Source organism: Ruminococcus bromii (genome assembly GCF_928721825.1).
Classification (GTDB): domain Bacteria; phylum Bacillota; class Clostridia; order Oscillospirales; family Acutalibacteraceae; genus Ruminococcoides; species Ruminococcoides bromii.
The window spans coordinates 230,687-692,059 of sequence record NZ_CAKMVP010000003.1 but is presented as its reverse complement, the minus strand read 5'-3'; the positions used below and the strand labels follow the sequence as shown (position 1 = coordinate 692,059).

General features: G+C 39.3%; 440 protein-coding genes, 5 tRNA genes, 1 other RNA gene and 3 pseudogenes (2 of these 449 only partly in view). 163 read left to right on the top strand and 286 right to left on the bottom strand.

The window, feature by feature from the left end:
* Positions 1 to 256: the final stretch of a glutamine-hydrolyzing GMP synthase gene (guaA, locus tag QDI94_RS03560; RefSeq protein ID WP_278867198.1), read on the top strand. Its footprint begins 1,298 nt before the window's first position; the window shows 256 of its 1,554 coding nt (coding positions 1,299–1,554); the start codon falls outside the window, past its left edge; the stop codon is at positions 254 to 256.
* 216 nt (positions 257 to 472) lie between these two features.
* On the opposite strand, the gene QDI94_RS03555 is transcribed toward guaA, so the two are convergent.
* Entirely contained in the window at positions 473 to 997 is a 525-nt protein-coding gene (locus QDI94_RS03555) for a helix-turn-helix domain-containing protein (RefSeq protein ID WP_278867194.1), read from the bottom strand.
* A 283-nt stretch (positions 998 to 1,280) separates the two neighbouring features.
* Between QDI94_RS03555 and QDI94_RS03550 the strand changes: the two genes are divergently transcribed.
* The 6 genes from QDI94_RS03550 to QDI94_RS03525 all read left to right on the top strand — a co-directional run bounded on the left by QDI94_RS03550 (position 1,281) and on the right by QDI94_RS03525 (position 5,871).
* Positions 1,281 to 1,472, top strand: coding sequence for an HTH domain-containing protein (locus tag QDI94_RS03550; RefSeq protein ID WP_101029136.1), 192 nt, complete (start codon positions 1,281 to 1,283; stop codon positions 1,470 to 1,472).
* Complete coding sequence (locus tag QDI94_RS03545; protein WP_278867191.1) at positions 1,472 to 2,548, top strand: site-specific integrase; 1,077 nt, start codon at positions 1,472 to 1,474, stop codon at positions 2,546 to 2,548. The genes QDI94_RS03550 and QDI94_RS03545 overlap by 1 nt, the downstream gene beginning before the upstream one ends.
* A 4-nt stretch (positions 2,549 to 2,552) precedes the next feature.
* Positions 2,553 to 2,888 carry a plasmid mobilization protein gene (locus tag QDI94_RS03540; RefSeq protein WP_278867189.1) on the top strand — a complete coding sequence of 112 codons (336 nt, stop codon included), beginning with the start codon at positions 2,553 to 2,555 and terminating at the stop codon, positions 2,886 to 2,888.
* Positions 2,878 to 4,008, top strand: coding sequence for an AAA family ATPase (locus tag QDI94_RS03535; RefSeq protein WP_278867186.1), 1,131 nt, complete (start codon positions 2,878 to 2,880; stop codon positions 4,006 to 4,008). Before QDI94_RS03540 ends, QDI94_RS03535 begins: the two co-directional genes overlap by 11 nt.
* 295 nt (positions 4,009 to 4,303) lie before the next feature.
* Complete coding sequence (locus QDI94_RS03530; RefSeq protein WP_341460971.1) at positions 4,304 to 5,443, top strand: plasmid recombination protein; 1,140 nt, start codon at positions 4,304 to 4,306, stop codon at positions 5,441 to 5,443.
* Positions 5,444 to 5,466: 23 nt separating this feature from the next.
* Positions 5,467 to 5,871: a TnpV protein gene (locus tag QDI94_RS03525; RefSeq protein WP_278867182.1), complete on the top strand. Its 405-nt coding sequence runs from the start codon at positions 5,467 to 5,469 to the stop codon at positions 5,869 to 5,871.
* A gap of 150 nt (positions 5,872 to 6,021) precedes the next feature.
* Here the strand turns inward: QDI94_RS03525 and QDI94_RS03520 are convergent, their stop codons facing one another.
* From QDI94_RS03520 to QDI94_RS03490, 7 genes are all read right to left on the bottom strand, one after another.
* Complete coding sequence (locus QDI94_RS03520) at positions 6,022 to 8,052, bottom strand: AAA family ATPase (RefSeq protein ID WP_278867180.1); 2,031 nt, start codon at positions 8,050 to 8,052, stop codon at positions 6,022 to 6,024.
* A gap of 51 nt (positions 8,053 to 8,103) precedes the next feature.
* Positions 8,104 to 9,222: an HNH endonuclease family protein gene (locus QDI94_RS03515; protein ID WP_278867178.1), complete on the bottom strand. Its 1,119-nt coding sequence runs from the start codon at positions 9,220 to 9,222 to the stop codon at positions 8,104 to 8,106.
* A complete protein-coding gene (locus QDI94_RS03510; RefSeq protein WP_278867177.1) occupies positions 9,219 to 10,394 on the bottom strand; it encodes an adenine-specific methyltransferase EcoRI family protein in 1,176 nt (391 codons plus the stop codon). Before QDI94_RS03510 ends, QDI94_RS03515 begins: the two co-directional genes overlap by 4 nt.
* The gene (locus QDI94_RS03505; protein ID WP_278867175.1) at positions 10,394 to 11,296 is read right to left on the bottom strand and encodes a nucleotidyl transferase AbiEii/AbiGii toxin family protein; all 903 of its coding nucleotides are present in this window, start codon (positions 11,294 to 11,296) and stop codon (positions 10,394 to 10,396) included. The genes QDI94_RS03510 and QDI94_RS03505 overlap by 1 nt, the downstream gene beginning before the upstream one ends.
* On the bottom strand, positions 11,289 to 11,894 hold the full coding sequence (locus QDI94_RS03500) for a type IV toxin-antitoxin system AbiEi family antitoxin domain-containing protein (RefSeq protein WP_278867173.1): 606 nt from the start codon (positions 11,892 to 11,894) through the stop codon (positions 11,289 to 11,291). The genes QDI94_RS03505 and QDI94_RS03500 overlap by 8 nt, the downstream gene beginning before the upstream one ends.
* 515 nt (positions 11,895 to 12,409) lie before the next feature.
* Entirely contained in the window at positions 12,410 to 13,114 is a 705-nt protein-coding gene (locus QDI94_RS03495; RefSeq protein WP_278867171.1) for a hypothetical protein, read from the bottom strand.
* Between the two features lie 16 nt (positions 13,115 to 13,130).
* Entirely contained in the window at positions 13,131 to 13,658 is a 528-nt protein-coding gene (locus QDI94_RS03490) for a helix-turn-helix domain-containing protein (RefSeq protein WP_278867169.1), read from the bottom strand.
* Positions 13,659 to 13,944: 286 nt separating this feature from the next.
* Between QDI94_RS03490 and QDI94_RS03485 the strand changes: the two genes are divergently transcribed.
* From QDI94_RS03485 to QDI94_RS03445, 9 genes are all read left to right on the top strand, one after another.
* Positions 13,945 to 14,139 carry a helix-turn-helix domain-containing protein gene (locus QDI94_RS03485; protein WP_021883140.1) on the top strand — a complete coding sequence of 65 codons (195 nt, stop codon included), beginning with the start codon at positions 13,945 to 13,947 and terminating at the stop codon, positions 14,137 to 14,139.
* A 5-nt stretch (positions 14,140 to 14,144) separates the two neighbouring features.
* Entirely contained in the window at positions 14,145 to 15,218 is a 1,074-nt protein-coding gene (locus QDI94_RS03480) for a site-specific integrase (protein ID WP_178468242.1), read from the top strand.
* Between the two features lies 1 nt (position 15,219).
* The gene (locus QDI94_RS03475) at positions 15,220 to 15,555 is read left to right on the top strand and encodes a plasmid mobilization protein (RefSeq protein ID WP_117886978.1); all 336 of its coding nucleotides are present in this window, start codon (positions 15,220 to 15,222) and stop codon (positions 15,553 to 15,555) included.
* Complete coding sequence (locus QDI94_RS03470; RefSeq protein ID WP_278867165.1) at positions 15,545 to 16,738, top strand: AAA family ATPase; 1,194 nt, start codon at positions 15,545 to 15,547, stop codon at positions 16,736 to 16,738. The genes QDI94_RS03475 and QDI94_RS03470 overlap by 11 nt, the downstream gene beginning before the upstream one ends.
* A 218-nt stretch (positions 16,739 to 16,956) precedes the next feature.
* Entirely contained in the window at positions 16,957 to 18,117 is a 1,161-nt protein-coding gene (locus tag QDI94_RS03465; protein ID WP_278867164.1) for a plasmid recombination protein, read from the top strand.
* 24 nt (positions 18,118 to 18,141) lie between these two features.
* Positions 18,142 to 18,522, top strand: coding sequence for a TnpV protein (locus tag QDI94_RS03460; protein ID WP_278867162.1), 381 nt, complete (start codon positions 18,142 to 18,144; stop codon positions 18,520 to 18,522).
* A 132-nt stretch (positions 18,523 to 18,654) separates the two neighbouring features.
* Positions 18,655 to 18,870 carry a helix-turn-helix domain-containing protein gene (locus tag QDI94_RS03455; protein ID WP_021883134.1) on the top strand — a complete coding sequence of 72 codons (216 nt, stop codon included), beginning with the start codon at positions 18,655 to 18,657 and terminating at the stop codon, positions 18,868 to 18,870.
* On the top strand, positions 18,867 to 19,871 hold the full coding sequence (locus tag QDI94_RS03450; protein WP_021883133.1) for a DNA adenine methylase: 1,005 nt from the start codon (positions 18,867 to 18,869) through the stop codon (positions 19,869 to 19,871). The genes QDI94_RS03455 and QDI94_RS03450 overlap by 4 nt, the downstream gene beginning before the upstream one ends.
* Before the next feature lies 1 nt (position 19,872).
* The gene (locus QDI94_RS03445) at positions 19,873 to 20,661 is read left to right on the top strand and encodes a TRM11 family SAM-dependent methyltransferase (RefSeq protein WP_021883132.1); all 789 of its coding nucleotides are present in this window, start codon (positions 19,873 to 19,875) and stop codon (positions 20,659 to 20,661) included.
* A 29-nt stretch (positions 20,662 to 20,690) separates the two neighbouring features.
* On the opposite strand, the gene QDI94_RS03440 is transcribed toward QDI94_RS03445, so the two are convergent.
* From QDI94_RS03440 to QDI94_RS03430, 3 genes are read right to left on the bottom strand one after another with little or no spacing between them, the layout of a single operon-like run.
* Positions 20,691 to 21,821 carry a PDDEXK family nuclease gene (locus QDI94_RS03440; protein ID WP_278867159.1) on the bottom strand — a complete coding sequence of 377 codons (1,131 nt, stop codon included), beginning with the start codon at positions 21,819 to 21,821 and terminating at the stop codon, positions 20,691 to 20,693.
* Between the two features lies 1 nt (position 21,822).
* Positions 21,823 to 22,431 (bottom strand): hypothetical protein, encoded by a 609-nt coding sequence (locus tag QDI94_RS03435; RefSeq protein WP_021883130.1) that lies wholly within the window; start codon positions 22,429 to 22,431, stop codon positions 21,823 to 21,825.
* On the bottom strand, positions 22,397 to 22,645 hold the full coding sequence (locus QDI94_RS03430) for a helix-turn-helix domain-containing protein (RefSeq protein WP_021883129.1): 249 nt from the start codon (positions 22,643 to 22,645) through the stop codon (positions 22,397 to 22,399). The genes QDI94_RS03435 and QDI94_RS03430 overlap by 35 nt, the downstream gene beginning before the upstream one ends.
* A gap of 83 nt (positions 22,646 to 22,728) precedes the next feature.
* Between QDI94_RS03430 and QDI94_RS03425 the strand changes: the two genes are divergently transcribed.
* Complete coding sequence (locus QDI94_RS03425) at positions 22,729 to 23,733, top strand: DUF3644 domain-containing protein (protein ID WP_278867156.1); 1,005 nt, start codon at positions 22,729 to 22,731, stop codon at positions 23,731 to 23,733.
* Positions 23,734 to 24,587: 854 nt separating this feature from the next.
* Here the strand turns inward: QDI94_RS03425 and QDI94_RS03420 are convergent.
* Positions 24,588 to 24,663, bottom strand: a tRNA-Thr gene (locus tag QDI94_RS03420).
* Between the two features lie 452 nt (positions 24,664 to 25,115).
* On the opposite strand from QDI94_RS03420, the gene QDI94_RS03415 reads away from it, so the two are divergent.
* The 6 genes from QDI94_RS03415 to QDI94_RS03395 all read left to right on the top strand — a co-directional run bounded on the left by QDI94_RS03415 (position 25,116) and on the right by QDI94_RS03395 (position 29,120).
* A complete protein-coding gene (locus QDI94_RS03415) occupies positions 25,116 to 25,508 on the top strand; it encodes a helix-turn-helix domain-containing protein (protein ID WP_278867154.1) in 393 nt (130 codons plus the stop codon).
* Positions 25,509 to 25,647: 139 nt separating this feature from the next.
* Positions 25,648 to 25,911, top strand: coding sequence for a 30S ribosomal protein S15 (gene rpsO / locus QDI94_RS03410; RefSeq protein ID WP_015524098.1), 264 nt, complete (start codon positions 25,648 to 25,650; stop codon positions 25,909 to 25,911).
* A 226-nt stretch (positions 25,912 to 26,137) separates the two neighbouring features.
* The gene (locus tag QDI94_RS03405; RefSeq protein ID WP_278867150.1) at positions 26,138 to 28,357 is read left to right on the top strand and encodes a polyribonucleotide nucleotidyltransferase; all 2,220 of its coding nucleotides are present in this window, start codon (positions 26,138 to 26,140) and stop codon (positions 28,355 to 28,357) included.
* Complete coding sequence (locus QDI94_RS09895; RefSeq protein WP_353867092.1) at positions 28,248 to 28,661, top strand: polymorphic toxin type 44 domain-containing protein; 414 nt, start codon at positions 28,248 to 28,250, stop codon at positions 28,659 to 28,661. The genes QDI94_RS03405 and QDI94_RS09895 overlap by 110 nt, the downstream gene beginning before the upstream one ends.
* Positions 28,655 to 28,993, top strand: a complete 339-nt coding sequence (locus QDI94_RS03400; RefSeq protein ID WP_278867147.1) for a DUF5412 domain-containing protein — start codon at positions 28,655 to 28,657, stop codon at positions 28,991 to 28,993. Before QDI94_RS09895 ends, QDI94_RS03400 begins: the two co-directional genes overlap by 7 nt.
* Positions 28,974 to 29,120 carry a hypothetical protein gene (locus tag QDI94_RS03395; RefSeq protein WP_021882826.1) on the top strand — a complete coding sequence of 49 codons (147 nt, stop codon included), beginning with the start codon at positions 28,974 to 28,976 and terminating at the stop codon, positions 29,118 to 29,120. Before QDI94_RS03400 ends, QDI94_RS03395 begins: the two co-directional genes overlap by 20 nt.
* A 78-nt stretch (positions 29,121 to 29,198) precedes the next feature.
* Here the strand turns inward: QDI94_RS03395 and QDI94_RS03390 are convergent, their stop codons facing one another.
* The 3 genes from QDI94_RS03390 to QDI94_RS03380 all read right to left on the bottom strand — a co-directional run bounded on the left by QDI94_RS03390 (position 29,199) and on the right by QDI94_RS03380 (position 31,039).
* On the bottom strand, positions 29,199 to 29,612 hold the full coding sequence (locus tag QDI94_RS03390) for a transposase (protein ID WP_278867142.1): 414 nt from the start codon (positions 29,610 to 29,612) through the stop codon (positions 29,199 to 29,201).
* Between the two features lie 88 nt (positions 29,613 to 29,700).
* A complete protein-coding gene (locus tag QDI94_RS09890) occupies positions 29,701 to 29,919 on the bottom strand; it encodes a transposase (protein ID WP_417136972.1) in 219 nt (72 codons plus the stop codon).
* A gap of 97 nt (positions 29,920 to 30,016) precedes the next feature.
* Positions 30,017 to 31,039, bottom strand: coding sequence for a LacI family DNA-binding transcriptional regulator (locus QDI94_RS03380; protein WP_278867137.1), 1,023 nt, complete (start codon positions 31,037 to 31,039; stop codon positions 30,017 to 30,019).
* Positions 31,040 to 31,258: 219 nt separating this feature from the next.
* Here QDI94_RS03380 and melB point away from each other — a divergent pair, with 219 nt between their 5' ends.
* The 45 genes and pseudogenes from melB to purD all read left to right on the top strand — a co-directional run bounded on the left by melB (position 31,259) and on the right by purD (position 82,180).
* Entirely contained in the window at positions 31,259 to 32,734 is a 1,476-nt protein-coding gene (melB, locus tag QDI94_RS03375; protein WP_015523930.1) for a melibiose:sodium transporter MelB, read from the top strand.
* Between the two features lies 1 nt (position 32,735).
* A complete protein-coding gene (locus tag QDI94_RS03370; RefSeq protein WP_117838070.1) occupies positions 32,736 to 34,016 on the top strand; it encodes a galactokinase in 1,281 nt (426 codons plus the stop codon).
* Positions 34,017 to 34,051: 35 nt separating this feature from the next.
* Positions 34,052 to 35,044, top strand: a complete 993-nt coding sequence (gene galE, locus QDI94_RS03365) for a UDP-glucose 4-epimerase GalE (RefSeq protein ID WP_178061483.1) — start codon at positions 34,052 to 34,054, stop codon at positions 35,042 to 35,044.
* 10 nt (positions 35,045 to 35,054) lie between these two features.
* Positions 35,055 to 36,566, top strand: coding sequence for a UDP-glucose--hexose-1-phosphate uridylyltransferase (gene galT, locus QDI94_RS03360; RefSeq protein WP_178061488.1), 1,512 nt, complete (start codon positions 35,055 to 35,057; stop codon positions 36,564 to 36,566).
* A gap of 16 nt (positions 36,567 to 36,582) precedes the next feature.
* The gene (locus QDI94_RS03355) at positions 36,583 to 37,650 is read left to right on the top strand and encodes an aldose epimerase family protein (RefSeq protein WP_278867127.1); all 1,068 of its coding nucleotides are present in this window, start codon (positions 36,583 to 36,585) and stop codon (positions 37,648 to 37,650) included.
* A gap of 196 nt (positions 37,651 to 37,846) precedes the next feature.
* Positions 37,847 to 38,119, top strand: coding sequence for a GHKL domain-containing protein (locus QDI94_RS09885; protein ID WP_423816692.1), 273 nt, complete (start codon positions 37,847 to 37,849; stop codon positions 38,117 to 38,119).
* 509 nt (positions 38,120 to 38,628) lie between these two features.
* A complete protein-coding gene (locus tag QDI94_RS03350; protein WP_278867124.1) occupies positions 38,629 to 39,741 on the top strand; it encodes an acyltransferase family protein in 1,113 nt (370 codons plus the stop codon).
* Positions 39,742 to 39,901: 160 nt separating this feature from the next.
* Positions 39,902 to 40,189 carry a hypothetical protein gene (locus QDI94_RS03345; RefSeq protein ID WP_278867122.1) on the top strand — a complete coding sequence of 96 codons (288 nt, stop codon included), beginning with the start codon at positions 39,902 to 39,904 and terminating at the stop codon, positions 40,187 to 40,189.
* 47 nt (positions 40,190 to 40,236) lie between these two features.
* On the top strand, positions 40,237 to 41,424 hold the full coding sequence (locus QDI94_RS03340) for a hypothetical protein (protein WP_278867120.1): 1,188 nt from the start codon (positions 40,237 to 40,239) through the stop codon (positions 41,422 to 41,424).
* An 11-nt stretch (positions 41,425 to 41,435) separates the two neighbouring features.
* Positions 41,436 to 43,829 carry an ABC-2 family transporter permease gene (locus QDI94_RS03335; protein ID WP_278867113.1) on the top strand — a complete coding sequence of 798 codons (2,394 nt, stop codon included), beginning with the start codon at positions 41,436 to 41,438 and terminating at the stop codon, positions 43,827 to 43,829.
* Entirely contained in the window at positions 43,816 to 44,694 is an 879-nt protein-coding gene (locus QDI94_RS03330; RefSeq protein WP_278867111.1) for an ABC transporter ATP-binding protein, read from the top strand. Before QDI94_RS03335 ends, QDI94_RS03330 begins: the two co-directional genes overlap by 14 nt.
* Before the next feature lie 199 nt (positions 44,695 to 44,893).
* A complete protein-coding gene (locus QDI94_RS03325; protein ID WP_278867108.1) occupies positions 44,894 to 45,334 on the top strand; it encodes an NfeD family protein in 441 nt (146 codons plus the stop codon).
* Positions 45,335 to 45,344: 10 nt separating this feature from the next.
* Positions 45,345 to 45,578: pseudogene (locus QDI94_RS03320) on the top strand (SPFH domain-containing protein); the annotation flags it as partial.
* Between the two features lie 507 nt (positions 45,579 to 46,085).
* Positions 46,086 to 47,267 carry an ATP-binding protein gene (locus tag QDI94_RS03310; protein WP_278867106.1) on the top strand — a complete coding sequence of 394 codons (1,182 nt, stop codon included), beginning with the start codon at positions 46,086 to 46,088 and terminating at the stop codon, positions 47,265 to 47,267.
* A complete protein-coding gene (locus tag QDI94_RS03305; RefSeq protein WP_278868701.1) occupies positions 47,186 to 47,380 on the top strand; it encodes a hypothetical protein in 195 nt (64 codons plus the stop codon). Before QDI94_RS03310 ends, QDI94_RS03305 begins: the two co-directional genes overlap by 82 nt.
* A gap of 435 nt (positions 47,381 to 47,815) precedes the next feature.
* On the top strand, positions 47,816 to 48,214 hold the full coding sequence (locus QDI94_RS03300; RefSeq protein ID WP_278867104.1) for a hypothetical protein: 399 nt from the start codon (positions 47,816 to 47,818) through the stop codon (positions 48,212 to 48,214).
* A 47-nt stretch (positions 48,215 to 48,261) separates the two neighbouring features.
* Positions 48,262 to 48,516, top strand: a complete 255-nt coding sequence (locus QDI94_RS03295) for a hypothetical protein (RefSeq protein ID WP_278867101.1) — start codon at positions 48,262 to 48,264, stop codon at positions 48,514 to 48,516.
* Between the two features lie 119 nt (positions 48,517 to 48,635).
* Positions 48,636 to 49,952, top strand: a complete 1,317-nt coding sequence (locus tag QDI94_RS03290; protein ID WP_278867099.1) for an ABC transporter substrate-binding protein — start codon at positions 48,636 to 48,638, stop codon at positions 49,950 to 49,952.
* Between the two features lie 166 nt (positions 49,953 to 50,118).
* The gene (locus tag QDI94_RS03285; RefSeq protein ID WP_278867097.1) at positions 50,119 to 50,259 is read left to right on the top strand and encodes a hypothetical protein; all 141 of its coding nucleotides are present in this window, start codon (positions 50,119 to 50,121) and stop codon (positions 50,257 to 50,259) included.
* Between the two features lie 179 nt (positions 50,260 to 50,438).
* Entirely contained in the window at positions 50,439 to 51,767 is a 1,329-nt protein-coding gene (locus QDI94_RS03280; protein WP_101028736.1) for an ABC transporter substrate-binding protein, read from the top strand.
* A 291-nt stretch (positions 51,768 to 52,058) separates the two neighbouring features.
* The gene (locus tag QDI94_RS03275) at positions 52,059 to 53,402 is read left to right on the top strand and encodes an ABC transporter substrate-binding protein (RefSeq protein WP_278867095.1); all 1,344 of its coding nucleotides are present in this window, start codon (positions 52,059 to 52,061) and stop codon (positions 53,400 to 53,402) included.
* Positions 53,403 to 53,411: 9 nt separating this feature from the next.
* Positions 53,412 to 54,275: a carbohydrate ABC transporter permease gene (locus tag QDI94_RS03270; protein WP_021883114.1), complete on the top strand. Its 864-nt coding sequence runs from the start codon at positions 53,412 to 53,414 to the stop codon at positions 54,273 to 54,275.
* A 10-nt stretch (positions 54,276 to 54,285) separates the two neighbouring features.
* Positions 54,286 to 55,125 carry a carbohydrate ABC transporter permease gene (locus QDI94_RS03265; RefSeq protein ID WP_101028734.1) on the top strand — a complete coding sequence of 280 codons (840 nt, stop codon included), beginning with the start codon at positions 54,286 to 54,288 and terminating at the stop codon, positions 55,123 to 55,125.
* Between the two features lie 13 nt (positions 55,126 to 55,138).
* Positions 55,139 to 55,561: a hypothetical protein gene (locus QDI94_RS03260; protein ID WP_021883112.1), complete on the top strand. Its 423-nt coding sequence runs from the start codon at positions 55,139 to 55,141 to the stop codon at positions 55,559 to 55,561.
* Complete coding sequence (locus QDI94_RS03255) at positions 55,558 to 56,706, top strand: ABC transporter permease (protein WP_278867092.1); 1,149 nt, start codon at positions 55,558 to 55,560, stop codon at positions 56,704 to 56,706. The genes QDI94_RS03260 and QDI94_RS03255 overlap by 4 nt, the downstream gene beginning before the upstream one ends.
* A 177-nt stretch (positions 56,707 to 56,883) precedes the next feature.
* Entirely contained in the window at positions 56,884 to 57,741 is an 858-nt protein-coding gene (locus tag QDI94_RS03250) for a hypothetical protein (RefSeq protein WP_278867090.1), read from the top strand.
* Between the two features lie 62 nt (positions 57,742 to 57,803).
* On the top strand, positions 57,804 to 59,303 hold the full coding sequence (locus QDI94_RS03245; RefSeq protein WP_278867088.1) for an RHS repeat-associated core domain-containing protein: 1,500 nt from the start codon (positions 57,804 to 57,806) through the stop codon (positions 59,301 to 59,303).
* A gap of 2 nt (positions 59,304 to 59,305) precedes the next feature.
* Complete coding sequence (locus QDI94_RS03240; RefSeq protein ID WP_278867086.1) at positions 59,306 to 59,875, top strand: hypothetical protein; 570 nt, start codon at positions 59,306 to 59,308, stop codon at positions 59,873 to 59,875.
* A 293-nt stretch (positions 59,876 to 60,168) separates the two neighbouring features.
* Positions 60,169 to 60,609, top strand: a complete 441-nt coding sequence (locus QDI94_RS03235; RefSeq protein WP_278867084.1) for an NfeD family protein — start codon at positions 60,169 to 60,171, stop codon at positions 60,607 to 60,609.
* A 10-nt stretch (positions 60,610 to 60,619) separates the two neighbouring features.
* Positions 60,620 to 60,853: pseudogene (locus QDI94_RS03230) on the top strand (SPFH domain-containing protein); the annotation flags it as partial.
* 921 nt (positions 60,854 to 61,774) lie between these two features.
* Entirely contained in the window at positions 61,775 to 63,076 is a 1,302-nt protein-coding gene (locus QDI94_RS03225; RefSeq protein WP_117967948.1) for an AAA family ATPase, read from the top strand.
* Positions 63,077 to 63,730: an RloB family protein gene (locus QDI94_RS03220; RefSeq protein WP_117967950.1), complete on the top strand. Its 654-nt coding sequence runs from the start codon at positions 63,077 to 63,079 to the stop codon at positions 63,728 to 63,730. It abuts the gene before it with no gap.
* 913 nt (positions 63,731 to 64,643) lie between these two features.
* Entirely contained in the window at positions 64,644 to 70,754 is a 6,111-nt protein-coding gene (locus QDI94_RS03215; protein WP_278867081.1) for an RHS repeat-associated core domain-containing protein, read from the top strand.
* Positions 70,755 to 70,771: 17 nt separating this feature from the next.
* The gene (locus QDI94_RS03210) at positions 70,772 to 71,164 is read left to right on the top strand and encodes a hypothetical protein (RefSeq protein WP_155132041.1); all 393 of its coding nucleotides are present in this window, start codon (positions 70,772 to 70,774) and stop codon (positions 71,162 to 71,164) included.
* A 62-nt stretch (positions 71,165 to 71,226) separates the two neighbouring features.
* The gene (locus QDI94_RS03205) at positions 71,227 to 71,478 is read left to right on the top strand and encodes a CPCC family cysteine-rich protein (RefSeq protein ID WP_341460957.1); all 252 of its coding nucleotides are present in this window, start codon (positions 71,227 to 71,229) and stop codon (positions 71,476 to 71,478) included.
* Positions 71,479 to 72,164: 686 nt separating this feature from the next.
* Positions 72,165 to 72,605 carry an NfeD family protein gene (locus tag QDI94_RS03200; RefSeq protein ID WP_278867077.1) on the top strand — a complete coding sequence of 147 codons (441 nt, stop codon included), beginning with the start codon at positions 72,165 to 72,167 and terminating at the stop codon, positions 72,603 to 72,605.
* A gap of 10 nt (positions 72,606 to 72,615) precedes the next feature.
* Positions 72,616 to 73,521, top strand: coding sequence for an SPFH domain-containing protein (locus tag QDI94_RS03195; protein ID WP_278867075.1), 906 nt, complete (start codon positions 72,616 to 72,618; stop codon positions 73,519 to 73,521).
* 79 nt (positions 73,522 to 73,600) lie between these two features.
* Entirely contained in the window at positions 73,601 to 75,112 is a 1,512-nt protein-coding gene (locus QDI94_RS03190; protein ID WP_278867073.1) for a putative ABC transporter permease, read from the top strand.
* A gap of 229 nt (positions 75,113 to 75,341) precedes the next feature.
* Entirely contained in the window at positions 75,342 to 75,839 is a 498-nt protein-coding gene (gene purE, locus QDI94_RS03185) for a 5-(carboxyamino)imidazole ribonucleotide mutase (protein ID WP_046432059.1), read from the top strand.
* The gene (gene purF, locus QDI94_RS03180) at positions 75,836 to 77,290 is read left to right on the top strand and encodes an amidophosphoribosyltransferase (RefSeq protein ID WP_118099496.1); all 1,455 of its coding nucleotides are present in this window, start codon (positions 75,836 to 75,838) and stop codon (positions 77,288 to 77,290) included. The genes purE and purF overlap by 4 nt, the downstream gene beginning before the upstream one ends.
* A gap of 13 nt (positions 77,291 to 77,303) precedes the next feature.
* Entirely contained in the window at positions 77,304 to 78,341 is a 1,038-nt protein-coding gene (gene purM, locus QDI94_RS03175) for a phosphoribosylformylglycinamidine cyclo-ligase (RefSeq protein WP_101070620.1), read from the top strand.
* A complete protein-coding gene (purN, locus tag QDI94_RS03170; RefSeq protein WP_278867068.1) occupies positions 78,341 to 78,967 on the top strand; it encodes a phosphoribosylglycinamide formyltransferase in 627 nt (208 codons plus the stop codon). The genes purM and purN overlap by 1 nt, the downstream gene beginning before the upstream one ends.
* 12 nt (positions 78,968 to 78,979) lie before the next feature.
* A complete protein-coding gene (locus QDI94_RS03165; RefSeq protein ID WP_117523778.1) occupies positions 78,980 to 79,696 on the top strand; it encodes an IMP cyclohydrolase in 717 nt (238 codons plus the stop codon).
* A 26-nt stretch (positions 79,697 to 79,722) separates the two neighbouring features.
* Positions 79,723 to 80,901 carry a phosphoribosylaminoimidazolecarboxamide formyltransferase gene (locus QDI94_RS03160; protein WP_278475585.1) on the top strand — a complete coding sequence of 393 codons (1,179 nt, stop codon included), beginning with the start codon at positions 79,723 to 79,725 and terminating at the stop codon, positions 80,899 to 80,901.
* 13 nt (positions 80,902 to 80,914) lie between these two features.
* Positions 80,915 to 82,180 carry a phosphoribosylamine--glycine ligase gene (gene purD, locus QDI94_RS03155; RefSeq protein ID WP_046432064.1) on the top strand — a complete coding sequence of 422 codons (1,266 nt, stop codon included), beginning with the start codon at positions 80,915 to 80,917 and terminating at the stop codon, positions 82,178 to 82,180.
* 36 nt (positions 82,181 to 82,216) lie between these two features.
* On the opposite strand, the gene spo0A is transcribed toward purD, so the two are convergent.
* Complete coding sequence (spo0A, locus tag QDI94_RS03150; protein WP_101028551.1) at positions 82,217 to 82,987, bottom strand: sporulation transcription factor Spo0A; 771 nt, start codon at positions 82,985 to 82,987, stop codon at positions 82,217 to 82,219.
* A 148-nt stretch (positions 82,988 to 83,135) separates the two neighbouring features.
* Positions 83,136 to 84,158 carry a SpoIVB peptidase gene (spoIVB, locus tag QDI94_RS03145; RefSeq protein ID WP_278867063.1) on the bottom strand — a complete coding sequence of 341 codons (1,023 nt, stop codon included), beginning with the start codon at positions 84,156 to 84,158 and terminating at the stop codon, positions 83,136 to 83,138.
* Between the two features lie 175 nt (positions 84,159 to 84,333).
* Between spoIVB and QDI94_RS03140 the strand changes: the two genes are divergently transcribed.
* The gene (locus QDI94_RS03140; protein ID WP_278867060.1) at positions 84,334 to 86,721 is read left to right on the top strand and encodes an HAD-IC family P-type ATPase; all 2,388 of its coding nucleotides are present in this window, start codon (positions 84,334 to 84,336) and stop codon (positions 86,719 to 86,721) included.
* Entirely contained in the window at positions 86,699 to 88,045 is a 1,347-nt protein-coding gene (locus QDI94_RS03135; RefSeq protein ID WP_278867057.1) for a CCA tRNA nucleotidyltransferase, read from the top strand. Before QDI94_RS03140 ends, QDI94_RS03135 begins: the two co-directional genes overlap by 23 nt.
* 53 nt (positions 88,046 to 88,098) lie before the next feature.
* Here QDI94_RS03135 and QDI94_RS03130 read toward each other — a convergent pair whose 3' ends face one another.
* From QDI94_RS03130 to QDI94_RS03120, 3 genes are read right to left on the bottom strand one after another with little or no spacing between them, the layout of a single operon-like run.
* The gene (locus QDI94_RS03130) at positions 88,099 to 88,824 is read right to left on the bottom strand and encodes an amino acid ABC transporter ATP-binding protein (protein ID WP_341460969.1); all 726 of its coding nucleotides are present in this window, start codon (positions 88,822 to 88,824) and stop codon (positions 88,099 to 88,101) included.
* A gap of 4 nt (positions 88,825 to 88,828) precedes the next feature.
* A complete protein-coding gene (locus QDI94_RS03125; protein WP_278867052.1) occupies positions 88,829 to 90,355 on the bottom strand; it encodes an ABC transporter substrate-binding protein/permease in 1,527 nt (508 codons plus the stop codon).
* Positions 90,356 to 90,403: 48 nt separating this feature from the next.
* Positions 90,404 to 91,576 (bottom strand): NAD(P)-dependent malic enzyme, encoded by a 1,173-nt coding sequence (locus tag QDI94_RS03120; RefSeq protein WP_046432075.1) that lies wholly within the window; start codon positions 91,574 to 91,576, stop codon positions 90,404 to 90,406.
* 116 nt (positions 91,577 to 91,692) lie between these two features.
* On the opposite strand from QDI94_RS03120, the gene rnpB reads away from it, so the two are divergent.
* Positions 91,693 to 92,038, top strand: an RNA gene (rnpB, locus tag QDI94_RS03115) — RNase P RNA component class A.
* A 224-nt stretch (positions 92,039 to 92,262) separates the two neighbouring features.
* Positions 92,263 to 94,860, top strand: a complete 2,598-nt coding sequence (locus QDI94_RS03110; RefSeq protein ID WP_278867048.1) for a starch-binding protein — start codon at positions 92,263 to 92,265, stop codon at positions 94,858 to 94,860.
* Positions 94,861 to 95,012: 152 nt separating this feature from the next.
* Here QDI94_RS03110 and QDI94_RS03105 read toward each other — a convergent pair whose 3' ends face one another.
* Genes QDI94_RS03105 through QDI94_RS03095 form a run of 3 tightly spaced genes read right to left on the bottom strand, consistent with a single transcriptional unit; the run spans position 95,013 to position 98,361 of the window.
* Complete coding sequence (locus QDI94_RS03105) at positions 95,013 to 96,605, bottom strand: NAD(P)/FAD-dependent oxidoreductase (RefSeq protein WP_278867045.1); 1,593 nt, start codon at positions 96,603 to 96,605, stop codon at positions 95,013 to 95,015.
* Positions 96,602 to 97,834: an aminoacetone oxidase family FAD-binding enzyme gene (locus QDI94_RS03100; RefSeq protein WP_278867042.1), complete on the bottom strand. Its 1,233-nt coding sequence runs from the start codon at positions 97,832 to 97,834 to the stop codon at positions 96,602 to 96,604. Before QDI94_RS03100 ends, QDI94_RS03105 begins: the two co-directional genes overlap by 4 nt.
* Before the next feature lie 50 nt (positions 97,835 to 97,884).
* Entirely contained in the window at positions 97,885 to 98,361 is a 477-nt protein-coding gene (locus QDI94_RS03095; RefSeq protein ID WP_021883034.1) for a COG2426 family protein, read from the bottom strand.
* A gap of 196 nt (positions 98,362 to 98,557) precedes the next feature.
* Here QDI94_RS03095 and QDI94_RS03090 point away from each other — a divergent pair, with 196 nt between their 5' ends.
* The 8 genes from QDI94_RS03090 (at position 98,558) to QDI94_RS03055 (ending at position 105,771) form a co-directional block, all read left to right on the top strand.
* Positions 98,558 to 99,028, top strand: a complete 471-nt coding sequence (locus QDI94_RS03090) for a VanZ family protein (RefSeq protein ID WP_101028541.1) — start codon at positions 98,558 to 98,560, stop codon at positions 99,026 to 99,028.
* 31 nt (positions 99,029 to 99,059) lie between these two features.
* Positions 99,060 to 100,442, top strand: a complete 1,383-nt coding sequence (locus tag QDI94_RS03085) for an MATE family efflux transporter (RefSeq protein WP_021883036.1) — start codon at positions 99,060 to 99,062, stop codon at positions 100,440 to 100,442.
* Between the two features lie 51 nt (positions 100,443 to 100,493).
* The gene (locus QDI94_RS03080; protein ID WP_021883037.1) at positions 100,494 to 100,874 is read left to right on the top strand and encodes a hypothetical protein; all 381 of its coding nucleotides are present in this window, start codon (positions 100,494 to 100,496) and stop codon (positions 100,872 to 100,874) included.
* Positions 100,849 to 101,457: a site-2 protease family protein gene (locus QDI94_RS03075; protein ID WP_341460956.1), complete on the top strand. Its 609-nt coding sequence runs from the start codon at positions 100,849 to 100,851 to the stop codon at positions 101,455 to 101,457. The genes QDI94_RS03080 and QDI94_RS03075 overlap by 26 nt, the downstream gene beginning before the upstream one ends.
* A gap of 12 nt (positions 101,458 to 101,469) precedes the next feature.
* Positions 101,470 to 103,326 (top strand): TIGR03960 family B12-binding radical SAM protein, encoded by a 1,857-nt coding sequence (locus QDI94_RS03070; RefSeq protein WP_278867037.1) that lies wholly within the window; start codon positions 101,470 to 101,472, stop codon positions 103,324 to 103,326.
* Entirely contained in the window at positions 103,301 to 103,960 is a 660-nt protein-coding gene (locus QDI94_RS03065; protein WP_278867034.1) for a TIGR03936 family radical SAM-associated protein, read from the top strand. The genes QDI94_RS03070 and QDI94_RS03065 overlap by 26 nt, the downstream gene beginning before the upstream one ends.
* 8 nt (positions 103,961 to 103,968) lie before the next feature.
* Positions 103,969 to 104,652, top strand: coding sequence for a hypothetical protein (locus QDI94_RS03060; RefSeq protein ID WP_101028535.1), 684 nt, complete (start codon positions 103,969 to 103,971; stop codon positions 104,650 to 104,652).
* A 216-nt stretch (positions 104,653 to 104,868) separates the two neighbouring features.
* A complete protein-coding gene (locus tag QDI94_RS03055; protein ID WP_278475850.1) occupies positions 104,869 to 105,771 on the top strand; it encodes a TIGR01212 family radical SAM protein in 903 nt (300 codons plus the stop codon).
* Between the two features lie 12 nt (positions 105,772 to 105,783).
* On the opposite strand, the gene QDI94_RS03050 is transcribed toward QDI94_RS03055, so the two are convergent.
* On the bottom strand, positions 105,784 to 106,476 hold the full coding sequence (locus QDI94_RS03050) for a cohesin domain-containing protein (RefSeq protein WP_278867030.1): 693 nt from the start codon (positions 106,474 to 106,476) through the stop codon (positions 105,784 to 105,786).
* Positions 106,477 to 106,649: 173 nt separating this feature from the next.
* On the opposite strand from QDI94_RS03050, the gene QDI94_RS03045 reads away from it, so the two are divergent.
* The 11 genes from QDI94_RS03045 (at position 106,650) to QDI94_RS02995 (ending at position 116,013) form a co-directional block, all read left to right on the top strand.
* Positions 106,650 to 106,742 (top strand) — tRNA-Ser (locus QDI94_RS03045).
* 731 nt (positions 106,743 to 107,473) lie between these two features.
* Positions 107,474 to 107,680, top strand: a complete 207-nt coding sequence (locus tag QDI94_RS03040) for a hypothetical protein (RefSeq protein WP_278867027.1) — start codon at positions 107,474 to 107,476, stop codon at positions 107,678 to 107,680.
* A 120-nt stretch (positions 107,681 to 107,800) separates the two neighbouring features.
* Positions 107,801 to 108,664 (top strand): DUF5685 family protein, encoded by an 864-nt coding sequence (locus tag QDI94_RS03035; RefSeq protein WP_278867025.1) that lies wholly within the window; start codon positions 107,801 to 107,803, stop codon positions 108,662 to 108,664.
* A complete protein-coding gene (locus tag QDI94_RS03030) occupies positions 108,657 to 109,262 on the top strand; it encodes a J domain-containing protein (RefSeq protein ID WP_278867024.1) in 606 nt (201 codons plus the stop codon). The genes QDI94_RS03035 and QDI94_RS03030 overlap by 8 nt, the downstream gene beginning before the upstream one ends.
* 1 nt (position 109,263) lies before the next feature.
* Positions 109,264 to 109,821, top strand: a complete 558-nt coding sequence (locus tag QDI94_RS03025; RefSeq protein ID WP_278867023.1) for a hypothetical protein — start codon at positions 109,264 to 109,266, stop codon at positions 109,819 to 109,821.
* A 36-nt stretch (positions 109,822 to 109,857) separates the two neighbouring features.
* Positions 109,858 to 112,305, top strand: coding sequence for an SH3 domain-containing protein (locus QDI94_RS03020; protein WP_278867020.1), 2,448 nt, complete (start codon positions 109,858 to 109,860; stop codon positions 112,303 to 112,305).
* 29 nt (positions 112,306 to 112,334) lie between these two features.
* Positions 112,335 to 113,135: a pyrroline-5-carboxylate reductase gene (gene proC / locus QDI94_RS03015; RefSeq protein ID WP_278867018.1), complete on the top strand. Its 801-nt coding sequence runs from the start codon at positions 112,335 to 112,337 to the stop codon at positions 113,133 to 113,135.
* Positions 113,136 to 113,208: 73 nt separating this feature from the next.
* Positions 113,209 to 113,877: a stage II sporulation protein M gene (locus QDI94_RS03010; RefSeq protein WP_278867016.1), complete on the top strand. Its 669-nt coding sequence runs from the start codon at positions 113,209 to 113,211 to the stop codon at positions 113,875 to 113,877.
* Positions 113,878 to 113,891: 14 nt separating this feature from the next.
* Positions 113,892 to 114,845: a DUF624 domain-containing protein gene (locus tag QDI94_RS03005; protein ID WP_278475846.1), complete on the top strand. Its 954-nt coding sequence runs from the start codon at positions 113,892 to 113,894 to the stop codon at positions 114,843 to 114,845.
* On the top strand, positions 114,842 to 115,492 hold the full coding sequence (locus QDI94_RS03000; protein ID WP_278867013.1) for a flagellar basal body-associated FliL family protein: 651 nt from the start codon (positions 114,842 to 114,844) through the stop codon (positions 115,490 to 115,492). Before QDI94_RS03005 ends, QDI94_RS03000 begins: the two co-directional genes overlap by 4 nt.
* 14 nt (positions 115,493 to 115,506) lie before the next feature.
* Positions 115,507 to 116,013, top strand: coding sequence for a hypothetical protein (locus tag QDI94_RS02995; RefSeq protein ID WP_278867010.1), 507 nt, complete (start codon positions 115,507 to 115,509; stop codon positions 116,011 to 116,013).
* 61 nt (positions 116,014 to 116,074) lie between these two features.
* Here QDI94_RS02995 and QDI94_RS02990 read toward each other — a convergent pair whose 3' ends face one another.
* Genes QDI94_RS02990 through dinB form a run of 3 tightly spaced genes read right to left on the bottom strand, consistent with a single transcriptional unit; the run spans position 116,075 to position 118,512 of the window.
* Positions 116,075 to 116,947: an SPL family radical SAM protein gene (locus QDI94_RS02990; protein WP_278867007.1), complete on the bottom strand. Its 873-nt coding sequence runs from the start codon at positions 116,945 to 116,947 to the stop codon at positions 116,075 to 116,077.
* A gap of 12 nt (positions 116,948 to 116,959) precedes the next feature.
* A complete protein-coding gene (locus tag QDI94_RS02985; RefSeq protein WP_101028521.1) occupies positions 116,960 to 117,193 on the bottom strand; it encodes a hypothetical protein in 234 nt (77 codons plus the stop codon).
* A gap of 44 nt (positions 117,194 to 117,237) precedes the next feature.
* Complete coding sequence (gene dinB / locus QDI94_RS02980; RefSeq protein ID WP_278419835.1) at positions 117,238 to 118,512, bottom strand: DNA polymerase IV; 1,275 nt, start codon at positions 118,510 to 118,512, stop codon at positions 117,238 to 117,240.
* Positions 118,513 to 118,786: 274 nt separating this feature from the next.
* Here dinB and pyrE point away from each other — a divergent pair, with 274 nt between their 5' ends.
* The 7 genes from pyrE (at position 118,787) to QDI94_RS02945 (ending at position 127,357) form a co-directional block, all read left to right on the top strand.
* A complete protein-coding gene (pyrE, locus tag QDI94_RS02975) occupies positions 118,787 to 119,464 on the top strand; it encodes an orotate phosphoribosyltransferase (protein ID WP_278419834.1) in 678 nt (225 codons plus the stop codon).
* Between the two features lie 86 nt (positions 119,465 to 119,550).
* Positions 119,551 to 120,258 (top strand): JAB domain-containing protein, encoded by a 708-nt coding sequence (locus tag QDI94_RS02970; protein WP_015523692.1) that lies wholly within the window; start codon positions 119,551 to 119,553, stop codon positions 120,256 to 120,258.
* 161 nt (positions 120,259 to 120,419) lie between these two features.
* Positions 120,420 to 122,378: an excinuclease ABC subunit UvrB gene (uvrB, locus tag QDI94_RS02965; RefSeq protein WP_015523693.1), complete on the top strand. Its 1,959-nt coding sequence runs from the start codon at positions 120,420 to 120,422 to the stop codon at positions 122,376 to 122,378.
* A gap of 15 nt (positions 122,379 to 122,393) precedes the next feature.
* Complete coding sequence (locus tag QDI94_RS02960; RefSeq protein WP_021883289.1) at positions 122,394 to 124,379, top strand: DNA gyrase/topoisomerase IV subunit B; 1,986 nt, start codon at positions 122,394 to 122,396, stop codon at positions 124,377 to 124,379.
* A gap of 16 nt (positions 124,380 to 124,395) precedes the next feature.
* Positions 124,396 to 126,639 carry a DNA gyrase/topoisomerase IV subunit A gene (locus tag QDI94_RS02955; protein WP_278867001.1) on the top strand — a complete coding sequence of 748 codons (2,244 nt, stop codon included), beginning with the start codon at positions 124,396 to 124,398 and terminating at the stop codon, positions 126,637 to 126,639.
* A 126-nt stretch (positions 126,640 to 126,765) separates the two neighbouring features.
* Complete coding sequence (secG, locus tag QDI94_RS02950; RefSeq protein ID WP_101028516.1) at positions 126,766 to 127,017, top strand: preprotein translocase subunit SecG; 252 nt, start codon at positions 126,766 to 126,768, stop codon at positions 127,015 to 127,017.
* 64 nt (positions 127,018 to 127,081) lie between these two features.
* Positions 127,082 to 127,357 carry a pro-sigmaK processing inhibitor BofA family protein gene (locus tag QDI94_RS02945; RefSeq protein WP_278866998.1) on the top strand — a complete coding sequence of 92 codons (276 nt, stop codon included), beginning with the start codon at positions 127,082 to 127,084 and terminating at the stop codon, positions 127,355 to 127,357.
* A 55-nt stretch (positions 127,358 to 127,412) separates the two neighbouring features.
* Here QDI94_RS02945 and QDI94_RS02940 read toward each other — a convergent pair whose 3' ends face one another.
* Positions 127,413 to 128,009, bottom strand: a complete 597-nt coding sequence (locus QDI94_RS02940) for a DUF4364 family protein (RefSeq protein ID WP_169923205.1) — start codon at positions 128,007 to 128,009, stop codon at positions 127,413 to 127,415.
* A gap of 275 nt (positions 128,010 to 128,284) precedes the next feature.
* Between QDI94_RS02940 and QDI94_RS02935 the strand changes: the two genes are divergently transcribed.
* The 6 genes from QDI94_RS02935 to QDI94_RS02910 all read left to right on the top strand — a co-directional run bounded on the left by QDI94_RS02935 (position 128,285) and on the right by QDI94_RS02910 (position 132,066).
* Positions 128,285 to 128,836 (top strand): hypothetical protein, encoded by a 552-nt coding sequence (locus QDI94_RS02935; protein WP_278866995.1) that lies wholly within the window; start codon positions 128,285 to 128,287, stop codon positions 128,834 to 128,836.
* Between the two features lie 9 nt (positions 128,837 to 128,845).
* Positions 128,846 to 129,328 carry a hypothetical protein gene (locus tag QDI94_RS02930; protein ID WP_278866993.1) on the top strand — a complete coding sequence of 161 codons (483 nt, stop codon included), beginning with the start codon at positions 128,846 to 128,848 and terminating at the stop codon, positions 129,326 to 129,328.
* Between the two features lie 158 nt (positions 129,329 to 129,486).
* Positions 129,487 to 129,891: a hypothetical protein gene (locus tag QDI94_RS02925; protein ID WP_278866991.1), complete on the top strand. Its 405-nt coding sequence runs from the start codon at positions 129,487 to 129,489 to the stop codon at positions 129,889 to 129,891.
* Positions 129,892 to 129,902: 11 nt separating this feature from the next.
* Positions 129,903 to 130,769, top strand: a complete 867-nt coding sequence (locus QDI94_RS02920; RefSeq protein ID WP_117885958.1) for a hypothetical protein — start codon at positions 129,903 to 129,905, stop codon at positions 130,767 to 130,769.
* A 28-nt stretch (positions 130,770 to 130,797) separates the two neighbouring features.
* Positions 130,798 to 131,532 carry a hypothetical protein gene (locus tag QDI94_RS02915; protein WP_278866987.1) on the top strand — a complete coding sequence of 245 codons (735 nt, stop codon included), beginning with the start codon at positions 130,798 to 130,800 and terminating at the stop codon, positions 131,530 to 131,532.
* Positions 131,533 to 131,541: 9 nt separating this feature from the next.
* Positions 131,542 to 132,066 carry a hypothetical protein gene (locus QDI94_RS02910; protein ID WP_117970274.1) on the top strand — a complete coding sequence of 175 codons (525 nt, stop codon included), beginning with the start codon at positions 131,542 to 131,544 and terminating at the stop codon, positions 132,064 to 132,066.
* Positions 132,067 to 132,293: 227 nt separating this feature from the next.
* Here the strand turns inward: QDI94_RS02910 and QDI94_RS02905 are convergent, their stop codons facing one another.
* Positions 132,294 to 132,443: a hypothetical protein gene (locus tag QDI94_RS02905; RefSeq protein WP_278866984.1), complete on the bottom strand. Its 150-nt coding sequence runs from the start codon at positions 132,441 to 132,443 to the stop codon at positions 132,294 to 132,296.
* Between the two features lie 213 nt (positions 132,444 to 132,656).
* On the opposite strand from QDI94_RS02905, the gene QDI94_RS02900 reads away from it, so the two are divergent.
* From QDI94_RS02900 to QDI94_RS02880, 5 genes are all read left to right on the top strand, one after another.
* Complete coding sequence (locus tag QDI94_RS02900; RefSeq protein ID WP_101028504.1) at positions 132,657 to 133,067, top strand: DUF4279 domain-containing protein; 411 nt, start codon at positions 132,657 to 132,659, stop codon at positions 133,065 to 133,067.
* 103 nt (positions 133,068 to 133,170) lie between these two features.
* Positions 133,171 to 133,926 carry a hypothetical protein gene (locus QDI94_RS02895; RefSeq protein WP_278866980.1) on the top strand — a complete coding sequence of 252 codons (756 nt, stop codon included), beginning with the start codon at positions 133,171 to 133,173 and terminating at the stop codon, positions 133,924 to 133,926.
* 515 nt (positions 133,927 to 134,441) lie between these two features.
* Positions 134,442 to 135,773: an NADP-specific glutamate dehydrogenase gene (gene gdhA, locus QDI94_RS02890; RefSeq protein WP_015523831.1), complete on the top strand. Its 1,332-nt coding sequence runs from the start codon at positions 134,442 to 134,444 to the stop codon at positions 135,771 to 135,773.
* A gap of 213 nt (positions 135,774 to 135,986) precedes the next feature.
* Positions 135,987 to 136,448, top strand: coding sequence for an IS200/IS605 family transposase (gene tnpA / locus QDI94_RS02885; RefSeq protein ID WP_101105764.1), 462 nt, complete (start codon positions 135,987 to 135,989; stop codon positions 136,446 to 136,448).
* A gap of 407 nt (positions 136,449 to 136,855) precedes the next feature.
* On the top strand, positions 136,856 to 137,839 hold the full coding sequence (locus QDI94_RS02880; protein ID WP_015523832.1) for a tyrosine recombinase XerC: 984 nt from the start codon (positions 136,856 to 136,858) through the stop codon (positions 137,837 to 137,839).
* On the opposite strand, the gene QDI94_RS02875 is transcribed toward QDI94_RS02880, so the two are convergent.
* Genes QDI94_RS02875 through QDI94_RS02865 form a run of 3 tightly spaced genes read right to left on the bottom strand, consistent with a single transcriptional unit; the run spans position 137,836 to position 140,624 of the window.
* Complete coding sequence (locus QDI94_RS02875) at positions 137,836 to 138,531, bottom strand: DUF6873 family GME fold protein (RefSeq protein WP_278866977.1); 696 nt, start codon at positions 138,529 to 138,531, stop codon at positions 137,836 to 137,838. The genes QDI94_RS02880 and QDI94_RS02875 overlap by 4 nt on opposite strands.
* Positions 138,528 to 139,895: a DNA repair protein RadA gene (gene radA / locus QDI94_RS02870; protein ID WP_278866975.1), complete on the bottom strand. Its 1,368-nt coding sequence runs from the start codon at positions 139,893 to 139,895 to the stop codon at positions 138,528 to 138,530. Before radA ends, QDI94_RS02875 begins: the two co-directional genes overlap by 4 nt.
* Before the next feature lie 18 nt (positions 139,896 to 139,913).
* Complete coding sequence (locus QDI94_RS02865) at positions 139,914 to 140,624, bottom strand: N-acetylmuramoyl-L-alanine amidase (RefSeq protein ID WP_278866973.1); 711 nt, start codon at positions 140,622 to 140,624, stop codon at positions 139,914 to 139,916.
* Positions 140,625 to 140,815: 191 nt separating this feature from the next.
* Here QDI94_RS02865 and QDI94_RS02860 point away from each other — a divergent pair, with 191 nt between their 5' ends.
* Positions 140,816 to 141,688, top strand: coding sequence for a methionyl aminopeptidase (locus QDI94_RS02860; RefSeq protein ID WP_101028497.1), 873 nt, complete (start codon positions 140,816 to 140,818; stop codon positions 141,686 to 141,688).
* A gap of 69 nt (positions 141,689 to 141,757) precedes the next feature.
* Here QDI94_RS02860 and QDI94_RS02855 read toward each other — a convergent pair whose 3' ends face one another.
* The 5 genes from QDI94_RS02855 to QDI94_RS02835 form a co-directional block, all read right to left on the bottom strand.
* Entirely contained in the window at positions 141,758 to 143,167 is a 1,410-nt protein-coding gene (locus QDI94_RS02855; RefSeq protein WP_278476048.1) for an amidophosphoribosyltransferase, read from the bottom strand.
* 196 nt (positions 143,168 to 143,363) lie between these two features.
* Entirely contained in the window at positions 143,364 to 146,024 is a 2,661-nt protein-coding gene (locus QDI94_RS02850) for an ECF transporter S component (protein ID WP_278866971.1), read from the bottom strand.
* On the bottom strand, positions 145,997 to 146,887 hold the full coding sequence (locus tag QDI94_RS02845; protein ID WP_278866968.1) for an energy-coupling factor transporter transmembrane component T: 891 nt from the start codon (positions 146,885 to 146,887) through the stop codon (positions 145,997 to 145,999). The genes QDI94_RS02850 and QDI94_RS02845 overlap by 28 nt, the downstream gene beginning before the upstream one ends.
* A gap of 2 nt (positions 146,888 to 146,889) precedes the next feature.
* Complete coding sequence (locus QDI94_RS02840; protein ID WP_278866966.1) at positions 146,890 to 147,837, bottom strand: DUF4430 domain-containing protein; 948 nt, start codon at positions 147,835 to 147,837, stop codon at positions 146,890 to 146,892.
* Positions 147,838 to 147,854: 17 nt separating this feature from the next.
* Positions 147,855 to 149,741, bottom strand: a complete 1,887-nt coding sequence (locus QDI94_RS02835) for a dockerin type I domain-containing protein (protein ID WP_278866964.1) — start codon at positions 149,739 to 149,741, stop codon at positions 147,855 to 147,857.
* 465 nt (positions 149,742 to 150,206) lie between these two features.
* Here QDI94_RS02835 and QDI94_RS02830 point away from each other — a divergent pair, with 465 nt between their 5' ends.
* Positions 150,207 to 150,443, top strand: coding sequence for a FeoA family protein (locus tag QDI94_RS02830; RefSeq protein WP_117519705.1), 237 nt, complete (start codon positions 150,207 to 150,209; stop codon positions 150,441 to 150,443).
* Between the two features lie 14 nt (positions 150,444 to 150,457).
* On the top strand, positions 150,458 to 152,371 hold the full coding sequence (gene feoB / locus QDI94_RS02825; protein ID WP_278866961.1) for a ferrous iron transport protein B: 1,914 nt from the start codon (positions 150,458 to 150,460) through the stop codon (positions 152,369 to 152,371).
* On the opposite strand, the gene QDI94_RS02820 is transcribed toward feoB, so the two are convergent.
* The 5 genes from QDI94_RS02820 to QDI94_RS02800 all read right to left on the bottom strand — a co-directional run bounded on the left by QDI94_RS02820 (position 152,363) and on the right by QDI94_RS02800 (position 157,920).
* Positions 152,363 to 153,172 (bottom strand): MBL fold metallo-hydrolase, encoded by an 810-nt coding sequence (locus QDI94_RS02820; protein ID WP_278866958.1) that lies wholly within the window; start codon positions 153,170 to 153,172, stop codon positions 152,363 to 152,365. The genes feoB and QDI94_RS02820 overlap by 9 nt on opposite strands.
* 65 nt (positions 153,173 to 153,237) lie before the next feature.
* Complete coding sequence (scfB, locus tag QDI94_RS02815; RefSeq protein ID WP_278866955.1) at positions 153,238 to 154,611, bottom strand: thioether cross-link-forming SCIFF peptide maturase; 1,374 nt, start codon at positions 154,609 to 154,611, stop codon at positions 153,238 to 153,240.
* An 81-nt stretch (positions 154,612 to 154,692) separates the two neighbouring features.
* Positions 154,693 to 154,845 (bottom strand): six-cysteine ranthipeptide SCIFF, encoded by a 153-nt coding sequence (gene scfA, locus QDI94_RS02810; RefSeq protein ID WP_015523845.1) that lies wholly within the window; start codon positions 154,843 to 154,845, stop codon positions 154,693 to 154,695.
* Between the two features lie 61 nt (positions 154,846 to 154,906).
* Positions 154,907 to 156,310 carry an aminotransferase class I/II-fold pyridoxal phosphate-dependent enzyme gene (locus tag QDI94_RS02805; RefSeq protein ID WP_278866951.1) on the bottom strand — a complete coding sequence of 468 codons (1,404 nt, stop codon included), beginning with the start codon at positions 156,308 to 156,310 and terminating at the stop codon, positions 154,907 to 154,909.
* Between the two features lie 23 nt (positions 156,311 to 156,333).
* Complete coding sequence (locus QDI94_RS02800; RefSeq protein ID WP_278866948.1) at positions 156,334 to 157,920, bottom strand: peptide chain release factor 3; 1,587 nt, start codon at positions 157,918 to 157,920, stop codon at positions 156,334 to 156,336.
* Positions 157,921 to 158,169: 249 nt separating this feature from the next.
* On the opposite strand from QDI94_RS02800, the gene hemW reads away from it, so the two are divergent.
* Positions 158,170 to 159,270, top strand: coding sequence for a radical SAM family heme chaperone HemW (gene hemW, locus QDI94_RS02795; RefSeq protein ID WP_278419625.1), 1,101 nt, complete (start codon positions 158,170 to 158,172; stop codon positions 159,268 to 159,270).
* 59 nt (positions 159,271 to 159,329) lie between these two features.
* On the opposite strand, the gene QDI94_RS02790 is transcribed toward hemW, so the two are convergent.
* The 4 genes from QDI94_RS02790 to QDI94_RS02775 form a co-directional block, all read right to left on the bottom strand.
* Positions 159,330 to 160,229, bottom strand: a complete 900-nt coding sequence (locus QDI94_RS02790) for a hypothetical protein (RefSeq protein WP_278866945.1) — start codon at positions 160,227 to 160,229, stop codon at positions 159,330 to 159,332.
* Positions 160,230 to 160,480: 251 nt separating this feature from the next.
* Entirely contained in the window at positions 160,481 to 161,188 is a 708-nt protein-coding gene (locus QDI94_RS02785) for a hypothetical protein (RefSeq protein WP_278866942.1), read from the bottom strand.
* Between the two features lie 14 nt (positions 161,189 to 161,202).
* The gene (locus tag QDI94_RS02780; RefSeq protein ID WP_046432708.1) at positions 161,203 to 161,646 is read right to left on the bottom strand and encodes a cell wall hydrolase; all 444 of its coding nucleotides are present in this window, start codon (positions 161,644 to 161,646) and stop codon (positions 161,203 to 161,205) included.
* A 193-nt stretch (positions 161,647 to 161,839) separates the two neighbouring features.
* Positions 161,840 to 162,277 carry a hypothetical protein gene (locus tag QDI94_RS02775; RefSeq protein WP_278866939.1) on the bottom strand — a complete coding sequence of 146 codons (438 nt, stop codon included), beginning with the start codon at positions 162,275 to 162,277 and terminating at the stop codon, positions 161,840 to 161,842.
* Between the two features lie 407 nt (positions 162,278 to 162,684).
* On the opposite strand from QDI94_RS02775, the gene QDI94_RS02770 reads away from it, so the two are divergent.
* From QDI94_RS02770 to QDI94_RS02760, 3 genes are all read left to right on the top strand, one after another.
* Positions 162,685 to 162,903 carry a hypothetical protein gene (locus QDI94_RS02770; protein WP_278866936.1) on the top strand — a complete coding sequence of 73 codons (219 nt, stop codon included), beginning with the start codon at positions 162,685 to 162,687 and terminating at the stop codon, positions 162,901 to 162,903.
* A complete protein-coding gene (locus QDI94_RS02765; RefSeq protein WP_278866934.1) occupies positions 162,900 to 163,487 on the top strand; it encodes a helix-turn-helix domain-containing protein in 588 nt (195 codons plus the stop codon). Before QDI94_RS02770 ends, QDI94_RS02765 begins: the two co-directional genes overlap by 4 nt.
* Positions 163,488 to 163,629: 142 nt before the next feature.
* Positions 163,630 to 164,007 (top strand): TnpV protein, encoded by a 378-nt coding sequence (locus QDI94_RS02760; RefSeq protein ID WP_278866931.1) that lies wholly within the window; start codon positions 163,630 to 163,632, stop codon positions 164,005 to 164,007.
* 393 nt (positions 164,008 to 164,400) lie between these two features.
* Here the strand turns inward: QDI94_RS02760 and QDI94_RS02755 are convergent, their stop codons facing one another.
* From QDI94_RS02755 to QDI94_RS02710, 10 genes are all read right to left on the bottom strand, one after another.
* Positions 164,401 to 166,080, bottom strand: coding sequence for a retron Ec67 family RNA-directed DNA polymerase/endonuclease (locus QDI94_RS02755; RefSeq protein WP_278866928.1), 1,680 nt, complete (start codon positions 166,078 to 166,080; stop codon positions 164,401 to 164,403).
* 262 nt (positions 166,081 to 166,342) lie between these two features.
* Positions 166,343 to 169,387 carry an SIR2 family protein gene (locus QDI94_RS02750; RefSeq protein WP_278866925.1) on the bottom strand — a complete coding sequence of 1,015 codons (3,045 nt, stop codon included), beginning with the start codon at positions 169,385 to 169,387 and terminating at the stop codon, positions 166,343 to 166,345.
* 226 nt (positions 169,388 to 169,613) lie between these two features.
* Entirely contained in the window at positions 169,614 to 171,782 is a 2,169-nt protein-coding gene (locus tag QDI94_RS02745; RefSeq protein WP_278866922.1) for a DUF262 domain-containing protein, read from the bottom strand.
* Positions 171,783 to 172,011: 229 nt separating this feature from the next.
* Entirely contained in the window at positions 172,012 to 173,826 is a 1,815-nt protein-coding gene (locus QDI94_RS02740; RefSeq protein WP_278866919.1) for a restriction endonuclease FokI C-terminal domain-containing protein, read from the bottom strand.
* Positions 173,819 to 174,673: a DNA adenine methylase gene (locus QDI94_RS02735; RefSeq protein WP_278866917.1), complete on the bottom strand. Its 855-nt coding sequence runs from the start codon at positions 174,671 to 174,673 to the stop codon at positions 173,819 to 173,821. The genes QDI94_RS02740 and QDI94_RS02735 overlap by 8 nt, the downstream gene beginning before the upstream one ends.
* A 4-nt stretch (positions 174,674 to 174,677) precedes the next feature.
* Entirely contained in the window at positions 174,678 to 175,697 is a 1,020-nt protein-coding gene (locus tag QDI94_RS02730) for a DNA adenine methylase (RefSeq protein WP_278866915.1), read from the bottom strand.
* A 304-nt stretch (positions 175,698 to 176,001) separates the two neighbouring features.
* Complete coding sequence (gene fic / locus QDI94_RS02725) at positions 176,002 to 176,607, bottom strand: protein adenylyltransferase Fic (protein WP_278866913.1); 606 nt, start codon at positions 176,605 to 176,607, stop codon at positions 176,002 to 176,004.
* Positions 176,608 to 176,626: 19 nt separating this feature from the next.
* Complete coding sequence (locus QDI94_RS02720) at positions 176,627 to 177,112, bottom strand: DUF6548 family protein (RefSeq protein WP_278866911.1); 486 nt, start codon at positions 177,110 to 177,112, stop codon at positions 176,627 to 176,629.
* 18 nt (positions 177,113 to 177,130) lie between these two features.
* Entirely contained in the window at positions 177,131 to 177,319 is a 189-nt protein-coding gene (locus QDI94_RS02715; protein WP_278866909.1) for a helix-turn-helix domain-containing protein, read from the bottom strand.
* Between the two features lie 178 nt (positions 177,320 to 177,497).
* Entirely contained in the window at positions 177,498 to 178,919 is a 1,422-nt protein-coding gene (locus QDI94_RS02710; RefSeq protein ID WP_278866907.1) for a DUF6076 domain-containing protein, read from the bottom strand.
* 352 nt (positions 178,920 to 179,271) lie between these two features.
* On the opposite strand from QDI94_RS02710, the gene QDI94_RS02705 reads away from it, so the two are divergent.
* The 6 genes from QDI94_RS02705 to QDI94_RS02680 all read left to right on the top strand — a co-directional run bounded on the left by QDI94_RS02705 (position 179,272) and on the right by QDI94_RS02680 (position 184,651).
* Entirely contained in the window at positions 179,272 to 179,499 is a 228-nt protein-coding gene (locus QDI94_RS02705; RefSeq protein ID WP_021949813.1) for a helix-turn-helix domain-containing protein, read from the top strand.
* On the top strand, positions 179,489 to 180,478 hold the full coding sequence (locus tag QDI94_RS02700) for an AAA family ATPase (RefSeq protein WP_278866901.1): 990 nt from the start codon (positions 179,489 to 179,491) through the stop codon (positions 180,476 to 180,478). The genes QDI94_RS02705 and QDI94_RS02700 overlap by 11 nt, the downstream gene beginning before the upstream one ends.
* A 233-nt stretch (positions 180,479 to 180,711) precedes the next feature.
* Complete coding sequence (locus tag QDI94_RS02695) at positions 180,712 to 181,026, top strand: plasmid mobilization protein (protein ID WP_177713925.1); 315 nt, start codon at positions 180,712 to 180,714, stop codon at positions 181,024 to 181,026.
* On the top strand, positions 181,017 to 182,402 hold the full coding sequence (locus QDI94_RS02690) for a relaxase/mobilization nuclease domain-containing protein (protein WP_278866898.1): 1,386 nt from the start codon (positions 181,017 to 181,019) through the stop codon (positions 182,400 to 182,402). The genes QDI94_RS02695 and QDI94_RS02690 overlap by 10 nt, the downstream gene beginning before the upstream one ends.
* On the top strand, positions 182,399 to 183,316 hold the full coding sequence (locus QDI94_RS02685; RefSeq protein ID WP_278866896.1) for a ParB/RepB/Spo0J family partition protein: 918 nt from the start codon (positions 182,399 to 182,401) through the stop codon (positions 183,314 to 183,316). Before QDI94_RS02690 ends, QDI94_RS02685 begins: the two co-directional genes overlap by 4 nt.
* Before the next feature lie 201 nt (positions 183,317 to 183,517).
* Entirely contained in the window at positions 183,518 to 184,651 is a 1,134-nt protein-coding gene (locus tag QDI94_RS02680; protein ID WP_341460955.1) for a site-specific integrase, read from the top strand.
* Positions 184,652 to 184,795: 144 nt separating this feature from the next.
* Here the strand turns inward: QDI94_RS02680 and QDI94_RS02675 are convergent.
* The 7 genes from QDI94_RS02675 to QDI94_RS02645 form a co-directional block, all read right to left on the bottom strand.
* Positions 184,796 to 184,884 (bottom strand) — tRNA-Ser (locus QDI94_RS02675).
* Between the two features lie 587 nt (positions 184,885 to 185,471).
* The gene (locus QDI94_RS02670; protein ID WP_278866892.1) at positions 185,472 to 186,962 is read right to left on the bottom strand and encodes an RNA-binding domain-containing protein; all 1,491 of its coding nucleotides are present in this window, start codon (positions 186,960 to 186,962) and stop codon (positions 185,472 to 185,474) included.
* Between the two features lie 44 nt (positions 186,963 to 187,006).
* Positions 187,007 to 187,255, bottom strand: coding sequence for a helix-turn-helix domain-containing protein (locus QDI94_RS02665; RefSeq protein ID WP_015523855.1), 249 nt, complete (start codon positions 187,253 to 187,255; stop codon positions 187,007 to 187,009).
* A gap of 394 nt (positions 187,256 to 187,649) precedes the next feature.
* A complete protein-coding gene (gene rpiB, locus QDI94_RS02660) occupies positions 187,650 to 188,099 on the bottom strand; it encodes a ribose 5-phosphate isomerase B (RefSeq protein WP_101028482.1) in 450 nt (149 codons plus the stop codon).
* Positions 188,096 to 188,806: a tRNA (adenosine(37)-N6)-threonylcarbamoyltransferase complex dimerization subunit type 1 TsaB gene (gene tsaB, locus QDI94_RS02655; protein ID WP_278866889.1), complete on the bottom strand. Its 711-nt coding sequence runs from the start codon at positions 188,804 to 188,806 to the stop codon at positions 188,096 to 188,098. Before tsaB ends, rpiB begins: the two co-directional genes overlap by 4 nt.
* A complete protein-coding gene (tsaE, locus tag QDI94_RS02650) occupies positions 188,803 to 189,225 on the bottom strand; it encodes a tRNA (adenosine(37)-N6)-threonylcarbamoyltransferase complex ATPase subunit type 1 TsaE (protein ID WP_187128348.1) in 423 nt (140 codons plus the stop codon). Before tsaE ends, tsaB begins: the two co-directional genes overlap by 4 nt.
* 1 nt (position 189,226) lies before the next feature.
* Positions 189,227 to 190,894: a formate--tetrahydrofolate ligase gene (locus QDI94_RS02645; RefSeq protein ID WP_278866887.1), complete on the bottom strand. Its 1,668-nt coding sequence runs from the start codon at positions 190,892 to 190,894 to the stop codon at positions 189,227 to 189,229.
* 144 nt (positions 190,895 to 191,038) lie between these two features.
* Between QDI94_RS02645 and QDI94_RS02640 the strand changes: the two genes are divergently transcribed.
* Positions 191,039 to 192,208 (top strand): FtsW/RodA/SpoVE family cell cycle protein, encoded by a 1,170-nt coding sequence (locus QDI94_RS02640; protein WP_278866884.1) that lies wholly within the window; start codon positions 191,039 to 191,041, stop codon positions 192,206 to 192,208.
* A gap of 75 nt (positions 192,209 to 192,283) precedes the next feature.
* Here QDI94_RS02640 and QDI94_RS02635 read toward each other — a convergent pair whose 3' ends face one another.
* From QDI94_RS02635 to asd, 7 genes are all read right to left on the bottom strand, one after another.
* Positions 192,284 to 193,543: a CdaR family protein gene (locus tag QDI94_RS02635; protein ID WP_101028478.1), complete on the bottom strand. Its 1,260-nt coding sequence runs from the start codon at positions 193,541 to 193,543 to the stop codon at positions 192,284 to 192,286.
* Positions 193,540 to 194,430, bottom strand: a complete 891-nt coding sequence (cdaA, locus tag QDI94_RS02630; RefSeq protein WP_278866880.1) for a diadenylate cyclase CdaA — start codon at positions 194,428 to 194,430, stop codon at positions 193,540 to 193,542. Before cdaA ends, QDI94_RS02635 begins: the two co-directional genes overlap by 4 nt.
* A 71-nt stretch (positions 194,431 to 194,501) precedes the next feature.
* On the bottom strand, positions 194,502 to 195,668 hold the full coding sequence (locus QDI94_RS02625; protein WP_101028476.1) for an aminotransferase class V-fold PLP-dependent enzyme: 1,167 nt from the start codon (positions 195,666 to 195,668) through the stop codon (positions 194,502 to 194,504).
* Complete coding sequence (locus tag QDI94_RS02620; protein ID WP_101028475.1) at positions 195,665 to 195,892, bottom strand: DUF3343 domain-containing protein; 228 nt, start codon at positions 195,890 to 195,892, stop codon at positions 195,665 to 195,667. Before QDI94_RS02620 ends, QDI94_RS02625 begins: the two co-directional genes overlap by 4 nt.
* A gap of 132 nt (positions 195,893 to 196,024) precedes the next feature.
* Entirely contained in the window at positions 196,025 to 196,789 is a 765-nt protein-coding gene (dapB, locus tag QDI94_RS02615) for a 4-hydroxy-tetrahydrodipicolinate reductase (protein WP_101028474.1), read from the bottom strand.
* Between the two features lie 48 nt (positions 196,790 to 196,837).
* Positions 196,838 to 197,740, bottom strand: coding sequence for a 4-hydroxy-tetrahydrodipicolinate synthase (dapA, locus tag QDI94_RS02610; RefSeq protein ID WP_015523863.1), 903 nt, complete (start codon positions 197,738 to 197,740; stop codon positions 196,838 to 196,840).
* Positions 197,741 to 197,759: 19 nt separating this feature from the next.
* On the bottom strand, positions 197,760 to 198,845 hold the full coding sequence (gene asd, locus QDI94_RS02605; protein ID WP_278866876.1) for an aspartate-semialdehyde dehydrogenase: 1,086 nt from the start codon (positions 198,843 to 198,845) through the stop codon (positions 197,760 to 197,762).
* 254 nt (positions 198,846 to 199,099) lie between these two features.
* On the opposite strand from asd, the gene queA reads away from it, so the two are divergent.
* The 6 genes from queA to QDI94_RS02575 all read left to right on the top strand — a co-directional run bounded on the left by queA (position 199,100) and on the right by QDI94_RS02575 (position 206,645).
* On the top strand, positions 199,100 to 200,125 hold the full coding sequence (gene queA, locus QDI94_RS02600; RefSeq protein WP_046433253.1) for a tRNA preQ1(34) S-adenosylmethionine ribosyltransferase-isomerase QueA: 1,026 nt from the start codon (positions 199,100 to 199,102) through the stop codon (positions 200,123 to 200,125).
* Positions 200,126 to 200,142: 17 nt separating this feature from the next.
* Positions 200,143 to 201,273 (top strand): tRNA guanosine(34) transglycosylase Tgt, encoded by a 1,131-nt coding sequence (gene tgt, locus QDI94_RS02595; RefSeq protein WP_278866872.1) that lies wholly within the window; start codon positions 200,143 to 200,145, stop codon positions 201,271 to 201,273.
* A gap of 83 nt (positions 201,274 to 201,356) precedes the next feature.
* Positions 201,357 to 201,779: a preprotein translocase subunit YajC gene (gene yajC, locus QDI94_RS02590; protein ID WP_015523867.1), complete on the top strand. Its 423-nt coding sequence runs from the start codon at positions 201,357 to 201,359 to the stop codon at positions 201,777 to 201,779.
* A 64-nt stretch (positions 201,780 to 201,843) separates the two neighbouring features.
* Positions 201,844 to 202,236 carry a TIGR04086 family membrane protein gene (locus QDI94_RS02585; RefSeq protein WP_278475082.1) on the top strand — a complete coding sequence of 131 codons (393 nt, stop codon included), beginning with the start codon at positions 201,844 to 201,846 and terminating at the stop codon, positions 202,234 to 202,236.
* Between the two features lie 231 nt (positions 202,237 to 202,467).
* Positions 202,468 to 204,888 (top strand): YARHG domain-containing protein, encoded by a 2,421-nt coding sequence (locus QDI94_RS02580; protein WP_278866869.1) that lies wholly within the window; start codon positions 202,468 to 202,470, stop codon positions 204,886 to 204,888.
* A 35-nt stretch (positions 204,889 to 204,923) separates the two neighbouring features.
* Complete coding sequence (locus tag QDI94_RS02575) at positions 204,924 to 206,645, top strand: hypothetical protein (protein WP_278866867.1); 1,722 nt, start codon at positions 204,924 to 204,926, stop codon at positions 206,643 to 206,645.
* Positions 206,646 to 206,674: 29 nt separating this feature from the next.
* Here QDI94_RS02575 and QDI94_RS02570 read toward each other — a convergent pair whose 3' ends face one another.
* Both QDI94_RS02570 and QDI94_RS02565 read right to left on the bottom strand, forming a co-directional pair.
* Positions 206,675 to 207,550 (bottom strand): RluA family pseudouridine synthase, encoded by an 876-nt coding sequence (locus tag QDI94_RS02570; RefSeq protein ID WP_278866865.1) that lies wholly within the window; start codon positions 207,548 to 207,550, stop codon positions 206,675 to 206,677.
* Positions 207,543 to 207,815, bottom strand: coding sequence for a DUF1294 domain-containing protein (locus QDI94_RS02565; protein ID WP_278866862.1), 273 nt, complete (start codon positions 207,813 to 207,815; stop codon positions 207,543 to 207,545). Before QDI94_RS02565 ends, QDI94_RS02570 begins: the two co-directional genes overlap by 8 nt.
* Before the next feature lie 23 nt (positions 207,816 to 207,838).
* On the opposite strand from QDI94_RS02565, the gene QDI94_RS02560 reads away from it, so the two are divergent.
* The gene (locus QDI94_RS02560) at positions 207,839 to 209,071 is read left to right on the top strand and encodes a glycoside hydrolase family 10 protein (RefSeq protein WP_278866860.1); all 1,233 of its coding nucleotides are present in this window, start codon (positions 207,839 to 207,841) and stop codon (positions 209,069 to 209,071) included.
* On the opposite strand, the gene mtaB is transcribed toward QDI94_RS02560, so the two are convergent.
* The gene (mtaB, locus tag QDI94_RS02555) at positions 209,063 to 210,355 is read right to left on the bottom strand and encodes a tRNA (N(6)-L-threonylcarbamoyladenosine(37)-C(2))-methylthiotransferase MtaB (protein ID WP_278866858.1); all 1,293 of its coding nucleotides are present in this window, start codon (positions 210,353 to 210,355) and stop codon (positions 209,063 to 209,065) included. The two genes, QDI94_RS02560 and mtaB, sit on opposite strands and share 9 nt — an antisense overlap.
* A 118-nt stretch (positions 210,356 to 210,473) precedes the next feature.
* Between mtaB and QDI94_RS02550 the strand changes: the two genes are divergently transcribed.
* Complete coding sequence (locus QDI94_RS02550) at positions 210,474 to 210,713, top strand: hypothetical protein (protein ID WP_101028465.1); 240 nt, start codon at positions 210,474 to 210,476, stop codon at positions 210,711 to 210,713.
* Positions 210,714 to 210,779: 66 nt separating this feature from the next.
* Here QDI94_RS02550 and hisE read toward each other — a convergent pair whose 3' ends face one another.
* The 17 genes from hisE to pyrH all read right to left on the bottom strand — a co-directional run bounded on the left by hisE (position 210,780) and on the right by pyrH (position 229,359).
* Positions 210,780 to 211,112 (bottom strand): phosphoribosyl-ATP diphosphatase, encoded by a 333-nt coding sequence (gene hisE / locus QDI94_RS02545; RefSeq protein ID WP_176790220.1) that lies wholly within the window; start codon positions 211,110 to 211,112, stop codon positions 210,780 to 210,782.
* A gap of 13 nt (positions 211,113 to 211,125) precedes the next feature.
* Positions 211,126 to 211,440, bottom strand: a complete 315-nt coding sequence (hisI, locus tag QDI94_RS02540) for a phosphoribosyl-AMP cyclohydrolase (RefSeq protein ID WP_015523877.1) — start codon at positions 211,438 to 211,440, stop codon at positions 211,126 to 211,128.
* Positions 211,441 to 211,447: 7 nt separating this feature from the next.
* Positions 211,448 to 212,167, bottom strand: coding sequence for a 1-(5-phosphoribosyl)-5-[(5-phosphoribosylamino)methylideneamino]imidazole-4-carboxamide isomerase (hisA, locus tag QDI94_RS02535; RefSeq protein WP_278866853.1), 720 nt, complete (start codon positions 212,165 to 212,167; stop codon positions 211,448 to 211,450).
* Positions 212,167 to 212,745, bottom strand: a complete 579-nt coding sequence (gene hisB / locus QDI94_RS02530; protein ID WP_278866851.1) for an imidazoleglycerol-phosphate dehydratase HisB — start codon at positions 212,743 to 212,745, stop codon at positions 212,167 to 212,169. Before hisB ends, hisA begins: the two co-directional genes overlap by 1 nt.
* A gap of 4 nt (positions 212,746 to 212,749) precedes the next feature.
* A complete protein-coding gene (gene hisC, locus QDI94_RS02525; RefSeq protein ID WP_278866849.1) occupies positions 212,750 to 213,802 on the bottom strand; it encodes a histidinol-phosphate transaminase in 1,053 nt (350 codons plus the stop codon).
* 16 nt (positions 213,803 to 213,818) lie between these two features.
* Entirely contained in the window at positions 213,819 to 215,111 is a 1,293-nt protein-coding gene (gene hisD / locus QDI94_RS02520) for a histidinol dehydrogenase (protein ID WP_101028462.1), read from the bottom strand.
* Positions 215,108 to 215,737, bottom strand: coding sequence for an ATP phosphoribosyltransferase (gene hisG, locus QDI94_RS02515; protein ID WP_278866846.1), 630 nt, complete (start codon positions 215,735 to 215,737; stop codon positions 215,108 to 215,110). Before hisG ends, hisD begins: the two co-directional genes overlap by 4 nt.
* A gap of 24 nt (positions 215,738 to 215,761) precedes the next feature.
* Positions 215,762 to 216,928, bottom strand: a complete 1,167-nt coding sequence (hisZ, locus tag QDI94_RS02510; RefSeq protein ID WP_278866845.1) for an ATP phosphoribosyltransferase regulatory subunit — start codon at positions 216,926 to 216,928, stop codon at positions 215,762 to 215,764.
* A 99-nt stretch (positions 216,929 to 217,027) separates the two neighbouring features.
* Positions 217,028 to 218,347: an AI-2E family transporter gene (locus QDI94_RS02505; protein WP_101028460.1), complete on the bottom strand. Its 1,320-nt coding sequence runs from the start codon at positions 218,345 to 218,347 to the stop codon at positions 217,028 to 217,030.
* A 12-nt stretch (positions 218,348 to 218,359) separates the two neighbouring features.
* Positions 218,360 to 222,718, bottom strand: a complete 4,359-nt coding sequence (locus QDI94_RS02500; RefSeq protein WP_278866844.1) for a PolC-type DNA polymerase III — start codon at positions 222,716 to 222,718, stop codon at positions 218,360 to 218,362.
* Between the two features lie 52 nt (positions 222,719 to 222,770).
* Positions 222,771 to 223,814 carry a flavodoxin-dependent (E)-4-hydroxy-3-methylbut-2-enyl-diphosphate synthase gene (gene ispG / locus QDI94_RS02495; protein WP_178586127.1) on the bottom strand — a complete coding sequence of 348 codons (1,044 nt, stop codon included), beginning with the start codon at positions 223,812 to 223,814 and terminating at the stop codon, positions 222,771 to 222,773.
* A gap of 19 nt (positions 223,815 to 223,833) precedes the next feature.
* A complete protein-coding gene (rseP, locus tag QDI94_RS02490; RefSeq protein WP_278866841.1) occupies positions 223,834 to 225,219 on the bottom strand; it encodes an RIP metalloprotease RseP in 1,386 nt (461 codons plus the stop codon).
* A 67-nt stretch (positions 225,220 to 225,286) separates the two neighbouring features.
* A complete protein-coding gene (locus QDI94_RS02485) occupies positions 225,287 to 226,432 on the bottom strand; it encodes a 1-deoxy-D-xylulose-5-phosphate reductoisomerase (protein ID WP_278866840.1) in 1,146 nt (381 codons plus the stop codon).
* A gap of 6 nt (positions 226,433 to 226,438) precedes the next feature.
* Complete coding sequence (locus QDI94_RS02480) at positions 226,439 to 227,269, bottom strand: phosphatidate cytidylyltransferase (protein WP_278866837.1); 831 nt, start codon at positions 227,267 to 227,269, stop codon at positions 226,439 to 226,441.
* Positions 227,270 to 227,285: 16 nt separating this feature from the next.
* Positions 227,286 to 228,032 (bottom strand): isoprenyl transferase, encoded by a 747-nt coding sequence (locus QDI94_RS02475; protein WP_278866834.1) that lies wholly within the window; start codon positions 228,030 to 228,032, stop codon positions 227,286 to 227,288.
* Position 228,033: 1 nt separating this feature from the next.
* On the bottom strand, positions 228,034 to 228,588 hold the full coding sequence (gene frr, locus QDI94_RS02470; RefSeq protein WP_278866831.1) for a ribosome recycling factor: 555 nt from the start codon (positions 228,586 to 228,588) through the stop codon (positions 228,034 to 228,036).
* A 57-nt stretch (positions 228,589 to 228,645) separates the two neighbouring features.
* Positions 228,646 to 229,359 (bottom strand): UMP kinase, encoded by a 714-nt coding sequence (gene pyrH / locus QDI94_RS02465; protein ID WP_101028452.1) that lies wholly within the window; start codon positions 229,357 to 229,359, stop codon positions 228,646 to 228,648.
* A gap of 287 nt (positions 229,360 to 229,646) precedes the next feature.
* Between pyrH and QDI94_RS02460 the strand changes: the two genes are divergently transcribed.
* Positions 229,647 to 230,213: an HAD-IB family phosphatase gene (locus QDI94_RS02460; RefSeq protein WP_101028451.1), complete on the top strand. Its 567-nt coding sequence runs from the start codon at positions 229,647 to 229,649 to the stop codon at positions 230,211 to 230,213.
* 116 nt (positions 230,214 to 230,329) lie between these two features.
* Here the strand turns inward: QDI94_RS02460 and tsf are convergent, their stop codons facing one another.
* The 4 genes from tsf to QDI94_RS02440 form a co-directional block, all read right to left on the bottom strand.
* Positions 230,330 to 231,241, bottom strand: coding sequence for a translation elongation factor Ts (tsf, locus tag QDI94_RS02455; RefSeq protein WP_101028450.1), 912 nt, complete (start codon positions 231,239 to 231,241; stop codon positions 230,330 to 230,332).
* A gap of 64 nt (positions 231,242 to 231,305) precedes the next feature.
* Positions 231,306 to 232,031, bottom strand: coding sequence for a 30S ribosomal protein S2 (rpsB, locus tag QDI94_RS02450; protein WP_101028449.1), 726 nt, complete (start codon positions 232,029 to 232,031; stop codon positions 231,306 to 231,308).
* A gap of 218 nt (positions 232,032 to 232,249) precedes the next feature.
* Positions 232,250 to 233,218: a hypothetical protein gene (locus QDI94_RS02445; protein WP_278866828.1), complete on the bottom strand. Its 969-nt coding sequence runs from the start codon at positions 233,216 to 233,218 to the stop codon at positions 232,250 to 232,252.
* A gap of 329 nt (positions 233,219 to 233,547) precedes the next feature.
* A complete protein-coding gene (locus QDI94_RS02440; protein WP_278419063.1) occupies positions 233,548 to 233,835 on the bottom strand; it encodes a PRC-barrel domain-containing protein in 288 nt (95 codons plus the stop codon).
* Between the two features lie 130 nt (positions 233,836 to 233,965).
* Here QDI94_RS02440 and QDI94_RS02435 point away from each other — a divergent pair, with 130 nt between their 5' ends.
* Positions 233,966 to 234,838 carry a DegV family protein gene (locus QDI94_RS02435; RefSeq protein WP_101028446.1) on the top strand — a complete coding sequence of 291 codons (873 nt, stop codon included), beginning with the start codon at positions 233,966 to 233,968 and terminating at the stop codon, positions 234,836 to 234,838.
* 63 nt (positions 234,839 to 234,901) lie between these two features.
* Here QDI94_RS02435 and QDI94_RS09880 read toward each other — a convergent pair whose 3' ends face one another.
* Positions 234,902 to 235,048: a DUF3789 domain-containing protein gene (locus QDI94_RS09880; RefSeq protein ID WP_367316925.1), complete on the bottom strand. Its 147-nt coding sequence runs from the start codon at positions 235,046 to 235,048 to the stop codon at positions 234,902 to 234,904.
* Between the two features lie 28 nt (positions 235,049 to 235,076).
* Here QDI94_RS09880 and QDI94_RS02430 point away from each other — a divergent pair, with 28 nt between their 5' ends.
* Both QDI94_RS02430 and sigE read left to right on the top strand, forming a co-directional pair.
* Positions 235,077 to 235,880: a sigma-E processing peptidase SpoIIGA gene (locus QDI94_RS02430; protein WP_278866825.1), complete on the top strand. Its 804-nt coding sequence runs from the start codon at positions 235,077 to 235,079 to the stop codon at positions 235,878 to 235,880.
* A 10-nt stretch (positions 235,881 to 235,890) separates the two neighbouring features.
* A complete protein-coding gene (sigE, locus tag QDI94_RS02425; protein WP_278419058.1) occupies positions 235,891 to 236,592 on the top strand; it encodes an RNA polymerase sporulation sigma factor SigE in 702 nt (233 codons plus the stop codon).
* An 84-nt stretch (positions 236,593 to 236,676) separates the two neighbouring features.
* Here the strand turns inward: sigE and QDI94_RS02420 are convergent, their stop codons facing one another.
* The 4 genes from QDI94_RS02420 to pfkA all read right to left on the bottom strand — a co-directional run bounded on the left by QDI94_RS02420 (position 236,677) and on the right by pfkA (position 240,599).
* Positions 236,677 to 237,000 (bottom strand): hypothetical protein, encoded by a 324-nt coding sequence (locus QDI94_RS02420; RefSeq protein ID WP_278866823.1) that lies wholly within the window; start codon positions 236,998 to 237,000, stop codon positions 236,677 to 236,679.
* Between the two features lie 99 nt (positions 237,001 to 237,099).
* A complete protein-coding gene (locus QDI94_RS02415; RefSeq protein WP_278866819.1) occupies positions 237,100 to 237,888 on the bottom strand; it encodes a mechanosensitive ion channel family protein in 789 nt (262 codons plus the stop codon).
* A 2-nt stretch (positions 237,889 to 237,890) separates the two neighbouring features.
* Positions 237,891 to 239,546 (bottom strand): MORN repeat-containing protein, encoded by a 1,656-nt coding sequence (locus QDI94_RS02410; RefSeq protein WP_278866816.1) that lies wholly within the window; start codon positions 239,544 to 239,546, stop codon positions 237,891 to 237,893.
* A gap of 78 nt (positions 239,547 to 239,624) precedes the next feature.
* On the bottom strand, positions 239,625 to 240,599 hold the full coding sequence (gene pfkA, locus QDI94_RS02405) for a 6-phosphofructokinase (RefSeq protein ID WP_101028440.1): 975 nt from the start codon (positions 240,597 to 240,599) through the stop codon (positions 239,625 to 239,627).
* Between the two features lie 347 nt (positions 240,600 to 240,946).
* Between pfkA and QDI94_RS02400 the strand changes: the two genes are divergently transcribed.
* The 3 genes from QDI94_RS02400 to QDI94_RS02390 all read left to right on the top strand — a co-directional run bounded on the left by QDI94_RS02400 (position 240,947) and on the right by QDI94_RS02390 (position 246,528).
* A complete protein-coding gene (locus QDI94_RS02400; protein ID WP_101028439.1) occupies positions 240,947 to 241,900 on the top strand; it encodes a glycosyltransferase family 2 protein in 954 nt (317 codons plus the stop codon).
* The gene (locus QDI94_RS02395) at positions 241,890 to 243,491 is read left to right on the top strand and encodes a glycosyltransferase family 39 protein (RefSeq protein ID WP_101028438.1); all 1,602 of its coding nucleotides are present in this window, start codon (positions 241,890 to 241,892) and stop codon (positions 243,489 to 243,491) included. The genes QDI94_RS02400 and QDI94_RS02395 overlap by 11 nt, the downstream gene beginning before the upstream one ends.
* Before the next feature lie 187 nt (positions 243,492 to 243,678).
* Positions 243,679 to 246,528: an acyltransferase gene (locus QDI94_RS02390; RefSeq protein WP_278866812.1), complete on the top strand. Its 2,850-nt coding sequence runs from the start codon at positions 243,679 to 243,681 to the stop codon at positions 246,526 to 246,528.
* 200 nt (positions 246,529 to 246,728) lie between these two features.
* On the opposite strand, the gene tnpA (QDI94_RS02385) is transcribed toward QDI94_RS02390, so the two are convergent.
* The 3 genes from tnpA (QDI94_RS02385) to QDI94_RS02375 form a co-directional block, all read right to left on the bottom strand.
* Positions 246,729 to 247,190, bottom strand: coding sequence for an IS200/IS605 family transposase (gene tnpA, locus QDI94_RS02385; RefSeq protein WP_101105764.1), 462 nt, complete (start codon positions 247,188 to 247,190; stop codon positions 246,729 to 246,731).
* A gap of 237 nt (positions 247,191 to 247,427) precedes the next feature.
* A complete protein-coding gene (locus QDI94_RS02380) occupies positions 247,428 to 248,702 on the bottom strand; it encodes an ABC transporter ATP-binding protein (RefSeq protein WP_278866809.1) in 1,275 nt (424 codons plus the stop codon).
* A gap of 4 nt (positions 248,703 to 248,706) precedes the next feature.
* Entirely contained in the window at positions 248,707 to 249,549 is an 843-nt protein-coding gene (locus QDI94_RS02375) for an ABC transporter permease (protein WP_242958532.1), read from the bottom strand.
* A gap of 135 nt (positions 249,550 to 249,684) precedes the next feature.
* Between QDI94_RS02375 and QDI94_RS02370 the strand changes: the two genes are divergently transcribed.
* Together QDI94_RS02370 and QDI94_RS02365 are read left to right on the top strand one after the other, a co-directional pair.
* Positions 249,685 to 250,356, top strand: coding sequence for a peptidylprolyl isomerase (locus QDI94_RS02370; RefSeq protein WP_278866805.1), 672 nt, complete (start codon positions 249,685 to 249,687; stop codon positions 250,354 to 250,356).
* 8 nt (positions 250,357 to 250,364) lie between these two features.
* Positions 250,365 to 250,826: a YaiI/YqxD family protein gene (locus tag QDI94_RS02365; RefSeq protein WP_278475400.1), complete on the top strand. Its 462-nt coding sequence runs from the start codon at positions 250,365 to 250,367 to the stop codon at positions 250,824 to 250,826.
* Positions 250,827 to 251,274: 448 nt separating this feature from the next.
* On the opposite strand, the gene QDI94_RS02360 is transcribed toward QDI94_RS02365, so the two are convergent.
* From QDI94_RS02360 to QDI94_RS02320, 9 genes are all read right to left on the bottom strand, one after another.
* On the bottom strand, positions 251,275 to 252,510 hold the full coding sequence (locus QDI94_RS02360; protein ID WP_278866802.1) for a glycoside hydrolase family 3 protein: 1,236 nt from the start codon (positions 252,508 to 252,510) through the stop codon (positions 251,275 to 251,277).
* A gap of 7 nt (positions 252,511 to 252,517) precedes the next feature.
* Positions 252,518 to 254,545 carry a leucine-rich repeat protein gene (locus tag QDI94_RS02355; protein ID WP_278866800.1) on the bottom strand — a complete coding sequence of 676 codons (2,028 nt, stop codon included), beginning with the start codon at positions 254,543 to 254,545 and terminating at the stop codon, positions 252,518 to 252,520.
* A gap of 174 nt (positions 254,546 to 254,719) precedes the next feature.
* Positions 254,720 to 255,208, bottom strand: coding sequence for a CarD family transcriptional regulator (locus QDI94_RS02350; protein ID WP_278866796.1), 489 nt, complete (start codon positions 255,206 to 255,208; stop codon positions 254,720 to 254,722).
* Positions 255,209 to 255,789: 581 nt separating this feature from the next.
* On the bottom strand, positions 255,790 to 256,956 hold the full coding sequence (locus tag QDI94_RS02345) for an FprA family A-type flavoprotein (protein ID WP_101028429.1): 1,167 nt from the start codon (positions 256,954 to 256,956) through the stop codon (positions 255,790 to 255,792).
* Between the two features lie 636 nt (positions 256,957 to 257,592).
* A complete protein-coding gene (locus tag QDI94_RS02340; RefSeq protein WP_278866794.1) occupies positions 257,593 to 258,648 on the bottom strand; it encodes a zinc ribbon domain-containing protein in 1,056 nt (351 codons plus the stop codon).
* A 99-nt stretch (positions 258,649 to 258,747) separates the two neighbouring features.
* Positions 258,748 to 260,067 (bottom strand): zinc ribbon domain-containing protein, encoded by a 1,320-nt coding sequence (locus QDI94_RS02335; RefSeq protein WP_278866791.1) that lies wholly within the window; start codon positions 260,065 to 260,067, stop codon positions 258,748 to 258,750.
* A gap of 84 nt (positions 260,068 to 260,151) precedes the next feature.
* Positions 260,152 to 260,673: a hypothetical protein gene (locus QDI94_RS02330; RefSeq protein WP_101028426.1), complete on the bottom strand. Its 522-nt coding sequence runs from the start codon at positions 260,671 to 260,673 to the stop codon at positions 260,152 to 260,154.
* 5 nt (positions 260,674 to 260,678) lie between these two features.
* Positions 260,679 to 261,206 carry a zinc ribbon domain-containing protein gene (locus QDI94_RS02325; protein WP_278866789.1) on the bottom strand — a complete coding sequence of 176 codons (528 nt, stop codon included), beginning with the start codon at positions 261,204 to 261,206 and terminating at the stop codon, positions 260,679 to 260,681.
* Between the two features lie 39 nt (positions 261,207 to 261,245).
* The gene (locus QDI94_RS02320; protein ID WP_278866788.1) at positions 261,246 to 261,650 is read right to left on the bottom strand and encodes a hypothetical protein; all 405 of its coding nucleotides are present in this window, start codon (positions 261,648 to 261,650) and stop codon (positions 261,246 to 261,248) included.
* A gap of 195 nt (positions 261,651 to 261,845) precedes the next feature.
* Between QDI94_RS02320 and QDI94_RS02315 the strand changes: the two genes are divergently transcribed.
* Positions 261,846 to 262,181: a helix-turn-helix domain-containing protein gene (locus QDI94_RS02315; protein ID WP_101028423.1), complete on the top strand. Its 336-nt coding sequence runs from the start codon at positions 261,846 to 261,848 to the stop codon at positions 262,179 to 262,181.
* A gap of 111 nt (positions 262,182 to 262,292) precedes the next feature.
* Here QDI94_RS02315 and QDI94_RS02310 read toward each other — a convergent pair whose 3' ends face one another.
* Positions 262,293 to 262,997: a serine/threonine protein kinase gene (locus QDI94_RS02310; RefSeq protein WP_278866784.1), complete on the bottom strand. Its 705-nt coding sequence runs from the start codon at positions 262,995 to 262,997 to the stop codon at positions 262,293 to 262,295.
* Between the two features lie 192 nt (positions 262,998 to 263,189).
* Here QDI94_RS02310 and QDI94_RS02305 point away from each other — a divergent pair, with 192 nt between their 5' ends.
* Both QDI94_RS02305 and QDI94_RS09875 read left to right on the top strand, forming a co-directional pair.
* The gene (locus tag QDI94_RS02305) at positions 263,190 to 263,618 is read left to right on the top strand and encodes a hypothetical protein (RefSeq protein ID WP_101028421.1); all 429 of its coding nucleotides are present in this window, start codon (positions 263,190 to 263,192) and stop codon (positions 263,616 to 263,618) included.
* Positions 263,614 to 263,922: an IS1096 element passenger TnpR family protein gene (locus QDI94_RS09875; RefSeq protein ID WP_367187859.1), complete on the top strand. Its 309-nt coding sequence runs from the start codon at positions 263,614 to 263,616 to the stop codon at positions 263,920 to 263,922. Before QDI94_RS02305 ends, QDI94_RS09875 begins: the two co-directional genes overlap by 5 nt.
* Positions 263,923 to 264,304: 382 nt before the next feature.
* Here the strand turns inward: QDI94_RS09875 and QDI94_RS02300 are convergent, their stop codons facing one another.
* From QDI94_RS02300 to QDI94_RS02265, 8 genes are all read right to left on the bottom strand, one after another.
* Positions 264,305 to 266,863 (bottom strand): leucine-rich repeat protein, encoded by a 2,559-nt coding sequence (locus QDI94_RS02300; protein WP_278866781.1) that lies wholly within the window; start codon positions 266,861 to 266,863, stop codon positions 264,305 to 264,307.
* A 264-nt stretch (positions 266,864 to 267,127) separates the two neighbouring features.
* The gene (locus QDI94_RS02295) at positions 267,128 to 267,907 is read right to left on the bottom strand and encodes a sulfite exporter TauE/SafE family protein (RefSeq protein ID WP_278866778.1); all 780 of its coding nucleotides are present in this window, start codon (positions 267,905 to 267,907) and stop codon (positions 267,128 to 267,130) included.
* A gap of 42 nt (positions 267,908 to 267,949) precedes the next feature.
* The gene (locus tag QDI94_RS02290) at positions 267,950 to 268,891 is read right to left on the bottom strand and encodes a hypothetical protein (RefSeq protein WP_278866775.1); all 942 of its coding nucleotides are present in this window, start codon (positions 268,889 to 268,891) and stop codon (positions 267,950 to 267,952) included.
* Positions 268,892 to 269,200: 309 nt separating this feature from the next.
* A complete protein-coding gene (locus QDI94_RS02285) occupies positions 269,201 to 274,669 on the bottom strand; it encodes an InlB B-repeat-containing protein (RefSeq protein WP_278866773.1) in 5,469 nt (1,822 codons plus the stop codon).
* A gap of 25 nt (positions 274,670 to 274,694) precedes the next feature.
* Positions 274,695 to 276,794 carry a collagen-like domain-containing protein gene (locus tag QDI94_RS02280; protein ID WP_278866772.1) on the bottom strand — a complete coding sequence of 700 codons (2,100 nt, stop codon included), beginning with the start codon at positions 276,792 to 276,794 and terminating at the stop codon, positions 274,695 to 274,697.
* Positions 276,791 to 277,393, bottom strand: coding sequence for a TetR/AcrR family transcriptional regulator (locus tag QDI94_RS02275; RefSeq protein WP_278866770.1), 603 nt, complete (start codon positions 277,391 to 277,393; stop codon positions 276,791 to 276,793). The genes QDI94_RS02280 and QDI94_RS02275 overlap by 4 nt, the downstream gene beginning before the upstream one ends.
* 99 nt (positions 277,394 to 277,492) lie before the next feature.
* Positions 277,493 to 278,635, bottom strand: coding sequence for a sensor histidine kinase (locus tag QDI94_RS02270; RefSeq protein ID WP_278866768.1), 1,143 nt, complete (start codon positions 278,633 to 278,635; stop codon positions 277,493 to 277,495).
* Positions 278,632 to 279,309, bottom strand: a complete 678-nt coding sequence (locus tag QDI94_RS02265; RefSeq protein ID WP_101029632.1) for a response regulator transcription factor — start codon at positions 279,307 to 279,309, stop codon at positions 278,632 to 278,634. Before QDI94_RS02265 ends, QDI94_RS02270 begins: the two co-directional genes overlap by 4 nt.
* A gap of 123 nt (positions 279,310 to 279,432) precedes the next feature.
* On the opposite strand from QDI94_RS02265, the gene QDI94_RS02260 reads away from it, so the two are divergent.
* Genes QDI94_RS02260 through QDI94_RS02250 form a run of 3 tightly spaced genes read left to right on the top strand, consistent with a single transcriptional unit; the run spans position 279,433 to position 281,535 of the window.
* A complete protein-coding gene (locus tag QDI94_RS02260; RefSeq protein WP_046433783.1) occupies positions 279,433 to 279,609 on the top strand; it encodes a CD1871A family CXXC motif-containing protein in 177 nt (58 codons plus the stop codon).
* On the top strand, positions 279,602 to 280,564 hold the full coding sequence (locus tag QDI94_RS02255) for a 4Fe-4S binding protein (RefSeq protein WP_278866763.1): 963 nt from the start codon (positions 279,602 to 279,604) through the stop codon (positions 280,562 to 280,564). Before QDI94_RS02260 ends, QDI94_RS02255 begins: the two co-directional genes overlap by 8 nt.
* A 5-nt stretch (positions 280,565 to 280,569) precedes the next feature.
* Positions 280,570 to 281,535, top strand: a complete 966-nt coding sequence (locus QDI94_RS02250) for a TlpA disulfide reductase family protein (protein WP_278866761.1) — start codon at positions 280,570 to 280,572, stop codon at positions 281,533 to 281,535.
* Between the two features lie 231 nt (positions 281,536 to 281,766).
* Here the strand turns inward: QDI94_RS02250 and QDI94_RS02245 are convergent, their stop codons facing one another.
* The 101 genes and pseudogenes from QDI94_RS02245 to QDI94_RS01745 all read right to left on the bottom strand — a co-directional run bounded on the left by QDI94_RS02245 (position 281,767) and on the right by QDI94_RS01745 (position 374,978).
* Positions 281,767 to 281,937 carry a hypothetical protein gene (locus QDI94_RS02245; RefSeq protein ID WP_278476090.1) on the bottom strand — a complete coding sequence of 57 codons (171 nt, stop codon included), beginning with the start codon at positions 281,935 to 281,937 and terminating at the stop codon, positions 281,767 to 281,769.
* A gap of 163 nt (positions 281,938 to 282,100) precedes the next feature.
* Positions 282,101 to 282,793 carry a YoaK family protein gene (locus tag QDI94_RS02240; protein ID WP_341460954.1) on the bottom strand — a complete coding sequence of 231 codons (693 nt, stop codon included), beginning with the start codon at positions 282,791 to 282,793 and terminating at the stop codon, positions 282,101 to 282,103.
* Positions 282,794 to 282,887: 94 nt separating this feature from the next.
* Positions 282,888 to 284,186 (bottom strand): diaminopimelate decarboxylase, encoded by a 1,299-nt coding sequence (gene lysA, locus QDI94_RS02235; RefSeq protein WP_278868692.1) that lies wholly within the window; start codon positions 284,184 to 284,186, stop codon positions 282,888 to 282,890.
* Positions 284,187 to 284,191: 5 nt separating this feature from the next.
* Complete coding sequence (gene yihA, locus QDI94_RS02230; RefSeq protein ID WP_278418643.1) at positions 284,192 to 284,794, bottom strand: ribosome biogenesis GTP-binding protein YihA/YsxC; 603 nt, start codon at positions 284,792 to 284,794, stop codon at positions 284,192 to 284,194.
* Between the two features lie 13 nt (positions 284,795 to 284,807).
* Positions 284,808 to 287,219 (bottom strand): endopeptidase La, encoded by a 2,412-nt coding sequence (gene lon / locus QDI94_RS02225; RefSeq protein ID WP_101029627.1) that lies wholly within the window; start codon positions 287,217 to 287,219, stop codon positions 284,808 to 284,810.
* Between the two features lie 64 nt (positions 287,220 to 287,283).
* On the bottom strand, positions 287,284 to 288,624 hold the full coding sequence (gene clpX / locus QDI94_RS02220) for an ATP-dependent Clp protease ATP-binding subunit ClpX (protein ID WP_101029626.1): 1,341 nt from the start codon (positions 288,622 to 288,624) through the stop codon (positions 287,284 to 287,286).
* Between the two features lie 16 nt (positions 288,625 to 288,640).
* A complete protein-coding gene (clpP, locus tag QDI94_RS02215; RefSeq protein ID WP_101029625.1) occupies positions 288,641 to 289,222 on the bottom strand; it encodes an ATP-dependent Clp endopeptidase proteolytic subunit ClpP in 582 nt (193 codons plus the stop codon).
* Between the two features lie 54 nt (positions 289,223 to 289,276).
* Complete coding sequence (tig, locus tag QDI94_RS02210) at positions 289,277 to 290,557, bottom strand: trigger factor (protein ID WP_278866758.1); 1,281 nt, start codon at positions 290,555 to 290,557, stop codon at positions 289,277 to 289,279.
* A gap of 90 nt (positions 290,558 to 290,647) precedes the next feature.
* The gene (locus QDI94_RS02205; protein ID WP_278418649.1) at positions 290,648 to 291,337 is read right to left on the bottom strand and encodes a metallophosphoesterase; all 690 of its coding nucleotides are present in this window, start codon (positions 291,335 to 291,337) and stop codon (positions 290,648 to 290,650) included.
* Positions 291,337 to 292,845 (bottom strand): threonine synthase, encoded by a 1,509-nt coding sequence (gene thrC, locus QDI94_RS02200; RefSeq protein WP_278866755.1) that lies wholly within the window; start codon positions 292,843 to 292,845, stop codon positions 291,337 to 291,339. Before thrC ends, QDI94_RS02205 begins: the two co-directional genes overlap by 1 nt.
* A gap of 42 nt (positions 292,846 to 292,887) precedes the next feature.
* Positions 292,888 to 293,826: a dipeptidase gene (locus QDI94_RS02195; protein WP_278866753.1), complete on the bottom strand. Its 939-nt coding sequence runs from the start codon at positions 293,824 to 293,826 to the stop codon at positions 292,888 to 292,890.
* A gap of 12 nt (positions 293,827 to 293,838) precedes the next feature.
* Complete coding sequence (locus tag QDI94_RS02190) at positions 293,839 to 294,201, bottom strand: YraN family protein (protein ID WP_101029620.1); 363 nt, start codon at positions 294,199 to 294,201, stop codon at positions 293,839 to 293,841.
* Complete coding sequence (locus tag QDI94_RS02185) at positions 294,198 to 294,803, bottom strand: ribonuclease HII (protein ID WP_278866750.1); 606 nt, start codon at positions 294,801 to 294,803, stop codon at positions 294,198 to 294,200. Before QDI94_RS02185 ends, QDI94_RS02190 begins: the two co-directional genes overlap by 4 nt.
* Positions 294,804 to 294,805: 2 nt before the next feature.
* Positions 294,806 to 295,678: a ribosome biogenesis GTPase YlqF gene (ylqF, locus tag QDI94_RS02180; protein ID WP_278866747.1), complete on the bottom strand. Its 873-nt coding sequence runs from the start codon at positions 295,676 to 295,678 to the stop codon at positions 294,806 to 294,808.
* Between the two features lie 24 nt (positions 295,679 to 295,702).
* The gene (gene lepB, locus QDI94_RS02175; protein WP_178585946.1) at positions 295,703 to 296,278 is read right to left on the bottom strand and encodes a signal peptidase I; all 576 of its coding nucleotides are present in this window, start codon (positions 296,276 to 296,278) and stop codon (positions 295,703 to 295,705) included.
* Between the two features lie 105 nt (positions 296,279 to 296,383).
* Entirely contained in the window at positions 296,384 to 297,061 is a 678-nt protein-coding gene (gene lepB / locus QDI94_RS02170) for a signal peptidase I (RefSeq protein ID WP_101029616.1), read from the bottom strand.
* 68 nt (positions 297,062 to 297,129) lie between these two features.
* Entirely contained in the window at positions 297,130 to 297,477 is a 348-nt protein-coding gene (rplS, locus tag QDI94_RS02165) for a 50S ribosomal protein L19 (RefSeq protein WP_101029615.1), read from the bottom strand.
* 202 nt (positions 297,478 to 297,679) lie between these two features.
* Entirely contained in the window at positions 297,680 to 298,600 is a 921-nt protein-coding gene (locus QDI94_RS02160; RefSeq protein ID WP_101029614.1) for an RluA family pseudouridine synthase, read from the bottom strand.
* Positions 298,593 to 299,075, bottom strand: coding sequence for a signal peptidase II (gene lspA / locus QDI94_RS02155; protein ID WP_178587568.1), 483 nt, complete (start codon positions 299,073 to 299,075; stop codon positions 298,593 to 298,595). The genes QDI94_RS02160 and lspA overlap by 8 nt, the downstream gene beginning before the upstream one ends.
* 65 nt (positions 299,076 to 299,140) lie before the next feature.
* Positions 299,141 to 301,906, bottom strand: coding sequence for an isoleucine--tRNA ligase (ileS, locus tag QDI94_RS02150; protein WP_278866741.1), 2,766 nt, complete (start codon positions 301,904 to 301,906; stop codon positions 299,141 to 299,143).
* A gap of 37 nt (positions 301,907 to 301,943) precedes the next feature.
* A complete protein-coding gene (locus QDI94_RS02145) occupies positions 301,944 to 302,621 on the bottom strand; it encodes a DivIVA domain-containing protein (RefSeq protein WP_278418661.1) in 678 nt (225 codons plus the stop codon).
* Positions 302,622 to 302,634: 13 nt separating this feature from the next.
* Positions 302,635 to 303,402 carry a YlmH family RNA-binding protein gene (locus QDI94_RS02140; RefSeq protein ID WP_178587560.1) on the bottom strand — a complete coding sequence of 256 codons (768 nt, stop codon included), beginning with the start codon at positions 303,400 to 303,402 and terminating at the stop codon, positions 302,635 to 302,637.
* Entirely contained in the window at positions 303,368 to 303,835 is a 468-nt protein-coding gene (locus QDI94_RS02135) for a cell division protein SepF (RefSeq protein WP_015523811.1), read from the bottom strand. Before QDI94_RS02135 ends, QDI94_RS02140 begins: the two co-directional genes overlap by 35 nt.
* A gap of 18 nt (positions 303,836 to 303,853) precedes the next feature.
* Complete coding sequence (locus QDI94_RS02130) at positions 303,854 to 304,567, bottom strand: YggS family pyridoxal phosphate-dependent enzyme (protein WP_101029608.1); 714 nt, start codon at positions 304,565 to 304,567, stop codon at positions 303,854 to 303,856.
* Positions 304,545 to 305,828, bottom strand: coding sequence for an HlyD family efflux transporter periplasmic adaptor subunit (locus QDI94_RS02125; RefSeq protein WP_278866735.1), 1,284 nt, complete (start codon positions 305,826 to 305,828; stop codon positions 304,545 to 304,547). The genes QDI94_RS02130 and QDI94_RS02125 overlap by 23 nt, the downstream gene beginning before the upstream one ends.
* A 4-nt stretch (positions 305,829 to 305,832) precedes the next feature.
* On the bottom strand, positions 305,833 to 306,771 hold the full coding sequence (miaA, locus tag QDI94_RS02120; protein WP_278866732.1) for a tRNA (adenosine(37)-N6)-dimethylallyltransferase MiaA: 939 nt from the start codon (positions 306,769 to 306,771) through the stop codon (positions 305,833 to 305,835).
* A 4-nt stretch (positions 306,772 to 306,775) separates the two neighbouring features.
* A complete protein-coding gene (mutL, locus tag QDI94_RS02115; protein WP_278866730.1) occupies positions 306,776 to 308,917 on the bottom strand; it encodes a DNA mismatch repair endonuclease MutL in 2,142 nt (713 codons plus the stop codon).
* Between the two features lie 18 nt (positions 308,918 to 308,935).
* Positions 308,936 to 311,533: a DNA mismatch repair protein MutS gene (gene mutS, locus QDI94_RS02110; RefSeq protein WP_278866728.1), complete on the bottom strand. Its 2,598-nt coding sequence runs from the start codon at positions 311,531 to 311,533 to the stop codon at positions 308,936 to 308,938.
* Positions 311,534 to 311,569: 36 nt separating this feature from the next.
* Positions 311,570 to 311,977, bottom strand: coding sequence for a YlbF family regulator (locus tag QDI94_RS02105; RefSeq protein ID WP_117847310.1), 408 nt, complete (start codon positions 311,975 to 311,977; stop codon positions 311,570 to 311,572).
* A gap of 15 nt (positions 311,978 to 311,992) precedes the next feature.
* Entirely contained in the window at positions 311,993 to 313,396 is a 1,404-nt protein-coding gene (gene miaB / locus QDI94_RS02100; protein WP_278866725.1) for a tRNA (N6-isopentenyl adenosine(37)-C2)-methylthiotransferase MiaB, read from the bottom strand.
* Between the two features lie 88 nt (positions 313,397 to 313,484).
* Positions 313,485 to 314,138 (bottom strand): sporulation protein YunB, encoded by a 654-nt coding sequence (yunB, locus tag QDI94_RS02095; protein ID WP_278866724.1) that lies wholly within the window; start codon positions 314,136 to 314,138, stop codon positions 313,485 to 313,487.
* A 47-nt stretch (positions 314,139 to 314,185) separates the two neighbouring features.
* Entirely contained in the window at positions 314,186 to 314,674 is a 489-nt protein-coding gene (locus QDI94_RS02090) for a CD1247 N-terminal domain-containing protein (RefSeq protein WP_278866722.1), read from the bottom strand.
* A 20-nt stretch (positions 314,675 to 314,694) separates the two neighbouring features.
* A complete protein-coding gene (efp, locus tag QDI94_RS02085; RefSeq protein ID WP_101029600.1) occupies positions 314,695 to 315,252 on the bottom strand; it encodes an elongation factor P in 558 nt (185 codons plus the stop codon).
* 104 nt (positions 315,253 to 315,356) lie between these two features.
* On the bottom strand, positions 315,357 to 316,448 hold the full coding sequence (locus QDI94_RS02080; protein WP_278866720.1) for an aminopeptidase P family protein: 1,092 nt from the start codon (positions 316,446 to 316,448) through the stop codon (positions 315,357 to 315,359).
* A complete protein-coding gene (gene aroQ / locus QDI94_RS02075; RefSeq protein WP_278866719.1) occupies positions 316,448 to 316,879 on the bottom strand; it encodes a type II 3-dehydroquinate dehydratase in 432 nt (143 codons plus the stop codon). The genes QDI94_RS02080 and aroQ overlap by 1 nt, the downstream gene beginning before the upstream one ends.
* Positions 316,880 to 316,951: 72 nt before the next feature.
* Positions 316,952 to 317,128: a 30S ribosomal protein S21 gene (gene rpsU, locus QDI94_RS02070; protein ID WP_015523801.1), complete on the bottom strand. Its 177-nt coding sequence runs from the start codon at positions 317,126 to 317,128 to the stop codon at positions 316,952 to 316,954.
* A gap of 130 nt (positions 317,129 to 317,258) precedes the next feature.
* Positions 317,259 to 319,670 carry a leucine--tRNA ligase gene (gene leuS / locus QDI94_RS02065; protein ID WP_278475825.1) on the bottom strand — a complete coding sequence of 804 codons (2,412 nt, stop codon included), beginning with the start codon at positions 319,668 to 319,670 and terminating at the stop codon, positions 317,259 to 317,261.
* A 17-nt stretch (positions 319,671 to 319,687) separates the two neighbouring features.
* Positions 319,688 to 320,041, bottom strand: a complete 354-nt coding sequence (gene rsfS / locus QDI94_RS02060) for a ribosome silencing factor (protein WP_101029596.1) — start codon at positions 320,039 to 320,041, stop codon at positions 319,688 to 319,690.
* Positions 320,038 to 320,625, bottom strand: a complete 588-nt coding sequence (yqeK, locus tag QDI94_RS02055; protein ID WP_278475822.1) for a bis(5'-nucleosyl)-tetraphosphatase (symmetrical) YqeK — start codon at positions 320,623 to 320,625, stop codon at positions 320,038 to 320,040. The genes rsfS and yqeK overlap by 4 nt, the downstream gene beginning before the upstream one ends.
* 5 nt (positions 320,626 to 320,630) lie before the next feature.
* A complete protein-coding gene (gene nadD / locus QDI94_RS02050; protein ID WP_278418686.1) occupies positions 320,631 to 321,233 on the bottom strand; it encodes a nicotinate-nucleotide adenylyltransferase in 603 nt (200 codons plus the stop codon).
* A 2-nt stretch (positions 321,234 to 321,235) separates the two neighbouring features.
* Complete coding sequence (gene yhbY, locus QDI94_RS02045) at positions 321,236 to 321,538, bottom strand: ribosome assembly RNA-binding protein YhbY (protein WP_015523798.1); 303 nt, start codon at positions 321,536 to 321,538, stop codon at positions 321,236 to 321,238.
* An 18-nt stretch (positions 321,539 to 321,556) separates the two neighbouring features.
* Positions 321,557 to 322,153: an RdgB/HAM1 family non-canonical purine NTP pyrophosphatase gene (rdgB, locus tag QDI94_RS02040; protein ID WP_278866713.1), complete on the bottom strand. Its 597-nt coding sequence runs from the start codon at positions 322,151 to 322,153 to the stop codon at positions 321,557 to 321,559.
* Positions 322,154 to 322,158: 5 nt separating this feature from the next.
* On the bottom strand, positions 322,159 to 323,073 hold the full coding sequence (gene ftsY / locus QDI94_RS02035) for a signal recognition particle-docking protein FtsY (protein ID WP_278418689.1): 915 nt from the start codon (positions 323,071 to 323,073) through the stop codon (positions 322,159 to 322,161).
* A gap of 19 nt (positions 323,074 to 323,092) precedes the next feature.
* Positions 323,093 to 326,668 (bottom strand): chromosome segregation protein SMC, encoded by a 3,576-nt coding sequence (gene smc / locus QDI94_RS02030; RefSeq protein ID WP_278866711.1) that lies wholly within the window; start codon positions 326,666 to 326,668, stop codon positions 323,093 to 323,095.
* Positions 326,669 to 326,678: 10 nt separating this feature from the next.
* The gene (locus tag QDI94_RS02025; RefSeq protein ID WP_278868691.1) at positions 326,679 to 327,644 is read right to left on the bottom strand and encodes an elongator complex protein 3; all 966 of its coding nucleotides are present in this window, start codon (positions 327,642 to 327,644) and stop codon (positions 326,679 to 326,681) included.
* Between the two features lie 22 nt (positions 327,645 to 327,666).
* Positions 327,667 to 328,344, bottom strand: coding sequence for a ribonuclease III (gene rnc, locus QDI94_RS02020; protein ID WP_278866708.1), 678 nt, complete (start codon positions 328,342 to 328,344; stop codon positions 327,667 to 327,669).
* Positions 328,345 to 328,378: 34 nt separating this feature from the next.
* The gene (gene plsX, locus QDI94_RS02015; RefSeq protein WP_278475298.1) at positions 328,379 to 329,359 is read right to left on the bottom strand and encodes a phosphate acyltransferase PlsX; all 981 of its coding nucleotides are present in this window, start codon (positions 329,357 to 329,359) and stop codon (positions 328,379 to 328,381) included.
* A 10-nt stretch (positions 329,360 to 329,369) separates the two neighbouring features.
* Positions 329,370 to 330,677 carry a methylenetetrahydrofolate--tRNA-(uracil(54)-C(5))-methyltransferase (FADH(2)-oxidizing) TrmFO gene (trmFO, locus tag QDI94_RS02010; protein WP_278866706.1) on the bottom strand — a complete coding sequence of 436 codons (1,308 nt, stop codon included), beginning with the start codon at positions 330,675 to 330,677 and terminating at the stop codon, positions 329,370 to 329,372.
* Positions 330,678 to 332,768: a type I DNA topoisomerase gene (gene topA / locus QDI94_RS02005; protein WP_278866704.1), complete on the bottom strand. Its 2,091-nt coding sequence runs from the start codon at positions 332,766 to 332,768 to the stop codon at positions 330,678 to 330,680. It lies immediately after the preceding gene.
* Positions 332,769 to 332,858: 90 nt separating this feature from the next.
* Positions 332,859 to 334,115 carry a DNA-processing protein DprA gene (gene dprA / locus QDI94_RS02000; protein ID WP_278866702.1) on the bottom strand — a complete coding sequence of 419 codons (1,257 nt, stop codon included), beginning with the start codon at positions 334,113 to 334,115 and terminating at the stop codon, positions 332,859 to 332,861.
* Complete coding sequence (locus tag QDI94_RS01995) at positions 334,112 to 334,894, bottom strand: TrmH family RNA methyltransferase (protein ID WP_278475306.1); 783 nt, start codon at positions 334,892 to 334,894, stop codon at positions 334,112 to 334,114. The genes dprA and QDI94_RS01995 overlap by 4 nt, the downstream gene beginning before the upstream one ends.
* Positions 334,895 to 334,966: 72 nt before the next feature.
* Positions 334,967 to 335,317: a 50S ribosomal protein L20 gene (gene rplT, locus QDI94_RS01990; RefSeq protein WP_015523788.1), complete on the bottom strand. Its 351-nt coding sequence runs from the start codon at positions 335,315 to 335,317 to the stop codon at positions 334,967 to 334,969.
* Positions 335,318 to 335,359: 42 nt separating this feature from the next.
* Positions 335,360 to 335,557 (bottom strand): 50S ribosomal protein L35, encoded by a 198-nt coding sequence (rpmI, locus tag QDI94_RS01985; RefSeq protein ID WP_015523787.1) that lies wholly within the window; start codon positions 335,555 to 335,557, stop codon positions 335,360 to 335,362.
* A gap of 23 nt (positions 335,558 to 335,580) precedes the next feature.
* On the bottom strand, positions 335,581 to 336,123 hold the full coding sequence (gene infC, locus QDI94_RS01980) for a translation initiation factor IF-3 (RefSeq protein ID WP_021883974.1): 543 nt from the start codon (positions 336,121 to 336,123) through the stop codon (positions 335,581 to 335,583).
* A 328-nt stretch (positions 336,124 to 336,451) separates the two neighbouring features.
* Positions 336,452 to 336,994: a SpoIIIAH-like family protein gene (locus QDI94_RS01975; RefSeq protein WP_178085356.1), complete on the bottom strand. Its 543-nt coding sequence runs from the start codon at positions 336,992 to 336,994 to the stop codon at positions 336,452 to 336,454.
* 14 nt (positions 336,995 to 337,008) lie between these two features.
* Positions 337,009 to 337,458 carry a hypothetical protein gene (locus QDI94_RS01970; RefSeq protein ID WP_119251616.1) on the bottom strand — a complete coding sequence of 150 codons (450 nt, stop codon included), beginning with the start codon at positions 337,456 to 337,458 and terminating at the stop codon, positions 337,009 to 337,011.
* 3 nt (positions 337,459 to 337,461) lie between these two features.
* On the bottom strand, positions 337,462 to 337,935 hold the full coding sequence (locus QDI94_RS01965; protein WP_278866696.1) for a stage III sporulation protein AF: 474 nt from the start codon (positions 337,933 to 337,935) through the stop codon (positions 337,462 to 337,464).
* On the bottom strand, positions 337,932 to 339,050 hold the full coding sequence (locus QDI94_RS01960) for a stage III sporulation protein AE (protein WP_278866693.1): 1,119 nt from the start codon (positions 339,048 to 339,050) through the stop codon (positions 337,932 to 337,934). Before QDI94_RS01960 ends, QDI94_RS01965 begins: the two co-directional genes overlap by 4 nt.
* A gap of 9 nt (positions 339,051 to 339,059) precedes the next feature.
* Positions 339,060 to 339,449, bottom strand: a complete 390-nt coding sequence (locus QDI94_RS01955) for a SpoIIIAC/SpoIIIAD family protein (protein WP_101029579.1) — start codon at positions 339,447 to 339,449, stop codon at positions 339,060 to 339,062.
* A 1-nt stretch (position 339,450) separates the two neighbouring features.
* Positions 339,451 to 339,645, bottom strand: a complete 195-nt coding sequence (spoIIIAC, locus tag QDI94_RS01950) for a stage III sporulation protein AC (protein WP_015524029.1) — start codon at positions 339,643 to 339,645, stop codon at positions 339,451 to 339,453.
* An 8-nt stretch (positions 339,646 to 339,653) separates the two neighbouring features.
* Positions 339,654 to 340,148 carry a stage III sporulation protein AB gene (locus QDI94_RS01945; protein ID WP_101029578.1) on the bottom strand — a complete coding sequence of 165 codons (495 nt, stop codon included), beginning with the start codon at positions 340,146 to 340,148 and terminating at the stop codon, positions 339,654 to 339,656.
* The gene (locus tag QDI94_RS01940; protein WP_101029577.1) at positions 340,138 to 341,088 is read right to left on the bottom strand and encodes a Flp pilus assembly complex ATPase component TadA; all 951 of its coding nucleotides are present in this window, start codon (positions 341,086 to 341,088) and stop codon (positions 340,138 to 340,140) included. Before QDI94_RS01940 ends, QDI94_RS01945 begins: the two co-directional genes overlap by 11 nt.
* Before the next feature lie 167 nt (positions 341,089 to 341,255).
* Positions 341,256 to 341,399 (bottom strand): annotated as a pseudogene (locus tag QDI94_RS01935) (Txe/YoeB family addiction module toxin); the annotation flags it as partial.
* Entirely contained in the window at positions 341,399 to 341,659 is a 261-nt protein-coding gene (locus tag QDI94_RS01930; RefSeq protein ID WP_101029576.1) for a type II toxin-antitoxin system RelB/DinJ family antitoxin, read from the bottom strand. The gene QDI94_RS01930 and the pseudogene QDI94_RS01935, both read right to left, overlap by 1 nt.
* Positions 341,660 to 341,800: 141 nt before the next feature.
* Positions 341,801 to 342,289 (bottom strand): SecDF P1 head subdomain-containing protein, encoded by a 489-nt coding sequence (locus QDI94_RS01925; RefSeq protein WP_278866689.1) that lies wholly within the window; start codon positions 342,287 to 342,289, stop codon positions 341,801 to 341,803.
* Positions 342,290 to 342,351: 62 nt separating this feature from the next.
* A complete protein-coding gene (gene ligA / locus QDI94_RS01920) occupies positions 342,352 to 344,337 on the bottom strand; it encodes an NAD-dependent DNA ligase LigA (RefSeq protein ID WP_278866687.1) in 1,986 nt (661 codons plus the stop codon).
* Positions 344,338 to 344,399: 62 nt separating this feature from the next.
* Positions 344,400 to 344,978: a hypothetical protein gene (locus QDI94_RS01915; RefSeq protein WP_015524032.1), complete on the bottom strand. Its 579-nt coding sequence runs from the start codon at positions 344,976 to 344,978 to the stop codon at positions 344,400 to 344,402.
* 82 nt (positions 344,979 to 345,060) lie between these two features.
* Entirely contained in the window at positions 345,061 to 346,005 is a 945-nt protein-coding gene (locus QDI94_RS01910) for a DUF5640 domain-containing protein (protein WP_278866686.1), read from the bottom strand.
* A 95-nt stretch (positions 346,006 to 346,100) separates the two neighbouring features.
* On the bottom strand, positions 346,101 to 347,216 hold the full coding sequence (locus QDI94_RS01905; RefSeq protein WP_278866685.1) for a THUMP domain-containing class I SAM-dependent RNA methyltransferase: 1,116 nt from the start codon (positions 347,214 to 347,216) through the stop codon (positions 346,101 to 346,103).
* 105 nt (positions 347,217 to 347,321) lie between these two features.
* Entirely contained in the window at positions 347,322 to 347,858 is a 537-nt protein-coding gene (gene hpf / locus QDI94_RS01900; protein WP_101029571.1) for a ribosome hibernation-promoting factor, HPF/YfiA family, read from the bottom strand.
* A gap of 27 nt (positions 347,859 to 347,885) precedes the next feature.
* Complete coding sequence (locus QDI94_RS01895; protein ID WP_101029570.1) at positions 347,886 to 348,377, bottom strand: S1 RNA-binding domain-containing protein; 492 nt, start codon at positions 348,375 to 348,377, stop codon at positions 347,886 to 347,888.
* A 36-nt stretch (positions 348,378 to 348,413) separates the two neighbouring features.
* Entirely contained in the window at positions 348,414 to 348,788 is a 375-nt protein-coding gene (locus tag QDI94_RS01890) for an FtsB family cell division protein (protein WP_101029569.1), read from the bottom strand.
* The gene (gene yabQ / locus QDI94_RS01885) at positions 348,760 to 349,254 is read right to left on the bottom strand and encodes a spore cortex biosynthesis protein YabQ (protein ID WP_278866683.1); all 495 of its coding nucleotides are present in this window, start codon (positions 349,252 to 349,254) and stop codon (positions 348,760 to 348,762) included. The genes QDI94_RS01890 and yabQ overlap by 29 nt, the downstream gene beginning before the upstream one ends.
* 8 nt (positions 349,255 to 349,262) lie before the next feature.
* Positions 349,263 to 349,535 (bottom strand): sporulation protein YabP, encoded by a 273-nt coding sequence (yabP, locus tag QDI94_RS01880; RefSeq protein WP_101029567.1) that lies wholly within the window; start codon positions 349,533 to 349,535, stop codon positions 349,263 to 349,265.
* Between the two features lie 83 nt (positions 349,536 to 349,618).
* The gene (locus QDI94_RS01875; RefSeq protein ID WP_101029566.1) at positions 349,619 to 349,861 is read right to left on the bottom strand and encodes an RNA-binding S4 domain-containing protein; all 243 of its coding nucleotides are present in this window, start codon (positions 349,859 to 349,861) and stop codon (positions 349,619 to 349,621) included.
* A gap of 71 nt (positions 349,862 to 349,932) precedes the next feature.
* Positions 349,933 to 350,208 (bottom strand): HU family DNA-binding protein, encoded by a 276-nt coding sequence (locus QDI94_RS01870; RefSeq protein ID WP_278418707.1) that lies wholly within the window; start codon positions 350,206 to 350,208, stop codon positions 349,933 to 349,935.
* Between the two features lie 17 nt (positions 350,209 to 350,225).
* Positions 350,226 to 351,023: a nucleoside triphosphate pyrophosphohydrolase gene (gene mazG / locus QDI94_RS01865; RefSeq protein ID WP_278866680.1), complete on the bottom strand. Its 798-nt coding sequence runs from the start codon at positions 351,021 to 351,023 to the stop codon at positions 350,226 to 350,228.
* Positions 351,024 to 351,101: 78 nt separating this feature from the next.
* Positions 351,102 to 352,958: a putative polysaccharide biosynthesis protein gene (locus QDI94_RS01860; RefSeq protein WP_278866678.1), complete on the bottom strand. Its 1,857-nt coding sequence runs from the start codon at positions 352,956 to 352,958 to the stop codon at positions 351,102 to 351,104.
* A 23-nt stretch (positions 352,959 to 352,981) separates the two neighbouring features.
* The gene (locus QDI94_RS01855) at positions 352,982 to 353,386 is read right to left on the bottom strand and encodes a zinc ribbon domain-containing protein (RefSeq protein WP_101029562.1); all 405 of its coding nucleotides are present in this window, start codon (positions 353,384 to 353,386) and stop codon (positions 352,982 to 352,984) included.
* A 145-nt stretch (positions 353,387 to 353,531) separates the two neighbouring features.
* Positions 353,532 to 354,971, bottom strand: a complete 1,440-nt coding sequence (gene hemZ, locus QDI94_RS01850; RefSeq protein ID WP_278866677.1) for a coproporphyrinogen dehydrogenase HemZ — start codon at positions 354,969 to 354,971, stop codon at positions 353,532 to 353,534.
* 1 nt (position 354,972) lies between these two features.
* Positions 354,973 to 355,599 (bottom strand): MBL fold metallo-hydrolase, encoded by a 627-nt coding sequence (locus QDI94_RS01845; RefSeq protein WP_101029560.1) that lies wholly within the window; start codon positions 355,597 to 355,599, stop codon positions 354,973 to 354,975.
* Positions 355,596 to 356,051 (bottom strand): D-aminoacyl-tRNA deacylase, encoded by a 456-nt coding sequence (gene dtd / locus QDI94_RS01840; RefSeq protein ID WP_278866674.1) that lies wholly within the window; start codon positions 356,049 to 356,051, stop codon positions 355,596 to 355,598. Before dtd ends, QDI94_RS01845 begins: the two co-directional genes overlap by 4 nt.
* A 15-nt stretch (positions 356,052 to 356,066) precedes the next feature.
* Positions 356,067 to 358,265 (bottom strand): RelA/SpoT family protein, encoded by a 2,199-nt coding sequence (locus QDI94_RS01835; RefSeq protein WP_187128357.1) that lies wholly within the window; start codon positions 358,263 to 358,265, stop codon positions 356,067 to 356,069.
* Entirely contained in the window at positions 358,265 to 360,307 is a 2,043-nt protein-coding gene (recJ, locus tag QDI94_RS01830; RefSeq protein ID WP_278866671.1) for a single-stranded-DNA-specific exonuclease RecJ, read from the bottom strand. Before recJ ends, QDI94_RS01835 begins: the two co-directional genes overlap by 1 nt.
* Positions 360,308 to 360,342: 35 nt before the next feature.
* Positions 360,343 to 360,621: a DUF4160 domain-containing protein gene (locus tag QDI94_RS01825; protein WP_101029557.1), complete on the bottom strand. Its 279-nt coding sequence runs from the start codon at positions 360,619 to 360,621 to the stop codon at positions 360,343 to 360,345.
* A gap of 2 nt (positions 360,622 to 360,623) precedes the next feature.
* The gene (locus QDI94_RS01820) at positions 360,624 to 360,845 is read right to left on the bottom strand and encodes a DUF7723 family protein (protein ID WP_101029556.1); all 222 of its coding nucleotides are present in this window, start codon (positions 360,843 to 360,845) and stop codon (positions 360,624 to 360,626) included.
* Positions 360,838 to 361,107: a DUF7724 family protein gene (locus tag QDI94_RS01815; protein WP_021884172.1), complete on the bottom strand. Its 270-nt coding sequence runs from the start codon at positions 361,105 to 361,107 to the stop codon at positions 360,838 to 360,840. Before QDI94_RS01815 ends, QDI94_RS01820 begins: the two co-directional genes overlap by 8 nt.
* 20 nt (positions 361,108 to 361,127) lie before the next feature.
* Positions 361,128 to 362,795 carry a DNA repair protein RecN gene (gene recN, locus QDI94_RS01810; RefSeq protein WP_278866667.1) on the bottom strand — a complete coding sequence of 556 codons (1,668 nt, stop codon included), beginning with the start codon at positions 362,793 to 362,795 and terminating at the stop codon, positions 361,128 to 361,130.
* Between the two features lie 14 nt (positions 362,796 to 362,809).
* The gene (argR, locus tag QDI94_RS01805; RefSeq protein WP_101029554.1) at positions 362,810 to 363,256 is read right to left on the bottom strand and encodes an arginine repressor; all 447 of its coding nucleotides are present in this window, start codon (positions 363,254 to 363,256) and stop codon (positions 362,810 to 362,812) included.
* The gene (locus QDI94_RS01800) at positions 363,256 to 364,113 is read right to left on the bottom strand and encodes an NAD(+)/NADH kinase (RefSeq protein WP_101029553.1); all 858 of its coding nucleotides are present in this window, start codon (positions 364,111 to 364,113) and stop codon (positions 363,256 to 363,258) included. The genes argR and QDI94_RS01800 overlap by 1 nt, the downstream gene beginning before the upstream one ends.
* 12 nt (positions 364,114 to 364,125) lie before the next feature.
* Positions 364,126 to 364,932 (bottom strand): TlyA family RNA methyltransferase, encoded by an 807-nt coding sequence (locus tag QDI94_RS01795; RefSeq protein ID WP_278866665.1) that lies wholly within the window; start codon positions 364,930 to 364,932, stop codon positions 364,126 to 364,128.
* Between the two features lies 1 nt (position 364,933).
* Positions 364,934 to 366,805: a 1-deoxy-D-xylulose-5-phosphate synthase gene (gene dxs / locus QDI94_RS01790; protein WP_278866664.1), complete on the bottom strand. Its 1,872-nt coding sequence runs from the start codon at positions 366,803 to 366,805 to the stop codon at positions 364,934 to 364,936.
* 41 nt (positions 366,806 to 366,846) lie between these two features.
* Entirely contained in the window at positions 366,847 to 367,722 is an 876-nt protein-coding gene (locus QDI94_RS01785) for a polyprenyl synthetase family protein (protein WP_278866663.1), read from the bottom strand.
* A complete protein-coding gene (gene xseB, locus QDI94_RS01780) occupies positions 367,715 to 367,939 on the bottom strand; it encodes an exodeoxyribonuclease VII small subunit (protein ID WP_101029549.1) in 225 nt (74 codons plus the stop codon). The genes QDI94_RS01785 and xseB overlap by 8 nt, the downstream gene beginning before the upstream one ends.
* On the bottom strand, positions 367,929 to 368,864 hold the full coding sequence (gene whiA, locus QDI94_RS01775; protein ID WP_101029548.1) for a DNA-binding protein WhiA: 936 nt from the start codon (positions 368,862 to 368,864) through the stop codon (positions 367,929 to 367,931). The genes xseB and whiA overlap by 11 nt, the downstream gene beginning before the upstream one ends.
* 9 nt (positions 368,865 to 368,873) lie before the next feature.
* Complete coding sequence (rapZ, locus tag QDI94_RS01770) at positions 368,874 to 369,737, bottom strand: RNase adapter RapZ (RefSeq protein ID WP_278866659.1); 864 nt, start codon at positions 369,735 to 369,737, stop codon at positions 368,874 to 368,876.
* A gap of 18 nt (positions 369,738 to 369,755) precedes the next feature.
* Positions 369,756 to 370,661 (bottom strand): UDP-N-acetylmuramate dehydrogenase, encoded by a 906-nt coding sequence (gene murB / locus QDI94_RS01765; protein WP_278866656.1) that lies wholly within the window; start codon positions 370,659 to 370,661, stop codon positions 369,756 to 369,758.
* A 68-nt stretch (positions 370,662 to 370,729) separates the two neighbouring features.
* Positions 370,730 to 371,698, bottom strand: coding sequence for an HPr(Ser) kinase/phosphatase (hprK, locus tag QDI94_RS01760; RefSeq protein ID WP_101029545.1), 969 nt, complete (start codon positions 371,696 to 371,698; stop codon positions 370,730 to 370,732).
* Between the two features lie 181 nt (positions 371,699 to 371,879).
* Entirely contained in the window at positions 371,880 to 372,464 is a 585-nt protein-coding gene (locus QDI94_RS01755; protein WP_101029544.1) for a hypothetical protein, read from the bottom strand.
* Positions 372,457 to 373,524: an SLC5/6 family protein gene (locus QDI94_RS01750; protein ID WP_278866652.1), complete on the bottom strand. Its 1,068-nt coding sequence runs from the start codon at positions 373,522 to 373,524 to the stop codon at positions 372,457 to 372,459. The genes QDI94_RS01755 and QDI94_RS01750 overlap by 8 nt, the downstream gene beginning before the upstream one ends.
* Entirely contained in the window at positions 373,524 to 374,978 is a 1,455-nt protein-coding gene (locus QDI94_RS01745; RefSeq protein WP_278475946.1) for a spore germination protein, read from the bottom strand. The genes QDI94_RS01750 and QDI94_RS01745 overlap by 1 nt, the downstream gene beginning before the upstream one ends.
* 81 nt (positions 374,979 to 375,059) lie before the next feature.
* Here QDI94_RS01745 and QDI94_RS01740 point away from each other — a divergent pair, with 81 nt between their 5' ends.
* Together QDI94_RS01740 and QDI94_RS01735 are read left to right on the top strand one after the other, a co-directional pair.
* Entirely contained in the window at positions 375,060 to 375,728 is a 669-nt protein-coding gene (locus tag QDI94_RS01740; RefSeq protein WP_101029541.1) for a DUF421 domain-containing protein, read from the top strand.
* Positions 375,729 to 375,732: 4 nt separating this feature from the next.
* Complete coding sequence (locus QDI94_RS01735) at positions 375,733 to 376,113, top strand: DUF4363 family protein (protein ID WP_278866647.1); 381 nt, start codon at positions 375,733 to 375,735, stop codon at positions 376,111 to 376,113.
* 3 nt (positions 376,114 to 376,116) lie between these two features.
* On the opposite strand, the gene QDI94_RS01730 is transcribed toward QDI94_RS01735, so the two are convergent.
* The 14 genes from QDI94_RS01730 to QDI94_RS01670 all read right to left on the bottom strand — a co-directional run bounded on the left by QDI94_RS01730 (position 376,117) and on the right by QDI94_RS01670 (position 390,080).
* A complete protein-coding gene (locus QDI94_RS01730; RefSeq protein WP_101029539.1) occupies positions 376,117 to 376,953 on the bottom strand; it encodes a metal ABC transporter permease in 837 nt (278 codons plus the stop codon).
* Positions 376,946 to 377,692, bottom strand: coding sequence for a metal ABC transporter ATP-binding protein (locus QDI94_RS01725; RefSeq protein WP_101029538.1), 747 nt, complete (start codon positions 377,690 to 377,692; stop codon positions 376,946 to 376,948). Before QDI94_RS01725 ends, QDI94_RS01730 begins: the two co-directional genes overlap by 8 nt.
* Entirely contained in the window at positions 377,692 to 378,678 is a 987-nt protein-coding gene (locus QDI94_RS01720; RefSeq protein WP_278866644.1) for a metal ABC transporter substrate-binding protein, read from the bottom strand. The genes QDI94_RS01725 and QDI94_RS01720 overlap by 1 nt, the downstream gene beginning before the upstream one ends.
* A 115-nt stretch (positions 378,679 to 378,793) precedes the next feature.
* Positions 378,794 to 379,819: a protein translocase subunit SecF gene (gene secF / locus QDI94_RS01715; protein WP_278419900.1), complete on the bottom strand. Its 1,026-nt coding sequence runs from the start codon at positions 379,817 to 379,819 to the stop codon at positions 378,794 to 378,796.
* Positions 379,812 to 381,233: a protein translocase subunit SecD gene (gene secD, locus QDI94_RS01710; RefSeq protein WP_278419899.1), complete on the bottom strand. Its 1,422-nt coding sequence runs from the start codon at positions 381,231 to 381,233 to the stop codon at positions 379,812 to 379,814. The genes secF and secD overlap by 8 nt, the downstream gene beginning before the upstream one ends.
* Positions 381,234 to 381,482: 249 nt before the next feature.
* Positions 381,483 to 382,763 (bottom strand): aminotransferase class I/II-fold pyridoxal phosphate-dependent enzyme, encoded by a 1,281-nt coding sequence (locus tag QDI94_RS01705; RefSeq protein ID WP_278866639.1) that lies wholly within the window; start codon positions 382,761 to 382,763, stop codon positions 381,483 to 381,485.
* A 236-nt stretch (positions 382,764 to 382,999) separates the two neighbouring features.
* Positions 383,000 to 383,722, bottom strand: a complete 723-nt coding sequence (locus tag QDI94_RS01700) for a CpsD/CapB family tyrosine-protein kinase (protein ID WP_176790717.1) — start codon at positions 383,720 to 383,722, stop codon at positions 383,000 to 383,002.
* A 9-nt stretch (positions 383,723 to 383,731) separates the two neighbouring features.
* A complete protein-coding gene (locus tag QDI94_RS01695; RefSeq protein WP_101029532.1) occupies positions 383,732 to 384,454 on the bottom strand; it encodes a YveK family protein in 723 nt (240 codons plus the stop codon).
* Between the two features lie 250 nt (positions 384,455 to 384,704).
* The gene (locus tag QDI94_RS01690; RefSeq protein ID WP_278866635.1) at positions 384,705 to 385,943 is read right to left on the bottom strand and encodes a sodium ion-translocating decarboxylase subunit beta; all 1,239 of its coding nucleotides are present in this window, start codon (positions 385,941 to 385,943) and stop codon (positions 384,705 to 384,707) included.
* Between the two features lie 31 nt (positions 385,944 to 385,974).
* Complete coding sequence (locus QDI94_RS01685; RefSeq protein WP_101029531.1) at positions 385,975 to 386,397, bottom strand: OadG family transporter subunit; 423 nt, start codon at positions 386,395 to 386,397, stop codon at positions 385,975 to 385,977.
* Between the two features lie 171 nt (positions 386,398 to 386,568).
* The gene (gene spoIVA, locus QDI94_RS01680) at positions 386,569 to 388,047 is read right to left on the bottom strand and encodes a stage IV sporulation protein A (RefSeq protein WP_278866631.1); all 1,479 of its coding nucleotides are present in this window, start codon (positions 388,045 to 388,047) and stop codon (positions 386,569 to 386,571) included.
* 12 nt (positions 388,048 to 388,059) lie between these two features.
* Positions 388,060 to 389,583 carry a DUF3794 domain-containing protein gene (locus QDI94_RS01675; protein WP_278866628.1) on the bottom strand — a complete coding sequence of 508 codons (1,524 nt, stop codon included), beginning with the start codon at positions 389,581 to 389,583 and terminating at the stop codon, positions 388,060 to 388,062.
* A 272-nt stretch (positions 389,584 to 389,855) separates the two neighbouring features.
* Positions 389,856 to 389,933, bottom strand: a complete 78-nt coding sequence (spoVM, locus tag QDI94_RS09870) for a stage V sporulation protein SpoVM (RefSeq protein ID WP_101029637.1) — start codon at positions 389,931 to 389,933, stop codon at positions 389,856 to 389,858.
* A gap of 3 nt (positions 389,934 to 389,936) precedes the next feature.
* On the bottom strand, positions 389,937 to 390,080 hold the full coding sequence (locus QDI94_RS01670; RefSeq protein WP_169923304.1) for a hypothetical protein: 144 nt from the start codon (positions 390,078 to 390,080) through the stop codon (positions 389,937 to 389,939).
* Between the two features lie 116 nt (positions 390,081 to 390,196).
* On the opposite strand from QDI94_RS01670, the gene QDI94_RS01665 reads away from it, so the two are divergent.
* On the top strand, positions 390,197 to 391,162 hold the full coding sequence (locus QDI94_RS01665; protein ID WP_278866625.1) for an RluA family pseudouridine synthase: 966 nt from the start codon (positions 390,197 to 390,199) through the stop codon (positions 391,160 to 391,162).
* Between the two features lie 48 nt (positions 391,163 to 391,210).
* On the opposite strand, the gene pgeF is transcribed toward QDI94_RS01665, so the two are convergent.
* Positions 391,211 to 392,041 carry a peptidoglycan editing factor PgeF gene (gene pgeF / locus QDI94_RS01660; RefSeq protein ID WP_278866622.1) on the bottom strand — a complete coding sequence of 277 codons (831 nt, stop codon included), beginning with the start codon at positions 392,039 to 392,041 and terminating at the stop codon, positions 391,211 to 391,213.
* 101 nt (positions 392,042 to 392,142) lie between these two features.
* Between pgeF and QDI94_RS01655 the strand changes: the two genes are divergently transcribed.
* The gene (locus QDI94_RS01655) at positions 392,143 to 392,349 is read left to right on the top strand and encodes a hypothetical protein (protein ID WP_101029527.1); all 207 of its coding nucleotides are present in this window, start codon (positions 392,143 to 392,145) and stop codon (positions 392,347 to 392,349) included.
* Between the two features lie 129 nt (positions 392,350 to 392,478).
* Here QDI94_RS01655 and QDI94_RS01650 read toward each other — a convergent pair whose 3' ends face one another.
* From QDI94_RS01650 to QDI94_RS01620, 7 genes are all read right to left on the bottom strand, one after another.
* Complete coding sequence (locus QDI94_RS01650) at positions 392,479 to 393,015, bottom strand: inorganic diphosphatase (RefSeq protein WP_015524078.1); 537 nt, start codon at positions 393,013 to 393,015, stop codon at positions 392,479 to 392,481.
* Positions 393,016 to 393,219: 204 nt separating this feature from the next.
* Entirely contained in the window at positions 393,220 to 393,492 is a 273-nt protein-coding gene (locus tag QDI94_RS01645; protein ID WP_101029525.1) for a type II toxin-antitoxin system RelE family toxin, read from the bottom strand.
* Positions 393,489 to 393,710, bottom strand: a complete 222-nt coding sequence (gene relB, locus QDI94_RS01640; RefSeq protein WP_101029524.1) for a type II toxin-antitoxin system RelB family antitoxin — start codon at positions 393,708 to 393,710, stop codon at positions 393,489 to 393,491. Before relB ends, QDI94_RS01645 begins: the two co-directional genes overlap by 4 nt.
* 120 nt (positions 393,711 to 393,830) lie before the next feature.
* Positions 393,831 to 396,428 (bottom strand): cation-translocating P-type ATPase, encoded by a 2,598-nt coding sequence (locus tag QDI94_RS01635; RefSeq protein WP_278866618.1) that lies wholly within the window; start codon positions 396,426 to 396,428, stop codon positions 393,831 to 393,833.
* Between the two features lie 206 nt (positions 396,429 to 396,634).
* On the bottom strand, positions 396,635 to 396,916 hold the full coding sequence (locus QDI94_RS01630) for a hypothetical protein (protein WP_278866616.1): 282 nt from the start codon (positions 396,914 to 396,916) through the stop codon (positions 396,635 to 396,637).
* A 2-nt stretch (positions 396,917 to 396,918) separates the two neighbouring features.
* A complete protein-coding gene (rsmA, locus tag QDI94_RS01625) occupies positions 396,919 to 397,773 on the bottom strand; it encodes a 16S rRNA (adenine(1518)-N(6)/adenine(1519)-N(6))-dimethyltransferase RsmA (RefSeq protein ID WP_278866613.1) in 855 nt (284 codons plus the stop codon).
* The gene (locus QDI94_RS01620) at positions 397,770 to 399,092 is read right to left on the bottom strand and encodes an RsmB/NOP family class I SAM-dependent RNA methyltransferase (protein ID WP_278866610.1); all 1,323 of its coding nucleotides are present in this window, start codon (positions 399,090 to 399,092) and stop codon (positions 397,770 to 397,772) included. The genes rsmA and QDI94_RS01620 overlap by 4 nt, the downstream gene beginning before the upstream one ends.
* Positions 399,093 to 399,144: 52 nt before the next feature.
* Between QDI94_RS01620 and QDI94_RS01615 the strand changes: the two genes are divergently transcribed.
* Positions 399,145 to 399,276, top strand: coding sequence for a hypothetical protein (locus QDI94_RS01615; protein WP_015524085.1), 132 nt, complete (start codon positions 399,145 to 399,147; stop codon positions 399,274 to 399,276).
* Between the two features lie 59 nt (positions 399,277 to 399,335).
* Here QDI94_RS01615 and QDI94_RS01610 read toward each other — a convergent pair whose 3' ends face one another.
* Complete coding sequence (locus QDI94_RS01610; protein ID WP_278866608.1) at positions 399,336 to 399,998, bottom strand: lactate utilization protein; 663 nt, start codon at positions 399,996 to 399,998, stop codon at positions 399,336 to 399,338.
* Positions 399,999 to 400,280: 282 nt separating this feature from the next.
* Between QDI94_RS01610 and QDI94_RS01605 the strand changes: the two genes are divergently transcribed.
* Positions 400,281 to 400,823 (top strand): N-acetylmuramoyl-L-alanine amidase family protein, encoded by a 543-nt coding sequence (locus QDI94_RS01605; RefSeq protein ID WP_278475930.1) that lies wholly within the window; start codon positions 400,281 to 400,283, stop codon positions 400,821 to 400,823.
* A 315-nt stretch (positions 400,824 to 401,138) separates the two neighbouring features.
* Positions 401,139 to 402,860: a phospho-sugar mutase gene (locus QDI94_RS01600; RefSeq protein ID WP_278866606.1), complete on the top strand. Its 1,722-nt coding sequence runs from the start codon at positions 401,139 to 401,141 to the stop codon at positions 402,858 to 402,860.
* Between the two features lie 1,787 nt (positions 402,861 to 404,647).
* On the opposite strand, the gene QDI94_RS01595 is transcribed toward QDI94_RS01600, so the two are convergent.
* Positions 404,648 to 405,508, bottom strand: coding sequence for a DUF624 domain-containing protein (locus QDI94_RS01595; protein WP_278866604.1), 861 nt, complete (start codon positions 405,506 to 405,508; stop codon positions 404,648 to 404,650).
* A 366-nt stretch (positions 405,509 to 405,874) separates the two neighbouring features.
* On the opposite strand from QDI94_RS01595, the gene QDI94_RS01590 reads away from it, so the two are divergent.
* The 4 genes from QDI94_RS01590 to QDI94_RS01575 all read left to right on the top strand — a co-directional run bounded on the left by QDI94_RS01590 (position 405,875) and on the right by QDI94_RS01575 (position 410,658).
* Positions 405,875 to 407,233 (top strand): ABC transporter substrate-binding protein, encoded by a 1,359-nt coding sequence (locus tag QDI94_RS01590; protein WP_278866602.1) that lies wholly within the window; start codon positions 405,875 to 405,877, stop codon positions 407,231 to 407,233.
* 86 nt (positions 407,234 to 407,319) lie between these two features.
* Positions 407,320 to 408,198, top strand: coding sequence for a carbohydrate ABC transporter permease (locus QDI94_RS01585; protein WP_101029514.1), 879 nt, complete (start codon positions 407,320 to 407,322; stop codon positions 408,196 to 408,198).
* Positions 408,198 to 409,076 (top strand): carbohydrate ABC transporter permease, encoded by an 879-nt coding sequence (locus tag QDI94_RS01580; protein ID WP_015524103.1) that lies wholly within the window; start codon positions 408,198 to 408,200, stop codon positions 409,074 to 409,076. Before QDI94_RS01585 ends, QDI94_RS01580 begins: the two co-directional genes overlap by 1 nt.
* 457 nt (positions 409,077 to 409,533) lie before the next feature.
* Positions 409,534 to 410,658, top strand: coding sequence for an IS481 family transposase (locus tag QDI94_RS01575; protein ID WP_278866599.1), 1,125 nt, complete (start codon positions 409,534 to 409,536; stop codon positions 410,656 to 410,658).
* Between the two features lie 266 nt (positions 410,659 to 410,924).
* On the opposite strand, the gene QDI94_RS01570 is transcribed toward QDI94_RS01575, so the two are convergent.
* The 14 genes from QDI94_RS01570 to QDI94_RS01505 form a co-directional block, all read right to left on the bottom strand.
* Positions 410,925 to 413,264 (bottom strand): ATP-dependent Clp protease ATP-binding subunit, encoded by a 2,340-nt coding sequence (locus QDI94_RS01570; protein WP_278866597.1) that lies wholly within the window; start codon positions 413,262 to 413,264, stop codon positions 410,925 to 410,927.
* A gap of 102 nt (positions 413,265 to 413,366) precedes the next feature.
* The gene (locus tag QDI94_RS01565; RefSeq protein WP_278866595.1) at positions 413,367 to 413,984 is read right to left on the bottom strand and encodes a CDP-alcohol phosphatidyltransferase family protein; all 618 of its coding nucleotides are present in this window, start codon (positions 413,982 to 413,984) and stop codon (positions 413,367 to 413,369) included.
* Between the two features lie 24 nt (positions 413,985 to 414,008).
* Positions 414,009 to 414,683, bottom strand: coding sequence for a CvpA family protein (locus QDI94_RS01560; protein ID WP_278866594.1), 675 nt, complete (start codon positions 414,681 to 414,683; stop codon positions 414,009 to 414,011).
* A gap of 5 nt (positions 414,684 to 414,688) precedes the next feature.
* Positions 414,689 to 415,984, bottom strand: a complete 1,296-nt coding sequence (locus tag QDI94_RS01555) for a DUF5711 family protein (protein ID WP_278866593.1) — start codon at positions 415,982 to 415,984, stop codon at positions 414,689 to 414,691.
* On the bottom strand, positions 415,977 to 416,783 hold the full coding sequence (gene truA / locus QDI94_RS01550; protein WP_278866590.1) for a tRNA pseudouridine(38-40) synthase TruA: 807 nt from the start codon (positions 416,781 to 416,783) through the stop codon (positions 415,977 to 415,979). Before truA ends, QDI94_RS01555 begins: the two co-directional genes overlap by 8 nt.
* Positions 416,753 to 417,565, bottom strand: a complete 813-nt coding sequence (locus QDI94_RS01545; protein ID WP_046432606.1) for an energy-coupling factor transporter transmembrane component T family protein — start codon at positions 417,563 to 417,565, stop codon at positions 416,753 to 416,755. Before QDI94_RS01545 ends, truA begins: the two co-directional genes overlap by 31 nt.
* Positions 417,559 to 418,428 carry an energy-coupling factor transporter ATPase gene (locus QDI94_RS01540; protein WP_101029508.1) on the bottom strand — a complete coding sequence of 290 codons (870 nt, stop codon included), beginning with the start codon at positions 418,426 to 418,428 and terminating at the stop codon, positions 417,559 to 417,561. Before QDI94_RS01540 ends, QDI94_RS01545 begins: the two co-directional genes overlap by 7 nt.
* Positions 418,425 to 419,270, bottom strand: coding sequence for an energy-coupling factor transporter ATPase (locus QDI94_RS01535; protein WP_101029507.1), 846 nt, complete (start codon positions 419,268 to 419,270; stop codon positions 418,425 to 418,427). The genes QDI94_RS01540 and QDI94_RS01535 overlap by 4 nt, the downstream gene beginning before the upstream one ends.
* A 3-nt stretch (positions 419,271 to 419,273) precedes the next feature.
* Entirely contained in the window at positions 419,274 to 420,137 is an 864-nt protein-coding gene (locus QDI94_RS01530) for a class I SAM-dependent methyltransferase (RefSeq protein WP_101029506.1), read from the bottom strand.
* Positions 420,137 to 421,486: a phosphoglucosamine mutase gene (gene glmM / locus QDI94_RS01525; RefSeq protein ID WP_278866585.1), complete on the bottom strand. Its 1,350-nt coding sequence runs from the start codon at positions 421,484 to 421,486 to the stop codon at positions 420,137 to 420,139. Before glmM ends, QDI94_RS01530 begins: the two co-directional genes overlap by 1 nt.
* A gap of 119 nt (positions 421,487 to 421,605) precedes the next feature.
* On the bottom strand, positions 421,606 to 422,685 hold the full coding sequence (gene ruvB / locus QDI94_RS01520) for a Holliday junction branch migration DNA helicase RuvB (protein ID WP_242987247.1): 1,080 nt from the start codon (positions 422,683 to 422,685) through the stop codon (positions 421,606 to 421,608).
* Between the two features lie 12 nt (positions 422,686 to 422,697).
* Positions 422,698 to 423,300, bottom strand: a complete 603-nt coding sequence (ruvA, locus tag QDI94_RS01515; protein WP_117882193.1) for a Holliday junction branch migration protein RuvA — start codon at positions 423,298 to 423,300, stop codon at positions 422,698 to 422,700.
* 2 nt (positions 423,301 to 423,302) lie between these two features.
* Positions 423,303 to 423,809 (bottom strand): crossover junction endodeoxyribonuclease RuvC, encoded by a 507-nt coding sequence (gene ruvC / locus QDI94_RS01510; RefSeq protein WP_278419778.1) that lies wholly within the window; start codon positions 423,807 to 423,809, stop codon positions 423,303 to 423,305.
* Positions 423,810 to 423,953: 144 nt separating this feature from the next.
* The gene (locus tag QDI94_RS01505; protein WP_278866581.1) at positions 423,954 to 424,319 is read right to left on the bottom strand and encodes a hypothetical protein; all 366 of its coding nucleotides are present in this window, start codon (positions 424,317 to 424,319) and stop codon (positions 423,954 to 423,956) included.
* Between the two features lie 194 nt (positions 424,320 to 424,513).
* Here QDI94_RS01505 and QDI94_RS01500 point away from each other — a divergent pair, with 194 nt between their 5' ends.
* On the top strand, positions 424,514 to 425,521 hold the full coding sequence (locus tag QDI94_RS01500; RefSeq protein WP_278866578.1) for a DUF2804 family protein: 1,008 nt from the start codon (positions 424,514 to 424,516) through the stop codon (positions 425,519 to 425,521).
* A 305-nt stretch (positions 425,522 to 425,826) separates the two neighbouring features.
* Here the strand turns inward: QDI94_RS01500 and QDI94_RS01495 are convergent, their stop codons facing one another.
* From QDI94_RS01495 to QDI94_RS01445, 11 genes are all read right to left on the bottom strand, one after another.
* A complete protein-coding gene (locus QDI94_RS01495) occupies positions 425,827 to 427,461 on the bottom strand; it encodes a sigma-70 family RNA polymerase sigma factor (RefSeq protein WP_278866575.1) in 1,635 nt (544 codons plus the stop codon).
* A 569-nt stretch (positions 427,462 to 428,030) separates the two neighbouring features.
* Positions 428,031 to 428,115, bottom strand: a tRNA-Leu gene (locus QDI94_RS01490).
* A 208-nt stretch (positions 428,116 to 428,323) separates the two neighbouring features.
* Positions 428,324 to 428,959, bottom strand: coding sequence for an HAD family hydrolase (locus tag QDI94_RS01485; RefSeq protein ID WP_278866573.1), 636 nt, complete (start codon positions 428,957 to 428,959; stop codon positions 428,324 to 428,326).
* A gap of 945 nt (positions 428,960 to 429,904) precedes the next feature.
* A tRNA-Leu gene (locus QDI94_RS01480) sits at positions 429,905 to 429,989 on the bottom strand.
* Positions 429,990 to 430,141: 152 nt separating this feature from the next.
* A complete protein-coding gene (locus QDI94_RS01475; RefSeq protein WP_278866571.1) occupies positions 430,142 to 431,113 on the bottom strand; it encodes an SGNH/GDSL hydrolase family protein in 972 nt (323 codons plus the stop codon).
* Between the two features lie 12 nt (positions 431,114 to 431,125).
* Positions 431,126 to 432,760 carry an MBOAT family O-acyltransferase gene (locus QDI94_RS01470; RefSeq protein ID WP_278866569.1) on the bottom strand — a complete coding sequence of 545 codons (1,635 nt, stop codon included), beginning with the start codon at positions 432,758 to 432,760 and terminating at the stop codon, positions 431,126 to 431,128.
* Position 432,761: 1 nt separating this feature from the next.
* Positions 432,762 to 432,992, bottom strand: coding sequence for a phosphopantetheine-binding protein (locus QDI94_RS01465; protein WP_015523676.1), 231 nt, complete (start codon positions 432,990 to 432,992; stop codon positions 432,762 to 432,764).
* Position 432,993: 1 nt separating this feature from the next.
* On the bottom strand, positions 432,994 to 434,172 hold the full coding sequence (locus QDI94_RS01460; protein ID WP_278866567.1) for a diaminopimelate decarboxylase family protein: 1,179 nt from the start codon (positions 434,170 to 434,172) through the stop codon (positions 432,994 to 432,996).
* Complete coding sequence (locus tag QDI94_RS01455; protein WP_278866565.1) at positions 434,169 to 435,689, bottom strand: amino acid adenylation domain-containing protein; 1,521 nt, start codon at positions 435,687 to 435,689, stop codon at positions 434,169 to 434,171. The genes QDI94_RS01460 and QDI94_RS01455 overlap by 4 nt, the downstream gene beginning before the upstream one ends.
* Before the next feature lie 176 nt (positions 435,690 to 435,865).
* Entirely contained in the window at positions 435,866 to 437,200 is a 1,335-nt protein-coding gene (locus QDI94_RS01450) for a sensor histidine kinase (protein ID WP_101029009.1), read from the bottom strand.
* Entirely contained in the window at positions 437,197 to 437,904 is a 708-nt protein-coding gene (locus tag QDI94_RS01445) for a response regulator transcription factor (protein WP_278866562.1), read from the bottom strand. Before QDI94_RS01445 ends, QDI94_RS01450 begins: the two co-directional genes overlap by 4 nt.
* Positions 437,905 to 438,218: 314 nt before the next feature.
* Here QDI94_RS01445 and QDI94_RS01440 point away from each other — a divergent pair, with 314 nt between their 5' ends.
* A complete protein-coding gene (locus tag QDI94_RS01440; RefSeq protein ID WP_278866560.1) occupies positions 438,219 to 438,701 on the top strand; it encodes a DUF2798 domain-containing protein in 483 nt (160 codons plus the stop codon).
* Positions 438,702 to 438,773: 72 nt separating this feature from the next.
* On the opposite strand, the gene QDI94_RS01435 is transcribed toward QDI94_RS01440, so the two are convergent.
* The 11 genes from QDI94_RS01435 to rlmD all read right to left on the bottom strand — a co-directional run bounded on the left by QDI94_RS01435 (position 438,774) and on the right by rlmD (position 449,661).
* Complete coding sequence (locus QDI94_RS01435) at positions 438,774 to 438,992, bottom strand: DUF3006 domain-containing protein (RefSeq protein WP_021883312.1); 219 nt, start codon at positions 438,990 to 438,992, stop codon at positions 438,774 to 438,776.
* A gap of 2 nt (positions 438,993 to 438,994) precedes the next feature.
* Positions 438,995 to 439,918, bottom strand: coding sequence for a ComEC/Rec2 family competence protein (locus tag QDI94_RS01430; protein ID WP_278866558.1), 924 nt, complete (start codon positions 439,916 to 439,918; stop codon positions 438,995 to 438,997).
* 93 nt (positions 439,919 to 440,011) lie between these two features.
* Entirely contained in the window at positions 440,012 to 441,910 is a 1,899-nt protein-coding gene (locus QDI94_RS01425; protein WP_278866556.1) for an ABC transporter ATP-binding protein, read from the bottom strand.
* A gap of 2 nt (positions 441,911 to 441,912) precedes the next feature.
* A complete protein-coding gene (locus QDI94_RS01420; RefSeq protein WP_278866555.1) occupies positions 441,913 to 443,661 on the bottom strand; it encodes an ABC transporter ATP-binding protein in 1,749 nt (582 codons plus the stop codon).
* 17 nt (positions 443,662 to 443,678) lie between these two features.
* Positions 443,679 to 444,161, bottom strand: a complete 483-nt coding sequence (locus tag QDI94_RS01415; RefSeq protein WP_015523669.1) for a MarR family winged helix-turn-helix transcriptional regulator — start codon at positions 444,159 to 444,161, stop codon at positions 443,679 to 443,681.
* 223 nt (positions 444,162 to 444,384) lie between these two features.
* Complete coding sequence (locus QDI94_RS01410) at positions 444,385 to 445,110, bottom strand: hypothetical protein (protein WP_278866553.1); 726 nt, start codon at positions 445,108 to 445,110, stop codon at positions 444,385 to 444,387.
* Positions 445,111 to 445,161: 51 nt separating this feature from the next.
* Complete coding sequence (locus QDI94_RS01405; RefSeq protein WP_278866552.1) at positions 445,162 to 446,127, bottom strand: YihY/virulence factor BrkB family protein; 966 nt, start codon at positions 446,125 to 446,127, stop codon at positions 445,162 to 445,164.
* Between the two features lie 30 nt (positions 446,128 to 446,157).
* Entirely contained in the window at positions 446,158 to 446,925 is a 768-nt protein-coding gene (locus tag QDI94_RS01400) for an SDR family NAD(P)-dependent oxidoreductase (RefSeq protein WP_015523667.1), read from the bottom strand.
* Entirely contained in the window at positions 446,925 to 447,569 is a 645-nt protein-coding gene (locus QDI94_RS01395) for a class I SAM-dependent methyltransferase (RefSeq protein WP_117881244.1), read from the bottom strand. The genes QDI94_RS01400 and QDI94_RS01395 overlap by 1 nt, the downstream gene beginning before the upstream one ends.
* A gap of 50 nt (positions 447,570 to 447,619) precedes the next feature.
* Positions 447,620 to 448,270, bottom strand: a complete 651-nt coding sequence (locus QDI94_RS01390) for a hypothetical protein (RefSeq protein ID WP_278866549.1) — start codon at positions 448,268 to 448,270, stop codon at positions 447,620 to 447,622.
* 26 nt (positions 448,271 to 448,296) lie between these two features.
* Complete coding sequence (rlmD, locus tag QDI94_RS01385; RefSeq protein ID WP_278866547.1) at positions 448,297 to 449,661, bottom strand: 23S rRNA (uracil(1939)-C(5))-methyltransferase RlmD; 1,365 nt, start codon at positions 449,659 to 449,661, stop codon at positions 448,297 to 448,299.
* 285 nt (positions 449,662 to 449,946) lie between these two features.
* Between rlmD and murC the strand changes: the two genes are divergently transcribed.
* On the top strand, positions 449,947 to 451,347 hold the full coding sequence (gene murC, locus QDI94_RS01380) for a UDP-N-acetylmuramate--L-alanine ligase (RefSeq protein WP_242958578.1): 1,401 nt from the start codon (positions 449,947 to 449,949) through the stop codon (positions 451,345 to 451,347).
* Between the two features lie 121 nt (positions 451,348 to 451,468).
* Here murC and QDI94_RS01375 read toward each other — a convergent pair whose 3' ends face one another.
* The gene (locus QDI94_RS01375; RefSeq protein ID WP_101029021.1) at positions 451,469 to 452,590 is read right to left on the bottom strand and encodes a hypothetical protein; all 1,122 of its coding nucleotides are present in this window, start codon (positions 452,588 to 452,590) and stop codon (positions 451,469 to 451,471) included.
* A 210-nt stretch (positions 452,591 to 452,800) separates the two neighbouring features.
* Here QDI94_RS01375 and QDI94_RS01370 point away from each other — a divergent pair, with 210 nt between their 5' ends.
* Both QDI94_RS01370 and QDI94_RS01365 read left to right on the top strand, forming a co-directional pair.
* Entirely contained in the window at positions 452,801 to 454,738 is a 1,938-nt protein-coding gene (locus QDI94_RS01370) for an ATP-binding protein (protein WP_169923262.1), read from the top strand.
* Positions 454,739 to 455,455: a LytR/AlgR family response regulator transcription factor gene (locus QDI94_RS01365; protein ID WP_278866543.1), complete on the top strand. Its 717-nt coding sequence runs from the start codon at positions 454,739 to 454,741 to the stop codon at positions 455,453 to 455,455. It begins immediately after the preceding gene.
* 112 nt (positions 455,456 to 455,567) lie between these two features.
* Here the strand turns inward: QDI94_RS01365 and QDI94_RS01360 are convergent, their stop codons facing one another.
* From QDI94_RS01360 to typA, 4 genes are all read right to left on the bottom strand, one after another.
* Complete coding sequence (locus tag QDI94_RS01360) at positions 455,568 to 457,271, bottom strand: S1C family serine protease (RefSeq protein WP_278866541.1); 1,704 nt, start codon at positions 457,269 to 457,271, stop codon at positions 455,568 to 455,570.
* 262 nt (positions 457,272 to 457,533) lie between these two features.
* Positions 457,534 to 458,016 (bottom strand): hypothetical protein, encoded by a 483-nt coding sequence (locus tag QDI94_RS01355; RefSeq protein ID WP_278866538.1) that lies wholly within the window; start codon positions 458,014 to 458,016, stop codon positions 457,534 to 457,536.
* A 27-nt stretch (positions 458,017 to 458,043) separates the two neighbouring features.
* Positions 458,044 to 458,934, bottom strand: coding sequence for a 3'-5' exonuclease (locus tag QDI94_RS01350; RefSeq protein ID WP_278866536.1), 891 nt, complete (start codon positions 458,932 to 458,934; stop codon positions 458,044 to 458,046).
* A gap of 8 nt (positions 458,935 to 458,942) precedes the next feature.
* Positions 458,943 to 460,763, bottom strand: coding sequence for a translational GTPase TypA (gene typA, locus QDI94_RS01345; RefSeq protein WP_101029027.1), 1,821 nt, complete (start codon positions 460,761 to 460,763; stop codon positions 458,943 to 458,945).
* A gap of 305 nt (positions 460,764 to 461,068) precedes the next feature.
* Here typA and QDI94_RS01340 point away from each other — a divergent pair, with 305 nt between their 5' ends.
* On the top strand, positions 461,069 to 461,373 hold the beginning of the coding sequence (locus QDI94_RS01340) for an aconitate hydratase (protein ID WP_101029028.1). The gene runs 1,627 nt beyond the window's last position; 305 of the gene's 1,932 nt are visible here — the first part of the coding sequence; it begins with the start codon at positions 461,069 to 461,071; its stop codon lies off the right edge, out of view.

Sequence of the window (461,373 nt, the reverse complement as noted above, 5' to 3'; positions counted from 1 at the left end):
AGATAAAATGAGCCAGTTCTTCGCAGTTCTCCCAGGCGTGAAAACCGTAGGCGTTATGGGTGACGCAAGAACATATGACGAACTCATCGCTCTCCGTGCCGTTACAACCGATGATTTTATGACAGCCGACTGGGCAAAAATCCCCTACGAAATCCTAGGCAGAGTCTCCAACCGCATCATCAACGAAGTAGAACATGTCAACAGAGTAGTCTATGATATAACAAGTAAACCCCCCGGAACAGTAGAGTGGGAATAAATTGAAAAAGTCTGAAAGCCCAGTAATATCAAAGGTTTCAAGGTTTTCAAAGAGCCCGTTGATAAGATTTTGATAAGATTCTGCTCGGCACACTTTATTGTGTGTATCGAGTGGTTTGTGAGTAAAAAGTAATATCTTGTGGCTCGCAAAAACACCATATTAACATTAAACCCCGTACTGACGGATTAAAGTCAGTACGGGGTTTTGTCGTTTGCATTATTTTAATTTATCCTTAAACGCTTCTACCATAGCATCGCTGAGCTGCTGTGACGGTACTTTCACAAAGCCGGAAGTTTCATCATACTTCGGATAATTGTAACGCCACTTGTCATATTTGTCACGGTTAATGTCGCCGTTATGATATTTCTCGGATTGTTCAGCCCACGCATTAAGCATTTCCGAAAGCTCGGCAGCGTCCGTTCCCTTGCGAGGGTCTGCATACATTGAAACACCGTTTTCGGTCTTGACTATTGTCAATCCGTATCTGTCCTCTAATGTAAACAAGGTGTGCATTAACCCTATGTAGCTGTCAATGTCGGGAACAGAAAGAGCCTGTGGCGATATATCAAAAATCTCTGCAAGTTTATTTGTTAAGTCTGTTTTTGGTGTTCTTGAGCCGGATTCATACTGTGCCATACGAATGTCCGCAGTCTTTTCAGGGAAGCCGACCACCTGCCCTAAATATTTCTGTGTCATTCCGCAAAGATTACGAAAGAATCTTATTCTCTCTCCGATTGCCATAAAATTGCACTCCTTACTTATGTAATGTGCAATCAGTATATCATATATGTTTAGTATATGTCAAGTGACATAAAACAAAAAAGTTTAATATTTTCATGAAAACCACTTGACATAACGGAATATGTTCAGTATAATCATTAAACAAATAGCGTTAAGTTATTTGTAAACAACTGAATAGCCGTCATACATCACGGTAATGGTGTATCCGCTCGGGCAAATCGGAATGCGGTCAGAAAGTATCCGACACTAAATAACCAAAACAATTATAAAGGAGGTGTTTTTTATGACAGAAAAGTCTTTTATCAGAGCCGATGAGGTTGCAGAGGAATTGGATGTATCGAAATCTTATGCATATAAGGTTATAAAGCAGCTCAATGATGAGTTGAGTGCAAAAGGATATATCACAGTTGCAGGACGCATCAGCCGACAGTATTTTAATGAAAGAGTTTATGGAGCAGAAAGGAGAGAGGTATAATGCCGGCTTACAAAAACAAAGATAACGGAACTTGGTATGTGATGACTCAATACACAAATTGGAAAGGCGAACGCAAGCCAAAGTGTAAGCGAGGATTTGATACCAAACGAGAGGCGCAGGAGTGGGAACATACTTTCCGACAACAAAATTCGGGAGATTTGGATATGCCCTTTTCTGCCTTTGTTGAAATTTATTGCCGAGAGCAAAAGCCACGATTAAAGGAAAGCACTTGGCAAACAAAAGAAAATATTATTCAGCAGAAAATTCTGCCGTATTTTGAAAATTACAAAATCAATGAGATTACAACCAAAGATGTACGAGCATGGCAAAATGAAATGCTTGCATATCGTAATGAGGAGAATAAGCCCTATTCATCATCCTACCTGAAAACGCTGCACAATCAACTTTCCGCCATATTTAATTATGCGGTAAGATTTTATGATTTGCGTAGCAATCCCGCCGCAAAAGCCGGAAATATGGGTAGTGAAGAACGCAAAGAAATGCTGTTTTGGACAAAGGAAGAATATCAAAAGTTCTCCGAAGTAATGATGGATAAACCGATTTCTTACTATGCATTCCAAATGCTTTATTGGACAGGTATCCGTGAGGGAGAATTGCTTGCTCTTACCCCTGCTGATTTTGATTTTGAAAAGGGAACGGTAAAAATCAGCAAAACATATCAAAGAATAAAAGGTGAAGATATGATTACTTCACCGAAAACAAAGAAAAGTAATCGAACAGTACAAATGCCGGATTTTCTTTGTACTGAAATGCAGGAGTTCTTTGATATGCAGTACGGGCTGAAAAGGAAAGACCGTATTTTCAACATAACGAAAAGCTATCTTCATCACGAAATGGACAGAGGCTCCAAAGCTGCAGGTGTAAAGCGTATTCGTATTCACGATTTAAGGCACAGTCATATCAGCCTTTTAATTGATATGGGATTTTCGGCAGTAGCCATTGCAGACCGAGTGGGACACGAGAGTATAGAAATTACTTATCGCTATGCGCATCTGTTTCCGTCAAAGCAAAAGGAAATGGCAGTTAAACTTGATTTTATGAATAAAGGAGTGTGATATTATGTCAGCCAAAAATGTTGATAAGTATAATCGTTTTCGCAGTATTACCGTAGCTTTCAGAGTGTCGCCCGAAGAACAAAAAGAGTTGAACAGAGCCATTGCTCTTTCGGGATTGCCCAAGCAGGAATATTGTTATCGCAAATGTATGGAGCGTGAGGTGGTGGTTCAGCCAAATCCGAGAGTTTACAAGGCTCTTAAAACTCAAATGGAATTCATCCTTAATGAATTGCAACGAATTGATGTCGGCGGGAGCATTGAGCCGGAACTTCTTGATACTATTGACCTTATCGCTACCACAATGAACGGATTGAAAGGAGATGGTAACAATGGAAAGTAAAAAAATGACCACTCCGATTGTATCTGTTGGCGCAGATACGGAGCAGTCACTAAATGTATGTAATGATAGTATAACCGATAGTGTCGAAAATTTCAAGGACTTAGAGAAAAGTCTTCGTGAAATGCAGAGAGAAATGTTAAGGCAAATGGATCCGTCCTATCTTAAAACGGTATCTCTTTCTGCACTATATGATACAGACTTTGAGCCAACGGAAGCATTGATTGACGGTCTGCTTTATCGGGGAGCCTACTTATTCATAGGCTCTCCAAAGGTCGGCAAAAGTTTTATGATGGCACAGCTTGCCTATCATATCAGCACGGGTACACCGCTATGGAATTACAAGGTGAAGAAAACTCCGGTGTTGTACTTCGCTTTGGAAGATAACTATCAACGCTTACAGCGAAGACTGTTTCAGATGTTCGGCGCAGATGGTACAGACGATTTGTATTTTGCGACGGAATGCAAAACCGTAAACGGCGGATTGGACGAACAAATCAAAGGATTTATGTGTGAACACCCAGACACGGGACTCATTATTATTGATACGCTCAAGCGTGTGAGAGAAACGGGCGGGGCTGATTACAGTTACAGCAGTGACTACGATATTGTTGCAAGGCTGAAAGCATTAGCCGATAGCTACAAGGTCGCAATGCTAATTGTTCACCACACCAGAAAAGAAAAGGCTGAAGATATATTTGATATGATTTCCGGCACAAACGGATTGCTTGGTGCAGCGGACGGAGCGTTTGCGCTCACAAAAGAAAAACGCACTTCTAACAATGCCACGCTCGATATTGTAGGCAGGGATCAGCCGGATATGAAAATTAAACTCGTCAGAGATACAAAGCGTTTGGTTTGGAATTTTGAAGAAGCCGAAACAGAATTGTGGAAAGAGCCGCCTGAGCCGTTGCTCGAAAAAATTGCATCAACTCTTTTGTCGGAAAGTAAAGTGTGGGAAGGCACAGCTTCCGAACTCTGCGAAATTCTCGGAGAAAATGTTAAACCAAATGTTCTTTCGCTGAGGTTAAGTATAAATGCAAACCGCCTGCTTAAAGATTATGGCATTCACTACAAAGCAAGTCGAACGCATAACGGACGAAAACTATCTCTTATGAAATAGGCGTGTCAATGTGTGACGACCGTGACAAACATTTTAGTAGCGTGCATAGGCATAAAACATTGTCACCATCGTCACGGTTTGTCACGCAATATAGTTTAGCGGAGTGTGCAGAGAGTGCCTTTTCAAAGGCGGCTCTTTGCCTCTCAGGGAGCGCAAAACCTGCTTGCAGGTTGCATTTTTGATGGGCTCGCCTGTCAAAAGTGCTTTTGCGTTACTCTTGACAAGAGTAACAGAACCGAGGACGAGCAAGTTTATGAGATTGGAGGTGTATATAATGCAAAGAACGATAAGTGCAATGGTAGGTAAAGGCTCGGTCAATCATAACAGCCGCAAGTTCAAGGCGGAAAATGTTGACGGTAGCAGAACGCATTTGAACATTGATTACTGTAACGAGCCGATAAAGAAAATCTATCACGAATTGTTTGACGAAGCGCTAAAAAGATACAATGAAAAGCAGACAAGAGCCGACCGCAGAATAGAAAACTACTATGAAAAAATCAGAAATTCCAAGCAGGAAAAACCGTTTCACGAGTTGATTTTGCAGATTGGTGGCAAAGAAAATATGAGTGCCGAAAGCGAGAACGGACAGCTTGCAAGACAGATTTTAGATGAGTATTACCGTGGGTTTCAAGAGAGAAATTCTAACTTGAAAGTGTTCTCTGCTCATCTGCATATGGACGAGACAACGCCTCATTTGCACATTGATTTTGTTCCGTTCACAATCGGCAGCAAGCGTGGACTTGATACGAGAGTAAGCCTGAAACAAGCGTTAGCCACACAAGGTTTCAAAGGCGGAACTCGTGGAGATACCGAGTGGAATCAGTGGGTAAGCGCAGAAAAATCCGCACTCGCATTCGTTATGGAACGACACGGAATTGAGTGGGAACACAAAGGAACGCACGAAAAACATTTGTCTGTTCTTGATTATAAAAAGCAAGAAAGAACAGCAGAACTTGAACAATTGGGTGCTAAAGTCGAAGAAAAGCAAGCCGAATTTAATGTGTTATCCGAGCGAGTGTTAAACTATGATGATGGTTTGGAAAAATTAAGGAATGTGGAAGAAATGCTCGATAATGCCCCCGAATATCAGCTCTCTGAGCCGCAAGGCTTTATGTCCGCAAAAGCGTATAAAACTAAAATTGCAGAGCCGCTTATTCAAAAATTAAAAGCGTTAGTCAAGACGGCATTGGCTCGTTGCTTTGAGGGTTGGGACGGTTATCATAGGTTAAACATCACAAACGGCAACCTATATCGGGAGAACGAAATGTTGTCGAAAATCAACAGCAAACTAAAAAGCGAAAACGAAAATCTGCGTTCAGAGGTCAAGGATTACAAGCTTTTGCGTAAAGTTTTCGGACATAAACAGATTGATGAGTTGCTTGAACAGGCAAGAAATATTAAAGGTCGTAAGCGTGAAAATCCACGCTCAAGATAAATAAATTTTTGGAGGTAAAACAAATGGCAAAGACAATTTTTGAAAAAGCAGGCGGTACTTACACACAGGTGGGCGACTATATGTTGCCCGATTTATTACCGGCGGAAAAAGAAAAGGAAGCGAATATCGGCGTTTGGGCAATGAGGCATAAACGATATTTGAAACAAAATCATAAAGTGCGTTATTACAATTTGCTGACAAGCGGTAAGCTAAATTCATATCTTGCAGATATTGAACAGCAGGCTCAAGACCTTTTTCTCCGGCTGGTAAAAGAACTTGCCAAAAGAGAAAATGTTAACGAAAAACTCAAAGCAGAAAACCAAATGCTTTGGGTGCAGAAGATGAATAATATCCGTAATCGTGCAACGGAAATTGTAAATGCAGAATTAGTTTACGCATTTGGAAAAAACACTATATTTAACCAATAATGAACATCATTTTGCCATTCTATCCTTTGCAAATTACCGCAACAAACTCATATCTCTTGGCAAGTACAACGATATATGATCCAAATTCAAAATCAAATACGCTAAATAACAAGCAGACACGAGAGTTAGTCTCTCGTGCCTGCTCGTTTTTTATTGAAGTGCTTTGTTGATTTTTTCAATAAGTTTTTCTGCTTGTGCTATTTCGTCCGTTTTCAAATCAGTCATACTATGATCTCTTGACCAACGTATAAACGCTTTTGCTAATTTATACTTTGAAAAATCAGTTTTTGCCACACTCTTTATAACATCGACAACAGGGCGTTTAGGTTGAGCTTGAGCAACCGCAATTGCATCCCAACCACATTCATTCTTAGCGATATCTAAAAGTGTCTCACGAAGAATATCTTCAATTTCCGGATTCGGTACTTGACCAGAGTATGCATCTTTTGTTCTTAAAATTCTTTTAGCACCTACGGCGTTAACTAAAGTATCTTGTTTTGCCGCTGTATCGCCTTCGGCATCTGAATCTAAAAGTGCTGCAAGTTTAAGATTTTGAGCATGTAGTATTGTTGCGAAATAGACAACTTTACTTGCGCTATTAGCTGGGATCAAAGCGATCTGATCGTTGATACCTGTTTTTCCATCGGCCTCTAATAAATCGGATAAGTTTTCTAAATACCACATATCTGTTAAGCCTTCTAGTACAAGATTCTTTTTGTGGAAGAATAGGCTTTGTGCCAAATCATAGCCTAATGCCTCTTGAAGCGGCAACATTGCGCCACTGTCACTAGCAGTCAACGAAACATTAACTTTTGTACCAACGGTTCTATCAGGCATTTCTACAACACGAACCTTATCCAACTCATTTGAACCAACGAGGAAAGGAGAGTGTGTTGTATATAAAGTCTGATTGCTTTCACTTAATTTTGTTAAAGTCTCGATGAATTCGGCCTGTTTCAGTGCATGCAAACTTTGACCGGGTTCATCCAGCAATAAAATTGCGTTTTTGTGTTTGTCGGAAGCTTCCGCAAAAAACACTGCATAAAAAGAAACCATCCACTGGAAACCTTCTGAACGCTGATCGAGTTCTACCTCAACGCCTAAGTCATCTTCAACAACAACTTTGAGATATTGACCATCAACTTTAATTCTCAATTTATTTGCATCACGACCATTATTTTGAGGGTTCCATATCTCACAGATTGCTTTTGTTAATCGTATTGTAGCTGCGTTTAATTGGTAATCTCTTTTATCGAGTTGAGCACGATATTGTTCATATTGTGCAGGATCGCTCAAATTGAACCTTGATGTATCTCCTGCATCAGCAAGCTCTTGAGGTGTAAATCCCAAAAATTTAAGCAAGCAAATATTACCATAATCGTACTGTTCATCATCAAGCATTTTTCTATCAATACGCTCAGCAAGGTTTCTTAAATGAAGCACAGGACGAATCCTAAAATAATTACTAAACAGTATGAATGTGGGTAACCTTTTTCTTAATGTTTCAAGAACTTCGCATCTCTGAACAGGCTTTTCTAACAATTCAATAAGTTTGTCATATCGTTTTTCTTCTGTGGGGTTATCGTCAGCGAGATATGACACATTGTTTTTTACCCAATCTGTAATCTTTTTTGCTTTTTCAGCGGTAATAACACTTGTTCTTTGAAGTCCAATTATTACCGAATCATAACTGTTTTGTATAGCAGTTTGTTTTGTCTCTGATTCTGACTTTGCTTGGCTTGTGTTTTTATAATGCTGGCATAACTTCAATAAATCTTTTTCAATATCAGAAAAAGATAGTTGTTCTGGTGCATTATCAAGTCTATGCCACGCTGTATTATCCAATCGGCGACCAAAAATATACAAAGCATTTTGATAATCTTCAGGAATATCTTCCTTATCTTCATCCTCTAATATAAAGTGCCCTTCAACAACAGTAAATTTGCTTGGATCGACCTTTCCATTTTTTATATCTTCATCGTATTTAGAACGAGGATAGTCTCTCAAAGGGTCGAAAGATGCTGTGCCTTCGGGCGCATTAAGTTTTTGTAACGCTTGCAAAATAGCTGTCTTACCCGCTTCGTTGGGTCCAACAAATATTGTTTTGTCATTTTCTACATCAAAATATCCTGTATCAATTATGCTACGATAGCCTTGTATTCTCGCTTTAGTTAGTCGCATAGTTTAATCTCCTTTATTTCAATTGCTTAGATTTTTTAGACTTTGCCAGCATTATAAATTGCCTTTTTTAAGATTACAATCACGACAGAGCATTTGGCAATTTTCTGGTGTAGTTTTACCACCTTTAGACCAAGGTGTGATATGGTCGGCGTGCATTTGCTCGAACTCAAATTCTTTGCCACAGATTGCACATTTATGATTTTGCTTTTCATAGACAGCAAGAGCATCACGTCGGTCAAAAGCACGAATAGAGAGTTTCTTTTCTTCACCTGTCAGCAAATACTCGTAAATGCCGGATTTTTTCGTTACATCTTCATCACCCATAAGACGTTGAATTTCTAATTCAAGTGCTTCAGGATCAAGGTCGGTACGCTTGCCGTGTTTATTGTAATACAGTCCCCAAGGCAAGCCCTTCATTTCTTTGCGTTTTTTGGGGAATATTGCTTGTACCCAGTCTATAACCGAACGAAAATAATTCCAAAGAGTTACGGCACTTGGATCGTGCTGATGTTCCGACATATAACCCTCAATGGTCTTTCCTTCATCAGAAGCTGCCCATAAAATAGCCGTTTCAAGATATTCTTGGCGAATGCTTGACCCCTTTAAATAATCGCCTGCAAGAACGCTCGCCGCACAACCTGATTTTGAAAAATATCGCTTTGCATCTGATGTCCAGCTTCCGGCATATACAGCATTTCTAAGCTCTTGATCGGTGAGTTGTTCGCCGGCGATATTGATAATACGAAACCAGTCAAGCTTTTCTGACTCCGAGCCATTGCAAATATAAATGAATAACTCATAATCAAGAATTTTATCTTGTTTATCTTTTGGCAAGTTAACAAAAAGCATATCATCAACTGAAAAATTGCCATCTACATACTCGCAAAGCGAAATTGTACGCTGCTGCCCATCCATCACCTCATATCTCGGAGTGTCTGGGTCATCTTCAAATTCTTCTCCACGGTCTACCCAATACATAACATTTAACGGCAAACCTTTCATTACGGTGCGGATTACTTCATTTCGTTGCTCGTCTTTATAAACGAATTCACGCTGATATTTAGGGCGAATATCAAGTTGTTCATCATAACCAACAACGCCTTCCTCGGCATCATTAAAATAGCCTTTACAAACTTCGCCGACTGTTATTTTTCTTTCTTCAATGATCATTTCTTTACCTCCTCGGGATGCTTATTGCGAATAAATATTCTCGCATAAGTTGAGTGCACAACCTCGTCATTAAGCACAAAATAATTTCCACTTTTAGGCTTTCCTTTTAGAACGGGATTTCCGTTAATCTTACCACCGCCGGAGCCTGTTTTGGTTCCGTTCTGCCTTGTTTCTTGGAAGTCTTTATAATTCCTGGTTGTTTTTATTCCTGCCAAATAGTCTTTTCCATTTACTAAACCAATAATATCAAACTGTTCTGGGTTATATTTATACATAAATGTTATCGGAACACCCATAACACCTGGAAAATCACAAGGAATATCAGCAGTTTTTGAGACTTCAATAGCCTCATAATTATCATAATTTGGATACTTGGAAGAATCGTAGCGCTTTACAAGAATCATTTCCTCGTGACGTTTACGAATATCCAAGTTGGTAAACCAAGCAATGTTGCCGAGCGACCTCCACTTTTGTCCGTCATCATCCACCCAAAATCTCGTTTCACGTGGTTCGAAATATTCAGGAACTTTAAATGACATATCGCCATTCCCGTACCCTAACCACACTTTATTCTGCATAAGCAAAGGGAAAAATTCTTTGTAAGTTATTGCATTTTGACTTCCTATTATTATGAAATGTTTGTTGTGTTCAAGGAGCGTTGACACATATTCTCGAAATAACGAAAACGGTGGATTTGTTACAACAACATCTGATTCATCAAGTAGTGCTAAACATTCAGCACTGCGAAAATCCCCATCACCGTCAAGTTCTGTAAGTTCGTTTTCGCCGGACTTAAAAAGCTCTGCTACGTCGAACATATCAATTCCACCATCACCGGACTTATCATAGACCTTTGTTATAACGGCTTTATATGCTTTGTTTTGCTTATCTTCTTCTGTTCCTGTGATGTCAAACAAAGAAAGTTGAGTATTTGCTATCGGAGAAGAAACATAGCAAGTAGCAATCAACTTTTTCAACCCAAGACGATTAAAATTCAGAACAAAATATTTGAAAAAGTTGCTTTCAAATGGATCATCGCAATTACAAAATACAACCTTGTCTTTAAAATGCTTTTTATAATATCTCATTTCTTTTTCAATATCCGTAAGTTGGGTGTAAAATTCATCTTCTTTTGCACGCACTGCAGCTTTCAAACTTTTATTTCCAGCCATTAGTTCTCCCTCCATATATTGTTTCTTCCAGACCACTTTTTCGCAAAGCCTTTTTCAGACATTACTGCCATAAACGGCTCTATCAAAAACTCTTTAATGGTTTTCAGCACTGTGTTAAAATCATCGGTTTTAGTATCTATCTTTCTGCAAAATGCTTTCCATTTCTTTTGCATTGCATCATTTTCGGCAAAAGCCATAACTTGCTCAAATTGTTCTATCGTAAAGGCGTGTCCACGATTTTCAAAAGTCTTTTTAAGTGCTTTCGTCAGCGTTCCACCGTCAAAATCGAACTTGTTGGCAAGATAATAAATATCATAATAATCTTTCATTCGGCTTGAAAATTCCATTAAATCGAGAATTGCATCAAGCTTTTCGGCAATTGTCGTTTCCAGCGAATATGTATTTACCGTCGGAGAAGCGAAATCGTCAAGCTGTGTAGGAATTTTTCGCTTTTCCTGTTTTGGGACAATTACATCGCCAACGCCGAAATCAATACTAAAAGGTGTTCTTGTATTCTTGATATGCGCAACAAGCGATGCACCGATACCGGCATATTTCTTTGTAACAGCAATGGGAGCAACATCTGTTATTTCAAATGTAACAAATTCATTTTCTGTAGGTGCTGTGATAATTTCTTCAAGCACAGCCCGCAGTTGTTCAGGAGTGTTCGGCATTTGTCGAAGCAAAAAATCAACATCGACTGTAACTCTGCTGTCAAATTCGGTAAGCGAATAGATAAACAATCCGCCTTTGAGAACAAAATTTTCTGCGTATTTTGATTTTTCAAGTCTGCGCAAAAACTCTTCCTGACAAAAGAGCTGCAAGCAAAGTTGATAACTTCTTCCACTTGCCTGAGCCTTATTCTTTAATCGTGTAAGCACAGACGCTGCAATATCAGCCATTCAGCAACACCTCCATCAGTTCGGTGACTTTTTTATACACACGCAATTTTTGGGAATAAGCAGAAAGATTATTCAGATTCTTTTTGTCGTCTTTTACATAAGCGTTAATAGCCTTGTTGAAAATTTCGTTATCTAATCTTGAACGATATTTGAAACAATCACATATTGTTCGCTCACGGTCATATACAGGCAGCTTAACCCCGTTGAAGTTATCAGTGATTTTTCCAAGTTCGTACAACTCAGGTTGCATATAATAAGGTTGAATAGCAAGCGAATCAACTTTTAGCTTTGTTCTTGACATTGAACGAGGCACAGCTATTGACCATTTTCGTGGTGCAAAGTCGCTGTAACCATAGTGAAACAATGCAGATTCAACACAAACTATTCCTTTTGGGATGAGTGTTGCAAGCAATTGCTCTTCTGAAGAAACCCCTTGTTCGGCAAGCTGATAGTATCCGTGTCGTACACGATTAAGAAAGCCTGCGTTACACAGGTTTACGACATCAACAGCTCTGATTCCGGCAGCAACAAAGTCGGCAGATTTTGCAATGCCATTATTGTCTACAACCACTTCTTTTGCTCGCTCTTGAAGATTCACTCATTCACCCTCTTTCTTAAATAAAATTCACGCACAGCGAATACGTAATTGTGTTCTGATTTTATTATACCTGAGACAACTAAAAAAATCAATTAAAATTTAAGCACATTTTTTGAAATGTGTGCGTAAAATTAAAATACATCTTGCAAAACAAAAAGAAATCAAGTATAATATAAATTGTAAAACCAATCCGGTTGCGATTATTCTTTTCTTGCAACCATCGGTTTTATCGCACCTGATAAGAAAATGATAAATTCTCGTCATACAGGTATAATAATATGGATTATCAAAATACTGCGAAGACTACACGATACATTTTATAAACAAAATGTGTTAAGTTTAGCTTTTCGGCAACGAGTGGGAATAATTTCACACCCGTGAAAAAACCCGTAAAATAAGGCTTTTCGCCGTTTGAAAGCCCTCTGTGGCAACAAAATGGCAACATAATTTGAATTATTGTAAAAGTAAAGAGCTATCAGATTTTTTGAAAGTCTGATAGCTCTTTTTATATTTGATTAGTTGGTTTCAAAAACTTTTAGCCCAAGAAAAGTTTTTTCTGCAAGTTTATATGCAGAAAGCTTTTGATCCCATTCATTGCGAACACGAGATTTTTTGAGGACTTCTTCTAATGAAAAGTCGTCAAAGTAGTCAATCCTCTTATTACTAAAATATTCTTTGCAATAGGCTTCAAACAAGGTCTTTATTATATCGGTGGTACTACCATCTTCATCAATTTCATAGGGACGCTCTTCAATGATTTTAGATAGATCATCTCGTAAATACATCAGTTCTGACGGTGTATCATAATCAACTATTTCATCATCGATTTCAATAGGAACAGGCTTTGTATTAATTCCGTTTTTCTCAAGTTTATAACAGAAATAAGAAAATAGACTTTCTGCGCTTACTGAAGAATAACTATATGAACATACACTCTTATATGATGATAAAAAAGTTGTTAATGCAGTTCGTTCTTTTTTAGTAAGATATTTGGAATCGTGTTCTTTAGAAGTGTCTTCGAGGAGCTTGTAGTTTTTCCAAGAACGAGGTTCTGAAATTATTCGCCTCATTGGAAATAAAACATTTAATCTTAATGCGTTGCGATTGCTTTTTCTGAAATAGATAGCGGAAATTATCCACGAAATTAGTCCAGATAAAAGCACGGTTAATAAAGTGAATATGTGTTCGTAAGTAAATAGCCAAGTGAAAAACTTGCTCATATACCCCACCCTTTGTTTAATCTTTTATTTTATTTTTAAAGGCTTCAATCATTGCTTCGTTTACTTCCTGTGACGGTACTTTTACAAAACCGGAAGTTTCATCATATTTCGGATAATTGTAGCGCCACTTATCATATTCGTCACGGTTAATATCGCCGTTGTGATATTTCTCCGATTGTTCAGCCCACGCATTAAGCATTTCCGAAAGCTCGGCGGCATCCGTCCCCTTGCGAGAGTCTGCATACATTGAAACACCGTTTTCCGTCTTTATTATTGTCAATCCGTATCTGTCCTCTAATGTAAACAAAGTGTGCATTAACCCTATGTAGCTGTCAATGTCGGGAACAGAAAGAGCCTGCGGAGATATGTCAAAAATCTCTGCAAGTTTATTTGTTAAATCAGCTTTAGGTGTTCTTGAGCCGGATTCATACTGTGCCATACGAATGTCAGCAGTCTTTTCAGGAAATCCGACCACCTGTCCTAAATATTTCTGTGTCATTCCGCAAAGATTACGAAAGAATCTTATTCTCTCTCCGATTGCCATAAAATACGCTCCTTACTTATGTAATGTGCAATCAGTATATCATATATGTTTAGTATATGTCAAGCAACATAAAACAAAAAAGTTTAATATTTTTACGAAAACCACTTGACATAACGGAATATGTTTAGTATAATCATTAAGCAAATAGCGTTAAGCTGTTTGCGAAAATTGAATAACCGTCATACATCACGGTAATGGTGTATCCGCTCGGGCAAATCGGAATGCGGTCAGAAAGTTCTCCGACACTAAATAAACAAACTAACAAGAATTGAAAGGAGGTTTCATTATGAGTACAACATTTATGAAAGTACAAGATGTTGCCGACGAATTAGGTATTTCAAAATCTTATGCCTATAAAATCGTGCAGCAGCTTAACGAAGAGTTAAAAGCACAAGGCTTTATAACAATTTCAGGACGAGTAAACAAACAGTATTTTTTAGAAAGAGTTTGTTATGGTACAGCCGAAAAAGAAAGGATGTGATATCAATGGCTGTTTATAAGGAAGAAAAAACAAATACTTGGCGTGTTATCTATCGCTATACCGATTGGAATGGCGAACGAAAGCAATCACAAAAACGAGGATTCAAAACAAAACGTGAGGCTCAGGCGTGGGAAAGAGAACAACTTAATAAGCTTGGCGGAGATTTGGATATGAATTTCAAGAGTTTTGTTGAACATTACTCCGAAGATATGCAGACTCGACTTAAAGAAAACACTTGGGAAACCAAGAAACATATTATTGATAAAAAGCTTATTCCATATTTCGGTAAGCTGAAAATGTGCAACATAACCGCACAACAAATAATTACTTGGCAAAATGAGCTTATCAATCATAAGGACGATAACGGCAAACCGTATTCTCCCGTATATTTGAAAACAATACACAATCAGCTGTCTGCGATATTCAACCATGCTGTCAGGTACTACAACCTGAAAGAAAACCCTTGTCAAAAGGCGGGCAGTATGGGTAAAAAGAAAAATCGTGAAATGCTTTTCTGGACTAAAGAGGAATATTTGAAGTTTGCTGATGCAATGATGGATAAGCCGATGTCATACTATGCGTTTGAAATGCTCTATTGGACGGGTATTCGTGAGGGCGAGCTGTTAGCTCTTACTTCTGCTGATTTCGATTTTGAAAAGCGAACGGTAACAATTAATAAATCGTTTCAGCACTTAAACGGCAGAGATATAATCACTTCACCGAAAACAGAGAAAAGTAACCGCACAATTCAGTTGCCAAAGTTCCTTTGTGATGAAATGCAGGATTATCTGAAAATGCTTTACGATGTGGGGTTGGAGGACAGAGTGTTTACAATTACAAAAAGCTATCTGCACAGAGAAATGGACAGAGGCGCAAAAGAAGCAGGCGTAAAAAGAATCCGTATTCACGATATCCGCCACAGCCACGTTAGTTTGCTGATTGATATGGGATTCTCTGCGACGGCTATTGCAGACCGTGTGGGACATGAAAGCATTGATATAACTTACAACTATGCACATTTGTTCCCATCAAAGCAGGCTGAAATGGCGGATAAGTTAGATATGGAAAGGGGCGAGTAAAATGTCACTTAAAAATAGAGATGAGCATAACCGCTGGAGAAACAAAACCGTAGCGTTTCGTGTATCGCCGGAGGAGGACAAACAAATTGAAACTTATGTACGGCTTTCAGGACTAACTAAGCAGGATTATATAACAAGGCGACTCACGCACAGGGATATAGTTGTGCAAGGCAATCCGAGAGTATTCAAGGCTTTGCGAAACCAGCTTGCCGATGTGCTGTCGGAATTACAGCGAATAGAAGCCGGCGGGGAGGTAAATGATGAGTTGCTTGATGTAATAGAAATGATTGCCGATATTCTCGGCGGATTGAAAGGAGAGGATAACAATGGAGAATAAAAAAGAAATGACCGCCCCGAATGTATCTGTTGGCGCAGATACGGAGCAGTCAATCCAAAAATTTACTGACATTAGTATAAACGATAACGATGAAAATATCAAGGATTTGGACGAAAGTTTTCGTGAAATGCAAAGAGAAATGCTGAGGCAAATGGATCCGTCATATTTGAAAACCGTTTCAATGTCGGCTCTGTATGATACCGATTTCGAAACACAAACCGCACTTATAGACGGTCTGCTTTATCAGGGAACTTACTTGTTCGTGGGTTCTCCGAAAGTAGGAAAGAGTTTTATGATGGCACAGCTCGCTTACCATATCAGCACTGGAACTCCGCTTTGGAATTACAGAGTCCGCAATGCAACCGTTCTTTATTTTGCCCTTGAAGATGATTACCCTCGCTTACAGCGCAGACTCTATCATATGTTCGGCGCTGACGGAACGGACAACTTGTATTTTGCAACAGAAAGCAAAACCGTAAACGGCGGTTTGGAAGACCAAATAAGAGGTTTTATTCAGGAACACCCTGACACCGGACTGATTATCATAGATACGCTAAAGCGTGTTCGAGAGACAGGTGGTGCGGATTACAGCTACGGCAGTGATTACGATGTAGTCGCAAAGCTGAAAGCGCTTGCCGACAGCTACAAGGTAACAATGCTTATCGTCCATCACACACGCAAACAGCAGGCAGACGATAAATTTGATACAATCTCCGGCACAAACGGATTGCTCGGTGCGGCAGACGGCGCCTTTGTTCTCAGCAAAGAGAAACGAACAACCAATGCCGCAACGCTTGACGTCACCGGCAGAGATCAGCAGGATCAGCGAATACACCTTGTTCGCAATCCGCAAAAACTTATATGGGAATTTGAAAAAAGCGAAACAGAAGTTTGGACAGAGCCGCCTGACCCGCTGCTTGAAAAGGTATCGACTGTTCTTTCTTCGGACAGTAGCCGATGGGACGGGACGGCTTCTGAATTGAGCAAACTTATTGGATTGGATATTAAGTCTAATGTTCTGTCGCTAAGACTTAGTATCAACGCCGGGCGGTTGCTTAAAGATTACGACATTCATTACAAAGCGAGTCGCACGCACAGCGGACGAAAAATATCCCTTTGGAAAGAAAGCGTGTCAATGTGTGACGACCGTGACAAACTCTCCGAGAACGGTGATGTGGTCTAAAACATTGTCACCATCGTCACGGTTTGTCACAGCAAAAGTTTAGCAGAGTGTGCAGAGAGTGCCTTTTCAAAGGCGGCTCTTTGCCCCTCAGAGAGCGCAAAACCTGCTTGCAGGTTGCATTTTTGATGGGCTCGCCTGTCAAAAGTGCTTTTGCGTTACTCTTGACAAGAGTAACAGAACCGAGGACGAGCAAGTTTATGAGATTGGAGGTGTATATAATGCAAAGAACGATAAGTGCAATGGTAGGTAAAGGCTCGGTCAATCATAACAGCCGCAAGTTCAAGGCGGAAAATGTTGACGGTAGCAGAACGCATTTGAACATTGATTACTGTAACGAGCCGATAAAGAAAATCTATCACGAATTGTTTGACGAAGCGCTAAAAAGATACAATGAAAAGCAGACAAGAGCCGACCGCAGAATAGAAAACTACTATGAGAAAATCAGAAACTCAAAGCAAGAAAAGCCGTTTCACGAACTGATTTTACAGATTGGCGATAAGGAAAATATGAGCGCCGAAAGCGAAAACGGACAGCTTGCACGGCAGGTTTTAGATGAGTATTATCGGGGATTTCAAGAGCGAAATCCCAACCTAAAAGTGTTCTCTGCTCATCTGCATATGGACGAGGCAACGCCCCATTTGCATATTGATTTTGTTCCGTTCACAACTGGCAGCAACCGTGGACTTGATACAAGAGTATCACTCAAGCAGGCGCTTGCCGCACAAGGATTTAAGGGCGGAACCCGTGGAGATACCGAGTGGAATCAATGGGTAAGCGCAGAAAAATCCGCCTTAGCGTTTGTTATGGAACGCCACGGAATTGAGTGGAAACATAAAGGAATGCACGAAACACATTTGTCTGTTCTTGATTACAAAAAGCAAGAACGAGCGACGGAACTTGAAGAATTAGGGGCTAAAATCGAAGTAAAACAAGCAGAATTTAATGTGTTATCCGAGCGAGTGTTAAACTATGATGATGGTTTGGAAAACTTAAGAAATGTGGAAGAAATGCTTGATAATGCACCCGAATATCAGCTCTCCGAGCCGCAAAGTTTTATGTCCGCAAAAGCATATAAAGCAAAAATTGCAGAGCCGCTTATTCAAAAATTAAAAGCGTTAATCAAGACGGCATTGGCTCGTTGCTTTGAGGGTTGGGACAGTTACCATAGATTAAATATCACGAACGGCAACCTCTATCGTGAGAACGAAATGTTATCGAAAATAAACAGCAAGCTGAAAAGTGAAAACGAAAATTTGCGTTCGGAAGTCAAAGATTACAAACTTTTGCGCAAAGTTTTCGGGCATAAACAGATTGATGAGTTGCTTGAACAGGCAAGAAATATCAAAGGTCGCAAGCGTGAAAATCCACGCTCAAGATAAATAAATTTTTGGAGGTAAAACAAAATGGCAAACACAATTTTTGAACAAACAGGTGGTACTTATACACAGGTGGGCGACTATATGTTACCCGATTTATTACCGGCGGAAGAAGAAAAGGAAGCGAATATCGGCGTTTGGGGAATGAGGCATAAACGATATTTGAAGCAAAATCACAAAGTGCTTTACTACAATTTGCTGACAAGCGGTAAGCTCAATTCATATCTTGTAGATATTGAACAGCAGGCTCAAGACCTTTTTTCTCGGCTTGTAAAAGACTTAGCCGAAAAAGAAAATGTAACCGAAAACTTAAAAGCAACTGACCAAATGCTATGGGTTCTAAAAATGAACAATATCCGTAACCGTGCAACGGAAATTGTAAATGCGGATATAATTTACAAGGTATAAACATAACGACGGCAGGGAGCAATCCCTGCCGATTTTTTGATGCTATTTCTGATTTGTTTAGTTATAAATATAAAAGTATTGCGTTTGCAGTACTTTTATGATATAATCACAACATATAAAGGAGTGATGGATTTGTCTTTTACATATAAGCCATTATGGAAGTTGTTAATTGATAAGGAAATGACCAAAAAACAACTGATGGAAGAAACCAACATATCAAAATCCACAATGGATAAAATGGGAAGAAACGAGAAAGTGTCAATGGAAATATTAGATAGATTGTGTTCTCATTTTTCATGCGATGTTTCCGATATTATTGAACATATTGACGAGGTTGAAAAGCAATGAATTATATAGGATCCAAATATTCGCTTCTTGATTTTATTCATAGAACAATATCGGATGTTACCGGTTACAAGTCAGGTGATGATTATATTTTTGCAGATTTGTTTGCGGGAACCGGGGTTGTAGGAGCGAGTTATAGAAAAGAAGGCTGTAAGGTCATTTCAAACGACATTCAATACTATAGCTATGTAATTAATAAATATTTAATTGAGGGATCAGAAAATATAGACGAATCATTGATAAGCAGTTTAGATTTATTGGATGATGTTGATGGCTTCATATTTGAAAACTATTGTGCAGGTTCAGGTAGTGGTAGAAACTATTTTACAGATAGCAATGGTAAAAAATGTGATGCTATAAGGATAGAGATCGAAAGACTTTTTAGTCAAAATTTGATATCTGAAGAAACATATTTCGGGCTTTTGGCAGGTCTTGTGAATTCGATAGATAAGTACGCAAATACGGCATCGGTATACGGAGCCTTTCTTAAGCACATAAAAAAATCGGCTCAAAAACAATTTAAGTTAGAGTTACTGCCAAGAATTCAGGGACCAAAAGGAGAAGCTTATAATGAGGATGTTAATAAACTGATAACGAGAATTCACGGGGATGTTTTATATCTTGATCCGCCATATAATGCTAGACAATATTGCTCAAATTATCACGTCCTTGAAACTATTGCACGATATGATTATCCTGAGTTGAAAGGCAAAACCGGTTTGAGAGAGCCCAATGGACAGAAAAGCAAGTATTGTTCTAAGAGAACATTGGAAAGTGAATTTGAAAATTTGATTGCTAATGCGAATTTTAGATACATCTTTTTAAGCTATAATAATGAAGGTTTAATGAATGTAGATGCAATAAAAAATATAATGTCGAGATACGGAACATATAGATGTTTCACTCAATCTTATAGGCGATTTAAGGCAGATAAAGACAAAAACAGAAATATTTCAGGAAAAGAAACGACTGAGTATTTGCATTGTTTAATAAAAGAGGAATGAAATGGGAAAATATAATGATTTAGACTTATCTCAATGGAGAGAATACACGGACATCGAAACGGATTCTTTATGGATAATCGACAAAAGAGATAATAGCGGTGCGCATAGTGGACATTATCATGGAAATTTTGTTCCACAAATTCCGCACCAGTTATTTTCTAGGTATACCAAAAAAGGAAATTGGATTTTAGACCCATTTATGGGAAGCGGAACATCATTAATAGAAGCACAACGCATGGGTAGAAATTCAATTGGAATAGAAATTCAACATGATGTTGCGAAAGAAGCTTATGACAGAATATACACTGAAAAAAATGATGTTGTAAGAACAAAGGTTGTGGTTGCTGATAGTCAAACATGTGATATGAATAAGATATTACTATCAGAAGGCATAAATAAAGTACAGTTTGTAATAATGCATCCTCCATATTGGGATATTGTGAAGTTTTCTGAAAATCCCAATGATTTGTCAAATTGCGACAGCATTAATGAGTTTTTGGATTCTTTTAGCAAAGTAATCGATAACTCGTTAAGTGTTTTGGAGAAAAATAGATATTGTGCAGTTGTTATTGGCGATAAATATGCCAACAGTCAGGTAATTCCCCTTGGGTTCTACTGCATGAATTTGATAATGGAAAAAGGTTTGCTTTTAAAAGCCATTTTAGTTAAAAACTTTGGTGAAACAAAAGGTAAATCAAATAAACAAGGCATATGGCGATATCGTGCCTTAGCCAGCGATTTCTACATATTCAAACACGAATATATTTTTGTATTTAAAAAGGTAAAGTGATTAAAATCACTTTACCTATAACGAATCGATTATACAATTTTCTCAAAGTCAATATCATCTTTGCTTATATTAAAAGCATAATACTCGGTCTTATGAATAGATGCATATGAATACGGATTGTTAAACTTTTTTTCAGCAATATATTTTATCAATCCCATATCATTTGTTTTAGCAGCAACAATGCAAGGGGTTATTTCTACTGCTTTTCTATCATAGTTCGGAATAATATAATCAAATAGCCATTTTATATACCAGTTAAGTTGATAATCCACAATATTCGCTGTAGGCTGTTCGTCTTTTAATTCAATTATTTTAAAGTGAATATTATTGTTGCTTTCTTGCATTATCAATATATCTATTCGCTGCATACCTACTCCGCAAGAAACCTCATTGCCTACCAAAAAATCCTTTTCTGGAAATTCAAGTAAATTTAGCGAGCGTAAATTTTGTAAAATAAAAGCTTGTAAATGTGTTTCAAACGCATTTTGTCTGTTTGCTTTATATAGCAATCTTTCTTTTATAGATAGCGAATTTTGTCTACCGCCATAAATTGCGACATTATTATATTCTGATATTTTGTTTGATGAAAAATCATATGTATAGTTATCAGATACTGTTAGGCATTTGCTTTTATTTTGTAATTTTGATAATAAGTCGTTGAATTCAAAATCAGTAATCATAGTGCATCCGCGATTACCTTTTAATTTTCTATATATTAAACTCCAACATAATTCATAAGGATAATTTTTACCTTCTAAGGAATCTAAATATTCGTGTTCTGTTATGCCTATTGGGTATACGCCATAATCAGATGCCTCAATGAGTATGCGGTATGACAATCCTTTCCCAAGTTTAATTTTTAAGTAATTATCAGTATCATTTTCATCGAAAAATGCTCTAGATTTTGCTCTGAATATTCCAAAGAACTGTCCTTGATTACCATTGGTCGCTTGTAAGTAAAAAATAATATTGTCGCCAATCTGAATGCGAGAAATGTCGGCTATCATTCCCATTAAGTTGCGCTCTGCAGTTGCGTTATATTGAATAGTAGGATTATTCAAAAAAGGTGATTTTTTTTCGCTTGCACCAGTACCTGCGAACATATATTCTAAGTGGTATTTAAATGTTTGTCCATTTACAATAAAAACGTGTGTATTCATATTATTTTTCCTTCAAATGTTTTCTAAATTCTAATGGGTCATACCAAAAACAGCCCTCGCAGGCATTTTCTTCGCCATTGTGACGAGCGTCACCTTTGTAATATGACATGGGATAACCTAATTTCTTAGCGTCATATCTTATGCCTGTTCTAATGCATTCTTTACAAAATTGGCGTTTTGCATCATTTGCGGCTTTGCTTAATGGCTGAAAATCAGATAATTTTTGATCTTCATTTCGCATAACACGATCTTCATTTTTCATGCCATTTTTATGGTCTACCTCTGGATTTGACGTCCCTAATATTACACAACGCTGACTTTGGATTTGCCTTTTTATATCTGCTCTAATATGTTGTGAATAATCACCATTATTGAACCCTACAGTTCTTATTGCATCGGTTCTGTTTCCCGGAGTACGAGTTTTATCTCTTTCAACAATGTATTTTCTTCCAAATGGTCCGTCATCTCTTGACCATCCAGCACCATTTAAGAGTTGGAGACCTTGGTATTCTCCCACAAATTCATCAACAGATACCCATCTGCTGAAACCGTTCTCATCTATTCCGGCCAATTCCTCAAATAATTCGATTTTTGTTTTCTTTTTTGGCATTTTTGTCTTCCTCCAAAAACAATTTATAGGTTTCAATTCCGAGCGCATCAGCTATACGCTGTATATTTTCAAGCGAAATGCTGCGGCGGTAACACTCGATAGCACTTATGTAGGTACGGTGCATACCGCACTTTTCGGCGAATGCTTCTTGAGATATTCCCATAGCTGTACGATATTTTTTTAGGTTGTCACCAAATACTTTTATAATATCCATAGTTGCAATCCTCCTAAATTTATAGTATAATAAAAATGAACACAAAAAGTCTACATACAATAAGTATATGGCAGGTGATAGATATGCCCAAAAGAAAAATGGTTCAAAATAATTTACTTAAAAATTCAATTTCAGCATATTTTGCAGCAATTGAAATACATAATAAGCCCAATTTTTCGTATCGTTACGAAACAGTAACATTATTGATTATGAATGCTTGGGAATTGATTTTAAAATGCTTTGTGAAAAAGTACATTAAGAGCAAGTCTATATACAAAAAAGACGGGCATACAATTTCCATTGATAAAGCAATTGATTATACAGACGAGTATATTAACAAGCAGGAGCCAAAAGCGTTTATAGAAATAAAAGAAAATTTATGTCTTATTGAAGAGTACAGGAATAATATTGTGCATTATTACAATGAACAATTAGAACCATATATTTTTATGCTGACAGCTAAGGCGGCACTAAACTATGTGGATTTTCTTAAAAAGTACTTTTCAAAGGATATAATGGCAAATGAAGGTTTGTTTATTTTACCATTAGGGTTCAAATTACCGTTCAAGCCAGAAGATTTTCTGACCAAAAGGGCAGCTAATTACATTTCTTCTAAAGAATCAAAAGAGTTTATATCCTCAATGGTTAAAGTTATTACCGATTTGAATGATGAAGGCATTGAGGATACCATTGTTGTTGGATTTGATATATATTTAGAAAATGTTAAACGAATGAAAAATAGCGATTTACTTATTGCGATTACTTCACAAGATGCAGCAGATGCAAATTTTGCAAAAATTAATAAAGTTCAATTATCAGATGATCCTAATGCACAAAAAATAAAACTTTCAGATGATGAAATAGTTAAACTCTATCCATTTACATACAGTGATATATGCAAAAAATGCAGAGCTGATATCCCGAACTTCAAGCAGGGTAAAAAGTTCAATGAAATAATGTCTTCTTTAAAAGAGAACAATACTTATGCATATACAAGAAGGCTTAATCCTAAAAAAGCCAAAACAACAAAAACAACTCTTTACGCAGCAAGCATTATTGATGAAATCAAGCAAAGATACGAAACATAATTTGGTCTTGTTCACAGTTGTACTTTAATGATATGTACTTTGGCAACGAAATGGCAACAAAAAATCGGATAGCGTATGCTTTACCGATAATTCAAGTAATATAAATACTCTCTGATAAATTTCATAAACAAATGCGTTTAAGATTGATTTACAGGGAGCGAGTGGGAATAAATCGTAATGTTATTGTGCAACACCCATTATCCTGTAATGTGTAAATTTTAATATCCTTGAGCGACCTTGAAGAGCAATCTTTTAGGTCGCTTTTTCTATGCCCAAAAACCCAGTGTTTATCGAGAATTTGGCAATAAAACTCCAATTTTATTCGGAGTTTAAACAGTACAGACAGAGGATAACAAAAATTACCCCAAAGAGAGTAGAGGGGTTTGTACAATAACAACAAAAAATATAAAAACCTCCGAAAAGTCAGTGCTTATCGAGCTTTTCGGGGGTTCTTTTTTATCCTGTGGGACTGCTATGGGACTAAAAATAAAATTATTTAATTTCAGTTCAAAGTCAATAGTTAGGGCAAACCGAAAAGTAGAATATATAGGCTCAATGTCAATAGTTGGGGTAAACCGAGAAAACGGAATATATGAGAATTACAAGCGGCAGAGAATTAAACTGTCGCTTGTTTTGCTGAATAATTGATATGTGCGGTATGCGGCTCAATATTTATATTTAGGATAACCCGAAAAAGTCTGTAATCTTCGGTTTTAGCTGACTGCTTTTTGACTAACATTTGACTAATATTTAAGCAATATTATGCGATATTTCGCAATATTTTACGGTAAAAATAAGCAAATAAAAACCGCACCAAAGAGCCTGAAAACGGCTTTCTGATGCGGTTTTTGTTATGGAGCTGAAGAAGGGACTTGAACCCTCGACCTACTGATTACGAATCAGTTGCGCTACCAACTGCGCTACTCCAGCATATTATTTTAAATTTTAACAAGGATTACTGAACACGATGTGCAGTGCGGAAAATATAAATATTTTCACATATTATGCTAATATTTATAATGCTTAACTAACGTTAAACGCTAATGTGTTTCGGCAGACTTCGTGCGTAATGAAAACTTCACCTTGGTATTATACACCGATTGTCCCGATATTTCAATAGAAAAAAGTAAAAAAGCAAGTAAAAAAAGAAAATTTAGTTTAATTTTTCGTCTGTCATCATAATTTAAGGAGAAGAAAACATAACGGTGAATTAAATAAATTTATACTTTTGTTATTATAAATACAAAATTATGCACAAAAAAAGTGGTAATTTTTGTCTGGTGAAGTGTTATCACATTTGTAGAATAATAAAATTAAAAGTACTATAATTGTTACACAATAGATACTACAGCGGAAATGCTTTGTGATAGGATGTGCAGCAGATGCCAAAAAGAAAGTGCAGTAATATTGATGCGTCGGTCGGACTAAGAATGCGTTATTACAGAATCCAGTGCGGACTGACTCAACAGCAGGTTGCTGACGCTCTCAATATAAACCGTACAACATACACTAAATATGAAACAGGTGTTTCCGAACCGAGTCATGAGCTTCTGGGAAAAATTGTAAAGATGTTCGGTATAGATTATAACGCAATTCTTGATAACAGAGATTATTTTGAAAGAAGAGTTGCAGACTCTGATATGACGCTAAATGTCCTTACTCTTGCCGAAAGAGCAATCATTACAAGATTTCGGTCTATGTCAAAAGAAGATCAGAAAAAGATTTGTGAATATATAGATATGCTCTACAATGAAAAAACAAAGAAGATTTTGTAAAAAACACTTTACTTTTGACCTCGATTGTGATAATATAAAACAGATGACCGTGTCTCGGAACAGGGAGTATGCCGTTTGTCGGATTTTCACAGCCCTGCCCTGAGATTTTGGCGACTATTTTTGAAAGGTGGAATTTTAAATGCTTAAAGAAGAAAAGCAGGCTATCATGGCTGAGTACGCAACTCACGAAGGCGACACAGGTTCTCCGGAGGTTCAGATTGCTCTTCTTACAAAGAGAATCAATGACCTTACCGAGCACCTCAAGGTTCACAAGAAGGATCACCACAGCAGAAGAGGTCTTCTCAAGATGGTTGGTCAGAGAAGAAGCCTTCTCGCTTACCTCACAAAGGTAGACATTGAAAGATATCGTTCTATCATTGCAAGACTCGGTATCCGTAAGTAATTTTTTAAGTACACAAGGGCAAGCGAAAGCTTGCCCTAAATTCGATTTTCTGCGGGATTTTTATTTGCTGTTTTTTAGCGGTAAAACGATTAAATAACCTATGCTAATATGTGTTTATCAGCTTTGTTTAATGGTTTTATTGCTAAATCGGCGTAAAATCCCGTTTGAATAAATTTGAACTTTATTTAAAATGTGAAACTTATGTTTCGGAAAGGATTTTACTAAAATGAATCGACTTATGACTTTCGACAAATACAGAGTATTTGAAACAGAATTTGCCGGCAGACCTTTAAAGGTTGAAACAGGCAAGATGACACAGCTTGCAAACGGTGCGTGTCTTGTTCACTACGGTGACACAACAGTTCATGTTGCTGTTACAGCATCAGAAAAGCCAAGAGAGGGCGTTGATTTCTTCCCGCTTTCGGTTGACTATGAAGAAAAGATGTACGCAGTAGGCAAAATCCCCGGTTCTTACCTCAAGAGAGAGGGCAGACCTTCGGAAAAGGCTATCCTCACAAGCCGTGTAATCGACCGTCCTATCCGTCCTCTTTTTGATAAGAGTATGAGAAACGATGTTTCAATCGTTTGTACGGTTATGAGTGTTGATCCCGACTGTCAGCCTGAAATTGTTGCCATGATCGGTGCTTCAATCGCAATTTCAATTTCTGATGTTCCGTGGAACGGACCTATCTCGGGTTGTTCCGTAGGTATGGTTGACGGCGAGTACATCATCAACCCGACAGAGGAGCAGAGAAAGGTTTCTAAGATGGCAACAACAGTTGCCTCAACAAGCTCAAGAATCGCTATGATTGAGGCAGGTGCAGATTGCGTATCTGATGACGATATGTACAACGCAATTATGGCAGGTCATGAGGCTAACCAGAAGATTATCAGCTTTATTGAGGAAATTAAGGCTGAAATCGGCAAGCCAAAGTTTGAGTTCGCAAGTCTTGAACCCGACCATGATATGTTTGAGGCAATCAAGGCATTTGCAGAAGAAGATGTTAAGGTTGCTCTTGATACAGATGATAAGAGAATTCGTGACGAAAGACTTAAGCCTATTTATGAGGCAGTTCACGCAAAGTTTGACGAGATTTATCCCGAAAGCGAAGCCCTCATTGACGAGTGCCTCTATAAGACACAGAAGTTCATTGTTCGCCGTTGGTTACTCGATGAGCAGAAGCGTGTTGACGGCAGAGGAATGGACGATATCCGTCCTCTCGCATCAGAGGTTGGCGTAATTCCGAGAGTTCACGGTTCGGGTATGTTCACAAGAGGACAGACTCAGGTTCTCACAATCGCTACACTCGGTCCTGTTTCTGACAAACAGCTTCTTGACGGCATTGACGGCGAAACAGAAAAGAGATATATCCACCACTACAACTTCCCAAGCTACTCAGTCGGCGAAACAAAGCCAAGCCGTGGTCCGGGCAGAAGAGAAATCGGTCACGGTGCTCTTGCAGAAAGAGCTCTCGTTCCTGTAATTCCTTCTGTAGAAGAATTCCCGTATGCACTTCGCCTTGTTTCGGAAGTTCTTTCTTCAAACGGTTCAACTTCACAGGGTTCAATCTGCGGTTCAACTCTTGCTCTTATGGACGCAGGTGTTCCGATTAAGGCTCCTGTTGCAGGTATCTCATGCGGTCTTATCACAGAGGGCGACCGTTGGATGACAATGGTTGATATTCAGGGTCTTGAGGACTTCTTCGGTGATATGGACTTTAAGGTAGCAGGTACACACGACGGTATCACTGCTATTCAGATGGACCTCAAAATCAGCGGCCTTACTCCCGAAATGGTTAAGGAGGCTCTTGCCAAGACTCACAAGGCTCGTAACTACATCCTTGACGAAGTAATGCTCAAGACTATTGCAGAGCCGAGAGAAGAGCTTTCAAAATATGCTCCCAAGATGTTTACAACAACAATTCCTGCCGACAAAATCAGCGAGGTTATCGGTAAGAGCGGTAAGGTTATCAAGGAAATTCAGGCTGAATGCGGAGTTAAGGTTGACATTGAGGAAGACGGCGAACTCGGACAGGTATTTGTTTCGGGTATTGATTCCGACAAGTGTAAGCGTGCAATCGAAATTATCAACACTATCGCCGTTGATCCTGAGCCGGGTGCAATGTACCTCGGCAAGGTTACTCGTATTATGGACTTCGGTGCTTTCGTTGAAATCGCTCCGGGCAAGGAAGGCCTTGTTCACATTTCTCAGCTTGATGTTAAGCGCACAGAGAATGTAACGGATGTTGTCAATGTAGGCGATATTATCCGTGTTAAGGTAATGGAAATTGATGACAAAGGCAGACTTAATCTCTCTCGCCGTCAGGTTCTCATTGATGTTGACGGTCTTGTTCCCGAAAACGACATTGACGCAGAAAGATCAGCTCGTCCGCGCAGACCTCACAACGACCGCAGAGGCGGCTTTAACAGAAACAACAGAAAGTAATTTTTGTAATCTGAAATTTAATATTTTAACAATCTGTTCCTTTCAATTTGCAAACCATTTTAAATTTCATGGATGTATAATAGCTTCACAAGATGTTGGTAATATACATTTTGGGTTTGTTGGCTCAGTTGTTTTCAAAGCAATAACATTATGCACGGGAGCAGGTATTTATCAAATATTAAGTGGAACATCATCTTGGAGTTATTGGTATAGTTTTTTTGACGATCCCAGAGATACTCGTTGCATATTGTTGGGCAGAAAGTATTGGAGATTACTTTATAATCGGAAGGTGTTTCAATGGTAAAGAAGTTTTTTACGCTTAATTGCTTTTTTGTGGTTATGATTTTATTTACAGCGTGTAGTTTGGAATACTTGCCCCATGGCGAGTTAATTGATACTACAGCATCTCCTAATAATGAATATGTAGTAAACGCTTACCTTTGTTCGGGGAATGCAACGACAGACTTTTCAGTAAGGTGTGAAGTAGTTGATTTAAAAACGAATAAAAGTCGAAATATATACTGGAATTATCATCAAGAAGATGTTTCTTGGTATTGGAAATCTCAAGATGTTATTGTCATAAATAATATCGAACTTAATGTTTTGACGGATGAGTATGATTGGCGAAATTATTGACCTTATATCAATTGCTCAGTATTGGTATCTCTCTATGTTAAGATATTTTGTTTCTGTAATCGAGTTGTTACGCATCTACCTGATGACAGATGCAGATAACGGATTTGATATGAAATGTGCAACATAAAAAGTGAACAATAAAAAGACATCCTATGATAGAATAAAACCTACCATAGGATATTTTGTTATGAAAAAAATTGGTTCATCACGATTTTTTGTGGGATGGTGAACGGACAGAAGGAATAGAAAGATAGCGAATCAAGGTGAAGAAAAAGTCGTCGTCACGGTAACCGTAGCCGATTCGTTTAGCGACCTTGATCTTGTTGTTGAAGCCTTCGAGCTTGCCGGTGCTGATTGGGTGGATGGCATGGGCAGCTAAGCCGGGGAGCCGTTTTTCTTTTCGAACTGCAAACCGTACCAATGTGGGAATCTCACTTTCTTTCGCAGCCTGAAACCATTTTGTCCATCCGGTGACTGATTGTTGGTAATCTGTCAGTTCATAAAGTCTGCACATTTCCTCTTTCATGGCGTAACAAACAGCAAGGTCGTGATGATCTTGCAGAATAGAGTGTAATTGCTCGGTTTTGCTGTCGGAGAGTTTATCTGAGTTAATGAGCAATGACTAACGCAGCTTCTTGAGTTGGCTGTATTCCTGCTTTTCGGCTTTAGCTTCTTGTTTAAGAGATTTTATAGTTTCCTTGTCGGTATCATCCGAGATATCGGCAAGGATTTTTTTCTTTGGCTTTATGCCTACGAGCTTCATCCAGACGAATAACGCCGAGAACATCTCTGCCAAATTGCGACTGCATATGAAACCGATCATATACAATCTGTGCTTTGGGCAAATGCTTTGTTACAAGCTTGTTGTAAGATGCGTTCATGTCCATCGCTACCGCGATGACTGCTGACAAGGAGTCGGAAGGCACATCTTCAAAGAACTTTTCAAAATCCTTCTTAATCTATCATTTGTGGAGTTATAATTATAATTTATTATAGCATACAATCGTTTAATAACGACGATAATTATAATTTTTTAGGTTTTGCACATGAGTTGCGAACTTTTATTGGACAAGGTAGATAGACACGCATAGGAGAATAATAATCGGTGCTTTTAGGTTTCATCAGATTCAAAATAAATCTAATGCCGTAAATACCCATTGCATATACAGGTGCGTTTACCGTAGTAAGCGGAGGGTTTGTATATCCCGAAAGCTCCGTGTTATCAAATCCCATAACAGAAATATCCTCAGGAATTTTGTAACCGTTTTCTTGCAGAGCTCTCATTGCACCGATTGCAATATGATCACTTGCCGCAAAAATAGCTGTGGGGAGATTCCCTTTGCTGATCATTTCTGACATCATTTTATAACCGGATGATGTTGAAAATTTGTCCTGCATAATAAACCCATCATATTTAATGTTTAGTTCATCGCAAATGTCTGTGAAAGTGTTGAGTCGTTTATCAGGAAATATCGTTCCGTCCTCAAGCTGTTCAATGCCTCCGATAAAGCCAACTGTTCTATGACCTAAATCATATAGATATTTAATTGCATCGGACACTGCCTGACGAAAGTCAAGTGATACGGATGTGATTTCAATATTCTCAACGGTCATATCAAGAAAAACAATTTTATTATTCAAAGAATGCAGTAATTTTATTTCTTGTTTACTAAACTTCCCGAGGCAGATTATGCCATCAACATCGCAAAGTACATTCTGATAGTCATTGTCTGTTTTAAATGTTCGTACAATACTTATATTATTTTTTGAACAGTAGTCCTCGATACCCTGTCTCATCAAAAAGTAATAATTATCTTCAATTTCCTGTTTGGAAGAGAACCATTGTAGAATTCCAATGCGACATGAAGGTGCTGATGTAACCCTTTTTTTCTTTACATAATTAAGTTCTTTAGCTGCTGCAAATATTTTTTGCTTCGTTTCAAGCGAGGTGCTGAGGGTAGTGTCGTTATTAAGCACTCTTGAAACAGTAGCTACTGATACATTTGCCTTTTTGGCAACATCTCTGATTGTAGCCAATTGAATCACCTCACTACCATTATAGTGAAATATTACTAAAAAATCAAGTCGTGTTTAGTGAAAAACGGAGAAAGCAAAAATGTTTACCAAAAACTATTGACAGTTTACGAAACAAAACATATAATTTACTTAACACAAAAACAAAAGAAACATTATTATTAAATAATAACGAAATCTTTTGTGCAGGTTGTCACGGCGTTTCATTTAAAATTAAAAGGAGGAAAAATTATGAAACAGACATCATCACAACCAAGACTTGATGGCAAAATCCCGGGTAGAATCAAATACACCTTTGCTTTAGGTGCCCTCGGCAAAGATATGATTTATGGTATGATTGCCACATTTTCAATGATTTATTTCACAGACATCATCAAGGTCAACCCGGTATTTATCGGCGTAATGTTCTTTGTTGCAAAGTTATGGGATGCCTTTAATGATTTGTTTATGGGTATGATTGTTGATAACACACGCAGCAGATGGGGTAAATTTATTCCATGGCTTGTAATAGGTACGCTGGTTAATTCAATTGTATTTGTTGTTTTATTCACAGACTTCCACCTCGATGGCGTTGGACTTTGCGTATTTGCAACAGCAGCTTACATACTCTGGGGTATGACTTACACAATTATGGATATTCCTTATTGGTCAATTATTCCTAATCTCACTTCAAATCCTGAGGAGAGAGAAAAAGTTTCGGTACTTCCGAGAATCTTTGCAAGTATCGGTCAGTCACTTGTTATTGCAGGCTTTGGTGTTCAGATTATTGAGGCTCTCAGCGGCGGCACAACAAATCAGGCAGGTTATCACAGATTTGCAATCATAATTGCAATTGTATTTATTCTTACAATCGGTATTACAGTAATCAATCTTCCGAAAAAGAGAGATGATTCTGTTCCGGAAAAGAAAGTTAAGTTTAAAGATATTTTCTCAATCATCGGCAAGAATGATCAACTTCGTTGGGCGGTAACTCTTATCTTCCTTTACAACATCGGCATTCAGTGCATTATGGGTGTTGCAACATATTATTTCAAATATGTTTGCGGCAACGCAGGAATGATGTCATCATTTATGATCAGCGCATCAATCGCAGAGGTTGTAGGTCTTATTGTATTCCCTAAGGTTACAAAATTTCTTTCAAGAAAAACTTCGTTCCTTCTTGCATGTCTTTTACCTGCATTTGGTCTTGTAATGCTTTTGTTCGTAGGTATTTTTGCTCCGCACAATGTTGTGCTCACATCAATCTCTGGTGTTATTGTAAAACTTGGCACAGGTCTTGAACTTGGTTGTGCAACAGTATTCCTTGCAGATGTTGTTGATTACGGTGAATTTAAGCTTGGAACAAGAAATGAAGGCGTTGTATTCTCACTCCAGACGCTTATCGTAAAATTTACAGCGGCTCTTACAGCACTTGGTATTGGTGCGGCACTTGGAAGCACACAGTATATTCCGGGTCAGGAACAGTCATTTGCAACAGTAGCGTCAATCAGTACACTTATGTGCATTGTTCCTGCGGTTTGTATGCTTATTGCTTATGTTGTTTACAGAAAGAAATATAAACTCAATGACGGTATGATGAAGAAGGTTATAAACACAATCGGTGCAAGAAGAGAAGGCAAGATTGATATGACACAACAGCTTGATGAAAGCGGTAACACAGAGCCTTCTATGTTCCTTCCTACAGTTGCGGAAAAGGCAGGTAAATAAAATGATTGATACTAAAACAGCAATTGAAAAAATTACAAACGGCGAATTTGATAATCTTTTCACTGATATATATATAGATTCATCAATGATTGATTATCAGAAAAAAAGATATGTTCATGCAATTGAGCAGTATGAAACAATTTTTTGCCCTGATAAAGTAGCAATATTCAGTGCTCCCGGCAGAAGTGAGGTTTGCGGTAATCATACAGATCACCAGCATGGAATGGTGCTTGCAACATCCATTAATCTTGATACTATTGCTGTGTCGGCTAAGAATAACAATGATGTTGTAAGATTTGTTTCTGACGGTTATGATATGATTACTCTCAATATAAATGACCTCGAAGTTAATAATGATGAGGCAGGCACAACAGTCAGCCTCATCAGAGGTGTTCTTCGTGGACTTAAGGATCATGGATACAAAATTGGTGGATTCAATGCTTATGCAACAAGTGATGTACTTGTTGGTGCAGGACTTTCATCGTCAGCAGCTTTTGAAGTAGTTGTCGGAACTATTATTTCCGGTTTATATAATGATATGAAAATAAATTCAGTTGAGATTGCTCAGATTTCTCAGTATGCTGAAAATGTATTTTTCAAAAAGCCGTGCGGACTTATGGATCAAATGGCTTGTTCAGTCGGAGGAATGGTTAACATTGACTTTAAAGATCCGACAAAGCCAATTGTTAAGAAAGTACCTACCGAATTTGAAAAATATGATTACAGTCTTTGTATTGTTGACACAAAGGGTGATCATGTTGATCTTACAGATGATTATGCTATGATTCCCTCGGAAATGAAAAAGGTTGCAAATTTTCTCGGAGAAGATTATCTGAGAGATTGTGATTCAAACGAATTTTATATTCGCCTTGACGAAATTCGTGAGGCTGTTGGCGACAGACCGGTACTTCGTGCGATTCATTTCTTTAATGAGGAGCATAATGTTAAAAATGCCGTTTCATCACTTGAAAACGGTAAGTTTGTTGAATTCCTTGATGCAATCAGAAAATCCGGTAATTCATCGTTTAAGTATCTTCAGAATGTATATACAACAAGAGATATTCAACATCAGAACATCTCGGTAGCCCTTGCACTCAGCGAAAGCCTTCTTCGCAATTACGGCGTGTGCCGTGTTCACGGCGGTGGATTTGCAGGTACAATTCAGGCGTTTGTCAAAAATGATTTTGTAAGTAATTACAAAGAATTTATAAATAAAATTTTCGGAGAAAACTCATGCCATGTTCTCAAAGTGAGAAAATACGGCGGAATAAAAGTAATGTAATTATGTAGGTTTTGTTTTTTATTAAGGAGGAGAAAATGAAAATTCTTGTTTTAGGCGGTGCCGGATATATCGGTTCGCATACAGTTTACAGACTTATTGAAAGCGGTAATGAGGTTGTTGTATTCGATAACCTTGAAACAGGTCATATCGAGGCGGTTCATCCCAAAGCAAAATTTTATAAAGGTGATCTCAGAAACAGAAGTGAAATTGACAGCGTTTTTGATAAAGAAAAAGGTATTGATGCTGTAATTCATTTTGCAGCCAATTCACTTGTCGGTGAAAGTATGACTAACCCTCTCAAATATTATGATAATAACCTCAACGGCACAAAGGTTTTGCTTCAGTCAATGGTTGCTCACGGAATTGATAAGATTGTATTTTCATCAACAGCGGCAACATACGGTGAGCCTGAGAGAACTCCTATTCTTGAAACCGATCCGACAAATCCGACAAACTGCTACGGAGAAACAAAAAAATCCATGGAGAGAATGTTCTATTGGGTTGAAAAAGCACATGGTTTAAGATATGTTTCTCTCAGATATTTCAATGCATGCGGAGCACATATCAGCGGAAAAATCGGTGAGGCACATAATCCTGAAACCCACCTTATTCCGATTATTCTTCAAGCAGCACAGGGTACCCGTGACCACATAAGTATTTTTGGTACTGATTATCCCACATCTGACGGAACTTGTATTCGTGATTATATCCATGTCACTGACCTTGCACAGGCTCATATTCTTGCAGTTGAATATCTTATGAAGGGCGGTAAAAGTGATATATTCAATCTTGGCAACGGTGTAGGTTTTTCTGTTCGTGAGGTAATTGAAAAAGCAAAAGAGGTTACACAGAAAGACATTAAGGTTGTTGAAGAAAGCAGAAGAAGCGGCGATCCTGCTGTATTGATTGCATCAAGCGATAAGGCGAAAACTGTACTTGGTTGGAAACCTGAGTATGATGATCTGGGAACAATTATTAAAACAGCGTGGAAATGGCATTCAACACATACCAACGGCTATAGTAAGTGAGGCGGTATTTATGAAGAACAGCGTTTACGGTTTAATATTAAGACTTGTTTCATACGGAATCAATACGGGGCTTATTGAAAAAGAGGATATAATCTACACGCAAAATAGGCTTTTATCGTTGTTCCATATGGATGAACCCGATGACAGTTGTACTTGCCTTACAGCAGATAACGAGGATACTCTTGAAGAAATTTTGTCGGGACTTCTTGATTATGCATACGAAAAAGGAATCATTCCCGAAAATACAGTAACATATCGCGACTTATTTGATGTGAAACTTATGGCTTCACTTGTTAAGCGACCTTCAGAAGTAATAAGAGAATTTTGGCAGAATTATAGCTGTTCCCCTAAACTTGCAACCGATAGTTACTATAAATTCAGCTGCGATACCGATTATATAAGAAGATATCGTATTAAGAAAGACTTAAAGTGGAAAACATCAACCGAATACGGTGATATTGATATCACTGTAAATCTTTCAAAGCCTGAAAAAGATCCGAAAGCTATTGCAGCGGCAAAACTTCAAAAACAGTCGGGCTATCCGAAATGTTTGCTTTGTAAGGAAAATGAAGGATATGCCGGAAGAGTAAATCATCCTGCAAGAGATAATCACAGAATTATTCCGCTCACCATTGACGGAGATAACTGGTTTATGCAATATTCTCCGTATGTTTATTACAATGAACATTGTATTGTATTTAACGGTGAGCATACACCAATGGTAATCAATGATTCCACATTCAGAAAACTGTTTGATTTTATTTCACAGTTTCCGCATTATATAATCGGTTCGAATGCTGATTTGCCGATTGTAGGCGGTTCAATACTTACACATGAACATTTTCAGGGTGGCAGATACAGCTTTGCACTTAATAGGGCAGAGGTTGAAAGAAAGTTTATTGTTAACGGCTTTGATGATGTGGAGTGCGGAATTGTAAAGTGGCCTATGTCAGTTGTAAGATTGACAGGTAAAAACAAGGACAGCATTATTTCATTATCTTCTCATATTCTAAAGAGTTGGAGAGCGTACACGGACGCAGATGTTGGCATTTTTGCCGAAACAGACGGTGAAATTCACAACACTATCACTCCGATTGCTTTTACAAAGGATGGAAAATTTGTTATTGACCTCGTTCTCAGAAATAATATTACAAGTGAAGAGCATCCTCTGGGAGTATTTCATCCTCATGCGAATTTGCATCATATTAAAAAAGAAAATATCGGCCTTATTGAAGTTATGGGACTTGCAGTATTGCCCTCAAGGCTTAAAGATGAAATGGCTATTTTAAAGGATGCTATTCTTAATCACAAGGATGTAAGTGAAATTCCGAAAATCAGCAAACATTCCGAGTGGGTAAATGAATTTGTTTCGCAGTATGATGAAATCAATGAAAATAATATTGATTCAATAATTCAAAATGAGATAGGAAAGGTGTTTCTTAATGTTCTTTTGGATGCAGGTGTATTCAAAAGAACTCCTGAAGGACAAAAGGCTTTTGATAAATTTATAAAGACGCTGTAGTAAAGGAAGTGCTAAAATGTCAAAGGTAAGGGTAGTGAATTTTGAACCTACATCCAAAGGTGAAAACACTCATCTTTATACAATAGAAAATAACAGCGGAGCAAGCGTGACATTATGTGATTTAGGCGCAAGTGTCGTTTCGATAAAAGTTCCCGACAAAAACGGTAGTATTAGAGATGTAGTTCTCGGCTATGAGCACATTGACGGTTATGAATTTGACGGAACATACTTCGGTGCTACTGTCGGAAGATGTTGCGGAAGAATTGCATACGGCAAGTTTACTCTTAACGGAGAAGATTATCAGCTCCCTGTAAACAATGGGAGTAACCATCTACACGGCGGATTTAACAGCTTTAGCCGCAAAGTGTGGCTTGCGGTAGTTGATGATAAAGTTCCAAATACAGTTCTATTTATGCTTGATATTCCCGACGGTGATGAGGGCTATCCCGGAAATATGAAGGTCTTTGTACGCTACACTTTTGATGATGAAAATGTACTTACGATAAAATGGTCGGCAGTTTCCGACAAAGACACAATATGTAATCTGACCAATCATTCATATTTCAATCTTAACGGACATAAAAGCGGTAAAGTTACAGAAAATCACAAGCTGAAAATAAATGCAAATTTCTTCATACCGATAAATTCAAACCTCAATCCCACAGGAGAGATAACTCCCGTTAAGAATACATCGTTTGATTTTACCGAACCCAAGTTAATTGGAAATGGTATTGACAGAAAAAACGAGCAGATTGGTTTTGCAAACGGTATTGATCATATGTTTGTGCTGAATCATTCTGATGAAGAATTTGTGCTTGCAGCCGAAGCTGAGGGTATTGATAGCGGAATAACATTAAAATGCTATACTTCTCAAAAAGGTGTCCATGTATATACAGCAAATTATGTCGATGTTTTGTCCAATATGGGAAAGGATTCAGCAACATACGGAGAAAATCCAGCGTTTTGTCTTGAAACCCAAGGCTTTCCCGATGCTGTAAATCACAAGACTTTTCCTACGACAATATTAAAAGCAAACGAAAACTATACACAAACTACGAAATATATTTTTGGTATAAACAAATAAAATAAGCTAATTTCTAACTCCTTTTAAAAATAAAATCTCTCTAAAATCAAGGACCGCCTATTTCTTGGGTGGTCCTTGATTTTTAATCTATGAGGATGTTTCATGTTTTACAGTATTACACCGTCTTAAAAATATTCTGTTTTAGCGGTTATGTGCAATTCTGCCTGAAAATCACCCTGTTCTGTTTGCACCGTAAATCCGGAACATTCCTCTTGCACGGCTGTTCTTACAAACTGCATTTTTCAAATGCAAAAATAAAATTATTGATTCTGTATTGTCTGAAAATCCTTTGTTGCATACTGATAAGGCAGATAAGAAAAATCACGGCAAGGGAATTTCTATAGTAAAAAGTATTGCCAAAAAGTATGGGGGAGATGTAGTTATTTCGGAGAAGAATAATGAATTTACAGTTACGGTAATTTTAGATAACCGAATTTTTACCAAAAACCCACTATTTTTACCTGATTAAAATCAAATATTCTAAAAAATGCTATCCTTTCTTTAAGGCGTTATGCCAAGAAAGCGGAATGCAGATACAAAATAATCAGTTAACGCATAAAATAGCAATAAAATAGTTTGACTAATATACAATATTGTGTTAGAATTATACGAAAAAGGATAGCATTTTTGTTTTGTATTGAATTTTATGTTTAGCCGTATTTGCGTTAATTCCGTTATTATACTTTGGCCTTGTGTTGCAGGAATTTGAAACTTTTATTATCAAAAAATTTAAATAAGGTTTAAAGCTAATAAGGTTTGAAGCTGCTTCCGTAAATAAGAATTATAGAGTACAATTTTTGTCGATTTTTTTACAGTTTTTGCACAATTGAAGTTTACAGTGCTGTTTTGAGATATGATTTAACAAAGTAAAAGGGAAAAGCAAGCCGTAATATTTAATATAAATCAAAAATTAAGGAGAGTTGAATTTTGAAAAAGGGTAGAAATTTGCGTAGCGTTAATACTGACGGAGGGGTGAATTTGCAATTCAAACTTTTGTCGGCAATCGGAATTATCATTATAGTTTCCGGACATTGTTATCATGGCGGAATGGAACTTGCTTATAACTGGTTTCCGCCGTATTCGTATAATTTGGCACTGTTTGTATTTATATCGGGTTATTTTTACAAAACCGATTATGAAGAAAATGTCGGAAAATACATATGGAAACGAACAAAGCGGCTTCTTATTCCTGCGTATCTGTGGAATATATTTTACGGTGGTATGGTTGCATTTCTCGGTTTGTTTGGATTTACTATAGGTGCAAAGCCTGATTTATACAATCTTTTTGTTATGCCGTTTGTTGACGGTGAGGCTTTTCAATATAACCTCGGTTCATGGTTTGTGTACCCGCTGTTTTTGGTTTGTATAATAAATGTGCTGTTCAGAAAATTTTTGAAACTGATTCATCTTGACAATGAATTTATAGTTTTGATAGTGTATCTAGCAATCGGAATGATAGGAATTAACACTGCAATAGAAAATCCGACTGCAATTAACGGTATAGTGAAACTTTTTGTCAGAACAATGTTTTTCCTGCCGTGTTATGAATTCGGTCGCTTTTATAAAGCTGTGCTTGAAAAGAAAGACACTCTCAATAATGTTGCGTACTTTGCAATTATATTTGCTGTACAGCTGACACTTTTAACTTTTTGCAAAGATTTGGAGTACACTCCGTCGTCATTTACTAAATTCAACAACGGTTTTATAATTCCGTATATCTCGTCAATCACAGCAATTGCATTTTGGCTGAGAGTTTCAAGATTGCTTGTACCTGCCATAGGAAACAGCAAGCTTGTAAGGCTTATAGCTGACAACACATACGGAATTATGGTAAATCAGCTTGTAGGTTTTATGTGCCTAAAATTTGTATTCTACGGATTAAGCCGCATTACTTCAGGCTCATTGTTTGGTGACTTTAATGTTGCATCATTTAAATCAAGTATATGGTACTACTATCTCCCAAACGGTTTGCAACAGTGGGCTTTTGTATATCTTATATTTGGTCTGTTTGTACCGATATTAATTAGCATTATTTTAAATAAAATTTGTCATATTGCACAAAAAATGCATAATAAAATTTGCAACAAATAATATCTAAAAATCATTGTGTTTATATTCTTAATATGTTAAAATATCTTATAAGATAAATAAATGACTAGTGAATATAATTATAATGTTAGCTACAATATGTGTTTTTTCATCAGTTGCAGCTATAAGTGCCGGTACAGCTTCCAGTACTAGATATGCAGAAATGAGTAATGGTTATACAGTATCATCAACGGCATCATATTCCGGTAACACAACCAGCGGAAAAGGAAGTGTTACTAATGGCGGATCGTGTTCAATAAAAGTTTGGGTGTATGGCTATTACAAATCCGGTAGTTATGTGAAGTTATCGTGCAATTCGTATAATAGCGTTGATAATAACAAGAGTCTTACGGTTACTACAAACGGTTATTATACTTTAGTAGGCTCAAAATGTATTTCTCAATTTAATAGTGCAACAACTGTATCTGCTACAGTCGGCAAAACAGCATAAGTTTGAGAGCCCACCCGAATGTAGCGGGTGGGCTCTGAGGTGTTTATATGAAAAATATGATAAAAAAATACACTGCATTTTTGTTTCTGATTTCATTTGTTTTTTTGTGCGGATGTAATCAAAAAATAAGTATTGACAGTTCTGATACATATGTTCCTAATCAGGACAGTCAGGAGAATTTTATAAGGTACGGCAGTCAGCTCTATTTTGCAGATACTCATACGGGTATTTACTTTTTAAATTCAGATAACGGATTTTTGTATGTGATTGATAAGGAAACGCATAGTTGTCAACCTTTGTGTAATCGAAGTGATTGTATGCATGACAAAGAAACCTCGTTTGAGAAAAAGAAAGAGTGTACAGCATTTTTAAATACATATTTCAGAAGTCTTGTTTACTACAATGACTGCATTTATTTTCAATCGGTCGAGGATAAAACCGACAAAGACGGTGTAACTTATGAATTAAATGAAATTTGCAAAATTTCAACTGACGGAACAAATCGTGAGGTTTTATATTCGACAAGGGATTATACAATTTGGGACTTTAAAATTCACAGAGGATATATTTATTTTGACGGAAGTAAAAAAGATAACGAAGGAGCGGCAGAAGGCAGTAATATGGCACTTTACAAGGTTTCTGCCGATGGTAAAGGAAACACAGATGAGTTACTGCCGTACTATAAATACGATATACTTAATGGTATGAGTGTATGTGACACCAGATTCTACGGCAATCATCTTTTTTTATGGATAACAAAGCTTGACGGTACCAAGGAAAACAGCTACTTGATAAACTATGATTTACAGACCGATAAATGGGAAAATCTCAGTGAAAAGTTGGAAGTAAATATAAATTCAATGTTTACAATTTTCAATGATAAGCTTATTTTCGCAAACGGAAGTAAGGTGTATGAGTGCGGTTTTAACGGAGAAAATCAAAAGAAAATTCTTGATTGTTCTGATTTGATTGCAGGTTATCAATACTACACTCCTTTTACAAATGACGGTGAAAATCTGATAATTTCAGCTGCTAATGATGATAATGAGGCTGATAAGTTGATTTTCTGTGATAAAAGCTATAAGGCAACTTTAAAGAAAATGCCGTTTGAATTTACTGCCGAAATAGGTTTTGACAGCAGTTGTTTTATTGATTACAACGAAGAAGAAAAAACACTTTATTATATTGATAAAAATAACACAGAAAATGCCGATGAAATTTATACTTTTGAGTAACAGATGAATTTATGAAACTCTTTATTTATGAACTGAAAAAGATACTTAATAAAAAAATATTTTTTGTTTTTTTATTGCTCTGCCTTGCAATCAACGGCTTTTTATTATATTCATCGCAAAATACCGAAGAAAACAGCATTAGAATCACTTATTCCAATGAGTATGCTAAAATGCTCAATAGTTATTCTTCAATGTCTTTGAATGACGCTGAAAAGCAGATTGACAATGAACTGCTTGCATATGAAATTTTTAGCAGACTTGAAAATCTTGCACAGACTGATAACGAGGAACTTATTGAAAATTACACATATGAACTTGATGAGTATCGAAAGAGTAATCCGGATGCGTATCAAAAGGCTGTTGAAATGAGTGAAAAAGGCGGAGATAACTTTTGGAAAAACAGTTTTCTCTATGATATTTCGCAGCAGATTGAGTATATAAATTCCTATCCGGATTTTATTGACAAAATGTATGACAGGGCAAAGGCGCAGTCGTCCTCTTCAATTTTTGGCGATAAAAATTCTTTTTCATATAAAAATCTTTACAAAACATCCAACGATTATTCAGGGTTAAAAAACACCAAGCTAAGCCTTGTAAATTCTGATGCTTTTGTTGCAACAACAGAATACAGTTTAACCGATATTTTTATAATCGCCATTGTGTTTTTGCTTTGCGTTTATCTTTTTCAATATGAGCGTGAAAAAGGACTGTATTCGTTGGTACGATGTACAAAATTCGGCAGATTCAAAACTATAATTTCAAAATTCATGTTGCTTTTTGTACTGTCAGCTGTTGTGTCGATATTATTCATTTTTTGCAATTTTATCATAAACACTTTCCTGTATGGCAGTACCGATTTAAGCGTAAATATTCAATCAATTTCCGAGTTTCGCAACTGTACCCTTACAGTTACAGCAGGTCAATTTTTGATTTTGTTTGCATTTGCAAAAATAATGGGGACTTTTGTTATTTCATCGTTTTTGGCTCTTGTATTTATTATCTTTTCAAGTTCTGCAACGATGTATCTTACAGGGCTCGTAATAATTGGTGCAGAGTATTTGCTCTATACCTTGATTGTACAGAACTCTTTTTTGAACCTTTTAAAGTACATTAATATTTTCTATATTCTTGACGGCGGGGAATTTTTTGGAAGTTATCTGAATCTTAATATTTTTTCAAATGCAGTAGCTTCGATTCCGATTGCATTTGCCGTTTTTTGTACAGTATTTCTTTTGTGTACGGTGTTTTCCTGTATATTATTTTGTAAACGCAATCAACAGAAAACTGCCGGCATTTTTTCAAGACTGTTTGAAAAGTTTAAATCAAGATTTTTTACATTAAACGGCAGTACCGGCATTTTTAAAGGCGAAGTTTTTAAATTCACTATTCAAAATAAAATGGCTGTTATGATTGTTTTGCTTGTGCTTTTTGCAATTATTTCATCGTTCGGAACGGTTCGTTACCCTTATTCGGAAAATTCGGATGCTGACTACAAAGCGTATATGGAATATCTTGAGGGTGACATAACTTCGGAAAAGGAAAACTATATTTTGGAACAGCAAAATTATTTTAACAACTTGCAACAACGCATGGGCGAAATTGCTGAAAATAGTGAGCTTTCTGAAAATGCAAAACAGGCTATGTCCAAGTCGATTGAAAATATTTTAAACAGCAAAGGGATTGCATTTGAAAGAGTAATCGAACAATATAATCGACTCCTTGAACTAGATAAAAAGGGCATAGATGCAAAATTTATTGATGAAAACATCTATAAAAGTTTTGTTTCAAGTAAAACAAGGGAATGGAACGATTTTTCTTTGCTTTGTCTTGTTATTGTGATAGGTGTTCCTTATGTATTTTCACCCGAGTATAAAAATGGTATGATCAACCTTATTCGTACTACTGAAAACGGTAAAACAAAACTGTTTTTTGGAAAAATAGTAGTGGAGTGTATATATTTGTTAATAGCATTTACAGTTCTGTATGTGCCGTATTTTGTAAGATTTATAAATACATACGGTGCGAACAGTTTGAATACACCCTTAGTATGTATTTTTGAAAATGTTCAAGAAACATCTTTTAGTGTGATAAATGCGGTAGTTCTCAATCTCGTATGCTACTTTTTGCTTGCAACAGCAGTAACATTTGTTATTACAGCAGTTTCAATTTTTACCCGTAGCAGTATGTTTACAATGGTGGTTTCAACTGTTTTAGTTATATTACCATTGCTTGCTTTGTATTCGATTGAAAATGTAAGAATAGGTTATTGGGTTGTAAATTCCCATATTATAGCTATCGTTATGACTTGCTTGCTGAGTATCTTAATTGCAATTGTCACACTTGAAATTTCTAAATTAAAATTTACCGAAACAAGAATATGGAGGCGAATAAATGCCAAAGCTTGAGGTTAAAGGTATTACAAAAGTCTATAAAAAAGGAGCGGTAAAAGCACTTGATGATTTTACCGTTACGCTTACTCCGGGTGTGTATGGACTTCTTGGTCCTAACGGTGCAGGTAAATCAACACTTATGAATATCATTACCGATAATCTGAATTCAGATAAAGGTGAAGTGTTGTATGACGGAGAAAATATTAAAAAATTAGGTAAAAATTATCGGAGCGTTCTCGGTTATATGCCACAGCAACAAGGTTTGTATGATGATTTTACTCTTAACCGATTTTTGTGGTATATGGCGGCATTAAAGGGATTAAAAAAGAAGGAGGCTAAGGAAAAAATAACCTCACTTCTTGATACGGTAAATCTCACTAATGCGGCACATAAAAAACTCGGCGGATTTTCGGGAGGTATGAAACAAAGAGCCTTGATTGCTCAGGCACTTTTGAATGACCCGAAAATTTTGATTCTTGATGAACCGACTGCGGGCCTTGACCCAAAAGAGAGAATTCGTATCCGCAATTTTATAAGTGAAATTGCAGAAGATAAAATCGTGCTCATTTCTACTCATGTTGTGTCCGATATCGAGTTCATTGCTAAAGAGATTATACTTTTAAAGCAGGGAAAACTTGTGTCACATGATACCTGCCAAAATCTTGTAAATGAAATTGCAAATAAGGTAGTTGAGGTGGAAATTGAAAAAGAGGAATTAAAATATTTTCAGGATAATTATCGAGTTTCAAATCTCTATCATAATGATGATAAAATCGTAGTAAGATTAGTAACAGATAATCCCCCTGAAAATCATAAAATAACAATTGCAAACCCAACCCTTGAAGATTTGTACCTCTATATTTTTGAACAAGGAATGTGATATTAAAATTATTACCGACAAGTAATGGTGTTCTATGCTAATACTTGTCGGTATTTTTATGCCCTTTTTACATGAAATTGTAAGGATAAAGCGGAATACAGATACAAAATAATCAGTTAACGCATAAAATAGCAATAAAATAGTTTGACTAATATATAATATTGTGTTAAAATTATGCGAAAAAGGGGGTGACAGCCCTATGGAGCAATATATGCCGATAGTGTGGATAGGCTTTGCAATATTTATGCTACTTTGCGAAGGCTTTACAACACAGCTTGTATCAATATGGTTTGTTCTCGGCTCGGTTTGTGCCGCCATTACAACTATATTCACAAGCGACATCACAATCCAGTCGGTGGTGTTCCTTGTTGTGTCACTTGTTTCGCTTATTGTGACACGACCGCTTGTAAAACGCTTTAAAAAGCGTAATAAAACAACGGGAACAAACGCAGACCGCCACATCGGTCAAGTCGGGTTTATGCTGACTGATTTAACCGATATTGACGAAACAGCACAGGCAAAGGTCGGTGCGGAAACTTGGACGGTAAAGTCCGACAAAGCACCGCTTTTAAAAGGAACAAAAATTAAGGTTCTTGCAATTGAGGGTGTAAAGCTCATTGTAGAGCCAATATCAGAATGAGAGGTAAATAATGGCAGCACTTATTATTTTAGGTATCGTCCTTTTAATTTTGCTTATAGTAATTGTAAGCAATGTCAAGGTAGTGCCGCAGGCACACGCATATGTAATTGAAAGACTCTGAACATATCATGTAACTTGGTCAACAGGCTTGCATGTAAAAATTCCGTTCATCGACAAAATTTCAAAGAAAGTTTCACTAAAAGAGCAAGTGATCGACTTCCCTCCACAGCATGGAGTGAATAAAACGATACCTTCTTTTAAATCTTAAAAAGTAAGAGTATATCGAGAAATTAAGAATAATCAATAACAGTTACTTATTTAATATTTTTAACATCTGAGCCATAGGGCTCTTTTTTTATGCCTAAAATTCCTGTAATCTTATTTTTCTCGTGTTACAAGAATGGGTGACAAAAACGGTGGACTTCGCAAACTTCATGCTCAATCAAGTTCCTCAATATCTCCGACCTTCAGCTCAGCTATATCACGAATGTCGGCGCAGGACAGGGGCTTCTCAAGGTCGGCAGCTCCCTTGTGCCGTTTGTCAACAAGTTCCCACGCAATACCGAGCTTTACAAGCTGATGACGACCAAGTTCGGAGAGGTGTAAAATGCAGAAATTGCGGTGTTCGTGTCGTATTGTGAGAGGTTGCGAAAATAATCATGTTGATTAGTGTGAAAATTCAAGGAAATATCATTGATTTTTACACGAATATCTGCTATACTATGGTCAGTACCTTTAAGGAGGACTGCTTATGTATAGAAAGATTATGGGCTTCTTGGAAGCGTGGAAAGAAAGCGAACACCGCAAGCCCCTTATTTTACAGGGCGCAAGACAGGTCGGAAAGACCTATTCCATTCTGGAGTTTGGGCGTACCCACTATGAAAATGTGGCATACTTCAACTTTGAAACCAATCCAAAGCTGAACGAAACCTTTGAGGAAAACATCAGCCCCGATTATCTGATACCGATTTTATCCCATATCGCAGGTCAGACCATCGTAAAGGAAAAAACGCTGATAGTCTTTGATGAGGTGCAGCTCTGCGAAAGGGCGTTGACTTCGCTCAAATACTTTTGCGAGAACGCTCCAGATTATCACATCATCGTCGCAGGCAGCTTGCTCGGCGTTGCGGTCAACAGAGCGAAATTCTCTTTTCCCGTAGGAAAGGTCGATATGAAAACGCTTTATCCTATGGATATGGAGGAATTTATGTTGGCTCTCGGTGAGGACGATTTGGTAGAGCAGATTAAAAAGTGCTTCCAAACCGATACGCCGCTGCCGTCTGCCTTGCACGATGCCGCAATGCAGCTTTACCGTCAGTATCTTGTGGTCGGCGGTATGCCAGAGTGCGTGATGCAGTTTGCCGAAACAAAGGATTATATCCTTGTCCGCCATACGCAGGATACGATACTTGCAAGCTATCTCAATGATATGAGCAAGTATAACAACTTGAATGAAATCAAGAAAACCAGACTTGCCTATGATAACATTACCGTTCAGCTTTCAAAGAAGAATACCCGTTTCCAATATAAGCTGATTAAGAAAGGCGGACGGGCTTCCGAATTTGAAAATGCAATCGAATGGCTTTGCCTGTCTGGTATCGTGTCACAGGTCTACAAGGTGGAGCAAATCAAAAAGCCGCTTGAAAACTACCGTGATATTGATGCGTTCAAGATTTATGTGTCCGACTTAGGACTGCTTTGCGCCAAGAAAGATTTAGCCGCCAATGACATTCTCTATATGGTCGAGGAAATCAACGACTTCAAGGGCGGTATGGCTGAGAACTATGTCAATGTGCAGCTTCCATTAACGGCTACCACACCTACTATTGGGAGTCCGAGCGTGGAGCTGAAATTGATTTTATCATTCAGCGTGACGGTCAGCTCATTCCTATTGAGGTCAAGTCTGCCGACAACACCAGAGCCAAGAGCTTGAAGGTCTATATGGACACCTACAAGCCCGCTTATGCCATCAAGCTCTCTGCCAAAAACTTCGGCTTTGAGGACAATAAAAAAATCGTTCCTCTCTATGCCGCATTTTGTATCTGAAATCAATATTGCAACAGTAACGCTCACAGAAAATGTGGGCGTTATTTTTTTCTAGTCTTTTTTATGCCTAAAATCCCTGTGAACTTAGAAAAAGGTGGTAAGAGCAGTTTGTTGTTTAAAATAAAAATGCTATGACTGGTTGTTTGAGGTTAAATTAGAATTTATTCCGATTACGGAGGTAAAATCATGAAAAAATAAATGTGGCAGTTACAACACCCATAAGAATCAGGCTATTAATGCTGCAAAGGGTTCATATGTTACTTTCCATTATTAATGAAGTGAATTTAACTCAGTGCATATTAATTTCGCTACTTATCCGTATGAATTAACAAGTAGGGCATTATTGTTGATTTAAATAATAAAAATTCAGATAGACTACAGATTAATAATTTAGAATTATGTTAAGATATATATATAATCACAAGGTGAAGCATTATGAAAAATAAAATTGCGATAATTTTAACATTACAATTTATTATTACTGTGTTTGCTTTCAGCGGATGTGGTGAAAGTACAGCTTCAAGCAATTCCTCAAAGCTTACATATTGTGCATACTATGAGGATGCTATTTGCGATATTATTGAAAAGTACAATAAATATTGTACAAAGCATTACGATGAGTCATATCAAATTGAAAGCATATCTGAAATCACGGAAGTTAATTTACCAGCAATATGCTTATTAAATAAAGCAAAAGCGAATGGATATCATTATGCACTACTAGTTGATATTAATGAAAAATATGTTTCATTTTATGAAGGCAATTTTACAAATATGTGTTCTGTACCGATAAATGAGTTCTTATGCAATGTTTCAAACATTTTTTTGTTTTAGAAAGTATGTTAAAGTATATAGGAATGATTGTGAAAGGAGAAATTTCAATGAAAAAAATAAATCTAAATGAATATGTCAAAACTTCAAATTTTATTAAACCAGTAAGTACAGAAGATATAAATGGCGGTTGCATTTTGGTACTTGGTTGTAACAATTATGGGTTCTATAAAAAGTCTTATACTTATAAGTGTGATAAAGTAAGTGCGCACACAAAGGCCGCAATAGCATACGCAAATAGTCATAAATACGGCCCCGGAAAATATCAGGTTACAGGAAATTCAAGTGTTGTATTTCTTGGATAATAATTAAATAGCAACATCATTTACTATATACTTTTAACATGTTATCCGTAAATTTTGACATAGTTGTATCAATAAACTTTTGTTTAAAGTAAATTATTATTATACAGAGGAGTAAGCTGATGAAAAAATTTGTAAGTATTTTATTAGCAGTCGTATTAATATTTTCTGTTTTAACCTGCGTCGGATGTGAAGCAGACAAAAAAGAGGAGAATACAATTACTTATTATCATTATGAGCCGTATGTATCACCAGTTTCTATTTTAATATATCAATATAATGAAAAATGTGAGAATGTTCAAAATAGAATCAATATTGTTGAGTTTGATAATATTGAAAAAATGACAAGTCAACTTACAACTGAGCTTATGGCAGGGAAAGGTCCTGATATTATTACATCTGGTGAATTATCTCTATTATCATCATCAACAGAAAAACTTATTAAACAGGGTGTATTTGCAAATATTGACGATATTATTTCTAATAGCGAAGACAAGGATAAATTGAAATTATCCGATTATAATTCTAATATTCTTGATGCGGGTATTTACGATGGAAAAAGATATTTTATTCCTGTAACATTTGAGCCTCAGATTTTACTCTCCTCATCAAGCAAATTATCAAAATATTTAGACAACGAACAACCGAATTTAACATACGATAACATCAAAGAATTGAGCGGAAGTATTAATAATGATGATAATAATCAAGCTCTGTTTTCCAGCGTTGAGGATTATAAAAATGTTTTTCTGAATTTAATAAATGAAAATGTTGACCTATATTCTCAGGAATATGATTTCGACAGCGACGACTTTAGAAAGTCTGTCACCTCACTAAAAGAACTATACAGCAGTAATGAGAAAAATGAAGATAACATAGTGTCAATGTTATCATCAAACGGTCAGATTGAATTATTTGCGTTATATGATGAAATTGCAGACATTGAAAATGATAATGACGAGCCTATAATTTTGAATACACCGAATAAAGACGGTGAGTCCACGGGTGTTATAACCGATGCAATTTTTATTAGCAATAATTCCGACAACAAAGAAAAAGCTCTTGAGTTTATTGAGTATGCGTTATCGGAAAAGGTGCAGAGTGATTTTTGCGGAGCGAATATAGAGGAATATCTACCGACAACCTCTTACGGAAGTGGCTGGGAATATCCCGTCAACAATGAATCTTACAGTAAATTATTTGATAAAGCAAAAGAGGTAAAGTATATTAATAACACTGCAAATATTTCAGAAGCTAATTTTATGTATGCAAAGGATTACGTTGATAACATAAAAAGCTATAGACTTTATGGATTGTATGATTATTATAACACAGAGGTTATAGGTGATATTGTAGATAAATTTTTATCCGATGAAATAGATGAAAATAAATTTATTAAAGAGCTCAAATCAAAAACTGAAATTTATCTTGAAGAGTAAATATTTTTGAAAAGTAAAACGATGTTTATAAGATGTTTTCTCGAAATATAATTTAAGAAAATAAAGGTTTAGCGATGAAAATATTAAGCTGCATATTAATAATAATTCTAATAACAAACAATTTGCATATGAATTTATAAAATTTGTTTTGAGTAACAAACAGCAAATGAAAATTGAAACAAATGATATACAGGTTAATGTGGCAGCATTTGAAAAATATATGGAAAAAGCTAAATTATATATAGGAAGTGAAACAGATAATAAAGAAAATTATATTCGAGTGTTAAAAATCATATCTGATATATAACTATGTTACTTTCAATTGTTAATGAAGTGAATTTAACTCAGTGCATATTAATTTCGCTACTTATCCGTATGAATTAACAAGTAGAGCGTTATTGTTGATTTAAATAATAAAAATTCAGATAGACTACAGATTAATAATTTAGAATTATGTTAAGATATATAATCACAAGGTGAATCATTATGAAAAATAAAATTGCGATAATTTTAACATTACAATTTATTATTACTGTGTTTGCTTTCAGCGGATGTGGTGAAAGCACAGCTTCAAGCAATTCCTCAAAGCTTACATATTGTGCATACTATGAGGATGCTATTTGCGATATTATTAAAAGGTACAATAAATATTGTACAAAGCATTACGATGAGTCCTATCAAATTGAAATCGTGGAATTTGAATCTCAGGAAGAAATGAAATTAAAAATGTCAACAGAAATTATGGCAGGTGAAGGACCTGATATTTTTTCTTTGAGTCAAAAGCTTCCATTTGAGAAATTAACAGATAGCAAAACTATTGCAGATGTAAACGAGCTTATAAGTGAATTTAGTTATGATATAGGAATAGATAACTGCGATTCAAAAATTATGGATGCAGGAGTGATTGACGGTAAAAGATATTTTATACCTTTGTTCTATTCACCTGATGTTTTTATAACTACAGAGGAAACACTTAATAAGTACAATTTAACATCATCTGAATTTTCTTTTAAAGCATTATCTGAGAAACTTTCAAAAAATAAAAAAGAATATTCTCTTTTTGGAAGTGCCGATGATAATATTGCCTTTTTTTATTCGTTTTTAGATCAATATATAGATTTTAACAGCGGAAATACAGAATTTAACAGCGATAAGTTTTCGGAAGATTTGGATTCTATCTATAGCTTGATTAAGAATGACACTACCGACGAAAATGTTTATTATTTTTTATATGATAATATAATTAATGGTGCTTCTATTTTATATAAGGAAATGCCTGCTTTTAGTAGTATAGTAAGGACATATTCGTATTTAAAATATTTAGGATCAACTCCTGTGTTTGTAAATAATTACAATATGGATGATGATTCAATTTCTGCCTCTATAGATGTTGGTATTGCCGTTAATGATAATTGTAAAAATAAAGAAAAATTACTGCCTTTCATTAAGTACTGTTTGTCCTGTGATGTGCAAAAAAATATGAGTGAAGAACGTATGTATTTGCCTGTAAACAGCGATGCTATGGAAAAATGCATTGATTCAATAGATGAAGTAATAGATTTTGAAGATTTAATTGTTAGTGATAAAGAAAAAGCTATTGTTGAAACTACTGAAAGTGCGGCGATAAGAGATTATAAATATATTATAAACAACATAACAAAATGTAACTTATATAGCTTTAATTATTTATCGGATACTTATTTTAATTCTTCAGTAATCAGTGATATAGTTGATAAATATTTAAACGGGGATATTTCAAATGAAAAGTTCATTCGTCAACTTACAGCAGCAACTGAGATTTATTTGAAGGAATAGATTATGTTAAAATTTTATTATATGTAATAGAAAACTTACAGAAATTTTCTTGTGTATGAGAGATATAAGAGGGTAGTATGAAAAGAAATAAATGGAGGATGTTCGCGCATTACCATTGGTCGTTGCCTTAAAAATGGTACATATTATGTTGCATCAGTTTCAGGTAAATGTTCAAGTTATTCAAAGCATTTAAGCAAAGCTTACTCATCAGCTAAAAACTCAAAAATGTCAAATGGTCAGTACTATGATTGGCCTGATGGAAGTATACACGGATAAGGATAAAATGTAATTATGTTCACACGCTTTTTATTTAAACCACATGAATCTATTAAAGCCATAATAGCTATACTTTTAAGTGTTATAATAATTACTTCATTTTCAAGTTGTGCAATAAAAAATAACAGCGAACAAAATCATCTTGTTTATTACACATTAAATGATGAAGACTCTCTTTCTTGGATTATAGAAAAATACAATAAATACTGCATAAACAGTAATAATCCGTCTTTCCAAGTTGAGATAGTTAAATTTGATTCTGAACAAGAAATGTCAACGCAGATATCAACTGAAATTATGGCAGGAAGTGGACCTGATATTATTTCACTTAGTCAAAAATTGCCTTTTGAAAAATTAATTGAAAGCCGTTCATTAATGAATATTTATGATTTGTTAAAAGATGATAATTCTTCAAATGCAATAAATCTTGATGATTATAACGTTAACATACTCAACGCAGGAGTTTATGATAACGGTTTATATATTGTACCGCTGTTTTATGGAGTTGATGTATTGGTATCTACAGAAGAAAGATTGAAAAATTTCGATATCAAAGAAAATAACGGCTTTTCTTTGACATACAGTAATTTTTCGGATGTATTTGAAAATTATTTTTTAAATGATGAAGGCTATTCATTTGTATCTAATGAGTTGTCGGATTTTTTGTGGTTTGATTATCCAATGCAACTCTTTTGCGGATTTTTAAACAGCTATGTTGATTTTGAAAATAAAGCTGTGTATTTTGATACCGATGAATTTAAAGATAATTTAGATGTAATGATGCAGATGTTGACGATTTCTCAAAAAAGCAATACAAATGAATTGTTTGACGGATTGTATATAAATCGGTCATTTCCGTTGATGGCAGGAAGTTATTCTTATTATCAATCTATAAATGAAACACCTGTAGTCTTTCGTGGATTGACAAAAAACAAAGATGTTAATTCCGCACACATACAGGTTGGATATGCAATTAATAATAATACACAACTAAAGGAGCAAGCACTTGCGTTTATAAAATATACTCTTAGTGATGAAATTCAAGAAATTGGTGCAACAGCATCAGGAAGTTTGAGCTTTCCTGTGAATATATCTGTTTACGATAATGCTAAGCTTGTTGCCGGCTCAAGAACGGATGATAACAATAAAATTATCGGGATTGACAACGATTTTATGAAAGCATACATTGACATTGCCGATAATGTAAACGCTTGCACCTTGTATCGAGATGTGTCACATTCATATTATAATGACAATGTTATCGGTGAGATTGTTGACAATTATATAAATAAAGGTATATCAAAAGATAAATTTATTCGTCAGCTTACATCGGCAACGGAAATTTATTTGACTGAGTAGGAATAAATTATGAGAAAATCTAAATTAACAAGAAAACAAAAGGAACATATAGCGGCATATCTGTTTATATTACCGTCTTTTTTAGGCATAGCGGTGTTCTATATTGTGCCGTACATAATTTGTTTTACCAAAAGCCTGTATGTCGGCGACACTTTTGTGGGCATAGAAAATTACATACAGCTTTTTCAAAATAATACATTTTTGCTTGCACTTAAAAACACGGGTATATTTACAGTTACGGCGATACCGTTGTTAATGGTGATTTCGTTTTTGATAGCGTTGTTTCTTAATTCTTTTAATAAAATATCTTCCTTTTTCAGAAGTGCATTGCTTATTCCTGTTGTAGTTCCGATTGCATCTCTGATTTGCGTGTGGCAATTGGTTTTTGATGATTACGGTGCAATCAACGGATTACTTAATTCACTTGGATTTAATACTGTTGAATTTTTTAATTCGGAATGGTCTATGGTGATGATCGTTTTTATTTATGTGTGGAAGTACTGCGGATTTTGTGTGATTCTTTTTACGGCAGGCATTGCCAATGTTTCGCAATCTCTCTACGAAAGCGCAAGGCTTGACGGTGCAAAAGCTCATCAGCTTGTAACTAAAATTACTATACCTATGATTGCGCCAACTACATTTTTTGTTTTTCTGATGGAGCTTATTTATTCATTTAAAATTTTCCGTGAGGTATTTGCTTTGTTTGGTGATTATCCAAACACCAATGTGTATTTTTTGCAGAACTTCATCAACAACAATTATTACAATCTTAACTATCCAAGATTGTCGGCGGCATCAATTGTCTTATCGCTGTTTATAATTATAGTGCTGTTTATTTTCTTCTGCTTTGAAAGGAAACACAGCTATTCTTGAGAGGTTTGTTATGAAAGATACGGTTATGAAAATACTAAAATATATTTTGCTGATTGCTGTAACTGTGCTGTTTTTGTTTCCTGTCATTTATATGCTTGCTTGTTCATTTATGACAGGTTCACAGGTAAGTGAAATGCTTAATTTTTCTGACGGAAAATATAAAGAACTCAATATGATTCCGAATATGGCAACTTTGGAGCAGTTTTATCAGACTCTTTTCAGAAAACCCGAATATTTGTTGAAGTTCTGGAATTCGGTTGTTTGTACTTTTCCGACAGTAATCGGTCAGGTTGCAGTATCATCATTGGCGGCTTTTGCTTTTGCAAAATTGAAATTCCCGTTCAGGGACAAGCTGTTTTTCATATACATAATTTTGCTCATTCTGCCGTTGCAGGTAACTCTTGTGCCTGATTATATGATTCTTGAAAATATGAATTTGCTGAATAATTTTCTTGCGGTAATTTTACCCGGAACCTTTTCTGCATTCGGAATTTGTCTTTTGAGGCAAAGTATAAAATACATTCCCGATTCCGCAATTGAGGCGGCAAGAGTTGACGGTGCGTCATATTTGAAGATATTTACTAATATTATTCTTCCGCAGATTAAGGGCGGACTGATAACACTTGCGTTGCTCTGCTTTATTGATAATTGGAATGTAGTTGAACAACCGCTGATTTATTTTGATAATGAGGGTATGTATCCGCTTTCCGTAACGCTTACTGATGTCGGAAGTTCGGATTACGGCATAATATTTGCCTGCGGAGTTATATTTATGATTCCTGCATTGCTTATTTATCTTTACGGACACAGGGATATTGATTCGCCGTTTGTCGGAACTGATAAGGGATAGGAGAGAGGTTTTTATGAAAAAAGATAAGCTAAAGAGCGTAGTGTTGAAATTTTCAATTGTATTTTTTATTGTGATTGCATTACTTACATATTTTTCAAAAACAATCAATAATATGCTTCTTCCAAAGGTCAAAGTGGTTTCGGTTCAAACAGGTGTAATTGACGATACCGCAGGTTCAAATGATATGAAAACACATTATCTTTTGCCTGTTTCATCGGTGGATGGGGCAGGCAATACGGGAATAGTATTTGTTATAAATAAAACCGAAAACGGTGATGCAACAGTTGAAGAGGTTTCGGTGGATATATGTAACAGTGACGAGCTGTATTGCGAGGTGACATCGGACTCACTTTTTGGCGACAGTCAAGTTGTATATAAAACAACCAAGAGTATAGAAAACGGTTCAAGTGTTTATATTGAGGAGGAAACAGTGTGAGCAAAAGAAAAATTGTTTCGTTTCTGTTACTGTTGTTGCTGACTGTGAGCGTTTTTTTTGCGAATATTATAATTATTGAAAATGCAAAAGGGCAATTACCTGATGTTACTCAATTAACTTATGATAAAAATTCCGAAACTGCTCCAAAAACGGTTTCTGAACTTGAAAAGCTGTTTGAACGGATTACTGACAAAGGCATAGCTTTTTGTTCCGAGGGTAAAGAAACAAAAGTTAAGGAAGAAACCGTAACTACGGTACTTGTGAATGAAAACTGGTTTTCGGATTATAAGACCGAAATTAACGGCGAAAATATTTCGTCCAATAACATAGATAACAGAGATAAGGTTGCAATAATCGGAAGTTCTCTTGCTCTCAAACTGTTTTTTATAACAGATGCAGTCGGTAAAAAGATTTGCATTGACGGAAATCAATATACAATTTGCGGTGTGATATGTGAAAACGAAAGTTTAATAAATAAGTTTTCTGCTGATGACAAACAGAGAGTGTATGTTCCATATACAACATCCGAAAATTATGGTGACAGAACGGTTGATATGATTGTTTACGATAACTCGGTATATACGGGAGCAATTGTTGAGCAAATGGATTTGCCGCAGTATTATTCGGTTAATCTAAATGATAAAAACCAAACGCTCTCGTCATTTGAACATATTTTATACCTTGCAATATTTATCGGATTTAGCATTATTGCATTGAAGTTGTGGTATAGGTTCAGTAGAAAATTTTTTGAGGAGATAAAAGAAAATCTCAAATTAAACTACTTTCTGAAATCGCTAAAAAATATTCCGCTAAAATATGTTGCACTTGTGCTTGTTTTTGCAGGAATACCTGCCGTGCTTTTGATTGTGTTTAATATTTGTGATTTCAGCATTTTTATCCCCTCAAAATATATACCGAATGATAACATTTTTGACCTTTCAAATTACCTGAATGTGCTTGTCGATAATGCACAAACACTAAACTCACAAAGCCTAACAGGAAATCAAATGCTTGTAAATCTGTTCTCAAGAACATTTACAGCGTCACTGTGGCTGACAATAATATTTTTGATTAGTATTATAACCGTGCTTTTAAATTTGACAGAATTAAAACTTCATAAACATAAAAACACCGACAAGCAGTAACTAAACTTGACACATACAATTTATCTGACAGAGAATGCATAAAATAGCAATAAAATAGTTTGACTAATATATAATATTGTGTTAAAATTATGCGAGAAAGTATGGTATGTTCAGTGGCAGCTTCTTTAGTAACAATTTCCGTATCGACATATTTGAGTAATGTATGGAGTAGTGAAAATGAAAGAAAGTGGTGTGGTGTGTAAAAAAAAGAAAGTATATCTACTTTCTCTTTTGCTTTTTTTGATTTCTTATTTGACTACAGTTGTTAATATGATTGTTAATATTATTACTGGTAGTTTTCATTTATACATTTTTAGTACTTTAAGCTTTATGTTGCCATGCTATAAATCTATTAAAACAACAGATGTGTTTGGTATCGTTTTAACAATATTGTTGTTTTTGATTAGTTTTCTGCTCATATTTTTTACCGTAAAATATGATGTGTTAAAATATGATCAAAGCAAAAGACCGTTGTGTTATACGAGCTTACTCTTGTGGTTTTTTATAACTCAAATATTGTCTTCGTGGATACTGGTTGATTCACATTTTCAAAATTATATTTATTTGTCTGTCGCCGAATTTTATGAAAGTGAAGAGTTACAGTACATGAACTCAATAATTATTTTTGGAATATATCAACTCATTATAGGCTTAAAACGATTGTATGATTCTAGAGAAGCATATGACGCAACCAATATTTCAATCGTTCCACCTTTTGAAAAGTATTTTACTGAAAAAACTATTTTTTGTTACACCGTTCCTAATTATATATTTTCCTGTATAGGAGTCTTATCAATTATATATATTAGGTATGTTTTTATCGACAGTTATGCAATTAGCTTTTGGATTTTTATTTTCTGTGTGCTTTTTAGTTTATGCCTTCTGCTTGCAACTTTAATAAAATATCGCCAGATTGTAAAATATAGAGGTGTCGAAATAATTGTAAGAAAGAATTTTAAAATATCTATTTTTCTGCAATTGAAATTAGTTTTTTTGATATTTTGCACATATTGTATAACGTTGTTGTTCGCTTGATTTTTGATATTGGGTAGAACGTTTGCGGTAAGGAGGCTCGAAAGAGCCTCCTTTGACACAAAATGTATGATGCACACAGTAATATTACCGATGTTACCAAAGACGGAGTTTTACAGTATCATTATGGTTACGATATGATGAATCAGCTTGTTAGCGTAGATGATAAGCTGAACGGTAAAGTTTATAACTATACTTATGATGCAGGCGGTAACCTTATATCCGAAACTGTTACCGATTCAAACGGTATAACAAGCAATGCGTATGAATACAACAATTCAAATTGGGGAGATGTTCTCACATCATATAACGGTCAGAATATAACCTACGATGAAATCGGCAATCCGCTTACATATCGTGACGGAATGTCAATGACATGGAAAAACGGCAGACAGCTTGCAACACTCACAAATGGTGATACAAGCATAAGCTATGGTTATGACAGTGACAGTGTTCGTACAACTAAAACCGTAAACGGAGTAAAATACACATATGCGTACCTTAACGGTCAGCTATTATATGAAACCCGTGGCGATGCAAAATTCTACTATTCATACGATGCAAACGGAATTTTGTATAATGTCAGATACACTTTGACTGACGGCGATACCGAGTATTCATATTACTACACCCATAATTCCCGTGGCGATATTGTCGGAATTTATAACGGAGTGGGTGAACTCAAAGCGCACTATGAATATGATGCTTGGGACAATGTGATTTCTATAACCGATAATAACGGAAATGCAATTACAAACCCGAACCATATCGGTAATTTGAATCCGTTCCGTTACAGAGGTTATTATCAGGACACAGAAACAGGTCTTTACTACCTTATGAGCCGTTACTACGACCCAATAACCCACCGCTTTATAAATGCCGACGGTTATTTCCAATCAGGAACCTCTATTTTGGATGCTAATACATTTGCTTATTGTGGTAATAATCCAGTTCTCAATGTTGATCCATTAGGCGCCTGCAAAGTTCCTAATTACACATCGGCAGGGACATACATTGGACATACTTGGAAGATTAAAGAATCAGTTCCGGGTGTCCCGGGTTTTTGTAATGTTTGTAAGGGTTACGGATCAAATGCTCCCTCGAATACCTCACACAGTTTCGTTATTAGTTCTTATACGACACCTTCTACAAAAAAACAAGACTACAACACTTGGAATAAGGTGGCAGATTCTTTTGGAGCTATATTTTGTAGTTTAGAAGTCGATTTTGATGCCGGCTTTGGATTTGGTTTTGATGTAACTGATATATTTTCCATAAAGGCTATGGGAAAACATACACTTATAAGTGTCCATTTTGATGAACAGGGCTTTTCATTTGGCAAGACAGATAGTGTGGAAGTTTCTGCAGGTGTGTGCGGTTGGGACTTGTTTGGAGTACAGGATACTAAATTCTATGAAAATGGATCTGGCAATGAGTATGAGAATTTTGGTTCATCTCATAAAATTGGCTTTTCAAAGGGAGATTATGTTGGTGTTGGTGCGACTATAGGTTTTGGTTGGAATTTGGATTATATATATAATAGATTTTGTGAAATATGGGGATAGTGATGAAAAAAATTCTTTTTGTTGATATTATTACGCTTTTTTGCGGAATGTTAGCAGTTTTTTTATTGTGTATATTTAAAATAACAGAAATATCTCCATTATCAATTACTATTTTGATTATCTCTCTTTGTGCTGTGCTATTATCCGAACTTTTTTCCTTAAAAATAAAAGGTGTTAAAATTACAAACGCTGTTGGTACATTTGCTTTTTTTATAGTGTTTTATACTTTTTATAATTTACCTTTCCTAGGTTTTGCTAATAGTTTTGGCATTCAAAATAGCATTGGCACGCTATTCTTATTTTCTTTTACATCAAAAAGTTTATTGTATTTGTCTTCAATCTTAAAGAATAAAAATATGGATTTTGCAATAAAAAGCAATTCTTTAAGTAGAACTAAAAATTACAGTCAATATTTTGTGCGATATTTTAAATATTTTAGCATTTTTTTGTTGCTGGGTGGAATAGGCGTAGCTGTTTATAATTTGTTTTGCATGAATATAGATATAAGCTTGGCAGATGTGCTTTCAGGATTTAATAATCTTAATCCACAATTTCATTCTGATTTTTTTTAATTAGATATATTAGTCGTATTCATTGAAAAAATTGTTTATAACGAATAGTTGATTGATTTGTTAACCAATTAAATAGTGAAATTGTAAGGGTAGAACATTTGCTGTAAGGAGGCTCGAAAGAGCCTCCTTTTTAATGCTTGAATAGAATACAAGTAAACCTCAAAACATAATATAAGACGGACTGCTTTGAATGATGAAAATGTCCGATAGAAAACACATAAAATAGCAATAAAATAGTTTGACTATTATACAATATTGTGTTAAAATTATGCGAAAAGGGGGGTGACAGCCCTATGGAGCAGTATATGCCGATAGTGTGGATAGGCTTTGCAATATTTATGTTGCTTTGCGAAGGCTTTACAACACAGCTTGTATCAATATGGTTCGTTCTCGGCTCGGTTTGTGCCGCAATAACAACTATATTCACAAGTGACATCACAATCCAGTCGGCGGTGTTCCTTGTTGTGTCACTTGTTTCGCTTATCGTGACACGACCGCTTGTAAAACGTTTTAAAAAGCGTAATAAAACAACGGGAACAAACGCAGACCGCCACATTGGTCAAGTCGGGTTTATGCTCACGGATTTAACCGATATTGACAAAACAGCACAGGAAAAAGTTGGTGCGGAAACTTGGACGGTAAAGTCCGACAAAGCACCGCTTTTAAAAGGAACAAAAGTTAAGGTTCTTGCAATAGAGGGCGTAAAGCTCATAGTAGAACCCGTAACAGAATGAGAGGTAAATAATGTTAGGACTTATTATTTTAGGTATCATCCTTTTAATCCTGCTTATAGTAATCGTAAGCAATGTCAAGGTAGTACCGCAGGCACACGCATATGTAATTGAAAGACTCGGAACATATCATGTAACATGGTCAACAGGACTTCATGTAAAAATTCCGTTTATCGACAAAATTTCAAAGAAAGTTTCATTAAAAGAGCAGGTAATCGACTTCCCTCCACAGCATGGAGTGAATAAAACGATACCTTCTTCTAAATCTTAAAAAGCAAGAGTATATCGAGAAATTGAGAATAATCAATAACAGTTACTTATTTAATATTTTTAACATCTGAGCCATTGGGCTCTTTTTTTATGCCTAAAATTCTTGTAAACTCATTTTTCGTGTTACAAGAATGGGTGTCGAAAACGCTAGAATAGACAGAGTGAGAGAAGTTGGGACTAATCCGAGTAGAGTAAAACAAAAGCTCGCTTTCAACATTATGCAGGGGAAGTATGCCTTCTTTAACAATTACATTATTATTCCGCAAAAAATCAGAGGAACTGCTAAGAACGAAGTTTTAAACTTCATTTCTTAGCAGTACCGAATAGATGTGTAATGAATGTCGGATAACTGGATTGTGCGGAACTTGGAAAATGCACTGCAAGTCATGGACTATGTGTTGTTGATTTTGTTTTTTTCGTAGTGGGAGTTGTGAGAACCTACAGTTTCCTTACAGAACTGAAAAAGTCCGAGTACGCTGTAAAGCTGTTTGTTCATATTGCGATTGCAAAGGGTTTGATTAACCATGGTATGTAACTGATGATGGAGATTTCGAAAATTATCCAAGGTGTTGTCGGTACGAGTATGACTTCGCCGGGTTTGGAACGCCGCAGACAATTGTGTTGTCGCAGGAGAATGTCGCAGTGGTGTATTACTGCAGATTCTTTGAGTCTACACCCTTGTGAGTGGTAATGTTTATCAGCGACCTGTTCATTTGGTGAGCTGATTTTCAATATGCTCATTTTGGTCGGCACGGTGAAAACGGCAGAACGTCTTGTGAAGAAGATTGTGCGTATATAACTTAAATTTGAAAGATAAAATCAAACTTTTTGATTTTATCTGTTGTATTTCTTTAAAATTGGTGGTATACTATAGATGAAATATACGGAGGTGATTTTGATGATGATTGAATTTCGCTTCAAAAACTATCGTTCTTTTCGAGACGATGCGGTGCTTTCTATGGAAGCAACCGGGCTGAGTTCTTTTAAAAGCTGCTTAATTCCACTGACATCCACAGTAAAGTTGCTTCCTGCAATTGCGATTTACGGTAAAAACGGCGGCGGAAAAAGTAATGTGATTCGTGCTTTTTGGTTGGCTGTGCAGTTTATCCGAAACGCACAGAGAACGCAGCACGAGCATGCTGCTATTCCTGTAAATCCGTTTGCGCTGAACGACTATTCAAAGGATGAACCTACGGAGTTTGCATTCGAGTATACTTCGGGTGGCATAAAGTATTGGTATAGCTTCGCCGCTACACGCGAGAAGATTTACGCAGAGTGTCTCTACCATGCACCAAAAGGACAGAAAGCTTTAGTGTTCAAGCGTACCGGGCAGCACTTCGATTTCACAGAGGATAAATCAAAGCGACTGTTGATCGGCGAAATGGTCGCTGAAAACCAGCTATTTTTCTCGGTGGCATGCACTATGAACGATGCGTCTTGCGTTTCTGCTATGCGGTGGTTTCGGAATCAAGTGTTCTTTTCACGTGATTATTCTGATATTCCCCGGCAGTTGATTGAGTATTCGGAAGATAAGAATATGCTAAAGGTAATTTCAGACTATGCAAAGGTAGCAGACTTGGGTATTTTGGATATGCAATTTGAGTTTAACAGCAATGAGATTCAAGATGACGAAAGTCTGCCTGATAACATTCCGGATGGCATAAAGGCTGCACTGATGCAGTTTATGCATACCCTCGCTGAGACCTCCAACAATGGAGAGACACGCCTGAAAATGGGCGAGGTTTCTGCAAAAGCCAGTCACCAAGGCGAAAACCGTGATGGACAGAAAGCAACCTATTCGCTGGAGCTTTCCGACGAGTCGGACGGTACCAGAAAACTGATGGCACTGGCTCCTGCAATCGAATCTGCGTTGCGCACCGGTGGCATCTTACTGGTGGATGAACTGGAGCGTGAGCTTCACCCTATACTGGTGAACTATATCATTGCAAAGTTCCAGAGCAAAACCGCAAATCCAAATGGTGCACAGATCGTTTTTACTACACACAATACGGAGCTGATGAATCTGGAACTACTGCGAAAGGATCAGCTGTATTTTGTCGATAAGCGTGATAAAGACGGTGCTTCTGAGTTGTATACGATTAGTGAATTTTCTACCCGCACGACTGAAAATATCCGTAAAGGATACCTTGTTGGCAAATATGGCGCAACGCCGGATGTTGAAATCGAGGAGGTGGAGTAAATGCCACGTCCTACCAAAAGAAGCAAACCTTATATCGTGGTGTTCTGCGAAGGGAAAAGCGAACAGGTCTACACGGACTTTCTGAGAAAAGAATTTAAAGATGTTGCGTCAATCAAGCGCCCAGCCTCTACCGGACTTTTTGATGAGGCTGATAATAAATTTAAAAAGGACAAGAAGTATCGTGATAATGCTGAAGTAACTGATGAGGTATGGTTCTTTTTTGATGTGGAAACAGCAGATGTTGGACTGTGGGATGCCCGGATGAAAATTATCAAACGGCTTCGCTCACTGCGAAAAAAGCCCGGAATTAAGGTTCGACTTTTGATGACGACCGGCTGTATTGAGTATTGGCTGATGTTGCACTACGACATGTATGTGCCATCAATTCAAACCGTTGCCGAAAAGCAGCGGGTGATGGATCGCTTGCTTGCTAAAGAACCGAATTACCAGAAGGGTGATGCCGATGTAACAGCGAAAATCGCACAGAATTATCCGACGGCAGTTAGCAATGCGCGGCAGACGGTTTCTAAATTACTTCAGCAAGGATTGCCTGGCATGGAGGATACAGACGAACGAAACTGCTGGCTTTGCCAGAAATGTCTAACCTTTTCTACTGTCTATGAAGCAATCGACTTTTTAACCGGTTTGCAATAGCAATCTGTTAAAGTGTCATAGAAGAAATCGAATGGCACTTTTTGTGCTATGAAAAAGAGTTTGTAAAAAAACAGCCTAACAAAAAACAAGAAGGCACATAACCGTTATCACTTCGGTTATGTGCCTTATGTGGTATAATAAATTTGTAAACAATTTATAAATCTTATTAACATGGAACTATCGCAGAATTGAAGATAATCAATAACAATTACTTATTTAATATTTTTAACATTTGAGCCATTGGGCTCTTTTTTTATGCCTAAAATTCCTGTGAACTTGTTTTTTCGTGTTGCATCAATTCAACAAAAAGTAGTTCGACTTGCTTACGATCTTATAAAAAATCAAGCCTGAGTTGATTGAAACAAACGCATAGTTACGCATGCGATGTTTGTTTTTCTATCACTTAACAATATTGAGTTTGAGAACATACAACAAGATTTATCGGATGAAATATTGAAAATTGCAGATGAAAGTTTAGAGTATTAAGATTTACTGCATTTGATCATTATACACCAAACCTAAAAATCACTCTTATGTGATGACTCTTTTTATTATTCTTAAAGGTTGTTGTGAATTTTATTATGGGAGGATAGGCAAGACTCATCAAATTATATGTACTGCCCTTTTATACAAAAAGTTTAGTAGTATGATTTTAGAGTTGCTATGAGTTGAAAGACTTGTAGCGAGTCTTTTTGTGTACAAAGCAGAAAAAATGTACATAAAAATATTTATCAGGTTATTTACTTACTAATAAAAGTGATATATAATAACAATCGCTGCTATTCTTAATCTAAAATATTTGATTATATATGTTAATAGCTTGCAAAATACACGAAAGGAGTAATGACTATGGTTGAAAAGAAGGTGGAAAACATTAAAATTTAATTTAAAACCATATTTTAGGAGGAAAACTATGAATCAAACAATGAAAAAACTATTTTCGGTAGTATCAATAACTTTGTGTGCAACAATTGGGTTATCGCTACCGGTTGAAGTATATGCTTCAACTCTACCGGAAAAAGAGAATAACTACTCATCATTTAACAATGTTGTCGGAGAAAATCCCGAAGAGAGCAAAATTGTCAAAGAACTTACGGACGAAAGAACGGAAAATTCAAAAGAATTTTTGCTTGAAGACGGAACAAAGATGATTGCTCAGTACAATGAGCCTGTCCACTACAAAGACAGCAAGGGTAAGTGGGTTGAATATAACAACACTTTATCTGAGGATAAGACTTCATCTCCCGATGAAGCGGGCGATTCTTCATATACAAACAAAAGCAGTGATATTTCGGTCAATCTTTCAAATAAAGCTAAGTCAAAAAATATGATTTCACTGCAATCAAACGGATATAAAATCAGTTGGGGTTATGACAATGCAGGCAAGAGCAAAGCTGATGTAAAGAAAAATAACGAAAAAACAAGCGGTAATGATAAATTTACTACGCTTAAAAATATAACAACAGAAACTTTGTATAAGGATGTTTTCAGCGATGTTGACTTGCAGTATTTTGTTACTACAACCGGCATTAAAGAAAACATAATTCTCAAAAGTGCAAAGGCTCAAAATGAATTTACATTGAATTACAAAATTCCGAACCTTACCGCAAAGCAAAAAGATGATAAAACAATCACACTTTCAAATAAGGACGGAAAAGAAATATACACAATCTCAGCACCGTATATGTATGATGCAAACGGCAGTTCAAGCACACAGATGAAAATTGAGATTGTAAAGCAAAAAGGCTCAAATCTTCAGGTTAAGCTGACCGCCGACTATGCTTTCATTCATACAATCGGCAGAGCATTCCCTGTTACGATTGATCCTGAGATTACAACTACTCTCAAAAGTGAGCTTACATTTTATGAGAATGCTAACGGCTCAGTAAATAGTTACGGACCGTACTATACATCTAAAAATTCATATGCTATTTGTACTGTAAATAGTCTTCCGAAACTTGAAAACGGAGAAGAGGTTATAAGTGCCAAATATAGTTTTGAAACAGAAAACGGCAGTAATTTGTTTGCTGATGAGGGCGAAAACCCTATCATTGTGAATGCTCATAAGCTTACATTTGCTTCAAATGGGAATGTAAAATACGATTCAAAAGTGCTTGATTATGATTCTCTTACATATGAAGATAATCGGTATTTGACATTTGACCTTACAAGCACCTTCAAAGGCTGGTATAGCGATACCAATACCAAAGGTTTTGTTATGGAGGCACTTGATACAGTCGGTTCAAAAAAAGTCGTATTTAAGTCTTATACAAAAACATCTACAAAACCTGCCTTAACGCTTATCTACAAAGATTTTACAGGCACGGAGAGTAATCTTTCATACCACACAATCAATGTCGGCACTAACGCACAGGCGGCTGTATCGAATTACCTCGGCAACCTTGTGATTAACCAAACTTTGTATGAGGGAACAGGCTCAAGAATGCCGTTGAGCATTACTGCAACATACAACAGCATTAACAAAGACACAGCTTTTGAGAACGGTTCTGCAAGCGGTTACGGTTGGCAGTTCTCATTTAATCAGTATGTAAGAGAAGTGACTGACAAAAACCTTACCAAAGCAGGCTACAACTATATCTATACCGATGCTGACGGTACAGACCATTACCTTAAACTTGCTCAGGGTGAAACTGCTAAATGGGAAGATGAAGACGGCTTAGGTCTTACACTTACCAAAGATGAAAACAACATCTTCATTGATAACGGTTCAACAACACAAACTTACGATTCAACCGCAAACGGCGGTAAACTTCTCTCTGAAAAAGACAAACACAAGAATACTATTACATATACCTATACCGACGGTGACTTAACCAAAATCACGGACGGTTCGGGCAGAGAAGTTCAGTTAAAATACAAGAGCAGTACTAACGGCAAAAAAGTTGTATCAAGAATTACAAAGCCCGACGGCACAAAAATTGATATTGGCTACACAACTGCAAGGGACAAGGTTACTTCAATTTCATTCAATGACGGTCACATTTCACGATTTGAATATGACGATAATTATAACCTGATTTCAATTTCGGGTGTGTCCGACAGCTATATGAAATCCCTGCCGACACATAAGTTTGCCTACACAAACGGCAAAGTAACAAACATCACAGAATACGGTACTGACGGCACAGAGGGCAATCGCCTTAACATAAGCTACAATGCCGACAATACAACCGTGTTTACAGACAAGCAGGGACACAGTGAAACCCATATTTTTGATAACAGCGGTTCAACTGTTTCTGTCCTCAATTCAAACGGTTATGCAACTTCGTCTGAAAATACAGGACTTGTAATTAACAACAGTGCAAACGCATACACTAAAAACTACATTACAGAGTCCTCACAGCAGACAGAAGTTGGCGGAGGCAAATATTACTTCGTGTCAAACGGCACAAAGGGCAGTACCGCAAGTAAAGGCGGTAAAGTAACAGTCGATAATTCTGCCGCAACAGAAGAGGACGGTTACTATCAGTACCTCGGAACAACTTCACTCAAGGTTGAAAATCCGACAAGTGAGAATAACTCCGCATTCTTTACAGGCTTTGCTCATCAGTTCAAAGAAACAACCTTCAACGGCAAGGATGTAACTTTCTCCGCATATGTAAAGACAAAAAATGTAAAGCAGATTTACAGTGGCGGCTCAGTCGGAGCAATCCTTAAAGTTAAGTGTCTTGATTCATCAGGCAAGACTGTAAAAGAAATCAACAGTATCGGACTCACAGGCACACTTGATTGGCAGAGAATCAGCGTAACAGCAAATGTGCCGAGCACAACAGCGTCAATCCGTGTATATGGCTTGATTAGATACGCATCCGGTACAGCATGGTTTGACTGTATCCAGTTTGAAGAGGGTAATTGTGCCAACAACTTCAACGCTCTTCAAAACAGCGATTTCAGCTCAAATGATAGCTGGCTTACGGAAGAAAACAAGAGCATTACAGCCAATAACGGTACTGTAACAATAGGCGGTACAGCAGGTGCATTTGATGATGCTGAAAATGCCGATTCATCAAGCGATGACTCAACAGACGAAACACAGCCGTCAACATACACCAAAACAGTTACAGAAACCGAACCTAATGACAGCATCACCACATATGATGATTACGGCAATGCAGTTAAAACCGAACAGGGATATGTTACAAGAACTGTAAAGAAAACCTATGAGGTTGAAGAAAGTGAAACAACGGAAGAAGTTACAAGTCCGAGTGATTCTGATAATTCAGCCGATAATGACGATTCGGATACTTCTTCTGATGATAACTCATTAGGTAACAAATATATCTATCAGAATGTAAAAGTAGGCAGAGCGGGAGTATCGTTCAAAATTAACGGTACAGCAAAGTCGAATTCAGTTCCGCTTTCAAACGAAAACAGAACATTCGGTATTGCACTTAATATTTATTACAATAACAGCAGTACACCTGAGTTCCATTATCAGAACTTTAGTGCAAACACGGACGGATACCAGCAGGTATCACTTTCTGTAACTCCTGAAAAAACAAATGAAATTGTAAATTATATTGCATTTGCTTTCGTTTACGGTTATAATGAGAATAAAATGACGGTTGATAATGCGGAAGTAAACATTTCACCGTTAATTCAAAGCTCCGAAGATTCTAAGAATGAAACTTCTGAAAAAGAGGCTGTTGACGAAGAAGTCTTATCTGAAAGTATTGATAAGTCAAAGCCGTATATGCAGACAAGCTCTGAATATGACAGCACAGGCAACTATGTAACTTCCGAAACAAATGAGCAGGGAAGTACAACAAAGTATTCTTATGATGCAAACGGCAACAAAACTGCTGTTACAGACGGAAACGGCAATGTAACTAATTACACCTATGATACGAACGGAAATGTATTGTCAATAAAGAACGGTACTTCCGGAAATGATTATTCCTATACAGGTTCAGGCTCTGTATCAAAAATTACTCATAACGGTTTTAGTTATTCATTTAATTATGATGTATTCTATAACCTTGTTTCAACAAAAATAGGCAATGTTGCAATTACAAGCAATACCTATGACAGTAACGGCAATCTCGCAAAAACAACCTACGCAAACGGTGATTATTTTGAATACACCTACGATGATTACGGTAATATTTCTTTAATCACAGGCGAAACAGGCAAAATTGCCGAGATGATTTACAACAAGCAAGGTCTTGTTACAAAGGCGGTTGACTATTCAAGCGGCGAAATCTCATATTACTACTACACATTTGACGGTTCGCTTGAAAGCGAATATCGTACATCATCAGACGGCAGTCTTACTCACTACATCATTACCGATTCTAACGGTAATACAGTTGAAAAGACATCTGTAAACGGTCAGACTAAAACTATCACTACGGGTACTGATAAAGACGGAAAGTCATTTGTAAGCAATGACGGCGTAACTAACGAAACCTCAACCGATGATTTCGGCAGAACTACACAGGTCAGAACTGTTCGCAGTGACGGTACTCTTGTATTTAATACAGACTATGAGTACACAAACGGCAAGGCTGAAAATTCAACAACTAATCTCATCAGTAAGTTCAGTCAGTCATACGGCAGTGACAGCGTTTTGTCATATGATTATTCTTATGATGCAAACGGTAATATTACCGAGATTAAGCAAAACGGCAAACTCATAAACAAGTACACTTATGACAGTCTTAACGAGCTTAAAGAAGAATACGACTATGTAAATAAATTTTACATTAACTATTCTTATGACGGAGCAGGAAACCTGCAAAATAAATATGAACAGGTTCTTGATCCGACCTACGGTTATCCGACAGGAACGCAGAACGGCAATACTTATGAGTACACCGATACAAGCTGGAAGGATAAGCTGACAAAGGTTAACGGCAGTAATATTTCATACGATGCAAACGGCAATCCGCTTTCATACCGTGACGGAATGAGCTTTGAATGGGAGAACGGAAGAATCCTTAAGAATATAAACACTTCCGATAAAGCCGTTCAAATGAGCTATGACTCAAACGGTATGAGAACACAGAAGTCTGTTGACGGAGTTAAGACCAACTATTACTATGACAGCAACAAAAACCTTATTGCCCTTGTAAAGGGTAATGATACTCTGCTGTTCTACTACGATTCAGACGGAAACGCAACATCATTTTCATATAACGGTACAATGTACTTTTATGTGAAGAACTTGCAGGGCGATGTAGTCAGAATAATCGACCTCGCAGGCACAGAAGTCGCAAGCTATGTTTATGACGCTTGGGGTAACATAAAAGATACCAAAGGCGAGCCGACAATTCGAGAAATAAACCCGATTCGCTACCGTGGCTATGTTTATGATACTGAAACTTCACTCTATTATCTCCAAAGCCGCTACTACGATCCATTCACAGGCAGATTTTTGAATGCGGATATTTATTGTGATACTGGTACAAGCACTCCATTAAGCACTAATATGTTTGCTTATTGTGAGAATAATCCTATAAGCAATGCTGATGAAGGTGGATACATTGCCGCTAATGTTATCGGTGCAGTTATAGGTGGAATAGTAGGAGCTGTTGGTGGATATTTCTTGACTAATTGGTTAGCGGATAAATTGAATCTGCATGGATGGAAAAGAAATGTTTTCGTATGGGGATTATCTGCTGTTATCGGAGCCGCTGCGGCTGTAATAGGATATTTTATTGGTCCGTATGTTGCTAAAGCATGGTCAGCTTGGTGTGCTAAACTGTCAGGCTTACTAAAAGGAACATTTAAAAGTATTGGGAAAATTACATCTAAAAAAATGGGTCATATAAATGTATCAAAACATCTTTGGGGAAAAGTGATAAAAAAAGTAACCCCAACACAGATCCAAACTATTATCAACCAAGGAATTCGTAAAGGTTCATGGAATTTACTCTCTGATGGTTCAGTGAAAATATTATATAAATATAAAGGTAAAATAATTGTTATTACAGGAAAAGTCGTTGATAAGATTTTTAGAATTGGTGATGCATGGGTTTGGAATGGTAAAGGAAAACCTTAACTTAAGGAGTGATATCATTGAAGAAAATCATTAAGCAGTGGAAAAATGGAAATTATAATTATGTTTACGAAACTTTAAAATTAAAGAATTATGATTATACATTGGATAATTTAGAGAAAGATTTTTCCTCAATAAAATCCAAGGACAAATATTCTTATTTGATTTATTTGCTGTCTAAGGAAAACACACCACAAAATGTAATTCTTTTATGTGATACTCTCTTGTATACGGATACTTTCTTTTTTGACATTCACCCTGTTATTTATATGTTTTTACAGCAATCCTTAATATTACATCCATTTGATATATCAATTTTAAAATGGATAATATCTGTTTATGATAACCATCCAGATTCACCTTTTTCACATGAGGAAATAAATACATATAAAAATAAATTGAACAATTTATAATCAATCTCACGAAACAAAAGGATTTACATATTGGAGATCTCAAGTTAAAAAATATAAATAGTGTGGTGCTTTTTTTGAAAAGAAAATGTCCTTGTTGTGGTTGTAAAACACTAAATACAGAGAACAATTCTATGTATGAAATATGTCCTGTTTGTTTTTGGGAATATGATCCAATACAAAATGATAATCCGAATTATTCAGGTGGAGCTAATTCTATTAGCCTCTTTGATGCGATACACAACTATCAAAAATATGGTGCGATTTCTAAAGAATATATTTCTTTTGTTAGGAACCCATACAAATTTGAAAAGTAGATTGTAGAATTAGTTGAGATAATAATAGGCATAAGACAAAAAAATCTTTTCTTTTATTTAAGGTTTTCAAAAACAAAGTCATCGAAATAAGAGGCATACCGTGCGGTATGCCTCTTTCTCGTGCCTGAATTAGTTTTAACATTTTAAAGATGAGAGATTTATGTTTATTTTTGAAATTTCGCCTTTGTGTATGAAGCGTAGGGGAACTTCAAGCCAAAATTCTCTTTCGGCATAATATAACCGCATAGGCTGTTTATTGTCAACGGTAATTGCTTTTAAAGGAAAAGTTTCTTTCTAAATATCTTTTTTATCAGATAGAAAGTAAAATGTTATTTCATCGTAAGCTAATCTGATATTGTAATTTAGCCTGCGTTTGTATATGGTTATTATAAAAATGAAATGCCAGTGTAACAAATCAAGCATAATGATTTCGGCAGAACTACATAGGTCAGGACTGTCCGCGAGTGATGATGTCCTTGTATTTAGTTCCGATTACGAGTATGCGGATTGTAAGATTATTAACAAAAACCACCTTATGGTAATTTGCTTATTATCATAGGAGGCGATTTTATTGCACATTTTTGGAGATTAGCCAAATGAATTTATCTAACAAAGAATGCATAAAATAGTTTGACTAATATATAATATTGTGTTAGAATTATGCGAAAAGGGGGGGTGACAGCCCTATGGAGCAATATATGCCGATAGTGTGGATAGGCTTTGCAGTATTTATGTTGCTTTGCGAAGGCTTTACAACACAGCTTGTATCAATATGGTTCGTTCTCGGCTCGGTTTGTGCCGCAATAACAACTATATTCACAAGTGACATCACAATCCAGTCGGCGGTGTTCCTTGTTGTGTCACTTGTTTCGCTGATTGTGACACGACCGCTTGTAAAACGCTTTAAAAAGCGTAATAAAACAACTGGAACAAACGCAGACCGCCACATCGGTCAAGTCGGGTTTATGCTCACAGATTTAACCGATATTGACAAAACAGCACAGGCAAAGGTCGGTGCGGAAACTTGGACTGTAAAGTCCGACAAAGCACCGCTTTTAAAAGGAACAAAAGTTAAGGTTCTTGCAATTGAGGGTGTAAAGCTCATAGTAGAACCCGTAACAGAATGAGAGGTAAATAATGTTAGGACTTATTATTTTAGGAATTATCCTTTTAATCCTGCTTATAGTAATCGTAAGCAATGTCAAGGTAGTGCCACAGGCACACGCATATGTAATTGAAAGACTCGGAACATATCATGTAACTTGGTCAACTGGTTTGCATGTAAAAATTCCGTTTATCGACAAAATTTCAAAAAAGGTTTCATTAAAAGAGCAAGTAATTGATTTCCCGCCGCAGCCCGTGATCACAAGAGATAATGTCACCATGCAAATTGACACGGTTGTGTATTTTGAAATTACCGATCCAAAGCTTTATACTTACGGTGTTGAAAGACCGCTCAGCGCTATTGAAAATCTTACTGCAACAACATTGCGTAATATCATCGGTGATCTTGAGCTTGATAACACACTCACATCCCGTGATACAATCAACGGTAAAATCAGAGTGATTCTTGACGAGGCAACCGACGCATGGGGCATTAAGGTAATCCGTGTCGAGCTTAAAAACATTCTTCCGCCCCGTGAAATTCAGGATGCGATGGAAAAGCAGATGAAGGCAGAGCGTGAGCGCCGTGCAAGAATTCTTGATGCAGAGGGTGAAAAACGCAGTCAGATTCTCGTTGCAGAGGGTATGAAGGAATCTGCAATTCTTAAAGCCGACGCTGTTAAGGAGCAGAAAATCCGTGAGGCACAGGGTGAAGCTGAGGCTATTCTCACAGTCCAGAAAGCTAATGCCGATGCACTTAAAATGCTCAATGAGGCTTCTCCTACCGATAGAATTATTCAGCTTAAATCGCTTGAGGCATTCGGTAAAGCCGCTGACGGCAAGGCTACAAAGATTATCATTCCTTCAGATATTCAGAAACTTGCGGGCAATGTTACCGCAATTAAAGAACTCTGGAAAGATGATGTGCCAAAGGCATAAAGAATGTGAAATTTACGGCAATTTTTCGGGCACAGAATTCTGTGTCCGATTTGTTGCATAAAATTGTGGGGGATAGGAAATGCAATTTTTACTCGACCTGTTGTGGTACTTCGTAATTTTCTCGTTTTTTGGCTGGGTGGCGAGCAGTTTTCGTTCGCTTCTTCTTGAGAAAAAATTCAGTAACAACGGTTTTTTGACATCACCGTTTTGCCCTATGTACGGATTTTCGGCGGTTATTTGTTATACGGCACTAAAACCGTTTGAAAACAGCAAGCTGATTTTATTCATCGGTTCAACTCTGATATTATCTGCACTTATGGTTGTGGTCGGTGTGCTTGTAGAAAAAACTCTCAAATTCAAGCCATGGGATTTTTCTTCCTCGAAATTCAGCATAGGCAATTATATAACTTTTCCTTATGCACTTTTTCTCGGATTGCTCGGTATGCTGCTTGTCGGATTGATAATTCCGGTGCTTCGCACAGCCGTTGAAGCAATTCCTTTCTGGGTAAGTCTTATTCTTGCTCTTTGCTTCTGCGGAATTATTGTAATTGATTATGTTTTTTCAATGATAACAACAGTTCGTCTGCTCAGAAGAATTGCAAAGCTTAAAAATTCTTCCGAGCTTATGGATAAAGGCGCAACAGAGGTTGAAATTCAGGAACTTGAAGAAAACTATAACCGACTTTTTACAGAAAATATTTTAAGAAAAAGACTTGCACACGCTTATCCCGATCTCACTCATATGGCTTATGTAAAGCAAATTAATGCAAAAATCGAGGAGATTAAGCAGGATAATATGAAAGAATATACACAAACCTTTGAAAGCAAAGAGGATAAGCCGTTTGCTTACGGATTCTGTTTTACGAAGCTTTTTTATCTGTTTGTGATCGGTTCTTTCATCGGCACGATTCTCGAAACAATATGGGCGTTCTGCGTTGACGGACATTTTGAAATGCGTGTCGGCATGGTTTACGGTCCGTTTATTCCTGTTTACGGCGGCGGTGCGTGTTTTCTGACAGCCGCTTTGTATAAGCTTTACAAGCTTAATGATACGCTTGTTTTTGTTATAAGTGCTTTTGTCGGAGCAGGTTTTGAGTATTTCTGTTCGTGGTTGCAGGAGCAGATGTTCGGCACGGTTTCATGGGACTACAGTGACACTCCGTTTAACCTTGACGGCAGAACCAATCTTATGTATGCCCTTATTTGGGGATTTCTCGGTCTTGTCTGGGTGCGTTATCTGTATCCGTGGACAGCAAAGCTTATTGAAAAAATCCCTAAAAGAGCAGGTGCAATTATTACAACATTTCTGATTGTATTTATGGCATTCAACGGCTTTATGTCCGTAACAGCTACGGCAAGATGGACTCAGAGAACAGAGGGAGTGCCTGCGTCAAACAGCTTTGAAGAATATCTCGATGAAAAATTCGATAACGAAAAGATGGAATTCCTTTTTCCGGGTATGAAAAAGGCTGCAGAGGCGGGAGTTACAACCGAGGGCGTAATTTCCAATGAAAGACCGTATCTTAATGCTACAGATCCCGATAAAGGCACAAAAATCGAACAAGGAAAAGATGTTTCCAAGATTGATTGATATCTTGAAGTGGCTATGCTTTGCACAGTCACTTTTTGCTTTTTGGCGGTATTTTAAAAATAATTTCGCCTGACTATTGAATTTTAACCGATTTTTTTATATAATTAATTAGTAATGCTTTATTTATGTCGATTCAAAGCATAAATTGGCATATTTGTCCTGACTTTGTCTGCCCACGGCACGGTTTTTGCGGCAATTTATCAAGTGGGCGGAAAGGCTATGAGTAATTATGAAAAAGGTTGCAATTATTATGGGCTCCGACAGTGATTTTCCCGTAGTATCAAAGGCTGTCAGTAAACTCAAAGAATTTGGCGTAGAGTATGAGGTTCATGTAATGAGCGCACACCGTACTCCCGATGCGGCAATTAAGTTTTCGGCAGAGGCTAAAAAGAACGGTTTTGGTGTAATCATTGCCGCAGCAGGTATGGCGGCACATCTCGCAGGTGTTCTTGCGGCAAAAACAACCCTCCCTGTAATAGGAATCCCATGTAAGTCGGCTCAGCTTGACGGTATGGATGCTCTTCTCGCAACAGTTATGATGCCTACAGGAATTCCGGTTGCAACAGTAGCAGTTGACGGTGCGGCTAACGCTGCAATTCTTGCCGTTGAAATGCTCGCACTTTCCGACGATTCTCTTGCAGAGAAGCTTGAAAATATGAAAGCTGATATGGAAAAAGGCGTTGCCGAAAAAGACAAGGCAATGCAGGCTAAGGTGGCAGAGCTTTGATTAAGAACTATGTAGATATTGACACAAAACTTGACAAAGTAAATGACGAGTGCGGTGTGTTCGGTATTTACCGTAATGATGACGATATAGATGTTGTTGCCGCCGCAAATGACGCACTCTACAGCCTTCAGCACAGGGGACAGCAGAGCGCAGGTATCACCGTGAATAAAGACGGTGAATTTACAACTGTCAAGGAACTCGGCATGGTGTCCGAGATTTTTACACCCAAAGCACTTGAAAAACTTCCGAACGGTAAGATTGCAGTCGGTCATGTCCGTTATACTTCATCGGAATCACTCGACCGTGCATCTAACCAGCCGCTTGTTATGCGATATATTCAGGGTTCAATCGGTATTGCAAGCAACGGCTCAATTACAAACTTCAATGAAATAAGGCAGGAGCTTGAAACAGGCGGCGCTGTTTTTCAGTCCAATTCTAATGCTGAAATTATGGCTTATGTTATTGCAACCGAAAGATGTGTAACAGACACGCTTGAAGATGCTGTTCTTTCTTCAATGAGAAAGCTCAAGGGCGCTTATTCAACTGTAATTTGCGCACCGAGCCGTCTTATCGGCTTTCGTGATATGCACGGGTTCCGTCCGCTCTGTATCGGCAAACTCAAAAACAGCTGGATTTTCACTTCAGAAAGCTGTGTTATCGACAGTCTCGGCGGTGAATTTGTCCGTGATGTTGAGCCGGGCGAAATGGTAGTAGTTGACGAAGAAGGCTTTCACAGCTACAAATTAAAGCTTTTGCCCGATAAAACATCTTTCTGCCTTTTTGAATATGTATATATCGCAAGACCGGACAGCGTAATCAACGGTGTCTGCGTACATAATGCAAGATTCAGAGCCGGTGAACTTCTTTATGACGAGTTCCCGATTGAGGCGGATATGGTGTGCGGTGTTCCCGATTCGGGACTTATTGCCGCACAGGGTTATGCAAAGGCTTCGGGTATCCCGTTCAGCACAGGTTTTGTCAAGAACAAATATATCGGCAGAACAGTAGGCTCGGGTAAAGATAAAAAGAAAAGACTTCTCAGAACAAGACTTACCGCTTTGAAGGCTAATGTTAAAGGCAAGAGAGTTGTTATTATTGATGACTCAATCGTCAGAGGTGAAACCTCAAAGCATATTGTTCGTCTTATGCGTGAGGCAGGAGCTGCCGAGGTGCATATGCTCATCAGCTCACCGCCGTTTGTATGTCCGTGCTACTTTGGTGTGGACATTCACGATAAGGAAAGCCTTATTGCAAACAAGTTGACAACAAGTGAAATCTGTGAATATATCGGTGCAGATTCACTTGGTTATCTCAGTATAAACAGTCTCAGAAAAATTGCTGAGGGTGCAAATATAGAATTCTGTGACGGTTGTTTCACGGGCAGCTATGACGCTGAAATTCCGAGAACAATCTTTGTAGATAAATACGCTAAAAAAATTAACAGAAAGTGACGGAGTGATTACAATGAACAACAGCTTTTCCGAAAGCTACAAAGCGGCAGGTGTTGATGTAACAGCAGGCTATAAGTCTGTAGAGCTTATGAAAAAGCATGTGGCACGCACAAAAATTGACGGTGTTATTTCAGGCATCGGCGGTTTCGGCGGACTTTTTGCCCCTGATTTCAAAGATATGGAAGAGCCTGTACTTGTCAGCGGTACCGACGGTGTAGGCACAAAAATCAAGCTTGCTTTTCTTCTTGACAAGCATGACACAATCGGTATTGACGCAGTTGCAATGTGCGTAAACGATGTAATTTGCTGTGGAGCAAAACCTCTTTTCTTCCTCGATTATATCGCAATCGGCAAGAACTATCCCGAAAAGGTAGCTGAAATTGTATCAGGCATTGCAGAAGGCTGTGTTCAGTCCGGTTGTGCTCTTATCGGCGGTGAAACTGCAGAGCATCCGGGTCTTATGCCTGTTGACGAATATGATGTTGCAGGTTTCAGCGTTGGTATTGCAGACAAGCCGAAGATGATTGACGGTTCAAAGCTTTGTGAGGGTGATGTACTTTTAGGACTCCGTTCTTCGGGTGTTCACTCAAACGGTTTTTCGCTTGTCAGAAAAATCTTTGATATCAACGAGGAAACAATCAACGCCGAGTATCCTGAGCTTGACAAAACTCTCGGTGAAACATTGCTCACTCCAACAAAAATTTATGTAAAACCTCTTCTCGCTCTTATGGATAAGGTTGATGTAAAGGCTGTTTCACACATTACGGGCGGCGGTTTCTATGAAAACATTCCCCGTATGCTTACAGACGGTCTTTCTGCCAAAATCAAAAAGGACAATATTCCTGTTCTTCCTATTTTCAAGCTTATGCAGAGAGTAGGTAACATCCCCGAGCACGATATGTTCAACACATTCAATATGGGTGTAGGTATGATAATCGCCGTTGCCAAGGAAGATGCAGACAAGGCTCTTGAGGTTCTTGCGGCTAACGGTGAAGACGCTGTTGTACTCGGTGAAGTAATCAGCGGTAATGACGGAGTAGTGTTTGAATAATGAAAAATATCGCAGTTCTTGTGTCGGGCGGCGGCACAAATCTTCAGGCACTTATTGACGCTCAGAACAGGGGAGAGATTAAAAACGGAAAAATCTCTCTTGTTATGTCCTCAAATCCAAACGCTTATGCACTTGAAAGAGCAAAAAACAATTCGATTGCAACTGAGGTTATCAGAAGAAAAGACTATGACGAATTTGATGAGTATGATTCTGCTGTAACCGAGCTTTTGACATCCAAGGATGTTGACCTTGTTGTTCTTGCGGGATTTATGACTATTCTCGGAAAGCAGTTTATTTCTGCTTTTGAAAACAGAATAATCAATATCCATCCGTCGCTTATTCCGTCATTCTGCGGCGAGGGCTATTACGGACTCAGAGTTCATGAGGAGGCTCTTAACAGAGGCGTCAAGGTAACGGGTGCTACCGCACATTTTGTAAACGAAGTGTGCGACGGCGGTCCCATTATCATTCAGAAAGCCGTTGAAATTCAGAACGGTGACACACCCGAAATTCTTCAGAAAAGAGTTATGGAACAGGCTGAATGGAAGATTCTTCCAAGGGCGGTTTCGCTTTTCTGCGAAGATAAAATTATAGTAAAAGGCAATAAAACCGAAATTCTTGATTAACGGAGGAAAAATATGAAACCTGTATCACTTTACAATGACATTGCTTCAACTTCATATCCGGGCAGAGGCATTGTAATCGGCAAAAGTGCAGACGGCTCAAAGGCTGTTATTGCATACTTCATTATGGGCAGAAGCGAAAACAGCAGAAACAGAGTGTTTGCAGAAACCGAGGACGGCATCAAAACTCAGGCTTTTGATCCGTCAAAGCTTGTTGATCCGTCACTTATCATCTATTCTCCAGTAAGAGTTCTCGGCAACAAAACTATCGTTACTAACGGTGACCAGACAGATACTGTTTATGACCTTATGAATGAAGGTCAGACATTTGAACAGTCACTCACAACAAGAGAGTTTGAGCCTGACGGTCCTAACTACACTCCTCGAATTTCTGGTATCGTTGAGTGTGAAAACGGCAAGATGAACTATGCAATGTCAATTCTCAAAAGTGCAGACGGCAATCCCGATTGTTGCGAAAGATACACATTTACATATGACAAGCCGATAAATGGTCTTGGCAGATTCATTCACACATATATGAGTGACGGCAATCCGCTTCCGAGCTTTGAGGGTGAACCTACACTCGTAGAAATCGGTAACGATGATATTGACACATTTGCCGAGAAAATCTGGAATTCTCTCAATGAGGATAACAAGGTTTCACTTTTTGTACGCTATATTGACATTGCTTCAAATAAGGCAGAGTCAAGAATTATCAATAAAAACAACTAATTTATTTTTCGGAAAGGATGAATCCAATGAACGAACTTGCTTTAAAATACGGCTGTAACCCGAATCAGAAGCCTTCGAGAATTTTCATGCAGGATGGCAAAGATCTTCCTGTTGAGGTTCTCAATGGCAAACCCGGTTATATCAACTTTCTTGATGCATTTAACTCATGGCAGCTCGTAAAGGAACTCAAAGCGGCAACAGGTCTTCCTGCAGCTGCGTCATTCAAGCATGTAAGTCCTGCCGGTGCGGCAGTTGCAACCGAGCTTTCTGACACACTCAAGAAAATCTACTTTGTAGATGACCTTGAACTTTCTCCGATTGCAAGCGCATATGCAATGGCAAGAGGTGCAGACAGAATGTCGTCATACGGTGACTGGGTGGCTCTTTCCGATACTTGCGATGTTCAGACTGCAATCCTCCTCAAGAGAGAGGTTTCTGACGGTATTATTGCTCCTGACTATACTCCCGAGGCTCTTGAAATTCTCAAGTCAAAAAAGAAAGGCAACTATAATGTCGTAAAAATCGACCCGAACTATGTTCCTGCTCCTATTGAGCATAAGGATGTTTTCGGTATTACATTTGAACAGGGCAGAAATGAACTCAAAATTGACGAAGAAATGCTCCTTCAGAACATTGTAACAGATAATAAGAATTTTACAGAGGATGCTAAGCGTGACCTTCTTGTTGCTCTTATCACTCTTAAATATACTCAGTCTAATTCTGTTTGCTACGCAAAGGGCGGTCAGGCAATCGGTGTAGGCGCAGGTCAGCAGTCAAGAATTCACTGCACAAGACTTGCAGGCAATAAGGCTGATATCTGGTATCTCAGACAGCATCCGAAGGTTATGAACCTTCCGTTTGTTGACAACATCCGTCGTCCCGACAGAGATAACACTATTGATGTTTACATCTCTGATGATTATGAGGATGTGCTTGCCGACGGTATATGGCAGCAGTTCTTCAAAACTAAGCCCGAACCTCTTACAAAGGAAGAGAAAAAGGCTTGGCTTGCAACATTTGACGGTGTTTCACTCGGTTCTGACGCATTCTTCCCATTCGGTGACAACATTGAAAGAGCAAAGCGTTCAGGTGTTAAATTTGTTGCACAGCCCGGCGGTTCAATTCGTGATGATAATGTTATTGAAACCTGCAATAAGTACAATATGACAATGTCATTTACGGGTATTCGTCTTTTCCATCACTGATAGAGGTGCGGTTATGAAAATTTTAATGATTGGTTCGGGCGGCAGAGAGCACGCTTTAATTAAAAAGCTTCTTGAAAGTCCTAAATGCACAAAGCTTTATTGCGCTCCCGGCAACGGCGGTATTTCAAGAGATGCCGAGCTTGTTAATATCGGAGTTATGGATAAAGAAAATATGGTTAAGTTTGCAAAGGACAATGCAATTGACCTCGTTTTTGTAGCTCCTGATGATCCGCTTGCTGACGGTATGGTTGACGCTATGCAGGAGGCTGGAATCAGAGCATTCGGTCCTAATGCAAATGCCGCTATTATTGAGGCGTCAAAGGTTTTCTCAAAAAATCTTATGAAGAAATACGGCATACCTACTGCAAAGTATGAAGTATTCAATGACGCTCAGAAAGCAATTGACTATATAAAGAACGAAAATACCGCTCCCGTTGTTGTAAAGGCTGACGGTCTTGCACTCGGCAAGGGTGTAATTATTGCTCAATCTGTTGATGAGGCAATTGAAGCAGTCAAAGAAATTATGGAGGACAAGAAGTTTGGCGACTCAGGTAACAATATCGTTATCGAAGAGTTTCTTACAGGTCCCGAGGTTTCTGTTCTTGCATTTACAGATGGTAAGTGCGTAAAACCTATGGTCAGCTCAAAAGACCACAAGCGTGCTTTTGATAATGACGAAGGTCTTAACACAGGCGGTATGGGCACAATCAGCCCGAACCCGTATTATACAGACGAGATTGCCAAGGAATGTATGGATACAATCTTTATCCCTACAATTGAGGCGATGAATAAAGAGGGCAGACCTTTTAAGGGTTGTCTGTACTTTGGACTTATGATTACACCGAACGGTCCAAAGGTTATTGAATACAATGCCCGTTTCGGCGATCCTGAGGCTCAGGTTGTTCTTCCAAGACTTAAAACTGACCTTGTAGATATCTGTGAGGCTGTTATTGACGAAAAGCTTTCCGACCTTGACATTGAATGGGACAACGGTGCTGCAGCTTGTGTTGTTATGGCAAGCGGCGGATATCCTGTTTCATACAAAAAGGGTATAGAGATGTTCGGTCTTAATGATAACGGCGGTGTCGATGGCGCAATTGTTTATCATGCCGGCACAAAGTACGAAAACGGAAAGTTCTATACAAACGGCGGTCGAGTTCTCGGTGTTACTGCAACAGCGGATACACTTGATGAGGCACTCGAAAAGGCATATGCCGCAGTAGAAAAAATTTCCTTTGAAGGCGCTCATTACAGACACGATATCGGCAAAACTAAATAATATATTAAGAGCCACTCTTAACGAGCGGCTCTTTTTTTAGCCTGCATTTTTAATCTGCAGTCTTAATTTGTCTGAAATCATGGCAATAAATTCGCTGTTTGTGGGCTTTCCTCTGTCGTTGTGGATTGTATATCCGAAATATGAGTTCAGAACATCAATGTCGCCTCGATCCCATGCAACCTCAATTGCGTGTCTTATAGCTCTTTCAACCCGTGAAGAAGTTGTTTCGTACTTTTTGGCAACCGACGGATAGAGCTGTTTTGTCACGGCATTGATAATTTCAGGATGCTCAACAGACATAATGATTGAATCACGCAGATAGTGATAGCCTTTGATGTGAGCCGGAACTCCTATTTCATGGAGAATATCGGTCACTTTCATTTCAATTCCGAAAGCGTCAATAATTCTTCCTCTGCCAAAATTATTTTTCTTGCTCAAATCCGACAAATCGCTGATAATGCTGCTTAATTCGGAAATGTTATACGGCTTCAACACAAAATATGATGCACCCGAATTCATAATTTCACGCTCCAGAACAGGGCTGTGAAAAGAGGAATATACCATAAAAACAGGTACTTTTGTGTTCTGCCTTGTGACGCTCCTCATTACTCCGATTGCGTCAAGCCTTGTCATAAATGAATCCATCAGCACAACATCAGGGTTTTCTCTTTTAATTTTATCGCACAATTCTTCTCCGTCTTTTGCGCAGAAAATAACGGAAATATTCTTACTCTGTAAGATATTAAGATTTTCCTGCGTAAATTCGGAAGCGTCATCGGTTACGATTAGTTTTATTTTGTTGTTCATTGTGATTTCCCCCAGTAATTTTTGTTGTACTAATATTACCACAAAATGGTAAAGTTGGCAATACCTTCCACAAAACTTTTTTAAAAAATTGGGAAATTCTTTTTTAATCTTGCCCTATACAATATGAAACAAACAAGTAATCATACATTTAGTGCTGATTATTGTAACATTCTGCCATATATTGTGCGAAAACGCCGTAGCCTTCTCTCGGATTGTTGAGAAAAACATGAGTAACGGCACCCACAATTTTGTCGTTTTGGACTATCGGACTGCCGCTCATACCCTGAACAATACCGCCGCAATTTTCGAGTAATCTGCTGTCGGTTATTTTTATGACAAAATTTTCATTTGATGTCATATCACGGTTGCAAATTCTTTTGATTTCAATTTCATATTCCTGCGGTGTATTTCCTACAAGCGTTGTTACCATAACAGCCTTTCCTGTTTTAACTTCATCGTCATTCGCAATCAGATATTTCTTGTTTCTTTTATAATTTTCACTCGTTAAATCTCCGAAAATTCCTAAAGGAGAGTTTACGCTCAAATTACCAAGCCGAACATCTGTAAAATATCCGCAGAAGCTGCCGGCTTTACCGCAGACGCTTTTATCAATTCCGCTGATTTGAGCCTGAACTGTTTCACCTGATTTTAACGGTAACAAAGCAGCCGTGTCACAGTCGCATATTCCGTGACCGAGTGCGGCAAAATAATTATGGCTGTCATCATAATAGGTCATAGTTCCGATACCTGCACAGCTGTCACGAACCCACGCACCGAGGAGATATACTCCCACGGTATTTTTAATCGGCAAAACGGTTTTATTTTCGGTTTTGCCGTTTCTATCAATTTCGACAGTAATTTCATTGCCGTTTGATTTTTCAATTTCAGATTTTAATTCTTCATTTGTGCTGATTTTTGTATTATTTACTTTCTTTATAATATCGTTTACTTTAAGTCCGCCGTCTTTTGCGGGGCAAACATATTTTTCACCGTCATAGTAGCTTTCAAGCTTGATTATCATTGCTCCGTTAGCATAAAATTTAACTCCGAAAGCCTCACCGCCGATGTAAACCTCATTTTTATCATCAGCGGCATAAGGCGAAAAAGTCGAAACAGTAAATAATAATGTGAAAATCAGGGCAACTGATATAATTTCTTTAAATTTTCGCAAAAAATTCACCTTCTTTCCGTTGCCTTTATTATGATTTGCATTTATAATATAGATTAGTGCGTTGATGAAAATATTAAAAATGTTACTGGCAGAGGATTTTCTAAAAAGGCGATAAACAGCCGTGCATTGTAAATTATTTTCTGAAATTATATCATTTTCTTATTATGAGGTATATATGGAAAACATAAATTCTAACCTTGTCGGTCTTACCGATTCCGAAGTTCAAAAGCGTATAGATGAAGGAAAGGTAAATATTTCAACTAATATTAAAACCAAATCAATCAAAAGAATATTTTGTGATAACATTTTTACGCTTTTCAATCTGATAAATGTAATTTTGCTTGCGGCATTGATTTTTGTGGGTTCACACAAGAATATGCTTTTTATCGGTGTTGTTATAGCAAATATAATTATAGGTATAGTTCAGGAGATTCGTTCCAAAATAAGCGTTGACAAGCTGACTATTTTGTCTGAGAAAAAAATCAATGTTCTCAGAAACGGTAAAATTGCAGAAATAAGTAAAGATGAGATTGTTCTTGATGATATTCTTGTGCTTTCAAGAGGAAGCCAGATTCCTGCCGACTGCATTGTATGCGACGGTAGCTGCAGAGTCAACGAAAGTTTGCTTACAGGCGAATCAAATCTCATTGAAAAAAATGTCGGAGATGAACTTCTTTCAGGCAGTTTTATTGCGGCAGGAAAATGCTATGCTCAGGCTGTAAAGGTCGGAGCCGATTGCTATGCCGCTAAGATAAATAACGAAGCCAAATATATTAAAAAAGTAAATTCTCAGATTATGGAGTCATTCAATTTCATTATCAAAATCTGTACATTTGTACTTTTCCCGATTGGCATTGCATTTTTTATTCGACAATTCACCCTGCCCGATGCAACATTGCAGTCTGCTGTAATCAGCACTGTTGCGTCGCTTGTCGGTATGATTCCAAAGGGAATGATTCTTCTTACAAGTTCTGTTCTTGCAGTATCAATTATCAGGCTTTCATCCAAAAAGGTGCTTGTACAAGAAATGTATTGCATTGAAACACTTGCAAGAGTTGATGTGCTATGTCTTGATAAAACGGGAACGCTTACAACAGACGAAATGACAGTAACAGGCGTTATTCCATTTGGGGCTGATGACAATAAAATCAAGAAAGCACTTTCTTCAATTGTAAAAGCGTCCGATGAACTAAATGCAACTTTGTATGCACTGCGTGACTATTCGGATTCCGTTTCACCGTATGAGTGCAGTAAATTCTGCGATTTTTCGTCCGAAACAAAATGGTCGGGAGGTACATTTGAAAACGGCAAAACCTACATAGTCGGTGCGACTGAATGTATTTTAAAAAGCAGAGAAAAGTATTCCGAGGTGTATTCTGAGATTGAAAAGATAAATCAAACCGTCAGAATCCTTGTTCTTGCCGAAAGCGATAGTGAACCGGACAAAGACTCATTGCCTGATGATTTAAAACCGCTTGCACTCATTCTTATCAAGGATAAACTTCGTGATAATGTAAATGAAACGGTAAAATATTTTAAGGAACAGGGTGTCACCTTAAAGGTTATTTCAGGCGACAGCGTTAAAACTGTTAAAAATATTGCGCTTGACACAGGAATTGAGGGTGCAGAAAATGCAATCGATATGTCAACCGTGACAACAGATAAAGAGCTTGAAGATGCGGCAGAGCGTTGTAATGTGTTTGGCAGAGTAACTCCGGCTCAAAAGAAAAAGCTTGTGGTTGCCCTTAAAAAGCACGGACATTCGGTTGCTATGACAGGTGACGGAGTAAATGATGTTCTCGCACTCAAAGAGGCGGATTGCTCCGTAGCTATGGCGTCAGGCAGTGATGCCGCACGAAATGTGTCACAGCTTGTACTTGTCAATAATGACTTTGGCGCAATGCCGAGCGTTGTGGCAGAGGGCAGACGAACAATCAATAACCTTGAACGAAGCTCTGCACTCTATCTTGTAAAGACGATTTATTCGGTTATACTCTCAATTTTCTTCATATTCTTCCGCACAGGATATCCCTTTGAACCGATACAGCTTACGCTTGTCGGTGCATTAACGGTTGGATTGCCATCATTTGTTCTCGCACTTCAACCGAATAAAGATATAGTAAAAGGTAATTTCACCGTAAATATAATAGCAAGATCACTCCCAACAGCTTTTTGTATTTCGGCAGATACAATATTACTCGCAATTTTAAAGTATATGACAGATATGCCACAGGCACAGTTTTCAACTCTCTGCGTATATCTTACTGCATTTTCATGTATGTTGCTTGTAATCAGATTATCAATCCCGTTCAATCCGCTCAGAGCCGTTATGGTCATCGGATGTTCCGCAGGAATAATAATCGGTTCAATCTTCTTCGGCGGATTGTTCTCACTTGCACCGCTTACATTTGAAAACATCATATTGCTTGTAATCTTTGCTGTAGGCACATTTGTTGTATTTAATATATTCTACAATATAGCACAGCACTATATAGAAAAATTCAAAAAGGAAAGTCATCTTAAACTGACTGCAAAAAGAAATGCAAATAAACAAAAACGCTGAAAAATTAATCAGACAACTGAATAATCAAGGCTATGAGGCTTTTATAGTAGGCGGTTGTGTTCGTGATTATCTTCTCGGATTGACTCCGCATGATACAGATATTTGTACAAACGCTTTGCCCGAGCAGACAAAAAAATGCTTTGAGGCTTATCGTACGTTTGATACAGGTATCAAACACGGCACAATTTCCGTTGTATGCGGCGGTGAAGTCTATGAAATCACAACCTACCGTATTGACGGTGATTATTCCGATAACCGTCATCCGGACAGCGTAAGCTTTACACGAAACATAAACGAAGATTTGCAACGCCGTGACTTTACGGTAAATGCAATGGCATATAACGCTGAATACGGTCTTGTCGATCCATACGGCGGTAAAAATGACCTTAAAGATAAAGTTATCCGTTGTGTCGGAAATCCCGATACACGCTTTAACGAGGATGCTCTGCGAATCTTGCGGGCATTACGCTTTGCCTCTGTTTACGGATTTTCAATTGAAGAGAACACATCAAAGTCTATATTTAAAAATGCAGACTTGCTAAAAAACATTGCAACAGAGCGTGTGACTTCGGAATTTCTAAAGCTCATCTGCGGTAAGGATGCCGTAAAAATTCTTGACGCTTACCGAGAAACTATTGCTGTTATTATCCCTGAAATTACCGTTATGTTCAATTTCAATCAGAACAACATTCATCATTCGTATGATTTGTGGCAACATACCCTGACTGCACTCGGTACAATTGAACCGAATCCCATATTTCGTATGACAATGCTCCTGCATGACATCGGCAAGCCTCCTGTTAAAACCACCGACAACAGCGGTCAATCGCATTTTCAGGGACATCAGCTTGAAAGTAAAAAAATTGCAGACAAAATTCTGCACAGACTAAGATTACCGTCTGATTTTATTAACAAAACTCTTCTGCTAATTGAATATCATGATGTCCGCTTTAACGGCAGTAAAAAGCTTATGAAAAAGGTTATGAATGTACTCGGTACAGAACTTACAAAGCAGTTGTTAGAGGTCGAATACGCCGATATATCTGCCCAGTCTGAATATCAGCGAGAAGAAAAACTCGGATATCTTGAAACGGCTAAAACACATCTTAATGAAATAATCAAAGATAACGAATGTTTTAAGCTGAGTCAGCTTGATATCAACGGCAAAGATGTTTTAAACCTTGGCGTAAAAGAGGGAAGAGATGTTGGAAATATTCTCGATTATCTGCTAATGCTTGTGGTAGATGCAAATGTTCCAAACAAAAAATCAATTCTCATATCAAAAGCCAAAGAATATATTTACGGTAATCAAATAAATAAGTAATTAAAAAAAGAGGATTTCAGCGAAAACTGAAATCCTCTGATTTTTGTTTAAAATTAAAGAACCTTTGATAAAAATTCCTTTAAACGGTCGTCCTGCGGATTATTGAAGAACTCCTGCGGATTGTTCTTTTCTTTGATAACACCGTCGTCAATAAATACAACATCGGTTGCAACTTCTTTTGCAAAGCCGATTTCGTGAGTAACAACAACCATTGTCATACCTGCCTTGGCAAGCTCTTTCATAACATCAAGAACTTCGCCGACCATTTCGGGGTCAAGCGCAGATGTCGGCTCGTCAAAGAGGAGAACATCGGGATTCATAGCAAGTGCTCTTACAATTGCAATACGCTGTTTCTGACCGCCTGAAAGCTGATTCGGATATGCGTTTGCCTTTTCGGCAAGTCCTACACGCTCCAAAAGATCCATAGCGTCTTTTTTAGCCTCATTTTTGCTTTTGCCAAGAAGCTTGACGGGAGCCATTGTAAGGTTGTCAATAACAGTCTTGTGGGGGAAAAGGTTAAACTGCTGGAACACCATTCCCATTTTTTGACGGTGAACATTTATATTAACCTTTGGATCCGTAATATCGGTACCCTCAAAGAAAATGTGACCGCCTGTCGGTTCTTCAAGTCTGTTAAGGCAACGGAGAAAAGTTGATTTACCCGAGCCTGACGGACCGAGAACAACAACTACATCGCCTTTAAAAATGTCAATATCAATACCTTTAAGAACCTGAATATCCTTACCGAATGATTTTTCAAGTCCTCTTACGGAGATCAATGCGTTATCTTTCACTCTTTTTCAATCTCCTTTCAAATCTTCTAAGGATGTACGAAAGCACAAGTACAATTACAAGGTAAATCAATGCAACCGTAATAAGCGGGAAGAATGCCTCGTAAGTTCTTGAACGAATCATATTACCAATATATGTGATATCTGCAAGCGCAACATAACCTGCAACCGAAGTTTCTTTGAGAAGCGTAATAATTTCATTGCCGAGTGCAGGAAGAACATTTTTAATTGCCTGCGGAAGAACGACCATTGTCATTGTCTGTCTGTTGTTAAAACCGAGTGAACGGCTTGCCTCAGTCTGACCGATGTCAACAGCCATAATGCCCGAACGAACAATTTCTGCAACATAAGCGGCAGAGTTCATACCAAATGCAATGATTGCGGCAAAGATACCGTTTCTTACAGATGCAAGAATAATGTAATACATAATCATCAACTGAACTACAACAGGTGTGCCTCTGATAACAGTAATGTAGATGTTGCAAATCACATTAAAGAATTTCAGAACGCAATCACCAAAGCTCCTGCATTTTCTCTTTCCAAGCTGAATATCGTGAGTAGCTCTTACAAGAGCAATGACAAAACCGATAATAACACCGATAATACCTGCAAACAATGTAATTTCAAGGGTTACAAGCAAACCGCTTAAAAGCTGCTGCCATCTGTTATCTGTGATGAATGTGTTTTTAAAGCTTTCGCCGAGATTGCCGAACAAACTGCCCGACGCACTGTCGTTTACGATAATAACCTGAGTTGTGTTTGCATATGAAGTTGAAAAGTCGATATTTTTTCTTCTCTCCGGTGTGTCGGTCATACCTGCCATACCGAAATCGTCTTTGCCTGTCTGAACAGCAGTGATAACAGAATCAAATTCCATATCATCAATAACAAGTTTTTTACCGAGCTTGTCACAGATTGCTGTAGCCATCATCGGATCAAGACCGACAATTTTACCGCCTTCAACATATTCATACGGTGGAAAAGCAGCGTTCGTAGCCATATGAAGTTCACCGTCATACTTGATATCCTTAGGTGATTCATAGGGTACGGTATCAGTATTACCCTCTATGTAATAGCTTTTGATTTTGTCCAGAACGCCCTCGTCTTTAAGCTCTGCAAGAGCTTTGTCGATTTTTTCGGTGAGTTCATGATTTTCCTTTGAAATGCAGATTGCATACTGCTCTTCCGCAAAAGGTTCATCAAGAATTTTTAGTCCTGTATTTGCTTTTACAAATTCCTTTGCCGGTTCACTGTCAATTACAACACAGTCGATTTTATTCTGTGTAAGAGCTACGATAGCGTCGGCACCCTTGCTGTAACGCATAACCTTGGTGCCGTCAGCCTCATAGTCAGATACAAAAGTATCGCCTGTTGTACCATTCTGAACACCTACGGATGCTCCCTTGATATCATCGGCGGTTTTAATTTCCTTAACCGATGAATCACCGCATCCCGTGAACAGAAAAACAGTAGAGAACAGCATTGAAATCAGTACCAATAAAGTAACTGTCTTTTTCATTGTTTTCCTCTTTTTCTTTCTCTTAAAATATTTATTTGCAAATCTTTATCAGATTCTTGCAACGCCTGATTCAATTGCAGCCTTCTTAACAGCCTCAGCAACAGTTTTGCCGATTCTCTTGTCAAATGCCTCGGGAAGAATATAATCTGCATTAAGCTCTTCATCGCTTACGAGTGAAGCAATTGCAAAAGATGCGGCAACCTTCATTTCTTCGTTAATATCGCTTGCACGGCAGTCGAGAGCACCTCTGAAAATACCCGGAAAAGCAAGTACATTGTTAATCTGGTTAGGGAAGTCGCTTCTGCCTGTACCTACAACAGCCGCACCTGCCTTTTTAGCAATGTCAGGCATAATCTCAGGAGTCGGATTAGCCATAGCAAAAAGAATAGGATCCTTAGCCATTGACTTAACCATTTCTTCGCTTACGCAACCTGCGGCAGAAATTCCGAGGAATACATCAGCACCCTTCATTGCATCTGCAAGCGAGCCCTCAAGGTGAGAAAGGTTAGTAATTTCAGCCATTTCCTGTTTAACAGCGTTAAGTCTTGGATCACCCTTGCAGATAATACCCTTACTGTCGCAAAGCGTAATGTCCTTTACACCCATATTGAGAAGGTGCTTTGCAATTGCAATACCTGCCGCACCTGCACCGTTCATAACAACCTTGATTTCGTCAAGCTTCTTGTGAACAAGCTTGAGTGAGTTGATAAGACCTGCGGCAACAATAACAGCAGTACCGTGCTGGTCGTCGTGGAAAATCGGAATATCGCACTTCTCTTTGAGTTTCTTTTCAATTTCAAAGCATCTCGGAGCGGCAATATCCTCAAGATTGATTCCGCCGAATGAACCGCTGATAAGGTAAATTGCGTTTACAATTTCGTCAACATCCTTGCTCCTTACGCAAATAGGGAACGCGTCAACATCGCCGAATTCCTTAAAAAGCGCACATTTGCCCTCCATAACAGGCATACCTGCCTCAGGACCTATGTCACCAAGACCGAGAACAGCTGTACCGTCGGTTACAACGGCAACAAGGTTGTTTCTTCTTGTGAGTTCAAAAGACTTGTCATAGTCCTTCTGAATTTCAAGACACGGTTCTGCAACACCCGGAGTATAGGCAAGAGAGAGGTCTTCAGCCGAGTTAATCGGAACTCTTGAAACAACTTCAATCTTACCGTTCCACTCATAGTGTTTTTTGAGTGATTCTTTTCTGATATCCATATCGGTAACTCCTTATAATAAATTCCCTCTCATTATACCCCTAAAAAGCCGTTATATCAAGTAAAAATCACAAAATTCATTTGACTTTTGTACAAAAAAGGTATAAAATAAATGTGTGAGTGTGTTGAACAGCTGCGAGCAGCTGCCGAAAGGTACTGTGCGAGGAAAGTCCGGGCTTCACAGAGCAATAATAACGGCTAACGGCCGCCGGAGGCGACTCCAGGGATAGTGCAACAGAAAATTACCGCCATTATATGGTAAGGATGGAAAGGTGAGGTAAGAGCTCACCGGAGGGCAGGAAACTGCTCTGCCGTGTAAACCCTATTTGAAGCAACACCGTGGTAGGACATTATGCGCTTGCTCGGCGTGTCCTTAGGAGGTGGCATCGAGCAGATTCGGTAACGGTCTGCCAAGATAGATGGCTGTTCACGACAAAACCCGGCTTATAGACACAGTCGCATATTAAGGCACCTTTTATGGGTGCTTTAATATTATTGTCGAATCTTGGTAATTTGTATAAAAATTATGTGCTTTTGCAACCTGCTGTTTTAAAGCGTTGCATTTGTGTTGCTCTTTACCGTACTTTATGCCTGAAACCTATTGAAATTGATTTAATTTATTGGTTTCGGTCGATTGATTCGACACATTGTAGAGTTTTGAAATTAATTTGAAAGGTGTGTAAAAATTTGAAAACAAAATCAAAAATACTCAGCGCAATATTGAGCGTGAGCATCCTGTCGGCAAGTCTATCTGCCTTTGTATCCGGTTCACTCGGTGTTCAGGCGGCAGAAAGCTCGCCAACCGTATCGGCTAATAAGTACAGACTCAAAGATAATATTCAGGACGGTGTAATTTTACATTGTTTCGACTGGACTTATAACGATATTAAGGCTGAATTGCCTAAAATTGCAAAAGCAGGATTTACAAGTATACAGACTTCTCCGGCACAGCCAAACGGAACAGGTACTTGGTATTGGTTATATCAGCCAATTTCATTCAGTATCGGAACAAATGGTGTCGGCACAAAGGCTGAACTTCAGTCGCTTTGTGATGAGGCAGAAAAGTACGGAATCAAGATTATTGTCGATGTTGTCGCTAACCATTTGAGAGGCGATCACAACAACATAGATGACGATTTAAAGCCATCCGAGTATTGGCATACCTTCGGCGGAGGTATTGACTGGAAAAACCGTTGGCAGGTAACACACGGCTCGATTGGCATGCCGGACATTGCAACCGAAAATCCATATGTTCAGCAAAAAGTCTGCAACTATGTTCAGGAACTCAAGTCGGTAGGTGTTGACGGACTTCGTTGGGACGCTGCAAAACACATTGGCGTTCCGAGCGAGGGCGACGATTTCTGGAAATCGGTAACACAGTACGGTCTTTATAACTACGGCGAAATTCTCGGTGGTCCCGATGACCGTTCGACAGGCAATGAAGACATTATGAAAGAGTATACCGATTATATTTCTGTCACAGACAGTAATTACGGCAAAGAACTCCGTGATTCGTTTAATTCGGGCAAAGCTCCTAATTCAAGCGGAAACTGGAGTGAAAAAGGCATTTCAAACGATAAGCTTCTTTATTGGGGTGAAAGCCATGATACATGGTCAAACAACAAAGACTGGGGCTTTTCAAATGAAATGAGTCAGAATGTTATTGACCGTGCCTATGCGGTTGCTGCAAGCCGTAATAAGGTTACTGCTCTTTATTTTTCCCGTCCTTCTTCAACAAACAAAGAAAGTATCAAAATGGGAGAAAAAGGCTCAACTCATTTCACCAGCAGTGAGGTTGCCCAAATCAATAAGTTCCATAATGCAATGGACGGCAAAGCCGATTACTACACTGTATCAGACGGTTGTTCTGTAATTACCCGTAAAGACGGCGGTGCTGTTATTGTAAAAGGCAGCGGAAGCGGCGAAGTATCGGTAGAAAACGGCGGCGGTTACGCTAAACCCGGCACATACACAGACGCTGTTTCAGGCAACACATTTACAATTACATCAAGCACCATTTCAGGTACAATAGGTTCATCAGGTATAGCTGTTGTCTATGAAGCAGAACCCGAAGAACCTTCAGCGTCGGTAACTCCGGGTTCAACAAACTACAATACTGATGAGCTCACACTTACACTCAATTTCAAGGACGCAAAAAATGCTCAGTATTCAATAGATAACGGTGAATTTGTAAACTATACAAACGGTCAGCAGATTACAATCGGCACAAACCTTCCATACGATACAGTAACCACAGTAACAGTAAAGGCAAGTGACGGCAAGACAACATCCGATCCGGAAACATATACATATACAAAAATAGACCCGAATGCCGTAAAGGTTGTTGCTTATGATAACTCATCAACAAAGTGGTCAAAGGTCAATGCATATTTCTGGAGTGATGACAATAAAGAAATGACATCATGGCCGGGCAAGAAAATGACCGACAAGGGTAATGATATTTTTGATATTGAAGTGCCTGATGGTGCAGAATATGTAATTTTCAACAATGGCAACAGTCAGACAGATGACCTCAGGATTGCGGACGGTAATAAAATTTACAGCAACGGTTCTTGGCAGAACTATTCGACTGTAAAACCTACTCAGCCGACAACAGCTCCAACCACAACTGTTCAGCCAACAACCGCAACACAGCCTGCTACAACTCAGCCTGTTACGACTCAGCCTGTTACAACACAGCCTGCCACGACTCAGCCGGTAACTGAACCTTCAAACAGGATTCTTATCGGTGATGTTGATTTAAACGGAACAATTACAATCAGCGATTCAACAGAAGCACAAAGATATATTTCTCACATATCGACTTTAAGTGATGATGCTCTCATTGCGGCTGATGTAAACAAAGATTCTGTTATTTCGATTAAAGATGCAACTTCAATTCAGGCTTATGTTGTTAAACTTACTGTTGAAGACTCATACTGCGGTACTTACACAGGCAATATTGAACCTACTCAGCCTGCAACAACCGTGACAGAGCCAACGACCGAACCGACTTCAATTCAGACAAAGAATTATGTTTATTTCAATAATACAGATAACTGGTCAACAGTGAATATTTATGTATGGAGTTCAACAGATTCTAATTATATGAGCTGGCCGGGTGAGGCTATGGAAAGTATTGGTAACAATACATACAGATTTGAACTTCCTGACGGCGTAGATTACGCTATATTCAATGACGGTTCAACACAGACAGGTGATTTAAAAATCCCCGATGTGAATATGATTTACTCAAACGGACAGTGGAGTAAATACTCTGAATAAAATTTAATAAGATTATATAAGAGCCGCCCCATTGATTAAGTGCTTTTTGCCTTTTTGATTTTTCATTATATTGGGGCGGCATTATTTCTTGGTGAAATCACAATACAAAATAAACCGGCAGTAAACAATCCGATTAGTTTCTGCCGGTTTATTTATCTATTCGATTTTTCAATGATTTTTTCGGCACATTTAATGCCGTCAACTGCTGCAGAGATAATTCCGCCTGCATAGCCTGCGCCCTCGCCGCACGGATACAATCCTTCAATAAGTACACTTTCAAGTGTATCTGTTTTTCTCATTATTCTGACAGGGGAAGAGCTTCTGCTCTCAACGCCGGTCAAAACAGCGTCACCGTCATCAAATCCGTGTAACATTCTGCCCATTTTCACAATGCCCTGAGCCATAGAAGTGCAGACATATTCAGGCAAAATCTCGTTCAGATTTGAAAATTCATAATTCGGACCGATACTTGGCTTTACATCACCGAGATGTGTGGATTTTCTGTTATTAAGAAAATCGTCAACTCTTTGTATGGGTGCATTATAATTTTCACCGCCGGCAACGAATGCTTTTGATTCAAGCTTTCTCTGCAAATACATTCCGGCAAGCGGATGGTCGGATTCATAATCATCCGGGTTTATTCCTACAAGCAACGCTGAATTTGAATTTTCGGCATTTCGTGCAAATTCACTCATACCATTGGTGCAAAGTCTGTTTTCTTCGCTTGATGCATTGACAACCTTGCCTCCCGGACACATACAAAACGTATACACACCCCGTCCGTTATCAAGGTGTGTACTCAGCTTATAATTTGCCGAGCCGAGTTTTTTATTGCCCGCAAACCTGCCGTATTGTGCCTTATCAACTTTTTGACGAAGATGTTCAATTCTTGCTCCTACCGAGAAAGGCTTTGCCTCAATCGGCAACTTTAAATCATAAAGCATCTCAAAAGTATCCCTTGCACTGTGACCGATTGCAAGAATAACATTGTCTGTTTCTATAATTTCATTGCCGTTTTCGGTTTCAACAGTTATAGCTTTAAGCTTGTTATCACTAAAAGCCATTGAAACAAGCTTCGTTTCAAACATAACCCTTCCGCCGAGTTCAATAATCTCGTTGCGGATATTTTTTATTGTGCCTTTTAGCATATCCGTTCCGATATGTGGCTTTGCGTTATAGAGAATTTCATCGGGTGCGCCGTGGCTTACAAATTCTTCAAGCACCTTGCGTTGTCTTATATCTTTTGTACCTGAATTTAGTTTGCCGTCAGAAAATGTTCCCGCACCGCCTTCGCCGAACTGAACATTTGAAGTTGTGTCAAGCAGACCGCTTGTCCAGAACCTGTTCACATCGGCAGTTCGCCTGTCAACATCACGACCTCTTTCAATAAGAATTGGATTTGCACCGCTTCTTGCCAGAATAAGTGCCGCAAACAATCCTGCCGGACCAGCCCCGACAATAACAGGGGAGGGCGCATTGCCAAATTTCATCTGATTATATTCATACTTTCTCGCAATTTGAGCGTTACCGCATTTTTTACATACCTTTTCCTCGTTGATATTAAGTTCAGCGTCAACGGTTGTAAGAAAGTAGATATTATCCTTTTTTCTTGCGTCAACCGATCTGCGAAAAATCTTAACGCTTTTTATGGCTTTTTCTTCAATTCTCAGTTGTTTAGCCACTGCCTTGCGAACCGATTTATCATCGTAGTCAAGGCTTAAATGTATATTGCTTACTCTGATCATAAATTTTCTCCTGCAATAATTCCGCCGGCAAATGCAAAATGAAGATTAAATCCTCCGCATTCACCGCAAAGGTCAATCGCCTCACCGCATACAAAAAGATTTTTTACAATTTTACTCATCATAGTGTTTTCGTCAATCTCTTTGCCCAAAACACCGCCCAAAGCACATTGTGCGTGTGAAAAATCTTCTTTTCCGCTTACTGTAAATGACATTGATTTTATTGTTTTGCAAATTCCTGATACTTCGTCTTTTGAAAGCTTGGAACAAATCTTTGACAAATCAACTCGGCTGATTTTCAGAATTGCCTGTCCGATTCTCTTCTGAAAAATTCCTGTCAAAAGCTGTTCACACGGCAAATCAGAAAACAATGATATATGTTGTCTGATTATTTTAATCAGCTCATTTTCCGAATAATCGGGCAATAAATCAAGCACTATTTTGTCGTTTTGTTTAGCAAACAATGAAAGATTGAACACGCAAATTCCCGACAGCGAATTCTCGGTAAATTGAATTTCGCCTGTTTCTTCCTTGATTAATCGACCATGTTCACCGTATAACTGCGCCTTGCCCGTAACTCTCAGACCTTTTAATATTTTCAGAACATCGCTTTTAACCTTAACAGGGCATAAAGCAGGGGAGAACGAAACAACCTTGTGACCGAAATTTTTAAGATAATCAATTGCACTTGCATTTCCGCCAAGCTTAGGAGCGGCTTTTGAACCGTTTGCAATCACAAGCTTGTTACATATGAAATCGTACTTTTTCTCGCTGTCATCAGATGAAATTTTAAAACCGTTTGAAAATTTTTTTATAGAATTGACATTCTGTTCCGTGAAAACATCTATTCCGAGTGTTTCAACCTGTAAGCGCAGAACATCCAGAACAGATGCGGCGTGTTTGCTTATCGGGTAGTATCTGCCCTCGTTATCGTGAAAGCTTAAAAGACCTAAATCTTTAAAAATATTCGCCATCTCATCACCGCTGAATCTTTCAAAAATCTTCTCGCTTTGCTTTTTGAATGAACCGACATATTTATCGGGGGATATACAGTGATTTGTCAGGTTGCATCTGCCGTTGCCTGTTGACATCAGCTTTTTGCCTAATCTGTCATTTTTTTCGATTATTGCAATTTTCTTTGAACGGTCATGTTTCTTTGCTGTGATTGCACACAGAAGTCCCGATGCACCGCCGCCGATTATAATTGCGTCATATATATGTTTCTTTTCCATTTTATAAATTCACCAAAAAATAAGGGCAGCGATGTGCTGCCCAAAATTATTTACGGAGCAAAAATAAAGTTGATTCCGTTTGCTACAAGTACCGAACCGATACCCATTATAATGCCTGCGATAACAACACCGCACATAACGGCTATAACGCTTTTCTTAAATCCGAGGTCAAGAATACTTGCCGCAAGTGTTCCTGTCCATGCGCCTGTGCCGGGAAGAGGGATGCCTACGAAAAGCATAAGTGCAACAAACATTCCGTTGCCTGCTTTTGCCTCAAGTTTTCTGCCGCCTTTTTCGCCTTTTTCAAGACAGAAAGAAAAGAATCTGCCGATAAACTTCTTGTCAGAACCCCAAACAAGAACCTTTCTTGCAAAGAGGTAGATAATCGGAACCGGGAGCATATTGCCTAAAATGCAGATTACATATGTCCAAAAAAGATTTAAGTCATTTGCAACCGCAACAGGCACAGCACCTCTGATTTCTACTATCGGAACCATTGAAATAAAAAATACTATTAAATACCACATATTTGCTCCTTAGAAATTATATTTTGCCAATACCTGATAAGTATAACAGATTTAAAAGTTTTTTTCAATATTTGAGCAAGATAAAATCTTCCATAATAAAGCCTTAAAATTTGATTTATTTATACATTATGATAAATAATTATTCTAAAGTTGACATTGACGGGATAATCAGTAAAATATATCTTGGAGTGATTTGATGAAAACGAATTCCTGTTCAATGCGATTCAGAATAATTATGTTTGTTTTGACCGCGTCAGTGATTGCATTTGCGTTTATTCATTCTTCAATGCCGTCAGTTGAGTCGGCACAAGAGAGTGAAAGCGTCCTTGATTTTGTCACAGTAATTTTGAAATTTTTCGGAATCGATCCGAATCTTTCGGACCACATAATCAGAAAGATTGCTCATTTTACGGAATATACCGTTCTGGGAGCATTGCTCTGTTCATGTGCCTATTCATTTGACCGAATCAAGCCGATAAAATTTGTACCCTACACCGTTTCTATCGGACTGTTTACCTGTTTTGTTGATGAAACAATTCAGCTTGGGATTGAGGGAAGATCGGGACAGGTGAGCGATATGTGGATTGACTTTTTCGGTGTGTTGCTTGGTACGGCTGTAATGCTTGTTGCATTTTGGATTTACAGGAAGATACGAAAGATCAACTAACTATATGTATGCGAATAAGAAAGGAATCAGTATGGGAAATATGGAAAATTCAGTAAAGCCCCATGAAAACAAAATGGGAACTATGCCAATGACAAGGCTAATTCTGACAATGAGTCTGCCTGCAATTTTTTCAATGACAATTCAGGCAATGTATAATGTTGTTGACAGTATTTTTATCGGCAACTATGACGCAGACGGACTGACCGCAACTTCGCTTGCGTATCCTCTGCAAATGCTTTTGATTGCGTTTGCAGCCGGTACGGCAGTCGGTGTAAACTCGTTTGTTTCAAGAAAATTAGGTGAGAAAAATTTTGTTCAGGCAAACGACGGAGCAACTCACGGTTTTGTAACCTGTATTTTTAATTATGTAATATTTTTATTGCTCGGACTTTTTGCGGTTCGCCCGTTTATGGCAATGTACACGCAGAATGAGGCTATTGTAAATTACGGAATCCAGTATCTGACGGTTGTACTTTGCTTCTCGTTCTTTTCAATTGTACAGATTATGGTTGAAAAAACGCTTCAGGCAACAGGCAATATGATATTCCCGATGTTATCCCAGCTTTTCGGTGCAATTGTAAATATTATTTTTGACCCGCTCCTGATTTTCGGTATAGGAATTTTCCCTGAAATGGGCGTTCTCGGTGCGGCAATTGCTACTGTATTCGGTCAATTCTGCGGTATGGTTTTCTGCCTTTGCATTCTTTTCTTTAAGAATAACGAAGTTAAAGTTTCGTTCAAACATTTCAAATTGAATGGTTCCACATTGAAATCTATTTATGTTGTAGGCTTTCCGTCTGTAATTATGCAGTCAATAGGTTCCGTTATGATTATCGGACTCAATGCAATTCTTGCTGTTTCGGAGGCTGCCGTTACTGTTCTCGGTATATATTATAAATTACAGAGCTTTGTATTCATGCCTTGTTTCGGACTCAATCAGGGCGTAATGCCGATTATCGGTTATAACTACGGTGCAAGAAAGAAAAAGAGAATGTATTCCGCTTTAAAGCGCGGCATCATCATTGGCGTAATTATTATGGCGGTCGGCACAATTCTTATGTGGACAATCCCCGAACAGCTTATTGCTATGTTTGGTGGCACACAGGATATTATGGATATCGGTGTCCCTGCATTCAGAATCATAAGCCTTTGCTTTATTCCTGCTGCTGCCGGCATTATCTTTACAACACTTTTTCAGGCGGTCGGAAAGGGACTGCGCAGTCTTATTATGTCATTCTGCCGTCAGCTTGTACTCATTCTTCCGATTGCGTGGGTGCTTTCTATGGTGTTTGATTATACAGCCGTATGGTATGCTTTCCCGATTGCGGAATTTTTCTCGTTAATGCTTGCAATTGCATTTTTTGTCAACCTTACAAAAGGCGATTTCAAGAGCCTTGACCAAAAGATTGAATGACGCAGTTAAATTTGTTCACCTCATTGCATATATTGCATTGAGGTGATTTTTTTGACAGAAAATAATGATAGCAGAAATACCATTACATATGACGATGACTGGAAATCTGTTTCATATTCGGAATACCCGAAGGTATCGGATGAGCTTGATTTAGATGAGGAGGATGTGAACTCTTTATCGGCTGAAAATAGTGATGAAAAGAAAAATTCTCCGAAACAGCTTGTGATAACGATTCAACTTGTGTGTTGTATTATTATAGCTCTTGCGGCTTTTTTGCTTAATTTATTTGGCGGTGAGGTCTATGCCGCAACACGGGAATGGTACTATTCAAACCTTGAAAAATCCGTTGTTTTTGATACGGGCGATAATAAAATAGATTTATCAAACCTGTTTACTGCAACAAGCGATGAAGTTTCGTCTGCTGAACATTGATTTTACGGTTTCGTATTCACTCGTTTGTCTTGGAGCAATATGTGTGATACTGAATATATTTTTAGGATTTCTATGTTGCATTATGGCTGTGATTATTCATGAATGCGGTCATCTTTTTGCAATGCTCATTTGTAAATCTCCGCCTGGTAAAATCAAAATTTCGCTGTTTGAAATCAAGATTATCAACTCTTCAAGGCAGTTAAACACAACCCGTCAGAACATTTTTATAATTTTTTTCGGACCTTTAGTCAATTTCATTTGTTTTATTCTGTTTTATCTGTTATACTTATATAATAGTGAATTTTTATTGCCGATTGCCATGGCGAATCTCTGCACAGGGCTTTTTAATATGCTGCCGGTTATGTCGCTTGACGGCGGACAGCTTATGTATGTTATTCTGTGCGGAAAATTCTCGGAAAAATCAGCTGAAAAAATCATAAATATAACTGCTCTTATAATTCTTTTTCCGCTGACGGTACTCGGCTTTACGGTCTTGCTAAATTCAAAATATAATTTTTCGCTGTTGTTTGTGTGTATATATCTCATTGCGTCACTTTTGTTCAGAAACAACGGCTACTACTGACGGAGGATTTCTATGGTCAGCAAAGAAGTTGAAAAATTACTTCTGAAGGTTCAAAAACCCGGCAGATATGTCGGCGGTGAACTCAACGAAGTAATCAAGGATAAAAAGAAAGTAGATTGCAGATTTGCCTTTTGCTTTCCCGATACCTATGAGGTAGGTATGTCCCATCTCGGAATGAAAATTCTTTACAGCCTTATGAACGCTGTGCCGTACATTTGGTGCGAAAGAGTTTTTGCCCCATGGGTTGATATGGAAGAAGAGATGATAAAACACAATATCCCGCTTTATGCGCTTGAAAGCGGAGATCCCGTGTCCGATTTTGACTTTATCGGTTTCACTCTCCAGTATGAACTCAGCTTTACAAATATGCTCAATATGCTCAGGCTTTCGAGTGTGCCGATTAAAAGCTGTGACAGAAAAGAACTTAAAAACATAGTAGTTGCAGGCGGACCGTGTGCCTGCAACCCCGAGCCGATTGCAGATTTTGTCGATATTTTCTTCATCGGTGAGGGAGAAGAGGTTGACCTTGAGGTTATTAAACTTTTCAGAAGATGCAGAGCTGAGGGTAAATCAAAGCAGGAGTTTCTAGAACTCTCATCTAAAATTGAGGGTGTATATGTTCCTGCACTCTATGATGTAACATATAACGAGGACGGCACAATCAAGTCATTCACTCCAAAAGGAGATGCTCCCGCTAAAATTCACAAGCGTATTATGCTTGATATGGACAAGTCGTTCTATCCTGATAATTTTGTAGTTCCGCTCGTTGAGATAGTTCATGACAGAGCGGTTCAGGAAATTTTCCGTGGCTGTATAAGAGGCTGTCGTTTCTGTCAGGCAGGTATGATTTACCGTCCCGTCCGTGAAAAATCTCCCGAAACTATAAATAAACAATGCAGAGCATTATGTGATAACACGGGTTACGATGAAGTTTCGCTATCTTCACTCAGTTCAAGTGACTACAGTCAGATTGTACCGTTGCTTGACAAGCTAAATGAGTGGAGCAAAGACGAAAAAGTCAGCATTTCACTTCCGTCACTGCGTGTTGACGGCTTTACAGATGACATTATGAATAAGATTAAAACTGTACGCAAGAGCGGACTTACCTTTGCTCCGGAGGCAGGCAGTCAGCGTATGCGTGATGTTATCAATAAAAATGTTCGTGAAGATGAACTTTTGCAGACTTGCACAACTGCATTTGCAGGCGGCTGGACTACGGTAAAACTCTATTTTATGATTGGTCTGCCTACCGAAACAATGGACGATGTCGCCGCAATTGCCGGCCTTGGTCAGTCTGTAGTTGATGCGTATTACAAATGTCCCGAAAAGCCAAAGGGCAAGTCGGTGCGTGTAACCGTGTCTGCATCCTCTTTTGTACCAAAACCGTTCACACCGTTCCAATGGGAGCCGCAGGATACAATTCCCGTTCTTCATGAAAAGCAACAGCACATCAAGGACAGTATTACAACAAGAAAAATTCAGTTTAACTATCACGATGCCGATACAAGCTATCTTGAAGCAGTATTTGCAAGGGGTGACAGAAAACTCTGTAAGGTTATGGAGCTTGCATGTGAAAGAGGTTTTCATTTTGACGGCTGGAATGATTGTTTCAGCCTTGAAAAGTGGCTTGAACTCTTTGATGAATGCGGTGTTGATCCGTCATTTTATGCAAACAGACGCAGAAGTTTTGACGAAATTCTTCCGTGGGATCATATTGACTACGGTGTAACTAAGGATTTCCTTATCAGAGAATGTAAAAAAGCGTACGCAGATACAACAACACCGCATTGCAGACTGAAATGCAATAACTGCGGTGCGGCTAAATACGGAAAGGGTGTGTGTTTTGAAAAGCGTAAGAATATGGTTTAAAAAAGATTTTGAATGTCGCTATATTTCGCACCTTGATCTCAATCGATGTATGCTCCGTGCATTGCACAAGAGCAAAATCCCTATCTGGCATACAGAGGGATTTAACCCGCATCCGTTTGCAACTTTCCCGTTGCCGCTTTCGCTTGGTTTCAGAGGTGTAAACGAATGTATGGATGTCAAGCTTGAGGATGAAAGCTTTCCGTTTGAAGAAATCATCTCAAGGCTTAACGGCTGTCTGCCCAGAGGACTTCGTGTGTTTGATGTAACGGAACCCGTTATGAAAGCCGGAAAGATTGCTTTTGCATCATTTACAATCAAGATTTCCTGTGACGGTGAAAACTCCCGTACATTATGCGAACAACTCAAAGAACTGCTGACAAGCGAAAGTATTGAAGTTGAAAAGAAATCTAAAAAAGGCATCAAAACCGTTGACATAAAACAGGGTATAAAGAGCTTTGCAGTAACCGATAAGTTCGACTTTACAGAACTTGATGTTGTTTTGTCGGCAGGCAGTTCCGACAATGTAAACCCGAATCTGCTTATATCGGCTTTTGAAAACCGTTTTTTGGTTTCCTGTGATACCGACATCACAAGAAATGACCTCTACAACGCAGATATGGAATTATTTAGATAGGTGAATATATGTTTGAATTTACAATAAGAGAAAACGATTTTTTAAACGGATTTTTAAATTTATTGAGTGACTATGTAAATAAGTCGTATAAATTCACTATGTCGTACCTGACAAGCCCTCTTTTGTCAGATATGCGTGAGAGTGAAAGACTGGTTTTGCTTGTTGTCAATAAGTCAGTTTTTCAAAATATGTACAGCTTCATCAAGCTGAATGACAGCAATATGCAGTTTGCGTCTTTTTCGTGTCTTGAGTCAGCTGTTAATTCAATGAGGCTTTACAATATTCTTGCTATCAATCCCGATTATATGCATGAATACATCACAGGAGATAAGTTTTTGCTTGAAGTATGTGAAAACGAGCTTCTTGAAAAACAGAAGAAATATAAAAAAGGCGAAGAGGAGTTCTCATTGCGTGAGTTTTCATCGGGACTACACAGATTTAATTCCTTTGAACTGAAAAACGCCGCTGTTGCGTCACAGCTTGTTGATGGCAATATTTATCTCGGTCTTTCCTGCGGTAATGAACTCGGAGAGGATTTGCAGGATGAGGTCAGAAAGAGTATGATTGGTGCATACCTTTCGCTTTCTAAGCACAACAAAATGTTTTTTAACGGCGGTATAGACAATACACTTGAAGAGCTTGAGGACAAGCTCTATGAAAAATTTCTTGAATACATCAGAAAGTTTTCTTAATTTTATTAGTAACTTTCACATTACTTTACAATAATGTTCAATTTTCTGTCACATAAGGCAGTTATTATATGTTTGTAAGATAAAGAAATGACAAAAACAAGTCACTTTATCATAAAGTAATCAGCTTACAAGAACTTTTCATAGATTTCCTCTCTAATATGTCGAAAGACACAAAGGTCGGCTTTTCAGCCGGCCTTTTTAATTACGGGTGATGTTATGAATTATTACTCTTTAAACAAATATTTAAACAATACCTTTGCCGAGAAAGTGTATAAAATTTCGCTTAACGGCAATATGACCTGTCCAAACCGTGACGGAACTCTCGGAACAAAAGGATGTATATTTTGCAGCAGGGGAGGTTCCGGAGAATTTGCCGCCGACGCACTTCTTTCAATTCATGAACAAATTCAGCAGGCAAAACAGCGTATCAGAAAAAAATCAGACTGCAAAAAGTATATTGCATACTTTCAGCCGTTCACAAATACCTATGCACCTACCGAATATCTTGAAAAAATTTTTACAGAGGCAATTTCAGAGCCCGACATTGTTGCTCTTTCAATCGCAACCCGTCCCGATTGCCTGGGAAATAATGTGTTAGGTCTTCTTGAAAAGCTGAATAAGATAAAACCTGTCTGGGTAGAACTCGGATTGCAGACAATTCACGAAAAATCGGCAGATTATATAAGACGAATGTATCCGCTCTCTGTTTATGATTCAGCTGTAGAAAATCTTCACAAAATCGGAGTAAATGTAATTACACACCTTATTTCGGGACTTCCGAATGAATCAAAAGAGATGATGCTTGATTCCGTTAAATATGTTGGCAATAAAACGGACGGAATCAAACTGCAATTGTTGCATATTTTAAAAAATACAGATTTGTGTGATGACTATGAAAACGGAAAATTCGATGTGCTTTCAATGGAGGATTATATTGATATTCTCTGTGATTGCATAGAGCTGTTGCCTGAAAATGTTGTAATTCACCGTTTAACAGGCGACGGCGACAAAAAGCTGCTCGTTGCACCAATGTGGAGTGCCGACAAAAAGCGTGTTTTAAATTCAATTAACTGTGAATTTACAAAGCGTGATATAACACAGGGAAGAAAAGCAAAGTAAAAGACTCCCGAATCAATCATCGGAAGTCTTGTTTTCAATAGTTTTATCATTGTGATTTTTCTCTTTTTCAGCTTTTTTCTGAGCCGTTTTTTTACCGATTGCATACGCAACAGCCAAAACAGCCAAGCATCCCGCAGTTATGCCCATGCCGGCAAGGAAGAATTTTATTTGCTTATCTTTAATTGGATTGTAATCAATATATTTGTCATCGGAGGCATTAACGGTTGTAGGCTCGGTCGGGTGTTTACTTTTACCGCCCTTTCCGATAGTACTCCGTGTACTGTTTTTATTATTATTTGATGAAATCGAAGCTCCGCCAACGGTACCTGAAGCGTTCTTATATATTCTGACGCATGATGCTGTGCAGCTTCCGACATCTATAAAATTCACATCTGAATTAACACACTGTTCAACCGTGTAATCAATATATGTTGTTCCTGTTTTAAGCGTTTTAAAGGTGAAAGACAAAATTTCACTTCCGTCAGATATATTCTGACCGTCGGAATTGAGAAAAACAACTTTAACCTTGCCGCTTTTCTTATTGACCTGAATTTTTGAGCCATTATTTACTGTTTTAACCTTTCTAAATTCAATATAATCGGGGTCATATGTAAATTCAAATGTTGCGGCAGAAAGTCGATTGACAGACTTTGCGGAAAGTGCAACACTGAACAGTCTGTTAGGTTTAATATCCGCGTTTTGCATTTCAAAACTTACGCTTTCAGTCGCAAATGCACTTGTTAAAGATATTTGCAATACAGCTATCAAAATTAAAGTAATAGAAAATAGTTTTTTCATAGTTTGCCACATAAAATTAAAATATTTCAAAATCTCACTTGATTTTTCTGATTCCATTTGATATAATAAACAGGTCGTTTGGAGAGATGTCCGAGCTGGCCGAAGGAGCATGATTGGAAATCATGTATACGGTGAACACCGTATCAGGGGTTCGAATCCCCTTCTCTCCGCCATATATAAAACTGAGCAAACAAGCCGATGTTTAGTGTTTATCGGCTGTTTGCCTGTTTTTTTAAAAACATTTTTTTGCGTTAAAATTAGATTTTTGATTTAAAATCCAACACGAAATCCAACACGAAATTATGCTATCTTTTGATTGTTCGGTTATTCCGTAATTTTCTCGTTCTCGGTGTTGCAGCCTGCTTGAACAAGTAACATTGCGAATAATGACAACGCAGTTGCCTAAATCTTCAGCATAGGTTGTTGTGCTGTCAATCATATCACATTTACAATAAAAGCAAATCAAAGTTACTGCCATTCAAAATTCAATATAAATAATATTCCCAACACGCTGGAAATCAGGCGTGTTTTTATTTTATCTCCGAAAAATCCGGAGCAGTATATTTTGCATTGCCAATTAAATCTTCGGAGTATTCAAACAGTTTTTCTTTGATTCAAACCACATTTTTTATCTTACAACTGAATAATAACACCTTCAAATTTATAAGTCAATAAAAAAATTGCCGAACACGGAATGAGCGTGGGCAAGGATAAACGAATCGGTCAATCAGGCATGTATGTTGAACTAAATGAAAAGAGAACCCATACTTGGCTAACGGGTAATGGGCTCCAATTGCCTCTGCCTAGTTTCAAGTATGGATTCTCTGAAATTATTAAATCACAGAATCAGGGTGCAGTCAAGTACAGCTTTGAAAAAGCAGTGCAAGTAATAAAGGAGGCAAGTTTGCCCCCAACCGTAGAACCACACCACGAAGGTGCGAAAACTACTGACAAACTTGCCTCCAACGAAATGATAACATCTGATAACGAGAATGTCAAACTGAGCATTGACGAGGTTCTTGATTTCATTGAAAGGGAAGAAAAGCAAAAGAAAACGAAGAGAAGCACACCAACGACGGAATATTTCTCGAGTATGAAGGAAATGCGGTAGAAATTGAATACGATTTACAGCATCCATAGACTTATTTAAAGAATATATCCTCATTCTGTTGCTTTTAACGCTGTTTTGTTGTATAATACATTATGTATCATTGTATAAAGGAGAAAATCTGTGTTTGGTTATTTGCAGATTCAAAAAAGTGAACTGCTTGTCCGTGAAGCCGAGGCTTATAAGGCCGTGTATTGCGGGCTTTGCAGGCAAATGGGTAAGGATTACTCCGGGCTTACAAGATTTACGCTAAGCTATGACTGTACATTTTATGCAATGTTCTTAATGTCGCTTAACCGCTCCTGCAAAGGCTTCAAAGACGGCAGATGCACATGCAATCCGCTGAAAAAATGTAAATTTGCCACAGACGAAGGCGACGCATACGGCAAAGCTGCCGCATTTTCAATGATATCGGTTTATTACAAAATCATTGATGATATTCAGGACGGCGGATTTTTTAAAAAGCTTTTGTGCAGAATCGTAAAGCCTTTCTTTTCTCATCAGAGGAAAAAGGCAGCAGATAAGTATCCAGATATGGACAAAGCGGTTTCTGATATGATGAATATGCAGTATGATGCGGAACATTCGGAAAACCCATCTGTTGATATGTCGGCTCATCCAACCGCCTTAATGCTTGCAACTCTGTTTTCGGCTGAGGCTCACGATGAAATTCAAAAAAGAGTCCTTTATGAATTTGGCTATCAGCTTGGCAGATGGATTTATCTTGTGGATGCAGCAGACGATTTAAAAAAAGATATTGAATCTAATGGGTTCAATCCGTTTGTAAATAAGAAAACAGGGGAGGTAAAATCGGCGGATTTTATTGCTGCGGTGCTTAATCAATCGCTTGCGAGGGCATATGATGCCTACAATCTTATGAATTTTACCGATTTTAAAGGAATTTTAGATAATATGATGCTTTTGGGATTTCCTGCATCACAAAACAGAGTAACAAGCAAACTTGATACGGAGGTCAATAATGAATAATCCATATGAGGTTCTCGGTGTGTCTGAAACAGCTACCGATGAAGAAGTAAAAGCAGCATACAGAAACCTTGCTAAAAAATATCATCCCGATAACTACACCGACAGCCCTCTTGCGGATGTTGCAGAGCAGAAAATGAAGGAAATTAATGAGGCATACGATATGATCAATCAGATGCGTCAGAATGGTAAGGGTACAGGCTCAACAGGCAGTTCGTCATATAACGCAAATTCTTCAAGCTCACAGTTTTACAATGTAAGAATTTACATTCAGCGCGGACTTCTTGATCAGGCTGATCAGATTCTTGAAAACACGGCTCAGTCAATGAGAACAGCCGAATGGTACTATCTTAAAGGAATGATTGCGTACCGAAGAGGTTGGTCGGAGCAGGCATTTTCATACTTTACAACTGCCTGCAATATGGATCGGGATAATAAAGAATATCAAGCCGCTCTTAACAATATGCAAAACCAAAGAGCATATAACTACGGCGGTTACACACAGACAAACCCTAATGCAACAGGCTCGTCCTTCTGCGATGTGTGTGCAGGTATGATGTGTGCAAACTGTTTGTGTGACTGTTGCAGGATGGGATGTTAGTATGAAGAACAACGGCATCAAAAAGGGTACGATGCGTATTGCGGTTTGTGGAATTGTTGCGGCGCTTTCACTTGTTTTTATGATGATGACATCACTTATTCCGATAGGAACTTATGCCTTACCCTGCCTTGCAGGAATCCTTATTTCCTGTATAGTTGTTGAATACGGCTACGGATGGGCAATCGGTGTGTTTTGTGTAACTGCCGTGCTTTCAACGCTTCTTGCAGGCGATAAAGAGGCTGTCGTCTATTTTGCTGCACTTTTTGGTTACTATCCTATTCTTAAGGGCGCTTTTGAATTTAAAATCAAAAACAAGGTCATTCAATATATATTAAAATTTGCAGTTTTCAACGCTGCAGCTATCGGCTCGTTCTTTGCAGCAACATGGCTGTTATCAATTCCGAGCGATGAATTTACAATTTTCGGTTTCTATGTTCCGTGGATATTTTTGATTGCAGGAAATATTTTCTTTTTGCTCTATGATTACGCAATTTCTGTTTTTGTTACACAGTATGTGCGCAGATTAAGAGGAAAAATATTCGGAAATTTTCATAAGTAATTATAAATCAGAGAAGTTTTGAGAAGGTGGACTCAAATGAAAAAACAAAAACTGTTTGTACGCATAGTCTGCATAGTCCTTGTGGTTCTTATGGCAGTATCGGTAGGTGTTGTTGCAATAACTGCATTTTCGGCTAATGCGGCTCAATCAACCGAGGAGGTTTCCGCAAGCGTATCAGCAGGCGCATCAGGCTATATAAATGCGTCGTATGTAAATCTGAGAAGCGGTGCAGGCACAAAATATTCGGTTGTCACATGTATGGCAAAGAACACAAAATTTACTTTTGTTGACGGAAAGCTCTATAACTCAAAGTGGTACAAAATCAAGCTTACCTCAAATTCAAAGACAGGCTATGTTACAAAGGAATATGTTGCCGTAAGTTCTTCGACAACGGCATCAAGCGTAACAGGCTATGTTTCCGACGATTATGTTAATCTGAGAAGCGGAGCAGGCACAAATTATTCTGTTGTCAGTTGCCTGAGAAAAAACACAAAATTTACATTTCTAAGCACATCGCTATACAACTCGAGCTGGTATAAAATTAAAGTAACTTCAACCTCTAAGACAGGTTACATAAAGAAAGATTATGTAAAGAAGGTCAGTCAGACACAGCCGACTGAAAAAGCTACCGTGCCGACTGCTCAACCTACAACATCTTCATCAAGCGTAAAAGGTCATGTAACAGGTGATTATGTAAATCTAAGAAGCGGTGCCGGAACAGGGTATTCGGTTGTTGAGTGTATGAGAGCAAACACTAAATTTACCTATGTAAGCACAAAGCTTTATAACAAAGATTGGTATAATATCAGGCTTACTTCAAATTCAAAAACAGGTTATGTAAAAAAAGACTATGTTAAGATGGACGGTCAGACACATCCTACAACGACACATCCTACAACGACTCAGCCTACAACCGCAAAACCGTCAACAGGTTCGTCTGTTAAACTTTCCGTATCAAGCAAATCAATTTTCACAGGCAACAGATTTGCAATTACTGCAACAGCGTCGGGAAAGGTTTCTTGGTCAAGCTCAAATAAAGGCGTTGCAACCGTTGACTCTCGTGGTATTGTAACAGCCAAGAAAGCAGGTTCTGCAACAATCACAGCTAAGTGCGGTTCACATTCTGCGGTCTGCAAAATTACAGTCAAGTCAGGTTCAAAGGTTAATATTTCAAACAGCAATGTAAATCTTCCGTGGCAGAAGTCAATGCTTTTAAAATCAAGTACAGGCGGTGTAACATGGTCAAGCTCTAATACTAAAATTGCCAAAGTTAAGAACGGTGTTGTTGATACTGTGGGGAAGGGTTATGTAACAATCACAGCCTCAACATCATACGGTGCGGCAACCTGTCTTATCCATGTTATGCCGAGGGAAAGCGTGCGTTTCTGCTATGCGTCACCAAACTCCGCTCCGCTTAATTCAACCGTTAGCTTTAAGGCTATTACCGACACAGACAGGGTAGGCGTGTATTTTGTTGTTACAAACGGCTCTACATCATATAAAGTTACCGCAAAAAACAAGGTTAAGGACGGTAATTCCTACATATGGACAGGTACTCAAAAGCTTTCAAAGTCAGGTAAATGGTCTGTAAAGGCATACTCAAAGTTTAAAACCGAATCGAAATATTACACCACAAAAGGCGGCGGTGCGGGTGAGGTGTTTGTAACCTCAACAACCAATAAAACAACAGCCGCTTGCGGCGAACGCAGAGCCAGTGACGAAGTAATTAAGCTTATTGCAAACTATGAGGGATTTTTGTCAAAGGTTACGGCAGACAGCATCACAACCGATCCTACACTCGGTTACGGCAAGGTTGTAATCTCTGGAGAGCAGTTCTACAATAACATTACAACAAATCAGGCTTACGCTTATCTTTGTCAAACCGTAAACAAGGGCGGATATACTACAACAACAAATTCTTTTCTTATAAATAACGGCGTAAAATTCAATCAACAGCAGTTTGACGCACTCGTTTGCTTTGCTTATAATGTTGGCAGCGGAGTGTTCTATAACGACTCGGAGCTTCGGGCTGTTCTTCTTAACACAGGTTCAAGCGGAACAATAAAAGCTGGTGCGTCGGGAAGTGTAAGCGCGTCCGATGTAAACCTCAGAAGCGGTGCCGGAACAAATTATTCTGTTGTTACCCGTATGAACAACGGAACAAAGCTTACCTTTGTTGACGGCAAGCTTCATAATAAAAACTGGTATAAGGTTAAGCTCTCTAATGGGAAAAAAGGATATATACACAAAGACTATGTTACTGTGTCCGGCGGTTCAAGGAATTTGAATAATGTGAACAAGCAGAAGCTCGTCAACGCACTTTTACAGTATCATCATGCGGCAGGCTCCTGTTATTGGGGACTTTTGTACAGAAGAGTTGACGAGGTGGAAACATTCCTCTACGGCGATTATGACCGTGACGGTCAGCACAATTATCACAAATTCCATTTCTCATGTTACTCAAACCCGAGTTTCGGTATCTGATATTAATTTTTTGCAAAGAAGGTCTTAAAATGAAAAAAATAGGTTTCATAGGTGCAGGCAATATGGCAACAGCCATTATAAAAGGTCTTATGGCACAAAATGACGGCAAGGCTGATTTTATCAATGTTTTTGATGTAAGCGAAGAAAAGTGTGCCGCTATGAAAAATATGGGTACAAATGTAATGACATCTGCCGATGAAATAGCAAAGAACAGTTCAATTGTTGTTCTTGCAGTCAAGCCGCAGAATTATCCCGAGGTTCTTGAGTCCCTCAAAAACAGCATTACAACAGCCAAAACCGTAGTATCAATTGCCGCAGGCATATCTATTGCATATGTAAGAAAAGGTCTTGGATGTGACTGCCCTGTTGTAAGGGTTATGCCTAATACGCCTCTCTTGCTCAAAAAGGGTGCTACAGCACTTTGTCCGTCTGACAATATAAGTGAAGATGACAAAAAGATTGTTTATAATATGTTTGCAGGCAGTGGCATTTGCGAATATATCGACGAAAGTCATATGAATGAAATCATTGCGGTAAACGGCAGCAGTCCGGCATATATTTATCTTTTTGCCAAGGCTATGGCTGACTACGCAGCGAATTGCGGAATCGACTATAACAAGGCTATGAATCTTGTTTGCGCAACACTTGAGGGCTCGGCAGCAATGCTTCGTGAGAGCGGCGAACCTGTTGAAACTCTTATTGACAGAGTTTGTTCAAAAGGCGGCACTACAATTGCCGCAATGGATAAGCTTAAAGAACACGGCTTTTATGAGGCTGTTCTTGATGGTATGGACGCTTGTACAAAGATGGCAGAGGAGCTTGGTAAATAATCCCTGCCAATAACATAAAACGGATATGTTCCTCATATATTTTAACGGACAACCAACGAGAGGAATGTGTTTTATGAAAAGCATTGTATTTTCTTTTAAAAAGCGTTATTTTTTTCGCAGACCAAAGGGGATTTCACCGTCAGATGTTCGATATTTTATAAGACGGTATGCAGTTGAGCTTATCTTTGTTTCGGCATTTCTTGCAGGGCTTGTTTTCGGTTCGATTTATGCTTCAAAAGCCGACTTTCAGATGCTTAATTCACTTGATTTTCTTTTTACAACCAATCTTGATGCAAGACTTGCACAGAATGCCGTCGGCACTTTTTGTGCCTGCTTTGCGTCTGATTTTATGTTTTTGAGTGTTGTGTTCCTTTTGGGACTTGCACCGTGGGGAATCCCATTTTTACCGTTTGTTTCGGCGTTTAAAGGCTTTGGAACCGGACTGACAGCGGCTTATCTTATGGTTACATATTCATTTAAGGGTGCGGGCTTTTATCTGCTCGTGGTGCTTCCCGGAACATTTTTGTTCAGCCTTGCACTCGTAAAGCTGTCTGCATCTGCTTTTGTGATTTCAAAGCAGATGTTCTTTAGCTTAATCGGTCACTCTCATCAAGTTAATTCTTTGAAAAATGAGGTGATTGATTATTGTTCCAAATCTGTTTCGGCACTTATAATGACTTTTTGTTCAGCTTTGCTTGACACGGCATTATGGTGTTTGTTTTCCGGAACATTTAATTTCTGATTTTGGAGGGCGCTATGGCATCAGAGAAGAACGCTGTAGCTTTGACAGGATTTTTCTCGTCATTGTTTCACAATTTACCAAAACTTTTGTTCACAAATCTGCTTTTTGCAGTTCCTTTTGCAGTTATATTCGGAATTTTCTATTTAATAAACATCGTAACCGGATTGAACTCAATGTTCATCTATTTTCTCACGGTGATTCCGCTTTTTCCGTTTTATGCCGGCGTTACTCAGGTTACTTCCCATATGGTAAGGGGAGAGGAAAATGTTGATATTTTGCCGAATTTTATTGGCGGAATAAAAGAAAACTGGCTCAGATTTCTTGTTCACGGAATCGTTATGTATGCCGCTGTGTTTATCAGCTATTATTCAATCGTCCTTTATCTCGGACTCGGTTCAAAAAACGGAATGTTTTATGTTCCTCTTGCTTTATGTATTCTGATTGCTGTTTTCTTTTTGTTTATGTTTTTTTATGTATCTCCTATGACGGTCACATTTGACATTTCAATGAAAGATATTTATAAAAACAGCGCACTTATGACATTCGGCGAGCTTAAACATAATCTGTTTGCAGTATTTGGAATTTTGATTCTGTTCCTTGTTTGCGCAACCGTGCTTATGTGCAGCTTTACTCCGGTACTGCTCATCATTTTAACAATTGTTCTTGCATTGTTCATTGTTCCGTCAATTTTGTCTTTTATAATTAATTCAGCTGTTTATAAGAATATGTATTCAATGATTGTTGATAGGGATTCAAAAAGCAAAACAATTGATAAGAAAATGGAGAACAGACGCAAAGGTCAATTTTGTGATGACGAAGAAGAACCTGTTGCAGAAGATTATTCGGATCTTGAAATAGACGAATCTGCTGACGGTGATGAATTTATTTTCTATCACGGAAAAATGATGAAAAGAAGCTATCTGATAAAACTTAAAAAAGAAGCTGAAGAAAGGAAGAATTTAAAATGAGCGGAAGACACGCTGCTAATAGTTCAAAAAAACCGTTGATAATAGTTATTTGTGCTGTTGTACTTGTTGCATTGATAGCCGGTGCAGTCACCCTGTTTATGAATTTTTCAGGTAAGAATGATAATTCTGCAACAACAGTACCGACATCGGCTATTTCCACAACCGCTGTTAATACAGACTCAACACAGAATATTTCTGGTTCTGCGTCCGAACCCACACAGCCTGCAGCCGAATCAGGTGTGACTTCTCAAGAGCCGACAGAACAGGGATTTACTTCAGAATCTTCTGATAATGACAGTGAAATTGTTGTTCCTACTATAAACGGTGAAGAGCAAAAGCCAAAGTTCAGCGCCACCCTCGTTCCGTATTATGCAAAAGATGAAAATTCATCCGAAGAGGTATCTTTGAGGGATCTTTTCGGTTCGGCATATTCAGGCGGCGGCTTCACTTTTAACGAGGACGGAACTTTCATTGACGGTATTACAAATACCTCGGCAAATTCGGGTGCGTATATTGTTGAGGGCAATAACATAATAATTACATATTCAAACGATAAGAATGTAATTGCCGCCGTAACAGAGTGGAACGGTAATGTTCCTAAAGAATTTACAGTAAACTTTGGTGGTATTACTGTATCGTTCAAGTAATTATCGGTGATAATATGAGCAGAAAATCTGTAAAAAAGCCTGATTACGCAAAGCTTGAAGCTAACAGGGCGGTCAAAAAGAAAATCGGGAAAAAGAAAGCAACAGCAATTGTTACATCGGTTATTGCCGCCTGCATATTTATCATTGCGGCAATCGTTGCCGTTAATGTGCTTTCACCGTCAGTAACCGCCGAGCTTACCTCATCTGCATGGATTCCCGAAGGTGCTAAGAATGCGAGTGGTGATGAGGTTGAAATGAGTGAGGTTTACAACACAAATTACAGCGCTTATCAGGGTTCTATGTCATTTTCCGATGACGGCACTTTTACTTTATGGCTTTCGCCGGGAAGTCCCGATGACGGGACTCACAGCGGAAAATATTCCGTGTCAGCTTCGGACAAAGTTAATTTGTCATTTGACAACGGAACAAATACTACAGCCGCACTCAAGCAAAGCAACGGTAAAATCACTGCTGTTGTGCTTAAATATAACGACTACGAAATCACATTTGTAAAACAGTAAATATCTTAAAAGCAAAAAAAGATATACGGTAAAATTTCTGCCGTATATCTTTTTGTTTTGCCTATATTCTGTCAAACAGACTTAGCTGTTCGGTTTTGCTTTCAAACTTATGCAAATATGAAAACACATTTTCAACTCCGAACATAATCCCGTGTTTTCTGCAAACTTCTGAAATTCTGTTCATCAGAACATTATTGTTACTGCTCGTAAGCTGATATGAATTTCCGTATGTATAAATGTATCGTTCCTTCATATTCGGAAAGTGTCTGTCAAGCCGGCTGTAAAAATATTCTCTGTCACCGTCACGCAGAGTAAGCCCTATTCCAAAGCATATTATTCCACGAACCTTTGCGTCAATGCAATACTTTAAAAGTCCGTCGATATTTTCTTTCGTATCATTTATAAACGGCAAAAACGGAGAAAACCACACAACACTCGGAATACCGTTTTCGTGAAATACCTTGAGCGTTTCAAATCTTTCTTTAGTAACGGAAACATTCGGTTCAATTATTCTGCAAAGGCTTTCGTCTGCCGTTGTAAGCGTCATCTGCAACACAGCCTTGCTTTTATCGTTTATGCTCTTAAGCAGGTCAATATTCCTCATAACAGATGCCGATTTTGTATGTACGGTTACACCGAATCCGTAGCGGTCGATTATTTCAAGACATCTTCGTGTCAGTTTCAGTTCTTTTTCAAGAGGAATGTACGGATCGCTCATCGCACCCGTTCCAATCATACATTTTCTGCGTTTTCTTTTTAAAGCGTTTTCGAGCAATTCCGGGGCATTTTCTTTCACCTCAATATCTTCAAATCGGTGATTCATCTGATAGCATTTACTGCGTGCATCACAGTAAATGCATCCGTGCTGACATCCTCTGTAAATGTTCATGCCATTTGCGGCAGACAAAATTCCTTTTGCTTTGACCTTATGCATATAATCCTCCGCTTATTGTTTGGCATCGACAAACCACCTGTTTTCCTCCAAAAACAGATATCGTTCTTTGCCGAGGATATGGCAGGTGTAGCGTATTCCGGCACCGCCTGCTTTGAGAGATGCCGCATACCGCACATCGGAAATCCTGTCAATGCGGTATCTTCTTCCGTCATCCCACACAATATATTCGGGAATAAGATCTCCGTCACAATCAAATGTGGCAGTAACTTTAACATACTTTTTCATAGCTTGTTACCTCTTTTCAAATTTGAGCAACGCTCACGATTTGATTATAAATATCCGACAGGATGAATTGTGTGATCCTCTTTTGGATTAAAATCTGAAAGTTCCTTGTCATTAAGCAGAACCGCAGGGCGCACAGCATAATTGCCGAATCGCTTTTTCAACATATCAAGTGTTTTGTCAAGCCGCTCATTCTGAATGAGTCGCTTTTCATCAACTAAAAAACTTATTTGATGAGGCTGATCATCGTGAATAAAATCCGTAACGCTTACGCCGATACTTCTCAGCGGCTTTTCCATTTTATAACTTTTTATAAAAAGTTCCGTTGCGGCTTTTGTAATTTTCTTTGTAAGATTCGTGTGTGCCTCCATTGTATGCTGTCTTTTTAATGTCGTCAGTTCATTGTCACGAATATAAATACAAACCGTTTTTGCCATAAATCCCTGTTCACGCATTCTTCTGCAAACACTGTCACACAAAACGAATATAACCTGTTTTACATCGTTAAAGGTTACCATATCTTTCGGAGTTGTGGTTGAGTTACCGATTGACTTTACCTCGCTGTTTTCGTTCATATGAGCAACAGGGGAAGAGTCATATCCGTTTGCAAAGCCGTAAATCAGGTCGCCCCATTTTCCAAGATATGACCGCAACAGCGTAACATCGGCAGTTGCAATATCTCCAATCGTATAAATGCCGATAGATTCAAGCTTTCTGCCCGTTGCTCTGCCAACATACAAAAGGTCTTTTGCAGGACAGTTCCACACAATATCTCTGTAATTTTCCCGTGTGATTTCCGTTATAGCGTCAGGCTTTTTATAGTCACTTCCGAATTTGGCAAAAATTTTATTAAAGCTGACTCCGATGCTTACGGTTATTCCGAGTTCCTGCTTTATGCGGCGGTTGATATCAGCTGCAACTTCTTTACCGCTCATATCCTTATTGTCGGTAACATCAAGCCATGCCTCGTCAAGTCCGAACGGCTCGATTTTGTCGGTGTATTCACTGTAAATTCTCCTCGCCATTTTTGAAAATCGCTTGTATAAATCAAAGTGAGGCGGAACGGTTACAAGATCGGGACATTTCTGCTTTGCCTGCCAGATTGCCTCGCCTGTTTTTATATTGTACTTCTTCGCAATCTCATTTTTAGCGAGAATAATTCCGTGTCGATTTTCCGCATCACCGCTCACGGCAACAGGTTTGTTCCTGATTTCAGGGTGATGCAGACACTCAACGCTCGCATAAAATCCGTTGCAGTCGCTGTGAAGAATAACCCTGTCTTTTTTATATTTGCTTTTGTCAACGGCACAATTAATATTCACAACGCATCACCTCGAACATTTGTTTTTACTTAATTATAGAACACTTGTTCTATAAAGTCAAGCGTAAATAGTTAAAACGGTAGTCAAAAACGAAAAAGAAAAATGTAAAAATTTTTTGATTTGCAAGGCTACGCACTACATATTGATTACAGCTGTGTAACTGTCATTTACAAAAACAAGATATTGTGGTAGAATTTATAATGTTGAATTATGTAAAACTGTCGGATATTACAGATGTTTGTCCGAAAGCTATTTTGTATCGGAGGTTTTATTGATGGAAGCTTACAAAAAGGAATTCATTGAATTTATGGTTGATTGTCAGGTTCTCAAATTTGGCGATTTTGTTACAAAGAGCGGAAGAAAAACTCCTTTCTTCGTAAACACAGGTTTCTACAGAACAGGCGCTCAGCTCCGCCGTCTTGGTCAGTATTATGCAGAAGCTATCAACAACAAGTTCGGTCTTGGTTTTGATGTTCTTTTCGGACCTGCATACAAGGGCATTCCGCTTTCTGTTGCCGCAACTATCGCAATCAGCGAAAAATACGGTCAGGATATCCGTTATTGCTCAAACAGAAAAGAAGTTAAGGATCACGGTGACAAGGGTATTCTTCTCGGCAGTCCTATCAATGACGGTGACAAGGTTGTTATCATCGAAGATGTTACAACAGCAGGCACATCAATTGAAGAAACTCTCCCGATTATCAAGGCTCAGGGCGATGTAAAACCAATCGGTCTTGTTGTTTCCGTTGACCGTATGGAGCGTGGTAAGGGTACAAAGAGCGCACTTTCCGAGATTGAAGAGAAGTACGGTCTTAAAACGACCGCAATCGTAACAATGGCTGAGGTTGTTGAACACCTTTACAACAAAGAATATAAGGGCAAGGTTGTTATTGATGACAAGCTCAAAGCCGCTATTGACGCTTATTATGAGCAGTACGGCGTAAAGGAATAACAGCTTTTAATTATTAATATTAATCAGTCGGGGCGGTTTTATCCGCCCCCAAAGTTTGAAAAAACTTATTTTGCGGTGGGGATAATATGGCACGGACAACTGACAATGAACACAGCGGTCATCGTGAAAGAATGCGTAAAAAGTTCATAGAAAACGGATTTGATGTGTTTGAAACTCACGAGGCTCTTGAAATGTTCCTTTACTATGCTATTCCGAGAAAGGACACAAATCCTCTTGCACACCGTCTGCTTGACCGTTATATCACTGTTGGCGGAGTGTGTGACGCTCCGATTGACGAGCTTATGAAGGAGTTCGGTCTGTCTGAAAATGCCGCTGCATTGCTCAAAATGTTGCCCGAAATGGCAAGACTTTATACCGAATCAAAGATGTCACATGATAATATCATCGACTATGAAAATCTCGGTAAAATATTTAAAGCAAAATTTATCGGTCGAACAAACGAATGTGTCGCTCTCATGCTCGGTGATGCAAAGGGCAAGATGATTTATTTTGATATAATTTCAAAAGGTTCGCTCAATTCATCCGATATGCCCGTCAGAAAAATTGTTGATTTGTCACTTCGTCACAATGCCAAAACTGCTTTTATAGCACATAATCATCCCAGCGGGACGGCTCTGCCTTCGGGAAGTGACCTTGACACAACAATAGTTTTGAAGAGTACGCTTGCAACTGTCGGAGTTGAGCTTATCGACCATTTCATAATAACCGATGATGATTATGTTTCTCTCCGTGAAAGCAGGCTTGCGGGGAACATCTTCTATTATGAAAAGTAATAATGTTCTTTAAAAGAAACATTTGACAATTTAAAACATCTGTTCTATAATTAAAATCGAAATTTTGTTCGGATATGTTTTCTGTTACAGGACTTTTGTAATAAAGAGCCTTGTAACAGGAAACATAATAAAAAATCCGTATTTGGAATGTGATGTGTATTATGGAATTTAAACTTCATTCAAAATATCAGCCGACAGGCGACCAGCCGCAGACAATCGAAAAGCTTGTAAACAGTATAAATGCAGGCAACCGTGAACAGACGCTCCTCGGTGTAACGGGTTCGGGTAAAACTTTTACAATGGCAAATGTTATTCAGAAGGTTCAAAGACCGACACTTGTGCTTGCACACAACAAAACTCTTGCGGCTCAGCTTTGCAGTGAGTTCAAAGAGTTCTTTCCCGACAATGCGGTTGAATATTTTGTGTCATACTACGATTATTATCAGCCTGAGGCATATGTTGCACAGACGGATACTTATATTGAAAAAGACAGTTCAATCAATGACGAGATTGATAAACTCCGCCACAGCGCAACGCTTGCACTTTCCGAAAGACGAGATGTAATTATTGTTGCCTCGGTTTCTTGCATATACAGCCTGGGCGATCCTATTGACTACCGTAATATGGTAATCTCACTTCGTCCCGGAATGGAAAAGTCCCGTGATGAGCTTGTAAAAAAGCTTGTTGAACTGCAGTATGAACGCAATGATGTAAGCTTTACCCGTAATAAATTCAGGGTTCGTGGTGATGTGGTTGAAATTTTCCCTGCCGCATCAAACGATTCTATAATTCGTGTCGAATTTTTCGGAGATGAAATTGACAGAATTTCCGAAATCAATCCGCTTACGGGCGAACTCAAAGCTGTTCTGAAACATGCCGCAATCTATCCTGCGTCACACTACATTGTGTCGGGAGATAAGATGAAAAAGGCTCTTGCGGAAATTGACAGGGAGCTTGAGGAAAGACTTGCATATTTCCGTGAAAACGGAAAGCTCCTTGAGGCACAACGACTTGAACAGCGTACAAGGTACGATATGGAAATGTTGCAGGAAATCGGATTTTGTACGGGTATCGAGAACTATTCAAGAATAATGTCGGGCAGAGCGCCGGGCTCATCGCCGTACACGCTTTTAAGCTATTTCCCCGATGATTTTCTGCTCTTTGTCGATGAGTCCCATGTAACGCTTCCACAGGTACGGGGAATGTTTGCAGGTGACTATGCAAGAAAAAAGAGCCTTATTGACTACGGCTTCAGACTTCCGTCTGCACTTGATAACCGTCCGCTCAACTTTGACGAATTCTATTCAAAAATAAATCAGGCTGTTTATGTAAGCGCAACGCCGGGCGATTTTGAGCTTGAAAAATCGGCTGTTGTTGCAGAGCAGATTATCAGACCTACAGGACTTCTTGATCCTGAAATTTCGGTAAGACCTACCGAAGGTCAGCTTGACGACCTTGTGTCAGAAATCAATATCCGTACAGCCAAAAATCAAAGAACCCTTGTCACAACCCTTACCAAGAAAATGGCGGAAGACCTTACCGCATATCTTGAAAAGCTGGGTATCAGGGTTCGTTATATGCACCATGACATTGACACCGTTGAAAGAATGGAGATTGTCCGTGATTTAAGACTCGGAGAATTTGATGTTCTTGTCGGAATCAACCTTCTGCGTGAAGGACTTGATATTCCCGAGGTTTCTCTTGTTGCCGTACTTGATGCCGACAAAGAGGGATTTCTCCGTTCAACCCGTTCGCTTATTCAGATTGCTGGCAGAGCCGCACGAAACAGCGAGGGTACGGTTATTATGTATGCCGACAGCGTAACACCGTCAATGAAGGTTGCAATAACCGAAACACAGCGCCGCCGTGAAATTCAGAATAAATATAATGTTGAGCACGGCATCGTTCCAAAGACTATTGTCAAAAAGGTCAGCGATATACTTGAAATTTCTACTCACGATGACAGTGAATTTAAAAATACAAAAAAGCTTTCAAAGGCACAAAAACAACAGTTGATAGAAAAACTGACAAAGGAAATGAAAGCTGCCGCAAAGTTGCTTGAATTTGAACACGCCGCATATCTGCGTGACAAAATCAAAAAACTGCGTGGTGAAAAATGATAAAGGAAGAGTAAAATGCCAAGAAAGAAAACCACCGATTATGATAATACCAGTATCACAACGCTAAAGGGTGCCGACCGTGTCCGTAAGCGTCCTGCCGTAATTTTCGGCTCAGACGGTATTGACGGCTGTCAGCACTCCGTGTTTGAGATTCTTTCAAACTCAATAGACGAGGCGAGAGAGGGTTACGGTAAAAAAATCACAGTTACACGCTATTCCGACGGCTCAATTGAGGTTGAAGATCACGGCAGAGGAATTCCCGTTGACTACAACGAAAACGAAAAGCGCTACAACTGGGAACTGGTTTTCTGCGAACTCTATGCCGGCGGTAAGTATAATAACAACGAGGGTGAAAGCTACGAATTTTCCCTTGGTATGAACGGTCTCGGTCTTTGTTCAACCCAGTACAGCTCCGAGTATATGGATGTTGATATCCGCCGTGACGGCTACCGATACACTCTCCGCTTTGAAAAAGGCGAGATTGTCGGCAAACTCAAAAAAGAGCCGTACAGCAAAAAGGATACGGGTACAAAAATTCATTGGAAACCCGACCTCGAAGTCTTTACGGATATCGACATTCAGCCCGAATATTTTCTTGACATAATGAAAAGACAGGCTATTGTCAACGCAGGAATTGAATTTGTTTTCCGCAATCAGAACGGCAAAAGCTTTGATACAACAAGCTATAACTATGTAAACGGTATTGTTGACCATGTTGCCGAGGTAGTTGGTGAAAACGGACTCAGCTCAATTCAGCATTGGGAAACCGAGGTTAAAACCCGTGACCGTGACGATAAGCCCGAATATAAATGTAAAATGGATATCTCGGTTGCATTTTCAAATAAAGTGCATCTCACCGAATATTACCACAACTCAAGCTGGCTTGAACACGGCGGCGCTCCCGATAAGGCGGTGCGGAATGCCTTTGTTTACCAGATTGACAGCTACTTAAAACAGAATAATAAATATAACAAAACCGAAAGCAAAATCAAGTATGACGATGTTGAGGACAGCCTTGTGTGCGTTATTTCGTCTTTTTCAAGTGTTTCATCATATGAAAACCAGACCAAAAAGGCGGTTACAAACAAGGGTATTCAGGACGCTATGACTGCATTTCTCCGTCAGAGTCTTGAAGTCTATTTTATTGAAAATCCGCTTGAGGCAGAAAAAATCTGCGAACAGGTGCTTATCAATAAGCGCAGCCGTGAAAATGCTGAGAAAACACGACTTAATATAAAGAAGAAGCTTTCGGGCAATCTCGACATAACAAACCGTGTTGCAAAATTTGTCGATTGCAGAAGTAAAGACACGGAACAGCGTGAACTGTTCATAGTAGAGGGTGATTCTGCTCTCGGTGCCTGTAAACAGGCAAGAAACCCCGATTTTCAGGCAATTATGCCAATCAGAGGTAAAATACTTAACTGCCTTAAAGCCGACTACGATAAGATTTTTAAGAGCGAAATCATTACCGATTTGCTCAAGGTTCTCGGCTGCGGTGTTGAGGTTAAGTCAAAAGCAAACAAGAATCTTTCAAGCTTTGATATGAACGCACTTCGTTGGAGCAAAATTATTCTCTGCACCGATGCCGATGTTGACGGCTTCCAGATCAGAACTCTTTTACTTACCATGCTTTACAGACTTACACCTACACTCATTGAAGAAGGCAAGGTGTTTATTGCCGAATCGCCTCTTTATGAAATTACATCCAAAAACGATGTTTATTTTGCATACGATGAGGTTGAAAAGGATAAGTTCATTGAACAGCTCGGCAAGGAAAAATTCACAATTCAGCGTTCAAAAGGTCTCGGCGAAAACGAACCCGATATGATGAACCTTACCACAATGAATCCCGAGTCACGCAGACTTATCAAGGTTCTTCCTGCCGATGCAGAACAGACAGCGGAAATTTTTGATGTTCTTCTCGGTGACAATCTTCAGGGAAGAAAAGATTATATAGTAGAACACGGCAACGAATATATTGACCAGCTTGATGTAAGCTGATTGGAGGTGGAAATAAATGGCGAAAAAATCTTCAAAGACTCCCCGTAGAACTTCACCGTCAAAAACTCACGGTGTAATCAACGGTGCGGGTGAAGTAGTGGAACAGCCAATCGTTTCCACTATCAGAGAGAACTATATGCCGTATGCAATGAGCGTAATTCTCTCCCGTGCAATTCCGGAAATTGACGGATTCAAGCCGTCGCACAGAAAGCTCCTGTATATGATGTACAAAATGGGACTTCTGAACGGCGGAAGAACAAAATCGGCAAACATTGTCGGTGCAACAATGAAGCTCAATCCTCACGGCGACTATGCAATTTATGACACAATGGTTCGTCTTTCAAGGGGCTATGAGGCGCTTTTGCATCCGTATGTAGACTCAAAGGGTAACTTCGGTAAATTCTACAGCCGTGACATGGCGTGGGCGGCATCCCGTTATACTGAGGCAAAGCTTGACGCAATCTGCAATGAGCTGTTTCGTGATATAGACAAAGATACCGTAGATTTTGTAGATAACTACGATAATACAATGAAAGAACCGTCACTTTTGCCGGTTGCTTTTCCGTCTGTACTTGTAAACGCAAACACAGGTATTGCCGTTGGTATGGCGTCAAATATCTGTTCATTCAATCTGCGTGAAATCTGCGAAACAACAGCGGCACTTATCCGTGATCCCGACCATGATATAAAGTCAACTCTGCCGGCCCCTGATTTTACAGGCGGTTGTCAGATTATCTATGATGAAAATGTCATCAATCAAGTCTATGAAACAGGCAGAGGAAGTATCAAACTCCGTGCAAAGTATGTCTATGACAAGTCTGCAAACTGTATAGATATACTTTCAATCCCGGCTACAACAACTTGTGAGGTTATCATTGAAAAGGTAATCGACCTTGTAAAGCAGGGTAAAGTCAAGGAAATTTCCGATATTCGTGATGAAACAGGTATTGACGGACTTAAAATTACAATTGACCTCAAGCGTGGCATTGATGCCGACAAGCTTATGACAAAGCTTTACCGCTTTACAACACTCGAAGATTCCTATGCCTGCAATTTCAATGTGCTTATCGCAGGTGTTCCGAGAGTTCTCGGTGTAAAGGCGTTGCTTGAAGAATGGATTGCTTTCAGAATTGAGTGCGTCAGAAGAAGAACATATTTTGACCGCAACAAAAAAGCTGACAAGCTTCATCTTTTAAGAGGTCTTGAAAAAATTCTTCTCGATATTGACAAGGCAGTAAAGATTGTCCGTGAAACCGATGAAGAATCCGAGGTTGTGCCAAACCTTATGATAGGATTCGGAATTGACGAAATACAGGCTGAATATGTTGCAGAAATAAAACTTCGTCACCTTAACCGTGAATACATTTTAAAGCGTACAAAAGACCTTGAAGACCTTGAAAATGAGATTGCCGAGCTTGACGAAATTTTAAAAAGCAAGGCAAGAATCAAGACAATCATTGTCAAAGAACTCAAATCAATCGCCGAAAAATACGGTCAGCCGAGAAAGAGTATCATAATCTATGACGATGTTGCAAGGTATGAGGAAGAAGCAGTTGAGATTCCCGATTATCCTGTTAATCTTTTCTTTACAAAAGAGGGATATTTCAAAAAGATTACTCCGCAGTCGCTCAGAATGAGCGGTGAACAAAAGCTCAAAGACGGTGACGAAATCATTCAGGAGCTTGAGTTCACAAACAACTGCGACCTTTTGTTCTTTACAGATAAGTGTCAGGTGTATAAGGCAAAGGCTGACGATTTTGCACAGACAAAGGCAAGCGTCCTCGGTGATTATGTTGCCGCAAAGCTTGGTTTTGACGAAGGCGAAAATGCTGTGAAAATGGTTGTTACAAAAGATTACAAGGGTATGCTGCTCTTTGCTTTTGAAAACGGCAAGGCCGCAAAAGTTCCGCTTGAATCCTACGCAACAAAAACTAACCGTAAAAAGCTCACGGGCGCATATTCCGACAAATCTCCGCTTGTCGGACTTCTATATATGCCTGAGGATGAAGAGGTACTCTTCAAGGCGTCATCAGGAAATATGCTCCTCGTTCACACGGGCCTACTTGCCCTTAAAACCACCCGTTCAACACAGGGTGTTGCCGTTCTCAAACCAAAAAAAGGTCACAGACTTTTCAGCGTAGAACGCTATAAAGAGGGTACTTTTACAAATCCAAAGCGGTACAGAACAGCCTCGCTTCCTGCAAGAGGTGCGTTGCCTGTGAGCGATGATTCAAAAAACGAACAGCTTTCCCTGATTTAAGCTTAAAAAAATAAATAAAAATCTTGTAATATCTCTTGAAAAAGCTGTGTTTATGTGGTATTATAAAACAGTTATTAAAGCAGAATTTGTTTTATTCGTATTTATTAAAATGAAAGGAAGATAAAAATGAGCATTTGGGGCATTATTTTAGGCGTATTGCTCGCAATCGTATCTGTTGCCATTATCGTTGTGATTATCCTTCAGGAGGGTAATCAGCAGGGTATCGGTGCCGTAACAGGTGTTGCTGACTCTTATTTCTCAAAGAATAAGGCTCGTTCAATTGATGCGTTCCTCTCACGCTGGACAAAAGTATTTGCTGCTGTATTTGTTATTTTTGTAATTGCACTTAATGTGCTTTCAAAATTCGGTGTGCTGTAAGCATATAAACCTAACAATCAGCATAAAATTAACCGTCGGATAGTCCGACGGTTTTATTTTTTATGTGGAGTTGTTTAAAATGCCGTGGTGGGGAATATGTCTGATTATTTTTTCAACCTTTCTGATTTTTGCAGTCCTGCATTATATTGGGAAAAGCAAGCATCCGTTCAAGCGTTCGGCACTTTCAATGGCAATTGGGACGCTTACCCTCTTTGCCGTAAATCTGACAGGGACATTTACAGGTGTAACTTTGCCGATAAGCGCTCTGTCGCTTTTAGTTTCTGCAATAGGCGGAATACCGGGAGTGACACTAATGCTCGGTCTTAATCTTTTTTTCTGAATAATCACAGAAGGGGCGGTCACATCGACAGCCCCTTAATTGTTTGTATGAAATTTTATACAATGCCGTAAAGTTCCTCAAGAGCCTCACCGACGGTTTCTTTGTCTTTGGTCAGGAGCGCAAGCATAATTTTGTACGCTTTTTTCGGATTGTCAAGAAAATTCTTCTTTAAAATAAGCGCTTGTTCCATTTCGGGAGCGTAGATATCCAGCTTCATAAGTTCCATATCTCCGCCGGATACGGAACATTCAACAGTAAAACCGTTGTCATTCTTCGTAATATTAACTTTGTTTTCAATTTCTTTTTTCTTTTCCGCAAGCAGCTTAACCGCACACGCATACGCTTTTTCTTTAATTGTATAGGCAACAGTACTGTCAAGCTGTTTCGCAATTTCAGCACCGTTTTTTGTAAGAGAATATGTTTTGTGCTCATCATCGGCAGGAATGAGATTTCCGTTCATCACAAGATCGTCAAACGCAGAGCTTGTTTCAAAATAATTGGCAAGTCCTTGCTTAAGAATTGCCTGTATGACGATTCCTTTGTCCATATTTTCTTTTACAGAATTATATAAATAACATATCAAAGTTTTAATTTCATTTTTGCTTCTCATTCCACCAAGGTTTATACCCTCGTCAAATGTATCGAAAGCCATAAAATCACCTGCTTTTGCTGATAAATTCATAATACAGCGCAATTTGAGCTTAAATCAGTTCAAATTTCTGTTCACATAAATTATAGCACAACATCCATACAAAAGCAAAGATGTAGCGAATATTTATTTTATTCAGAATTTTAAGCAAACTGTATTATAATTACTAATACAAATCTTGACAAATATTGTTTTAAAATAGTATAATAAAACTGCAAAGAGGTAAAGTAAGTTTATATTTCCTATGTAAGCGCTATTGTTCGGAAGGATATTGTAAAATGATAAAAATCAGCGATGATAAAATTAAATTTAAAAGAAAAATTTACAAACAGAAAGAAATTTATTACATTACATATAAAAAATACTGGGACGGTGGTTTTGATAATGACGCCTCGTTATCAGATAAGGCGGATTTTTACCGTGTCGCAAATTTATTCAGTGATGCAATTAAAAAGATAGTTTCCGCTTTAAATGATTATATCGTAATCGGTAATAATTTTTCGCAAAAAGAATGTCTTTTTGAAAGTTGGTCGGATAAGAAAAGCTATGATTGCTATAACAATCTCAGAAGTTATATAAAAAAGAATAAAAGCTACGCACTCAAATGTTCCGAAGATGATTTGATTATAGACTGTATCGTAGAAAATAACTTTAGGTATCTTGCTTGTATAGATTTGTATCTTCCGAACAGTAAGGTCATTTTGCAACCGACCTGCCATTCCGAACTTTTTATATACGCAGAGGACTACAATAAAATTCTGTCTGTATTGAAAGAAGTTACAGATAACTCAGAACTTGTGTTGTCAAAAAATGTCTTTGATTGGAAATGAGGGAGAAGTATGAAAAAATCATTTGAATATATTATTAAGATTTCCGAAACTGAATTTTACGATAAACTCAAAAAGCATACTGCTTTTAATTGCAGTTCTTCTTCATACGATAATGGATATGAATTTTACTGTGATAACCCTAAAAATATTACTGATTTAAAAGTTACATCTACATCACTACTTTCCCGTGAGGGCATATTAGCTCCATTAATAAAAATTCAAACAAAACAGCTTGACGAAAACCTTAAAGTAAATTTGACTTTGCAATCAAACAAAATATATTACTTTTTGACTGTTTTATTTTCTTTGGCTGGAGTATTATTTGGTTTGATTACATACTTTAGTCTTGCAAATTTGTGCCTTGCAATGATCATTTCAATTGTATTTATTTTGATTATTAATTTAGCTTTCTTTATAGTTACCAAAGGTAAATTTACAGACGCTAAAGAACGCTTTGAAAGCATGATGATTTTTAACGGTCATTACTGCTAAAATTATTCACGCTTCTTTGTTATATGTTCCAAATTCGCCGACAAAGCCGCATAATTTGTTGCATATTGTATTTTTTATAGTTATAATTAAATTGTAAAAATTATATGTATTGTTCTTGAAGATATTTAGCAAGAATTATCAATATACGAGGTGATATTATGCCGAATTTTAAAGAATTAAAAAATAAAATCAAACACGGAGATTTTCAGTTTGTATATGACGAACTTAAAAAATCCGACTTTGAATATACACTTGAGAACATTGAAAAAGAATTTTCATCGGTTGATAACCGAGATATGTTCTGTTATCTTCTTTATGTGGTTTCAAATGAGAATACACCCAAACATACAATTCTCTTGTGTAATTATCTAGTATATTCAGGTACATTTTTCTACAATCGTGAAACAGTAATTAGATATTTGCTCGACAATTGCCTTGTTAAAAGCGGCAATGATATCACGCTGATTGAGTGGATTTTGTCAATGTATGAATACAACCCCGATTCACCGTATAATGAGAAAGAAATTGCAAATTTCAATTGCATTTACGATTCTTTAAAATGATGGTGTTAACTATGAAAAATTTCAATTACAAAAATATTAAGTCGGTAGAAAAAATTCATTTACTTTTGTTGTTATTCATTATAATGTCTACGATAATTAATTTTATTGTAAACTTGATGAGTTGTACCGAAAACATCTTTTTGACAAGTCTGTGTTTGCCGATTCAGTTTGTGTCAAGGTTTGTTGTAAGTCATAACCCTTTTGAAATTTCAGTTTCAATTGTTTTAATAGCTGTAACTTTAATTATGTTGTTTTGGCTGTTTAAAATGTATTCATCGGATAACATGAAAAAGTGGCTTGCAAGCGGTATAACGGCAATTTGGTGCTTGCTAATCGGCTCAATTATACCTATTTTGCTTGATTCCGATTTAATCGGTCAATCTGTAAATAATCTCACATATGAAGAAAAAGCAAACGAACTTCTTTTGTGCGTATGGTTCGGAATTGCTTGCTCCATTTTCTGCGGAATTCTCTTTTTTATTCAAATTTCAAAGTATGCAAAATTTATGGATAGGAAATATGATAACCCTATGAAGGCTGTTGCATATGCAGAAAAGAAAAATAAAAAGGAATATTACCATACCTTGAAAAAGCCTTTGATTTTGCCGACTGTTTATGCAATTATTCCGCCGATTACCTGTAGTTTTCTAATATATTTTGGTGTCAAGTCTGCATTCCTCATTTGTTTTATTTATGTGTGTTTAGGTATAGGTATAGTGTATCATACGGCATACAATATTTCTGATTTTATAAAATCGGAAAATCAAAACATAAAAGTAACGTCAATACAAAATTATAAATGCAAACTAATTGTAATGCATATACTGCTGATGTTGTTGTACTGCATTTCATTGGTGATAATATTACTTTGTATTTAAAATATCGAAATCAGATAGGAAGTATACTATGGGAGATTGCCTTAAAAATTTATTTGTGCAACAATTTGATTCGTTTATGGCAGAACACGGTTATAAGCAAAATATAAATTGTTTCAGTAAACTTTATAATGATATCTTTGCGAGAGTGTATCTGTTCTATCATTATGATAAAAATTATGACGAACTGCAATTTGATGTCATTCATAGTTTTACTCCGTTAATATTTGAAATTGGTACAAAGTGTATCTATGACGGGGAAGATGATTTTTCATTAAGCCGTTTGTCAGGTGAGGAATATATTGCCGATGCAACCGATAAATCAGATGTTACAAATTGTATTAGCAGAATGTTTTCAAAATACAGTGAATTATATGAGTCGTTTTTTAGTGCAAAATCAGTTTCCGAATATCTTGACAAATATCTGATGTATGACAAATTAATCTGCTCAGGTAAGGAAAAGATAGAAGAAACTAATGATTTTTTGGGATTTGACTTCATTTATATTTATTTGTATTTGAAAGAATATAACTCGGCAGAAAATGAAATTGAAAAGTATCTGAAAATGCTAAATGACGATATGAATGATTTAAAAAATTCCGCACCGGTCAATTATGACAGAATCAGGGAATATGAAACAGACGTATTATATTTTAAAAATCTTAAAAATGCAATTTTATCTGACAATGTCAATGTACTGAAAATTGAAACGGATAAAATGAAAGACAATATAAAGATAAATCAAACAAAGCTGAAAAACACATGAGGTGATACGATGTATTCGGAATTATTAAAAGCTTTTCAAAGCAATAAAAATTGCAGTTTTTATACAGATGATGAATGTGACAAGTTTATTTACGGCAAAATTATTGCACTTAACGAGGATGAGGTTGCAATTCAAATGTACAATACAGACGGAACTTGTGACGGTGTAATTGTAAAAATGGTATCTGATTTCTTCAGAATCGAGTATGATTCAAAATATAATCAAAAAATGGAGAAACTGATTGAAACTGATACTTTTGAAGACAGCGTTGAAATTGACGGTAACGCTGTATTTGATTCTGCAATAAAATCCGCAATCATTAAAAACTTCATAGTAAGTATAGAATTGCTGCACAGCGGTAATGAGAATATCACGGGATTACCGTTGTCGCTGGAAAACGGAATTTGCACCGTCAGACAGATAGATGATTACGGTTGTGATGACGGAGTAACTTCGTTTGTATTCAATACCGCAACGCAAATTACAATCAATGCAAAGTATGAAAAATTACTTTCAAGCTTAATGAACAAGTGATATGGAAAAATGAATAATTTGTTATTTGAAAAAATATGGTAAGATATCGCATTTATATCTATTTAATCAGACCGTTGTATATAAAAATCTGAATGTTCACGAAAAACAGAAAAGCAAATTACTTCACATTGTTTCATTGTGCAATGTACCGTATCTGTTGTTTATTCCGAACATAATATAGTGAAATTTAAGCATAGAAAAAGCCATCGTTTTCTGATGGCTTTTTCTCATTTGATTTTAAAATATTCAGACAGTTCAACGGATGAGTCTACGGTGTCAAATCTTGAATTGGTTTTGCCGCCTTTTTTGATACCAAAACCGTAGATGACGCCAAGAAAATCAACTCTGGCAATTTCTGCACCGTTTTTGTCATACACAGAATCTCCGACAAGCACAGCATTTTTTGAAAGACATTTTTGTTCAAACAATACTTTTATTTACTTTACATAATCATGGGTGAATACTGCTAAAAACAAGCCGAAATATTTGTCATATTTTCCGAAAATAATGACAAGACAATAACCTATATTGCTTTTGCAGATTGTTATATTTATACTTAAGTAAGTATTTATAGAATTGAGGTTCAGACTATGGAAGGAATAATGGTTGAGTTCATTCTTTGGACAGATAATCCCAAAACCGATATTGATAAAATTAGTCATTATATTGGTATCCAACCAATTGAAAAAAAGAGAATTGGCGAGATAAGATATATAGGTCCGAATAAAAATATAGAAAAAATTAATGAAGAATCAAGTTTATTGTATTCAACTGACTACATAAAAACAGTTGAGGTTGAGCATGCAATGCCCAAGATGATTGATATGCTCAAACCAAATTTGAAAAATATTATCAGCGTAATAAACCAATATAAACTGCATGCTAAATTTTGTGTTGTTGTAGATTTACCCGAAAAACCGATTATATATTTTTCATCGGATGTTATTAAAGCAATGGCACAATTATCGGCTGAAATTGAATTTGATATGTACATAGGGTGAGATGAGATATTTATTATGATAGATTACAGCAAGTTTAATTTGAAAAAGCTTAACGGCAACAAGCTGAAATGACATAGAAATTAAAAATGCGTAAGGTGATTAGATGAATAAAAAGAAATATGCTGTTCTTACTATGATAGTTGTAGGCATTTTTGATTTGATAATGCTTATCATAACTTTGGTTAATAGAAATTCCGGAAAGATATCTGAAAATACAGTAACATTAGATTCTTCTCTTAAAATAATTGTTTTAGCTTTATTAGTAGTATTTACTCCAATTTATTTTGTGATTAAACATATATTTGAAAACAAAGAAAAATTCCTGTATTTTAATAACATTGGTGAAGAAACATTTTATTCTCAAAACAATAAGTTTGTTAGAAATCATTATGTCTATGGTACTTTATTAGATTTAGCAAATAGCAAATTTGTTCTAGTGCTTGACAAAAATTCAAAAATAATCTCTCCTGCAGTTTATACAAAACGAAAAGATAAAATTTCTATAATTAACAGGGATACCGAATATATATTATTTGAACATATAGAATTTTCTGATGATGCTGAATATGATTACGCTTTTATCAGAACTTGTACACTGAAAAATAAAAAGACAGGAGAACAGGTTCTTTTTGTGGCAGTACCAAATCGTGAAACAGATATTCTCGCATATTCCAATTCTGCACATAAAGCCGACAAAACCGTAACTTTCGGCAAATTCAGAATATTCTGTTTTATTGAAACTGATAATAGTCCATACACAGATTTGCTTGTGAATTCCGTAAAAATTCATCTTGAAAAATCTAAAAGAAAAGGTATGTATTTTATCGGTTTGGATGAGGTGAAAAAGAAAAAATTTTAATAAGTATTGCTTTTATAACGCTTATGTTCATTGTATTAGAAGGACAGGAGGCAATAGTTATGAAAAAAGATGCGACTAAAAAATAAAAACGAATCAAAATTACAATCGTTATTGCAATCGTGTTATTGTTTTTTGCATTGCTTATTTCTGCTTTTATCATTCAGTATCATTTCATAAAATTACTCTCAAATCTACCAAAGTGAATTACAGCTATCAGAATTACAAGGTGAATACAGCTTCAAAATTAGTTCAAATAGGCGACAGATAGTATTACAATTACATTGATAATGGAAACATCCTTGGGAGATTTTTAAAATAAATTGCAGAAAAGGAATAAAATTGGCTGTTTTTTTAATATTTTTAAAAAAATTTGCAGGAATCTCACAAAAGATATTGCAAATTCGTTCAAAGTATAGTATTATTAGTATGTTGATTGTAGCACTTTACTGTGCTACAGCATAATCGGAACTAATTTCCGTATAATTTATGCGAATTTTATTAAGGAGGACTTACTTATGTCATATGTAAGTGAACAGCTTGAAAAGCTGAAAGCAAAAAATGCAAACGAGCCTGAATTTATTCAGGCTGCTACCGAAGTTCTTACTTCACTTGAGCCTGTTTTCGAACAGAACCCAAAGTATGAGGAGAATGGCATTCTTGAGAGAATTACAGAGCCTGAAAGAGTTATTATGTTCAGAGTACCTTGGGTTGATGACAACGGCAAGGTTCAGGTAAACCGCGGTTTCCGTGTTCAGTTCAACAGTGCTATCGGACCTTACAAGGGTGGTTTAAGACTTCATCCGTCAGTAAACCTCGGTGTTATTAAGTTCCTTGGTTTTGAGCAGATTTTTAAGAACTCACTTACAGGTCTTCCTATCGGCGGCGGTAAGGGCGGCTCTGACTTTGACCCTAAGGGCAAGAGTGACAGAGAAGTTATGGCATTCTGCCAGAGCTTTATGACAGAGCTTTGCAAGCACATTGGTGCTGACACAGATGTTCCTGCCGGTGATATCGGTACAGGTGCTCGTGAGATCGGTTATATGTTCGGTCAGTATAAGAGAATCAGAAATGTATATGAAGGCGTTCTTACAGGTAAGGGTCTCAACTGGGGCGGTTCACTCGCAAGAACTGAGGCTACAGGTTATGGTCTTCTTTATCTTACAGAGGCTATGCTTAAGGATAACGGCAAGGACATCAAGGGTGCTACTGTTTGCGTATCAGGTGCAGGTAATGTTGCTATCTACGCTACAGAAAAGGCTACAGAGCTTGGTGCTAAGGTAGTTACAATGGCTGATTCAACAGGTTGGATTTATGATGCTGAAGGTATTGACCTTGATGCTATTAAGGAAATCAAGGAAGTTAAAAGACAGCGTCTTACAGAATACAAGAACTATCGTCCTAACTCAGAGTACCACGAAGGCAAATTCGATTGGTCAGTTAAGTGTGATGTTGCACTTCCATGTGCTACACAGAATGAGCTTAACGAAGAAGACGCTAAAAGACTTATCGCTAACGGTTGTTATGCTGTTGCCGAAGGTGCTAACATGCCTACAACTCTTGAGGCTACAAAGCTTCTCCAGAAATCCGGCATTCTCTTTGCACCGGGTAAGGCTGCTAATGCAGGCGGCGTTGCTACATCAGCTCTTGAGATGAGCCAGAACTCACAGCGTCTTTCATGGACATTTGAAGAAGTTGACGCTAAGCTCAAGAACATTATGGTTAACATCTATAAGAACATTTCTGCTGCAGCTAAGAAGTATGGTCATGAAGGTGACTATGTAGTAGGTGCTAACATTGCAGGCTTTGAGAAGGTTGCTGATTCAATGATTCAGCAGGGCGTTTGCTAATTTAAAAGTTTAATTCCTTTAAAATTTACAGCCGTACAGAATCGCTTGAGTCTGTACGGCTGTTGTGATTAATGGGTTTACCCAGTGCCACGCTTGCGTGGCACAAACAACCACCCGCTATGCGGGTGTGCATAAAAAGTTATACAAAAAAATCACCAATCGTATTACAATAAGAATGTTCAAGTCTATTGTAAAAAAAGAAAGGTGATTTTAATGGCAAATAAAACAAATAGTTTATCCCACACAAAATGGATGTGCAAATACCATGTAGTGTTTGTGCCAAAGTATAGAAGAAAAATAATATATGCACAGTATCGACAGAGTTTGCAAGACATAATAAGATTGTTATGTCAGTACAAAGGAGTGGAGATACTAGAGGGGCATATGATGATAGATCATGTACACTTGCTCTTAAGTATACCACCGAAGATGAGTGTGTCAAGTTTTATGGGATATTTAAAAGGAAAAAGTGCGTTAATGATGTTTGAGAAACACGCAAATCTGAAGTATAAGTTTGGAAATAGGCACTTTTGGGCAGAAGGATATTATGTGAGTACAGTAGGTCTAAATGAAGCAACCATAAGGAAATACATAGAAGACCAAGAAAAGCATGATATAGCACTAGATAAATTAAGTGTACGAGAATATGAAGACCCTTTTAAGGGTGGCGAGTAATACAAACACCCTTTAAGGGGTGGCGAAAGAGGCAAAGGCAATAGGCTTGAACCAAGTGAAAGCCAGCGTCTTGAGACGCTGGCCGGTAGCATGGGCTTATAGCCCTAGAGCAAACCACCCGTTGGACGGGTGGTTTTGATTTTTTGAATTTTGTTGTCTTATTAGCTTTACTGTGACTGTAAGTTACAGTATATTATGCAGAAGCAATCATAGCAAGGTGTTTTTAGCTTATTTAATTTTGCCAATTCCCCGAATTATACAAAATAATCATTTTGTATAATTTTCTCAATTGGAATATACACCGCCCTTTTTTGCGTTATAATAGCATTGTAATTCTTTTAATACAGATTTTAGTTCAACTTTTCTGAGTTATCCATTATAAGAAATAAATTTACGGTGGTGTGTTTATGGCAGTTGATTTTCGTGATGAAGCTCCTGCAATTTTAAAGGACTATTTAATTTACAAGCAGACAATCAAAAATATGTCGAAGAAAACCGTTGACGAATATTTTATTGATCTCAGAACTTTTTTTAGATTTTTAAAAGTAATGCGTGGTCTTGTGCCTGACGGTACTGAGTTTGATGAAATTAAAATTGACGATGTTGACCTTGATTTAATTAAAACCGTTAATCTTGAACTTGCATATGATTATATGAATTTTCTTTATCGTGACCGCAACAATAAGAGTGCGTCCCGTGCAAGAAAATGTTCCAGTCTGAAAGGCTTTTTTAAGTACATAACAAATAATAAACATTTGCTTGATACAAATCCCGTTGAACAGCTTGAATCACCAAAAAATAAAAAAGCTTTGCCAAAGTATCTTACTCTTGAACAAAGCATTGAGCTTCTTAATGCAGTTGACGGAAATAACAAACAGCGTGATTATTGTATATTGACTCTCTTCCTCAATTGCGGACTGCGTGTATCTGAAATGGCAGGTCTTAACTATAATGATATTCATAGTGACGGTACAATGCGTGTTGTCGGTAAAGGCAATAAAGAACGCATTGTTTATCTAAACTCTGCTTGCATTGACGCTTATAATGAGTATATGAAGGTGCGTCCGATTGATGAAGTTAAGGATAAAAAAGCGTTGTTTATTAGCCGTAATCACCGCAGAATGTCTGTGAAAACAATTCAGGCTATGGTATATAAATATCTTGAGAAAATCGGACTTGATTCTCAGGGATATTCCTGTCATAAGCTTAGGCATACCGCTGCAACGCTTATGTATCAGCAAGGCGGAGTTGATGTCAGAGTGCTTAAAGAGGTTCTCGGACACGAAAACCTCGGTACGACTGAGATTTATACACATTTGAGTTCCGAACAAATGAAAAATGCCGCTGACTCAAATCCGCTTGCAAAAATAAAACCTAAGAAAAAAGTTTAAAGAATTCTTACTATGCCGCCCACATCTGTGAGTGGCATATTTTTGCATAATATTTTAATTTCAATTTTATTTTTTAAACATAATTCTCTTATAGAAGAATAGCAGGGATGCATTTCAGCGTTTCCGAAAAACACTATGGTATTATCAGAGATTTTTCCGCTTGCACCGCCTATAAATCCGTAATCATATCCTTCAAGTTTTATATCACCCGAGGATATCAATAACACCTCTGCCCCATCTTTTTCAAGGGCATTTTTTATGGAAATATCAGCTGTTACGGCAGTGCGATTATTGAGTATTAGAGTTGAACATCTTGCATATCCTTGGTTTATGTTTACGATTTCAATATCGTTTTTTACGCAATATTTGTAAAGAGTCGGATCTATTGCAGATACTTTACCGTAAAGCTTATTATTAAAGAAAAGAAAATTCAGCAATATATTTTCGGGATACTTCTTCCCTGCTTTATTTTTACATATAATCAAATTTTCTTTATATGGCAAAGTTTTTAGCTTTTCGCACTCTTGAAGTACAAAAACAGTATTATTTATCGTCAAAATCTGCATATCGGCATGAGCTTGTTCGGGTTGCGGAAATGCTTTGACAGTGTCCGAAAATATAACATTATGCCCCATTTTTGAAAGCTCATCGGCAAAACATGGGTATTTGTTTGATATTACAAAACTGCTCATTGTCCTACCGCTTCAAATGCCTGACGAATGTTTTTTACTCCGATCAATTCAGCGTCATCACATGAAACACCTTTTAGATTATGATACGGCAGAATGATTTTTGTAAAGCCGAGTCTTACCGCCTCGTTAATTCTAATCTGAGCGTTTGATACAGCGCGAATTTCGCCTGCAAGACCGATTTCACCGAATACAACAGCGTTTTCGTCAATCGGAGTATCTTTCAGACTGCTTATAAGAGCCATGGCAATTGAAAGGTCAATCGCAGGTTCGTCAACTCGCAATCCGCCTACGATATTTATGTAGGTGTCGCAGTTTGAAAAATAGTATCCTGCTCTTTTTTCAAGAACGGCAAGTACCATTGACAGTCTGTTATAGTCATATCCTGTAACCATTCTGCGAGCGTTGCCGTATCCGCTTTGTGTGGCAAGTCCCTGTGTTTCGGCAAGGATAGGTCTTGAACCTTCAATTGTACAGGTGACGCAAGTTCCCGAAACATTTTTCGGACGCCCTGATAGCAACATAACAGACGGATTTGCAACTTCGTTAAGCCCTTTATCAGTCATTTCAAAAACGCCGATTTCGTTTGTTGAGCCGTACCTGTTTTTTACGGCACGAAGAATACGGCAGCTCATCTGTTTGTCACCTTCAAAATGCAGTACGGTGTCAACAATATGTTCAAGTACCTTTGGACCTGCAATTGAACCCTCTTTATTGACATGACCTACGATAAACATAGGAATATCAAGTCCTTTTGCAGTTCTCATCAGCATATTGGCAGATTCTCGTACCTGTGTAATGCTGCCGGGGGACGAGCTTAATTCTGAAAGATTCATCGTCTGAATTGAGTCAATCATAACAAGGTCGGGCTTGAGATTTTTTATCTGTTCGCAAATAACCTCAACATCGGTTTCGGTCATTACATACAGATTCGGCGAAGTTACACCCAGCCTTATTGCTCGGAGTTTGAGCTGTCTTTTTGACTCCTCTCCCGATATGTAGAGAATTTTCAGAGTATCGCCGAGGTACTGACAAATCTGCATAAGAACGGTCGATTTGCCTATGCCCGGATCACCGCCCAGAAGTATAAGACTGCCCTTTACAATTCCTCCGCCGAGTACACGGTTGAGTTCTCCGCAGCCTGTGTCATATCTGTGCTCATCCTCGGTTGAAATATCCGATATGGCGTATGGTTTTGAGTAGGTTGCAAAAGAGCGTGTTTTTGCAGTTGCTGACTGTTTTGATGTATCTTTAATTTCTTCGTTCATTGTGTTCCATTCGCCGCATGACGGGCATTTTCCGTACCATTTGGGCGATTCGTATCCACATTCCGAACATATGTAAACACTTTTGATTTTTGAAGCCATTTATTTCACTTCCTGTATTTATTGATGAGTATAATCTAAAAATCCTGTTATGATTGCTGTTGCCATTTCTTTTTGATATTCGTCACTTTGCAGCTTAGCAAGTTCATCCGGATTTGAAATAAATCCGCATTCCACAATAACGGACGGGTTTTCAGCCTTTTTTAAAAGATAGATTGAGCCGTCTGCCTTTTTGCATTGCCGTTCGTTATCAGGCTGTAAGCATTTTTTTACGGAGTTTCTAATGCATTCCGCAAGATTTTGACTTTGACTGTTATTCGGGGAATAAAAAATTTGAGTTCCGTAATATTTGCTTTGAGAAAATTTGTTTTGGTGAATACTGATTACAATATTGTTTTTGTCTGAATTGAAAATTTCGAGCCGTTTTTTTAAATCGGCAACTTTCCTTGAATGAACCGAATCTTCTCCGTTATCAAGAGATACATCATCTGTTCTTGTTTGAACAACCTTATATCCGAAAATTTTTAATAAATCAGCTGAATTATTTGATATAGAAAGATTGATGTCCTTTTCAAGCACACCGCTTTCGCTTACTGCTCCACCGTCTTCGCCGCCGTGACCTGCGTCAATTATAATTAGCGGCTCTGTTTTGTTTTCGGTTATAACAGATTTTGTCGGATTAAGTCTGAAAAAAACAGATACCATAATAATGCAGAATATTGCAAACAGTATAAAGCAGAGAGCATAAAATGTCGGGATTTTTTTATTCATACAAACACCTCTGCATAAAAATATGCCGAGTGTGAGATTATATATTACTTATTCAGTATATACTACAAAACTTTTTCTGACAAGATTTTTCTTTTGGATTTTTGCATATGACAAAGATGTTGTAATAAAATTTGTTTGGTGGTATAATTATCAAGGATTATGAATTGGAAAAATGAAAGGAAGTTAGTAAAATGGAAAAACCTGGCAGAAATGATCCTTGCTGGTGTGGCAGCGGAAAAAAGTATAAAAAATGTCATATAGATTTTGATGAAAAAATTGAGGAATTTGAGGTTGCGGGTCACATTGTTCCCTCCCATGAAATCTTGAAAAATGCTGAGCAGATTGAAAAAATCAAGGAGAGTGCAAAGATCAATATTGCAGTTCTTGATTATGTTGCAGAGCATATTAAGGCAGGTATCAGCACGGCTGAAATTGATAAGTGGGTGTATGATATCACAACCAAAATGGGCGGTGTCCCTGCTCCCCTTAATTTTGAGGGATTTCCCAAGAGCGTATGTACTTCAATAAACAACGAAGTTTGTCACGGTATTCCGTCGGAGGATGTAATAATCAAAGACGGCGATATAATCAATGTTGATGTTTCAACTAATTTGAACGGATATTTTTCCGATTCTTCAAGAATGTTTTGTATCGGTAATGTAAGCGAAGAAAACAGAAAGCTTGTTGAAGAAACAAAAAATGCAGTTTATGAAGGACTCAAACAGGTTAAGCCTTGGGGCTTTCTCGGAGATATGGGTCAAGCTGTCAATGATTATGTAAAGAGTAAAGGTTACTCTGTTGTTCGTGAAGTAGGAGGCCATGGAATCGGTCTTGAATTCCACGAAGATCCATGGGTAAGTTACATTTCTAAAAAAGGCACGGAAATGCTTATGGTACCCGGTATGATTTTTACCATTGAACCTATGGTGAACGCAGGAAAACCTGATATTTTCGTTGATGAGGATAACGGCTGGACTATCTATACAGAAGATAACTCAATGTCTGCACAGTGGGAAATTCAGGTTCTTGTAACTGAGGACGGCTACGAAATTATTGCATACTAAGTAAAAACAAAAGGCATTTGCTTTGAGAACTCTCATTGCAAATGCCTTATTTTTATAAATAAAATTTAATTATTCCTTGCCGTCCCAACAATAAGTACAGAGTTTGCATTTGTCAATTCCGCAGGAATCAAGCATATCGTCAAGCCTGTTAAAACGCAAGGATGTGAACTTGAGTTCTTTACAGATTTCATCAACCATCTGCTCGTATTTTTCAGAATCGGGATTTGTGTATTCCTGAAGAATTTCGTCTGTAACATTGCCGTTCTCAAGTCTTTCGATAACCCGTCTTGTGATGAGATCCATTTCAGAAGATGATCTTGAGAAGTTAAGATACTTACAGCCGTATACAAGCGGAGGACACGCAGGTCTGATGTGAACCTCTTTTGCACCGCTTTCAAAAAGATATTCCGTTGTTTCACGAAGCTGTGTGCCTCTTACAATTGAGTCGTCAATAAGAAGAAGACTCTTTCCTCTGATTAAATCCTCAACTGCGAGAAGCTTCATTTTTGCAATAAGATTACGCTGACTCTGAATTGTCGGCATAAATGATCTCGGCCAAGTAGGTGTATATTTAATAAACGGTCTTGAGAACGGAATTCCCGATGCATTTGCATAGCCTACTGCGTGAGCAATGCCTGAATCGGGTACACCTGCAACGATATCGGGCTTTACGGAATCTCTTTCAGCCATTTTTGCACCGCAGTTGTAACGCATTTGCTCAACACTTGTACCCTCATATGAGCTTGCAGGATAGCCGTAGTAAACCCACAGAAAAGTACAGATTTTCATTTTATCACCGGGCTTTTTGAGTGTAATGCAGTTTTGGTCTGTAATTACCGTAATCTCACCCGGTCCGAGTTCTTTATAATCATTGTAGCCGAGGTTTTTGTATGAGAAACATTCAAACGCCACACAAAATGCGTCTTCTTTTTTGCCGATTACAACAGGAGTTCTGCCGTACTTATCTCTTGCGCAATAGATGCCGTTTTTATTCATCAACAGGAGCGAAACAGAGCCGTCAACTTTTTCAAGAGCATAGCTTATGCCGTCAACAAGGTTTTCTTTTTGATTGATTAGAGTTGCAATAAGCTCGGTTGCGTTGATTTCACCGCCGCTCATTTCAAGAAAATGTGAACCGCCTTTTTCAAAAATTTCTTCAACAAGTTCATCTGTATTATTGATTTTGCTTACGGTGGTAATTGCATATGTACCGTGATGTGAACGAACAATAAGAGGCTGCGGTTCGTAGTCGGAAATACAGCCGATACCGAATTTGCCTTTCATATTCTGCATATCTTTATCAAATTTAGTTCTGAAAGGTGCATTTTCAATATTGTGGATTGATCTGTCAAATCCTTTTTCTTTGTCATAAACAACCATACCGCCTCTTCTTGTACCAAGGTGTGAATGATAGTCAATTCCAAAGTATAAGTCGAATACGCAGTCCTGTTTTGCTGCAACACCCATAAATCCGCCCATGTTTTTTCTCCTTTAACCTTTTTAATTCTGAATTAAAAGTATTTACAGTTTGCCGTTTTAGATTGTAAATACTGTTTGATTAAAATCAGACACATCAAAATTATAATATTATTTTCGGATTATGTCTATACTTTTGTCGAAAATTTTTGAATTACAGCACAAAAAAAACAGCAGAAATTTTATCTGCTGTTTAGGTTTATTCGATAAGTCCGTACTTAACTTTAATTCTGTCAAGCTTTTCAAGCATAGGTTCTGCTCCGAAAAACAGAAATATAACAGTCGAAACTGCGTGAACAATATCCATCGGAAAGCCCTGAACATAAAAAGTTATGAGCATATTTAGATTAAATGCGGAATGTGATGTGAGTGCCGAATAAAGGTTCATAAGTCCGCCGTAAATGACCATTGTGGCAATGAAACCGTAGATGCAGAGCGAAGTCCTTGTTCTGCCCAAAAGACCTTTCTTAAAGAGAATACCGCCAATGAAGCCTATTATCCCTGCCGCAAACATTTGCCACGGCGTCCAAGGTCCTTGACCGAACATAAGATTTGAAACAAGCATACTTACAGCACCGACAAGAAATCCCGATTCACCGCCGAATGCTACTCCCGAAATTATCACAATTGCCACAACGGGCTTGAACTGAGGCAACATTGTAAATGCAAGCCGCCCTGCAACTGCTATTGCACATAGAACGGAAATTATGACAAGCTCTCTCGCTTTTGGGTGCCTGCCTTCAAAAACAAGAAAAAACGGAACCATACATTCAATCATAACAAGAAGTGAAATAAAAAGATATTTCTGATCCTGAAGATATGTCATTCCTACAAAAATTGTAACTGGAATTGCAAGCAAAACCATAATTGCCATACTGACAGTTCTTTTACTCAGTTTTGAACTTTTTCTCGGCAGGTCAATCGGTCGTTTTGATTTTGTTCCGAAAGCAATCATAAGCAACGCAACAGATACTCCGATTATTCCCCAGTTGAACCAGGTAGGCAAAGTTTTTGCTGAAAAACTCGGAATATATTCCAGATTTACAATCAGACCGAGTATGAACAGTACTGCACCAAAAAATCCGCAGATTTTTTTTAAAAAAGAAAGCTTTTTATTTTCAGCTTTGTTTTTTTGGCGAGGAATATTTTCCGTGTCATTTTTAAAAAGGTCAATATCGGGTGTGTTTCTGTTAATTTGAACATCTCTGTTTTTACCTGTGCAGGCATATATGACATCATTTGATGATACTGCGCTATCTATTATGCCTTTTGACATTCGGCTTGCAGAGGTGGAATAAAAGCTGTTTGACGAAAAGAAGTTTCTCGGTGTACCTTCCGACACAACTTCACCGTTAAAAAACATCAGACAGCGGCTTGGATATACAGCGCAGAACTCTACATCGTGACTTACCATGAGAACGGTTATGCCGGCTTTATTGAGGTCGTATATAATCTGAGCAAACTCAATCTTGAATTCGGCATCAAGTCCCTTTGTAGGTTCATCAAGCAAAAGAATTTGGGGTCTTATGAGAAGAATTTTTGCAAGAGCCGCTCTCTGCTGTTCACCGCCGGATAAATCATAAGGATGGCGATTGCAGAGACTTTCAAGTCTGCACAGCTTTACCGCTGAGGTAACCCGTCTTTCTTTTTCCTCCTTGCTGATTTTTCTGCCGTCAAATACTTCGTACAAATCTTCAAGTACAGTTTTTTTCAAAAACAGTGTCTGAGGATTTTGCGGTAATACTGCTACGAGCGTGTCAAAAGAATTTTTGTTAAGCGGAGAGATTTCAACTTTGCCTCTGTATGGCTTGTTAAGTGAACAGATAATTGACAAAGCGGTTGATTTTCCCATTCCGTTACCGCCGAGTATAGCCGCAAATTCCCCCTGATATATTTTTAGCGAAAGACCTTTTAGTACATCTGCACCCGACTTTTCGTACCTGAACCAAATATCATTAAGACTTACTGCTTCTTTATCAGAATGTTTCTGAATGTTTTCGGGCGTGAGCTCATACATTTTATGATTTTGGGCATATTCCGAAAGCCACTTTTTGCCGCTTGGAACAGTTACGGGACAGTCGGTATTGTCATTTTCTGTAACAGCCTGCCATATCTGCATCGGAGCAGGCATAGAAAGAAATGTTTTACTGTCTTTTTCTTTAAGAATTTTCCCGACCTTTTGAGGAGAGTCAAAAGCTGAAATTCCGTTGTTTTCGATGACAAGCACCCTGTCTGAAAGCGGAAGCACCTCATCAAGTCTGTGTTCCGTTATTATTACCGTTGTCCCCAGTTCGTGATTTATGCGTGAAACGCAGTGCAAAAATTCGCTTGCCGCAATCGGATCGAGTTGGCTTGTCGGTTCATCCAAAATGAGAACGGACGGTTGCATTGCCATAATTGAAGCAAGGTTTAAAATTTGCTTTTGTCCGCCCGAAAGCTCAAGAACACTTTTTTCAAAATAATTTTGGATTCCGAAAAATGAAGCTGTTTCGGCAACTCTTTTTCGGATTGTATTGTTGTCATAACCAAGACTTTCAAGTCCGAAAGCAAGTTCGTGCCATACCTTATCGGTAACAATCTGATTTTCAGGTGATTGCATAACAAAGCCGATTTTACTGCTTTGCTCCCTGTGAGAAAGGTCTGATATAGGTTTTTCTTCAAAGAATATTTCTCCCGAAAGAACACCGTGCGGTGAAAGATCGGGTTTCAGATGTCTGAGAAGTGTGCTTTTTCCGCAGCCTGACGGACCGCAGACTGTGATAAACTCGCCTTCGTTTACGCTGAAAGTAATATCTTTAAGTACATCAACACCGGTTTCGGGGTATCGAAAGCTCAGATTTTTGATTGCATATGTTTCCATTTTAACCCCTCCCCAACATTTACAGATAACGGAATCAGCATTAAAAATGTGTAGAATATATAAAAAATAACACTTTGCACCGTAAACAAATCGCCCTTGATTGACGGATAGTATCTGAATTTTATTGCGTTTGTAAAAAGCAAAATCATAAGTACCAATCCGGTAAAAAGGATTGTGCAAAGCATAAATGCGTCTCTTTTGTCAAATTTATAAAGTGAATAGGATGTTCTGCCTTTAAGACCGTGACCTCTGCTTTTCATTGAATCGGCTGTTTCAATTGCGTTTTCAAGTGACCATGTTATCATAATCGAAAGGATTTTTACCGCATTTCTTATTCTTTGAAACAATGTTCCCTCGTTTATATCTCTGCCTATTGTGTGTTGTGCATTACGCACAAGCTTCATTTGTGCCGAAAACCTTGGAACAAAACGCAATGCCATTGAAATCACCAGACTCAATGACGGCATTATTCTGCCAAACAGGAAAACTACCTTGTCGGAAGTGATTACTGCATTGAATGAAGAAAACCACAAAACTGTTGACGAAAGCAAAAATGCACTTGCAATACCGTAAACGATTGATTCTAGGGTTAGTGGGTTATCCCACGGAAAATATGTGAGTATAGTCATTCCTTCATGATTAAAAACAGGATTTATGAGAACTATCAAGAGTATCATAGGCAAAAGAAAAACAAGTGACAATCTCACAGCTTTTTTGCCGTTAAGGTATAAAGCGGTTACAAGCGCACATAAAAAACTTACAGCAAGACAAACAGGGTTCATGATAAACATCGTGAACCCTATTGTAAGTGCAAAAAATATAAAATTGATAAAGGGGTGCATATTTGAAAAAGTATCCTTCATCATTATTCTCCTGTTGCGTATCCTCCGCCGACATCATAACCCAAATCACATGTATAACACCAGACTACATCATCGCCGTTTTTTAGCTCATATCGTGAACAGCCGTAATTTGGAAACCATTCATTGACTTTGTACATCCAGCCCGAAAGAGAACCACAGTCAAATTCGTAGAGGTTGTTAATTCCTTCAATATAAGCGGAATTATACATAGGAGTCCAGCTTGATTCCATATGAATATTGTTATCCATACAAACCCTTTTGAGAACATCAAAAACTGATTCGCCCTCTTTGAATTGAATCTTCTGTTTTTTGAAGATTATACCGTCCTTTGGAACGAGTTCAATTTTTTCGGGATCAAGGTCATCCATATTGTTAAGAATTGTTGAACAGGTTATTGTAAAGGTGCAATAAAGGTTTGTATCCTTTGTTTCCTGCTCCTGCGGCTCAACCGGCTTTGGTTTTCCCGACGGCACGGGATCGGTTTTGTACTTATCCTGTGTCGTAGGCTGAACATCATTCTTTTTGTTTGGCTTTGAAGAACTGTTTGATGAAGAAGACGGCTTTTTCTTATCCGAAGTACTGTTGCCTGAAACCTGCTCGGTTTTTTCACTTTTTTCAACAGAAGAACTGCTGCTGTTCTGCGAACTGACCTTGCTGTTCTTTTTGTCTTCGGAATTTTTATTGTCTTTTTCGTCCTTTTTATCTTTGTTGTCTTTGTTAGATTTTGTAGAATCGGTGGGGCTTTGAGTGATTTTCTCTGTTGCAGACACAGAAGTTTTTTCTGTGTCTGCACTTGTTGTCGATATTGAGGAAGCTGTTGACGCTGTTTGAACTTTACTGTCAGAAAGGTTGCCGCCTGCAAAAAATGTTGCAGTAAGTGCGGCAATACAAACGCAAACAGCAATTAAGAGTACTTGATTTTTCTTAACAAATTTTTTCAACTTTTCCATATTTACAATTAAGCTAATCAAGCATTTACAACAATTTTCTGAATAAGTGTTGCGTCAACTATATTGATAACGCCGTCACCGTTTACATCAGCTTTTATGTTAGAAACCTTTGAAAGTATCTCCAGACTGAGAACTGCCTTCTGAACAAGTGTTGCATCAACAACCGAAACTGTACCGTCAAGGTTAACATCGCCTACGGTATAATTTTCTGCAAGTCGGTCTGTCATATCATAGAGTGAAGTTTTGCCGTTTACAAGACGGTCAAATGAAACAAAAGCATAGAAACCCTGTTCAGTTGCCATCTGATTGTATGTTGTATCTGTATGACCGAATCCGTTTTCAGCGGAGAAATTCATCATAGCGTCAATGAGTGTGTTGCCGTTTTTGATGAATCTTTCATCATTTGTAGGATCAATTCCAAGGCTTGTAAGTGCAACGAGTACCTGTGCACAGCTTTCGCTGTTTACAGAGCCCCATGATGCAAATCCACCGTTTTCATTCTGTGCGTTTGACATTACTGCGAGTGCTTTATCAATTGCTTCTTTAACATCGCTGTTTGTTGAGTAGTAAGGAGCAAGTGCCTGAATTGCCATACCTGTCATATCAGGATCTGCAGTTGTACCGAAGAATGTCCAGCCACCGTTTGCTACCTGTGCATCAAGAATTGTCTGTACCAGTTTTTCTCTTGTTGTGGGATTTGCGGCGTCAGTCTGCGGAATTTCATAATCGCCCGTATCAAGTGCGATGAGTGCAAAGACAGGACCGTTGATACCCTGCTTCTTAACATAATCCATATCTGCAAGCGGTTCAAGAAGGTTATATGATGCAACATCCGTAACATCCTTACCGATTGCCGTAAGTGCAAGGATTACTCTTGAATTGTCTGTTGATTTAGTATTGTGAAGCTTTGCAGAACCCTTTTCTTCAACATACTTAACTGCATTCTGATAGTAACTGTCTGCAATTTCGTCTGTGATTTTACCTGCTCTTGCAAGACCGAGGACTGTCCACTCGCCGCCTACTGAAGAAACTGTGGGGGCATCCTGTGATGCGAGATATTTTGCAACCTCGTCAATTTTATTTGAAACTGTGTCAGCTGCGGAAGGAGCATATTTCACTGTGAATGTATATACAGTACCACCTTCACTTGTGTTCATTGACGGCCATGCAGTATCACCGCAACCTATGATAATTTTGTCACCGTCAGAAACATTAACCGTCTGACTTCTCTTGTAAAACACACTGTCGTCAGAAGGAAGATATTCATTCTTATATTTTCTTGTCTGGAAGTTTTTGTTAGTTGCAGTAGGAACTACATTTACATCAGCTGACGGTGTGCCGATTGTAAGTGTATAGTCTGTTACAGACGGATCAAATTTGCCTGTAAGCTCGGCACCTGTGATTTCAACCGATTTAACAGTTGTATCGTTATTTGCCCATGTACCACCGATATCCTCGCCGTAACCGTTTGAAGTATACATAATAGCGATTTCGTCACCGCTCTCAAGGTTGCCGCTTGCAACGGTAATATCAGCGAAACCGTAGTTTGTAAACCAATCGTTGAGTGTTCCCATCCAACCGCTCATTGCACCGCCGTCAGATGCAGCAAGACCGTTTATTGATGAGAAGTAATTACTCTCAGCACCCTCCTGTGTGTAGCCGTGATTGTTGAGTGCGTCAACAACCGCTGACATCATAGTAGAGTCATTATCAATGCTTACCCACTCGTCAACGAGAACGCCGTCCCACGGAGCGCCGTTTTCTACTGAGTATGTATCATTTCTGACAATTACTCTTACTTTTCCGTCTTCAACTGCGCTTACTGAAAGTGAAACCGTCATAAGTGACGAAATCATCATTACAGAAAGTACAATTGAGAGGATTTTTTTAAAAGATTTGTTCATAATGTTTTCCTCCATATTGTATTGTGTATATCGAAAGGCAAAATAAAAAGCCTTCCGTTTTGGAAGGCACAACAAACAAAACCATACAGGCCAAAAGTCTGTATAGATATGGTCGGCTGCACCTCTTCCCTGTCCAAGATTTGCAAAATCCGAGGCATACGGACAGCGACCTGACTTATGGCAATGCCAAATACAGTAATGACTGTTGCTTCGGATTCTCACCGAATTCTCTGTTATCTACTCTGCAAGATGCATTTTGAACCGTAAACCCATATTAAGTTATATACATTTTAAATCTGCATTTAATTATAACACCTGTTTATAGTCGTGTCAATTCCTTAAAATTTTTCTGATATCAGAGTTTATTCAGGTACGATATAAGTTTAGTTTATGGCCGGCTTTTTGTGTAACTCAGTTGTATGAATTGAATATCCTGTTAATAAAAAGTTGAAATTGGTGAATCAGATGAAAGAAAAATGTTCGCTTGACAAGTTACCGCTTGGAGTTACGGGGATTGTCTATCGTGTGAACTGTAATGAAAATATCAAAAACAGAATATTTGATTTTGGTATTATGGAGAACAGTCCTGTTATTCCCTTATTTACAAGTCCGTTCGGTGATCCGTCTGCGTATCTTGTTAAAAATGCCGTTGTGGCGCTGAGAAATAACGATTGCAAAAATATCATTGTTACTCCTGAATAAAAGGAGGCTTTTTATTGTTTTCTACGGATAAATCATCTTTTAATAAAAAGGATGTATCGGATTGCGATTACAAAATTTCACTTGCCGGTAATCCTAATGTCGGCAAGAGTACAATTTTTAACGAGCTGACAGGATTAAGACAGCACACGGGAAACTGGACGGGCAAAACAGTTGATTTTGCAAAAGGCTGTTGCAAAATCAAAGACGCAAGATTTTGTATTACGGACTTACCGGGATGCTATTCCCTGCTTTCATTTTCGGGCGAAGAGGCGGTAACAAGGGATTGTCTTATACAAAATCAAAATGACTGTGTTGTAATAGTAGTTGACTGCGGAGTTATTGAAAGAAATCTTTCGTTTGCATTGCAGGTATTATCTGTCACAAAGAATGCTGTTCTTTGTCTTAATCTTTGTGATGAGGCTGAAAAGAACGGCATAAAAATCGACTGCGACGAGTTATCGCTAAACCTTGGAATACCTGTTGTGAAAACCTGTGCAACAGACAAAAAAGGTCTGGATGAATTAAAAGAAGCAATCTATAATGTATGCAGCGGAAAGACAAAATGTTTTAGGGTAAAAAGGAATTTTGAAGGTGTTGATATACTATCCGAAAAAAACTACAAACAGAATATTGAAAAGCTTTCGCAGACCGGCAGCAAAATTTCAAATAACTGTGTAAAATATGAAAAATCAGAGTTAAATGCTTGTACAAGAAAGCTTGATAAAATACTTACAAGCAAAACCGCAGGAATACCGATTATGCTTGCAATGCTTGGCATATTGTTCTGGATAACGGTTGTCGGTGCAAATTATCCGAGCGAATGGTTAAGCAGTTTGTTCGGTTTTATAAAAGAAAAACTGTATGTTCTCTTTAATTTTTTACACGCCCCCGATGTTGTAACGGGACTTTTGATTGACGGAGTTTATACAACTCTGTCATGGGTGGTATCTGTAATGCTGCCGCCTATGGCTATATTCTTTCCGCTATTTTCGCTTGTTGAGGATTCGGGATATCTGCCGAGAATTGCATTTAATCTTGACAGGCATTTTTCAAAGTGCGGTGCTCACGGAAAGCAGAGCCTTACAATGGCAATGGGTCTTGGCTGTAATGCCTGTGGAGTTACGGGATGCAGAATTATTGAGTCGCCCAAGGAACGGCTGATTGCAATTCTTACAAATAATTTTATGCCGTGTAACGGACGGTTTCCCACAATTATTGCATTACTGCTAATGTTCTTTGCAGGTACGGCATTTACGCTGAGCAGTTCGATTGAGGTAGCGGCATTGTTGATTGGAATAATAGTTTTCTGCGTTTTTATAACACTTGTTATATCTAAGGTGCTTTCAGTCACAATATTGAAAGGCGAACAGTCCGGATTTGTGCTTGAACTTCCGCCGTACAGAAAACCGCAGATTTTAAAAACTATTGTCCGTTCGCTGTTGGACAGAACTTTATTTGTTTTAGGAAGGGCTGTTGCGGTTGCTGCTCCGGCAGGTGCGATAATTTGGATTCTTGCAAATGTGCATATAAGTGATGTTTCACTCTTGAAATATTGTACTGACTTTTTAGATCCGTTCGGCAGATTTATCGGGGTTGACGGCGTTATAATAATGGCATTTATACTTGGATTTCCTGCGAATGAAACCGTTATTCCGATTATAATTATGTCATATATGGCAAGCGGTACTCTTGTTGATTATTCAAGCTACGATCAGCTGTTTCAGCTACTCAGTATGAACGGCTGGACAATTACAACGGCTGTATGCACGATTATTCTTTGCATTCTTCATTATCCGTGTTCAACAACCTGTCTGACAATAAAAAAAGAAACAGGCAGCCTTAAATGGACGCTTGTTTCTATGGCTTTGCCTACTGCAATGGGAATTGTGCTTTGTATGATTACAGCAGGTGTTATGAGATTATTTTAAGTCAATAACTTCAAAATCATCGGGAACAAATATATTTCCGTTAAAAACTGTTCTTGCCTCTGAAGTATATGTTCTTTTGCGTGTTTGAAGTGTTTCGTCCTCGGTGTGATACAGGATAAGATTTTTTGCAAAAAGACTCTCTGCAAGTTTTCCGGCATCAAGTGCTGTGCTGTGGAATTTTTCGTAAGGCTTAAAAATATCTTTTTGACTGTAAAGACAAAAAGCTTCACACATAAGATAATCACAGTTTTGAACAAAATTTCTGCATTTTTCATTGAACGGTTCATCACCGAGACAGGCGAGAACTTTTCCTGACGGAAAAACAGCCTTGAATCCGAATTGCTTTGTTTTGTCTGAAAATATATCAAAGAAAGTGAGTCGGATACTGCCGGCATTTTGTTTTTCACCGTCTTTTACTTCATTGATGAAAATTTTAGTATTGATATTTTTGAGAAATTTCGGTGCAAGTGTGTGGTTGCAAATTGCCGTGATTGAATCAACACATTCATCGTGGCAGTAAATATTAAAATTACCGTCATATTTGCCTGAATTCATAAGAGCGCTTATTTGCCTTATTACCCACACGGCACCTAAAATATGATCGGTGTGAGAATGAGTAATAAACATTGTCTTTATGCTGTTCCAAGCTACTCCGGATTTCTTAATTGCGGATAAAATTCCGTTTCCGCCACCTGCGTCAACAAGAAGACAGTCGTTTTCGGATTTCAGAAGGAAACAGGTATTATAACAGTCGGTAACCATCGCACTTCCTGTGCCGAGCATAATAATTTTTTCGTTCATACAGCACCTCGAAAATACAGGCAGATACAAGAAAAATGTATCTGCCTGAAAATTTTATTGTAATTTTATTCTTCTGCTTCTGCAACTTTCATCATAATGGCACATTCCATTCTTTTTCTGAAAAGCTCACAGCCGTATTCGTAAATACCTGTGATTGAGCCTGTTGCATGATAAGCGTTTGCGGCACAACCGCCGCTGCAATAAAGTCTTGCCCAGCAGTCTTTGCAGTCAGGACGGGCGTATGCGTTACAAAGCTTAAATTCGTCCTGAATTTTTGTGTTTGAAACACCGTTAAAAATATCGCCGAGCTTGTACTTTTCATCGCCTACAAATTGATGACAGGGATAGAGGTCGCCCCAAGGTGTTACAGCCATATATTCTGTACCCGAACCGCAACCCGAGATTCTCTTATAAATGCAAGGGCCGCCTGTAAGGTCAATCATGTAGTGATAGAAGGTGAGCGGTCTGCCCTCTTTTTCACGCTTGAGCATTTCCTTTGCAAGAATTTCGTATTGCTCAAAAAGAACAGGCAAATCGTCATATGTAAGTGCATACGGGTCATCGGGAGCACATACAACCGGCTCCATTGAAAGCTCTGTAAATCCCAAATCCGCCATATGGAAAATATCGTTTGTGAAGTCTGTGTTATTATGTGTATAAGTGCCTCTTACATAGTAACCCTTGTTGCCTCTTTTTTTGACAAATTCCTGAAATTTCGGAACGATAATGTCGTAACTGCCCTTGCCGTTTACAGTTTTGCGAAGATGGTCATGCACTTCTTTTCTGCCGTCAAGGCTGAGAACTACATTGTGACATTCTTTGTTTGCAAATTCAATTACATCGTCATCAACAAGCATACCGTTTGTTGTAAGTGTAAAACGGAAGTTTTTGTTGTGTTCCTTTTCAATGCTTCTTGCATAGGCAACAATCTGCTTTACAACATCAAAGTTCATAAGAGGTTCTCCGCCGAAGAAGTCAACCTCAAGGTTTACTCTGCTGCCTGAATTTTCAATGAGAAAGTCAATTGCTCTCTTGCCCACTTCAAAGCTCATCAGCGCTCTCTCGCCGTGGTATTTGCCCTGGCTTGCAAAACAGTATTCGCAGTTAAGGTTACAGGTGTGAGCAATGTGCAGACAAAGCGCTTTGATTACTGTGTTTCTCTTTTTAAAGTCAAATGCAAGGTTTTCGTACTTGTCGTCTGTAAAGAGCTTTCCTTGTTCCTCAAGCTCTTTTACATCTTCAATGCAGTCGGAGATTTCTTCTTTTGTAATCTCAGGATTGTCTGCATATTTTGAAAGCATTTCGTCGATTATCTGTTCTTTTGTTGCGTTTTTGTACATTGCAATAACATCATAAGCAAGGTCATCGACTGCGTGTACACTGCCGCTGTAAACATCAAGAACTATGTTGTATCCGTTAAGTTTATACTGATGAATCATAATATCTCCGTTAGACAAAAGGAAAGCCGTTAACCCTTTGGGAAAACGGCGATAATCCTTAATAATCAAATTAAAATAGAATTATTTCTCGCTCATGCACTTTTCGCACTGCTGGTTAGCAACGCCGCAAGATGTCTTACAAGCTGACTGACATGAAGTCTGGCACTCGCCGCAACCGCCTGTCTTAACGCTCTTCTTAAGGTCACGAGTTTCGATAGTTTTAATTCTCTTCATAATAAATCAAACTCCTTGTTAGATTTTGTTAGTTTAATATTATCACACAGTCATTGATTTGTCAATCTTTTTTAACTACGCTTATGTAGTTCGTCATACCGCCTTTTGTTGACATAATCTCAACCTTGCAGGCTGAAAGATATTCAATGTAATTTATAAGTTCCTTGCTTATAATTTCACCGGGTACGATGAGGGGAATTCCGGGTGGATATGCCCAGATATATTCGGCAGAAGTTCTGAATTCCGAATTTTGAAACGGAATAGTTTCTTTGTTGAATTTGTACAACTCGCAGGCATTGAAATTTTTACCTGTATAGAGATTTTTTAACGGAACACGCTCGGTGTCGGCTCCTTTTGAAAGTTCGCTGTCAATTGAAATCAGAGCGTCTGAAAGCATATCAAAAGCTTTTTCGGTGTCACAAACAGATGTCATGACAATTACATAGTCCGAATATGCCATTTCGGTTTCAATCTGATAGTTATTTCGCAGTATTTCGGCAAGCTTTGTTCCCGAAATATTTGCGTTCGCTGTTGAAATTACAATTTTGCCGATATCATAATCAAAATCAGTATCGCTTTTATCATAAATTTTCAGATATTTTAGATTTTCAAGTTTTTCTCTGACCGTTTTAAGATTGCAACAATATTCCTTGAATTTATCTTTGCTGTTTTCGCAGAAATCAAGACATTTTTCGATTGAACTCATTAAAATATATGACGGACTGCTTGTTTCAAATACAGCCAAATTTTCAGCAAGAATTTCAGAAAGCTCGCTGTCATTTGTTATGAGCAATGCAGTTTGAGTTAATGACGGCAAAGTTTTGTGCAGACTCAATACTGCGGCGTCTGCACCGCAGTTAAGTGCTTCATCGGGAAAACTGTCCGAAAACGGAAAATGCGCTCCGTGAGCTTCGTCAACAAGTAATTTTGCTCCGTGTTTGTGACAGATTTCGGAGATTGACTTTATATCCGAAACAACTCCTTCATATGTAGGCGAAGTTATGATCACAAGTCTGATTTCATCATTGTGTTTTGTAAGTTTATCTTCTATATCGCAAGGTGAAACCGATGTAAGAATATTGTATCTGCTGTCTGTATCGGGAAAAATGTAATCGACATTGAGATTAAACAATTCTGCTGAATTATATACAGATTTGTGGCAGTTACGAGCCATTAAGATCTTGTCGCCTTGATTTGTCATTGAGCGAATTGCTGAAAGTATTCCGCCTGTTGAACCGTTAATCAGAATGAAAGCATTTTTTGCATTGTAAAGTTTTGCAGCCTTTTTCTGAATTTCATCAATAACTCCGTTTGGTGAATGGAGATTATCAAAATCATGAATTTCGGTTATGTCGATATTATACGGTATTATACCCTCTTCTGTAATGTCCGTTCTTTTGTGTCCGGGCATATGAAAAGGATATATGCCGCTTTTTGAATAATTTTTAAGCTTGTCGTACAGCATATATCCTCCGATATTTTAAATATTTAGTTTGTACCGAACTCAGCGAGTTCAAGTCCCTTGTTGTGTTCAAGCGCCCAGTTTATGCTCCAGTAGCTTGTAAAGAGCAAAAGATGATTGCCTTTAAGATCCTGAATTTTCTTAGTATCGGACGCAAGGTCGAGAGTTTTCGGATCAATGTCATCGTTTACAATCCAACGGATAAATTCATATGGGAGTGTTTCCATAATGATATCACAGTTGTACTCGTTTTGAAGTCTATATTTAAGAACATCAAACTGAAGTACGCCTACAACGCCAACGATAACTTCCTCCATACCTGCATCAAGCTCCTGGAAAATCTGAATTGCACCTTCCTGTGCAATCTGACTTGTACCCTTGATGAACTGTTTGCGCTTCATTGTGTCTTTCTGACGGACAAGTGCAAAGTGTTCGGGAGCAAATGTAGGAATTCCCCTGAACCTTACCTTGTGTCCCGGTGAACAGATTGTGTCACCGATTGAGAAAATGCCCGGATCAAACACACCGATGATGTCGCCCGCATATGCCTCGTCAACAATTTCTCTTTCCTGAGCCATAATCTGCTGTGGCTGTGAAAGACGCATTTTTTTGTTGCCCTGAACATGGAACACTTCCATATTCTTTTCAAACTTGCCGCTGCAGATGCGCATAAATGCAACTCTGTCACGGTGAGCCTTATTCATGTTTGCCTGAATTTTGAAAACAAATGCAGAGAAAAAGTCTGACATAGGCTCAACCTTTTCATTAACTGTTTCTCTTGGCAGAGGTGGAGTTGTGAGCTGTAAGAACTGTTCAAGGAATGGTTCAACACCAAAGTTTGTAAGAGCCGAACCGAAAAATACAGGAGTAAGCTGACCGTTGCGGACTGCTTCAAGGTCAAATTCATCGCCTGCACCGTCAAGAAGTTCTATTTCATCAAACAAATCCTGCTTATGATAGTAGCCTATTGTATCTTCAAGGGCAGGATCGTCAAGCGTAAGTTCTTTCTTTTCAACTTCTTTCTGACCGTTATTAGCGGTGAAAGCAAGGATTTTCTTAGAATTTCTGTCATACACACCCTTGAATTCCTTACCTGAACCGATTGGCCAGTTTACGGGATAGGTGTGAATTCCGAGAACATTTTCAATGTCTTCAAGAAGGTCAAAAGAATTTTTGGCATCTCTGTCCATCTTGTTGATGAATGTAATGATAGGAATATTACGCATTACACAGACCTTGAAAAGCTTGATAGTCTGTTTCTCAACACCCTTTGAACCGTCAATTACCATTACGGCAGAGTCTGCCGCCATAAGTGTACGGTAGGTATCTTCAGAGAAGTCCTCATGTCCCGGTGTGTCAAGAATATTTATGCAATAACCGTTATATTTAAACTGCAAAACCGATGATGTAACAGAAATACCACGCTGTTTTTCAATTTCCATCCAGTCGGACACAGCATGCTTTGCGGTTCTTTTGCCTTTTACCGAACCTGCAAGGTTAATTGCTCCGCCGTAGAGCAAGAGCTTTTCCGTAAGTGTTGTTTTACCCGCATCAGGATGCGAAATAATCGCAAAGGTTCTGCGCTTGCTGATTTCTTCTTTAAATGAACTCATATCTTTCTTCCCTTCGGAGGTTAAGTATATCCACAATTTTATATTTTACTATTTTTGGATGGTATATGTCAATAAAGAATGAAGAAAATGTGAGAAAAATAATTGCTACAAAAACTTGACAAATTTGTAAATATATTGTAATATATTGGTACAGAAGGACTTAATGTGATTTTTCCTATTTTTTCATATACCTTCCAAATCGAGGCAGAAACTTGTGTTTCTGCCTCAAAATCATTTATGAGGTTTTTTATGAGTAATTCTATCGGTCTTTACATTCACATACCATTTTGTAAGCACAAATGTCCGTATTGCGATTTTTTCAGCGGCAATGCAGATGAAAATGCTTTCGATAATTATGTGATTGAATTAAAAGATAAAATAAAATACTGGTCTGAAAAAGCCAAAAGAGATGTTGCAACCGTATATTTCGGCGGCGGTACGCCGAGTGTTTTGGGTGCAGACAGACTTTGTGATATTCTTGATTTTATCAAGTTTAATTTTAATATTCAAAATAATGCCGAGATTACGGTTGAAGTCAATCCCGACTCCGCCAAAACTATTGATTTTGAAAAAATGTATGCCTGCGGATTCAATCGCATTTCAATGGGAATGCAGACTGCTGTTGAAGATGAATTAAGGCTGCTTGGGAGAATTCACAGCATTGATGATGCAAAGACTTCTGTTGAAAGGGCTAAAAGTGCGGGATTTAATAATATTTCACTTGATTTGATGATGGGAATCCCTAATCAGACAATTGAAAGCCTTGAAAAATCAATCAGTTTCTGTGCCGATTGCAAAGTTACTCATATTTCATCATACATTTTGAAAATCGAGGAGAATACTCCGTTTTATAAGGTGCAAAATAAACTTAAGCTTGCCGATGATGATATGCAGGCTGAAATGTATCTGAAAGCTGTTGAAATGCTTGATTCTCTCGGGTACAAGCAATATGAAATTTCTAATTTTGCAAAACAGGGTTATGAAAGCCGACATAATACCAATTACTGGAGATGCGGTGAATATATCGGCATAGGTCCGTCCGCACACTCATTTTTTGAGGGCAAAAGGTTCTTTTATTCGAGAAGCATGGATGATTTTAATAACAATAAGCTGTCTTTTGAAGGTACGGGCGGAGATGAGGAGGAATTTATTATGCTCTCGCTCAGGCTGAAAAGCGGTCTTAATTATTCTGAATTTGAGGAAAAATTCGGATACACCCTCCCCTCTTACATTATCAAAAAAGCTAAAGAGTATGAAAAATACGGCTATACAAATGTTACGGATAAGTCAATCAGCTTTACACCGAAAGGTTTTCTTGTTTCAAATTCAATAATCAGTGAACTGATATAAAAAACGCTCCGAGAATAAATTCGGAGCGTTAATTTTATGTTATGAATTTGTATGTCAGATTAGTACAATGAAGAGTATGAACCGCCGCCGATGAGCGATGTAAGAACACTTGTTGCAAATGTACTTGTGTTAAATGACCACATAGTAAGTTCTGCGCCGATGAAGAATACAATCATAAATGCAACGGCAACGATGAGTGTGAGAATTAAAGTGAATAATGCAGAGTTCTTTGCTTCGGGAACATTATCTTTTACCTGATTTACAAGTGAAATAACAAGGTAAAGCATAACGATTACGAAGAAGAACAGGAACATATATACGCTGATTAACGCGCAAAGACCTGCCAAAATCCAACCGATTGATGCCGGAATAGATTCAATTGAAAATGTGATGAATGAATCAATAAATGCTTTGGCTGTGTTTTCTTCGGTTTTGTATTTCTTTACATATGCAAAGAGAATAACAGAATAGAAGCCGCCGATAAGGACAGCAGTAACAAGACTTACAAGAAGTGTTTTCGGAAAATCAAGTCCGCTCATAGAAAGCATAAGAAACATATTGCCAAGAATGAGTGCAATAAAGAAAATTGCCAAGAAAAGAGCGCCGAGAACGATGTCTTTTTCAGACTTTGCTGTTTTGATAACAGTTTTGGAATCCTTAAAGAATGAAGTGAACACAACAGGAATGTTCTTTAAAGCCTTAACAAAAGCATTTTCCCCAATGGGTGCTGTGTTATTTACGGCATAAGGCGACTGCTGTGTCTGTGGGCTTTGCGGCTGTGCATACTGTTGCTGAACAGGGTTCTGATACTGTGGCTGTTGTGGTTGAACAGGCTGCTGGTACTGAGGCTGTGCCTGTGCATTTGCCTGCTGAGCCTGTGCTTGAGCGGCTCTTGACTTTTCGCAGTTGCAAACAGCATTGTCTTCAAGCTGTGCTCCGCAATATTTACAGAATTTCATTGTGATTCCTCCAAGATAAAATAATATGTAACAGGTCTTATAGCTACCTGTTGTTTGTTTATTGAGAAGTGATAACATCAACGCTCACATTATATCACAAATTACAGCAATAATTCAATGTTTCTTACAATTTTTTAATTTTTTACACTATAGAAAATTATATGTTAAAATAATGAAATGATGTACAGTTCGCAAATAATGACAATAAAACAGCGGCAAAAACTATAAACTTTAGTTTTTGCCGCTGTGGTTTAGTAATAATACCTTATAAATTTTATATTGTAGTAATCACAGGTTGTGATGTCGTTGGTGTCAATCTCATTTATAAGGATATAATCCTGGGCAACACCTAAAAGATAGCCTGTTTTCTGAACAATTGTGTTTGCTCCCATGAGAAAATCAACGGTGATTCTTCTTCCGATTTGTGTTCGCATAAAACCGTTGTGATATCTCAGATTTTCGGCTGTTACAGGAAACGGATATTGATAATCACTCATCGACATTCCAATATTCTGCCTTATCGGCGTTGCAACGGTGGCACCGGGGCTCGCCGTTGTAGCAGGGGTTACAGGCAAAACAGGTATAGATGCATCTATTTTTTTTAAGTCCTTAATGAACGGTATATTTTGAAGACTTCCGCTGTATTTATTTATATTTTCAGGTTGTTCTTCTGATGTACTTCCGCCCTCTTCATATGCTATTTCTGCCTGTTCAAGCGAGGGATTGTCATTTGATTTTTGAACTTTTTCTGTCTTATCGGGGTGTGCAACAGACGGTGCACCCGGATTATGTCGCATAATTTCGTCAATCGCAGGAATATAACATCCGATATCCGCTGTGTTTGACGGACATGAATTGTTGAGGCAGGCTTTGTTTTTGTCAAGTCCGTAATGATGTTCGGGATTAATCTGATTTGCCGTAGGAGTTGTATTAACTGCCATATTTGAAGAATTATCCATTAAGCTATGCTCCTTTATGTTTTGGAATAAGCCTCGGTAGGCGAATAAAAGCAATGATCCCCTACCCTGTTGTAAATTACTCCGTTGTTTGACGGAAAAAATGTTGGGCAGGTATCTGAAAATGGATTAAAATAGAAAATTGAATTTCCGACAGATGAATCGGTATTGCCCGCCAATGCCCAATCGGCAATGTTATAGTGAATTTCGTCAGGGCGTATATTGTAAACATTCTGAGGATTATATTGTCCTCCGACAGTTGTTTTAAGACAGGTAAATTGATTTGGTTGTTCCATTATGGCACGGAAATCTCCGCCCTTGCTGACTCTTGCAAATTCCCCGTTTGGAACACGGGTTCGGTTTACAATTACTGATGCAACGGCACGCATTCCGTTTTCACCTTCCCCACCTGCCTCACATTTTAAAAGCCTTGCAAGCAATTCTCTTGTACTCAATGCCACCTTTTTTCACCAACCGTTATTTTATTCAATGATATTTTATGCATAAAATAACTTGTTGTTACAAAGAAAAAGCTTGCGATAAATGTGTTATTCACACAGACAGAAAATTCTGTTTTATAGTAGCAACTCAGACGGTGTTCGATAATCTTTTGAGATGCCAACTACAACATTTATTCAGATTAGCTGTTGCTGTCTACCGCTTTACTTGCTTTTGCAGGGCTATTTTGCCAATCACCGAACCATCAGATAAATTGTATGCTTTGAGTAATATTATTGATTTTTTATTGACACTATCATCAATAGTGCGTATAATGATATCAGGACCCGAATTTTTAAGTCGGCTGGGTAATTGGTACCCTGACTTCTTAAAAATATTCTGGGTTCTTTTTTGTCTAAATACTTTCTTGCTATCATAATTGTTTTCCTCTAATTTAATTATAAAATTTGCGATTTTGTTGCCATCGGTTTTATTATAATCTATATTTCCGATTGCATAAACCTTTTCTAAAGGATTATCGTCAAAAGTATTGTCGTAGATGACTAATTTGTATTGATACTTTGAGTTTTCTTCACACTCAACAAGAATTGAGTTATCATTTATTCTTAATCCCGAATCAAGTCCTGTTGACATAGCGTGCGTGAATTTCCGCCATTCTTCTGCCGTTAAGACTTCAGAGAACTTTCCACCGTGTTTAGGATTTATTACAAATCAGAATATTACCAAGTTAGAATGCAATGAATATCAAAAAGAAGTGGGACTGCAATCATAACAGGATTTTTAGATTATACTTATCAATAAATACAGGGCGTGAAAATAATTAGCCACTTGTAAATATCATATACTCGAATTTTTTGGATTTCCCCCCGACTATTGATATTGAGCAAAAAAACACCGTAATTCTAACAGAACTACGGTGTTTTTTATGGCGGAGACGGAGGGATTCGAACCCTCGTCCCTCAAGGGGCATCATGATTTCGAGTTTTATAGGTCAATGGTTGTTTAGTGATTTTTGAAGGTGGTTTCGGGCGACTTTGTATTTGCCGAAAATGCTTGATATTAAAGGCTTTTTTGGCGGTTGCACCGCAGAAATCCCGAGAAATAAGGAAAGTTCGAATAACGGCAGTTTCGCTGTTTTTGGAAAGAACAGGCACTATTTTGGAAAGAACTGCGGAAAGAACAGAATAAACATACCAACAACGGCAATACACGGGAAAAACCCACACCGACAAAAATATTTTCGAGGTGTATTGCTATGAATGAAACCGCAATCAACTGGGATTCGATTCCCGATATTATTACCAAAGACCAACTCTATCAAATCTGCCACATCAGTAAATCAACGGCTTTGTATCTGCTGCGAAGCGGAAAGATACCGTGCGAATACACGGGCAAGAAAACTCGCTGTTACAAAATCAAAAAGGCGGATGTTATTACATATCTTGAAAAGAGAAAAGTATTTCCCGAATCCTATTCCGCACCGGCAGGTTGGTACAAGGGGAATTATGCCGTCAAAATGAGCGCCGAAGTACCCGAACAGACTCTTGAAAATATGAAGCTGTATTACACGGAGCTTTTTGCACAATATCCCGATGTGCTGACCGCGAGCGAAATTTCAAAAGTAATCGGCTACGGCACAACGTCAATCAATAATTGGTGCAAGAAAGGACATCTTAAAGCATTCAAAAGAAACAATATGAATCACATTCCGAAAGTCTACTTGATAGAATTCTGCTGTTCAATATACTTTCGCACTATCACCCGAAAATCTGATTGGCATATCCGGGCGCTTCAAGAATTCCCTCGTTGGCAAGTTATACGAGGATTTAAAACAAAAGAGTGATTATTCGCTGTAAAAAGTGGCACAGATTTGGAAATGTTCACTGTAATTTTTGGCACAGGCAAAATTTACAAATTCATAAATCGCACATTCGAAAAAGAGAACCTCTTTTGATACAATTTAAGTATCAAAGGAGGTTTTTACTATGACTGACACATTATTTGAACAACTCGGCGGTGCATACACGCAACAAGGCGATTATCTACTGCCGAACCTAGCTTTACCGGCGGAAAAAGAAACGGGTAATATCGGCGTGTGGGCATTAAGGCACAAACGATATTTGAAACAACATCATAAGGTGCTGTACTATAATTTACTCACATCCGGCAAGCTCCATTCCCACCTCGCCGATACCGAAGAGCAGGCACAACAACTTTTTCTCCGGCTGGTAAAAGAATACGCCGAAAAAGAAGGCGTAACCGAACAACTCAAATCCGCCGACCCAATGGCTTGGGTGCGGCAAATGAACAATATCCGTAGCAGAGCGGCTGAGATTATCAACGAAGAGGTGGTGTTTGAATAGGTATCTAATATATAGAAAAGCGACAACTGGGAGACCTGCTGTCGCTTTTAACATATTTACTGATGGTCAAAGTTATTATATTATTTTATGCCAATATTGTTATACCGCTGTTACAAGTTCCAACACATCAATTGTAGTTGAAAATACACCTATGGTAGCACCATTTGAATCAAAAAAATTCAACCTCAAAATTAGTGCCATCGTATTCTAAAACGATAGTGCCTTCAGTTACAACTGGCAAATCGTTATAATTTGCAGTCAATCTTACGACATCTAATTCTTTCATTTTCCTACTTAACCTCAACTTTTTGTAGTTTCTCAGCTTTATAGGCGATAACATAAACAGTATAAAGATAACTTTTAGAAATCAAACGCAAAATATTTAAAAGTTATCTACCCGTTTGATTCATTCAGCATATTCAAAATATTAAGTAGGGGCTTAAAGCCAGTAAAATCAATTTTTTCGTAATTTTGAAATATGTATTTGGAAAATATATCTTTGTTATAATACTTTTGTGGATTTTCGTCCTTCCTAGAAAACTTTCTGCCTCCAATTTCAATATTTAAAGTTTCTTCAGAAAAAAGGTCTTCCAATTCACACTCGCTTTTACCCAAAGGTAATGGAACGGATACCAAATTTAACTTGCAGTTTGGTTCTAATAGCACATAATTTTCTTTTTCAAGTTGCTCTTTTTTTAGCTCACACAATTCGGTATAGCCGATAAACTTATTCAGCGGGCGTTTGGTATTCTTTTCGTTATCAAACAGCATAATGGTCGGGTGCGGCGAGAACTCAGTTTTATATTTTAGAAAATAATTGCAGAGATTATCTAATCCATTTTTACCAACAAAATAGTTATATAAGGATTTCATCGCATCAGCACCATCTAATCCCATCCCGAAGAAATAACTCCAATGCCTTGATCGTGAAAAGAAAGATAAATGATAGCGAAATTTTCCATTTGAATCTTTTGTAATTAATTTGGGATATTCTTTATATAAACTTTTGAGTGCAGCTTTTATATATAGCACGTCAGTTTTTCCTTCTGTAATTAAAAGCATTTGTTTGTTTGCAACGAAATATTTATAGAAAAGAAAATTCCTATAATCAGTTTCTTTCCCGGATAGTGAGCGATAATTATGTTTTGCACCGCTAATATCATGCTTATTACAGTAAAACTCTATTTGATCTATGAACGACAACCTACCTTCAAGTTGTGCAATCGTCCCATTTTCGCCATCTACCTTAAATTCCCCTGTCGTATACAAAGTGTGCAACATGGCTCGTGTTGCTCTATAAAAATCACGTGGAATATTTATTTTCTGATTGACAACTAGTCCTGTTACCATTTGGCGTGAATCACGATATATAAGTCTAGTTTTTTCTTCATTTATTGAAAATCCGGATTTTTCGATTTCTTTTTTTAGAGCTTCAAAAAATTCATCTTTTTTATCTAAAAAATCCTTATTATTGGTTGAAAAAGTTAGATCATCTGCGTATCTTGTATAATCTAATTTATATTTTTTTGCAATTTTTAACACATGAATATCAAGCGCTTGACAAATTAAATTAGTAATTATAGGAGATGAAGGTGCACCTTGTGGCAAAATACCCTTATAACATGCAATTTGAGCGATAGTTACTGCAACTTCTTTAGGCAAGTTGAAGTAACGATTTGATAAAAAATATCCAAAAACCCTACCAAAGTGAAATGAATTAAAAAAGTTGTTTAAATCAACGCAAAAAATAAACCGCTTATTTTTGTGGATTCTAGCATTAGAAACAATACTTTTATTTTTTTCAAAAGCATGAGAAATATTAGCCTTAATGCCGTTTTCTTTTCGAAGTAGTGTCTGATATTCGTATAGGGCATTTGTTAATTTGCGTTGTATAATCTTTAGTGCACCCGAGGGAGCATAAATATTACGCAAAGTTCCATCTTTTTTGGGTATATCAAAAGAAGAGTAGAAAGACTCTACTCTTGCTTCAAAGAGAACATATGTCAATGTTTTTCTCTGTATTCCTAAAAAGTCCGCCAGTTGGTTACGTGATTGTATTTCATTAAACTTCATTCTTTTTACCTCGAAAAAGAAATAAGCGTGCAACAACTCATTACGCAAATAGCATATAACATCAATATATGATGATCTAAAAAGCGATAAAGAGGCAAACTCCCTGCCATTTTAGTCAACGCTTGCGAAACACAAGCACAAAATCTTGTTGCACGCTTATTAAATTATACCACTTTTGAAACAACTTTTCAATTCGATGAATTGAAAACTAAAGAAAATATTTTGTTATGCGATTAATTATAGAAGGTGGCAGAAGTTCAATTTACATAAAGTACCTAAAATCATAGGATTTATCAAAAAGGACTTCATTTTGTTTGGACATTCTCGAAAGAACTTTGGCAAAATCTAGGGTAACAGGTAATGATTTATACAAACTATCTCCGCTGTTCCAGTTCATTTTAGTCAACATTAGAATTTCTTCTGCTAAAATTCCACCTTCCGATTGCCCCCAAAAGCGTTTGACAACCAGTGGTGCTGGAATGCCTCGTCCACCTTTGAAATAATTATATGAACCAGTCCATTCAGGTATATTAAGAGAACCGTGCGTCCAAATTAAAAAACTATCTTTATTGGTTGGTATTACAGTGCCTCGTTTAATAGCAAAATTTTCTGCCTGTTGAGTTGCTTGCATACCAAAGCGGATAGCTCGCCACGGAGAATGCTCTTGAATCTGCAACAATTCAACATCCACACCTTCGAAAGCCTGTGTTATTCCGATTATCTCTTCTTTCATAAAAGGTGTTGTTTTGTGAATTACCACACGATTGAGCTTAGCCGTAGGACAGCAATGATAATAGCTTTCTCGTAACTCTATCATCATTTCACGAGCTTCATTTCTGTCCATATAAGGATTTGATTTTTCAAAAAAGCAAGGGTTTTTAATTTTTCTTAAAATCATTCTAATACCAGTTCCAGTAGAATCAAATAGTTGACTACAGCCAATGCAGATACCCTGCTTTTCGGACTTTGCATATCCAATACCTATATATGCCGTGTCATCTGAAATTGATCTAGGGTGCCATAGTATACCTTGTGATTTAGCATAAAGGCTTGTTGAGAGGCCCCAAAGAACTTTACAAGTATCATAAGCATTAGTTGAGCGTTCTTCGATAAATTGAACACTAATTCCTTTATCAGCGGCGTAAAGTTTAATTGCATCGTGCAAATTGTAATCGTCTGAACTATCCGGAGATTCTCTAAATCGCGCAAAAGATGTTGGTACAAAAATGACCATAACATCGAAATCCATTGCGTTTTTTGCTGCACGGTCAATCCCCCTCTTAATAAAAGCTGCGAAATCTTGAATTGTGAGTTGTTCGGTTGCTTTAGTTGGATAGGTTATACAAAGATTCGGGTCCGCACTGCTCGGAATTAGAAGCGGCCTTTGATATATCTTTTCAAATCCGGCGTAGTCTGGTAAAAACTTATCTTTGCCGTTTGATTTAGATGAATTATTTAATTTATTTAAATGTCCGATTATTTTATTAAGATGCTCCTTAGGTGAAAATAAAGCTAATTGTATTGGTCTTTGAAGGCGAGAATCATTAATGTACGAACAATCTAAAGGACCATATTGTGAAAGACCAATCAACTGATTGGTTGATGTATGAGACATATCAGTGTCTGAAAAACACATAATTGGCTCGTTATATTGATATGCGTTTAGTTTAATCCATTCTTTTTCTCGGTTTTCGCCGCCTGAGCTTAAAGGAATAAATGTAAACTTTAATTCAAAAAGACCATTTGTAAACGAAATAGTTCTTTTATTGGATAATGTACTCTGCCATATACGAAGTTTTTCATTATACTGTTTATTATAAATTCTTGATAATATCCTATTGGATTGAATTTTATATTCATCGTTAGAAACTTGTTTACCGTTTTCTTTCAGTATATGTATAGATGGCAAGAGAAACAGATAAAATTCTCCAGCTGAATATTCGATTGCCATTTCGATAGCATCAAAAACCGCATAACCACTATCGGTCTTTTTCGTTTTCGCGTCGTAGTATTTATTACGCTTACAACATTGGAAACCTCGATTAAGCATACTGCTTTTTATAAGATCGTATAACATACCCGTGTAAACAGAATCCGATTTTTTCAATAGTCGCTCTTCTGGAAATGTTAATGTGATATCCGATTTGATATGGTTGCCAAAAGTTGAAATTAGTCTCTCAGAAGACTCAAAAGAGTATATTTGTCCATTATACAATGACGCTATACACTTATGCGGATTAATAATTGATTTCAGTTCTGACCAACTAATAATATCAGTTTTAAAACAATTGCACTGAGGAATTGAATCGGCTTTAAATGCATTTAACTTGATGAATTCTTTTATACGATTGCCAGAAAATAAAAGTTCAGAACTTGCTTCAATATCGGCACTTTTTTCTTCAATAAGCTGATTTGAAAATCCTAACGATTTATAAATTGAATATAAAAGACTATCAAACTTGCTAATTTCAACAATATCAGCGATTTTACCACCTGATTTAGCACTTTCGATAAGCGCAGAAACTCGTTTAGATACTGGAACGCCTTTTAAGGTTGTCCAATATAATCCCTTAGAAATAAAATTTGGCTCAGCTATATGTTTTTCAAAAAACGACATAATGGATTCATCGTTGCCAGAATAACCTATAACTATCATACCTCGATTTGTAAGACAGTGAAGCCAGTGCTCCTGCAAAGTGCTTTCTAATTTTTGTAATTCATCTTCTGTATTTTGCAGATTATCATAGCGAAAATCACCATGTAATTTGCATACGCCAGGATATGTAGGGTTGAAATTTTTGATGCTATTCGAGTTTGTTGAGCTACATACTAAGAGCTCTTGCTGGGGATTTATGATATTAACGGCCGTCTCCGTCAATGCGTCAAAATTGGTAGTCCAAACTCTTTTAACTTTATTTTTAATCATCATATCTGCCAAACATAAATATCCTAAGGAAGGATTATGTCTTGTAACTTTTGACTCAATAAAACGCTTTCGTGCAATGCAAGAGTTATAGCATTCCTGAAAATAAAATGAGTATTCATTTGATGCGTATTTAGGAGGATAACCGCCTTTTTTATCAAAATAATCTTGCAGAAATTTTTGTGTGGATGGTAGTTTTAAATCTTTGAATTTTTCGGTGGAAACGTGATTCTCAATACAGTAAATTTCTCTTTTGAAAAACCATATTAAATCTCCTCCGGTTGGTATACCGGAGTTAACGGATGCACCTGCCCCTAGAAAAAAGTCAACTTCTCCGTTTTCCATTACAGAGAAATTTCTAATTAATTGTTCCTGAGAAATCACAAGTATACCTCCTTATAGGTAATAAATTGACTATTATATAATTATCTGTTTCACCGAATTCACTTCACTTTTCTCGACAAAAACATTGTCTTCAAAAAATTCTGCGATAATAAACCTCGCTCGGAGGCATCAAACACAGAAATGTTTCGACATATTACTTTATCCGTATCAATAATAGCTTCATCGACTTTTATCATTTGATAACCTACTTTTTATAGTCTAACAATTAGCAAACCGGTTCATTATGCTCCTGGATAAATGCAAGTCGTTTTTGATGTAATGTTTCAATTTCTCCAACTTTGGCAACATACGCATAAATTCTTATGGATTGCCAACCGGTTACTCGGCATCCCCATTCATTAAGAGTGATTTTTTCGCCATTGAAATCAACGTATTTTTCATCAATTAATGTTGCAACGGATTCGTCCGGTTTTAGGGTCAGATAAATCTTATCACCTTTTTTAATAAGCCCAAACTCAATTAACTTGTCCATTTTAGGTAAGGAAGCTTCAAGTTTTTTGTTGTTAGTTTTTATCTGTGAAATATCTATATCTGGTGTTGGTAAACAATCGTCAACGATAGTATTTATTAAATTTTTGCCTCTTTCGACGATGTTATTGTATGTATTAAAATCATCATATTCCGGTAAATCAATAGCCGTGTTTTGTCTACCGGAGTTTTTATCTTTGTAATAGATCCTTAAGTTACCTATCTGATTTAAGATTTTGCGTGTGAAAGTATCATAATCCATACCCGTAATGATCTCGCTTGGGAAATCGTTGCCATCTTTTAATACTAAGGAATCAGATGCATCTTTATAATATTTGAATTCATTAGAATCTTTATCCGGGGTTTGAACGAGTAAATGATCAAGACTAAATGCGGAACTAAACGAATTTAACAATGTATATGCTTGGTCATATGATATTTTTGTTTTACCGGATTCGTCTTTTGACGTTGAATCATATAGTGCAAGCAATGAAATTGTAAGTTTTTTATTTTGCTCATAAGCGTCCATCGATGTTAAATCAGATTTCAGTTTATCCGCTGTGACACCTTGTTTCACAAGTTCAGCAGCAATAGTATTGATAATTAAATCCTTTGAAACTTTGTTAGTAGTATATATGTCGTTCATAATACTAGAAAATAATGTAATTGCATCTTTACTATCACGACTGCTGATAGTGAGAAATTTCATCATAAAACTTATTGTTTCGGAAACGATATCTACTACTGCTTCTTTATTTATATTTCCTTGTTTGTATTCAACCAATGTGCGCAAGAAGAGGGCTTTAGGATGTTTATATGAGATTTCCGTAAAAATCTTATAATAAAACCTGAATTTATTGTTCTTAACTAAATTATTTGCTTGTTCAGCAGATGATAGCATTTTGTAAAAGTCAACCTTATCGTACATATCATCCAAAAGCTTTTTAAGAGCTTCAGCTTCATTAGTTTCATTAAAGTATTGTAACAATCTGCTTTGGCAAATTGACTTAAAATTATTGATGTTTATATTTTGCCTGTAAAAACATAAAAATGCTTTGATATAGTTATACAGATAATCGTAAAGATTATCTTCAGTTTTAATGATTAACTGACCCCACTTATCAAGATAAGTGCCGTATGAAGCTTCATCTAATTTTGAAAAAATATAAGTCTTTATTAGGTCGATTTCTTCGAGTTTTTTACCTTTACTGTTGATAGATTCAAACATCGAGAAAACCTTGTTTGCTTTGCAGTTGGCTTCAATCACAATAAACTGAATATACTGCAAAATATAGTCAGCAAAGTCAAGTATTTTCCCTTGGTCATCTGCAGATATTTCTTTTTGGAGAGTATTATATATATGCTTATAATTAGAAATTACACGTTCTTCAAAAGTAGAAGCACAATGATAATTATCACAAAAATTAATTACGGTTTTTGGGTTATCAAAACAATGGTTGTACAAATCGGAAAAACATTTTTTCTCGATGCTATTGAGAGTGACTGCTGTATATTCTTTGTGATATGTTCTATTGACATATTTCCAAAGAGCCTCTTTAATGTTGTTAAGAGTCTTATCTGTTTCACTAACCCCCATAGTTAATGACAATGTGTACAATGCCATTAATATAAGTGTAAATGTTGTAATTCTTTGTTGACCATCAATTATATCGTATTTTGTAATTAATCCGTTAATCTTATCATTTTTGTCATAGACAATAATATTGCCAGTATAATATCCCTCGTCCTTGCTATCGGATTGATAAGCTTCTATAATATCATTCAACAAAACTTCAACTTGTTCCTTATCCCAAGAATAAGGACGTTGATAAACTGGAACATCGTACATACATTTAAATAGGTTTTCTAAATTCCACAAATGTGGGTCAAGTGCTTTTCCTGCCATATTCTTTCTGCCTTTCATCATCGTTTTGAATTGTTTATGAATGCCTTCCAACAAATTTTCTTATGAATAGTTTTAAACACGATTAATTCATTTCAAGCATTAGAATATTCATATTATGATTACTCTTCAAAATTTTTGTGTACTTAAATGTGTTTGCTTGAACTATGACATGTTTTAGTGAACAATATGCAGTTTGTAAGCATTAGTCATTGCACAAGAAAAATAATTGTTACATGTTAATAGTAATTTCATCATTGCATCTAAGCGTTTGGAAAGAGTCCTCATAACTTAAAACACCACTATTTACCTTTTCGGCAAATAATAGAAGATTTTTCGAATTTAAAACTCCGCCATCATAATCAGTCCTATTTTTGATATATTGGATATTATCTCTATAATGTCCTCTAAATTCAGATGAAATAAAAAGATAACTAAATGAAGATACATTTTCTCCAAAATGCTCCCACCACTGGTTAGGGTTTAAATCTCCTCTATTTTTATTTTCTTCAATATATCTAATCATCTCATCAGCTTGGGTGATTGGAAGATTATAACCGTTGGAATAAGCCTTTGTGTCTACAATTACACCGTTAGTATCTTTATAGAATAGACCATCTGGTCGCCTTGCTCCACCAAGATGCAAACCTTGATAATTCAGTTCATCTGTAAATAAAGACATTGTTTCCAACTCAAATTCTCTATTAGAGCTGTTATCATATGACAAGTCAAGTAAAACAAGATATCTATGATTAACATTGCGAAGTTGCTCCCTAACTTCGTCTTTTATGACTGATATATCCGTTCTTTGTGTGACAGCATCAATATCATTCGGAATACTTAAGTTGGAAATTACATCTTTAATTAAGAATCCGTTTGCAGTTCTATCTATTTGAAGTCCGATTGAAATTAAGCTGTTGATATCATCAGCTATCGTTGCTTCATTTAACTCATATCCATTTTGATATAAGTAAGACTTAATTTCTTCAATAGTCCTTCGCGTTGATTTTATCGATTGAATAATATAGTATCTTCGATTTCTTAAATAATTGGCATCTGGAGCAGCTGTTGCAAGCATATTCCAAAAGACTCGTTTTGTTGATCTTCCGTGTCTTGTCCTTCCCATAACTCTATTGAGATATGATTGTCCTCTTTGGGTTATCATGTAACTTTGCCCAATTGTAGTTGTATGTGGAGCACCCAAATAGTTTTCTGTTACTTTTTTTGGCACTTTTGCAACCCAGCCAATTTGACATAGCCACCCGGCAATCATACGCGCATATTTATCACTGCTACCCTCAAAGTTCTGTCTTATTTCAGTTCTTTCTGTGGGAGTTGTTGCAGTGTCAATTCCTCCAACATATAGTGATTGTGAAACTGATGTAAATCCAGCTTCACCGATAAAGCCTAATTGTCTTCCTATTTCAAACTTTGTTAAATGGCCTTGTTCGGAAAGTAATTGAAGAATTCGACATGCAGGGGGATAAGACAACATGGCTTCGCCAAATAAACTTTTTTCCTCATCACTTCCATTATCTGATTCTGCAAATCGTTGACCTAAATCAGAAACTTTGCATGTGTCACTTTCAGAGTTGTACTCTATAAAGCCAAGAGAGACCGCCCATCGAATAAAGCATTCTGCTTGCCAATCTCCTTGATAAGGTTTGTTTTGTCCATTTGGCAATCTTTTCTGTGCCGGAGTTGCTATTTGTGCAATTCCCGAACAAGCGGCATTTCCGCGACCGCCTTTTGAAACAATCTCTCTTGCTTGGTCAATACTGTATCCAAACATGTTGACATTTTCTTCCACTGTTAGTTGTTTTCCGCTACCAAACCCTTTGAACAAATCATATGGCACACTATTGCAGTTTTCTCCGGTAATAGCATCTATGAGTTCATATTTGTTAAATCTATCCGGGACAAAATTGGGAATAAGTTCTTCTCGCAATCTTTGATTCAATCTTGATTCTGGAACAATCGAAAGTATAACACTCTTTAAATTATCAAAAGATCCTCCATCTTGAATCCAACCAAAAGTTCTACTCATTTGTAATCAACACCTCTCTTGTTTCTGATTTTGTGTTTATTAAATGATAACTACTGTTATTATAATTACAATCTAAATTATGAACGGTATACTTTTTTGACCATTCTGTCAGTATAACATTTGTTTTACCTTTATGTATTAATACATTTGACATAGCAAATTTAATTCCCTTAGCAGACAAATCATCTAATAAATTGATTAAATCAATATCATCCTGAAAACACCACCCGTTAAAGCCTCTTTTTCCATCATTGTACGAACCAGTGCTTATACTGTAAGGAGGGTCACAATACACTAAATCTCCTTTTTGTAGTATTGAGTAATCAAAATTCCTAAAGTCCACACTGGAAAAATTATAATTATTAATTGTTTCCATAAACGAAGATAGCCTTTTTCTTATTGAATCGTTAAAGCTACTTCTATTCTTTCCAAAAGGGTTATTGAATTCGTGGCTTGAATTGAATCTCAATTGATAGTTAAAGCTATAGTTCATAAGAAGGTATAAGTCGAGAGGATCTTTATCAGAATTGTTGTAATAATCTCTGAAATTTAAATAGCCTTCTAAATTTGTTTTGCTTAATCCAAACTTCAAAATTTTTGAGTCAAGTATAGTTATCAGCAAGTCGTAGTCAATTTTTTGAAAAGATTTATATATGTCAATTAGATGATAGTTTACATCGTTGCAGTAAACTGTATTACAGTTTGTTGGGCTATAATTAATAGCAACATCAAGTCCACCAGAAAACAAATCCACAAAACAATTCGACTTGGGCAAAAGTGGAATTATTTGATCCAGTAATCGGTATTTGTTACCTATGTAGTTCATCGGACTTTTCAAATAAGCCATATTACTACCCCTCCAAATTTATAAAATAGATTTGTTCCTTTAGCCCGATTTTATTGTTAGGAATTTTACTTTTATATCTTCTGTATGGATATTCATACAGTTTTACAGTTCCAAAATGATTAAAAAGAGATATCATTTCTTTTGTGCCTAGTAACCCTTCATTATTGTAACTGACTATCGCATATTTTGATTGAAGATTGTGAAATAAAGACTCAAAAGCTTGTTTTACGGAAGACTTTGAGCAGAATGCTGATTTTTTATACGGTCGCATTCCTGTTACACCATTAATAGCTGGCATATCATATTTTGCTATTGTCTCAAGAATATGATAGTTTGCAGAATATTCCCTTTGATTATATGGGGTATCAATATATACCAAATCAAACTTTTGAGATTTGCATAGTTCTATTGCATCCATATTGTAAGATTCACAAGTTTTGTTACTATTGATTATTTCTATGGGATTTATTTTAAGCTGATTATAAGTTCTTTTATCCCAATGTTTCAAATAGGCAGCATACACACCTGTTATATTTGCAACATATGGAACAGCAGAAATTAGGCAGGCAAGCAAATAATAATATTCGCTTTCAGTTATTTTTTTGTTTTGCAACCATTCTTCAATTTGCTGCCTAACAGCATCTATTTTTAAAGCGTTGTTTTGCTGAAAATACATTCTATTACATGAATCATTAGGTGTATAATTTTTGTAAATAAAAGCCGTACTTTTATCTATTTCGGTTGAAATGTTGTTTAGATATTCAAAGACATCAATTCCGGCTAAACCATCAAAATTTGGAGCTGTATTTAACTCAGTCATCCCTCTAACAAGAGCATAGCTCATATACATGATATCGTTAGAAATTACTTTTTTCCCTTGTTTTTTAAAATGCTGAGATACTACACCAGAACCGCAAAATAAATCACCAACAATAGAAATATCATCATCTATATTTTCGCATATAACGCTGTCAATTTGATTTAGCATTAAGCTCTTTCCGCCAATAAAGCGCATAATAAACATATCTCCTATTTTAATTCTTTCGTCTTAAAAGTTATATAACCCATGTAGTAGCTGTGGTCGATGCATTATATTTACTTCGCAGCTATATTACACTAACACTTCCCATTTGCCGTCTACTCTGCGGACATATTGTTACTCTTTCAGAGAGCTAATAATTCGCTTAATACTTCTGACGGACTTTCCTGTATGTTATGCAACCTCAGTTTGCTTAACACACAGGTCCTATTTTATTAAATCTAATACAGCAAGTTATTCCAAAGTGCCAATTTGGCACTTTGGGACTGTATAGCGGCACTTTGGGATTTTACAATTCTTCCGTCTTAAAGGTTGTATAACCCTCATAGTAGTAGCTGTGGTCGATGCCTTTCATATAGACCTCACGGCTGTTTATTTCGTCTGTAAGCGCACATTTTAGTAAGACTTTGATTTCCACATCTTTAATCGGGCTACGCTCCATTGCAAGGAGATAATCTTCTTTGTCAACCTTGCTCCAATCGACAACCTTGCCGATTTCGTTCTTTAAGATATGGTCAAGCCAAATGCGGGTGCTGCGACCGTTACCCTCACGGAACGGGTGGGCAATGTTCATCTCAACATACTTTTCAACGATCTCGTCAAAGTTTGACTGCGGCATTTTATCGATGTTCTCAAGTGCCGCTTGCAAGTACATTAAAGGCGCAAAACGGAAATTGCCCTTTGCAATATTGACGGTTCTGAGTTCGCCTGCGAAGTTGTAAATATCTTCAAAGAGATATTTATGGATTGCTTGCAATGTAGAAAACTTGCCGGCAGGAAGATTATCTAAAATACATTTTTCAAAAAGTTCAGCAGCCTTTTTCTTGCTGATGCGCTCTTCTTCACGGGCAAGGTCGGCAGAGCTTGTCAGCCCTAATTTATTTTCAAGTGCCATAGCGCACCTCCAAAATCAATTATAGTATTTTTGACATTAAAACGATTACAACTACAATAATTAGAATACCTACTAAAAATGTCATACAACCGGCAACCTTTGGGGATGATTTCTTATGATTAGCAGTCGGCTGAGAATATGTGTATGTAGGGGATTCCGGCTTATGATTTTGTACTAGTTTTTGAGCCGGGCGAGGTTTGGTGGCTTTTGAATACAAAGCGAGAGGATCGGTTTGATTCATTATGCGCGAATAAAAATCGTCAAGCCACTCAGTATCACTCGGTTCGCACATATTTTGCTCGGTGCAATCAGGTTCATGTGCTATTTGGTTTCTAACCCAACGGTAGTGTTTCAGTTGTTTTAAGTCGTCATCCCAACCTCTTACAAGATAAGAACCACGGGGAGTATTTATCATTTCATCAATATAAGCGGATATACGCCTATCGTCATTTAATACTTCGCCGCATAATCTTTCAAGATGTTTATACGATTCAATAAAACCCATATTGTACATCTCCGAAACTTACTTATCCGCCGCAATACCGGATTTCATCCAAGCGTCTACTTCGCTGACCTTGAATTTCCAAAGGCGACCAATTTTTGCGGCGGGCATATTTCTTTTTTCTATCCAAGCGAGTACGGTGTCACGGCTTACGCCGAGGTATTCGCAAATTTCTTTCATTGAGTACCAGCGTTCGATGTTGGAATTCATTAAATTATCCTCACTTTCGGGTAGATATATTTATACAATTTTAGTATATCATATTTTAGCCATAAAATCAAGGATTGTTGCGGATTTATAAGGAAAAGGCAAGAAAATATTATAAAAGCGGAACTGCTTCTGTTACAGTTCCGCTTTGGTAAATCGGTTGTTTATTGACAAAGAATGGTTATTCTTTCTTCTTCCTATTCGGAAAGCTGCCCTCAAGCCATTCTTCAAACTCCGCAAGGGTGATTTTGCCGTCGGAGCATTCATCACGCTTTGTCATTGCCTGATACTTCCACTTTTTGAAATCAGGCTCTTTAATCTGCCTTACACGAACACGGGCGGCATAGCGCTTATAATACTTTTGATATAACGGAATGGCGGCATTGTCCGCTATTTTCTTTTTATAGTTTTCTTGTGCGGCTAAGTCCTGGCAGTTGCGGGTTTCGCCCTCGGCAATGCGGTCGCAGTAGTTGGTGTCATAGTTGCCTTTCATAATAAAATACTTACCACAGCGTTTGCATTTACGCATTCCGATATCGGACTTCAACAACTGTATCAGTTCAAACTCAATTTGCTGTTCAATGCTTTCACAAATACAGGTTTCGTACTCGTCGGCTTGCATTGCAGACAGGGAAATCATTTCCGGCATAGTAAAGCCGAGTTTATCCAAATTCTTTTGAACGCTCGGTGAAACTTCAGAAGCGGCAGCCATTTTTATATCCAAATCAGAATCACTTTCTACACAGCCCTCAAGTACATTTTCCACCTGATGTTCTGCGTCAACGATGCTGATGCTATACACAATCGTTCGCTTTTGCTCTGTCGGCAATCCGTGGTTACGGCAGTAGCCTGCAAATCTCGTTTTGTGAGTTAGGCTATTGAAAAATCCGTCGCAAAAATTCTCGTCAAATGTCGCCTCGATTAAATGCAATAGATTGTTTTGTATTTCTTTAAGGTAGTGGTAATAGTCTGTCAACTCCTGCTTTGAGCAATGAAGCAGAATCGGCGGAAATTCCGCTGTAAATAGCGAAGCTTCTATCAATGGCTTAAAGCGTTTTTGCGTTTCGGTTAAAGCCAAATAATAATAAAATTTCTGTTCTTTTTCGGTCAGTAAAGAAATATCAAGACTTGTCTCATCAGGCAAGTCTTTATTTGTGCGATTCAGGCATTCATTATACGCCGAATCAAAATCAGCATAGAGAAAATTCAAAATTCCTTCGCCCGGTGAAAAAAAGACAGAAGCGGTGTTCATCGGTGAGATATAAGTTCTGCTGTCGCCCATAGGAAGAAAGTCAAATGCAGAGTTTATTTTTTGCGTAACGGCTCGCAAACAAGAGAGCGTATCGGCAGTATCCTGCTTAATTTGAGCAAGTTCACCGTCCGACAAAACAAATTCTTTTTTGCCGGTAACAGCCAAAGTAATCGCTTCTCGGTTATCGACTTCGATAGCGTTATACAGCTCAAGAAGTTTTGAATAGTTGTACTCGTCGTTTACGGAAAATACGCAAGATTTTTCGTCGTTCGTTACGTGCCATCTGTTTGGAGCAAATCCAAAGGACACGGCACTGTATTTATCTTCTGTTTGGAGTAGGTTTTCGCTCATTGCTAAGACCTCCATTTTAGAAAATGAGAATTTTTGAATAATTAGCAAATCCATATCACTACAAACAACATTATACAAAAGTATTGCCTTCGTGTCAATACACCGCTATAATAAATTTGTAAATCAAGATTGCGCAGTATTTGATTTTCTAAAATTGAATGACCGTCCGAATGGGATATGACTTTGCGATGATACGAGCAGGGCAACGCCGCTGAGATGGGGGCAGGGATAACAAAAACGACTTTTGGGTAAAACGGCGAAAAGGCAACAGAAAGAGTCCTCCTTTCGACTGTTGCCTCTTACATAGCTGTACAGACTGTGCAGCTTTTTTCTCACAAAGGAGGTTAAGAAGATGAGAAAAACAGAATTGAAAGAGCTTTACAAGATGATGTTCCCGGACTATCCGGACATTGTTACAGTAGCTCAGCTTCAACAAATGCTCGGTGTAAGCCGACACTTGGCATACGACTTGATTAACAACGGATATATCTCCGGCGTTAAAATCGGAAACGCTTTTAAGATTCCGAAGGTCAATGTCATCAATTATGTTATGGAAGAAGGTGTGAAGAATGCAAGTTGAGAAGCTGAAAACGATTGATGCGGACACGCTGCTGTCAACGCCAATGAGAAAAACCCTATTTGTGGTTGACGGCTTGATACCGCAAGGACTCAGTGTGCTTTCGGGTTCAAGTAAAATCGGCAAGAGCTGGCTTATGCTTTGGCTCGGCGTTCAAGTGGCGAGAGGACAGCCTGTGTGGGAATTTGAAACCCACAAGAGCGAGGTGCTTTATCTTTGCTTGGAAGATACTTACGCAAGAATACAAAGCCGCCTGTATCAAATCACAGACGAAGCACCGCCCGAACTTCACATTACCACAACAAGTTTACAAATCGGCAACGGCTTGGAACAGCAAATCGAACAGTATCTTTCCGACTTTCCGAAAACAAAGCTTGTCATTATCGACACCTTTCAAAAGGTACGAGATTCAAAAAGCACCGGCGGAAAAAGCGGAATGTATGCAGGCGACTATGACGATGTTTCGGCGCTGAAAAATATTTCGGACAAGTACGGCATCGCTGTTATGGTTGTTCATCACGTCAGGAAGCTGAAGGATATCAGCGACCCATTCAACGAGGTGTCAGGCTCCACCGGTATCACAGGTGCGGCAGATACGAATTTTGTTTTGAAGCGCAGCCGTGCTAACGAAACCGGAACGCTGCTTGCCACCGGTCGAGATATTGCATATCAGGAGCTGACCTTGAAGTTTGACAACCGCAGTCACTTGTGGGAATTAGTCGAGCGAAAAGATATGGAGGATATTCATCGTGAAGAAATTCCAAAGTTTGTTTTCCGGCTGGTTGATTATATTTCGGAAGTAAAAGAATGGCGAGGCACGGCAACGCAACTTATAACGCAGGTGAACGAAACCGAGGTTACACCGAATGTCGTGACCAAAATACTTGCCCGATTTTCTTCGGAAGTTTTTCAGCCACAAGGCATCGAATACAAAACAAAACGCACCGGCACGAGCCGACTGATTTACTTAAAAAAAGAATGACGGCAATGACGGCGATGACAATGAATCCGCTATATAGGAAAAAGCCGTCACAGCCGTCACTATCGTCACTTTTTGAGAAAGTGGATATAAGGCTATACAGGTAATGCCAATCCGTAAGGATAGCGAGCATAGGTTTTGTGTTGCCTTTGAAACCCACAAAACCGGCGGCAAATTGCCGAAAGGGACTTGCCGCCCCTGTAACCCCGATTTTTAGGAGAAAGGAATGAAAATATATGAGACAAAGAACAACTGCAATCAATATCCGAGTGACTGAGGGAGAGAAAAGAAAGATGGAAACTGCCGCTAAAAAATGCGGACTTTCGCTCTCTGCTTACCTTCGAAAGCTTGGCTTGGGCAAGGAAGTTCAGGCAACTTTGCCACAGGAATTTTACGAAGCTTACCGAGGTTTGACCTCACTTCGTGACAATTGGAAGTCGCTTTCAGAAGCCAATGTAAATGCAAACTTCAACGATGTTGTGAGCAAATTATTGAAGGCTTATCACTCAATCGGTGAGCCGGAAAGCGCAAGTGATTCGCCGTGGCAGTAACAAAAATATGGGCTGTAACCGACAGCGTCAGCCGTGTTTTAAGTTATGCGGCGAACCCGGACAAGACGATTTACAGCGATATTTGCAAGGCACTTCACTACGCAAGCTACGAGAGAAAAACTGTAATCGGTGAAGAAAATGCTATGTATGTGACAGGCGTAAACTGCACCGCTGAAACAGCTTTTGACGAGATGAAAGCGGTACAAGAACGCTTCGATAAGACGGTCGGCAATGTGGCTTATCACGCATATCAGAGTTTCAAAACAGGCGAAGTTACACCTCAGCTTGCACACAAACTCGGCGTAGAGCTTGCAAAAAGAATGTGGGGCGATCAGTATCAAGTGCTGGTCGCTACGCACTTTAACACCGGCACATATCACAATCATTTGGTCGTCAATTCGGTGAATATGTGGAACGGTAAGAAGTTTAACTGCAACGAGGGAGCATACTGGAAACTGCGTAGTATTTCCGATGAGCTTTGCAAAGAAAACGGTTTGACGGTTATTAAAAATCCTAATGGAAAGACACCCCGCAAGCTGTACTTTGCGGAAAAGAACGGCGAGCCTACCCGATACAATTTAATGCGAGAGGCGATAGATAAAGCGCTTACTATGAGTACAAATCCCAAAGCTTTTACCTATGTTATGAAACAGCTCGGATATGTAATCGACCTTAACCCATATCATAAGTACGCCACCATTCGCTCTGTCAACAGCAAGAAAGAAACTCGTTTGTACCGTTTGGGAGAAGCCTATGACCGTGATGCAATCTATGACCGAATGAGAGATACTCTGCGAAACAACCCGCAGGAAGCTTATCGCTTATACTATGAGTTTACCGAAAAAAAGAGCTTCGGTGTAACAATTCAAAAGGCGCATTTTGTTAAAGGCAACTTAAAAACCGCCAAAAAGATTACGGGTCTTAAAGCGTTGTATTTCAGATATTTGTATCTGCTCGGCGTGCTTCCGAAGAATAAAAAGCATAAGCCGTTATCGCCCGAAATGCGTGAGGCTTGCCGTTGGCTTGACCGCCACACCGCACAGGTACAGCTCATTTGCGACAATCACCTGACCGATATTTCTTCTGTGGAATCGTTTATAAAAAACACAGATTCGGAAATTAATCTCATATCAGATTACCGCAAAATGCTCTACCGAGATATTGATTCTTGTCACGATACCGACGAAAAAACAAAGCTTGTTGCCAAGCGAGATAACTGCACAAAGGCTCTGGCTCAGCTCCGAAAGGACAGGAAAACAGCGGCAAGAATTATAGAGGATAACCCCAAAATCAAAGAAAATATTCTCATTGAGGAGAATATGCGAAGCCGATATTTCGGACTTAATAAATCAAGAAAGAGAGGATACGAACGATGACAAAACGAAAATCAGATTTTACTTTACCGACTCTGGATGACCTATTTACAACGCAGGCGGAGCGTGACGACGCAAAGCTTGAGCATGTAAAGAACATACCGCTTGACGAGCTTCACCCTTTTAAGAATCACCCCTTTAAGATATTGAATAACGAGGAAATGGAGCGAATGATTGAGAGTATACGCAAGGTCGGAACGATAACTCCGGCACTTGCAAGACCGCTGCCTGACGGCGGATACGAGCTTATTTCGGGGCACAGAAGGCTTGCGGCGTGTCAGGTACTCGGAATTGAAACCATGCCGGTTATCGTCCGTGAAATGTCAGATGATGAAGCAGTAATCGCAATGGTTGACGCAAATCTGCAAAGAGAAACAATACTGCCAAGCGAAAAAGCCTTTGCGTATAAGATGAAGCTGGAAGCGATAAAACATCAGGGTGTTACTTCTCGCCAAGTTGGCGAGAAGTTGTTGAGTGTAACACAAGTGAGCAAAGACAGCGATGATAGTGAGCGACAAATCCAACGCTATATCCGCTTAACTTACTTAATTCCCGAACTGCTTTCAATGGTAGACGATAATAAAATCGCTTTCAACCCTGCGGCAGAAATCTCCTACCTTGACCGAGAAGAACAGCTCACTTTGCTTGACGCAATCAATATGAATGACTGCACACCGTCCCACGCACAGAGTATCAGGCTGAAGAAAATGTCACAGGACGGCTTGCTTACCGCCGACGCTATTTACGCTATTTTGTCGGAAGAAAAACCAAATCAAAAGGAACAAATCAAGCTGCCTCGTGATGAGCTTCGCAAATACTTTCCGCAAAATTACAGCGATGAGCAAATCAAGCGAGATATTCTGAAAGGATTGGAGCTTTTGAAACGCCAACGAGAGCGCAACAGAGACGCCCGTTAATTCGAACTAAAGTGTACAGCGAGTGACTTTTGCAGAATGGAAAGAACTATGCTGGCAAGCTATAATAGGCTTGTCGGTGTAGGTCTTTCCTGTGATGTACAATGAAAGGAGTTAAAAACAATGGTATCAGGACACCTACAAGTTAAAAAAGGTTTTTATTATGTAGTGCTAAGCTACTATAACAACAACGGGAAACGCCGTGTGAAATACTTTTCCACGGGACTGCCCGAAAAGGGTAACAAGCGCAAAGCCGAAGCTGAGCTTGTGCGAATCAGAAGTGAATTCGTGCCCCCGCAGGAAGTCGGAGAGCTTGCTTCCGATATGCCGTTTGCAGATTATCTTCTCGAATGGCTGGAAATCGTCAAGGTGCGTGTTAAGGCAACCACATTCAGCTCTTACGAGCAAATGGTGAAATCGGTGATTGAGCCGTATTTTCGTAAGAAGGCGTTAACGCTTCAGGGATTGGAGGCAAGACACATTCAGCAATTCTATTCCGAAAAGCTGAAAACGGTCAAGCCAAACTCGGTTATTCACTATCACGCTGTTATTCATCAGGCGCTGAAATACGCAATGAAAACTGACCTTGTTACGCAGAATGTGGCAATGAAAGTGGATCGCCCGAAAAAGAATGATTATCAGCCTGTATTCCTTGATGCAGAAGAACTGCAGCATTTATTTGAAGTAGTCAAAGGGACAAAGCTGGAACTTCCTGTTTTGGTCGCCGCTTTCTACGGCTTGCGTCGTGGCGAGGTCTGCGGACTGAAATGGGACGCCATTGATTTTGAGCGTGGCACAATCACCATAAGGCACACGGTCACTTCTCTGCAAGTGGACGGAAAAACAAAAATGTACGCACAGGACTCTGCCAAAACAAAATCCAGTATGCGTACGCTTCCGCTTGTCGGCAGCTTTGCGGAGTATTTCAAAGAAGTAAAAGCGGCACAAGAAGTCAACAAAAAGGTCTGCGGCAACTGCTACAACTACGAATATGACGGCTATGTCTTTGTAGACGAGCTGGGAGATTTAATGCGACCGGAGTATCTGACAAGCTATTTCCCACAGTATATCCAAAAGCACGGCTGTAAAAGAATGCGTTTTCACGATTTAAGACACAGTTGCGCAAGCCTGCTTCTTGCAAACGGCGTTCCGCTGAAACAAATTCAGGAGTGGCTGGGGCACAGCGATTTTTCTACCACCGCTAACATCTATGCTCACCTTGACTACACTTCAAAACTGTCCTCGGCAAAGGCAATGGTCAGCGGAATGGCGCTTCCCGAATCGGTGAATTTCGGCAGTAAGTGGACCGAAATTTCAGATGATGGCGGAAAGAACTGATTTTTACGGTTCGAATACGCCAAAATGCCCGAAATCGCCTTGTTCTTTCCAAAAAACGGCCTGTTCTTTCCATAGTTTTGAGCTGATTTTGAGCATAAGGGCAAAAAAGAAAAGCCCAAAAAACCTTGATTTTTCGGGCTTTTTTGGCGGAGAGTTAGGGATTCGAACCCTAGGTTCCTTTTGGGAACACAGCATTTCGAGTGCTGCACCTTCGACCACTCGGACAACTCTCCGTGTATGTGATTCCGCATTTCTTTCGAAAACTTTTGGAAAGAACTGACGGAAAGAACAACAAAATATTTAATTTTCGAACCAGAGAAAAACCCTGATTTTACGGGCTTTTTTAGCGGAGCAAACAGCCAACTCTACAAAAAATTTCGAGTCATGTCCGTTATGACCACTTCGATACGTCTCCGAATATTGGTGATTTACCTTGATTATTGTACTTGTTTTTTGTGCGATTGTCAAGCAAAATTACACAAATTTGTAAATTTTAAATTTAATCTGTAAAAGCATAAATAAGTGTCTGCGATTATTATATGAATACTTATGCTTGATTTTGCGGACAGTTTTTCTTGAAAATCATGTACGAAAAGATTATTGAAACAACCATACTCAAATTATCAATCGGCACAACTGCACCTGCGGGATCGTCCTGCAAGACTTTGAACAGCAGAGTTACGAACAGCCTGTTGCAGCACAAGAAAGGCAGATATAGGCAAATTTAGTTTTGGCATTTATTTATAGCAGACTGTTTTCCTTTTGCAAAAATAAGCAACGCTTGTGCGGATTGATGTTCCGAAATTTGATTAAGTTTCTTCTATGCTTTTAGGGTGTATTTTCCGTTTTTGATTATAACAAAATCCTTTGCCATAAGTTTGTGAAGAAGTTGCTTCGATTTTTTATGACTTATTCCGAGAAGTTCGGAAATTTCTTTTGAAGTTACAGTGATGTTGTCAGTAATGTATGAAATTACGGCATCCTGTCTGTCTGTTTCAATATCGGGACGATTTTGTAAAATTTGAGTATTAGTTGAATTACTTTCGAGAACAAATGAAAGCTTTAAGGTGATGCTTTCGGGTTTGAAACTTTCTTCAATGACCGGCAGAACAAATCCGTGGCTTTTCCAAACGGAGAAGATATTAGAAATACCGAAGCCGTCGTTACTGCCGATTCCTATCAAATTAAACATACGCATAATTGCCGTGTTTCTGGGGTCGGATATACCACCCGCTCTTGCAGCGTCGAGTTCAACTCTAAATCCGCCGGGATTGGTCATTGTAATGCTTTCATCGTCTTTTATAACAGCAACACCGTTTGACCCATAATAGTCGGCATTTATAAGGCAGTTTGCAAGAGCTTCCTGCAAGGCAGTTGTAATCAGTGTAATGTCTGATTTAATATTTACTGTCTGTTTTATATCGGATGATATTTTTTCAAAGACCTTTGTAAAGAAATCATAAAGATTTTCACAGTCTGAATTTAAATCTGATAAAATAATTGTGTGTTTATCATCTTGTGTTGTTTCCTTATATTCAAGACAATAGGACGGGTATTCTTTTTTGATGAACTCTGACTTACCGAACATAAGAAGTCCTGCGGCTGTAGGGTGAAACAAAAGGTCTTCCCCTACTCCGATTGCTCCTATTGCCTGCAAGAAATCTTTATCCGACAAATTTTGAAGCCGATTGTTTGGCTTAACAGTTGACATTTTTATTCGGTAGCTGTGGAGTGAATCGGTATTAAATACGGAAACAGTCAAACTTTGGATAATATTCATATCCTGTGTTTTAATCCTGGAATCACGCACCATAGCGTTAATTTGATCGGGTGTACAACGGTAGTCACCCTCGCCGTTTCTTCTGTATGAATTATGAATACTGCCGTCAAGATACACGGGACGGTCAAATCTTTTTGCTTTTGGCACTGTAATAACGATAATATGCTTATTTTCAATTTTTTGCACATAAACATCTTCATATGAAAGAATGTTTGTGCTTACTTTTTGAATATCGTTTGCTATCTCCCAAAATTCCTCAATAAGTTCATCCGGATCGGGAAGATTTACGGGATGAAGTGATTTGTCCCTGTATTCTTCTACACCTAAAAGTATAATTCCTCCGAGCGTATTTGCAAAGGATGAATATGTTTCCCACAAGCTTTTAGGTAATCCGCCTGTTGCCTTTTTTGCCTCTATTCGGTTGTTTTCTCTGTATTTTTCAATGTTGTTGAGGTCAATCACATTCATCTCCCCTATTACTGCTGCGGTTATTCTTTTTATATCAACGGTTTTGTCTGCTAATAAAAGCACCGCAGAAAAAATCTACGGTGCAATTTAAAGATTCGCTTAAAAAATCAGTTTTCTCTTCCGAGAAGGTAGTCAACAGACACTTCAAGAATATCAGCAAGTGCAACAAGCTCAACATCTGTGACAAAACGAATCTGACCTTCAAGCTTTGAAAGTCCTGACGCATTCATATCAACGCCGTTGACCTGTAATTGGGCAAGAAGCTCCTTTTGCTTCATACCCTTCTGCTTTCTTACAGCCTCAACTCTGCTTCCTACGAGGTTTCTGTCTCCAAGTTCCTGTTTTCTTAATCTCATTTTCACTCTCTCCCAAATCGTTTTAATTCTTTTTTAAAATTCTTTAAAAACATTGTGATGTTATTATAATACTAAAAAGGAAAAAAAACAAGGGGTTTTTGTAAATAAATTTAAAAAAATGAAATTTTTTCGGAAATTTGGTTACAAATTGAAATATAATAGTTACAATGTACCTAACGAGCGGTAATATCATAAGGTTAGTTGTGCAAAATTTACAACACTTAATTCTCAATAAGAACGAATAATTTGTGTAAAGCTTTGGCTCTGAATACATTTTCGCAAATTAGTTCCTTGACAGAAATAACAGTTACAAAATATTACAAATGAGAAATCTAAGTTTCAAAAAGAAAAACGCCCTCACTTAAAAGAGCGTTTATACCTATTATTGATTTATTTATGCTTTGAAATTACCGTTTTCGATGTCTGTAATCATTGACACACGGTTTTCGTGTCTGCCACCTTCATAAGGTGTGTTAAGGAAGATATCGGCAAATTTAACAGCATCTTCCTCGCTTGTAACTCTGCCGCCCATACAAAGGATATTTGCGTTATTGTGTCTGCGAGTCATTTCAGCACAAAATTCGTTTGAAACAACTGCGGCTCTGATTCCCTTTACCTTGTTTGCGGCAATCGAGATACCGATGCCTGTACCGCAACAGAGAATGCCTATTGAGCATTCGCCGGAAGTGATTGCAGTTGCTACCTTGTAGGCATAAACAGGATAGTCAACGCTTTCTTCACTGAAAGTGCCGTACTCTTTGTATTCAAGTCCTTTTTCATCCAGATATTTTTTGATTGCGCAGATAAGGTTATATCCGCCGTGGTCGCATCCGAGTGCTATCATTTTGTTCTACCTCCAAGTTTTTTATTAAGCTCACGCTGTGCCTGAGGCAAGCGGAGATATACCGGCATAAGCTCTTGTGCCGAAACGGTTTGTCCGTTATTTATCATTTCAAATGCAACAAGTGCAGTTGAAGACGCCCTTTGATATTTAAGGTTTACGGGAGCAGACTCTGCATTTTTAATTTCATTACCGATGTATTTACAGGTAATATCGGTACCGTCACCTGCTATGATGATTCTTCCGTCAACAGACAGCAGTTCGTTTTTTAAGTCATCAAGCGATAATGCTCTGTCATCACAAAGTCGGGTAACAACTCCGCTTTTAATTTCAAACAATGCATTGTATACCTGTGAACAGCGTGCGTCCATTACGGCGCAAACTATGCAGTCGGTTGAAAGAAAATTATAAGCCATACTCTCAAGTGTTGAAACCGAAACACACGGTATATTATTTGCAAAAGCAAGACCTTTTACTGCCGCAACACCGATTCTTACACCTGTGAATGAACCCGGACCTGCGTTGACTGCAATTGCATCAATGTCGGCTATTTGCGTTTTTGTATTGCTCAAAAGCTGTTCAACCATAGGGATAAGCGTCTGACTGTGGGTAAGACTTGTGTTTATGAAAGTTTCACCGATCAGCTTGCCCTCTTCTGAAAGTGCAACAGAAGCGGCTGTTGCAGATGTGTCAACAGACAGAATTTTCAAATTTCAACACCTTCAATTTCAAAGATTCTTTCGTCATCGCTCTCCCCTTTTTCAATCGTTATTCTGATTGCATTTTCGGGAAGTGCGCCTTCAATATTTTCGCTCCACTCAATTACGAGAATACCGTTGTCAATATAGTCAAAAAATCCCGTTGAGTACAAATCATCCCATGAATTAACTCTGTACATATCAAAATGATAGATATTGTACTTTCCGCTGTATTCGTTTACAAGGGCGAAAGTAGGGCTTGATACTCCGTCATCAACACCGAGGGCTCTTGCCAGACCTCTTGTAAAGGCGGTTTTGCCCATACCAAGTCCGCCGAAAAGAGCTATTACCTCTGTGCCGTGGAGCTGTTTTGCAATTTTTTCGCCGATTTGCTCAGTTTCATCGGCGCTGTGAGAAATCAATTTTATCATATCAGAAAAGTCCGCTGATTTTACCGTTTTCGTCAACATCAATTTTTTCTGCGGTGGGAACCTTCGGAAGTCCCGGCATTGTCATAATGTTGCCTGTATAGATTACTACAAAACCTGCACCGTTTGAAATTGTTACATCTCTTACTGTGATTTCAAAATTCTTTGGAGCACCAAGCTTTGCAGGATCGTCTGAAAGCGAATACTGTGTTTTAGCCACACATACAGGAAGCTTGTTGCCGCCGAGTGCCACAACTTCCTTGATTGCTTTTTCTGCGGCCGTTGTGTAGATTACCTTTGACGCACCGTAGATTTCCTTTGCAATCTTCTCAACCTTTTCCTTGAGCGTTAGATCGAGTGAATAGAGAGGCTCAAATGCAGACGGCTTTTCGCAAGCCTCTACTACCTTATTGGCAAGCTCTATGCCGCCTTCTCCGCCATTGCAGAATACATCTGAAAGGGCAAAATCCGCACCCTTTGAAATACAGTATTCTTCAATGTACTTTAGCTCTTCTTCTGTATCTGTGCCAAATCGGTTGATTGCTACGACAACGGGAACATTGTACTTTCTCATATTGTCAATGTGAACTCCGAGGTTTACAATGCCCTTTTTGAGTGCCTCAATGTTTTCGTTTGAAGTTTCTGCCTTTGGAACGCCGCCGTTGTATTTTAATGCACGGCAGGTAGCCACAATTACAATTGCCGACGGAGCAATTCCGGCATATCTGCACTTGATGTCAAGAAACTTCTCTGCACCGAGATCCGAGCCGAAACCTGCCTCTGTAATACAGTAATCAGCAAGCTTTAATGCAAGCTTTGTTGCTCTTATGCTGTTACAGCCGTGAGCGATATTTGCAAAAGGTCCGCCGTGCATAATTGCAGGAGTACCCTCAAGCGTCTGAACAAGGTTAGGTTTGATTGCATCCTTGAGAAGTGCAGTCATTGCACCCTCAGCCTTCAAATCCTTGGCGTAAACGGGTTCACCGCTGTATGTGTATGCAACAAGAATGTTGCCGAGTCTTTCTTTGAGATCGGAAATATCATTTGCAAGACAGAGAATTGCCATAACTTCCGATGCAACCGTGATAATGAAATGATCTTCCCTCGGAACACCGTTCACCTTGCCGCCAAGACCGATTGTGATATTTCTTAATGCACGGTCATTCATATCAAGACAACGCTTGAAGAGAATTCTTCTCGGATCAATGCCGAGTGTGTTGCCCTGCTGAATATGGTTGTCAAGCATCGCGCAACAAAGGTTGTTGGCTGCTGTAATTGCGTGCATATCACCTGTGAAATGAAGGTTGATGTCCTCCATCGGAAGAACCTGTGCATAACCGCCGCCTGCGGCGCCGCCCTTAATTCCGAATACAGGACCGAGCGACGGTTCACGAAGTGCTATGATTGCCTTTTTACCGATTTTAGCCATAGCCTGACCAAGACCCACCGATGTTGTCGTTTTTCCCTCTCCGGCAGGAGTTGGATTGATAGCAGTCACAAGGATAAGTTTACCGTCCGAATTATCCTTTACACGGTCAGCAAGCTCATCAGAAAGCTTTGCCTTGTACTTTCCGTAAAATTCAAGCTCATCGGCAGAAATCTCAAGCTGATTTGCAATTTCTGCAATAGGCTTTAATTCTGCGCTCTGAGCAATTTCGATATCAGATAACATAATATTCCTCCGTATCAAATTCATATCTCCTTTATTATAACAAAATGCGAAACTTGTATTATTCTGTATTGAAATTATACTTGATATTGAAGGCATTATTTAATATAATTATAAGGAAAAAGTAATTCAAAAAGGTTGTTTAAGGTGAAAAGAGTTTTAGCAAATATATATGAGTACTTTCGTCAATGTGACACTGTGCTGTGGCTTTTGACGCTTACGGCAATTGCATACAGCTTTCTTTTGATTGCCAGTATGCAGAGGTCGGGTAATTACAGTTACCTAAGAACACAGATTGCTGCCGTATCTGTCGGACTTGTTGCAGCGGTGTTTATCTCAATTGCCGATTACAGATTTCTTATACGAAAATGGTACATTGCCGCAATAGTGGGAATTGTTCTTGCCGGACTTGTGTTTGTGTTCGGTGTCCGTGTGAGCGGCACTGATGACACGGCGTGGATAAATCTCCCGGGAGGTTTTTCAATACAGCCGTCCGAGTTTATCAAAATCTCTTTTATAATCACATTTTCAAAGCATTTGTCATGGCTTAAAGAAAAGAATATGACGGAAAAGTTTTCAGGGGTACTTTCACTCGCAGTACACGCAATGATACCTATGGCTATTATTCATATTCAGGGTGATGACGGTACGGTTCTTATATTTGCCCTTATGTTTTTAATAATGGCATTTACCGCAGGCGTTCAATTAAGATATTTTGCAATTTTAGGCGGATTACTCGTGTGCGCAATTCCGATTATATGGAATGTGTTTATGAATGAAGAGCATCGCAACAGAGTTCTTGCGCTGTTTGACCTTGACGGAAATGCACTTACAAATTACGGCTGGCAACAGTATCAAGGCAAGGTTTCAATTGCGAGCGGAGAAACTTTCGGAAGCGGTCTTTTTAATGGGCAAAGAGTTGAACATTCAATAGTGCCGGAACAGGAAAATGATTTTATTTTTACCGTTGCCGGTGAAGAACTTGGCTTTGTCGGCTGTATAGCACTTTTGCTCTTGCTGTTTTTTATAGTTTTTAAGGTAATTTTAAATGCAAAGCTATCGACTGAATTTGAAGGAAAATATATCTGCTGCGGTGTGTTTGCAATGATAACCTCTCAAACGGTTGTAAATATCGGTATGGTTTTGGGTTTTCTGCCTGTCGTAGGAATAACGCTTCCGCTTTTCAGCTCAGGCGGAACTTCTGCGTTAAGCACGCTTATAAGTCTTGGGCTTGTTCAAAGCGTCAGATACCACAACACCGACGATATGAATAAAGCGTTTGTAAGGCGAGGCAGTACAAACCGCATCAGAATGTAATTATATTCCCTCATCACCGAAAATACGGAAAAAGTTAAAACGCAGGCATTTTTAAAATGTCTGCGTTTCTTTGCGTTATTTTTCGCTGATTGTAATGTTTGCTTTATAGCTTCCGCTTACCCAACAGGTTGATGTTCCTTTCAACTTGAAAGTTACCGGCATCTGAACAGAACCAACCGTTCCGCTCTGATCCGAGGTATCTATTATACATTCAATATCGGAGCTCTTAAGATTTTCAAGTTCTTTCTTACTGCCGATTACCGTAACACTCATATTGGTTTGGGTTACATCGGCTTTATATTCTGAAGATAAACCGCTGACCTTAAATGAATCAACCGTGTATGTTTTCTTCGATAAGCTGCTGAGATCCAATACAACCTTAGCGGCGGTTGAATTACTGATATTTTTGCAATCTGTCGGAATATTGATGCCCTGATCATTGTATTCATACCGCTTATTTGAGAGAGTTGCAAAGTCAATGGATTCAAGCTTTATGCTTTTAGTATTGTCAAGAACTTTTTTAGGACCTGCGAGAAGAATTTCAGATGGCTCGACTGACAACATATCGTCGCCGAGGTTGAGTCCTTCAGGCTTGTTCATAAACTCGGGAACAACCTTTACTGTCTTTTCGGGAAGAACAGAAATTGACGCCTCTACCGTGCCAAATTCCATCTTCAAAAGATCGGTGGAAATTCTATTGCCGGACTTATCGTAAAGAAGTATATCGGCTGTTGCAGATGTTGAGTCATCAAGGATTCCGTCAAGTTCTGCTGAAGCTGAAACCTTGGCAATTTTTGCAATCTCTGTCTGCGGACCCGAAACGGTTATATTTTTTGACGCAAGCGAGGTTGACGCATAGTAGCCGTCAGCAACCTTATACACGACATTCTCCTGAATCGGAAAACTTGTTTCTCTGAGATAATCAACAATTACATTCACATTTGACGGCGTAACAGTTGAAATTATCTGGAAATTTGCACTTGGATTAGTCTTTACTGCGGAAAGTGAAATCTGATAAGTTCCTGCGGAATCAATACCGTTTGTCGCAGCGGTTACGGTGATATCCTTTGTGCTGATTGAACCCAGAACAGCCCTGCTGCCTGTTACGGTAACGGTTGCTGTTTGTTCGGTATCGCTGAACACCTGCAGACCGTTGTTGACAAGCTGATCCGGCAATTCAATTTGAATAGGAATGTTACTGATTGTAACGGAAGTATCATTCGTAGTTCCCATACTCATATAAACCCATGTTATTGTTGAGATTACAAGGGAGAGTATAATCAGAAATTTGTTATTCTGAAACAGTTTGTTGAGAGAGAGTTTTTTCTTTTTCATTCGTCATCCTTCTCTCTGTTTGAACTTTTCGGGTTTTTCTGGAAGAATTTTCTTGACTGCTCTTCATCATCATAACCGCGGTCATAGATAAGAAACTGTTCAAGCTTTTTAATAAGCGCTTCTCTTGTAAACTCACGGAGAAGGATTCCGTTGACGGCAAGAGAAATCACTCCTGTTTCTTCACTGACAATGAGGACAACGGCGTCGCTTTGTTCACTAATGCCGAGTCCGGCTCTGTGTCTTGTTCCGAGATTTATATCTACATTTTGATTTGTTGTAAGCGGTAAAATACATCCTGCTGCAAAAAGTTTTCCGTCACGGATAATGCTTGCACCGTCATGCAAAGGAGCTTTGTTAAAAAATATATTGCCAAACAGAGCTACCGATGTTTCAGCGTCGATAATTGTGCCTGTAGCGGCTATATCAGACAGCATAGTTTCACGTTCAAATACGAGCAATGCGCCTGTTTTTGAGCGTGAAAAAAGAACGGCTGTATCGGCAGCGTCAATAATTGACTTTTCGACTGCCTTTTTCCAATCATCGCTTTTGCGGTGCTTTGTAAATATCCTTATATATTTTTTATAGGTGTTGTTGCGTCCCATCTGTTCAAGAGCTTTTCTGATTTCAGGCTGGAATATGATGGCGATAACAACGACAGCTGCCTCAAAAAAGGTTCGCAACAAGGATGAAAGCATAACAAGACCGAACAAAGATGAAAGAAAATACACTATAATAAGAATAATTACACCTTTGAGAAGCTGAACCGCTCTTGTTTCCTGAACAAGCTTGAACAGTCCGAAAATCAGCAGTGCAATTGCAAGAATATCTACAACATCTCTGAATTGGATAGTCTTGATAATGGAAAAAATGCTGTTAAAAATTTCCAATCTGCTTTCCCCTTCCTTTATTTATTTCTTGTTATTATTCTAACATACTTTTATTACTGATTGCAACCTTTTTAAATTGTTTTTTTAAGTTTGTTGTTCTTTGAAATACTGCGAACAGCGTTTGCAAAATATATTACATCATTTTTGTCTGTAAAAGCTGAAACAACTGCCCTTACGGTTCCCGTATCCTGAGTTCCGAAGCTCTTGTGTGCAAGGGGCGCACAATGGAGTCCTGCCCGCACTGCAATATTGTAATTATCATTGAGAATTTTTGCAACAGTTTCACTTTCTGTGTCTTTGATATTAAAGGATATTACGGGAACGCTGTGATTTTTCTCAGGCATTTTGGTGTATAATATTACATTTTCCGCTTTTTCAAGCCTTTTGTAGAGCATTTGTGCAAGACTTAATTCGGAGTTGTATATTTTATTAGGTTTTCTGTTCAAAACAAATTTTATTCCTGCGTTAAGCCCTGCAATTCCCGGAAGATTCGGTGTGCCGCTTTCATATTTGTCGGGAAGAATTTCAGGCTGATTGAGATTTGCAGAATCACTCCCTGTTCCGCCTTGGATAAGACTGTCGGGAGTTGTTTCGCTGTTTATAATAAGCAAGCCTGTTCCCATAGGACCGTAAAGCCCTTTGTGTCCTGCTGTACAAAGATAATCAATTGAACTGTCAGAAAGATTTATATCTGCAATACCTGCACTTTGCGCGGCGTCAACGCAAAATAATATACCGTTGATTCTGCACAGAGCAGCTATTCTTTCAATCGGCAGTTTCACTCCGAAAACATTTGACGCATGAGTACATATTACAAGCTTTGTATTTGCTTTAAATTCATTCCTGAAATTTTCTATTGTTTGTTCTTCGTCATAAGGAACACATTTTGCAACAGAATATTCAATTTTATTCTTTTTGAGTGCCTCAAGCGGTCTTACAACCGCATTGTGTTCAAGAGAAGAGATGACAGCATGATCTCCGGACTTTAATATCCCTTTAATTACTGTATTAAGTGCCGATGTGCAGTTGAGCGTGAATATTACATTTTCGGGATTGGCAGAGCCAAAAAGCTTTGCGGCATTTTCACGACAGGAAAACATAATTTCCGATGATTTTACCGACATTATGTGTCCGCTTCTTCCCGGATTTGCTCCGTAATTCGACATTGCATCATTAACTGCTTTTCTTACCGAAAACGGTTTTGGAAAAGTTGTTGCTCCGTTATCAAAGTATATCATAAGTTATCAACGGCAGCCGTACCGTTTACGGTAATGCCGTTACTCCTGATGATTTTCAATGCTTTTTCAAAATTTCCCGGGACATAAAGACTGTAGCCGCAGGATTTTTTGTTTAGGTGTATAGGAGTTCTTACAAGTCCTGATTTAATATTATTTTTTAAAAGTAGGTTACGGCTCTTCATGGCAAGAGTTACCGAGCCGAACATAATTAAATTATTTTCCATAACTTCCACCCTTTGCTAAATCTTTGTGATACTTACAAACAAAATATCACACTACATATTATGTTTATCGGCAAAGTTTGGACATAAAAGAAAAAGCACGGCTTTGAAAACCGTGCTTTAAAATCTTATTTATCAGTTCATCTTTTGAGAAAGAAGGTTGCCCATGTTGTACATACCTGCTTTCTGATCTTTAAGAAATACTGCCGCATTAACAGCACCGACAGCGAAAACTTCTTTTGACTGAGCCTGATGAGAAATCGTTACAACCTCATCGTGACCTGCAAAGATAACTTCGTGTTCGCCTACAATTGTGCCGCCTCTTACGGAATGAATACCGATTTCGTTCTTTGAACGCTTTCTGCGGTAGCTGTGTCTGTCATAAACATACTGCGGATCTTCGTCAAGCTGTTCCGAAATTCCGTCTGCAATCATAAGAGCTGTTCCGCTCGGAGCATCGAGCTTGAGATTATGATGCTTTTCAACGATTTCAATATCGAACTGGTTTCCGAGAATTTTTGCAGCCTCTTTTGAAAGCTCAATAAGAAGATTGATGCCGAGTGACATATTACCTGAATAGAAAACAGGAATTGTCTTTGCCGCATCTTCGATTTTTGCAATCTGATCTTTAGAAAAGCCTGTTGTGCAGATAACACAAGGTACTTTGTTATCAACTGCATACGAAAGCATACCGTCAAGAGCTGCAGGATTTGAAAAATCAATGATTACATCAGGTGTTTCGGTTGCCTCGTCAAAAGTCTTGAAAACATCAAAATTATAATTACTTTCACCGAATGCGTCAACACCGAACAAAACATTGCAATCCTCACGGCTCTGAACAGCCTGTGCCACAAAGCAGCCCATTTTACCGTTACAACCGACTATTGCTGTATTTACCATTTTTATTCCCCTTTAAACTTCTTGAATTTGAAACGAATCAAAGGTTGATTATTTAACCTTCTTGCTTAAAAGGTCATACTTCTCCATGCAATCCTTGAGGTCATGGTAACCCTGAACGCTCATGGGAACGAGCGGAAGTCTGCATTCACCTGCTTCATAGCCGAAGAGGTTCATGGCAGTTTTTACGGGGATCGGGTTAACATCGCTGAAGAGTATATGCATAAGCTCAAGATAGTGGAAGTTAAGCTTCTGTGCCTCTGCAAAGTCATTGTCAAGACAAAGCTGACAGATGTCATGCATTTCCTTGGGGCAGATGTTTGCAAATACAGAGATAACACCGAGAGCACCGAGTGACATGAAAGGAACAGTCTGGTCATCGTTACCTGAGTAGATATCAAGATTGTCACCGCAAAGTGAACGAATGAGAGCAACCTGAGAGATGTCGCCGCTTGCCTCTTTTGCGGCAACGATGTTAGGATGCTTGCAAAGTTCCTGATAAGTCTTTGGCTTGATGTTACAGCCGGTTCTTGAAGGAACATTGTAAAGAATAATCGGAATATCAACCGAATCTGCAACAACGTTGAAGTGTCTTACAAGACCCTGCTGAGATGTTTTATTGTAGTAAGGAGTTACGCAGAGAAGTGCGTCAACGCCTGTGCTTGCGGCAGATTTTGAGAGCATAACGGCTGTTGAGGTATCGTTACTGCCTGTACCTGCAATAACAGGAATTCTGCCGTTTGTCTTTTCTGCAACGAAAGAAATTGTTTCGCAATGCTCTTTTTCCGAAAGAGTTGCAGCCTCACCTGTTGTACCGCATACAATAATTGCATCGGTACCGTTTTGAACATGAAATTCTACGAGATCGCCGAGAACATCGTAGTTTACGCTTCCGTCAGACTTCATAGGGGTGATTAGTGCAACACCTGAGCCTGTAAAAATGTGGTTAGACATAATTTACCTCCGTAAGTAATCAGTCCATGTAGCCCTCAGCACAAAGGAGCTCTGCAAGAAGAACTGCACCGCCTGCTGCGCCTCTTAATGTGTTGTGTGACATACAAACGAACTTGTAATCATATTGAGTATCAGGTCTTAATCTGCCAACCGATACTGCCATACCGTTTTCAAGATTTCTTTCAGATTTAATCTGCGGACGGTCGGGTTCTGTGAAGTAGTGGAGAAAATGCTTTGGCGCACTTGGAAGATTGAGTTCCTGAGCTCTGCCGCTGTAGTTTGACCAAATGTCAATAATTTCTTCAACAGTAGGTTTCTTTACGTCGTCCTTAAATGACATAAATACAGCTGCTGTGTGACCGTCAGATACGGGAACACGGATGCACTGTGATGTGATTGAAATATCATCGGTTTTAACAATCTTGTCGCCTTCAATCTTACCCCAGATTTTGAGCGGCTCCTGCTCTGACTTTTCTTCCTCACCGCCGATGTAAGGAATAACATTATCTACCATTTCAGGCCATGTCTTGAATGTTTTGCCTGCGCCTGAAATTGCCTGATATGTGCAGGCAAGAACCTTGTCAACACCGAGTGCCTTTAAAGGATGAATTGCAGGAACATAGCTCTGGAGCGAGCAATTGGACTTAACTGCAACAAAGCCTCTTTTTGTGCCGAGACGCTTTCTCTGAGCGTCAATAATCTTAATGTGATCGGCATTGATTTCAGGAATAACCATAGGAACATCATCTGTAAAACGATGAGCACTGTTGTTTGATACAATAGGACATTCAGCCTTTGCATATCTGTCTTCGAGATCACGGATTTCATCCTTCTTCATATTAACTGCGCAGAAACAGAAATCAACCTGTGATGCAACCTCTTCAACATTTTCAGCGTCAACGATAACCATATCCTTGTACTTCTCAGGAAGAGGAGCAGTCATATGCCATCTGCCTTCAACTGTTTCACCGTATGTTTTGCCTGCGCTTCTCTTACTTGCGGCAAGAACAGTAACCTCAAACCATGGGTGATTTTCAAGAAGAAGTGTAAAACGCTGACCTACCATACCGGTAGCGCCGATAATACCGACTTTATACTTTTTCATAATAATTCCTCCGAATTAAACAAATTTTAAAAAAGCGGTTGCCTTATTCAAACAAATATTATATTATATGAAGAGATGTCTGAAAACACGACTGTTTGTCGATTATGCAATCTGCTCATAATAAGATAATATATCATTTTAAAAGGATAATGTCAATTATTTTGAGAATTTTACAGGGCAAATACTTATGTTTTACAAAGATTTTTGACAGAACAGCTTTTAAAAAGCAATTTTAGTTCTTGAAAGGAAATAAAATGAAGACGAGTGATTTTTATTACGATTTGCCGAAAGAGCTTATCGCACAGACTCCGCTTGAACCGAGAGACAGTTCAAGACTGCTTGTGCTTGACAGAGAAAAACAAACTCTGGAGCATAAACATTTTTATGACATTATTGATTATCTTAACGAGGGTGACCTTCTTGTTGCCAACGATTCAAGAGTTTTGCCTGCAAGAATTTACGGTATCAAAGACGAAACAGGTGCAAAAGTTGAATTTCTGCTTTTGAAGCAGGTTGCGAACAACCGTTGGGAAACACTTTGCAAGCCGGGTAAAAAAGCAAAAGTCGGCACAAAATTTTCATTCGGCAACGGCATTTTGCGTGCAACTGTTGTTGATGTTAAGGATGACGGCAACAGAATAGTTGATTTTGATTGCGAAGAGAATTTCTTTACAACTCTTGATAAAATCGGTCAGATGCCTCTTCCGCCTTATATTACTGCCGAGCTTAAGGATAAGGAACGCTATCAGACGGTTTACAGCCATGAACTAGGTTCTGCGGCAGCTCCGACGGCAGGACTTCACTTTACAACCGAGCTTATGGACAGAATCAAGGCTAAGGGTGTAAAGATTGCGTATGTTACACTTCATGTGGGACTCGGTACATTCAGACCGGTTAAGGTTGATGATGTTACAAAGCATAAAATGCACAGCGAGCATTACGAAGTTCCCGAAGAAACCGCAAAGCTTATAAATGAAACCAAGAAAAACGGCGGACGGGTTATTGCAGTCGGCACAACATCCTGCAGAACGCTTGAAAGTGTTGCGGCAATGTACGGAGAAATCAAACCCTGTGAGGGATTTACGGATATTTTTATTTATCCCGGATTTGAATTTAAGGTGCTGGACGGACTTATTACTAACTTTCATCTTCCGGAAAGTACACTTATTATGCTTGTATCCGCTTTTGCAGGATATGATTTTATTATGAATGCATACAAAGAAGCTGTAAAGGAAAAGTACAGATTCTTCTCTTTCGGTGACGCTATGTTCATATCATAGGAGGATTTTACGGATTTATGTTTAAGGTAATTAAAAAGGAAGGCATCGCAAGACGGGGCGAGTTCGTTACGGTTCACGGTACGGTTCAGACTCCTGCCTTTATGAATGTTGCAACATGCGGTGCAATTAAGGGTGCTGTTTCTGCGCTTGATTTAAAGAATATAAAATGTCAGGTTCAGCTTTGCAACACCTATCATCTGCATCTTCGTCCGGGTGATGAAAAGGTTAAGCAAATGGGCGGACTTCACAAATTTACAAGGTGGAACGGTCCTATCCTCACCGACAGCGGCGGATTTCAGGTGTTCTCTCTTGCAAAGTTGAGAAATATTAAAGAAGAAGGCGTTTACTTCAATTCTCACATTGACGGCCGCAAAATTTTTATGGGACCTGAGGAGAGTATGAGAATTCAGTCAAATCTTGCTTCTACAATTGCGATGGCATTTGATGAATGCGTTGAAAACCCTTCTCCATATGAATATACAAAAAACAGCGTTGAAAGAACCACAAGATGGCTTAAAAGATGCGTTACAGAGATGAAAAGGCTCAACAGTCTTGATGATACCATAAATAAAAACCAGATGCTGTTCGGCATAAATCAGGGCGGTATCTATGACGATTTGCGCGTCAATCATATGAAAGAAATTGCAGAGCTTAATCTTGACGGCTATGCAATCGGAGGTCTTGCCGTGGGTGAGCCTGCAGAAACGATGTACCATATCATTGAAGAGGTTGAGCCGTTTGCTCCGAAAGATAAAATCAGATATCTTATGGGAGTCGGAACTCCCGTGAATATTCTTGAAAGTGTTGCAAGAGGCGTTGATCTTTTTGACTGTGTTATGCCGAGCAGAAACGCAAGACACGGTCAGCTCTTCACTTGGGACGGAGTGCGTAACATCAATAATGCAAAATATGAAACAGACGAATCCCCGATTGACGAGCATTGTGACTGCCCTGTTTGCCGAAACTTTTCAAGGGCATACATAAGACATCTTCTCAAGAGCGGTGAGATGCTCGGAATGCGGCTTGCTGTTTTGCACAACCTCTATTTTTACAATAATCTTATGGAAGTTATCAGAACTCAGCTTGACAACGGCACATATATGGAATTTTACGAGAAATATCGCAATATTTTAGGCGTGCGTATCTAATATTTTTTCAAAACAGAAAAAACACTTGCAAGATGTGATTAAAACTGATATAATCAGTACATTGTATGAAAGGAATGACGAAAATGACAAACTTTTTACCTGTAGTTGCTGAAGCAAGCGCAAGCGGCGGAAATCAGTCATCAAGCATGATTTTTATGATTCTCTTCTATGTTGCTATTTTTGCGGCTCTCTATTTCTTCCTCATCAGACCTAACTCAAAGAAGAAAAAAGAAGAAGCTCAGCTTCGTAACTCTCTTGAGATTGGTGATGAAATTACAACAATCGGCGGAATTATGGGCAGAGTAGTTGCTATTAAGGACGACGAAGACGCTATCATCATTGAAACAGGCTCCGACAGAGTTAAGATGAAGTTTAAAAAGTGGTGTATTTCTACTGTTGACACAGTTAAGGAACAGCCACAGCAGGCAGGTCAGCCTGAAAAGAAAGGCTTCTTCGGTTTTGGCAAGAAGAAAGATTCTGACGAAACTAAAGCTACAAAAGAATAACTTTTTGAATGAATGTTCTTTCCCCCGAATATATTTGTAACAGAATACATTCGGGGGTTGTTTTATGTCTGATAAAAAATTACTTGCAAAGGCTGTTTTGTTTTCATCAGTATGCGGAATACTCATACTTGTAATTTTGATGTGTCTGCTTGCGGCCGTGATGATGTCAGCGGGAGTAATTTCGGCAGATATACTTGATTACTGCGCAGTAGGAATGGTCGGTGTTGCAACGCTGATGTCGGGAATAATATCATCAAGAATTACAGGAAGTGCAGGTCTTGTGGTGGGTTCGCTGACAGGATTTTTTATTTTTCTTGTCATAACCTCTATTGCATTGATTTTTAACGGTGAGCCTATAACGATACTAACCCTGCTAAAACTGATGTCATCCGTTCTGGGAGGAGGAATAGGCGGAATTATCGGAGTAAACAAAAAGGAAAAAATAAAAATCAGATAAGATCGAGTAAGATATTTTACTGAAATTATGTTTTCGGCAGTTCGTTTAGGCGGACTGCTGTTTTTATGTCGGATTTAATTACAAATTAGAATTATTTTTTAAAAAATTGAAATATCTATGGTAAAACAGCTCGTAATATGGTACAATAATTCGGAGAATGAGATAATAAGGGTAGATTAACTTAATTTAGATAAATATGAAAAAATAAGGAAATATTTAAGGAGTGTTAGTATGGCAAAAACGATTAAATTGCCGGCAGATTTAAGGGATTGGAAGGTTACTTCATTTGTTGGGGAAGACAACGGCTGTGAAGTTTACAAGGTATCAAGGAAGATTGATAAAAATACTGCTCAAAATGCGATTCTCAGACACGCATTTGTCGGCAAAAATAATTATAATGATGAGCGTGCCGAATATTTCGCCGAAGAGGCTGATTTTATTGAATCCGTAAAGAATCTTGACGGCGTTTCAAACTATCTGGATGTTTATGTTCAGGATAATCAGAACAAAGAAACCTGTGATTTGTACATATTTACGGAAGAACTCACAAGCCTTGATGAACTTATGAAAGCTAAAACATTTACCGAAAACGAAGTCATAGATTTTGGTATTCAGATGAGCAGTCTGCTTGAAACTTTGGAAACAAAGAATATTTTTCACGGTAATATTTCGCCAAAAAATATTTTTGTAACAGCAGACGGAAAGTATAAAATCGGCGGATTTACCGATTTTGAGGGCAAGATTGACGACAAGTCTTATATTGCACCCGAAGTGTTCAGGCAGGAAAATGTTGACTATACAACCGATATTTATTCTGTCGGAATAATTATGTATGCAATGTGCAACGGCGGTAAAATTCCCTTTGAAAATGATTCCTGTGACAGAGATTCTGCGTGTAAGGAGAGATTCTCGGGCAAAGCTGTTACCGCACCGTCCGAGGGCAACGAAAAGCTCAAGAGTGTTATTGTGATTGCATGTCAGCCCGATAATGCAAACCGCTGGAAGAATGCAGGAAACATTAAAAACGCTCTCACATCTATCAAGACTGAAATAGGTACATCCTCCCCTGTGCCGAATCCCGATGTTGTTGTTCCGGAAAGCACCGACTTTGACGGTAATGTATTTGAAGAGTACGATTACGATGAATTTGAGGATACAGAGCCGACTGAACCTCAGGATAATTTTGACGATAAGGATGAGGTTCAGACAGTTGAGGACGCTGTTCTTGATAATGAATTTGGTGAGGCTGAACAGCTTAGTATTGACGGTGTTCTGAATCAGGAGGAACCTTTGCCTGTTGCTGAAAACGCTTCTGTGGAAGCAGAAGATACTGCTGAATCAGACGAAAATGATGATGAGGGCGGTTTTGAAGTCGTTGATGTTACTGATGCAGTTGATGAGCCTGAAAATTCCGAGGTTAAAACTGACGAAGTATCAGAAGAAAAACAGCCTGAATTTGAAGATATCAGTTCCGTATCAAGTGAAGATGACAAGAAAGAACAAACTGTTACAGATAAAAAAGCTGAGGAATTTGAAGATATTTCAAGCAACAGCGAAGTAGCTCCAGAGGTTCTCCCTACTGTTACAAGTACTGATGTGTTTGAAAATTACTCGGCAGCTGACCACAAAAATAATCTTACTTCAAGTGATTCTGTTAAAGATTACGGTGATTTCTTCGATGATGAGCCGAGTGCTGTTCCTGGAGAAAATAAGGTTGAAGATACAAAAACTGTTGATGATAAGACAAGTTTTGATGACAACAGTTTTGAAAACGATAGTAAAGATGAATTCGGATATACAGATAAAGAAGAAAATGTAAAGAAAAAGAAGAATAAATTTATTATTGTTCTTTGTGCGGTTGTAATTGTCGCTGCGCTCGGATTCATAGGCTTCTGCGTTTATAACGGGTTGTCAAATCCAACTTCTGACAATAAAACTACTACAGCCGAAACTGCAACATCTGCCGAAGTAACCACACAGGCACCGAGTACGGCAGTACCTACTACTGTTCCTGCTACAACAGAACAGGTTACAACATCTTCTTCATATAACAATGTTGTTCCTGTTGTCGGTTACGGTTACAGTTACGGTAAAAAGCTTCTTGAACAGGCAGGATTTACCGTTGAAATTTCTGACTATGAATACAGTTATGATTATCCGGAAGGATATATTATCTCCCAGACTCCGGAAGGTGACACAAGCGCAAGTACGGGTACAGTTGTTAAACTTGTTATCTCAAGCGGACAGATTCAGAGAGAAACAGAAGCTCCTGCAACACAGGCTCAGCAGTCATCAAATAGTCAGAACAGCTCATCGGGCAATTCAAATTCACAGAGTTCAAATGCACAGTCATCAAGCAATACAAACACTAATAATAACGGCGGATTTATCTTCCCTAACAGCGATTCTTCATATCTCAGCAACGCACAGGTAAGCACTTTGAGTGATAACGACTTACAGCTTGCAATTAATGAGATTTATGCAAGACGAGGCAGAATTTTTAAGGACGCAAGCCTTAATGCATACTTTAACTCGCAGTCATGGTATGAGGGCAAATATACAGCCGAAGAATTTGAGAAGAATGTTAAATTTAATACTTACGAACAGAAGAATCTTCAGCTTTTGATTAACGAAAGAAGATCAAGAAAGTGATTTTTAAACAAGAAAGATAATGCAGAGGAGTTATTATGAAAGATAAAATATTAAACGCACTAAAAAGCAAGACCTTCTTTGCTTTAGCAATTAATATTGTTATTATGGCTTTGATTATAGGTGTTACTGCATTTTCCTATGACAGTGCTGACGATTTTTACAATTCTTTATATATCTGTCAGTATCATAACTATTACAATAATGATATTAACTACATTTTTGCGACAATTACCGGTTCATTGCAGTACATTCTTTTGAATTTCAACTGTTTTGTACTTTTTCAAATTCTTCTCTCCTGTGCCGCTTTTTCTTCTGTTACATTTGTTTTTGCCGATAAATTTGGAAAGCACAAGGCTTTCATATTCACTCTTGTGCTGAATATTTTGTTTTCATTTGACCATTATTCAAACATTTTAAGCAGTAAAACTGCAGCTTTGCTGCTTACGGCAGGGTTTCTGATGGCACTTAATGCAATCAGAAATAAAAGGTACTCTCTCCCGTTTTGGATTGGTGTACTTGAAGTTATATTCGGAACATTTTTATGTTTCAAATATTTCTTTGTGGGACTTGCATTTTTCATTGCATTCTTCATCGGTGATATGATTGCAAAAAGGAAGTACAAGTTGCCGTTCAGAAAATTCTTCTGGTATTTCAGACCTTTTGTGCTTGTATTTGTCTTTATTGTTCTTGTCGGCTGCGGTCTTGAATATTATTCATATTCGGTCAATAATGCAAATGCAGAAACTTCGGGGCTGTACAGATACAGCGTCCTTGCCGATAAGACCGATGATAATGCTTTTCCAAACTATTCCGATTACTGTGAGGAGCTTAATTCGGTCGGAATAAATTCGGCAAATGAGTATGAACTTTTTGTTGACGGATATTATGATGAAAACAATGGGCTGAATACTGCTGCACTTGAAAAGGTTGCGGATATCCAAAAACGGGAAAATCCGTATAATTTTTTTGATAATGCGGGTGCATTGTTTTCAGATGCATGGGGACATATTATAAATTTTGATTCATATCTTATTGCTTTTGCGGTAATACTTGCCATTATGGTTGTTTTTGTTACCGTTCAGAAAAAAAGATTTGCCTTCTTCCCTGCTTTGTATTTTGCGGTGGGATTTGCGGCTTGTATGTATGTTCGTTATGCAATGGATTCTTCGGCCTACACAATGTACGGAATTTTGCTGATGATTCTTTCGTTTACAATGTATTCGTTTGATTTCGGTCATCTCAGAAAAGATGAATACAGCAATATTACAGATAAAAGCAGAAAAACTGTCCTTATTTCGGTTATTGTACTTGTGATATTAGGTGTGGCAAGCTGTGTATCATATTTCTTCCATATCACTCCTGTTTCATATGACAAAAAGCCGAGTGACCTTTACACTGAGGTTGAACGCCATCCTGAAAATTACTATGTTCTCGACCCTGTAACAGCTAAAGAATATATTTCATATACCGATAACTATATTCATCCGCTTTGGGGATTTTCTTCAGATTTTCTCAGTAATGTTGACGGTTTCGGCTATCTTCATCGGACAAATCAGCTTGTGAACCGCAACCTCTCAACAAATATTTATGAGGCGGTCGTTGACGGAAGAAATGTATATGTTATCGATAAGAACATTACTTTTATCAAAGAAAATTATCTTAACCAATATTACGGAAAAAAAGATTCCGTCATTGTTTACAATGATGAAAAGGAATTCAACGGATTTACAATTTACAGCGTAGACAGAGTTAAATAACATTAAAAGAGGATTGAACAATTAAAAGTTCAATCCTCTTTCTTGTTTATTACAGACTGCATATCTTCGGGAATTTCGGCAGTAACCGTAATGTATTCATTTTTTATCGGGTGATAAAATTCAAGTCTTGCACAATGAAGTGCCTGCCTTGAAATTTTATCAAGTTTTCCGCCGTACAAGTCATCGCCCATAAGCGGATGCCCTAAATAAGCCATATGGCAGCGAATCTGATGTGTTCTGCCGGTTTCAAGCCACAATTCAAGCAATGTAAAATCTTTTGTTGCAACAAGCGGTTTGTAGTGCGTAACTGCTTTCATTCCGTCATCACGGACAATTCGCACCATTTTGGAATCATCACGCAAATCCATTGGCTTATCAACTACACCTTCAATATTTATTTCACCCTCGCATAAAGCGTAATAGACTTTATGCGTTTTATTTTTTACGGCATTGGCTGTAAAACGGTTTTTGGCTATAAGAACAAGCCCTGAGGTATCCTTGTCAAGTCGGTTAATTGCCCGAAATACAAATGGCTTGCCGTTTTGACTGCAATAGTACGAAACAATATTTGCAAGTGTATCGCTTTGGTGCTGCTTTACAGGATGAACAGGCATGGAATGCGGTTTGTTTACCACAAGAAAATGTTCATCCTCATATCTTATATCAAGTGTCCCCTTTGTCGGTTCAATTTCACATTTTTCATCGGGAATTGCAATTGAAACGGTTTTTCCGCTTTGCACACAGTCAATTGTTCTTAAAATTTTCCCGTCCATCAAAATACCGTCTTTTTCTCTTTTCAGTCGTGTTATTATTCTTGCAGAAAGACCGCATTTATCACGCAGAAATCTTTGAGCAAGCATATTGTCACATTCGTCGGGTACGGGAAAATACAGTCTGTCAGACATAAATCATCCTCCAAACAAAAAACAGAATTATCAGCTGAATAATAAATATTATCGGTATGCCGAGCATAAATTTAATGTGTCTTGTTTTGTGTCTGATTAATTGCATTGTAATGTACATTGCAGCACTTCCTCCGAGTGCGGAGAGAATCAGCAATGTGCTTTCTCGTACTCTCCATTTGCGGTGAATTGCAAAGTATTTGTCACAGGCTGTTACAATAATTGATATCAGGCTGATGATGCAAATATATATGATGAAAATTTCCATGAGAACTCCAAAGGATGATTTGATTGAAAAACAAAAAGATTGTTCCGATTATTGTATCTGTAATAGCTATGTTAACCGTTATCTGCATAAGCTCATTAACAAGAGAAAAACCGCCGAAAAAGCAGAATGATATCAACAATATTGCAGCTTTATCATCAAAGGCAACAGCCGACACACCCGAAAGTGATGAAGAAATGCGTGGCGTGTGGGTATCATATATGGAGCTTTCTATGGAAAATGAAAGCTCAAAAACACAAAAAGCATTTGAAGATAAATTTACCGAAATAGCACAAAAATGCCGTGAAAGCGGTTTCAACACGCTTATTGTACAGGTACGCCCCTTTTGTGACGCATTATATAAGTCAAACTATTTTCCATGGTCACATATTCTCACGGGTACGCAGGGTGAAAATCCTCAATATGACGCACTGCAAATTATGTGTGATATATGCAAAGAAAATAATTTAAAAATTCACGCATGGATAAATCCGTACAGAGTCAGTTCAAATGAAACTCCGAGTAAACTTTCAGACAACAATCCTTACATAAAGAATTCCGAAATAGGTATAAAAACCGATAACGGAATTTTTCTTGATCCGTCAAATGAAACTGCACAACAGCTTATTTGCGATGGTGTAAAGGAAATTGCGGAAAATTATGATGTTGACGGGATTCAATTTGACGACTACTTCTACCCTACTGAGGATGAAAGCTTTGATAAAAAGCAGTATCAGGCTTATATTGAAAAATACGGTAAAGAAAACTGTATGAGCCTTGATAATTGGCGAATGCAAAATGTAAATACGCTGATTTGTAAGGTTTACAGAACAATAAAAAGTGTGGATTCGTCAGTTGAGTTCGGCATATCACCGCAAGGAAATATAGGTAACAATGACGGATTGTATGCCGATGTAAAATCGTGGTGTACCTGTAAAGGCTTTGCAGATTACATCTGTCCGCAAATTTACTTTAGCCTTGAAAACCCAGCTCTGACTTTTGAAGACTGCCTTGACAGCTGGACATCTCTTGATTTTGACGAAAATGTAAAACTGTATGTAGGTCTTGGCGGTTATAAGGCAGGAAACGGCGAATATGACGAAGAAACATGGCTTTTAAGTGACAGTATTCTTGCCGATGAATACGATATTTTGCGTAACAACAAATCTGTCAGGGGCTTTATGCTTTACAGCTATAGTTGTCTTGAGGATAATACTGCAAAAAAAGAGATTAATAATCTGATTAACGCTTTAAACTAATTCAGCATCGCAGTAGTCATTAAATGATTTTGTAATTTTCACATCAATAATTTTACCGCAAAGACTTGTATCTTCGGAATTAATATGAACAGGCGTGTAGTTCTTTGTGTAACCCTCAAGATAACCGTGACGAAGTCTTTCAACGAGAACAGATTCACAAAGGCCAACCTGATCTTTAAGAAATTCCCTTCTGGTTTCATCGCAGACCTGCTCCATAATTTTGGCTCTCTGCTCTTTGATTTGCGGATCAATTTGATTTGGTGCTTTATCGGCAACAGTGCCTTTGCGGCGTGAATACGGGAAGATATGCACCTTTGCAAAGCCGATTGACTTTACAAAATTAAGAGATGCGTTGAAATCTTCCTCTGTTTCACCGGCAAATCCAACCATTACATCGGTTGTCATAGAACTGTTTTCAAAAGCGTTTCTGAGATTTGTAACAATTTCAGCGTATTCTGAACAATTGTAGTGACGGTTCATTGCTTTGAGTGTATTATCGCAACCGCTTTGTAGTGAAAGATGAAACTGCGGACAGAACTTTGGCTGTGCGGCAAGACGGGCAATCATTTCTTTATCCATTCTTTCGGGTTCGATTGAACCGAGTCTTACACGGTCGATTCCGTCAACTGAACAAGCACATTCTACAGCATCAGCAAGGTCAAAATCTTCGTCAAGACCGTAGGCGGAAAGGTTAATACCAACGAGAACAACCTCACGGTAACCGTTTGCGGCAACCTGAATAAGCTCTGCCTTTAAATCTTCAAGAGATTTTGAACGCACTCTGCCCCTTGCATACGGAATAATGCAGTAAGAACAAAATCTGTTGCAGCCGTCCTCAATTTTAATGAAAGCTCTTGTATGCTCTCCGAGTGACGATACGGAAAGGTTTTCGTATTTTTCGCCTTTTCCGATATGCTCTGTTATATGAACAAACTTCTGTTTTTCTTCGAGAAACTTGTAAATTGAAGGAACGAGTTCTGCTCTCTTTGCATTGCCGAGAACGATATCGCAATTTGAAAAGTTCTCGCTTTCATCGGGAAAAGCCTGCGGCATACAGCCGGTAAGAATAACAATTCCGTCAGGATTTTCACGGCGGACACGGTTTAGAATCTTGCGGTTTTTTGCATCACTTACGGATGTTACCGTACAGCTGTTTACGATTGTTATGTCAGCCCTGTCCCTGTCATCCGAGAGAAGAAAACCGTTTTTCAGCATATCTTCACGCATTGCCTGTGACTCATACTGATTAACCTTGCAGCCGAGTGTTATTATATTAAAATTCATTTAATAATCATCCTTTTTTAGGTAAATAGTTGAAATTGCAAAAATTCATCAATTTATTGTTGATTTTAACAAATATCAATGATAAAATATAGACAAGTTAAACAATGGAGGTGAGATCTTGTTTTCTGTACCGGTTTCAATAAAAGATAAAAAAGAAATGATCGATATGTTTGAAACTCTTGCTCACTTTCCGGATACAGTAATGATGCTTAGAAACGGCGATAATACCGTTGACGCTCATTCTTTGATGGGTTTTTTTACAATTGATGAAAAAATGCCGATTGAGCTTCTTCTTGAATCTGAGCCTGACGATAATCTCAAACAGGCCATTTCAAAATTCGCATTTGTTAACGCATAAATAATATAATATTACATATTGTTAAGCCCTATGACCAAAGTCATAGGGCCTTTTTGTTCGTCTTTATTAAGAATTTTTATCGACAACATGGAACTTTTTAAGGTTTCCTGTCTTCTCGCTTCTCTTGTCAAGCTCGGTAAGAACATCCTCGAGCGGAATACCAAGCTTTACCATCATAACTGTGAGATGATAGATAAGGTCTGCAATTTCATAAACAGTTTCGCTGTTGTCATCGTTCTTTGCCGCAATGATTGTTTCACTGCACTCCTCGCCTACTTTTTTAAGAATCTTGTCAATTCCTTTATCAAGAAGGTAACAAGTGTATGAACCCTCTTTTGGATTATCTCGTCTGTTTTCTACTGTAGCATAAAGTGCTTCAAGAACTTCTCTGTCGTTCATATTAAAATTCTCCTCATTTTAATTTTTTAAAAAAGCAGGAATGATTTCCCGTGTGGCAGGCCGCACCTGTCTGTTCAACTGTGATGAGCAATGTATCGTCATCGCAGTCGGCATATATATCAATTACCTTTTGTAAATGACCTGATGTTGCACCCTTGTTCCAAAGCTCCTGACGGCTTCTTGACCAGAACCATGTGTAACCGGTTTCAAAAGTTTTTTGCATACTTTCACGGTTCATATATGCAAGCATAAGTACCTCACCCGTTGACTTTTCCTGAATAATTGCGGGAATAAGTTCGGATTTTACAAAATATTTATCAAGATCCATAATTACCTCAGATTTTATTTGTTACTTCAATCGCCTGTTTCAAATCAAGCGAACCTGTATAGATAGCCTTGCCGCAGATTGCACCGTAGACATCGAGTTCTGCAAGATTTATGATATCCTTGAGAACTGCAACACCGCCGCTTGCGATAATATTACAGCTGACTTCGTGAGCAAGATCATCAAGCTGTTTAAGGTTAGGACCTGCAAGAGTACCGTCCTGATCAATGTCTGTGAACACAATAGTCTTTACTCCGACATCTTCCATACGCTTTGCAAGCTCAATGTAGTTGATTTCCGAATTATCAATCCAACCTTCTGCACGAACCATGCCGTCCTTTGCATCAATGCCAACTACAATTCTCTCACCGTATTCTTTTACGGCATCAATAACAAGCTGCTGGTTTTTAACTGCGGCTGAACCGAGAATAACACGGTTTATTCCTCTTGAAAGATAATATTCAACCGCTTTCATATCACGGATTCCTCCGCCGACCTCAACAGAAAGTCCCGAGGCTTTTGCAACATCCGCAATAAGATCGGCATTAACAAGCTTTGCGTCTTTTGCACCGTCAAGGTCAACCATATGCATCCACTCTGCACCTGCGTCAGCAAAGCCCTGAGCGGCAATATACGGGGACTCTGCTACCTTCTGAACGGTTGCATAATCACCCTTGAAAAGACGGACGCAATTGCCGTCTTTTATGTCAATAGCGGGTAAAATAATCATTATAACACTCCTTTAGTAGAAAGAAGTACATTTGAAGAATTTTGCTTTACTGCAAGACGGAGTGCGTGTGCGCAAGCCTTGTACAAAGCCTCTGTGATATGGTGAGAGTTTTCACCGTAAACAGATTTGAGGTGAAGTGTGATTTGTGCGTTAAATGCAAACGCACGCATAAATTCTACTGTCATTGAACAGTCATAACCGCCGCATCTTTCCTGCGGAAAATCAGCGTCGAATACAAGATAAGGTCTGCCACTGATGTCAACAGATGCAAACGCAAGCGCTTCGTCCATAGGAACATAAAAACTGCCAAATCTTTCAATTGACTCTTTGGTTGAAAGAGCCTCTGCAAATGCTTTGCCGAGAACTATACCTGTGTCTTCAACGGTGTGGTGTTCGTCAATATAGAGGTCGCCTTTTACCGAAACCTCAAGTCCGAACCTGCCGTGAGTGGCAAACGAATTGAGCATATGGTCAAAAAAGCCTATGCCTGTATCAATTTTGATATCGCCGCCGTCAAGATTAAGTTTTAGCTTTATGTCGGTTTCCTTCGTTTTACGCTCAACATATGCACTGCGCATATAATCACCTCGATAAATAAGTTTTAATGCAACTTATCAGTTCTTCATTTTCTTCTTCTGTGCCAACGGAAATTCTGATGTAATCACCCATAAAACGGATTACAATTGAATTGTCCTTGAGATAGTTCCACAAGTCTTTGCCGAATGATGTTTTAACAAAAACAAAGTTTGCACAACTGTTGTAAACCTTAAAATCATCGGAAAGAGCGGACAACTCCAATAAGTCATTATACAGCTTTTCTCTGTTTCTGACAATTGTTTTTTGTCTGTTTTTGAGATAATCTTTATTTTTATATATTATACTGCCGACAACCTGAGAAAATGTGTTCACATTGTACGGAGATTTTACCGCTTTTACAGCTCTTGAAATTGTTTCATTGGCAACGGCAAAACCGAGTCTGAGTGCCGCTGAGCCTACTGCCTTTGATGCGGTTCTGAAAATAATGAGATTTGAATACTTTTCAACCTCATTTATAAGACTCTGATCCCAGAAATCCATATATGCTTCATCAAGAATTACAAGTGCATTTACGCTTGTAACAAGTCTGCGTGCATCTTCGGCGGTCATACCCTGGCCTGTCGGATTGCATGGGTTTGAAAAGAGCAAAAGCTTGATATTGTCACGGTTTACCTTTTCAATAAGTGCGTCAGTATCAATTGTAAGATCGTCAGATTTGATAAAGGTGTCACATTCAACCTCACAGATTGATGAATAGAATTTGTACATTGAAAAATCGGGAGCAACACAAAGCATCCTGTCCCCTTTTTCCATAAATGCGGCTTCAATCAAAAAGATAAGTTCATCTGAGCCGTTACCTGCGGTTACATATTTTGGATTGATTCCGTAATAATCCGCAAAAGCCGTAACAACCTTTTCCGCAAGCGGATCGGGATAGCGGTTGAAATCAATTGTATCAATTGCATTTTTGATTTCTTCTTTGATGAAATCGGGATAATTTTCGGGACATTCGTTTGCATCAAGTCGAATTTTATATGTACCGCTGATTGGTTCATACGGTTCAAGTTCACGAATTTTTTTGTTTAATTCATAAGACATTGCATAACTTCCATTCTTATTTCATATCAAAACGCACTTTAATTGAATTTGCGTGTGCTGTAAGTCCTTCTGTTTCTGCAAAGCGAACTACATCTTCGGCATCTTTTCTCAAAGCGTCTTCCGTATAGTAAATAAAGCTTGATTTCTTTACAAAGCTGTCTACCGAAAGAGGTGAGAAAAATCTTGCCGTGCCGCTTGTCGGAAGAACATGGTTAGGACCTGCAAAATAGTCGCCCAGAGGCTCGGGACTGTAGTTGCCGAGAAATACAGAGCCTGCATTATCAAGCTTGCCGACATACTCCATTGGGTTTTCACAACAAACCTCAAGATGTTCGGGAGCAAGCTCGTTAGCAAATTCAATCGCCTGTGACATATCACTGCATACGATAATTGCACCGAAATTGTCAACCGATGAACGGATAATATCTTTTCTTGAAAGAGCGGTCATCTGCTTTTCAAGCTCTGTTTCAGTTTCTTTGGCAAGCTCTTCGCAGTCGGTAAGCAGAATTGCAGATGCAAGCCTGTCATGCTCTGCCTGACTCATAAGGTCTGCGGCAAGGAATTTTGGATTTGCAGACTTATCGGCAATGATGAGTATTTCACTCGGACCGGCAATCATATCAATGTCAACTGTTCCGTAAAGAAGTTTTTTTGCTGTTGCAACAAAGATGTTGCCGGGTCCTACGATTTTATCAACCTTTGGTACGGTTTCTGTACCGTATGCAAGTGCGGCTACTGCTTGTGCACCGCCCATAAGGAAGATTCTGTCAACACCTGCTACCTTTGCGGCGGCGATGATATTCGGATTCGGTGTACCGTCCTTCTGCGGAGGTGTACACATAATAATCTCCTCAACACCTGCAATTTTGGCGGGAACTGCGTTCATAAGAACTGATGAGGGATATGCGGCTGTGCCGCCCGGAACATAGATACCTACTCTTTTAAGGCCTCTGATTCTCTGCCCCATCATTACACCGTTATTCTTTGTTGTGAGCCAGCTCTGCTGAACCTGTCTTTTATGGAAGTCTGCAATATTTGCGGCTGCCTTTTTGATTGTTTCAAGATAATCCTTATCGCATTTTTCAATAAGGCTGTCGATTTCATCGGAAGTGATTTCTACCTTTTCAGGTGCTTTTCCGTCAAATTTAACGGTATATTCCTTTACGGCTTTGTCACCGTTCTCTGCAACATTTTCGATGATTTCCGAAACAATCGGAACTACATTTTTATCTGAATTCTGCGCTCTCTTTTTGAGCAAATCAATAAATTCATATTCGTTTTTTCCGTCTGCTACAACAGTTGTAATCATTTTGTGACAGCCTCCAGTTTCTTCTGCAATTCTTCAATTTCAGCCTTGCGCAGTTTTAGACTTGCCGTATTGGCAATAAGTCTTGCCGAAATATTACATACCCATTCAATTACTTCAAGTCCGTTAGCCTTGAGCGTTGAACCTGTTTCTACTATATCTACAATACCGTCTGCAAGACCTACAAGAGGAGCAAGTTCAACGGAACCCTCAATCTTAATAATTCTTACATCCATATCTTTATCGTCAAAAAAAGCTCTGGTTACATTCGGATACTTTGTTGCGATAGTTTTTGTATTGTAACCGCTGTAAAAATCAGTATCTTTTTTTGTTGCAAGGGCAAAACGGCATTTGCCGAAGCCCAAATCGAGCAGTTCATAAAAAGATGAACCGTTTTCAAGAATTGTGTCCTTGCCAACGACACCAAGGTCACACACACCGTGCTCAACATATGTAATTACATCTGCGGCTTTCGCAAGCACAACTTCAAAATCATTGTTACCGATCGGAAAAATAAGCCTTCTTCCCTTGTTTTTTACTTCATCACAATTATATCCGATTTTTTCAAGAAGTTCGATTGTAGTCTTTTCAAGTCTGCCCTTTGTCAGAGCAATTCTTAATGGTTTCATATTTAATCCTTTCCGACAGCTTGATTATACTATTTCTACTTTAGCTATTCCTCTTGATTTTGCAAACTGTTCTGTTTCTTCAAGAGTTTCAAGTACGCTGAACTGTGCCTTTATTTCCTTTTCATTAAGCTCGTCAACATATCTGAGAGCCTTCATTTCATGTCCGTTTTCTGCAAAAACGAGTACATCGGGATTATCTGAATAATTTACATTATCATCGGAAAGATGTTTCATTGTAATTGCGTCTGTATCAATTGCAAAGCCTGCCGCACCCATCGGAGCGTCAAATTCGCTGAGAAGATCGTCATATCTTCCTCCCGAAATAACAGCGTCACCGATTCCGTTAATATACCCTGAAAATACGATTCCCGTATAGTAATCGTTTCTCTGAACAAGTCCGAGGTCGATGATAAGCTTGTTGCCGAGTTCAAGCACGGAAAGTTCTTTATAGATTGAGTGGAGATAATCAAGAGCGTTTTCGGCACCTGTACCCTTGCAAATTGCGTACGCCTCGTCAAACACTTCTTCACCGCCGAAAAGCGACGGGAGTGAACGGATTGCAGAAACAGTTTTGCAAGGCTCAAGCCTGTCAAGAAGGTTATTAAGCGCCGAATAATTTTTACTTTCGATTGACACTCTTATTTTTTCTTTGTAATCGTTATCAATATCGAGTTCTTTTGAAAGAGCATTGAATACTTCGGCGTGTCCGAGTTCAATTCTGAAATCATCGGCAACGGCTGAAATGCTCTTTATTGCCGATGTAAGAATTTCAAGGTCTGCCCTCTTTCCTTTTGCACCGAGAAGCTCAACACCCATTTGGAGAAATTCGTTTCTTCTTCCTGCAAGTGACGGATTGCTGCGATACACCGCCTGCTTGTAATAAAGACGAACAGGAAGTGTGTTGTTTTTCAGTCTTGTAGAAACCATTCTTGCAATCGGCAGAGTGGAGTCAGGACGGGCAACAAGAAGTCTGCCCTTGTTGTCGGTTGTCTTAAACATTGATTCCTGCGAGATTCCGCTTGACGGAATTGAAAAGACATCATAAAATTCAAGGGCAGGAGTTATTACCCTTTTAAATCCGCCTTTTACAAATACCTTTTCAATGCTTGTGCAGATATAATCCATAGCGGAACATTCGGCAAAAAGAAAATCTTTTGTTCCCTCGGGAGTAATTTTCAAATTTTTCTTCATAATTACCTCTCAAAACGCTTTAGTGTGTTAATATGGTAATATATTAACACACTAAACTTGATTTGTCAACACCAATAAGATAAAACGGGAAATTTTCAGTTATTCATCTGAATTTTCCAAAGAATCGTCTTCGCCGTTTGTTTTGGTTCGGTTGATGAATTTCATAATTTTTTCTCTATGCTGCATTTCTTTTTCTTCACGAAGCTTTTTCTGCTCTGCGGCAATTTTGGTGTAGTTAAGCACCTCGAAATCAAGTGCTTCCTGAGCAATTTTGCCCTTTGATTCAATTCTGTTTTTAACTCTTTTACCTACAAGAGCATAGATTACGGCATAAATCGGCGTTCCGAGAATAAGTCCGAGCACACCAAACATTCCTCCGCCAACGATAACGCTGAACAGTACCCAGAAGCTTGAAAGACCGACCTGACTGCCGATAATCTTCGGCTTGAAAAGGTTGCCGTCAAGCTGTTGGATGATTACGATAATGATTACAAAAATAATCATATCAATAGGATCAATCAGGAAAAGGATAAACGCACTCGGAATTGCTCCGATAAACGGACCGAAGAACGGAATGATATTTGTTACACCTATAAGCACAGCTATAAGCGGAGCATAAGGTAATTGAAAAATTGACATTGTGATGAATGTAAGGATTCCGAGAAAAGCGGCGTCAATAATATCGCCAACGAGAAAACGACCGCATTTTGTATCTGTAATATCAATTATTTCATAGATTTTCGGGAGATACTTTATCGGAATAAAAGCAACCGCAAGTTTTTTTATTTGATAACAAAGGGTTTCCTTTGCTGCAAGAAAGTAAACGGAAATAACGATTCCAAGCAGGAAGTTATACACACCGTTACACATTGACATAATGGCGTTGAACACAGCATTTGTTGAATTTCCGAGGAAGCTTGTGATATTACCTGCTGAAATAAAGTTAGTGATATACTTGAAAAAGTTATTTATTACTTCGCTTGCGTCAATTTCCATACTGAATGTATGGTTAATCCAATGAACAACTGTCTTTGTCATATCTGAAAGAACTCCGCCGTATTGCGGCAGGCTGTTGATAAGACTGAACAGGCTGGCTGCAATTTGAGGAACTACAATAGATATGATGATTACAAAAATTGCCACAACAATTGCGTATGTTATGATAAGTGCAAGGGGTTTTCTGAAGTTAGCAAGGAATTTCCGCTTTCGCCCCATTCTGCCGAAAACTTTTGTGTAGAAAAATTTGTAGGGGTAGTTGAGAATATAGGCAAAAAGAAATCCGATTGCAAACGGAGTAATTATGCCTGTTATCCAACCGAGAGCCGACCACAAAACATTCATATTGTCTTTTACAAGTAAAAGAAATACCGTAAATGAAATGCAAATCAGCAGAGTTTTTAGCGAAAGCAGTTTTTTCATTTAAACAACTCCTTAAAATAACGACATCTGTGAGCTTTCCGGCAAATTATTGAGGACTCCGACGTCTTTCAGCGTTTCAATAACAGCCTTTGTAACCTTTGTTTTTATCTGCATATCTTCAATAGAAAGATATTCTGTATGCTTGCCTGTTTCGGCAAGTGAATCTGCAGCAGCACCGCCTACACCCGGTAACGATGAAAACGGAAGCCTGATTTTACCGTCCTCCACCTTGAACATTTTTGCCTCGGATTTATAGATATCAACAGGAAGAAATTCAATTTTTCTTGCCATCATTTCGTTGACAATCTGCAAGGTCTGATACTCTGCTTCATCCTTGGCGGTTGCTTCGTGAACACTTTGCTTTTGCTTTATGTTGTTCATCTTGTCACGGACAGCCTTGTGTCCCTGCATGGCAATTGCACCGTCAAGATTTTCACTTCGTACGGTAAAATATGCAGCGTAGTACTCAACGGGCTTATGAACCTTGTACCAGCCGAGTCTGAGCGTAGCAATCATATAAGCCGCGGCATGAGCCTTTGGGAACATATACTTGATTTTCATACACGAATCAATGTACCATTCCGGAACATTGTGTTCACGCATGGCCTTGAAGTGTTCTTCCGTAAGAAGTTTTGTTGCGTTACCTTTACGGACAATCTCCATTATTTTGAATGCCATACCGGGCTCAAGACCTTTGTGCATAAGATAGGTCATAATCGAGTCACGAGTACCGATTACTTCCGAAATTGTGCAGGTACCGTTATGAATAAGCTCCTGAGCGTTACCGAGCCATACATCGGTACCGTGCGAAAGACCGGCAATCTGTAAAAGGTCGGTAAAGGTTTTGGGCTGGGCCTCAACAAGCATTCCTCTTACGAAAGCCGTGCCGCATTCAGGAAGACTGAAAGTACCTGTTTTTGAGTCGATATCCTCCTCAGTAACTCCGAGTGCTTTCGGAGAAGTAAACAGCGACATAACCTCGGGATCGCTCATTGAAACCTTCATTACGGGGATACCTGTGTAGAGTTCAAGATAATGATAGATTGTCGGAACATCGTGTCCAAGCTCATCAAGTTTTGTGATTGTATCATGAATTGAATGGAAGTCGAAGTGGGTTGTAATGTTATCTGAGTTCACATCATTTGCAGGATGCTGAACAGGGCAGAAATCGTAAACATCGTTTGTTCTCGGCACAACAACCATACCGCCGGGGTGCTGACCAGTGGTTCTCTTAACACCCGTACAGCCGATTGCAAGACGCTTTTCCTCAGCCTTGTGCATTACAAGACCTCGTTCCTGTGCGTACTTTTTTACAAAACCAAGGGCTGTTTTTTCGGCTACGGTAGAAATTGTTCCCGCTTTGAACACATTGTTTTTGCCGAAGAGCTCTTCCGTGTAACGGTGGGATTTTGACTGATACTCACCGCTGAAGTTAAGGTCGATATCAGGTACTTTGTCGCCTTTAAAGCCAAGGAATGTTTCAAACGGAATTTCGTGACCGTCCTGATCCATAAGAGTACCGCATTCGGGACAGTTTTTGGGCGGCATATCAAAGCCTGAGCCGTAGCTGCCGTCTGTGATAAACTCACTGTGTTTACAGTTTGGGCATACATAGTGCGGACAAAGCGGATTAACCTCAGAAATACCTGACATAGTAGCCACGAACGATGAACCTACAGATCCTCTTGAACCGACAAGATAGCCGTGTGCTTCACTGTCTGCAACAAGCTTTTGAGCAGTCATATAAAGCACGGAGAATCCGTAGGTTGTTATTGAATTAAGCTCCTTGTCAAGTCTTGCCTTTACGATTTCAGGCAATGGATCACCGTATTTCTCTTTTGCTCTTTTCCATGTAATGTCAATAAGCTGTTCTTGCGCACCCTCAATGTTAGGCGGAAATGTTCCCTTTGGAATAGGTCTGATATATTCGCACATATCGGCAATTTTGTTTGGGTTCTCCACAACATACTCATATGCTTTATCTTTTCCGAGCCACTCAAATTCCTTGAGCATTTCGGCGGTTGTTCTGAAATAAAGCGGAGCTTGCTGATCAGCATCCTTATATCCCTGACCTGCCATAAGAATTTTTCTGAATTCAGAGTCAGTCGGATCCATAAAATGAACGTCGCAGGTTGCGCATACCGGTTTGCCGAGTTCTTTAGCAAGCCTAATAATTGTGGAGTCGATTTTGTGAAGCTCGTCAACAGAATCAAATCTGCCGTCACGAATCATAAAGCTGTTGTTGCCTGCAGGCTGAATTTCAAGATAATCATAGAATGATGCAATCTGCTTGAGTTCGCCCCACGGCTTGCCATCAAGAATTGCCATGTAAAGCTGACCTGCACAACAAGCAGAACCGATAATGAGTCCATCTCGGTACTTTACAAGCTCGCTTTTGGGGATTCTCGGCTTTTTATAGAAATAATTAAGATGACTGTAAGAAATAAGTCTGTATAGATTTTTTAGACCGGTTTTATTCTTTACAAGAATAATTTGATGATAGGTTGGGAGCTTTTTAAAATCTCCGCCTGCTATCTTTGTGTTAATGTCATTGGTTTTTGTTATGCCGAAATCATCTGTAAGCCGTCGGCAAAGGGTTATAAAAATTTTTGCGAGCATTTCGGCATCGTCGGTTGCTCTGTGGTGATTGAACTCACCAAGTCTTAAAAATTTTGCAACGGTGTCAAGCTTGCAGTTCTTTATATCGGTGAGAATTGCTCTTGAAATTGCAACCGTATCAATTGAAGTGTAGTTATACTCCCTTCCCATATCTTCACAGGCTTTTGCAATGAATGATGTATCAAACGGTGCGTTGTGTGCAACAAGAACATTATCACCGGCAAACTCCAAAAATGCACTGACAGCCTCGCTCTGTGAAGGAGCGTCCTTTACCATTTCATCGGTAATTCCTGTAAGCTGAGTAATTTTCTGCGGAATCGGCATTTCGGGATTCACAAAAGTTGAGAATTTATCGGTAATTATACCGTTTTCAACCTTTACTGCGCCGATTTCGGTAATCTTGTCACGGGCGGCTGAAAGACCTGTTGTTTCTATATCAAAGCAGATGAATGTGCCGTCAAAACCTGTGTCGGCATCACCTTTTACGGACTCTACAAGGTCATCCATAAAGTATGCCTCAACACCGTAGATGACTTTTATTTTTTCTTCGTCCTTATTGATTTTGTCTGCGGCCTTCATTGCGTCGGGGAACGCCTGTGCGACACCGTGGTCTGTAATCGCAACTGCCTTGTGTCCCCACTGATAAGCACGGTTTACAAGGTCACCTGCCGATGTCACGGCGTCCATCTGTGACATATTTGTATGCATATGAAGCTCAACACGCTTTTTCTCGGCATTATCAACCACCTTGACTTTTTGGGCAGTGCCGACCGAGCGGGCATTGACAACAAGCTCACCTGCGTATTTATCGTATTCAACATCGCCCTGAACAACAATTGTGTCGCCCTTTTTGATGTTGTCAATTACGGCTGATTCTTTAATTGAATTGAATATCTTAGCGGTTGTTGAACCTGTGTAATCGGTTATGTCGATAGTGAAAATATTTTTGTCACCGCTTTTAGTAACTTTCTTTTCAATATCAAATACATCACCCCATACAACGATTCTTCCCGAATCACCTGAAATTGATGAAATTGGAATCATCTTTCCTCTAATCGACCTTCCGTATAAAGGACGGATTGAGGATTGAACAATCTGAGGAGTTGAGAATTTACCCTCACGAATTTCAATTTCGGCAGTAGTGTTTTCAGCGTGTGTTTCTTCCCTTTGTTTTGCAGTTTCAGCCTCTTCCTGATAGAATTCAGCAGCTTTTTGAAGATTTTCCCGATTGATTTTCTCCTGAGCGTTCTGAATTGCCGCTTTGTATTCTTCGTTGTTTTCTTCAACCTCAAATGTACCTGTATAAATTACGGAAATGTGAAGGTTAAACTCTTCGTAAATCTGCTTTACGAGCGCCTTATCAAAACCTTTACTGTCAAGAAGTGTTTTTCCGCCGTTGAGAAGATTGATTGTCAGAGTATTGTTTTCAAACTTAACCTCGGCATTGTTGAGAGTTCCGTTAATGCTTGGAATATCTCGCCTTACAGCTGCGTAGAGCTGGGGAAAATAATCGGCAGAAAACAACTCTGTCGGAAAATGCGGCTTGATTACGGCGTGGTATGCAAGAACCTTTGTGATACTTTTTTCGGCTTCAAAAAGCAAATCACGACCGATAAGTTCGCTGAAATTAACTGACAAAATTATTAAACGGGATTGTTTATTGATATCAAGTTGTGTCAATTCTCCCTTTGAAGCCTGTTGCGGCAGATTTATGCCAAACTGGGAGGAAAAGACTTCTCCTAATGTTTTCATATATTTCCTTCTGCTTTTATCGTAGCAAAGCCCTATCCGTCCGTCTGACGGATTATAATTTTTCTACCTCTTCCATAAGTGCGTCAACGAGTTTTTCTTCGGGGACTTTACGGATGATTTCACCTTTTTTAAATACAAGACCGCAGCCTTCACCGCCTGCGATGCCGATATCAGCTTCTCTTGCTTCTCCCGGACCGTTTACAACGCAACCCATTACCGCTACTTTGATATTCTTTTTGCAGTTTCTGAGCTTATCTTCAACCTCGTTTGCAATCTTCACAAGGTCAATTCTTGTTCTTCCGCAAGTCGGACATGAAACGAACTGAACTCCGTCTTTCTCAATGTCAAGAGCCCTGAGAATATCATGAGCGGCATAAACTTCCTTTACAGGATCGGCTGTGAGGGAAACCCTGATTGTATCGCCTATACCGTGAAGAAGCAATGCACCGATTCCGGCAGAAGATTTGATAATACCCATTCTTTCCGTTCCTGCCTCTGTAACACCGAGGTGGAGCGGATAGTCACATCTTTCTGCGGCAAGCTCATAGGCTTTGATCATTGTAGAAACGGTCGAGCTTTTCATTGAAAGAACAATATCGTTGAAATCAAATTTTTCAAGAAGTGATGCATGGTACAAGGCACTGTCGCAAAGAGCCTCGGGTGTGGGATGACCGTATTTTGCAAGTATTTCTTTTTCGAGCGAACCTGAATTAACGCCGATTCTTATCGGAATGCCACGCTGTTTGCAGGCATCGGCAACTGCTTTTACTCTGTCATCGGAACCGATGTTGCCCGGGTTTATTCGTATTTTATCAACTCCCGCAGCACAAGCCTCAAGAGCCAGCCTGTAGTCAAAATGGATATCGGCTACAATTGGGACGCTTACAGCCTCTTTGAGGGCAGGAATAAGCTTTACTGCATCTTTATTAGGAATGGCGGCACGAATGATTTCGCAGCCTGCCGCTTCAAGCTGTTTTGCCTGTCTTACAGAACCCTCAATATCGGTTGAGGGAATATTGAGCATTGACTGAACGCTTACTTTAGCACCGCCGCCGATTTTTACATTGCCGGCAGTTACCTGAATTTTACTTCCCATAAGGTTTTCCTCCGTTTATCTACATACCGGGAAAAGTTCCCGTTACAAGTTGGAATACATCTTTTACCGAAATAATAAGCATAAATGCAAGCAGCAGTACAAGTCCTGCCGTATTTACAACCTGCTCTGCTTTTCTCGGAATCGGCTTTTTGAATATCCATTCAATCAGCAGGAACAGGAATCTTCCGCCGTCAAGAGCAGGAAACGGAAGCATATTAACAATTCCGAGGTTTACCGTTATGAGTATCATTACAAAAAGAATGTTATTAACCGCGTCTGCAAAACCTGTTTCAAGACCCATGGATGCAACCTGAGTTACCGCAGTTGCGATACCGACAGGACCAGACATATCATTGAAGCCGAATTTTCCCTGTACAAGCCATACAAACGAAGTCCACACAGTTTTTGCCATTGAGCAGGTTTCTGTAAATGTTTCAGTAAAAACCGTGCCGACATTTTTTTCAATAGGCTCAACCGCAAAGTCAAAAGCAACGGTTGGTTTGTTCTTCTTTTCGGCATCGTCATCGGCATAATAGGTGAAGAACTGTACATTTTCAAGCGTTATTTCTTTGCCGTCACGGACAACCTTTACATCAGCCATAAATCTCAGTCTTGATGTAGTTGTGTCTATTTCGGGTGTTTTATACTTTGACATATCATATGATTTGTCAAGCGCATAAATTGACTTACAAGCTTCGTCAAGAAGCTTTTCAGCCTCTTCTTTGCTTGCAGCCTTATTTATCTTTGAACAACCCTCTGAGAGAGCGTTGTAGTATTTTTGAAGTTCATCTTGTGAAAGGGATTTGTCATTGGCGTATTTATTGTACACTCCGCAGGCGGCAGATGTCGCTCTTTCTTTGTACACTTCAAGTGTGCTGCCTTCTACAGTTTCATACGGAAGTGTTGAGATCGCAAACTGCAAATCTCTTGAATTCCAAATTGAATAACCGTTCACTTCGACAATCTTATCCCCCGTCTGCAAGCCTGTATTGGCTGTAAACGCATTAGGCTGAAACTGAGATACGGTTGTAGAGCTGAAGCTGTCAGCCTGAACGGTAAAGGCAAACATCATAACAAAACCGAGAAGAATATTCATAACCGCACCTGCGATTATAATAATCATTCTCTTCCATACTTTTGCATTATTAAACGCGGCTTTTTCTTCGCTGTCCTCATCCTCGCCCTCCATGGCACAGTAACCGCCTATCGGAAAAAGACGAAGCGAGTACCTTGTTTCACCTTTTACAAAACTGATTATTTTCGGTCCCATACCGAGTGCAAACTCATTTACCTTTACACCCGAAAGCTTTGCGGTAATAAAATGACCAAATTCATGAGAAAAAATTATAAGCTCAAAAAGTAATATTCCTATTACAATGAGAGCCGCAACTGTTAAAATTTGCATTAAAATAAATCAACTCCAAAATATTCATTGCCGCCGCAAAGACAGCAATGAAAAATATTACCGCAAATTATAGCATAGAGAGTACATACTCTCTTGCAAGTTTATCCGCCTTCAATACATCATCAACGCATGTAGGCTCAAAATTGTCTATGTTATCAATTGCACCCATAACAAGGTCGCCGATTTCAAGAAAAGTGATTTTACCCTCTCTGAAAAGTCGGTTAGCCTCCTCATTAGCACCGTTTGCAACAGCTGTTGCAACACCTCCGAGCGAAAGAGCCTTTTTGCAGGCTCCAAGGCACTTGAAGGTTTCATAATCGGGTTCAAAAAAAGTCATTTTGCCGATTTGAGCAAGACTTAATTCGCCGACAGGTGATTCATATCTTTCGGGATATGTAATTGCGTACTGAATCGGGATTCTCATATCGGGAAGTCCCAGCTGTGCAATTACGGAATTATCTACATACTCAATAAGAGAATGTATTATGCTTTCACGGTGTACAACAACATCAATGTTTTCCGGCTGTACATCAAAAAGCCACCTTGCCTCAATTATTTCAAGTCCCTTGTTCATCATTGTAGCAGAGTCGATGGTTATTTTTGCACCCATACTCCAATTTGGATGATTAAGAGCTTCTTTAACTGTTACATTCTTTAACTCTTCGGTTGTTTTTCCGAAGAAAGGACCGCCTGAAGCTGTAAGAATGAGCTTTTTAAGCATTTTTTTCTCAGGTATACCCTGTAAGCACTGAAAAATAGCTGAATGTTCGCTGTCAACGGGAAGAAGCTTTACACCGTTCTTCTTTACCGCGTCACAAACAAGCTTACCGCCTGTTACAAGCGTTTCTTTGTTTGCAAAAGCAATGTCTTTTTTAGCGTTTGCCGCTGCGAGCGTAGGCTTTAAGCCTACCATTCCGACAACCGAATTTACAACAAGATCGGCATTTTCAAGCGTTGCCGCCTCAATAAGTCCGTCCATACCGCTTAAAACACGGGTGCTTGTATCTTTTATATTGTCTTTTAATTCTTTGGCTTTTTCTTCGTCAAAAACTATCGCAAGCTCAGGCTTATACTTTCGTACCTGATCTTCAAGAAGTTTTATGTTTGTTGACGCAGTAAGTGCAGAAACCTTTAAATTGAGTTTATCTACAACATCAAGCGTTTGTGTTCCGATTGAGCCTGTTGAGCCGAGAATGGAAAGTGAATTTATCATTTTAGTTTACCCCACTGTTATGAAAGGTATGAATTGATTGATTGCAACAAGAACGGGTGCAGTAAATATTATGCTGTCGAACCTGTCGAGCATTCCGCCGTGACCGGGAAAAATTGAGCCGTAGTCCTTAATCCCGTAGCTTCTTTTGATAAGAGAAAAACTCAAATCACCGAGAATTGATACAGGAGCGTCAATTACACCGAGAAGAATCAATGCCCAGAAGTTGATGTTGGCGTCAGGCATAACCCAAAAACTAAATATAAGACCGATGATTACGGCTGTAAGGTCACAAAAAAGTATTCCGCCGATTGCACCCTCAACAGTCTTTTTAGGACTGATTTTCGGGCAAAGCTTGTGCTTGCCGAACGATGCTCCGATAAAAAAGCCACCTGCGTCTGCCATCCACGGTAATGCAAAAATACATATATAGCAGAAAGTAATTGATATAGATGATGCACAGGCAATCGGCACGGCACTCATTCCAAAAGAAATTAAAAAAGTTCCGAACACTGAATATGCAACATCGGCATAGTTTGTCTTTTCGTGTTTGAAAATCATTACTGCAAAGGCTGTTAATATGAATGCAAAAATCAAAATATACAGAAACTTTGTTGTAACCAAAATCGAAAGCAGAAAAGAAAAAACTATGCAAGGTATGGAAAGGTGAAACTTATAAAGCATCTTTCTTGCGTGCAGATACTCACCTGTCATAAATGCCGAAAATGCTCCTATGACTATGCCTGTAAACGGGAGCCAAAGTTCCGATACAAACAGAACAATCAGCAGTAGTGGTATTCCTATTACGGCTGTCAGCAGCCGAGGCTTGAGGGATTTCATTTTATATCAACTCTCATCAAACTCCGCCGTATCTTCTGTTTCTGGAGGAGTATATTTTTAATGCTTCGTCAAGGTCTGATTTCTGAAAATCAGGCCATAATTTGTTCATTATTACAAATTCCGTATAAGCAGACTGCCACAAAAGGAAATTTGAAATTCTGTATTCACCGCTCGGTCTGATAATAAGGTCCGGATCGGGCTGACCTGCGGTGTAAAGATAATTTGAAAAAAGATTTTCTGTTATGTCGTCGGAAGAAATTTTGCCGATTTTGACATCCTCAGAAATATTTTTAACAGCTCTGATAATTTCGTCACGACTGCCGTAATTCATAGCAATATTAAGAACCATACCGTCACGGTCTTTTGAACTCTCTTCGTTTTCAATCATAAGCTCACGAAGTTCATCGTTAAAGCCTGACTTGTCACCGATGAATTTTACCACAATACTGTCGTCTTTAAAATCTTCAAGTGCTTCATTGAGGTATGATTTAAAAAGCGACATAAGTGACTCAACCTCATCCTGCGGTCTTTTCCAGTTCTCGGTTGAAAAGGCATACACGGTAAGGTACTTTATTCCTATATCGGAACAATATCTTGTTATGGTTCTGAAGGTTTTTGCGCCCTGACGGTGACCTGCCTTTCTCGGAAGTCCTCTTTTCTTTGCCCAACGGCCGTTGCCGTCCATAATAATTCCGATATGCGAAGGCAGATTGAGGTCTGTAACCCCAATCTGCTCATCTTTTTTCTTTGAGAAAAAAGCCATATTACATCTCCAAAATTTCTTTCTGCTTAACTGCAGAAACGCTCTCAACTTCTTTGACATACTTATCTGTAAGATCCTGAGCTTTCTTTTCGCCCTGCTTAAGATCGTCCTCTGTAAGCTCGCCGTCCTTCTTCATAGCTTTAAGCTTGTCGATAAGTTCACGGCGTACATTACGAATTTGAACCTTGGTTTCTTCGGCAATTTTCTGAACATCTTTTACAATTTCTTTTCTTCTGTCCTCTGTGAGCGGTGGAAAGATAAGACGGATAACCTTACCGTCATTTTGCGGATTTATGCCGATGTCTGAAGTCTGTATAGCCTTTTCAATCAGTCTTAATACAGACGCATCCCATGGCTGAATTGTAAGAGTTCTTGCTTCTGTAACAGAAACAGCAGCAAGCTGGTTCACGGGTGTGGGTGCGCCGTAGTAGTCAACCTTTACTTTATCAAGAACAGCGGGATTTGCTCTGCCTGCTCTGATTTCCGAAAATTCCCTGCGCATATGCTCAAGGCGTCTGTCCATGGTTTCGCCGGCTTTTTTTAACTGTGTCTGCATATTTATGCCTCCTGTATAATAATTATTGTTAAAAAGTCAGTAAAATAATCAATTGAATTAGTCGTTAGCTGTTACGATAGTACCGATGTTTTCACCGCAAACAGCTTTGTAGATGTTTTCAGGGTCATCAATGCTGAATACAAGGATAGGCAGATTGTTGTCCTTACAAAGAGATGCAGCTGTGCTATCCATAACAGCAAGATCCTTATTGAGAACCTCATGAAATGAAATTGTGTCATATTTCTTAGCGTTTGGATTTTTCTTAGGATCGCTGTCATAAACGCCGTCAACCATAGTAGCTTTCATAACAATGTCTGCCTCAATTTCAGCTGCACGGAGAGCCGCCGCTGTGTCTGTGCTGAAGAACGGGTTGCCTGTTCCGCAGCCGAACACTACTACTCTTCCCTTTTGAAGGTGAAGAACAGCCTTGTTTCTGATATACGGCTCAGCAATCTGATGCATAGCGATAGCTGTCTGAACACGAACATTAACACCAAGCTGTTCAAGTGCGTCACAAACACCGAGCGCATTGATTGTTGTTGCAAGCATACCCATATGGTCGGCTCTTGTTCTGTCCATTTCACCTGAGCTTCTGCCACGCCAGAAGTTGCCTCCGCCTACTACTATGCCGACTTCTACTCCTGCGTCAACACATTCTTTGATTGGCTTACAGATTTTGAGAACAGTTTCAAAATCAATGCCATGTTTCATTTCACCTGCAAGCGATTCGCCTGAAAGTTTTAATAATACTCTTTTATATTTCGGCTTCATACATAACACCCCACGATAAATTATAATTACTAATATAATACAATATCTTGTGGGGTTTGTAAAGGTTTAGTGGCTGTTTTTTGAATAAAGTTAATTTTCAAAGTAAGTTCCGCCTCTTTTTGCTGCGGAACTTACTTTGGGGATTAAGTATATTTTTTAAACATTCGGCTAACAAGGGCATTCCTTGCAGGAGAGGTTGCAAAAATTACGCTCTCATACTATAATGGTAAAGGTCCACAACAAAGAATTTAATTTACAGGATGGCATAACAAAGGAATTTATATATTATGAATGCATATGATTTTGACAAAACCGTTTATTACGGTGACTCAACAGCCGACTTCTATTTATTCTGCCTTAAAAGGCATAAAAAAATTATCACACTCGCCCCATCGCTTTTTGGGGCATTTTTGAAATTTTATGTGTTTAAAAAAGGTACAAAAACTGAATTTAAAGAAAAAATGTACAGATTTCTTGCATTTTGTGATACCGAAAAAGATGTAAAAGACTTTTGGAAGGAATACATTGGAAATATAAAGCCGTTTTATCTTGAACAAAAGAAAGATGACGATGTAATTATTTCGGCATCACCCGAATTTTTGCTAAAACCCGTTTGTGAAAGGCTTAAAATCAAAAATCTTATTGCATCAAAGGTTAATATGCAAAGCGGAAAATACACCGGAGTTAACTGCCACGGCAAGGAAAAGGTAAAACGGTTTTACGAGGCTTTTCCCAACGGTAAAATTGACAGCTTTTATTCGGACAGTTACAGCGATTCGCCGCTTGCTGAAATTGCTGACAAAGCCTTTATGGTTGACGGTGACAAGATTGAAAGCTGGATATTCATTAAATGATTGTACGGAGCAGATTTCTGTTCCGTATTTTTATTGTCAAATTTAATTTCAGGCAAACAAAAAGAGCAGAGATTTTAATCTCTGCTCCGAATATTATGCTTTGGATGTCAAAACAATTATTTAACCATGCTTGCAACTTCTGCAGCAAAGTCGTCCTGACGCTTTTCAATGCCTTCGCCCTTTTCAAAACGAACGAACTTCTTGATTTCGATAGAACCGCCAAGCTCCTTAGCAGTATTCTGTGTGTACTGCTTGATGTTGATCTTATTGTCCTTAACGAACTCCTGGTCAAGAAGACAGTTCTCCTTGTAGAACTTACCAATCTTACCCATAACAATCTTGTCGGCAATCTGCTCGGGCTTACCTTCGTTGATTACCTGCTGACGCATAACTTCCTTCTCATGCTCAATGATTTCTGCAGGAACTTCACTCTCGTTGAGGTAAGGAGTGTTAAGAGCTGCAATCTGCATTGCAACATCCTTGCCGTATGCAACAAACTCAGGCTTTGCAGCGAGGTCTGTATCAAAGTTAACGAGAACGCCAATCTTGCCGCCTGCGTGTACATAAGCAACACAAGCGCCTTCCATACGCTCAAAACGACGAATTTGAATATTCTCACCGATTGTGAGAACCTTTTCCTGAAGCATTTCAGCGATTGTCTGATCTGAACCTGATGCCTTAAGTGTGAGGAGAGCCTCAACATCAGCAGGGTTCTGCTCGATAATTGTGTTAGCACAAGCCTTAACGAAATCCATAAATGAATCGTTCTTGGCAACGAAGTCTGTTTCAGCGTTAACTTCTACAACAACGCCTACTGAAAGGTCATCGTTTGTGCAGGCATATGCAACACCCTCTGCTGCAACTCTGCTTGCCTTCTTAGCCTGCTTAGCAAGGCCCTGTTCTCTTAAAAAGTCAACTGCTTTATCCATATCGCCATCAGCATTAGTGAGTGCCTTCTTGCAATCCATCATGCCGCAGCCTGTTTTTTCTCTTAATGCTTTTACATCCTGAGCTGTAAATGCTGCCATTATGAAAACATCCTTTCAAATTAATATAATTAATATATATAAATGAGGTTATAATCACAAATGATTATTCAGCTGTTTCTTCCTCTTCAACAGCTGCTGCACCCATCTGACCTTCTCTGCCTTCGATGATAGCGTTAGCCATTGCACCTGCAATAAGCTTTACTGCACGAATAGCGTCGTCGTTGCCGGGGATAACATAATCAATCTCATCAGGATCGCAGTTTGTATCTACGATAGCAACGATAGGAATATTGAGCTTCTTTGCCTCTGAAACGGCAATTCTTTCTTTTCTCGGGTCAACAATAAAGAGTGCGCCCGGCATTTCTGTCATATCCTTGATGCCGCCCATAAATTTCTCAAGCTTTTCAATCTCAAGATTGAGCTTGATAACTTCCTTCTTAGGGAGAAGATCGAAAGTGCCGTCTTCCTGCATAGCACGGAGCTGCTTTAAACGAGCAATTCTTCTTCTGATTGTTGCAAAGTTTGTGAGCATACCGCCGAGCCATCTTGCGTTTACATAATAAGCGCCTGCACGCTCTGCCTCTTCCTTAACAGAATCCTGAGCCTGCTTCTTTGTACCTACAAAGAGAACGCTCTTGCCTTCTGCCGAAAGCTCACGAACAAAGTTGTAAGCCTCTTCAAGCTTCTTTACACTCTTCTGAAGGTCGATAATGTAAATACCGTTACGCTCAGTAAAAATGTACTCAGCCATCTTAGGGTTCCATCTTCTTGTCTGGTGACCAAAATGTACACCTGCTTCAAGAAGCTGTTTCATTGAAACTACTGCCATAATAAAAATCCTCCTTAGGTTAAAACCTCCGCTGTGCCTTTGTTTTTATCAGCCATCAAGCAAATCCTTTGAATTTGCCACCCTGCCGACAGACATCAGCGTGCGAATTGCTCGTATATTATACCATAAAAATAAAAAAAATCAAGTGTTTTCGAAGACTTTTTTCAAAAACACCTGATTTTTTTATTGATAATTAAATTGTATTCCGTAAACCGGTCTTAATACCATAAATCAAAGAATTTCACAGAACCTATGCTTGTGATGTAATTCTGTGACTCATGCCAGCTGCTTGAGCCGGTGTAGAAGCAAAGAACTCTGTGCTGAACCGCCGAGCCGTTCTGATCAAAAATAAAAGAAACAGCGTTTTTAACTTCCTGACTGGGTGCATAAGCTGTAGAACCGTAATACCGGTATTCCGAAATAATTCTGTCAATTGATGTTGTGTTTGAACGGTTCATTGCGTCACGAATCGACTGAGCAATAAGAGCGCAGCCTGCGTAGCCCATTGAACCACCTTCGCCCATTACAAGTCTTTCTAATTTTTCTCTGTCATAGCTTGAGAGAGAAACAGGAGAAGGACTGTATGACGGATCGGGATTGCTGATGCTTACAAGATAACCGCTCTGATCGTTTGATGAATCTGATATGTTATCTGTGTAGCTGCAATCCGAAGAATTAGATGCTGAACTGCTGTCGTCCAAAGAAGATGCACTGCTGCTTGCAGAGCTTTGTGTGATCTGCTGTGATACCTCGGACTCTGAAGGCTCTGACTTTGAGCTTTCAGTCTTTTTAGAGGTCTGTGAAGCTTCAGACTTTTTTGCAGTTTTAGCAGTTTTTGCAGATTTAGTTTTCTTTTCGGTTGTCTTCTGTGTAGCAGCTGCGGATGTTGTAATCTCTTGGGTTACGGGAACAGTTGTTTCTTCAACGCAGTTATCAGTGATAACAAGTGAGAAGTCGTTGATGCTACCGACTGCAAGTGAAGCAGCACGGCTGTCTTCAAAGGCGTCTACATCCGGAGCAAGAGTTGTTGTCGGAACAACAAGAGCAACTGCCGCCAGAGATACCGCAATGGCATAGGATAAAACCTTAAAGCCCTTGCGTTTTGACTTCTTTTCGGTTTTGCGGGTTCTTTTCGGACTCACCGAATTGTTGTCACATCCGTAGTGTTTATAGTTTGTCGCTCTCAAAAATTTATCCTCCCTGTGATTTTTGCACATTAAGATAACTACAATAACTGCTGTCAAAAGCAGATACAAATACAAGATGTAGTTGTCTGTTTGAAAATGTGCCAAGTCCTTTAGTCGTAAAATTTTATCAAACACACAATTGCAATTGTATTAAAGCACAAACTTTTGAAAAATGCAAGTTTGATACAGGAAGATAAATTGTAACAATTGTAACCAAAATGTTACTTACTCAATTTTAATTTCTTAAAAAAATAATGATTTGTGCAGTATGCATAAATAATAGATAATTTCTTAGGTTATTTTGCCTTAATGCGAAAATTTGCAAAAATTCAAAATTTAGCCCCAAAATGAGGTTTTTTCGGCTTTTTTACTGGCTTTGGAGTCTGACAGCTGATGATTACGGTATCCTCTCCGATGAGTTCAATTTTCTCCCACGGAATTATGTAATCCTGACATTTTCCTATCAAGCCGCACAATCCCGGTCTTCCGAAAATAACAATTGACACAACAGCTGCACACTTGGTGTCAACAATAACATCGTCAATAAAGCCAATCCTCGTACCGTCACAGGCACTTATAACTTCCTTATGTCTTAAATCTGTAAATCTGCAATTCATTTATAACCCCTCCGAAAGCTGTGCTTGATACATATATATATGAAAAAGGATGGGTGTATATTCATTGACTTTTATATCATAATTTGTTAGAATTGATTTATAATATTTTCGCAGAAAAGGAGCGATAATTATGAATTATGTATTTATGACAGATGCCTCCTGCGACCTCACACAGGAGCTTATCAATGAAATCGGAGTTGAAGTTCTTCCTATGGAATTTCATATGGAAGACAAGTCTTATCTTCACTATCCCGATTGCAGAATGATGAGTCTTTCGGAATTTTACGATAAGCTTAAAGGCGGTGTTGATTCAAAAACAACGCAGATTAACTATGACAGCTTTTACAAAAGCTTTGAAAACTACCTTAAAGCAGGCAAGGACATTATCTACACCGGCATTTCAACAGGCTTGAGCGGAACTTATAACACTTGTATGATGGCAGTTAAGGATTTACAGAATGTTTATCCTGACAGAAAAATCATTGTAATCGACTCACTTTGTGACTCTGCCGGTCTTGGACTTCTCATCTACCTTGCCGGCAAAAAATACAGCGAAGGTGCCGGAATCGACGAACTCAGGGAATACATTGAAGAAACCCGTGTTAAGGTTTGTCATTGGTTCGTTGTTGAAGACCTTGACCACCTTAAGAGAGGCGGAAGAATTTCAGCTGTTTCCGCTACATTCGGCAAAGCCTTGCAGATTAAGCCGCTTCTCAGTGTTGACGATGAAGGCCGCCTTGTCAATGTTGCAAAAATCAGAGGTAAAAGCAATGTTGTTCCTTCTCTCGTAAAACATCTTGAGAGGGACGCCGAGGATTTAAAAAACAGCGTTGTTATGATTGCACATGCAGATAATCCCGAAGGTGCGGAGGAGCTTAAAAAGGCAATAAAGGGCAAGTGTAAAGAAATCATTGTCACAAACATCGGTCCTGTTATAGGAAGTCATGTTGGTTCGGGTATGCTTGCAGTACTCTTCCTTGGAGCAAGAAATCTTAAATCATAATCAAAATACAATAAAATATGCAAAAAGCGTGCAGTTTATTTCAGACTGCACGCTTTTCTTTTGTCAATCCCTCGTGTAATACAAAAGACACATTACACTTACTCCGATAATTCCTCCGACAAATAAGCCGATTATAAAACCTACAAGCAATATTTTTCCTCCTGACCATATTTTGACAATAATTATTTTCTGCTTATGAGATAATATCACTAAACGAAACACTCTCAGGGGGTGCAAAATGAAATCCGTTTACATAGATGTACTTTTTACGGTAAATATTTTCATTGATTTCATACTCATTTTATGCACCAAAAAAGCACTTTGCATCAATACTTCATTTAAAAGAATGCTTTTTGCCTCACTTTTCGGGGGAGTGCAAAGCTTGATTGCACTTCTTCCCCCTCTGCCGTTCATTCTGAACATACCTATTGATATTTTATGTGCCGCTGCGATTGTATTTTTTGCATTTGGCAAAGCTCCGCCTAAAAAGTTTATTAAGAGAACCGCCGTTTTTCTTTCTCTGTCGTTTTCTTTTTGCGGGATTATGTTATTTCTATACAACGCCTTCAAACCAAAAGGTATGGAAGTATATAATGACATAGTGTATTTTAACATTTCGCCCGTCCTCCTGATTATTTTAACTCTTGTCTGTTATTATATTCTCAGATTGGTGAAAATATTGACGAAGAGCGGTAACTGCTCAGATATTTGCAAAGTTGAAATCAAGGTGAATGAAAAAGTCTTTTTCTTTTCGGCAAAAGCTGATACGGGATGTAATCTTACTGAACCGTTTTCGGGAAATTATGTTATTGTTGCAGAAAGAAAACTCTTTGACGGATTCGTTCCGAGTGAAACTAAAACAAGGGTTATTCCCTTTGAAAGCCTTGGCGGAAACGGAATTGTAAAGGGATTTCCTCCCGATGAGGTTAAAATTGACGGCAGGAAAATTGATAACAATATTTACATAGGCATATGTGATAATGTTTTGAAAGGAGATGTTGAGGCAATTATCCCATACGAGCTTTTAAAATTGACAGAATAGGAGTAGTGCTATGTTTCTTATGAAGGTAATTCAAAAAATCCGCTTTGCATTGGTTGTTGAAAATGAAATTTTTTACATTAACGGCAGTGAAACTCTTCCTCCGCCGTTGTCAAAGGATGAAGAACAGCTGATTATGCAGAAAATTGCAAAAGGTGACAACAAGGCGAGAGAACCGCTGATAGTTCACAATTTAAGACTTGTGGTTTATATTGCAAAAAAATTTGAAACTCCGAACGCAAATGCAGAAGACTTAATTTCAATAGGCACGATTGGACTTATTAAGGCTGTAAACACATTTTCTCCGGAGAAGAATATTAAACTGGCAACCTACGCATCAAGATGTATTGAAAATGAAATCCTTATGTTTTTACGAAAATCATCGCAGTTAAGGAACGAGGTTTCAATTGATGAACCGCTGAACACCGACTGGGACGGCAACGAACTGCTTTTATGTGATGTTCTGGGGAGCGATCCGGATACGGTAAACAGAAATATTGAATGTGAGCTTGAAAAAAGTTTGGTTTTACAGGCAGTTTCAAAGCTTCGCGACCGTGAATGTCTTATTATGGAATTGCGGTTCGGACTGAACGGACGAAAAGAGCACACGCAAAAACAGGTTGCCGACAAGCTTGGAATTTCACAATCCTACATATCAAGACTTGAAAAGAAGATTATCCGTCAATTAAAGAATGATCTTGACAAGGCAGTATGATTTTTTGTCGGAAACCCGAACCAACAAAATATTTCGCATTAAAAACGGGAGCAGCAGGCAGTTTGTCCTGCTGCTCCCGTTTTTTTATAAAACAGTATCTGAGGGATTGGTGACAGTATCAGAGTTATTATTATCTCCGTCACCCATAATATCGTCAATTCCGTCCTCAATATCGTCCATAATATCCGAACCCGAATTTTCTGTTTCATTTTCTTCGTTACCGATGAAACCGTCCGAATCTGAAACTTCTCCGCTTTCAGTCATACTTTTGGAAGCTTCCTGCGTATTTGATGTTTGTGAAGTCTGACTTGTTGTGTCAGCCATACTGTCGTTTTTATCATTGCCGCAACCTGTGATAAGAGATGCTGAAATTAAAGCTACGGCAACTAAGCCTAAAAATTTTTTCACACTAATCAATCCTTATAAAAAATAAAATGGCACTGAATTAACAGTACCATTATTATTCACAATATTTTGCGTAATATTAAATTTAAAATGATTTCGAAATTATTCTTTTGCAATTACTATATGAGGATACGGAATCGTAATACCGTTTTTGTCAAATTCTTTTTTTACATTTTCCTGCAGGAAGAAATACACCTCGTAATAATCATCAGGGCTTGCCCACGCAAAAACTTTAATCTGCACTCCGCTGTCAAGATGCTCACCGACTCTTACGGTAGGTTCGGGGTCTTTTAAAATCATCTCATTTGTTGCCATAAGGTTGAGAATTATCTCTCGCACCTTGTCAATATCGTCATCATAGCTTATTGAGAAAGTGCAGTCAACCCTTCTCTGCTCAACCATTGTGCAGTTTACAACATTGTTTGATGTAAGTCTTGAATTAGGAATCGTCACAAGCTTATTATCAAGTGTATGTACAGTTGTTGAGAAAATATTGATTTCCTCAACCGTTCCTTTAACTCCCTCAAAATCAAGAATATTTCCCGAAACAAAGGGTTTGTTAATCAAAATCACAAGTCCGCTGACAACATTTTTCAGCAAATCCTGCAATGCAAGACCTGCCGTAAGGGCTGCAGCACCGAGTGCCGTAATAAGTGAAGCAACATTTACACCGATTGTACCAAGTGCCGTTACCGCAACGATAAAATAAAATATTACCTTTAAAACCGACAGTACAAAGCCTTCGGCTGTACCGTCCATTCGTGACCTGTCAAGAATTTTTCTGAGCAAAGCCAAAATCAGCCTTGAAATCACATAGCCGATTACAAGAACAGCTACGACTACAAGTGCTTTCGACAGATATTCAAGCATCTTATCCTCTGTTATATTCATAATTACACCTCTGTATCAATAAGAAATTCGGAAACCTTTTCCCCATTCTCATAGACAGAAACCACTATGTTGCCGTTGTTATCAAACGAAACGCTCTTACCTGTACGCACACCGTTTTTATAATTGCACACATCAATAAGATTGCCGTCTTTATCAAATCTTGCACCGTAGCCGTCAGGAGTATTATTGTTCCACTTGCCCGCATGCATTGTACCGTCACTCAATCTGTAGCCGACACCGCCGCCGTTGCGTGAATTATCAGTCCAGCTGCCTACATAATTTATGCTGCCGTTGTTATAATAGCAGATTCCAAAACCTTCTCGCTTATCCTCACGATAATAACCCTCATAGGATGTGAATCCGTCAGGCGATACCGTTCTGCCTCTGCCTGTTCTGCAATTATTTTCATCAAGATTACCGAAATAGGTATATCTTCCCGATTTAGTAAGAATCACCACATCACAATGGGGTTCATCCTCACTTACAATTTCGGCATTTTCATCACAATTTTCTTTGGCAGATTCATCATCTCCGAAAGGCACACAGATATGAACCTTTTCCTGTTCGCCGACAGACATTTCATCCGAGCTTTCTGCCGACTCGTCAGCAGTTCGGCATTCAAGCTCTTTGTCAACATCATCAGGCTCATTCTCTGTATTCTCCAGGTCTTTCGGCAGTTCAACAGCTTTGGCGTCAACAGATGTATCAACCGAAATATCAGAATCAGCAGATTTTTCATCGGCAGACTCAATTTTGCCGTCCGACGCTTCATTGTTGATAATCTTAATATCTGCAGATTCAAAATTTTCTTCCGAAGTATGACTGATAATTTCACCGAACAAATCTTTATTTGTTTTGTGTGCTTCAACAAGAATCTTTTCAATTATATCGTAAGCAGAGTAATCTTTTTTGCCGTCTTTTTTCTCAGTATCAATATCTGTCAAAATGTCAGCGTCAGAAAGATATGAGCAGGCAATCAAATCGTAAGGATTATCCGTTGAGAAATCACCTTTGAATAAGGAATCATTGAACACAAATCCGCTGTTGCCATATGATTTTTTCTCTGTAAACTGCATATCTGACGGCAAAAAGCTCGCATCATACCACAGCATACCGACATTTGAATAAATCAAAACTCTTGAACCGTTATCAGACTGTTTTTCGGAGGGAAAAAGGGTTTTAACTGTCGTTAAACCGTTATCGTCAATATCTTCGGTTACAAGCGTTACAATGCCGCTGACTTTATGGGGATAAATTCTTGTAATCAACTTATCGGCAATATTTTTGTCAAAATATTCTGTACGCAGCCAAAAATGATTGCGATCAAAGAACTGTCTTTTAAATACAATACCCCTGTCATTGTAGGTAATGACAGAATAAACTCCGCCTGTCGCCCTTTTTACGGACTGATAAGGGAGGCTGTCCTTCGTCACCTTCCAAGAAAGCGGTTCATCCTTTTGCATAAGGCAAGACATCTTATATTCCATACCGTGAAGCTCAATTTCAGTAATCTCTTTTTGCTCCTTACATCCTGAATTAAAGTAATTGGCACGAACACCGGCAAGCGCGTCATTTTTAAAATCCGGCTTTTCATAGTCAGAAACAAGTACAGAATAGATAATTAAGCCGTCAGTCAGCTTTTGAGATTGTTCAAGCATCGTGAATTATTCCCTTCGAAAAATTAAAAAATGAAAGGGCGAACAATGTCCGCCCTGAAATAATTTGAGATATTTAAATCAGATAGAAATTGTCATTGCAATCTTGTAAAGCTCTTCATCAAATACACGAGGCATATCAAGTGCTTCGTTAATGTCAAGGTCAACAATCTTTCCACCCTGCATGGCAACAACTCTGTTGCCGATATTCTGCTCAAGAAGTTCTACGGCCTTAAAGCCCATTTCACTTGCAACAACTCTGTCACGAAGTGTCGGGGAACCGCCACGCTGAACATGACCGAGGATTGTAGCTCTTGACTCAATGCCAAGACGCTGTTCAACATACTTTGCAAGATCTCTTACACCGCCGACACCCTCGGCAACAACAACGATAAAGTGTTTTTTGCCTGTTTTCTGAGTGTTGATAATTCTTGCAATTACATCTCTTTCAATGTTGTACTGAACCTCCGGAACAAGAATAGCCGTTGCACCTGTTGCAATACCTGTTTGAAGAGCAATATCACCGCAGCGTCTGCCCATAACCTCAACAATAGAGCAACGGTCATGCGACTGTGCTGTATCACGGATACGGTCAACCATCTGAATAGCTGTGTTCATAGCGGTGTCAAAGCCAACTGTGTACTCTGAACAAGCAATGTCGTTATCTATAGTACCCGGAACGCCGATACAGTTAATGCCTGCGTTTGTAAGACAACGGGCACCTCTGAACGAACCGTCGCCGCCGATTACAACTACGCCGCTGACACCGATGCTTCTGCAAAAATCAGCAGCTCTCTGAATACCCTGAGGAGTTGCGTACTCTTCGCTTCTTGCCGTGTAAAGCATTGTGCCACCGTTTCCGATGATATCGGAAACACTTCTGAGGTTCATTTCCTCAACATCACCGTTGAGCAAGCCGTTATATCCACGGTAAACACCGTAAACCTTCATTCCTTTATTTATACCGGCACGAACAACAGCTCTAACAGCTGCATTCATACCGGGGGCATCGCCGCCGCTTGTTAATACTGCAATTGATTTCTGTGTCTGTGACATTATAATCTACCTCCATAGGTTACTAACTTCTAACATTATAATACAATTATTTTTTCTTTACAAGTGGATTTTCACATTTTTAAAAAAATAAAAGTTTTTATTACAAAACCGTTACAATATTATTCAATCATTTTTCAGCATTGTTACAAAAATCTGTGATTTTGTTCATAAATATACTGTTTTCACCTCTCTATTTCGATAAAATAACAATATTTTGTAACAAAGCAATCAAGTTTGTTGACTTTTAAAATATATGGTCTTATAATTAACCTCGGATAGAAGGCAGATTTTTTCGTCTGTCTTGTGACAAGCTACATAAGTGACAATTTTTCGGGAGGATATTTTATATGACTAAGTTATATCTGGCTATACCCTGCTATAACGAAGAAGAGGTTTTAAGAGATTCGGCAGGAAAGCTGTTGAACAAATACAGCACAATGATGTCAGAGGGTAAGATTTCTGCTGACAGCCGCATTGTGTTTATTGATGACGGTTCAAAGGACAGAACATGGGAGATTATTTCGGAGCTGCATACGGAAAATCCTGTTTTTCAGGGTATCAAGCTTTCAAGAAACAGAGGTCATCAGAACGCGCTTCTCTGCGGTCTTATGACTCTTAAAGACAAGGCTGATGCTGTTATTTCAATTGACGCAGACCTTCAGGATGATATCAATACATTTGATGAAATGGTTGCAAAGTACGAAGACGGCTGCGATGTGGTTTACGGTGTTCGTTCCAAGAGAGAAACAGACACATTTTTCAAGAGATTTACCGCAGAAGGATTCTACAAAATTCTTAACCATATGGGTGCAAAGGTTATTTTTAACCACGCTGATTTCAGACTTATGAGCAAAAGGGCGCTGAATGCTTTTTCGTTATACAAGGAAACGAATATCTTCCTTCGCGGTATGGTTCCGATGATTGGCTTCAAATCTGATATCGTAACATATGAGCGTTCCGAAAGACTTGCGGGAGAAAGCAAATATCCGCTCAAGAAGATGCTCGCTCTTGCTTGGGAGGGCATTACATCGCTAAGCATTCAGCCTATCAGAATGATTACATGGCTCGGTGGAATCGTGTTCGGCATCAGTCTTATTATGATTATCTACTCGCTTGTAAGCTTCTTCTGCGGCTGGACTGTAAGCGGCTGGTCAAGCCTTTTGTGCTCAATCTGGGCAATCGGCGGTCTTCAGCTTCTTGCTATCGGTGTAATCGGCGAATACATCGGAAAGATTTATATGGAAACAAAGCGCAGACCGCGATTTATTGTTGACAAAGTGCTTGATGACAATGAACAGTAATAAATTTGCAAAAGTCCTGACGAGAATTTTCGGCGGATTGTTTTCGGTATGTTTCATTTTTCTTTTTATCAACATTATTGTTATAGGCTTTGACGGAAAAGTTGACAGAAGATTTGATTCGTTTTCAAAAATGTTCATTCTTTTGATTTTCGCAGTCCTGACAGTCGGTATATGTGCATTCTATTTTTATTACACCGCCGATAAAAGCAATAAAAGGTGCAAAAGAATTAAAACAAAAGCAAAATTTGAATTGACCGATATAAACACTAAGAGGATTATTTTTATCGGTTGCGGCATTCTTCTGATAGCTGAATTTATTTTTGCTATGCTTACCGATTTTGAACCTGTTGCCGACCTGCATAACATCAGAAGATATGCTATGTATTTTTCAAGTCATGGCAATTTCGACCTCATTGAACAGGATTATGCACGCAATTATCAATACCTTATAAGATATCCGAATAATATGGCGTTACTTTTGATTGTATCGCTTGTCGGAAGATTAAGTTACCTTATATCCGGTCATTTTGTTGAATTTGCACCTGTTGTTGTAAATATTTTTGCAATTAACATTTCCGTAATACTGACAGCATTTACAGCAAAAAGACTTTTCGGCAACAGAAAGGCTGTATTTGTACTTGCTTTTTGCGCATTGTTTTTGCCCTATCTCACATATCTGCCCTACTATTACAGTGATTCGATGTCGATGCCGTTTCTTATCGGAGCGGTATATCTCATGGTTTCCGCATTTCAGGGTGACCACAGAAAAAGTATGTGTGCAAAGCTTTGTGCTGCGGGTGCGTTGGTTTTCCTCGGATACAAAGTAAAGGGCAGTATTATTATTCTGTTTGCGGTTGGGGTTGTACTGCTTTTCTTGAAATTCAGATTAAAAAGAGCGATTTGTCTTATACTTGTGTTTACGGCAGGATTCGGTGCGATTGGATTTGCTTACAATACCGCCGTTGACGCTGTCAATCCGATTACAAAGCAGCAATATGAAGAGTATGAGTACCCCGTAACTCACTGGATTATGATGGGGCTTAAGGGTCTTGGCAAATACGATGAACACGATGACTATTACACCCGTTCATTCCACTCAAAGCAAGAAAAGCAGGACGCTAATGTTAAGGTTATCAAGGAAAGAGTAAAGAAATATAAAATTGACGGTCTGTATAATCATATGGTAAAGAAAGCGGTATGGACATGGCAGGACGGCACATATTACATTTCGTATCATAACCAAAAACCGAAAAATGATAATATTCTTATGGATTTTCTGCATATCAACGGAAAGTATAACAAGGCCTTCCAAAATTACAGCTCAGCCTTGCAGATGTTCATTCTGCTGATGATTTGTATTTCGGCACTTAAAACTCTTGTCAGACCCGAAGTTGACGAAATGCTGTTACTCAAAGGAATTGTATTTTCGGCATTTTTATTCTTCCTGTTATGGGAAACAAGGTCAAGATATCTGTTTAATATGACGCCGCTGTTTATACTGCTTATGGTTGACGGTATGGATACCGCAAAGGCTTTTCTCGATTCATTGAAAAAGCCCGGGAAACACATAGCTGAACAGACAACGGTATAAAATTTTTTCAAGTGGCAGTTTCGGCTGTCACTTGTTTTTTTATAATAAAATCTCTGTTACACCGTTACAAACTTTTTTATTTAAAATCAATATTTTCGTTTGCAATTTATTGTAATAATGCCAAAATTGTGCTATCATTGTTGTATATGCAATGATTTGCAAATTTCAAGTTTGAAAGGTAAGGATTATGGATTACGAAAAATTGAAAAAGAGGGATTCCTCGCTGGACATTCTGCGGATAATTGCAGTATTTACCGTTTTGTCGGTTCATTTCTTTCTGCATAACGGATTTTACAGTCAGACTGTTGAAGACAAACCGATGTACATTGCAGTTGTGATGAGAACACTGTTTTCCGTTTGCGTTCCGCTTTTTATGCTGCTGACGGGTTATCTTATGAGCAAAAAAGAGTTGAGCAAAAAATATTATTCAGGCATAACCAAAACACTTGTTGTATTTGTCATCTCAACTCTTGCATGCATGATTTACAAAAACATTGCACAAGGTGATGTTTTTGACCTGAAATCTTTCATACTCGGAACGCTTGATTTTACAGGTTCTAACTACTCTTGGTACATTGAAATGTACATAGGTTTGTTTCTGCTTGCACCGTTTCTTAATCTTGCTTACGGAAAGCTTAAAAACAAAAAACAAAAGCAAGTGCTTTTGATTACAGTTGTATTTTTGACAATAGTTCCGTCACTGTTTAATATTTTCAATTTCAGTTCGCTTGATTGGTGGACCAACCCGACATCATCCGATGAATTTCAAAAGCTTGTGCCGAGCTGGTGGCAGGGGTTCTACCCCATTGCGTACTACTTTGTAGGCTGCTACATAAGAGAATACGGATTGAAAATGAAAACAAGAACAATGCTTATTCTTTTTGTTTTCTCGCTCTTCTTATTCAGCACATTTAACTTTTTCAGAAGCTACGGAACGACCTTCAAATCCGGTACATATATTTACTGGTATGGCTTTGAACCGTTTGTCCTGTCGGTGCTTCTGTTCCTTTTAATTAAAAGAATCAAAACCGAAAATATGCCAAAGACAGCTAAAGTTGTACTCTGGGAGGTTTCGGATTTAGCTCTCGGAATTTATCTTATTTCATTTATTTTTGACAGCATTGTATATCCGATACTTTGCGAAAAGGTTATTTTAATGCCGGACAGACTTCCGTTCTACTTTGTAACAGTCCCGATTGTATTTGTCCTTTCCGCTGCTACGTCTTTCATTATGAATCTTGTTGCCAAGATTCTTATCGACGGTTTCAAGTCGGCTGTTAAAATGGTCAGGGATTTGCGTTCAAAGCCCGACAAAGGCAAATATCAGCACATAATTTTTGCTGTACTTATGGCTTTGGCAATAGGATTTTCACTTTGGAAATGCTATTACGGCTTTGGCGGCAATGACGAATCATTTTACCTTACAATTCCGCACAGATTAACTCTCGGCGATTCATTACTCGGTGACGAATGGCATCTTACTCAGCTTTCGGGGTTCCTGCTTTTGCCGTTTGTGTGGCTCTACACAACAATTACGCAGTCAACCGTCGGAATAATTCTTGCGGCAAGAATTTTCTATGTCATCTGTCACGCTGTTATTGTGTGCATTATCTATTCAAGACTTAAGAAATACGGCTATTTCACGGTATTCGGCTGTGTGCTTTATTTCCTCTTTACGCCTTTCGACATTATGGCATTGAGCTATAACACAATGGGGCTTGACCTCATTGCTCTCACGGGTGTGTTAATGGCAACAGCCGATTATTCAAAAAAATTGCCGCTCATAATCAGCGGACTTGCATTTGCAGGTGCGGTTCTCTGCTGTCCGTATCTTGCTGCAGCTTATGTGCTGTATCTTATCGCAGTCGGAGTTCACTGTTTAATAAAGAAAACCACACTCAACAAAAATGTATTTAATTCAGACTTGTTTTCAATTAAAACTTTTCTGTGGTTCACTTTGGGTGCGGGAATCCTTGCGGTAATTTTCATTGTATTTGTGCTTTCAAGAGTAAGTATAAATGAAATTTTCACCAATCTCCCCTATCTTATGGCTGACCCCGATCATCCTCAGATGGGATTTATGATGAAGATGAATTACTACTTTAAAACCATTGTTGATTGTCACAGCCACTTTAAATATGTGCTTATGGCATACGGTGCTACGGCAATTGTTATGATACTTGACAGAAAGAGAAAACAGCACCGTTCAATTTATCTTATACTGACGAGTGCAATTGTTATTTTGGCACTTGTGATGTTTATGCCGACAATGACAAGCGTTTATTACAACGCAATTATGTTCCCGATGATTTTTATGAGCATCACAGCATATGTTCTCTCGGAAAACAAAAACAGAGAACTTTTCGCCTCACTCTTTATTCTCGGAATACTTTATTCAGTGGCACTTTGTTTCTCTTCAAACCAATATTTCTTTGTTACCGCAATGGCTTGTTCAGCGTCAAATATAGCCGGCTTTGTTTTTGTCGGCAATCTGATTAAAGAAATGAAAGCGAGTCCGGATAATCTTGATTATGCAGTCCCCTGCAAATATTTTGCATTCGGAATTACTGCATTTTTGATTGTTTTGCAGGCTTGTTTTCAAATCACAGTCAAAGCCGAGCATTGCTTTTGGGAAAGTTCTCCGAGTCAGCTGTCACAGACAATTCAGGACGGTCCTGCAAAAGGAATAAAAACTACTTCCGCAAATGCAGAAAACTACGGGCAGCTTTATAACGATATAAACGAATATCAAAGTCTTGAAAAGGGCAATATTTTGTTTTTGACACAAAAAACCTGGACATACCTTGCGGCAAAAGATTTTACTTACGGAACACTCTCTGCGTATGTAACCGGAGAAAATCAAAACAGTCTTGACAGACTCCGTTCCTATTATTCTGTAAACAGCAAAAAAATTCCAAAGTATATTTATATACCTAAGGATTCCCAGTGGGAAAATATTCAGCAAATTGTTCTTGAAGCACAGCAAAACGGTTACACATTAAGTGAAAACACGGTTTCATATAAGCTGCAAAGATAGATATATTTTACTTTGCAATTTTATGTCAATGCTTGATGTAATTTGAAATAACAGAATATAATCAAAACCACCCGTCCAACGGGTGGTTTGCTCTAGGGCTATAAGCCCATGCTACCGGCCAGCGTCTCAAGACGCTGGCTTTCACTTGGTTCAAGCCTATTGCCTTTGCCTCTTTCGCCACCCCTTAAAGGGTGTTTGTATTACTCGCCACCCTTAAAAGGGTCTTCATATTCTCGTACACTTAATTTATCTAGTGCTATATCATGCTTTTCTTGGTCTTCTATGTATTTCCTTATGGTTGCTTCATTTAGACCTACTGTACTCACATAATATCCTTCTGCCCAAAAGTGCCTATTTCCAAACTTATACTTCAGATTTGCGTGTTTCTCAAACATCATTAACGCACTTTTTCCTTTTAAATATCCCATAAAACTTGACACACTCATCTTCGGTGGTATACTTAAGAGCAAGTGTACATGATCTATCATCATATGCCCCTCTAGTATCTCCACTCCTTTGTACTGACATAACAATCTTATTATGTCTTGCAAACTCTGTCGATACTGTGCATATATTATTTTTCTTCTATACTTTGGCACAAACACTACATGGTATTTGCACATCCATTTTGTGTGGGATAAACTATTTGTTTTATTTGCCATTAAAATCACCTTTCTTTTTTTACAATAGACTTGAACATTCTTATTGTAATACGATTGGTGATTTTTTTGTATAACTTTTTATGCACACCCGCATAGCGGGTGGTTGTTTGTGCCACGCAAGCGTGGCACTGGGTAAACCCATTAAAACAAAACAAGCGACAGCTAATTAAACTGTCGCTTGTTTTATTGCAAAATTGATATGTTCTTGAGAAAATAAATGTAATATGCGGTTAAATATTATAACACTTCAATATCATTCATCTCAATACTGCCCCATGATTTTTGCCAGGTGTTTTGATATTTGTCCGGCTTTCTTCTTCTGAAGGTCAAACCGTCAGCAACTTCGAGTGTTTCAAAGGGGGCAGCATCGTTTTTTCTGCTGTAAAAGACATAACGTGTATAGTATCCGCCACGGACAATTTTTGATACATCTATTTTTAATTTTGCCGTGTGGGTTTCGCCCTTTTTCCCCGAATAGAAATTTTCAATCACAAATGCGGTAACCGGATATCTTCGGTAATCGCTCACTTCAACACGCAGACAAAGGTTTTCTATATCAGCCTTGTTTTCCCACATAAGTTCAAGCTGAATCTGCTCGTCTTCATAGAAAATATTATTCTCTTTGCCGTCATATCTTACAAATTTCAAACAAAGGTCGTTTCTGTCGGCATAATGCTTATGCTCATTCCCGACATATTCAAGAGCACGGAAATTTTCGTTTGCACTTCCGAGATAGATTTTTATGCCCTCTTCAACATCACCGTCAAAAACAATTTTGCCGTGGTCAAGAACTATGCATCTGTTGCAGAGGTCACGGACAGTGTTCATATTGTGCGAAACATAAAGAACCGTTCTGTCCTCTTCGGCTGCAAGAGCACGCATTTTAGTTATACATTTTTTCTGAAAACGCATATCGCCTACCGCAAGCACCTCGTCCATAATCATTATTTCAGCGTCAAGATGTGCCGCAACGGCGAAGGCGAGCTTTACAAACATACCCGAAGAATAGCGTTTTACAGGCGTGTCAATAAATTTTGTACACTCTGAAAAATCTATAATACTGTCTATTTTTGAAGTAACCTCTTCCTTTGTCATTCCGAGAATTGCACCGTTGAGGTAGATGTTCTCCCTTCCGGTAAGCTCTGCGTGAAAGCCTGTTCCGACTTCAAGCATACTTGCAATTCGTCCCCTAAAACGCACTCTGCCGTCTGTCGGAGAAGTGATTCTTGAAAGAATTTTCAAAAGAGTTGACTTACCTGCACCGTTAGCGCCTATAATTCCTATGCGTTCTCCACGGTTTACCTCAAGGTTTACGCTGTCAAGGGCAAGGAAGCTGTCACCTTTTTCGTAGTGCATTGCACCGATTCGCTGATTCGGGTCTTCCTTGCCTCTTCTTTTTGCATACCAGCTTTGTAAATCATGGCGGAGAGTTCCGGAACCTATTGCGCCGAGTCGGTATTCTTTTGAAAGATTTTCAATTTTAATTACACATTTTTCATTCATTTCTGTCATAATATCAGACCGTATCTATGAAATTTTTTTCTACTTTATTAAAGATAATCATACCGAACACAAGCACACCTGCCGTAACAAGAAAACTAAGCATCAGGTATTTCCATGGAAATGTTCCGCTGCCTAAAAATCCGTAACGAAAAGTTTCAACAAGCGGAGCAACAGGATTTAAAAGAGCAAGCGAACGGAATGATTCTGCCACCTGAGAAACAGGATAAACAACAGGGGTGATGTACATCCACAATGTTACTCCAAATGAAACAAGCACGCCGAGGTCACGGTATTTTGTTGTGACTGACGAAACAATCAGTCCGCAGCCCGTACCTAAAAGTGCCGATGAAAGCAATACAAGCGGCATAAGCAACGCACAAAAATTCGGGTGAACATTTGACCCGGCAAACATATATATAAGTACAAGAATAAAAAACATCACAAAATTAATCAAAAAGCCGATTGCGTTGTAAATTATGTTTGCACAGGGCATTACAAGCCTTGGAAAATACACCTTACCGAAAAGCCTTGCATTACCGATAAAGGTTGATGAACTGCCGTTAAGACAGCTTGAAAAAAACGACCACAAAATGTTGCCAGCCATAAAAAACAGGAACTGAGGCATTCCGTCAGTTGAGATATTGGCTATCATACCGAAAATCACGGTAAAAACAAATGTTGAAAGGAACGGCTTTATAATTATCCACAGCGGTCCAAGCACAGTCTGCTTATAGGAGTTTTTAAAATCACGCTTTACGAACAGCATTACAAGGTCACGGTACTTCCAAACCTCACCAAGATTAAACTCAAAAAATTTTCGTTTTGGCGTAATTTCCGTTATCTCGTTATTTTTCAAGCTTTTTCACCCTTTTGTAGATATTTCACATACAAAAATTTTATCACATTTATATTTTTGTGTCAATTCAGGTTGATTTGCAGACATAATAATGCTAAAATAAAAGTGAATTTATTTATGAAAGGAATTTAAAAAATGGCAAAAATTAAAAAGATTTCGGCAATTATGGTTGCCGCAGTTATTCTCTGCACCTGCTTTTTAATCAGCGGTTGCGGCGGTGACACAGAGAGCAGTTCTTCGGCAAAAGCTACTTCCGCAGTTTCAAACGAAGAAACAACATCCGCAGGCACAGACACAACCGACTACAAGTCAAGCTACACAGCAATTATTGATGTTAAAGACTACGGTAAAATTGAAGTTGAGCTTTATGAGGAGCTTGCTCCGATTACAGTCAAGAACTTTGTTGGCCTTGCAAAAGACGGCTTTTATGACGGTCTTACTTTCCACAGAATCATTACAGGCTTTATGATTCAGGGCGGTGACCCAAAGGGTGACGGCACAGGCGGCAGTGAAAAAACAATCAAGGGCGAATTTGCTCAGAACGGTGTTGAAAACAACCTTTCACATACAAGAGGTGTTATCTCAATGGCTCGTTCAAATGATCCCGACAGCGCAAGCTCACAGTTCTTTATTGTTCAGGCTGACAGCACATATCTTGACGGTCAGTACGCCGCATTCGGCAAGGTAACAAAGGGTATGGATATCGTTGATAAAATCTGCGAGGACACACCTGTTACAGATTCAAACGGTACTGTTGAAAAGAAAAATCAGCCTGTTATCAACTCAATTAAGATTGAGGAAAAATAATGAACGGTATAACTGTTCTTGTTGATGCGGATGCCTGCCCTGTTGTAAAATCGGTTGAAGGGATTGCAAAAAAGCACAATGTTCCCGTTGTGCTGTTATGCGATACAAACCATGTTCTAAAGTCAGATTACAGCGAGATAAAAATTATCGGTGCAGGCGCAGACGCAGTTGATTTGGCGCTTGTCAACCTTTGTAAAAAGGGCGACATTGCGGTAACTCAGGATTACGGAGTTGCGGCACTTGTGCTTGGAAAGGGTGCGTATTGTATTCATCAATCGGGAAAAATTTTCTCGGATGATAACATAGGCGGTCTGCTTATGGACAGACACCTTGCCAAAAAGGCGAGAATGTCAAACGGCAAGCATCACATTAAAGGACCGAAAAAGCGTACAAAACAAGATGATGAAAACTTTGAAAAAAGCTTTGAATCCTTGCTTGTAAAAGTGTTAAATAATTCTAATCAGGAATAATAATTTTTCGGCATATACTTGAAATGCACAGAAATGTGTGCTACGATAATTGTAGGCAAAAGGATGTAAATAGTCCATTGGGCAAAACGAAACCCTCGAAGCTACCGACTTCGAGGGTTTCTTCATAGGTTGGCTGTTGAAGTTACTATCTATCCAACCACTTGCAAATATAGTAGGCAACTACACTTGCTCCAACAGATAGGAAAAAGGATATAAGCAACTCAAAGAAAGTCACCTCCTTCCTGCCGGAAAGAGTCAACAGCAAAATCAGTATATCACAGCTGTTGAAATATGTAGATATATTTCAGCCAACCTTTACAAACAGAACACCCCGAAGATTAAGTTCTTCGGGGTGTTTTATATTTTACCGTAAGAATTTTTGCAGTCGCATACTCGGGCAAAACGATTCAAACTATCTTCCCGACCGCACCTAACAGCTATTAACTTTTCACTCCTCACTTCCAACGGTATCCGTTGTTTCGGTTGATTTGACCTTTTTCTGACAGGTGTCAATATTAAAAATGCCGAGATTTTGTTTCCATTTAAGGATTCGTTTAACAGACGCGTCAACCTGAGCTTCGGGAATTTTACCGCTTTGAACAGCCTCAAGAACTGCGGGATATTGGGTATCGACAGATGAACAGCAGAGCAAATCGTTACCGCATTTTGCCGCCGTGACAGCCGCCGCTTCATCTCCCGTAAAATCCGTGATTGCGTCCATGATAAGGTCGTCGGTCATAATTACACCGTCAAATCTAAAGTCATTTCTGAGAATATCATGCACCTTTTGTGAAAGTGACGCAGGATATTCGCTGTCCATACAATTCACGATATTGTGTGAAACAAGAATACAGTCGGCACCGGACTCAATTCCCTGATAAAACGGCTTAAAATCTGTATTTTCAAACTCCGAATAGTCACGGTCATCGTATGCAATTCCCGTGTGTGTGTCGCTGTTATTGCCGTAGCCCGGGAAATGTTTCAGAACCGTACCGAGTTTTTTTGATTTGCTCGTTTCAACAACAGTTCGCACAAATCTGTTTTCCATATCAATATCCGAGCTGAAAGAACGGTCATACATAAAGCCGTATTCATCGGAGGTCATATCGCACACGGGTGCAAGATTCACATTGATTCCGAGTGAAAGTAGTAAATCCGCTTTTTCTTCTGCATCCTGCTTAATTGCATCCCAACCGCCGCTTGAGTATGTATCCCTCGGAGAAAGGAACGGGGCTTCTCTAAGATTAGGATTACTGCTGACACGCACAACCGTTCCGCCCTCTTCGTCAACGCCGATTAAAAGCGGAATATCTGCCTCATCCTGATAGCTTTGAATACAGTTAATAACTTCATCTTTGGTTTTTCCGTCAAAATCTCTGCCAAACAGGATGTAACCGCCGATATTGTACTCGCTGACCTGTTGCACGGCGTCTTCATCGGGACAGCGTACAAAGAACATCTGCCCCACCTTTTCTTCAAGCTTCATATTTGAAATGAACCTGTCAAGCTTTTGATCATTGATTTCTTCTTCCGACATTGTAGTCGGCTGAACTGTAGTCTGCTCTGTTGCTTGAAATTGTTCGGGCTGACTGTCACCGTTTTCACAAGCCGACATTAAAAACAATATGCATAATGCAAGCAAAGCAAATGAAGTTATTTTTAATTTTCTGTTAAATATTTTCATAAACGCCTTACGCCTTCTGGATTTTTGACTGCACTCCCTTTGTGACATATACAAGGCACCTTACCGTTACACCGTTTGCCGTGGTACATGATACTGTGGTTTTGCCCGTTTTGTTAGCGGTAATTTTTCCGCTGTATTCATCAACGGACGCAACAGTCGGATCTGTTGACGAATAGGTTGTTGAACAGGTCGCCTCACCGTCTGCTACAGAAAGATTCAGCAAACTTGAATTACCCTCTGAAAGTGAAATTTTATTTTTGCCAAAGCTAACCGCCATTGCAAGAAACTTTACATTCACATTCACATTTTTTGTTTTACCGTCAGATGTCGAAATCGTGATAACCGTATCGCCTATGCCCGTGGCAACAATGTTGCCGTTTTCATCAACAGAGGCAACTGACGGATTACTGCTGTAGTAACTCATTTCAATATCTCCCCTCAACTCGGTAATTTTACTGTTGAGAGAATATGTTTCAAAAAGACCCATCGAAAGCTCAGTTATCGGAACAACAAGTTCAGATTTGTTCTGAGCAACCTCATTGAGCTTTTCGGCAACGGCAGGACCGTATATCTTCATATTAGTATACGCAAGAGGGTGGATTCCATCGCCTTTTTTAGTTGTTGTATTATATTTAAAATACTGTGTTGTAATTTCCTCGTTGTCATCGGTAAGCTCTGTTTCTTCCGAAAGATCAACATAAGGGATTTCCCACTTGTCGAGGATATTTTTAATCAAAGTCCAGTATTGCGACTGTTTTGTCTTCTTTGAACAATCGTGACAAAGAACGAACAGTTTGATTGAACTTTTATAATTCATATTAAGAAAATAGCAAATACTTTCCAACGCACCTGCGGTTGTATATTCATCATACTTTCCCGACTTATTGCTTTTGTCAGTCATAGAACCGATTTTTACATTTTTGAATAGGTCATTAAAGCCGCCGTCAAGCAAAATAACATCGTAGTCACCTTTCATTTCACGGACACGCTCAAGTATACTTTTGTGATTTGTACCTATAAAATTCTTGCGTATTGCAAGAGTTGTGCCGGGTACAGCCTTGTTGGTCATTGTCATATTATACTTTTCGGCAACATAATTACAGAATGAATAAGTTGAATTACCCATTGTGTCCGTACCCGAACCGTAGGCAACGCTGTCGCCGTCACAATACATTGTTCTGCCGGAAAGATAGTCGGGGGCGGTATACAGTGCCTTTGCACAGGGGAAAAGGTCTTTGCAAAATTCATTTTCGACAGCCTGCAAAATCAAATTAACATCGTTTTCGGTTATTTTTCCGTCATCGTCAACATCAGCCTTTGTGAGCTGTTCTTCTGTAGGAATACTGCCTATAAGACTTTTGGCAAGCTTCGCGTCATGAACATCAACCTCACCGCTGCCGTCAACATCGCCGTAGGTTACCTCACCTGCCGAAACAAAGTTAAGAGAACTGTCATTGCAATATTTTTCTGCAACGGTGCCTGAATAGCCTTTAAGCGTAAATGCCGAATCAACTTCATACTGCTGAGTACTGATTGTCTGCTTGCTGTAGGAGTCAAAAACACCTGTCTTAGTGGTACAGTCTACCGCAAAAGAATCGTCACAAATCTGTGTCACGGACATAGGAATGCTCACTGATTTAAGCCTTTTGCAATTCATAAAAGCGCCGTAACCAACTGTTTTTAAGCCAAAATTAAGATTGACTTTTTCCAAACTTGAGCAACCGTAAAACGCCCACCACTTAATGCTTCTGACCGTATTTGGAATTGTAACTTCCTTAATTTTGCAGGAAGAAAAAGCCGTTCTGCCTATTGAGGTGACAGGTACGGAATTTATGCTTTCAGGAATTGTCACAACGGTATCTTTACCTGTATATCCGCAAATTTCAGCGGTATCATTGTCAAGCATTTTATATTTGAATTTTCTATATGTAAGTTCATCGGATGCGGCAAAAACAGTTGTACTGACGCCTGCAACCGAAGAAAAAACAATCATCGTTGAAAGTAAAAGAGAAAGAGTCTTTTTTATTTTTTTCATCAAATTGCTCCATAAATGCATATTTGTTTTATTTTACTACAAAATCCAACATTTTGTAAATAGGCAAACAACTTAGAATTACCAAAAAATAAAAAAAGAGGAATAACATTGAAAGCAATCAAAAAGACTGCCTTCAATAAACCTCTGCAATCATTGTAAAATATTAAAAACAAGTCAGCCTGCAAGCACAAGCGGAAGAACCTCTCCTCTGTCAATGTTAAGAACAATGGAAACCTCATCGCAAACCATTTTTTCAGCTTCTTTCAGAAAACGCTCATCGCTCATATGAAGCCTTCTTCCTTTTTGAAGCTGAATCTTGCTGTGAAAATGCATTCTTCTGATCAATTCAACCAGCTTTTTGCAATCACCGCCTGCAATAATTTCCTTAAATCTTTCACATCTTTCAGACTTGTTATCAATCCAAATTTCATTGTCGGTTTTCTGCGATAAAATATTTTTAATTTCATCGGAACTCAGCACATCACGCATTTTTGAAACAAGCTGTTCATTATGCGTAGGAACAAAAAGTGTTGAAGAGTCCGAACAAACAGGCTTCAAAACATAATATTCAATAGAAATTTTCCCGATTGTTTTTGTTGTTATTTCAGTAATTTCACAAACACCGTTCGCACCGTAAAGAACAACCTCGCCTACCTTGTACATATTCTCACCATCCGTATATTTATTTCTCGTATTTATTCGATAAACACTAATGCCTACATTATTATTTTAACACTTTTTCCAAAAATATGTTATAGGCAAAATTACCGAATTTGACAAATTTTTCACCGTAAGAAATTAGTTGAATTACAACTTTATACAATTATGCGGGAATGGAAACTTGCCGAAAAAAGTGAAATGACCGACAAAAAATGCCGGTCATTTTCGGGGTATATTGGGTTATAGAAGGAATATATCAAATTTAACGAAATAAGCATTGAATACAGAAAAAACGAGAAAAACTTTTCATAACTAATTTCAAAACTCCAAAACAAATTACCTAAAAACGAATCTGTTTCAATGCTTATTCCGTGAGCATCAACTGTGCTTATATTGTACTATAAATCCGTTCAATAATTCAATTGCATTTGCAACGAAATTAAATTTCAAGTGTAAAAGATATCTTAACTTTTTTATCTAATTGTTACAAAAATAACAATCTCTACCTTTACAAAACAAAATTTGCAAAAGCTTCAGAGTACAATGATTTTATGTATACAAGCTGCAAGCCGTTTACCTGTGTTTTACGCAAGAATTTCATCGGCAAGCTGTTCAAGCTGAGAAATGTTTTCTTCTTTCACAGCCGAACGAATTGTTACAACTGTAGGACAAATTTCAACATTTTTCATTTCTTCAAGATACGCTCTCATTGTCTTTGCCGCCGAAGGAGCCCAAGAGCCGTTTTCAACCATGGCAACCTTTCTGTTCTTATAGCCCTTGATTTTGAGGTGATGCAGAAAATCGTTCATTATCGGGAACACACCGCCGTCATAGCTTGGTGCGATAACAACCATTCTGCTGAAACGGAATGCATCCTCAATATCCTCGGCAAGGTCTGTGCGTGAAAGGTCGGCAATTGAAACCTTTTTGTCTGTTTTTGACTTTACAATCTCACAAAGCTTTTCGGCAGCCTTGGCTGTGTTGCCGTGAACCGAACAATACGCAATGAACACACCGTCGGTTTCAGGCTCATACTTGCTCCATATATCGTAAAGACCGATGTACCAACCAAGGTTCTCGTCAAGTACAGGACCGTGAAGCGGACAGATTTTCCGAATATCAAGCTTTGCGGCTTTTTTGAGAAGATTCTGAACCTGAACACCGTACTTACCGCAGATATTGAAGTAATATCTTCTTGCCTCGCAAGCCCAATCGTCCTCCTGAGCGTCAAGTGTGCCGAATGTGCCGAATCCGTCCGCAGAGAAAAGAACCTTTTCTGCGTTTTCATATGAAACCATAACCTCAGGCCAATGAACCATAGGCGCCATTATGAATGTAAGCTTGTGTGAACCGAGTTCAAGCTCGTCCCCCTCTTTGACTGTAACGGTTTTATCGGCGAAATCAAAATCAGGGAAAAACTGTGGGAGCATCGAAAAAGTCTTTGCATTGCCGACAAGCTTCATTGACGGATATTTCTCGGAAACAACCTTAATATTTGAAGCATGGTCTGGTTCAAGGTGACTTATTACGAGGTAATCAGGAGTTCTGCCGTTAAGCTCTCTGTCAAGATTTTCAAGCCATTCGTCAGTTTTTCTCTTGTCAACCGTATCCATAATCGCAACCTTTTCATCAATAATAAGATATGAGTTGTAAGAAATTCCGTTGGGAACAAGATACTGACTTTCAAAAAGGTCTATTGTCTTGTCGTCAACACCAATGTATTTTATAGAATCAGAAATTTTAACCTGCATTGTATTCTCTCCTTTATAAACCTGTGTCCGTATTTGTCGGAAATTTTTGTTAAGTCAATTATACTATGTTATCAAGTTGAAATCAAGATGATTAGGATAATTTAAACAATATGCAAATTTCGTTCATGTGTCTGATTGTATATGAAATTATTTTGCTATTGATTTAAAAGAAAAGCGATAATATAATATTGTAAAAAATACAAACGGGTTGTTATTATGAATATAGTTTCTCGTGGAAATATTTATATAAAAGGTACTGCCGTATAATTGCAGTAATTTTAGAGCTGTGAAGAAACGAAGTTTAAGACTTCATTCTTCACAGCTCCTTTAATCTTTGTAAAAAATAAGGCAATTGTTTAAAAAGGGGCATACTTTCCCTTCCCCAAAACAGCGTAATAGCGTAATGTTGAAAACTCAAGCAGCTTTTTGCATTCAGATTTGTTTTGTGTAAAATTTGTGGAGATTAAAACCGATTGAAAGCAAATAAATCTCTAATTTGACCCATTCGCACTAACCTTTTGTATCAAATGTAGTCAAAAACTAATATCAGATTAGAAGTATTTATTATTTCTGAAATAAACACCGGCCCGATCGTTGTTGCTTGACGCTCAGGCTGATTTTTTTACTTATTATGTTTTAATGCGTATCTTCAATGCAGTACACAAAGTTTGTGAGGTTCATATTATCGTCAAAGGTGAAAGTTACATATCCGTCTTTCCGCTTATAGGTAACATCACCGTGGGTTATGTTATTGTACATTGGCTCGCCGAGTTCGGCATAGACATCGTCATAGGTGCTGTTGCCGTTTATTTCGCCAAAACTGATATTTGAATTAGCAAGGTTTCCTGACGAATAATCAACCGTAATGCTGTAAATTTTATTTGTTTCGGCGGTGACCATAACATTCATACCGCTGTAGTAATGAATATACCACTTGTCCGACGCTAAAAACGGATCTGAAATTTCTTCGCCAAAGGCATTCTTCACCTCGTCAAAATCAGCGTTCAAAAAATTATTGCTCTCTACATTAAGCATTGAACTTTCGGATTTTTTAAGATAAAACTTTCCGCCTATATTCCACATTGACCCGCTGTTTTGATTTGTGACCGTGTTTTCAATATAGATTTCACCGTCGGAAAACTTGATTTTACCAGTACCGCTGTTCTGCCAGCCGTCATCATCAAACGAAAAAGTTCCTATTCCGTCAATCACCTTTGTTGTCACATTGCTTATTTTCGCAATTCGGTTTTGCGGTGCAGACGAAGTCTTTGTAAAAGTAAATCTCACAACATCATCTTTGACGGAAATAATCTCAAGAATATTGCCGCCGTTTTGAGTTGCGGTTGAAATATCGCTGTCTTTATCGCACCATATTCCGACATATTTTGAATAATCCGAGGTTTTATTTTCAGCCGTTGTCGTGACCGCAGTTGTCGGAAGAGTTGTTGCATGTGTGGTAACATTATCCGATTTGCCGCCAAAAATCGTGCTGTTCAAAATTATAATCACCGCAATTACAACGAGCAAAACTATTGCCGCTGCAACGGCAATAATAATCGGCTTTTTCTTTTTCACCTTAATTTCTCCGCCTGTTGTAACATCAATCAGCTTTGTCATACAATACGGACAAAAGGTCGATTCAATCGGAAGTTCCTTACCGCAATTCCTGCAAAACTTCGTATCCTTACCCATAATGCCTCACCTCTTTTATTACATTATAAATAACATTAGGCAAAAATACAAGAAAAAGATAATCTCCTATACCGTCAGGAAATTATCTTTTTCGCATAATTAATAACTCACTAAATCGTTATATACATCTGTCGCATAAAAATCTTGATCTAACAACCAGTCATACGAAGCGCTATCATAATACACTGTTTTGTTTTCAATATCTACTATATATGTAATATATTCCCCCTCACCAAAAACAGTATGCGTTCCCGTGTATTTCATAGTTATTGACCCGTCTTCGTTTCTTTGAGCGTCAAGAGTCACATCACTTAAATAATAATGAATAGCATCATACACATTCAGCCTATTATGATATTCATCAACATCAACACCATTTTCTTCTAAATAAGTGTCACTATGATCGTCTATACCGTAAGGCTCTTCTTTGAGCAACTCTTCTGCTTTCTCAATTTCCGAGTCGCTCACTTTATCAGGCTTAGCATCTGATGATTCCTCTGTAGTTGTAACATCTGTGGTAGGCTCAGTTGTTGTAGATTCAGTAACAACTTGAAAAATTGAAGATGTACCTTTATCTATGCCGTGTCTTTCGATAAAATCAGAATCAGTAACAAAAAAATTCAATGCAATTTGATTAGCATTACCATTACAAAGCATCGTATATCCATTATAGTATAAGCAAGGAATTAACTTATTATCTTCATCTAACATTTCAGAAATAAAATATTTGGCAACTTTTTCACAGGAATTATAACTTTTATAATCAGATAAGGCATACAACCATGATGCCAATCTTCCTACTGTCTGTTTCTTCTTATAAACATCATCGGTTGTTATATCATTAAGCAAAGAGGAAACAAAAGTTAATGAATATGCAACAACATTATTTTCATCATCCAAGAACAAAATTGTTCCTGTTTTACCATTGAAATCAACTTGCATATATTGAGAAACTTTTTTGCCAAGCAACAAATAATCCTGTTGGTACTTAAAATCGTCAAATTCTACACCTATGCCCAAATCGCCCATAGAACCTACATCATCAAAGGCACTCATAAACTTATCTACTGTTTCTTCATTAAATTTATTATCGAAGTAATAGTATCCTTTGCCGTCGATACTGTTATCAACAGTTGTAGGTTCGGTCAAACTGCTTTTTGTTTTTGTATTCGTATTTGAAGAACTGCTGCTATGCGGCACAAACAAAACCAACGCAAGTATTGCTGCAAAAACAAGTGCAACAACACCAAATACTATACCGCCGATTTTCCACTGCCGTTTCAGCTTTTCCTTTTCTTTATCAGGGCTGACAACCTCATTAACTTCAGAATCTTCAACAGCCGAGCAATCTTCTCCGCAATTCTCGCAGTATTTATCTTTTTCATTAAGTGGGAATCCACATTTTGGGCAACGCCTCATTTTTAATCCTCCATATCACTTGAATAATCACCTATTTTATCAAAGTTGCTGTTATTCAGTTGTGTTATATTTACAATGCTAATTTTAATAAAATCCTGTAACTTCAAAAGCATAGTATTCAGCAGCTGATTTATAATCATGGTCACCTGTAAGAGTACAAGTGTCATTTGTCAAATTTATAACTATGTATGCGTTACCGCTGTTATTATAATATCCATCAGGAGTATTTCTATAATTTCCGGAAACGGTTACCTGATACCCCAACAAAGTTCCCGTGTCTCGTGTTTTTGTCGGAGTGATATCAAGTTGAGGATTTTCAAACATTGAAGCCACTAATTGCCCAAAAGTTATATCTGAACATAATCCGTTTTGAACATATGATGGATCAATTGAGTCCATAAAACTTGTCGAATTTAATATATCTACAACATCATCCTCATATTCATTATTTTCTTCTGTAGTTTCTTCAACTGTCGTCTCTTCAACCGTAGTTGAATCAAAATTAGTTTGTGCGGCTGAAGATTCAGAACTCGGTTGTTTCGAACATCCGCTTAATACTGTTGATATCAATAAAATCACAGTTAATGCAACAAGCGATTTTTTCATAAATTTCACTCCTTTTCTTTATAATGAAAACGCTCAGGTTTACCGTTGGTTATCAATATTTTCTGACCGCAGACATCACAATCGCAACTCTGTGCGTCACATGGAATCACTGTTGTTTTTTGGCAATAAGGACATTCGACATATTTACATTTGATACGAAGTTTTTTAATTGAAACAACAAGTATAATCAAAGCAAGAATTGCTAATATTACAAAAAATGTTATTGACCCCGGATTGTAGCCGGGAGTAATATATGTACCATCACTTGGATCCCAAAATTTGTGCTGCGATGCATTTCCTTGTGTAATAATCGTACTAACGGATACAGCCAAAGTACCGCAAGCAACAATTATTCCACCGATTGACGCAGAATTGTATTTAAAAACAACACCGCTTTCATCATCCTGATATATACTTTCATCAGTAACACAGCCATTGTTACCATTGATTTCATCAGGTATCTTTGCGCCACATGAAGGGCAAAAACTTGCACTTTCTCTTATTTTTGAACCACACTTTTCACAATACGGCATAAAATCCCCCATCACCTATATTATTTTACAAACATCTATTTAGATAAAACTGATTATTTTATCTATATAATCTGTATTTGTTTCAACGAAAAGGCTGCCTTTTCTCTTGTTTATATTACTGTCATCAATGTTAATTGACTTATTGATATTTGATTTGAGCCATTTTATACCAATCTCATTTCCGCATTCCTCATAACCATGATGTGTGTTTTCGGTTTTTAAAGCAGTTGTCACAATTCCAACCGCTTTAATTCTCATGGTTTTTGAACTGAGTGGAAGAGCCTTGATGTAAATGATATCGCCGATTTTAATGTTATTTAAAATAGCATATAATTCAGGCTTATCTTCTTTCTTCCAACCGATACATACAAACCCCTCGTTAACAAAATTATCCAATTGCTCTTCTGTTCCGCAGAACAGTGAACCCATTCCATAAACCGACATAATTTTCCTCCTAAAAATTTTATTTATTACAGACTTCAAAGATGATGTCTGTCAAAGTTCATAAAAAATTTATCTGTTGTAAAATAAGTTTATCACAAATAATGCTACAAGTCAATAATAAATGCTTACAGTAAATTTATTTTTTTGTTCAAAAAGTTTAAAATAAACTATATATAGGATTCTGAGGTTTTACTTATGAACAAAAACATTGATTATACGGCACTCGGCAAAAGGATAAAAAATAAGAGGATTGAAAAGGGTTTTACGCAGGAACAGCTCGGCGAATTGTGCGAACTTTCCGCGGCACACATCGGTCACATTGAGCGTGGAACAAGAATACTTTCCGTTGATGTTCTTTTTCGCATTTCTCAGGCACTTGACACAAGCATTGACTGGCTTGTATTTGATTCAGTCGAAAACAAACATATGTTTAACGAAATTAACAGCGTGCTTAAAAACACCGACAAAACCAAAGTAACCACATTTCTAAACACGGTAAGAGTTCTTGCCGATAACATTGACAAGTTGTAAACCGTTTGTTAAAAATCTACAAAATAATTACCGCCATTGATTAAACTCTAATTAAAGTATAATCAAAGACGGTATTTTTGTCCTGTGCTGTCAGCACAGTTTTATTCTGTTTTAAAGATTTCTTTTCAGTTCTTTCACATTTTGATAGCGGTTGTCAGGAATTGTCTGGGTGCATTTTACAATCATCCTTTTCAGCCTACCGTTATAAAGGCGAATTTCAGGCGGCTGACCCGTGAGCATAACATTCATCAAAACACCTATTGCGTAAATATCCGTTCGTTCATCGGTTTGATTTATTCCGTACTGTTCGGGTGCGGCATATCCCATTGTACCAATAGCCTGTGTGTCTTTCGACTGATAGGGCTTGTACAGCCTTGCCGCATCAAAATCAATCAGCTTAACATTACCGTTGCTGTCAATCATCACATTTTCAGGCTTAATATCCTTGTGTATAATTTGGTGCGAATGCAACAAATCAAGTGCGTCACAAAGAGATGCAACCACTTTTCTTACGCCTGACGGAGAGTATAATCCCGTTTGCAGATAATCTGCCACAGTCTGACCGTCAACATATTCTTCAAGCACGGTGACTCCCGTTTCGGTTTTGACAACATCGTAAACATTTGCAATATTTGGGTGTGAAAGCGTTCTAAGTGCAAAGTAAACCTCTCCCGAACTTTTTAATGTGCGTTTTACAATCAGTTTGCCGAGTTCCTTATGCCTGAAAACACAAATTTCCGTTTTATCTGTCCGTTTAAGCAGTCGCACAAACTGATATTGTTCCTTAATCACCGTATCAATCCAATTATTTTCCATAACATTTCCTCACAATATTGACAAGCACATAACAAAAATATTAGTATAATTATACTTGCCGTGCTTGGAATATAAATTGATATAATAAGCACTTTGCAAAATTATAAGTCTAATCGTACTTGCCGTGCTTATTATATCATGTTAAAATAGTTTTGGAAACTTACAAAACTTTAATTTAAGGGGTTTTTGATTATGATAGGCAAAACCACAACTCAACTTTTAAAAGAACTTGAAAATTTCAACACATTTGAAGAATACGAAAACGCAAACAGGGATTCAATGATAAGCAAAAATCTCTCGGAATACCTTACCGACCTTTTGAACGAAAGGAATCTTACAAAAGCGGAGGTCATTCGTAAAGCCGAACTCAGCGACGGCTATGCTTATCAGATTTTTTCAGGCTTGAAAACTGCCCCGAAAAGGGATAAACTAATTTGCCTTTCAATAGGAATGGGTCTGTCGGTAAATGAAACCAACAGCGTCCTTAAAATTGCAGGGCTCTCTCCTCTCTATCCAAAAATCAAGCGTGACAGCATTATAATCATCAATATGAATAATAACAAAAGCGTTGTAGAAATCAACGAGGCTCTCTATAACGAGGGCGAAGATACTTTGAATTAACAATGGAGGTACATTCAAAATTGTCTATATAGGATGCGAAAACAAAATATGCCGGGATATTCAGATTTCTTCAAATTTGACAATGGCTGTGTTGGGCTATGCTGTGCTTTCGTCATTCAGCACCTGTGCATATCACCTTTTCATGATGACATACAAAGGCACAGATTACGAGTTGGACGACGAAGAATTTCAGACAAAACCGGCAAGAGCGATTTCACCTACGCTCATAGAGGAGAAGATCTCCCATGGGATTACCACGACTATCAAATCGACATTGACAATGCCCTACTCAAAGGCGAAATAGCAAGAATCAAATACGCCTGCGAAAATCCCGAAGATTATTAAAAGGCAATACACACAGCTCTTTTCAATTTTTTGTAAAGAAATAAGGCAATTGTTTAAAAAAGGGTACACTTTCCTTTGTCCATAAAGCCAAATAAGATTGTTTTTAGCATGTGGTATTGTTCACAAATTTATTATACCGCAAAAGGCACATAACCGGAAATAATAACGGTTATGTGCCTTCTTATTTATTTAACATTTATCTTGTGATGTTGTCATTATACAACACCACTGTCATTATTTGTATGCACAATTTTAAGAATTTTATAAGTACAGTTCACATTTACAAAAATAACGGCTGAGCAAAAATAAGCACAGCCGTCTTTGTTTATCTCATATGATATTTAAAATTCAGTAATCCCCTTAACAACGAATTTCTGAATAAGTGTCGCATCAACAACGGTAACTGCACCGTCTTTGTTTACATCTGCTACATTTAATGTTTCGTCATCAAGTGTTGTCTGACCAACAATATATTTTTGAAGAATGGTAGAGTCAACAATAGTAATTTCACCATCACCATTAACATCACCAAGTAAAGTTTCTTTGTTTGGTTCAAAATTAAAAGTAACATTGAATGCTTCATCAAATGAACCATATACACCAATTTGAAGTACATATGTTTCTCTTGCATTTACATTATAGCTGATACGGAAATTTATATCTTCCCCATTATCATCATTGTATGCAAGTTCCGTCATATTAGAATCAAGTAATCGTCCAAAAGTATCTCTTGAACCAGTCGAATAAAATGTGAGAGAACCACTCTGACTCGGTGTGAATTTAAAATATTTGCGTACATCAGTATCTTCAATTATCACATTTTGGGTCTCATTGCCGCTAATACTCGGTAAATTTTCAAGACTAATTGCACCACAGATTTTACATACACCATCAATATATTCATGGTTACCAGTTGGTTCAATATAATCATCTAGATAACTGTAACCGCAATTTTTGCAAGTATAATCAGTATAACCCTCCTTACTGCAGGTCGGTGGCACTATATGTTCTTCCATATCATGTTTGCCCGTTGCAGGAATTATATCACCCTTTTTCAAAACAGCCTCACAATTATTGCAAATCAGGTCACCTGTGTAACCTTCTTCTCCGCATGTGGGAGACTTTTCATTTTCAAGTCTTGTTGATGAATGTAAACATTCGTCATAATACGGAACAATATTAGAAAGAGAAAATCCGTACAATGTAGAAGCTACATCCGAAACCAGTCGAATTTTAACAGTGTCGCCAAGTACTGTAATTTTTTTGCCTGCAAGCTCTGTTCCGCTGTATTTACCTATTTCTTCGCCATTTTTATCGTATAGATATATGTAATCACAATTTGCTTCTGTTTCTGTAGAATCCGAAAAAACAACTGCAATTCTTGTAGCATTCTTCTTATAAATTGTCCAAGATTCATCAGAATCAACATTATATGGATGTGCTGATTCAACACAATCCTCCTCAGGCTTGCCACATCTTTCACAAATACCGCTTACAACATTATGACCCAAAGGATTTGAATAATTTATTTTAACTCCATCGCTGCATTCAGAACAAGAATATAAATCATAACCTTTATCAACACAAGTCGGTGCTTTTTTTTCAACGAGTTTAACATCATAATGTATTACAGATTCGACCAAATTAGTATTGCCATCAGTAAAATCAATCGAATCCCACTGACTTTTACTACCTTTAAATAAAACATTTGATAAGTTATAGTCAGTGTCAAAAGCTAAGCTACCAATTTCTTTAACGCTTTGAGGTATAATTATAGTGTTGAGTTTTTCACAAGAAGCAAATGTAGAGTCTTTAATAAATTTAATACCATCCGGAATTTCCACTTTTTCTAGGTTTGAACAAGATGAAAATGCTCTTTCGCCTATATTCACAACACTATTCGGTATGCTAATATTTTTAAGATTAGAACAATAGAAAAATGCACTGTCGCCGATACTTATAACACTATTTGGTATGCTAATATTTTTAAGATTAGAACAACAGCTAAATGCACTGTCGCCAATACTTATAACACTGTTAGGAATAACCACATTTGTAATTGTGTTACAACTCACAAAAGCATAATCACAAATTTTAGTAATACCTTTTGGAATAGTAATATCTGTAGCTAATTCTCCATCAATGTAAATTTTTCTGGCATAAAATATGGGATTTGAAGATATATCTTCAAATTTAATCTTGCACCAATCTTCAATATTGGTTGCATATACTTCTTCAAGACTATAACAATAATCAAATGCACTCTCGCCAATACTTCTGATACTGCTTGGGAAAGATATGCTTTTAAGACTTGAATAACCACAAAAGGCATACTCTCCTATACTTTTTACACCATCAGGAATAGTAACATCCGTTACCAATTTGTTGTCAACATATAAGTCTGCACCTCTGAATAACGGATTTGCATCAGAATAAGAAAAATCAATTTTACACCAATCTTCAATACTGCTCACATAAACCTTTTTTAAACCATTACACCCCAAAAAAGCATCATCACCAATACTTACAATACTGTCAGGAATAGTGATACTCTCAAATGGATTACTGTCAGCAAAAGCCTTTACGCCGATACTTGTAACAACAGCATTATCAATCGAGTCAGGAATTACTAAATCATTGTCAATACCTTTATATCCGGTAATAACAGCCTCAGTGCGGTTATTTTCTTCATTAAAATAAGTATAATAAGTAAAATCATTATACTCTTTTTCTTCGCTGTCAGATTGTGTGTCATCAGCCGACTGTACTGCAGCACTTGTTGTGGTTTCGTTTGTATCAGCTGTTCCGGCTGCATTAACAGCAAGAGGCATAGCTGTAAACATACCTGATACCATCAACACAGACAACATTGCTGATATAACCTTGTTTGATTTTCTCATGGATATTCCTCCTAAAATAAATTTTTGCAATTATCCGTACTGTGTTAAGTTAAACATCTGTTTACACCTTACTATATAAAAATCAAAAGCCTAATACATAAAACATATATAGATAAATTACAATTTAATATTACCATATTTTACAGCATTATGCAACACTTGATTAAAGTTTTTCATTTAATTTTGCAGAGAAATAACAAAAAATATATCTGATACATCAAAAATCAACTCACTTGCTAATACTGAAGATTTTTATATAGTTAATTACCTGTCAAACAGCTTAAATCCCATAATAACTACACCAAGCACTACGAGGACAATACCTGTGGCACGGTTTAGGGTTTTGGGATTGGCTTTATTGGCAAAGACGGAGGCAATTCTCGCCCATATAAGGGTGAACGCTATGCAGAGAATGAACACGAACCAATCGGGTGTACCGCCAATCATAAAGTGAGAAGCTGCGCCTGTCAGGGCGGTGAATGTCATAATGAATACGCTTGTGCCAACAGCGGTTTTCAATTCATAATTCAGCACGGTCGTCAAAATCAAAAGCATCATCATTCCTCCGCCCGCACCTATAAATCCGCAGATAAAGCCGATTAACATTCCGCAGATTACAGACTGGATTGCCCTCTTTTTTGCCGACACACCGAGCATAGCTTCTTTAGTTGTCATAACGGGACGGATGATAAATTTTATGCCGAGCAAAAATGTCATAAACACGGAAAATCCGCCCATTGTAGCTGATGGAACAATGCTTGCAACATAACTGCCGACAATCGTAAACGCAAGCACACTCGCCATCATAATCAAACCGTTTCTGACATCGAGATTTTTATTTTTATGGTATGTATAAGCCGAAACTGCACTCGCCAGAACATCGGACGAAAGTGCGATTCCGACTGCCATATACGGATCCATATTAAGAAAAGTTATGAGCATCGGACTTATTACAGCCGCCGCACTCATTCCTGCAAAACCTGTTCCGAGACCTGCGCCCATTCCTGCAAAAAATGTAACTAAAATTGTAATAAATATATCCATTTAATTTCCCCTATAGAATAATATAACTAAATTAAGATTATTTTAATTTTGCCGTTTCATAAACAAAAGCCGTGAAATCAGCATTACTACCGCAGTTCCGACAAGTATCTGCAACGGGTACAAAAGTACGCTTTCACTTGGAATAATCATACTCAAAATTGTCAATGCTCCGGCAGGCGGAATGTACATTTTTGTGCAGTAAATAATTACAAGCATTATCGCCGTGGCTGTCAATGCAGCAACTGTCAACGGCAATCCAAGCGTCATATTCAGCACATATCTTGAAACCGCCCCGACAAATGCACAGGCTGTTATCAGCAAAACCGTCTTTACCGGCTTGTTGCGAGCCTTATTTTTCGCACGGGAAAATTCCGTAAACGCCACAAGCAGCGGCGGTGCAATTGCAAATTTAAAGCCCGACCAAATTGCGAAGAATCCCACAACGGCAACACAGATTATTCTTACGGCTGTGTCAATCACATCGCTCTTTGTGTGCAAGTTTTCCGGCTGAAAATCCTCTTTATCTCTTATTTTAACTTTCAAAAGAAATCTGCGGAATAATACAACCGCAACCGTCAGCAAAAATGCGGCAATCGGGTATATAAAGCTCTCAGTCTGCATCATAACGGGCAACACAATTGCCGAAATCATCGGTGCAAATGTTGTTCCCGAAAGCATAAAGAGAATTTGTGCAAATACAAATGCAATCAATATTTCAAGATAAAGCCCGACTTTTATGTATCGGACTGTCAGCACACCCGCAACAGCGCAAATCGCAATTAACGCAATCATTCGGCTGTCATTGACTTTCCAACCTTGCTTTTGTGTAACCATATAGCCAATTGCAAGTGCCGTTATTTCAGGAAAGATTATCTCCCCCTCATCCAATATTTCCGCAACAAAAGTCATTATACCGACAAGTATAAGCGTTAATACGTACGGTAATGCGTTTTTAAATGCTTTTGTCGAATTCAGTTTACTCATTTTTTATATTTCTGCCCACTTTTCATTTCAAACTAACAGCACTATTATATCATAAATCTGTCAACATTAACAGAAAATTTATTCACAGAATTTTAGCTTTCTGAGTTGTAAATAGATGTGGCCCAAACAGTTATTCTGATTGATTCAAATCCGATAGCAAAACCGTTTTCTTTTGTTGAAGCGTACTTACCGTTTTTATTCTTTATACAGCCGTCAAAGCTGTTTGTCATCAAAATAAAAAATACGGCACAGAGGATTTCCTGCCTACTGTGCCGTATTTGATGCGGTTTTATTACGGATTGTTAATTATTACTTATCTTTAATTTTTGCGGAATGCTTTTTGAGCTTATCAAATGCCGTTACTCCTTTCATAACGCCGCCGCTGATGAACAGCAATGCAATCCACAACATAAGGCTGCCGTTGTCGCCTGTCTGAGGGGATTTTGAACTGTCAGGCAGCTTAGCCGTTACGGTATCAGTCTTTTTGATTTCTTTGGTCGCTGCTTCGTCGCTGTAATACTTGTTGCAGGCCTCGCAATACCAATATTCAACATTGCCCTCGGCATCCTTAGTCGCAGTCTTTGCTTCTATGTGTCTGAGGTCGGCATGACTTGCTCCGTCAATCTCGCCGTACGGCTCATTGCATATCTCGCATACAGCTTTTTCGGTGCAGGTAGCTTTTCCGCCGGAGTGGTTGGTAATCCCCTTGCCACAGTAGTCACAGATATGATTTTTATCCGTGTCTTCGTGTTCAGAGATTATCTTTTCGCAGTAGTCACAGATATGATTTTTATCCTTATCTACATGCTCAGAGATTATCTTCTCGCAGTAATCACAAATATGATTTTTATCTGCGTCTTCGTGTTCAGAGATTGTCTTTTCGCAGTAGTCACAGATATGATTTTTATCCGTATCATTATGCAGACATACATATCCGCACTCTCGGCACACACCGTCTTTCCACTCGTGTGCTTCACTTTCCACAATCACAGCGCCACAGCAGTTCCATTTTTGTTCGTGAACAAAAGCGGTTCTTGTCGTCCACTCCTGTACACCGCCCTCGTGGTTTGTTCCGTCAGGTTCTCCGTAGGCTTTACCGCAGACATCACATACCGCCTTTTTGGTACAGGTGGCATTGCCGCCTGAGCAATTTTCGGTTTCAAACACATCGCATCCGTCCACGATACATTTTCGGGTATGCTTACCGTCATTGTCAGATACCCATTCGCCAAAGGTATGACCGTTGTTGACTGTTACGGTCATCTCTGCATTATTGCCCGCTTTGTCGGTGACAACTATCTTCTGCTCATCGTTTGTCGGGGGGAGAACAAAACCTCCGTCTGCATCAAGCGTAACCACCGTGCCGTTTACGGTAACGGTATCAACATTCTTCTCATCAACAGTAACGGTTTGTGCCTCACAATAGGTCTTGCCGTTCTCAATACCGCTGATTACAGGCTGAATATTATCAAGCGTTATACGGTCGGAGCGAAGGTATGTTATGTTAATATTTTCATCAACAAGCATTACATAAATAATATATTCTCCGTTGGGTTCTATGCGGAACGGTTCTTCATATGCACGGAATACAAGAGAGTTCAGTTCAGCCTCGGAAAGCTCCTTATCTGTTACCAAATAGGATACAAACACAACTCCGCTATTATCAACGGCATTTATAGTTACTTCCTGTGTATCCTTGAAGAATATGCCAAAGGTAAGCTCGTTTAAGAATTCATTCCATTTATTCGTGCCTATTATAATTTCGCCCGTCGGCTTTTCGGTATCTCTCCACCGTGCCGTGATTGTAATGTTTTCGGCAGGCATGGTTTCGGGGATTTCCTTATCCCAACCCTTAAAGGTATAACCTTTTCTTGTCGGATTGTCAGGGGCGGTAATTTCTGTACCGTAGTCCTGTGTAATGGGTGCAATCTCACTTCCGCCGTTGGTATCAAAGGTTATTGTGTACTGATTGATTTTCCATTGTGCTTTAACCGTCATATTCTCCGCCGGCATGGTTTCGGGGATTTCCTTATCCCAGCCCTTAAAGGTGTAACCTTTTCTTGTCGGGTTGTCAGGGGCGGTAATTTCCGTACCGTAGTCCTGTGTAATTGGTGCAATCTCACTTCCGCCGTTGGTATCAAAGGTTATTGTGTACTGATTGATTTTCCATTGTGCTTTAACCGTCATATTCTCCGCCGGCATGGTTTTGGGGATTTCCTTATCCCAGCCCTTAAAGGTATAACCCTTTCTTGTCGGATTGTCAGGGGCGGTAATTTCTGTACCGTAATCCTGAGTAATGGGTGCAATCTCACTTCCGCCGTTGGTATCAAAGGTTATTGTGTACTGATTGATTTCCCATTGTGCTTTAACCGTCATATTCTCCGCCGGCATGGTTTCGGGGATTTCCTTATCCCAGCCCTTAAAGGTATAACCCTTTCTTGTCGGATTGTCAGGGGCGGTAATTTCTGTACCGTAATCCTGAGTAATGGGTGCAATCTCACTTCCGCCGTTGGTATCAAAGGTTATTGTGTACTGATTGATTTCCCATTGTGCTTTAACCGTCATATTCTCCGCCGGCATGGTTTCGGGGATTTCCTTATCCCAGCCCTTAAAGGTATAACCTTTTCTTGTCGGATTGTCAGGGGCGGTAATTTCTGTACCGTAATCCTGAGTAATGGGTGCAATTTCACTTCCGCCGTTGGTATCAAAGGTTATTGTGTATTTATTCGTATTCCACACGGGATAGAGCGTCAGTGCCTCGTTTTTGGTATAAATATCTTTAAAGTCATATACCTTTTCGCCTCCGTCAACGGTTGACCAGCCTACTTGCGTGTAGCCCACGCGGGTGAACAAAGCGCCGCGCAGGGTAAGAATATTGTTGTGGGGTTTCATATCCGTCACCGCACTGCCGGCGCCGTATGTGCCGGGGAGGTAAATCACCTCATAGTCTCCAGTGATCGAAAGCATGGAAACATCGGCAGGTACGGTATCGCCGGGTTTATAGCAGTTCCCATTTTCATCCGACCAATACAGCTGCGCGTCTTCCGAAATGCCGTCCGGGCGGGGCAGTCCTTCGGCAGAGGGTGCAGTAAAGCTCTCGCTGCTTTTCACAATGATTTGAATATCCTCGGAGCTGCCGCCGAGCGTTCCGCCGCCAAGGTCAAGTGTAACGACCTTCAGCCCGTCAGAACCCAGTGTGTCAGGGTTCAGGACTTCAAGGACAGGGCGGAAACCGACGCTCGGGTCGGAGTACGTAGCATCGCAGTTGATCCAGAAGCGGGGCGAAGCGCACCCGCGAACCGCACGGCGCGACGCGTTGCGAGAAACAGTATCCTGTCCCCACAAATACAAATACATATCATTCCAGTTTTGGATATATCCGCTGTTCTTATTCAGCATCGTGTCCCATTCGTTGCTTTGGGGCACGCCGCGTTCGGAATTGCCCAAACCTATAAAGTTACTTCCCACAGACGGTGCGCGCAGGGTATAGTCCACGCCGCCGCTGGCATAATCTTTGCCGAAAATCAGACTTTTCGTATTTAAGTCATCCCAGCTTACCGTATGCGTTACGACATAGTCCGCAATGAATAGGCTGTGGGGATATTTATTCTTCTGAGCATACTCCTCGGTGGTTGCCATTTCCGATGTGAGCTTATAAGCGTTGACCGTGCCTGCATAGGTAAAAGGCACATAATGAAGTGTGCTGTCAGGCAAATTGCTGTTTACCGTTCCCGAAATATTCATTGCCGACAGGTCAAAATAGTATCTGCCGCCGGGGGTAAGGGAAAACTGTTCTGATAAAGCAAACTGCGCCGTGAGCTTGGTAACGTCCGCCGGAACACTGGCACCGGGCGCGTAGAGCTTACCGTTGCTTCCGAGCCACATGAAGTAGCTGCCTGTATTTCCGTCTGGGCGGGTAATGCCGTCGGACGCAGGCGCGGCAAAGCTCTCGCTGCTTTTCACAACGATTTGAATATCCTCGGAGCTGCCGCCGAGCGTTCCGCCGCCAAGGTCAAGGGTAACGACCTTCAGTCCGTCAGAGCTCAGTGTGTCAGGGTTCAGGATTTCAAGCACGGGGCGGAAACTGACGAGCGGGAGGAAGTCCGTAGCATCGTCGTCGTTCCAGCGTCGGCCCGAATCGTACCCGCGAATCGCACGGAGCGACGAGTTGTATCTTGTTGTGTCCTGCCCCCACGAAAATATGCCATTCCAGTTTTTGATGTAGCCGCTGTCCTTGTCCAGTATCCTGTCCCATTCGTTGCTTTGGGGCGTACCGCGTTCTGAATCACCCGAGCCTCTGTTATCACTTCCCACGGACGGCGCACGCAGCGTATAGTCCACGCCGTCGCTGGCATAATTTTTGCCGAAAATCAGACCTGCGGTATTCAGGTCATCCCAGCTTACCGTATGCGTTACGGCATAGTCCGCAATGAATAGGCTGTGGGGATATTTATTCTTCTGAGCATACTCCTCGGTGGTTGCCATTTCCGATGTGAGCTTATAAGCGTTGACCGTGCCTGCATAGGTAAAAGGCACATAATGAAGTGTGCTGTCCGGCAGATTGCTGTTTACCGTTCCGGGAATATCCATTGCCGAAAGGTCAAAATAGTATCTGCCGCCGGGGGTGAGGGTAAACTGCTCGTCAGGCTGACTTTCCACCGTCAGCGTGACATCCGCAAAAGCACTTGCAAGGTCGGTCTTGCAGTCACCGTTATACTGCTCGCTGAAGACCTTCATGGTATAGTCGCCCGGTGCAATGTCAGACGGGACTTTGATTTCAACCGTTCCGCTTTCGGCAGTAGGCTGTGCTACTCTGCCGTAATACTGTGCGCCATTGTTATCCGCCAGGATGACAGAGATATATTCATTTTTCCCTGTGGTCGCCCCTTTGTAATTCAGCGTAACGGTATCGTCGGGGGCGGCGCTGACAGTTTTTTCCGTCACGGCAAAATTGCGTCTACTATCTAAAAGCGTCAGCTTCCACTCGTTTCCGCTGTATTCGGGAATCGGGGTCAATCCTCCGTCAGGCTTTCCGCCCACAGCGGCAGATGCAAAAAGGACAGAGTTCAGATTTAAGTTAAAAGCGGGACGAACAGTCCGATGATTATTGAAAATGAGCATAGTGTACCCAGAGTATTCGACAGAACCATCACTACGCACGACGGCGACATTATATTTATTGGAGCCGGGGGAGCGCAGCCACCAAGCGGTTGTCACCCAATTCGGATGTGCAGGATTCAAGGCACGCAGATCGTTGTTTACAACAATAGCCTCTTTTGCGGAAAGTGGCCAGAATACAGCGTTATCCACCTGCCCTCCCGCTACACAGTCGGTATTCTCTCCGTCGTAACTTCCGCTTGTAAGCGCCCGTTTCTTTACGGCAGCATTTTCTTCTGTCGTCAGCTTTTCCGCAAGCGCATCTATTGTGGCTTTCAAATTACTCGGTGCGTATTCGTTGTTTAATATGGTATCGGCAAATGGTATAACTCCCATATCGCCTGCCGCGAGCAGGGTAATATCCCCTTGTGCGCTTGTAACACCGCTTCCGTCATAGCCGATAACTCGCCATGCAGCGGGATTATTTTCATGGTTTTGCCCGAAATACACAGTCGGTGCGGTCGCTGTGTTTACATTTTTACTTAACACACTTAGTGCATCTGCACCAAGCTGTATCGCAGCAGAGCCCTCTGTACCAACCTCCTCGGCGAATACGCTTATCGGCGTAAGGCAGAGCGTCATGCATAAAGTCAGCAGGATACTAAGTATTCGTTTTTTCATTTTTCGCCACCTCCGTTATATGAATTTAATCAAGAGCGGTTATTGTAATAGTGCCTCTGAAGCCACCGAGATAAGTATTGTATGCCGAATTTTCAAACCACAACTGCAATGTAATGTCTTTATTTGACGCATCATACATTCTGTTGAAATTAAAGGAATGTTGATCATTGGTATACGGTATTTTTGCCCCGTCCCTTTTTATTCGTGTAAGCTCCCTGCACAGATCGTCATCATAACCGTCTGTCATCTGAATAGAGTAATTGCCGCTGTTGTTAAATTCGTTTGAACCAACTTCGAGAGAACCGCTTAAGCAGACATTGTAAATATGTCCTTTTTTGAGGGTAATATTATTCCTGTAGGATGAAATCAAGCCGCCCTTGTTTATTTTTTCGTAGACAGAAATATTGACACGACTGTTATTCAGTACTGTCCTTGGAGCGTTTGCCTCTCCGTAAAAATACCCCGAACAGCTGCCGTTCTGACCTGCGTCACCCTTGTCGCCTTTATCTCCTTTGTCACCCTTTTCGCCTTTTTCACCGATGTCTCCTTTGTCTCCTTTTTCACCGTCAACTCCTGTGGCTTTCACTCCCGTATCGGTCGTTCCAATCCACCAGTTGCCGTTTTCACCGATGAACGGGGTATTTCCGTCTTTGCCGTCAGCGCCGTTTTGTCCGTTTGTTCCGTCTTTACCACCGGCACCGTCTTTGCCGTCAACACCATCTTTACCGTCAACACCGTCTTTGCCGTTTATACCATCCTTACCGTCTGCGCCGTCAAGCCCTCTCAAAATTGAAAGATCGTAAAGGTTAAGCCATATTTCATCGCCGACATAACGCCATTGCAGGTTATTTTCATTTACACGGAACTCCGGTGTTTTTCCGTTTGCTCCGTCCTTACCGTTCTCTCCGGCATCTCCTTTATCTCCCTTGTCGCCTTTTTCACCGTCAACACCTGCGGCTTTTACGCCAATGTCGGTCACTCCGAGCCACCAGTTGCCGTTTTCACCGATGAACGGCGTATCACCGTTTTTGCCGTCAATACCATCGACACCGTTTTTTCCGTCGATTCCGTCTTTTCCGTCAAGACCTTTCAAATTTGAAAGATCGTAAAGATTTAGCCATATTTCATCGCTGACATAACGCCATTGAAGATTGTTTTCATTTACACGGAACTCCGGTGTTTTTCCGTTTGCTCCATCTTTACCGTTCTGCCCTGTGGGTCCTTTTATATCGGAAATGGCAACAAGGTTTTGCCAGTTTTCTCCCTCATAGCGCCACTGTATATATTCTGTTGTTCTTTGTACCTCTATGTTTTTGCCGTCAAGACCGTTTTTTCCGTCAATGCCGTCTTTGCCGTCAGTACCATCTTTACCGTCAGTGCCGTTTATTCCGTCAACACCGTTTTTGCCGTCAGCACCGTCTTTGCCGTCAATGCCATCTTTGCCGTCAATGCCGTTTTTACCGTCAAGGCCGTTCTTTCCGTCAGTGCCGTCTTTGCCGTCAAGACCGTTTTTGCCGTCAATGCCATCTTTGCCGTCAGCACCGTCTTTTCCGTCAACACCGTCTTTTCCGTCAGTACCGTTCTTTCCGTCAGTGCCGTTCTTTCCGTCAGCACCGTTTATTCCGTCAGTGCCATTTTTGCCGTCAGTACCATCTTTACCGTTAAGACCGTCTTTTCCGTTAGTACCGTCTTTACCGTTAAGACCGTTCTTTCCATCAATGCCATCTTTGCCGTCAGTACCGTCTTTGCCGTTAAGACCGTTCTTTCCGTCAGTACCATCTTTGCCGTTAAGACCGTTCTTTCCGTTAGTACCGTCTTTACCGTTAAGACCGTTCTTTCCGTCAGCACCGTCTTTGCCGTTAAGACCGTCTTTACCGTCAGTGCCGTTTATTCCGTCCTTGCCGTTTTCTCCGACAGCACCTCTGAGCGTGTTAAGAGCTACAAGATCGTGCCATTCCTCTTCGGCGGCATCTCTCCATTGGATTGCTGTGCCGTTATTTCGCACCTCCGGCAACAGGGTTTTGCTATTTTCCGCCTTGCTGCATACGGCAGCAAATACAATGCAAAGTACGATGCAAAGCACAAGACAGAGTGCGGTGGTAATACAGTATATTCGTTTTTTCATTTATCATTGCCTCCTCTCAAATATTGTGAACGGTATTTATCAGTAAACAGGGCAACACCCTGTTTTAAGACCTCCATTTGGGTTCTTAAATAATATTCATCCTCAAACATAGCATAATGTACACAGGCACGGACAAATATAAAAATCAGCGGTGTAATCACCGTGTACGGAATGCCGATTTTCGGCTCAAGCCGCTTTGCATACTCGGTATAGCGCTCATTCACCCCCTCAAAGAATTTCTTGCCGTGTTCAATATATTTCGGATGGGTATAGACCTGATACATAAGCCGATATTTCTTGCCGTGCTTCTTTGCTGTCCAATACGGAACCTCTTTCACAAATCGAACAACATCCTTCGGGTCGGTGGGAGCTTTTTCCATAAAATCATCCTCGACCTTTTCCATACAGTATGCAGTTGATTCAATAATCAGTTCATCAACACTGTTGAAATAGGAATACAGATTTCCCGTTGTACAGCCGCACGCTGCCGCCAAAGCCTTGATGCCCGTACCTGTCAGCCCATTTTCAGCATAGCATTCAAAGCATTTTTCCATCATTTCACGCTTACGCTCGTTGTGCTGTTCCTCTGTTGTTCTCATAAAGTTCGCTTCCTTTTATTAACTAATCAATCAATTAATTATAGTATAGCACAGAGTTACAGCAATTTCAACAACTAAATAAGAAAAAATCGCAAAATATTAAATTTTTATCACATCTGTCGGAAACTTTACTGCTATAGCAGTACCCTTTTCCGAACTTTCTTCCACACGAACTTTACCATTGTGCAGTGCAACGATTTCCCACACCAAAGAAAGTCCCAATCCTACGCCGCCGTATTCTCTGCTTCGGGATTTATCCACACGAAAGAAGGGCTGAAAAATACTTTCTCTGTATTGTTCGGGGATGCCGTAGCCGGTATCCGCAACCGTAATAACAAGCTGATTGTCTTTGTGCATTACGGTAATATTCACTGTACCGTCAAAACGGTTGTAGCGTATAGCGTTTTCGGTCAGATTATATAACAAACGGTAAATCAGCGTGTCACTGCCTGTCATAACAGCGTCGCCCGTGCTTTCAAGTGTAACGTTGTTTTTCTCTGCAAGGGGTGCAAGGTCAGTGAAAATCTCTTCTACCATAGGACCTATCTCTATGCGGTCGGCACACGATACTGTGCGCAGCTCGCTCATTTCCAACAGGGTTTTTGTCATTTGCGTCATTCGTTCGGTCTGCTCACGCAACAATCGGAGAAACTCCGCCGTTTCAGGCGATACCTCGGGATGCTCTGCCGAAAAAAGTTCAAGCTGTGCCTGCATAAGCGAAAGCGGCGTGCGCAACTCATGTGCGGCGTTTCCCGTGAACTGTCGTTGAGCGGTAAATCCATCATCAAGACGGTCAAGCATCCGATTGAACGACTTGACAAACTGTCTCAGTTCAGGCGGAACTTCTTCGGTTATCTTCATATCCGTCAAATTGTTAGGTTGAACCTTTTCAACCCGAGCGGTAAAAGTACGCAGAGGCTTCAGTGCATGCCCGCTTAAAAAATACGCAAGCACACCGCCTAACAATGTTGCCGCCGCCGTAATATACCAATTGGTAGCGATAAAGGATTCCTGTGCTCCGTTAATTACAATAGTCAATTCACGATCAAGCTTTTCGTGTTCGGGATCGAAAAAGTCAGGTTCTCCTTTGTCCGTATCACCGTAACCTGTAACATAAGAGCCTATGGAATCCATGTAATGACTGCCGGAATAGCCGATAAGAACATTCATAAAAATGCAGGTGGCTCCGATAAGAAGTGCTGTCATCAGAGTTATGCGCCATTGCAAGGATAGCTTTTTCATACTTTTTCTTCCTCCATAACATATCCTTCACCAATGCGATTGCGAATCGGGTCATAGCCGAGTACCGCACGCAGTTTCTTTCGTAATGCAGAAATATGTACTCTTATTGAATTGCTGAAATTGTCAACACTGTTATCCCAAACATGGTCGAGCAGTTCTTCCTGACTGACGGGGCGGCCTTGATTAAGAAGTAAATATTCAAGTATTCCGATTTCTTTTCGGGTAAGTGACAGCTCCTGACCGTCAGCAACGGCAACACGGGCTTTGGTGTCAAAAGCAACCTTTCCACAGTTCAAAACAACATTGTTTTGTGTAAACCGCCGGCGAGTCAGACTGCGTATTCTTGCCTCAAGCTCCTCCAAATGAAAAGGCTTTGTCAGGTAATCGTTTGCTCCGGCATCCAACCCCTCCACCTTGTCGGCAACCTCACAGCGTGCCGAAAGAATTAACACTCCGGTATCTCTGTCGGTTTGTCGCAGAGTTCGCAGTACCGTCATCCCGTCTGCACCGGGTAAATTCAGATCAAGTAAAACAAGATCGTACTTTTCTATTCCGAGCAACTCATTTGCTTTGTTTCCGTCATAACAAAAATCAACGCTGTATGCCAATCTTTTAAGGCTGCGAACAATTGTCTCGCACAGCGCACGCTCGTCTTCAATTACTAAAATACGCATAGAAACTCTCCTTGTTGTGTTTTCATATTTCTTTGATAATTTAATTATACATTATATCGCTCAGACATAAAGTTTTTGTTAAGTTTTCGTTCTTAACAGGGATTTTACATCCTCTGTGCTACAATGAGAGCACAAAAGAAAGGAGTGACCGAATTGACTCGAAAGAAAAAAGCCGTATTTCAGATCGTACTGATTATCTGCGGAATTATGATGCTGTGTTACGGAGCTCTGCGTGGAGAGGCAGAAACCGTGTTAAGCAAGGCAATCCGGCTGTGTTTGGAGTGTGTGGGAATTGGATAACAAAGAACCGAAGAAAAAAAGAGGCGGTGTATCGCAGTTCCTCTCACGCTTTCGATGGCTTATTCAAGCAGGAGCAACTTTGCTGAGTAATATTCATCTGCCGAATTTATTGAAGGGCAGAATTTATCAAGGCAAAGGAAAGGCTGTTTGCGTTCCGGGACTGAATTGCTATTCCTGCCCTGCGGCATCGGGCGCCTGCCCAATCGGCTCGTTTCAGGCTGTGGTGGGTTCGTCAAAATTCAGTTTTTCATATTATATCACAGGATTCCTCATATTGATAGGAGTTCTGCTCGGGCGTTTTATCTGCGGTTTTTTGTGTCCGTTCGGATGGCTTCAGGAACTGTTACATAAGATACCGACAAAAAAGCTTTCCACTAAAAAGCTGAAGCCGCTGACATACATAAAATATGCAGTTTTGCTTTTTGCTGTAGGTTTGCTGCCAATGCTCATTACAAACGATGTGGGTATGGGAGATCCTTTTTTCTGTAAGTATCTTTGTCCTCAAGGAGTACTCGAGGGGGCAATCCCTCTTGCCGCCATTGATTCGGGAATCCGTGCCGCACTGGGTACGCTCTTTTCGTGGAAGCTGGGCATATTGATTACGGTAATCGTACTGAGTGTACTTTTCTACAGACCGTTCTGCAAGTGGCTGTGTCCTCTCGGTGCATTTTATGCATTGCTTAACAAGGTGTCGCTTTTCGGAATGAAAGTAGACAAACACAAATGCATTTCCTGCGGAAAGTGTGCCAAAGTATGCAAGATGGATGTAGATGTAACCAAAACTCCCGACCACACCGAATGCATACGCTGTGGTAAGTGTATCCGTGCCTGTCCTGCCAAGGCGGTCAGCTTTCGCTACGGCTTTGGCAAAGGAAAAGAAAATGATTGTCCCGCTGAAAAAGCGGAAACAGCAAAACAAAAAATTGAAACAGAAATTGAAACAGAAAAGGAGTAAACACCATGAAAACAACAAAAATTTTAACCTTACTGACTGCCTTGATGATGTTGTTAAGCTTTGCCGCCTGTGGCACAAACAAAGGCAATACGACGAATACTACCGCAAATAAGAAAAGCGAAACGGCTATGCTGACAGCTGTGAATCCGAAAACAAAAGACGAGGCCGCCGACCTGCATCAAAAACTGATGGCACAGGAAAATGCTATTCTTTCCGAAAACAGCAAGCTTTGGGAAAAGGTATTTGCTTCAGCCGATAAAAGTATGGCGATGAATGAGGACGGCAAAAACTACGGCGATTTTCTTCTGAAAACGATTGACGGTATCAAGGATCAGTTCAGTGCAGATGAGTTGAAACTGCTTAATAAAGGCGCCGAAGAGATTAAGGAAATTGAAGGAAAGCTGACAGTTTTGGAACAAAAATTTCCCGGATGCGGAGAAAAACCGTCTGATGGAGATATGAGCGTTCCGGCTGAAAACGGTAAGCCCATCGAAAAGGATAATCTGATGAAATTCCCGACATTTGACGGCAAGGATCTTGACGGAAACAAAGTTAAGAGCAGTACGCTTTTTGCAAAAAATACCGTTACTATAGTAAACTTCTGGTTTACCACCTGCAATCCCTGCGTGGAAGAACTTGCCGACCTGGAAGCTCTGAATAAACAGCTTGCAAAAAAAGGCGGAGCAGTAGTCGGAATCAATTCATTTACACTTGACGGTGACAAAACGGCTATCTCTGACGCAAAGAATATTCTGGCAAAAAAGGGTGTGACCTACAAAAACATTTGGTTTGATTCAAAAAGTAAAGCCGGAGAATTCACATCCGGATTGTACTCCTACCCCACAACTTATGTTGTTGATAAAAACGGTAATATTGTAGGAGAGCCGATTGTCGGTGCAATAACCTCCGAAAAGCAGTCTGAAAAGCTGCAAAAGTTGATTGATCAGGCAATTGCAAACAGCAAGAACTGATGTGTGCCCTGTCCCTACAAAGTATCAATAATGCATATTTTCAGGTTCTGTAAATTTTACATATAGATTCCAACAAATATGCCAATAATTAAGCCCATATAATTTTTCGTACAACAAAACCTCCTGCAACGGATTTTACTCTGTGCAGGAGGTTTATTCTTATTTCGATATTTTATATTTCATCATTATATCTCTATAAAAATTTTTACATAGCTGTAAAGCTGTTTATCATCACAATAAATTTGTATTCTGTTCAAGCATTAAATTTCCCGTTGTACAGCCGCACGCTGCCGCCAAAGCCTTGATACCCGTACCTGTCAGCCCATTTTCAGCATAGCATTCAAAGCATTTTTCCATCATTTCACGCTTACGCTCGTTGTGCTGTTCCTCTGTTGTCCTCATAAAGTTCGCTTCCTTTTATTAACTAATCAATCAATTAACTAAAGTATAGCATAGAGCTACGGCAAATTCAAGAACTTACTCAGAAAAATACAGATAAATTTTAAAAACACAGCCGCCAATTACTCAGTGAGCATTGACGGCTGTGTTGTATATATATATTTATTTATTGAATTTTTTCCTTGAACATCATCAGAAAGCTTACAAGAAGCAGTCCGCATGAAATCCAGATTATATGCATTCCAAACGATAACGAAAGATTTCCGCCCAAACCTGCACCAAGGGCAAAGAAAAATATTACTCCGAAATAATACATTGCCTGTCTGAGCTGTTCGGGCTTTCTTTCGTGAATAAAACCCGACAAAGCTGCCGTACCGCTTCTCAAATTGCCTATGCACATTGTGCTTGCATAAGAATATCCTCTGACCTTTCTGAAGGTCTGTACCTGCATTGCACAGGAGAAGGATACAATTACCGCCGCAATAGTATTCATACTCTTCGGCATAAAACCGACTGCAAATAATATGAGAATTTCAAACAAAAGTATCCCCTGCCGCCAATGTATCTTTTTGAAATACTTGAACTTTTTCTGTATCAAATCGGCAACAAGAACACCTAACGCAAACGCAAGAATAGGAAAAAGATATTTAAGTCCCTCTTCCCACTTTCCTGTCATAAAATTCGTACTCATAAGCACAACATTGCCTGTCTGCGCGTTTGCAAATACTCCGTCACGGGTAAAATATGTATACGCATCCTGAAATCCGCCTGATAACGCAAGAAATATGCAATTCCTAAATGCCTCAGACATCTGTCGTGTCGGCTCAAGTTCCTTAAAAAAACTTCTTATCCTAAACACAATACTCAACTCCGAACCTATGTGCTAATCTACGCGACACAACACCGAACACAATTCAGCGGCTCGGTGTTGCACAATAATTAAAATTCGATTATCAGATATCGTTCTTTACTATATCCTCATAGCTTTCACGCTTAACAACAACTCTTGCCTTGCCGTCTTTAACCATTACGATTGCAGGACGAGGGATTCTGTTGTAATTTGACGCCATAGAATAGTTATAAGCACCTGTTGAAAGAACAGCAAGTGTATCGCCTACTTCAACCTTAGCAACCTTTGTATGCTCCTGAACGAGGTCGCCGCTCTCGCAACACTTACCTGCTACCGTTACGATTTCATCAGGCTCTTTGTCAGCCTTACCTGCATTTACTACGGTATAAGCAGACTGATAAAGTGCATATCTGATGTTATCTGTCATGCCGCCGTCAACGGATACATATGTTCTTACATTAGGAATTTCCTTTTTTCCGCCAACCTTGTAGAGCGTAATACCTGCTTCGCCGACAATTGAACGGCCCGGCTCAATAAAGATATACGGAACAGGAAGTCCGTGTTCTTTAGCCTTTGCCTTAACAGCCTCTGAAACCTTTTCCATATAGTTTTCATAAGGAACAGGTTCATCATCCTTTGTGTACATAATACCGAATCCGCCGCCGAGGTTAAGCTCTGAAATAACGATTCCGAGTTCATCGTGAATCTTGCCCATAAAGTCAAGCATAATTTCAGCAGCAGTGACAAACGGATCAATATCAAAAATCTGTGAACCGATGTGGCAATGAAGTTCCGTAAGATTCACATTATCGTACATCTGTGCCCTTTTGACCGCCTCAAAAGCTTCGCCTGTTTCAAGGGCAAAACCGAACTTTGAGTCAATCTGACCTGTTCTGATGAAGTTATGAGTATGAGCGTCAACACCCGGCTTGATTCTGAAAGAAATATTAGCTTTCTTACCCATTTCACCGCAAATTTCATTGAGAAGCTCAAGTTCATAAAGGTTATCTACAACAAACTTGCCCACATTAGATTCAAGTGCAAATCTGATTTCATCGGCTGTTTTATTGTTTCCGTGAAAGTGAACTTTTTCCATCGGAAAACCTGCCTGTACGGCTGTATAAATCTCACCGCCTGATACTACATCAAGACCGAGTCCCTCTTCCTTTGCAATTCTGCAAAGCTCCTTACAGGAAAGAGCCTTGCTCGCATACAACGGCATACCGTTACCGTTGTAATACTTTTCAAAGGACTTTACATAAGCCTTGCACACATTTCTGATTGTTGTTTCGTCAAGAACATATAAGGGTGTACCAAATTCTTTGGCTAGTTCGAGTGTATCGCAACCGCCGATTGTAAGATGTCCCTTATTGTTCACATTAAGACATTCGCTAACGAACATTTTACTCATACCTCCGTATTTTTAAAATTTGCTATTGAAGTTTCAATAAGTTTCCTAATTTCATCATTTCCTAAGCCTGTCTGTGCAGAAAAAGGTATCAGAGGAACATGTTCAATTGTACTGAAAATTTCCTTGTAATACTCAATCTGCTTTTCAAATGCAGTTTTTTTGAGTTTATCGCTCTTTGTGAGAACTGCGGCAAAGTTAAATCCGCCTCTGTAAAGAAAGTCTATCATATGCAAATCATCGTCAGTAGGAGGATGACGCAAATCAAGAATCTGAATAACGAGCGGACGCTGTCTGTCCTGTGCAAAATAGCCTTCCACAAGCTTTGCCCATCTGTCTTTTTCTGCTTTTGAAACCTTTGCATAACCGTAGCCCGGCAAATCAACCATACGAAACTCTTTGAGTTTATAAAAATTAATGGTAGCCGTTTTGCCCGGCTGAGCGCTTACTCTTGCAAGGGCTTTTCTCTGAACAAGTTTATTGATAAGAGAGGATTTTCCTACATTTGAATGACCTGAAAATACAATTTCAGGCATATCGGATTCAGGCAGCTGATCAACACGACCTGCCGCAAATTCAAAAGCGACTTCATTAAAATTCATAAAATCCCCTCCCTCACTGTTTAACTATATTTGCCGTTTTGGAAGCAGAACGAACAGCCGACATATCAATTCCGTTCCATTGGTTATCGGTAATTCTCACGGTATTGTTTACCGCAATTGCAACCGCTTCCGAAAAATTACGAACAGGAATAAACTTCACCTTGTCAAAAACAGTCTTATCAACATCTTCAAGGTCGGGTTCGTTATCCTTTGGAATAATTACGGTTGTTATTCCGTTTTTAAAAGCAGCCATACTTTTTTCTTTTAAACCGCCTATGGGAAGAATATTACCTCTGAGAGTAATTTCACCTGTCATAGCCACATCGTGTCTTACAGGCTTTAAGGTTAAAGCCGAGTATATCGCAGTAGCCATTGTGATGCCGGCAGACGGTCCGTCCTTGGGAACGGCACCCTCGGGAGCATGAATGTGAATATCCTTATTCTTGTAAAAATCCGAATCAATTCCTAAAGCTGACGCATGACTTCTTATGCAGGTAACAGCCGCTTTAGCTGACTCCTGCATAACATCACCGAGAGAACCTGTAAGTTCAAGCTTACCTGTTCCTTCCATAACAGCAACTTCAATCGGTAAAATTTCACCGCCGACAGAAGTCCATGCAAGACCGTTTACAATTCCGATTTCATCTGTTTTCGCAAGCGAATCCGGAATAAACTTTTTATGTCCTAAAAGCCTTTCTATCTCTTTTTCATCAATCTTAAATATTTCCGTACCCTCTGTAAGCTTTACTACGGCACACTTTCTCATAACCGAAGCAATAAGTCTTTCAAGAGTTCTTACGCCTGCTTCTCTTGTATAAAAATCAATTAAAGCGTATACTGCCTTCTGAGTGAATTTAAGCTCCTTTGAAGTAAAGCCGCATTCCTCAAGCTGTTTCGGAATGAGATGCTTTTTCGCAATGTGGAACTTTTCCTCTCTTGTATAACTGCTGATTTCTATAATTTCCATTCTGTCACGAAGCGGAGCGGGAATGGTTGAAATATCATTTGCAGTTGTAATAAACATCACATTTGACAAATCAAACGGAAGCTCAATGTAGTGGTCAACAAACTTATTGTTTTGCTCAATATCAAGCACTTCAAGCAGTGCTGATGTAGGATCGCCCTTATAATCTGCCGCAAGTTTATCTATTTCATCAAGGATGAGAACAGGATTATTAGTACCGGCGTGCTGCAAAGCATTGATAATTCTGCCGGGCATTGAACCGATATAAGTCTTTCTGTGACCTCTGATTTCAGCCTCGTCACGAACACCGCCAAGAGCAATTCTCTCACTCTTTCTGCCAATAGCTTTTGCAATTGACTGAGCGATTGAAGTTTTTCCGACTCCGGGAGGTCCTGCAAGACAGATAATCTGTCCCTTTTGCTTTTCGCTCAAGACGCGGACAGCAAGCTGTTCAATGATTCTTTTTTTAACCTTATCAAGTCCATAGTGAGTCTTATCAAGAGCCTTCTGAACTTTAGGTATAACGATTTTGTCTTTAGATGACTTGTTCCACGGCAAGTCAAAAACCGTATCAAGATATGTACGAATTACAGCGGCTTCCTGACTGCCGTAAGGCATCTTGCTGAGCTTTCTGCATTCCTTATATAGTATATCTGCGGATTTTTCGTCGAGATTAAGCTTATCAATTTTATCAGCGTAATTTTCAGCGTCATCCATCGGGGAGTCATCCTCGCCGAGCTCCTCCTCAATCGCCCTTTTCTGCTCACGCAAAAAGTAATCACGCTGATTTTCGTCAATTCTCATTTTTGCCTTCTGAGAAATTTCATCCTCTAATTTTAAGACGAAATTCTCATTGACAAGCACATCAAGGACAGCTTCAAGTCTTTCTGACTCGGGAAAGGTTTCAAGAATCGACTGTTTTACCCTATAATCAAGAATAAGATTAGCAGTTATAAAGTCAGCTAATTCGCCCGGTCTTTTGCAGAGAGCAACCTTAAAAATTATATCCGACGGCATTTTTGGAGAAATTTCAAGATACTTGTCAAATTCATTTTTTACGGTTCTCATAAGAGCCGAATCTCTCGCCGTATAATATTCAGTTTCTTCCTCGTACGGCTTAACCTCTGCAACAAGACATTTTTCATCAAAAACAGGATTGATAATTGTGGCTCTGCACTGACCCTCGATAACAATCCTTGTAGTGTTTTCAGGCTGTTTCAAAACCTGAACTACTTTTGCAATAACACCCGTATTGTATACATCAAAAATGTCCGGATCGTTCATAGCCGCATCCTTCTGAGAGGTAAGAAAAACAAGCTGATCAGCTTTCATTGCTTTATTTATAGCCGTAATACTTTTTTTTCGTCCAACATCAAAATGAATAAGTGATTTTGGAAAAACTACCAACCCTCTTAAAGGAAGAACCGGAAGGGTCAGATTTTTTTGCATATCAAAATCCATTAAAGTTCCTTTCATAAAAGCAAAAAGCTGTATTGTAATTGCAATACAGCTTTAATTCACAATATCAAGACGCTGTGCTGCGCTTCTGACGCTTCTTTGCATCTTTCTGAGTTAATTTTACGGAAGCTGTCGAAGACAACTCCTTTTTGCGAGTGATTTGCGGAGCCGCTCCGTTTTTGATAACATCCTCAGTAATGATAATCTTATCAATTGTAGGATCTGAAGGAGCTTCAAACATAAGGTCGGTTAAAATACCTTCCATAATGCCGCGAAGTCCTCTTGCACCGGTGTGCTGATCCTGTGCCTGCTGTGCAATGGCTTTGAGCGCCTCTTCTTCAAAGAGAAGCTCAACACCGTCAAGCTCAAAAAGCTTCTTGTACTGCTGAACAATTGAGTTCTTCGGTACAGTAAGAATCCTGACAAGTGCGTCCGTATCCAGACCGCTCAACGCGGTAATTACAGGCAAACGGCCGATAAGCTCAGGAATAATTCCGTACTTAACAAGGTCATGAGCCGTAACATCCTTCATCCAATCAGTCGAATCAAGCTCCTGCTTTGACTGAACAAGAGATTCAAAGCCGATAACGGAAGAACCCTTACGCTTTTCAACTATCTTTTCAAGGCCGTCAAAAGCACCGCCGCAGATAAAAAGAATATTCTTTGTGTTAATTTGAAGATATTCCTGCTGAGGATGCTTTCTGCCGCCCTGAGGAGGAACATTTGAAACAGTTCCTTCAACAATTTTAAGCAAAGCCTGCTGAACACCTTCACCGCTTACATCCCGTGTAATTGAAGGGTTCTCGGATTTTCTCGCAATTTTATCAATTTCATCAATGTAAATTATGCCGTGCTCTGCCTTTTCAATATCAAAATCGGCTGCCTGAATGAGTTTTAAGAGAATATTTTCTACATCCTCACCGACATAGCCTGCTTCTGTCAGCGTAGTCGCATCGGCAATTGCAAAAGGCACATCAAGAGCCTTTGCAAGAGTTTGAGCAAGTAATGTTTTGCCTACGCCCGTAGGACCAAGGAGCAGTACATTACTCTTTGCAAAATCTACGCTGTCATCGTTTGAAAAGGCACGCTTATAGTGATTGTAAACAGCAACGCTCAGTGTTACTTTTGCATGATCCTGTCCAATAACATATTCGTCAAGAATAGCTTTGATTTCTTTAGGCTTTAAAAGCTCATCAACAGACAGTACGGGAGTATGAGAATCACCTGGCTTAGAAAGCCTATTCTCATTTTCATGTTCAAGCTCACCTGATTCGCGAAGGATATTCATACATAGCTCAACACACTGGTCACAAATGTAGACACCGTTGCCGGCAATAAGTCTGCCTGCCATTTCCTGCGGTTTTCCGCAGAAAGAGCAATAAATATCTTCGTTATTTTTGTTAGCCATCAGTTTACCTCACCTTTTATCTCTTTTCGATAACCTTATCAATCAAACCGTATTCGAGTGCCTGCTGTGCAGTCATAAAGTTATCACGATTGGTATCTCTTGCAATAACATCAATCGGCTGACCGGTGTTGTCGGCAAGAATTTGATTGAGTCGTTTTTTCATATCAAGAATGTGTCTTGTGTGAATTTCCATATCAGTAGCCTGACCCTGAGCGCCGCCTGAAGGCTGGTGAATCATAATGTCACTGTTAGGAAGTGCAAGACGCTTGCCCTTAGCACCGGCAGCAAGAAGGAATGCGCCCATACTTGCAGCCATACCCATACAGATAGTGGAAACATCACACTTGATGTAATTCATTGTATCAAAAATAGCAAAGCCGTCTGTTACGCTACCACCGGGGCTGTTGATGTAAAGACTGATATCCTTTGTAGGATCTTTACTTTCAAGATAAAGCAGCTGGGCAACTACAACACTTGCACTTGCGCTGTTTACCTCTTCATTAAGCATAACAATTCTGTCCTCAAGAAGACGGGAATAGATATCAAACGAGCGTTCGCCCCTGCTTGACTGTTCGATAACATATGGTACTAATGCCATTTAATCATAACCTTTCTTAAATAGTGATTAACAAATATAAGAAAAATATTCAAATTACTTTATAACAGCTTTGTCCTTTACGAGGTTAAGAGCCTTTTCAACCTTAACATCCTCTGAGAGTGATTCAGCAGGAACAGCCTCCTTAACCTTATCAACATCCATCTTGTAAGCCTCTGCCATCTTGCCGTATTCAGCATCAAGGTCAGCCTCTGTAACTTCAATATTTTCTTTTCTTGCAACTGCTTCAAGAGCAAGTCTTAACTTAACTCTCTTTTCAGCCTCGTCTTTATACATATCCTTGAGTGCGTTTGCATCCATACCCATGTACTGCATATATGTCTTCATATCAAGGCCCTGCGAACGAAGACGCATATCAAATTCTCTTATCATCTCGTTAGCCTGATTGTCATACATTGCCTCGGGAATTTCACCCTCAAGGTTTTCCATAAGCTTTTCGGCAATCTGGTTGTCAACATCCTTGTCAGCCTCATCCTGAAGGCGTTTGGCAACAGTTTCTTTAAGCTCAGCCTTGTACTCTTCAAGTGTTTCTTTATCAGAAACATCCTTTACAAACTCATCGTCAACCTCCGGAAGCTCCGTAGCTTTAATTTCGTGAAGGTTGATTTTAAATTCAGCTTCCTTACCCTTGAGCTCCTCAGCCTGATAATCATCCGGGAACTTAACTGTGATTGTAAACTCTTCACCTGTCTTGTGACCTACAATCTGCTCCTCAAAGCCCGGGATAAAGTTACCGGAACCAAGCTTGAGATTGTAGTTTTCAGCCTTGCCGCCTTCAAATGCCTCGCCGTCAACAAAGCCCTCAAAGTCAATAACAGCTACATCATCATTCTGAGCAGCTCTGTCATCAACAGTTACCATTCTTGAGTTGCGTTCACGAACCTTCTCAATTTCTTCGTCAACGAGTTCGTCTGTAACCTCTGTTGACTTCTTTGTAACTTCAATGCCGAGATAGTTGCTGATTTCCATTTCAGGCTCAACAACAACATTAGCCTTAAACGAGAATCCCTCTTTGCTTGCTTCAATAGCCTCAAGTGTTTCAACAGAAACAATCTTGATTCCTGCTTCCTTAGCGGCCTCATAAAGAGCGTCGGGATAGCAGTCCTGCATAGCGTCCTCATAGAACACTTCCGAGCCGTACATCTTCTCAATTACATGACGGGGAGCTTTGCCCTTTCTAAAGCCCGGGATATTGATGCTTTTAACCTGTTTTTTATAAACTCTGTTAACAGCGTTACCGAAGGTATCACCGTCAACATTAACCTCTAACTCATATGAATTAGCCTGTTCCTTTTTTGTACATTCCTTTAATGCCATTTTAATATTCCTCCAAAGTTTAAATTCAAAATCAAGAAATCATCTTATTATATCACAACAAAATGATTTTGCCAATAGAAAATGCAGAATTTATCTGACCAAGATTGGCATAAATGACAGCCTGTCACAAGAAATCAGCTTAAAATCAATACCTTCATATTCACCCTCAACAGCAAATCTCATATTCTTCTTACCGTGAAGATGCCCATAGTAACATTTTTTGATGTTATATTTTAAAAGAACATTAAAAATCTCATCACATTTTGTCGTTCCGTAAACAGGCGGATAGTGCAGAAACACTATAGGCTCTTTACCTGTTTTAACAGCCGACTGTATTGATGCTTCAAGTCTGCCGACTTCCCTGTTAAGGACTTTTATATCATTCTGAGATTCATTATCAAGAAACCATCCTCTTGTACCGCAAATTGCGTAACCGTCAACGACATAAGAGTTATTGAAAAGGATGGATATCGTATCAAGTGAATTGTTTTTCAGAAATACATCCATTTTAGTCTTGGTGCTCCACCAATAATCATGGTTGCCCTTGAGAAAAATTTTCTTACCCGGAAGATTTTGTACGAAAGTAAAATCCGTGAGCGTTTCTTCAAGCTTCATTGCCCATGAAATATCGCCCGACACCACAACGGTATCATTATCGGCAACAACCTTTTTCCAGTTATTTTCAAGTCTTGAAACATAATCGCTCCAGCCTGCAAAAATATCCATAGGCTTATCTTCACCGAGTGAAAGATGTAAATCTGCAATAGCAAACAATGCCATTATTCTATACCGAGTGCTCCGAGAACATAATCCTCCATAGCGTTTACCTCAGTAACATCAGAGAAGCGCACAACCTTATTTTTAAGGCTTGCAAGAGGAGCGGGAACCTCAACGCCCGAAATCTTATGAAGCTCTTCTACCATATCAAACTCTGTTTCGGGGAGTGCCGTGTTTGGCTCAACAGCCTCAAGAACAGCCTTAGAGAATTTGTACGGACTTGCAGTAGACGCAATTACAGACGGTGTCTTGTCGCCTGTTTCCTCAACGTACTGCTTGTACACATTGATTGCAACAGCCGTGTGAGTATCACAAAGGTACTTATCCTGCTCAAACAGCTCATGAATTGTAGCCTCTGTATTCTTATCATCACAGAATCCGCCGTAGAATCTGTCGTTGATAACAGCCTTTACATTGTCGCTTACTTCGTATTTGCCCTCAGATTTGAGCGCATTCATCCAGCCCCTTGTAACCTCGTCGTTATCGCCTGAAAGCTTGTAGAGAAGTCTTTCAAGGTTACTTGAAACGAGGATATCCATTGAAGGTGAAATTGTTGTATAGAAGTTTCTGTTCTTATCATAAACGCCTGTTTTGATAAAATCTGTAAGAACATTATTAGAGTTTGACGCACAAATGAACTTGTTGATTGGAAGTCCCATGAGACTTGCATAGTATGATGCAAGGATGTTACCGAAGTTACCTGTCGGAACAACAACATTAATCTTGTCGCCAAGCTCGATTTTACCGTCATTTACGAGATCGCAGTAAGCCGAAATATAGTAAACAATCTGTGGAAGAAGTCTGCCCCAGTTAATTGAGTTTGCCGAAGAGAAAAGCATATTATTTTCAGCAAGTTTTTCTGCAACCGAAGGTGTTGTAAATATTTTCTTAACACCTGTCTGTGCGTCATCAAAGTTACCCTTGATTGCACAAACACGAACATTGCTGCCCTCCTGAGTATTCATCTGATGCTTCTGCATCGGACTTACACCGTCAACAGGATAGAAAACAACAATCTTTGTATGGTCAACATCCTTAAAGCCTTCAAGAGCGGCCTTACCTGTATCTCCTGATGTAGCAACAAGGATTACAGCAGTTTTGCCGTCATATTTCTTTTTGAGTGACTTTGTGAGAAGATGAGGGAGAATCTGGAGCGCCATATCCTTAAACGCACATGTGGGACCGTGCCAGAGTTCAAGAATATTCAGGGTTGTTCCGTCAAGATTACAATATGAAATAGGAGCAGGATTTTCACCGCCGAATTTCTGAGCGGTATATGCCTTTTCTACGCAATCGTTAATTTCCTCTTCTGTAAAATCAGAAAGAAAATCAGAGAATACTTTCTTTGCTCTGCCTTTGTAATCTGTCTTCAAAAGTGCCTTGAAGGTATTTTCATCGTACTTAGGAAATTCCTGCGGTACAAAAAGACCGCCGTCCTTTGAAATACCCTGTGCAATGGCCTGTGCCGCAGAAACAACTTCCTTGGCATTTTGTGTGCTGTTGTATAACATTGAAATCTTCCTTTCAAATTGCTTTAAACATCAAGTATTTTACTACATTATTCGCTGATTGTCAAAGTTTTCAAAGAATTTATACGCATTTTCGTAAAAAATCTTTTTTAAAATGCTTTCATTGTAGTTATTTTTGAGAAATAGTTCATAAATTCCGCCTATTGAGTCACTTCCGACAATATCCTTGGGCAAATCACAACCGTCAAAATCCGTGCCGAAGCAAAGAAAATTTTCACATCCGAGCGACAGCATATACTCACAATGCCGTAAAATGTCTTCCGTACAGGCTTTGTCGGGATTGTTATTCAGAAAGGCGTTATGCAAATTAAGACCTATAATTCCGCCTCTGCTGATTATAATTTTTATCTGTTCATCTGTGAGATTTCTGGGATTTTGAGTAATTGTCCGTGAATCTGAATGAGTTGCAATAAACGGTTTATTTGTCTGATTGACAACATCATAAAACAGTTCATCGCTTGCATGGGATATATCAATTACAATACCGTACTTTTCCATTTCGGCTACTGCAAGTTTTCCGAAGTCCGTTAAACCGCATTTATCCTTTGACAAGACGCCTGAACCGATTTCATTATTGTCATTCCATGTGAGAGTCATTATTCTTACACCGAGTTCTGCGAATCTCTTTACATTTTCAATTCTACCGTTCAATGCTTTTCCGTTTTCGACTGTAAAAAACGCTGAGTTTCGATGCTTTGAAAAAGCATTGTCTAAAAATTCGCCAATGCCGAACAGTTCAATTCCAAGTCGGTTACATTCGGATTTTAAGTATTCTGCCGATTTAAAAAATAATTTTTCCGCCTTATTACCTTCAAGTGCGTCGGGCAGCCATATAGCATAACACTGTAACTTGTGGGATTCGGAATCGTTATTTAATTTCACTTCATATAAGGGATTATCAAGTTCGGACTTTTCGGTTACCGCCTTATAGAGTGTGTCGCAATGCAAGTCAAAAAAATTCATAGCAGCCTCCCATCAGAATGCATCTTCAATATAGTTAATGCCGACAAGCTTAAGATTATCACTGTTGACAAAAACTTCGCAAACATCAAAGCGGCAGGGCTTTTCTATATTATTTTCATACATATACGCATCGGCTGTTTTTGAAATTCTCATTTGCTTTTTACGATTAACAGCGTCAATTGGTTGCGTAAGGGAATTTTCTTTCCTTGTTTTAACCTCAACAAAAGCAATTACTTCCTTATTCTCGGCTATGATATCTATTTCGCCGTAAGGCTTTTTATAGTTTCTGGCAATAATTTTATACTTATGCTTTTTCAGATATTTTGCGGCATAAGCCTCTCCCTTATCACCTGTTTGTTTAGTAGTAAAAATCATTTCTTATTATATATTTTCTTCAAGAAACTCGGTCTGTGATACTTACACGGACCGTATTTAAGAAGTGCTTCAATATGAGCCTTTGTTCCGTAGCCTTTATGCTTTGCAAAAAGATACTGAGGAAACTCTTTGTCATATTCATAAAGAAGTCTATCCCTTGATACCTTGGCAAGAATTGAAGCACAGGCAATTGACATGGATTTTGCGTCGCCTTTTACAATACATTCGCCTTCAATTGACAACGGAGGCATTCTGTTGCCGTCAATCATTGCATAATCTGCTTTCGGTTCAAGACCCTCAACCGCTCTTTTCATAGCAAGCATTGTTGCGTTGAGTATGTTCAATTCTTCAATTTCTTCAACACTTGCAAATGCGATACTGTATGCCAAAGCCTGTTCCTTTATTACATCGAACAAAGCCTCTCTCTTTTTTTCAGAAAGCTTTTTTGAATCGTTTACGCCTTCTATAACCGTATTTTCAGGCAATATAACAGCCGCTGCACATACAGGTCCTGCAAGCGGTCCTCTGCCGGCTTCATCAACACCGCAGATATTCAGAAAACCTCTTGCAATATTTTTATTTTCATATTCAAGCCAATCCATTGTTATCTCCCCTGCGGCATTTCAACGGTAATTCTGCCAAGCTTTGCACTTCTAAATTCGTCAAGCAGCATAATTGCGGCTCTCTCGGTATCTATCTCACCGCCTGAAACAAGCATACCTCTCTTTTTGCCAATCATTTTAAGAAGTTCGTATGATTCTATATTGTCGATATCCTCATTTTCTAATTTGAACCTTGCCAAAAAATCGGCAGGCTTAAGCTCTTTGAGAAAATCAAGAAGTCTTACCGCCAAGAGTTCAATATCAAGAATTTGGTCTTTAACCGCACCTGTGAACGCAAGATGCTCTCCGACAACTTTATCGTCAAACTTTGGCCAGAGTACACCCGGAGTGTCGAGCATTTCAAGGTTCTTTGCAATTGTGTACCATTGATTGCCTCTTGTAACGCCCGGTCTGTCCTCAACCTTTGCACGGTTCTTCTTTACCATTTTATTGATAAAAGAAGATTTGCCTACATTCGGAATACCGACAATCATAATTCTGATTGTTGGATTTACCATTCCTTTTTCCTTTAATTTTGCAATTCTTTTGCTCATAACCGTATTTACGGCAGGAGCAAATTTATCAAGACCTCTGCCGCTTTTACAGTCAACCGGAATTGCAACAAGATTTTGCTTTTTGAAATAATCAATCCACAATTTTGTGGCTGTTTGATTAGCCATATCACATTTATTGAGAAGAATTACCCTCGGCTTGTTTTGAACAAGTTTTGCAAGATCCGGATTACGGCTGCTTACAGGAATCCTCGCGTCAATAATTTCAGCAACAGCGTCAACAAGCTTAAGGCTGGACTGAATCTGTCTTTTTGTCTTGGTCATATGGCCCGGAAACCATTGTATAGTCTGCATTTCACTCATATATTAAACATCCTTTACTTTTCATCAATACAAATATGTAAACCTGTCAAACGGAAAAACAATGAATTGTGCTTTGCCTATAACTTCATCAACCGAAACAAGTCCTATACTTTTATCACGGCTGTCAAGAGAAATAATTCTGTTGTCACCCATTACAAAAATATACCCTTCGGGAATTACATACGGAATCTGCAACGGATTTGAAGGCTCTCTTGTGATTGAAGAGGCATACGGCTCATCAATCTGTATTCCGTCCACATATACCGCATTTCTGCTGTAATCAACCACAAGAGTCTGTCCCTCGGTAGCTATTACACGCTTTACAATTCGTTTTTCTATCCGATTTTCTGCATTTATGGCTACAATATCACCGCATTTCGGTTTATACATAAAGTTAGACATAAGAATCTTGTCTTCACTATGAAGAGTGTCAAGCATAGAATTGCCTACCACATTTGCATCTCTTATAACAAATGTAAATATAACCGACATAAATGCAAATACAAATATAACGGTTCGTGTGAGTTCAAACATATAATCAGTAATTTTTTTGTCATTTACCTTAAATATGAATTTTTGTCCTTTTGATTTTTTCGGCATAAAAGCCTCCACAAAAAATAAAGCTTATTTCTAATTATAAAACAGAAATAAGCTTTTAACAATATCAAAATTCAAATTACCATTAAAATTTGCAAGCTTTAATTATCAGTACAAATAACCAAAGTGATCAAGCGGAAAAATAACAAACTGAGCCTTTCCGATTACATCGTCAACATCTATAAGACCGATTTTTGTACTTCTGCTGTCCATAGAATCTTTTCTGTTATCACCCATTACAAAAATCTTACCTTCGGGAATAACCTCAGGAATCTCATTATCACCGATATTGTTGCCGAAGGTTGAGCCTTCTATATACGGTTCATCAAGAACAACACCATCCACAATAATGCGGTCATTATCATAATCTACTTTTACAGTCTGTCCTGCAACGGCTATAACACGCTTGATAATCGGACTGCTGTACTCCGCACCGTGGGAAATAACAACAATATCCTTGTCCTTAGGCGTATAGAAAAAGTTTGTTACAATAACCTTATCATTCGTGGCAAGAGTATTATTCATTGATCTGCCCTCAACATCAACAAGGCGGAACAAAAAAACAAGACAAATTACAACAACCGAAATTGCAAAAAGTACGCACCTAATCCAGTCGTAGAAGCCGGACATTCCGCCCTCTTCTTTTGCAACAAGAAACTGTTTTTCGGAAATTGAAGGTTTCTTGTCAACATACATTTCAGGATTGATGTCAGAAGAATCGTTCACACCCTCCGGCTGCAACACAGCCATATTAGCCTCATTGACATTATTTTTGATTTTCTTCAACTTTGTCACCTGCTATAAAGAAAAATAGTAAAAAAAGGGACTTAAAAAGTCCCTTTTAAACTCGTGAATTACTTACGAATCTGCTCTTTAACCTTAGCAGCCTTACCAACTCTGTCACGGAGATAGTAGAGCTTACTTCTGCGAACCTTACCGTAACGAACAACCTGTACATCTTTAACATTGGGTGAGTGGAGAGGGAATACTCTTTCAACACCAACGCCGTAAGCTACTCTTCTTACAGTAAATGTTTCAGCTACGCCACTGCCTCTTTTGGCAATAACTGTACCTTCAAACATCTGGATTCTTTCTCTTTCGCCTTCACGAATGTTTACTGATACCTTAACAGTATCACCTACGCTGAATTCAGGTGTTGTTTCCTTCACGCTTGATGCAGCAATAGTCTTTAATGCGTCCATTTTTATCCTCCTTATTTTTCCGACATTCTTACTCATTTGAGCAGCGGACTGTCACATCAAAATGACGGTTAAACCGTTATTTGAACCTCGTCGAGAGTAACGACGGTTTCAAATGCTTTAATATAATACCACATATAGAATCATAATGCAAGTGTTTTTTAAATTTAGTTCAAAAAATTGGAATATACATTTGAAAGCAAAATCAACAGAAAGATATGTTTTGAAGCTTTGTAAGATATTTTTTAAAATAATCAGGCAGCTCAGAGGTAAATTCAATGTATTCATTTGTTTTCGGATGAATAAAGCCAATCTTCCTTGCGTGTAAGCACTGACCTTCAAAATCAACCCTTTCACTCTTAATGCCATAAACCTTGTCACCGGATACGGGATGACCTATGTAAGCCATATGAACTCTTATCTGATGAGTACGGCCTGTTTCAAGCTTACATTTTATGTGTGTGTAGCCCTTGTATCTTGTTATTACCGAATAATGAGTAACGGCATTTTTGCTGTTCTTTTCGGTAACGCACATTTTCTTTCTGTCTTTTGGATTTCTTCCGATTGGAGCGTCAACCGTTCCGCTGTCATTTTTTAGATTGCCGAAAACAATTGATTCATATTCTCTTGTAAATGAATGTTCTTTAATCTGCTCTGCAAGAGAACGGTGAGCAAAATCATTTTTTGCAACAATCAAAAGACCGCTTGTATCCTTGTCAATACGGTGAACAATGCCCGGACGGAGTACACCGTTAATTCCAGAAAGGCTGTCGCCGCAATGATAAAGCAAAGCATTTACAAGAGTACCGTCATAATTTCCGGCGGCAGGATGAACAACCATTCCCTTTGGCTTATTCACAACAAGCAAGTATTCATCTTCATAAACTATATCAAGAGGAATATTTTCTGCTTTAGCCTCATAAGGCATCGGATCAGGAACATTAACTACCACAACATCGCCCTGAGAAAGCTTATATTTTTTTGAAACAATTAAACCGTTTACAAGAACAGCGCCGTTCTCAATAAGGTTTACCGCTGCTGAGCGTGACAAATCAATGTTTGAGTCTGAAATAAACTTATCAAGTCTTGCTCCGCTTGTTTCACAATTTAACTTAAACTCATTCATCGCTCTTGCTGACCTTTTTTTCAGATTTTATAGTATTAGAAAAAAACAGAACATAAATTACGAGTAAAATTGTACCCGCAGTTATGCAATAATCGGCAAAATTACAAACCGGCGGAAAGAATGAAAGACTGAGATAATCGACAACAAAGCCGTAAAAAACTCTGTCAATTAAATTTCCGATTCCGCCTCCGATTATAAGCGCAGCCGAAATATAAAAGAGCTTGCCTGTCGGTTTCTTTTTGAACATAATAAATATAATTATTCCGATAAGAATTGCCGTTACAACAACAAAGAACCATCTCATATCAGAAAACATTCCAAAAGCTACGCCTCTGTTTTCAACATATTTTAAATCAAGCAAGCCGTCAATAACCGTTACTGAGCCGACGGGCTGCAGATGAGTCAGCACAAAATATTTGATAACCTGATCGGCAACAGCTAAGAGCGCACCGATTATAAGCGCGATTACAGGCATTTTACCCTCCATAAATATAAATCGGTGCGTTTTGTCACACCGATTTATTATAATAACAATTGTTTTTATTTAAGATTCTGAACACAGCGGAAGCAGATTGTCGGATGTTCTGCACACTGACCTACTGTCTTACTGACAGCCCAACAGCGTTCGCATTTTTCACCCTCTGCCTTCTCAGGCTTGATTTCAAGCTCACCGCCGTTATCAACGATTTCCACCTCTGAAACAATGAATGCGGCACAAAGCTCAGGTTCAGCCTTTTTAAGAAATTCAAGTGTTTCACCGCCGGCACAAAGTGTTACCTTTGCTTCAAGCGAACTCTTAATCGTCTTATCCTTAATAAGAGCTTCAAGCGACTTTTTAACACTGTCACGGAGTTCGTGAATTTTGTCCCAGAAAGCCATAAATTTGTCGTCAACATCAATAGCGATGTTTTCGGGAATCTCATTAAAGATAACATGTTCTGCATTTTCCTTTGATGAGTGAGGCATATACTTCCAGATTTCGTCTGAAGTATACGCAAGGAGCGGAGCAATCATTCTTGTCATTGCGTCAAGAATAACATAAATTACAGTCTGAGCAGCTCTTCTTGAAATGCTGTCTGCTTTTTCTGTGTAAAGTCTGTCCTTTAGAACATCAAGATAGAAGTTAGACATATCAACAACACAGAAGTTATGAATGCTGTGATATACAATATGGAACTCATAATTATCGTATGAAGCTCTAACCTTTGTGATAAGGTCATTAAGCTTTGCAAGCGCCCATTTATCAATCGGCAGCACCTTTTCAAAGTCAACCATATCGGTATCGGGGTTGAAGTCTGAAATGTTACCGAGAATATATCTTGCAGTATTTCTGATTTTTCTGTATGACTCAGAAATCTGCTTGAGAATATCCTTTGAAATATGAACATCAGTCTGGTAGTCGGTTGATGCAACCCAAAGTCTAAGAACATCAGCACCGTACTGCTGAATAACCTCCTGTGGACTGATGCCGTTGCCAAGGGACTTGCTCATCTTTCTTGACTCATCATCAAGAATCATACCGTGAGTAAGAACTGCCTTATAAGGTGCTCTTCCTCTTGTGGCAACAGAAGTCAGAAGTGATGACTGGAACCAACCTCTGTACTGGTCGTTGCCCTCAAGATAGAGGTCTGCAGGTGACTCAAGATTATCACGCTGTTCAAGAACAGCTGCGTGAGATGAGCCGCTGTCAAACCAAACATCCATAATATCTTTTTCTTTTTCAAATTCAGTACAACCGCACTTCTTACACTTTGTACCGGCAGGAAGAATTTCTGCGGCTGTGTGATTGTACCAAGCGTTTGAGCCTTCTTTGCCGAACAAATCCGCAACAGCAAGCATTGCATTCTTATCAATAAGAGCCTCTCCGCAATCCTTACAGAAGAAAATCGGAATCGGGACACCCCATTTTCTCTGACGGGAAATACACCAATCTTTTCTTTCTCTTACCATTGATGTAATTCTGTCCTTGCCCCATGCAGGAATCCACTTAACAGTGTTGATAGCGTCAACAGCCTCATCCTTGAAATCGTCAACCGAACAGAACCACTGATCTGTTGCTCTGAAAAGGATAGGAGTTTTACATCTCCAGCAATGAGGATACTGATGGACAATTTTCTTTAACGCAAAGAGAGAACCGTTTTCTTCAAGATAAGCAGCAATTTTTTTGTTAGCCTCATCAGTTGTAAGACCTGCAAACTGACCTGCTTCTTCGGTAAGAACACCGTTAGAATCAACGGGACAAATAATCGGAATCTCAGGATAATTCTGACATACATTGTAGTCGTCAACACCGTGTCCGGGAGCTGTGTGTACACAACCTGTACCGCTTTCAAGAGTTACATGCTCACCAACGATAACAAGTGACTCCCTGTCGAGGAACGGATGGGCAGTTTTAATATATTCAAGTTCGCTGCCCTTTACCGTTGCAACAACTTCAAAATCGGTAATGCCTGCTTCATCAAGAGCAGATTTATAAAGTTCAGACGCCATTACAAGGTATTCGTCGCCTGTTTTGATTACGGAATATTCAAATCTCGGACCTACGCAAATTGCGACATTTGCAGGAAGCGTCCAAGTAGTAGTTGTCCAGATTACAAACTTAACCTTTGAGGGGTCAATTCCCATATTTGAGAATACGCCTTTATCATCAGTTACATTAAACTTCACATAGATTGAATGGCAAGGATCTTCTGTATACTCAATTTCAGCTTCTGCAAGAGCAGTCTTACATTCAGGACACCAGTAAACAGGCTTCAAGCCCTTGTAGATATAACCCTTTGTAGCCATTTCAGCAAATACTCTGATTTGCTCTGCTTCAAACTCGTGATTAAGAGTAATGTAAGGCTTATCCCACTCACCGATTACACCGAGTCTTTTAAACTGTGTACGCTGATCGTTAATGTAGCCTTTTACGAACTCTTCGCACATCTTACGAAGTTCAACAACAGAAATTTCGGCAGAATTACCGATACCGGCTTTCTTTCTGGCTTTAAGCTCTGTCGGAAGACCGTGCGTATCCCAACCGGGAACATACGGAGCTTTAAAGCCTGCCATATTCTTGTATCTCACAATAAAATCTTTGAGAATCTTGTTGAGTGCGTGACCAAGGTGAATATCACCGTTTGCATACGGAGGACCGTCGTGCAGAATAAACAGAGGCTTGCCCTCGTTTGCTTTCATAAGGTTTTCATAAACCTTTTCGTCTTCCCAGTTCTGAAGTGTAACAGGTTCGCTTTTCGGAAGACCTGCTCTCATAGGGAAATCTGTCTTTGGAAGATTAAGTGTTGAATTATAATCTTGGGACATTTTATATTCTCTCCAATATCTAAAATCTAAATTTAAATCAGTCGGCAGTTACATCATAGTTATCGCCAAACTTAAGATGACTGAATTTACTCTGTCTTTTTGCATGAGCCGTAATATCGTTTTCAGGTTCTTCAACAGGCTCAGCTTTAATCTCTGAAGGAACAGCAATTTTTACATCCTCTTCAGCCTTAGGCTGAGCAGGAGCTGTCATATCCTCGGTAGGATACTTCTTATCAAGCTCTGCTTTTGACGCTTCAACATCAGAGCTTGACGGAAGATCATCAATTGATTTGATATGCTTACTGTAAAGTGAAATAAGCTCATTTCTGAGGTCGGCAGCATCTGACTGAAGCTGCAAATAATGCTCTTTCTCAGCCGCTGTCATATTGTTTGCGTCTACAAGAAGTGCCTGAGCCTTTGTTTCAGCGTCACGAACAATCTTTGCAGCCTTCTCCTTTGCTTCTCTGATGCAGGCATCAGCAACCTTCTGTGAAGCAAGTAAGGCATTTCTTACAGTTTCCTCATCTGCTCTGTACTGTTCAACTCTTGTAGCAAGAACATCAATCTTATGTACAAGGTTAGTTTTCTCTTTTTTTAACTGTTCAAATGAAACAATTACTTCATCAATGAATGAGTCAACATCTTCAGCTCTGTAGCCGTTAGTGAGGTTGGCTTTTCTGAAGCTTATATTTTTAATTTCATCAATTGTAAGCATTTATCTACACTCCTTATTTATAATGAATAACTGAAATTCTTATTCGACCTTTTCCTGTAGTACCAAGAATGCTTTTTAAAACAAATTTGCCCTTTCCTCGAATTGTAAAAACATCATCTTCCTTAAGGTTAAGACTGACATTTTTAGTTTCTTCAAAATTAACGCATACGCTGTCAGCCATAATAACGGTTCTTGTCTTTTCCCGCGACAGCCTGCATACGGCAGCAACGATATTGTCCAGTCTTAAAGAAGAAACAATGTATGTTTTTTCTTCAAAGCCTCTTCCCTGCGGAAGTTTTGACAAATCGGCACAGGAAACCTTAATTCCGACTCTGCCTACTTTTGATATCTGCGACATTATATAATCGGACAATTCTGTTTTAACAAACACGACAGCCCGTCCGTCCTCAACAAGAATATCTCCCACTGTTTCCCTTTCAATGCCCAGCGACATCAGAGCACCGAGAAAATCACGGTGGGTAAGTTTATCGCATTTTCTGAAAGAAAATTCAACAGCAGAAATCGGAAAACAGTCTTCGCACGGCTCATCAAAAAACAAACCGAGCATTTTCCTTTCCGAATTGCCGTAACCGCCAAAGAAAAGGTAGTTATCAAAATAAGCTTTTTTAAGCTCAGAAAAAAGCACAGCCTGTTTTCTTTCACTCATAAAAGGCATAAAATAGGGCTTCTGCCTTGTCAGACAAAGATCAATACCGTCATTAAGCTGAGCAACCAGCTGTTTATCATCATCCGAAGTAAACACCGTTGTTCTCAAGCTCATCGAGTAAATCGTCGCCTGTCAGGTCAACATTGCTCGGAATAATAATATATGTATTGGTAGCAACACGCTTGATTTTGCCGCGGTTGGCATATGCAACGCCGCTGAGAAAATCAAGGATTCTTCTTGCCATATCCTTATTTGTATCTTCAAGATTAAGTACAACTGTGTGAGCCTTCATAAGCTCATCGGCAATTGTGCGGGTTTCTTCACCGAAACGCTCGGGTTTGAACAAGCCTACCTGAAGGTTGGTAGTAGCATTGATATTAACAACCTTGTTTCCGCCGCCGAGATCTCTTTCTTTTTTAGTGTTTCTTACAGGTTCTTCTTTGTAGTCCTCTTCTGCACCTTCATCTGCATAACCGTACTCATCGTACTCATACTCATCATCGGGAGCGTCCCACATGCGTTTAAACTTATCTACAAAACCAGCCATTATATAGTCCTCCTAAAATTATGTATAATTCCTTGCACCGAATAACGCCGATCCTACCCTGACCATATTTGCACCTGCAAGTATAGCCTCATAATAATCGGCAGACATACCCATTGAAAGAATATTCATACATATATTATCTAATTTTTTTTGCGAGATGTCAATAAATATATTATGCATTTTATTAAAAAATTCGGAAATTTTCTGTGAAGATTCACAAATTGGGGGGATTGCCATAAGTCCCTTTACCGAAACACCGTCCAACTCGGCAATTTGACAAAGCAATTCTTCAAGCTGCTCGGGCATTACCCCTGACTTATTCTCTTCTCTGCCGATATTAACTTCAACAAGAACATCGCATTTCCTGTTGATTTTAAGCGCCTGTTTGGAAATTTCACCGGCAAGCTTAATCGAATCAACAGACTGGATAAGATCGACTTTATCAATAATCTGTCTGACCTTATTTGTCTGCAAATGACCGATAAACTGAAGAGAACAGTTGTCAAGGTTATACTTATCATACTTTGACAAAAGCTCCTGAACTTTATTTTCACCTATGTGGTCAAGTCCAAGTGAAATTGCGTGGTTAATAACCTCAGGCTCAACCATTTTTGTTGCGGCAAGAAATGTGATATCTTCACGCTTTCTTCCGGATTTTTCAGCCGCCTCTGCAATCCTCTCATCAATGTATTTGTAATTATATTCAACATCAGTTAATAACTTTTCCGTCATATAAATCATCTCCCTCAAGAATTACCCGATCGTACAATTCAACCGTTGTGCCGTTAACCAGTTCCTTGCTGTCCGGATCGGGATCGCATATTACATAATCATCATCAGCATACAGAATTGAAATCTGTCTGAATCTTACTTCACTTCCGTGAAGTACATAAACGCCCTGAACCTTAACCTGTTCAGTGTGTTTGTTGTCATTTTCGTCATAAGTTGTCTTTGTTACATAGTCATCATGAATAGCTTTTTTGCTGATTCTAAGTCCGGTGTAAGTTCCAAGACCGATTTCAATGGGTTCCTGTCTTGCCTGCGCAAGGTCAGGATTCATATAGTCACATTCAAGGATAAGGAGTGCGTCGCTGTCCTTCGTTTTCTGATATATTCTTTTGATAACGGCAGGAATGCTTTCTGATGACGCATCGGAAAACAATACAGTTGCGGAACCGTCCCAAAGAGAAAGTCTTGTTGCCTCATCGGCAGTAACCTTGCAGGCTACATACCATTTTAGCCCACTGACAACCTTTCCCGCAACATTATCGGATACCTTAGTCTGTTTAACATTTTCGAGGTCAGAAACAGTCAAACGGTCAAGATTATTGTAATCAAGAGCATTTTCATAGCCGTCACAATGTGAGAGAAAGTAGCCTGCTTTCTCTGTAGTTATTGCACCTGTTGACTTTCCTGCCTTGCTTTCCAGAGTTGTTATTTCGCTCTGAAGCTCTGATATTCTGTCGTTAAAATTAGTTATCTTTCCGGTATAAATTTGTCGCTGATTTATTGAGTAAAGCAAATCATTTGTAACATCGTCAATATCAGACAAATTACCGTCGTTGACACTTTTTATATGTAAAATGATGTTATTATTTATATTGTTGTTTATGGTGTCAATACCGATATTTCCGGCGGTGCTTGTTTTCTGCAATGTCTGCAAATCGGTGAGCTGCTCTTGCAGGGCACTGATTTTTGACTGTGATGCCGCATCATCATCACTTGCATATGTCTTTGCAATCTCACCGCCTGCTTTTACTTCGTCACCATCGTGTACAGTGTAGGAAAGCACTCCTGTGGTATTGTTCCTAATTATATTCTCATCTCGAATTATAAAACCGTTTGAATATATTTTATCGGAAACGGTTGTCTGAACAGCATTTTCAGTCGGATACATTTTAAAGTTTGTGCTTATCAGCAAATATGCGGCATACACTACCGCAAGCACCGACAATGCAATCATTAAAATGCGTCTGAAAAGCAATTTATCCATAAAGTCAGCCTCTTTCAATTACAGCCTTTGCATAGCTGTATATTTCTTCAAATGAATTATATTCATCAATATAAATCCAGTTAATCTCTGTATCCCGCTTAAACCATGTAATTTGCCTTTTGGCATATCTGCGGGTTTCCATTTTCAATTTTTCAACACAATCATTTAAGCTTTTGCTGCCCTTAAAATAAGGAATAAGCTCCTTATAGCCTATCGCCTTTACCGATGTATAGCTCAATTCGGAGTTGATAACTCTTTGAGCCTCCTCAAGCAATCCTTCATCAAGCATAATATCGACACGCCTGTTAATTCTGTCATAAAGCACCTGCCTGTCACGACAGTTAAGTCCAAGCTTAACCGCAGAATACGGTGACGGAATATTATGCGATTCTTTAATTTGTTCCGTGATTGTTTTGCCTGTCGTTTTATAAAATTCAATAGCACGGATTATTCTTTTTATATTTCTTCCCTCACGAAGTCTTTGCGCCGATTCAGGGTCAAATTCAGAAAGCATATCAAGCAGCCTGTCAGTTCCGTCTTCTTCTCCGATTTTACGAAGCTTTGAGCAATACTCTTCATCTCGCTTATCATCGCTGAAAGAAATATTGTTCAAAAGAGAATCAACATAAAGTCCTGTGCCTCCTACAATAAACGGAAGCATTCCTCTTGAGTGAATATCGGCGATGCACTTCGACGCGTCGTTTACATACGAAGCAACAGAATATGTTTTGTCAGGCGGAAGAAAGCCCATCATATGATGAGGAACTCCGTCCATTTCAGCCTTTGTCGGTTTGGCTGTGGCAATCTGCATACCGCTGTAAATTTGCATTGAGTCGGCAGAAACTATTTCACCGTTAAAATGCTTTGCAAGTTCAACCGAAAGCTTTGTCTTGCCTGACGCGGTAGGTCCGACAATTGAAACAACCTTAATTGAATTTTTCAAAAAATCACACCCTGCCAAACTGTTTTTCAATTTCACCCTTTGTCAGCACAATGCAAATCGGTCTTCCGTGAGGGCAATACTTTATTTCGGGATGTTCCTCAAGATGTTTTACAATTCCGATAAGCTCCTCGGGAGTACTTTTGTTTCCTGCTTTAATAGCGGAACGGCACGCAACATTGCAGTAAAACCACTCCATTTTTTCAGTAAAAATATCATTTTTTCCCTGAGCTATATAATCTGCCATCTCAGTGATACAATCACTGATTTCAGCGGCAGGAATATACTGTGGCGAGCATCTGACAATAACTGTACTGTTGCCGAAATCTTCAACCTCAAAGCCGCAGTCAGCAAACATATTAAGATTGTTTATTGCCGCGTCATATTCGGTCTTACCAAGGCTGACAGCAACAGGAGAGAGCAAAATCTGCCTGTTATCGGCTGTTCGTTCTGATTTAAGCTTCTCGTAAATTATCCTTTCATGTGCCGCATGCTTGTCTATTAAAATAATTTCTTTATTATTTTTTTCTGCAATAATGTATGTGCTAAAGGCCTCTCCGATATATCTTATACTTGTCCGGCTGTTGTTGACAAGTACAGGCTCTTTAGATTTTTCGATAGATTCCTCAGAAACAATTACATCAACCTCTTTAGGCTTACTGATTGAATTTTTCTCAGAGATTTTTTCTGTATTATCAGAATTATCAGATTTCTCATATTTATCCAAAGCGTGAGGAGATGTTTGAACAGTTTCAGATTTAACGGTTGGTTTAAAAGATTTTTCTTCTTTAGAATTGTTTATTGCCTGCCTGCTGAATATATTAAAGGGATTTGTTACATCGGCAACCTTAATATCATCAATTGATTCAGGCACAGATACAGCCGGCTTATTTTCACCTATTTTTACATCATTAAATGCAACATTGGAAAAAGGATTAAAATCATCGGATTTTGCTTGTAAAGCGTCAGGTTCTGCAGCTTCGTTTTTTTGTCTTTCCGTTTTCTGAGGGACAAAACACTTTGGTTCCTGAATAAGTTTTTGTTCGGAAGCATTTGAAACGGGTTTATTTAAAATTGCAGGTGCATTATTAAACGGATTAAACTTGTTCTGAACTTCATTGAAAGCGGTTTCCTTTTTAAACGATGCTTTCTTTCTGCTGTCATACTTCATAAGCGAAGATTTTACAGCATGATAAATTGCATCGAAAACAGGTCTTTCGTTTATAAATCTGACCTCAAGCTTTGACGGATGCACATTGACATCAACAATTTCGCAAGGAAGGTTGATATTAAGAACACACGACGGAAATTTTCCGACCATAATTGAGCCCTTGAACGCTTCCTCAAGTGCAACCATAGCCGTTCTGGTTTTGATATATCTTCCGTTAATGAAGAAATTTTGCATATTACGGTTAGGTCTTGAATGTTCGGGCTTTGAAATGTATCCGCAAACTCTTATTGCGCCAAGCTGATATTCAACAGGAATAAGACCGTTCGCAAAATCCTTGCCAAAAACCGAATATATTGCAGAAATAAGCTTTCCGTCGCCGAATGTGCGAAGAACCTGCTTACCGTCTTTAATATATGTAAATGCGATTTCGGGATGTGACAATGCGGTTTTGTCAATTATATTTGAAACTGCGTTGCCCTCCGAAACATCCTTTTTCAAAAATTTTGCACGGGCAGGAATGTTGTAGAACAAATCTCTTATTACAAAGGTTGTTCCGACAGGACAGCCTGCGTCATCAAAGCTCTGTTCCTCGCCGCCGTCAATTTCGTATGAAGTTCCGATTTCTTCATTTACATTCCTTGTAATAAGCTGTAATCGTGACACCGCACAAATTGATGCAAGAGCCTCTCCTCTGAATCCGAGCGTAGAAATACTGTCAAGATCGGATTCAACCTTAACTTTACTGGTTGCGTGTCGCAAAAAGGCAACTTTGATGTCGTCACGGAAAATACCGCAGCCGTCATCGGCAACACGCATGAATGTTGTACCGCCGTTTTTTATCTCAACTGTAATATGCTTTGCACCTGCGTCAATTGAGTTTTCAACAAGTTCCTTGATAACCGATGCCGGTCTTTCAACAACCTCGCCTGCCGCAATAAGCTCTGCGACATGCTTGTCAAGCACATTGATTACACCCATTTGTGTCACCTCCTAACATTAAATCATACCCTTAAGTTCATAAAGCAAGTTCATTGCTTCGATTGGAGTAAGAGTATTTATATCTGTATTTTTCAGCCTTTCAACCACAGGGCTTTCAGCCGCACCCATAAGTGAAAGCTGCATATTATCTGAATTATCCTGCTTTTGAATACTGGCGTTCTCGTTTTTATATTTACCGTGTTCAAGGTCTTTTAAAATTTCTTTTGCTCTTGAAATTACAGACTGCGGAATGCCTGCAAGCTTTGCAACCTCGATTCCGTAGCTGTCATCTGCTCCGCCGGGAACAATTCTTCGCAGAAAGGTAATATCATCGCCACGCTTTTTAACGGCTATGTTATAGTTCTTTACACCGTCAAGAAGTTGTTCCATAACCGTGAGTTCGTGATAATGAGTTGCAAAAAGCGTTTTTGCGCCGAGTTTTTTCCTGTCGGCACAAAATTCAAGTACAGCTCTTGCAATGCTCATACCGTCAAAGGTCGAAGTACCTCTGCCGATTTCGTCAAGAATAAGCAAGCTTTTTGAGGTTGCATTTTTTATGATATTGGCAACCTCGCTCATTTCAACCATAAAGGTTGACTGTCCCGAAGCAAGATCATCGGAAGCACCTACACGGGTAAAAATGCTGTCAACAACTCCGATTTCGGCAGAAGACGCCGGAACAAAGCTGCCTATCTGCGCCATAAGAACAATAATGGCAATCTGGCGCATATATGTTGACTTACCTGCCATATTGGGGCCGGTAATAATTGCTACTCTGTCATTGGCAGAATCAAGGCTGACATCATTCGGAACAAACGGTGCATCCTTTAATAGAGCCTCAACAACTGGATGTCTCGAATCTTTAATTCTTATAGCAGTTGAAAGGTTTACATCAGGTCTTATGTATCTGTTGTCAGCCGCCACATTTGCAAGTGATGTAATGACATCAAGATTTGCAATTGCTTTTGCTGTATTTTGAATCCTTTCAAGGTTATCGGAAACAGCCTTCCTCACATCGTCAAAAAGATTATATTCAAGAGCAACGGATCTGTCTTTTGCACCGAGGATTCTGCCCTCTACATCTTTCAAATCCTGAGTAATATATCTTTCGCAATTGGTGAGGGTCTGCTTTCTTATGTATGTTTCGGGTACCATGGATTTATATGAATTTGATACTTCAATATAATATCCAAATACCCTGTTATAACCAACTTTAAGCTTAGGAATTCCCGTAGCCTCTCGCTGTTCAGCCTCAATACGGGCAAGAATCCCCTTTGAGTCATTCATATCGCCTGTCACGGAATCAAGTTCTTCGTTATAGCCTCTCTTAATCATACCGCCTTCACGGACTGTAAAAGGAGGTTCTTCAACTATTGCAGAATCAATAAGAGAATGAATGTCCTCAAGCTTATCAATGCTTTTGTAAATATATTTCAAATAAACCGATTTGCAATCAACGAGTAAATCCGAAATCTGCGGAAGGTTCTGAATTGCACCGCAGAGTGAACGCAAATCTCTTGCATTTGCAGAGCCGTAAACAATTCTTGTCATAAGTCTTTCAATATCAAATATGCCCGAAAGAGCGTCCGTAATATCCATACGGAGCATATTATCGTTTACAAGCTCTTCAACCGCACTTTGGCGGTTATTGATTGAAGTTATGTTAAGCAAAGGATGTTCAAGCCATGAACGCATAAGGCGTTTGCCCATTGCGGTTTTTGTCTTGTCAAGCACCCACAAAAGCGAACCCTTCTTATCCTTTGTCAGCATTGTCTGCGTGAGTTCAAGATTACGCTGTGTGTTGTAATCAAGGCTCATATACTGATTTTCTTTATAGAACTCAATGTGATTTATTCTTTCAAGTCCCGTTTTCTGAGTATCACGAAGATATGAAAGCAACGCACCCAAAACGCTTACAACAACAGGCTTGTCCGATACAGTTTTGTATTCATCCGCAAACTGAGATTTTACAACATCAGTACATACCGATTCGTCAAATTTTTCATCCTCGAGCATTTCAACTCCTGCCGAAAGCTTTGCTTTGATGAACTTTGGCAGTTCTTTCAGCTTTACAATATCACCGCCGATGAGAATTTCACGGGGATTATAGCTTGTAAGCTGATTGGTAAGAACATTATAGCTGTCATTACCTTTGATTTCCGTAGCGTATAATTCTCCTGTGGAAATATCACAAAAGCAAAGTCCTATAGCTTTATTTTTGGAAAACATACAGCAAATGTAGTTATTTTTGCTTTCATCAAGCATACTTGACTCCATTACCGTACCCGGAGTTATTACCCGAATGATATCACGCTTTACAAGACCTTTTGCCTTTGCGGGGTCTTCGGTCTGCTCGCAAATTGCAACCTTATAGCCCTTTGCAACAAGTCTTGCAATGTAACCCTCACAGCTGTGAAACGGAACTCCGCACATGGGAGCACGCTCGGCCTGTCCGCAGTCCCTTCCTGTAAGAGTAAGTTCAAGTTCCTTTGATGCAAGCTTTGCATCATCGTAAAACATTTCGTAGAAATCTCCAAGTCGGAAGAACAAAATGCTGTCTTTGTTTTCTTCTTTTATTTTGAAATACTGCTGCATCATTGGAGATAACTCCGCCATTTGTTTCACTTCCTTAACAAAATTTAGAACCGTTTATCAGCCGCAGCCGCCGCAGGTAGCACAGCTTCCCGAGCAAGATGACTGGCTGTAATCGGCTGTTTCAGGGTCTGCACCCTCGGCAGACTGCTGAACAATTGCGAGAACTCTGTTTGCAACAACATCAAAGGCTGCCTTTGCATCATTGTAAGCAATCATATTCTCGTTTGACATAATCTGAGAATATGCCTCTCTCATCTCAGTATTAAGCTTAGAAAGCTTTTCCTGATCTCTTTCTTTTTTAGATGCCTCATTGTTGATTGACATTCTCTTAAGATTAAATTCACCGATAAGACGCTGAAGCTCCATATCTGCATCTGCATTCTTCTGAGCGTCCTGCAATTTTTTATATGATTCTTCTTCCTGAATGAGTTTTCCAAGTTCCCTTGCCTTCTCAATGATATCCATAGTTTTAACCTCCGATTATTTTACAAGCTCACCCTTTAATATCCAGTTGCGAGCCTTTGTTATTTTTACATTTCTGAATGTTCCGATACAGTCCTTTGATCCTTCAAGCTCAACAATTATGTTGCCGCTTGTACGGCCGCACAATTCACCGTTCTTATCGTTTTCACTTTCAATAAGCACCTTTTCTGTTTTGCCAACCATTGAAGAACAACGCTTTGCCGCAATTTCTTCCTGAACATCAAGAAGCTCACGGAACCACTTTGATTTTTCTTCCGCCGGAATAGGATCGTCCATTTTAGCCGCAGGAGTACCGACTCTTGGCGAGAAAATAAAAGTAAAGAGCGATGTGAACTCAACCTCACGGATGAGGGATAAAGTTTCTTTGAAATCTTCATATGTTTCGCCGGGAAAGCCTACAATAATATCACTTGTAAGTGAAAGACCGTCAATTTTTTCTTTTGCATAATTGATTATTTCAAGATACTTTTTGCGGTCATAATGACGGTTCATTGCCTTAAGCACTCTGTCCGAACCGCATTGGAACGGAAGATGAAGATGCTTGCTTATATGAGTACCCGACGCAATTGCATCAATAAGTTCCTTTGAACAATCCTTCGGGTGAGATGTCATAAAGCGAAGCCAATAATCTCCGTCAATTGAATCGACCTCACGCAAAAGCTGTGAAAAGTTTACTTTCTCGGAAAGACCTTTTCCGTAGGAATTTACATTCTGACCGAGAAGGGTAATATCTTTATAACCCGACTCAATCATATTTTTAGCCTCAGAAACAATAATATTCTTTTCACGGCTGCGTTCTCTGCCTCTTACATAAGGCACAACGCAATATGTACAGAAGTTGTTGCAGCCGTACATAATCGGTAACCAACCCTTGAAAGTGCCGTCACGCTTAACAGGAAAGCCCTCATAAAGCAGGTTATCGTCATTACCTCTTTCAAACACTCTCTTTCCGTCAAGAAGAGCGTTATACATAAGCTCAGGAAAATGGTGCAATGAATGAGTACCAAACACAAGTCCCACAAAAGGAAAGCTCTTGTAAATTCTGTTTGCAATATGCTCCTGCTCCATCATACAACCGCACAAAGCAATGAGGATCTGGGGATACTTACGCTTGAGATTTTTTAACGCACCGACATTGCCGAACACTCTGTCCTCGGCGTGTTCTCTTACGGCACAGGTATTAAAAAGTATGAAATCCGCATTGTCGGGTTCGTCTGCAAACTCAAATCCTGACTGTTCAAGCATACCTTTGATTTTTTCACTATCCGCCACATTCTGCTGGCAGCCGTATGTTCTGATATACGCAACAGGTCTTTTCCCTCTTTTGCGGATATCCATAATTTCAGCTATTAAATTCATATACTCCGATTGTTTTTCGGAAATTTTCTGACTGTCAGGCAAAGAAATGCCTCCTAACCCATTGTATTAACTGTTAGATTATAACACAAGATATACGGTTTTTCAATGTTTTTCACAGGTTTTTCAAAATTTACTTCTTATAAGTCTGAAACAGAGAACCGTATCCGGACGGTATATTACCGACTATTACGGATTGTGCAATTTCAAAATCGGTAGTAAATGTTATTTTGCCTGAATAATCGAGCGAGGTTGTCATTATTTTTGAGGTGAGCAAAAGCTTTATATGGTGGATTGTCTGATTTATTCCCGCTTGTTCAAATGTACTTATAACTTCCGAGGAAAAGCTTCCTGTAAGGTTAAAATTCACGGGAATGCAAGGTCCGACATTTGAGAGTATTGTAATATTCGTAAATGAACCGAGAGGTATTTCAATTTCATTATCATATACCTTAGCTATTTCCTTCTGAACAGCTTTCGTGATGTCGGCTTTAATTCTGTTGATTTTGAATGAATCCGTTTCAATGGACTGCACATTTCCGTTTGTATCACAATTGATCTTTGCAATATCGCTGTAAGAATAATTAAGCTTGTCAAGTGTATTGTTCACTGCGTCACAGACAGAATTTACAGACAATATTTCAGCCTGAATCCTTATGTACTCCGGTCTGAAATCTGACAAATGCACCTCGCAGAAAACAGTAACACCGATAATCAGCAAAACAACGGTAAGAAGTATTTTCTTTAAAAGAACAAAATTTTTTTTACATCTTTTTCTGTACAACATAAAAACACCCCTCGTATATACTATACGAAGGGTGTTTGTTTTGTTAATTATTCTTCTGTGTCCGAACAACCGCCGCATGATGCACAATCGGCATCACACTCGTCATCTTCCTCATCACTGAAGAGATTTGAAAAATCAAACTCGAGGTTCTCACCGCAGTTTGGACACTCGATTTCGCCTTCAAGAAGGACATCTTCGGAAACATTAAGCTTCTGACCGCATGAATCACAAGTTACCTCATAAAAAGGATTCTCTTCATCATCAAAATCATAGTCATCATCGTCATCGTCATAATCTTCAATGTCATAGTCCTCGTCATCGTAAACATCAGACTCAACATCAGCAAGATCCTGATCAATTTCGTCAACCTGAGCGCTTAACTCATCGTAAAGCTCCTCCATATCGGATACTTCAAAAGCCATATCATCAAGAAGATCAACGATTGCGTTAATAACCTTTACTTCAGGTTTTGACTCATCAAGCTCAAGACCGTCGCAAAGACCGCGAATGTAAGAAATTTTTTCAGTAAGATTCATAACAGATTCTCCTGCAGAGATTAAGCTCTGCCCATATATTCGCCTGTTCTTGTGTCAATCTGAATAACCTCGCCCTCGTCAATGAAGAGGGGAACCTTAATTTCAGCACCTGTTTCAAGAGTTGCAGGCTTTGTAGCGTTAGTTGCTGTGTCACCCTTAAAGCCGGGATCTGTCTTTGTAACCTTAAGTTCAACAAAGTTCGGAGGCTCAATACCGAATACATTGCCCTTGTAAGAAAGAACCTTGCACACCATATTTTCCTTAACAAACTTAAAGCTGTCGCCGAGAACGCTCTTGTTAATCGGGATCTGCTCCCATGTTTCTGTATCCATGAAATAGTAAAGATCGCCGTCTGAATAGCTGTATTCCATATCCTTTCTGTCAATGAAAGCTGTGGGATACTTATCGTTCGGGTTGAAAGTTTTTTCAACTACTGCGCCTGTAATAACATTTCTGATTTTAGTTCTTACAAATGCAGCACCCTTACCTGGCTTTACATGCTGGAATTCAATGATTGATACAACCTGACCGTCCATTTCAAATGTAACGCCGTTTCTGAAATCACCTGCTGATATCATTAGTAATACCTCCTAATTATCTTTCATACGGAAATACGGTAATGTATGCCGTAATATAACAATTTACATTATACATAACAATGACAAAAAATGCAAGACTTTTATTACACAATAATGAGTTCTTTGGGGAGTGAAACAAAGTTTTTGTAACCTGTATCAGTCACGCAAAGCATATCTTCAATGCGAACACCGAATTTACCCGGCAGATATATTCCCGGTTCATCGGTTATTATCATACCTTTTTTCAGTACGGTTTCACTTTTTGGAGATACAACGGGAGATTCGTGGATATCAAGACCCACACCGTGACCGGTTGCATGACCGAAATATTTTCCGTAACCGTTTTCCGAGATTATATCCCTTGCAATTTTGTCAATATCAGAACATTTTGCACCCGATTTAACACCGTCAAGTACGGCAAGCTGGGCTTTTAATACTGTATCATAGACCTTTCGCATTTCTTCACTTGCAGATTTAACTGCAACAGTTCGTGTAGTATCGCTGTGATAACCCTCAAAAATTGAGCCGATATCAAAAGTAAAGAAATCTCCCTCACTGACAATATCATCTGACGGAACTCCGTGTGGCAATGAAGTCTTTTTACCTGTAATCGTAATAAGGTCAAATGAAACGCCCTCGCCGCCGTTAAGCTTTATGAGGTGTTCAAGCTCAAGTGCAACCCTGCGTTCGCTGACACCGGGTTTTAGGTAATTCAACACTTCGAGATATGACTTTTCGGTTATCTCCTGAGCTTTGGCAATCTTAGCAATTTCGGACTCGTCTTTGATACATCTGATATTATCTATCTTATCATCAAGAATACTGTTGCAGATACAATCAATGCCGTTTTCGGAAAAAGCTTTTTTAAAACGGCTGTATTTTTCAACCGTAATATTTGAAGCCTCAAAAAGCACCTTCACAACAGAATTGTTCTTAACCTCGCTTATAAGGTCTTTAAAAAGCTTTGTAAAGCAAACCACTTTACAGCAGCTTGATTTTTTAAGTGCAGCCTCATAGTATCGAAAATCAACGAAAAGAACCGTTTCATTTTCAGTTACAAGCAAATAGCCTTCGCTGTGAAAAAATCCGCAAAAATAGCCGATATTTTTTTCATTAGTAATCAGAAGAGCCTGATTGTTACTGTCAATAACCGTCTTTAAATTTTCAAATCTTTGCTCAAATAAAGCATTTTGCATCACATCAAGTCCTTTAATGCATTGATAGCAAGGAAGTAGCTGTTCTTGCCAAAGCCTGCAATCTGACCTACACAAACAGGCGCAATTACAGATGTATGTCTGAACTCTTCTCTTGCGTGAATATTAGACATATGAACCTCTACGAAAGGAATCTTCACGCAAGCAATGGCATCTCTTAAAGCATAGCTGTAATGTGTGAGCGCACCTGCGTTAATTACAACACCGTCAAAGTTGCCCTTTGCCGAATGAATTTTATCAATAAGATCTCCTTCGTGATTTGACTGAAAAACTTCGGCAGAAAAGCCGTTGCTTTCAGCATATGAAATAATCTGCTTTTCAATATCGGAGGCAGTTTCTTCACCGTATATTCCCTTTTCACGGACGCCTACCATATTGAGGTTAGGTCCGAGTATAATAAGAATCTTTTTCATAGTGTCACCTTTTTTCAAAGAAATATGAAGATAAAACAAAAAGCGGACAGAATGCTCTGTCCGCCTGTTTGATTACCTGTATTTGCGTTTGCGAGCTGCTTCGGATTTTTTCTTACGCTTTACAGAGGGCTTTTCATAAGCTTCTCTTTTGCGAACCTCAGCAATAACGCCAGCTCTGGCACACTGCTTCTTGAATCTTCTTAAAGCACTTTCAAGGGATTCATTCTCTTTAAGTCTAATCTCTGCCATCTATCTTCCCTCCCATCTGCCACCGGGCATGGGTAATTTGCATATAATTGCAAATGTTATTATACATTATCACTCGAATAATGTCAATAGCATTGTAGAAATTTAGGTTAAATTTATTTTAAGAGTTGAATTATGGCTTAACAACAAGATTTACAAGTTTTTTAGGAACAACAATCTCCTTAATAATATTCATTCCGTCAATTGCTTTCCTAACATTCTCGTCATTTTTGGCAAGCTCAAGAACTGTATCCTTGTCAGCGTCAACAGGGATATTAAGCTTAGTCTTAATTTTGCCGTTTACCTGAACGACGATTTCCACGCTTTCATCAACACATTTTGACTCGTCATATTTAGGCCATTCAGCTTCGGCAAGAATACCATTGCCAAGCTTACAAGCCTCGTAAACTTCTTCTGTAACATGAGGAGCAAACGGATTAAGGAGAATTGAGAAAATTCTGAGTTCTTCCTTATTGATTGACTTTACATTTGAAATATCGTTGATTAAAGCCATAAGAGTTGCGATGGCGGTATTGAACTTGATATTTTCAATGTCCTCGCCAACCTTTTTGATTGCCTTGTTAAACGCACTCTCAAGCTCGGGTCTGATTTTGTCACCGTCAATGAGAACATTCTGAAGGTTCCAATAACGCTCAACGAATCTGCGGCAGCCTCTGATGCTTGCCTTACTCCACGGAGCAGCCTTTTCAAAGTCACCGATGAACATTTCATATAAACGCATTGTATCTGCACCGTATTCGTCAACGATTTCATCAGGATTTACGACATTGCCTCTTGATTTACTCATCTTCTCGCCGTTTTCACCGAGAATCATACCGTGCGAGGTACGCTTAGCGTATGGTTCCGGAGTAGGAACAACACCGATATCATAGAGGAACTTATGCCAGAAACGGCTGTAAAGAAGGTGGAGAGTTGTATGCTCCATACCGCCGTTGTACCAATCAACAGGTGACCAGTAGTTAAGAGCCTCTTTTGATGCAATGGCATTTTTATTGTGCGGATCCATATATCTGAGATAGTACCATGATGAACCTGCCCACTGAGGCATTGTATCGGTTTCTCTCTTAGCCTTACCGCCGCAGCAAGGACAGGTTGTGTTAATCCAGTCTGTCATCTTTGCAAGCGGAGATTCGCCGTTATCAGTCGGTTCATATGACTCAACCATAGGCAGTCTGAGCGGAAGGTCTTTTTCATCAATCGGAACATAGCCGCACTTCTCACAATATACCATCGGAATAGGCTCGCCCCAATAACGCTGACGGGAGAACACCCAGTCACGGAGCTTGTAATTTACCTTTGAATGACCTTTGCCCTCACTTGTGAGCCAATCAATAATTTTTTTCTTTGCTTCATCAACAGTAAGACCGTCGAGCATTCCCGAGTTAACCATAATGCCCTTGGCACAATCTGTGTAAGCCTCTTCCTGAACATTGCCGCCTTTAACAACTTCAATAATAGGAAGGTCGAATTTTTTTGCAAATTCCCAGTCACGGGTATCGTGAGCAGGAACAGCCATAATAGCACCTGTGCCGTATGATACAAGAACATAGTCAGAAATAAAAATCGGGATTTCCTTATTGTTTACAGGGTTTATAGCATTAACACCGTCAATTCTGACACCTGTCTTTTCTTTAGCTACCTCTGTTCTTTCAAAGTCAGACTTACGCGCGGCAGCCTCCTGATACTTCTTGATTTCGTCCATATTTGAAATCTTGTCAGCCCACTTTTCAATCATTGGGTGTTCAGGAGAAATTACCATATATGTAGCACCGTAAAGTGTATCGGCACGAGTTGTATAAATCGTAAGTGTGTCGCCTGTTGTAGTTGTAAAATCAACCTCAGCACCCTTACTTCTGCCGATCCAGTTCTTCTGCTGTGCTTTTACTCTGTCAGGATAATTTACAAGGTCAAGGTCATTGATAAGTCTGTCAGCATATTCTGTGATTTTAAGCATCCACTGTGACTTAACCTTGTGAACAACTTCACTTCCGCAACGCTCACAAACGCCGTTTACTACCTCTTCGTTTGCAAGAACGCACTTGCATGAAGTACACCAGTTTACATTCATCTCTTTTTTATAAGCAAGACCGTGCTTATAGAGCTGAATAAAAATCCACTGCGTCCACTTGTAGTATTCGGGATCTGTCGTATTGATTTCTCTGCTCCAGTCAAAAGAAATACCGAGCGACTGAATCTGCTTTTTAAAGCGGGCAATATTCTTCTTTGTTACGATTTCAGGGTGAATGTGGTTCTTGATTGCATAGTTCTCGGTAGGAAGACCGAAAGCGTCCCATCCGATAGGATAAAGAACATTGTAGCCCTCAAGTCTGCGTTTTCTTGCAACTGTATCAAGTGCTGTGTATGGACGGGGATGACCTACATGAAGACCCTGTCCCGATGGATACGGAAACTCGATAAGAGCATAGAACTTTTCTTTTTCTGTGTCCTCACTTGCGTGGAACACACCCTTATCTTCCCAAATTTTTTGCCATTTTTCTTCTACGGCTTTATGATTGTATTTCAAAGTAAACCCTCCTGCAATTAGTCAACGATACCTGCCAGGTCAACGCTTTCGCCGTCCTGCCAAAGTCTTTCAAGATCATAAAAGTCACGGGCTTCATCATCAAACACATTGACTATAACATCAATGTAGTCAAGGAGAATCCATGAATTAGATCTGTAACCTTCTATATGACTTACCGAAATTCCTGCCTGATCAAGCTTGTATTCAACCTCATCGGCAAGCGCCTTTACATGGGTTGAGCTTGTACCTGTTGCAATTACCATATAGTCGGCAAGAACAGAAACATCGGCAATTTTTATAATCTGAATATCAAGTCCCTTTTTTGAACTCAGGGCTTTTGCTGCAAGTATTGCTTCATCGTAAGAACTCATTTGTTTTTTCCTTTCGTTTGGGATATTTGCAGAACAATTTCATTATAGCAGGCAACCTCATCAGGATGAATTGCAAGCTGCCTTTTAGAAAGATCCTTGAATGTAAACTGATAGCCGTAGAGCATAGCCTCTTCAAGGCTCTTTTTTGATTTCTTTCTCATTGTTGCCACACCGCTGTATGTACGCTCCTCGGAAGTGAAATCTGCCGTAAAAATTATTTTTTCCAACAAACTCATTCCTGCTCGTCCTGTTGTGTGGTACCTTATTGCGTTGAGTATATCCTCATCGTCAATGCCAAGTTCATCACGGACAACAATGCTGCCGCTCATTCCGTGCCAAAGCTTTGGAGCATGAAGTTGAACATTGTCTAAAATTATACCACTGTCAATAATAATTTGCAACTGCTGTTCTTTTGGCATTTCTTTTGTAATATCGTGAAGAATACCGGCAATCTCAGCCTTTTCTTCGTCGCCGCCGTAATGCCTTGCAAGCTTTTTGGCCTCTTTCGCAACATTTACGCTGTGATTAAATCTGTAATCACCCATTCTTTCACTAATTATTTTTTTATAATCAGATATATTCAAAGCTCTCACTTCCGATATAAATTGTTTTTTATAATATAATCGTAAACGCCTTTATCAAGCATATCGCTTATCAAATTAAAATTGTCAAGATTTTCCCTTATAAATGTTGAGGACACGCTCATTACGGGATTTGGAAGAATAACCGAACTTGCTCCCATAGCTTTCAAAACCTTATTGTAAAAGTTCTCAAGTTCATGCTTGTTTTCTTCATCACGGGGAATTGTTATTATTGACGATTTTTCAAATATAATTTCAGGATTTTTCCACCTGTTGAGTGTAAGAAACATATCCGCACCCATTATTGTGTATAAATGATCATCAGGATAAATTTCTTTCAATTGTGTAAGGGTTTCATAAGTATAGCTTTTTCCCTGCCTTTTAATTTCAATATCAGACACAAAAAAGTTTTCTTTACCCCTGCATGCAAGCTTACACATATTAAGACGGTCATTTTCGCTTGCAAGATTATTGCTTATTTTGTGCGGCGGAACAGCCGTAGGTATCATAATAATACGGTCAAGTCCAACACTGTCCATACAATATTCCGCAAGCATTATGTGACCCTTGTGAACCGGATTAAAGGTTCCGCCGAAAACACCTGTTTTCATAATTACTTCTTTGCCTTTGGAAGCTCGATAACAGGCTCGTCATCGTTTCTTCTGTAAAGCACAAATTTTGAGCCGATTACCTGAACAACATCCGCAGAACATTTTTCTGCAATAGCTTCGGCGGCCTCTCTTGAGGAATATGCACTGTTTTCAAGAACCTTACCTTTGATAATTTCTCTTGCGGTAAGAGCGTCGTCAGCCTGTTTGATGATATTATCCGTAATTTCACCCTTGCCGACAATAAGAATTGTGTCAATACGATTCGCAAGTCCTCTGAGAAATGCTCTCTGTTTGCTGTTTAACATATTTTAAATCCTTTCAAATCAGTTGTTTTTGAAATAGTATTCCAGTTTTGCTTTAAGCTCTCTTAACGCTTTTCCGCGATGACTTACTGCATCCTTTTCTTCCGCTGAAAGCTCTGCAAAGCTCTTGTTGCCAAGCATAAAAATCGGATCATAACCGAATCCGTCTTTGCCAATCGGTTCGCAGCCTATTTTACCTTCACAAATACCCTCGGCTGTTATCTTTGAACCGTCGGGAAGAATACAGCAGATTGAAGAAGTGAAGTGAGCGGAACGCTTGTCATCATCGACATTTTTCATCTCATCAAGAAGTTTAATGTATCTTTCTTCATCTGTCAAGCCTTCACCGCCATAGCGTGCCGTATAAACACCGGGTCTGCCGCTAAGAGCATCTACACACAAACCCGAATCGTCGGCAATGGCAGGAAGTCCGGTCTTTTTATAAGCTGCACTTGCTTTAAGAAAAGCGTTCTCGGCAAAGGTTGTCCCGTTCTCCTCAACATCATCAAGGGATATTCCCTCTTCTTTCGGAGTAACAGCATTTATTCCGAGCGGATTAAGTATTCTTTCAAGTTCGGCAAGCTTCTTTTTGTTGTTACTTGCAATTATAAACTTCATATTCATCATTCCTTAACGCTGAAAAGTGCATCTGCAAAAGCATCGGGATTGAACGGCTGTAAATCGTCAATCTGCTCACCGACGCCGATATATTTAACAGGGATTCCAAGACCGTCCTTAATTGCAAGAACCACACCGCCCTTTGCCGTGCCGTCAAGCTTTGTAAGAACAATACCCGTAATTCCAGTTGCCTGTCTGAACTGTTCAGCCTGATTAACCGCATTCTGACCTGTTGTCGCATCAAGAACAAGAAGCTTTTCTTTTGACGCATCCGGAAGCTCACGGTCAATTACACGGTTAATTTTCGAAAGCTCGTCCATAAGGTGCTTTTTGTTGTGAAGTCTGCCCGCAGTATCGCAGATTATTACATCTGCCTGTCTTGCCTTTGCGGCTGAAATTGCATCATAAATCACAGCAGCAGGATCACTGCCTTCTTTCTGCTTAATAATTTCACACTTGCTTCTGTCTGCCCAAATTTCAAGCTGTTCAATTGCGGCAGCTCTGAATGTATCGGCTGCGGCAAGAATAACCTTTTTGCCCTCTTTTGAAAGTGCATTTGCAAGCTTGCCGATTGTAGTTGTCTTTCCTACACCGTTTACTCCGATTACAAGAATAATTGACGGAGATGTTGCAAGGTCAAGCTCTTCACCGCCCCTGAGCATATCGGCAATAATTTCTTTGAGAAGCGAAGTAATTTCGGACGGATCTTTTATACCTTCCTTTTTTACCCTTTCTCTGAGTTCTTTACAAATTTTTTCGGCTGTCGGAACACCTACATCACCCATAACGAGCAGTTCTTCAAGCTCTTCAAAAAGCTCATCATCAATTTTTGTAAAGGATTTGAGCATTGAGTCAATCTGACCAACAACCGCATCACGAGTTTTTTTCAGTCCCTCTTTAATCTTTTTAAAAAATCCCATATTATCACTTTCCTTATAATTACTTTGAATCTATACCGAGTTTTTCAGCAACTTCGGTTGAACGAAGCTCGAGTAATTTTGAAATGCCCTCATCCTGCATTGTAACACCGTAAAGCACATCGGCTTCTTCCATTGTACCACGGCGATGCGTAATGAGAATAAACTGTGTATTATCTGTCATTCTGCGAAGATATGCGGCAAAACGGTAAACATTTACATCATCAAGAGCCGCCTCAATCTCATCCATTACGCAGAACGGAGCAGGTCTTACTTTCATTATAGCAAAATAGAGTGCAATTGCAACAAGTGCTTTTTCGCCGCCTGACAATGCCTCAAGATTTATAACAATCTTACCGGGCGGATGGACAAGAATATCAATTCCGCTTGTCAGAATATTTTCCGGATCTGCAAGCGAAAGCGAGGCTGTACCGCCGCCGAAAAGTTCTTTGAAGGTGTAGGTAAAGTTCTTATTAATCTGATCAAAGCTCTCCACAAACACTTCCTTCATCTGCTTTGTGAGGTCAGTAATAAGCTTTTCAATCTCTTTCTTTGACTTCTCAACATCATTTACCTGTGCGCTCATAAATTCATATCTTTCGGAAACCTCTTTGTACTCTTCAATAGCGGATACATTTACATTTCCCAAAGACCTGATTTTTTGTTTAAGCTCGTTAAGTCGCCTCTGCGCCTGTTTTGAGTCATCAATTTCAACGGCACAATTTTCTGCCTCTCGTCTTGTCAGTTCATATTCTTCCCAAAGCTTCGAGATAATATCATCATACTGCTTCTGAATGTTGATTTTTCTCTCTTCAAGTCTTGCAAGCTCTCTGCCTGAGGTTTCACGCTCTGATGTTTTATCACGCTCAACCGTTCTGATTTCGGCACTGCGTTTTTCAAGTTGTTCTCTGTCGGCATTGATTTTTTCAATAGCCTTTGAGCGTTCGTTCTGATTTGCAATCAGCCTTTCAATTTCCGCATTTGCAGATTCGATAAGTGCTGTTTTTTCAAGAATAACACTTTTGATTCTCTCAATCTCTTGATTTAGTTCTGCCTTTCTTTCAAGGTTTTCATTGCCTGTTGATTTTGCAAAAACAATATCAGAATTAAGAGCGTCAATATCCTTTTGTGAAGAAACGATTTCCAGTCGCAGATTCTGTAACTGCAAAGAAATTTCTTCACGCTTTTTTGTAAGCTCTGCTCTGCTGCCCGTAAGTTCATTTACCTTTTCTTCGGCAGCAAGGATTTTCTTATTGAGTTCAACAAGGAGCTGTTTCGCAGAATTTTTATCTTTTTCAAGAATTTCAATTCTCCGTCGGCAATTTGTAATTTCATTCATTGCGTTTTCAACAGAAGCACCCGCGTTTGCAAGCTCATTGTCGCAGGCTCTCTTTTCAGCCTCGAGTCTTACAAGGTCTTGTCGAAGATTTGAAAGGTCTGCCTGTGAACCGAGAAGCTGAGCTTCAAATGCCGAATATTCACGAGAAATTTCAACACTTCTGTTTTCTGCATCCTTTGATTTCTGTTCAAGAACAGTTGTCTGCTTTTTGAGTGTTTCAATCTCACTTGCTCTGCTGAGAAGTCCTGTGTTTCTGTTAAGCGAACCGCCTGTGAGCGAACCGCCGGCATTAACAACCTGACCGTCAAGGGTTACAATTTTAAATCTGTAAGAATATTTCTTAGCAATTGTTGTTGCGCAGTTCAAATCCTCTGCAATTACAATTTTTCCGAGTAAGGAATACAGGATTCCGTTGTATTTACTGTCGCATGAACAAAGATTTGCGGCAACCCCTACAAATCCGTAGCAATCTTCAAGACCGTTTTCACGGAGTTCTCTCGGCTTGATTGTGTTAAGCGGAAGAAATGTTGCCCTACCTCCGTCAACGGATTTAAGATATCTGATTGCCTGCTTTGCGTCCTCATCGGTTTCGGTTACGATATTTTGCATAGCCGCACCGAGAGCTGTTTCAATTGCAACTCCGTATTCTTTCGGAACTGAAATCACTCGCGAAACAGGACCACATATTCCGTGGACCTTGCCGTGACTTTGAGCATTGACAACTGTTTTTACGCTCTTTGAAAAGCCCTCAAGATTACGCTCAAGATTTTCAAGGAATGAAATTTTTCTCATATGTTCCCTGACATCGAGCATAAGTTTGTTACTCTCCTCACGGAGTTCGTCTTTTTTCTTTTCTTTTGAAGACAGTTTAAGCTGTAAACCGTCTATTGTATTTTTCAGCGATTCAATTTTTTCTTTTGCAGCACCGATTTTATTATCATAATCTTTTGAAATATCGGCAAGCTCTTCAGACTGCGTTTTCTTTTCGTCATTAGATAAAATTAAAGATTCTATTCTTGAATTAAGTTCCGAAACCGTGCTTTCGGCAGTCATCTCGGTAACTCTTGCATCAGCCGACTTTGAAGTAAGAACAGAAAGCTCGGCAGTAATTTCCTGCAAAACATCACTGCTTTTGCCTGAAGTCGTATTAATTTCGTTAAGCTGCTCCGAAAGCTCGCTGTACTTTTTCTTTTTAGCGATTATGTCAGCGTCAAGCTCCGAAATTTCTTTTTCCTTATCGGCAATTCTTTTTACAAGTTCATCCGCATTGACATCAAACTGTGCAATATCATTTTTTATTCTGTCAATATTCTCATTGTTATGCAAAATATCATTCTCCGCAACAGACACAAGAGAACGCTTTTCGGAAATCTGTGATTCTATATCTGCAATCTCGGTTCTGATATTTTCTATTTTAGAAGAATACTCACCGTTTCTTATGTAAATTTCTTCACTTTCGGTCTGAATTTGTTCAAGTGCGGTTTCTGCGTCATCATATTGAGATTTTGCAATTGAAATTTTTTCATCCTGAACCTTTAATTCATTTTGTGAACGGTCAAGAGTTAAAAGCCAGAGTGCAATTTCAAGACCTCTTTTTTCTTCGGAATATTCAAGAAATTTTTGAGCTTTTTCAGACTGCTTTTCAAGAGGACCTACTCTTTCCTCAAGTTCGGTCACAATGTCACGAAGTCTTAAAAGGTTGTCCTCCGTACTTTTTAGCTTTCTCTCAGCGTCAATTTTTCTGTATCTGTAACGGGAAATACCCGCAGCTTCTTCAAAAATCTCTCGTCTGTCCTCACCCTTTGATGAAACAATGCTGTCAATCTTACCCTGACCGATCATTGAATAACCGTCACGACCGAGGCCTGTATCCATAAAGAGTTCGTTGATGTCTTTAAGACGAACAGCCGCTTTATTGATAAGATATTCGCTTTCGCCGCTTCTGTAGTATCTTCTTGTAACGGCTATGTCATCACCGTCAAAATCAAGCGCACGGTCTTTGTTGTCAATATTCAAAGTAACCTCGGCATAGCCCTGTCTTTTACGCTTATCTGTTCCGTTAAAGACAACATCTTCCATTTTAGCACAACGAAGGCTCTTCGGCGACTGTTCACCGAGAACCCAGCGGATAGCGTCGCTGATGTTACTTTTGCCTGAACCGTTAGGACCGACAACCGAGGTAATTCCCTGTTCAAAGGATAATTTAGTTTTATCGGGAAAGGTCTTGAAACCTTGAATTTCCAAAGACTTTAATCGCATCAGCAAGCTCCTATTTTAAATATAATTCATATTTCTGCAAAGTATCGTCAAAACAAACCGAAAAATCGTATCCGAGTTCATTTAATTTTTTTACATTACTTTTTCTTTGTCCGAGAAATTTTGACAGAGATTTAGAATTGACGACAACCTCTTTAATTTCATTCGGGTTAGAAAACTCATTTGCTTTTTCGATAAACTTATCGTAAAAAAGCTTATTTTCGCACAATTCCTTAAAAGCCGGGTGATAGTTGTCACCGTAGCTGTTATTTACAAGGCTGTCGGAATAATGAAGTCCGAGCCTGATAATTTTTATATTGTTTTTTTCAAAAAGTTCAATCAGCCTTGAACAAAGATTGACGGACTTTTCAAGACTATACGGTGTGTATTCTCCGTTAAGGTAAAGTTCGGCAAGCTTTGTATCTTTCATAATGACCGTAGGATAGATTCTTACGGTATCGGGATTTATTTTCACAAATGTTTCGGCTGTGTATAAATCCTTTTGTATGTCTGATTTATACAGTCCCGTCATCATCTGCAAGCCAAGCGAAATGCCGTAACTTTTAATAAGCTGTGAGGATTTGAAAACATCCTCTGCACTATGTCCCCTGTCGTTTGCAAGCAGTACATCGTCTGACATAGATTGCGCACCAAGTTCAATTGATGTCACGCCATAGCTTTTCAAAATATCAAGAATTTCTTTGTCAATATAATCGGGACGGGTAGAAATTCTTATTCCGCAAAATTTATCTCTGAACTTTTTAGCTGCATCAAGGAGAGATAACATATAGGTTCTGTCAATAGCTGTAAAACTTCCGCCGAAAAATGCAATTTCTGCATTTTTGGTGCGTTCGCCCAAATCAGAAGCCGCTTTATCAAGTGTCTGTTCAACCTCAAGGGGAGTCGGCTGATATGCCTGACCTGTTATCTTATTTTGATTGCAAAAACTGCACATATGCGGACAACCGTTGTGCGGAATAAAAATTGATACATTACTGTGTTTAATAACCCATCAGCTCCAAAGCTTCTCTGGCGGCTTGCTGTTCTGCCTCTTTTTTACTTCTGCCGCCGCCTTTGCCGATTACATTACTGTTGAGATGAACTTCAACAACAAAGTGTTTGTTGTGGTCAGGACCGCTTTCACCCACGAGAACATATTCAAGCTGTTCACCGGGATTCTTCTGGATAATCTCCTGCAAGGCGGTTTTATAATCGTTAAGTTTCTTCTTCTTTGAGTTCTTGATTGCAGGAATTACAAAATTAAGAATGTGTTTCGACACAGGCTCAATGCCGCCGTCAATATAAATTGCTGCAATCAAAGCCTCAAAGGCATCGGAAAGAATTGACGGTCGTTCTGCGCCGCCGTTGTTTCTTTCGCCTTTACTTAACACAAGATACTTTCCGAGTTCAATCTGCTTTGCAAATTCAAACAAAGTTTTCTCGCAGACAAGTGACGCTCTGAGCTTTGTCAGTTCACCCTCGGGAAGTTCCGGACAATGCTTAAAAATGTAATCGGAAACGACAATTGAAAGCACTGCATCACCGAGAAATTCAAGTCTTTCGTTATATTTTATATGCTTGGCTTTATGTTCATTTGCATAAGAAGAATGAGTAAGTGCCTCTGTAAGCAAATCTGTATTTTTAAATGTATAGCCGATTCTCTTTTGTAAATCTTCCATTATAAAACTCCTAAAGCGACATTATTTGCAAAAATTAAAGTGATGAAGAAATCGCTTCAATAGCATTTGCTTTTACATATTCAACAGAAAGTCTGATAGCATTCTTAACTGTAACAGCCTTGGCACTTCCGTGTGCTTTGAACACAGGCTTTGATGCACCGAGAATAGGTGCACCGCCGTATCTGTTGTAATCAAAATGTGTTTTCATATTTTTGAGGTCTTTCATAACAAGACCTGCGGCAAGCTTACCTTTGACACTGCCCATAAACATATTTTTGATTTGTTTCATCATTACAAGGGCAACACCCTCATAGGTTTTGAGAATCAAGTTGCCTGTAAATCCGTCACAAACCACGACATCACACACTCCGTTCGGAATATCTCTTCCCTCAACATTTCCGATGAAATTCAAGTTGCTGTTCTGAAGAAGTTCATGCGTATTTCTGTAAAGTTCTGTTCCCTTGTGTTCTTCTGCACCGACATTGGCAAGTCCGACACGGGGGTTTTTGATACCCATAACCTTTTCCATATATATTGAACCCATAACAGCAAACTGATACAGCATCTCGGGACGACACTCAACATTTGCACCGCCGTCCATAAGCATAAAGAATCCGCTTTCAGACGGCATAACAGGAGCGAACGCAGGGCGTTTTATTCCTTTAATTCTCTTTATTGCAAGAGTTGCACCAACACACAATGCGCCGCTGTTTCCTGCGCTGACAAATGCGTCGCCCTTGCCCTCGTTAAGCAAGCGAAGGCCTACAGCCATAGAGCTGTCCTTTTTTTCTTTGAGAACAGACTCCGCAGAATCTTCCATTGTAATTTTCTGTGTGCAATGGCAGATTTCAATATTATTCATTGACAGTGAGTTTTCCGAAAATACATTTTTAATCTCGGTTTCATCACCTGTCAGGGTTATGTTTATGTTATATTCGGCAACTGCCTCAACGCAGCCTTTGATAATTTCCAAGGGTGCGTTGTCACCGCCGAATGCGTCAACAATTATGTTCATTCCATTCACCTTAAATATTCTTTAAATAGTTATCCAAGCTTTCCAACGCTCTTGCGGAATACGCCGCACCACGCTCTTTTTTATCTCTAGGTCGGTTTTCAAGCTCCGGCAAAACTCCGAAATTTGCTCCCATTGGCTGAAACTTTTTGACCGACGAATCAGAAATGTATGCCGAAAGTGCACCAATCATTGTATCATTTGGCAATGTAATTGTGCTTTTCCCCTCAGCAACTCGACAAGCATTTATACCTGCCATAATTCCCGATGCGGCTGATTCCATATACCCCTCAACGCCTGTAATCTGACCTGCAAAGAAAAGGTTAGGATTATCCTTAACAGAAAAATCGCTGTTAAGTATTCTCGGCGAATCAAGAAAAGTATTTCTGTGCATAACACCATAACGAACAAAGTCCGCATTATGAAGTGCAGGAATCAGTGAAAACACTCTCTTTTGTTCGGGAAATTTAAGATTAGTCTGAAATCCTACAAGATTGTACATATTACCGGCTTTGTTTTCTTTTCTGAGCTGAAGAACCGCCCAAGGTCTGTGACCTGTTTTCGGATTCACAAGTCCGACAGGTTTCATCGGACCGAAACGAAGTGTTCCCTCGCCCCTCTGAGCCATTACCTCAACAGGCATACAGCCCTCATACACCTTCGGATTGCTGACATCGCAGTCATGCAAAGGCGCTCTTTCTGCCGATATGAGTGCATTGTAAAAGATTTCATATTCCTCTTTATTCATCGGACAGTTGATATAATCATCACCATCGCCCTTGTCGTATCTTGACGCACAAAAAGCGTACTCCATATCAATGCTTTCGGCAGTTACAATAGGAGCGGCGGCATCAAAAAACGAAAGGGAAGAACCGAACATTCCTCTTATATATTCGGCAAGCGGTTCAGAGGTAAGCGGTCCGCTTGCCACAACCGTGATTTCATCTTTCGGAATTTCACAAACTTCTTCTTCACAAACCTTAATAAGCTTATTATTCTTTATACCTTCCGTTGCAAGAGAGGAAAAAATATCTCTGTCAACGGCAAGCGCTCCGCCTGCCGGAACCTTGCAGGCATCCGCACACTTCATAAGGAAAGAATCAAGTCTGCGCATTTCCTCTTTCAAAAGTCCTGCGGCACTTTCAACACGCATGGCTTTAAGAGAATTTGAACAAACCAGTTCAGCGTACTTATCCGTATGATGAGCAGGCGTTTTTTTATTCGGTTTCATTTCATAAAGATGCACTTCTATTCCGTGAGAGGCAATCTGCATTGCCGCCTCACACCCTGCAAGTCCTGCACCGATTACATTAATATGCATTTATTTATCATCCGTATCTGCTGTTTTAGTATAACCGCATCCCTCTGTTGCACAGAACAATGTCGGCTTTTTGCCTTTTTTCTTGAAAAGGATTCCTCCGCACTGTGGACACTTCTCGTTTGTCGGCTCGTTCCAGCTTACAAAATCACACTCGGGATAATTGGAACAGCCGTAAAAAATTCTCTTTGTCTTTGTACGCTTGATAATGACATCGCCGCCGCACTTCGGACACTTAACACCCGTTTTTTCTACATACTTAATGATGTTTTTACATTCAGGATATCCGGGACAGGCGATAAATTTACCGTATCTACCGACTTTAACAACCATCTGACGGCCGCACTTGTCACATATAATATCGGTTTCGTCTTCTTTTAAGTGAAGCTTTACACCTTCCATATCCGCTTTTGCTTTTTTAAGAGTTTTATCAAAATCGCCGTAAAATTCTTCAAGCAGAGCGTGCCATTCTTCTGTTCCCTTTTCAACCTTATCAAGGTCTTCCTCCATCTGATTTGTAAACTTTACATTTACAATCTTCGGAAAACGCTCTTTCATAAGGTTGGTTGTAACCTCGCCGAGTTCTGTGGGAACAAGGCTTTTGCCCTCACGCTTAACATATTCGTGGCTTGTAATTGTTGTAATTGTTGCGGCATATGTTGACGGTCTGCCGATACCGTACTCCTCGAGTGCTTTGATAAGTGACGCTTCGGTATATCTTGCCGGCGGCTGTGTAAAGTGCTGATTTTTCTTCAACTCTTTACATCTTACAATCATATCCTTTTCAAGCGGCGGAAGCTGTGTAGTCTTTTCTTCTTCAACATCCTTGCTTTCCACATAGAGCGTTGTAAAGCCTTCAAAATCAACTCTGTAGCCCGAAGCCTTAAATGTATAACCGTTGGCAACAATATCAGCCTGTGTTGTTTTCTGGATACAGTCAGCCATTTGTGATGCAGTAAATCTGTTCCAAATAAGCTTATACAGCTTATACTGATCGGATGTAAGGCTTGCCTTTACGCTGTCGGGAGTAAGCGACGGCATTGACGGTCTGATTGCTTCATGACCGTCCTGTGCGTTGCTTCTTGATTTAAAAAATCTTGGCTTTGGTGGAAGGAATTTTTCACCGTAGGCATTTTTTATATATTCGGTTACTTCTTCAATTGCAACATTTGAGATTCTGAGTGAGTCGGTTCTCATATATGTGATAAGACCGGTTGCACCCATACCCTCAATATCAACACCTTCGTACAGCTCCTGAGCAACCTTCATTGTTCTTCTTGACTGGAAACCGAGTTTTCTTGATGCTTCCTGCTGGAGAGTTGAAGTTATAAACGGAGGTGCAGGAGATTTCTTTCTTGTACCGTTCTTAACCTTAGTAATTACATACTCGGCATCCTGTAAATCAGCCTCAATTTTATCAGCCTGTTCACCGTTTGTAATTTTTATTTTTCCGTTTTCATCGGAATATAAAGATGCAGAAAAAGACTTTCTGCTGCCCTTTGGAATAAACTTAGCGTCAATCGACCAGTATTCCTCAGGCTTAAACTTTCTGATTTCCTCTTCTCTGTCAACAATAATTCTAACGGCAACAGACTGAACCCGACCTGCGGAAAGACCTCTTCTTATTTTCTGCGAAATAAACGGACTGAGCTTATAACCGACAAGTCTGTCAAGAATTCTTCTTGCCTGCTGAGCATTTACAAGGTCAATATTGATTGATCTCGGATGACTCATACCGTTTGTAACACCTGATTTTGTGATTTCATTAAATTCAACACGGTTAGTTTCATCTGTGGGTAAACCGAGAATATAGGCAAGATGCCAAGAAATTGCCTCTCCCTCACGGTCAGGGTCGGTTGCAAGATAAATATGCTCGCTTTTTTCGGCGGCTGATTTTAAATCGTCAACAAGTTTTTCTTTTCCTTTTATAATCTCATACTTTGGTGCAAAATTCTTTTTTATATCAACGCTTAATCTTGACTTTGGGAGGTCACGGACATGACCCATTGAAGCAACAACTTCATAGCCGCTGCCAAGATATTTTTTAATTGTTTTCGCCTTAGCGGGCGACTCAACGATTACTAAATCTGACATATGTTTTCACTGCCTTTCTGTCCTTTTTACACATTGCATTCTTCAAGGACAACAGAATATAGATTAACGAATAAAGCTATTCGATAAATATCATTTTAAAATGTAATTTCTTCCCTGCAATGCCGAAACAAGATCTTTCATTTCAAGCATCGTAAGTGCGGTAAGCACCTTAAACACAGGGATTTTCAAATCAGCTGAAATTTTATCTATATGAACAGGCTCATTACCGATGTATTCATATACATCCTGAGCTGTTTGGGGCAAATTTAAGTTTTCTTTATGAACAGGCTTTGACGCGGCAGCTTCCGCATTATTAGGAGCAGTTGATTTTTCTGTTGCAACAGTCTGTTCATCGTTTTGTTTATTGACATAAATTCTTGCAGGAGCTTGCTTTCTTATGCCTTTTACAGGAAAATTGCCGGTATCGGCAAGAGAAATATTATCAATATCAAGCTCATCATCGGTTGCATACAGATTATCAAATTCACAGAGTATATCCATAAAATCCGTAACAGGTATTGCAAGACCTTCTTTTATAAGAGTGTTTGAGCCTTCGTTTTGAGGGCTGTTATTGCCGAGTAAAGCGAAAATCGTTTTGCCTTGTTCTGCGGCAAGATTAGCGGTAATCAGCGAACCGCTCTTCTTTCCTGCTTCCATAACAAGCAAGCCGTCAGACAGGGCGGCTATAATTCTGTTGCGGGCAGGGAAATAATAATTTCTCGGTGTTTCGTCAGGCGGATATTCCGAAATTACTGCACCCCGTTTTGGAATTGTGCTTCTGATATCGGCATTCTCTCTGAGATAGGAACAATTCAATCCGCACCCTCTGACACAAATTGTAATACCGTCTGTTGCAAGAGCTCCTCGGTGTGACGCGCCGTCAACACCCAATGCGCCTCCACTGACTATAATTGTCCCGTATTTTGAAAGTGCATATGCAAAACGGTAGGAATTTTCTATTCCATACTTAGTTGCTCTGCGCGTACCGACAATACCAATTGAAAAAGTATTGTCAACATCGGGCATAATGCCGTTTACATATATTAGGGCAGGGGGACATTCGATATTATAAAGGCAGGTTGGAAACAACTTATCATCAATACATATTATCGAGTAATTGCATTCAATGCACCTGTCTATGATTTTTTGAGCGTCTTCAAGCCTTGTTGAAGAAAATTTTTCAAGTTCTCTCTGTGAGAAAATTCCGCAAAGACGCCATTCCGAGATACCGCCGTAATAAAAGTCAGACACATCGGAATACATTTCGGATATTCTCTTTACTTTTGGATTGTTATAACCTATCGAAAGTGTAATCCAAATCCAGTAACAGGCATTTCGCGAAATCATTTCATCATTTCCCACATTATTATTGACGCCGCAACCGCAGCATTGAGCGACTCTGCTCTTCCTGTCATAGGAATAGTAATTTTATGCTTACAGGCACTTATTGTATCCTCTTTAAGTCCGTTGCCCTCGTTACCTACGGCAACAATACAAGGCGAAGCAAAAGTGGTTTCTGTAATCTTATCAGCAGATGAAGACACAACTGCCGCATACGATTCAAGCTTGGAATGGGTATTCAAATACTCCGCAATTGAGGTTGAAACAACAAAAGGAAGTCTGAAAACAGCACCCATACTGCCCCGCACAACCTTTGGGCTGTAAATATCACAACAATCGTCAGAAAGAACAACTCCCGTAACATTTAAAGCCTCGGCAGTTCTTAAAATCGTACCCAAATTGCTTGGATCCTGCAAATTATCAAGTGCCAAAAATTTGTCACCAGTTTTTATTTTATCAAAAGAGCCGCTTTTGTCAAGTGCTTTTATTACACAAAGAAAACCTTGCGGCGACTCGGTATCGCAGATTTGATTGAATATTTTATCAGACACAACAAAGGCTTTAGCCGAATATTTTCGCAATTGTTCAAATTCATAGGCATATTTTGCCGCAGCCTTTTCGCTTGCAAAAAAGGTATCTATATCTGCTTTGCTGAGCATTGCATCTATACAAATGCGAACACCCTCTGCAATAAAAAGTCCGGATTCACGCCTGTGTTTTGCACTTTTTCTGAGCCTTACGGCATTTTTTATGTTAGAATTATCCTTGCTTGAAAGTATAGTCATAAAACCGTCCAAATCCTTGTAAAAAACAATTGCGTTTGGGATAACCCAAACGCAATTACAAAGTAAGTTAAATTAAGCGTTTTTAGCCTGTTCAACAAGTGAAGTAAAAGCAGCAGGGTCTGAAATTGCAATTTCAGAGAGCATCTTACGGTTAAGAGCAATGCCAGCTTTCTTCAAGCCGTTCATAAAAGTTGAATAGTTTGTGCCGTTCGCCTTGCAAGCGGCTGAAATACGAGTGATCCAAAGACGACGGAAATCTCTTTTTCTCTGCTTACGACCGATATATGCATAGTTGCCGGACTTCATAACAGCCTGTTTAGCCATTTTAAAGTGTCTTGATTTTGCACCCCAGTAGCCCTTAGCAAGCTTTAATGTCTTTTTTCTTCTTTTGCGAGTCATCATCGCACCTTTTACTCGTGCCATTATATATTACCTCCGTATATGTTAGTTAGTAGTCCTCAGTGATTATTTGTAAGGAATAAGACGCTTGATCTGAGCTGTATTTGTCTTATCTGCAGCAACAGTCTGACGAAGACCTCTTTTACGCTTTGTTGTCTTCTTGTTCAAGATGTGACTTTTGTTAGCGTGAGCACGGATAACCTTACCATTCTTAGAAAGTTTGAATCTCTTTTTGGCACCGCTGTGAGTTTTAATTTTAGGCATATTAGTATCCTCCTTAGCTTTAATTACTTATTAGTCTTTGGCGCAAGAAACATAAGCATATTTCTGCCTTCAAGCTTTGCAGGCTTTTCGACAACAGCTGTTTCACTGCAAGCATCAGCAAATCGTTTCATTGTTTCAAGACCGATTTCGGGATGACCCATTTCGCGGCCTCTGAATCGAATTGAAACCTTAACCTTATCGCCGTGTTTGATAAACTTAAGAGCGTTATTAAGCTTTGTGTTAAAATCATGTGTATCAATGTTAAGAGAAAGTCTTACTTCTTTAATATCAACAACTCTCTGATTTTTTCTTGCTTCCTTTTCCCTTTTAGCCTGTTCAAAACGGTACTTTCCGTAATCCATAATTTTGCATACAGGAGGATTGCTCTGCGGAGCAATTTTAACCAAGTCAAGGTTCTTCTGTTCTGCCAAATCAAGAGCTTCTTTAGCTGACATAATGCCAAGCTGCTGACCATCAGAGCCAATAATTCTTAACTCTTTGTCACGGATTTCTTCGTTAATCTGAATTTCTTTCTTGCTGATGGGTAAACACCTCCAAAGTCTGATAAAACAATAAATGCGGACAGAAACACCCCGTCCGCATTACAATACTAAAACAACTTTGGTATTGACCCGTGCAGACGACACCCCACAGGTGAAAGCATTTCTGCTTTGCTTTGTTTACCTGAACATTATATTACAAACATATTCGTTTGTCAAGCATAAATTTTGATAAATATAAAATAATGTGCAGAAGTTAATTTTCTGCATAAATAGGTGTAACTCAATTTATATCTCAATTTATATATTCTTATATGATGTTGCAAAATTACTGTTATACAGTTGTGGCTGTGAAAAATGAAGTCTAAGACTTCGTTCTTCACAGCCATAAAATTTATGCTCCTATTACCGATATATCGTCATAATCAACCTCATAATGAGTAACCACGGCATCGTCAATAATCAGAACAGATGTATCGTCAAGCTGAGATTTCGGAACAATTACCGACACACCTTGATCGCTTATATAGCAAAGGCATTCTGAAAATCCTTTGGCTTTGACAATACTTTCAATGCTGTCCTGAATTGTAAAGGTTTTGAGAAGCTCTTCAACATTCTTCTCAGCCTCGCTTTTGTCAGCATCAGACGAACTTTCAAGATTGAAAATTTCTTTTGCATCATCAATTATTTTATCCTGAGTTGCCTGCCGCTTTGTCCTTTCGGCTGAAAAATAGCTTTTGCTCTCGTTTGAAAGTGCCGCCGTCTGCTGTACCTCATCATCCGACGCCGAAGCGGTTGCACTGACATATGACGCCGCACCGAGTTCTTTGGCGCTCTGAGGAGTTTTTGCCCCCGAAAGCTGCCAGTTTATGTACACAGCCGCTGAAAGTGCAAGCACAAGTGATGCAAAAACGATATATTTTTTCTTAGATTTCATATTACTCCCGACCTTTATTCTGATAATTTTGTAATACATACTTTTGCTGTTGAAATATCAAGCGCTTTTGTGACTGCATCGGTGACACGCTCAACCACAACAGGATCATCACCGCCTTCACACACTACAAGCACTCCTCTTATCAAAGGTTCAATTTCCTTTGTTTTGGTGGTGCTGTTGTCAAGATAAACATATTCAACGGAATTTTCCATTGTAAGCAAAACTTCCGTCTTGCCTGCTCCCTCAATTTTTGAAATCACCGTCTGCAAATCATTTTCTATTTTTGTGCTGTATGTTTTTACGGAAAATGCTTCATCTCCTTTTCCCGATGTCAAAGAACCGAAATCAACCCAGTTTGAAAGAAATATTAAACCAATACCGATAAGACCGACAACGATTATGATATTTCTTATTTTTTTACTGTCGAGCATTGATTTCAACTTTGAACCTGTTTTATCTTCCATAATTCACTCCGTCATAATGTTTGGTGTAATTCCGAAATTGTCATAAACAATTGACGATACAAGATTTGTGTACCGAACAAATTCTTTGTCTATATATATGCTGATTGACGCTATGATTATGCCGTTGTTTTCAACTCTGCTCAAAATTATGTCACACGATTTGATTATAATATTATTCTGTAAAAGAAGATTTTTTAATGCAGTTTCAAGATTTATCTCCGTCTGCTTTATAACGGCATTGCTGTATGCCTCATCATCTGTTGATATTTCTTTAACAGAATTTTGATTTTCTTCAACATTAGTATTAAATGATGACACGGCATTTTTTACGGGAACAACCATACAGCAGATAATAAAAGCGCCTAAAACAAGGCTGATGATTTTCTTTGTACTGCCGTCTGTAACAAAGGTCTGAACAAGCGAGCATATTAACGCAGACGCACACATTACAACAACAACCGTAAAAAGTCCGCTCATGATGAACCTCCGCCAAGCATAATTACTGCCGCCGTTGAAAGAATGTAAATTGACATAATGCACAGCAAAACGGCTATGAGAGTTGAAAAGACAGACGATATGTTTTCAAGCAGTTTTGCCGGACCGTTTAGATTGAGAACCTCTGCCGTTGATTTGCCGATCCAAAGGGTGAACATCCACATTACCCCCTGTAAAATCATAGGCATAAACACAATTGTAACGGACAGAATCACTATTATTCCTATTCCCGATTTCAAAAGTCCGATACTGCCCTGAACTACCTTGTAGGCATCCGAAAGTGCCGAACCGACTATCGGGATAAATGAATTGAGGGTAAACCTTACAGCACGGGTTGAAACATTGTCAACCGAAACGCTTATAAGCTGTCTGAATGTCAGCACGGCTGTGAAAATTGTCATAGCAAAACCCAAAAGCCACTTTACGCTCTTTGAAATCATTGACATAAAACCGCTGAGATTTACGGACGGCGATACGGATGATGTTATTGACAGACCGAGGAACATATTGAGCAGAGGAACGATTATTTTTGATGAAAGCTGTGACACACCCTCCCCTGCTCCTATCATAACGGCATAGTATGATGCCGAGCCTGCCACAGAACCCGAGCTTGCCATAATTACAGCCATAACAGGCACATATGCAAGCATTATGTTGGATGCGGTGCAGATTACCGAACCCGTTGATGCGATGACTCCGACAGCAGGGACTACTGCGGCACAGGTTATACAGAGCGTTGCGGTTATATTCAGCGAGTTTGAAATATCACAGGAGAGCGAACCGTTGTAGGCACTGATTACGGAACAGAGCAAAAGCAGGGCGGTTATATTGACAAGACCTTTGAGCGGTGAAGAAATGTTACCGAGTGCAAGCGAGAGAATTTCGCCCATTACATTTTCAAAAGACAGGTTGGCAAGCTTTGAAAAATTGCCCAAATCAACGCCCATATTCTGAAGGCTTTGCTTTATATCGTCGGACAGCGAATCAAAAACATTTGACATATCATAAATCATTTCACCTTCTTCAGCGTTTGCACAGACACATGAAAGGGCGATAAGCACAAACACGACAGTAATTATTACAACACTTTTTTTCACTTCTTCACCTCAATTGCCTGCAAGTGACAACACGGTTTTTAAAATATCCGAATAAAGCGGAAGTGCCGTTACAGTAACCATAATTTTTCCTGCAAGTGAAACATTTGATGCAAGCGACTGACTGCCCGAATCCTTGCAGGTATTCACGGCAAATTCGGTAACAAGACATATTCCGATTGATTTAAGCAGAATCACTATGTAATCAACGCTTATTCCCGATGAGGCTATGATTTGATTGATTGTTGTAACGATAGCCGACACCTGAGTAAGCACGCCGATTAAAATAATAACGGAACAGCTTATACCGAGCATAACGGAGATTTCCGCATTTTTCGGTTTGAGCATTACGCAGATTATTACGGTCACAACTGCAAGCACGGAAATTGACAGAATATTCATATTAAAAACCGAAAAGCTGTTTTATTGTGTTGAACAGAGTGCTGATTTGCGTTATTATCAGCGTCAACACAACTATAAGTCCGGCAAGCGAGGTCAGCATTGCCTGCTCCTCTCTACCGCTTCGTATGAGAAGTTGGGTAAGAACCGCAACAATTATGCCGACAGCGGCAATTTTGAAAATAAGCTCAACATCCATTACTACCTCTAAATCATCATAAGGGCGATTGCACTTCCTGCAAAAAATCCCATTGTTTTATATAGCTTTGATTTTTTTGTTATGGCATCAAGGGCTGATGAAAGCTGTTTTGAAAATGACACCTCGTAGAGTTCAAGATGTTTTAACTGTCCCTCCGTATCGGTTTTTCCGAGCTGACCTCCGAAATCGTTCAGCATTGAAATATCGGATTTTGAAAGCGGTATTTCAGAAGATAATTGTTTTACCCTTTCAAGCCACAATTCGTCAAAAGGTCTGTCACATTCTGCAAAAAGCAATAAATCAAGGCTTGAATTTTCTGCACAGGAATTAACCAGAGTGAAGATATCATCACCGCTGTAGCGAAGATTTGTTGCAAGCAATGATATAAATTCCGTGAATGATTTCAGAAAATCTCTGCGTTTATATAACCTACCCGACAAAACAAAACCTATCATTGTACCCGTGCAGACAACAAGCAAACATCCTATGAGTTTAAACGGCAAAGTTGTCACCTACCTGCGATATTTTCACAATTTCACCTGCGTGGGTTCGATTTGACAGAAACACAAGCGTTTGAAATGCTCCTGTTTTCATAAGAGAAACCATGTTTGCTTTCTGTTTCAGTTCGTATTCATTTGCACAATGCGTTGATGAAATTATCCGAACTCCGCAGTTGACCGATTTTTCAACGGCGTAGATATCTTCTTTTGAGCCGATTTCATCGCAGATGACAATTTCTGGTGCCATACTGCGGATTGCGTGAAGCATTGCCTCACTCTTGTTGTATGAATCATAGACATCACACATTCCGATATCATTCTGAAATTTACCCGATGCCGTGCCTGCAAGCTCTCCTCTTTCATCAATCAGAGCAACATTCTTCTTGCCCTTGGTTGACAGAAGTCTTGCAAGGTCACGAAGTACGGTTGTTTTTCCGCTGCAAGGTGCTCCGCATATGAGAACACCTCCCGAAACGGCAATTATCTTATTATAAAGAGAATCCGCACAACCCTTATGCTCCCTTGCAATGCGGACATTGATTGAGGTTATATCACGGATATTCACAATTTTTCCGTTGTTTACAACCGCTGTTCCGCAGATTCCTGCCCTGTGACCGCCGTACATTGTGACAAAGCCGTTTACAATTTCGTTCTGTCTGTTATACACGGAGTAGTTACAAATGTTGTTGAAGGTATCGACAATATCGGCTTTTGAAACAACAAGCATTGCACCGTCAAGGATTGTGTTGCTAAGTCCGCCGTTTTGCGTTAAGTAGTATGTATTATCGGGACAGACAAGTGCAAGCGGTCGTGAAAGCCGCAGTCTGATTTCCTGAACCGAATCGACTAATTTAGGCGCAAGCGGTAAAAGTCTGCGTGAAATATTCTTACAAAGGCAGTTGAGTGCCGCCGTAAATCTCTTTTCGTTTTGTTCAGCAAGCATATTTTAGATTCCTCCCAAAAGAGTTTGTACAATAAATACTATGCAGACAAGCACAGTCATATGTCAAAAGGGCATAAAAAAATCCCCCGACATAAATCGGAGGATTTGAAGTATTTTATTTTGAAATATAAGCTGTTACTCGTAGTGTCCTTTGCAGGCGATTATACAAGAGGTTCAGGTTTTCCTATTCCTTCAAAAGGATTACGGCAAATATCGGTAATGATTCTGTTAATCTTCTTTAGCGTTTTCTTATCTTAAAATTGCCAATATACATAATCTTCCCACGCATGGGATTCCCAAAGAATTTTCATCAGTCTTCACCGTCAATAAGTGCGTGTTCAGAAAATGTTGCTTTTCCATTTTTAATATCAGCAGCAATTTTTTCAAGATAGCGAATATTGCTTTCTGAATAAAAAGGATCTGCTGTTATTTCAAACGGTATTCTTTTTTCACGACCAACCTTAACAAGAAACATTGTTATTGCCGAAGACATAGTGAGTCCCATATCTTTTAATGCTTTTTCTGCATTTTCTTTAATATCTTCTTCAATTCTAAAGTTTATCTGTGTCATAAAAAGCACTCCTTTCATCATTATTATATATCGTTAAATATACAATGTCAAGCATTTGCTATACATATTCATTAGTAAGTATTGTAAATTATAAATGAACATAAAAATCCCCCGACATAAATCGGAGGATTGAAAATTGTTTTATTTGCTTTTTATTTCACTAAAGATAGCAGCATATTCTTCGTTAGTGTAATCACCTGTAAAATTAATATTGCCGTCAGTAATTTCAACATTTATATACGGGTTTGAAACCGTCTTTCCGTTAATAACAAACCGAACAGCAGAACCGATATTATTTTTAGTGTAGTCTGCAAACTTATCAGTTCCGTCAGCTGTAAGTTTCATATTTAACACCATACCGTTAATATCATCAAGCAAACACACATACTCGATTTGAGATGACTCAATAATAACTTTGTTTTCATCTTCATTATCACGGATTTCTACATTGGTCGGATTATAAATTTTCGGCAATTCTGCATTTGATGTCTGAACTGTTTCATAAACCGAGGTTGAAACCTGAACAGTTGTATTTTCAGCAGAAGTATCATTACTTTTTACATTTCCGCTACAAGCAGATAACAAAACAGCAAGTAAAGTTACAACAGCTAAAATCAAATATTTTTTCATTTTAAGTACCCCTTTCGTTATAATTATATAACAACATAAACAGTGTCAAGTATTTATTGTAACTATTCCATTGACAACATTTCTTTTAATTCTTCTTCGGAAATTATTGTAACACCTAATGTTTGGGCTTTGGTTAGTTTACTGCCGGCATCTTCGCCTGCCAAGACATATGAAGTCTTTTTTGAAACTGATGAGCTTGTTTTGCCGCCGTTCTGTTCAATGAGTTTTGAGGCTTCACTTCTTGTCATTGTGGGAAGTGTGCCTGTGAGGACAAAGGTTTTGCCTTCAAAAAGACCTCCAGTGTTTTTCGGCTGAGAGGGTTTCATTCTCAGCCCGAGTGATTTAAGGTCTGCAATAAGCTCCTTTGTACCGTCAAGCGAAAAATAATTTTCAAGGCTTTCTGCCATAACAGCACCGAAACCGTCTATTTTTTCAAAATCCTCAGCCTTTGCGCTCATAATATCGTCAATTGTTGCAAAATTTTCGCAGATTATCTTTGCGGCTTTAAGACCTATGTTACGGATTCCGAGTGCAAAAACAAGTCTGAAAAGTTCGTTTTCTTTTGATTTTTCTATTGAAGAAATAAGATTCTGAGCAGATTTTTCAGCCTTGCGTTCAAGGCTTGAAATATCTTCAGCTTTAAGTCTGTAGAGGTCAGCAGGAGATTTTACAAGTCCTTCATCTGAAAGCTGTTCAAGAATTGCAGGACCGAGTCCGTCAATATCCATTGCGTCACGGCTGACAAAGTGAATAAGATGTCTTGTCAGCTGAGCCGGACAGTCCGTGTTCGTACAACGGATTGCCGCCTCGCCCTCATCGTGTGTAACGGGATTACCGCATGACGGGCATACTGACGGAAATTCAAACGGCACGGCATTTTCAGCGTGTTCCTTAACTGACAGAACTTCGGGAATAATCTCGCCTGCTTTTCTGATTATAACCGTATCTCCTACGCAAATACCTTTTTCGTCAATAAAATCCTTGTTGTGAAGTGTGGCACGGCTTACTGTTGTTCCGGCAAGAAGTACGGGTTCAAAATTGCCTACAGGAGTAAGCACACCTGTTCTGCCGACATTGATTTCGATATTGAGGAGTTTAGTGGGCTTCTCCTCAGGAGGATACTTATATGCCTCCGCCCATTTAGGGTATTTTGCGGTACTGCCGAGAAGTCGGCGGCTTGCGAAGCTGTCAACCTTGACAACAGCGCCGTCAATTGCATAATCAAGCTCTCCACGCATATTTCCTATGCGCTCAATTTCCTCAATCACCTCGTCAACATTATCGTAAACGCTGTAAAATGCAGTCGGAAAGCCGAGTTCCGTAAGATAGTCAAGCCCCTGAATATGGCTTTCAATCGTCATCCCTCTGATTTGCTGGATATTGAACACGAATATATCAAGACTTCTCTGAGCGGTTATTTTTGCATTTTTCTGACGAAGTGAACCTGCGGCGGCATTTCGTGGATTTTTAAAGGTTTTTTCCTCGTTTTCTTCCTGTCTGCGAGTAAGTGCGTCAAACGAATTGAACGACATATACACCTCACCACGAACCTCGAGATATTCGGGTGCATTCGGAATACGCTTTGGCAGGCTTTTAATTGTCATAAGATTTTCGGTTACATCTTCACCGACAGAGCCGTCGCCACGGGTTGAACCTCTTACAAAAACACCGTTTTCATATTCGCATGATACGGAAAGACCGTCAAATTTAGGTTCAACAACATAGCGTACATTCGGCACGGTTTCTCGCACTCTTGCGTCAAATTCACGAAGCTCTTCGTGTGAAAAACTATCGTGAAGGCTTTCCATTACAACCTCATGAGTAACGGGAGAAAATTTTTCTCCTGCATTGCCGCCGACTCGGTTTGTCGGTGACATAGGAGATTTGAGTGACGGAAATTCCTTTTCAATATTCTCAAGTTCACGCATGAGCATATCGTAATCGTAGTCGGAAATTTCCGGTTCGTCCAGATTGTAGTAAAGGTTGTTATGATATTCAAGCTGTTTTGAAAGCTCTTCCACACGGTTCTGTGCTGTTATAAAATCCATTTTGGTTTCCCCATATCATAAATTTATCGGTAAAATAAGTATCTGCACATGTGTTTAAAATATTACCTGTTATTAACCTGTGAAGTTCCTTTTTCACGGAGGAAGGTTGATTCAAGGTCTGCAAGGTGAAGCTTTACGGCAAGAGGATATTTGTCATAAGCCTGACTGATTGTATTGCTGTTCTTGTCACCAAATTCGCCCATATGCCAACGAATTGCCATAGCCTCGTCAATTTTAAGGTGCATTTTGCGTTCAATAAGAAAAACTGACTTTTCTCCGTGACCGTATGGGAACTGATCTTCAATTGCATAGTAGGGAACTTTTTCCCACTGACCTGTTTTTTCATTCTTAACATTTCTGCTTGAAACCTTGTAGAACTGAGCCTTGCACAAATCATGGAGCAGTCCGCAGATTGCAAAGCTTTCGATGTTGTCGGTTTCTTCATCATAGTGCTTTTCCATCATTGTATTGAACACGCTGACGGAGTGCATTACAAGACCGTTTTCACAGGCGCAATGATATTTTGAACTTGCAGGGGCAGTAAAAAAATCGGTTCTTTTGAGCCATTCAAGCAGTTCATCTGCACCCTGTCTTGTTATGTATTTGTTATAGATTTCAATAAATTCTTCCTGCGGCGTCATATTATTCCTCCTCATATTACTGTATTTTTAAAAAGGCAACAGCAGATAATCTGCCGTTGCCCTGCGTTAAAAGTTCAAAAGATTATTTTGCCGAAGTTGTGGCTGCCTCGGTTGCTGCCGCTGTAGTAGCCTTTGCAGAACCGTCATCCTTTGTGTAGAGAATATCGTTGAGCTTAAGTCCGTCCTTTTCAACCGAATAAGCAACATCCATTTCAACTTCATCTGTATAATAATACTTTATGATAATTGTTTTATTTTTGATTAAATATGTACCCTCAGCCTTGACGGAGTCAGACTGGTTAATTTCAACAGTACCGTCATCATTGAACTTATAGGTCATCTTTGTATAACCGTTGTCATATGTCCAAGTGCCTGTAACCTTATCGTCTGCCTTAAAATCTTTGTCAACCTTAAGTTCAGGCTTAACAACATTACCGGATTTGAGCTCAGCCTTTTCGTCTGATGTTGAAGTATAAAGTTCAAGAGTTCTGCCTGTGAACATATTTCCCGAAACAGCATAATTGCAGCTCATCTGACTACCGTTGAGAACTCTTTCAAGGGTTTGATTTCCCGATTTGTCAGTTGAAACTGTGTATGTACCGTTCCATGTCATTGTACCCACTGTGAAATCAAGTGTGCCGTCATTATAAAATGTGTAATAAATATCAAAATTAGCAGCCTCATCACTTGATGATGTGTCACTTGACATCGGAACAGATTGAATCCATGTTCCTACAATGCTTGTGTCAAAAAATGCCTTGGTTACAAAAAGAGTAAGAGCAACAGCCGCCACAATCACGACACTGATGATGATAGGAAGCTGAAGTAACTTCTTCTTTTTGGGAGCAGGAGTTGTTTCTGTGACAACGGCTTCTTCTGACATCCCATCAATATTCTGAGGTGTGTCTTCATTGTTTTCTGCAAAAGCTGCAAACTCTTCTGTATTTTCTGTGGTTTCTGATGTTGTATCTGTGTTGGTGCTTTCTGATTCGTTTTCAGGTGCTAAAAATTCTTTATTCTCGTCCAACTGTGATACCTCCTTAAATTTTGTCATCGCTTTCTATCATACTATAAATACGAAAGAAAATCAACTGTTTTTTACGCCGACGCAATGTAATAAAATTATTTAAAATACATATAAAGTTGACATTTCAGCGTGCCGTTATAAAGTTTGCGCCGTTTGTCGGCCTTTCTGCCGAAGATTTTTTCAAAATCATCATCTGGACTTATAACGGTATAGCTTTTACCCTTTATTCTTTTGAAACGCTCGCCCATAACTGCGTACAGCTTTTCAGCCGATTTTACATCAAGTAATCGTTCACCGTATGGCGGATTTGTGATGATTGTCTGAAAACCGTCCTCAAGCTGAAAATCTTTAATATCACGGTTTGCAAATGTTATCCTGTTGGCTACACCTGCAATTTCTGCATTTTTCTTTGCAATTGCAAGGGCTGAATCATCTATATCGTAACCTGTTGCCCTGAATGCTGCATCATATCTTATTTTCTGCCTTGCGTTTTCTCTTGCTATTTCAAAAATATCTTTCGGTACACAGTTCCAATGTTCACAGGCAAAATAGCGGTTAAGTCCCGGAGCAATGTTCAGTGCTTTCATTGCCGCTTCAATAAGAATCGTGCCACTTCCGCACATCGGATCTGTTACAAAATGATCGGCTCTTACTCTTGAAAGCTCAACCATTGCAGCCGCGAGCGTTTCTTTTATGGGTGCGTCATTTGAATCGGCACGATAGCCTCTTTTGTGTAAGCCTGCTCCCGAAGTATCAAGCATTATGCTAACCTTATTATGAAGAATGAGGAACTGTATTTGGTGCGGCGCGCCTGTTTCATCAAACCATGGGAGCATATATTTTTGTGAAAGGCGGTCTGCAACAGCCTTTTTTACGATTTTCTGACAATCGGGAACGCTCATAAGGTCGGAATCCAAGCATCTTCCCTTTACGGGAAAAGCCTCGGAAATTCCGATATAATCCTCCCACGGGATTGCTTTAACGCCTTCAAACAGCTCATCAAAGCTGTGAGCATTAAATTCATCAAGCAAAATGAGCATTCGTTCCGCATAACGGGAATTTATATTTGCGAGTGCAAGAGTTGACCAATCGCCCGTAAAGGTAACTCTTCCGTTTTCGGCATTAACATTTTCAACGCCGAGATATCTTAGCTCGTTTGCACAAAGTCCTTCAAGACCGAATATGCAGGGAGCGGAAAATTTCATATTCATATTTTTCTCCATCATTTAAAACGATATTTAACCGGCTGTTTTACAGGAATACAGACACAAAAAAACAGGGCATCGGAATTAACCGATACCCCTTGCTTTTAAGAATCAGTCGGTTGTTGGCTCGAGCAAACCGTAGTTACCGTCCGCACGCTTGTAAACAACATTGATTTCATCGGTTTCGGAATTGATAAACATAAAGAAGTTATGGCTTACCATATTCATCTCAAGAATAGCCTCGTCAACTGTAATTGGTTTGACAAGTATATGCTTTTTACGAACTACGCTGTAATCATCATCCTCCGGTTCTTCAGCCTGAGAAGCCTCCATGATTAAATCTTCAATACCGGCGGATTTAATTTTCTTTTCAAGTCTTGTTTTGTTCTTGCGAATCTGACGCATAAGAACATCACAAACCTTGTCAAGTGCATCATTCATTTCGGGCATTGTGCTCTCTGCACGATAAATCATACCGCTGTCACGGATTGTAATTTCTACAGTCTGACGATTTTTTTCGAGGGTGACAACTACATTGACAGAAGCATCCTCTGAGAAAATACGGTTAAACTTTGAAAGCTTTTTCTCGCATCTTTCCTTAAAATTATCTCTGAGGTTGACTTTTCTTGCTGTGTAGGTGATTTTCATAAAATCTGCCTCCCTTATATTATATTTTTATTTTCTGCCGTTGCCGTTGCCTCTGCGACTGTAGCCACGGCTTTCTCCGCCACGCTTAAGGTCAGACATCTTGTCCTCGCTTGTCTGCTTGAACTTTGACATCATATCCTCAAACGAAGAGGGAGCATTTCTGCGTGAACTTTGCCACTCATAATCACCCGGTGATGTTACGGGCGGAGCGGGCTTGTATGGCTCTCTGCTTCTGTGATTCTGCCTTTGAGGTTTGTCAGGACGCTTTCTCTGATGCTGTTGCTCCTTTGGAAGAGCCTGTTTCATAGACAGGCTGATTTTTCCGTCATTAAGTGCAAGCACCTTTACCTTTACTTCTTGTCCGATTTTTACATAATCACTGATTTCATTGATGAAGGTAGGTGCAACCTCTGAGATGTGTACCATACCGGTTTTTGAATCCGGCAAATCAACAAACGCTCCGAATTTTGTAATACCTGATACTTTGCCTTCCAGAATCATTCCGACTTCAATAGCCATATAAATTTATTACCCCTTAAAATTATTTCTACCCTTTTATTCTCCGGCAACATTGATAAAAATTCTCTCACCGTCACCGACATAGCCTAATTCATCTTTAGCTATTTTTTCAATATATTTTTTGAGATCGTCACCCTTGTAATCCTGTACCTTTTTGAGGTACTGCGACTGAATCTCAACAACACTGATTTGTTGCTGCAAATCAGTAAGCTCAGACTTTTTCTCGGCTATCTGAACATTTTGATTGATAATTGTAATTACGGCATAGAATACAAAGCCTACAATCGCAAGATATATCAAAATGTATCTTCCCTTTTTACGCTTTTTCGGAGTAATCTCCTTGATTTCATTTTCTTCGGGATGCTGAGAAAATGCAGTGCTTTTATTTTCTTTCCTTGTGCTTTTTTTCATTTTTAAAACTATCTGCTTTCTCTACTGAGTTATTATCATTGTTTCTAAATATACCTTTATTCTTATTCACATTATACAATATCTTGTTGCTGTTTTTCAATAGCTTTTTCAGAATTTTTTTAATTTTTCGGGAAATTTTCACACAAATTCTTTCACCGAAATAAATCAACGGACAATAAACAAGCGACAAAAGCCGACCTACGGTCAGTCTGCAAACCAAAAAACCGATGATTGAGCCGAACATTACAAACACTCTGACAAATCCTAACATATATGCCGCCGAGAAAATAAACAAATTAAGCGACACAATGAGCACATAGATAAGGTCAAGAACAAAAACAGAAATTTTACTTTTACAAAATGTCATTCTGATAATTTTAAATATATCATAAAACAGCCCCGCCGCTGTGCCGAATATCAGCGAATACAAAAAAGCCGTTGTCTGCTGCGAGAAAGTCAGTTCCAAAATTACACCTACTTAAAAAGTTTTGAAAGCTTTGATTTTGACGCACCGCTGCCCAAATACTGCATTGCGTTAATTTTGCCGTCAATGGACACATCACCCGTTTCAAGGTTAAGCTTGTCAATATGAAGATTTTCGCCCTTAATCACAAGGCATCCGCATGAGGTTTTGACAGAAACGGTTTCTTCGTTGAAGCCCGGCACATCCTCCGCACCTGTCATGACAAGCTTTCCCCTGTTATCAAGCATTACCGTGTGATTCTTAACCTTTGGCGTTTCCTGCATAAAAAAACCCCCGTACAAATTAGTTATCAGTAATTTATACGGAGAAATAAATAAAATTATTCTTTTTATTTGACAAAATAAAATCAGACAACTGCCTCATACATTGTTGCAGCATCTTCCTTGCGAACAACCTCTTTTACATCTGTGACCTTTACTTTCACGCTTTTTGAGCCGAGTGTGATTTCAATTACATCGCCAAGCTTAACATCGTATGACGCGCGGGCAACCTTATTGTTTACGGTAATTTTACCTGCGTCACAAGCCTCATTTGCAACAGTTCTGCGTTTGATAAGTCTTGAAACCTTGAGATATTTATCAAGTCGCATAAATCCACTTCCTTCCGATAAAAAACAGGGTAATGACGCACAGAGGCATCATTACCCGAAAAGAAAACAAATTACTTGTTTACAACATCCTTGAAGCCCTTGCCTGCCTTGAATGCAGGAACCTTTGAAGCAGGAATTTCAATTGAGTTACCTGTTCTCGGATCGCAGCCTGTTCTTGCGTTTCTCTGACGCTGCTCAAATGTACCGAAACCGGCAATCTGAATCTTTTCGCCTTCGGCAACTGTATTGATAATTGTTTCAATTGTTGATGAAACAGCCTTTTCAGCATCTTTCTTTGAAATGCCGCTCTTTTCTGCTACAGCAGCAATAAGTTCTGTCTTGTTCATAATAATAAACCTCCAATTTAATTCTTAGATAATTTAACTTCATCCCAAAGGGAATTAAGTACTGATAATGATGCCGTTTTCATATCAATTCCGCGCTCATTTGCAAGCCTTTCAACTGATGAAAAGCGGTCAGTGAATTTGTCACAGGCGTCGTAAAGTGCATGCTCACTGTCAATATCAAGAAATCTTGCGACATTTACCGCTGAAAAAAGAACATCACCGAGCTCTTCACGCTGATTTTCAGCATCATTGTTTTTAACAGCGGCTTTAAGCTCTTCACATTCTTCAAAAAGCTTATCAAGCGCACCGTTTACATTTTCCCAGTCAAAACCGACCTTTGCGGCCTTCTGCTGGATTTTTGTACTGCGCATGAGTGACGGAAGTGCCTTTGACACGCTGAGAATTGCCTGTGTCTGAGTTTTCTGGGATTTTGTTTTCATCTTAATGGCATCCCAGTTTTTGAGAACCTGTTCGGTAGTGTCGGCGTTGACATCACCGAAAACATGGGGATGACGGATAATGAGCTTTTTGCAGATTCCGTCACAAACATCGTTTATATCAAATGTTCCCTGTTCACTTTCGATTTCCGCATGCAGAGCAACCTGCAGAAGAACATCACCGAGTTCTTCTTTAAGCAAATCGAGGTCGTCGGTATCAATTGCCTCAACAGCCTCATAGGTTTCCTCAATAAAATTTGAGCGGATTGACTTGTGAGTCTGTTCTCTGTCCCACGGACAACCGTCGGGTGCACGAAGGATTTTTACTATCTCAACAAGGTCATTAAAATTATAATTTTCTTTTTCTGTAAAGTTCATTCGTGACATCTCCGATAATCTTATTAGACAATGCAAATTTTATCTGAGAAGCGGAAACAACCGCAACAGATATATATTTTACCTAATTAATCCTAATTTTTCAAGTGTTTTTGCGATTTTCTCACCTTTCGGCAAAAATTTCAGTTCTGTTGCCGTAAAAGCACGCAATATCAACAATACAGCAATATAAACGATAACCGCAACAAAGATTGCAACTGCAAGCGAAACTGCTATTGACATTCTTGCAGAGCCGATAATGCTTTCCATAAGGTGATATGCGCCGAATGCCGAAGCGGCACTTGCAATCGCACCGATAAGCGGTTTTACTGTTGTACCGAACAAATCGGGCTTGATTTTTGAATACTTGATAAGCAGATACATACCTACGATTGTCATAATTGCATAGGTAATCATTGAACCGACAGTTGCACCCTGAACATTGATTTCCGGAACGCTTACAAACATCCATGTAATGCCGATTTTAACAGCCATACAAACTGTGTACAGCTTCATTGGAAGATCAACCCTGCCGATACCCTGAAGCATACTGCACACAGGAGTTGACGCCGCACCAAAGATTGTTGTGACGCCCATAATCAGAAGTATTCTTCCGCCGACATCGGTAATGAGAGGATCGTTGTACACAAGGCTCATAACAGGAAAAGAAAGTGCCATCATACCGAGAGCCATCGGGAATGTAAAGAGCATTGTCAGACGGATAACGGTTTCAATTGACTTTTTAAGCTCATCCTTGTTGTCCTTTGTCCACGCACTTGTTACATTCGGCATAGCACTTGAACCGAACACCTGAGTAACAGCGGTTACAAGCTGAAGAAAAGTGAGGGCCGCCGAGTAACAGCCCCAAAGGCTGGTGTGGATTGTCTTTGTGTCGGCATAGAACATATCGGCTGTGAAATACTGACTGTACTGTGCCTGCAGAGCCTGCGGATTGGTTTCAATCATATTGAGCAACACACGCTGAACGATTACCTGATCAATAAGAGAGCCTACGCTCATAATAAGTGAACCCATTGCAACAGGAATGGCTGTTTTGAGAATCTTGTTAAAAGTTTCTCTTCTTGAACGAGCCTCAACAGAATTGCGATAATACTCTTCAGGGATTCCGTCGCCCTGAATTTTAAACTTGAGAATATAGAACACAAATGACGCGGCACTTCCGAGGGTGATGCCCATAATTGCACCTGCAACCGAGAATGAAACGATTGTCTGATAAGCCTCGGTTTGATTTGCAATGTAAAGTCCGAAAACCGTGCCTGACTCAGCATAAGAATTCATACCGAGGTGTGCAATGATGTAAGCGAGGAATGCACCGATAAAGAGCTTGATTGTTGCCTCGATAATTTCCGAAACGGCAGTCGGCATCATATTGCGCTGACCTTCATAGTATCCTCGGTAAATTGAAACAAGACAGCCGAAGAACACCGTCGGAGAAAGGCAGAGCATACCGAGCAACGAATACGGAGACTCTATAATCTGAACATAGATAAAGCTTGCACCGACAAGGATTGCAAATGAAAGGATGCCGACAATAACGAAGAATGGTATTGAAACCTTATGAATCTGCCTTACATCGTTAAATCGTTTTTGAGCTGTGCTTTCAGATACAAGTCTTGAAATTGCTATCGGCAGACCGCCTGTTGCAACAGTAAATATAACTACAAAAATTTCATAGGCATTACTGTAAAGACCAAGACCGAAAGATGCAAAATTGACGGTTTCTGTTCCGCCGGCAACGGCTTGTTCAAAAGAAACACCCGAAAAAATACCGGTAAGAATAACCTTGTCAAGAAGTCCGAAAACCTTGACAATCACCATACTTAAAGTAAGAATTGCCGCACCTTTGACAAAGGTTTGAGAAGCGTCTTTCTCGGCATTTGCAACGGCATTGTATTTTTTAGTTTTTAATTTAGACAAAAATAATCACCCATTAATAAAAATCAAAGTTCAAAGTCTTCTTTCGCATCGCCGATATCGTCAATTTTAATACCGCAGATATTGCAAAAAACAGAATTATTGGGAATTACAGCATTGCAACCGGGACATCTTCTTTTATCCGTTGCAACGGCAATATGTTCATTTACTGCATTAAGACTGTCCTTTAAATCGCTGATTTCAGACACAATAATCTTAATCTGCTGTGAATAGTCTGTGCCGTGAACCTCGGATTTATATGTAAGCGCACCGAGCTCACGAAGCTTTTTGTTAATATCGCCTCTGATTTCAGCGGCTGTTATTTTATGCTTAGACACATCATATACCGATGACGCTTTCTGCGAAACAGCAGACGCACAAGCCTTTGCATTTACTACAACATCGTCAAAAATCTCATCGAATTTTCCCATACTGATCCAACCTTTCTAAAATTTACTCGTGAGAGAATCTAATTATGAACATTATTTCCATTATGTTCAACATATGACAATTTTATTTTTTCTTTCAATCGCATATGTCGTATTATAACACTGTCGGGAGCAATTATCAACTGTGTTATTGACCATAAAACTGCATTATTCCTGACTTTCTTTGAATAAGTTCATCAAAACGGTCAATGTATTCGTACGGATATTTAAAATTGAATATTCTTTCGAGATAATCGGGATTGTTGCGTTTCAGTTTTGTAACACCGCCCGAACCGCAGGCAAGGATTGTGTGGGTTTCGTCCATAACATAAACATTGTACAGGCTTTCAAAGCCTCTTTTTGACCAGCCGACATTTTCAAGATTGCCGACCATCCTGCTCTGACGGTACATATAGTACGGAATGTACTCGTTTTGTCCGAGAATATTCTGCGTGTATGCAAGCATTTTTCTTGCATCTCTCGCTTGTTTAAGGTCAAGCGTTACTCCCTCGGTTGTAAGGCGGGACGCTCTTTTCATACAAAGCGTGTGAACCGTAATACATTCTGCATTCAGCCTGACGATTGAATCAAGTGAATTTTTAAAGCTTTCGGGAGTATCAGTCGGCAGGCCTGCAATGAGGTCTGTGTTGATATTATCAAAGCCGCATTTTCTTGCAAGCTCAAAAGCTTCAAAAAACTGCTGAGCAGTATGCTTTCTGCCGATAGTTTTCAGCACCTCATCGTTTGTTGTCTGGGGATTTATGCTGATTCGGTCAACTTTATTTTCTTTTAACGCAAAAAGTTTTGCACTGTCTATTGTGTCGGGTCGACCTGCCTCAACTGTAAATTCACGGCAGGTTGACATATCAAAGCTTTTGTTTACTGTTCTAAGCACCGTATCAAGCTGTTCGGCACTCAGAGTAGTGGGAGTACCGCCGCCGAAATATACGGTTTCAAGCCTTAAACCAAGCTTGTTTGCAATTTCGGCCGTCCGTTTAATTTCTTCGCATAATAGCTTTGTGTACGGTTCAATCAGCTTTTCAGCCCTTTCGATTGATGCCATTACAAATGAGCAATAACTGCACCTTGACGGACAAAAAGGGATTCCGACATAAAGGCTGAAAGATTCGGGTCTTGAAAGTTCAAGAATTTTTCGTTCGTTATGCTCGGTTTCCCTTGACAATGCTATTTTTTCGTTGCTGACAAAAAAGTCTTTCTCAAACTTTTTTACAGCCTGTTCTTCATTTGATTCTTCGGCAAGTCGTCTTAAAAGCTTTACGGGGCGAACTCCCGTAAGTATTCCCCACGGCTGTGTAAGTCCCGTAAAATCACAAAGAAGTTTGTACAAAAGCTGTGCCGAAACAAGCTCGTTGTCATCATCCGTAAGCTTTTTCACAGCTGTTTCGGACTTATTAAAAGAACCGATATTCACCGAAATTGTGATTTTATCCGAAACCTCCGTATAGATATACGGAGGCTGTGGTTCAGAAAAATCTCTTATTACCGTTATTTTTTCATTTGGAAAGAAAAGCCTTGTAAGATTTTCAAGTTCAAAATGAAAATTGTGATTTTTTACATATAAATTCATATTAAAGAATCCTCATCAGCGGATTATATTTTCTCTCGTGGTCAAGAGTTGTTGTCGGTCCGTGTCCGGGAATCACACGGTAGTCGCCCTCAAGATTTTTAAGCTTTTTGATTGACTTTGCCATTTCGGCATCGTCACCCGTGGGCAGGTCTGTTCTGCCGTATGATTCGCAGAAAAGAGTATCTCCCGAAATAATTGTGTCATCAAAAATATATGAACCGCAACCGCTTGTATGTCCAGGTGTGGTGATATATTTGATTTCAGTGTTGCCGAGCATAAATTTGTCACCGTCTTTAAGCAGAATATCGGCTGAAAACGGTTTGAGTGAAAGTCTGTGCTTTTCGGTAAGATTGAGTGCAGGATTGCTGAGAAATTCGTTGTTTTTCTCTCCCGTAACAATCTTAGCGTCAAACTTTTCGGCAAGCTGTTTTGCATAGCTTATGTGGTCGTAGTGACCGTGTGTAAGAATTACATATTCAAGCTTTCCGCCGTTTTTCTCAATTTCGGAATTGAGTTCTTCATTCGGTGCGCCCGGATCGGTTACAGCCATTTTGCCTGTTTTTCTGTCTGTAAGCAGACAACAGTTTGTCATAAGAACCGTAACATTAAAAATTTTTACATCTATCATATTTTCAAATCCTTTGTGTTGATTTCAATAGTAACGGGACCGTCATTCACAAGAGAAACCTTCATATCCGCACCGAAAATTCCCTTTTCAACACGCTCAATTCCGTTATCGTGCATTTTTTTGCAGAAATATTCATAGAGAGGATTGGCTGTGTCGGGTCTTGCTGCAGCCATAAAGTTTGGCCGTCTGCCGTGAGAACAGTCTGCACAAAGGGTAAAATTTGAAATTACAAGCACCGAACCGTTTACATCGGCAAGAGCAAGATTCATTTTATCATTTTCATCTGTAAAAATTCTCAGCCCTGCAATTTTTGTGGCAAGTGCGTCCGCCTCTTTTTCGGTGTCGCCGTTTTCAACTCCGAGAAGAATAAGAAAACCCGTACCGATTTCGCCCACGGTTTTTGAATCGACCTCAACCTTAGCCTCGGTAACTCTCTGTAAAATTGCTTTCATAAATTATAACCCCAATTACAGTCTTTTTACTTCAATTGTTCCGTTGATGTCGGAAAGCTTTGAAATTACACCGCGAAGGTGATTTCTGCCCATAACATCAATTGTTGCCGTAACTACGGCAAGTCCGTTGCCCGCTTCTCTTGAATTTAGAGAGTGTATAAAAATGTGCATATCCGAAAGCTTGATTGTAACATCTGCAAGAAGTCCTGTTCTGTCGGTTGCGGTAATCTGGAGCGTACTTCTGAATGCCTCTCCGACCTCGTCCTCCCAGTAACAGCTTACCCATCTTTCAGGTTCTTCACTCTTGCTGATATCTTTCGGCACATTTGTGCAATGTCTTTTGTGAATTGAAACGCCGTAGCCCCTTGTAATATAGCCGATGATATCGTCACCCGGCAGAGGATTGCAGCACTTTGAGAATTTTACAAGAACATCGTCAGCACCCTCAATTACAACGCCTGCGGATGCCTTCGGTCGCTTTACAGGTGCTTGCGGAACATCAATTTCTTCAATATCGGACGCATATGCTTTCTGATATTCCTCTTTGAGCCTTGGCATTATCTTCCAAAGCTGAATACCGCCGTAGCCTACTGCGGCATAGAAATCATCCATGGAATTATACTGTTTTTTAATCATCAGCTTTTGAAGAAACTCGGGATATTCTTCCTCGGAAAGATTGATTCCGTGACGCTTAAATTCCTTGTCAAGCATCTGCCTGCCTTCAACAATATTCTCATCACGCTTTTCATGTTTGTACCATGAACGGATTTTTGATTTTGCCGACGCAGTCTTACAGATATCAACCCATGCCCTGTTTGGGTGTTCCTCTTTCTGGGTGATAATTTCACAGATATCGCCTGTTTTAAGCTTATAGTCAATAGGAACGATTTTTCCGTTAATTTTAGCGCCGACCATTCTGTGACCTACCTGTGTGTGAATAAGATAAGCCATATCAATCGGAGTTGAGCCCTGCGGAAGATTAAAAACATCACCTCTCGGACTGAACACATAAACATCGTTTTCCGTAAAATCGTTTCTGATATTCTTTGCGATATCGGTAACATCTTCAGCCTCAAGCTGATCAAGAATCATATCCTTGACCTTTTTGATGTTCTCCTCCATTTTGTCATTATTTTTGCCGCCTGCACCCATTCCAAGCTTATACTTCCAATGGGCGGCAATTCCGTATTCGGCGGTGTAATGCATTTCCCATGTTCTTATCTGAATTTCAAAAGGAATTGCGTTTTTGTCGAGTACGGTTGTATGGAGCGACTGGTACATATTCGGCTTAGGCATTGATATATAGTCCTTAAAGCGGTTAGGAATAGGCTTGAATATATCATGAACTACACCGAGAACATTGTAGCAGTCGGATACTGTGTCAACGATTACACGCACGGCAAAAATGTCAAAAATCTGATCCATTGTTTTGCCCTGCATATATGTTTTGCGGTAAATACTGTTAATACTTTTAACTCTGCCGCTGATATAAACACCGGGAATTATACCCTCGGTTTTTGCAAGAATCTGAGTCTTGATGGATTCAATAAATTTGTCACGGTCCTCCTCCGTCATAAGAAGGTCGTCTTCGATTTCCTTATAACCGATTGGATCAAGGTACTGGAGAGAACGATCCTCAAGCTCATCTTTTATTGTTTTGATACCGAGCCGATGAGCAATCGGAGCAAACACCTGCATATTTTCAAGTGATTTATCTCTCCTCTTTTGTTCGGGCATACAGTTCATTGTACGCATATTGTGAAGCCTGTCGGCAAGCTTAATGATAATTACACGGATATCATCAGCCATTGCGATAAGCATTTTTCTTATATTTTCGGCTTGTTGCTGTTCACGGGTTGAGTACGGAATTTTTGAAATTTTTGTAACGCCGTCAATCAGCTTAGCAACATCGTGACCGAAAAGTTTTGTAACCTCTTCAAGTGTTACTCCTGTGTCCTCAACAGTATCATGCAGCAACGCACCGCAGACGGAATCGGTATCCATACCGAGCTCTGCAACAATACAGGCTACTGAAACGGGATGAAGAATGTACGGAATTCCCGATACTCTGCGCTGGTCACCGTGAGCTTTTTCGGCAAATTTATATGCCTTTTCGATTTTATCCATATCGTAAGTGTTGGCAGCAGATGCGGAAAGAATCTTTTTCAGTTCCGTAAAATCCTGATAATGTGCAACATTTGAAAATTTTCCCATCAAAATACCTCTCTTAATTTCCTGATAATCGGAGCAGACTCAAGAGAAACCTTGCCGTTTACAGGCAGAACGGATATTCCGGAGGTTTTCATTCCGTCTGAAAATTCTATAAGACCGAGTTCTCTCATAGCCTCAAGGATTACTTTAATTTTACCAAAAGACAGCCTGTTGTCAAGCATATGAGGCAAAATTGCGGTATCAAAGGCATACCCACTGCTATTTTTTAAATATCTGTAAAGCAAGGCAAAATCATTTCTGTCAGGCATTAAATCGGAAAGCTGTGAGCTGTTAAGCTGTTTTCCTCTGCAAAAATCCTCGTAGTTTGTACGGCTGTCAAGGAGCTTTTCGGTATCGCAGTCCGATGATTTAATATTTCTGACAATCACGGAAACAGACACATTTCCGTTAAACTCATTGCGGTCAAGATTTACCGCAAGGTCGAGCGTTTCACCGATTTTATACGGAAATTCTTCGGTTGAAGTGAAAAACTTCATAGCTGTAATCTGTGTGTTGCCGCGTGACAGCGTAAGTCTTAGGTGCTTATTGCCCGAAAGCGGAGTAATATTTCTCAGAGTCATATTATACAAACCGAAAACAGGTGTCGGATTGCCGGCACCGTAGGGCTGCATAAGCGAAAGAGAATCTAATAAATCAAGATTTATGTACGCAGGGTTAAGTTTGCAATCAATGTTGATTTTATCGTAGGGCATCTTACCGAAATTATCGGCAAATTCGTTTATTTTTTGGCGGAAAGCAGGTATATTTTCGGTATCAAGAGAAAGTCCGACCGCCATTGGATGACCGCCTCTGTGTGTAAGCAGGTCTGAGCAAGCAAAAACAGCGTCACAAAGGGGAAATCCCTCAACGCTTCTGCCTGAACCCTTTGCAGTACCGCCAAGCTTTGAAATGACAATTGCAGGCTTGCCATAAGCCTCTTTAACCTTTGCGGCAATGAGTCCGATCACACCCTGATGCCAGTTTTCGCCGTCAATAACAATAATTTTATCATTGACAAGCGACGGCTTTCTGCGGATAATTTCATCAATTTTTTCAAGAATGTCACGCTCAATCTCCTGCCTTTCGGAGTTGTCACAGCAAAGCTGAGATGAGATTTCATCGGCTTCCTCATAATCTTCCGTAAGAAGGAGCGATACTGATTTTTCGGACAAGCCGAGTCGGCCTGCCGCATTGATTCTCGGAACGATTGTAAACGACACATTAGTTGAAGATATTGCTTTGCCTGTAAGTCCGGAGTCTTTGATAAGTGCCTGCAATCCCGGACGGTCGGTATTTGTAATGCTTTCAAGTCCGTGCTTGACAAACACTCGGTTTTCATCCTTCAACTCAACAACATCACCGATTGTGCCGATGCTCAAAAGATCCGAATAGTTCTCAAGCAGGGTTGTTGTGTCACAGTACTCTCCCTCAAGAGCCATAATCAGCTTAAAGGCAACACCGACACCCGAAAGATTTTTAAACCTGCTTTTGCAGTCCCTTCTGTGCAAGTCAACTACGGCACAAGCCTTCGGCAACTCGCCTGACGGCATATGGTGGTCTGTTATAACCGTGTCAATTCCGAGTGAGCTTGCGTATTCAACCTCCTGTGCTGCCGCAATTCCGTTATCAACGGTAATTATGAGCTTTATTCCACGCTCGTTGAGCTTGTCAACAGCGTTTTTATTCATTCCGTAGCCCTCTGTTTCACGGGACGGAATATAGTACATTGCGTTTGCATCAATTGTTTCAAGGTAAGAATACAAAAGTGCTGTTGAGGTGACACCATCGGCGTCATAATCGCCGTAAACACAAATCGGTTCACCGCAATCAAGCGCCTTGTTAATGCGTTCAACAGCCTTATCCATATCTTTTATTTCAAACGGATCGGCAATGAAAGAATCGTTGTAAAGAAAGCTTTCAATTTCATCCTTCGTTGTAATATTCCGTATCTGGAGCAGCATTGCAACAATTGCAGGCAGCTCATAGCGGGACTGAATCTCCCCCGCCTTAGTTTTATCAAGTTTTGCAACCGACCACAGCTTCAAAATGCCGCTCCCTTTCGTTTGTATAGTTTAATAAATTATTCACCAAAGAATCCGTTATTGCTTAATTCGTTCCATTTAAGATACATATCTTTGTAGTTATCCTTAATAAATTCACGAATAATTCTTACTTCTCTTTCAGAGATGATTCCCTGTCTTTCAACAGTTGTGTCACCGTTACTTTTAACAAAAAACTTAGCTGAACCAGATTCAGTAAGTTTCTTATCACTTGCATGGACATGCATAGCCTCAATAATACAATGTGCGGTATAATAGAGATAGTAACCGCATACTTTAAATTCATAATATTTAGGCACGGCTACACCTCCATATATTTTTTGTTTTTATTATAATAATCAAATACAATCTGAATTTCTATATCATCCATACTTGTTTCAATTACTTCCTGATTATAATCAAATACGAGTGCTTTATTAAGGCGATTCAAATTTAAAACCCTGATGTAATCTCCTGATTTTGTAAACGCATAACCGTTTATAATCAAATCAGCATTGTCAGCAATTGTCTTAAAATCAATCATAACTGATTCTCACTTTCTCTATCTGTTTTAAAAATTCATCAGGATCAATATACAGATTTTCAAGAATCGGCACTAAATCTATATATTCCTCTTCTTCGGGAAGTCCTTTATATTTTGCTGTCACTGCAATATAACCGTTTTCCCATTCAAGTATTTTTGTATATCTTTCGAGTTTTGATGAAGTTCTGAATCTGATAACATAGCCGTTAAAGCTGAATAGTGTATAATTTCCGTTACTGCTTAATATTGCTTCATTCGTCATATTCGTTACTCCTTTCAAAATCAGTTATTATACTTTTCAAGCATTGATTCTGCGTGTTTAAGTGCGGCATCGGTTATATCAACACCGCCGATTATTCGTGCAAGTTCGCCTGCTCTGCCGTTATGGTCAAGGAGGGTTACATTTGTAAATGTTCTTCCTTTTTCAACCTGTTTGCGGATAAGATAGTGATAATCCGCAAGAGCTGCGATTTGTGCCTGGTGTGTCACGCAGAGAACCTGACTGCTTTTGCTGACTTCACGCAGTTTTAAGCCGACCTTTTCTGCCGCTGAACCCGAAATACCTGTGTCAACCTCATCAAAAATGAGAGTATCAACCGTATCCGTGCTTGCAAGAACTGTTTTAATTGCAAGCATCATTCTTGAAAGCTCACCGCCCGATGCGATTTTTGCAACAGGGCGAGGTGTTTCACCCGGGTTTGCGGAGATGAGCAGTTCCATTTTATCCGTACCCTTTGAATTTGGTTCGCACTTTTCAAAGTACGGAACAAGCTCAACATTCGGCATATTCAAAAATGCCATTTCGGATTTTACTTTTGTTGCAAAGGTTTTTGCGGTTTTTCTGCGCAGAGTACCGAGTTTTTCGGCAGCCGCAAGCATTTTTTCTTCGCTTTCTCTGCATTTTTCCGCAAGCTCGTCACGGTTGCGGTCATAGTTCATAAGTTCGTCAAGTCTTGCCTGATATTTTTCGGCAAGATCCGAAAGCTCGTCTGACGGACAATTATATTTTCTTGTAAGACGGTTGATAAGGTCAAGCCTTTCTTCAACTTCTTCAAGCCTTTGTGGATCGGATTCAAGCGAATCAATAGCGTCGGAGATGCTGTCGCAACAATCCTTTAAATTGTAATATGCGTCTGTAAGCGTATTTGCAATTTCTTCATATTCAGCATTATATGATGACGCTTTTTGAAGGGCAGTTGATGCAGAATCGACCGATTCAAGACCGCCGCCATAGTTTTCGTCACCGTCAAGAGCCATTTTAGCATCATTGAGCAGAGAAAAGATTTTCTCAAAGCTCATAAGCGCTGTTCTTTCGCTCTCAAGTTCCTGTTCTTCGCCCTGCTTAACATCGGATTCTGTGAGTTCATTTACCTGATATGAAAGTAAATCAATTTCTTTCAATCTTTCACTTTCGTCCGAATCGGCTGAATTTAATTTCTTTTTGAGAATTTTATATTCATCATAACATTTTTTATAATCAGTCAAAAGCTTTTCACAACCGCCGAAACGGTCAATATAATCAATATGAGTTTCGGAAGAGAAAAGTTCGTAGCTTTCGTGCTGACCGTGAATGTTTATAAGATGCTTTGAGAGTTCCTTGAGCATTGAAACCGTTGCAGGCTTTCCGTTGATTTTACAACTGCTCTTGCCGTTTCTGTTGAGAGTTCTCTGCAAAATGAGCATTCCCTCGTCATCGGAAAAGCCGAGTTCATCAAGCTTTTCAACAATGCTTTGGTTAATATCGTCAAATTGGGCGCTTACAAAGGCTGAATCAGCCTCGGTGCGGATAATTTCCTTTGATGTACGCTGTCCCATAATTGCGTTGATTGCGTCAATTATTATACTTTTACCTGCACCTGTTTCACCTGTGAGGACATTAAGACCGTTTTCAAAATCTATTGAAGTTTTTTCAATCACGGCAATGTTTTCTATATATAAAGTTCTGAGCATTTCAATCAGTCCTGTCAAATTAGCTTTTTGAGTTCTTCGGTAAGCGACACAGCAAGGTCGGCTGTTCGGCAGGCAATGAAGATTGTATCGTCACCTGCAATTGTTCCGACAACAGACGGATAGTCGGCAGAATCGAGTGCGGCACAAACTGCCTGAGCCATACCGCTGAGAGTTTTTATTACAACAAGATTTTGCGCAACATCAATTGAATCTACCGAAGTGCTGAAAAGATTTGAAAAATTGGTACGGATATCGGTTGAACTGCGAGATGCAGAAACATAGCGGTATTTGCCGTCACTTCCGAGAGTTTTAACAAGGCGTAAATCCTTGATATCTCTTGAAATTGTAGCCTGCGTTGCCTTGAAACCTTCCTCACGAAGTCGAGTGAGCAGTTCATCCTGTGTTTCAATCGGATGTTCGGCTATAATATCAAGAATTCGTGCGTGTCGCCCTGTTTTCATCAGAAATCCCTCTCTTTCAGTTTTTCATTGAGCAGCTTATAAAAATTGCGGTTGTGGAGTAACGCAAGTTTAAGCTTTAAATCGGATTTGCGGATTACAACCCTGTCGGTTGCAAGTATCGGAACATTCTTTTCACCGTCAATTGTCAGCACGCAACAGCATTCTTCGGGGATTTTAACATGAACCGAAAGCTCCGATTCTCCGCTGAAAAGTACGGAACGGGAAAATAACGAGTGCGGACAAACAGGAGTCATAAGAATACATTCCATTTTCGGCGCGAGGATAGGTCCGCCTGCTGACAATGAATAAGCGGTTGAGCCTGTCGGAGTTGCAAAGAGCAAACCGTCTGCTCTGTATTTTGAAATTTCGTCACCGTCAAGACTCAGGTGCAAATCAATTGTTTTTGAAAGCTGACCTCTTGCGACAACGGCATCGTTTACTGCAAGATAGTGCTTTGAGCCGTCCTCTTTTATGACCTCAACATCAAGCAAAATTCTCTCTTCTGTTGCGTAATCGCCCGTAAGAAGTCGTTCAAGCTGTTCATATTCGTGCGGTTCAACATCTGCGGCAAAACCAAGTCTGCCGACATTCACACCGATAAGCTGTTTATCGGCTTTTGCGGCATATTTTGCGGCATGGATAATCGTTCCGTCACCGCCTACCGTAATCGCCATATCGCAGTATTCAAAAAGCTCCGTAATGTTTTTTGAATAATGAATGTGGATTCCCTTAAAATACTGACTGCATTCCTCAATCATAGCAATTTCTGCATTTTTATCAAGAAGAAAAAGAGAAATCTTTTTTGCATATTTAATTGCTCTTTCTTTTGAAAGATTGACCACTAATGCAAATTTCATAAAAACACCTGCTCATTTTTTATCAAGAGCGGCATGTGAATTTTCAACAAGCTGCTCGGGTGTTACATCTGTGTATGATTTTGGATCGTCGCTTTTGCGAAGGTGGATAAGGTATTCTATATTGCCCTCGGGACCTTTGATTGGCGAATAGTCGAGATTAAGTACATCAAAGCCGTTTTCAAGGCAGAAATCAAATATTTTTCTGACAACCTCCACATGGACGGCAGGATCACGAACTACGCCCTTTTTGCCCACCTTTTCCCTGCCTGCCTCAAACTGCGGTTTGATTAGGCAGACCGCCTGTGCGTTTTCGCTCATAAGCTGTCTTGCAACAGGCAGAATCAGCTTTAATGAAATGAACGAAACATCAACCGAGAAAAAGTCGATTTCATCGGGAACCTGCTCCCTTGTAACCTTTCTCATATTGGTGCGTTCAAGGTTGACAACACTGGGGTCGTTGCGAAGCTTCCATGCAAGCTGTCCATAGCCGACATCAATTGAATACACCTTTTTTGCTCCGTTTTGGAGCATACAGTCGGTAAAGCCGCCCGTTGACGCACCGATATCCATTGTTATCTTATCTTTTAAATCAAAGTCAAAATTGTCTATGGCCTTTTCAAGCTTTAAACCGCCACGGCTGACATATTTCTGTGTGTTGCCCCTTACTTCAATTTTAACATTTTCATCATAAGAAGTTCCGCACTTGTCGGCTTTCTGATTGTCAACATAAACCTGTCCCGACATTATAATCGCCTTAGCCTTTTCACGGCTGTCGGTAAAGCCCTTTTCATATACAAGAATATCAAGTCTTTTTTTCATCCTAATTCTTTTCCTTTAAATTTTTGGTAATGGTGTTCACCATTCCGTCATCATCGAGTTTCAGTTCATGAAGAGCCTCGCTGACAGACATCTGCTTGACAAATTTGTCATTTATAGCCTTTATATGATAATCTCCGCAGAACTGTGTGCAACAGAGTAAATCGGAGAAATTTCTCGCAATGCCTCCGTTTTTGATTCCCTCTTCAAAGAACCACACATTTTCAAAAGCAGCCGCAAAATCAACGGCATTTTCATCAATCGGTTTAATTCTGCAAAGTTTTAATATGCAAATCTCAATACCCTGTTTTGCAAGAGTTTCCTTAGCCTTGCAGGCGTAAGAGAAAAGTCTGCCGTATGTGATAAGAAGATTTTTACAATTCGGATTTCCGTAAATATCGTAAGAAAGATTTTCTTCACCGAAATCATCGGGTTTGTAAAGCTCTCCGCCGCGAGGATAACGCACAACGGCAAGGCTGTCACAAATGTAGATTGCAGTTGAAAGAGATTTTCTCATACCGTCAAAATACGCAGGAGAGAAAATTGTTGTGTTCGGAATGGTGTTGAGTATCGAAACATCAAACACACCCTGATGAGTTTCACCGTCATCGCCTACAATTCCCGAACGGTCAACACCGATTACAAGGTGAAGCTTTCCGAGAGCCGCGTCGTGCAAAAGCTGGTCATAGGCTCTCTGGAGAAACGTTGAATACACGGCAAAAACAGGACGCATACCTTTTGCGGCAAGTCCGCATCCAAAGGTTACTGCGTGCTCTTCTGCAATACCTACATCAAAAAATCTTTCTTTATAAAGCTTTGAAAATTCGGTAAGCCCCGTACCTCCCGACATTGCGGCTGTGATTGCACAAATCTTTTTATCGTCTTCGGCAAGCTCACACATAGTCTTTCCGAACTCAGCCGAAAACCCCCTGTGGCTTGAAAGAGGCTCGCCGGAATCAATATCAAACTGACCGATTCCGTGAAATCCGCCCGGATTGTCCTCGGCAGGCTGATAACCTTTTCCTTTTTTGGTGACAACATGAACAAGAACGGGAGAGTTCACCTTTTTGGCACACTCAAATGCATTTTCAAGCTCATCAATGTTATGACCGTCAATAGGTCCGAGATAGGTAAAACCGAAGCAGTCAAAAAGAGTGTTTTTGTACACAAGATTTTTAAGTTTTGATTTTCCTCCCTGCAAAAATCTTTTAAGCGGTTTTCCGATAAGCGGAATGTGTGAAAGAATTTTTTCCGTAATTTTCTTGACTCGCATATACCACGGCTGAATTCTTACCGTTGTGAGGTAGCGAGACAATGCGCCTACATTCGGTGAAATGGACATTTTGTTATCATTGAGAACAACAATAAAGTTCTTGTTGAATCTGCCTGAGTTGTTCATTCCCTCAAAAGCAAGTCCACCCGTAAATGAACCGTCACCGATTACGGCAACTGTGTAGCTTTGGTCGCCCATAAGGTGTTTTGCTCTTGCAATTCCGTATGCGGCTGATATTGATGTACTGCTGTGACCGGTGTTAAAATCGTCGTATTTGCTCTCTGCACGCTTCGGAAAGCCTGAAATTCCGCCTTTTTTGCGGATTGTGTCAAACTGCTCATAGCGTCCCGTCAACAGCTTGTGGGTATATGCCTGATGTCCGACATCCCATACAATGCTGTCTTTCGGAAAGTTAAAGCTTCGCTCAAGAGCAACCGTAAGCTCAACAACGCCAAGGTTAGGCGAAAGGTGTCCGCCGTTTACAGATACAGTTTCAACAAGCTTCTCTCTTATTTCGGTACACAGGCTTTCAAGCTGTTCGCCGTTAAGCTTTTTGACATCATGCGGTGATTTAATTTTAGAAAGCAGTTCATACTCACCCATAATTCATTTCCTATCCGTATAATCAAAATTACTTAACAGAGTTATTTATTTCTTTTTGCAAGTTTATATGCAAAATCTTCAAGCTCTGTTGTATCACCGTCAAAGCCCTGCAGCGCATTGACGGCCTTTTTGGTAAGTTCATCAACAAGTTCTCTGCACTTTTCAATTCCGAGAAGTGAAACATAGGTTGACTTGCTGTTTTCTGCGTCACTGCCTACAGGCTTGCCGAGTTCCTCATCAGATGAGGTTACATCAAGAATATCGTCCTGAATTTGGAATGCAATGCCGATGCACTCGCCAAATTCAGAGGCGGCTTTGATTTGCTTATCGTTTGCGCCTGCACTTATACAGCCAAGCTCGCAGGCTGCTTTTATAAGACAGGCTGTTTTTTTGTAATCCATTTCACGAAGGACTTCAATCGGAGCGTTCGTATTTTCACTCATAAGGTCAATAACCTGACCGCCTATCATTCCTGTCGCACCTGCGTATTTTGAAAGCACGGAAACACCTCTGCAGCAAGCAGGAGTTCCGCAGATTTTTACTGTCTTTTCATTTGTAAGGGTTTCAAAAGCAAGCGTTAAAAGTGCGTCGCCGGCAAGCAAAGCTATATTCTCACCGAATACCTTGTGGTTTGACGGCTTGCCTCTTCTGAGGTCATCGTTGTCCATACACGGCAAATCATCGTGAATGAGAGAATATGTGTGAATCATTTCAACCGCACAGGCAAATGCCGTTGCAGACTCTTCACTTCCGCCGCAAAGACTGTTAAACGAAAACACAAGGTACGGACGGACACGCTTTCCGCCTGCCTCAAGGCTGTAAGCCATTGCGTCAATCAGCTTTTTTTCACGGCAATCTGTACTCGGAAGATAGTTTGTTAAAGCATTTTCGGTTATCTTTGCATAATCCTTACTCATTGTCATCACCCTTTGAAAGCTTTGAAATTTTCTCGTTTATATCAATAATCTTACCCTTGCATTGCTCAAGCTGTTTCATACAAAAAGCAAGAAGCTCACACGCTTTTGCATACTCCTCCATTGTCTGTTCAAGAGTAAGCTCTCCGCTCTCCATTTTTGAAACTGATTTTTCAAGCAGTTCATTTGCCTGTTCAAAAGTTATATTTTTATTTTCCATTAGTTTTTACCTCTGTACCTGCATATTCAAGCAGTCTTTGCATACGGTGATTTGCACCGCTTCGGCTGATTGGGGTTGAAAGATTCTGTCCCAAGTCACGAAGTGACATATCAGGATTTTCAAGCCTTAAATATGCAATTTCCCGCAAATCTTCCGGCAGAGAATCAATTCCGACCGTCCTCTTGATATGCTCGATTGCATCAAGCTGTTTTGCCGACGCCGTTGCGATTTTTCCGATGTTTGCCACCTCACCGTTGATTCTGCGGTTTACATTGTTTCGAACCTGTTTTATCGCCTTTGTCCCCATAATCTCCATTGCTCTTATCGGAGCGCCTATGTAGGTGAGCAAATCGCAAATCTGCTCACTTTCTTTGAAATAAACGATATAACTGCCGCTGCGAACAACTGTTTTCGGAGCGAGAGTACATTCGGTTATTTCGGAAAGCACCTTGCACAAATCCTGAGAAAGGTTTTTGTGAGGAACGCAAAATTCGAGGTGATAGCTTTTCATCGGATCGGATATTGAGCCACAGCTTAGAAAAACACCTCTCAAAAATGATTGTGTAAGCTCTTCGCTTGAAAGATTTGCCCTGTTTACGCGCAGAGTAACCTGACCGTAAATATGTCCGAAATCCTCAAAAATACGCTTGCAATCGTTTTCGTCAATCACGATTATTTTGTAAAGGCGGCTGTCGCTTGATTTTGTTCTCAACGCCGATTGTTTTTCGATTATCGGCATATATAAATTCTGTAAAAGAAATATAAGGCGGTTTCCCGCATAATTGCTTTCTGTTGTAAAGGTTATTTTTTTTGATGAAAAATTTCTGCTGAACAAAAGCATTCCGTAAAGCTCTGCTTTGAGAGCTTCACGGTCGAACTGTTCAACCGAACAAATTTCTTTTTTTACATCCGAGGAAAATGACATCTCTGCACCTTACCTGTCAATATCTCTGTGCTGAATAACGCACTTATAGCCTTTCTCATGAAAGTGAGCGTTAAGCTGCATGGCAATTGTAACGCTTCTGTGTTTACCGCCTGTACAGCCGATGCCGACAACAAGCTCGCTCTTGCCCTCTTTGAGATAAAGCGGAACCGAAAAATCGAGCATACTCAAAAGTCGCTTTAAGAACTCGCTTGTTTCATCGCTTTCAAGAACATAGTCGCGCACCTTTTTGTCAAGCCCTGTAAGATGTTTGAGTTCGGGAATGTAAAAAGGATTAGGCAGACAACGCACATCCATAATAAGGTCAGCCTCAAGCGGAATTCCGTATTTGAACCCGAACGACATAAATGTCAGCGTAATGCTTTGTGAAGTGTCCTCCATAAACATTGACATAATTCGCTCTCGGAGCTGTTTGTTTGACATATATGTAGTGTCAATGTTATAATCGGCTGTTCTTTTAACAGGCAAAAGAAGCTCCCTTTCAAGCTCAACGGCAGACAGTACCGAACCGTCCTTGAGTTTTTCCGAAAGAGGATGTCTTCTTCTTGTTTCCTTATAACGAACAACGAGCCTGTCCGTCATTGCGTCAAAGAACAATACTTTTACATTTTCATAGCGTTTTTTAAAGCGTTCAATCTGAGAACACATTTCCTCAAATTTTTCGTTGCCTCTTACATCAACAACCACTGCAACTCTTTTCATTGAATCATCTTCAGATTTAAGGCAAAGATCGTAGAGTGTTGACAGCAAGCTTGACGGAAGATTGTCAACGCAGTAGTAGCCGATGTCTTCAAGCACATGCAAAGCACCTGTTTTGCCTGCACCCGACATTCCTGTAATGATTACAAATTCCATAAAATTACACCTTTTTGATTAAAGAAAAATAAGTTCACATTCAAGCTTGTAACCTGTTTCATCTTCAACAGTTTTCTGAATTTCAGACACAAGCTGTTTTACATCATTTGCCGTAGCCTTCGATTTGTTAATAATAAAGCCTGCGTGTTTTTCGCTGACCTGAGCACCGCCGACTGTTTTGCCCTTGAGTCCGCATTGCTCAATGAGCGCACCTGCAAATGCACCCTCGGGTCTTTTGAACACACTGCCGGCGCTCGGATATTCAAGCGGCTGTTTTGCCGAACGGCGGTTCATATAATCGTTCATTCTGTTCTGAATTTCTTCGGGATCATCTTTTTTAAGTTTGAAAACAGCGCCTGTAATTATGCAGCCGTTTTTGCGGTAAACGCTTGTTCTGTATCCAAACTCAAGATTCTCCGCTTCTATTCTGCCGATGTCACCGCTGTTTGTAATATGAGAAACGCTGTAAACAACATCTTTCATTTCACCGCCATATGCGCCTGCGTTCATAAACACAGCACCGCCGACTGTTCCCGGAATTCCCCATGCAAATTCAAGTCCCGAAAGTCCGCATTTTTGGGCAAACTTACAAAGACTTCCCAAAGCCGCACCGGCTCCGCAATAGATTGTTGTGTCGTCAATCAATGAAATGTTTCTGAAATCACCGTCAAGACGGAGAACAGTGCCGTGGATTCCCTCATCGGGAACAAGAACATTACTGCCGTTGCCGAGAAGAATATACTTCTCCTTACAGGCATCGCATTCCTTTAAAATTTTCATCAGCTGAGAAAGATTCGTTACCTTTATGTAAACATCCGCTTTTCCGCCGATTTTAAATGAAGTGTGTCTGCTCATCGGTTCAAACCGTCTTGCATCACAGTCAAGCTTTTGAGCATAATTATATATAATATCGGTAGTGTCCATTCAATTACCCTCCGTTGTTAGTTTAGAATATGAAATTTCTGTTCCCTGCATTCCGTTACAAAGCGGAATTATTCCCATGTATCAACAATAACCTTTGGTGACGGCGGAAGATCCTCAACAGCCATTCCGAGATTTTTAAGAAGTTCTCTTGCGGCATTATAACCCATTTTCTTCTGTCTGTTATTCATTGCGGCAACCTCGATAATTACAGCAAGGTTACGGCCGGGCTTTACGGGAATTGTCAAAGTAGGCACTTCTATTCCGAGAATCTTCATATATTCGTTGTCAAGTCCCATTCTGTCATAAACCTTTGAGCTGTCCCATTGCTCAAGGTTGATTACCATATCAATCTTTTCCTGCAGTTTGATTGCGCCCATACCGAAAAGCTTTCTGGCGTTGATAATTCCGATACCCCGAAGCTCAATGAAGTGACGGATATTTTCGGGAGACTGACCGTAGAGAGTTGTCAGAGAAGTTCTTCTGATTTCAACGGCATCGTCGGCAACAAGACGGTGACCACGCTTGATAAGCTCAATTGCGGTTTCACTCTTACCGACACCGCTGTCGCCCGTAAGCAGACAGCCTTCGCCGTATACTTCAACAAGAACGCCGTGACGGGTGATTCTCGGAGCAAGCTCTTTGTTAAGGTACTGTACAAGTGACGCAGTGAGATCCGATGTACTCTGCGGGGTGCTGAAAATTGACACCTTGTGCAGTTTTGCACTCTCGAGAATCGCGTTTGAAGGTTCAATGTCGCGGCAGATTATAACTGCAGGCGGTCCAAAGCTGAAAATGGAGTCAATAACCATTTTCTGAGCCTCGGGACCGTAACGGCCGAGATACGAGAACTCCGTGTTGCCGAGAACCTGAATTCGCTTGTTGTCAAAGAATTCAAGATAACCCGTAAGTTCAAGTCCCGGTCTGTTGATTTCAACAGTCGATATGTTAGTTTCCTTGTAATTTTCAGCGACATAAACTTCGGTGAGGTTCAATGCTTCTGCAATTTGCGACAGCGGAACAGAAAATTCAACAGACATAAATCATCGTCCTATCCTAAATATTTATTACCCTTATTAAAGCGGTGCAATGTTCCTGCCTCAAAATCGGCGAACATTCGCAATAAGTATTATATACTTATTGCTATTATACACCATAACGCTGTCTTGATAAAGTCTTTTTGTGAATTATTTTTCAATTTTAAATAAAATTTTCTCATTTTTATGTTACTATTTTAACAATGTCTGCTTTTAATTCTTTTTCGGAACTAATATAACAAATACTCAAATAGCCGTTATTTTTACCCTTAAAATTATTAAATATGGATAAAGATGTCACCGAAAGCTCTTTTTCATTATTCTTTAAATGAACAATGTGTTCTTTTACTTTTCTTAATGCCTCTTTATCTTTTGAAAAAAGTTGCAATGTTTTTGTATCCGAAAAGGCTGCATAAGTTAAAGGTGAAATTTTGCTTGCTTTTGAAATATAATTTATATCTGTTTTGAGATTTTTTTCTCCGAGATTTGAGTCTATAAGATACAATTCAAGCTTTGAAAGCGTAAGCATTGGGATATAGGCTTTCTTTGCCAATATTACGGCTTTTTCAAGGCTGTCAGCCTCAACCGAAACACTTTGCACATCTTCGCAGTTCTTCAGCAGATAGAAATTATATACGGTTTTGCCGGATTTATTTTCAGCGGTAACAGTCTGTACCAGTGATGAGGTGTCAATTCGGTTTGAATTTGTACAGCCGCCTAAAATCAGAACAATTGCCATAATCGGCAGTAAAAATATTTTTTTAATCATACAGCTTTCTCCTATACGCAAAAAGACAGATTGCCGGAATCAGAAGTGCGGAAATAAAATTGAGTGCAGTCAGAAAAATATTGTTCAACAATAATTCTTTTACAGCATTATAACTATCTGCACAAACAAACAAAACAAACATTATAAAAGCTATTATCGAAACAAAAACAAGCGTTCTTTTTGAAGATGTATTTACAATGCAGTTTGAAACGCTGATGAGAACCGCTGATACAAAAACAAATACACAAGCTGTTACAGCGGCAAGATAAAAGCTGTCAAAGCCCTTCATATCACCGAAATAAGCGGTTTTTGACAATAGCTGAACAGAATACGGTTGTTGTGCCGAATATGCACCCGTTACAAAATCGGTGAAAAACAAAGTTAACATTAATGTGCCGAATATAATAAGAGTTGTAATTACAGGTTGTTTTATCGACAGATTTTTGGTGCTTGTGGAATTGAATCCAAAAATTACAGGCAGAAACGCAAAGATTAAACAGTCTGCAGCATTGCTCCGAATATTTGAAAAATCGGGTGTTACAAAGGTGCTGTTCGGTGCAAATTCAAAAGATTTTATATTGCCGAAAAATATCACTGCAAATGCAATTATAAGAAACGCAAACACAAAAATGCTGACTCTTGAAAGCGGATTTACCCCCTTTGACGCACCGTAAACACAAATGCAAAGTATCAGAAAGGCAATCACCTTTGTGTCAGCATCGGGATTAACACCCGAAACAAACATATCACAAAATCTAATCAGAAAAGAAACGGTTATCACGGTGAAATACATACAATAATATGAAGAAACAAAGAAAAAGCCCGTTTGCGATGTGTTTTTTGCAAAGGCTGAGAAATCAAGTCTTGTTCTGTGCTTTATCGAATAAAAAGGAACAAAGCACAACAGCGTGAAAAATATTCCGAATCCGATTGACGCAAGACTTGAAAAAATATTGTTGCTCTGCAAAAAGCTCCGCCCCATTAACAATATCGGAAGTGCCGAACACACAAACAATGAAAGCATAAGTCTTTTTGACGGAAAAGTTATATTAGACTGCATTATATCTCCTCCGTTTCGGGAAATTTCTGAACCTTGATTGTGCGCTTTGAAAGACTTTTCCAATCTGCTCTGACAAAAACATCACGCATACTTCTCCATGAAAACGGGGCAAGCGACGACATATACGGCACACCGACCGAGGTTTTTGAGCACATATTGACAAGTACTCCGCAGGTGAGCAGAACTATTCCCCACAAGCCAAACATTCCGCCTGCAATAACGCAGAAAAATCTCAGCACCATAATAGGCGGATAGAGTGCGGATGTAACATAACTGCAAATTGCCGCAGTTGCTACGACCATAAGGGTTGACGAGCTGATTATACCTGCACTGACGGCACTTTCGCCGATTACAAGCGCTCCGACAATACTGACAGCGTGTCCGAGCGGCTTTGGGATACGCAGTCCCGCCTCTCTCATAACCTCATAGATAAAGGTTATGAGAATAACTTCAAGTGTTACGGGCAATGGAGTCTGAGATAATGAATCGGATGTTTTCACGAGCAGACCCGTCGGAAAATATTCGGGATGGAACTGTGCAAAAGCGGTGTATATTCCCGGTAAAAATACAGCTATAAAGAATGAAATATACTTTAAAATCCGTATAAATGCCGCATAATACGGACGGTTTGAGTAATCGTCAACACTCTGAAATTCTTCAACAAAAAGATGAGGAATTATTATTACCGACGGTGTTCCGTCAATCAGAATTGCCACTCTCCCCTCCGATAGCTTTCCGCAGACCGTATCGGGTCTTTCGGAAATTCCTACCCCCGAAAAAAGTGAATTTGAACCGTTATCTTCAAGATATTCGCTTAAATATCCCGACGCAAGAATCATTTTAAGATTGCAGTTTTCAAGCCGTTCTCTGATTGCTTTAAGGATTTGCTTTGACACGCTGTTTTGAAGGTAACAAATCATCATCTGCGTATTTGAACTGTATCCGCTTGTTACGGCTTCAAAAACAAGGTCGGGACTTTTGATTCTTCGTCTTATTAAAGTCATATTGATTCTCAGCGGTTCTGTAAAACCTTCTCTGCAGCCTCTCTGAACCACCTCACTTTCAGGTTCGGAAACACTTCTGAACGAAAAGCCCTGTGCTCCGATTGCAAGCATACGGCTGCAGCCGTCAACAACAAGCAGGGCAAAGCCTGAGGTTGAAAAGCTGATTGCCTCGTCAATTGTCGTAAACTCGACAATCTCGCTTGATGTCAGCACGGTATTTTTGATTGTATCAAAAATTTCATCGGGATTTTGACATTCAAAATAATAATCAAGCAGAGGATTGATCAGCGACAATGCAAGCGTATCTTTTCCGCACATCCCCTCAATTGTGATTATTGCGGATTTTATACTGCATTGTCCCTTTAGATTCATTTCACGAACCGTAAAGTCTGCCGAATTTTTGAACATTTTCTTCAAAGCTGAAATATTTTCTTTTAACGAATTATACATTTAATCACCGTCTTAATATATCTGCTTTTTATTTTGCGGTATATCGGCTCAAATTATGCAAATATTAGTAACGGTGATATTATGATAATTTCAATAATCAGAACAATTTTGCTCTATGCCTTTGTTATTTTGGCAGTCAGACTTATGGGAAAGCGACAAATAAGCGATATGCAGCCGAGTGAGCTTGTTATAACGATGATAGTATCGGATATTGCGTCAATTCCTATGCAGAACACATCTCAACCGTTATTGAGCGGAGTTATCCCGGTTGCAATATTAGTTGCTCTTGAAATTACAGCAAGCGTGATTATGATGAAGTGGAGCGGTTTCCGCAGTCTTGTGTGCGGAAAGCCCGTTATTGTAATTAAAGACGGAAAAATTCTGCAATCTGCAATGAAAAAGCTACGGCTTACAACAGAAGATTTGAGCGTTCAGCTAAGACAACAGGGTATTTTTTCGATTGAAGATGTTCAGTACTGCATTGTTGAAACCAACGGTGAAGTAAGCGTTCTCGAAAAGCCTGATAAAAGACAGCCGTCTGCCGAGGATTTCGGGTTAAAAATCAAGGACAACAAAATTGAAACGGTTGTTGTCAGCAACGGTAAAATCCTTCAAAATTCTCTTAATCTGTGTGAAAAAGAAAAGGATTATGTCAAGAAAATTCTCGAAAAGAAAAATATTAAGCAAAACAATGTTTTTCTGATGACACTTGACGCACTCGGAAATTACAATATTATAAAAAAGGAATGACAGTATGAAAAGAATTTACATTGCACTTTCGCTTGTTCTGGCGGCACTCTGCTTTGCCTCGGTTGAAACAGGATTTATTTCGGGCAAGACGGATTCGTTCATTGCAAAAATCGAACACGCCGACAGACTGATGAGTCGGCTCGAATTTGACGACGCTCTCAAAATTTGCAAAGAAACAGAAGAAGAGTGGTATGACAGTGCAAAATTTATTGATACCTTGCTCATACACGATTATGTTGACGCAATAGGAATAAGCATTTCGAGGATGACCGCATTTGCACAAAAACAGAACCGTGATATGTACTTTGCCGAAAGCATTCAGGCAAAAAAAGAACTCGCCTCCATTAAAGAAAGCGAGTTTCCGTTAGTTGAAAATATTTTGTAATTCTTACACAGAATTATTCTTTTTAATTTTGGAATTGATAAATTCAATCAGCCAGAATATAAGAAAAACAGCGGCATTGACTATTACTACGCTTGCGCCTGTCGGTGTGTCACAGAAATATGACGCACACATACCGACAAAGAAACAGCAGAGCGAAAGCACACCTGAGCAGAGAATTACCGACTTGAATTTTTTGCAGACCCTCATTGAAGAAAGCGCGGGAAAAATTATAAGTGCGGAAATAAGCAGAGTACCCATAATTCTCATACCAATTACGATTGTGAGAGCCGTAAGGAGTGCAATTACCGTGTTATAAACACCTGTTTTCAGACCTGTTGCCCTTGAAAATGTTTCATCAAAGGTTACGGCAAAAATCTTGTTATAGAACAAAATGAATATCACGATTACAACAAGTGCAAGGATTCCGCACATAATAGCATCGGCTGTTGTTGTGGCAAGAATACTGCCGAATAAATACGAATTGAGGTCTGTATTCACACCCGATACGCTGACAAAGACAACACCTATCGCAAGCGCCGTACTTGAAATTATAGCGATTGCCGCATCGCCGTTGATTTTGCTGTTTTCGGAAAGTCTTAAAAGTAAAAATGCCGCAATAATGATTACAGGAACGGCAACTTCAAGCGGCGCAAGGTTGAGAGCCGCCGCAACTGCAAGCGCACCGAAGCCCACATGAGAAAGCCCGTCACCAATCATTGAATAGCGTTTGAGAACAAGCGTAACACCGAGCAGAGCCGCACACAAAGAAACAAGTATGCCGACAATAAATGCCCTGACAATAAAATTGTATGAAAACATTTCGATAATCATATCAAACATTTTTTGCACCCCCGTGAACTCTGTGCTGACATTCATCACACGGACAATCGCTGAGAATAAAGCGTTTGCCGGCATCCGAATGCAGATACTGATGTGCAGTACCGTAAAAATACCAATTCTTTGCAAGGTGCAGAATTTTTGAGGCATTGCTCACCGCTGAATTTACATCATGAGAAACCATAATAATCGTGATTCCGCTTTCATTCAGTTTTTTGATGAGAGCATACATATCAGCCATTGCCATCGGATCAAGTCCCGTCACCGGCTCATCGAGAATAAGCAGCTTGTGGGTTGCGCATAAAGCCCTTGCAAGCATAACACGCTGCCGCTGACCTCCGGAAAGTTCTCTGAAACACTTTTTGCGTAAATCATAAATACCCGTGAGCTTCATATTCTCAGCGGCAGTTTTTTTCTGCTCTTTAGAATAGAAAAAGGTGTGTTTTTTGTTAAGACAGCCCGAAAGCACAACCTCGCTGACAGAAGCAGGAAAATCGCGCTGAATATCGCTTGACTGCGGAAGGTAACCGATTTCATTCTGCCTCAGTCCGTCGCCGTAGGTAATTGAACCGCTCAATGGCTTTAAAAGTCCGAGAAGGGCTTTCATAAGAGTAGTTTTGCCCGAACCGTTTTCGCCGACTATGCAGATATAGTCCTTTTCTTTTATATCAACCGAAATATCATTGACAACAGTTTTGCCCTCGTAACCGAGTGAGGCATTTTCTATTTTAATAAGTGACATCAGTATAACGCCTCCTTTAGTGCTTCAAGATTTTGTTCCATAACAGAAACATATGTTGCACCGTTTTCAAAATCTTCTTTTGTAACATTATGACACGAAGAAAACTGCATCGTCTTTGCAGAAGAATCTTCTGAAATAATCTGTGCAATTTTGCCGCTTGAAAGTTCAAGATAGAATACAACGGGTATATCGTGTTCTCTTGTAAAATCAATCAAGTGAGAAACAACCGCCGTACTCGGCTCGGTTTCATGACTGCATCCGGGAAAAGCACATTCATAACCGAGGTCGTAGTCGCTTACGAAATAGAGAAACGGAAATCTGTCGCCGAAAACAAGCGTATCACGCTTTTTGTTATTTGCAACTTCGGTAAATTTCTTATCAAGGCTGTCAAGCTGTGAAATGTAATTTGTTTTTCTGTCATTGTAATATTTAGAATTTTTACTGTCAACTGACATTAACCCATCTGCGATTGAGGCAGACATACGCTCCGCATTTCTGATTGAAGTCCAGACATGCTCGTCATACTCCTCCCCTTCTTCGTGGTCATGACCCTCGTCATTATCGTCCATATCTTCATGTCCGCTGTGTTCGTGGCTGTGATCCATAGACTGTTCATATCTGAGAGGCACATATTCCATCATCTTCATCACCTTGACATTTTTGTTTTCAATTGATGAAAGTACTCCGTCAACCCATTCATCGCTTTCACCGCCGTTATAGATAAAAATATCGCAATTTTCAATTGCAACAATATCAGACGGCGTTGGTTCATAGCTGTGCGGATCACTTCCGGGCGAAAGCAGCAAACGGATATCAGCCTTATCGCCGGCAAGCTGTCTTACAAAATCATAGTAAGGAAAAATTGTAGTAACAACGCTTATTTTACCGTCAGACTTCTTAAAGCTCTCAGCTTTTCCGCATCCGGAGATTGAAAACAAGCCACAAATTATCAGGAAAGAAAGAAAAATTGAAACAGTTTTTTTCATATATCGCTCCAAGTTGTTTAAAGTACAGAATACACAAAAGGGATTGCATAAAACATCTTTATGCAACCCCTTTATAATTATTTGCAGAATCGGATAAATTTATCCGAAAGCTGTTTTATGCAGCTTTAGCGGCAAGCTTCTTTGCCTTTTTATGACGCTGCCACATAACCCAAAGCGGACCTGCGATACAGATTGAAGAATAACAACCCGATATGATACCGATAATCATCGGAAGAGCAAAGCCCTGAACAGATGTGATATTGAACGCACAGGCAACAACATAAACAACAAGAATAGCCGAAAGTGTTGTTACAGAAGTCATAATTGTTCTCTTAATACACTTTGTACAGCTGAGGTTGAATATCTTGCCAACATCTGTTTTGCTTCCGACAAGCTTCTTTTCCTCACGAACACGGTCATAGATAACAATTGTATCGTTAAGCGAATAACCGAGAATCATAAGAACAACTGCGATGAAGCTTGCGTCAATCGGCATCTGGAAGATTACATACATAAAGTAAATCATCGCAACATCATGGAAGAGGGCTACGAGAGCCATAACACCTGCCGAAAGACCGCCGATTTTCTTAAATCTGATTGTTACATAAAGAACCATAAGCACGGCTGCAATTGCAACAGCAGTAAGACACTTGAGAAGGAAGCTGAAACCCATTGAAGCATCAACCGAATTTGATTCAAGACATTTGAAGTTATTGTCCGGATACTTCTTCTGAAGGTCTGATTCAAGGTTCTTCTGAATATCGGTTTTGATTGAATCGTTACCCGAGAACTGAACTGTTACCGTTGTGCCGCTGTCACCCATAAGATCCTGAGCATATGTTGTAGTGATTCTGTCCTCTGTTGTTTCAACCTGAATAAAATCAGTAAGTTCAGACTGATTGATTTCACCGCTGTAGCTGAATTTAAGAGTTGCACCGCCTGAGAACTGAATGTCAAGCTGTGTACCGAAAATAAAGTTGCAGATGATACCGATAATAATAATAGAAAGGGAAATTCCGAAGAAAATCTTTTTGTGACCTACAAAGTCAATAATCTTGCGGCCTCCGTTATACTTATTAACAAATTCCTCGTCTGTAAGAGGGGCTTTTGAAACTGCCTTTGTCTGAGTTTTATCAGTCATTCTTAGCACCTCCAAACAACCATTTTTTACGCAGGAACTTAAAGCCTGCAACACTTCTGAGCATAATTCTTGTACAGAATACACCCATGATAAAGTTAGCGATTACGCCGACAAGAAGTGTGTAACCGAATGAGTAGATAGTACCTGTTGTTGACTCACCGAAGATAATGGAGAGAATATTTGCAGGACCAAATACAAGCATAAGGATAATTGATACGATAATAACGGTCATATTACCGTCGACGATAGCGGAAAGTGAATTCTTTGTACCCCTTTCAAGAGCACCGTCAAGAGTTCTTCCTGCCCTAAGTTCTTCCTTGATACGCTCGGCAGTAATAACATTACAGTCAACGCCCATACCGATTGAAAGGATAAGACCCGCAATACCGGGGAGCGTCATTGTGAATGAAGAGAATACAGGGAAGTAACCTGATACAGCCGCAATGGCAAGGCCCATCTGACCGAGAAGTGAGATAACTGCAACAAAACCGGGCAAACGGTAGAAGAGAATCATAATGATTGCAATAAGGATAAATGCGATAACACCCGCATATGCCATTGCAATGAGTGAATTTTCACCGAGGGTTGCGCTGATTGTGCCGTAGTTTGATGTTTCAAGCTGGAAAGGAAGAGCACCTGCGTTGATTTTTGATGCAAGGTCCTGAGCCTCTTTAGCTGTAAAGTCACCTGAAATAACAGCGTTGCCGTCTGTAATTTCAGCCTCAACCTTAGGAGCTGAAAGCATAATATCATCCATCCAGATTGAAACCTGCTGGTTTAGATATTCTTTAGTGATGTCAGCAAAACGCTCTTTACCGTTCTTGTCACCACTGCTCTTCAGCTTAAGCTGTACTACATAGGAATTTTTACCTGTGGTCTTATCTGTTGTCATACCTGCTGAGGCACTTTCAACATAAGAACCGTCCATAAGGATTGTTTTTGCCGTGTCACCTGAAGGAGTCTTGTAAACATATTCACCGTTTGAATCGATGTCAGTTGTTTCATGACCGTCTCCGGGACGGAATGTAAGCTGTGCTGTTGAAGAAATTTCTTCAATAGCCTCAACTGCGTTCTGGTCGGAATCTTCCTTCCACGGGAAACGAACAATGATTCTGTCGCTCTTTGCGTCAGCATAAAGCTCATAATCCGTGATACCCTGAGATACCATTCTTAATTCAATGATTGACTTTGCAGACTCAAGCTGCTCGTCAGTTGCGTCAACATCCCCTGCCGGTTTGAAAGTAGCTTCAACACCGCCGCGGATGTCTATTCCCCATCGTATGTCGCTGATACCTTTTAATACTGTTGTTTTGTTATCGCCGGTGTAGTAGGAAATACCAAAAATCGCAGTAAATGAAAAGGCAAGTATCAGCAAAGCTACGACAAAGAATACAGGCTTTGGAACTCTTTTCATGCCTTTGAAACCTCCGTTAAATAATTGGCTGTGGTTTTATTTTGCTCTAAAGTCAAAATAACTCTGTCACGAACATCTAACCACAGACCGTAACAGAGTTATTATAGAATTTTTTTTGTAAAATGTCAATGGATACGGAAATATTTAATAAAAAAAGAATTCAATCTGTCAAAAAAAACATTCTAATGTTATAAATAATGCACAAAATCTTTCATAGTAAGCACTGACAGACAAAAAATCAAGTGATGTTTACTTGTTCAGAATCTTCTCACAGGCGGCAAGCTTGGCACAGGTACAGAAAACATCCATTGCAACTTCAAGCTCACTGTTAGGAGGAAATGTCGGAGCAATTCTTATATTTGAATCATTGGGGTCAAGACCGAGAGGATATGTCGCACCTGCTCCCGTGAGGACAACTCCTGCCTCCTTGCAGAGGGCAACTGTCCTCTTTGCCGTACCGTCATATACATCAACACTTACAAAGTATCCGCCGTGCGGCTTTTTCCATGATGCGATACCGGCAGGTTCAAGCTCCTTATCAAGTGTATCAAGAACGATGTCAAACTTAGGCTTAAGAATTGCCTTGTGCTTTTCCATATGCTTAAGAACGCCGTCATAATTTTTGAAGAATCTTACATGGCGAAGCATATTAAGCTTGTCATAGCTGATGATTTCATAGTTATATTTCTCACGGAGAACTTTAAGGTTATTCTCAGAAGCAGCCAGCGCAGCAACACCCGAACCGGGGAAAGTAATCTTTGATGTTGAACAGAACATAATAGGAAGGTCTTCGTTGCCGGTCTTTTTGCACTCATCCATAATATTGAGAAGCACATCGGGCGTGTCGCTGATTTCATGAATGCAATAGGCATTATCCCACATAATTCTGAAATCCTTGGCGGCAGGCTTTAAGGCGGCAAAACGCTTTACAACCTCATCGCTGTAAGTTGTTCCTGCAGGGTTTGAATATTTAGGAACACACCAGATGCCCTTAACAGACTCATCTTCGGAAACGAGCTTTTCAACTATATCCATATCAGGTCCGTTGTCATCCATAGGAATCGGGATAAGCTCAAAGCCGTAATACTGAGTAATGCCGAAATGACGGTCATAGCCAGGTACCGGACAGAGGAATTTTCTGTTCTTTACTTCATACCATGGTTTGCAGCCCTCAACAGCGGGAGCTGTCATAAAGCATGAAATTGTATCAAACATCATATTAAGGCTTGAAGAACCGCCTACAATAACATTCTCTGCATCTACACCGAGAATATCCGCAAAAAGCTTTCTGCACTCTGTAATACCGTTGAGAAGTCCGTAGTTACGGCAATCCATATTGTCTTCGCCGATAAAATCAGACTTGCTGTTAATTGTGTCAAGCATAGGCAATGAAAAATCCAGCTGTTCTTTGCTGGGCTTGCCTCTTGCCATATTCAGGCTAAGACCCATACCTTTGATTTCTTCAAACCTTTTAGAAAGCACGCTATACTCTTTTTCAAGTTCCTGTTTACTTAAATCAAGATAACCCATTTTGAATAACTCCTTAAAATATTATTGCAAATGTATTTTAATTTTCTAATACATTTTAACCTATGCGGCAGAAAAATGCAAGATGTTTTTTACAAACTTGCATTTTTATTTTCACAAAAAAGAACAGACTCACAACAGTCATTTTTGGTGAAAGTTTGCAAGTCTGTGATTTTTTTGTTGTTTATATAGCTTTTAGATATTTTCGTGCTGTAGCACAAAGCAGCGAATCTGACAAATCAATAATACTGGTAATAGTAATAGCCTTTCTTTCTTCTTTTTGAATCATAGGTACAGCCTACTTCAAGAAGTCCGAGTATGGTAGAGTCGGCAAGCTTAACGCTGTCAATAAGATGTTGAAGATCACCGTGAGTTGTTGAGCGTTCACGCACAACTACAACAAAACCGGCAATCAAATCCTTGAGAAGCAAAGCATCGGCAACAACACCGATAGGGGGTGTATCAAAAATTACATAATCATAATCCCTGACAAACTGCTTATATAGCTCCTGAAAACGAGCGCTGCACATAAGCTCGGAAGGGTTTGGCGCAATAGTACCCGCAGGGAGAATATCAAGATTAGGTAAAACATCGTGCCTAACAGCCTCGTCAACCTCAATCATTTTACCGATTACATTGGTAAGACCGTTCTTATTGTCAAGCTTAAAAATATTATGAATATTCGGACGGCGAAGATCACAGTCAATGAGAAGAACTCTCTTCTCCATTTTTGAAAATGAAATTGCAAGGTTAGCGGAAGCCGTGCTTTTTCCCTCACCCTTTGAATAGCTTGTTACGGCAAAGCATTTCTTTTCTTTTGCAGAAAGTGAAAACATAATATTTGTTCTTGCCGCCTTGTAGGCTTCAACAATTGCAAACTTGCTCTTGTCAGAGAGAGAAAAAGTTTGTCCTTTGTTTTTTCTGTCGTTTTTCTTTTTAAACAATTTAAAATTAGAAGCCATAGTTCCTCCTTAACCCTGGTTATCAAAGTCGGGAATTTCGGCAAATATGGGGATTCCGTAAATTTCCTGTATATCGTCTTCTGACTTGATAGTTGTATCAATAAGTTCAATAAGAATTGAAATAAGGCAGGATGCAATAAATCCGATAGCGGCACCGATGAGCATATTTTTCATATTGCTCGGCGCATAAGGTGCCGGCGGAACATTGGCCTGACGGAGAGTTCCGATCTGACCGTAGCTGAATTTTGAATTGTAAACCTCGGCAGCTTTTTCGGCAAGCTGATTTGCAACATTGGCGCACTTCTGTGCATCGGTACCGTCAACGGTAATAGTAATAAAGAAAGTACCGTCAGTTACATCAACATTAACTGTGCATCCGTCATAGAGTGCTGTCATCTCATCAGAGTTTTTAAAGAGCGTAACACAGATTTCAGCAAGGTTTGCAGATGCGGAAATATCGGCAGGATAAATCTTCTGATTTTCTTCGTTTGAAGTCTTTTTTGAATCACTTTCAGTTTTTGTCGAAGTCGTTGCCTCAGTATTTGCGTTATCACGCTGAGCAGAACTGTAATTCTGAACATAAATCATAGTCGATGTGCTGTACATCGGTGCAATTACAAAGCGTGAGTACATAAAGAACAGCAATCCCATTACAACAGTGGCAAGAATAATAAACTTGACTCTGTGCAAAAGGACGCTGACAATTCGCTGAACGGTTACATTCTTTGCCATTTATATAGCCCCTTTAATTCGTATTAAGGAAACGGTACTGCAAAGCAAAAAAGAAGATGTTTTACGGCACAGTTTTACATATTTACTAATTATTATATCTTATATAACCCGTGTAATAATTCTATCATAGAATAATAATTGAAATAATTTCTGTGATATTATACAAATTTTTCATTGTCGGATTCTTTAACAGCAAAAATAAAGGAAGCCGTAAAGACTTCCTTTATCATAGTTTATTAAGTTACGGTTATCAGCCTACAACATTAAGGAGTACGCCTGCGGCAACCGCAGAACCGATTACACCTGCAACATTCGGGCCCATAGCGTGCATAAGCAGGAAGTTGCCGGGATTTTCAGCCTGACCAACCTTCTGAGATACACGGGCAGCCATCGGAACGGCGGATACGCCTGCTGAACCGATGAGCGGGTTAACCTTACCGCCTGTTGCCTTGTACATAATCTTACCGAAGAGTACACCGAATGCAGTACCCATACAGAACGCAAGAAGACCGAGAACGATAATCTTGATTGTGTCAAGAGTAAGGAAGTTCTGACCGGATGCAGTTGCACCTACAGTTGTACCGAGGAAGATTGTGATAATATTCATAAGCTCGTTCTGAGCTGTTTTGCTGAGTCTTTCAACAACGCCGGACTCCTTAAAGAGGTTACCGAGCATAAGCATACCAACGAGCGGAGCTGCGTCGGGAAGGAAGATTGCGATAATAATAACAACGATTACCGGGAACATAATCTTCTCAAGCTTTGAAACAGGACGAAGCTGCTCCATAACTACCGAACGCTCTTTTTTGGTTGTGAGCGCCTTCATAATAGGCGGCTGAATAATCGGCACAAGAGCCATATATGAATATGCGGCAATTGCGATTGAACCGAGAAGATGCGGAGCAAGCTTTGTTGTTACATAAATAGCCGTAGGACCGTCGGCACCGCCGATAATACCGATAGCACCTGCCTCTGCCTCTGTAAAGCCGAGGAAAATAGCACCTGTAAATGTTAAAAAGATACCAATCTGTGCGGCAGCACCGAGAATAAGGCTCTTCGGGTTAGAGATGAGCGGACCGAAGTCAGTCATACAACCGATGCCGAGGAAGATAAGAGGCGGATAAATGCCGAGCTTAACACCCTGATAGAGGTAATAAAGGAGTCCGCCGTATGTCGGATTCTCAATATAAGTTACTCCTTGAATCACATCCTTGGCATGTCCTGACACCGCAACATTCTGTGCGGCACATTGAGCCTCTGTCAAATACTGTGTTGTAGGCGGAGCCATAATGCTCGGATAAAGATTAACAAGCAGCATACCGAATGCGATAGGAAGGAGCAAAAGCGGCTCATACTGCTTTTTGATTGCAAGGTAAAGCAAAACGATTGAAATACCAATCATTACATAGTTCTGCCAGTTAAGAGTTAACAGACCCGAGTCTTCAAAGATACCGACAACGGCATCTACAAAGCCTTGTAAAATTTCCATTAGATAACATCCTTTCCCTTAAAACTTTGCCTTAAAACGGGCGGGTATTATCAAGTACACCGGCTTTTGCCCATGCGGAACGACCGCCGTCTGATGACTTTTTAATACTCTTGATTCTTGCTTTTTCGGAAGAGCCGTACATTGTGGCAACTGCTGCGGAGATTACGGCAACAACCTCATCGGAAACACCGTCTGTCTGAGCAGGAGCAACAGGAACGGCAACAACGGGAGCAGGAGTTTCTGCTACGGTTTCAGCCTTTTTCTCTTTGCTCTTTTTGCCGGCATTTTGAGCTTTCTGAATAATTGCGCCGTAAATCTTGATTATGAAAATCAAGAGAATCAGCATTGCGAATACAACAACAAAACCTGTAAGAACAACTTTTGCAGAGGCAATACCTTTTTCGGCAAGGGAAAGCTCCTCTTTAGCCAATAAAGCTACATCGGAAAGATTCATAAAACAACCCCCATATTTGTCATTTGCATATAGGAATATTATACTTTATTCCCGAAGCATTTTCAACAACAAATATGGGGCGAATATTTTTTTGGCGATATTACTAATTTATTTTTTCGTTAGCTGATTTATTTGTTAATTAAATCTTTGCAATTCTGTTGTTATTTACCGTTACAGAATTATACATATCAATCCGTTGCAGCCGTCATTGATAATTTTCTCAATGGTTTCCCCTATTCTCCGCCTTGCGTCGGCGGGCATTCTGTAAAGCTTGTTGTGAAGTCCCTCGTTTACAAGCTCATGGACGGATTTTCCGAATATGTTACTCTCCCAGATTTTCTCCGGATTTTCGTCAAATTCTCTGAGAAGATAAGACACAAGCTCTTCGGACTGCTGTTCCGATCCGACAATCGGAGTAACCTCTGTCTGCGTAAATATCTTCATCATATGAATTGACGGCGCGCTTGCTCTGAGTTTTATGCCGTATTTTCCGCTCTGCTTAATAATCTGCGGTTCGTCAAGGGTAAGTTCGTCAATTGTCGGCATAACAATTCCGTAGCCCGTTTCCTGAACCTGCTCATAAGCCTGAGCAATCTTGTCAAATTCCTTTTGTTTTTGTGAAAGAGTCTTTATACAGTTCAGAAGCTCGTATTCTTCTGTAATTTCAAGACCTGTTTCTTCGGAAATTACCTTGTAGAAAAGCTCACCTCTGATAGATACAGCCATTTCGGCACAGCCTTTGCCGAGGTCAAGGTTCGTAACCCTTGCAGAAGTAATGTACTCACATTGTTCAAGCTCTGATAACACCTGCTGAATTTGCCTGATTTTCTCGATTTTTGCGGCATTTTTCTTTATTGAATCAAATACAACCGACTTCAGCCAATGGTCTTTGTCGAGCTTTACAACCCATCTTGGAATGTCAACCTTGATTTCACGGATAGGAAATTCAAACAAAAGCTGTGCGAGTATCCTTTTGATTTCGGTTTCATCAAGCTCCATACAGCTTACAGGTATTACGGGAACTTTATACTCTGCAGTCATTTCATTTGAAAGATTGATTGCTTCGTCCGCCGCAGGGTCAACTGAATTGAGCAGAATAATAAACGGCTTGTTAATTGCCTTGAGTTCATTTATTACGCGCTTTTCACTTTCTATATAATCTTCTCTCGGAATATCGCTGATTGTACCGTCCGTTGTAATAACAAGACCGATTGTCGAATGGTCGGTAATTACCTTTTTAGTACCGATTTCTGCGGCATCATCAAAGGGAATCGCCTCGTTTGACCACGGAGTTTTCACCATTCTCGGTTCGTCCTCTTCACTGTAGCCGATGGCGCTGTTCACAATATATCCGACACAATCAATCATACGGACATTAAAGGTTGTGTTGCTGCCAAGATTGATTTCAACGGATTCCTCGGGAATAAACTTTGGTTCTGTTGTCATTATGGTTCTTCCCGCGGCAGACTGCGGAAGTTCGTCAACGGTACGCTTATAGACTGCCTCGTCACGAATATTCGGCAGTACAAGCGAATCCATAAACCTTTTTATAAATGTGGATTTACCCGTTCTGACGGGGCCGACAACTCCGATATATACATCGCCGTCTGTCCTTCGGGAAATGTCCTGATAAACATTTCTTTCTTCCATCTTTATACCTCCCTATATTCTCGGAATCAACAGCATTTTCGGGGCTTCAAGCACCTGATTTTCCTCCGGATTTTCCGAAAGCAGCAAACCAAGCCTTGTATTGTGTGATTTTGCAATATCCCAGAGCTTTTCTCCCTTATTCGCAAAATATAAAGTAAGTGCAAAATTTTCGGGAGGTATTGGTTTATCCTCAAAAACATTCACATTTTTAACGACATTTATTCTGTTTTCGGAAATAGCGGCTCCGCATATTTTCAGCTCACAGCGGATTTCAATCACATCATCTTCGGCAAGACGGTAGCTTATACTTGCTGCGCGTGCTCCTGAAATTTTTGCACAGTTACATTCATTATTAGGAATGATATGTTCATAATCGGCTGAGCGTTCAATAAACACGGGCGCGTCTTCCTCGTTGAGAGCAAGTATACATATGTTAATTTTGCCCTTTACGACCGTACCTCTGTTATCGTGTGAAGCTTCGGCTGTTATCTGATCGGTAAAAATATCAAGAATTTTTGAAATTTTGCCGTCATCTACCTTCACGGACAGTTTTTCCATATGAGCTTCGTTTAGAGGAACAACTTCTCCTGTAATTTTAAGCTGTTCAAATTCGGGCAGTGATGAAAAGTCTGTGGAATAAGCGTCACATACAACCTCTTCTTCACGGGTAATGTAACCTTCTTCGGTTACGCAAAGCTTGACATCAAGAATAACGGAAGGCTTTTCGGAAAGCATATCGTTTTTCAGTCTTATGTCATATGACATAACATCGCAGGAAACGCAGTTTATTGTGTTTTCGTCAATTCCGTCACAGTCGATAATCTTATTGAACGGAAGAAGATAATCAAGCTTTCCCGTTTCTCCGCTTTCAACATTTGTCAGATACAGCAGCTTAAGATTAAGCTCGCCGTTGAGCATAAGCTTTCCCGTAACGGCTTTTGCATCGGTAACTCCCACGCTTATATCGCTGTGAAGGACAGACTCAATACGGGGCTTTTCGCCTACGGAGATTTCTTCACATACCGAAAACTGCTCCTGACAGAACGATTTAAGGTCGGCACAAGACACCGTCTTTTTTAATATCTCAATATTATCGGGCGAAGTGAAAATGCTCGTCTGAGTTTTGGAAAATACTTTTGCATACAGAGAAAATGCTCCGTGCATTACAAGTCTGCGTGGGCTTAATGCTCTGCAGTTTATGTATTCCGACTTGGTTTTGGTTATTATAACCGGATTATCCGAAGCGTCCTTCACGGAAAAGCTCTGCGAAAAATTAACGCTTTGTTCGCAGCAGCGAACGCTTTTATTTATGCTTTCCACATACATCACATTCACAGTACAGAATCCGTCGATTTGAAGCTGACCGCCCGAAAGCGTCCTGCTTTGAATTTTGGGTGTAAGGGTACATTTCAGAATTTTTTCAATATCCGGACAATAATCGGGCAGAGTAAGATCAACATCTGCAAGCTGTTCGGCAACCGTGTCAAGCACAACCGACGGTGTGCAAAACGAACGGTTCTCCTGATTAAACTCCATATTTTTCTCTCCTTTATGTTTTATAGTTAAATATATTGCATACGGAAGAAAAATATTACACCGACACACATAAATATTCCGCGAAAAAGCACGCAAAAATGCCCCTCGCAAAAGCGAAAGGCATTTTCTTTAATACTGAACAGTCAATACCGTCTTAAATTATCGTAATTCGGCAAAAGGTGCTATGAACAGGCACTACGGCGGCAACTGTTTACCTGCCGACCAAACCGGCAGCACTTGAAAATGTTGTGTTTGCTTTCACCGATTTATTTTCACCCTTTTTTAATTCCGTAAATTTTTCTTAAAATTGCCGATATGAATTTTGGTTTCTCAATAAGTACAACTTTCATAATTTACCTCCGAACACAACAAATACTGACAACTACGAGTGCGCCTGCCGCAATGACGAGTACCCATTCACTCGGCAGAAGTGATGCACACAGCAGTCCCAATCCAAAGCATACTGCGGATTTAATTCTCTGTCTGTAGCAATTCACTGTATCACCCTATACCAGAATATACACAAAATCAAATAGTGTGCAAAAGCAGTTGAATTATTTTTAAAATTGATATAAGATAATCTAAGAAACTTTTACGGAGAATTTTACAAATTATGAGAACACTTGAAATAAAAAAGAATGACGCAAATCAGCGGCTGGATAAATTTTTGCAGAAAAGATTCAAAACTCTGCCAAAGTCGCTTATGTACAAATATATAAGAAAAAAGTGTATTAAGGTAAATGGCAAAAAGTGCGATATTCAGACTATGCTCAAAGAGGGCGATGTGCTTACCTTTTATATTAAGGACGAATTTTTTGAGGCATCGGAGCAAAAAAGCTATGAGTTCATGAAAGCACCGAAAACCTTTGACATTGTTTATGAGGATGAAAACCTTATACTTATAGATAAAAAACCGGGCATAATCGTACACCCCGACAAGAATTATCACTTTGATTCACTTGTTGCAAGAGTTCAGCACTACCTTTATGACAAAGGCGAATACAATCCCGATGAAGAAAAGGCCTTTGCACCTGCACTTGTCAACAGAATTGACAGAAACACGGGCGGAATTGTTATTGCGGCTAAAAATGCCGACAGCCTGAGAATTTTAAATGCAAAAATGAAAACAAGAGAGCTTGAAAAATACTATCTCTGCCTTTTATACGGAAAGCCGAAAAAGAACAGCGACACACTTCACGGCTATATGACCAAGAATGAAAGCAAAAACAAGGTTACTGTTTTCAAAAATGAGGTTGAGGGTTCAAAAGAAATCAAGACAAAATATGAAATTCTTGACTTCAACGGCAAATTCAGCCTTGCCGAGGTTGAACTGCTGACGGGCAGAACTCATCAGATAAGAGCACATATGGCATCAATCGGACATCCGCTTGTGGGCGATACAAAATACGGCAAAGGCAAAAAAGCACCCGACAACATTAAGTATCAGGCGCTATACAGCTATAAGCTGAAATTCAATTTTGAAACCGACGCAGGTATTCTTAATTACCTCAACGGCAAAGAATTTGAGGTAAACGATGTATGGTTTGCAAAAAACAGAAAGATAAATTCAGATATATAAAGGCGGTCAATAACCGTCTTTTGCTTTGCAAAAGCAAAAATAGTATTCTTATTTTATACACATAAATGCACTCATTGTGCCTCTGTGACCTTTGGTGGCACGGTGACTCCATAAGAGGTCGCTGTTGCAGTTGGTGCAGACATCCGAAACTGTTATGTTTTCATTCTTTACACCTGAAGCAGTAAGAATTTGACGGTTGGTTTCGAGGAGGTCAACCATATATTTTCCGTTTCCTTTTTCAAAAACAAACTTTGAACTGTCAAGGTCTGCAAGATTCAGAAAATGTTCTGCACATGGATAGTCAACCTCATAGCAACAAACTGAAATTGCGGGACCGATTGCGGCTTTGATATCGGTGGGATTTGTGCCGTAAAGCTCAGTCATTTTCTCAACAACCTTTTCCCCTATTCTGCCGACAGTTCCCCTCCATCCGGCATGGGCAAGCCCGATTGCCTTGTTCTTTGTATCAACAAAAAACAGCGGTGTGCAGTCGGCATAGTAGGTTACAAGGGTTACTCCATTTTCATTTGTAATCAAGGCGTCAACGCTCTCCATATCACGGGGCTTGTAGATGCCTATGCCCTTTTCGGCAGATGTTACGGCTCTTACAACCGTGTGGTGATCCTGCGCCGAGGCTACAAGGCTTTCATAATCAAAGCCTGCACTTTTGCAGAATCTTTTGTAATTTTCGGTTACGCTGTCGGGATTGTCACCCCTGTTAAACGCCATATTCATTGATGTAAATTCACCCGTTGACACTCCGCCAAGTCTGGTTGTGAATGCGTGATTGATAAAATTTATTTCTGACAAAGAATTATATGTAAGATACGGTACTGTATCAATGTTGTTGAGTTTCATTGTTTTTGAAGAAAATTTCATAAGCGTTCCTTTCTGATTTTCATAAATAAAATCCGACAAAATATTATGCTTGAAACATAATCAAGTTAATGCTATACTATATACATTCAGAGGTGTTGATTATGAAAAAAAGTTTGTTTGGCAAGAATATTCCTGTCAACTGTTCATATTGCGAATACAGCGGAATTGAAAATGATATTATGTTCTGCAAAAAATCTAAGCAGGTCAAGAACGGAAAATGCAGATCATTTAAGTATGACCCGTTATTGCGTATGCCGAATGTCACGGTTTTTAAAACAGATTTTTCGGCTAAGGATTTTAAACTTTAACCTGCGGTATTTTTATTATACAGGAATGGATTATAATAATATTCCTTTTTAGAATTAAATTAAATATCAGAATAAAGAAAAAGCTTTACCGTTTTTGGTAAAGCTTTTAGTTTTGCAGTCTTTATAAATTTACGCCATCTGAAAATCACGAATATAGCTTGTGATAGCCTTTTCAATGATTTCTTTAGCCTTGTCAACACCGTCGGTTTCGGTTACCGAAGTAACCTTGTCAGCCTCAAGGGTCTTGTAAACCTGGAAAAAGTGCTGAATTTCTTCAAAATAATGTTTTGGAAGTTCGCTGATGTCGCTGTAGCAGTTGTAGTTGGGATCGTTTACCGGAACTGCGATAATTTTTTCGTCACAGCTGTCATTATCAACCATATTAAGAACACCGATTGGCTTGCATTCAACGAGTGTCATCGGCTGAATTGTTTCACTGCACAAAACAAGAACATCAAGCGGATCGCCGTCATCTGCAAAGGTTCTCGGAATAAAGCCGTAGTTTGCAGGATAATGAGTTGATGTAAAAAGCACACGGTCAAGCTTGAGCATACCTGTTTCTTTGTCAAGCTCATATTTGTTTTTGCCGCCCTTTGAAATTTCGATTACGGCATAAAACTTGTCTTTTGTAATTCTCTTTGGAGAAATGTCGTGCCAAATGTTCATAATTTCTGTCACCCTTCTTAATCTTATTTTTGTATATCCTGTAATACCCTGCGAAACATTATGTTATGATTTAATTATAAGAAACCTGTCAAACTTTGTCAAGGAATTTTTGTAATTTCAGTCAAAATAATTCAAATTAAATAATTTTCAGTCATAATTATTCAAAGATTATGACTGAATTTAATTATTTAAGTATTTTTAATTTTAAGTGTTGTCATAAACCTCTCGCCTGTGACCTATAGACAAAGCAAGAATAACAAGTTCTTCGTCTTCTATAAGGCAGAGCAGTCTGTAATCTCCGATACGATACCGCCATTGACCTTTGCGATTTGCCGTGAGAGCCTTCCCCTTTACTCTGGGATTTTCACACCCCGATAAATTCTTTTCAATCCACGCTTTAATCATCTTCATAGTATATCTGTCGAGTTTTTTAAATTCTTTTTCAAATCTCGGAGTGGTTCTTACAACATAACTCATATGTCAAGTTCCTTCCAAAAATCAGAGATTGGTCTGCTTTCTTCACCGCTTTTTTTGTATTCATCATAAGCGTCATCAAAAACGGCAAGGTCATATTCTTCTTCGATTTTTTCAAACAAAGCCTGTTTAAAAGCCTCTCCGAGTGATATTGAGTGCAACCGAGCATAGCTGTCTGCTATTTTCTTTTCCTGTTCTGTTAATCTGATTGAGAATGCCATAATACCGACCTCCTTGTATAGTACATTGTACTACATTATTATTTCTTTGTCAATGAATTTTATTCGATAAAAGTAAAAGAACACGGCAAAATCAATCTGCCGTGTTCAATGTTATTAAATTTACTTTCTCACATTTTCAACAATGACTTTTACAAACTGAATTATAAATGTCGGGATGAATGCGAGGAGGGCTATAAAGCCTGCCTGTGTGCCTGTGAGTGCGGTAACGCTGAAAAGCGGCTGCATAAACGGAACAAACAATACAAATGCGAGCAGGAATGTTCCGATAAAGAAAGCGCCTATGCTTGCCGTGTTTGAAAAAAGTCCGAGTTTAAAGATTGAATGTGTACTTCTGCAATTAAAGCCGTGGAACAGTCTTGCAAGCGTGAGTGTTGCAAATGCCATTGTGCTTGCAACGGCAGGACTTGTCTGAAGTCCGATGTAGAATGAAATGAGCGTTACAACGGCAATCAAAGCGCCCTGTCCGAGCATAAGAGCAGAAAAGCTTTTTGTAAGGATTCCCTGTTTCGGATCACGGGGTTTCTGCCTGAGCAAGTCTTTTTCGGGCTTCTCCATACCGATTGCAATTGCGGGAAGTGAGTCTGTAAGAAGGTTGATAAACAGAAGGTGAACCGCCTCAAACGGTACGGGCAGAGCCATAATTGAACAGAACAACACGGCAAAAATACCTGCCATATTACCCGAAAGTAAGAAAAGAATTGCATTTTTAATGTTGCGGTAAACATTTCGGCCGTTTGCAACCGCCTTGATAATTGTAGCAAAGTTATCATCCTGAAGAATCATAGACGCGGCGTCTTTTGAAACTTCGGTACCTGTGATACCCATTGCAACACCAATATCAGCTTTTTTGAGAGCGGGTGCATCGTTTACACCGTCACCTGTCATGGAAACAATGTTGCCTTTTCTTTGCCAAGCCTCAACGATTCTGATTTTGTTTTCGGGAGAAACTCGTGCATAAACAGAAATTTTCTCAATTTTTTCGTCAAGCTCCTTATCGCTCATTGCGTCAAGCTCAAGACCTGTAACTGCGATGTCGCCGTCATTGAAAATACCAATCTGCTTTGCAATTGCACTTGCTGTGATTTTGTGGTCGCCCGTAATCATAACAGGCTTGATTCCTGCACGGATTGCATCGGCAACAGCCTGTTTTGACTCCTCTCTCGGAGGATCTATCATTGAAACAAGTCCGATGAATGTATAATCCTTCTCTGTGTTAACCGTGAGAGCCTCATCAGATTCCTTATATGCAAAGGTGAGAACACGGAGTCCCTGTTCGGAATATTCACGGTTAACTCTTGAAATCTCAGCCTTATCTTCATCTGTAATCGGACGAATACCGTCTTTTGTTGCGATACTTACACAACGGTCAAGAATTGAATCAAGCGCACCCTTTGTGAGAATATGATTTACACCGTGCATTTTGTACTTTGTGCTCATCATCTTTCTGTCGGAATCAAACGGAACCTCCTCAACCCTTGTAAGAACATCCCTAAGCACATTTTCGTCAAGTCCGATATGCTGAAATGTTTCAAGCAAAGCGTACTCGGTCGGGTCGCCTATTCCCTTTCCGTCAACGATACTCGAATCGTTGTTAAGAACCATATCGTAAAGGAGATGACGGTGGCTTTCAATATTAAGGTCGAGCTGATCCTCAAGAATACTTTCGCCGTTCACATAGATTTTCTGAACAGTCATTTTATTCTGTGTGAGCGTACCCGTCTTATCGGAGCAGATTACAGACACACAGCCGAGGCTTTCAACAGCCTTCAAATCCTTGATAACGGCATTTTCTTTTGCCATTTTTTGCGTACCCATTGCCTGAACAATTGTAACGATTGAGCCGAGCGCCTCGGGGATTGCGGCTACTGCAAGTGCAACGGCAAACATAAGAGAGTTAAGAACCGACATTCCGTTGAACATACTCAGCCCGAAAACTACTACGCAAATTGCCATAATAATAACGGCAAGTCTGCTCGAAAATTTATCAAGGCTGAGCTGGAGGGGAGTTTTCTTGCTCTTTGCCTGATTCATAAGTGTTGCGATTTTACCGATTTCTGTGTTCATGCCTGTTTCCGTAACAACAACAATTGCTCTGCCGTATGTTACAAGGCTGCCCGAAAAGACCATATCGGTGCGGTCGGCAAGCGGAACTTCCTTTTCAATTGTCTCCACACTTTTGTCAATATTTGTAGATTCACCCGTGAGCGAGCTCTCATTTACTTGTAATGAATAGTTATTGATTATTCTTCCGTCTGCAACAACAAGGTCGCCTGCCTCAAGCACAACAATGTCGCCGGGAACGATGTTTTCTGAATCAATTTCAATTTTTCTTCCGTCACGGATTACCTTTGCCGAGGGTGACGAAAGCGATTTAAGGCTTTCAAGTGACTTTTCTGCCTTAACATGCTGAACCGTGCCGAGAATAGCATTGAGTGTGATTACCGCAAAAATTACGATTGTGCTTTCAACACTTCCCGAAAACATTGAAACGATTGCCGCAATGATAAGGATGATTACCATAAGGTCGGCAAACTGACTTAAAAACACCTGAAAAACAGATTTCTTTTTGCTTTCTTCAAGGGCATTTTTTCCGTGTTTTTCAAGAAGGCTGTCAGCCTGTTGTGACGAAAGTCCTTCGCTTGTTACACCGAGCTTGTCAAGAGCTTCGCTCTCGGTCAACTGATACCAATTTTTCATAATTTTCTCCTCCGTTCGGATTGCAGAATACAGACAGACTGAAAAAGACAAATAAAAAAGACCTTTATTGCAAGGTGCAACTCACCCTACAATAAAAGTCTTGTCCTTTAAGATATAACCGATACCGAAAAACGGTATGTACTGACGATTCATATCACAGATTATCTGCGAACTACTCCCCTTTATCTACTGACATTCTATCAAATTTATTGCTCATTGTCAACAAAATTTTCAGAAATCTCATCATCGTCATCATTTTCGGCAACAATTTCATCTGATACAAGGTGTCTTTTGCGTTTTTTGGGTTTACTGCAAGTTGCAAATATTATGCCCAAAAATGCAAGAAAAGCTCCGCTGCATGAGAAAACTGCTGAGAAATACGGGCGTTCAAGGGCATATGCAACAATTGTTGCGGCAATAAAAAGTGCTGCGGCAACAAGCATCAATATAAAAGCTGTTTTGTAAAGACCGTTCATTTTTCTTTTCATAATCAATCACCAAGATTGTTTGCAATGTTTGCAAAATCTTCAAGTTTCAGCTGTTCCGCCCTTGCATTGAGAGGAACGGAGGAATTTTCAAGAATTGCGTTAACCTCTGCCTTTGGCAAAGAAAGTCCCGATGCAAGAGAATTTGAAAGTGTTTTTCTTCGCTGCGAAAAGGCGGCTTTTACAACCTTAAAAAACTTCTTTTCGTCATCAACCTTCACGGGCGGTTCTTTGAGAATGTTAAGTCTTAAAACAGCCGAATCAACCTTTGGAGCAGGCATAAACGAGCCGGCACTAACCGAAAACAGCATTTCGGGTTCTGCATAATAGTTGACCGATACCGTTACCGCACCGCTTGCACGGGAACCCACCTCAGCACAAATTCGCTGAGCCGCCTCTTTCTGAACCATAACCGTGATTGCAGAAATCGGCAGTCTGTCCTCGAGCAATTTCATAATTACGGGAGATGTGATGTAATACGGAAGATTTGCGCACACAACAACATCCATACCCTGAAATTCTTCTTCAACCAGCCTGTGCAAGTCAATTTTAAGAATGTCATCGTTTACAACTTTAACATTGTCGTGTTCTGAGAGTGTTTCTTCAAGAACGGGAAGAAGTCGCTTGTCAAGCTCAACCGCTACAACCTTGTCGGCAAGTGAGCAAAGCTCTGTTGTGAGAACCCCTATTCCGGGACCGACTTCAATTACGCCTACTCCCTCTCCGGCACCCGAAAGCTCTGCCATTCTCGGACAAACTGACGGGTTTATAAGAAAATTCTGACCGAGTGACTTTGAAAAAGTAAAACCGTGTCTTGAAAGTATATCTTTGATTGTACCTATATCTGATAATTTTTTCATCTTAATATGCGAAGCCCTTTCGGATATTTATTTTTCAGTCTTGAATTTGACGCTTTGCCAAAGCCTGTTGTGATTCCGTTTACACAAACAGCCGTATAGCCCTTGACATCCTGTGACACGGCAATTTCCTCACCGTGAAGATACGCTGCAATTTCTTTACTGTTCACATCAAAATCAACTGCGGATTTACAGTTTTCCTTTTTAGCTGCCGTAAATGCGCTGTGATGCGGTTCGATTCTGTTCTTGACAATTTCGCCGAGAATAACTCCCGCACGGAGAATCTGCAAGCCTTTTACATCAAAATTATAATTCTGTGGAAGAACTATAATTTTATCCTTTATAACCTCAATATTTTCACCGAACGGTCTGTCGATAAAAATACTGTCATAAAAATCAAAAATTTTCGAGTCAATTTTATTATTCTTTTTAGGAATATTATAATTAGAATACGGCTCGCCCTTTTTGTAAAGCTTGGCGGCAAAATGTCCTTCTCCGCCGTCCATCGGGAAAATTCTTCTCGCATAATCAAGCGTAGGTCTGCCGAATGTTACGCCCGAATCAACAAGTTCAAAATCGGGATTTTCTGCAAGGAACCGAGAAATTACGCCCTCGTTTTCTTCCTTTGAAAAAGTACAGGTTGAATAAACCATATATCCGCCGTTCTTTAGGGCATCCTTTGCACTGTTAAGAATCAAAAGCTGACGGGCGGCACAACTCTTTACATGCTCAATGCTCCATTCACGCTCCGCATCATTCTTGCGGAACATTCCCTCGCCGCTGCAGGGTGCGTCAACAAGAATCCTGTCAAAACGGTTTTCAAGCCTTTTGCAAAGTTCATCGGGACGGCAGTTTGATACAACTGCGTTTGAAATACCCATTCGTTCAATATTCGATAAAAGAATATTCGCTCTGTTTCTTATAATTTCATTGCTCCACAAAAGTCCTGTTCCGTTAAGTTTAGCGCCGATTTGCGTACTTTTTCCGCCCGGAGCGGCACACAAATCAAGGACATAATCGCCCTCATGAACATCAAGCATTGTAACTGCCGAGGTTGCAGATGGTTCCTGAACATAGAACGCTCCTGCATGGTGCAGAGGATTGTTGCCGATTGACTTAATATCGGACGGAATGTAAAAGCCCTCATCGCAAAACGGAGTCTTTTTCAGTTCAAAATCAAGAAGTGAACAAAGCTTTTTGGGCAAACATTTTAAGGTGTTGACACGAAGTCCTTTTATAAAATCATCACTGTTGTAAAATTTTAAAAATTCGTCAAATTCATCACCCAGAAGTGATTTCATTCGCAATAAAAAATCATTCATGAATAAACAAGCCTTTTCGGGTTAATAATAGTTTTGTAAAGGAGGTGTTGAAATGAATTTCAATCAGAATCGGAACAACAATCAGAACAAGAACGAGCAGAACAGCCAGAATAAGAATCAGAACAACAATCAGAATAAAAATCAGCAGAACAGCCAGAACAAAAGTCAGAACAATTGCAGATGATTACATTCTGAATTTCTCCCAAGCCGTATCTTTTGATGCGGCTTTTTTCTTTAAAAGAATCAATATCCGTATTCTTCGCCGATGATAATAACCTTAATTCTGTCAATATGTCTTTGCTGAGCAGATACCACATAGTTACAGCAGATTCTTGTATCACCGTGGCATCCGTCACAGAGTTCGGGATTTTCTTTTCTCAATGAAACACATTCGCCTGTTTTTCCGCAGGGGGTTTCAATGCCGAGTCTGATTGTATTCTGCGGAGCGGCAATTGTTTTAACTCTCTTGATTGCCTCGTCAATATTCTTTACGATTTTGTTGATACCGCATACAACGATAACGCTTTTCGGACCGTAAAGAAGTGCGGCAACACGGTTTGAGTTGCCGTCAACATTATAAAGCTCTCCATTTTCGGTAAGAGCGTTTGTACTCATAAAAAATGTGTCTGCCCTGAAAGTCTGACGGTAAACCTCTTCAACCTCGGGACGAGTCATTCCGGGTGCGGAACGGTCAAGAAAATTGTAATCGGGCGAATTTATCATCTGATAAATTCCCGTTTCGTCAAGAGTTTTTGAACCGCCGCATGAAATTGTTTCGCCCTTTTTAATGAGTGTTTTTACAAGTGCCTGCGCCTCTTCCCTGTTTTCGCAAAAATAAGGTTTCATCCTGTTGCGTTCAAGATTTTTCATAACTTTCTCAACTTTTGCTCTCATTTCATCAGTCATAATAATTTCTCCGTTTCATAATTTCATAAAGTAATTAAGCAAGCTTTTGCATTAAATAATAGTTCTTTAAATGAACAATATCCGCCCCTACGCTTGACATTCTGCCTACGGTTACAATCTGCTCACACATAATAATTGTGATATCATACACTTGCAAACATTTTCGCCAAAATCATATGTAATCATTATACAATACAAATTGAATTTTGAAAAGAAAATTATTTGTCAACGGCACGGGTTTTGCGAATAAAATGATAAGAGATTAAATTTAGGAGAGATTTTATGCCTTCAGTTTACCTTTCACCGTCATTACAGGAGTATAATCCGTATGTTGACGGAGGAAATGAAGAATATTATATGAATCTTATTGCGGACGCCATGGAGCCTTATTTGAAAGCAAGCGGAATTGATTTCAAGCGAAACGATCCCGATATGACGCTGAATCAGGCAATTGCAGATTCAAACAAGGGCAATCACGATTTGCACCTTGCAATTCACAGCAATGCCGCTCCCGAGGGTTCGGCAGGCAGATACACGGGTGCTGACATTTATTACTACCCGACAGGCAGTAACGGCAAGCGTTTTGCAGAAATTCTGCAAAAGAATTATAAAGATATTTATCCCGAACCGAACGATGTTGACATAATCCCCACCACCTCACTTGCGGAAGTAAGGCGGACAAAATCACCGTCGGCATTGATTGAGGTTGCATATCACGATAATCCCGAAGAAGCTCAATGGATTAGGGACAACATCAATGTAATCGGCAGAAACCTTGCAAAATCTGTTGCCGAGTATTTTAATGTGCCGTTTGTTGAGCCGTAATTTAATTCTGACAAAGAACAAAAATCAGCACTCTTAGATATACATTAAAAGCAAAGCACAGTTGATTTTGCGGAATAACCGCCGTCCCTCATCACGAAAAGCCAATAATATGAGTCAATTTCATTATACAGTTAATAGAATTTTATACAGTTTAATTTAGAACACACAGCTTTTAGTACACATTCCGTAAAATGTACAAAATAAAAAACTTGTTTTTTTTCAGAGTTTATGGTATAGTGAATTAAGATAGGCAAGAATGGCTTGTCACAGATATTAACTATAATTTTGTGAATATTTTAAGTTGGGGGCATAATCATGGATATTAAAAAACTTTATAACGAATGGCTCGAAAATGCTGTTGAAGACAAGGATCTTACAGCTGAGCTTGAAAGTATAAAAAACAATGAAGATGAAATTTATGATCGTTTCTACACAGCTTTAAAATTCGGTACTGCAGGTCTTAGAGGTATTATTGGTGCAGGTACTAACAGAATGAATATTTATGTTGTTCGTCAGGCTACACAGGGACTTGCCAATTATGTTCTCAAAAAGTACGGCAAGGGTTCTGTTGCTATTTCTCACGACAGCAGAATTAAAGCAGATTTGTTTATGAATGAGGCAGCCAGAGTTCTTGCCGCTAACGGTATTAAGGTTTACATCACTTCTGAGCTTCAGCCTACTCCCGTTCTCTCATACCTCGTTCGTTACTTTAAATGTCAGGCAGGTATTATGGTTACGGCAAGCCACAACCCTGCTGCATACAACGGCTACAAGGCATATGGCGAGGACGGCTGTCAAATGACCGATGTTGCCGCTAACACAGTTTACGACGAAATTTCAAAGCTTGATATGTTCAAGGATGTTAAAATTGCAGATTTTGATGAAGCCGTTAACAACGGTATGATTGAATATGTTGATGAGAGCGTTTATGACACATACCTTGAAAAGGTTATGGAACAGCAGGTCAACCCCGGCATTTGTGAGGGTGCTGACCTTAAGGTTGTCTACACACCTCTTAACGGTACAGGCAACAAGCTTGTAAGAAAGGTTCTCGGCAAAATCGGTGTTAAAGATGTTATTGTTGTTCCCGAACAGGAACTTCCCGACGGCAACTTTACAACTTGCCCTTATCCGAACCCTGAGATTAAAGAGGCGCTTGCAAAAGGTCTTGAGCTTTGTGAAAAAGAACAGCCTGACCTTCTTCTTGCAACCGACCCTGACGCAGACCGTGTAGGTATCGCAGTTAAGGATTATGACGGCAGTTACAGACTTATTTCAGGTAATGAAGACGGCGTAATGTTGACAAACTACATCCTTTCCTGCAAAAAAGCAAGCGGCAAGCTTCCCGAAAAGCCTGTTGTTGTTAAAACTATCGTTACAACAAAACTCATCAACAAGCTTTGCGAAAAGTACGATTGTGAACTCAAGAATGTTCTTACAGGTTTCAAATACATTGGTGAAGTTATTCTAAACCTTGAAAAAAAGCATGAAGAAAACAGATATCTCTTCGGTTTTGAAGAAAGCTACGGCTACCTTTCAGGCACATATGTAAGAGATAAGGATGCTGTTGTTGCGTCAATGCTCGTTTGCGAAATGGCTGCTTACTACAAGAAGCAGGGCAAGTCACTTGCCGAGGTTATTGACGGTCTTTATGAAGAATTTGGTTACTACCTCAATCAGACATACTCATTCGAGTTTGACGGTGCCGCAGGTATGCAGAAGATGGCTGATATTATGACAGCTGTAAGAGATAACATACCAAAGAGCATTGCAGGCTACGATGTTGTTAAGGTTTCCGACTATCTTCTTAAAAAGGAAACTGAGATCGCAACCGGCAGTGCTACCGACATTGAACTTCCTAAGTCCAATGTTATTGCTCTTCACCTTTCCGGTGACAATGCAGTTATCATCCGTCCAAGCGGCACAGAGCCAAAAATTAAGCTCTATATAACTTCAGTCGGCAAGAACAAAGCAGATGCAACAGAAATTTGTGAAAAGCTCGTAATCGCAAGTAAAGAAATTCTCGGTATTGAGTAATCAATATTGTATTGATTAGAAAATTATAATTGAAATAGATATGGGGACAGCAAATGTTGTCCCCATAATTTTTGTATTCAGCAAATTCACTTATTCTATTATACACAGTTATCTCAGACAAAATGCAAAACAGAGGTGACCACTGTTGCAGTCACCTCTGTAATTGGTTGATTTATAAATAGCAATTTTCAGAAGGGTATCGTATCGTTAATATGCCCTTTGGACTCATCTCCAATTTCGGATTTTCGTCCTTTACACTAACAATTTAGTATTACATTGGACTTTTCTCCGTTCCTAAATTTGAATATAAAAGTTTTTCAACCGTTTAAATTCATAATATCAATCGGCACAACAATCACTTAAAAAAGCTTATCAACTTTTTTATTTCAATTGCACCTATCCTGAAACCAAGCCATTGGAATATTTCGGAACTTTGGCTTATACAGTTATTGGAATTAACTCCTTTAGCTTTAAATTCGACTAATTATGTTTACACACCTAAGTATGTATACAATCATCAAACCATAAGACTTAAATTCTCATTGGAATAATCTCCTATTGTCTGCAGATTCACTATGTCATCACGACATTATAATTACTGCTAATCAATGCTTTATTTATGACCTATATTAACTTTTTAACAAATCAATATCAGTAACCGAATACTGTCAATTCCAAGTATTGGATTATATTTTGACTTTATACCGGTTTAAATCTCAAGCATACATCGGAATATCTCCAATCATAACAAATAAGTGAGATTTGTTTCAAGTTCTTATTTCATTGGAATAATCTCCTGACAGTTTAGTTTTCTTAGAATTTTAGAAATCAGATTGAAATTTACGGTTTCACTCTGTACTGTAAGTTTCCAAATTTACGCTCCGTTTGAACTGCTTACTAAATTCAGCCTCTTACATTCTTTAAATTCAGACTACTCTGTGTGCTGTTGTATAAGCTGTTCATCCATCGGTTTTAGTTTTTACTTCCATTGGACTTATCTCCGTTTCGGATTATTTTTGCTTAACCTAAATTCTGATTAAGCTTCCATTGGACTAACCACCAATTTAAAGATTTCATATATATTAAGTTATAATTAAAATTCCGTTCTCCCGAGTATTAAATTTGATAATCTTTAACGCTTAATTGGACGAATTTCAATCATAATATGTAGATTGCTAAAGACGAATTCGGAATGCTCTTGTGATTAAAATTTAATAAATATGTTTTATAACATCAAAATAATCAGCTCTTCCGACAAAACAAATAAGAATTAGAAGACCATCTCTTAGAATACACGGGCTGTAGAGTTAGGTGGCAAGCTCCGCATATAATCTCTGATTTGTTTGAAGTAAGGTTTTCTTGCTTTCATTTTTAAAACCTCCTTAAGTTCTTTTCTTTGTCTATATTATACAGTTAGTTTTCAACATTGTCAACACTTTTATTAAAAATATTTATAATTTTATTTTTAAAAAATCTATTGAAGTAATATCTGTGTTATGTTATAATAAAAATGTTAGGGTGTTTATCAGTCGGTATCTTTTTTTGTTGCCGACTGTTTTATTTTTATATACCCAAATTTACTTAATACCTTGACTGCAGCAAATACTCAGAGGCGGATAATATCAACAGTTTCTATATCTGTCGAATGGGATGAAATCATCAGGTCCGGGGCATATACCTTCTTTAGTTCAACGACAAAAACCGCATCAAAAAGCCGTTTTCAGACTCTTTGGTGCGGTTTTAATTTTGATGTAAAAACACTATGCATTCTACAAAGTGCTAAAATATTACTCTGTTGTATTCGTTTTCGACGGGTTTTTAATCATTCTGCCGTTGACAAAGATGTAGTCGTCATCGGAGTTTGCGTTTTCGACTGCTTCGGTTTCACGCTGAACTTCTTCTTCCGTGAGGACATACTGCACATTATCGCCAGTGAAGTAGCCGACAGATTCCTGCACTCCTTTTGCAATTACCGATACTATTATATAGGTTGTAATCATCGGGTAGAAAATTACCGAGAGAGCAACTGCAACAACAAGCATTGCACCCTTTGCATAGATTACTGCGAGAAAGACCGCAAAAGAAATTATGCCGACAAGCACAAGTGCGACAATATTTCTGAGAATTTTACCGAAAATCAACAAGAGTGAATTTTTATAAATGTCACGAAGTCTGAGGTCATAGGTAATTGTTAGGAGCGGTACATAGAACAGCATAATAAGCATTGCGATTGAGAATACTATATATATGGTAAAGACAGAGCCGTAAACTATATCTGTCTGAGCAAGTGTTCCGTAGTAGAGAATCGCAAAAAACGAACACGCTACTATTAAATAAGCGACAAATCCGTTGAAGATTGATTTTTTCAGATTTTCACGAAATGCCTGTACAAAAGTTTTGAAAACATTTACATCCTCTTTTTCAACCGAAATTTTGCGGATTACCATTACAAGTCCGGAATAGAACGGCATTGCGGGAATTATTCCCAAGCTCCATAATATTACATTGTTGAATCCGGACAGAAAGCTTATGAGAATGAATATTCCGGAAAATACAGCAAACGGAATTGAGTACATCAATCCCGCAAATAACAGCTTAGGAAATCGGGTAAAAAATCGTGCAAGTGATGATTGATTGAAATTTTTCATAATTGCTAAATTAACCTTCTTAAAAAACAAATTTGACATAATTTTAGCACAAAGCACTTGTCATTTTCAATAGAATGACCATATTTGACAGGTTACAATATTGTAACTTTAATGTTGCTTTAATATTTCTTATTTGACAAATAAGTCACAAAACCCAGATAATATGCGGTTGTTTTTTGTTTGATTTTGAAATTACATTTGGTTAATACCTTCGTTTTGACTAATCACAGAGAAAATTTTTAAAAAAATCTATTGTATTTTCATAAATAGTGTGTTATGATTGTTGCAATAGAGAGAACACAGAATGTTGTTCTCTCGCCAATATCCGGGTTTAGCGGATAAATATTTTTAATTAAGGTGAAAGCTATGAAAAAATCAACAATCAAAAGAGCTGCAGCTCTTGCAGTTGCAGGTATGATGACTGCTACTGCTCTTGCAGGCTGCGGCGGTTCTTCATCATCAGGTTCATCAAAAGATGATTCAAAAAATGCAGCAGGCAACGCAAAAAACGGTAAAGTTTACTATCTTAACTTTAAGCCTGAGCAGGACAAGGATTGGCAGGCTCTTGCTAAGAAGTACACGGACGAAACAGGTGTTGAGGTAACTGTTAAGACAGCTGCCGAGGGTACTTATGAGTCAACACTTACAGCAGAGATGGACAAGGACAACGCTCCTACACTCTTCCAGGTTAACGGTCCTGTAGGTCTTGCAAACTGGAAAGACTATTGTGCAGACCTCAGCTCATCAGAAATTTATAATCAGCTTACTTCAAAGGATTATGCACTTGAAGAGGACGGCAAGGTTTACGGTATTGCTTATGTAATTGAAACATACGGCATTATCTACAACAAGACTCTTCTCCAGAAGTATTGCGATTCTGACTTTGCTTCGGTTAAGAAGATTGAAGACATCAACAGCTTTGAGAAGTTAAAGACTGTAGCCGATGAAATCCAGAAGAATAAGGATAAGCTCGGCGTTAAGGGTGCGTTCACATCAGCAGGTATGGATTCTTCATCTGACTGGAGATTCAAAACTCACCTTGCTAACCTTCCTATCTACTTTGAGTACAAGGATAAGGGCATCAAATCAACAGACGCTATCGAGGGTAAATACCTTGAAAACTATAAGAACATCTGGGATCTCTACATCAAAGATTCAACATGTGATCCTGCAGACCTCGCAAGCAAGAAGGGTACAGACGCTGAAACTGAGTTCACATCAGGCGAAGCAGTATTCTTCCAGAACGGCAGCTGGGAATATTCAATAGTTACCAAGGCAGGTATGAAGGACGACGAACTCGGCATGCTCCCGATTTACATCGGCGCAGGCGATGAAGCTAATCAGGGTCTTTGCACAGGTTCAGAGAACTACTGGTGTGTAAACAACAAGGCAAGTGCTGACGATCAGGCAGCTACTCTTGAATTCTTGAACTGGTGTGTAACAAACAAAACAGGTACATCTGCTCTTGCTGACGATATGGGATTTGTAATTCCTTTCAAGAATGCTAAGGAAGCAACCAATGTATTTGTTAAGATTGATAACGAACTCACAGCAGCAGGCAAAACTCCTGTAAGCTGGAACTTCACAACAATGCCAAGTGAAGATTGGAAAAACGGTGTTGGCACAGCTCTTACACAGTATGCAGCAGGTACAGGCGACTGGGATGCTGTTAAGACTGCATTTGTACAGGGTTGGAAAACAGAATATGCAAAGGCTAACGGCTGATTGTAAAATTTCTGTTTTAATTTAACAGGTTCGGTAGGGGGGCGGCATTCCGCTCCCCTTTCTTATGAACGGAAAGGCAAAATATTATGTTTAGAAAACCTAAAAGAAAAATTTATTTTCTGATATTTGTTCTTCCCACTCTGGCTGCTTTCCTTATAGGTTTTGTATATCCGTTCTTTAACGGCATTTACCTTTCGTTCTGTAAATTCAGAACAACAAGCGATGCAGTATTCATCGGGTTCGGAAACTATGTCAAGGCCTTTCAGAATGAGGGCTTTTTACATTCATTCTGGTTCACAGTTGTGTTTGTTATAGTATCTGTTATACTCATTAACCTAATTGCGTTTTTTGTGGCGTATGCACTCACGCTCGGAATCAGGGGATCAAATGTATTCAGAACTGTTTTCTTTGTTCCTAACCTTGTAGGCGGTATCATTCTCGGCTACATCTGGCAGTACATTTTTAACGGTATTCTTCAGTATTACGGAACAAACCTTGCGCTTAACGCAAACTACGGTTTCTGGGGACTTGTAATTCTTATGTGCTGGCAACAGGCAGGTTATATGATGATTATTTACATTGCCGGTTTCCAGAGCGTACCTCATGATCTTTATGAGGCGGCTAAAATTGACGGCGCAGGCAAAAAACAGTTGCTTACAAATGTAACATTGCCGATGATGATGCCTTCCATCACAATCTGCACATTCCTTACACTTACAAACTCATTTAAGCTGTTCGACCAGAACCTTGCCCTCACAGGCGGTGCTCCGGGTATTGTATCACAGGGAAGCGGTACAATGGTTTATCAGACGGAAATGATGGCTCTCAATATTTACAATACATTCTATGCAAACCAGAATTCTCGTGGCGTAGGTCAGGCTGAGGGCGTTATCTTCTTCGTAATTGTTGTTATCATTGCCCTTATTCAGCTTTACTTTACAAGAAGAAAGGAGGTTCAGCAGTAATGGCAAAAGTTGCAGCAAAGGCTAAGGATAGGCCTGTAAAGAAAAAACAAACCGTAGGAATGAAAATTTTAACAATTCTCTTCTCTATTGTGTCAGTATTCTATGTTGCTCCCGTTTTCATTGTACTGATGAACTCCTTCAAGAGCAATGCGGCAATCAGCCGTGCAATCTTTGAATTTCCGAATGCAGACAGTTTTCAGGGCTTTCAAAGCTATATGACAGGTATGTTCCACGGCAACTATCCGTTCTGGAAGTCAATTGTATGGAGCTTCTTCATTACAATCGGCGGTGTTGTGCTTATTCTTTTCTGCACATCAATGTGTGCGTGGTACTTGCAGCGTTCAAATTCTCGTATATGCAAAATCATCTACTATTTCTGCATTTTCTCAATGGTTATTCCTTTCCAGATGGTAATGTTTACCCTCTCAAAGACAGCCGACAGTCTCAAGCTTACAACTCCGTGGGGTATTTTGATTATATACCTCGGATTTGGAGCAGGACTTGCGGTATTTATGTTCTCGGGATTTGTTAAATCAATTCCTGTTGAAATTGAGGAAGCCGCAGATGTTGACGGAGCAGGTCCTTTGAGAACATTCTTCGGTATTGTTCTTCCGATTATGAAACCTACTTTTATTTCGGTTGCAATCCTTGAAACAATGTGGATTTGGAACGACTACCTTCTCCCCTATCTTATTCTTGATATGGATTACAAAACTATTCCGATTCATATTCAGTATCTTAACGGCAGTTACGGTCATACGGACACAAGTGCTATTATGGCGCTTATCGTTCTGAGTATCGTTCCAATTATTATTTTCTACTTTGCCTGTCAGAAATACATCATCGAGGGTGTTGTTTCAGGTGCTGTAAAAGGTTAATCTTTCTTTCATTTTATTTTCAAAAGACGGCTGTGTACATTATGCTACACAGCCGTTTTTTCTCTTGTGTTTTTTCTCTCGTGTAGGATACAAATTGTATGTTCAATAATATTTTATAATTTTTACAAACCCTCTTGATGAATATTTATTTTATATATTATGTTTTGATATCATTTAAACTGTGTATTCAATTTTGCACGCAATGCGTGCAATCGTGTGCAACACACACGAACGGGAGAACACGGTTCTCCCCTACAAAATAGCAGTAACTTTGTGATATTTATATAGTTTATTTCTATCACAATGTTTGTGTCTTTACTAGCGGGCGGATAATATGTGCAGTGTAGTAACATAGTATACAACAGTGCAAAGACATAGTATACAGTTTTATGATAAAATAAATGGCAAGAAAATAGCAAATGAAGGAGCTGTTTTTATGCCGTGGGAGTGTAAAACTGTGGAAAAACAAAGATTAGAATTTGTTACAAAAGCATTAGAAACAAATAATTTTAGTGCTCTATGTCGGAAATATGAAATCACACGCAAAACTGGTCGCAAGTGGGTTGATAGATTTAAACAGGGACTGCCCTTAACTGATATGTCACGCAGACCATTATGTTCTCCTAACAAAACGCCTGACGACATTGAAGAATTAATCGTTTCTGTTCGTTTCGATAACCCGGGTTGGGGTGATGATAAAATTAAAATTTTTCTTGAAAATCAAGGGTATAAAAACATTCCTTGTCCAAGAACCATTACTAACATTCTTCATAAACACCAACTCATATCTGAAGAGGAATCTCTCAAAAGAAAGCCTTTTAAACGCTTTCAGAAAGAACATTGCAATGATATGTGGCAAACTGATTTCAAGGGAGAGTTTTTAACTGCCGATAATCGTTATTGCTATCCATTGACTATTCTTGATGACAGCTCACGATACTCAATCAAAATAGCATGCTTTCCTAACACTAAAAATGTCGTTATTAACGCTTTTAAGCAAGCTTTTTATGAGTTTGGTATGCCATCAAGCGTACTTTCTGACAATGGTTCTCAGTTTGCAGGTTTTAAACATGGATTTACTATGTTTGAAAAATTCCTTATGAACAATGACATTCTTCCCATACATTGCAGAATTAAACATCCGCAAACACAAGGAAAAATTGAACGGTTTCATGGCAGTATGAAAAGAGAACTTTTAAATCATAATCTATTCAAGAACTTGGATTACGCTGACAAGGCTCTGCAAGAGTGGCGAACTAAGTATAATTGCCTGCGACCTCATGAAGCACTTGGGAACAAATGTCCTGCCGATGTCTATACTCACAGCGAAAGGATTTTTGCTGACAAGGTGGAGCCGTTTGAATATGAACCCGGCTTTAAAGTCATAAAAGTAAATTCGTGGGGATATGTCCGTTTTCAGAATTTTCAATTATATCTTAGTGAAACTTTCATCAATGATTATGTTCAATTCAGACCTAATCCAAACAATGATTCATTTCTTGTTTGCTATCGCAATTTTGTTATTGCTGAGTATGACTCGTCATCCGGCAAGCGTATTCACCGCAAGATTTCAAGACTGTGAATTTGTATACCATGTCCTTGCACAGGTGGTTACCATGTTGCACTTGACATAATATCCGCCCCTACAGATTTATGCGAACAACTACAATAATACGCTCGGACATAATATGTTTTTTGATATTACAAACTATCTACACGAATTGGGTACGGCTGCTCACCGTGCGTGATTGTTCTTTAATAGAATTATGTTGCATACAAAAAATCGGGCAATCGTGATGACTGCCCGATATGCGAAATTTTTATGTATTAACTTTTACCGCAAGAAAATCAGATTGACTGAAGAACAGGCTCACCGTTTTCGGCTGTGAGGTGCATTGCAGTAACTCCGCCTGCGCCTGCCTCAATCATTGCGTTAGCAATTTTCTCCTCAACCTCTCTGCGAATTGTGTTTCTGAGGTCACGGGCGCCGCTTGCACCGTTGCAAGACTTTTCTGCAAGGAGCTGACAAACCTTTTCGTCAAATGTGAATTTGATGTGCTTTTCCTCAAGAGTCGGAACATACTCAGAGAGCATAAGGTCTGCAATCTTAACAAAATCGTCCTTTTTAAGGCTGTTGAATACGATAACCTCGTCTACTCTTGCGATAAATTCGGGACGGAGGAACTCGGAAAGTGCCTTCATAACCTTTTCTTTTGAGGCATCTTCTTCAGTCTTGCCAAAGCCCAATGCGCTGTCCTTTGATGCAGAGCCGGCATTTGAGGTCATAATGATAACAGTATTTTCAAAGTTTACTGTTCTGCCGTGAGCGTCTGTAACTCTGCCCTCGTCAAGAATTTGGAGCAAAATATTGAGAACATCGGGATGAGCCTTTTCGATTTCATCAAAGAGGAGAACCGAATAAGGTCTGCGGCGAACTTTCTCCGTTACCTGTCCTGCCTCATCGTAGCCGACATATCCGGGCGGTGAACCGATAATTTTAGAAACCGAATGTTTCTCCATAAATTCACTCATATCCAGTCTGATAAGAGTTTCGGGGGTATCGAAAAGTTCCTTGCTGAGAACCTTTACAAGCTCTGTTTTACCGACACCTGTAGGACCTACAAAGATGAACGATGCAGGTCTGCGGCGAGGTGAAATTTGAACTCTGCTTCTTCTGATTGCAGATGCAAGAGCCTTTACAGCCTCGTCCTGACCGATAATTTTCTTTTTAAGCTCGTTCTCAAGGTCGGCAAGCTTTGAAAGCTCATTTTCCTTGATTCTTGATGCGGGGATACCTGTCCAGAGTTCGATTACCTTGGCGATATCCTCTTCTGTAACCTTTGAAACGAGAGTTTCGGGGTCAATTTCTTTAAGGTCGCTGTCAATTCTTGCAAGGCTTGTGTTGACCTCGGCAAGCTGTTCATAGTTTACCTCATCGGCATTTGTAAGAGCGTCCTTTCTGATAAGAAGCTTCTGTCTTTCGTCCTCAAGCTTATCGTGACGCTCCATGTTTTTATTGCGGAGAGCGGCACAGGCACAGCTTTCATCAAGAAGGTCGATTGCTTTGTCGGGAAGAAAACGGTCTGTTATGTATCTTTCGGAAAGGATAACCGTCTTGCGAACGATATCATCGTCAACAATTACACGGTGATGTGCCTCATAATAGCCTTTTACGCCTGCGATAACATCAATTGACTGAGCGATTGTAGGCTCGCCGACCTTTACAGGCTGAAATCTTCTTTCAAGAGCAGAATCCTTTTCGATATATTTTCTGTATTCGTTGAATGTTGTAGCACCGATAACCTGAACCTCGCCCCTTGAAAGAGCCGGTTTGAGGATATTTGCGGCATTCATTGTACCCTCGTTGTCACCTGTGCCGACAAGGCTGTGAACCTCATCAATAAAGAGAATTATGTTGCCGTTCTCTTTTATTTCGGAAACAAGTCCTTTGATTCTGCTTTCAAACTGACCTCTGAACTGAGTACCGGCAACAAGTGAGGTGAGGTCAAGAAGCTGAATTTCTTTGTTTTTAAGTCTTTGCGGAACATTTTCTGCGGCAATGCGGAGAGCAAGCCCCTCTGCAATAGCGGTTTTACCTACACCGGGTTCACCGATTAGGCAAGGGTTGTTCTTTGTTCTTCTTGAAAGAATCTGAATTACACGCTCAATCTCGCTGTCTCTGCCGACAATGCGGTCGATTTTGCCCTCTCTCGCCTTGCGTGTGAGGTCTTCACAGTAAAGATTGATGTGCTTTCTGTTCTTTTCTTTTTTCTCTTTTTTGCCCTTTTTATTATTATCCTGATTTGTCGCATTGTTGTTCTGTCCGCCGAACATACTGTTGAAAAATGCAGGGAATGCAGGTGCACCGTGAGAGAAGTCATCATCCTCACTGCCGTCACCGTCTTTAGCAAAATCGCCCATCTGCTCAGCAAGGTTATCCGCACCAAGCTGTTCCATAAGCTGCGACATATCGCCGTCACCCATACTGTTCATGAGGGTATTCATCTGATCCTGAACATTTTCAAGGTCCTCATCCGAGATACCCATTTTGCTGATAAGATCCTCAACCGGCTTGATTCCAAGCTCTTTTGCACAGGTAAGGCAATAACCTGCTGTCGGGGCATCTTTGGAATTGTTATTTGAAACGAAAACAACCGCAGGGCGTTTTCCGCATCTTGTACAAAGCATAGCATACTCCTTTTTAGGACACCAAATTGCACATTTGCTGTCATGGTAATATAAGAATTATACAACTGTTTAACAAATAATTCAATATTTATTTGTCGGAATTTATTTATTTTTAATGTCAGCTGTCTTTTTAAGTGATTCGTTGTACTCTTTAATCATTGCAAAATAGATTTTTCCGTAACGATAAAGTGCATAAAGCATTGACGCTGCGGTAACTGAAAGCAACACAAGGTCAAGCACCATATTTTCGTAAGCGAAGAATGCTTTCAAAAATACGATAAGACATACGGAAAAGTAGAAAATAATTGTTCCGACCTTTCCGTACCAGTTAGCGGAAGGCGGTGTGAGCCTTTTTTTGATTAAATCAGCACCGCCGATGAGCATAAGAAGGTCTTTGACCAAAAGCGTCACAAGAATCGGAAGAACCATAGGCACATAAATCACCATACAGATAACGACCGCAAAAAGCGTTACCTTGTCTGCAATGGGATCAAGGACTTTTCCGAGAGGAGTTACCTGATTGAGTTTTCTGGCAGCCATTCCGTCAAAGCAATCGGTAAGTCCCGACAAGCCTATACATATTGCCGCATATATATACTGTTCCGCAAGGAAAAAATATACGAACGGGATTATAAGCACAAATCTTACATAAGTTATAATATTAGGTATAGCAACCAAATCGGATGTTTTAAAGCTCCACACTTCTTTTTCTTTTTCCATTACTGTTTCCTCCTGTTTCTTCATTCAGACTGCAACACTGAAAAATTTAAAAACAGCACCTGAAATCATAGGGCTATTAAGCATTTCGGGATTTGATAACTCAAGCACTCCCGAATAGATATTTACGACAAAAAATACAAGGATTGCCGCCTCCGCAAGTCCGAATACACCGCCCAATAACTGATTGACCTGTTTAACAACCGGTATTTTGAATACCTTTGCAAGTTTATTAACAAGCAACTTAATAAGTATAAAGACAATTATTGAGATTACCGCACCGATAACCATTTGAAAAAATCCTGTTATAATCGGCTGTATCAGCTGTTCAACCGATACGGATACGGTTGTAGCCGTCTGATTCGGAATTTGAAAGTCATTAGTATAGATACTTGCATCTGTTCCAAAAAGAGAAAGGAAAAATCCCATCATCCCCATTGCCCAGTCCGGAAGAGCAGAAAAGCTGTTTGCTATTGCTGCGTTAATGCCCTGTGTGTCTATCATCTGCTGCAAATTTGTTATCAAAGTCTGCTGAACAAATGCCGTATAAACCCACGATGCAAGAAAAGCTGAAATGTGATACGCAAGAAAGCCCGTGAGAGCCACTCCTGCGATATTGAGAATTGTAATTGCAATTCCACGCTTAAAGTCAATCATGAACAAAAGCACAAATATTGCAATAATTATTATATCTGCAATCAAATTTATTACTCCTGTGTTGAAGTTTCGGCGGTATCGCTGCTGGATACGCTGTCAAGGTCGATGAATCTGATTTGATTTACGCTTAGAATATAAGCGGTATAATCGGACGCAAGCACAACCTTTTTTGAACCCGTTCCCGAATTTGCCGAGTATAGCAAATCACCTTTTTGATTATAACCGTAAACAACATTACCGTCAAGAATTGCAGCCGTTCCCTTGTAAACCGAAATTGAGTCGGCTTTGTGTTCGGTATTGATTGTGTTCAGAACCTCGCCGTTTTTATTATAGTTTATGAGAGCAACGCTCCTGCCGTCACCGCTTCTTGAAAGAGCCATTGTATATGATGAAGTGTCTGTGTTAAAGCAATAATTTGAAAGGGTCTTTCCGTCGTAGCTGACGGTCTTGTAATTTTTCTCGCCCTTGTTTACAATGTAGCTTGCCTGTGAACCGATAAGTACAGCTGTGTCAGATGTAAGATACTTGCAGTCAATAACAGAATCCCCTTTTACGGTGTATGTTGAAACAGGCTTGTCCTGTGAAAAATCAAGAACATAAACGCCTGTTACAACCGAGCCTTTATCGCTTGAAATGCCTGTTGCAATACAGCCGGAACCGTCTTTGTTGACAGCAACCGAAGTTATGTAATATTCTGAAAAAGAATATTTATAGATTCTGTTGTTATTTTTGCTGTAAGCATACAGCGTAGTAAGATAACCGGTATCCTCTGTTACCAGGCAATATGTACCGTTTGACGCAATATCTGCGGTATAGATTTTGTTATCGGCAGTACCCGAATAAAGCTTTTCGTCAAAGCTGCTTATCTCATAGCTTGAACCGCCGATTCCGTATGTAAGAAATCTGTTTTCATTGTTTTTCATTACGGGATTTGAATGTGTAAGCTGAAGTCGTGCAACCTCTGTACCGGAGCTTGTCAGGGTTACAAAAGAGGTATCGGAAGCATACACTGCGTGTCCCTGCGACACGGCAAAGTTACCTGATGAAACCTCTGAACCGATAATGTCAACGGGATAACCGTGACCTGCATTTCCGAGTACATCATAAGTCCACCAATTTGAGATGTTCTCCCATGTAAGCTTGTCACGGTTTGCAAAGGCAAAAACTATAAGGCCTGCAGCAATGGCAATACACGCACCGAGTACGATTTTCTTGACAGCCTGCGGCGACATTTCGGTTTTTTCCTGTTCATAATCGTCAAGAGGCATATCCTCATAGCTCATTACATCTCTGTCGGATTTATGTGTTTTTCGTTTTGAATAATGTCCTTTAAACTTTTTAAACATCAGTGTTCACTCCTTTTTGTGAACTGTTGTCATTTTCATAATTCACACGATTCAGGTACAATCCGCAAGCCTGTGCGGTGGGACCCGAATATTTTCTGTTTTTCTTTTCTATAATGGAGGGGATTTCATCGGGAGCAATTTTACCTTGCTGAATCCTGAGAAGTGTTCCCACCATAATACGAACCATATTATACAAAAAGCCGTCAGCCTCAACCTTCATTGTAACAAGGTTGCCCTCACGGGTTACCGAAAAGGCTTTTACATTTCTGGTCATATCCCCTTTTTCACGGTTATCAAGCGTGCAAAAGGAAGTGAAATCGTGTCTGCCGACATATGCCTGAGCGGCTTTGTCGAGCAGATTTTCGTCAATTTTGTATCTGTAATGAAGTGCGTATCCGTCAAGAAACGGATTTCGCACCTCGCTGTTCCAGATTTTGTAGATATATTCCTTGCTTGTGCAGGAATAGCGGGCGTGAAAATCGGGTGCAACCTCTTTGCAGTCAAGAACCGCAATGCTTAGCGGCAGCCAGCGGTTAAGCGCCGCCTTGAGCCTTTCGGGCTTTATGGGATGTTCTGTTTTAAGGCTGATGCAGTACATATTTGCGTGAACTCCGCTGTCTGTGCGACTGCATCCCTTTACATCAAAGTCATCACCGATAATCTTAGAAAGAGCAGTTTGAAAAGCCTCCTGAACCGTCATTGCGTTCTGCTGAATCTGCCAGCCGTGGAACTCTTTTCCGTCATATGAAATTGTGAGAAGAAGATTTCTTAAACTGCCGCAGGCAGGAATATGTTGCATAAAATCACTCCGCCGATTAGAAGTGCGACCATTACAAAGGATACATAGTCACGCTTTGCCATATGAATAGTTTTCATTCGTGTTCTTCCTGTTCCGCCACGGTAGCAACGGCACTCCATAGCTGTTGCAAGCTCATATGCTCTTCTGAATGCCGAAACAAAAAGCGGAATAAGAATAGGGATAAACGCCTTTACCCTCTGAATAATATTACCCGACTCCATATCGGCACCTCGTGCCTTTTGAGCCTGAGTAATTTTGTCGGTTTCTTCAAGAAGTGTGGGAACAAATCTTAAAGCAAGCGACATCATCATTGCAATCTCGTGAACGGGAAAGTGCAGTTTTGCAAGCGGCTTCATCAGTCTTTCAATTGCATCCGTAAGCTCTGTCGGAGAGGTTGTGAATGTAAGACAGGAGCTTGCAAGGATAAGACAGATGATTCTTACCGAAACAAAAATTGCTCTGTTAATGCCGTTTAAGGTAATTTTGAAAATTCCCCATTGTACAAGCGGATCACCCGAACCGTAGAACACATTGAGAATTGAGGTTACTATTATAATAAATATAATTACTTTCATGCTTTTGAAATAGAACTTTGCAGGCACCTTGCTTGCCGCAACAAAAAGTGCGGTAAAAAGCACAACAAGTGCAAGCGAAGCATAATTAAAAGTACAGAAAATAATTACGAGAAATCCGACAAGCATAATCAGCTTTGCACGGGGATCACATTTGTGGATTACGCTATTCGCAGGAAAATACTGACCGAACGCAACATCTCTTACCATATTTTACCCTCCTTGTCAAGCAGTGAGGAAATACAGTCCATTGCCTCATCAACAGTAAGTATTCCTTCGGGAACATTAAAACCTTTTTCACGCAGATCAAGCATAATCTTGGTTATCTGCGGTACTCGAAGTCCTATTTCTTCAAGCTCTCTTCCCTTTGAGAAAACTTCTTTTGTCTTATCAAACATAACGAGGTTTGACTTGTTCATAACGATTATCTTATCGGCAACCCTTGCAATGTCTTCCATGCTGTGGGATACAAGGATAACTGTGTTTTTGCGTTCCTTGTGATACTGCACAATCTGGCTCAACAGCACATCTCTGCCCATAGGATCAAGACCTGCGGTCGGTTCGTCAAGAACAAGAACCTCGGGATTCATTGCAATAACACCTGCAATTGCCGCCCTTCTCTTTTCACCGCCCGAAAGGTCGAACGGAGATTTTTCAAGAAGTTCATCTTTAAGTCCGGTAAATCTTGCGGCATCATTTACCGCTTTTTCAAGCTCTGCACCGCTCTTGCCCATATTCGTAGGGCCGAATGCGATATCCTTGGCAACGGTTTCTTCAAAAAGCTGATATTCTGGATACTGAAATACCATTCCGACTTTGAAACGGATTTTTCTGATATCCTTGGGATTTGCCCAGATATCCTCGCCGTCAAGAAGAACCTGTCCCGAAGTTGGTTTCATAAGTCCGTTGAGCATTTGAACAAGTGTTGACTTGCCCGAGCCCGTGTGTCCCATAATGCCGATAAACTCGCCCTTTTCAATTGAAAGGCTAACATTATTGACTGCGGTTTTCTCAAACGGAGTGCCTGTTCCGTAAACATAGCTTAAATTTTTCAGTTCAAGCACCTTGCTCATGACAGCACCTCCTCAAGCATTTTTACACATTGCTCTGCATTGAGAGGAAGTTTATCAAATTTTACTCCGCACCCCCTGAGTCTGTATGCAAGCTCTGTTGCCTGCGGAACATCAAGGCGGTGTTTTTTGAGGAGTTCCACCTGTGAAAAAACATCTTCGGGTGTACCCTGAGTGAGGATTTTTCCTGCGTCCATAACGACAACTCTGTCGGCAAGGACTGCCTCTTCCATATAGTGTGTGATGAGGACAACCGTCATATTCTTTTCACGGTTGAGTTTTAAAAGCGTTGTCATTACCTCGTCACGGCCGTTAGGGTCGAGCATTGCCGTTGGTTCGTCAAGAACTATGCACTGTGGCTGCATTGCAAGAATTCCCGCAATTGCAATACGCTGTTTCTGACCGCCAGAAAGCTTGAACGGGGCGTGTTCACGGTAATCGTACATATCAACGGCTTTTAGGGCATCGTCAACCCTCTGTCGAATCTCCTTTGGCGGTATTCCGAGGTTTTCGGGGCCGAAAGCAACATCTTCCTCAACAACGCTTGCAACAAGCTGGTTGTCGGGATTTTGAAGTACAAGTCCCACTTTTTCTCTTATGTCATATGTCTTGTTTTCATCTGATGTGTCATCTCCGTCAACATACACTTTGCCCTTATCCGGCAATAGCATTGCGTTGAGATGTTTTGCAACAGTTGACTTTCCGCATCCGTTGTGACCGAGAAGGGCAACAAATTCACCCTTTTCGATGTTGAGAGAAACACCGTCAACCGCATTTTTGTACGGCTGACCGCTTTCAATGTCGGAATATGAAAAGCTGATGTTGTCAAGTGAAATAAAGCTCATTTATTATTTCTCCCATATTGCGGTTGAGCCGCACGGCAATACAAGTCCCGTGTCGCTCACCTTCAGTCCTATTTCATCGCTTGATACTTTTCCGCCGAAGTACTTCTGCAAAAGAACTCCGAGCAAATACTCCATTACAGCGGGAGAAAGTCCCGTTGTGTAAGAATTGAGAATGAAAAACAGCGGATTGTCCGAAAGGACCTGCTTGCACAGGGTTACGAGCGAATAAAGCTGTTCTTCAAGCTTCCAGACCTCACCGCCAGGACCTCTGCCGTATGACGGAGGATCCATAATGATTCCGTCATACCTGTTGCCACGGCGGATTTCACGCTGTACAAATTTTACGCAATCGTCAACGAGCCAACGGACAGGTCTGTCGGCAATACCGCTTGATGCGGCATTTTCCTTTGCCCACTGAACCATGCCCTTTGATGCGTCAACATGGCAAACGGTTGCGCCTGCGTTCATACACGCAAGAGTTGCACAGCCTGTGTAACCGAAAAGGTTGAGAATTTTAAGCGGTCTGTTTTCGTTTTTAATTTTTTCTGCGGCAAAATCCCAGTTAACTGCCTGTTCGGGGAACACACCCGTGTGCTTGAATCCCATAGGCTTGATGTTGAAAACGAGGTTGCCGTAATTTACAGTCCAGCGGTCGGGAACTTTTTTGTACTGCTCCCAACTTCCTCCGCCACGATTTGAACGGTGGTAACGGGCATGTGCCGAATACCAAAGAGGATTTTTCTTTTCGCTTGACCAGATAATCTGCGGATCGGGACGGATAAGGATTATATCTCCCCATCTTTCAAGTCTTTCCCCGTCAGAGGTATCTATAAGTTCATAATCTTTCCATTTATCAGATAATCGCATTATGCAAGTCTTTCCCTTACTACCTGTGCGGCTTCTTCCGCAAGGTTCTGAATTTCTTCGAGGTTTTCGCCCTCGAGCATTACTCTTACGAGAGGTTCTGTTCCCGATACACGAACAAGGATTCTGCCTCTGTCACCGAGGATTTCGCTCACTCTTTCGATTTCAGCCTTGATTTCCCTGTCTGTATAGAATGAGAGCTTGCCCTCTCTGCTTACTTTAACATTGATAAGCACCTGCGGCAGACGCTCCATAATCTTTGCAAGCTGACTGAGCTTTTCGCCTGTTCTCTTCATAATGCTGAGAATCATTGCGCCTGAAAGCTGACCGTCGCCTGTTGTTGCGTAGTCAAGCAAAATGATGTGACCGCTCTGCTCGCCGCCGATGTTGTAGCCCTCCTGCATCATAGCCTCAAGAACATATCTGTCGCCAACCTTTGTTGAAACAAAGTGCATATCGTTTTCTTCACAGAACTTATTAAAGCCCATGTTTGTCATAATTGTTCCGACAACAGCATTCTTTTTGAGTACGCCTCTCTGCTTCATATCATTTGCACAGATTGCAATAAGGTAATCGCCGTCAACAAGGCTGCCGTTTTCGTCAACCGCAAGACATCTGTCGGCGTCACCGTCAAAGGCAAGGCCGCATGAAAGCTTGTGTTCACGAACATACTTCTGCAATTTGCTCATATGAGTTGAACCGCAGTCACGGTTGATGTTCACACCGTCAGGCTCGTCAAAAAGCATATGAACCTTTGCACCAAGCTTTGTGAAAAGCTTTTCGGCTGTTCTTGAAGAAGAACCGTTTGAGCAGTCAAGTGCGATTTCCATACCATCAAAGTCGCAGTCAACTGCCGAAACAAGGTGGTCAATATACAAATCAGCCGCCTCTGTATCATATGTTACTCTGCCGATATTTTCATCTGTTGCTGATGCATACGGTACAACATGGTCAAGTACGATTTCTTCAATTCTGTTTTCGAGGGCATCGGGGAGCTTGCATCCGTCAGAGCTGAAAATTTTGATACCGTTAAATTCAAACGGGTTGTGTGATGCGGAAATCATAATACCTGCATCGGCATTGTATTTGCCTACAAGATAAGCAACCGCAGGAGTAGGAACTACCCCGAGAATGTGAACATTTGCACCTACCGAGCAAAGTCCTGCAATAAGTGCGCCCTCGAGCATATCGCCCGAAAGTCTTGTGTCCTTACCGATTAAAATTGTGGGGTGTTCAACCTCATCGCTGATAAGAACCATTGCCGCCGCTCTGCCTATATTCATTGCAAGTTCAGGTGTAAGCTCTGCGTTTGCAACACCTCTTGCACCGTCTGTGCCGAATAATCTTCCCATTATATATATTCCTCCGTTAAATAATTTGTAGATTGTAAATTTTCAAAACTGCAATTTTCGGTATAACCCAAGTAAAAGCCTTGCACTCTGTTGAATTATACACTCATATTGTGACTGATTTATGACTCCCTGTCACCAAAGAGAGTCGGCTGTGTAGGCTGTGCATTTACAACGCCCTTAGGAAATTCACAGCCGAGATGTCTGCAAGCCTCGGCAGTTATGCATCTTCCCCTCGGTGTTCTGCTGACAAAACCTATCTGCAAAAGATACGGTTCATAGACATCCTCGATTGTTACAGCCTCTTCACCGATTGCCGCCGCAAGTGTTTCAAGTCCGACAGGACCGCCGTTGTAAAAACGAACGATTGCCTCAAGCATTCTTCTGTCGTTGCGGTCAAGACCGAGTTCGTCAATTTCGAGTCTGTCAAGTGCTGTCCTTGCGGTTTCAAGTGTGATGACGCCGTTTGACATAACCTGTGCAAAGTCACGCACACGCTTTAAAAGTCGGTTTGCAATTCGTGGTGTTCCCCTTGAACGGGACGCAATTTCAAGCGCACCGTCATGTTCAATTTTTATTCCGAGGATTCCGGCACTTCTTTCAACAATCTGTGCAAGCTCCTCGGGAGTGTAGAGCTCAAGTCTTAACACCACACCGAAACGGTCACGCAAAGGAGCGGTCAGCTGACCTGCTCTTGTGGTTGCTCCGACAAGTGTAAATTTTGGCAACGGCAGATGATACGAAGCCGCCATCTGACCTTTGCCCGTGATGATATCAATTGCAAAGTCCTCCATTGAAGGGTAAAGTATTTCTTCAACGGAACGGCTCAGTCTGTGAATTTCGTCAATAAAAAGCACATCGCCCTCGTTAAGGTTGGTAAGCAATGCCGCAAGGTCGCCCGGCTTTTCAATTGCAGGGCCTGAGGTTATTCTCATTGACACACCGAGTTCATTCGCAATGATTCCCGAAAGAGTTGTTTTACCGAGTCCCGGAGGGCCGTAGAGCAGTACATGGTCAAGGGTTTCGCCTCTGATTTTTGCCGCCTCGATAAAAACCTTGAGGTTTTCCTTTGCCTTTTCCTGTCCTATGTATTCCGAAAGTGTTTTCGGCCGCAGAGGGTTGTCGCTCTCTGCCGTATCTTCGGGAATTTCGGAAGTATCGGTTATTCTGTTTTCAAAATCAAATTCATCCGAGAATTCCATTTTACTCATATGTTACTGTCTTCCCATCTGTTTTAATGTGAGTGAAATAAGCTGTTCAACAGGCAAGGTGCTGTCGAGTGTTGCAAGCACGGGTGAAACATCCGAAGGAGAATAGCCCAAAACTCCGAGTGCCTCGATTGCTTTCGGAACATTTCCCGTTGAAACATTCACGCTGTTCTGTGCCGCCTGTGCAAAGGAACTGTCCTCCTTAGCCGCTTTTGCAAGCTTGTCCTTGAGTTCAAGAACAATTCTCTGTGCAATTTTTTTGCCTATTCCCTGTGCTCTTGTAATTGTTTTGAGGTCATCGGAGGCAATCGCCATTGCAACCTGTTCGGGACTGAGCTCCGATAAAACCGCAAGTCCTGCCTTTGGACCTACACCGCTTACGCTGATGAGGTTTTTAAAGGTTTCAAGCTCTGCCTTTGTTGCAAAGCCGAAAAGGTCAACCGCATCTTCCCTTACATTAAGGTAAGTGTAAAGCGTTACCTCGGTGTTAAGCTTTACGGCTTTGAGTGTGTTCATTGTCGTCTGGCACATATAGCCGACACCGCCGCACTCTACTACCGCCGCATTTGATTCTATAGCAATAAGTTTTCCTCTTACGGAATAAAGCATATTTAAAGTCCCTTTCCGTACATTACTCTTCTGAGCTGTGAGCCTGCCGCCTGTGTGTGACAGATTGCAATTGCAAGTGCGTCACAGGTATCATCGGGTTTCGGGATTTCTTTCAGCTTTAAAAGCCTTGCGGTCATTTCCATAACCTGCGGTTTTTTAGCCTTGCCGTATCCCGTTACAGCCGTTTTGACCTGAAGAGGAGTGTACTCAAAGATTGGTATTTTAAGTTTTTGTGCCGCAAGCAGGGTTACTCCCCTTGCCTGAGCAACATTGATAGCCGTTTTCTGATTGGTCTGAAAGTAAAGTTTTTCGATTGCAAGAGCGTCGGGGCGACATCTGTTGAGAATAGCATAGGTTTCGTCATAGATGTACTCAAGCCGTTTGTTAAAATCAGTTCCGGCAACGGTTTCAATTGCACCGAAGCCGAGAGTTTTGTATGTATTCGATTTAAAATTGATTGCTCCCCAGCCTACAATGGCATATCCAGGATCAATTCCAAACACTACCAAAACAATACCTCCGAAAAAATCCAAAAATGGCATAATAACATAGCTTAAAACATTATAACACACACAACTTTATTTATCAATAAAATTATTCGTTAATCTGCGTATTCCGCTCAAAATGTACATAAGAAACTTTGAACGGCTGATTTACTCGGTTTTTTGCGTGTTATCGGCACAGCTGAGCGTAATTTTTGAACCGTTGTATGACAAATCAAGCTTTTTTCCGTGCGGAACATATTCAAAGGTGTAGTTTCGGTAAAGTTTCGGCACAAATATGACAAGCGTTGTATCATCGACAACATATTTTCCGCAAAGCTCCGCCTTGTCTTTTCCGCTCATCATAATAAGGGACGCATTGTCGCCGTCAAACGAAAGGCTTATCTTTCCGCCGCCGTCAAGCTCTGCACTCCAGTCTGTGCAGGTAAGCTCGTTTTGATATCCCGATGTGTCGGCACTGCATGAACAAAGCAGAAAACATAAGCAGATTAAAATTAAAATGACAAATTTCTTCATAAAAACCGCCCTCACAGGTGTATGATAGTATTACAGATTATTCATGAAATCAGAAAATTAGTACATATACCGTTGACGGCAGAAAACGAAATTTACAGTTTTGTTATAATTCTTGAAAAGCATAATTATTTTGTGTATATTGTATGGTGTGATTTTATGGAAAATTTTAAAAACGAGAACACGGAGGGATTGTTTTGCAACATGAGATAACCGAAAAGCATAATGTTTTTGAAGAAAACGGAGAGGTTATGTGTGCAGGCTGGGCAAGAACGCCTGTTTTTGAATATAACAGCGAACAGAGCAAAACAAGCGGAAAACACAGCGAAAGGGATTGCTATTTCATAAGCAACACAGAGGTTTCGCTCTATCTTTCGGTTGAAAATTTAGGCATGGAATTTGCGGTGAAAATTGCGGTCGCCGACCTTAAAAGAGGCGGTGTGATTTATGATTGTGTTGTAAAGAAATTTGTTTTCAGCAAGAACGAGCTTCCCGAATCGGGCAGCTCGGGAGAGCTTTTGTACACGGACAAAAGGCTTCAGCTACAGCTTACAAACACACCGAACGGAAGATTTTTAAAATGTGATTTTATCGACTTTGGCGGCATAAAAAATCTTTACTTTAACATTAATCTCAAAAAGACGGCGGGCGAAAGTCTTAACGAAATTGCACCGTTTGAGAGAGACAGAAAATATTTTTATCTCAAACGCTTTGTTCCCAAATTTGTCGCAGGCGGAATTATTCGTGTGGGCGGTATGGAATATTCCTTAAACGAAACAACCACTAACGCATATTTTGATTGGACACGCTTTTCAAAGCCGAGAAAGCATAATTATCAGAGATTAAGCTCCGACTGCTTTATTGACGGAAAACGCTTTTCCCTCTGCCTTGCAAGCAGAGTAGGCGACAACCGTTACGGCAACGAAAATTGCTTTTTCACAGACGGGCATCTTGAAAAGCTGTCACAGATAAATGTTAAAAGCACAGGCGGAAATCTTGACAGACCATGGTACTTTAAGGCGGGATATTCCGCAGTTGACATTACATTTAAGCCGTTTACGGTAAAAGGCGAGGCAATGGCGGCATATATGGACAAAACAACGGTGATTTTCGGCAGACTGTACGGAGAACTAAAGAGAGTAGATATGGATAAACCCATTGTACTTGACAATTCACAGGCGCACATTGTTCTGACGGAATTTTAAAAATACAATTGACAAAAATAAGCACGGCTTTTATTGTGTCAGAATATTTGAGCTTAAACATAACATATTCTAATTTTGCCAAAATTATGTATCCTGCTTTGCACACGAACGGGAGAACACGGTTCTCCCCTACAATTGATTGCACAAACGATTACAATACTATGCTCGGGCATACTTTACGAACAGGAAACTTGGGTGCGCCGTGCTTTTGTACAAAACAAGTCAGGCTGTGAAGAACGAAGTCTTAAACTTCATTTCCTCACAGCCCTATCTTATTTAGTATTTATACTTGTTATCAATTTTAATTATCTGTACTCATAGTGACCGCCATCTTTGACTTTCTCATCATAAGCTTCTTTCCAATAGCCGTCTTCTACTGTTTTGGTTCCTACTTTAACCCACTGCTTTTCACAATGATAAGCTCCCGCACCATTTGTTTCCAATTCCCAAGTAAGATGCTCTCTCATCTGGTTATCATCTACTAACTGCATACCGCAATTATTACACACATCGATGTAACCATATCTCATATCATCCTCTTCGTGAGTACCCGTTACGATCCATTCTCTTTCGTGGTGAACTGTTTTGTAATCATCTACCCATACCTTCTGCTTTGGCTTTGCTGTAGGTGTTTCAGTCTTTGAAGATTCACTCGGCTTAGATGCTGGCTTCTGAGCTGGTTTTGTGTCGTTCTTTGAAGAGTTACTCGGCTTAGACGCTGGCTTATTGTCATTCTTAGAAGTGTCAACCTTTGATGTATTTGTCTTTGAAGAGTTGTCTTTCTTTGAAGATGTATTTGACTTGGTATCTTCTTTCTTTTCGGTGTTACCCTTATTGTTGTTGTTTTTGTTAGATACTGTAGTTTTTACATCGTCAACCTTAACTGTAACTGTCTTACCGTCATCGGTTTTTACTTCTACCTTACCGTCTTTTACTTCGACTTTCTTACCCTTCTTATCAGTGATGCTGCCGTCTTTGTCGACTTTGATTTCACCCTTGTCTACCAAATCTTTAACTGCCTTTGGAACCGTTACCGCAGGAGCTGTAGTTGCCTGTGCAGTGGTCTGAGCAGAAGTTGTTGCGGTCGGAACTTTGTCACTTTTATAACCTGCAAGAAGACTTGTGCCGACTGTTGTGCCTGCAAAAAGTAAGGTCATACCGCAAGCCATAGCTATGGCTTTTGTCTTAGCCGCTGTAACTGCACCTGTCTTAACCGCAGTTGCTGTACTCGATTTTATCGCTGTTGAAACACCCTTTGAAGCCGCAGTTACAAGGCTTTCTCCGTTTGGAAGTGTGATTTTTATGCTCGGAACGCAAAGGCTCTTTGCCTGCTCTCTGAAAATTGTTGTAAAGAACGGCACAAATACAACACCGTGAAGCTTGTCACCGCTTTTGTTTTCGTAATCTTCAATTGCAGTTTTCATCTTTGCCCTTGAATAGTTGAGCCTTGAAAGCACAGTACCCCTTGAACATTCAAAGACTTCTGCGATTTCATCAACAGTCATTTCATTAAAATAGTGCATAATCACTGTCTGATACTGAACATCGGACAGTACTTCCTGCATAATTGAAAGAATAATTTCTCTCTTTGCCTTGTCTGAAATGTATTCTTCGGGAATTGATATACGCTCGTCAACTATTGCCTGATTTTCAAAAATTTCATCGTCCAGTTGGATTTCACCTTTACCTTTCAAATAATTTTTGCACTTATTAACGGCAATTCTGTTAAGCCAACTTCTGATTTGTGATGATTTTTCCAAAGATTGGATTTTTAAAAAAGCCGTTATGTAAGTTTCCTGCATAATGTCCTGTGCGGTTGTTTCGTTCTTTAAAAAGCTGATACAAGTAAACCACACTTCACGCTCTGTAAGCTTGTAGAGCTTTTCAAATGATTTGTTATCTCCCTTTTTAATTTTCTCTACTAAGTGGGAAATGTTCATAAAATAACCTCCTCTCATTTCCTTTCATAATATAGACAATTTAAAACGGCTTTTGATTTTATAAAATCCGAAAAAATTTTAAAATTTTTCAAATTTTTTCGATTTTTTCAAAAAAGTAAATATTTTTCGCATAAAACAAAAAGAGCTACGAAGAATGAAGTCTTATACTTCTTTCCGCCACAGGCGGCGGTCGCAAGGCTACCTCAAGTCCCGTCATATTTCCTATTGCAGTTTGTTATAGCGGTAACTGCGAGTGACGGTGATTACTATATGTCAAACTTCCGTCCTCGCCAATGCGGCTTGTTCATAGTCATACTTTCATCAACGCTCTCCCTAAAAACAGTTGTTTTCTTCTATCCACTTTTGTTTTTACGGTCACTCTCTCCCCGTCTGAAATATAGTCGCATTGCGTTGTGCATGGACGCACTTCCTTATGCTCCTTATTTCAGACAGCGCTTTGCTCCCTTTTTCCGCCACAGGCGGCGGTCGCAAGGCTACCTTCAAGTCCCGTCACACCGCTTGACGGTAAAATAAAAAGCAGTCAACACAAATGTGTCAACTGCTTTTTATGGTGCGAGTGACGGGACTTGAACCCGTACGTCGTGAAACACACGCCCCTCAAACGTGCCTGTCTGCCTATTCCAGCACACTCGCATTTATTAAGTTGTGAATCTCTCGACTCAACAGTCAACATTGTATCACAAGGCATTTAACTTGTCAATAGATATTTGAAAGTTTTTTCAAATTTTTTACATTATTTTTTCTCTGTCAACAAAAAACGCATAAAAACTGAAACTTTATACCTTTTGACAAGATGACACCGTGACAGGCAGTATCCCGATATCATCTTATTTTATCGCATTTAGCTGAGAATTTTTTCTGCAACTTTTGGCAATTCATCAAACGAACTGATTGTGTATTCAGGATTTTCCGTTGTGCCGAATCCGTATGATGCAAACACGAACGGAATTTCTGCATCTTTTGCGGCAATTTGATCGCCGATTGTATCACCGAGATACACAGCCTTATCAATGCTGTTTCTCTTAATAACAAGCTTTATATTCTCCCCTTTTGTCTGATTGGTTCTGCCCGACATTTCAAAATCGGAGAAATATTTTTCAAGCTTATGAGCGAACAGGAACGCTTCAATATAGCCGCACTGACAATTGCTGATTATGCCGAGAAGATAATTCTTTGAAAGAATTTCAAGCGTACTTTCAAGATTATCATACAAATGACCGCCTGTTTTGCGAAGTGACGGAATCTGTTCAGCGCAACATTCCTTTACAATTGCGACCGAGTTTTCAAGCGGAAGCTCGGGCAACATTATTGACGCAATCTGTTCAACCGTTTTTCCCATATAACTGTTCATTTCTTCAAGTGTGACTTGCTTTGTTGTTTCTTTATGTTTTTTAAGTACATCATTCCACACAGGCAAAATCACATCAGAAGTGTGCCACATTGTGCCGTCAAGGTCAAATAAAACTGCTTTTTTCATAAATTCATATCCCCATATCAAATATGCTTAACGGACTCCCGTTGCCAAAAACGATATTATCACAACGGATTTTGGTTGTCAAGGTATGGTGCTGTAAATATGTTTATCCAACATTTGTTTTATTTGATGAAGTTTGAGTATTCATTTATAGCGGTAACTGCGAGTGACGGTGATTGCTATTTGTCAAACTTTCGTCCTCGCCAATGCGGCTTGTTCATAGTCATACTTTCATCAACGCTCTCCCTAAAAACAGTTGTTTTCTTTTATCTGCTTTTTGTTTTACGGTTACTCTCTCCCCATCTGAAATACAGTCGCCTTGCGTTGTGCATGAATGCACTTCCTTATGCTCCTTATTTCAGACAGCGCTTTGCTTCCTTTTTCCGCCACAGGCGGCGGTCGCAAGGCTACCTCAAGTCCCGTCATATTCCCTATTGCAGTTTGTTATAACGGTAACTGCGAGTGACGGTGATTGCTATTTGTCAAACTTTCGTCCTCGCCAATGCGGCTTGTTCATCGTCATACTTTCATCAACGCTCTCCCTAAAAACAGTTGTTTTCTTTTATCTGCTTTTTGTTTTACAGTTACTCTCTCCCCGTCTGAAATACAGTCGCCTTGCGTTGTGCATAAATGCACTTCCTTATGCTCCTTATTTCAGACAGCGCTTTGCTCCCTTTTTCCGCCACAGGCGGCGGTCGCAAGGCTACCTCAAGTCCCGTCATATTCCCTATTGCAGTTTGTTATAGCGGTAACTGCGAGTGACGGTGATTGCTATTTGTCAAACTTCCGTCCTCGCCAATGTGGCTTGTTCATAGTCATACTTTCATCAACGCTCTCCCTAAAAACAGTCCACCGGACTGTTTTCTTAACGGTCGCCTTCAAGTCCCGTCATCGCTTGCTTGCATAAAATAGAAAAGACTTGATACGCAAGGTATCAAGTCTTTTCTATGGTGCGAGTGACGGGACTTGAACCCGTACGTCGTGAAACACACGCCCCTCAAACGTGCCTGTCTGCCTATTCCAGCACACTCGCATTTATCTCTCACTTTTTTCGTGAGCAGTATTGATTATACGGTAAAACTGTAATTTTGTCAATACTTTTTTAAAAGTTTTTTAATATTTCTTTCCCCTGCATTGAATTGCAACACAGGGGAAAGATTTTAGATTCTAAATAAATCAGTTTTCCTAACTTGTAACCTTTTTGACCTTCTTTTCAAACTTATCAAGACAGGTATTCCAGTTATCGTATGACGGATCGTTACGCTTATCTTTGAAGAGCTTTGTATCGTCAAGATACTTTCCGATATAATTTGTCACCTTCACAGCACCTTTGTAGTTAAGGTGATCGCCTTTATCCTTTGTATCCTTTTTCCAATCAATCGGGATATCGTCACGGAGCAAATTGGTATCGATATAATCAACACCGAGATCCTTTGAAACCGCTTCCATAGCATTATGTCGCTGATAGTTCCAGTTTTTTGTGCTTGGGGTACTTATCAGCACAAGTTTTGCACCGTGCTTTTTACAGAATTTCGCAATTTCGTTGAGATACTTTTTGTTGGTAGAAAGTATCGGTGCAGAAACATCGGAATACTTCATATATTTCTTGATAGCCTTATCTGTCGCAGGCTTAGACTTTTTAGTAAAGTAATAACCTTTGTTATTCTCGTTCGCAGTATATTCAACTGTAGCCGAAAAATCCTTGAGCTGAAGATTCTTCCAACGGTCATGATATCTGAACACAGGGAAAATCTGCTCTGCCTTATATGTGATTTCATCCTCAAAATAAGATTTTCTGAAAATCGCATTGGTTTCAAGGAACACAATCTTCGGACTTTGTTTTTCAAAAGTTTTTTTCAAAAATTCCATTGAGTACACAAGCTTTTGAGCCGGAGAAGAAACATCATACGAGGTAATTCCGTAATCCCTCCAGATATAGAGCGGAATGAACGAATGATACACCTCACTGTCACCGATAAATACAGTGTCAATACTGTCTTTAGGTTCACTGAAAATACCGTTTGCTCTCGGATAATGGATACCCGCCGCCTTGTCATTTGACTTTGGCTGAAATATGAGTGAGGACACCTGAAGTAATCCGAGAAGTATTGCAACAAACAGGACACAGCTGACAATTCTCTTAATTATTTTCTTCATAATCAGACCTCCTTAGAAGTTCGCATAAATCGGATCAACGGCAACATAGCCCTTGCCGTAAGCACCGAAGATTATGATGAACATAATAAGAGCGTAAACAGCCGCCCATCTTATAACAACATTTCTCTTTGCAATTGCGCCACGCACACATATTCCCTTTTCATTGAGAACGCTTATTACAAAAATAAATGCAAGCGCAATAAGCACGATCATAACATCATGCATATCAATTTTAAGCTTTTTCATAAGCTCATAGTTAAGGCTTGAAAAGCTGAAATCGGTCACCATTTTCCCGAACATTGAAAGACCTGTTGTAAGTCTTTCTGCTCTGAAAAACATTTCGCCGATAACAACAAGTATTCCTGTACGAACCATCTGGAACACTCTGTATGCAAAGCATTCGGAATTGATATGAAGCTTTTTATTGAATGCGGTAACCGCAGGCGCAATGATATTGCCCGACAGGATAAGCACAAAGTGGTACATACCGAAGAATATGTAGCCCCACGCAGAACCGTGCCACAGTCCGTTGCAGAACCAAACACAGAACAACGCTATACTTCCTGCAAGCAACGGGCCAAAGTGGTTGCCGAGCTTTTTGCGTGCGGAAGATGTAAGATTTTTCATCGGCTTTGACATGGTGACGGGATAGAAGATATAATCCTTGAACCATGTGCCGAGTGTAATATGCCACCTTTTCCAAAATTCTGAAATTGATTTTGAAAAGAAAGGTCTTTCAAAGTTTTCGGGCATTGTAACGCCGAAAATCTGAGCAACACCCATTACTGCGTCCATTGTACCGGAGAAATCGCAATAGAGCTGAATTGTATAGGCAATTGCTCCGAGAGCGATTATTCCGCCCTGATAGTCATCGTAATGGCTGAAAATCTGCTTAATCATAGGATTAAGTCTGTCAGCGATTACGAGTTTTTTCATAAGGCCGAAAAGAATACGGACTGCACCGAGTTTTAAGTTTTCAAACTCAATTTGCTTTACATTCCACAGCTGGTCGGCTGTCTGACCGTAACGGCAGATAGGACCTTCTACAATCTGCGGAAAGAAAGACATAAACAACGCAAGTCTTAATATGTTGTCATCGGCTTTAATAAGTCCTCTGTAAACATCAAATAGGTACGATACAGCCTGCAAAGTAAAGAATGAAATACCAATCGGCATTATATAACTCGGAATATCAAACTGAATCGGAATATTTAAAAGCGACAACAGCGAATTTATATTTGTTGTGAAAAACGGTGAGTATTTTATCACTAACAAACCGCCAATCATAAGTACGGCGGCAAAGAGCAGAACTCTGCGACTGCGGTGGAGATAAACCTTTTTAAGAGCCTTTTTCTCCTCTTTAGGCACAGTCTTGAGCGCCGCACTTTTTTGAGTTTGTATTCTGTCAAGCCATAAGCCGAAATAATGAACACCCATTATTATCAAAATCAGATAGGCGATTAACTCTCCGCTTATGAGCCAGAAGAACGCAAAGCTTGCAATAAGCAGAAAATACCTTCTCGCTCTCTGCGGTATAACAGCATACACAACAACTGAAACAGGCAGAAACATAACAAGAAACGCTACCGAAAAATATGAGGTAAGCGTGTCAAGACTGCCCGCCATCAGTAATGATGGGAGATCCATCTTACTCCTCCTCTTGGAGTCTTTCAATCATACTCCACATTGCCTTTACTGAATTAAAGTTTGCGGGAACAACCTCCACTGCAGGAACTGTCACATCAAAAGCGTCCTCAATCTCGGCAATAAGAGAAATAATTGAAAGAGAGTCAAGATAGTGACCGTCAATAAGGTTTTCACAGCCTTCGTAATCTACATCGGGTTTAATGTCCTCTAAAATCTCAATAAGTTCATCCATTTTAATTCGTTTCCTTTCTGTAATTGGGTTTGTTTAAATTAAACGTTTCAAAGGAATCACGGACGCAAAGATATGTTCCGTCCTCCTTTTTTATATAAACCGAGGGAATGTCACGGCTTAAAAACAAAGAAATTCCCTCTGTCATACAATAAGCGCCTGTGTTTTCAAAACAAATTACATCACCGATTTCAATATCGGGCAAAGAAATCTGTTTTGCGATTATATCGTTCATGGAGCAGAGCGAACCGCAGATATTCCACGATTCGGTACACGGCTCGGTTTCTTTTCCGCAAACCGAAAGGTATGGCTGTTTCATAGCCATATGCTGACCGTAGTACACAATATGGTTCATTCCGCCGTCAACAAGGAGGTAGTTCTCTCCTTTGTTGCACTTTTTGTCAACGATATGCGTGTAATATTTACCGCAGGCTGCGGCAATGCTTCGTCCGAGTTCAAGCGTGATTTTAGGCTTTGAAGTCATCTCATTCAAAAGCTGTGCAAATCCGCCGATAAGCTCGTCCTCATTTATATTATCTTCCTTGAAATAGGCTGCAGGGAATCCTGTGCCGTATTCAAGCTCTTCTGCGGTATAATCATATTTTTCTTTGAGAAGAATAAGAAGATTGTCAAGTTTGTCAATTTCTCTCTTGAGTTTTTTGAGAGAGGTTTTCTGTGTTCCTGAAAAGAACTGAATACCAAGTATGTCGAGATATTCAAATTCATTTCTTTTTGAGATAATTTCTTCGATTTCATCGGAATTGATTCCGAACTGACTTCCGTTTGTAAGTCTTAAAAGCAAAGAAATTTTCTTTTTATATTTTTCGGACAATTCTCTGAAAAGATTAAACTGTGTAAGTGACTCTACGGTGAATATTCTGTCGCATTTTCCGTTTGCAACCATATTTTCCATAACTTCGGGAGTTTTGTACACACCCGAAATCACCATCATTTCATCGGGAATATCAAGTAAATCGCAGATTTCAGCCTCACCCGGTGAGCAGATTTCAAAGCGGTCAACATCATTTTCAAGTTCTGCCGTAATGAATGTGTTCGCCTTGATTGCATAGCAGACTGCAACATTTTCGGGAAGCATTTTTCTGAGATATGATACTCTGTCTTTGAGAGTTTTTACATCAAAAACATAGAATGCAGTTTTGTTCTGCTTTAATATTTCGTTCATTTTCTTCTGCCCCCTGCAATTTCAGCAAGCTTTTTACGGTCAATTTTGCCGTTCTTTGTTAGCGGCATTTCATCAACCTTGCGGATAACGCCCGGAATCATAAACGCAGGCAAATCTCTTGACATTGATGTGGCAAGCTCGTCCTTTTCAATTGAGCCTACGAAAAAGCCCTTGAGCCTTGATTTTTTCTCATCAAAAATACAACAGCATTGCTCAACACCGTCAACAGCCGACATCTCACGCTCGATTTCCTCAAGCTCTATGCGATGTCCCATATATTTAATCTGAAAATCCTTTCTTCCGCTGAAAACAAGTTCGCCGTTTTCGTTGTATCTTGCAAGGTCGCCTGTTCTGTAAATCAGTTCGGGATAATGCGGATTAAGGGGATTCTGAACAAAAGCCTTTGCATTCTGTTCGGGATTTGAGTAGTAACCGAGTGCAAGAGCAGTACCTCTCACGCAGATTTCACCGACTTTGCCAACCTCTGAAATTCTGTTATTATTCTCATCAAGAAGAATAACATCTTCATTGGGGAACGGTTTGCCTATCGGAATACCGTCTTCATAGTCGCAATCGTTGTCGAGAATATGGTATGTGCAGTTGCAGGTGATTTCCGTCGGTCCGTAAAGGTTGACATACTTTGCATTTGGAAGATGTGAACGGAAATTTTTAAGCGCCTTGAGCGGCATAACCTCACCGCTGAAAAGAATCTTATTAACGGTTTCGGGAGTTCTGTAGTCAAGCGCATGGAATGTGCTGATAAGGCAGAGAGCCGAAACAGCCCATATCATAACAGTAATCCTGCGGTCACATATGAAATCAATGAGTTCGGCAGGAGCGGAGAACATTCTCCTCGGCACAACAACAAGAGTTGCGCCTGTTTTAACAGCCGAATAGATATCCTTGACGGACACATCAAAATCAAACGGTGCTTGATTTGCTATTACATCGTTATTATCAATGCCGAATATTTCGGTAAAATGGTCAATAAAGTCAATTACACTTCTGTGACACACAACAATTCCCTTTGGAGTGCCTGTTGAACCCGAAGTAAAGTTGATGTAGAGCGGATCTGTGTCAATTTTATGGCTGCGGATTTCGCCAAGCCTTGCATAATCAGGTTCCGATTTTGCCAAATCTTCAAAGGTCACAATTTTTCTTTCAGAGAAATATTCTTTCGCTGTTTCAAGCAAGCTTTCAGAAGTTACAATCACCCTTGGATTGAGTACGGAAACTGTGGTCTGAAGTCTGTTCTGCGGAAGCTCCGTGTTGAGAACAGAATAAAATCCGCCTGCGTACACGGCAGCAAAAAATGCCGCTACCGCATCAGCACATTTTTCCATATATACGCCTACTGCATCTCCCGATGTGATAAGTTCAGAAAGGGCGGTTCCGACAGAAGAGCTGAGTTTTACAAGCTCAGAATATGTATAGGAAACCTTTTCGTCAGTTACCGCACATTTGTCGGGAAAACAGTCGGCAGAGTTTTCAAGATAAGCCAGCACACTGCTGTTCATAGCTGCACCTCATTATATATTTGTATATTAATTATCAAATTATAAATTCGTTAACCAAATATTATATATTGCATATTGCAAACGCATTAACATAATACCACAAAATTCGTCAAAAAGTATCACAAAAATGTCACAAGTAAGTAATTATTTATATTTTCAGCAATTTGCACAAATAATCAGTCAACAATCGGCAGTTTCACTTCAAATACAGCACCGTCAAGGTAGTTATACGCTGTTACGTTGCCCTTGTGCAGATGAATAATCTCCTTTGCAAGTGAAAGTCCAATACCCGTTCCGCCGTCACTGCCTTTATAAAACCTGTCAAAAATATGTTCAATATCGTCACGGTCAATACCTTTGCCGTCATCCTTGAACCTGATATAAACATACTTTGGATTAGTTTCAATAATCACTGTAATTTTCTTTTTGGAATATTTCAGACCGTTCACAATGATATTACGAAATGCTCTTGCCATCAGATATTCATCACATTTTACCGTGATTACCTCATCGGGAAATTCAGGAACAATGCTTACACCGTTCATCTGCTGAACCGCATCGAGTGAGCGGAAGCAATCATAGAGAACCTCTTTTATGTCAATCTTTACAAGGTCAAGCTTAAAATGTCGTGAATCAATTTTTGAAATTGAAAGAATTTCCTCAACAAGACCTGTCATTCTCTCGGTTTCCTGCATAATTATGCCTGCGGCATTCTGCGGATCTACAACATCCATTTCAATACCCTCGGCATAGCCTTGAATTGCCATAAGAGGAGTTTTGAGTTCGTGAGAAGAGTTTTGAAAGAATCTGCGCTGAGTTTTCTGTGATTCCTCGATTTTAACGCCGAGTCTGTAACCGATTATGCTCATCACAACAATTGCGCAAAGAAAAATTGCCGAAATAAGCCAATTGAGCGAACGGGTATATTTTACGATATGGTCGATATTTATGTACATTAAATACACGGGCGAATCGTTTTCATCGGATTCTGCGTCGTCCCAATAATCATAATTCTGCGGTTCTTCATAAACGGTAAATATATAATAGCCGTTGTCTGTTTGAAGTGTATATATTTGTTCTTCGGATATATTGTGATTCTTAACCCATTCAGTGAGTTCGTATGTACTTTTTAATGAAGTTGAATTTGAGCCGACAAGGCTGTTGCCCTCGGAGGTATTTTTATCATTAAGAGCGTCTGTTACATCAATATAGTAAATATCCGAGGTGAAATACGAATCCTGATAACCGCTCTCAAACTTTTTTTGAAGAGTTGATTCTTCAGTTGATTCTTCATTGGAATCTTCTTCATAATAATCCGAAGAATCATCTTCACTCTCATCGTTGCTGTTAGAAATATAATACCGATAATCAATTTCGTATTCCAGAGCGTCTTCTGCCTCACTTACGAAGTGGGACGGCAAAACTATATTTAAAATTCCTGCAAATGCGAAAAAAAGTAAAATCATTGACGACCATACAATAATCAATATACGGAATTTTATGTGTTTCACTTTTTATCCTCCGCAATGCTTATTCTGTAACCGAAGCCCCATATTGTGCCTATGCTGACATTACTGCCGGCAAGGCTTAATTTTCTGCGTATTCTTCGCAAGGTTTCATCTGTTACACGGGTTTCAACTTCGGTATCGAATCCCCACACACCATCAAGAATTTCTTCTCTTGGAAATGCCTTTTTCGGGTCTTTTAACATATATGTGAGCATTTTAAGCTCTGTCTTGCTCAAAGCAACAGGCTTGCCCTTGCAATAAAGGCAGTTTTCCTCTGCTGAAAATCTAAGGTTGCCTGCCTCAATATCCGAAAGCTCCTGACCTGTCACCTTTTTGGTGTTCATATCCATTCGTCTTAAAAGGGATTTTACTCTCATTAAAAGGGTTGTAAGTCTGAACGGCTTTGTAAGATAATCGTCACTGCCGAGGGTTATGCCTCTTACATAGTCATATTCGGAATCCTTTGCCGTGAGCATAATTATAGGAACATCAGTTACCGTTCTCAGCTGACGGCATATTGTCAAGCCGTCTGTTCCGGGCATCATTATATCAAGAATTACAAGTTCACACGGTTTTTTAAGGAATTCCTCCATAAGCTCGTCACCGGTTTCAAATGCGGTAACGCTGTAACCGTCACTCTCAAGAAACTTTGTAATAAGGTCACGAATGTTCTTTTCATCATCCGCAATATAAATTGATGCACCCATAGTAAAAATACCCTTTCTGAACAGAACCGCAAGTTTTAAGTATAATTTTCATCACAATCATCTGTATTATAACAAATTTCAAAGTAAAAATCCACCGAGAAATGAATCTGAATTGTAATAAAAGTGTCACAAAATGTATTAAACAGAGTAATTGCAATGAAAATTTTTTTGAAGTTGACAAAATAAAAAAATTATAGTATAATCTCTGAAATATATAATGGTTTAATTGGAAACGCACATTTCTCCTTAAGGAAATGATAACGAACAACACTTATATGTTTACTAAGTTATCATTTTTATAAAGGAGATTTTTTATGCCAAAAACTAAATTTCAGGAAGTTATTTTTACGATTATCATGGTGTTCTTTATGGTTTATGCCATGATCTGCTACAACACAGCTCTTAATATCGGCGGAATGAAAAACGAAATTTTTCTTTCCGCCTTCAAAGAACTTTCTTTTATGGGACCGATTGCATTTATTCTTGACTTTTTCATTATCGGTCACATTGCCAAAAAGCTTGCTTTTAAGATTGTAAACCCTGCAAAGGATAATCCTTTCTTCCTTGTACTCGCAATTTCTGCAATTTCGGTTATCTTTATGTGTCCTCTTATGAGCCTTGCTGCTACTCTTATTTTCAAAAATGCGGGTGTTGAGGTTATTTCGGTATGGCTTGAAACTACCGCACTCAACTTCCCTATGGCACTTTGCTGGCAGTTGTTTTTTGCAGGCCCGATTGTCAGATTCATTTTCAGACATATTTTCAGAAGGTCACTTACAGCAGACAACACACATTGATTACACAATTACAAATAAAAATGCTCTGTACCGTTTAATTTGGTACAGAGCATTTTTGTTTTTGCATGATTTTTAATCTTCAAAAAGCGAATTCATCAGATTTTTTATTTTTTCTTTTCTGGCTTTTGTTTCATCGCTGTTCAGAAAATAGCTGTTTTCCTGAAAGTTGATTACATCGCCTTCTTTGATATTTTTTGGCAGGGCTTTAAGTTCAAGATTCACCATATCGCCGTTTTCACACTCGAGAACAGCCTTGTCGCCTTCTATTCTGTCAACAATAAATTTTTTCAAGCTTATTCATCCCTTTTCATTGAAGTTTGTCCCGTTTTGATTGTCACACCTGAACCCTCGGTTGAAATAACAACTGTTCCGTTTTCATCGGTTCTGTATGTTTCAACTCCGAATTTATCAAGCAGTTTTAATGTGCTTTTGTGCGGATGTCCGTAGCTGTTGTCCTTTCCGAGTGAAATAACCGCATATTTAGGATTTACCTTTTCAAGCAACGCTTTTGTTGTTGATGTTCTGCTTCCGTGATGACCTACTTTAAGAACTTCTGCACTCATATCTGCCGTAACGGTTTCAAGCTCTTTCTTTTCGGCATCTCCGAGAAACAGAAAACTGTCATTTTTATAATTCATTTTAAGAATTATCGAGCAATTGTTCAGATTATCCTCGTCAATCTTTACGGGAGCAAGAATATTTATGTTGAAATCGTTGTCATCAATAATATTCATACCTGCTTTGGCTGACTTGACTTTAAGTCCCTTGTCTGCAATTGCCGTGAGCAGATTCTCATAGGTCTTGGTTGTGGTTGTAACCTTAGGCATATAGATTTCACCGATATCGTTATGCTTTACAACATAAGCCATTGAACCGATATGATCTGCGTGAGGGTGAGTTGCTACGAGATAATCAATCCTTGTGTATCCGAGATTATTGATATATTCGGTAATACTTTTGCCGTACATATTCTCGCCTGCGTCAATCAGCATACACTTTTGATTCGGCAGTTCAATGAATATGCTGTCGCCCTGCCCGACATCAAGGTAATGAACCGATAAAGTTCCGATTTCCGAAACAGTTGTTTTGCTTTCCGAATCGGAACCGTTCACATTGATATTGATTGAACACGAACAAAGTGCAAGACAGATTACCGCAAACAATGCAGTAAGCTTTAATATTAATATTAATTTTGAATTAATTTTAATTTTTAACACCTCACAATTCTGAGTCTTATTGTACAATAAACAAGTCAATATTTCAAGAACAGAAAAAGGAGAGCCTTTGCGACTCTCCCCTTTCGATTATCATTATGCGGTTTTGCCTGTATAAAGCTGATAGTATCTGCCCTTTTGTTCAAGAAGCCGTTCGTGTGAACCACGCTCGATGATTCTGCCGTTTTCAAGAACCATAATACAGTCTGAATTTTTGATTGTAGAAAGTCTGTGGGCAATAACAAAGGTTGTTCTGCCGCTCATAAGCCTGTCCATACTGTCCTGAACCATCTTTTCGGTACGGGTATCAATTGAGCTTGTAGCCTCGTCAAGGATAAGTGCGGGCGGATCTGCAACAGCGGCTCTTGCAATTGCAAGCATCTGGCGCTGTCCCTGACTGAGGTTGCCGCCGTCACCTTTGAGCAGGGTGTTGTAGCCGTCAGGAAGTTTTCTGATAAAGCTGTCTGCGTTGGCAAGCTTTGCCGCTGCGATAACCTCTTCGTCTGTTGCGTCAAGTCTGCCGTAGCGGATATTTTCCATTACGGTATCCGTGAACAGGTGTGTATCCTGTAAAACTATACCGAGCGAACGGCGAAGGTCGCCTTTTTTGATTTTGTTGATATTGATTCCGTCATAACGGATTTTACCGTCCTGAATATCGTAGAATCGGTTAATAAGGTTTGTGATTGTTGTTTTGCCTGCACCTGTTGAACCGACAAACGCAATCTTCTGACCCGGTTCTGCGTACAAATCAATATTGTGAAGAACGATTTTATCATCTGTATAACCGAAGTCAACATCGTCCATAACAAGCGCACCCTTGAGTTCACGGTACTCTGTTTTGCCTGTTTCACTGTGGGTATGCTTCCAAGCCCACATACCTGTTTTTTCCTCTGTTTCAACAAGCCTGTCGCCCTCTTTGCGGACATTGACAAGTGTTACATATCCGTCATCAACCTCAGGCTCTTCGTCAAGAAGTTTGAATATACGGTCCGCACCTGCAAGCGCCATAACAATTGAGTTAAACTGCTGGCTGACCTGATTGATAGGCTGGGTAAAGCTCTTGTTGAATGTGAGGAAGCTTACAAGCTTGCCGATTGTAAATCCGAGGAAGTTGTTGAGAGCAAAGATACAACCTACGATTGCACAAAGTACATAGCTGATGTTACCGATTTGTGCGTTAATCGGCATAAGGATATTTGCAAACTTATTTGCGTTGTATGAACTGTTGAAAAGCCTGTCATTAAGCTCATTGAATTCTTCAATGCTCTTTTTTTCATGGTTAAATACTTTTACAACCTTCTGACCGTTCATCATTTCCTCAATGTAACCGTTAGTCGCACCGAGGTCTGCCTGCTGTTTTGCAAAAAACCTTCCGCTTCTTGACGCAAGCTGTTTTGTTACAAAAAGCATTACACCAACCATTACAAGTGTAAGAATTGTAAGAGGAATACTGAGTGTAAACATACTGACAAGAACGGCTATGATTGTAATTCCGCTGTTGAAAAGCTGAGGAATACTCTGGCTGATCATCTGACGGAGGGTGTCAATATCGTTTGTGTAAACACTCATGATATCGCCGTGAGGGTGTGTGTCAAAGTATTTTATCGGAAGGCTTTCCATATGTTCAAATATCTGACAACGCAAATCACGCATTGTACCCTGTGTTACATAAACCATAATTTTTGCGTAGATAAACGCCGACGCTGCACCGATTGCATAGAAGATTGCAACTCTTAAAATTGCTCCGAGCATCGGTCCGAAGTCACGGCTGCCGCTCTGAATCATCGGAGTGATGTAATCGTCAATAAGATTCTGAATAAACAATGAACCCTGAACATTTGCAAGTACGCTGATGAGGATGCAGACGAAAACAATAATCATCTGAAATTTATATTTTTTGAAGATAATACCGAATAGTCTTTTAAGAACCTGACCTGAATTTTCAACCTTTTGTGCAGGTCCTCGGTTTCTTCTTCCCATTGGTCCCGGCATAATTACAGCTCTCCTTTCGCATCAAAATCACCGTTGCCGCTTGTCTGGGCAACATAAATTTCATTGTAAATCGGACTGTTTTTGATAAGCTCTTCGTGAGTACCCACTGCGCTTATCTCACCGTCATCCATTACAATAATCTTGTCTGCGTGTGAAACGCTTGATACACGCTGTGAAATAATCAGCTTTGTAGTATCGGGGATATTCTCGCTGAATGCCTTGCGGATACTTGCGTCTGTTGCGGTATCAACTGCACTTGTCGAATCATCAAGGATAAGGATTTTCGGATTTTTCAGCAAAGCTCTTGCAATGCAAAGGCGCTGTTTCTGACCGCCCGAAACATTAGTACCGCCCTGTTCGATTTTTGTGTTGTACTTATCGGGGAAGCTTTCGATAAACGCATCTGCACACGCAAGCTTGCAGGCATTGACGCATTCTTCCTCTGTAGCATTTTCGTTGCCCCATCTTAGGTTGTCAAGGATTGTACCGCTGAAAAGAACATTCGACTGGAGCACAACCGAAACCTTGTCACGCAGAGTTTCGATATCATAGTCACGAACATCTTTTCCACCGACCTTAACAGAACCTTCGGTTACATCATAAAGTCTTGCAATAAGGTTTACAAGGCTTGTTTTTGAAGAACCCGTACCGCCGATAATACCGATTGTTTCGCCTGATTTGATTTTAAGGTTGATATCGTTGAGAATCGGTTTTTCGGCTTTTGTGTTGTATGAGAATGAAACATTGTCAAACTCAATGCTTCCGTCCTTAACCTCGTAAACAGGGTTTTCGGGATTTGCAAGCGTTGATTTTTCATTAAGCACACCTGCAACACGCTTACCGCTTGCAATGCTCATTGTGAGCATTACAAACACCATTGCCACCATAAGAAGATTCATAAGAATGTTCATACAATATGTGAGCATACTTGTAAGTTCACCTGTTGTAAGCTCACTGCTTACGATCATATTTGCGCCAAACCAGCTTACAAGAATGATTGATGCGTATGAAGTAACCATCATAATCGGTGATACTGTTACCATTGCATTTTCAGCCTTAACAAAGAGTCTGTAAACATTGTCGGCTGCCTTGCGAAACTTGCCGACCTCGTGCTTTTCACGAACGAAAGCCTTTACAACTCTGATTGAAGTTACATTTTCCTGAACGCTTGCGTTGAGTTCATCGTACTTTTCAAAAACCTGACTGAAATACTTGTATGTTGCCTTCATAATAAAGGCAAGAACAACAGAAAGTAAAATTGTTGCAATGAGATAAATACAGGCAAGCCTTGCATTGATGATGAATGTCATTGCCATTGCACAGATGAGCGATACAGGCGCTCTGAAACACATTCTTAAAAGCATCTGATATGCATTTTGAAGATTTGTTACATCCGTTGTCATACGGGTAACAAGTCCTGCGGTTGAGTAACGGTCAATGTTGGCAAACGAGAATGACTGGATATTTGCAAACATTGAGCGTCTGAGGTTTCTTGCAAAGCCTGCCGAAGCTTTTGCACCGTAGATACCGCCCATCATACCTGCAAACAAGCCCGTGAGTGCAAGTGCGCCCATATAACCGCCCGTTATGAGTATGTGCTGCATATCGCCCTTGTTGATACCGTCGTCAATCATTGATGACATAAGAAACGGAATAATTGTTTCAACAATTACTTCGAGTATCATAAAGAACGGTGTAAGAACAGACTCTTTGACGAAACCTTTGATATTTTTTGCCAAAGTTTTTATCATACTTATCTCCTTCCGTTTTAATTTGCATTTTCAAGTCCGCTGAGAATTTTATTTATAAGAAAAAGAAATTGTTTCTTTTCTTCTTTTGTCAGCAGACTGTCAAGCAAAGTTTCGTTTTTGGTTATCATATTTTCGATTTTGTAATGAAGTTCAATACCTGTTTCGGTCAAGACAAGTTTTTTGAGCCTTGCGTCACTTTCAACGCTCTCCCTCGTTATGTAATTTTTCTTTTCCATAAGTTTAAGAATACTTGTAACGGTTGAACGGGCAATTGAAAATGCGTTTTCAATATCTTTTTGGTAAACATCTTCATCACAATGATCATAAAGATATGCAATAATCCAGCCGTGCATAAGAGTCAGCTTATCCACTCCCTTATCCTTGGCGGAATAGATTAACTTTCTCTGCAAAACCTGATTAAGCACCTTGATTTCGTGACCGATTGAATCATTAAAGCGTTTGTTGCACTTACAGCTTTTTACGCTTTTGTCATCACACATTATTTCACCTCCGAAATCACACTTATGAGATATTGTTCTATATAGAATAGTTCGATACAAAACAATTTGTATCAGTAATTATAGCACCTTCATTTTGAATGTCAAGAGAAATTACAAATAATTATTCAAAGTTTCACATTGCTGTCACAAATCAAAAGCGACAGCTAAAATTACAGCTGTCGCAGTTAAAATCATATTCACTTTGCACAAATTATGACAATTGTCACTTTTTTAAGATTTCTGTCGCATCACGAATATCGGGAGTTTTGTCACCGTTGATATCGCAAACAAAAAGAGCATACTGATTTTCGTCATAATCGTCAAAGGTCAGGTCTTTGATAAGATACTTCTGAATAAGCTCAGCGTCCTTTTCATCTGTTTTTCCGTCAATGTTGAGGTCTTTCATATTTTTGGGAACGCAACCGCCGTCAAGCACAAAATCAATACCGCTGTCGTTCATGAGTTCATCGGCTCTGTTTTTGTCAACATCAACAATGTAAAGTCCCAATGTGTCAAAGCATTGATAAACATACTTTGCATCCTTTAAAATCTCGGCTTTCTTTTCTTTTGCCCTGTCATTTGTTATGCCTGCACCTTGAAGATGCGAATCAAGCTTTGCAATCATCTCCATTGCGTAATCGTTATCCGTCATTGCACGGTCGAGATCAACACCGTTTGTCATATAGAACCAACCGAGCGAACCCATAACATATAGATTATTCACATCAAGTCCGCAGTAAACGGCAATTTTCCCGTCCTTGTACTGACCTTTTTTCATCGACATTTTTGAATAGCCCTTGATTATACTGTAACCGAGCTTCATTCCGTCCTCGCTGATATAGTCAAGGTCAAATGCCGCTGCATTCGTGCATGAAAGACACGCTCCGCCGATGAGCATTGCAAATACGAGCAATATTGAAATCACCTTTTTAGAAAATTTTCTTTTCACAAAAAACACCTCCATTGGTAGTATCACCGAACGGAAGTGTTTTATTTTGATTTATTTACTTTTATTTGACTTATTATTTTTTCTTTCTTTTCTTATTTGATTAAGCTCTGAACCCTTGATTTTTACCTTTCTTTTAAATTTTGCGACTGTGAATACCTTTATCCTGTCATGATAGACATAATTGATTTCGGCACAAACCATAAGACAAACCATAAGAAAGTAAAACCAGATCATAATAACGGCAATTCTGGTAAGACCTCCGTACACGGAAAATCCGTTGAAGTCTGACACATAAACCGAAATGCCGAACGAAAGCACATACCACGAAACCGTGCAGAGAAACGCACCCGGCAGCTGCGACTTAAAGCCGTATTCCTTATGCTCACTGCGTGAGATGTTCGGAAAGTTCCTGTAAATCAGCGCAAACAATACCGTGAGAAACATAAAGATAAGTATATATCTGAGATGATAGATTATTCCGATTATGTCCGGCAATGATTTCAGGTGCGGTGAAAGAAAATCGTTAATTGTTGAACCGAGGACAATAAGTACAAGTGACGCAAGCACAATTACAAACAATGCAATTGTGTAGAACATTGCTCTTATTCTTAAAAAGAACCAGTTTCTGTTTTCGTATGCGTCATAAATTCTGTTAAGACCGTTTGTGATTGCATGGATTCCCTGTGCCGCCGACCACAGAGTGACTACAAGCGTTACAAGAGAAATTCCCACAGCACTTTCATAGGCAGAGGTCAGAAAGTATGTTAAGTCATCGGCAATTTTTGACGAAAACACACTGCTGAGTCCGTGATAAACAAAATCAATCGGAATGTGCAGGTTCTGCAAAAGTGACACAAAGAACATTGAGAGCGGCACAGCCGATAATATGATGAAGAATGCCGACTGTCCGGCAATTGCAAAAATATTATCGTGAACGCATTTGCTTGTTATCGGTTCAAATCTGCCTGTTATTCTTTTGTAAAGTTTTATCGCCTTGTCAACGAATTTTATTCTCAATGTGTCACCTCCCCTATTTCTATATGATAATTATTTTATACCGTTTTTCTTCATCTGAACATTATAAGAAATTCTTGTGAGAAGTTTTTCGGGTGCAAAATGTCTGAAAAACGACACCGCTTTCATTTCAAAGCCGGGTGTGATAATCATTTTGCCCTTCATGGTCATGTCAACGGCATACCTTGCAACAAACTTCGGGTCAAGTCCTCTTATGCAGAATTTAACATCCGCAACATTATTGAAGTTGGTTTTTACGGGACCCGGGCAAAGTACCGAAACCTTAACATTTTTATTATCCCTACGCATTTCTTCATGAATCGCCTGAGTAAGACGGACAACATAATTCTTTGACGCATAGTAGCTTGCAAATGTCGGCCCTGCAAGAAATCCTGCGGCTGAACCTACATTGAGAATATATCCGCTATTTCTCTCCGCCATATCTTTAAGAAAAAGCTTTGTGAGAATGTGAACCGTTGAAACATTTGTGTGAATGAGTTCAAGCTCTCTTTCAAGCGGAACATCCAAAAATTTTCCGTAAGCACCGAATCCGGCGTTGTTGACAAGAAAATCAATCTGTTCATTTTCATTCTTAATATGCTCATACAAATCCATGCTGTCACTTTCTCGTGAAAAATCAAGCGTAATTACCCTGACATTCACATTTGAAAGTTCCTCTTTCAGCTTGTTAAGCTTATCGGTTGAGCGTGATACAAGAATAAGGTCATAACCGAGTTCTGCAAGATATCGGGCGATTTCTTTACCTATGCCCGAACTTGCGCCTGTAATCAAAGCCTTCATTAGTTTTCATCATCCTTCGGTTTTTGTGCTGTGGCACAAAGCCATGTTGTACCTTCCTTAGTGTATGTGTTTATGTTTTCAAAGCCTGCCGATTCAAGTACGGCTCTGATTTCCTGCGGAGTTACCGACTTGATATTCAGCATATTTTCAACCTTTTCCCACTTGAACGGATCATCGTCTGTTCTGAGCATTTCAAAAAGCAGCATAACCGTTCCGCCCTGTTTGAGAACACGAAAAACTTCTTTTACATCATTTTCCTTATCAGGCCAGAAGTAGTAGGTTTCAACTGCCGTGATATTATCGAATGTATTGTCATCAAAAGGCATATCGGATACAGATGCCTGAAGAATTTTCGCTTTGTTGCAGAGTATATTTTTTGAATTGAGTTTTTCGGAGGATTTTACCGAGAGTTCGGAATAGTCGATTCCGTAAACCTTGCCGTTGGCAACAATTGAGCAAAGTCGGTCAACGGTTTTTCCGCCGCCGCAGCCTATGTCAAGTACAGTTGCGGTGCGTTCAATATTCATATGTTCAAGTCCCCATGAGGTGAGGCTTGAATGTCCTTTATTCATAGCCTTAATCATCATTTTGCCCCAAAATCCGTTTGGCTTTTTAGCATTCTCAACCAACTTGCGGTATTTCATAAAAATCACTCCAATCTGAAATTTTCATCTGTTTACTGTCTTATTATCTATTATTTTCTTTTTCTTCCTGTTGAATTAAGTTTTTGAAGCAGAAGTGCAAGGAAAAACGCACCGCCTACTATAACGATGAACCAAACAAATGACATATACAACGGTTGATTCATCACACGCAAAAACGGGTATGGACCGTCAATTGCACCGACTATATTAAGTATAATAAGCAGAATCGCATATATTAATGTAGGGATTGTAGCCGTGAAAGCTGATTTTGTGTTAAGGTGAGGTTCTTTTTCAAAAAGCACAAACGATAAAATTGTAAGAATCGGACACAAAGTATGTAAAAAGGTGAAGTCTTTGTTAAAAAGCATATAGAGCCAACCGTTTATGCCATCTCCACGCATCGGGGAAAGTACAGCAAGAACTACGATAAATGTTACCGAAAGCACAGCCGCCGCCATATATTTGAACATTTGAACCGAGTGCGGAATTTCTTTTCCGCTTTTGAGATATCGCACCTGAAAGCCTGCCATAACCGCACAGGCAACAAGTGCAAACAGGTTGCTGTCCTCAGTGTAATATATAAGCGGATAACAGCCTATTTTGAAAAACACGATAATTATTGCGGCAATCTCACAAGCGATAATCGCAAGATTAAATGCCAAAGCTGTTTTTGTTCGTTTAATTTTAAGAATATTTTGCATTTTAATTCCTTTTCTATATTATTTTGTTAATTTCTTTCAATCAATGCCACGCTCTCTACATGGGAGGTTCCGGAGAACATATCGCAGGGGGTGATCTCTTTGGGGGTGTAGCCGTTTTCTGTGAAGAATTTTAAATCTCTTGCGAGGGTTGCGGGGTCACAGGATACATAGACTACACGGCTCGGCGACATTCTTGAAATTGTCTTTACAAGCTCTTCGCCGCAGCCTTTTCTCGGTGGGTCAAGAATTACGCAGTCGGGTTTTAAACCCTCTTTTTCAAGCTGAAATGCGGCATCTGAGGCATCTCCGCAGATGAATCGTGCATTTTCAATGCCGTTTGCTTTTGCATTTTCATTTGCATCTTTCACGGCATCTTCAACAATCTCCGCACCGATAAGCTGTTTACAGGAATCAGCCATTGTAAGACCTATTGTACCCGTTCCGCAATATAAATCAAGCAGAATTTCGTCAGATTTAAGATTTGCATATTCTTTGGCTTTGCCGTAAAGCTTTTCAGCCTGTTTTCTGTTGATCTGCCAGAACGAAAACGGTGAAATTTTAAACTGCAATCCGCAAAGTGTGTCGGTAATATGGTCACTTCCGTAGATTGTTCTGTTTTTTCTGCCGAGAACAACATTTGTTTTTTCTCTGTTAGAATTGATAATCACACTTTTTAACTGCGGAAGTTCGGATTTGAGCATTTTCACGAGTAAATCTTCCTGTTTAAGACCGTTTGCGTTGACAACATAGCACACCATAAGCTCGCCCGAAACCTCGCCGATTCTGATATAAATGTGGCGAAGTCTGCCCTTGCCTGTTGTTTCATCATAAATTTCCGTGTTAGTTTTTGTGATAAAATCTTTTGTAATTTCAATTACCCTTGCAAAAATTTCGGGCTGTAAAACACAGTCGGTGCAATTGATTATGCGGTGGCTGTGGAATGAGTAAAAGCCCGTCACAACATTTCCGTCACGGTCAAGACCGACAGGATACTGCGCCTTGTTGCGGTATCTTGTGATATTATCCGACGAAATTATCGGCTTGAAAACAACATTATCAAGACCGCCGATGCGTGTTACGGCATCTTCAACTCTCTGCTGTTTTATTTTGCATTCTTCCTCATAAGAAATATGTCGCCATGTGCAACCGCCGCACTTCATAAAGTTTTCGCAGTCGGGAGTAATTCTCGCCTTGGACGGAACGAGAATTTCTTCGATTTTGCCGAAAGCGTAGGTTTTCTTAACCTTTAATATACGCGCCTTGAGTTCGTCACCGATTGCAGAACCCTGTACAAAAACGGCAATGCCGTCATCTGTTCTTCCGACTCCGCTGCCCTCGGCAGTTGCCGAAGTTATTGTAAGGTTTACAATATCATTCTTTTTTAAAGTCATTTTATCACTCTGCCATTTTATGTGTATTTTTAGTTATAATCCTATTCCCCTTTATTTTAGCATTTACTCTACAATTTGGCAACAATTAAAACACAGTATCCGTACAATACACAAAAATTGCACAAATATCAAATTAGGTATTTATTTTTTTGTCCATTCGTCTTATAATATGAGTATTGCAGTTCTGTCACGGCATTGCTCTTTGAATGCAAATCGACCTGTGTTCCGACTTAAATACAGGCAAAGCGGAATGATTTTTGTGACAGACAAATATACTTATCAGGAATGGAGTGGACTATTGTGAATTACGACAGTCTTATGGATAACATAAAAAGAATACATTTTATCGGTATAGGCGGCAGCGGAATGTGTCCGCTGGCTGAGATTCTTCACCACGAGGGCTATGAGCTTTCGGGTTCGGATATGAACGAGGGTGAAACTCTTGACAGAATTAAGGGTTACGGCATTCCCGTATTTATGGGACACGCCGCAGAAAATATTAAGGGTGCAGAGCTTGTTGTTTACTCAGCGGCTGTTAAGGAAACTAACCCCGAAAGACAGGCGGCAAAGGAACTCGGTATTCCGTGCATTGAAAGAAGCGTAATGCTCGGTATTGTTACAAGAAGATACAGAAGAAGTATTGCGGTTTCGGGTACACACGGCAAAACAACGACAACCGCTATGCTTTCACAGGTGCTTATCGGCAGCGGTTTTGATCCGTCAGCTATTATCGGCGGAAAACTTCCGTTTATCGGTGGAAACAGCTATGTCGGTCACAGCGATTTAATCGTTTGTGAGGCCTGTGAGTATGTTGACACATTCTTACAGCTCAATCCGTTTATTTCGATTATTCTTAATATTGACGCAGATCATCTTGATTACTTCAAGAATCTTGACAACATTAAGAAGTCATTCAACAAATTTGCTCATCAGACAACAGGCTTGCTTGTTATCAACGGTGACGATGAAAACACTCTTGATGCCGTAAAGGATGTTGAGATTGAGAAAATCACCTACGGTTTTGGCGAAAACTGCGATTACAGAGCTGAAAACATCAGCGCAGACAAGGGTGTTCACGAGCAGTTTGACCTTTACTTCAAGGGTGAGAAGCTCACACAGATTAAGCTTATCGTTCCCGGAAAGCACAACATTTATAATGCACTTGCCGCTGCGGCTACTGCACATTATCTTGGCGCTACTCCGAAGGAAATTTCCGAGAATCTTCACAAGTTCGGCGGTGTTCACAGGAGATTTGAAATTCTCGGCACACCTGACGGAATTACTGTTGCCGATGACTTTGCTCATCATCCCACAGAACTTACCGCAACACTCAATGCCGCAATGAAAATGGGCTTTAACAAGGTTTGGGCAATATTCCAGCCGCATACATTTTCAAGAACAGCCATGCTCCTTGACGATTTTGCGGAGGCTCTTAAAATTCCGGATCAGGCAATTATTTCGGCTATTCTCCCTGTTCGTGAAACAAACACATATAACATCTATTCTACTGACCTCGGTGCAAAAGTTCCGGGTTCTGTATGTCTTGACACATTTGAAGAAATTACCGACTATGTTTGCAAGAATGCAAAAGAGGGCGACCTCATTCTCACAATGGGCGGCGGTAATGTGTATATGTGTGCCAATATGATTTACAAACAGCTTAAATATATGGAAGAAAATAAATAAGATTTTTAAACAAACAAAAGAACCGTGCTTTTATGTCACGGTTCTTTTTTCTTTTATTATATTATTTTAAAAAAGGAGTCACGGAATATCTCGGCTCCTTAATTGATATGACTAATTTTAATTAGAAGTCAAACCTTCTCTTTGCAAAGAACATTCCTGCAACTGCAAATGTAAGAGCTGAAAGAAGAGCAATTGAAACTACAGGCGAGTCACCTGTTTTAACAACTCCGTTATCATTGTTATTGTTTGTGCTGTCCTTTAACACAACATCAGATGTTGAAGATGATACATCAGTTGAAGTTGTCGGATTTGTGTTATCATTACTTTCCGGTGTAATTGTGCCAAGTTCGACAAATGTAAATTCATCACTGTCCTGAACATAAGTTAAAAGGACATCACTTTTAATTGTTGTAGTGAAACTTTTTTCAATTACAGTACCTTTACCTGTTGAAATAACGGCAGTATAAGTACCGACAGGGAGATTTTCGGAAGTATGCGTATATACACCGTCGTGAGATGAAGGCTGGAAATAGAACATATCTACAATGGTGTCATCTTTCATAAGATAACCCGAGGGTACTTCATAAGGAGCTTTTTCGGACTCATACACAATAACATCCACTTCATTTGTTACAGTATAGTAGTTGATTCTGACTGAACCGTCTTTAGAAAGGGTGAAATCTTTATCAACTAAAAAATCATTGCCGTTACGAACATTAACATTATAAGTACCTGCTTTAAGGTTATCAGCAACACCTGTTATGCAATCATAATGTTCTGATGATGTTGAAAGAAGAATACCTTGAACAAAATCTCCGCCATCGGTTGTGATTAAAGCCTCATATTTTTCATCGGGGGTAAGCGGTTCATCATAAACTACTGCTTCAATATCATTCGTCACATAATGGTAGTAAATTCTAACAGAGCCGTCCTTTGTAAGTTTAACTTCCGTTGTTGCAGGCTCGTTAAAATAGGGACTGCCTGTTGCTCCGAATTCATAAGTTCCTGCAGTAAGGTTGTTATAAACTGCGGTTACAGTATCATAATGCTCATTTGAATATACCATTTCGGTATTCTTCAAGTCACCTGTTGTTTTGTTAATGCAATAGCTTTTGAAAGGGTTTTCTTGATCGTCAACAACAGTATCAGGAGTTGAAACTGCACCTACGACTGTTACTGTTGCCACCAAAAGCATAGTTGCCACAGTAAGCAGACAAACGATTTTCTTTGTAATTCTTTTCATAATTATTCCTCCGTTATTTTTATTATTGCACATTTTGCAATTCAATGTGATTATAATAGCAAAATTTCACAATTACAAGCTATTTTCACGAACGGGAACTATTGCGACACGAACAGAAATAAAATGACACAATACGGCTTGCATTTTGCTGTTAAAACACTTAATATATGTATATACAGCAATAAAATTATGATTTACGGAGAAAAGAATATGAAAACAAAAAAATTAAAGTATCTTCCTGCCATTGCGGCATTAGCAATCACTCTGGCAATAATCGGATTTGTTGTCACGGCACTCCTTTTTTCACCCAACAAGCCAGACACTCTTGCCGACACACCAACAGAAAATATATGGAGTTACGAAATTCTAAAGGACGGAAAAGTAAGCTCCGTTTATCCTGTATTTGAAGATAAATTAACTGCAACCGTAAACGATACTGATTTTTCGGCTTTGTGTATGAAAATAACCCTCCCCGAAATAACCGATGACAAATTTTTGAATTTTTCTCCATCCGGAGTAGCAACCGAGGTGTTCATAGAAAACTATCTTGCCTATTCAAATATTGATTTGACCGGTGATGACATAAAAAGAAATAAAGACGGATTTCTTGAAATTCCCGATAATTATCTGTTCACGGGACCGTCATATTATACCACCGCAAGTATTCCAATATCGCCTGATTTTTCGGGGAATGAAATGAGAATATACACATATTACACGGACGAAAATCCTTATTATTTTACTAAATATCCGTCGCTTGCAGATATGTTTCAAAAATCCACAGATGCTGTTGTGGGATCTGTCGGTGCCGTTATTTTATCAACTCTAAGTTTTATTGCGGCAATCGCATTATGTCTAATCTTCTTTGTAAGAACAAAAAACGGACATAAAAATTACAAAATCCTACTCATGATATTGTTTTTAATACTGTTTGCTTTAAGATGTGTGTGTTACTCATCTTCACAGTTGCAAATGAGTTCAAAGGTTCTTTCATCATTCGACTTTTCGATACTATCACGAATATATGTTATACCGATTGTATTCTTCGTAGCGTTTATGTTCACTAACTGGAGAAAATTCATTCTTCTTGTATCATCTTTTATCCTGCTCGGGACATACTGCATCTGCTACGGATTTTTCAGTGAATCCATTGAGTTTATCAATTTTACTGAAGTTTCACTCTCGCTGTACTTTTTGATAACCGTTATAATGCTTGTTTTAGATTTTATTTTTGATGGGCAGAAGTATAAAAAATACAAAAGTTCAAAATATATTCTGCTGTTTATAATCTGCATTTTTTGCGGTTACACTTTGGCGGCATGTACAAGCGACTCTGACTTTCTAAGTTACGGAAATAATATTTTGGGCAGCATTTTTGAATTTGGCGAATTCGCACCCCTCAATACTATGTTCTGCACAGTTACGGCAATTATTTCTGTATTGATAATTATCAAAGAATTTATTGACGATTATACGGAGTATAAGAAAAGAATTTTTATAGTAAATGAGCGTGCAAGATATGCTTTGCAGAGCTATCAGATGTTAAAAAACGGCGAAAAAGAAACCAAAGCTGCTCGCCACGAAATGAATCATCATATGGTTGCAATTTCGGCTATGCTTGATAATAATGACACTCAGAGAGCCAAAGAGTACATAGAAAAAGTCACTGACAAGCTTAGCAAACTTCCGAAAATTAAATACTGCGACAATATTCTGATAAACTCAATTACAGGTATATATGCAGAAATAGCTAACGATAACTGCATTAAATTTGAATGTAGTGCAAATGTTCCGGAACAAATCAGCATTGCCGATGAAGATTTGTGTGTGTTTCTTGAAAACATGTTTGACAATGCAATTGAGGCTTGTTTAAAAACCGATACAGAACACAGATTTATAAAAACAGATATTAAAGCAAATAAAAATTTTCTGTTTATCTCCTGTTCAAACTGCTGTTTTGAAAATCTTGTATTTGACAAAAACCATTTTCCCATTTCAGGCAAAAGCGACAAAAACAATCACGGGTACGGAATTATTGCGATGAATTCAATTTCAGAAAAATATAACAGCATTTTGATAATTGATTGTACTGATAATGTCTTTACGGTAAAAACAAATATGAGCATAATAAGCTCGGAGGGTGAGTAAATGTACAGAATTGCAATTTGCGATGATGAAAAAATTTTTAACGAATCAGCTCAAGTCTTGCTTGAAAACATTGCACTGAAAAACGGAATTGATATTTCAGTTGAATCGTATTTGAATGCCGACATATTATTAAACGACCTTGAAAACGGAAATAAATATTTTGACCTTGTTTTGTTTGATATAATCATCGGAAACAAAAACGGAATTAACATTGCATGCAAAATCAAGCAGAATTTCACGGACATTAAATTTATATTTATGACCTCATATTCCGAATATGCAATTGACGGTTATGAAGCGGAACCCTCGGGATTCCTTATTAAGCCTCTGAATGAAGCCAAGTTGAAAAGAGCTTTTTTGAGGGCATTTCAAAATTACAAATCGCAAAGCCTTATAATTAAGGAAAACGGAAAAAGCCATTCTATCAATTTAAAAAGTATTTTGTATGTTGAAATTTACGGTAAAACTCTCACCTTCCATTTGAAAGATAACAAAATTTTAGAGCTTACAAAAACGCTTTCAGAGATTATAAAGCTCCTGCCAAAGGATGATTTTATTCAATGTCACAGAAGCTTTTTGGTTGCACTTAATGAAATTGAATCAATCGCAAGATATCAAATTCTTTTAAGCGGAGGAATGAAAATTCCTGTAAGCAAATTAAGATATACTGATGTGCAAAAAGCTTTAATTGAAAGCGCTGCGGAAAAAAATATATAAAAATGAACAAAGCTCCGTGCGGTTACGGAGCTTTGTTCGTTAAGAGAGAGTTTTTGTCTACAGCTTTGGCTGTATGAATATTTATATAAAAAGCTAAAAAGCTTGTTGGCTGTTATTGACCGAACATATAGTTCCAGATTGAGTCGCTGTCACTATTATCGGAACTTTTGCCCTGTGATTGTGACGACTTATTCTGTGTGTTTGAATTGCCTGTTGAAGAACTGCCGCTCGGTGAATATTCTGCAAGAGTGAGCTTGAGATTTGCGGTCTTACCGCTTCTTGTAACGGTAAAAGTAACTGTATCTCCAACCTTTGAATCCTTGAGGGCTGTTTCAATGTCTGATTTTGAAGAAACACTTGTACCGTTTACTGCGGTAATCATATCACCTCTCATAAATCCTGCTTTTTCTGCATTAGAACCGCTTGTTACCGAAAGAACATAACAGCCTTTGTTGCTGAGTCCGTAGTAGAATGCGGAATCGTCGGATGTGATATCTGTAAGCTCCATACCGAGGTCAACCTTGCCCTTTACATAACCGTATGTTTTGAGATCGTCAATTATATCAAGAACATTGTTAATCGGAATAGCAAATGCAATACCTTCAACCTCTGTTGCACTGTCCTTTGCGTTTACAATACCGATAAGCTCACCGTTTGAGTTAAAGAGTCCGCCGCCTGAGTTACCGGGGCTGATCTGAGCGTTGTGCTGAAGAAGCGTCATACTCTTACCCTCAACCGTTACCTGACGGGCAAGTGCGCTGATAATACCGTCTGTTACTGTACCACCGAGCTGTCCGAGCGGATTACCGATTGCAACAACATAGTCGCCTACTGCAAGATCTGAGCTGTTGCCCATTGTTGCGGCTGAAAGACCTGTTGCATCTATTTTAAGAAGTGCGATATCGTTGTCCTCATCACTGCCGATTAACTTAGCCTTGTATGAAGTTGCACCGTCACGCAGTGTTACCGTGATATTCTCCGCACCTTCGATTACATGGTGGTTTGTAATGATGTAACCGTCCTCAGAAATGATAACACCTGAACCTGCACCCTGCTGAACATACTGCTGAGCAAATCCGCCTGTTACAACGCTTTCGGTAGCAATTTCAACTACGCTGTCGGCTGTTTTCTTAACAATTTTGGAAGTTGTTCCGTCGAGAGCGGCATTGCTTGTGGTTGATGTGCTGTTTGCGGATGCCTGCTTGATGTTTACACTTGAAGATGAGTTGTTGTTAAGTGATGATGCAAGCATACTGCCACCGAATCCTGCACCGCCGCCGAGAATGATTGCAGCTACAAGCATTGCGGCTACAAAACCCTTTGATGCGGGTTTCTTCGGCTTTTTAGGCTTTTTAACTTTTACTTTCTTAGCCTTTGGTGCGGAATACTGTTGATTTGCATACGGTGAACCCGGCTGTGAGCCGTATGGATTCTGTGACGGATTGCCGTATGAATAGTTGTTAGTCTGCTGTGAAGAATATGGGTTTGAAGAATACTGTGAACCGTATGAATCCGATGCGTAGTTCTGTGAAGATGTACCCGATGCTGTGTTTGAAGAATAAGCATTTTCATAACGGTTAGGGTTGTGTGACGCATTCTCGTTGTTACCGTTTATATACGAATGGCGGTACTCACCCGAATTTACACTTGATGTTGAATTTGTGTTCCATTCATAAGAGCTTTCTGTATTTTCTGCAGTTGATGCAGACTGTGAATCTGATGATGAATGAATATCATGATAGCTGTTGTCAGCAGTATTATTATCTGACGAATAACCGTCATAACCGTTTTTATTGTTTTCAAAGTTATCGTTCATAACTGTACCTCCGATTAAAAGTTATATTTTCAAAAGACTTCATCGAATGTCGGTGTTGTTTTTTGATGTTGTAAATATAATAAAGCCCCAAAGTGAAAAGTATATGAAATACGGCTGAATTAATGTTGAAAGCAAGAAAATAGTATGTGAAAATTCGGTGTGCGTTGTGAGGAGTACGGCACAACCATCTGTATTCATGAAAAAAGGGCAGAACAAAACGCTCTGCCCTATATAATGTTTAAGATAATAACAATTTTAAATATCAGTTATCCTTAATCTGATATTTACTAAATAATCCGTCAACAATACTCTTCATATTATTGAAGAACCTATTAGTAAGTTGTATGAACACACAAAAGAATATAATCACAAAGCCTACACCTTTAAAACGAGGATTAAGCGTTCCTGTCAAAATAAGATTACAACCGATAAAGAAGAGAAACGAAAAGATTATGAAAGCAATAACAATCATCGGACTTGGAATCATTCTGACAGTTAAATCAGAATATCCACAATTTTCCTCTATCTTACCTGAAAAAATCGGACTCAGGCTATAAATTCCACCGTAATTTTTAGCCGGTACAAATTTCATTTTAAAGCCCTTATCCGTAAATTTTACATCATAGGAGTAATCCTCTCTCTTAATGTCAGCACCATACTTAGAATTACTTTTAATTATATCATTTATGTGTTCTTCTGATAAAGAAAGTTTATAATGAAGTTTATCAAAGAATTTTATAATCATAGAAAAAACTCCATATACAAAAGGCACTCAGTTTGCCAAAACGGTGTTGACCTGTTCTTTTGTTTCGGGCTTCTTTTCAACCTTTTCGTTGAGCTTTTTCTTTACAGAAACTTCGTCAAACTTCTTTTTGAAGGATACTCTGCCGTTGAACTTCTTTCTGCAATATTTGCATGAAAATTCGGCGGTAAAGCTTTTGTTGTGAAGTCGCCACTTTGAAAGCTGAACAAGCGGTTTTCCGCAATCTTCACAATTGAAAAACATAACGCTCTTGTCAACATCGGGACTGTTGATATCTGTGACAAAATGATTTTTGAACAGCAGTCTGTCATAAAACTCGTCACAGACAGCATCTTTAATGTACGGCTTTAACGGATACTTACAGTAAAAAGTCTTCATACATTCCAATGTTAGGTACACATCGGCAAGCGCCCTGTGCTGATCATCTTCCGAAAAATCAACACCTGCCATTTCGGCACAGGCACCGAGTCCCAGCTGACAGGATGAATCGTGCAAATCAAGACAATCTTCACAATAGCTTTGCAGATTGCAATAGCGTGAGAGAAACGGAAGTCTGGTTCTGCCCGTGTAGTAGCTGTAGTTTTCGATAAGAGCATGAAGGTCGGAGTCGCTCCATGTCATAAGCACACCGTCACCCAGAAAATCCGAGAACAGGCTGATTGCTCTGATAAAGCTGACGCCCTCGTCCTTCAACTCTTCATTTGTTATTTTAGTAAGCTGTTTTACCTTACTGCATAGCTTTTTGCCGATTTTAGGAGCAACAAGCATTGTAAAGGTGTCGCATACATTCAGTTCATCATCAAGCTTAACCGCACCGATTTCAATTATTTCATTGACAAATTTGTGCAGAATCTTGCTGTATGAACCGTTCCATTCAAGGTCAAGAATTACATAACTCATTATTTTAATTATTTCTTACGGAATGCCTGTTTCATACGCTGTTCTTTTGAAAGAATACGCTTACGCATACGGATATTTTCGGGAGTAACCTCAACAAGCTCATCATCGGCAATGAATTCAAGGCACTGTTCAAGTGACATAATTGTCGGAGGTGTAAGCTTGAGGGCATCATCAGAACCCGATGCACGGGTGTTTGTGATGTGCTTTTTCTTGCAGACATTAACTGTGATATCCTCAGACTTAGGACTTGCACCTACAATCATACCCTCGTAAACAGGAACACCGGGTCCGATAAAGAGTCTGCCTCTTTCCTGAGCGGCATAAAGACCGTAGGTTACAGTTTCGCCTGTTTCAAAGGCGATAAGTGAACCCTGATGGCGGGTTACAATTTCACCCTTGTATGGCTCATAACCGTCAAATACATGGTTCATAATACCGTTACCGTTTGTATCTGTAAGGAATTCGGGACGATAACCCATAAGACCTCTTGACGGGATTCTGAATTCGATGTGAGTAACACCGCCTTCACGAGTACCCATATTGATAAGCTCACCTTTTCTTGAACCGAGCTTTTCCATTACAGGACCGACATATGTGTCGGGAACTTCAATGATAAGAAACTCCATAGGCTCATGAAGCTTGCCGTCAATCATCTTTGTGATAACCTGCGGACGAGAAACCTGAAATTCATAATTCTGACGGCGCATTGTTTCGATAAGGATTGAAAGGTGGAGTTCACCTCTACCCGATACCTTGAATGTATCGGCGCTGTCTGTTTCTTCAACACGAAGAGCAACATTTGTTTCAATTTCCTTGAAAAGTCTGTCACGAAGGTTACGGGAGGTTACATACTTACCCTCTCTGCCTGCAAACGGTGAGTTGTTTACGATAAAGTTCATTGAAACCGTAGGCTCGTCAATCTTTACGAACGGAAGCGGCTCAACGCAATCGTTTGAACAGATTGTTTCACCGATATTGATATCCTGAACACCGCTTACGCAAACGATGTCGCCGACTGTTGCAGTGTCACATTCAACTCTTTTAAGTCCTTCAAACTGATACAGCTTTGCAATTCTTACATTCTGAGTTGTACCGTCTGTGTGACAGAGAACGGCAGCCTGTCCGTTCTTTGCAGTACCTCTTTCAACACGGCCTACACCGATTCTGCCGACAAACTTATCAGAGTCAATGTTTGAAATAAGGAGCTGGAGTTCTCCGTTCATATCACCCTGAGGAGCAGGGATTTCTTTTACAATTGCGTCAAAAAGAGGTTTCATATCCGTACCGGGTTCATGATAATCCTCTGATGCATAGCCGTCACGGGCAGACGCATAAATTACAGGGAATTCAAGCTGATCTTCGTCGGCACCGAGTTCGATGAAGAGGTCGAGAACCTCGTCAACAACCTCCTCGGGTCTTGCACCGGGACGGTCGATTTTGTTAAGAACAACAAGCGGCTTTTTGCCGAGGCCGAGTGCCTTTTTAAGAACAAATCTTGTCTGCGGCATACAACCCTCAAATGCGTCAACAAGCAATACAACACCGTCAACCATCTGGAGAATACGCTCAACCTCACCGCCGAAATCGGCATGACCGGGGGTGTCAACAATGTTAATTTTGATGCCGTTGTACATTACGGCTGTCGGCTTTGAAAGGATTGTGATACCTCTTTCACGCTCAAGGTCATTAGAGTCCATTACTCTTTCTTCTACATTTTCATTTGCTCTGAAAACACCGCTCTGCTTCAAAAGCTGGTCAACCAAAGTAGTTTTGCCGTGGTCAACATGGGCGATAATTGCAATATTTCTTAAATTCTCTCTTACATCCATAAAAATACCTCGTTTTGCTAAAATCACTTAAATCTTATTGCATACATCAAGCATTATAACACTATAAAAGCTAAAATTCAATTTATATTTTTCATCACCTTTTATGCTAATATCCGACACTTTTTGAACATTTTTCCGATAGAAAACCGCAAAAAATATTTTTTAGTGAAAAAATAACGATTTTCACTCATTTTGCGTGAATTTTTCTTTACAATATCTCAAGATTGTTATATAATTAACATAGTGTTTTGCATTTTTTTGCAGGACTGAATTATGATAGGCATTAATTTTTAGGAGGTAATATTATGGGCTACACGATTGCGCAGAAAATCATCAAGAATCATCTTGTCTGCGGAGAAATGACCGTTGGCAGTGATATCGGTCTTAAAATCGACCAGACTCTTACTCAGGATGCAACAGGCACTATGGCTTATATCGAATATGAGGCTATGGGCATTCCGAGAGTAAAAACAGAAAAAAGCGTTGCTTACATTGATCACAACACACTTCAGACAGGTTTTGAGAACGCCGATGACCACAGATTTATTCAGTCTGTTTGTAAAAAGCACGGTATCTATTTTTCAAGACCCGGCAACGGCATTTGTCACCA

Bases quoted from the DNA above. Each gene is read 5' to 3' on its own strand.
- QDI94_RS01440 (WP_278866560.1), top strand. From the start codon at position 438,219: ATGCCAAAAACTAAATTTCAGGAAGTTATTTTTACGATTATCATGGTG.
- QDI94_RS02735 (WP_278866917.1), bottom strand. From the start codon at position 174,673: ATGGCTTATTTGAAAAGTCCGATGAACTACATAGGTAACAAATACCGA.
- QDI94_RS02140 (WP_178587560.1), bottom strand. From the start codon at position 303,402: ATGAGCTTGAGAACAACGGTGTTTACTTCGGATGATGATAAACAGCTG.
- QDI94_RS02485 (WP_278866840.1), bottom strand. From the start codon at position 226,432: ATGATAAATTCACTTTCCATTCTCGGCTCAACAGGCTCAATCGGAACA.
- QDI94_RS03300 (WP_278867104.1), top strand. From the start codon at position 47,816: ATGAAAAATAAAATTGCGATAATTTTAACATTACAATTTATTATTACT.
- QDI94_RS01995 (WP_278475306.1), bottom strand. From the start codon at position 334,894: ATGACTATACTTTCAAGCAAGGATAATTCTAACATAAAAAATGCCGTA.
- QDI94_RS02695 (WP_177713925.1), top strand. From the start codon at position 180,712: ATGAGACAAAGAACAACTGCAATCAATATCCGAGTGACTGAGGGAGAG.
- spoVM (WP_101029637.1), bottom strand. From the start codon at position 389,933: ATGAAAGTTGTACTTATTGAGAAACCAAAATTCATATCGGCAATTTTA.
- QDI94_RS01580 (WP_015524103.1), top strand. From the start codon at position 408,198: ATGGCAAAAGTTGCAGCAAAGGCTAAGGATAGGCCTGTAAAGAAAAAA.
- dapB (WP_101028474.1), bottom strand. From the start codon at position 196,789: ATGGTAAATACAGCAATAGTCGGTTGTAACGGTAAAATGGGCTGCTTT.
- pgeF (WP_278866622.1), bottom strand. From the start codon at position 392,041: ATGAAATTTTCTTCAAAAACAATGAAACTCAACAACATTGATACAGTA.
- QDI94_RS02320 (WP_278866788.1), bottom strand. From the start codon at position 261,650: ATGTCGGTTTATGGAATGGGTTCACTGTTCTGCGGAACAGAAGAGCAA.
- QDI94_RS02915 (WP_278866987.1), top strand. From the start codon at position 130,798: ATGGGAGATTGCCTTAAAAATTTATTTGTGCAACAATTTGATTCGTTT.
- QDI94_RS03510 (WP_278867177.1), bottom strand. From the start codon at position 10,394: ATGGCTGGAAATAAAAGTTTGAAAGCTGCAGTGCGTGCAAAAGAAGAT.
- QDI94_RS03340 (WP_278867120.1), top strand. From the start codon at position 40,237: ATGAAAAATATGATAAAAAAATACACTGCATTTTTGTTTCTGATTTCA.
- rlmD (WP_278866547.1), bottom strand. From the start codon at position 449,661: ATGACTTTAAAAAAGAATGATATTGTAAACCTTACAATAACTTCGGCA.
- QDI94_RS02355 (WP_278866800.1), bottom strand. From the start codon at position 254,545: ATGAAAAAAATAAAAAAGACTCTTTCTCTTTTACTTTCAACGATGATT.
- QDI94_RS03485 (WP_021883140.1), top strand. From the start codon at position 13,945: ATGAGTACAACATTTATGAAAGTACAAGATGTTGCCGACGAATTAGGT.
- efp (WP_101029600.1), bottom strand. From the start codon at position 315,252: ATGATATCAGCAGGTGATTTCAGAAACGGCGTTACATTTGAAATGGAC.
- lepB (WP_178585946.1), bottom strand. From the start codon at position 296,278: ATGCCGAAAAAATCAAAAGGACAAAAATTCATATTTAAGGTAAATGAC.
- QDI94_RS02125 (WP_278866735.1), bottom strand. From the start codon at position 305,828: ATGGATAAATTGCTTTTCAGACGCATTTTAATGATTGCATTGTCGGTG.
- QDI94_RS03060 (WP_101028535.1), top strand. From the start codon at position 103,969: ATGTTTGAATTTACAATAAGAGAAAACGATTTTTTAAACGGATTTTTA.
- QDI94_RS03085 (WP_021883036.1), top strand. From the start codon at position 99,060: ATGGGAAATATGGAAAATTCAGTAAAGCCCCATGAAAACAAAATGGGA.
- tgt (WP_278866872.1), top strand. From the start codon at position 200,143: ATGTTTAAGGTAATTAAAAAGGAAGGCATCGCAAGACGGGGCGAGTTC.
- QDI94_RS03240 (WP_278867086.1), top strand. From the start codon at position 59,306: ATGAAAAAAATTCTTTTTGTTGATATTATTACGCTTTTTTGCGGAATG.
- QDI94_RS02715 (WP_278866909.1), bottom strand. From the start codon at position 177,319: ATGAATTCCAACATCGAACGCTGGTACTCAATGAAAGAAATTTGCGAA.
- whiA (WP_101029548.1), bottom strand. From the start codon at position 368,864: ATGTCATTTTCCTCGGATGTAAAAAAAGAAATTTGTTCGGTTGAACAG.
- QDI94_RS01735 (WP_278866647.1), top strand. From the start codon at position 375,733: ATGAAAAGAATTTACATTGCACTTTCGCTTGTTCTGGCGGCACTCTGC.
- QDI94_RS02305 (WP_101028421.1), top strand. From the start codon at position 263,190: ATGATAGGCAAAACCACAACTCAACTTTTAAAAGAACTTGAAAATTTC.
- QDI94_RS02830 (WP_117519705.1), top strand. From the start codon at position 150,207: ATGAAAGAAAAATGTTCGCTTGACAAGTTACCGCTTGGAGTTACGGGG.
- QDI94_RS01460 (WP_278866567.1), bottom strand. From the start codon at position 434,172: ATGAACGAAATATTAAAGCAGAACAAAACTGCATTCTATGTTTTTGAT.
- QDI94_RS02130 (WP_101029608.1), bottom strand. From the start codon at position 304,567: ATGACGGAAAAGTTATTAACTGATGTTGAATATAATTACAAATACATT.
- QDI94_RS03400 (WP_278867147.1), top strand. From the start codon at position 28,655: ATGGTAAAGAAGTTTTTTACGCTTAATTGCTTTTTTGTGGTTATGATT.
- QDI94_RS01615 (WP_015524085.1), top strand. From the start codon at position 399,145: ATGAATTTCAATCAGAATCGGAACAACAATCAGAACAAGAACGAGCAG.
- tsaE (WP_187128348.1), bottom strand. From the start codon at position 189,225: ATGATAAAATTGATTTCTCACAGCGCCGATGAAACTGAGCAAATCGGC.
- QDI94_RS02685 (WP_278866896.1), top strand. From the start codon at position 182,399: ATGACAAAACGAAAATCAGATTTTACTTTACCGACTCTGGATGACCTA.
- QDI94_RS03225 (WP_117967948.1), top strand. From the start codon at position 61,775: ATGATGATTGAATTTCGCTTCAAAAACTATCGTTCTTTTCGAGACGAT.
- hisA (WP_278866853.1), bottom strand. From the start codon at position 212,167: ATGATTATTTTACCCGCTATTGACATAAAAGACGGCAATTGCGTCCGT.
- galE (WP_178061483.1), top strand. From the start codon at position 34,052: ATGAAAATTCTTGTTTTAGGCGGTGCCGGATATATCGGTTCGCATACA.
- purD (WP_046432064.1), top strand. From the start codon at position 80,915: ATGAAAATTTTAATGATTGGTTCGGGCGGCAGAGAGCACGCTTTAATT.
- QDI94_RS02195 (WP_278866753.1), bottom strand. From the start codon at position 293,826: ATGAATTTTTTTGACTTGCATTGCGACACACTCTATAAGGCGGTAACC.
- QDI94_RS01940 (WP_101029577.1), bottom strand. From the start codon at position 341,088: ATGCTTGCTGAACAAAACGAAAAGAGATTTACGGCGGCACTCAACTGC.
- QDI94_RS02820 (WP_278866958.1), bottom strand. From the start codon at position 153,172: ATGAACGAAAAAATTATTATGCTCGGCACAGGAAGTGCGATGGTTACC.
- QDI94_RS02280 (WP_278866772.1), bottom strand. From the start codon at position 276,794: ATGAAAAAACGAATATACTGTATTACCACCGCACTCTGTCTTGTGCTT.
- rpiB (WP_101028482.1), bottom strand. From the start codon at position 188,099: ATGATAGCACTCGGATGCGACCACGGCGGATATAACCTTATCTGCGCA.
- galT (WP_178061488.1), top strand. From the start codon at position 35,055: ATGAAGAACAGCGTTTACGGTTTAATATTAAGACTTGTTTCATACGGA.
- QDI94_RS01505 (WP_278866581.1), bottom strand. From the start codon at position 424,319: ATGAAGAAATTTGTCATTTTAATTTTAATCTGCTTATGTTTTCTGCTT.
- QDI94_RS02335 (WP_278866791.1), bottom strand. From the start codon at position 260,067: ATGAGGCGTTGCCCAAAATGTGGATTCCCACTTAATGAAAAAGATAAA.
- QDI94_RS02575 (WP_278866867.1), top strand. From the start codon at position 204,924: ATGAAAGATAAAATATTAAACGCACTAAAAAGCAAGACCTTCTTTGCT.
- QDI94_RS02995 (WP_278867010.1), top strand. From the start codon at position 115,507: ATGAGCAGAAAATCTGTAAAAAAGCCTGATTACGCAAAGCTTGAAGCT.
- tnpA (WP_101105764.1), top strand. From the start codon at position 135,987: ATGGCAAATAAAACAAATAGTTTATCCCACACAAAATGGATGTGCAAA.
- QDI94_RS02430 (WP_278866825.1), top strand. From the start codon at position 235,077: ATGAAATCCGTTTACATAGATGTACTTTTTACGGTAAATATTTTCATT.
- secD (WP_278419899.1), bottom strand. From the start codon at position 381,233: ATGAAAAGAGTTCCAAAGCCTGTATTCTTTGTCGTAGCTTTGCTGATA.
- murC (WP_242958578.1), top strand. From the start codon at position 449,947: ATGGAGTGGACTATTGTGAATTACGACAGTCTTATGGATAACATAAAA.
- QDI94_RS01360 (WP_278866541.1), bottom strand. From the start codon at position 457,271: ATGAACGATAACTTTGAAAACAATAAAAACGGTTATGACGGTTATTCG.
- QDI94_RS03475 (WP_117886978.1), top strand. From the start codon at position 15,220: ATGTCACTTAAAAATAGAGATGAGCATAACCGCTGGAGAAACAAAACC.
- clpP (WP_101029625.1), bottom strand. From the start codon at position 289,222: ATGGCATTAGTACCATATGTTATCGAACAGTCAAGCAGGGGCGAACGC.
- yunB (WP_278866724.1), bottom strand. From the start codon at position 314,138: ATGTTGTACAGAAAAAGATGTAAAAAAAATTTTGTTCTTTTAAAGAAA.
- QDI94_RS03530 (WP_341460971.1), top strand. From the start codon at position 4,304: ATGGTAGGTAAAGGCTCGGTCAATCATAACAGCCGCAAGTTCAAGGCG.
- ftsY (WP_278418689.1), bottom strand. From the start codon at position 323,073: ATGGGATTTTTTAAAAAGATTAAAGAGGGACTGAAAAAAACTCGTGAT.
- asd (WP_278866876.1), bottom strand. From the start codon at position 198,845: ATGAAAAAGTATAAAGTCGGTATTATCGGCGCTACCGGTATGGTAGGT.
- QDI94_RS01870 (WP_278418707.1), bottom strand. From the start codon at position 350,208: ATGAACAAGACAGAACTTATTGCTGCTGTAGCAGAAAAGAGCGGCATT.
- QDI94_RS02265 (WP_101029632.1), bottom strand. From the start codon at position 279,309: ATGCGTATTTTAGTAATTGAAGACGAGCGTGCGCTGTGCGAGACAATT.
- pyrH (WP_101028452.1), bottom strand. From the start codon at position 229,359: ATGAAGCCGAAATATAAAAGAGTATTATTAAAACTTTCAGGCGAATCG.
- QDI94_RS02785 (WP_278866942.1), bottom strand. From the start codon at position 161,188: ATGGATAATTCTTCAAATATGGCAGTTAATACAACTCCTACGGCAAAT.
- QDI94_RS03250 (WP_278867090.1), top strand. From the start codon at position 56,884: ATGAAAGAAAGTGGTGTGGTGTGTAAAAAAAAGAAAGTATATCTACTT.
- QDI94_RS03125 (WP_278867052.1), bottom strand. From the start codon at position 90,355: ATGAAAAAGACAGTTACTTTATTGGTACTGATTTCAATGCTGTTCTCT.
- QDI94_RS02625 (WP_101028476.1), bottom strand. From the start codon at position 195,668: ATGATATACTTTGATAACGGAGCAACAACTTTTCCAAAACCGTTTTCG.
- scfB (WP_278866955.1), bottom strand. From the start codon at position 154,611: ATGATTCATCAGTATAAACTTAACGGATACAACATAGTTCTTGATGTT.
- lon (WP_101029627.1), bottom strand. From the start codon at position 287,219: ATGGATTTTGATATGCAAAAAAATCTGACCCTTCCGGTTCTTCCTTTA.
- QDI94_RS02960 (WP_021883289.1), top strand. From the start codon at position 122,394: ATGCCAAGAAAGAAAACCACCGATTATGATAATACCAGTATCACAACG.
- gdhA (WP_015523831.1), top strand. From the start codon at position 134,442: ATGTCATATGTAAGTGAACAGCTTGAAAAGCTGAAAGCAAAAAATGCA.
- QDI94_RS03430 (WP_021883129.1), bottom strand. From the start codon at position 22,645: ATGGATATTATAAAAGTATTTGGTGACAACCTAAAAAAATATCGTACA.
- uvrB (WP_015523693.1), top strand. From the start codon at position 120,420: ATGGAATTTAAACTTCATTCAAAATATCAGCCGACAGGCGACCAGCCG.
- clpX (WP_101029626.1), bottom strand. From the start codon at position 288,624: ATGGCTAACAAAAATAACGAAGATATTTATTGCTCTTTCTGCGGAAAA.
- hisZ (WP_278866845.1), bottom strand. From the start codon at position 216,928: ATGAAGAAAAATTTGAAAATTACTCCCGAGGGAACAAAAGATTTTCTT.
- QDI94_RS02745 (WP_278866922.1), bottom strand. From the start codon at position 171,782: ATGGCAGGAAAAGCACTTGACCCACATTTGTGGAATTTAGAAAACCTA.
- rplT (WP_015523788.1), bottom strand. From the start codon at position 335,317: ATGGCACGAGTAAAAGGTGCGATGATGACTCGCAAAAGAAGAAAAAAG.
- rdgB (WP_278866713.1), bottom strand. From the start codon at position 322,153: ATGAAGTTTATAATTGCAAGTAACAACAAAAAGAAGCTTGCCGAACTT.
- fic (WP_278866913.1), bottom strand. From the start codon at position 176,607: ATGGCACTTGAAAATAAATTAGGGCTGACAAGCTCTGCCGACCTTGCC.
- QDI94_RS02755 (WP_278866928.1), bottom strand. From the start codon at position 166,080: ATGAAGTTTAATGAAATACAATCACGTAACCAACTGGCGGACTTTTTA.
- QDI94_RS02330 (WP_101028426.1), bottom strand. From the start codon at position 260,673: ATGAAAAAATCGCTTGTTGCATTAACTGTGATTTTATTGATATCAACA.
- QDI94_RS02350 (WP_278866796.1), bottom strand. From the start codon at position 255,208: ATGTACAAGGTAGGCGAGGTTGTTCTTTACGGTGCGAACGGTGTTTGT.
- lysA (WP_278868692.1), bottom strand. From the start codon at position 284,186: ATGTTCGTTAGCGAATGTCTTAATGTGAACAATAAGGGACATCTTACA.
- QDI94_RS02845 (WP_278866968.1), bottom strand. From the start codon at position 146,887: ATGAAGGATACTTTTTCAAATATGCACCCCTTTATCAATTTTATATTT.
- xseB (WP_101029549.1), bottom strand. From the start codon at position 367,939: ATGGAAAATAAAAATATAACTTTTGAACAGGCAAATGAACTGCTTGAA.
- QDI94_RS01355 (WP_278866538.1), bottom strand. From the start codon at position 458,016: ATGATTATAAAATTCTTTGATAAACTTCATTATAAACTTTCTTTATCA.
- QDI94_RS03440 (WP_278867159.1), bottom strand. From the start codon at position 21,821: ATGAATACACACGTTTTTATTGTAAATGGACAAACATTTAAATACCAC.
- QDI94_RS02970 (WP_015523692.1), top strand. From the start codon at position 119,551: ATGGCACGGACAACTGACAATGAACACAGCGGTCATCGTGAAAGAATG.
- ylqF (WP_278866747.1), bottom strand. From the start codon at position 295,678: ATGAGTGAAATGCAGACTATACAATGGTTTCCGGGCCATATGACCAAG.
- spoIIIAC (WP_015524029.1), bottom strand. From the start codon at position 339,645: ATGGATGTTGAGCTTATTTTCAAAATTGCCGCTGTCGGCATAATTGTT.
- rapZ (WP_278866659.1), bottom strand. From the start codon at position 369,737: ATGGAATTTGTAATCATTACAGGAATGTCGGGTGCAGGCAAAACAGGT.
- QDI94_RS01915 (WP_015524032.1), bottom strand. From the start codon at position 344,978: ATGACGCCGCAGGAAGAATTTATTGAAATCTATAACAAATACATAACA.
- QDI94_RS02730 (WP_278866915.1), bottom strand. From the start codon at position 175,697: ATGTTTATTATGCGCTTTATTGGCGGAAAGAGCTTAATGCTAAATCAA.
- QDI94_RS02940 (WP_169923205.1), bottom strand. From the start codon at position 128,009: ATGGCTTTCGATACATTTGACGAGGGTATAAACCTTGGTGGAATGAGA.
- QDI94_RS02910 (WP_117970274.1), top strand. From the start codon at position 131,542: ATGTATTCGGAATTATTAAAAGCTTTTCAAAGCAATAAAAATTGCAGT.
- QDI94_RS01620 (WP_278866610.1), bottom strand. From the start codon at position 399,092: ATGAATGATTTTTTATTGCGAATGAAATCACTTCTGGGTGATGAATTT.
- mazG (WP_278866680.1), bottom strand. From the start codon at position 351,023: ATGAACTTTACAGAAAAAGAAAATTATAATTTTAATGACCTTGTTGAG.
- QDI94_RS02620 (WP_101028475.1), bottom strand. From the start codon at position 195,892: ATGGAAAATAATTTAATTATGTTCGGCTCGGTAACTCTTGCCATGAAG.
- hisE (WP_176790220.1), bottom strand. From the start codon at position 211,112: ATGAACGACAGAGAAGTTCTTGAAGCACTTTATGCTACAGTAGAAAAC.
- QDI94_RS03050 (WP_278867030.1), bottom strand. From the start codon at position 106,476: ATGCAAAACGCGGATATTAAACCTAACAGACTGTTCAGTGTTGCACTT.
- rpsB (WP_101028449.1), bottom strand. From the start codon at position 232,031: ATGGCAGTAGTTTCAATGAAACAGCTTCTTGAAGCAGGTGTACATTTT.
- ileS (WP_278866741.1), bottom strand. From the start codon at position 301,906: ATGTCCCAAGATTATAATTCAACACTTAATCTTCCAAAGACAGATTTC.
- QDI94_RS02260 (WP_046433783.1), top strand. From the start codon at position 279,433: ATGAGAGCACAAAAGAAAGGAGTGACCGAATTGACTCGAAAGAAAAAA.
- murB (WP_278866656.1), bottom strand. From the start codon at position 370,661: ATGGACACTACCGATATTATATATAATTATGCTCAAAAGCTTGACTGT.
- QDI94_RS02310 (WP_278866784.1), bottom strand. From the start codon at position 262,997: ATGGAAAATAATTGGATTGATACGGTGATTAAGGAACAATATCAGTTT.
- hisC (WP_278866849.1), bottom strand. From the start codon at position 213,802: ATGTCTTATGAATTAAACAAAAAAATTCGTGAACTTGAACCGTATGAA.
- QDI94_RS01545 (WP_046432606.1), bottom strand. From the start codon at position 417,565: ATGGTAAGAGATGTTGCGTTCGGTCAGTATTTTCCTGCGAATAGCGTA.
- hemZ (WP_278866677.1), bottom strand. From the start codon at position 354,971: ATGAATTTATATGTAAAAAATCACAATTTTCATTTTGAACTTGAAAAT.
- QDI94_RS01835 (WP_187128357.1), bottom strand. From the start codon at position 358,265: ATGGGAAAATTTTCAAATGTTGCACATTATCAGGATTTTACGGAACTG.
- QDI94_RS01955 (WP_101029579.1), bottom strand. From the start codon at position 339,449: ATGAATATTCTGTCAATTTCCGTGCTTGCAGTTGTGACCGTAATAATC.
- trmFO (WP_278866706.1), bottom strand. From the start codon at position 330,677: ATGCATATTAATGTAATCGGTGCAGGACTTGCAGGGTGTGAGGCGGCA.
- QDI94_RS02315 (WP_101028423.1), top strand. From the start codon at position 261,846: ATGAACAAAAACATTGATTATACGGCACTCGGCAAAAGGATAAAAAAT.
- truA (WP_278866590.1), bottom strand. From the start codon at position 416,783: ATGCAACATATTCCTGCCTGCGGCAGTTTAAGAAATCTTCTTCTCACA.
- QDI94_RS02930 (WP_278866993.1), top strand. From the start codon at position 128,846: ATGAAAAAATCATTTGAATATATTATTAAGATTTCCGAAACTGAATTT.
- QDI94_RS03105 (WP_278867045.1), bottom strand. From the start codon at position 96,605: ATGATCAGAGTAAGCAATATACATTTAAGCCTTGACTACGATGATAAA.
- QDI94_RS01540 (WP_101029508.1), bottom strand. From the start codon at position 418,428: ATGAGCAAGGTGCTTGAACTGAAAAATTTAAGCTATGTTTACGGAACA.
- QDI94_RS02295 (WP_278866778.1), bottom strand. From the start codon at position 267,907: ATGGATATATTTATTACAATTTTAGTTACATTTTTTGCAGGAATGGGC.
- QDI94_RS01675 (WP_278866628.1), bottom strand. From the start codon at position 389,583: ATGGAGTTTAATCAGGAGAACCGTTCGTTTTGCACACCGTCGGTTGTG.
- QDI94_RS03425 (WP_278867156.1), top strand. From the start codon at position 22,729: ATGCCCAAAAGAAAAATGGTTCAAAATAATTTACTTAAAAATTCAATT.
- QDI94_RS02135 (WP_015523811.1), bottom strand. From the start codon at position 303,835: ATGGCTGGTTTTGTAGATAAGTTTAAACGCATGTGGGACGCTCCCGAT.
- QDI94_RS03505 (WP_278867175.1), bottom strand. From the start codon at position 11,296: ATGGCTGATATTGCAGCGTCTGTGCTTACACGATTAAAGAATAAGGCT.
- QDI94_RS03345 (WP_278867122.1), top strand. From the start codon at position 39,902: ATGAGTAATGGTTATACAGTATCATCAACGGCATCATATTCCGGTAAC.
- QDI94_RS03005 (WP_278475846.1), top strand. From the start codon at position 113,892: ATGGCATCAGAGAAGAACGCTGTAGCTTTGACAGGATTTTTCTCGTCA.
- dtd (WP_278866674.1), bottom strand. From the start codon at position 356,051: ATGAAAGCAATTTTACAGAGAGTTACCGAGGCTAAGGTTGAGGTCGAT.
- QDI94_RS02415 (WP_278866819.1), bottom strand. From the start codon at position 237,888: ATGAATATAACAGAGGATAAGATGCTTGAATATCTGTCGAAAGCACTT.
- purN (WP_278867068.1), top strand. From the start codon at position 78,341: ATGAAAAATATCGCAGTTCTTGTGTCGGGCGGCGGCACAAATCTTCAG.
- secG (WP_101028516.1), top strand. From the start codon at position 126,766: ATGAGCATTTGGGGCATTATTTTAGGCGTATTGCTCGCAATCGTATCT.
- QDI94_RS01395 (WP_117881244.1), bottom strand. From the start codon at position 447,569: ATGAAATACCGCAAGTTGGTTGAGAATGCTAAAAAGCCAAACGGATTT.
- QDI94_RS03520 (WP_278867180.1), bottom strand. From the start codon at position 8,052: ATGCGACTAACTAAAGCGAGAATACAAGGCTATCGTAGCATAATTGAT.
- QDI94_RS03310 (WP_278867106.1), top strand. From the start codon at position 46,086: ATGTATAGAAAGATTATGGGCTTCTTGGAAGCGTGGAAAGAAAGCGAA.
- QDI94_RS02190 (WP_101029620.1), bottom strand. From the start codon at position 294,201: ATGATTTTTACTACTAAACAAACAGGTGATAAGGGAGAGGCTTATGCC.
- QDI94_RS02665 (WP_015523855.1), bottom strand. From the start codon at position 187,255: ATGAGATTAAGAAAACAGGAACTTGGAGACAGAAACCTCGTAGGAAGC.
- QDI94_RS01610 (WP_278866608.1), bottom strand. From the start codon at position 399,998: ATGACTGATGAAATGAGAGCAAAAGTTGAGAAAGTTATGAAAAATCTT.
- QDI94_RS02895 (WP_278866980.1), top strand. From the start codon at position 133,171: ATGAATAAAAAGAAATATGCTGTTCTTACTATGATAGTTGTAGGCATT.
- sigE (WP_278419058.1), top strand. From the start codon at position 235,891: ATGTTTCTTATGAAGGTAATTCAAAAAATCCGCTTTGCATTGGTTGTT.
- QDI94_RS02160 (WP_101029614.1), bottom strand. From the start codon at position 298,600: ATGAATGAGTTTAAGTTAAATTGTGAAACAAGCGGAGCAAGACTTGAT.
- QDI94_RS02635 (WP_101028478.1), bottom strand. From the start codon at position 193,543: ATGAAAAAGAAAAAACTCTCTCTCAACAAACTGTTTCAGAATAACAAA.
- QDI94_RS01600 (WP_278866606.1), top strand. From the start codon at position 401,139: ATGGATATTAAAAAACTTTATAACGAATGGCTCGAAAATGCTGTTGAA.
- QDI94_RS01965 (WP_278866696.1), bottom strand. From the start codon at position 337,935: ATGAGCGGACTTTTTACGGTTGTTGTTGTAATGTGTGCGTCTGCGTTA.
- ligA (WP_278866687.1), bottom strand. From the start codon at position 344,337: ATGGATTTTATAACAGCACAGAACCGTGTGGAAGAGCTTTCAAAACAG.
- QDI94_RS02185 (WP_278866750.1), bottom strand. From the start codon at position 294,803: ATGGATTGGCTTGAATATGAAAATAAAAATATTGCAAGAGGTTTTCTG.
- QDI94_RS01475 (WP_278866571.1), bottom strand. From the start codon at position 431,113: ATGAAGAAAATAATTAAGAGAATTGTCAGCTGTGTCCTGTTTGTTGCA.
- QDI94_RS01725 (WP_101029538.1), bottom strand. From the start codon at position 377,692: ATGTCACTTATTAAAATAGAAAATGCCTCACTCGGTTACGAGGGCAAA.
- QDI94_RS01795 (WP_278866665.1), bottom strand. From the start codon at position 364,932: ATGAAAAAAAGACTTGATATTCTTGTATATGAAAAGGGCTTTACCGAC.
- QDI94_RS03075 (WP_341460956.1), top strand. From the start codon at position 100,849: ATGAAGTTTCGTCTGCTGAACATTGATTTTACGGTTTCGTATTCACTC.
- QDI94_RS01415 (WP_015523669.1), bottom strand. From the start codon at position 444,161: ATGTGTGATGACAAAAGCGTAAAAAGCTGTAAGTGCAACAAACGCTTT.
- QDI94_RS01740 (WP_101029541.1), top strand. From the start codon at position 375,060: ATGATAATTTCAATAATCAGAACAATTTTGCTCTATGCCTTTGTTATT.
- QDI94_RS02325 (WP_278866789.1), bottom strand. From the start codon at position 261,206: ATGCCGTATTGTGAAAAGTGTGGTTCAAAAATAAGAGAAAGTGCAAGT.
- QDI94_RS02395 (WP_101028438.1), top strand. From the start codon at position 241,890: ATGAACAGTAATAAATTTGCAAAAGTCCTGACGAGAATTTTCGGCGGA.
- QDI94_RS01905 (WP_278866685.1), bottom strand. From the start codon at position 347,216: ATGAATATGAAATTTTCCGCTCCCTGCATATTCGGTCTTGAAGGACTT.
- QDI94_RS02790 (WP_278866945.1), bottom strand. From the start codon at position 160,229: ATGAAATTCTGTAAATATTGCGGAGCACAGCTTGAAGACAATGCTGTT.
- QDI94_RS01890 (WP_101029569.1), bottom strand. From the start codon at position 348,788: ATGAAAAAAAGCACAAGGAAAGAAAATAAAAGCACTGCATTTTCTCAG.
- QDI94_RS01390 (WP_278866549.1), bottom strand. From the start codon at position 448,270: ATGCAAAATATTCTTAAAATTAAACGAACAAAAACAGCTTTGGCATTT.
- QDI94_RS02290 (WP_278866775.1), bottom strand. From the start codon at position 268,891: ATGAGTAAACTGAATTCGACAAAAGCATTTAAAAACGCATTACCGTAC.
- dxs (WP_278866664.1), bottom strand. From the start codon at position 366,805: ATGGGTGAGTATGAACTGCTTTCTAAAATTAAATCACCGCATGATGTC.
- QDI94_RS01565 (WP_278866595.1), bottom strand. From the start codon at position 413,984: ATGGAAAAAGAAAAAGAAGTGTGGAGCTTTAAAACATCCGATTTGGTT.
- argR (WP_101029554.1), bottom strand. From the start codon at position 363,256: ATGAAAACAGGGCGACACGCACGAATTCTTGATATTATAGCCGAACAT.
- QDI94_RS02245 (WP_278476090.1), bottom strand. From the start codon at position 281,937: ATGAGGACAACAGAGGAACAGCACAACGAGCGTAAGCGTGAAATGATG.
- QDI94_RS03055 (WP_278475850.1), top strand. From the start codon at position 104,869: ATGAATTATTACTCTTTAAACAAATATTTAAACAATACCTTTGCCGAG.
- QDI94_RS02250 (WP_278866761.1), top strand. From the start codon at position 280,570: ATGAAAACAACAAAAATTTTAACCTTACTGACTGCCTTGATGATGTTG.
- rplS (WP_101029615.1), bottom strand. From the start codon at position 297,477: ATGGACGCATTAAAGACTATTGCTGCATCAAGCGTGAAGGAAACAACA.
- lspA (WP_178587568.1), bottom strand. From the start codon at position 299,075: ATGCCTGTAATCGCGCTTATAATCGGTGCGCTCTTAGCTGTTGCCGAT.
- QDI94_RS09895 (WP_353867092.1), top strand. From the start codon at position 28,248: ATGTTGACGGTCTTGTTCCCGAAAACGACATTGACGCAGAAAGATCAG.
- QDI94_RS02570 (WP_278866865.1), bottom strand. From the start codon at position 207,550: ATGTCTGACAGACTGTATTTTCCCGTACCCGACGAATGTGACAATATG.
- QDI94_RS03220 (WP_117967950.1), top strand. From the start codon at position 63,077: ATGCCACGTCCTACCAAAAGAAGCAAACCTTATATCGTGGTGTTCTGC.
- QDI94_RS02090 (WP_278866722.1), bottom strand. From the start codon at position 314,674: ATGAATCTTACTGAAAAAATTTCTTACATTCGCGGTCTTTGCGACGGT.
- hisI (WP_015523877.1), bottom strand. From the start codon at position 211,440: ATGGATCTTGATAAATATTTTGTAAAATCCGAACTTATTCCCGCAATT.
- QDI94_RS03495 (WP_278867171.1), bottom strand. From the start codon at position 13,114: ATGAGCAAGTTTTTCACTTGGCTATTTACTTACGAACACATATTCACT.
- QDI94_RS02840 (WP_278866966.1), bottom strand. From the start codon at position 147,837: ATGGAAAAGTTGAAAAAATTTGTTAAGAAAAATCAAGTACTCTTAATT.
- QDI94_RS03555 (WP_278867194.1), bottom strand. From the start codon at position 997: ATGGCAATCGGAGAGAGAATAAGATTCTTTCGTAATCTTTGCGGAATG.
- hemW (WP_278419625.1), top strand. From the start codon at position 158,170: ATGAGTAATTCTATCGGTCTTTACATTCACATACCATTTTGTAAGCAC.
- QDI94_RS02920 (WP_117885958.1), top strand. From the start codon at position 129,903: ATGAAAAATTTCAATTACAAAAATATTAAGTCGGTAGAAAAAATTCAT.
- yihA (WP_278418643.1), bottom strand. From the start codon at position 284,794: ATGAATTTTAATGAAGTCGCTTTTGAATTTGCGGCAGGTCGTGTTGAT.
- QDI94_RS02850 (WP_278866971.1), bottom strand. From the start codon at position 146,024: ATGGAAACATATGCAATCAAAAATCTGAGCTTTCGATACCCCGAAACC.
- pfkA (WP_101028440.1), bottom strand. From the start codon at position 240,599: ATGTCACAGACACAGAAATCAATTGCAGTATTAACAAGCGGCGGCGAT.
- QDI94_RS01375 (WP_101029021.1), bottom strand. From the start codon at position 452,590: ATGAAAAGAATTACAAAGAAAATCGTTTGTCTGCTTACTGTGGCAACT.
- dapA (WP_015523863.1), bottom strand. From the start codon at position 197,740: ATGTCTAACCACATTTTTACAGGCTCAGGTGTTGCACTAATCACCCCT.
- QDI94_RS03480 (WP_178468242.1), top strand. From the start codon at position 14,145: ATGGCTGTTTATAAGGAAGAAAAAACAAATACTTGGCGTGTTATCTAT.
- QDI94_RS01605 (WP_278475930.1), top strand. From the start codon at position 400,281: ATGCCTTCAGTTTACCTTTCACCGTCATTACAGGAGTATAATCCGTAT.
- QDI94_RS02585 (WP_278475082.1), top strand. From the start codon at position 201,844: ATGTCTGATAAAAAATTACTTGCAAAGGCTGTTTTGTTTTCATCAGTA.
- QDI94_RS01705 (WP_278866639.1), bottom strand. From the start codon at position 382,763: ATGGGTTATCTTGATTTAAGTAAACAGGAACTTGAAAAAGAGTATAGC.
- proC (WP_278867018.1), top strand. From the start codon at position 112,335: ATGAAAAAAATAGGTTTCATAGGTGCAGGCAATATGGCAACAGCCATT.
- hisB (WP_278866851.1), bottom strand. From the start codon at position 212,745: ATGCGCAGTGCATATGTTGAGCGTAAAACGAAGGAAACCGACATAAAG.
- QDI94_RS01695 (WP_101029532.1), bottom strand. From the start codon at position 384,454: ATGGCAAAGAATGTAACCGTTCAGCGAATTGTCAGCGTCCTTTTGCAC.
- ruvA (WP_117882193.1), bottom strand. From the start codon at position 423,300: ATGCTTTATTCCGTAAGAGGAAAACTTATTGCTATAGAATCAAATGCG.
- QDI94_RS01365 (WP_278866543.1), top strand. From the start codon at position 454,739: ATGTACAGAATTGCAATTTGCGATGATGAAAAAATTTTTAACGAATCA.
- QDI94_RS03195 (WP_278867075.1), top strand. From the start codon at position 72,616: ATGTTAGGACTTATTATTTTAGGAATTATCCTTTTAATCCTGCTTATA.
- QDI94_RS01420 (WP_278866555.1), bottom strand. From the start codon at position 443,661: ATGATAAAAACTTTGGCAAAAAATATCAAAGGTTTCGTCAAAGAGTCT.
- QDI94_RS03200 (WP_278867077.1), top strand. From the start codon at position 72,165: ATGGAGCAATATATGCCGATAGTGTGGATAGGCTTTGCAGTATTTATG.
- pyrE (WP_278419834.1), top strand. From the start codon at position 118,787: ATGGAAGCTTACAAAAAGGAATTCATTGAATTTATGGTTGATTGTCAG.
- QDI94_RS03260 (WP_021883112.1), top strand. From the start codon at position 55,139: ATGAAAAAAGATAAGCTAAAGAGCGTAGTGTTGAAATTTTCAATTGTA.
- mutS (WP_278866728.1), bottom strand. From the start codon at position 311,533: ATGGCGGAGTTATCTCCAATGATGCAGCAGTATTTCAAAATAAAAGAA.
- QDI94_RS01690 (WP_278866635.1), bottom strand. From the start codon at position 385,943: ATGGAAATTTTACAAGGCTTTGTAGATGCCGTTGTCGGTATCTTTGAA.
- QDI94_RS03330 (WP_278867111.1), top strand. From the start codon at position 43,816: ATGCCAAAGCTTGAGGTTAAAGGTATTACAAAAGTCTATAAAAAAGGA.
- QDI94_RS01445 (WP_278866562.1), bottom strand. From the start codon at position 437,904: ATGGGTGCATCAATTTATATTGCGGATGATGAAAAGAACATTCGTGAC.
- QDI94_RS03355 (WP_278867127.1), top strand. From the start codon at position 36,583: ATGTCAAAGGTAAGGGTAGTGAATTTTGAACCTACATCCAAAGGTGAA.
- QDI94_RS02990 (WP_278867007.1), bottom strand. From the start codon at position 116,947: ATGCATAAGGTCAAAGCAAAAGGAATTTTGTCTGCCGCAAATGGCATG.
- yabP (WP_101029567.1), bottom strand. From the start codon at position 349,535: ATGCAGGAAACGCCAAAGGTTAAGAATCACACGGTAATGCTTGATAAC.
- QDI94_RS03395 (WP_021882826.1), top strand. From the start codon at position 28,974: ATGATTGGCGAAATTATTGACCTTATATCAATTGCTCAGTATTGGTAT.
- rsfS (WP_101029596.1), bottom strand. From the start codon at position 320,041: ATGAGTTCTTACGATGAAGCAATACTTGCAGCAAAAGCCCTGAGTTCA.
- relB (WP_101029524.1), bottom strand. From the start codon at position 393,710: ATGGCATTCTCAATCAGATTAACAGAACAGGAAAAGAAAATAGCAGAC.
- aroQ (WP_278866719.1), bottom strand. From the start codon at position 316,879: ATGAAAAAGATTCTTATTATACTCGGACCTAACCTCAATATGGTAGGC.
- QDI94_RS02775 (WP_278866939.1), bottom strand. From the start codon at position 162,277: ATGTCAACAGGACTTGATTCGGGATTAAGAATAAATGATAACTCAATT.
- QDI94_RS03275 (WP_278867095.1), top strand. From the start codon at position 52,059: ATGTTCACACGCTTTTTATTTAAACCACATGAATCTATTAAAGCCATA.
- QDI94_RS02410 (WP_278866816.1), bottom strand. From the start codon at position 239,546: ATGCTTGAACAATCTCAAAAGCTGACTGACGGCTTAATTATCTATTCT.
- QDI94_RS01815 (WP_021884172.1), bottom strand. From the start codon at position 361,107: ATGACGAATGAAGCAATATTAAGCAGTAACGGAAATTATACACTATTC.
- QDI94_RS02270 (WP_278866768.1), bottom strand. From the start codon at position 278,635: ATGAAAAAGCTATCCTTGCAATGGCGCATAACTCTGATGACAGCACTT.
- QDI94_RS01455 (WP_278866565.1), bottom strand. From the start codon at position 435,689: ATGAACAGCAGTGTGCTGGCTTATCTTGAAAACTCTGCCGACTGTTTT.
- QDI94_RS03545 (WP_278867191.1), top strand. From the start codon at position 1,472: ATGCCGGCTTACAAAAACAAAGATAACGGAACTTGGTATGTGATGACT.
- QDI94_RS01875 (WP_101029566.1), bottom strand. From the start codon at position 349,861: ATGCGACTTGATAAATATCTCAAGGTTTCAAGACTTATCAAACGCAGA.
- mtaB (WP_278866858.1), bottom strand. From the start codon at position 210,355: ATGAATTTTAATATAATAACACTCGGCTGCAAGGTTAATCAGTATGAG.
- QDI94_RS03325 (WP_278867108.1), top strand. From the start codon at position 44,894: ATGGAGCAATATATGCCGATAGTGTGGATAGGCTTTGCAATATTTATG.
- QDI94_RS03285 (WP_278867097.1), top strand. From the start codon at position 50,119: ATGAAAATTGAAACAAATGATATACAGGTTAATGTGGCAGCATTTGAA.
- QDI94_RS01630 (WP_278866616.1), bottom strand. From the start codon at position 396,916: ATGAAAAGAAAAATGAACGGTCTTTACAAAACAGCTTTTATATTGATG.
- QDI94_RS03120 (WP_046432075.1), bottom strand. From the start codon at position 91,576: ATGGATATCAGAAAAGAATCACTCAAAAAACACTATGAGTGGAACGGT.
- QDI94_RS03160 (WP_278475585.1), top strand. From the start codon at position 79,723: ATGAACGAACTTGCTTTAAAATACGGCTGTAACCCGAATCAGAAGCCT.
- QDI94_RS02835 (WP_278866964.1), bottom strand. From the start codon at position 149,741: ATGAACAAATCTTTTAAAAAAATCCTCTCAATTGTACTTTCTGTAATG.
- QDI94_RS01720 (WP_278866644.1), bottom strand. From the start codon at position 378,678: ATGAAAAAAACTGTTTCAATTTTTCTTTCTTTCCTGATAATTTGTGGC.
- QDI94_RS03280 (WP_101028736.1), top strand. From the start codon at position 50,439: ATGAAAAATAAAATTGCGATAATTTTAACATTACAATTTATTATTACT.
- QDI94_RS03450 (WP_021883133.1), top strand. From the start codon at position 18,867: ATGAATTATATAGGATCCAAATATTCGCTTCTTGATTTTATTCATAGA.
- QDI94_RS01370 (WP_169923262.1), top strand. From the start codon at position 452,801: ATGAAAACAAAAAAATTAAAGTATCTTCCTGCCATTGCGGCATTAGCA.
- QDI94_RS02880 (WP_015523832.1), top strand. From the start codon at position 136,856: ATGGCAGTTGATTTTCGTGATGAAGCTCCTGCAATTTTAAAGGACTAT.
- QDI94_RS03165 (WP_117523778.1), top strand. From the start codon at position 78,980: ATGAAACCTGTATCACTTTACAATGACATTGCTTCAACTTCATATCCG.
- QDI94_RS02985 (WP_101028521.1), bottom strand. From the start codon at position 117,193: ATGAAAAAGTATGTTAAAGTTACTGCCACATTTGATTGTGACGGAGAT.
- smc (WP_278866711.1), bottom strand. From the start codon at position 326,668: ATGCGATTAAAGTCTTTGGAAATTCAAGGTTTCAAGACCTTTCCCGAT.
- QDI94_RS01590 (WP_278866602.1), top strand. From the start codon at position 405,875: ATGAAAAAATCAACAATCAAAAGAGCTGCAGCTCTTGCAGTTGCAGGT.
- QDI94_RS02765 (WP_278866934.1), top strand. From the start codon at position 162,900: ATGAATGAAACCGCAATCAACTGGGATTCGATTCCCGATATTATTACC.
- rseP (WP_278866841.1), bottom strand. From the start codon at position 225,219: ATGCAAATTTTAACAGTTGCGGCTCTCATTGTAATAGGAATATTACTT.
- QDI94_RS02080 (WP_278866720.1), bottom strand. From the start codon at position 316,448: ATGCAAAATGCTTTATTTGAGCAAAGATTTGAAAATTTAAAGACGGTT.
- hisG (WP_278866846.1), bottom strand. From the start codon at position 215,737: ATGAAACCATTAAGAATTGCTCTGACAAAGGGCAGACTTGAAAAGACT.
- QDI94_RS02925 (WP_278866991.1), top strand. From the start codon at position 129,487: ATGCCGAATTTTAAAGAATTAAAAAATAAAATCAAACACGGAGATTTT.
- QDI94_RS03020 (WP_278867020.1), top strand. From the start codon at position 109,858: ATGAAAAAACAAAAACTGTTTGTACGCATAGTCTGCATAGTCCTTGTG.
- QDI94_RS03470 (WP_278867165.1), top strand. From the start codon at position 15,545: ATGGAGAATAAAAAAGAAATGACCGCCCCGAATGTATCTGTTGGCGCA.
- QDI94_RS03270 (WP_021883114.1), top strand. From the start codon at position 53,412: ATGAGAAAATCTAAATTAACAAGAAAACAAAAGGAACATATAGCGGCA.
- QDI94_RS01665 (WP_278866625.1), top strand. From the start codon at position 390,197: ATGAGAACACTTGAAATAAAAAAGAATGACGCAAATCAGCGGCTGGAT.
- QDI94_RS03025 (WP_278867023.1), top strand. From the start codon at position 109,264: ATGAAGAACAACGGCATCAAAAAGGGTACGATGCGTATTGCGGTTTGT.
- QDI94_RS01700 (WP_176790717.1), bottom strand. From the start codon at position 383,722: ATGGCTTCTAATTTTAAATTGTTTAAAAAGAAAAACGACAGAAAAAAC.
- thrC (WP_278866755.1), bottom strand. From the start codon at position 292,845: ATGTTATACAACAGCACACAAAATGCCAAGGAAGTTGTTTCTGCGGCA.
- QDI94_RS02505 (WP_101028460.1), bottom strand. From the start codon at position 218,347: ATGAAAAAACTGCTTTCGCTAAAAACTCTGCTGATTTGCATTTCATTT.
- spoIVA (WP_278866631.1), bottom strand. From the start codon at position 388,047: ATGGAAGAAAGAAATGTTTATCAGGACATTTCCCGAAGGACAGACGGC.
- QDI94_RS02935 (WP_278866995.1), top strand. From the start codon at position 128,285: ATGATAAAAATCAGCGATGATAAAATTAAATTTAAAAGAAAAATTTAC.
- QDI94_RS01975 (WP_178085356.1), bottom strand. From the start codon at position 336,994: ATGAAATCTAAGAAAAAATATATCGTTTTTGCATCACTTGTGCTTGCA.
- QDI94_RS01800 (WP_101029553.1), bottom strand. From the start codon at position 364,113: ATGAAATTTGCATTAGTGGTCAATCTTTCAAAAGAAAGAGCAATTAAA.
- radA (WP_278866975.1), bottom strand. From the start codon at position 139,895: ATGGCTTCAAAAATCAAAAGTGTTTACATATGTTCGGAATGTGGATAC.
- queA (WP_046433253.1), top strand. From the start codon at position 199,100: ATGAAGACGAGTGATTTTTATTACGATTTGCCGAAAGAGCTTATCGCA.
- QDI94_RS02580 (WP_278866869.1), top strand. From the start codon at position 202,468: ATGGCAAAAACGATTAAATTGCCGGCAGATTTAAGGGATTGGAAGGTT.
- QDI94_RS01930 (WP_101029576.1), bottom strand. From the start codon at position 341,659: ATGACACAGATAAACTTTAGAATTGAAGAAGATATTAAAGAAAATGCA.
- QDI94_RS02300 (WP_278866781.1), bottom strand. From the start codon at position 266,863: ATGAGAAAATCAAACAAGGTTATATCAGCAATGTTGTCTGTGTTGATG.
- QDI94_RS01470 (WP_278866569.1), bottom strand. From the start codon at position 432,760: ATGGATCTCCCATCATTACTGATGGCGGGCAGTCTTGACACGCTTACC.
- QDI94_RS01755 (WP_101029544.1), bottom strand. From the start codon at position 372,464: ATGATTAAAAAAATATTTTTACTGCCGATTATGGCAATTGTTCTGATT.
- QDI94_RS03290 (WP_278867099.1), top strand. From the start codon at position 48,636: ATGAAAAAATTTGTAAGTATTTTATTAGCAGTCGTATTAATATTTTCT.
- QDI94_RS01970 (WP_119251616.1), bottom strand. From the start codon at position 337,458: ATGGAAGATAAAACAGGTTCAAAGTTGAAATCAATGCTCGACAGTAAA.
- QDI94_RS01570 (WP_278866597.1), bottom strand. From the start codon at position 413,264: ATGCTTTGTACAAGATGCGGAAAACGCCCTGCGGTTGTTTTCGTTTCA.
- QDI94_RS02435 (WP_101028446.1), top strand. From the start codon at position 233,966: ATGAATTATGTATTTATGACAGATGCCTCCTGCGACCTCACACAGGAG.
- rpsU (WP_015523801.1), bottom strand. From the start codon at position 317,128: ATGGCAGAGATTAGACTTAAAGAGAATGAATCCCTTGAAAGTGCTTTA.
- QDI94_RS03445 (WP_021883132.1), top strand. From the start codon at position 19,873: ATGGGAAAATATAATGATTTAGACTTATCTCAATGGAGAGAATACACG.
- frr (WP_278866831.1), bottom strand. From the start codon at position 228,588: ATGCAGACACAGTTAAAAAAAGCCGGCGAAACCATGGACAGACGCCTT.
- QDI94_RS01485 (WP_278866573.1), bottom strand. From the start codon at position 428,959: ATGAAAAAAGCAGTTTTATTTGACCTTGACGGCACAATGTGGCACACT.
- QDI94_RS02710 (WP_278866907.1), bottom strand. From the start codon at position 178,919: ATGAGCGAAAACCTACTCCAAACAGAAGATAAATACAGTGCCGTGTCC.
- QDI94_RS02900 (WP_101028504.1), top strand. From the start codon at position 132,657: ATGGAAGGAATAATGGTTGAGTTCATTCTTTGGACAGATAATCCCAAA.
- QDI94_RS02145 (WP_278418661.1), bottom strand. From the start codon at position 302,621: ATGCTTACAATTGATGAAATTAAAAATATAAGCTTCAGAAAAGCCAAC.
- QDI94_RS02475 (WP_278866834.1), bottom strand. From the start codon at position 228,032: ATGGCTTTTTTCTCAAAGAAAAAAGATGAGCAGATTGGGGTTACAGAC.
- topA (WP_278866704.1), bottom strand. From the start codon at position 332,768: ATGTCAGATTTAGTAATCGTTGAGTCGCCCGCTAAGGCGAAAACAATT.
- mutL (WP_278866730.1), bottom strand. From the start codon at position 308,917: ATGGGTGTAATCAATGTGCTTGACAAGCATGTCGCAGAGCTTATTGCG.
- QDI94_RS01650 (WP_015524078.1), bottom strand. From the start codon at position 393,015: ATGAACATTTGGCACGACATTTCTCCAAAGAGAATTACAAAAGACAAG.
- QDI94_RS02380 (WP_278866809.1), bottom strand. From the start codon at position 248,702: ATGACAGAAATGAATGAAAAATGTGTAATTAAAATTGAAAATCTTTCA.
- hprK (WP_101029545.1), bottom strand. From the start codon at position 371,698: ATGTCTGTTGAATTTTCTGTTCCGCTGTCGCAAATTGCAGAAGCATTG.
- ispG (WP_178586127.1), bottom strand. From the start codon at position 223,814: ATGGGAAGTAAAATTCAGGTAACTGCCGGCAATGTAAAAATCGGCGGC.
- QDI94_RS01555 (WP_278866593.1), bottom strand. From the start codon at position 415,984: ATGTTTAAAAAGTTTAAAGGACATTATTCAAAACGAAAAACACATAAA.
- QDI94_RS01895 (WP_101029570.1), bottom strand. From the start codon at position 348,377: ATGGCTATTGAAGTCGGAATGATTCTGGAAGGCAAAGTATCAGGTATT.
- QDI94_RS01400 (WP_015523667.1), bottom strand. From the start codon at position 446,925: ATGAAGGCTTTGATTACAGGCGCAAGTTCGGGCATAGGTAAAGAAATC.
- QDI94_RS02860 (WP_101028497.1), top strand. From the start codon at position 140,816: ATGGAAAAACCTGGCAGAAATGATCCTTGCTGGTGTGGCAGCGGAAAA.
- scfA (WP_015523845.1), bottom strand. From the start codon at position 154,845: ATGAAGAGAATTAAAACTATCGAAACTCGTGACCTTAAGAAGAGCGTT.
- QDI94_RS03405 (WP_278867150.1), top strand. From the start codon at position 26,138: ATGAATCGACTTATGACTTTCGACAAATACAGAGTATTTGAAACAGAA.
- QDI94_RS03525 (WP_278867182.1), top strand. From the start codon at position 5,467: ATGGCAAAGACAATTTTTGAAAAAGCAGGCGGTACTTACACACAGGTG.
- QDI94_RS03135 (WP_278867057.1), top strand. From the start codon at position 86,699: ATGCAAATAAACAAAAACGCTGAAAAATTAATCAGACAACTGAATAAT.
- QDI94_RS01785 (WP_278866663.1), bottom strand. From the start codon at position 367,722: ATGAGTAAGGATTATGCAAAGATAACCGAAAATGCTTTAACAAACTAT.
- QDI94_RS01750 (WP_278866652.1), bottom strand. From the start codon at position 373,524: ATGCAGTCTAATATAACTTTTCCGTCAAAAAGACTTATGCTTTCATTG.
- yajC (WP_015523867.1), top strand. From the start codon at position 201,357: ATGACAAACTTTTTACCTGTAGTTGCTGAAGCAAGCGCAAGCGGCGGA.
- QDI94_RS01425 (WP_278866556.1), bottom strand. From the start codon at position 441,910: ATGCCGGGACCAATGGGAAGAAGAAACCGAGGACCTGCACAAAAGGTT.
- QDI94_RS02340 (WP_278866794.1), bottom strand. From the start codon at position 258,648: ATGGGTAAGGATACGAAGTTTTGCAGGAATTGCGGTAAGGAACTTCCG.
- QDI94_RS01845 (WP_101029560.1), bottom strand. From the start codon at position 355,599: ATGATAGATGTAAAAATTTTTAATGTTACGGTTCTTATGACAAACTGT.
- QDI94_RS03235 (WP_278867084.1), top strand. From the start codon at position 60,169: ATGGAGCAGTATATGCCGATAGTGTGGATAGGCTTTGCAATATTTATG.
- QDI94_RS03460 (WP_278867162.1), top strand. From the start codon at position 18,142: ATGGCAAACACAATTTTTGAACAAACAGGTGGTACTTATACACAGGTG.
- QDI94_RS02345 (WP_101028429.1), bottom strand. From the start codon at position 256,956: ATGCAGGTTAAAATTTCTGATTCTATAAAATACATTGGTGTTGACGAC.
- QDI94_RS02480 (WP_278866837.1), bottom strand. From the start codon at position 227,269: ATGAAATCCCTCAAGCCTCGGCTGCTGACAGCCGTAATAGGAATACCA.
- QDI94_RS03070 (WP_278867037.1), top strand. From the start codon at position 101,470: ATGGTCAGCAAAGAAGTTGAAAAATTACTTCTGAAGGTTCAAAAACCC.
- QDI94_RS01745 (WP_278475946.1), bottom strand. From the start codon at position 374,978: ATGTATAATTCGTTAAAAGAAAATATTTCAGCTTTGAAGAAAATGTTC.
- QDI94_RS02955 (WP_278867001.1), top strand. From the start codon at position 124,396: ATGGCGAAAAAATCTTCAAAGACTCCCCGTAGAACTTCACCGTCAAAA.
- QDI94_RS03140 (WP_278867060.1), top strand. From the start codon at position 84,334: ATGGAAAACATAAATTCTAACCTTGTCGGTCTTACCGATTCCGAAGTT.
- QDI94_RS01635 (WP_278866618.1), bottom strand. From the start codon at position 396,428: ATGAAAAATTGGTATCAGTTGACCGAGAGCGAAGCTCTTGACAAGCTC.
- QDI94_RS03100 (WP_278867042.1), bottom strand. From the start codon at position 97,834: ATGGAAAAGAAACATATATATGACGCAATTATAATCGGCGGCGGTGCA.
- QDI94_RS03490 (WP_278867169.1), bottom strand. From the start codon at position 13,658: ATGGCAATCGGAGAGAGAATAAGATTCTTTCGTAATCTTTGCGGAATG.
- rpsO (WP_015524098.1), top strand. From the start codon at position 25,648: ATGCTTAAAGAAGAAAAGCAGGCTATCATGGCTGAGTACGCAACTCAC.
- rnc (WP_278866708.1), bottom strand. From the start codon at position 328,344: ATGGAAGATTTACAAAAGAGAATCGGCTATACATTTAAAAATACAGAT.
- QDI94_RS03215 (WP_278867081.1), top strand. From the start codon at position 64,644: ATGAATCAAACAATGAAAAAACTATTTTCGGTAGTATCAATAACTTTG.
- purM (WP_101070620.1), top strand. From the start codon at position 77,304: ATGAACAACAGCTTTTCCGAAAGCTACAAAGCGGCAGGTGTTGATGTA.
- QDI94_RS02855 (WP_278476048.1), bottom strand. From the start codon at position 143,167: ATGGGCGGATTTATGGGTGTTGCAGCAAAACAGGACTGCGTATTCGAC.
- QDI94_RS03435 (WP_021883130.1), bottom strand. From the start codon at position 22,431: ATGCCAAAAAAGAAAACAAAAATCGAATTATTTGAGGAATTGGCCGGA.
- tig (WP_278866758.1), bottom strand. From the start codon at position 290,557: ATGGCATTAAAGGAATGTACAAAAAAGGAACAGGCTAATTCATATGAG.
- QDI94_RS03335 (WP_278867113.1), top strand. From the start codon at position 41,436: ATGAAACTCTTTATTTATGAACTGAAAAAGATACTTAATAAAAAAATA.
- rsmA (WP_278866613.1), bottom strand. From the start codon at position 397,773: ATGAAAAAATTATCAGATATAGGTACAATCAAAGATATACTTTCAAGA.
- secF (WP_278419900.1), bottom strand. From the start codon at position 379,819: ATGACTGATAAAACTCAGACAAAGGCAGTTTCAAAAGCCCCTCTTACA.
- QDI94_RS02720 (WP_278866911.1), bottom strand. From the start codon at position 177,112: ATGGGTTTTATTGAATCGTATAAACATCTTGAAAGATTATGCGGCGAA.
- QDI94_RS01495 (WP_278866575.1), bottom strand. From the start codon at position 427,461: ATGAACATTTCCCACTTAGTAGAGAAAATTAAAAAGGGAGATAACAAA.
- QDI94_RS03535 (WP_278867186.1), top strand. From the start codon at position 2,878: ATGGAAAGTAAAAAAATGACCACTCCGATTGTATCTGTTGGCGCAGAT.
- recN (WP_278866667.1), bottom strand. From the start codon at position 362,795: ATGCTCAGAACTTTATATATAGAAAACATTGCCGTGATTGAAAAAACT.
- dprA (WP_278866702.1), bottom strand. From the start codon at position 334,115: ATGATTTCGCGAAATGCCTGTTACTGGATTTGGATTACACTTTCGATA.
- QDI94_RS01535 (WP_101029507.1), bottom strand. From the start codon at position 419,270: ATGAGCTTTATTTCACTTGACAACATCAGCTTTTCATATTCCGACATT.
- QDI94_RS03550 (WP_101029136.1), top strand. From the start codon at position 1,281: ATGACAGAAAAGTCTTTTATCAGAGCCGATGAGGTTGCAGAGGAATTG.
- rpmI (WP_015523787.1), bottom strand. From the start codon at position 335,557: ATGCCTAAAATTAAAACTCACAGCGGTGCCAAAAAGAGATTCAAACTT.
- QDI94_RS01685 (WP_101029531.1), bottom strand. From the start codon at position 386,397: ATGAATCTTTCCGATGTAGCTTTATTGGCTAAAGAGGAGCTTTCCCTT.
- QDI94_RS02875 (WP_278866977.1), bottom strand. From the start codon at position 138,531: ATGAGCAGTTTTGTAATATCAAACAAATACCCATGTTTTGCCGATGAG.
- QDI94_RS01465 (WP_015523676.1), bottom strand. From the start codon at position 432,992: ATGGATGAACTTATTGAGATTTTAGAGGACATTAAACCCGATGTAGAT.
- QDI94_RS01530 (WP_101029506.1), bottom strand. From the start codon at position 420,137: ATGCGATTATCTGATAAATGGAAAGATTATGAACTTATAGATACCTCT.
- QDI94_RS02370 (WP_278866805.1), top strand. From the start codon at position 249,685: ATGGCAAAAATTAAAAAGATTTCGGCAATTATGGTTGCCGCAGTTATT.
- QDI94_RS02705 (WP_021949813.1), top strand. From the start codon at position 179,272: ATGAGAAAAACAGAATTGAAAGAGCTTTACAAGATGATGTTCCCGGAC.
- plsX (WP_278475298.1), bottom strand. From the start codon at position 329,359: ATGAACATAATTGTTGACGCATTCGGCGGTGACAACGCACCCTTGGAA.
- QDI94_RS02400 (WP_101028439.1), top strand. From the start codon at position 240,947: ATGACTAAGTTATATCTGGCTATACCCTGCTATAACGAAGAAGAGGTT.
- QDI94_RS01350 (WP_278866536.1), bottom strand. From the start codon at position 458,934: ATGAGTTATGTAATTCTTGACCTTGAATGGAACGGTTCATACAGCAAG.
- glmM (WP_278866585.1), bottom strand. From the start codon at position 421,486: ATGGGAAGATTATTCGGCACAGACGGTGCAAGAGGTGTTGCAAACGCA.
- QDI94_RS01730 (WP_101029539.1), bottom strand. From the start codon at position 376,953: ATGTTTGATATGATTATCGAAATGTTTTCATACAATTTTATTGTCAGG.
- QDI94_RS03370 (WP_117838070.1), top strand. From the start codon at position 32,736: ATGATTGATACTAAAACAGCAATTGAAAAAATTACAAACGGCGAATTT.
- QDI94_RS01925 (WP_278866689.1), bottom strand. From the start codon at position 342,289: ATGAAAAAATATTTGATTTTAGCTGTTGTAACTTTACTTGCTGTTTTG.
- hpf (WP_101029571.1), bottom strand. From the start codon at position 347,858: ATGAAAATCACCTACACAGCAAGAAAAGTCAACCTCAGAGATAATTTT.
- QDI94_RS02105 (WP_117847310.1), bottom strand. From the start codon at position 311,977: ATGGATATCATTGAGAAGGCAAGGGAACTTGGAAAACTCATTCAGGAA.
- QDI94_RS03190 (WP_278867073.1), top strand. From the start codon at position 73,601: ATGCAATTTTTACTCGACCTGTTGTGGTACTTCGTAATTTTCTCGTTT.
- QDI94_RS01585 (WP_101029514.1), top strand. From the start codon at position 407,320: ATGTTTAGAAAACCTAAAAGAAAAATTTATTTTCTGATATTTGTTCTT.
- QDI94_RS01655 (WP_101029527.1), top strand. From the start codon at position 392,143: ATGAAAAAAAGTTTGTTTGGCAAGAATATTCCTGTCAACTGTTCATAT.
- QDI94_RS02390 (WP_278866812.1), top strand. From the start codon at position 243,679: ATGGATTACGAAAAATTGAAAAAGAGGGATTCCTCGCTGGACATTCTG.
- hisD (WP_101028462.1), bottom strand. From the start codon at position 215,111: ATGATTACAACTGTTGTAGCAGACGGAAAAAACGAATATGAATTTATT.
- tnpA (WP_101105764.1), bottom strand. From the start codon at position 247,190: ATGGCAAATAAAACAAATAGTTTATCCCACACAAAATGGATGTGCAAA.
- QDI94_RS03095 (WP_021883034.1), bottom strand. From the start codon at position 98,361: ATGTGGTATTTAATAGTATTTTTTATTTCAATGGTTCCGATAGTAGAA.
- QDI94_RS02865 (WP_278866973.1), bottom strand. From the start codon at position 140,624: ATGAATAAAAAAATCCCGACATTTTATGCTCTCTGCTTTATACTGTTT.
- QDI94_RS02740 (WP_278866919.1), bottom strand. From the start codon at position 173,826: ATGAGTAGAACTTTTGGTTGGATTCAAGATGGAGGATCTTTTGATAAT.
- QDI94_RS01595 (WP_278866604.1), bottom strand. From the start codon at position 405,508: ATGAAAAATTTCAATCAATCATCACTTGCACGATTTTTTACCCGATTT.
- QDI94_RS02760 (WP_278866931.1), top strand. From the start codon at position 163,630: ATGACTGACACATTATTTGAACAACTCGGCGGTGCATACACGCAACAA.
- QDI94_RS03010 (WP_278867016.1), top strand. From the start codon at position 113,209: ATGAAAAGCATTGTATTTTCTTTTAAAAAGCGTTATTTTTTTCGCAGA.
- QDI94_RS03030 (WP_278867024.1), top strand. From the start codon at position 108,657: ATGAATAATCCATATGAGGTTCTCGGTGTGTCTGAAACAGCTACCGAT.
- QDI94_RS03090 (WP_101028541.1), top strand. From the start codon at position 98,558: ATGAAAACGAATTCCTGTTCAATGCGATTCAGAATAATTATGTTTGTT.
- QDI94_RS02565 (WP_278866862.1), bottom strand. From the start codon at position 207,815: ATGGAAATTTTCATCATATATATTTGCATCATCAGCCTGATATCAATT.
- purE (WP_046432059.1), top strand. From the start codon at position 75,342: ATGAAAAAGGTTGCAATTATTATGGGCTCCGACAGTGATTTTCCCGTA.
- QDI94_RS02275 (WP_278866770.1), bottom strand. From the start codon at position 277,393: ATGAGAACAACAGAGGAACAGCACAACGAGCGTAAGCGTGAAATGATG.
- QDI94_RS02205 (WP_278418649.1), bottom strand. From the start codon at position 291,337: ATGGCATTGTTTGCTATTGCAGATTTACATCTTTCACTCGGTGAAGAT.
- QDI94_RS01855 (WP_101029562.1), bottom strand. From the start codon at position 353,386: ATGGGAAAATTCGATGAGATTTTTGACGATGTTGTAGTAAATGCAAAG.
- QDI94_RS03465 (WP_278867164.1), top strand. From the start codon at position 16,957: ATGCAAAGAACGATAAGTGCAATGGTAGGTAAAGGCTCGGTCAATCAT.
- QDI94_RS03000 (WP_278867013.1), top strand. From the start codon at position 114,842: ATGAGCGGAAGACACGCTGCTAATAGTTCAAAAAAACCGTTGATAATA.
- QDI94_RS03245 (WP_278867088.1), top strand. From the start codon at position 57,804: ATGTATGATGCACACAGTAATATTACCGATGTTACCAAAGACGGAGTT.
- QDI94_RS03515 (WP_278867178.1), bottom strand. From the start codon at position 9,222: ATGATCATTGAAGAAAGAAAAATAACAGTCGGCGAAGTTTGTAAAGGC.
- QDI94_RS01820 (WP_101029556.1), bottom strand. From the start codon at position 360,845: ATGATTGATTTTAAGACAATTGCTGACAATGCTGATTTGATTATAAAC.
- QDI94_RS02800 (WP_278866948.1), bottom strand. From the start codon at position 157,920: ATGAGTTCATTTAAAGAAGAAATCAGCAAGCGCAGAACCTTTGCGATT.
- QDI94_RS02360 (WP_278866802.1), bottom strand. From the start codon at position 252,510: ATGAAAATATTTAACAGAAAATTAAAAATAACTTCATTTGCTTTGCTT.
- QDI94_RS02460 (WP_101028451.1), top strand. From the start codon at position 229,647: ATGAATGCATATGATTTTGACAAAACCGTTTATTACGGTGACTCAACA.
- yhbY (WP_015523798.1), bottom strand. From the start codon at position 321,538: ATGTTAAACAGCAAACAGAGAGCATTTCTCAGAGGACTTGCGAATCGT.
- typA (WP_101029027.1), bottom strand. From the start codon at position 460,763: ATGGATGTAAGAGAGAATTTAAGAAATATTGCAATTATCGCCCATGTT.
- QDI94_RS03265 (WP_101028734.1), top strand. From the start codon at position 54,286: ATGAAAGATACGGTTATGAAAATACTAAAATATATTTTGCTGATTGCT.
- QDI94_RS02700 (WP_278866901.1), top strand. From the start codon at position 179,489: ATGCAAGTTGAGAAGCTGAAAACGATTGATGCGGACACGCTGCTGTCA.
- ruvB (WP_242987247.1), bottom strand. From the start codon at position 422,685: ATGGAATTCTCGGATGAATTTGATTTTGAAAACAGAATAACCGATACT.
- tsf (WP_101028450.1), bottom strand. From the start codon at position 231,241: ATGGCAGCATTTACAGCTCAGGATGTAAAAGCATTAAGAGAAAAAACA.
- spo0A (WP_101028551.1), bottom strand. From the start codon at position 82,987: ATGAACAACAAAATAAAACTAATCGTAACCGATGACGCTTCCGAATTT.
- nadD (WP_278418686.1), bottom strand. From the start codon at position 321,233: ATGAAAACAGGTGTTTTCGGCGGAACCTTTAATCCGGTTCACAAGGGT.
- QDI94_RS02805 (WP_278866951.1), bottom strand. From the start codon at position 156,310: ATGCTGTACGACAAGCTTAAAAATTATTCAAAAAGCGGCATATATCCT.
- QDI94_RS02645 (WP_278866887.1), bottom strand. From the start codon at position 190,894: ATGTTATCTGATATCGAAATTGCTCAGAGCGCAGAATTAAAGCCTATT.
- QDI94_RS01645 (WP_101029525.1), bottom strand. From the start codon at position 393,492: ATGAGTTATGTTGTAAGAACCACTCCGAGATTTGAAAAAGAATTTAAA.
- QDI94_RS02440 (WP_278419063.1), bottom strand. From the start codon at position 233,835: ATGAATTGCAGATTTACAGATTTAAGACATAAGGAAGTTATAAGTGCC.
- QDI94_RS03295 (WP_278867101.1), top strand. From the start codon at position 48,262: ATGAAAAAAATAAATCTAAATGAATATGTCAAAACTTCAAATTTTATT.
- melB (WP_015523930.1), top strand. From the start codon at position 31,259: ATGAAACAGACATCATCACAACCAAGACTTGATGGCAAAATCCCGGGT.
- QDI94_RS02285 (WP_278866773.1), bottom strand. From the start codon at position 274,669: ATGAAAAAACGAATACTTAGTATCCTGCTGACTTTATGCATGACGCTC.
- QDI94_RS03415 (WP_278867154.1), top strand. From the start codon at position 25,116: ATGCCAAAAAGAAAGTGCAGTAATATTGATGCGTCGGTCGGACTAAGA.
- QDI94_RS02500 (WP_278866844.1), bottom strand. From the start codon at position 222,718: ATGAAAACATTAGGAGAAGTCTTTTCCTCCCAGTTTGGCATAAATCTG.
- QDI94_RS03540 (WP_278867189.1), top strand. From the start codon at position 2,553: ATGTCAGCCAAAAATGTTGATAAGTATAATCGTTTTCGCAGTATTACC.